Raw genomic sequence first — 461,373 nt, 5'->3', positions numbered from 1 at the left:
CCAGCGGGGGTTCGCCCGCAACGGCCGACTGCACGTCCGGCAGGCGAACCGCGACCACATCGTGCAGATCAGCACCAACGCACGCTTCCAGTACGAGGACTACTGGGCCCGCATGGACAACATCGACGTCGACTTCATGGAGGACCAGCAGACGGGCGACTCCGCTGCCCTCCAGGCCCTGGCGGGCGAAATCGCCCCCATCACCTACCAGCCGGGCGTCGGCACGGTCCACCGCGAGAACTTTGAGGCGGACCACGCCTATTCGGGCTACCCGGACCTGCTGACCGCCCGCTACGGCCGCTACTTCTTCGTCTTCAACACGACTCGCAAGATGTACGGGAACGAGCGGTCGTACGAGGTGGAGTTGCCCTCGGCCACGGGCCGTACCGGCTCGACCGGTTCGACCGACAGGGCGGTTCTGGACCTGGTGAGCGGAAAGGAACTCCCGGTGCGCGGCGGCAAGGTGAAGGTCCCGCCGAAGACCGGACTGGTACTCAAACTGCCAACAACCGTGGACGCCGAACTCCCGCCCGGACACGTCGACTTCGTGCACACCCTCCCCGGCGACGGAGCGGTCACGGTGACCTGGCAGACGACCGCGGGCGCCGCGCACTACGAGGTGCGACGGGCGACCCGACAGCAGGGCCCGTACAAGGTCCTCTCCTCGAAGGAGACAGGCCGCCACTTCACGGACACCTCCGCCCACCCCGGCGAGACGTACTTCTACACGGTCACCGCCGTCAACAGCCAGGGCCCAGGCTGGACTTCGCACACCATCCGAACCGAACTCCCGAAGCCCGCCTCGCCCGGCCTCAGAAACTCGGGCTGGCGCGACGACGCCCTGCGCAAGGCAAGACCGGGCAGCACGGCGGTACGCGGCTCGACGATACGAGTGCTCGGCGCGCGCGGCGACGGACTCGGCGAGGGCGACGACTACAAGGTGCCCTCCCGCGAAATAGAGGACCAACTCCACTACGTGAGCCGCCCGTTGGCAGGCAGCTTCTCCCTCACCGCCCACGCCACCGGGTCGCGCGGACCACTCACCGGACTGATGCTCCGCGACCGGATCGCTGCCGACACCCGCCACCTGTTCTTCGGCGCGGACAAGGACGGACAGCTCGTCTTCCACAACCGCACCCGCGACAGCCGCCACGACTGGCAGGACGACCTGCGCTCGCCCATCACCCGTCGGCTGGACGGGCAGACCCTGGCCGCGACGCCGTACCTGCGGATCGTCAGGGACGCGGGCAGTCACCGTGTGCACGGCCAGGTGTCCGCCGACGGCACCACCTGGCTGACTGTCGCGACACTCTTCACACCCTTCCCGTACGCGGTCCACGCGGGCTTCGCGGCCACGGGTGATGCGGAGTTCACGAAGGTGGCGGTGAACACCCTCGGCGCGAACGCGCTCCTGCTCTCCGTCGAGCGCGACGCCGACACCGCCACCGTCCGCTGGAACAAGCCCGACGACGCCCTGACCTTCACACTCTCCCGCTCAACCACCGACGGGCAGTGGGAGGTTCTGAAGAAGGACACACGCGAGTACACGTTCGAGGACAAGAACCTGCGCCACGGCACCCGCTCCTACAAGGTGACGGCGGCCCTGGTCGGCGGCGGCACCCGCGACTCCGCGGTGGCCGTGGCGGTCGCCGAGACCTTCGCCCAGGTCCTCGCCCGGGCACGGCAGACGGACGCCGCCGAGTGGACGAGGAAGTCGTACGCGGCCTTCACGGCCGAACTCGACCGCATAGAGACGATGACCGGCGACCCGGAGTCCGCCCGAGTGGACGCCGTCTACGCGGCCCATGAACTCCTGCTCTCCGTCGACACGTTGCTGCGCAAGTTCCAGGTCACCCCGTCCATGGTGGTGGCCTCCACCACCCAGTGGCCCGGCACGGGAACCAAGGAGGCCGCCGGCTGGCGGGCGTTCGACGGCGACCCCACGACCTACACCGACACCACGGCCGCCGAGAGCTGGATCGACATCGACGCGGGCGCGTCGGGCCCGATCACCGTCGATCGCATCCGTCTGTACCCTCGCGGCGATCAGTTGACCCGCGCCAACGGCACGGTGTTCCGCGGCTCCGACGAGGCCGGGGCCGACTGGACGGACTTCCACACGGTCAGTGGGGTCGATACGGCCCGGTGGTACGAGTTCCGGCTCGCCGAGCAGGTGTCGTACGAGCGGATCCGTGTGTACGACGGGCACAACGGGCGTTGCAATGTGGGGGAGGTGGAGTTCTGGTACCAGCTGCCTGATGAGGGGTGAATCCTGCGGGTCGTCCGTGGCTGGTCGCGCAGTTCCCCGCGCCCCTTAGGGGGCGAGGGGCGTGGACCACTCCTGTACGAGGGACGTCAGTTGCCGGGGGCGTTCCTCGTGCAGGTAATGGCCGCAGTCCTCGAAGACCACCACCCGGGAGCCGGGTGGGGCGAGCGTGCCGCGCTCGAAGTTGGCGGCAGCCGGTGTGGCGTACACGCCCAGTACGGGACAGTCGCGGCGCGCCAGGTACGCGCGGGTTGCAGGCCGCAGGCCGAAGGCGTCCGGGGCCAGGTACATGCCGTCGCGGCACTGAGCCAGCACCTCCGGGTCCATGGCAGCCATCAACTTCCGCTGCCGGTCGCGCAGTTGGTCATGCACCCCCGGCCGGAAGGCACTGTCCACGAAGCGGGCGGCCCACTCCGCTCCCGCCCTCCGCAGCTCCTCCTGCTCCCGGGGAATGCGCAAGGCCTCCGACTCATCCGCTCCATACGCCGGGTCGACGACCACCAACGCGCGTACGAGATCCGGGTGTTCGACCGCGAGTGCCGTGACCGCCTGGGCGCCCATCGAGTGGCCGACGGCGATCACCGGGCCCGGGTCCAGCCGGCCCAGCAGGTCAGCCAGGTCGGCGGCGAAGTCGCGCGGGCTGTAGCCGGTCGGCGGCTTCGGGGATCGGCCGTGGCCCCGCAGGTCGGGGACGATCACGCGGTGTCGCCAGTACGGGAGGGTGGGCGCCCAGTCGTCGCCGTCGCCGCCCCATCCATGAACCAGGAGGAGGGCCGGGCCAGTGCCGGGGTGGTCCGTGTGGTGGAGGGCTACCGGTGGGGAGGTGCTGGTCACGGAGGTGACTCTAGACGCGGCCCGGCCACCGGGAGGGACCCGGCACCACGGTTCCGGGAGGAGGGGCATACCGTGAGGAGTCGAGCACAGCAGCCGGGAGTACCGGGAGCTAGGAGGACGGGATGGGCAGCCGTACCGCGCTGGTCGAGGACCTGATGGAGAGGTTCCCGCACGTACCGCGGGAAGCCGTCTTCAAGGAGGACCTGCTCCGTGGGGGCGTGGCCTTCGACGACTCCGCACTCAGCGACAACGAGGACGGGGACGTCAAACCGAAGTCGTACTTCATCTTCTCCTTCGACCACGGCACGCTGCCCGAGCTGGGCGCGGCCGCACTGCGCCGCCCGCCGGAGGAGATCATCCTCACCGGCGGCCCGTACGACCTGCGCCGGACCGTGGTGTCCGTGCGAGTGAACCCGTCGTCGCCGTACCGGGTGGCAGCCGGCGAGGACGGCGTGCTCGGCCTCTACCTCGACGGGAAGCGGATCTCGGACGTCGGGGTCCCGCCGATGCCGGAGTACTACCGGCACAAGCTCTCCAACGGGAAGTCCGTCATGGAGGTGGCCCCGACGATCCAGTGGGGCTACCTGATCTACCTGACCGTGTTCCGGGTGTGCCAGTACTTCGGCGCCAAGGAGGAGTGCCAGTACTGCGACATCAACCACAACTGGCGTCAGCACAAGGCGGCGGGGCGGCCCTACACCGGCGTCAAGGACGTGGACGAGGTCCTGGAAGCCCTGGAGATCATCGACCGCTACGACACGGCGAAGGCGTCCACCGCGTACACCCTCACCGGCGGCGCGATCACCTCCAAGCTCCAGGGCCGTGACGAGGCCGACTTCTACGGCATGTACGCCAAGGCCATCGAGGAGCACTTCCCGGGCAGGTGGATCGGCAAGGTCGTCGCCCAGGCACTCCCGCGTGACGACGTGCAGCGCTTCAAGGACTACGGCGTGCAGATCTACCACCCCAACTATGAGGTGTGGGACGAGTACCTCTTCAAGATGTACTGCCCGGGCAAGGAGCGCTACGTAGGCCGCGACGAGTGGCACAAGCGGATCCTCGACTCGGCGGAGATCTTCGGCGCGCGCAATGTGATCCCCAACTTCGTGGCGGGCGTGGAGATGGCGGAGCCCTTCGGCTTCACCACGGTCGACGAGGCCATCGCCTCCACCACCGAGGGCCTGCGCTTCTTCATGTCGAACGGCATCACGCCCCGCTTCACCACCTGGTGCCCGGAGCCGACGACCCCGCTGGGCAAGGCGAATCCGCAGGGCGCGCCGCTGGAGTACCACATCCGGCTCCTTGAGGCCTACCGCTCCACGATGGAGGACTTCGGGCTCTCCTCGCCGCCCGGATACGGCCCGCCCGGGCCGGGCAACGCGGTCTTCTCGGTGAGCTCGTTCATGGACAGCCTGCCGGCGAACGAGGTGACGGAAGAGGTGCCCGCAGTCTGAGGGCACGGGGCGGATGGGGACGTACGGCAGTTCCAGTGACAGTCGGTTGAGTCATTTGGGGCTGCCGGGACGTACAACTGGTGTACGACTGAAGCACGGCTGAGGCTGCGGGGCCTGGTGGGACGTGCGACCCGCGGTAACCGAATGTGCAAGTGCCGCTTGTCAGTTGTGCAGGAACCGTGAAAAACTCTGGTCCCGTCGCAGACGTCCTCCTCAACTCCCGTAATACCCAGGTGAGTTGACCCCGCTTGTGGATGCAGGTGAAGTCCCCACCCATGCCAGACCTGCCGACCCCTCAGGACGCCGCCGAGGCCACTCTGTTCTCGGAGTGCTGGGACGCGGTCCTTTCGTACGCCGATCTCTGTACTGGCGCTTCCACCCATGCCCGCCAACTGGCCTCCGAGGCGTTCTCGCTCGGCATACGCGAAGCGCGTGCCGCGGAGAACGAGTCAGGCGGCAGGAGCTTCGGGCGCCGGGCCCGCACACCCCGGCTGCCCCGAATACCGCTGCTCCTGACCGCCGTACGCCAGACGACCGCCATCTGGGAAGCGAGGGGACAGGGCGACCGCCTCGACCCCGAACTTCGCCTGTGGCTCAACTCCGAGAAGGCCGCCCGCTTTTCGGGACCGCCCCTGCACCGGCCGCTCGCCCTGCGCGGGCTGCGGGACATGCAGGAACCGGATGCCGCGCTGCTGTGGCTGGCGGAGGTCGAGGCGCTGCCGGCCACCTCCGTGGCCCGCCGGCTGGGCCTCGACCCGGAGGGCGCGGCCGAGGAACTGCACCAGGTGCGCGGGGTGTTCCGCGACCGCTGCCACCGCAACCACCTCGACACACCGCTCTCCGAGGAGTGCCGCAGCTACGCCCGGCTCCTCGACGCGGTCACCCGCTCACCCGCCGCCGAGGTACCGGACGACCTGTCGTGGCACCTCGCGCGCTGCGTCGAGTGTGCGGAGGCCGCCGCCTGTCTGCGGCTCGCCGGCGGAGGACTGCCCGCCGCGCTCGCGAGCGGGGTCATCGGCTGGGGCGGACTCGCCTACCTCGAACGACGCCGCAGGGCCGTCGAGTCGGGGCTCAGCCGAGGCGCGGCCGACGACGACCCGGATGCCCCGGACGCCGACGCGGCCGAAGGACGCCGCGCCCGGATAGGCCGGGTCGGACTGATCGCCGCCGCCGTCGGCGTCTCTCTCCTGGCACTGGCGGTCACGCTGGCGCCGTTCGGCGAGGACGAGGGTTCAGGCTCCCTGGAAGGGACGGCGGGCCGGGAGCCGGTGGGCCGGCAGGTCCCCTCGCTCGACCCCGCACCATCGAGCACGGGGAACGGCTCGACCTCTTCCTCCACGACCTCCCCGCAGGCGTCCGAGTCGAACACCGAGAAGACCGACGGGAACGCCGGTACGGGCTCCGCGTCGGAGAAGGAGCCCCAGGGCGACTCCACATCCTCGGCGGAGGAGGACGGAGCCGACCCGAACCCCAGCGAACCCGCCGTCTGCCACGCCCGCTACGAACTGGTCAACGAGTGGCCCGACGGCTTCCAGGCCACCGTCACCGTCAAGTCCGACTACGCCCTCAACAACTGGCGCGTCAGCTGGACCTTCCCCGACGGCCAGAAGGTGACCCAGATGTGGGACGGCAACTTCGACCAGGACGGCTCCAGGGTCACCGCGAGCGCCGCCGACTACAACAAGTCGGTAGCCGCGGGCGGATCGTTCGCCGTCGGCTTCCTCGGCTCCTGGAAGCCGGGCAACGGCAACGCGGAGCCGGACGAGTTCATGCTGAACGGCCGCAGCTGCACACACAGCTGAGCGCGGGCAATAAATCGATTGGCTCGGGCGGAGGAGCGGGCTAGGGTCGGACTGTTCTCGTGGTGGGTCTCCACCACGAACATCATGCTGGTGTGATCAAGGAGGTGTGACCGATGACTGTCGTCGAGCTGGGCGCTGCCCGCATCCGGAAGTTCATCGAATCCACCTCTGTGGTCACCGGCTGACAACCTCACTTCTCCGCGCCCGAGCGCGCGCGGCCGGGGCCACCCTTCGAAGGGTCACCCCTTGTCTTCCTCTTCTTCACTGGCTTCTTCCGCTCACCCGCTCGCCCCCTACGGCTGGGACGACGAGTGGGCTGCCGAATTCGCCCCCCACCTTGAACGGGGGCTAATCCCGGGCAGAGTCGTACGGGTCGATCGCGGCCGGTGCGACGTGATCACCCCCGACGGGCTGGTCCGGGTCGACACCGAATTCGTGACACCGCACGACCCACTGCGCGTCATCTGCACCGGCGACTGGGCCGTCGTCGACGCAGGCGGGGACCCCCGCTACGTACAGCAGTACCTCCCACGCCGCACCGCCTTCGTCCGGTCGACCTCCTCCAAGCGCTCGGAAGGCCAGATCCTCGCCGCCAACGTCGACTTCGCGATCATCGCGGTCTCCCTGGCAGTGGAACTGGACCTCGGCCGGATCGAACGTTTCCTGGCGCTGGCCTGGGAATCCGGCGCACAGCCCCTGGTCGTACTCACCAAGGCGGACCTGGTACCGGACGCGGTGGGCCTGGCCTACCTCGTCCAGGACGTCGAGACGACGGCACCGGGCGTACAGGTACTGGCCGTCAGCTCCACGGACGGAGACGGCCTAGACGTCCTGGGCGCCGTCGTTTCCGGCGGAACGTCCGTGCTCCTCGGGCAGTCGGGCGCCGGAAAGTCGACGCTCGCGAACGCGCTCCTCGGCGAGGACGTGATGACCGTCCAGGCGGCACGTGACGTGGATGGCAAGGGCCGCCACACGACCACGACCCGAAACCTGCTCGTCCTCCCCGGCGGGGGCGTACTGATCGACACACCGGGGCTGCGCGGGGTCGGACTCTTCGACGCCGAGACCGGCGTCGGCCAGGTGTTCTCCGAGATCGAGGAGCTCGCCGCCTCCTGCCGATTCCAGGACTGCGCGCACGAGGCCGAGCCCGGCTGCGCGGTGCTCGCTGCCGCGGACTCCGGGGTCTTGCCCGAGCGGCGGCTGGAGAGCTACCGGAAGCTGCTTCGCGAGAACCAGCGGATCGTGGCCAAGACGGATGCGCGGGTCCGAGCGGAGCTTCGGAAGGAGTGGAAGCGGCGGGGCGCGGAGGGGCGGGCTGCGATGGAGGTGAAGCGGGGGGTTCGGGGGCGCTGATTTTCGTCTGCGGGCGCGTGGGGGCTGGTCGCGCAGTTCCTCGCGCCCCTGAATGTGGGGGCTGAGGCCGGCGTGGTTCTGCGGGCCGTCCGTGGCTGGTCGCGCAGTTCCTCGCGCCCTTGGCCAATTTCCACCGGGCCGCAGACGCCGACGCAACCCGGGGCGGGGGCGTGCCGGTATGTCAACGTTCGCGACATACAGCTCCCGCTGGAAACGGTCACCAATGAAACTCAGGGCCGTATGCCCAGCAGTCGCGAACGTGACATACCGGTACGCCCCCGCCCCACCCACCGACGGCGAGCGTCACGTCCGATTTCCGCCAGTCGACCGCGTGGCGGTGGCGCAGACTGGAGGGGTGATTGACGAAGAGACCAGGTACGGAGCCGTGCGGAGCCGGGACGCCCGGTTCGACGGGGAGTTCTTCTTCGCGGTGGAGACGACGGGGATCTACTGCCGGCCGAGCTGCCCCGCGGTGACGCCGAAGCGCGAGAACGTCCGGTTCTACGCGACGGCCGCCGCCGCGCAGAGTTCCGGGTTCCGAGCATGCCGGCGGTGCCGCCCGGACGCCGTGCCGGGTTCCGCCGAGTGGAACGTACGCGCGGACGTCGTAGGACGCGCGATGCGGATGATCGGCGACGGCGTCGTGGACCGCGAGGGAGTCGCCGGGCTCGCCGCGCGGCTCGGCTACAGCGCCCGCCAGGTACAGCGCCAGCTCACCGCAGAGGTGGGCGCAGGCCCGGTGGCCCTGGCCCGGGCCCAGCGGGCCCACACCGCGAGGGTGCTGCTCCAGACAACAGAGCTGCCGATCACAGAGATCGCGTTCGCGGCCGGGTTCGCGAGCGTGAGGCAGTTCAACGACACGATCCGGACGGGGTACGCCTCGACCCCGACCGAGCTGCGCGCAGCCGCACCCCGCCGCGGCGCCGCCTCGCGTCGCGCGGCCACTCCGTCGGCGGGGATCCCGTTGCGCCTGGCGTACCGCGGCCCGTACCAGGCCGCTGAGGTCTTCGATCTGCTGGCCGCAGAGGCTGTCGCCGGTGTTGAAGAAGTGACCGGTGGCGCGGGATTCCGTACCTACCGCCGGACCCTGCGGCTGCCGTACGGCACAGGCATCGTGGCTGTCGGCGAACGCCCGTCCGGAGCCTCCGCCCACGCAGGCGGCTGGCTGGACGCCAGGCTGCACCTCACCGACCTGCGCGATCTGACCACCGCAGTGCAGCGCCTGCGGCGGCTCCTCGACCTGGATTCCGATCCGTACGCGGTGGACGAACGCCTGGGAGCCGACGAGCGACTCGCGCCGCTGGTGGCGGCCAGACCCGGACTGCGTTCACCAGGGGCCGCCGACCCGGAGGAGCTGGCTGTGCGCGCGCTGGTCGGCCGGGACGAGGCCGAGCGCCTCGTGCGGGAGTACGGGAAGAGCCTCGACGCGCCCTGCGGAACGCTCACACATGTCTTCCCCGAGCCGGCCGCACTCGCGGAGACGGGCGGCACGCTCGGCGCCCTCGCCACAGCGCTCGCCGACGGCAGCCTGAGGCTCGACCCGGGTGCCGACCGCGAGGAGGCGCAGGCCACGCTGCTCGCCCTGCCCGGCATGGATCCACGGACCGTGGCAGTCATCCGCACCCGGGCCCTGGGCGACCCCGACGCGGCACCACCGGACGAGGACGTCCCCGACGCCTGGCGCCCCTGGCGCTCCTACGCCCTGCACCATCTGAGGGCGGCCGGCCAGACCCCACCCACCGCGAGCGAGCTGGAAGAGCACCGATCATGACGAACATCCCATACGCCCAGCTCGACAGCCCCGTAGGCCAACTCCTGCTCACAGCAGACGAGTCCGGGTCCCTGACGTCCCTCTCGGTCCCAGGACAGAAGGGCGGACGCACAGTCCAGCCGGACTGGCACCCCGCGCCCGAGCTCTTCCGGGACGCCCGAGAACAGCTCGCGGCCTACTTCGCCGGTGAACTCAAGGAGTTCGAGCTGGAGTTGAAGGCGAGCGGTACCGCGTTCCGCGAGCAGGTCTGGGACGCCCTCGACTCCGTCCCCTACGGGGCGACCACCACGTACGGAGAGATCGCCGCACGGATCGGCGCGTCGCGCGCCGCAGTGCGGGCCGTAGGCGGAGCGATCGGTGCCAACCCGCTGCTGATCGTCCGCCCGTGCCATCGAGTGATCGGCGCAGACGGATCGCTCACGGGCTACGCGGGCGGCCTGGAACGAAAGCTGCAGCTGCTGAGGCTGGAAGGACAATAGAGGCCCGCCCAGCCCTCAGCCTCAGCCCTCCTCCAACCCCCAACTGTGGATCCGCCGAGGGTGAATCCGGATCAGCTCCTCACTGAAGTGCGGGCCCAACTCATGCGGCCCCGTGAGGAGTTCGGCCTCGCCCCGGATGTCCACGCCGCGCACCTTCCAGGGGCGGAGGCTGACGATGTCGTCGACGACGAGGGCGACCTTGGGGTTCTTCTGGAGGTTGCGCCACTTCTTGGTGGTGCCCATGGCGTATCCGCCGACGAGGATCGTGCCGTCGTCCTGCGGAAAGAAGCCCACAGGGTTGGCCTGCGGCTGCCCATGCTGATCGACGGTGGCCAGCCGGCCCAGCCGCTGGGACTTTAGGTACACCCGTTCGGCTTCACTGAATGCGGTCATAGCTGCAGCCAAACACGGATTTCACGCCCCGCGCATCGGATCCTGGCCCTAGGTCCGGAGACCCGCACCTGTGGCCGGGCTCCGTCGGCGGAAGGCAGTGACGCATGGTCAGACAGACGCTGGTTGCCGTGGCCGGAGCGCTGACGCTCACGCTGATGGGTACGGGGGTCGCCCACGGAGGCCGGGAGCCCCTCGCGCGGACGGCCCCCGCGCACTGGACGGGCACTTGGGAAGGCTCGGCCTCCGGTACCGCACCAGCCCTTCCCGGGGCCTCGATCCGCAACATCGTCCACACAAGCATCGGCGGCACGGCAGTCCGCGTACGGATCTCGAACCGCCTCGGCACTCTCCCGCTGACACTCGGCGGAGCCACCCTCGCCCGGCAGGCGCGCAACGCCCCCAAGAGCCCGGACGCCCTCCCCGGCACGATGCGCACACTCACGTTCGGCGGCCGGAAGAAGGTCACCGTGCCGGTGGGCAGGGACGCGGTGAGCGACGCCGTGACGCTCACTGTCCCGGCAGCCACGAACCTCCTAGTCACCCTCCACACGCCCGGAGAGCCGGGCCCGGCCACCTACCACCGAGACGCCCTGCAGACGAACTTCATCGCCCCGAAAGGCAATCGCGTCGCCAACACGAGAGGTACGGCGTTCACGGCAACGACACGCTCCTGGTACTACGTGACAGGAGTCGACGTACGGCGCCCGGAGCCCGCAGGGAGCGTGGTCGCGCTGGGCGACTCCCTCACCGACGGCTCCGGCTCGACACCGAGTGCCAACAGACGCTGGCCCGACCGCCTCGCCGAGCGCATCCGCGCTCTGCCCGCGCGCCGGCAACAGGGCGTCCTGAACGCGGGAGTAGCCGGAAACCGCCTGCTGCTCGAAGGCCGGGGCCCCAGCGCCCTGGCCCGGTTCGACGCCGACGTCCTCTCCCGTACCGGCGTGCGCACGCTGATCGTGATGGAGGGCATCAACGACATCAAGAGCGCGCCGAACCAGACCGACCCGGCCGCCCTCGGCGCCGCGTACCGAGAGATCGTGCGGCGCGCCCACGCCCGCGGCATCCGGGTCGTGGGGGCCACGCTCACCCCGTTCGGCGGCTACGGCGGATACACGGACAAGCGTGAGCGCGTACGGCAGGAGGTCAACCGGCTCATCCGTACCGGGGGACTGTTCGACGCGGTCGCGGACTTCGACGCCGTGGTCCGCGACCCGTCCAGGCCGTCCCGCATGCTGGCCGCCTACGACCCCGGCGACCACCTCCACTTCAACGACGCGGGCATGCGGGCGCTCGCCGACAGCATCGACCTGAAGGCATTGGCGGGATAGCTCAGGGAGCGGAGGCCGGCAGCCCCCACCGCGGGGCTTCCTCGTTCGGCTCGACGGGGACGACGCGGAGATCCGGCCGGTCGCCCTTGGCGGTGATGAGCGCCGACTCGCCCTTGCGCAGGGCGACTTGGATCGCCCCGCCACCCACATCAGTGAACCGCAGGGACCGTCCACGCCCGTCCCGCACCTCGATCGCGCCGGCGATCCCATGCCGTACGACGCAGGGGGCGCCCGCCTCGCTGACCAGCCGCACCCAGCGGGTCCTCCCGCCCCTCCGCACCGCGCTGAGCAGGAAGGCCCCCTGGGTGCGGAAGTCGTGCACCGTCAGGTCGGCCCAGGCGGCGGGCAGGGCGGGGAAGACGCGGATGACGTCGCCCCAGGACTGGCAGATCATGTCGTGGACCGACTGGGCGGCGGAGAGTGGGGTCTCGATGACCGGGCCCGACTCCTTGTACATGGTGTTGGGCTGGATGAAGCGGGTCATGAGCTGGCCCAGGTACGACAGCGCGTCCTCGCCCTTGCCGAGCAGAGCCGACATCGAGGCCGCGCCCGTGAACGTGTAGCCCTGGAGGGCGCCCTCGAAGCCGACCCAGTGGGCCAACGACTTCTCGATCAGGGTCTTTTCGTCCGGGGTGTCGCCCGTCAGCTCGTACAGCGGGTAGACGGCCAGGAGGTGGGAGTAGTGGCGGTGCGACTTCGCGAAGGGGATGTCCGCACCGATCATGAAACCGTTCGCGTCGGTCGGATAGGCGACCCGCTTGGCCAGGACCTCGCGCCAGCGGGGCGCCAACTTGTCGTCGATGCCGAGGAGTTCGGCGGAATCGAGGAGGGTGCGGCAGCCCCAGGTGAGCAGCATCAGGTCGTAGTTGCAGTCCCGGGAGTTGCCGCCGTACTCGGGTGAGAAGGTCGCCGGGAGGTGCAACCTGCCGTCCGCGCCCGGCTCCAGGAAGTGCAGGTAGTAGTTGACCGCCTTGCGCAGGAGCGGGAACAGGACGTCCCGGAGGATCGACTTGTCCATGGTGTGGCGGTAGCTGAGCCAGACATTGTGCAGGGCCCAGGTGAGGTTGCCGACCTCGGGAGTCGGCGGGTCCTGGCCGGGGATGCCTACGCCGTAGCCGAGTACGGGGTCCGTCGCGCCGCCGTTGACCAGCGAGGCGTCGGTGGTGCGCGGAATGCCCAGCGAGTCGGACCGGTAGGCGGGCGCCATCTCGGCCTTGAGGTGGTCGCGGAACTCGCTCAACGACCGGGTCACGGCGTCGAGTTCGAGGTGGTTGGAGCCGTGGATCAGCCAGTACTCCAACTGCACGTTCAGGTTCCACCAGGTCGCGGGCCAGGGTGTGGGCTCCAGCCAGGGGCCGCTCGTGGCCATGGCGGGAGCGTCACGACGGGCAGCGGACGCCGTCTTGTAGAGCTGGATCCAGTAGAAGCGCTGGATGCGCGCGTCCGGGAGGGAGAGGAAGCTCTTGCGGTAGAAGGCGTGCCACCAGGCGCGATGTGTCAAGGCCAGTGCTTCGTACGGCAGGAGGGCGGTAGCGCGGACAGTGGCCAGAGCCTGCCGCAGTGCCGTCGACTTGGGGTAGGAGTGCGCGACGTTGACGTACAGGGTCCGCCGGGAGCCCAGCGTCCGCTCCCGCCATGCGGTGACGTGCTGGCCGCCGGAGAGGAGCGGCTGGACGGCCGCGGACACGCCGTCGTGCTGCTCGATCCCGGCGGGCGGGTTGCCCGTGTATCCCGGCGGGACCGGTTTGAAGGCGGCACGGGGGCTGATCGCGTCCGCCGGGTGGAACACCCACCGGAAGTCGCGCTCGCCCTTGCTCGGTGTCACCTCGACGGCGAGGACGGAGCGGGTGGTGTGGATCAGGGCGCGGATCGTGAGGGTGCCGCGGTCCGTGGTGAGCGTGCCGGTCAACTCGGCGTCGCGCAGCCCGAGTCGCCAGTCGAGGCCGGTGATCGCGCCCACCGGCTCCAGAGTGAAGTGACCGATGGGCAACCGCGCGAGCCCGAAGAGGGAGCCGAACTGCGGGCGGTGGTCCTGCACTTCGGAGTGCTGGATGTTGAAGCGGACGGCCTCGGTCTCCCGGCCCGGTTCGGCGTAGATCCCGGAACCCAGGAAGCCGTTGCCCAGGTACGGGCCCTCGTACCAGGTCTTCGGCATCCGTTCCCAGACCAGGTCGGCGTCGTCGAGGACGGTTCGCCATGGGTCGGAGGAGGTGGAGGGGGCGTACGAGGCGTCGGGGGCGCTTCCATGGTCGGCCGCGCTCGCCTGTGCCGGGAGGCCGGTGGCGAGAAGTGTCCCGCCGAGGGCGGATCCGGTGGCGAGCACGGTTCGTCTGGACGGGCTGGGCATTGCGCCTCCTGGCGGCTCGTTCCACTGCATGCGTTCCGGTGCGTGCGCACCGGGGATTCATCGGAGCTATCCCAAGGCGCAACGTAGAGAAGGTGCAGGATGCCGTCAATATGAAAGGAGAGATCCGATGTGTGGAGCGTGCGGGTGGAGGAGTGTGCGGCACGGGATCACGATCCCCAGACCACAGCTCCCAGCCACGCCCCCGCGATCAGCAGGCAGGCGAACAGCTCCACCAGCACGCTGGTCCCGCCCGCCCGCATCACCGAGCGGACCGATGCCTTCGCCTCCCCGTGGCCGCCGAGCCGCAGCCGTTCGGCGAGATAGGCGCCGCCGAGATAGCCGGGTATCGCGCCCAGTACGGGCAGCAGGAAGAAGCCGAGCAGGGCCCCGACGCCCGCGTACGCCGCCATGCGCGGGGTGGCGCCGCTCGCGCGCAGCCGGCGCGGCGGCAGCTGCCAGCGGATCACCTGGGCCAGGAACAGGACGGCCGTGGCGCCCACGAGCACGGCCCACGAGAGCGCCTGCGGATCCTCGAACGCCCACCACAGGACCGCGGCCCACACCAGCCACGACCCCGGCGCGCCGGGTACCAGCACTCCGCTCAGGCCGAGCAGCAGCACAACCCCGACCAGCAGGAGTTCCCACGCTCCCATCTGTCCAGAGTGCGGGAGAGCGGGCGAAACCGCAGGTCAGTCCTGTCGCTCCCGGGCCACCCAGCCCTTCTCGTACGTGTGCCAGCCCAGCTGGAGCCTGGTCGTCACGCCCGTCAGCTCCATCAGCCGCTTCACCCGGCGCTGCACGGTACGCAGGCCGAGGTCGAGCTGCTTGGCGACGCTCGCGTCGGTCAGTCCGGCGAGGAGCAGGGAGAGGATCTCCAGGTCGGTGCCGTCCGGCCCGTCCCGCTCCTCCTCCGTGACCGCGTCGGGCGCGCCCAGACGCAGCGGCAGCGCGTCCCGCCACACCGCCTCGAACAGGCCCGACAGCGATTCCAGCAGCCCGCTCGCGTGGACGACGAGGGCCGCGGGCTCCAGGGTCCGCGAGGTCAGCGGCACCATGGCGAGGGCCCGATCGGCGATCACCAGCTTGGTCGGTACCGTTTCCACGACCCGTACCTGCTCGTCGCGGCCGAGTGCGGCGGACAGCTCGGCGATGCCGTTCGGCAGGTGCAGCACCGACCGCTCGACGACCACGCGGTAGCGGACACCGCGGTCGGCTGCCTGCTCCTCCGCGTCGTTGTCGGTGCCGGAGACGACGACCGGGTTCCCGGTGACCAGGGCGCACACCTCCTCGCTCGCGCCGAGCTGGAGCTGCAGGAACCGCTGGGCGACCGCGGCCGCGCCGGTCACCACCTCGACCAGGTCGTGCGCGGCGGGCTCGACGGCCCGTGCGCGGTACTCCTCGGCGAGCAGCGCGGCCGCCAGTTCCGCCTGGTCCAGCTCGTGGCGCCGCTGGGTGAGCAGCGCGCCGATCGCGACACCGGGTGGCGCCGCGACCCAACGGCCCGGCCGGGCCGAGGACTGGGCGGCGAGACCGTGCCGCTCCAGCCGGCGCAGCGCGCGCTCGGTGTCGTGCTCGCCGAGCGTGAGCCGCCTCGCCAGATCGGGCACGTCGGCGGCGCCCACGGACACCAGTGCCCGGTAGGCCGACTCGTGTGTCTCGTCCAGCCCTATCGCTGCCAGACCTGTCGCTCCCAGCATGCGGCGACGCCCCTCCCCGAAGACCCGGCCGTGGCGGAAAACGGCCACGGCGTAAAACCGCCTCGGCACATCATCGCCGTACCCTGCGTCTCTCTGCCAAGGTGGCGCCACCGCAGCATGACGCGCGGGCCGTGGCGAGGACCCGCCACGGACCCGAGAGGCCGAGGACGCGGTGGGTGGGCGGGGCGGCGAACGGGCCGTGACCGCCGGGCACAGCTGTCCCTCAGGGAGGCGCGTCACACTCAGGGCCGAACCGGGTGACTCCCAGGAGAACTTGGGAACCCGGCCGTTCAGACGGTGACCCGGGCGTACGGCGTGTGCCGGGGCCCGCGGTCACACCGGCGCCGCCGGGCGGTTCTCCCGTGGGGGGTGGGATCGCCCGGCGGTTTCGTATCGCCGTTCGACGCCCAACCCCGTGGCCGGTTTTTCCGGATGCACCGTTTTCATCAGGCCTCCGCGGTGGACAATTAGGGGCATGAGCCAGCAGGGGGAGAAGCCCACCGGTCAAGAGGACGACTGGTGGGGGCAGCTGTACGACGACTCCACGGGGGACACGGGGCCCGCGGCCGCGGCCGACTCCCTCGACGACCGCTTCGCCTCGGCGTCGGACACCGTGGGCGCCCCGGACGACGCGCCCCCGCCCACGCCGTTCACGGGCGCCGGAATCCCGCCACCCCGCACCCGAACACCGGCCGAACGCCGCCGCCGTCCAGGCAGCGGCTCGGAACCGCCCGAGCCGGTGAGCGACGCCCCCGCTGACCCGGGACCCACGCCCGACGGCCACGCGGTCACCGGCTTCGGCACGGGCTGGCCGGTGGCCGGCTGGGGCCCGAGCGAACGCCAACCGGAAGCTACGGGCGGTCCGGCTCCTGCGGGGCCTGCGTCTGGCGGGCCCGGGGTCGGCGGGCTTCCGCCCGGCGGCTCTGTGCCGGGAAGGCCCGCACCAGGCGGGCCCGTGCCCAATGGCTCCTCAGCCGCTGGACCTGCGGGCGATGGGCCGCCTGCCGCCGGGCCCACCGCCGGGCCCATGGCCGGAGGTGCGCCTCGCGGACCGTGGGCAGGTGCTCCGCGCGGGCCCGCGCCCGGTGGCGAACCGGAGACCGGCGGAGAGGCACCCCGGCCCGGTGGGCCGGAGAGTGACCCGCTGCGGCGCAGCGGGCTTCGGCGGCAGCGGGCGCCCTGGGAGGCCCCGCTCGCCGAACCTCCGAGCCCGAGCTCCTTCCCACTGGGCTCCCAGCCGCCTGTATTCGAGCCGCTGCCTCAGCTACCGCCTCCCGAGCCTGAGGGCCCCCAGTCGCCTGTATTCCAGCCGCAGTCCCCCCAGCCGCCGGGGCCCGACGCGGCAGCGCCCCGCAGGGGTACGTCCACGGAGGCGCCCGGGGCAGGGACGCCCGCGTCACGGACACCCTCGGACGCGTCGTCGCCGCCCTCCGACGCATCACCGCCGCCCACCGGCGCCTCCCCGTACGCCCCGCCCGCCACCCTCGTCGACGCTCCGTCGGGCACCCCCTCCGACCAGGCACCCGCGGAGACGCCCGTACAAGCCCCCGACCTCCCCACCCCCGTCGACTACGTGGGCTCCGGACCGCCCACCTACGACGCCGAACCGACCGCTCTGCCTCCCGCCGACGCGGACGACCTCGACGATCTCGTGGCGGACACCGTGCTGGACGGGGCGGCGTACGGGACGTCCACGCTGCGGGCCGTGTCCGTGCGCGGGGACTCGGCGCGCTACCGGGGCGAACCGCGCCGGGACTCCCTGCTCACCGCCCGGTTCGGCGTCGGGGACGGCGCCCTCGTGCTGGTCGCGATGGCGACCGGGGCCCGCGCCACCCCCGGCGCGCACCGGGCCGCCGCCGAGGCGTGCCAGTGGATCGGGCGGGCCGTCGGCCGCAGCCACGCACGCCTGGCCGAGGACATCCGGGCCGCCCGCCGAGGCGACCTCAAGTCGGGACTGCACCGGCTCACCGACCGCAGCCTCGGCAAACTGCGGGCCAGCGCCGCCGAGCAGGGCATCGAACCGGAGGAGTACACCGCGAGCCTGCGCTGCCTGCTCCTCCCCGCCGACCCCGAGTGCCGCACGCGCGTCTTCTTCGGCGTCGGGGCGGGCGGCCTCTTCCGGCTGCGCGACGGCGAGTGGCAGGACATCGAGCCGCACGTCGCCGACACAAGGGGCGAGGCCGTCGTCGGCTTCGGATCGCTCCCGCACGAGACTCCCGACGGCGACCGGCTCACCATGGACCTCGGCATCACCACGCCCCCGAGCCCGTACGAACCCGCCCCCGAACCGCCGCCCCGCGACCCGTTCCGTTTCCGTGCCTCCGTCGCCCGCCCGGGCGACACGCTCCTGCTGTGCACCAGCGGTCTCGCCGAACCCCTGCGCGGCGAACCCGCCCTGGTCGAGCACCTCACCTCCCGCTGGTCGGACGGTGATCCGCCCGGCCTCGCGGCGTTCCTCGCGGACACCCTGGTACGGGTCAAGGGATACGCCGACGACCGGACAGCCGCGGCCGTTTGGGAGGCGTAACCGCGCCCGCTGTGAATTCATGGGACATGAAAGGGCACCTGTGACAGCGAAAGACAGCTGAAGACAGCTAGCTGAAGACAGCTAAGGGGCGCGTGACTCATGGCCAAGCAGAACGTCGCCGAGCAGTTCGTCGACATCCTCGTCCGCGCTGGCGTGAAACGCCTGTACGGAGTCGTGGGTGACAGCCTCAACCCGGTGGTCGACGCCATTCGGCGCAACTCGGCCATCGACTGGATCCACGTCCGCCACGAGGAGACGGCCGCCTTCGCGGCGGGCGCGGAGGCCCAGATCACGGGCCGGCTCGCCGCCTGCGCCGGCTCCTGCGGCCCGGGCAACCTCCACCTCATCAACGGCCTCTACGACGCCCACCGCTCCATGGCCCCGGTCCTCGCCCTCGCCTCGCACATCCCCTCCAGCGAGATCGGCCTCGGGTACTTCCAGGAGACCCATCCCGACCAGCTGTTCCGCGAGTGCAGCCAATACAGCGAGATGATCTCCAACCCGAAGCAGATGCCCCGGCTGCTCCAGACCGCCATCCAGCACGCGGTCGGACAGAGCGGCGTGAGTGTCGTGACGCTGCCGGGCGACATCGCGGACCAGCCCGCCCCCGACAAGCCCGTGGAGACCGCCCTCGTCACCTCACGCCCCAGCGTCCGCCCCGGCGACACCGAGATCGACAAGCTCGCCGCGATGATCGACGAGGCCGACAAGGTCACCCTGTTCTGCGGCAGCGGTACCGCGGGCGCGCACGCCGAGGTCATGCAGTTCGCCGAGAAGATCAAGTCCCCGGTGGGGCACGCCCTGCGCGGGAAGGAATGGATCCAGTACGACAACCCGTACGACGTCGGAATGAGCGGACTCCTCGGGTACGGCGCCGCCTACGAGGCCACCCACGAGTGCGACCTGCTGATCCTGCTGGGCACCGACTTCCCGTACAACGCCTTCCTGCCCGACGACGTCAAGATCGCCCAGATCGACGTACGGCCCGAACGCCTGGGCCGACGCTCGAAGTTGGACCTCGCGGTGTGGGGCGACGTGAAGGAGACCCTGCGCTGTCTCACCCCGAAGGTGAGCCCCAAGAGCAACCGCCGCTTCCTCGACAAGATGCTGAAGAAGCACGCCGACGCGCTCGAAGGCGTGGTGAAGGCGTACACGCGCAAGGTCGAGAAGCACGTTCCGGTCCACCCCGAGTACGTGGCCTCCGTGCTCGACGAACTCGCCGACGAGGACGCCGTGTTCACGGTCGACACCGGCATGTGCAACGTATGGGCGGCCCGCTACATCACTCCCAACGGCCGCCGCCGCATCATCGGGTCCTTCTCGCACGGCTCGATGGCGAACGCGCTGCCGCAGGCCATCGGCGCGCAGTTCACCGACCGGGAGCGCCAGGTCGTCTCGATGTCCGGCGACGGCGGATTCTCCATGCTGATGGGCGACTTCCTCACCCTCGTCCAGTACGACCTGCCGGTGAAGGTCGTCCTCTTCAACAACTCCTCCCTGGGCATGGTCGAGTTGGAGATGCTCGTCGCCGGACTTCCGTCGTACGGGACCTCCAACAAGAACCCCGACTTCGCCGCCGTCGCCCGCGCCTGCGGCGCCTATGGCGTGCGCGTCGAGAAGCCCAAGCAGCTTGCGGGCGCGCTGAAGGACGCCTTCAGGCACAAGGGCCCGGCGCTCGTCGACATCGTCACCGACCCCAACGCCCTGTCGATCCCGCCGAAGATCAGCGCGGAGATGGTGACCGGGTTCGCGCTGTCGGCGTCGAAGATGGTGCTGGACGGGGGAGTCGGCCGGATGGTGCAGATGGCCCGCTCCAACTTGCGCAACGTGCCGCGGCCGTAGGCAGCCGCCTACGGCCGACGCTTCAGGACGCCGCCGCGGGACGCCGTGGCTCAGTCGGTGCGGGGGACCCACTGGCGGTCCGAACCGACCGAGCCGTACCAGTAGCGCGGGAGACCCTTGACGCCGCTGGTGCGGAACGGCTTGCCGTGATCGTCGATACGGATCGTGCCGGTGCGTCCCTGGGACGACCAGTCGAGTTCCAGGTACCAGCGGCAGTCGCAGGAATCCGTCCGTGCGTTGACGAGCAGCACCTCCGGGTCCTCGGCGGACACCCGGTAGGGCATACGCATCGCGGGGATCGCCCCGTCGACGTCACCGCCCGGAACCGCACGTGCGATGGGCCGGTCCTTGTCCAGGTCGACGGCGAAGGAGCGCGGGGTGACCGCGCCTCCGCAGCCCTCGTCCATGGAGTAGCCGGCACCCCGCAGTTGGGTCGAGCGCCCGACGACCCGTACCCGGAGGGCCTCCAGGACGACGGCGGTGGACGACTTTCCCTGCACCGAGATCTTCACGATCGTCTCGCGCCCGTGCACCGCGTTCTGGCTGGCCGCCCACCGTGCGGCGTCCTGCGTGACCGGAGGCGGTGGCACCTGTTCCGGCTTCCTGTCGACGACGTACTCGTGGCCGCAGTCGAACGTCCAGCCGTGCGAGTTCGCGGTCCAGGTCAGCGGGAGGCCGGTGGTGCCGGAGCCCTTCGGCCGGCCGGCGTTCGCCGACGGCTCGCCGTCCTTGCCGGGTGGCGTGGACGCCTTTCCCTTGCCTCCGGCCGATGGCGAGGACGACGACGGCCCGGAGGACTTGGGCGACGGGCTCGTGGACCGGCGGTCACGTGCGTCGCCCGTGGCCGTCGAGGTCGGGCCCTCGCTCGGGCCGACGTTCCGGGAGGCGTCGTCGGACCGACGGTCGTCCGACAGCGCGGACAGGCTGCCCAGCGTGACCAGCAGCACCGTCACCACGGCGGCGGTGACCGCGACCCGCCGCCGGTACCAGGCCCGGCGGGGGCGCGGACCCGAGCCGCCGGAGGAACTGGAAACGGTCGGCACGCTCGATACGGGGTCGGGCTCCGCCGCTCCCGAAGACCCTGACTCCGACTCGTCGCTGCCTTCGGGCCCGTGGCTTCCTTCGGGGCCGCCGACTCGCTCTGGCCCGTCGCTTCCCTCGGGCCCGGTGCCCGCCGCGTCGGTGACCGGAGCCGGAGCCGGAGTTGGAGCTGGATCCAGATCCGGAGTTGGCTCCGGCTCTGGACTCTCCTGCGCCCCCGGCGCCCCCGACCCCCGCGGTCGCTGTCGCGCCGCCACCGCCTGGATCCAGAGGCGGTGCAGTTCGAGCCGTTCGGCCGGTGTCGCCCCGCACAGTGCGGCGAACCGCTCCACGGGTGCGAAGTCGAGCGGCACCGCGTCACCGGCGCAGTAGCGGTGCAGCGTCGAGGTGTTCATGTTCACCCGGCGCGCGAGGGCGCCGTAACTGCGGTCCGTGCGCGCCTTCAAGCGCCTCAGCAGTGCCGCGAACTCCTCGACGTCGTCGTCCCGAGTCGACACCGTGCCCCCGTGCTTCTCGTCGTGGCCCCCTGGTCGAAGGGGCGGTTCCCGTCCCGGGAGGGCATCCCAGGCACTCCATGTACCTGCACGTCAGATGGCCTGGGATGGTTCCACCGTCGCGGATCCGGAGTTGTCTGTTGCGCAGGCCCCGAGCGACGGCTGATGCTCTTGGTGTCGCACCGACCGCCGCCGGACCGACCATCCGCCGGCAGCCCACGACCGGGACCGGTGTCGGCACCCGTGCATGCGGATCCTTCCCGCCTGTACCTCACTTCACCGACCCGCGCAGATCAATCGTGCACTCATCCACAGGGGGACCCATGTCCAAGCGCACCCGAGCGGCCTCGCTCACCACCTTCGTCGCCGCGAGCGTCGCTTTCGGTGCGGTGCTCGCCGGCCCGGCAGACGCGACCGGGAAGGACACGAGCGCCTCGAAGCACGCCTCCACGAACGCCGCGGCGAAGGTGAAGGCGGGTGCGTGGCCGAAGTTCCTGTCGGCCTCGCAGCTGCCGCCGCACCCCACGTCCGCCTGGACGGCGGGCAAGGTCACGGACGGCGTGCCGGACGAGGTCCGGTTCTGCATCGAGGAGACCCTGCCGGGCTACGACTCCCGGTACCGCGACTTCTGGACCGACCTCGAGACCAACGCCCAGCAGCTCACCATCGTCGTCGGCAGCAGTGCCAAGGCCAAGGCCCTGGCCACACGGCTGAACAAGGACCTCCGGGCGTGCGCGACGCGCATCGAGCAGTCCGACCCGGAGACCGAGGCCGCGCTGAAGGACTACGGCAAGCTGTCGGTCGAGGAGGGTGCCCACGCCTACGGCCTGCACACCGAGACGTCCTGGGGCGCCACCGACATCAACCTCTACTCGGTCGGCCGGGACGGGCGGGCCGTGACCCTCGTGCGCTGGGGACAGATGGGTGACTTCTCCGACGCGCCGGTGAAGGCGTTCAAGAAGACGACGACCACAGCGGTCAGCAAGCTCTACTGACCGCAGCCGGGGGAAAGTGCCGGAGCCGCCCTCCCACCACGGGGGTGTGAGAGGGCGGCTCCTCGCACGAGAGCACGTACGAGAACCATGACCCGGCGAGAACCGGCCGCCGCCGGTGCTCGTGGTTGATCTGCGCACTACAATCCTCGCGACCTCATCGGGGGAGAGCCGTCGTGGAAACGATCATTGTCCAATTACCGGGTCCGTCGTGGGCGGACGGCGAGCACGACCGACGCGAAGGCGGATCCGGACCCGGACTGCTGCACCTGGGGCCCGGCGACATGGCCGACTTCGGGCGCGGCGGGTCGGGGGCCGCTGACCTGTCGGTCGTCCTGGCCGACCCGGGCGTCTCACGGCGCGCCGGACGGCTGGAAGCCGCCGAGGACTACTGGCGGCTGTCCAACTTCAGCCGGACCGCCGGTTATGTGGTGGAGAACCTGGAGGGCGCTGGCGAGTACATCACGGTGGCCCCCGGCCGCCTCGGCGCGCCGGTCCCCTTCGAGTTCTCCCGTGTCGTGCTGCCCGCACTGAACCGAACCGTCGACTTCAAGGTGTTCGCTCCGCAGCACGCCTACCTCGACGAGCGTTCCGTGCCCGGCGCCGGTGACCAGACCGTCAACCCCTTCGCCCTCGACCAGACGTCGAAGTACTTCCTCGTCCTGGTGGCGCTGTGCGAGCCGCGGTTGCGCGAGCCCTCGGACACGACGCTCCCCGGCGCGGGGGAGATCGCGGAACGCCTGCGTCCGCTGGACTCCTGCCGCGATCTGTCCCGCTCGGCGGTCAACTACCACATCGACTACCTGTCCTTCGCGAAACTGCGCCTGGACCAGGGAGACATGGACGGGGAGCAGGGCGGCCGCACCGGTGCCAAGCGCGCCCGACTGGCGGCGTCGGCGCTCCGCTTCGGCCTCGTACGCGAGGAGCACCTCGCCCTGCTCCCGCGCCGTACGGCGAGCCGCCGCCCCGTACAGGAAGCTCCCGCGTGACACCGTCGTCCAGTGCGGAAGGCTCCCACCCGCCTCCGCCCCTCGAAGAAGGCCCCGCATTGACCCCCCGCACAGGCCCCTCAGCACACCTCCCTGTCGGCTTCCGCATCGACGGCTGGGAGCTCGGCGCGCCCATCGGATCCGGCGCCTGGGGCACCGTCCACGAGGCCCGTTCCGTCGCCGACGACACCCCGGTCGCGGTGAAGGTGCTGCGCACCGACGCCCTGGCTCCTGGACAGCGGGCCGCCCTCGGTGAACTCGTCCAGCGCGAAGTGCGGTTCAGCCGGGAGGCGGACCACCCGAACCTCGTACGGACCCATGCCGTGTGCACCGTCGAGGCGCCCGATCATCCCGATCTGGACGGTGCGATCGCCCTGGTCATGGACCGGGCCGAGCGCAGCCTCCAGGACGTGCTCGACGCCACCGAGGCCGGTCGGCCGGTCCCCGACGCGGATCGCGTCCTGCGTTCGGTGGCCGCCGGTCTCGCGCACATGCACGGCGCCGGATGGGTGCACGGCGATCTGAAACCGGCCAACATCCTGTTGAGCGCGGACGGCGACGTGTGGCTCGCCGACTTCGGGGTCGCCGCGGAACTGGAGGGCACCCACGCCCACATGCCGCCGCTCGGCACCCTCGACCATCTGCCGCCCGAGTGGTGGTCGCAGCGCACCGACTCGCGGGGCACGGTCGTCCGGACGACCGCCGACATCTGGGCCTTCGGCGTCCTCGCCCACCAGGTGCTCACGGGCGGGCTGCACCCGTTCCCGGGGGCCACGGCCAGGGCCCGCTCCCTCGCCGCCCAGGCCTACGCGCGCGGGACCGCACCACTGCGCCTGGACGCCGACATCGAGGAGAGCAGACGTCGGCTGATCGCCGACTGTCTGTCGCCGGACCACGCCACGCGTCTCCAGTACACCGCCGACGTCCTCAAGGCCCGTGTCGACGAACTCTCCGGCGCGCCCCGCCGTCGCCGGCGGCTGGTGCCGGTCGTCGCGGCCGTCCTGGCGGGCGCCGCCGCCGTGACCGGTGCGCTCATGCTGCGGGACGACGGCGGTGCCGACGACAAGGGTGGCCCCGGCACGTCCGCCACGGCCACCGGCAGTACGGTCGCGGTGGCCGCGGGGGAGATCCCGCCGGACTCGGACGTGCCCAAGGCACTGCGCCCGGTCATCGTGAAGGCCGCACACCGCTGTACCGACAAGGAGATCACCCCCATCGTGCTCGCCGCCATGCTCAAGGCGGAGAGCGGGTTCGACGCCAAGGCGGCCCGCCCGGCCTCCGAGGAGTTCGGCATCGCGATGTGGACGCCCTCGGTGTTCCGGGCCTGGGCCGTGGACGGGGACGGCGACGGCGACAAGGACCACATGTCGCCGCCCGACGCGATCTCGACGATGAGCCTGTACGTGTGCTGGCTCGACCAGCGTTTCAAGGAGGCCGGGCTGCCGGAGAAGGACCTCGTCAAGCTCGTCGTGGCCGGCTACCGCACGAGCGACCGCACGATCATCGAGGAGCGTGGTGTCCCGGAGCGCGTACGGCCGCACGTGGACAAGGTGATGCGCTATCTCGCCGACTACGAGCGGTGACCTTCTCGCCGCCTGCTGAGGGTGACTCTCCCGCCGGCTGTGAACGGTGAGCCGGGACCCGGCAGGCGACCGGGTCCCGGCTCACTGAATCCCTGACTCACGCCTCGGCTACGACCCCGCGCAGTCCGGCACGTCCGGCAGCCGGTTGCCGGGTGAGCTGATGTAGATGTTGGAGATGTAGCCGCCGTACTGGGGCAGATACGCCCACCAGTCGTTGGTGTAGGGCGGCACGCTGACCGTCTGGCCCTGCTTCTGGCAGCCCACCAACACCTCGACCCCGGAGGGCAGTTGGGTCATCGGAGGGTTGGCGGTGGACGGGTCCCGGCGGACGTTCACGTGCTCGCTCCAGGTTCCGTACCACTTCCCCGTCGGCCGCACCCCGCCGGGCACGTTCAGGGAGCGGGTCAGCCGGCCGATGTCGGTGTAGGCCTTGCCGTACGACGTGCCGTCCGGATGGAGCGTCAGGACCGCCACGATCGTGCGGTCGCCCGCGCCCACGGTGCCGGTGGTGTGCAGCGCCGGGCGGGTGAGGTTCACGTCCTCCGCGGCGCGACCCTCCGCGGCGGTGGCCTTCGGGGCGGTGGCTGTCTTCGCCGTCGCCGCGCCGGAAGAGGAGCACGTACCTTCCGGGAACGAGGAGCCCGCCCAGCCCTGCTTCACGGCCCAGGGGCGGTCGAACGCCCCGGCGATGCCGAAGTGCTGGTCGAAGTCGTCCGAGGCACAGCGCGTGGACTGGCGCAGGTTGCCCATGACGAAGTCGCGCACGGGGGCCGGTGCCGTGTCCAGGATGTAGCGGTAGATCTTCACGGTGTCGCGGGCCGACAGGGCGGTGTAGCCCCAGTAGCCCTCGTAGCCGGCGGGCGGCGGGGCGGTGTCGGTCAGGCCGAGCTCGCGGACCATCCGGTTGATGATCGCCGAACCGCCGTAGTTGGACCAGTAGTAGTTGGCCGCGTTGTCGTCGCTGCTGCGCAGCATGGGCTCCAGCCGGGCCCGGTCGGCGGCCGGGATGACGTAGGACGGCCCGCGGTTCCACAGGAAGTCCAGGGTCAGCAGCAGTTTGACGACGGAGGCGGACCGGAAGGGCGTACCGGCGTTGACCTGTTCGGTGAAGGTTCCCGTCTGCCGGTCGAAGACGGCGACCCCGGCGGTGACGCCGTCGGGGATCTGGGCGGCGGCGGGTGCCTGGACGGCGGCGGTGGCCGGTGTGGCCGCGCCGGAGGCCAGGATCAGAAGTGCGGCGGCGGACGCGAGAAGTGTTCTCCACACGTGTCCGGCCGTTCCGCGTAGGCGCGCGGTGCGGTGCATGGTGGTTGTCTCCCCCTGGAGGAACGGCGCGGCCCCGACGACTGCGGGGACCGCACCGGCCGGGTTTCGAGCGGCGGACGGTGAAGGCCGGGTCAGTCCAGGTGCGGCCTGAGGACGATCGAGTTGATCGGCGTGAGGTCGGCGTACACGCCCGTTCCCTCGGCGAGCATGTCGGCCGTGCAGTCCGTCCCGCTGCTGTAGCACAGCATCGCGAGCGCACCGTCGTACTGGTTGTTGAGGACCCAGTGATTGCCGAACTGGTTCTGGAGGTTGTGCGTGCCGTACGTCCAGTAGATGTGGCTCGGGCTGACGGCGGGGTTCTGGTTCTGCGGGTAGACGCACACAGCGCCGTACGGGCAGCCGGCCCACTCGTCGGCCGCCTGGGCCTCCGTCGTGCCGACCGCCGTCAGGGCCGCGGTCGCGAGCGCGAGCGCGGCGGCGCCGCGAAGAAGTCTGCGCATGGTCTTCTTACTCCTCCGTGGAGTCGGTGAACTCTCGAACCCTAGGAAGAGAAGCGGGCGACCGGTCCTGACGAATGTCAGGTTGACTGCGACCGGATCGGCAGCGCGGTATCGGTAGTTGGTCCGAGCGTGGGTGGTCGCGCGGCACCCGGGGCCGTAGGCGCGACAGGGTTCGGTACGGCCGGGCCGGCCGTCGGCCCGACGGGCAGATGTACTGGCCTGTCTCATCGTGAGTGAGGACGCGGGATCAGGCGTGATCGCGCGGGTCAGCCCGTGAAGGGGCACCCGAAACGGCGTATGGCAGCCCCTTCACCTTGCGGCCCTCCACTCCCGGGGCGTCCAGGCCTCCACCCGTCATCGTCCGTCGGATGGAGGCGGCTCGGGCAGGTGGTCCGTCGCGCGACTTTTCCGGACGGCAGCAGGGCATCTCCGGACGTATCAGGGGTGGTTGACGATTCGACATGAGTGTCGTGATCCGGGCCGGGGCATGCATTCCGTGAACGTGTTCGAGCAGGAGGGGAATCGACAGCGGCGTGCGGGCGGGGGTCATGAAGAGGCAGGCACGAGGAGGCGGTCCCGTTGTATCCGGGGCCTTCTCGGCGAAGACGGTACAGACGACCACGACGGCGGGGGACACAGCGGACGGAACGACCGACCAGCACGGCGTTCCGCAACTCAGGCTCAGGCTCGGGCGCTGCGACCTCCGGGCGGTGCCTCAGGTCCGCAGGGCGCTGCGGGACCTGCTCGCCCACTGGGGGCGGCCCGGCCGATCCGAGATAGCGGAGTTACTGACCAGCGAACTCGTCACCAACGCCCTCGTCCACACCACCCATGACGCGCTGCTGACAGCCACCGTCGGCCCGCGCGGACTCCGGGTGGAGGTGAGGGACTTCGTGGGACGCAGGCCGAGACTGCGGGTACCGAACGCCGACGACGGTACGCACGGCAGAGGCCTGATCCTGGTGCAGTCCCTCGCGGACGCGTGGGGCGTCCGGATCCATGGCGTGGGGAAGGTGGTGTGGTTCGAGCTGGACGGGGGAGTGGCGTGAAACCGGATGGGCCGACGACCTGACACCGTACGGGGCAGGGACATGAAACCGGACCGGGCGCGGACATGAAACTGGACGGGGGCGCGGCATGAACTGCCGTGCCCCCGTCCAGAGTTGAGGCCTCGGGAGGCCCCGGTCCGGATCAGCCGAACTGCTGCTCCAGGTCCTTCAGCTTGCGCTCAAGGGAGTCGAGACGAGGGAGCGCCATTGTGTCGTCCTCCGCGGTGAGATCGACCGTCGAGGACTCAGTTCCTCGGCGGACGGGCTGCAACGAGGGCCGGGCGGCGCGTGCGGGTAGTTCCGGCGTTGCTATGGCAGGCTCCGCAGCGACCTGGGTGGCCGCCGGGGCCGGCTGGAGTTCCGCCTGACGGCCGCCGCCTCGTCCGATCATTCCGCGGTGGCCACGGGTGATCGCCTTGATGCGGGCACGGTCCAGCTTCTCCTGGTCGCGACGACGCAGGCGGTTCTGCTCCTTCTCCCGCTTGTCCTCACGGACTTCCTCGACCGCCTCGTCCAGGCTGCGCACGTTCTCCAGCAGCATCAGCGACCAGGCGCCGTAGGTCTCACGAGGGGCACGCAGCCACCGTACGATCCGGATCTGCGGCAGCGGCCGGGGCACCAGGCCCTGCTCGCGCAGGGCGGCGCGGCGGGTCTGCTTCAGCGCGCGGTCGAACAGGACCGCGGCCGACAGGGACATGCCGGCGAAGAAGTGCGGGGCGCCCGCGTGGCCGAGACCCCGGGGGGCGTGCACCCAGTTGAACCAGGCAGCGGCGGCCGCGAACGTCCACACGAGTATCCGGGAGCCGAGCGCCGCGTCACCGTGGCTGGCCTCGCGCACCGCGAGTACGGAGCAGAACATGGCCGCACCGTCCAGGCCGAACGGCACCAGGTACTGCCAGCCGCCGGACAGGTTCAGATTCTGCTCGCCGAAGCCGACCAGGCCATGGAAGGAGAGTGCGGCGGCGACCGCTGCACAGCAGAAGAGCAGTACATAGGAGGCGGTGCCGTAGACGGCCTCCTTGCGCCTGCGGCGCTCTTCCGTGCGCTCCCACGAATCGTCGGCGTGGGTCTTCTCCCCGGCGCGCTTGCCACGCGCGAGCACCGCAACCGCCGCCAGCAGGCCCAGGAGCAGCACGGCGCCGGGAAGCAGCCAGTTCAGCGATATGTCGGTCAGTCTCATCTGGGGTCCCTTGCATTGGGATAGGGCGTAACGCCCGCCATAGTGGCCCAATCCCGTGCGTCCTCAGAGGGTTTCGGGGCAAGAGGCCGCCAAGGGAGTGCAAGGGTATGCGCGAGGACGGCATTCTCCTCGAACTGCCGCTTGAGGAGCGGGAGTTGAGTTCGAGTTAGATTACCCTTACGGGTGGTTCCACGGAAAGTTCTTGCGGCAAGTGAGGACTTTGTGAATCGACTGTAACCAAAGGGTTCGGCCGGGCCGCCGTCAAGGTGCCCGGATCCATGGCGAGTTGATCTTACGTGACGTGGAGTCAGCCTGTTGCCACGGGATCAGCCCGCCGCGGCGGCCTCCGCCGTCAGCTTCGCGACACGGACCGCGTCGGAGTTGCGCGGGCAGTTGGCGCAGGTGTCCTCGGCGTCGAGGGTGTAGTGGAAGCAGCAGCTCGCCCGGTCACGGGTGGACAGGCACTCGCCGTTCGAGCCGGTCACCTCGCGGAAGCCGGCCGTGCCGACGTACGGCCGGGTCGTGCCGGGGAACAGCCGCTCCAGCTCCTCCCTCGCGCGCCCCTGCTCGCCCAGGAGCCCGGCGACGTACCAGAGGCTCTCGACGACCTCGTCCGTCGCCATGCCCCACAGGGCACGGCCCCGGCGTCGCGTCCGGGGGCCGAATCCGTCGAGGACCGGTTCCAGGTGCTCGGCCACGGCGGCCCGGACCGCCGCGCGCAGGGCCTCCTCGTCGGGGACGACGCGGGCGCCGGGCAGTGCGGCCGCCGGGTCGTCCGGCAGACAGGCGAACTCACCGACGCGTACGGCGATGCTGCCGGGCATGCGCTGGAACGTGACGTGCTGCACGGGAAAGCGGGGCACCCGGCGCAGCAGGAACCACGGCACCGTGATCAGCAGACAGGCCGGCCAGGCGTAACGGTGCAGGCCGAAGCCGGCGATCACGTCCGGACGGCCTCGCCGTCCGTGGTCCGTGAGTACCTGGTCGTCGTCCCACGCGAGGAACGCGTCCAGGTCGGCCCCGCCCTCCGCGAGTCCGGCGACGGAGATCCACCGGTCGCCCGTCGGGGCCGGTTCGTGCGGTGCGAGTTCCGTGACGCCCAGGGCCGGGAGCACCTCGGTCATCCGCGTGTACGCCGCTGTGAGGGCCGAGCCGACCAGGCGTACTTCTGCGCCGGGCGAGGTCTCGGCCGGGGCGGGAGCGGACATGCGGGGGCCCCGTTCCGTGATCGGTTGCAGGTAAGGCTTACCTTACCCGATACGATCGAGGTTTACCCTGTTCTGTCGGGGTCGCTCCGAACCCCGACCGAAATACTCACCACCACTGCCCGTCCTGGAGGAGGCTCCCGTGGAGAAGGCCGGTTCGCGCGAGGCGTACGGCTCCGCAGGAGACCCGTCGGAGACCGCCCCCGGCGCGGGAACGCCACGGGTTCCCCAGCAGCAGTCCCGGGCGGCGGGCGAAGGCCGGGAGCGCGCGGCCGGCCGGTCGTTCCGCGAGGACGCCCCCCGGGACGCCGCCGCACCCGGCACCCCGGCCTCAGCTCCCGCCGGCGCTCCCGCTCCCCCCGAGGACACGGCTCGCGGGGAGCACACGCACAGCGAGACGCCGATTCCGCAGCCCAGGGTGACGCGCGAGGGGCTCCCGGCCTCGGCGGACGCGCCCGGAACCGGTGCACGCCGGCCTTCGACGGCCGCTTCCGGCCGCCCGGCCACACCGGAGACTCTCGGAGACCCGTGGCACCACGGGACCTCCGGACCCCCCGCCGCGCCTGGTGGCTTCGGGGGACCTGGAAGCCACGGCACACCCGGAGGACTCGGAGCCCCGAGCGCACCGGCGGCGCCCGGCGGCCCCGGCGCACGTGCTGGATCCGGCCTACGCGATGGATCCGGCGCACGTGATGGATCCGCCGTACGCGATGGATCCGGCGCACGCAGTGGATCCGGCTCGCGAGGCGTCCCCGCCGCCCGTACGTCTTCCGCTTCCCGTTCCCCCTCCCCGTCCGCGTCCCCCCGTCCCGCGATTCAGCGAGCCTCCGTCCGCGGCCAGATCCTCGACGCTCTGCGGGCCGCCCTCGTGGCCGGCGAACTCGCCCCCGGAGAGGTCTACTCGGCCCCCGCGCTCGGCGAAAGCTTCGGTGTCTCGGCGACGCCCGTGCGCGAGGCCATGCAGCAGCTCGCCACCGAGGGCGCCGTGGAGGTCGTACCGAACCGGGGCTTCCGCGTCGTCGAGCGCGGCGCCCGCGAGCTGGCCGAACTCGCCGAGATCCGCGGGCTGATAGAGGCGCCCGTGATGCTGCGCCTGGCCCGCACCCTGCCGGCCGACGACTGGGAGGACCTGCGCCCGCTCGCGGAGGAGACGGCCCGGGCGGCGGCCGTCGGCTGCCGGGCGACGTACGCCGAGGCCGACCGCGCCTTCCACCGGGCGATCCTCGACCTCGCGGGCAACGAGCAGCTCGTACGTATCGCGGACGAACTTCACCGGCGGGCGCAGTGGCCCCTCGGCGGCAGCCCCACCGCTCGCGCCCGCCTCGAGCTGATGGCGGACGCGGCGCAGCACCTTGCCCTTCTGGACGCCCTGTCCGCGCAGGACCTGTCGGCGGTCGAGGCGCTGCTGCGGGAGCACTTCGTGAGCATGTGAGACGCCGTCGGTCGCGCCCCTCAAGGGGCGCGGGGCTGTGACATTTGCGGCTCCGCCGCGGGGCGCGACCAGCCCCCACGCACCCGCACATGCCACACCGGCCGGCGGCAGCCACACGGCTCAGGCCGTCGCCGCCGGCGGAGTCAACTGGTCCGCCAGCCACGTCGGTACGCCACCCAGGAGGCGGAACAGACGCCCCGCCTCCGCGCGCAGCCGCGAGGCTTCGGGCTCGGTCTCCGCGTCGGCCAGGGAGGCCAACGCCGGGGCCGTGCCCACCAGATAGCCCAACTCCTCCCGGATGCGCAGGGATTCACCGAAGCCGTGCCGGGCCTCCGCCAACTCGCCCTCGCGCAGGGCGAGTCCGGCGAGGTGGCGCCAGGTGAAGGAGAGCAGCAGGGGGTCGTCCTGGGCGGTGGCGCCGGCATGGGCGCGGCGATAGGCGGCGCGCGCGGACTGCGGGGAGTGGGCGAGGTTCTCGGCGAGCAGCCCGCGCCGGAAGTCCAGCAGGGCCCGGCCCGGAGCGCCGGGCGCGATCAGTGCGGCGGCCCGGCCGAGTGCGGCCCGTGCCTCGTCGGCCCGGTCGCGGACGGCGAGCAGCGTGGACGCGTACGCGAGCTGCCCGCGCTCGCACGCTGCGGCGCCCCGTTCGTCGTCGGACTGGGCCAGCGCCTCGGCCGTACGCAGCGCGTCCTCCGCCTCCGCCCAGCCCTGCTCGGTGTAGAGGCACCGTTCGACGAGGAGCGAGGCCCGTTGGAGCGCGGCCGATGCCGTGCGTGGTTCGAGGAGCGCCGCCGCGTCGGCCCAGCAGGCGCGCGAGCGCAGCCGCCACACCGCGGTCTGGAGTGGATCGTCCCCGGCAGTCGTCCCGTAACCAGACATGGCGGTATGCGCCACGTTGCCCTCCCCGAGCACGCCATTGAGCTGTTGAGTGGTGGCGGCATCTCAGCACGAATGCACTCGCCCGGCCAAGGGGGTGGGTGAAGGATTTCACAAAGTCGTGGGACAAGGGGTGCGGCGGCGAAGGCACTTGGTGCCACTCGCCGCGCACCCTTGTGACCTCAGCTCATGCGCAACGCCAGGAAGAAGTCGAGCTTGTCCTCCAGGCGGGAAAGATCGCGACTCGTCAACTGCTCGATGCGTCCCACCCGGTAGCGCAGCGTGTTGACGTGCAGGTGCAGACGGGCGGCGCACCGGGTCCAGGAGCCGTCGCAGTCGAGGAACGCCTCAAGGGTCGGGATCAGCTCGGCACGGTGGCGCCGGTCGTAGTCGCGGAGGGGATCGAGGAGCCGCGCCGTGAAGGCGCGACGCACGTCGTCCGGCACGAAGGGCAGGAGCAGGACGTGCGACGCCAGCTCCTGGTGCCCGGCCGCGCACACCCGGCCGGCCCGCGCCGCGGCGACCCGGCGCGCGTGCCGGGCCTCCTCCAGGGCGCCGCGCAGCCCCTCCGCCGAGTGCACGGAGGCGCTGACGCCGAGCGTGAGCCGCCCGTCGTCGTCGAGGCCCGCCGACAGCGGGTCCCGTACGGCCGCCAGGAGGGTGTCCGCGTGCAGCCCGGCCTCCGAGCCGTCGTGCTCCGAGGAAACCGCCGGAAGCGGTACGAGCGCGATGGCCTCCTCACCCGTATGGGCGACCGCGATCCGGTCGGACGGTTCGGGACCGGCCGACAGCGGGTCGACGAGGATCTCCTCCAGGAGCGCCTGCGCCACCGCACCGCCCTCGATCTCCCCGCCGTCCCACTCGACCCGGGCGACCACGACCTGCCAGTGCGGGGCCGCGCCGAGCCCCGGCAGCAGCACGGGCGCCGCGACCCGCAGCCGCGCCGCGATCTCGCCGGGCGCGGCACCGGTCTGCACCAGTTCGAGGACCTCCTGCGCGAGCCGCCGCCGTACCGTGCGTGCCGCGTCCCGCCGGTCCCGCTCCACGGAGATCAGCTGGGTCACGCCCTCCAGCAGGTCGAGCCGCTCCGCCGGCCAGTCCCCGGCATCGGCCTCGACCGCGAGCAGCCAGTCGGACAGGACCGTCTCGCGGACGTCCCGCGAGCCCGGTGCGCCCGACGCACCCGCCGTGCCCGTGCCACGCGCGCTGCTGCGGATCGGGAAGAGCGAGTACGTCGTGCCGCCCACCGCCACCCGGTACGGCCCGCGCCGCCCGGTGCGGACCGCCGCCAGGTGCTCGCCTGCCAGTGCCGCGCACACCGCGGAGGGCAGCCCCGGTTCGGCGCCGGGGGAGCCCGCGATGAGGCGTCCGGCGGGGGAGAGCACCCAGGCCCGCAGGTCCAGGTCGGAGCCGAGCAGGTCCAGGACCACGTCCGGGCCGCCGCCCGCGGGACCCGAGGTCATCATCCGGCGGTGCCGGTCCACGACGGCCGCCAGATCCCCGGCGCGCTCGCCCGACACCTGCCGTACGACGTGCTCGGTGATCGTCGCGAAGGCCACCGACTCGTTGACGGCGAACAGCGGCAGCCGGTGCCGCGCACAGGCCGCCACCAGGTCCTCCGGGATGGGGCCGAGCTCGGCCTCACCGGCGGCCAGGGCGGTGACCCCGGCGCTCGCGAGGATCCGTACGAAGGGCTCCGAATCGGTGGCGTCGCGGCGCCAGGCGAGCCCCGTGAGCACCAGCTCGCCGCCCGAGAGATAGCGGCTGGGGTCCCGCAGGTCCGTGGTCATCACGCCACGGACCGTGCGGTCCAGCTCGTCCTCGCCGCCGAGCAGCCGCAGGCCCAGCGCGTCCGTGTCCAGCAGTGCGCGCAGCCGCATTCTCGTCGCCGCCGTTCTGTCTCGAAAACTACGATGGATCTGGATGGTTCCGGAGGGGCCCGAGTATGGGTGCCCCGTGCACGGGTTCCCGGGCTCCGCAGAGTGGGCCCGAGGGGTCCGGTGGACGATGTTTCCGGCCCTCATGGCCCGTGTCCTGGGCTTTCGCGACATGTGGTCGCTGATTCCCGAACCTGTGCGTGGTGTTTCCGGAGGAAAACGAGGAGGTTGCTGATGCCCTCCGTTCATACGAATCTACAAGATGCGCGCCCTGGCCAGCGAACTCCTTCATGGTTTCGGTGACTGACCCAGGTGCGGGACGGCGCTGTGTACTGATTTCAATCAACGTGAACAACGTATGAACGAGCCGGACCCGCCGCACACGAACTGGCTTGATCAGAACCATCCACGAGACGAAGAAGAGAGCCGGTCATGGACTTCCTTCGCCCCGCCAGCTGGGAGGAGGCGCTCGCCGCGAAGGCCGAGCACCCCACCGCTGTGCCGATTGCGGGTGGCACCGATGTGATGGTCGAGATCAACTTCGACCACCGCCGGCCCGAGTACCTGCTGGACCTGAACCGCATCGGCGAACTGGGTGAGTGGGAGGTCGGCGAGGAGTCCGTCCGCCTCGGCGCCTCGGTCCCGTACACGGCGATCATGGAGCAGCTGCGCGGCGAGCTGCCCGGCCTGGCCCTCGCCTCCCACACGGTGGCCTCCCCGCAGATCCGCAACCGCGGCGGCGTCGGCGGCAACCTCGGCACCGCCTCCCCGGCCGGCGACGCCCACCCCGCCCTCCTCGCGGCGGGCGCGGAGGTCGAGGCCCAGTCCGTACGAGGCACGCGGCTGATCCCGATCGACGAGTTCTACACCGGTGTGAAGCGCAACGCGCTCGCCGCCGACGAGCTCATCCGGGCCGTCCACATCAAGAAGGCCGACGGCCCGCAGCAGTACTCGAAGGTCGGCACCCGCAACGCCATGGTGATCGCGGTCTGCGCCTTCGGTCTGGCCCTGCACCCCGACACCCGCACGGTCCGCACCGGCATCGGCTCGGCCGCGCCCACGCCCGTACGGGCCAAGGCCGCCGAGGAGTTCCTGAACGCGGCGCTCGAAGAGGGCGGCTTCTGGGACAACGGCAGGATCATCACCCCGTCGGTCGCCAAGCAGTTCGCCGAGCTGTGCTCGGCCGCCTGCAACCCGATCGACGACGTCCGGGGCACGGCGAGCTACCGCCGCCACGCGGTCGGCATCATGGCCCGCCGCACGCTGACCTGGACCTGGGAGTCGTACCGCGGCACCGCCGCCCGTTCGGAGGGAGTCGCGTAATGCGCGTCAATTTCACGGTCAACGGCCGTCCGCAGGAAGCCGACGACGTCTGGGAGGGCGAGAGCCTGCTCTACGTCCTGCGCGAGCGCATGGGTCTTCCCGGCTCCAAGAACGCCTGCGAGCAGGGCGAGTGCGGCTCCTGCACGGTCCGCCTGGACGGCGTACCGGTGTGTTCGTGTCTGGTCGCGGCCGGCCAGGTCGAGGGCCGCGAGGTCGTCACGGTCGAGGGCCTCGCCGACTTCGCCAAACAGCGCGCGGAGCACGGGGGTTGTGCCTCCGGAGCTTCCGGAGCCTGCGGTACGCCCCTGGACGCGGCCAAGCGGTGGGAGGCCAGGCCCTCCGACTCGCAGGCCGGCGAGGGCACCGAACTCTCCCCGATCCAGCAGGCGTTCATCGACGCCGGCGCCGTCCAGTGCGGCTTCTGCACGCCCGGCCTGCTGGTCGCCGCCGACGAGATGCTGGAGCGCAACCCGACCCCGAGCGACGCGGACATCCGCGAGGCGCTGTCGGGCAACCTCTGCCGCTGCACCGGCTACGAGAAGATCATGGACGCGGTCCGCCTGGCGGCCGCCCGACAGGGAGAGGTGGTCTGACGATGGCCGGCAAAAGCGCTCCCCTCGGCACTCCCACCAAGGTCACCCAGGGTTCCCGGACCAAGGGCGGCATCGGTGAGTCCACGCTCCGCCCGGACGGCATCCTCAAGGTCACCGGAGAGTTCGCGTACTCCTCGGACATGTGGCACGAGGACATGCTCTGGGGCCAGATCCTGCGCTCCACGGTCGCGCACGCCGAGATCGTCTCCATCGACACGGTCGAGGCGCTGAAGACCCCCGGCGTCTACGCCGTCATGACGTACGACGACCTGCCGACCGACGTGAAGAACTACGGCCTGGAGATCCAGGACACCCCGGTGCTCGCGCACGGCAAGGTCCGTCACCACGGCGAGCCGGTCGCGATCGTCGCCGCCGACCACCCGGAGACCGCGCGCCGCGCCGCCGCCAAGATCAAGGTCGAGTACCGCGAACTCCCGGTCATCACCGACGAGTCGTCCGCGACCGCGCCGGACGCGATCCTCGTCCACGAGAACCGCGACGACCACCACATCGGCCACGTCCCGCACCCGAACATCGTGCACCGTCAGCCGATCATTCGCGGCGACGTGGCATCCGCCCGGGAACGCGCCGACTTCATCGTCGAGGGCGAGTACACCTTCGGCATGCAGGACCAGGCCTTCCTCGGCCCGGAGTCGGGTCTCGCCGTGCCCTCCGAGGACGGCGGCGTCGACCTCTACATCGCCACCCAGTGGCTGCACTCGGACCTCAAGCAGATCGCACCCGTCCTGGGCCTCCCCGAGGACAAGGTCCGCATGACGCTCTCCGGCGTCGGCGGCGCGTTCGGCGGCCGCGAGGACCTGTCGATGCAGATCCACGCCTGCCTGCTCGCGCTGCGTACGGGCAAGCCGGTCAAGATCGTCTACAACCGCTTCGAGTCCTTCTTCGGCCACGTCCACCGCCACCCCGCGAAGCTCCACTACGAGCACGGGGCGACCAAGGACGGCAAGCTCACGCACATGAAGTGCCGCATCGTCCTGGACGGCGGCGCCTACGCCTCCGCGTCCCCGGCGGTCGTCGGCAACGCGGCGTCCCTCGCGGTCGGCCCGTACGTACTCGAAGACGTCGACATCGAATCGATCGCCCTCTACTCCAACAACCCGCCCTGCGGCGCCATGCGCGGCTTCGGCGCGGTCCAGGCATGCTTCGCCTACGAGGCACAGATGGACAAGCTCGCCGACAAGGTGGGCATGGACCGGGTCGAGTTCCGGCAGCTCAACGCGATGTCGCAGGGCACGATCATGCCGACCGGCCAGAGCGTCGACTCGCCCGCCCCGGTCGCCGAACTCCTGCGCCGCGTCAAGGCGATGCCCATGCCGCCCGAGCAGCAGTGGCTCGCGGCCGGCGAGGCGGCGGACGTCCGCCAACTGCCCGGCGGCCTCTCCAACACCACCCACGGCGAAGGCGTCGTACGAGGCGTCGGCTACGCGGTCGGCATCAAGAACGTCGGCTTCTCCGAGGGCTTCGACGACTATTCAACGGCCAAGGTCCGCATGGAAGTCGTCGGCGGCGAACCGGTGGCCACCGTCCACACCGCGATGGCGGAGGTCGGCCAGGGCGGCGTCACCGTCCACGCGCAGATCGCCCGCACCGAACTGGGCGTCGCCCAGGTGACGATCCACCCGGCGGACACCCAGGTGGGCTCGGCCGGTTCGACCTCCGCGTCCCGCCAGACGTACGTCACCGGCGGCGCCGTCAAGAACTCCTGCGAACTCGTCCGCGAGAAGGTCCTGGAGATCGGCCGCCGCAAGTTCGGTACGTACCACCCCGCCTGGGCCACCGCCGAACTGCTCCTGGAGGGCGGCAAGGTCGTCACCGACGGCGGCGAGGTGCTGGCCGACCTGGTGGACGTACTCGAAGGCGAGGCCGTCGAGGTCGAGGAGGAGTGGCGGCACCGGCCGACCGAGCCCTTCGACCTCCGCGACGGGCCAGGGCTTCGGCCACGTCCAGTACTCCTTCGCCGCCCACCGCGCGGTCGTCGAGGTGGACACCGAACTGGGCCTGGTGAAGGTCATCGAACTGGCCTGCGCCCAGGACGTCGGCAAGGCGCTCAACCCGCTGTCCGTCATCGGCCAGATCCAGGGCGGTACGACCCAGGGCCTGGGCATCGCGGTCATGGAGGAGATCATCGTCGACCCCAAGACGGCGAAGGTCAGGAACCCCTCCTTCACCGACTACCTCATCCCCACGATCCTCGACACGCCGACCATCCCCGTCGACGTGCTCGAACTCGCCGACGACCACGCGCCGTACGGGCTCCGTGGCATCGGCGAGGCACCGACTCTGTCGTCGACTCCGGCCGTGCTAGCGGCAATCCGGAACGCGACGGGCTTGGAGCTCAACAGGACGCCGGTCCGACCGGAACACCTCACCGGCACGGCATAGGCGCCCCGCCGTCGTTGTGGGCAGCCGTTCCGCAGGCCGGAACGGCTGGGCACAGCAACGGCACCCCCGGCACCGGGCGAACCGTACGTCCAACGGCACCCCCGGTACCGGTCCACGTGCAGCACCACGATTCGTTCGTCTCGGGCCGTCCCCCGGGTCGTGCGGCCGAAGCACCTTCCCAAATCCCGCACACGCCGAAGGCGACAGCGGGTGCCCCTGTGAACCTTGGGAGTAGGCCCACATGACCCAGCAGTCGCTGGAGCCGAGGACCACCGCCGACGATGCGGGTGAAGGAACCCGTATCCCGGCCGGCAGGTCCTGGCTCGACCGGTACTTTCACATATCCAAGCGAGGAAGCTCGGTCGCGCGTGAGGTGCGCGGCGGCGTCACCACCTTCATGGCGATGGCGTACATCCTGCTGCTCAACCCCCTGATCCTGTCCGGCAAGGACGCGGCGGGGGACACGCTCGGCCAGAAGGCCCTGATCACCGCGACCGCGTTCGCGGCGGCCTTCACCACGCTCCTGATGGGCTTCTTCGGCAAGGTGCCGCTCGCCCTGGCCGCCGGACTCTCCGTCTCCGGCGTCCTCTCCTCGCAGGTCGCGCCCCAGATGACCTGGCCGCAGGCCATGGGCATGTGTGTGATGTACGGCGTCGTGATCATGCTCCTGGTGGTCACCGGGCTGCGCGAGATGATCATGAACGCGATCCCGCTGGCGCTGAAGCACGCGATCACCATGGGCATCGGCCTGTTCGTCGCCCTGATCGGCCTGGTGAAGGCGGGCTTCGTCCACCAGGGCAAGGCGACCCCGCTCTCCCTCGGTGCGACCGGTGAACTCGCCGGCTGGCCGGTCCTGCTCTTCGCCGTCACCCTGCTCGCCATCTTCATGCTCCAGGCACGCGGCATCCCCGGCGCGATCCTGATCGGCATCGTCGGCGGCACCGTACTGGCCGTCGTCCTCAACGCACTTGACGTCATCGACGCCAAGCAGTGGGCCGGCGGCGCGCCCGAGCTGCACGGCAGCGCGGTGTCCATGCCCGACTTCTCGATCTTCGGAGACGTGGAGTTCGGCGGCTGGGGCCAGGTCGGCGCGATGACGGTCGGCATGATCGTGTTCACCCTGGTCCTCGCAGGGTTCTTCGACGCGATGGCCACCATCATCGGCGTCGGCACCGAGGCCAAGCTGGCCGACGACAAGGGCCGGATGCCCGGCCTGTCCAAGGCGCTGTTCATCGACGGCGCGGGCGGCGCGATCGGCGGAGTCTCGGGCGCCTCGGGCCAGACGGTGTTCGTCGAGTCCGCCACAGGCGTAGGCGAAGGCGCCCGCACGGGCTTCTCCTCGGTCATCACGGGCCTGTTCTTCGCGGCCTGCCTCTTCTTCACCCCGCTGACGGCGATCGTCCCCGGCGAGGTCGCGGCCGCGGCCCTGGTTGTCATCGGCGCCATGATGATGATGAACGCCCGGCACGTCGACTGGGCCGACCGCGCCACCGCGATCCCCGTCTTCCTGACGGTCGTCATCATGCCGTTCACGTACTCCATCACCGCGGGCGTCGCGGCCGGAGTCATCAGCTACGTCGCCATCAAGGTCGCCCAGAGCAGGGCCCGGGAGATCGGGGCCTTCATGTGGGGCCTGACGGCTGTCTTCGTCGTCTACTTCGCCCTGAACCCGATCGAGAGCTGGATGGGCGTCCACTAGGCGCTCCGCTGGATCCGCGATGCCTCGTCCGCGGGTCCGTCGTGGCTGGTCGCGCAGTTCCCCGCGCCCCCTTCGGGGCGCGGGGCCGACCCGACCGACGAGCCACCCCAACCACCGTTAGGAGAACGAGAGATGCTGGACATCGCCGACGAGTTGCACCGGTGGGTCGAGCAGGGGCGCGACTTCGCCGTGGCCACCGTGGTGGCCGTCGGCGGAAGCGCACCTCGCCAGCCGGGCGCCGCACTGGCCGTCGATTCCGACGGCACGGCGATCGGCTCGGTCTCCGGCGGCTGTGTGGAGGGCGCGGTGTACGAGCTGTGCCAACAGGCGTTGGCTGACGGGCAACCGGTCCTCGAACGCTTCGGCTACAGCGACGAGGACGCTTTCGCGGTGGGCCTGACGTGCGGCGGGATCATCGACATCCTGGTGACGCCGGTACGCGCCGGGGACTCCGACCGGGAGATCTTCGCCTCGGCCCTGGCCACCGCCACGCGCGGGGAGGCGGCGGCAGTGGCGCGTATCGCAGCCGGACCTCCGGAACTCCTGGGCCGCGCCCTGCTGATCCGCCCGGACGGCTCGTACGAGGGCGGATTCGGCGCCCACCCGGAACTGGACCGGACGGCCGTGGACGAGGCGCGCTCCTTCCTGGACGCGGGCCGCACGGGCACCCTGGAGATCGGAGAGCAGGGCTCTCGCTGCGGAGCACCGCTCACACTCCTCATCGAATCGTCGGTTCCGCCACCCAGGATGATCGTCTTCGGCGCGATCGACTTCGCCTCCGCCCTGGTCCGCATCGGCAAGTTCCTGAACTACCGCGTCACGGTGTGCGATGCCCGCCCGGTCTTCGCGACAGCGGCCCGCTTCCCGGAGGCGGACGAGATCGTGGTCGACTGGCCGCACCGCTACCTGGAGCGCACCCAGGTCGACGCCCGCACGGTCCTGTGCGTCCTGACCCACGACGCCAAGTTCGACGTACCCCTCCTCCAACTCGCGCTCCGCCTCCCCGTGGCGTACGTCGGCGCGATGGGCTCCCGCCGCACCCACCTGGACCGCAACGAACGCCTCCGCGAAGTCGGCATCACGGAACTGGAGTTGGCCCGGCTCAGGTCTCCCATCGGGCTGGACCTGGGTGCCCGTACACCCGAGGAGACGGCCCTCTCCATCGCCTCGGAGATCGTCGCGAACAGGCGAGGCGGCACCGGAGTCCCACTGACCGGCGCCCACACGCCCATTCACCACGACAGGTCATCAACACCGAAGCCCACCGCACGAATAGGTTCGGTGGCCTGACACACGCGCACGCGCCGCGGTCGAGGCGCAAAACGTGTCCGATGTTCGATCAGACGTGGGCGAGAAGCCGCTCCAACGGCCGGGGCGTCCGCTCCAGATCCAGACTCTCGACCATCCCGCGCGCGTACTGGGCCTTGCGACCACTGTGCGTCCCCAGGAACCTCCGCAGTTGCTGCTCCATGGTCCGCTGCCGCTGGGCGGGCTGGTTCCGGAACGTACGGAACGGCCGTGACTCCCCCTGATCCACCACGACCTGCTGCACGACTTCGACGCCCAGGGACCGGATCAACTCGTCCTCCAGATCCGCGTCGCACACGTAGAAACCAAGGGCTTCCAGCCCCTCGGGCGGGATGTCGGAACCGAGCCCGGCCCGCTCCAGCGCCCTCCGGAAGAAGCGCTCCTCCCCGACATCGCACAACCCGGCGAGCCGCACACCAAGACCCGCCGGCCCACACAGATCCACGAACCTGCCGACACTCGTCGCACCCCCGAGCGGCACGACCGACACACCTTCACTGTCCAGATCCCGACCACGCCGCGAGGCCAACGCCTCGATCGCGACCTGATCACTGCCCCCTTCGACGAGCACGACCGTACGCAGCCCGACCCCGACCGCCAGCTCCCGCGCGGTCTCACCGGCCGCCGACGCCCCCGCCCCACCGGCCGCCCACTCGACCACGGCCCGACGGAATCTCTCCATGTCGCTCATGGGTCCCAGTCTCGCAAGTCCGCTCGGCCGCACTCCACAGACTTTTGGCAGGGTGGGCCCCATGACTCTCACGGACGAGCCGGTGGAACGCGTGGACGAGCGCGACCGGGTACTCGGCATCGTCGACCGGGGCGAAGCCGTCCGTCGCGGCTGGCTGCACCGAGTGGCCACGGTCGTATGCCGCGACAACGAGGGACGCATACTCGTGCACCGCAGGCCGGAGCACGTCACACGCTTCCCCGGCCGGTACAACTGGCTGCTGGGCGGAGGCGTCGAAGTGGGGGAGTCCTACGAGGCGGCGGCGACCCGGGAGCTCAAGGAGGAACTCGGAATCAGGGCCACGGTCCGCTTCGCCTTCAAGTACCTCTGCCGGGGAGAGATCAGCCCGTACTGGATGGCAGTGCACGAGGCCGTCATCGATGAGGCCGTCGTCGACGGGGACGTCACGCCGGACCCGTCGGAGATCGCGTGGCACGACTGGCTGCCCGAGGTCGAGCTGCGACAGAGACTGTGGCAGTGGCCCTTCGTCTCGGACAGCCGGGAGGCGTTCATGAAATACGACGCGCTGCCCGGCACCCTCCCACCGGGACTTCCGTAACGGCTCCGCCTGCCGGGCCGGTTGGATCGGTGACCTGAGGGCTTACGAAGTCGCCGGCGACAGGAAGAACGAGAACTCGCGAGTCGTGTCGAGCAGTTCCTCCAAGGCATTCACGAGGGCGCCGCGCGCCTCGTCCGGCGACGACGTCCTCCTTATGCTCCGTACGAGGGGGCCCACTCCGCGCCCGTGTGGTGGACCCGGAGGTAATGCCGGCGTGGTGGCGGGGGGAGGCGAATTGGCTGTTGGGCCCCGGGTGACTGGCGTGACCCCCCTCCACGAGCCTTCAGGGACGCAGCAACAATTGGTCCACGGCCCGCCCGAACATCCACCGAGCCATCCGCTTCAAAGCGGGATCGAGAGCCCGCGGGGCCAACCGCACCACCAACTCCTCCCGCCACACCACCCGCGTGCCCGTAGCCGCAGACGGATGCACCTCGATCTCGGCCCACCCCGTGACGAACGTACCCCGCTTGACGAGCCGACACATCCCCGAGCCCCCATCCTGAGGCGGCTGCCAGAGGACCACCTCCATGGGGTCATCAAACGCAAGGGCCCCGACCCCGGTCCGAGCCACGAACACGGATCCCACCCCACCCCCCGCCCCCGCGGCAACAGTGATCCGGGTCAACGGCACCACATCCCCATGCCGCTCCCACAGCGTGAGCCGCCGCCACGCCTCACCAGCATCGAGGCCACTGTCCCGCCGCACACAAAACTGAACCACGCCAGGATCGTAGGCACTCAATGGCGCAGCAGACGCCGACGCGCGCGGGGCGGGGCCGTGCCGGTGTGTCAACGTTCGCGACGTACAGCTCCCGCTGGCAACGTCCACCAATGAATCTCAGGGCAGTATGCCCAGCAGTCGCGAACGTGACATACCGGCACGGCCCCGCCCCACCCACCGGACCAGAAGCGCCCTACCCACACCCCACCCCATCCGGCACCATGACCCCGTGGACCGTGAACTGCACGGCAGACTCGACGAGTTGCAACGCAACCCGTACCCCCACTACGAGCGCGCAAGGCGGGCCAAAGGCCTGACGTTCATCCCGGAACTGGACGCCTGGCTGGCAGCCAGGGACGAGGACGTCAGGGAGATCCTCCGCCGCCCGGACGACTTCTCCTCGGCTAACGCGCTGCGCCCGGACGTGATGCCGGCCCCCGCCGCCCTCGCGGTCCTGGGCGGCGGCTTCGGCGGCCGCCCCGTGGTCGTCACAGCCGACGGCTCCCACCACCAACGCCTACGCGCCCCGATCGTACGAGGCCTGTCACCCGCCAAGGTCGCCGCCGTACTCCCGTACGCCGCGGAACGAGCATCGGCCCTGATCGACGCCTTCGCCGAGAAGGGCCACGCAGACCTGATGGCGGCGTACGCCCAACGCCTCCCGGGCGAAGTGATCGGCAGGATCGTAGGCCTGGACCCCAAGGACGTCCCCCAGGCCGTACACGGCGGCTACCGAGCAGAGGAACTGCTCTTCCGCCCCATGTCGGAGGCCGAACAAGTAGAAGCAGCCCAGGACGTCGTGGCAATGCAGCAGGCACTCGACGCTTTCGCCCGCGTCCGCAGCAAGAACCCCCAGAACGACCTCTGCACAGAACTGATCACCTCCCTCACACCCCAACCCCCACCCGCAACCGACCTGACACTCGACCAACGCCACGAACTGGTGGCCCATCTGCAGAACTTCCTCCTGGCAGGCCACCTCACCACCACAGCCCTGATCGGCACGACGGTTCTGCACCTCCTCCGCCACCCGCCCCAGTGGAACCTCCTCTGCGCAGAGCCGAACCGAATCCCCGCGGCCATAGAAGAGGCGGCCCGCTACGACACGGCACTACAGGGCTTCCGCCGAACCACCACCCGCGCGATCACCCTCGCAGGCACAGAACTCCCCACCGGCTCAACGGTGTTCGTGGCATTCGGTGCGGCGAACCGCGACGGATCCCGCCACCCCCGCCCGGACGAGTTCGACATCACCCGCACCCCGGGCCGCCACGTGGCATTCGGCCTAGGGGTGCACACGTGCCCAGGATCCCAATTGGCGAGAGAGCAACTCCGCCTGACCCTGGAGCAGTTGACGACCCGCTTCCCCACCCTCCGCCTGGCAGACGACCACCCGGTCACCATGCGCCCGACCCTGATCCACCGCTCACCCCAGACCCTGCACGTCACTTGGTGAGGTAGGCCGAACCGACTGGTGAGGCAGGCCGAACCGACGCCCTCAAACGTCCAACAGATCCCGCACCCGAACAGGCAGCCCGGTCACGAACGACTCATTGGCGGCCAGCCCGGTAACCAACGACCTCGCCCCGTCAACCGCGTCGGCAGCCCGCCCCAGGGCATCCCCGCCGGACCGATCCCCGAACAGATCGGCCAGCATCCGCACATCCCCACCCCCATGTCCACCCTCAGCCGAAGCCTCACCCTCCCCGCTCCCGACCTTCACCACACGCGCAGGCTCCCAGAACCGCCGCACCAACAACTCCGTACGCCCGACCTCATCCCCCACAGTCGCCCCGTGCATAACAGGACTCGCACCATCGCCCCGCACCGAGGACCGAGTCCACGTCGACTCCTCCACCAGCAACTCCAACCGCCCCTCGCTCCCGTTGAAGGCGACGCGATACCCCTCCCAGGGCGAATAGGCAGTCAGGTGATAGGTCAGCGAGGCCCCAGACGCATACCGCACAAGCACAGCCATGTCGTCCTCGATGCTCACGCCGGGCCCGAACACGTTCTGGTCGCGGTGATACCCGTCCTCCGCCTCCGCGTCCAGATAGAGCGCACTCAGCACCTCGGAGTCCGCAAGCCGCACCGCGAAGGGGTCGTCCTGCGCCGAAGGGGCGCCATGGGCCCGGGCGTAGGGCCGCGCGAGCCCCCGCCGCCGCCCGGCCTCCTCGCCGTAGAAGAACAGCCCACCCTGCGCGAACACGGTCTCCGGCTCCGTACCCAACCACCAGTTGACGAGATCGAAGTGATGCGTGGCCTTGTGCACCATCAGCCCACCGGAGTTGGCCTTGTCCCGGTGCCACCGCCGGAAGTAGTCCGCACCGTGCCGCAGATCGAGCAGCCACTCGAAGTGCACAGACCCGACCTCACCGATCTCCCCGCCCGCGATGACTTCCCGTACGGCCGAATGCACAGGGTTGTAGCGGTAGTTGAAGGCGACCCGCACCTCACCCCCGGTCCGCCGCCGGGCATCGAGAATGCGGCGGGCCTTGTCGGCGTCCGTGGTCATCGGCTTCTCCGTGACGACATCGCACCCCGCCTCCAGCGCCCGCACGATGTAGTCGTCGTGGGTGCGGTCGACACTGCACACCACGACAAGGTCCACCCGCTCCCGCCGAAGCATCACGTCGAAGTCCTCGGCGGCGTAGGCCGCCACGGTCCCCCGCCCAGGATGACCGTCCGCGATCCACCCGTTGTGGACGGCCATACGACGGGCGTTGACGTCACAGAAGCCCACCAACTCGATCCGGTCCGAGTACGGCCCGGTGATCGCCTCGGTAAACATCCGAGCACGAGCACCCAACCCCACCACGGCACAACGACGCCTCTCCGCAACGGACGAGCCAGAAGCAACGGGTGAACCAGAAGCAACGGGCGAGCCAGCAGCAACGGACGAGCCAGCAGCGCCGGGCGTGACAGAAGCGATGCACGGATCTTGTTCTGACATCAGGACCTTCCCTAGGGTCGTATCACCGGGGTGGAAGCGCTTTCTAGCGAAAGAGGTGACCCACTCATGCCCGGAAACAGGACAAGGAAGTCCTGGCCGCCCCGCAGGACAGCCAAGTCCCGGCCGTCCCGCACGACGGCGGCGGCCCTCGCGCTCTGCGCAGCGGCAGCGGCACTCGCCGCCTGCTCGGACACGGGCGAGTCGACCAGCGCAGGCGGCACGGTCTCGCCGCGCTACACCTGGTGGGGCAACCCGGACAGGGCGGCCCGAACCCAGGAGGCCGTAGACCATCGGCGTGTACGCGGCCGTCGTGGGCCTTCGCGCCTGCGGGCGCCCCGAGTCGCTCACAGACTGGCGGGCGGCGGTGGGCGGGGCCGCCCGGGACTCCGTACGGGACGTGGGCGGCAGGGGTCCCGTCCTGCTCGCCGTCGCGGCGGCCGCGTTGTGCGCCTGGATGCTGCTGCCGCTGGCGTTCCTGGCGCCGGGACCGCTGGCGTTGGCGCTCACCGGGGTCGACGTACGGATGCCGCACCGGCCAGGAGCGGTGACGGCACTGCCCGAGTGACGTACGCCACAGGCCCTCGCCGGAACTCATAGGGGTGCGCGCCCGACTTCTGGACCGTCACGGCCCGGACCGGCCGACGCCGTGCGATCTGGAGAACCGGAATGGGCGAGTCCCGACAATCCTCCCCGGACGCGGACGCGGACGCGGGCACGAGTGCGGGTGCCGGCATGAACGCGGCCCCAGTCGCGGCGCTGCGGAAGCCGGTGCCGCCGCCCGCGCTGTGCGGCTTCCTGCTCCTGCTCGCGCTCATGTTCGTGGCGTCGTACGTGGCCGGTGCCGCCGTCGGTCCCGTGGCACCCGGCATGCACGAGACCGGAACGAGCCGTGACGGAGACGGCGGCGGTGACGGAGGCGGCGACAGCGGCGGGGGCGGCATGGACATGGACATGGGAGACACGCACGGGAGCGGCGGCCGATGAGTGCCGAACCGGTGGCCGTCGTCGTGACGACCGACCTGACCGTCGGCGGGATGACCTGCGCGGCCTGCGTGAACCGTGTCGAGAAGAAGCTGGCCAAGCTGGACGGCGTCACCGCGACCGTCAACCTGGCCACCGGGCGGGCCCGGGTGAGCCATCCGGCCCATGTCCCTCCCGAGGAACTCGTCGCCATGGTCGAGAAGGCGGGATACACGGCCGCCCTCCCGGCCCCTCCCGAGCAGCCGGAAGGTGGGGGCGAGAGCGAGGACGAGCCCGAAGACGCCCGGCAGGAGCGCGAACGGCTGACGGTCACGGCGCTGCTCGCCGTGCCGGTGCTCGCCCTGTCGATGGTGCCCGCCTGGCAGTTCCGCAACTGGCAGTGGCTGTGCTTCGTACTGGCCGCCCCGGTCGCGGTCTGGAGTTCTTGGCCCTTCCACGTACGGGCGTTGCGCGGGCTGCGGCACTCGACGGCGACCATGGACACGCTGGTCTCCCTGGGCGTGGTGGCGTCCTTCTCCTGGTCGGCGTACGCGCTCTTCCTCGGGGGCGCGGGCGATCCCGGGATGCGGATGCCGTTCAGTCTGCTGCCCTCGGCGTCGGAGGGCGCCGCGCACATCTATCTCGAAGCGGCCGTGGGAGTACCGCTGTTCGTGCTGGCCGGGCGCTTCCTGGAGGCGCGGGCCCGGCACGGGACAGGGGCGGCACTGCGGTCGCTCGCCCAACTCGCCGCCAAGGAGGTCTCGGTACGCCAGGGCGGCTCCGAACGGCTGCTGCCCGTCGAGCAGTTGAGGACTGGGCACGTCTTCGTCGTACGTCCCGGAGAGCGGGTCGCCACCGATGGGGAGGTGACGGAGGGCAGTTCCGCCGTGGACCTGTCCCTGGTCACGGGTGAGAGCGAGCCGGTCGAGGTCGGCCCGGGCTCGGCGGTGGTGGGCGGGGCCGTCAACGCGGGCGGGCTGCTGCTCGTACGGGCCACGGCGGTCGGCGCCGACACCCAACTCGCCCGTATCACCAAGCTAGTGACGGATGCTCAGGCGGGAAAGGCGCGCGCCCAGCGGCTGGCCGACGCGGTGGCCGGGGTGTTCGTGCCCGTGGTGCTGGCGCTCGCCGTGACCGTGCTCGGGTTCTGGCTCGGTGCGGGAGCCGATCCGCAGGCGGCGGTCACCGCTTGCGTGGCGGTACTGGTCGTGGCCTGTCCCTGCGCGCTGGGTCTGGCGACACCGACCGCGCTCATGGCCGCCACCGGGCGTGGCGCCCAACTGGGCGTCCTGGTCCGCGGACCGCAGGCCCTGGAGTCGCTCCAGCACATCGACACGGTCGTACTCGACAAGACCGGCACCCTCACCTCCGGCCACATGAGCGTCGCCCGGGTCACCGCAGTGCCCGGCGGACTCGGGCGGGAGGCGGTGCTGCGGCTGGCCGGTGCGGTGGAACAGGGCTCCGAACATCCGCTGGGGCGCGCGATCGTCTCGTACGCGCAACGGACCCTGCCCGAGCGGCCGTTGCCGGACGTGGGGGAGTTCAGCGCCGAGGCGGGCCGCGGTGTCCGGGGCCGGGTCGAGGGGAGGCTGGTCGAAGTCCGCGCGCCGGACGACGAGTTGCCCCCGGCGCTCGCGGACGCGCTGCCGGTGGCGGAGGCCGCCGCGTACACGCCGGTCGTTGTCCTGGTGGACGGTGTGCCCGAGGCGCTGATCGAGATCGGTGACGTCGTGCGGCCCGGGAGCTACCGGGCGGTCGACCGGCTGCGGAGGCTGGGGGTGCGGCCGGTGCTCGCCACCGGGGACCGGGAGGCCCCGGCCCGGGCCGTCGCGTCCGCGCTCGGCATCGAGGAGGTGCACGCCCGATGCACACCCGAGGGAAAGGCCGCCCTCGTAAGGGAGTTGAGGGAGGACGGCCGCCGGGTCGCGGTCGTCGGCGACGGGGTGAACGACGCCGCCGCGCTGGCCGGCGCCGACCTGGGGATCGCCATGGGCGGCGGGACGGACGCGGCCGTCGGAGCTGCCGACGTGACGCTCGTACGCGGCGACATCGAGGCCCTGGGAGACGCCGTACGGCTCGCCCGGCGCACCCTCGGCACCATCAGGGTCAACCTCCTGTGGGCCTTCGGCTACAACGCGGTGACCGTGCCGCTCGCCATGGTGGGACTGCTCAATCCGATGGTGGCCGCGGCGGCCATGTCGGTGAGTTCGCTGCTCGTGGTCGGCAACAGTCTGCGGCTGCGCGCGTGGCAGCCGACGCGAACCCGGAGCCGCACACGATGACGCGGACGACCGCCCAGCAGACGACGACGCGGACGACCGACCCGCATCCGTGGCGTCCGACCCGGCGCCGCCTCACCGACACCCTGCTCACCGCGCTCGCGCCCGTCGCCGCGTGCAGCGTCGCGCTCGGTGCCCTGACCACCTGGGTCGCCGCCGGCCGAGCGGGTGACCCGGCGCGGATCGAGGTCACCGCCGGACGCGTCTTCCTCCCGTACGGCGACACCCGGGACACCGCCGCGTTCTTCCGGGTCACCAACTCCGGGGACGAGGAGGACCGGCTCGTGCGCGTCGAGTCGCCCGGCGTCGGTGGTGAGCTCACGCTCGGGCGTCACCGCACCACGGGCGCCGGCGCCGCGTACCGGGCCCCGGTGGACTCGGCCGCCGTCCCCGCCCACGGCAGTCTCACCATGTCCCCGCACGGCCTCGATGTGATCCTGCGGGCGGGCCCGCGGTGGGAACTCGGCGATCCGGTCCCGTTCACGCTGCACTTCCGGCGCAGCGGGCCGGTCACGGTGGAGGCGGTCGTGGTCAGCCCGGGCGACGTACGTGCCTCCCCGTGACGACCGGCCGACGGATGCGAGGACGAGGCCTGTCATGACCACGGGGTGGGGGATACGCACGGTACGTGCCGCGGTGTTCGCGGCCGTCTGCGTGGTGCTCGCCGCCCTCGGGCACGTGATGATGTCCGGCTCCCCGGTGCCCTGGTGGACGATGGCCGCCGGGGGAGTGGTGACGGGCGGCACGGGCTGGTGCCTGGCCGCCCGTGAACGCGGACTGCCACTGATCGTGACCGTGGTGGTCGTCGCCCAGGGGCTGCTCCACACGGGGTTTTCGCTCGCCCAGTCGGTGGCTCCGCCGGTGGGCTGGGGGCCCGGCGCCGGGGGCTCGATGCCGATGGGCTCCGCCGGGCGCGACATGACTTCCTCGCCCATGGGCTCTGCACCCATGGATTCTGCCCACATGGGCTCCGTACCCATGGGGTCCACACACACGGCTTCCACGGACGCCATGGACATGGGGCACATGGGTTCAGGGCTCATGGCTCACCCGGCGCACGGCATGGACGACATGGACGGCATGTCCTCGCTCGGCATGCCGGCCGCCCACCTGCTGGCCGCGCTGCTGTGCGGTCTGTGGCTCGCGTACGGCGAGCGCGCGGCCTTCCGCATCCTGCGGGCGGTGGCCGGCCGACTCGCCGCCCCGCTGCGGCTGCTGCTCGCCCTGCCCGCACCGCCGCACCGGCCGCGCGTCCGCGTACCCCGCCGCGCCCCGGACCGTTCGCCGCGACGGCTGCTCCTCGTCCACGCGATCACCTCACGAGGTCCGCCCGTCGGGACCGCTGTCGCCTGAGACAGCAGGATCCCCGAGGCGCCTCCCCGCGCACCTCGGGCACCGGCCCTACCTCCCGTACGGCCGGCCGTACCCCACGCGCCGGACCGATGCGCCAACCGTCCACGTGCCCACGCGGAACCAACGCGCCCACGCGCCCATGGCCCACGTACGCACGTACTCACGTACTCACGCGCGCCGTCGGTCCGGATCCCGGATGACCCGAGAAGGACCACTGGTGATCACTCCAGCCCTGCCCGCTTCGCACGACAGATCGCACGACAGAAGCGACGAGTCGATAACCGCCTGGGCGATGGCCGCCCGTGGCGGCGACCCGGACGCCGTCGAGCGTTTCGTCCGCGCCCTGCACCGCGATGTCGTGCGCTACGTCGCCCATCTCTCCGCCGACCCGCAGGCCGCCGACGACCTGGCCCAGGACACGTTCCTGCGCGCGCTCGGCAGCCTGCACCGGTTCGAGGGGCGTTGCTCGGCCCGTACGTGGCTGCTGTCCATCGCGCGCCGCGCGGTGATCGACAGCTTCCGGTACGCCGCTGCCCGGCCGCGGCTGTCCGACGTACAGGACTGGCGGCTGGCGGTCGAACACGCTCAGCCGCACGGCCTGCCCGGCTTCGACGACGGGGTCGCGCTCCTCGATCTGCTGGCCGCGCTGCCCGACGAGCGGCGTGAGGCGTTCGTGCTCACCCAGCTGATGGGGCTGCCGTACGCCGAGGCGGCCGAGCTCAGCGACTGCCCCGTCGGAACCGTCCGCTCCCGCGTGGCCCGTGCCCGCGCCACCCTCGTCGACCTGCTCGCCGAGGCCGACGCACCGGCCGCACGCGGGCACGGCGGGCACGCGGATCCCGCGTTCGAGCCGCGTGACCGGGCCGCCTGACCGGCCCGGTCCCCAGCCTTTCGAACAGCTTTCAAATACCCCCGGGGGTACATGCTAGTGTCCCTCATATACCCCCGGGGGTAATTTTCGTTCGGAAGGAGTGCCCGACATGTTCTTCATCGACACCATCGAGGTGGCGGGGCTCGGCAACCGCAGCTATCTGGCGGGCGGCAGGCGGGAGGCCCTGGTGGTCGACCCGCCGCGAGACGTCGACCAGGTGATCGCGGCGGCGGCCCGACGGGGCGTGCGGATAGCGCATGTGGTCGAGACACATGTGCACAACGACTACGTCACCGGCGGTCCGGAGCTGGCCCGGCTCACGGGCGCGGCCTACCTCGTTCCGGCCGGAGCCCGCGTCTCCTTCGAGCGGACACCCGTGCACGACGGGGACACCATGGTCGTCGACGCCGGCGCGGGTCTGGTTCTGCGCGCGCTCGCGACCCCCGGCCACACCCCGCACCACACCTCGTACGTCCTGGAGGCGGACGGGGCGGCGGTCGCGGTCTTCACGGGTGGGTCGCTGCTCATCGGCACGGTCGGGCGCCCCGACCTCGTCGAACCGCGCCTGACCGAGGGCCTCGCCCGCGCCCAGCACGCCTCCGCCCGTCGGCTCGCGGACGAACTCCCCGACGAGACAACGGTGTTGCCCACCCACGGCTTCGGTAGCTTCTGTTCCGCCGGCCCGGCCGAGGGCGGTGCCACCACCATCGGCAAGGAGAAGTCGGCCAACGAGGCACTCACCCGGGACGTGGACACCTTCGTCGCCGATCTGCTGGCAGGGCTGGACGAAGTCCCCGCCTACTACGCGCACATGGGGCCGGCAAACGCGGCGGGGCCCGCGCCCGTCGACCTCACTCCACCGGCCGTGGCCGACGCCGACGAGATCGCGGCCCGGCTGGCCGCAGGGGAGTGGGTGGTCGATCTGCGCAACCGGGTCGCGTTCGCCGAAGGGCATGTCGCGGGCTCGTTCAACTTCGAGGCCGAGGGCCAACTGGCCACCTATCTGGCCTGGTTGATCCCCTGGGGCAAACCGGTGACACTGCTCGCCGAATCGTCCGGGCAACTGGCCGCCGCCCAGCGCGAGTTGGTCCGGGTCGGCGTCGATCGCCCGGCCGCCGCGGCCACCGGTGAACCCTCGGCATGGGTACGCGAGGGCGAGCCCCTGGCCGCCTTCCGTCGGGCCACGTTCGCCGACCTCGCCGCTCGGCACCCCGGTGACGGCCTCGTCGTACTGGACGTCCGGCGGTCGTCCGAACGCGCCGACGGCTTCATCGAGGGCTCGGTCCACATCCCGGTCCACGCCCTGCACGGGCGCCTCGGCGAGATTCCCGCGGGCGAGGTGTGGGTGCACTGCGCGGGCGGCATGCGCGCCGCGATCGCCGCCTCCCTGCTGGACGCGGCGGGCCGTGAAGTCGTCGCCGTGGACGACGCGTTCGCCGCGGCGGAGAAGGCCGGCCTCACGGTCCGGACCGCCTGAACACGCGCCGGTACGAGGGCCAGTCCTTGTGTGGGTCAGCTCCTGCGCGAGCTCGGCCTTCGCGCGGCATCCGTCCTCTGTCACCGGAAAGAGTCACCAGAAAGAAGCGAGACCGTGCCGATGCATCCCCTCCCATTGCCCCGTGCTCCCGGCCGCGCCGACAGCGTTGAGAACGGCACGTCGGCGTGAGCCCTCTCATACTCGCCCTGCCGGCCGGTGCCGTCATCGGTCTGGCGCTCGGAGCGCTCGGGGGCGGCGGCAGTGTCCTGGCCGTCCCCGCCCTGATCTATCTGCTCGGTTTCACCCCGGTCGCGGCCAGCACCGCGAGCCTCGTCATCGTGACCGCGACCTCGGCCACGGCACTGTCCGGCCACGCACGCGACGGCCAGGTCCGCTGGCGTACGGGAGCGCTGTTCGCGGCGGCGGGCATCGGCCCGGCGCTGCTGGGCGGCGCGGTCGCGGGGAGGCTGCCCGCCGCCGCGCTGACCGGCGCCTTCGCCGTGGTCGCGGCGGTGGCGGCGGTACATATGCTGCGCTCCCGGAAGAGTCCGGACGACGCCCGGCCGGTCCGGTCCGGGCGGGCCGCGGCGGCCGGTGGCGGGCTCGGCGCGGTCACCGGCGTACTCGGAGTCGGCGGCGGCTTCCTCGCCGTACCGGCGCTCGTGGGCGTGCTCGGTCTGCGGATGAGGGAGGCGGTGGGCACCAGCCTGCTCGTCATCACCGTCAACTCGCTCGCCGCGCTCGTGATGCGCGCCGGTACGGCCGACGGCCTGGACTGGGCCGTCATCGCCCCCTTCGCCGGGGCCGCGATCCTCGGCGCGTGGGACGGCAAACGCCTCGCCGCGAAGGTGTCCGGCCCCACGCTCCAACGGGTCTTCGCCCTGGTGCTGCTCGCGGTGGCCGCCCTCATGCTCATCGACACGGCGGTGTGACCGGCTCCAGCCACAGCCACAGCCACAGCCACAGCCACAGCAACCAGCCGCAGCCACAGCCGCTCGATCACTCCAGTACCCCCGTACCTCCAGTACCCCTCGTACCTCCAGCACCTCCGAACGCAACAGGAGCACCTCAGTCATGACCGTTTCCCCCACCCCCGTCGTCCTCGGCGTCGGCGAGGCCCGCAGTCGGCTGCACGACCTCACCGTCATCGACGTACGGACACCGGGCGAGTACGCCTCGGGTCATGTGCCCGGCGCCCTGAACATCCCGCTGGACCAGGTGCGGCGGGCGCTGCCGGACCTACGGCACGCCACCGAGCGCGGTGACGTCCTGATGGTGTGTGCCTCCGGCAACCGGTCCCAGGCCGCCTGTGAACTGCTGGCCGGAGAGGGCATTGCTTCGGCGACCCTCGCCGGCGGCACGACCGCCTGGGCCTCCGAGGGCAACGACCTGGACCGGCCTGCGGCCTCCGCCACCCGTGCCGCCTGGGCCATGGAACGCCAGGTGCGTTTCACCGCAGGCACGCTCGTACTCGTCGGACTGGCCCTGGGACTGCTCGTTCACCCTGCCTTTCAGATCCTCTCGGCCGGGGTGGCGGGCGGTCTGGTCCTCTCCGCGCTCACCAACACCTGCACCATGGCGGTCCTGCTCGGCAAGCTGCCGCACAACCGCCCTCGCACGGCCGACCTGGAGGCCGCGCTGGCCGCTCTGCGCAGTCGCTGAGCAGGGGCGAGGGCGGTCAGCCCTGTGCCGCGTCGTCGGGGAGGAAGGTGACCGACGTGCCCGAGAAATGGGCGGTGAGGCCGTCGTCCGTGGTGGTGACCGAGCGAAGACGCAGGCCGTCGGGGATGTTCCGCAGCTGGATCGGCTGCTCGAAGATCTTGTCGAGCAGTACCTGACCGGCGCTGGGCAGTACGCCGCTCGTCACCCGGAAGTCCTCGAAGGCGATGCGGTTGCCCGAGACCGCCGACACTTTCACCGTCACGGCGATCCCGTCGCCGAACGGCATCGCGATCCTCGCGCTGATCCGGCCGGGCCGGTCGCCCTGGGACACCTCCAGGCCGAGGGCGTCGGACACGTCGGTGTACGACAGCCGGGCGGTCGCTTCGGCGCTGCGCGCCCGTGCCTCGCTGCCGTCGTCCGACTTCCGCAAGTCGTCGAGCTTCAGGTCGAGTTCGGTCACCGGCAGCGGGCGGGTGGTCTCGTCGGCGGGTATGTCGTGGGCGCTGATGTCCACATGCCGCAGGGTGCCGGCGGCCACCTGTGTCAGCACGGGGATGCCGCGCACATGGACCTCGGGCCGCGTCGCGGTACCCATGCCCTCCTGGAACGCCTCGGCCGTACCCGACTCCACCCGCGCCGCCACGACACGGTCGACCGCGACGGGGACGAGGATCAGCGCGCACAGGGCTGCCAGGGCGATGACGAGCGGTTGCCGGTGCGTCCGCGCGGCGTCCGGCTCGTACGCGAAGTCGTCCTGGTACGCGAAGTCGTCGCGGTATTCGGGATGGGGGCGGTACATGAACTCTCCTGTCATGTGTACGGGGTTGCTGGGTGCCCGAGTTGCTCGGCACCCGGGCTACTGGGCATCGCGCCCGGGCTGCTGAGCACTGCCCCCGGGCTGGTTGGCATCGCAGAGGCGGCGAATCGTCGAAGCCGCGACATCGCGGTCGGCGCCCGCGGCGATCAAGGTCGTGGTGGCGGCGCCCGTGCCGTCGTCGGCCCAGACCCCGGAGTTGACGCTGTCGAGGAGGACCAGGATGTGCGCTTCCAGGGCTCTGCTGAGGGGGCCGGGCGGGACGCCGGTGCGGAAGACGCCCTGCCGTTGGCCGTGGGCCAGGATCCCGGCGACCTTGTCGCGGACGGGAGTCAGTAGTCCGCTGAACCCGTTGGCCCCCAGATCCTGGCGGGCCAGCCCGATGAGCGTGCGATAGCGGTCACCGACCGGCCAGAGGGTGAGGACGACACGCGCCAGGGCAGTCGCGGCGTCCGGAGCCTGACCAGTAACCGGCCCCGGTGCGTCGATGACGGCGATCGCGACGCGAATCGCTTCCCCGGCGTCCGCCGCGAGGCCTCCGACCAGTGCGGCCCGCCCCGCGAAGTGCGCGTACACGGTCCGACGCGCCACACCCGCCGCCTCGGCGATGTCACCGAGGCTGCTGTCGGCGTTGCGCCCCAGTTCCCGCAGGGCCGCTTCCAAGATGCGCGTGCGGGTGGCGCGGGTCGTACGGCTGAGGGGTTCGTGCGTCGCTGGCGGGCTGGTCACATCGGTACCTCGGCAGGCAGGCAGGCAGGCAGGTAGGCGGGCGGACGGGCTAGCGGGCAGACGGGCGGGCTGGGGCAGGGAGGGCTACCGCGATATTTGCACACCAATGGGCAATAAACTAGTCTGCACATCAGTGGGCAATTAAGTCGCCCCGCTCGTCCCGCTCACCCCCTGGGAGCTTTCGATGCCGCTCTTCGCCAACACACCCGTCGAGAAGATGACAGGGCCGTACTCACGGCGCTGGCTCGCCCTGCTGGTGCTGTGTCTGAGTCTGCTGATCGTGGTCATGGCGAACACGTCACTGATCGTGGCGGCGCCGGACATGACCCAGGACCTGGGCCTGAGCAGCAGTGACCTGCAGTGGGTCATCGACGGCTACACCGTTCCGTACGCCGCGCTGATGCTCGTCCTGGGCTCGATCGGCGACAAGTACAGCCGTCGCGGGGCGCTCGTCGCGGGTCTGGTGATCTTCGCGGGCGGTTCGGTGATGGGCAGCCTGGTCGACGGGACGGGCCTGGTGATCACGGCTCGCGCGATCATGGGCGTCGGCGCGGCGGTGGTCATGCCGGCCACGCTGTCCCTGCTGGTCGCGATCTTCCCGAAGCGTGAGCGGGCCAAGGCGATCACGGCCTGGACCGCCACCTCCGGCCTCGCCATCGCGGTCGGTCCGCTGGTGGCCGGCTGGCTCCTGGAGGACCACGCCTGGGGCTCGACCTTCCTGATCAACGTCCCCATCGCCGTCGTCGCCGTGATCGGCGCGCTGGTCCTGGTGCCGCCGTCGAAGGCGGCGAACGCCGGCCGGATCGACTACGTGGGCGGACTGCTGTCGATCGTCTCCGTCGGCTCGCTGGTCTACGCGATCATCGAGGGCCCACACTTCGGCTGGGGCACCGGCCCGGTCGCCGCCGCGGTGGTCGCGGGCGTGGGCCTGCCGGCCTTCGTCCTCTGGGAGCTGCGCCACCCGCACCCGATGCTGGACGTGCGCAGGTTCGCCCAGCGTCCCTTCAGCGGCTCCATGCTGGCGGTGCTGTTCTTCTTCTTCGGCACCTTCGGGGCGATCTACTACTCCACCCAGTTCCTGCAGTTCGTCCTCGGCTACGGAGCGCTGGAGACCGGCGTCCGTCTGCTGCCGCTGGCCGGCGCGGTGTTCGTCGGCGCCGCGGCCACCGGTCGCCTGACGCCGAAGCTGGGCATGAAGGCCATGGTGGTGGCCGGAATGGCGATCGGTACCGTGGGCGTCCTCCTGCTCACCCGGATCGACACAGGCTCCACGTACGCCGACTTCCTGGCGCCGATGATGATGCTCGGGTTCGCGATCGGTCTGAGCGTGTCCCCGGCCACCGACACCATCATGGGCTCGTTCCCGGAGAGCGAGCTGGGCGTCGGCGGCGGCGCCAACGACACCGCGCTGGAACTCGGCGGCTCCCTCGGCATCGCCGTACTGGGCTCGCTGCTGGCCACCGCCTACAAGGACCGGCTGACCGACCTGGTCGGCGGGCAGCTGCCGGCCTCCGCGCTGGAGACGGCCAAGGACTCGGTCGGCGGCGGTCTGGCGGTCGCAGAGCAGATCGCGAAGACGCCCTCCGCCGGACCCGAGCAGGCGCAGGCCCTGATCGACGCGGTCCACGAGGCCTTCGCCCACGGTGTCGCGCACACCAGCCTGATCGGCGGGATCATCATGGCCGCCGGAACCATGATCGTCATCGCGGTCCTGCCCGGCCGTAAGGCCGCCAAGCACGACCAGGAGGAGCCGGAGGAGCCGAAGGAGAGCCCGAAGGAGCACGTGGACGTCTCCTGAGGACCCACACACGGGTCGGTTCATGAAGAACGGAGCCGACCGCAAAAGGAGGCCGGACCTGGGGTCCGGCCTCCTTCCCCCATGACGGGTCGTGCCCGAGCGGCGCACGGCCCGGGCGGTGCCGGGAGGGGACGCCCGGCACCGCCCTTCTCATGAACGGGCGCGATCGATGCCGGTCCGCGCGCGGTGCGCGGCTCCCAACCGGGCGTAGTGGTCGATGAGTTCGGGTGCGTCCACGGTGGCGCGGTCACGGGCTGCCGCCGCGGTCAGGCCGGGGATACGGACGGCCGCGCCCAGGAGGCCGCGGCGGAGGGCGGCGGCACCGTCCTGGCCGCCGGTCATGGCCCAGCCCATCGCGACCGTGAGCCGGATCGCATGACGGGCGTGCGGCTTGCGTTCGCTCTCGTAGGTCTCCAACAGCCGCTCGTCCGCGTCCTGTTGGAGGACACGGGCCAGCTTCCACGTCAGGTTGTGGGCGTCCCGCATCCCGGCGCACAGCCCCTGCCCGATGAACGGCGGGGTGAGATGGGCGGCGTCGCCGAGCAGGAAGACCCGCCCCCGGCGCCAGCGGTCGGCGATACGGGCCCGGAAGGTGTACTGCGCCTGCCGCACCACCTCGAAGTCGGCGCCGTACGGGAGATCCGCCCAGGGAGCGATCAGTTCGCGCAGCCGCTCGTGATCCGGTTCCGGCTCGTCCCGCAGGCGGAACTCCCAGCGGTAGCGGTCCTCGCCGATGCGCATGAAGGTTGCCGGCCGGTCGGGATCACAGATCTGCTCGACGCCCTCCCAGGAGCGGACCGGGGCGCTCGTGCGCACGTCGACGACCGTCCAGCGCTCCTCGAAGCGCAGGTCCTGCCATCCGGCGCCGACGGCGTCGCGGGTGAGGCTGCCCGCGCCGTCGCAGCCGAGGACGGCGTCCGCCCACAGGTGTTCCTCGACGCCGTCCCGGCGGAAGGTCACGCGGACCGGGCCGTTGCTATCCTGGCCCACGCCGACGCCCGCGCCCACGACCTCCACCCCGGTCCGCAGATCGCACTCCGGGCGGTGGGCCAACGCGTCGCGCAGCAGCCGCTCCAGCTCCGGCTGGTCGAACATGCTGGTCTGCGGGAAGCCGTGCGCCCCCTGCGTGGCACGCGGGAACTCGGCCATCACCCGGTGCCGGGCGTCCAGCAGCCGGAGCCCCCGCGCGGGGCGGGCGATCGCGGCGAACTCCTCGCCGACCCCGGCGGCCTGGAGGATCCTGCGCACCTCGTCGTCGGCGGCGACGGCACGCGGCAGCGGGTAGACGTCGTGGTGGCGTTCGAGGACGACGGTCCGTACGCCGCGCCGGGCGAGCAGGAGGGCGGCGGTCACGCCCACCGGCCCGGCTCCGACGATCACCACGGGTACGAATGCCGACCTGGGCGCGGTGTCCCGTGCTCCGGCGGTCTGGTCGACGGTCATGTGCGGCTCACTTCTGCTCTCGGTTCGCGTCGGTCATTGCGCGTGGGTCAGGGCGCGTGGGTCATTGCGCATCGGTCACGGGGGTGCGCTGCTCGCCGAGGTCGATCCGCCCGTCCGGCGTGGTGATCGTCGCGGTGATCAGGTCGCCGTCGCGCAGGTAGCGCGGATTGCGGGCCTGGCTCTTGAAGAACGCCTTCCACTTCATGGCGGGCGGCAGCAGCGCCCCGATCTTCTCGACGGCCTTGGGCGGTGCCTTGAGGGCGGTGCCTTGAGGGCGGTGCCGCCGGGGGTGCCGGTGAGCAGCAGGTCGCCGGGGTCCAGGGTCTGGAAGCGCGCGAGCAGGGTCAGCGCCTGCGCCGGGCGGACGATCATGTCGGCCAGGGTGCGGTCCTGGCGCAGGTCCCCGTTGACGGACAACTTCAGCCGCACATCGAGGAGATGGGCGAACTCCTCCGGCTCCAGCAGACAGAGATAGGGCCCGGTCGGCGTGAAGGTCGGGTACGACTTGCTCTCGTAGAACTGCGTCTTGGTCAGCTGTACGTCACGGGCGCTGACGTCGTTGGTGACCACGAGCCCGGCGACGTACGAGGGCAGGTCCTGCTCGGTGACGACGGTGCCCACCGGCAGGGGTGCTCCCATCACCAGGCCGAGCTCGATCTCGTAGTCCAGGAACCTCACGTGCGACGGGCGGACGATCGCCTCGCCCGGGCCGCTGACCGAGCCGGACGCCTTGCGGAAGAAGGCGGGCGGGATGTCGCCGGTGAAGCCCGAATCACGGGCGTGGCTGCGGTAGTTCACCATCTGGGCGACCACCCGGCAGGGTGTGGTGACGGGGGAGAGTGCCACCAGGTCGGCGACAGCCGTGCCGGTGTCGCCGGAGGCGGCGGCCTCCCGGACGGCGGCGCGGTCGGCGAGCAGGTCGGCGGTGGTGACGGCCTTGGTCTCGATGCGGACGGCGCGCGTGTCGCGCACCGCCCACCAGCCGTCGGCGGTACGCAGGACGTTGGTGCTCATGTCGTTGCCTTCATCAGGGGGCGGGGGCTGGGAGTTGGGGGATTCAGGAGTTCACGGCTTTCAGCAGGCCCAGCAGGCGTGCCGGGTCCAGTTCGTTGTCGCCGAGGAGGGCCTGGACGACGTGGCGGACCCGGGCGGGGGAGGGGCTCGCGCCGAGGAAGTCGCGGGTGGCGGGCGGGCCCCACTGGGCGAGGCCACTCGTCGACATGGGGGCCCAGCCGGGTTCGAGGTCGCAGGAGAACAGGTCGCCGTCGGCGAAGTGCTCCAGCATGAAGCGGTCGGGGTCGCGCCAGTAGTCGAAGAGCTGGCTGCCCTGGATGTGCCGCCCGATGCCCCAACTGCGCTTGTAGCCTCGCTCGTTGAGGTACTCCCCGCCCGCGGCCATCGAGTCCAGGTCGGTGACCTGGTACGCGGAGTGCACATAGCCGTTGCCGGGACCCAGGTGCATGGCCAGGGTGTGGTGGTCGACGGCCGCACCGCCCCGGTCGCAGCGGATGAACGCCATCGTCGGGCCACGGTCGCGCTGCCCGTCCAGGAAGAGGAAGTCGCTGACGATCATGCCGAGCGTGTCGAGGTACCAGTCCAGCGCGTGGCCGAACACCCTTGTCTCCAGGACCACATGCCCCAGGCGCTGGATACGGGACGGCTCGCGGGGCGGGCGCTGCATGGCGTTCGTACGACGGTGATCGGTGCCGAAGTTCAGCAGCAGCGGCCGCTGTTCGGGCAGCGCCGGCAGGTCCTCGCCGCAGTGCACCACGCGCACCGGGAAGCCCGAGGGGTCGAGGAGGTCCACGCCCTTGCCGCCGCAGGGGGCGCCCGCTCGGTCGAGGTCCCGTACGTCGGAGCCGGTGGCGCGGGCCAGCCGGTCCAGATCGGCCCGCTCGGCCGCACGGAACGCCGGTCCGACGAAGCGGGACGTACGCCCCGCGCGGATCACCACGCAGGGCGAGCCGGCGAGGGTACCGCGCAGCCACAGTTCGTGCTCGGTGCGGGCGGCGACACCGAAACCGAAGTCGCGGGCGAAGACCTCGGCGCGGTCCAGATCGGGCTTCTCGAACTCCAGCCAGGCCAGGTCGGCCACCTTGATCACGGGGTTTCGGGAGCGTCCGGGGTGCTCGCCCCGCAGGGCGCCCTGCTCGCTGTGGAGGTCCTGGTGGGCTGTCCTGGTCATCGTCTTCTCCAAGCAACATCGCCGCAATGATGAAATCATCAAGTTTGACAATGCCCCCCGTCGAGAGGTCCGGCGTGTTAATTGATGAATCCATCAGAACTGTGATCAGCGTCTGATGTGTGCCTATGGCGTGACTAGACTCTCCGCATGCCTACGAAAGCTCCGCCCGGCAACCGGTTCGAACGGCGTCGCGCCGAGACGCGTCAGGCGCTCGTGCGCGCGGCCCGGCAGATCCTCGCCGAGAACGGTGACACCGGCGTGAGCATCCAGGCGATCGCGGGGCGCGCGGACGTGGGATTCGGTTCCTTCTACAACCACTTCGCGTCGAAGGCGGAGCTGTTCGACGCGGCGGTCGTGGACGCGCTGGAGGAGTTCGGCCAGGCCTTCGACGATCGCCTGAGCGGGATCGACGACCCGGCGGAGCTGGTGGCGGCGGGCTTCAGGCTCAGCGCCAGGATGGCCGACTCGCATCCGGAGCTGATGCAGATCCTGCGCCGCCGGGGCCTTGAGCACCTCCACTCCGACCGCGGCCTCGCTCCCCGCGCCCTGCGCGACCTGGAGACCGGCGTCGCCTCCGGCAGGTTCTCCCCGGTCGATCCGACCGTCGCGCTGTCCGCACTGGGCGGAACCCTGCTGTCCCTGGCGGAGCTGAGATTCACCCGCCCCGACATGGACGGCGACGAGGCCGCCGTGAACCTGGCCGAGATGGTCCTGCGCATGCTGGGCGTCCCGGCCGACGACGCCCACGACGTCGCCCGGCGGCCGCTCCCCGACCTCGCGTGACGGACGGGTCCTGGCAGGCCCAGGAGCCGTGGCCCTCCACCGTGGGAGAATCGGAGAGCCCTTACACCCCCTGCACCCGCTAGGACGTGCCGTGCCCAAGCCCGTGGTCCGTGAGCCGTTGCGAAGCAATTCGCGTTCCAACCGGGCCCGCATCCTCGCCACCGCCCGGCAGGAGCTCGGACGGAACCCCGACGTCACGCTGGAGGAGATCGCCCGGGCGGCCGGTGTGGTCCGCCGTACGCTCTTCGGGCACTTCCCGGGGCGCGCGGCCCTCCTGGACGCTCTCGCGGAGGAGGCCTCCGAGGCCCTGCGCGGAGTCGTGGCCCGTAAGCCGGACGCCGTGGAGGCGCCCGAGCGTGCGTTCGCGCGGTTCGTCCTGTCGATCTGGTCGGTGGGAGACCGCTACCGGCTGCTCCTGGCGCTCGCCCGCCAGGATCTGGGTATGGAGCGGGTGTCCGAGGTGCTGGCCCCGGCCCGCGACGCGGCGACGGCCGTCCTCGAACGAGGGCAGCGCGCGGGTGTGTTCCACGACCACCTGCCGGCCGTGGTCCTCAGTTCCGCCTTGGAAGCCCTGACCATCTCCCTGCTCGAAAGCGTGAACACGGGGGCGTGGGAGGACGACGGGACACAGACCGCCGTCGCCACGCTGGTCGCGGCGGGCGTACCGGAGAAGGAGGCGTCCGCGGTGGTCGAGGGTGTGGCGTCGGAGGTACGCGCCGAGGCCGCCGACGCGTAGAGGCGTATGTGGCGTAAGGGGCGTATGGGGTGTGAGGCAACCGGTTCGTCGTGTCGTGGCGTCTTGATCATCGGAAGGAACGTCCCGCCCGCACGAACAGGAAGTACGGCCTTGGACACCACAGGATCCCGCTCAGGTCCCAGCTCCAGTTCCAGCACCGGTTCCAGCTCCAGTTTCGGTCCCGGCTCTCGCGCCGCCCGCTTCAGCTCGCGCCCGAGTCGCCGCACGGCCCTGGCCCTGGGTGCCGGAGCAGCGCTGGCGGTCGCCGTCCCGACCGCGGCGAACGCCTCGGCCCCCGGCGGAGAGCGTCTCGCCGGACAGCTGGGTGACCTGGAGCGGGAGTACTCCGCACGCCTCGGGATCTTCGCCCACGACACGGCCACGGGCCGGACCGTGGCCTACCGCGCCGACGAACGCTTCCCGATGTGCTCGGTGTTCAAGACGCTCACGGCCGCGGCCGTCCTGAGGGACCTCGACCGCGACGGCGAGTTCCTGGCCCGGCGCATCCGGTACACCAAGGAGTACGTCACGGCCTCGGGCTACGCCCCGATCACGGGCACGGACGAGAACGTCGCGAACGGCCTGACGGTCGAGGAGCTGTGCTCCGCCGCCGTCTCCCAGAGCGACAACGGCGCCGCGAACCTCCTCCTGCGCGAGCTGGGCGGACCGACCGCGATCACCCGGTTCGCCCGCTCGACCGGGGACAGGATCACCCGGCTCGACCGGTGGGAGCCCGAGCTGAACTCCGCGGAACCGTGGCGGAAGAGCGACACCACCAGCCCGCGCGCCATCGGGCAGACCAGCGCGCGGCTCGTGATCGGCAGGGCGCTCCCGGCCGAGGACCGCGAACGGCTGACCGGGTGGCTGATCGCCAACACCACCAACACCGAGCGTTTCCGGGCCGGCCTGCCCAGCGACTGGACCCTCGCGGACAAGACCGGGGGCGGTTCGCAGTACGGGGTCGCCAATGACGTGGGCGTCGTATGGCCTCCCGGCCGTCCGCCCCTGGTGCTGTCCGTCCTGTCGACCAAGTACGCCGCCGACGGACCCCAGGAAAACCCGCTGGTCGCCAGGGCGGCCGCGCTGGTGGCGGCAGAACTCACCTGACGGGGCAGGGCCTCCGAGGTGACGGCCGGGGACACGGATGTCCCCGGCCGGTCGTTCGGATCGGATGAGTCGGATCAGTCAGTGGTGGGCAGTTCGGCGCGTACCGCGTGCGCTGCCGCGACCAGGTTGTCCAGGGATGCCCGGGTCTCGGGCCAGCCGCGGGTCTTCAGGCCGCAGTCGGGGTTGACCCAGAGACGTTCGGCGGGGATGGCCTCAAGTCCCTTGCGGAGCAGGGCGGCTGCCTCGTCCGCGCTCGGGACGCGCGGGGAGTGGATGTCGTAGACGCCGGGTCCGGCCTCGCGCGGATATCCGTGGGCGGCCAGTTCGCGGGCGACCTGCATGTGGGAGCGGGCGGCCTCCAGGCTGATGACGTCCGCGTCGAGGTCGTCGATCGCCTGGACGATGTCGCCGAACTCGGCGTAGCACATGTGGGTGTGGATCTGGGTGTCCGGCCGGACCCCGGCGGTGGTGAGCCGGAACGCCTCGGTGGCCCACGCCAGATAGCCGGGGCGGTCGGCGGCGCGCAGCGGCAGCGTCTCGCGCAGCGCGGGTTCGTCGACCTGGATGACCGAAGTCCCGGCCACCTCAAGGTCGTTGACCTCGTCGCGCAGGGCGAGGGCGACCTGTCGGGCGGTGTCGCCGAGCGGCTGGTCGTCGCGGACGAAGGACCAGGCGAGCATGGTGACCGGCCCCGTGAGCATGCCCTTGACGGGGCGCCGGGTCAGGGACTGGGCGTACGTCGTCCAGCGCACCGTCATCGGTTCGGGGCGGGAGAGGTCGCCGGCCAGGATCGGCGGACGGACGTAACGGGTGCCGTAGGACTGCACCCAGCCGTGCTGCGTCGCGAGGTACCCCGTCAGCTGCTCGGCGAAGTACTGGACCATGTCGTTGCGTTCGGCCTCGCCGTGGACGAGGACGTCCAGGCCGGTCTTCTCCTGGAAGGAGATCGTCTCCTGGATCTCGGCCCTGATGCGCTCCTCGTAGCCGGCCGTGTCGATACGCCCGGCCCGCAGGTCGGCGCGAGCGACGCGCAGTTCGGCGGTCTGCGGGAAGGAGCCGATGGTGGTGGTCGGCAGGAGGGGCAGACCGAGGTGGGCACGCTGTGCGCTGGCGCGTTCGCCGTACGGCTGGGAGCGGCGGGCGTCGGCGTCCGTGACCGCACCGACCCGCGTCCGCACGGCCGGGTCACGGGTGATGGGCGAGTTCGCGCGGGAGGCCAGGGCGGCCCGGTTGGCGGCGAGTTCGCCGGTGATCGCGCCTGTGCCCTGGGCGAGACCCTTGGCGAGGGTGACGATCTCGGCCGTCTTCTGCCGGGCGAAGGCGAGCCAGCGCAGGATCTGCGGCTCGATGTCCCGTTCGGCGGTGGCATCGAGCGGCACGTGGAGCAGCGAGCAGGACGCGGCCGCGTCGACCCGGTCGGCCAGCCCGAGCAGGGTGCCGAGCGTGGCGAGGGACTTGGTGAGGTCGTTGACCCAGATGTTGCGGCCGTTGACCACGCCCGCGACCAGGCGCTTGCCGGGCAGTCCGCCCACGGCGGCGAGCGCGTCCAGGTTGGCGGCGGCCGCCTCGGTGAAGTCGAGAGCGAGACCCTCGACCGGGGCCTTGGCCAGCACCGGCAACGCGTCGCCGAGCCGGTCGAAGTAGGAGGCGACCAGCAGCTTCGGACGGTCGGTGAGCGCGCCGAGGTCACGGTAGGAGCGCGTGGCCGCGTTGAGTTCGGCGGGCGTACGGTCCTGGACCAGCGCCGGTTCGTCGAGCTGCACCCACTCCGCGCCCGCCGCCCGCAGATCGGAGAGAACCTCGGCGTACACCGGCAGCAGCCGGTCCAGCAGCGTCAGCGGGTCGAAGTCGGCTGCCACACCGGGCGCGGGCTTGGCGAGCAGCAGATAGGTGACGGGTCCGACGAGGACCGGCCGGGCGGCAAGGCCCAGGTCGAGGGCTTCGCGGAGCTCGGCGACCTGCTTGGCGGAGTCGGCCGTGAAGACGGTGTCCGGGCCCAACTCCGGGACCAGGTAGTGGTAGTTGGTGTCGAACCACTTCGTCATCTCCAGCGGCGCCACGTCCTGGGTGCCGCGGGCCATCGCGAAGTAGCCGTCGAGCGCGTCGGCCTCGACCGCGGCGCGGTGGCGCCCGGGGATCGCGCCGACCATGACGCTGGTGTCGAGGACATGGTCGTAGTACGAGAAGTCGCCGGTCGGCACTTCGTGGATGCCGGCCTCGGCAAGCTGCCGCCAGTTGGTGCGGCGCAGTTCGGCGGCGGTGGCCCGGAGGGCGTCGGCGTCGACGCGACCCTTCCAGTACCCCTCGATCGCCTTCTTCAGTTCCCGGCCACTGCCCTGACGGGGGTAGCCGTACACGGTGGCCCGTGCCGCCGCGGCTGCGGACTTCGATGTCACGGAACTCTCCTTCGCGAGATGTCTCCCTGAGATCCCGGGACGGACGTGAGCGCGAAGGGGTGACGCACCCGGCAGAGACACCTCGCGCGGCAAGGCGCGGTCGTCCGCCGGATATGTACGCCGACCCGCCCACGAGGTCACCGGGATGTCCGTACGCGATCGGTCACGTACGGGCAGATGGCAGGTCTTCGGACTCGCGAGCACGCCCTCCGTACGGAGGACACCTACTGGCCGTCGCTTCCCAGGTCCCGCTTCTCGGGGCCCAGTGCGTATGACGGCGGTCGTTCCCGCTCACCGCTGCGGGGCAGTCCCGGATTCCCACCGGGTTCCCTCTTGCGACGCATCCCGCCTGGCGGACGGGGCGAACCAGCTGCACAGGTCAGCCTATGCCCTGCCGTCAACTGCCTGGCTGCCGGACGGCGTCGTACACCTGGAACCCGCGGCCCGTCTTACGGCCCAACAGCCCTGCCTCGACCATCCGTTGGAGCAGCGGGGCGGAGCGTACAGGGGTTCCCTGAACTCGTCGTAGAGGGATTCCGCGATCGAGGCGACGGGTCGAGGCCGATCAGGCCCGCCGGCTTCAGCGGTCCCATGGGGTGGGCCCAGCCGAGTTCCATGCCCGCGTCGATGTCGATGGCGGTGGCGGTGGCGAAACCGGACTCGGCCATGCGGACCGCGGCCGGCACATAGGGGATGAGCAGGGCGTTGACGACGAAGCCCGCCCGGTCCCGCGCGTGGACCACGGTCTTGCCGAGGACCCGCGTGGCGAAGTCCTCGACGGCTTCGACCGTCCCGGGGGCGGTGTGGAGCGAGGCCACGATCTCCACCAGCGGCAGGACGGGAACGGGGTTGAAGAAGTGCAGTCCGACGACCCTGTCTGCGCGCCCCGTCGCCATGCCCAGCCGCATGATCGGGAGCGACGAGGTGTTGGTCGCGAGTATCGCCCCGGGATCCTCGACGATCTTGTCCAGCGCCGCGAATATCTCGGTCTTGGCGTCCGCGTTCTCCACGACGGCCTCGACCTCGACAGCGCCTCCGCGGCCACCCCCATCGGCATGGGCTGCCGTGTCTGCGAGCGCCTCGACTGCCCCCAGCGCGCCGCACCGCCCCTGGGGCGGCCGCTGCGGATCGACCAGAACAGCAGCACGTTCGTCCCGTACCCGGTGGCGCACCGGCCGGAGTGAACACGCGTTGCGCACGCTCACTCCGACGTGTTGCCGCTCAGTCCGGCCTGGTCCGGCGGCTCAGTCCGTCTCGCCGCCGAACGCCCGCAGAATGCGCTCGGCGGCGAGTGTGGCCGTCAACTCGCCGTCCCTGACCCGCTGTTCGAGACCGGGCCCGAGGGCGCGTACGGCGGGGTCGGCGTTCAGGCGGCCGAGGAGTTCGTCGCGCACCATCGTCCAGGTCCAGTCGACCTGCTGGTCACGGCGCTTGGTGGCCAGGCGGCCGGTCGAGTCGAGGAGCGCGCGGTGCTGTTCGAGGCGCTCCCAGACCGTGTCCAGGCCGGTCGACTCACGGGCGCTGCAACTCAGCACCGGTGGTGTCCAGGCGGCGTCGGCGGGATGCATCAGCCGCAGTGCGCCCGCCAACTCCCTTGCCGCGCTCCGGGCTTCGCGCTCGTGGGGTCCGTCCGCCTTGTTGACGGCGATCACGTCGGCCAGCTCCAGGACGCCCTTCTTGATGCCCTGCAACTGGTCCCCGGTCCGGGCGAGGGTGAGGAGCAGGAAGGAGTCGACCATGTTCGCGACGGCGGTCTCGGACTGGCCGACACCGACCGTCTCCACGAGTACGACGTCGTAGCCGGCCGCCTCCATCACCACGATCGACTCCCGGGTCGCCTTCGCGACTCCGCCGAGCGTGCCCGCGGTCGGGGACGGCCGGATGAAGGCCGCCGGATCGACGGCCAGGCGTTCCATCCGGGTCTTGTCGCCCAGGATGGACCCGCCCGTCCGGCTCGACGACGGGTCGACGGCGAGCACCGCGACCCGGTACCCGAGCGAGGTGAGCAGCGTGCCGAACGCGTCGATGAACGTCGACTTGCCCACGCCCGGCACACCGCTGATGCCGATCCGCCGCGCGTTCCCGCTGTGCGGCAGCAGCTCGGTCAGCAACTCCTGTGCCATCGCGCGGTGTTGTGGCCTCGTCGACTCGACGAGCGTGATGGCGCGCGCCACCAGCGCCCGCTTCCCGTCGAGCACGCCCTTCACATAGGTGTCGAGGTCGATCGCCATGGGGCTCAGAGGCCGTGGCCGAGGTCGGTGGTCAGGCGCTCGACCAGGTCGTACGCCGCGTCCGGAATCACCGTCCCGGGCGGGAAGACGGCAGCGGCGCCCATCTCGATCAGCGTGGGCACGTCCTGCGGCGGAATCACCCCGCCGACCACGATCATGATGTCCTCGCGCCCCTCCTCCGCGAGCGACTCCCTGAGCGCCGGTACGAGGGTCAGGTGCCCCGCGGCCAGCGAGGAGACACCGACGATGTGCACGTCCGCCTCGACGGCCTGGCGGGCCACCTCGCCGGGGGTCTGGAACAGCGGGCCGACGTCCACGTCGAAGCCGAGGTCGGCGAAGGCGGTCGCGATCACCTTCTGGCCGCGGTCGTGCCCGTCCTGGCCCATCTTGGCGACCAGGATGCGCGGACGGCGCCCCTCGGCCTCCTCGAAGGACTCCACCAGCGTGCGCGTGCGCTCGACGGACGGGGACGCGCCGGCTTCGTTGCGGTACACACCGGAGATCGTATGGATCTGACTCGCGTGCCGCCCGTACACCTTCTCCAGGGCGTCGGAGATCTCCCCGACGGTGGCCTTCGCGCGGGCCGCGTTCACGGCGAGTTCCAGCAGGTTGCCCTCACCGCCCGCAGCCCGGGTCAGGGCGTCCAGCGAGTCCTGGCAGGCCCGCTCGTCACGCTCCGCACGCAGCCGCCGCAGCTTCTCGATCTGCTGGGTGCGTACGGAGGAGTTGTCGACCTTGAGGACGTCGATCTGCTCGTCGGTCTCCACGCGGTACTTGTTCACGCCGATCACCGGCTGGCGCCCGGAGTCGATGCGCGCCTGGGTGCGGGCCGCGGCCTCCTCGATGCGCAGCTTGGGGATGCCCGCGTCGATGGCCTTGGCCATACCGCCCGCCGCCTCGACCTCCTCGATGTGCTGCCAGGCCCGGCGCGCGAGGTCGTACGTCAGCTTCTCGATGTACGCGCTGCCGCCCCACGGGTCGATCACCCGGGTGGTGCCGGACTCCTGCTGGATCAGCAGCTGCGTGTTGCGGGCGATGCGCGCCGAGAAGTCGGTGGGCAGGGCGAGCGCCTCGTCGAGGGCGTTGGTGTGCAGAGACTGGGTGTGGCCCTGGGTGGCCGCCATCGCCTCCACGCACGTACGTGTCACGTTGTTGAAGACGTCCTGCGCGGTCAGCGACCAACCGGAGGTCTGTGAATGGGTGCGCAGGGAAAGGGACTTGGCGTTCTGCGGGTCGAACTGCCTGACCAGCTTGGCCCAGAGCAGCCGCGCCGCCCGCATCTTCGCGATCTCCATGAAGAAGTTCATGCCGATCGCCCAGAAGAAGGACAGCCGGGGAGCGAACGCGTCCACGTCCATCCCCGCGTCCCGGCCCGCCCGGATGTACTCCACCCCGTCCGCGAGCGTGTACGCCAGCTCCAGGTCGGCCGTCGCGCCCGCCTCCTGGATGTGATAGCCGGAGATGGAGATCGAGTTGTAGCGCGGCATCCGCTGCGAGGTGAAGGAGAAGATGTCGGAGATGATCCGCATCGACGGCTTCGGCGGATAGATGTAGGTGTTGCGGACCATGAACTCCTTGAGGATGTCGTTCTGGATGGTCCCGGCCAGCTTCTCGGGCGGTACGCCCTGTTCCTCCGCCGCGACGATGTAGAGCGCGAGGACCGGCAGCACAGCACCGTTCATCGTCATCGACACGGTCATCTTGTCCAGCGGGATGCCGTCGAAGAGCTGCCGCATGTCGTAGATCGAGTCGATCGCCACGCCCGCCATGCCGACGTCACCGGTCACGCGCGGGTGGTCGCTGTCGTAACCCCGGTGCGTGGGCAGGTCGAAGGCGACGGACAGACCCTTCTGACCGGCCGCGAGGTTGCGCCGGTAGAAGGCGTTGGACTCCTCGGCCGTGGAGAAGCCCGCGTACTGGCGGATCGTCCAGGGCTGGTTGACGTACATCGTCGGGTACGGGCCGCGCAGATACGGGGCGATGCCCGGGTACGTACCCAGGAAGTCCAGGCCCTCCAGGTCCTGCCCGGTGTAGAGCGGCTTGACCGCGATGCCCTCCGGGGTCTCCCACAGGAGGTCGTCGCCGCCGGCCGCCTTCTTGACGGCGTCGCGCCACTCGTCGGGGCCGCCGTCCGCGGCCGGGACCCCCAGCTCGATCCCGGAGAAGTCGGGGATCGGTCCCGTCGGTTTCATCAGGACACTCCCATGCGGTCGAGGGTGGCGGAGAGTACGGCTACGGCGTCACAGCCCGCGAAGACGTAGGCGTCGACACCGGGGTACTGCCCAGGACGCCCGGCGAGGAACACCTGTGCGGCGCCCGCCGACTTGAGGGATGCGGTGACCTCGGCGGCCTGCTCCTCGTACAGCGCGTCACTGGAGCACAGACAGGCCTCGGTGGCCCCGCTGTCCTCGAACGTGCCGTCGGTGACGGGTTCGATGCCGCCCGCCTGGAACAGGTTGGAGGCGAAGGTGAGGCGGGCGGTGTGGGCGGCGGCCGGGCCGAGGGCGGCCAGGAAGATCCGCGGCCGGGTGCCGGTCGCCGCGAGGTGGGCGTCGGAGCGGGCGCGCAGGTTCTCGTACGCCTCGTCGCGGCGCACCCGGGGGAGTCCGCCGGACGGCGGCTCGGGTGCGGGCTCGCGTGCCACCGTCCGCTCGGCGAGGTGCGGGAACTCGCTGACCCCGGTGACGGGTTCACGCCGCTTGGCGAGCTTCGCGCTGCGGGCTGCCCAGGTGGCGGCCAGCTCCTCGCCGACCCGACCCGACCGCAGGGCGGCCGCCTGGCCGCCCTCCTGCTCGATCCGCTGGAAGAACTCCCAGCCCGCGTGGGCGAGTTCGTCGGTGAGGCGTTCCACGTACCAGGAGCCGCCCGCCGGGTCGATCACCCGGGCGAGATGCGACTCCTCGACCAGGATCGTCGAGGTGTTGCGGGCGATCCGGCGTGCGAACGCGTCCGGCAGACCGAGGGCGTGGTCGAAGGGCAGCACGGTGACGGACTCGGCGCCGCCCACTCCGGCGGCCAGCGTGGCGACCGTCGCGCGCAGCATGTTCACCCACGGGTCCCGGCGGCTCATCATCACCGGCGAGGTCACGGCGTGCTGCACCTGCCCGCCCGGCGCCCCGCAGACCTCGGCGACCCGAGCCCAGAGCCTGCGCGCCGCGCGCAGCTTGGCGATGGTCAGGAACTGGTCCGCGGTGGCCGCGTACCTGAACTCGAGCTGGGCGGCGGCCTGTTCGACGCTCAGCCCCGCCCCGGTCAGCTCCCGCAGATAGGCGACACCGGTCGCCAGTGAGGAGCCCAGCTCCTGCGCGGCGGACCCGCCGGCCTCGTGGTACGGCAATGCGTCGACCGTCAGCGCCCGCAGCCCCGGGTACTCCTCGGCGCACAGCCGCGCGAGAGCGGTGACGGGCGCGAAGTCGAACCCGTCGTCCCCCGTACGGGCCTCATGGCCCAGGGGATCGGCGCCGAGGTTGCCACGGGCGGCGTCGCGTGCGACACCCCGCTCCTCGTACAGCCGCAGCAACTCCCGTGCGGCGGGCTCGACTTCACGCCCCGCTTCCAGGACTACAGGCGCCAGGTCGAGGTAGACGCCGTCGAGGACCGGGCCGAGCGACGACACGGGGAAGCCGCCCGCGCCGACGGCCAGCCACAGCGAGGCGACCCCGTTCTCCAGGTCGGCGAGGACCGCGCCGTTGTCGGCGGCCGTGTGCCGCTGCCGTACGTCCCAGCCGCCGAGGGTGTTGCCCTCGGCGCGGCCGCCCCTTGTGAAGGGGGCGAAACCGGGCAGGCCGGGATCGGGCGCGGAGTCGTGTGCGCTGTAGAGGGGCCGGGCGCGCAGCCCGTCCTCGAGCGTGGTGGACAGGGCGTCCTCAGCTGCGTCGTCCGAGACTTCCTTGCCCGACTTGCGCAGTACGCCCGCCACGAGGCGTTGCCACTGCTCATGGGTCGCGTCAGGGAACTCGGCGGCCAGCGAGAGCCCGTCGTCAGGCAGGACCGTCATGCTCGGATGCTAGGTCAGATCCACAGGTGAGCAGCAGAGGGACCCGCTGTGACCTTGACCTCCTAGGGGTCCCCTTGATCCTTGGGCAGGGTTCGTACTACGGACCGTACGCGGGCTCGTCATCAGCCCTTTCGGGCGGGGCTCGCGCAGATCTCGTCCGCCGCCCGCAGTCCCTGCCTCGGTCCGTGGCCCTCGGACCCTGTGGCGGGAGGCTCATCCTTTGCTCCTCCTTGCTCTGTCACTTCCTTCTGGCCGTGGCGGCGCCCGAGGTGCGGGGCGACTTCCTGGCCCGGGAGGTCTTCGGGCGGCTCGTGGCGGAGGACGGTCCGGGGAGGGCGGCGACGTGCCGGGCCGAGAACTCGCGGTTCACGGCGGTCTGGCTGCGGATTCGCTCGGGCAGGTCCGGAAGGAGTGCGTAGATGAGTCCTGACCGCAGGAGGAGCTCGTCGCTGGGGCCGTTGGCCCGAGCCCCCCTCGCGCTGGTCATGGCAGCCGGCATGGTCGGCCCCGCCGCCGGGGCCGGGCGGACCGTGACTGACCGCACGGCCGCGACACTCGGCCACACCGAAGACTGGTGCAAGAGCCAACCGGGCAAGCAGAACGGCTATCCGGGCGAGCGCGACGGCGGAAGGAACGAATGCAAGAAGGGCCCGACCGGACCCACCGGTCCGCCAGGGGCCGACGGCATGGACGGCGAGACGGGTCCGACCGGTCCGCCGGGGGCCGACGGCGAGGATGGTGAGACGGGTCCGACGGGAGCCACCGGGCCGTGCTCCGACATCGACGCGGAACAGGACTCGGGCAACTACGAACTCCGGGCCGTCCTGACCGGCGGGATCTATTACGCGGGCATCCGTGACCTCCGGGCCAATCCCCCCACTCCCTTCCTGTGGACCGACCTCAGCGGCAGGACCAACTACCCGAACACCAGGCAGACAGGCTTCGCCTGCGGCGTGTCCGTCAACGAGCAGCAGACCAGTGAGCGCCTCAAGTCCAACCTCATCACCACAACCGGGCGGGTCCATGAGATCCGCTGCGACCAGGCGCTGGGACCCATGCCGCCAAACGCCGGCCTGACCTGCGACGCTGCCGGGGCCGAGGTGAACCGGCGGCCGGCCCCCGGCGTGACCAACGGCGGGACGATTGTTCCCTGACCGCCGCGCCTGACCGCTCTCACCGGGCGAGTCCGCCGACCGGTGACGCGGTGAAATGAGAGTGTCCGCCGGGTCGATGACAGGCCTGCCGGACACCCTCTGCGGTACTCCGCAACGTGCTGCCGCCGACTCCCGGAAGGCGAGGGCGGGCTGATACGCGCGGGTCGTCAGAGCCAGTCCCGCCGCTTGAAGATGAAGTACAGGCTCACGCACACCACGGCCATCAGGCCGATCGCGAAGGGGTAGCCGAACGTCCAGCCCAGTTCCGGCATGTCGTCGAAGTTCATGCCGTAGATCGTCCCGACCAGCGTGGGGGCGAAGAGGATGGCGGCCCAGGAGGAGATCTTCTTGAAGTTGTCTACCGGGTGGCGTTGACCTGCGATGATGTCGCTGAAACTGTCGCTGAGCTGGGCTGATCCAGCTTTCAGGATCTTTCAGATTGCTGCGCGGCTACGCAGTCGATTCTCCCCACGCTCTCCCCAGCGCCGCCCGCACTCCCCAGATTCTCCCCAGGAGACCTCCCCGCCAGGGGCCGATTGGGGCATGGCGGGCAGGCTCCTTCGACGACCTTCTACGGTCACGAAGAGCGGTCAGGGCAACAGATGCATGGCTAGGACCGAGCCGTCCTGGTGTATCGACACGGGGCCGTTCCATTCCTCATCCCAGGTGTCCGCAGGCCACTTGGTGCGCAGAGCGTGGACATCGTTGCGGTACTGCTGCAGACGGCCGCGGCTCAGGTGGGTGAAGAGGTCGGCGTGGACTCCGGAGAATGCCTCCACGCGTGTTCCGTTGAGTCGGAAGACATGGTCGGTGCCAACGAACGGGATGCCGAGCAGTGTGCACGCGGCGTCCTGGACGCTGTCGGTGGCTGCATGGGCCATGCCGGCGGAGAAGCGTCGGCTTCCCTGGCGCGTGGTGAGGTACGGAGCGGTGGAGTTTCCGTCGCCGGCGAAGGCGGTGAGCCCTGCGGCGGAGGTGCGCGCGAGGACTTGCTGGAACCATCCGGAGAGTTCAGGGGTGACGTGAACACCGGGTTCGACGGGGGTCCCCTTGCCGCCGTCGGCTGGTGGCTGGATGCCTGGGGGCCATGCCTCGTCGCGGAGCCGTTCGTCCAGGTTCCCGAGAGGGAAGGTGTCCGTGCCGGACAGCCATCCGTCTGTGCCGTCGGCATTTAGTGCGTGCACAGTGAGCGACTCATCGAGGGGCAGTTGTGTGCTGAAGATCAGGCCGGGTGTCTCGTTGTGGATGCCGATGTGGACACCGTCTATGTAGACCGAAGCGTCCGCGAGCTGGCCGTGGGAGTCGCTCGCCTTGCCGTGGTTGCCGCGGGAGACGACAGGGAAGATGCGCGACGGTTCTCCTGGTTGCCAGACTTCGGCGAAGTACTGCGGGCGGTACCGGTAGCCCACCGTGGTGCCCTTGTCTCTGCTATTCAGGCCCCAACCAGCGCGGAGGACTGTGTCCGCGGGGACGATCGATACGGCGTGGTCCGGGTAACGCCGACGGAGAATCCGCTCGGCGAGGGCCAGCGCGAATCCGACTCCGAGTTCTCCCGACTGGAGAGCCTTGTAGTAGTCGGCCGTGTCCCGTCCCTCGGCCGAGAGCCCCATGTAGGAAGTGGGGCTGCCGTTGAGTGCCAAGCTGTACTTCAGACTGCCCCAGTGCTCGGCCAGGCCGCGGGCGGCTCCTCGGCGTGCCAAGGAGATGGCTCGTGCAAGGGTGTGCAGAACGTCCCACGGCGTCATGCGGACCGAGCCGCCGAGATCTGCGGCAGGTAACGGACGCAGGCCCGGCTTGCGCCGGAGTACTTCGAGGTTTTTCTCTTTGCGCATCTCGTCGTCTTCGGCTGCTGCTGCACCAACCTCCCCGGCGAGTGCCGAGGTGGAGTGGACAGCGACATTCGCATATCGTGCGAGATCTTCCAGCGCCTCTTCAGCCGACTTCGACATCTGTTCCCCCTGTTCCCTGGTGGATCGCAGCGAGCCCATAGGACAACGCCGCAAAGTACGAGGCGAACGATGGGCGCACGCAAGTGCGCATAGGGCGCGCTCCTGGTGTCTGAGGGGCCACGAAGTTTCCGGACAGGTACCCAATAGGGTTGTCCTGAACAAGGAAACGAGGAAGAAGTGGCGCCACCCAGTAAGTACTCGCCGGAGTTCCGCGAGGAAGCCGTCCAGATCGCGTTGAGGTCGAGCAAGACGATCTCTGAAGTCGCCCGGGAGCTTGAGCTGAACTCGGAGACGCTACGCGGCTGGGTGAAGAAGCACCAGAAGCAGCAGGAACCGGCCCCCGATGCGGAACTGACGGTGAACGAGCGGGCGCGCCTGAAGGAACTCGAACGACGCAACCGCGAGCTGGAGATGGAAGTTACCTTCCTGAAAAAAGCCGCAGCGTACTTCGCGAAGGATCCCCGGTAGCAAGCAAGTACGAGTTCATCGACGAGATGCGGCTCGACACCGAGGAGTACGCCTACAGCGTCGAGTTCATGTGCGGCCGACTCGGCGTGTCCAGGTCCGGCTACTACGACTGGCGATCCCGCCCGGAATCCGCAACGGCCCAGCGGCGCGAAGAATTGAAACTGCTCATCAAGAAAGCCTTCGACATATCCGACAGCACCTACGGGCACCGGCGCATCCAGGCTCAACTGGATCGCTGGGGCGTCGCCGCGGGCATGGAGCTGGTCCGCTGCCTCATGCGTGAACTGGGCCTGGTGCCCTGCCAGCCAAGGCCGAAGAGGTTCGGCCTCACCCAGGCCGCAGCCGGCCAGGTACCGGATCTGGTGGGCCGTGACTTCACCGCAGATGCGCCTGGCGAAAAGCTCGTCGGTGACATCACCTACATCACGACCGGGGAAGGCTGGCTGTACCTCGCGACGGTCATCGACTGCTGCACGAAGGAAGTTATCGGTTACGCGATGGACGACCACTACCAAACCTCGCTGATATCCAGGGCGATCCGCAACGCGGCACGGAACAGAAGCCTCTCGGCGGGAGCGATATTTCACTCGGACCGCGGAAGCAACTACATGTCAGCCGAGTTCGGGAAGACGCTCAACCGGTTCGGACTGCGCAGGTCTTCCGGCCGTACCGGGATCTGTTTCGACAATGCCATGGCCGAATCGTTCTTCGGCGTGTTGAAGAACGAGCGCGTATCTCGGGTCACTTACCTGACCCGAGAGGCTGCCCGGCAGGACATCACTCGGTACATTGAATTCTGGTACAATCGCAAACGCCTCCACTCGGCGGTGGGTTACCGCCCTCCACGTGAAGTCCACGCCGAGTACGAAAAGTTGCGAATCGCCGCGTGAAATAGACAGTCAGACGCCTGTCCGGAAAGCACGTGGCCCCTCAGTCAGATGGCTCGTAAAAGTTCTGCTGGGGCCGAGCAGGAAAAGGGACTGACCATTCGCGAGCCGGCAGCGCGGGGCGGGCCTGTACGCCGGAGCGGGCTCGGGAAATGCTGGGGATGCCGGACAACCGCCCCGTGCCGAGGCTCGTCTGACGAGCCGTGCGCGGGGCGGGCCGGTTCACATGGGTCAGGCTGCCTTGGGCTGGGAGTCGGCGAGGTCATTCAGGACGGCGTTGACCACGGGCCAGCACATGTTCAGTGTGTCGCGGTCCGGTACGTGAGCCTCGCGGATTTCGGCGCGTGGGTGGACGAAGTTGCGGTACTTGCGCAGCTCGTGGCAGAAGCGCTCGACATCGGCGCCGATCCACCCTGCCTCGTGGCAGGTCTTGATCAGGGCGTCCAGGTATACGCGATCCGGAGACGTCCTACCGAGCAGTGACGCGTCGCGCTCCTGGACCACATGGACCAGGACACCTTCGAGGAGGCTGCCGAGCATGATGATGGCGGCCACGTGGGCGCCGTTGGCGTAGCAGGTGCGTGCCTCGTCCAAGCGGTGCTGGAGGAGGCCGGCCATCTGCTGGTCGTTGATGAGGTCGGTCATGGCGGCTCTGAGTTCGACCGGGCCCTGGTTGCCCGGGTGGGCGAGAGAGGGGTCGCAGGCGACGAGGCGGGGGCGGCCACCTGGGTTCTCCAGGCGTACGCCCTCGTGGATGAGGAAGGCGTTGACCGCGGAGACAACCGCGGGGAGCTGTTCTGGTTCGTCGAGGTACTCGCGCGGGTCGGCGAGTCGGAGGAGGACCTTCTCCAACTCGGTGGGGTCGTCTCGGCGTTCCGTGAGGCGGGCGAGGGTCCAGTCCTTGCGGTAGCCGTCGTACTCCGGAACCTGTTGCCAGCCGGCTCGTTCCAGGAACTGGGCGATTTCATAGCTCTTGCGGTAGTAGAGGTGGTCGTCGCCGCAGATGACGCGGGCCAGCTCCTCCAGGGTGTTGGTGTCCAGGATGCTGAGTGGGGACTGCGGGGTCATGCGGCGCCTTCCGTGCTCTTGATGTCGGATTCGTCCTCTTCGGTCATGGCCAGGGCCGCAACTGGATCGGTCGCGTCCGGGCCGTCAGGGGTCTCCGCCGGGTCCTCTGCCAGCTCCTCGTCGGAGGAGAGGTCGAGAGGGGTCCACTGCACTCCGGGGGCCGCGGAAGCGGCATCAGACCGGTCGTCGGCGCCGCCGAACGCGGCTGGACGGATGCCGAGCCGGTTCAGTTCCTCCCATAGGCCGGTCAGGGCATCGTCGGGGTCGAACCGGAACTCGCTTTCGGGGATGCGCCAGAACGTCCAGCCGACCCTCTGGAGTTCGCGATCACGCTGCTGGTCGTGCCGGACCTGCTCAGGCGTCGAGTGGTACCGCTCGCCGTCGCACTCCACGGCCAGGCGCCCTCGCGCCCCTACGACTACGAGGTCGATGCGCTTGCTCCCTGCCGGGTATTGCGGGATCACGTGATACCCGCGAGCTTTCAGCCGCAGGTAGACGTGCTGCTCGAAGAGCGATTCGAATGGCTTCTGCGGGACGTCGCTCGACACCTCGCCGATGTCGTCGGCGTTGGCCAGCGCGGAGGGTGGGTTCTCCATGTAGGCGAGGAGGTTGAGGCGGAGGTCTCCAGACTTCAGGCGGTCGGGCGGAACCGAGTAGAAGAGCCGCATCTGGTCCTGGGCCCGAGACGCAGCGACGTTGTATGCCTGTCGTTCGCTGCGTGCGCCACCTGCCATGCGCGGCGGGTCAGTCGCGACCATCGACAGCAGAATGACGTGCCGCTCGTCACCCTGGAACGAAGCGGGATTGCCCACCCGCATCTGGTGACGCTCGCGCACCGGCGCCGGAATCCGCTCGTTTATCAGCTGCTCCAGCAGCTTGACCTGGCCGACCGGCCCTTGAAGGGTGATGACGCCCATGGTCTTGTCCCGGTAGGCGGGGTCCTCCACCAGCTGGGCCAGACACTCAACGATGGCCTCGGCTTCATGCAGGTTGCGGAGTCGGCTCTCGCGGCCCTGGGTGACGGCTCCCTCGACGAAGTGCGTCACGAGCGGGTCGAGGCGATCACCGCCGTACTGGCGCAGCGGCTGCAGCTTGTTGTTGTAGAAGGTCTGGGAGGACCAACCGATGATCTCGGGCATGCACCGGAAATGTTCCTCCAGACGGATCACCTTCGGGAAGAACGTGGACAGCAGCTGGTAGAGGTTGGTGGCGGGGCCGTAGAGAGTACGCAGACTCGGAGGCATGTCCGGCAGGTGGGAGATGAGCCGATCATGGATTGCCTGGTGGCGGCCCATGCTGCTGAGCGAGGGTGCGCACTGCTTGTCGTCCCCCACCACGATCACGCGAGGAGCGAGCCACATCAGGAACAGCGCGTCCATGCCGGCCTGACTCGCTTCGTCCACGATGACTACGTCGAACGCGTCACGCTTGGGCAACACCATCTCGGCAACCTGGGAGATGGGCATGACCCACGCGGGTACCGCACCTTGTGCCGTCCGCATGGCGTCGTGCGCCGCGGCACGGTAGCGGCCCGCGCTCCGGCCTTTGCCTTTGCCGTACGACGCCATGTGGGTGCGATACGCCTGGAGCGCGGATCGCTGCTCCTGTGTCATGCGCTCCAGGCAGTGCAGCCGACCCCAGATGGCGGCGAGTTCACCGGTCAGATCCTCCAGGTTCCTTTCGCACTGGGCCAGTTCGCCTTCGAGGTGACGCTCCTGGCCCGATGTGCGCTCGCGGCGTACGAATGCAGAGGCCACTGCCCAGGCCCATGCGTCGGCCAACGCGTCCAGGCGGGTCTCCCAAGCTGGATCGTCGGGCTCCTGCGTCAGCTGGTCGGCGAGCGAGGGGTGTGCCCTGCGAACACTGTCCAGAAGTACGGAGCACCGACGCCGGCGGTGCTCCCGCCGATGGGCCTCCCGCAGCGCCTCAACCTCCTTGGCATACCGGTCGATGTCCTGCTCGCGGACAGCCTGGGCTGCGGCGAGCGCCTCGGCGGCGGGGTGAGGGCCTTCCACCGGCATGCGGAGGTGCTCCTCCCATGTGACCAGCTGGGCCATGGCTTCATCGGCCGTCCGCCGACCGGAGAGGGCGGCCAGGGCCGTGGTGAAGACCTGCCAGGCAGGACGGGAGGTGAGGGCGATGTGCAGGCCGTGGCGTACGAGCAGGTCGTCGATGCCCTCGCGGGCGGTGCCGAATGCATCGACGTGCTTCAGGCGTGCGTATGCCTCGGTCAGGGAGGCCAGACGGAGCTCAACTGGACCTTCGGATATGGGGACTCCGGCCTGGGACCACCGCTCTGCGAGTGTGGCAACGGAGGAGTGAGCGTGCAGGTGGGCGAGGACGGAGTCGAGATCCTCCAGTGTTTCGGGAGAGCGACCGTTTACGGTGCACGTGTCGAGGAGCTCTTGAGCGGCCTTCTGCGCCTTCGCGGCACGGAAGCTGCCCCGAGGCCGTAGTTTGCCACCCGAGGCGACATGGTCACGCAGTGCAGAGCCGGTCGTGAGCATCGCATCAGCCCGCTCGGCGGAGAGCTGATCGGGCACGATGACGCGCTTCATCCCTTGCTTGTCCAACTGGTCAGAAACAGCGGTGAGTTGATCGGCAAGTCCGGACACGCGAGCCCACCGCGGGAGGTTCTCGCGGGAGAGCCGGTCCGAGAGAGCCTTGGTGGTCCACTTGTCGGCATCCCACTGACTGGCCGACGATGACAGGCCGAGGTGGTGCAGGGCCGTACGGCAGTCACCCGCGAGCAAGGTCAGTTCATCGGTGATGGAAGCGTCGAGCTGGGCGAGTTGGTCGCGAACGTCAGCTGCCTCGGGGGAGAGGCCGTCATCGGTGACGCGGCTGGCTGTGAGCGCCTGGGCCAGATCCTCGAGGGTGGGAAGGGTGTCCGGATCCGGCAGCGTGCCGCCCGCGCGTGGCTCAGCCGCGCCGTCGCGTACCAAAGTCAGCAGTTCTGCGGCCTGCGCGGGGGAGAGCGGGGGAACGGAGGAGGCTGGCCCTTGGTCCGGAACCAGGCCGATCCAGGAGTGACGTTCAGCGTTGTCGCGGACGCGCTGAACAATTGCAGCGAGGGTGCCGGCGTACCCCGGGGCGATTTCACGGTGCCGGTAGACCTCCGCCTCCCGTAGTGAGATGACCTGCTCGGTGAGCGTGCCGATCCTTCCCCGCACCTCTTCCCGGCGTGCGGACAGCCGGCGGATCTCGTCCCGAAGCTGCTCAGGGTCGCTGGCGGCGACCTGGTCGGTCAAGGCATTGATCGTGCGTTCCAGCTCGTCCGCCCCGTCCTGCCGCGCGGAGCTGAGAAGGAGGACACACAAGTCCCTTACAGCAGGGGGAAGTTTGTCCCGCAGGACTGTCAGGGCCTGATCGCGCGCGCTGGTCACCAAGACCCTCTGGCCCTGGGCTAGCAGCGCGGAGACCAGGTTGGCGATCGTATGTGTCTTGCCGGTACCGGGCGGGCCTTGGACCACCACGCCTGTGTCGTGCTCCAGCCGTCGCAGCACACTTCGCTGTCGTTCGTTGGTCTTTCCCGGGAAGAGCGGGTCGTCCCCGAAGAGGGGTGGGATCTCGCGGCCGCCCCAATTCGCGCGTTCCTCGGGGCCCAGTGTCAGCACCAGCTGGGCGAGCCCCAGGGGCGCATGCGCTTCGGAGGCCACGCTGTCCGCGATCCGGTCGTAGAAGCTCAGCAGGGCATTGCGATCCCGCGGACGCACTATCAGCGCCGGAGCGTAGGTGAGCCGCGCACCTGCCTCCGGCTCGCGGGGCGGCTGCCACTCGGCGCTGAACGTCACCGGACGCTGCAGCACCCGCTCCTGCCACTGAGCCAGTTGCTCCAGGGCCTCCGTTCCCAGCAGGTGCATCGACTGGGCGGCAATCTCCTCTGCAAGCGCGGCCGAGCGCTCGGGAGCCCAGCCGTCATCGGTGTCGAGGAAAGCCTGGTCCTCCAGCCGCACCGCTCCCTCAGCCATGAGGCGGACCGTGACTCTGGCGGTCTTACGGTCCACCGAGGTCTCCACCCGGTGGGTGAGCAGATGACGATGAACCGCGTCACCACGCGGGTCGCTCCAGGTCAACAGGCCGGTGGCCAGAACGAGTTCGAGTTGGTCATCCTGCTGGGTGAGCTTCTGGTGCCAGTGGTAGACCTGCTCGTACAGCTCCCGAAGGGCGCGCTCCGCGCGCTCCCGCTCCGACCACCGGCGCCAGCGGTCGAGCCACGGACCGTAGCTCCTCAGTACTTCGGCCGCATCCTCGCGGCGGACGGCGTCATCCTCCGCTTCCTCCCACCATTGACGGCCATCCTCGGCGCGAACCAGCTCCCGCCCCGGTCCCTCGACGGCGAGCGGCGGATCACCGCCGTCCGCATCCTGGCACCGTTCCGCGGATACCCATCCGTCGAGCACATCCGGCAGGGGCGGAGGTGCCGTTTGCGGCACGTGATCGAGCGTGAGCAGCAGACCGTCGACTCGGTCCGACGGGCGCCGTATGGAGGCGGGCAGGTTAGCCAGCCACAGGCGCTCCTGCGAGCGCCGGTCGTCGCGCAGACGGTTGTGGCTACTCTGTACGACTTCTTTGAGGAATCCGATCAGACCGGTGGTCTGTCCAATGACGTCAGGGTCATTCGCGGCACGTCGCGATACGTTCACCTTGCTCCCCTCGGCTGGTGGCGAACGTTTCAGGATGGGGTCGCCAGACCGGCAGGACAACGTGCGCCAGGAGAATGGCGCGATATGCGCGACGCATAGGCCGGATCGATATCGTGCCAGGGGGATTGCACTGGCAAGTTATGTGAACACACGGCCGGGCAGGGTCTAGACCGGTATCCGCGGTGGTAGTGGCGCTGGAGAACCGGCATCAGTCACTGGCTAGTTTGCGCCCTTAACGACATCCGTGCATCTGCCGAGAATGCCACTCAGGACGGGGTGGGGAGGGCTTGGGTGGCGGCACGGATTCGACGCCGATCGGTCGCACGGAAGCGCTGCAAGCAGCGACTCAAGGTGGGCTTTATCGGCGGAGTGGGCTGCCTCGTCCTGCTCGTCGTGTTCTGGCAGGTGATCTGGCCGTACCTCGTCGGTGGCCTCGTCCTCGCCGGGGGCGCCGCCGGCGGATGGTGGTTGTGGCGTACGAACCGGTTGCTCAAGGGACGTGATCACCAGTGGCAGCAGGAGGAGGCCCTCAAGGCCGGCCGTCGATCCCTCACCGAGGTGGACACGATGTCGGGAGGCGAGTTCGAGGACTTCGTCGTGGAACTGTGCCGACGCGATGGATGCACCGAAGTTCGCCGAGTGGGCGGCTCGCACGACGATGGCGCGGATGTGTTGGGGTGTTTGCCGGACGGCCGGAGCATGGTGATTCAGTGCAAGCGTTACTCACCGAAGAGCAGGATCCCAAGCCATGAGGTCCGCGACCTTCTGGGTGCGAGGGTCCACTTCAAGGTCGATGTCGCGATCTTCGTCACGACCACGTACTTCACCGGACCGTCTGAGCGGACCGCAGTACAGAACGGCGTTATCGCGGTCCACCGCGACCACCTCGGTTTATGGAACAACGGCGTCTCGCTCCTGTCGCTCAGCGAGTTGAACGGGGCGGGGCAGGGCGATCGTAGGCACCGCGCTCGCTGGAAGAAGACGTACGGGTAGGCCACATTTCATGGCATCGTCGAGTGGTGGGGCACTCTGAGCTGAACCGCACCACCGCCGCTGGTCGCTATCCGATCTCCGAAGCCTGAGGCGGCGTCACCAGCCGTGTCGTACTGGGGTCGACATCCGGGGCATAGACGAGGGTTGGGACCTCATGGTCCGGCAGCCCGTTCATCTCGACCGCCGCCCGACCGAGCAGGTGCGCACCCTGCACGGACTGCCCTTCGGCGATGGCGGCGTAGAACCGCGCGGCGTAGGTGATGGCGTCGACGTCGCCGATGGACTTGGCCATGCCGATGGCGAACGGGACGATCTCGACGAGGCTTTCGGTCTGCGCGGCGGAATAGCAGGAGTTGAGCACGACCAGCAGCGGCTTCTCATCCACGGCCGCGATGGCCCGGGCGAAAGCGCCGGCACTGACGACAGCGCTCTCGTGGAAGTCGTCGACGTCCTGTTCGAGCTCCAGCAGGTCCTCCCCGCTGTGTCCGGAGAAGTGCACGATGTGGGGGCGGAAGCGAGGAAGAGCATCCAGGAGAGTGTCCGCTGTCGCAGCTGAGTGGACGTCCAGGGTGACCAAGTCCCGGTGTGTCGCGCGCTGGACGATCGTACGGATCCGCTCCTGCTCCCGTCCGATGCGCAGGCTCCCGTCGGAAGCGGCCCCCAGCAGGAGCACCCGCAGCTTTTCCGGCTTCGGAGCCTGCAGTTCTCTCAACACCGTGCGCACCTGCCGTTCCGTCGTCGACAGACGGCTCTCGATCTTCCGCTGCTCGGCCGCAGCGCGTAGCTGCGTCTGCTGCTGCTCGCGCTGGCGGGCCTTCTCGGCGGCAGTTCTCTCGGCCGTCTCCGCCTTGACCAGTTTCGTCGACAGCTCCGAGATCTCCTTGCTGAGCTTGCCGACCTTGGTGCTCCAGGTGCCCGCGTCACGAGCCGCCTTGTTGGCCTCGTCTTCGTACCGCTGCGCGGCGCGCAGCTTGCTCGTCCTGGTGTTTGCCGTGCTCGCCTTCTCTGCGGCCAACCGCTCCTTGGTGGCCTTTCCGCGTCGATCGGCCTCCTTCGTGCGGAACTCGCCGACCTTCTTCTCGGCGGCGGCGCGATCCTTGTTCTTCCGGTCCAGCTGACTTCTGTAGGAACTTGCGCTCATGGGCTTCCCTCCCTGCGGTACCTGTCTCACCAGGCTACGAAGCCCCTCTGACATCGCCCGGCACGCGGACACCGGAGTGAGCTGCCCCGACATTCGTAGAGTCCGCGGCGAGGCCGCATCGCCCTCACGACGGAGATAGCGCTGAGTGCCCCTTCGTGGTGTGGTGCGCCCTCTTGTCGCTGTCGTTGCGGAGACTTCCGTACGAACTGCCGCAGTGCGCGCCGGGTGAGCCGGCACCTCCGCAAGCCGGTGAAGGAGATCTCCGCCGCGGTGAAGCAACTGACCTCCGCCATCACGAGGATGGGGGACTGGGCGGCCAAGGCCCGTGCGCTGGCGCACAATGCCACCGCATGACATTGCCTCGCAGGAACCCGGACCTCCTCAGAGGCCCGGGTCCTGTGTCGTTACGTGTGCTGCTTGCAGACTCGCGGCCTGACAGATGCGGTCTCGCCTGGCTGTGTTCAGTCGATGTCGGGGTCACCGAGCTCTTCGAGGAGGCGGCTCGCGAGGTCGTCGGCCCACTCCACGGCCCAGGCGCGCAGAGCGGTGATGGCAGCCTCGTCGAGGCCGTAGGCGGTGAAGGCTTCGTCGTCAGTCCACTCGGCGCCGGTCAGGTTCGCCTGGAGGTCCTCACGCTCGAAGCGACCGCGGGCGTGACGTCGGCCGAACTCCTCCAACTCGGCATTCGTCCAGCGGCGGGACGCGGCGAACACGTCGATCAGATCGCGGGGCGCTCCGCGGTCGGCGAGGGCACGAACCTTGGTCCCGATCACGTCCTCCTCGGCGAGGACAGGCCCGTACGGGCTCTGGGTGACGGGCCGCCAGAAGATCTCTTTGAGGATGTCGACCTCGCACTCCTGCCCGGTGGCGGGGTCCGTCACGGTGAAGCGAGCGGACAGCGGGGCAGTCTCCAGCGCCTGTACCTTCCAGCCCCGGGTCGCCAGGCCGTTGCAGAGCGCGGCTGCGATGTCGGCCATGGGTGCCGGGTTTTCGGTGGCGACATCGAGATCCTGGCTGGGGCGGTTCACGAGGCGGTGCGCCCTCACCGCATACCCGCCAGTGAGGACCAATGGGTACGGCGAGCCGAGGGCGATCACGTCTGCCAGGAGCCGCGTGTGCAGCTCCGGCATGTCCGTCACGCGGCTGCCCGGGTGCGGGAGGTGAGCTCGGGGAAGGTGTCCTCCCACACGGTGCGCACGGTGCGACCGACGAGGGTGCGTAGCACGGGCCACAGCTCGAGGAGCAGGTCCTGGTTGAGGTAGCGGGGGAGGTCGTCGTGCAGACCCTCGTGCAGGACCGTGCGGTACAGGCCCATGCGCTGGCGAGGTGCGCCCAGGTCGTACGAGGTCATCCCGGACCATGCCAGGTGCAGCGGCAGCTCCACGACACCGTGGGTCGGTCCGTGCAGCTTGTCCAGTGACTCCGGTAGGCGACGCCGGAACTTTTCCCGGTAGAGCGCGAGGTCCTCGGCATCTGCGCCTGAGAGGTTCCTCGGCCCGGGGCCGGTGTGCTGCGAGTGGGAGGCCATGGCTCCATTATGGCGGCCGCACAGGGGCGGGGGCTCGTGGCTCCATCCATTCAGCCAATGTCACTGTCTGTTGTCCATTGCGGATGCACCAAAGGCACCGGCGAGATGCTTGGCGGGGAACGGGACGGCGAGGAAGTTGCAGGTACGGGGCCGGTGTCGTCGGCTGATTCTCCCCGGATTCTCCCCAGCGGCTTCAGGAGGGCAAAAGTGCTGGTCAGAGGCATAACAGAGGCAGGTAGACGAGATCACCCGCATCACTTCTCCCCAGAGACTCCCCAGGGCTGATTTCGACCCGCCCCGTGACCGGTGCGAGAGCAAAGGCCGTACAAGAACTGAGCTTGGCAAGAGTCAATCAGAGCCAGTCCCGCCGCTTGAAAATCACGTACAAACTGACGCAAACCACACCCATCAGGCCGACCGCGAAGGGGTATCCGAAGGTCCACCCCAACTCAGGCATGTGGTCGAAGTTCATGCCGTAGATCGTCCCGACCAGGGTGGGGGCGAAGAGGATGGCGGCCCAGGAGGAGATCTTCTTGATCTCCTCGTTCTGTTCGAAGCCCGCCTCGGCCAGGGCCCGCATCTCCGCGTTCTGCTGCTGGGTGACCAGGGTCGCGTTCACCGTGAGGATGTCCGTGAGGGCCTGGCGGAAGCCGTCCACGCGTTCGCTGGTGTGGGTGACGTGGTCGGCGACGTCGCGGAGGTAGCGCTGGAGTTCCTCGTCGGTGCCGTACTTGGCGAAGCCGGCCATCAGGCCGTGCAGCATGCCGACCAGGGGGCGGGTGGCGCGCTGGAACTCGACCATCTCGCGGGAGAGTTCGTAGATACGGCGCGAGACCCAGGGGTCGCCGCCGAAGACCTCGGTCTCGATCTCGTCGATGTCGTTCTGGACACCGGAGACGACCGGGGCGTAACCGTCCACGACGGCGTCGAGGATCGCGTACAGGACGGCCTCGGGGCCGAGTTTCAGCAGTTCAGGCGTCTCCTCCATGCGACGGCGCACGGCCGAGAGGTCGGGGGCGGCGCCGTGCCGGACCGTGATCAGGAAGTCGGGGCCGATGAACACGTGCAGTTCGCCGAAGTCGACCTCCTCCGACGCGTCGAGATACCGGGCGGCGCGCAGCACGACGAAGAGCGTCTCGCCGTAACGCTCCAGCTTCGGCCGCTGATGGGCCTCCATCGCGTCCTCGACCGCGAGCGGGTGGAGGTCGAACTCGGCGGCCAGGGAGAGGATTTCCTCCTCCGTCGGACGGGCCAGGCCGATCCACGCCATGCCGTCGGGCTGCTCGCGCAGCTCACGGAACGTGTCCGCGAGGGTGGCGGGGTTCGCGACACGCGTCCCGTCGCGGTAGAGCGCCGCCTGTACGACGCTGCCGACCTCCGCGGGAGCCGGCTCGGCCGGGGCCCGACGCGGCGCCGGGGGATCCGCGGGCGGTGGCGTCGCCTCAGGTACGGCGCGCCGCCACACCGGCTTCCGGCCGCCTCCCGAAGGCGGCACGGGGCGGCGGGCTCGGCGGTCTGACATCGCGGCAGCCTCCCTGTTGATGCCGATGGGTCGCATCCGTCGAACGGGTCGAACGTCCGTCTTGGCGATCACCGAGCAGGATATACGGGTCAAATGGCGTGAGCGGGTGTGCGGGGTAGAGGATCGGCAAGGGTTGAGGACCGAACTTGTCCGCAAGTCCCACTACCGTGCGGAGCATGACGAAGACGACCTCGACCGCCCCCGTGCTGAGCGCCCGTGAGCTGAACCGCGCGACCCTCGACCGGCAGCTGCTCCTGCGCCGGGCCACCATGGCCGCGACGGACGCCGTCGAACACCTCGTCGGCCTCCAGGCGCAGAACGTGAAGCCCCCGTACTACGCCCTCGCCGCCCGTCTGGAGGGGTTCGCGCCCGAGGAACTCTCGGCAGCCATGGAGAAGCGCGAGGTCGTGCGCATCGTGACCATGCGCTCCACCATCCACACCCACACCGCCGACGACTGCCTCACCTTGCGGCCGCTCGTGCAGGCCGCACGCGAGCGGGAGCTGTACGGCTTCCGTCACGGGCTCGCCGGCGTGGACCTCGACCGGCTCACCGCGATCAGCCGGGAACTCGTCGAGGCCGAGCCGCGCACCCTCAAGCAGCTGCGCGAGGCACTGCTCGTCGAATGGCCGGACGCCGACCCGCCGGCCCTCGCCATCGCGGCCCGGTGCCGGCTGCCCCTCGTCCAGGTCACCCCGCGCGGCCTGTGGGGCCGCAGCGGACAGGTCGCGCTCACCACCGCCGAGCACTGGCTCGGCCGGCCCGCGGAACCCGCGCCCGCCCCCGACGCCACCGTCCTGCGCTACCTCGCCGCCTTCGGCCCCGCCTCCGTCAAGGACATGCAGACCTGGGCCGGTCTCACCAGGCTGCGCGAGGTCTTCGAACGGCTGCGGCCCCAACTGGTCACCTTCCGCGACGAGCACGGCGTCGAGCTCTTCGACCTGCCGGACGCGCCCCGCCCGGACGCGGACACCCCGGCCCCGCCGCGGCTGCTGCCCGAGTTCGACAACCTGCTCCTCTCGCACGCCGACCGTTCCCGGGTGGTGTCCGCCGACTACAAGGGCCGTCACTGGCAGGGCAACCAGGCCTACTGCACGCTTCTCGTCGACGGATTCCTGGAAGGTATCTGGCGGCTGGAGGAGTCCCCCGACGAGGCCGTGATCACCATCGAGCCCTTCGGCACGCTCAGCAAGAGACAGCGGGAGGAAGTGGTCGAGGAAGCGACGCGGATGCTGTCGGTGCTGAGCACGGCGTCCTCGTACGACATCCGGTTCGGGACCGTCGTACGGGGCTGACCGCGGAGACGGGACGCGGCCAGTGCGAAGACGGGATCGGACGCGACCGATCCGGGGACGCGTGCGGGGAGGGAGCGCCCGGTGATCAGTCCGTGCGGCCCGTTGTCGCGACCGTCAGTCCGAGGCCGACCATCGTGAGGCCGCCCGCGCCGCCGATCATCGACAGCCGGCGGTCCGAGCGGGCGAACCAGTTGCGGGCCGTGGCCGCGGTCAGACCCCACAAGGTGTCCGTGACCAGGCCGATAGTTATCGGGATCAGGCCCAACACCAGCATCTGCAGGGGCACTTGACCGGCCGAGTGGTCGACGAACTGGGGCAGCACCGCCGCGAAGAAGACGATGCCCTTCGGGTTGGTGACGCCGACGAGTACGCCGTCCAGGACCGTCCGCAGATCGCCGCGGGCGGGCGCGTCGGCCCGCTCTGTGATGTCCGAGGCCCTCATCTCCTTGCGGTGCCGGAACGCCTGGACGCCGAGGAAGACCAGATAGGCGGCCCCCGCCAGCTTCACCGCCATGTAGACGGTCACGGATCGCTCCACTATCGAGCCGACGCCCACGGCGACCGCCACGACCAGCAGATACGAACCGAAGACGTTCCCCAGCGCCGTCGCCACCGCCGTGCGCCGGCCGTGGGCGAGAGCCCTGCCGATCACGAACAGCACGCTCGGCCCCGGGATCATGACCACCAGCAGCGACATCGCCGCGAAGGCCAGGAACCGATCCGTCGACACCATGCCCGTCCCCTCTCACCCGCCACTCATCACCCGCACCGGAATCCATTGAAACAGGCGCCACCGACAACGCGCCCCCGACCGGACCCGGCACATGGATAGGGGGCGTTGCGGGCCGCTCGTGGAGGCCCGCAACGCCCCCTGGCTCAACCTGAGGCGTGCTCAGGAAGTCATCGGGACGGCACTACGTGAGTGCTAGGAGTTGACCTGCGTCGTCACCAGGTTGGAGAAGGTGGTCAGGCGGGTGTAGACGCCGGGGTACTCGGCGTCCGCGCAGCCGTAGCCCCACGAGGTGATGCCCGCGAGCTTGCCGCCGATGATCAGCGGGCCGCCGCTGTCGCCCTGGCAGGTGTCCACGCCGCCGGAGGTGTAGCCGGCGCAGACCATGTCGGAGGAGATGTACGACGAGCCGTACGCCGAGGAGCAGGTGGCGTTCGAGACGGTCGGGACCGTCGCGGTGCGCAGCTGGTTGGAGGAGGAGCCGCCCGAGCTGGTGGTGCCCCAGCCGAGGATGCGGGCGGTGGTGCCGGCCGTGTACACGCTGGTCTCGGAGGAGGAGACGTAGCTGATGGGGGTGTACGGCATGGAGGTCGACAGGGTCAGGACGGCGACGTCGCCACCCTGCTCGGCGTCCACGTAGCTCGGGTTGATCCATATCTTGCTGACCCGGCTGACCGTGCCGTTGGTGCCGTTGCGGTAGGTGCGGCCGCCGACGACTCTGACGCTGCTCGTGGTCTCGTCGACCATGCAGTGGGCGGCGGTGACGACCTTGGTCGCCGACACCAGGGTGCCGCCGCAGAACTGGTTCTGCGAGGAGTCCGTGATCTGCATGACGTACGGGTACGCGGCCGCCGTGGTCGTCGAGCCGCCGACGATGGGCTGGGGAGCGGCGCTCGCGGTGGTCGCGCCGAGCAGGCAGGTCGTCGCGGCGGCGGCGACCGCGGCGGTGACGGCGGCGGCCTTCTTGGCAAGGGTGAGCCCGAACATGGTTCTCCTCAGGAGTGCCGGTGGGGGGTGCACTGTGGGGGTGGAGCGACAGCCTGCGGGGCGGGTCCCACGCTAGAAGGGGACCGGCTCTCTCCCCAATGAGGGAACTCCCTGCGGGAGTTGACGAGGGAAAACCCTCGGTCGTGCCCCTATCTGCCCCTACCTGCCCCTCCGGGCGGCGGGCCGGGGGCAGTTGGCGGGCTGCGGGTGTCCCGACGAAGCGCGACGATGACCGCCAGCCGCCAGCCGCCAGCCGCCAGCCGCCAGACCTCAGCCGCCCGCGGCCAGCGCGCTCGGCGCCCGCCGCCCGCGCGCTCGGCGTCCGGCGCCCTAGGCACGGCGCACGGCGAGCATCACCGGGCTTTCGCCCCCCGGCGGGCATCTCCCGGCTTCCGCCCACCGGCGGGTACCTGTCGGCTACAGCCGCCCGGCGATGGTCCGCGGCCCGAGCGAGTACCTGCGGGCGGGCGCCTGTCACCCAGCGTGCACCGCTCCCCAGCGACCCCCGCATCCGGCGCGCACGGGGTCCTAGGGACCGTCCGCGCCCGGCGGACACGGCGTCCCAGGAACTGCCCGCACCCGGCGGGCACTGCGCCCCAAAGGTCGTCCGCGCCCGGCGGGCACCGCGTCCCAGACGCCGTCCGCGCCCGGCGGGCACCGCGTCTCAGGAACCGCCCGCACCCGGCGAGCACCGCACCCCAGACGCCGTCCGCGCCCGGCGGGCACCGCGTCCCAGGAACTGCCCGCACCCGGCGAGCACCGCACCCCAGACGCCGTCCGCGCCCGGCGGGCACCGCGTCTCAGGAACTGCCCGCACCCGGCGGGCACCGCACCCCAAAGGTCGTCCGTGCCCGGCGGACACCGCGTCTCAGGAACCGCCCGCACCCGGCGGGCTTCGCGCCCCACCGACCGCCCGCACCCAGGCGCCCCCGCCCCCAGCAACCGCCCACACCCGGCCGCCACCCACGCCCGCCTCAAGCCATCCGCCTCAACCCCCGTCCAAGAACAGCGAGTTCACTCCCCCCGTCGCTGCCCCGCAGCCAACCGCACGATGTCGACTCGCGACCGGATACCCAACTTCCGGTACACCCGGGTGAGCGTCGCCTCGACCGTCTTCACGCTGATGAACAGGCGGGCGGCGATCTCGCGATTCGTGGCGCCCTCCAGGACGAGCCCCGCGACCTGGCGTTCCGTGGAGGCCAGTCGGTCGAGGTGCGGCAGGAGGGACTCGGGGGCCATCGCGGAGGGGTCGGCGGGAGCGGGGGCGGTCGCGGAGGCCGTCTCCAACTGCCGTAGCCAGGGCACCGCCTTGCAGCGTCGGAACAGCCGCGTCGCCTCGTCGTAGGACACCCGCCCCGACTGCTCCGCCCGCAGCCGGGCCAGCGCGAGGGCGGCGCGGGCCTCCTCCAGCCCGTATCCGAGCTGTGCCAGACGGTCCTGTGCCGAGGTCAACTGCTGTGCGGCCGCCTCGTATTGACCTGCGGCGGCCTTCACCAGGGCCTCGGCCCGGTCCAGTACGGCGAGGACGCTCGCCCGCCGGAGCCGTACCGCGTGTTCACGGGTGGCGGTGATGACGTCCTGCGCCTCCGCCGGTTCGCCGACCAGGACGAGCGCTTCCGCGAGGTCGCCGTGCCAGCGGCCCCGCGCCGGGTCGAAGATGCCGAGCCCCTGCTCCAACTCCCGTGCCCTGCGCAGGGACTGGACCGTCCCGGCGGCGTCACCGGCGACGAGCTGGGCATGCCCGAGCGCGCCCAGCGCACGGGAGAGGTAGATCAGGTCGCCGTCGTCCTCGGCGCGGCGCACCGCGTCGCCGGCCAGTACGAGTGCCCGGTGTACGTCTCCGCCCGCGGCCTCGGCGAGCGAGGTGAACATGTTGCCCGCGGCCTCGCCGATCCCGGTGTCCCGGGCCAGCCGCAGGCTTTCGTGGGCGAGGTCCAGGGCGCGGGCGCAGTGTCCGGAGCGCAGTTCGGTCTCGGCGAGTCCGCGCAGGAAGTGCACCTCGCTCTCGACCATGCCGCGCCGCCGCACCTCGCCGAGGAGCCGGGTGATCGTCGTACGGGCGTCGGTGAGCTGGTCGCTCATGATCTGCCAGCGGAACCGGGTGGCACCCGCGCCGTTGTGGTCGCACGCCACCCGAAGGTCCTGCGGCTCGGCGAGGGCCTTCTCCAGGGTCGCCGGGGCCGCTGGGTGACCCATCAGGGTCTCCATCTGGGCCTGGAAGGACAGAGCCATCAGTTCGGTGCTCCGGTCACCGGCGACGGCGGCGAGCCGGGCCGCGTGTGCGGCCTCCTCGCGGCCCTTGCCCATCTCGCCCTCCACGAGCAGCGCCCGCCACGCCAGTTGGTAGCGGACGAGGGCGAGCAGTTGCGGGTCCTCGCCCGCGTCCGCGAGGGCCTGCGGAAACACGGCCTCGACGTCGGCCATCGCCTGCCCCGCCGAGTCGATCACCACCATCCAGGCCCGTACCCGGACCGCCGCGTCGGTCGCCCGGTCCAGGATGTCGCGGGCCACCTCGCGGGCGAGGTCGATCTCGCCCGAGGTCAGCGCGTCCTCGGCGGACTTCAAGCGCCGTTCGTCCGCGCCGGGCCCGCCGTCCGGCGGGGTGTGGCGGGCGGCGAGCAGCCCGAGCTGGGCCGCGACCGAGGGCGCGCCACGGTCCCGGGCCAGCGCCGCCGCCTCGGAGAGCCGCGCGGCGACCCGCTCGTCGGTGCCGGTGGTGGCCAGCGCGAGATGGCGGGCCCGCTCGATCGGGTCGGAGGCCACCGTGGACAGCGCGGCGTGGGCGGCCCGCCGCTCCTGGGGTGTCGCCTGTGCGTACAGCGCGGCCGAGACGAGCGGGTGCGCGAAACGGACCGCGCCCTCCTGTCCGTCCGGGCCCTGGGCGTCGGGACCCGGGGCCGCCACCAGACCGAGCGAGGCCGCGAGCGCGATCTCCGCCTCCGCGTTCGTACGGCCCGCGGACCCCAGCAGGGTCTGCGTGGGGCGGGCTCCCGCGCTCGCGACCAGCAGGGTCTGCCGGGCCTCGGTGGACAGCAGTTCCAGGCGGCTGAGGACGAGGGCACGCAGTGAGGTCGGCACCGGCAGCGGCTCGCCGGGGCGGGGCGGCGTCGGGCTCTCGGCCAGGGCGCGCGCGAGCTCCAGCGCGAACAGCGGGTTGCCGCCGCTGGTGTGGTGGATGTCCCGCAGCGTCGAGCGGCGCAGACCGGTGTAACCGCGGGTCACCAGCAGCTCGGACACCTGCGGCCGGGACAGCGGGGGCAGCCGCAGGGCCAGCGCCTCCGGCGGATACGCGCGTAGATACGGGTCGTGTTCTTGCTCCTTCGGTTCCGTGCCGGTACGCACCGCGCCGAGCATCCGCACCGGCATCCCACCGAGGCGGCGGGCCGCGAAACCGAGCAGCTCGGCGCTGGGCGCGTCCAGCCACTGCAGGTCGTCGGCGACGAGGAGGACGGGACCCTTGGCCGCCAGCGCGCGCAGCACCGACAGCACCGCGAGCCGCAGCGCGAGACCGTCCTGGTGCAGGGACGATTCGGCGCGGCCGGTGAGCGCCGCTTCGAGCGCGGCCTGCTGCGGGGCGGGCAGCGCGTCCGCGACCTCGTCGGCGACCAGACCGAGCAGATCGACCAGAGCGAGGAACGGGAGATGGGATTCGGACTCTGTCGCCGAACAGCGCAACACAGTTCGGGCTGATTCGGCATATTCCGCTGCCATTGCCCGCAGGACGGTCGACTTTCCTATTCCGGGCGGACCGTGCAAGAGAAGGCTGCCGCCTCGGGAGAGCTGCTCGCGTGCTCGTCTGAGTACCTCGTCCCGCCCGACGACCTGCTCGGAACGGGGTCTGACAGGCTCCTCGAAATCCCGTCGCACGCGCACCGCTCCCCTCAGTCGTGTTCGGCTCAATATTAAGCAAAGAGCCCTTGAATTTCGGAGGGTTGCGCCGTGAGGGAAATAACAGAGATCCGGTATACGGGATTTCAGCGTGCCCGTGCATGTATAGAGCGCCGGGGGAAGGTATGGACCTTCGGGGCGGCAGGCAAGGGCGGATCTCAGGGCAGCAGCCCCGCCCGCCGCGCCGCCACCGCCGCCTCCAGCCGGGTGTGCGCGCCCAGCTTGCGCATCGCCGAGCGCAGATAGGCCTTCACCGTCTCTGGACGCAGCCCGAGCCGGTCCCCGGCGGCCGCGTTGGTCGTACCGATCGACACACACGCAAGAACGTCCAGCTCACGAGGGGTGAGCCGGACCCGTCGGGCCGCCGGCACCGGGCCGGGCGAGGCGGTGAGGGTGGCGCAGACCGCCAGCAGCTCCGCCCGCAGCGCCGGGTCCACGACGCGCGGGGCCAGCGCGCGCAGCGCCCCGTGCGCCTCCCGGACCCGCTCCCACGCGGCGCCCTCGGTGCCGTCCGGCGTCACCTCCGGCTCGCGCGCCGCCGCCAGCAGGCCCTGCGTCTCGTCCCGTACGACGAGGGACTGCTCCACGTCGCGCGCCGCCTCCACCGCCGCGGACAGCGTCCGGTCGCCGAGGGGCTGGGCCGTACGCAGGGCGCCGTACAGGACACCGCGTACCCGGCGGCGTACGACGACCGGCACCGCGAGGATGGCCCGCAGGCCCTCCGCGGCGACCGCGGCGTCGTACTCGTGGCTGATCTGCCGCGAGGACGAGTAGTCCATGACGGCGCACGGCCGGGCGAGGGCGACCGCCTTGCCGCCGAGGCCGTTGCCCGACGACACCGCGAGCGCGCTGAGCGCCGCCGTCGCCGTACCGTTGAGCTCACTGATCCGCACCTGGTGGCGGCCCGGCTCGACCAGGCCGCCGAAGGCCACGGGCAGCCCCGTCGTCCGGCGCAGCCGCATCAGCGCACCGCGCAGCTCCACCGCTTCGGCAGCGCCAGTTGCCACGTGCTCGTCCCTTCACCGCAGCGCACCCCCGTTCGGGGGTGGTGAGACCCGCATCACGGATTACACGATGTGAGTGAGCCGCCCGGCAATGGTCCGGGGCCGAGGAGGACTGATGACTACGCCGCCGACGACGCCGACGGAGCACTTCCGCAGCGCGCGTGACTTCCTGCTGGAGCACCGCGAGGACTACGCCACGGCCTACGAGGGCTTCGTCTGGCCCCGCCCCGAGCACTTCAACTGGGCCCTCGACTGGTTCGACCACATCGCCCACGGCAACGCCAGGACCGCGCTGCACATCGTCGAGGAGAACGGCCGCGAGACCAAGCTGTCCTTCGGCGAGCTGTCCGTACGCTCCGACGAGGTCGCGGGCCGGCTGCGCGAGCTGGGCGTACGCGCCGGGGACCGCATCCTCGTCATGCTCGGCAACCAGGCCGAGCTGTGGGTGACGGCGCTCGCCGCGATGAAACTGCGCGCCGTGGTCATCCCGGCCACCCCGCTGCTCGGCCCCGCCGACCTGCGCGACCGCGTCGAACGGGGCCGGGTCCGGCACGTGATCGTGCGCGCCGAGGACACGAGCAAGTTCGACGAGGTGCCCGGCGGCTACACCCGCGTCGTGGTCGGCGGCGAGCACCCGGGCTGGCAGTCGTACGAGGACGTGTACGACCGTGCCTCGGACATCTTCAGGCCCGACGGCCCGACCCGGGCGGACGACCCGCTGATGCTCTACTTCACCTCGGGCACCACGGCCCGCCCCAAGCTCGTCGAGCACACCCACACGTCATACCCGATCGGCCATCTGGCGACCATGTACTGGATCGGCCTCAAGCCCGGTGACGTGCACCTGAACATCTCCTCACCCGGCTGGGCCAAGCACGCCTGGTCGAACCTCTTCGCCCCCTGGAACGCCGAGGCGACCGTCTTCCTCCACAACTACACGCGCTTCGACGCGACCCGCCTGATGGCCGAGATGGACCGCGCGGGAGTGACCACGTTCTGCGCCCCGCCCACCGTCTGGCGCATGCTCATCCAGGCCGACCTGACCCAGTTGCGTACGCCCCCGCGCGAGGCCGTCGCCGCGGGTGAGCCGCTGAATCCCGAGGTCATCGAGCAGGTGCGGCGCGCCTGGGGCGTCACGATCCGCGACGGCTTCGGGCAGACCGAGACGGCCGTGCAGGTGTCCAACAGCCCCGGCCAGCCGCTCAAGACGGGCTCCATGGGGCGGCCGAGCCCCGGCTTCAAGGTCGAACTCCTCGACCCGGTCACGGGCGCGCCCGGCGCCACGGAGGGCGAGATCGCCCTCGACCTGTCCGCCCGGCCCGTGGGTCTGATGACCGGCTACCACGGCGACCCCTACCGCACGGCCGAGGCGATGGCCGACGGCTACTACCGCACCGGCGACATCGGCTCGCGCGACGCCGAGGGCTACATCACGTACGTGGGCCGGAGCGACGACGTATTCAAGGCCAGCGACTACAAGATCAGCCCATTCGAGCTGGAGAGCGCGCTCCTGGAGCACGAGGCCGTCGCCGAGGCGGCCGTCGTGCCCGCCCCGGACGAACTGCGGCTCGCGGTCCCGAAGGCGTACGTCGTACTGGCGGAGGGCTGGGAACCGGGACCCGACACCGCGAAGGTCCTCTTCGAGCACTCGCGCACGGCCCTCGCCCCGTACAAGCGCATCCGCCGCCTGGAGTTCGGCGACCTGCCCAAGACGGTGTCCGGCAAGATCCGCCGGATCGAGCTGCGCGAGGCGACAGCCGCGGGGTCGGACGCCGAGTACCGCGAGGAGGACTTCCGGTGAGTGAGGTGAGTGACGTGGGCGAGATCGGTGACGTGAGTGAGACGGGCGAACTGTCGTACGCGCACGGGACGAGCGGGACACCACTGATCGGCGACACCATCGGCGCCAACCTGGACCGGGCCGTCGCGGCCTGGCCGGACCGCGAGGCGCTCGTCGACGTACTGTCCGGGCGGCGTTGGACGTACGCCCAATTCGCCGCGGACGTCGACGGGTTGGCCCGCGCGCTGCTCGCCGGCGGGGTCGCCAAGGGTGACCGGGTGGGCATCTGGGCGGTCAACTGCCCGGAGTGGGTGCTCGTTCAGTACGCCACCGCCCGCATCGGCGCGGTCATGGTGAACATCAACCCGGCCTACCGCACCCACGAGGTCGAGTACGTCCTCAAGCAGGCGGGCATCTCGGTCCTGTTCGCCTCGCTCAGCCACAAGACGAGCGACTACCGCGCCATGGTCGAGCAAGTGCGGGGAAAATGCCCGCAGTTGAGGGAGACCGTCTACATCGGCGACCCGAGCTGGGACGCGTTGATCGCCCGGGGCACGCCCGGCCAGGACGAGGAGTTCCGGACACGCCGGAGCGAGCTGTCCTGCGACGACCCGATCAACATCCAGTACACCTCGGGCACGACGGGATTCCCCAAGGGCGCGACCCTCTCCCACCACAACATTCTCAACAACGGTTATTTCGTGGGGGAGTTGATCGCCTACACCGAGCAGGACCGGATCTGCGTCCCGGTGCCCTTCTACCACTGCTTCGGCATGGTCATGGGCAACCTCGCCGCGACCTCGCACGGCGCGTGCATCGTCATCCCGGCCCCGTCCTTCGACCCGACGGCGACCCTGAGCGCGGTCCAGGACGAGCGCTGTACGTCCCTCTACGGCGTACCGACCATGTTCATCGCGGAGTTGGGCCTGGCGGACTTCGCCATGTACGACCTGTCCTCCCTGCGGACCGGCATCATGGCGGGCTCGCCCTGCCCGGTCGAAGTGATGAAACGGGTGGTCTCCGAGATGCACATGGCGGAGGTCTCCATCTGCTACGGCATGACCGAGACCTCGCCCGTGTCCCTCCAGACCCGCCGCGACGACGACCTGGAGCACCGCACCGGCACGGTCGGACGCGTCCTGCCGCACATCGAGGTCAAGGTCGTTGACCCGGCCACCGGCACGACCCTGCCGCGCGGCTCGGCGGGCGAGCTGTGCACCCGCGGCTACAGCGTGATGCTCGGCTACTGGGACGAGCCCGAGAAGACCGCAGAGGCCGTCGACGCCGGGCGGTGGATGCACACCGGGGACCTGGCCGTGATGCTCGACGACGGGTACGTGCAGATCGTCGGCCGGATCAAGGACATGATCATCCGGGGTGGCGAGAACATCTACCCGCGCGAGATCGAGGAGTTCCTGTACGCGCACCCGAAGATCGCCGACGTGCAGGTGGTGGGTGTTCCGCACGAACGGTACGGGGAGGAGGTGCTCGCCTGTGTCATTCCGCGGGATGCCGGTGATCCGCCGACGCTGGAGGAGGTGCGGGCGTTCTGCGAGGGGCGGTTGGCGCACTACAAGGTGCCCAGTCGGTTGCGGGTCATGGAGGCGTTCCCGATGACAGTGTCCGGGAAGGTGCGGAAGGTCGAGCTGCGGGAAGGGGGTGCTGGGGGTGCTTGATGGCTGCGGGCCGGTGGGGGCTTGTCGCGCCCACGCGGCGGAGCCGCAAATGTCACAGCCCCGCGCCCCTTTGGGGCGCTCAGGCCATAGCCCTGTACATGCACACCCGGGGCCAGCGGTCCAGGCCGTGGGCGGACTCTGTGGCTCGGATCTTGCGTAGGCCCGGGGTGAGTTCGGGGTCGGTCAGGGGGCGGAAGCCGATGCGCTCGTAGTAGGGCGCGTTCCAGGGGACCTCCGTGAAGGTGGTCAGCGTGAGACCGGTCAGGCCCTGGCCGCGTGCGCGGTCGGCGGCGTACGCGATCAGGGTCCGGCCCACGCCCCGGTGCGCGGCGTCCGGGTGGACGGAGACCTGCTCGATGTGGAAGGCGTCGTCCACGGGCTCGCCGATCAGGTACGCGACGGGGCGGCCGGCGTCGCCCTCGGCCTCGTCGCCCTCGGATTCCTCATCTTCGGCTTCGGCGATCCACGCGTGGCCCGCCTTCCGGAAGCGCTCCAGCAGTTCCAGCGCGGGCGGCTCGTCGTCGGCGATCTCCGTCATGCCCAGGGTGCGGAAGGGTTCGCCCGCGGCCCGCTCGATGTCCTGAAGCAGCGGGAGGTCGGCGGGAGTCGCCGGTCTGATGCGCATGACGTCAAGTATGTGGTCGTTTCCGGGAGTTGGACCACTCAGTCTCCCGTGGCTATCAGGTCGTCGGCGAGGCTGTTCACCGGCTGTGGGGTGCCGGTGAGATCCAGTACGAACAGGGGGATGCCGAGGGAGTCGGCGCAGACGCGGGCGTCCTCCTCGTAGCCGGCCAGCGAGAAGTAGACGCAGCCCGCCGACTCCGTCATCGCCGTCAGCCACAGGCACTCCACGTCCCGCAGGGAGGCCGGTCGTACGGTCGGGTCGACCTGGGCCAGAATCCCGCGGGCCGCCAGGCCTATCCCGGAGGGCGGCCGCTGGTCGGCCCGCCGGATGTCCCGGTACCCGAGCCAGCGCAGATACAGCGCGGCGGCGGTCACCGCGTCCCGGGCCGTGCGGATGACCACCGGCTGGAACGCGGGGCGGGGGGCCGGGGCGGTACGGGGGAGGGGGATGGCGGCGGCGGGGAGACGGCTGGCCCGGGGCTTCCGGGGCGGGGGGCCGGAGTGGTCTCGTGAGCTCCCGCACGGGCCCTCGTGCGAGCCTTCGTATGAGCTCGCGTGCGAGCCCTCATGGGGGCCGCCCTCGGGGCTCTCGCCGGTCTCCGCGCCCAAGGAGTGCGCTGCGTCGGGGCCCGAGGCTCCCGCGTCGTCGCCGGCTCCCGGCTCCGTCACCGGTATCCGTAACAGCACCCCGCAGGGGCACCCCAGCTCCGGCCGGGGCCAGTGGTCCGCCCGCCCGCAGGCCCCGCAGCGGATCGTCACCCAGCCCTCGTCCCAGGTGTGGTGCGTGACGGGCTCCGGGAGCGCGCTCCGGTCGAGGACGGGCGTGACAGGCGCGCCGCACACGCACGGGTACGACGGCGCCGCGTAGACATGCTCGCGCTGACAGGCCGGACACCTCACCGGCACGTTCTCGGACATGACCCTCTCCAGAACACCGTGACACCACAACGCCGCATCGGGGCAGCGCCTCCATCGTCCTCCGGAACCCCTTCCTCCGGCAGCGAAACGATCCGACGTCCCGTGATTCCCCCGCCCGCCGGCCGCCCTCCGACCCTTGACGCCTTCTGGCCGTCCACATACATTGCTTCCAGATAGTAGAAGTTAGTTTCCGTAATACGGAATTTGAAGCTCTCCGCGGGGCGCGACGGGAGCCCGAATCCGACGGCCGAAGCAGGAGTACGCAATGGCACGTATGACCGCTGCCCGCGCGGCAGTTGAGATCCTCAAGCGTGAGGGCGTCACCAGCGCGTTCGGTGTCCCGGGCGCGGCGATCAACCCCTTCTACGCGGCGCTCGAGGCCTCCGGCGGAATCAGTCACACCCTCGCCCGCCATGTCGAGGGCGCCTCCCACATGGCGGAGGGCTACACCCGCACCGCACCCGGCAACATCGGTGTCTGCATCGGTACGTCGGGGCCCGCGGGCACCGACATGATCACCGGTCTGTACTCCGCGACCGGCGACTCCATCCCGATCCTGTGCATCACGGGCCAGGCCCCGACCGCCGTGATCCACAAGGAGGACTTCCAGGCCGTCGACATCGCCTCGATCGCCAAGCCGGTCGCCAAGATGGCGGTCACCGTGCTGGAGGCCGCGCAGGTCCCGGGTGTCTTCCAGCAGGCCTTCCACCTGATGCGCTCGGCCCGCCCGGGCCCGGTCCTCATCGACCTCCCGATCGACGTCCAGCTGACGGAGATCGAGTTCGACCCCGAGACGTACGAGCCGCTGCCGGTCTACAAGCCGGCGGCGACCCGTGCTCAGGTCGAGAAGGCGATCACGCTCCTGAACGAGTCGGAGCGCCCGCTGATCGTCGCCGGCGGCGGCATCATCAACGCCGACGCCTCCGAACTCCTCGTGGAGTTCGCCGAGTTGACCGGTACGCCAGTCGTCCCCACCCTCATGGGCTGGGGCATCCTGCCCGACGACCACGAGCTGAACGCCGGCATGGTCGGCCTGCAGACCTCGCACCGCTACGGCAACGCGACCTTCCTGGAGTCCGACTTCGTCCTCGGCATCGGCAACCGCTGGGCCAACCGCCACACCGGCAAGCTGGACGTCTACACCGCGGGCCGGAAGTTCGTGCACGTCGACATCGAGCCCACCCAGATCGGCAAGATCTTCGCCCCGGACTACGGGATCGCCTCCGACGCGAAGGCCGCCCTCGATCTGTTCGTCGAGGTGGCGCGGGAGTTGAAGGCCGCGGGCAGGCTGCCGGACCGCTCCGCGTGGGCCCAGGCCGCGCAGGACAAGAAGGCGACCCTCCAGCGTCGTACGCACTTCGACGACATCCCCATCAAGCCGCAGCGCGTCTACGAGGAGATGAACAAGGCCTTCGGCCCCGAGACCCGGTACGTCACCACGATCGGCCTCTCGCAGATCGCCGGCGCCCAGATGCTGCACGTCTACCGGCCGCGGCACTGGATCAACTGCGGTCAGGCGGGCCCCCTCGGCTGGACCGTCCCGGCCGCGCTGGGTGTCGCCAAGGCCGACCCGGAGGCGCAGGTGGTCGCGCTCTCCGGCGACTACGACTTCCAGTTCATGATCGAGGAGCTGGCGGTCGGGGCCCAGCACCGGATCCCGTACGTCCATGTGCTGGTGAACAACTCCTACCTGGGCCTGATCCGTCAGGCGCAGCGGGCGTTCGACATCGACTTCCAGGTCAACCTGGAGTTCGAGAACCTCAACTCGCCCGAGCTGGGCGTCTACGGCGTCGACCACGTCAAGGTCGTCGAGGGCCTCGGCTGCAAGGCGATCCGCGTCACCGACCCGAGCGAGCTGGGCGCCGCCCTCGAACAGGCGAAGAAGCTTGCCGTCGAGTTCCGGGTCCCTGTTGTCGTCGAGGCGATCCTGGAGCGTGTCACCAACATCTCGATGTCCACGACCAACGACATCAGCAACGTCGTGGAGTTCGAGGAGATCGCGACCGAGCCGGGCCACGCGCCCACGTCCATCAAGACCTTGAAGGTCTAGCCCCTGAGAGAGAGCCAGCTCAAGGGGAAAGGAAAACCGAGGCCCCCGTCCTGATGATCCAGGACGGGGGCCTCTCGGCGTGTTCAGTTCGAGCGGCCCCCGCCGCCACCCGAACGGAATCCGCCGCCCCCGTGCTTCCCCCCGTCTCCGGACGCCCCCGACGTCCGAAGTACCGTGCCGGACCGGCCGTACCGGGTGACGCCCCGGAGCGGCTTCAACGCGCACTTCTCTCGCCCACGCGTTGTCATCAAGCTGCTCATACGTCTCACCTCCGTCTCCGGCCAAGCCCGCTGTTCTCCGTGTGGGGCCCGCCGCCCCCGTGCCGGCGGGCCCCACGTGCTGAGAATGTGCCCTGAAGCACAGTGAGTTGAAGCCCCCGGAGGCATATTCAGAGCTTGATTTGAGGGTTCCGTAGCCGATGTACGCACACAGACGTACGTACGGGCGTCACTCGGCCCCGTGGTGCTCCGACAGGCCCGGCCAGTCGTCGGGGCCGCCGCCCTGCCAGTCGATGATGTCGCTCTCCTCCACCTCGATCTCGTCCAGGTCCGCGAGGCGCAGGATCTCGACGACGTCGTCGAGGTGGTAGGCGATGCCGAGGGTCTCGCTGCCCGCGGTGACCCGGCGCGAGCCGTCCAGCGCCGGAGGGTGCACGACGATGCTGGGAAGGTCCATGCATCCAGGCTCCTGCGCGGCCGGGGAATCCGCACCCCGAAGGGGCCGGGCATTTGCGCGGACGGCGAAGAGCGCCGGGTACGGGACCGTCCGTACCCGGCGCTCTTCGCCGTGTCTATCAAGTTGTCGATCAAAGTGTCGTCCGGGACCGCGGCGGCCGTGACGGGCCGGGGCCGTCCTTCCCTCTGGTCGGGAAGGGGGCTCCGGGACCTTCACCACCGCACTGGCTCACGTACCGCCGCGGTCCTCGGCCGGCCCGCTCCGCCCGTCGACAACCCCTCATCCGGGTCCACGGGCTTCGCGGGCGACGCGCCTGGGGTCCGACCTCCCGTCAGACCCGGGGCGCAGCTTGGGAGTTGAGAGGGTCAGTCCTCGCGCAGGGCGTGGACCGCCTCCTCCACGCGCCTGCCGTACTCGGGGTCGGCGGCGTGGAAGTGGGCGAGGTTCTTCTCGATCACGTCGTCGCGGGAGACCTGGGAGAGGCCGCCGGCGATGTTGGCGACCAGCCGGGACTTCTCCTCCTCCGACATCAGGCGGTACAGCTCGCCCGCCTGGAAGAAGTGGTCGTCCTTGGTGTGGAGCGAGGTCTCGTACGTGCCGGTGTGGCCGTTCACCGTGAGCGGCGCCGACAGGGGGCGGCCGGTCTCCGCCGGGCCGCCGTACGAGTTCGGCTCGTAGTTCTTCGCCGCGCGGCCCTGGGAGTTGGCGGCCATCAGACCGTCCCGGCCGTAGTTGCTCGCCGCCGTCGCCCTGGGGGCGTTGACCGCCAGCAGGGTGTGGTTGACGCCCAGCCGGTAGCGGTGCGCGTCCGCGTAGGCGAACAGGCGGCCCTGGAGCATCCTGTCCGGCGAAGGACCGATGCCGGGAACGAAGTTGTTCGGGGAGAACGCGGCCTGCTCGACCTCCGCGAACACGTTGTCCGGGTTGCGGTCGAGGACCAGCCGGCCCACCCGCTGGAGCGGATGGTCCTCGTGCGGCCAGACCTTCGTCAGGTCGAACGGGTTGAAGCGGTAACCGTCCGCCTCGGCCGCCGGCATGACCTGGACGTACAGCGTCCACGACGGGCGCACTCCGCGCTCGATGGCCTGGAGCAGGTCCGTCTGGTGCGAGTTGGGGTCCTTGCCCGCGATCTCGGCGGCCTGCTCGGAGGACAGACTGCGGATGCCCTGGTTCGTCTTGAAGTGGTACTTGACGAAGAAGGCCTCGCCCTCGGCGTTCGTCCACTGGTAGGTGTGCGAGCCGTAGCCGTTCATGTGGCGGTACGAGGCCGGGATGCCGCGGTCGCCCATCAGCCAGGTGATCTGGTGCGTGGCCTCGGGGGCGTGCGCCCAGAAGTCCCAGACGTTGTCCGGTTCCTGCCTGCCCGTGAACGGGTCGCGCTTCTGGGAGTGGATGAAGTCCGGGAACTTGATCGGGTCCTTGATGAAGAACACCGGGGTGTTGTTCCCGACGAGGTCGTAATTCCCCTGCTCCGTATAGAACTTGACCGCGAAGCCACGCGGGTCGCGCACCGCGTCCGCGCCGCCCAGGTTGTCCGCCACCGTCGAGAAGCGCAGGAAGACCTCGGTGCGCCTGCCGACCGTGCTCAGGAAGTCCGCGTGCGTGAAGCCGGTGACGTCGTCGGTCACCTCGAAGTGGCCGTACGCGCCCGAGCCGCGGGCATGCACCACGCGCTCCGGAATGCGCTCGCGGTTGAACCGGGCGAGCTTCTCAAGGAGGTGCTGGTCCTGGAGGAGGAGCGGGCCGCCGGCGCCGGCGGAGGCGGAGTTCTGGTTGTCGGCGACCGGGGCGCCGGACTCTGTCGTGAGCACGCGCTTCGACATCGTGACCTTCCGTACGAGGGGCAGCGGAATTCTTCGGAAGTTGTTTTCCGCTTTGCGGAGCCTAGGTTTGGGGCGATCCGGACGTCAACAGTTTGTTGAAGTTAGCCGGTAGGGGGATGGGTGATGGGTTCCGGGCGGCGCCACCGCTTGGGCGCGACAGGACAGGTGTCAGCGGTGGTGCCGCCCGGAGGTCTTTGTGGGGCCGGAGGACCGTCAGATCTGTGCGCCGGAGAGGCGCTCGACCGCGCGCAGCAGCGCGGAGTGGTCCAGTCCGCCGTCGCCCTGGGTCCGCAGCGAGGCGACGAGCTGGGCGACCACGGCACCGACGGGCAGCGCGGCACCGACGTTGCGGGCGGCGTCCGTGACGATGCCCATGTCCTTGTGGTGCAGGTCGATACGGAAGCCCGGCTTGAAGTCGCGGTTCAGGAAGTTGTCCTTCTTGCGCGTCAGGACGGTCGAGCCCGCGAGGCCGCCGTTCAGGACGTCGAGGGCCGCCTTCAGGTCGACGCCCGACTTCTCCAGGAAGACCACGGCCTCGGCGCACGCCTGGATGTTCACGGCGACGATCAGCTGGTTCGCGGCCTTCACGGTCTGACCGGAGCCGTGCGGACCGCACAGCACGATCGTCCTGCCCAGCGCCTCGAAGACCGGCTCGGCCTGGTCGAAGTCGGTCTGCTCGCCGCCGACCATGATGGACAGCACGGCCTCGACGGCCCCGGCCTCACCACCGGACACCGGCGCGTCCAGGACCCGTACGCCCTTGTCCTTCGCGGCCTTCGCCAGGTCCACGGAGGTCTGCGGGGTGATGGAGGACATGTCGATCAGGAGCGCGCCGGACCGCGCGTTCTCCAGGATGCCGTCGGGCCCGTACGCGATGGCCTCGACCTGCGGGGAGGCGGGCACCATCGTGATCACCACGTCGGCGTCCCGAACGGCCTCGGCGATCGAGCCGGCCGCGGTGCCGCCGGCGGCGGTCAGCCGGTCCAGCTTGTCCTGCTCCAGGGTGAACCCGGTGACGTCGTAACCGGCCTTGATCAGGTTCTCGGACATGGGGGAGCCCATGATGCCGAGACCGACCCAGGCGACCTTGGGGAGTGTGCTGCTCATGAGGGTGCCTCTCTGGAAACTTTCGTACGTCGATGAGTTGGCGCTCAGCGCGCCGCGCGGGCCTCGGCGGGCAGCCACTCGAAGGCCTCGGCACTGGGGCGGTCGCCCGGCTTGTACTCCAGGCCGACCCAGCCCTCGTAACCCTGCTTGCGGAGCCGGCCGAGCAGCTCCTCCAGGGGGAGTGAGCCGGTGCCGGGGGCGCCGCGGCCCGGGTTGTCGGCGATCTGGACGTGGCCGGTCTTCGCCGCGTACCTGTCGATCACCGACGGCAGGTTCTCGCCGTTCATGGACAGGTGGTAGAGGTCCATCAGGAACTTGGCGTTGCCGAGCCCGGTCGCCTCGTTGACCTTGTCGACGACCGCGATCCCGGCCGGGGCGGTCACCAGCGGATAGAGCGGCGACTCCGGCTTGTTGAGGGTCTCGATCAGCAGGGCCGCGCCGATACGGTCGGCCGCGCGGGCCGCCAGTACCAGGTTCTCCAGGGCGAGTTCGTCCTGCACGGCCGGGTCCACGCCCTCGACGCGGTTGCCGTACAGCGCGTTGAGCGCCCCGCAGCCCAGTGACTGCGCGAAGTCCGCGGCCACATCGACGTTCGCGCGGAACCGCTCGGACTCCTCGCCGGGGATCGACAGCGCGCCCCGGTCCGGGCCCGGCAGCTGCCCGGCGTAGAAGTTCAGCCCCGTGAGCTGTACGCCCGCGTCCTCGATCGCCTTCTTCAGGGCGTCGAGCTCGGCGCGCTCGGGGGTGGGGGAGTCGACCCAGGGCCACCACAGCTCGACCGCGGTGAAGTCCGCCGCGGCGGCGGCCGCGGGGCGCTCCAGAAGCGGGAGCTCCGTGAAGAGGATCGACAGGTTGACGTTGAAGCGCTGCTCAGCGGCTGCATCCATCGAGAAACCGGGCATGTGGGTCGGCGCTCCCTTCCGTGTCGGGTAGTTCCGTATTGCGGAAGTTAGTTTCTGCTTGATGGAAAGGCTGCCCGCGTCGGGGAACCTTGTCAAGAGGGGTTGCCCGGAAAAGCCGCCGGGGTGCGGGAGGCTCCGGGTGGATTCGCCCGAGTGGCACCGCCGCCGTTCGATCGGGTGTTCCTCACGGGTGGCGTGCGTGTCGGCTAGGGTCGCTTGCGCGCCCGACAGCCCCCGCGTCACGTGGGCCGGGGGAACGAGCAGGTCGGAGCCGATGCCATGGGGGCACAGTGCGATTGAGAGTGGAGTTCACGACCGAGCCCTTCGACCTCGACGAGGCACCGCGGCACGCGCTGGTCGCCCGCGAGGTCATCGAGGCGGCCGAACTGGACGCCGTGGACGTCGGCCCGTTCGGCAACACCGCGGAGGGCGGCGCGGACTCGGTGCTCACCGCGGTCGACGCGCTGCTGCGCCAGGCCCTCGAGGCCGGCGCCACCCGCGTCTCGCTCCAGGTCAACGTGATCGGAGAGGGGGGCGAGTGACCGGTATCGGGGACGACCCCTTCGTCACGGCCGTGAAGCCACTGGTCGACGCCATGGGCGGCGAGATGCTCCCGCCCGGCCAGGCCGGACCCGACGACGTCGTGCTCTCCTGGGAGGGTGCCGACGTCGTCGCCGTACGGCTGCCGCAGCTCGCCGACTCGCTGGACCACATCCTGGCCGCCCTGGAGCGCAAGCGCGGCAAGCCCCTGGCCGAGCTGGACCGCAAGGCCAAGCAGGAGGTCGTACGGATACTCGAGGCGCGCGGCGCCTTCTCCGTGCGGCACGGCGTGGAGACCGTCGCGGGCGCGCTCGGCGTCAGCCGGTTCACCGTCTACAACTACCTGAACCGCGAGAAGGACGCCTGAGCAGAGGATGGGTATGGGTGCCTGGTCGCCGCCGGCGAGCGCCTGACCCGGTGCCTGGCCCGTCGTCGACCGGCGCCCGATCCGCCGACGATGGACGCCTGGCCCGTCGTCGACCGGCGCTCGACCCGCTGCCGACCGGCGCCCGACCCGTCATCCGCCGACGATAGGTCGCAGTCAGGCCTCTGGCCAGGCGTGACGCGGCTCCGGGTGGGCGGCTCGCGGGCGCCCGTGAGCCGCCGCCGTCCGGCATGCGGGCGGCAGTTTCCGCTTCCCGGTATTTGTTACCCGGATTTTTCAACAAAGTGTTGACGTGATGTTTCCGAGGGCGTTAGCTAATCCGCAGCCCGTCCAGCACAAGGCCACGGAGGCTTCCCGTGACTTCGAGTACGACATCCGGCGGCCTCGCCCGTTTCAACGCACTGGAGGAGCACGCCGCCTACGCCGCCCTCCACGAGGTCTGCGCCTCGGCGGCCTGGGCGAACCGGCTGCTCGCCCGCCGCCCCTACACCACCACCGACGAACTCTTCGCGGAGAGCGACGCCGCCACGGCCGGCCTGATCGACGCGGACCTCGACGAGGCGATGGCGGGTCACCCGCCGATCGGACGCCCGAAGCCCGGAGACCCGACCTCCTCGCGTGAACAGCGCGGCATGGCCGGCGCCTCCGATGAGCTGAAGGCGGAGATGCTCGAACTGAACCTGGCCTACCAGGAGAAGTTCGGCCATGTCTTCCTGATCTGCGCGACCGGCCGCACCGGCGAGCAGATGCGCGACGCGGTCAGGGAGCGGATCGGCAACGCACCTGCGCGGGAGCGCGAGATCGTGCGCGTCGAACTGGGAAAGATCAACCGCATCCGGCTCGCCCGACTCGTCGAAGAGGACGCACCCGCATGAGCACCGAGACCACCGCTTCCGTGTCCACGCACATCCTGGACACCAGCGTCGGCCGCCCCGCCGAGGGTGTCGCCGTCAGCCTCGCGGCCCGCAGCGGCCGGTCCGCCCATTACGGGCAAGGGGGTGACTGGCAGGCACTCGGCGGTTCCGCGACCGACGCGGACGGCCGGTGCAAGGACCTGCCGGCGCTGCCGGAGGGCACCACACACGTACGGCTCGACTTCGCGGTCGAGGCGTATTTCGAGAAGAAGCAAGCCGATGCGCAGCAGGACGCCCCCGCGAACCGGGACAGCGGCAGCGTAGGAGCGTTCTTCCCGGAGGTGGCGATCACGTTCGCCGTCGTGCCGGGCGAACACTTCCACGTACCGCTGCTGCTCAACCCGTTCGGCTACTCCGTTTACCGAGGGAGCTAGCTATGCCGACCATCCTGGGACAGAACCAGTACGGCAAGGCCGAGAACCGAGTCGTCAAGATCACGCGGGACGGCGCCACCCACCACATCAAGGACCTGAACGTCTCCGTCGCGCTGAGCGGCGACATGGACGAGGTCCACCTCTCCGGCTCGAACGCCAACGTGCTGCCGACGGACACCACCAAGAACACGGTGTACGCCTTCGCCAAGGAGCACGGCATCGAGTCCGCCGAGCAGTTCGGCATCCACCTGGCCCGGCACTTCGTGACGAGCCAGGAGCCGATCAAAACGGCCCGGATCCGTATCGAGGAGTACGCCTGGGAGCGGATCGCGACCTCGGACGCCAACTCCCAGTTCATCGGCGCCGACGAGGTCAAGCACTCCTTCGTCCGCCAGGGCCAGGAGACCCGCGTCACGCAGATCACGTACGACGGTGAGTCCTGGGAGGTCGTCTCCGGCCTCAAGGACCTGGTCGTGATGAACTCGACCAACTCCGAGTTCTGGGGCTACGTCAAGGACAAGTACACGACACTCCCCGAGGCGTACGACCGCATCCTCGCCACCCAGGTCTCCGCGCGCTGGCGCTTCAACTGGACCGACGACGAGCAGAAGGCGCCCAACTGGGAGAAGTCCTACGAGCAGGTGAAGAAGCACATGCTCCAGGCCTTCGCCGAGACGTACTCGCTGTCGCTCCAGCAGACCCTGTACCAGATGGGTTCGCGGATCATCGAGAACCGCGGCGAGATCGACGAGGTCCGTTTCTCCCTGCCGAACAAGCACCACTTCCTCGTCGACCTGGAGCCCTTCGGCCTCAAGAACGACAACGAGGTGTACTTCGCCGCCGACCGGCCGTACGGCCTGATCGAGGCCACGATCCTGCGGGACGGCTGCGGGCCGAAGATCCCGGTGGACCTCACCAACCTCTGAGCAACTCCCTTTGCGGCACCCGTGGTCCGCACCTCGCGGGCCACGGTACTCAAATCCCAGGGTCCTGCCGTGCCCATTCCACACAGCGAACAGGACGAACCATGGCAGCAGCTCAGCGCATCGTCATCGAGAACTGTGCGATCGCGACCGTGGACGCCGACGACACCGAGTACGCGTCCGGTCACCTGGTCCTGGCGGGCAACCGCATCGAGTCGCTCGGCACGGGCAGCGCCCCCGAGGGCCTGGAGAACGTCGTACGCCGTATCGACGCGACCGGCCACCTCGTGACCCCGGGCCTGGTCAACACCCACCACCACTTCTACCAGTGGATCACCCGCGGCCTCGCCACGGACCACAACCTCTTCAACTGGCTCGTCGCCCTGTACCCGACCTGGGCGCGCATCGACGAGCGCATGACGTACGCGGCCGCCCAGGGCTCGCTCGGCATGATGGCCCGCGGCGGAGTCACCACCGCCATGGACCACCACTACGTCTTCCCGCGGGGCTCCGGCGACCTGTCCGGCTCGATCATCCGGGCCGCGCGCGAGATGGGCGTCCGCTTCACCCTCGCCCGCGGTTCGATGGACCGCAGCGAGAAGGACGGCGGCCTGCCCCCGGACTTCGCGGTCGAGACCCTCGAAGGGGCTCTCGCCGCCACCGAGGCGACGGTCGACGAACACCACGACGCGTCCTTCGGCGCGATGACACAGGTGGCCGTGGCCCCCTGTTCGCCCTTCTCCGTGTCGACCGAACTCCTCAAGCAGGGCGCCGAGTTGGCGCGCCGCAAGGGCGTCCGGCTGCACACCCACGGCTCGGAGACGGTCGAGGAGGAGCAGTTCTGCAAGGAGCTGTTCGGGATGGGCCCGACCGACTACTTCGAGTCGACCGGCTGGCTCGGCGAGGACGTGTGGATGGCGCACTGCGTCCACATGAACGACTCCGACATCGCCGCCTTCGCCCGTACGAGGACCGGGGTGGCCCACTGCCCCTCGTCCAACGCCCGTCTGGCGGCCGGGATCGCACGCGTCCCCGACATGCTGGCGGCCGGCGTCCCGGTCGGACTCGGTGTCGACGGCACCGCGTCGAACGAGTCGGGTGAACTCCACACCGAACTGCGCAACGCCCTGCTCATCAACCGCCTCGGCGCCCATCGCGAGGCCGCGCTGAACGCACGGCAGGCGCTGCGGCTCGGCACGTACGGCGGAGCCCAAGTCCTGGGCAGGGCAGGGGAGATCGGCTCCCTCGAGGCCGGCAAGCTCGCCGACCTCGTGCTGTGGAACCTGGACACGCTGGCCCACGCGTCGATCGCCGACCCGGTCACCGCCCTCGTCTTCGGCGCCGCGGCGCCGGTCACCGCCTCCTTCGTCAACGGCGAGCAGATCGTCGAGAACGGCCGACTGCTGCACGTCGACGAGGACGCCATCGCCCGCTCCACGCGGGACGAGGCCCAGCGCCTCGCGCGGATCGCCGCGCAGGCCTGACATCCGACACCTCAAGATCTCCGGCTGAGGGGGACGGCCCTCGGCCGGTGGCCGTGGACCCGAGCGGGGCCCACGGCGACCGTCTCCGGGGCACGCGCATGGACGTGCGCGCGCCCCGGAACGGTCTACCCGCCACGCCTCCGTGACGGGCATCGTCCCGGTCCCGCACGACCGCGCCTCACCTCCCTGAAACCCACGTCAACGCCGACGTGCAACCGACCGGAGGAGCCGCCGTGGCCGCCCAGCCCACGTCCAGCAGTACGGACGCAGACCCGACCCGCCCGCACAAACACCCAGTTGACGAGAGACTCCCCGCCCTGAAGATGGCGACCAGCGGGCTGCAGCACGTGGCCGCCATGTACGCGGGAGTCGTCGCCCCGCCCCTGATCGTCGGCGCGGCCGTGGGCCTGACCCCGACCGAACTGACCTTCCTCACCGGCGCCTGCCTGTTCACCGCGGGCCTCGCCACCTTCCTCCAGACCCTCGGGATCTGGAAGATCGGCGCCCGGCTGCCCTTCGTCAACGGCGTGACCTTCGCCGGGGTCGCCCCGATGATCGCCGTCGTCAACTCCACCGACGACAAGAGCGACGCGTTGCCGGTCATCTTCGGCGCGGTCATCGTCGCCGGCGTACTCGGCTTCTTCGCCGCCCCGTTCTTCAGCAAGGCGGTCCGCTTCTTCCCGCCCGTCGTCACCGGCACGGTCATCACGCTCATCGGCATATCCCTGATGCCGGTCGCCTTCGGCTGGGCGCAGGGCCCCAACCCCGCGGCGGACGACTACGGTTCGACCACCAACCTGGGCCTGGCGGGCGCGACCCTCGTCGTCGTCCTGCTCCTGCGCCGCTTCACCCGCGGCTTCGTCAAACAGATCGCCGTGCTGCTCGGCCTGGTCGTCGGCACGCTCGTCGCCATCCCCTTCGGCGCCACCGACTTCGGTCCGGTGGCCGACGCGGCCGTCGTCGGCTTCCCGACGCCGTTCCACTTCGGAGCCCCGCAGTTCCAGCTCGCCGCGATCCTCTCGATGTGCGTGGTGATGGTGGTCTCGATGACCGAATCGACCGCGGACATGCTGGCGTTGGGCGAGATCGTCGAGCGCCCCGCCGACGAGAGGACCATCGCGGCGGGCCTGCGCGCCGACACCCTCGGCTCCGCCCTCAGCCCGCTGTTCAACGGTTTCATGTGCAGCGCCTTCGCCCAGAACATCGGCCTGGTCGCCATGACGAGGATCCGCAGCCGGTACGTCGTCGCCACGGGCGGCGGTTTCCTCGTCCTGATGGGTCTGTGCCCGATGGCCGCCTCGCTCATCGCCGTCGTACCGCGTCCCGTGCTCGGCGGCGCGGGCGTGGTGCTGTTCGGCTCGGTCGCCGCGAGCGGCATCCAGACCCTCGTCAAGGCGGGTCTGGAGAAGGACAACAACGTCCTGATCGTGGCGGTCTCGCTGGCCGTCGGCATCATCCCAATCACGGCGCCGGAGTTTTACCACGCGTTCCCGGAGACCGCAGAGATCATCCTGGACTCGGGGATCTCGACGGGGTGCGTGGCGGCGGTCGCCCTGAACCTCGTCTTCAACCACCTCGGCGGGGGACGCGCGGCCGACGACGAGGTGACGGCACCGATGGATCCGCAGCCGGCCTCGGTCCACTGACCCATCCGGACGGGACCTCCCCCTGCGGGACCTCCGTACGGACGGGCAGGGCGCGGCACGTCACGCGTGCCGCGCCCTTGGGTGTTCAGTCAGGTGCCGAGTCAGGTGTTCAGCCGATGTGGTAGCTGTCCCCGTAGACCTGCCAGTCCAGGGGCGGATCGAGGTTCAGGTTCCGGTTCCTGAGGAAGACGCGCTGGGCGGTGTCCACCCGGCTGGTGTCCTCGTGGGCCTCCTCCTGCTTCATCGCCCACACCCGGGCGTCGAGGAAGGCGTTGAGGTACGTCACCTCGTCGCCGCCCTGCGCCGGGGGCCTCGCCCGGTCGAGCGCCCGCCTGCGGATGCTGCTGAAACTCGTGCTGTCGCCGCCGTCGCCGTGCATCACGATGGCGTCGTAGTACGCGAACTGGCCGAGCGTGCCGATGCCGTCGGCCTTGCCCCGACCGACCGCGGGGTTGAAGTAGACGCGGTCACGCTCGTCGTTCTGGGCCTGCCGGAACGCCCCGTCCTGGGCTGCCCGGCGCCAGGCGTCCGGGTATCCGGGGTCGAGGCCCTCGTGGGAGTCGGTGCCGTCGACGCGACGCAGGGCCGGCAGATATCCGGCCAGTACGTTGCCCGGCCTGCGCTGCGCGTACAGCTCGACGAGGTCGAGCATGTCGCCCGTACCGGAGCAGAAGCCGATGATCCCGGCCGTGTAGCCGCGGCCGTCGCCGATGTCCTCGATGTACTGGTACTGCGCCTTCCAGTCCAGCGAGGAGTTCTCCGCGCTGGAGACCAGTTGCATGGCGATCTCCTTCTTCGCCGGGTCGTCGAGGCCGGTCGGCGCGGCGCTCGCGGACTTGGTGGCGATGACGGGACCTGCCACCAGGGATGCTCCGATCAGCGCGAGGATCGTTCGACGCGAGGAGCGTATGTGGGGGGTGTGCACGGGACCTCCAGTGGGGGTGGGAGTCGTTCGTCCGTACTGTTAGGGAAGTTTCCTACCAGAGATTCGGGGACGTATACCCGTCAAGGAGGTGTGTGTTGCGGAGGAATCGAGGCCGTACTGCGGGGCCGGGCGGCGGCGCGGGACCGGCTAGCGGGTCGTGACCAGCACTTCTTGTACGCGGACGGCGGCTTCGTACGTGTCACCGGTGGGCCGGGTTGCGAGGTGCCCCGGCCGGCGTGTCCAGCGCTCCTCCAGGGCGAACCAGTCGACGCCCTCCGGTGCACGGTCCTCGGCCAGCGCGGCCCGCAGCTCGGCGAAGTATGTCGACCAGCGCAGCCGGTAGAGCCCGCCTACCAGACCCACCCACTCACGGTTGGCGTAGTCGCGCAGTCCGGCGTCCGCACCCTGCCGGGTGCCCCACACCGTCAGCAGCGACAGATTGTCGTACGCCAGTCGGTCCCGCTCCGCCGCGTCCGCGCCCCAGGCCCGCGCGTCGGCGACCCAACGCCCCAGCAGATGAAGGGAGTCGGTGGCCAGCAGGGTCTCCAGTACGTCCATCAGGGCGAGCCAGTCCCCGGTCATCCGGTCGAAGCAGGGCGCGTCCTCGGCCTCGTACGCCTTCCTGATGCGGGGGAGGAGGACGCGGCTGCGGTTGGAGACGGCCTGGCGGGCCACGTCGAGGAGGTCGCGGCGGTACGCGGAGGAGTTCCGGAGGTTCGCGCGCACCCGGAGCAGTTCGCCGAGCGCGGGCTCGAACTCCTCGGCGCTGTACCGGAGTTGCTTGGGCGACCACTTGGCGGCCGACTTCGCCGCGAGGGAGGGGCGGGCGCCGAACAGTCCGTCGGCGCCCTCGCTCCACGAGTCGGCGCGTGTCGTGCCGTACGCGGTGCGGCGCAGGATGTCCCAGGCGGCCTCGGCGTGCGGATCGCGGGCGCCGTAGCGGGAGAGGGCCCAGTCCCTGAACCAGACGTCGAGGTCCAACTCGCCATCCTCCCAGGCGAGTTCGGAGAAGAGGTCGAAGGCGGCGGGGTTGTTGTCGGCCGCCTCGGGCAGCAGGGCGACTCCGCGCAGGGTGCTGCCCTGCTTGGTGCGCCACTTGTTGAACAGCGCTGCCCAGTCGGGGGTGTTGGCGCCCAGGGTCGTGTGGCCGCCGAAGTTCCAGATCGAGCCGAAGGCGTACGGGGTGTCGCCCCAGTCGGCCTCGCGGTCCTTCACCTTCGGGAAGCGGTCGGAGAGGCCGTCGATGACGAGCATGTGGGGCTTGTCGACAGCGTCGACGATGGCCCGCGGCGGGTTGCGCTGCCAGCCGAGGATGACCCAGATCGCGTCCGGGTGCGCGGTGAGCAGCGCCTTCTCGACGCCCTTCGCCGCGTCGGCCACCGGAACGTCACCCGGGTCGCCGCCCTCGTGCAGCAAGTCCATCTTGTAGAGCGTCGAAGGGCCGCCGAACAGCTCGTCCTGGGCCCGGTAGAAAGCCGCCGCGACGCGCGCGAAGTGTTCGGTGCGAGGGTCCAGCCAGTCGGGACGCCGGAGCCCCATCCAAGTGCCCTGCGGGACGGCGCGCGCCCCTTTGTTCCGTTCGGCGAAGCCCGGCGGGACCGTGCCGAAGTAGCCAGGGAACACGGGCGTCATGCCCAACTCCCGTACCCGGTCGGTGATTCGGCGCCCGAGCGCGGCGCGGGCGTCCAGGAGCTGCCGCGACACGGGATCCGGGAAGGCGGCGAGATTCTGCATCAGCCACCACGGCTGATGGGCGGGCCCCGCGATCCACTGCCGCAGCTCCTCGTCCGTGTACCCGAACCCGCGGAACACCCGGTGGTACAGCGCGTCCGCACCCGCGTACACCAGCACCTCGTTGTAGCCGTGGAGCGCCAGTACATCGAGCTCGCGCTCCCAGTACGTCCAGTCGTTGTACGCGCCCGTGTAGCCGTCGTTCGTGTCGTTGAGGGCGAATCGGTGCGGGACGTTGGCCGTCCGGGTGACCGGGTCGGCGAGGCCGGGCAGGTCCGTCGGGAGATCGAGCTGCTCGCCCGCCCAGCTGATGTTGGCGTGGGCGATGTGCTTCAAGTACCAGCGGAGGCCCGTTAGTTGGGTGCCTGCGGTGTCGCCGGTGATGGTGATGCGGCCGGTGCTGCCGGAGACGCTGAACGTGTCTGTCCCGGTGCCGGTGCTGGTTCCGGTGGCCGTCGTCTCGAATCTCAGCTGCCGCCAGTGGTGGGGGAGGAGCCGCCGGGCCGCCCTCGTTGCCGCCGCTGCTGCCGCCTCCGTCACGGGTGCCTCCTTGGCCGGGGTGCCGTCCGAGTGCGCGGGTGCGTGAGAACAAGCGACGGTACCGGCTGCGCCGGCGACGGCGGTGAGGAACGCGCGGCGGGGCAGCGGCATGGGGGTCTCCGGGTTCGCAAGGCGGGGTGGGGCGCCGTGGGAGGGATACCCCCGGTGGGGGACCTGGGCACGGCGGCTGGGCCACATGGGGGAGAACCCGCGGTGAATGGGCCGATGGGTTTCTTCGCCCCCGCCGCCCCTACCCATTCCCGTCACTTACTGGGGCTCTGCCCCAGACCCCGTGGGGTGCGATTTCGGGTGCGGGTGCGCTGTGGCTGGTCGCGCAGTTCCCCGCGCCCCTTTTGGGGGCGCGGGGAACTGCGCAGTCTTTTGGGGGTTCGGGGGCGGAGCCCCTGAGTAAGGGACGGGAATGGGTAGGGGCGGCGGGGGCGAAGAAACCCCCGGGTCACACCCGGCTCAGGGACTGGCAAGGCTGGGCCAGCGGGAGGTGGCCGGTGAAGAAGGAGCGGGGCGGAACGCCCATCAACGTGCGGAAGTCGGCCGTCATATGGGACTGGTCGTAGTAGCCGGTGGAGACGGCAAGCTCGGCCCACCCCGTCGAACCCGCATGCGCCAGCACATGCCGAACCCGCCCGATCCGCGCAAAGTGCTTGGGCGAAACCCCCACCCCCTCGGCAAACAGATTCCGCAACTGCCGCTCACTCACGGCCAACCGACGAGCCAACTCCCGTACCTGCGAGGGAACATGCCCCGAATCCGTCGACAGCGCCTCGACGGCAGCCCGCAGAACCTCCCGCCGAGCCCGCCCCGCCCCGTCGTCGCCCGCAAGTCTCTCCGGCAGCACCTCCATCAACCGCCCCACCGCATCCTCGCCCTCCAACCACCGCAACTCATCCGCGAGTTGACGCGCGGACGGACCGGGAAGATCCCCGAGCCGCACCACCCGCCCCACGAGCTCGACCGCCGCCACACCGAGCAACGGCCGCGCCGTACCCGGCCCGAGCCGCACCTGCGCACACGACGCGAGCCGTTTGCTCGTGTGATAGGTGGCCCGGGCGCTCGGCCCGACGACGAGCGTGTCCCGGTGACCGTTCTCGTCGACCCGCACGACCACCTTCGTAGCGGCGTCCGGGACACGGGTGAACGGCTCGCGCGACGCACTGTTGCCGTTGCCGTCGTCGTCGACAGCTACCCCGATCTCGATGCCGTCGATCCACGGCCGCAACGCGTCGGGGGCGGGAAGCGTGCGTTCGGCAACGTCGTTGGTCACCCGTCCACCGTAGACGCGCCGGACAGCCACACGGACTGCCGAACCGTGCCGGAATTTCCTAGAGCTTCCGGTCGGCCGCTCGACACGCTGATGCCCATGATCCTCATCACCGGTGCCACGGGCACCATCGGCAGCGAAGTCGTACGACAGCTCGCACAGCGCGGGGAGAAGGTCCGCGCCCTGACCCGCGACCCGTCCAAGGCCCGGGCCCGCGTGCCCGACGGGGCAGGGGCCGGGGCGGAGGTGGAGGTCGAGGTGGTGCGAGGGGACTACCTCGACCCCGCGTCCGTGGACGCTGCCATGGCCGGCGCCTCGGCCGTGTTCCTCGTCGGCGTCCTGGGCCCCGACGACGGGGACCGCGACCGTGCCCTGGTCGAGCAGGCCCGCGCGGCGGGCGTGCGCCGCGTCGTGAAGCTGTCGGCGATCGGCACCGGTGACCCCGCCGTCGGCAGGGTCGGCTCCTGGCACCTCCCGGGCGAACAGGCCGTACGGGAAAGCGAGTTGGAGTGGACGATCCTGCGCCCCTCGGCCTTCGCGTCGAACACCCTGAGCTGGGCCGAGGCCATCCGGGCGGGCGAACCCGTACCGAACATGTCCGGCGACGGGCTGCAGGGCGTCATCGACCCGCGTGACGTCGCCGAGGTCGCCGTGGAGTCACTGCTCTCCGCACGGCACGTGGGCCGCACCTACACGCTCACCGGCCCCGAGACGCTCGGCGTCCCCGACCAGGCCGTCATCCTCGCCGACGTACTCGGCCGCCCGGTCGCCACCGAGGACCTCACTCCGGACGAGTCCCGCGCCCGGCTGGCCGAGTGGGGCATGGGCGCGGAGTACGCGGAGGGTGTGCTGGCCGGCAGCGCGTACGTACGCGGTGGTCGCAACGCCGTCGTCACGGAGGAGGTGCGGCAGGTGCTGGGCCGGCCGCCGCGCACGTACCGGGAGTGGGCGGTGGACCACAGGGCGGCGTTCGGCGAGAGCTGACGTGCGGGAGCGCGGCTGCGGGGAACCTTCCCCACAGCCGCGCTCCGGGCGTGAGCCTCTCTCTCGCTACCTCAGCTGCACACGTTCCTGGGCCTCGGCCTTCACCGGTTCCGTGGACGGCTCGCGCCCCGGCCGCAGCACCGCCGCCGCGAGCGCCAGCCCCGCCAGCGCGATCCCCGTACCGACCGCGAACGCCAGCCGATACCCGTCCGCGGTCGCCGTGGCGAGCGTCGCACCGCCGTCCACGAGGCCGTCCGTGCGGCTGGCCGCGAGGGTCGTGAGGGCGGCGAGGCCCAGGGAACCGCCCACCACCTGAGTGGTGCTGAAGAGCCCGGACGCCAGGCCCGCGTCCTCCTCCAGGGCGCCGGACATCGCGAGCCCGGTCACCGCGGGCATCGCCGCCGCGAACCCGGTGGACAGGAGCAGCAGCGCGGGCAGCACGTCGACGACGTACGAACCGTCGGCCGGAACACGGGCCAGGAGCGCCATCCCGGCCGAGATGAGTACGAGTCCTGCGAGCAGCACGCGGTACGGGCCGAAGCGGCCGATCGTCCGCGCGGACAGGCCCAGCATCAGCACCCCGATCAGGACGGGCGCGGGCAGGAACGCCGTACCGGTCATCAACTCGCTGAAGCCCAGGACGCGTTGGATGTACAGCGCCCCGATGTACTGGAAGCCGTACATCGCCGCGACCATCAGGATCTGCACCCCGTTCGCGCCGGTGAGCAGGCGTGAGCGGAACAGCCGCAGCCTCAGCAGCGGACGGGCGGCCCGCGCCTGCCGCAGGGTGAAGGCGACGAAGAGGGCGACAGAGACGGCCCCCAGCGTGAGCGTCGTGCCCAGCCCGCGTTCGCCGGCGCCGACGATCGCGTACACCGTGAGCATCAGCGCGCCGGTGACCAGCGCGGCCCCCGGATAGTCGGCGCCCTTGCCGAGCCCGGCGCCACGGTCGGGGGCGAGGATGCGGAGGGCGGCGATCCAGGCGACGATTCCGATCGGCAGGTTGATCAGGAAGATCCAGTGCCAGTTGAGCGCCTGGGTCAGCGCCCCGCCGAGGAACGTGCCGAGTGCGCCGCCCGCCGCGCCGACCGCGCTGAACACGGCGATCGCCTTGGCCTGTTCGCGCGGCTCGGGGAAGAGCGCGACCAGCATGCCGAGCACCACGGCCGAGGTCATCGCCCCGCCGACGCCCTGCAGCGCCCGCGCCGCGATCAGCATGCCCTGGCTGGTGGCGACCCCGCACAGCACGGACGCCACGGTGAACACGACGAGCCCCGCCACGAACATCCGCTTCCGTCCGACCAGATCACCGAGCCGCCCCACGAGCAGCAGCAGCCCGCCGAAGGGGATGAGGTAGGCGTTCACGACCCAGGCGAGTCCCGGCGCCGAGAAGCCGAGGTCGCTCTGGATCGCGGGCATCGCGACGGTCACGATGTTGCCGTCCAGGATCGTCATCAGCGTGCCCGCGCAGAGCACGACGAGGGACGCCCAACGGGAGTACGTTCGCTGTGCCGGACTCTGCTCCGGGTTCGGTGTGGGTCGCTCTGTGGGTGACCCGTTCCGGGACGACATGGCCTTGGCCCTCCGTATCGCTGCAGGTTGTTCCATAGGTGCACGACTTGTAACGGGGGATATCGTGGGTGACTATGGAGACCGGCGTAAGGAGGCACTTCAATGTCCCAGGGGAACACCGGTGTTACCTCGCAGGTCGTGCACGCGGAGGGCTGCCCGGTCCGGGAAGTTCTTGACAGGGTCGCCGGCAAATGGAGCGTGATGATCATCGTGGCCGCCGCTCACGGCCCGATCCGTTTCACCGAGCTGGAGCGCAGCGTCGAGGGCATCAGCCGCCGCATGCTCACGCTGACCCTGCGCAATCTTGAGCGCGACGGACTTGTCACGCGCACCGTCCACCCGACGGTCCCGCCGAAGGTGGAGTACGAACTCACGCCGGTGGCCCGTGAGTTGCACGCCAGCCTGCTCGGACTGACCGACTGGGCGGAGCGGCATCGGGTGACGATCGCCGAGTCGCGTGCGGCGTACGACGCCCTGCATCGGCCCGAGCTGCTCGATGCGTGAGCGCTTCGCTGTGAGCCGGGTGCGTTGTGTGGTGTGTCGTCCGCGGGTGTGTCGTGGCTGGTCGCGCAGTTCCCCGCGCCCCTAAGGGGGCGCGCCTCCTGGGCGCCCGCCCCCCGGTTGCTTCAGAGGCCGAACCGTCCGGGATCCGACGCCAGTGCGCGGAAGTAGTCCCTGGGGTCTGCGACCAGTTTCCGTTCCTTGAGGTCCATCAGGCCGCCGACCGCCGTGAGTTCGGCGGCGACGGTGCCGTCGGACTTGCGGATCGTCTGCTCGATCCGGAACGTCTTGCCCTCACCCCAGATGAAGTCGCAGGTCACCTCGACCTCGTCGCCTGCCCTCAGCTCTCTCCGGTAGCGGACGGTCATCTCCAGCGACACCGGGCCCACGCCCTTGGCGGCCAGGCCGGCCTGGCTGATCCCCGCGGCCTGCAGTAACGACCAGCGGGCGTGCTCCGCGTAGTTCACGTACACGGCCTGGTTCACATGCCCCTGGACGTCGGTCTCGTACCCGCGCACGGTCACCGGGACGGAAAACGGTTCGGCCATGGCTACTCCTTGGATGGCTTCAACGGCTTCAACAGCTGCAACGGTTTCTGTGGCAAACAGAATGGGCGCAAGCGTACTGAGCGGTTGCTCAAGGCCGTCAACCAATGAATTGCGCAGGGCATTCGGGGGCCGTCACGTCCGCCGCGGCGAGGCAAGCAGATACCGCGCGCCCGTACGCGGTTCCGTGTGCTCGCCCACCTGCCAGCCTGCCTGCTCCAGCGTCGCCGCGCACTCCCGCAGGGCTTCGGCGTCCGGCCCGCGTACGGCGACGGCCTCCGGCTGGGGCGTCGCCCGCACCCGGTACCCCTCGGTGTCCGCGCCCGCCGGCCGGTGCCCCGCCGCCTCCAGTGCGAGCGCGGCAGCCTGCACCAGATGCGTACGCTCCCAGGCGCACGGCCGGTCCACGACCCCGTGCGGATTGGTCATGCGGCGCAGCTCCAGGAGCCCCTGCCAGGCGCTGTGCACCTCACGTATGCGCGACGGACCGGTGTCGACGCCCTCCTCGCCGCCGACCCGGGCGGCGAACACCCCGGAGGACCCTTGGGCGGGCTCCCGGGCGGGCTCGGCGGCTTCCGGAGCGCTTGCCTCCGGGGTGACGGTCTCCTCGCGGACCCGATGCCCGGCGGGTGTGAGGAAGTGATCGTGCGGAGGACGCGGATGCCGGAACGCGAGCTCTCGCTTCACCAGCGCCGCGAGCTGGCTCTCCGTACCTCTGAGCCGTCCGGTCACGGGGTCGGCCGCGTCGATGACGCGCCGCTGTGCGGCGGTCGGCGGTCGTGTCATGGCGCGCCCCTTCCCGGTCCGTCGACGAGGGGGCCCACGCGAGGATCCAGGTGATCAGCGGGCCCATTCGAAGACTACGACCCGGCTCTGACATCGCCCCGCCGCAGGCCCGCGAGGAGCCCCGTCCGCCCGGACCCCTTCCGCCGCCTTCCTACTGCCGGTAGCCGCTCAGGAACCGGCCGATCCGGCTGATCGCCGCGTCCAGGTCGTCGGCGTGCGGGAGGGTGAGGATGCGGAAGTGGTCGGGGGTCGGCCAGTTGAAGCCGGTGCCCTGGACGACCTGGATCTTCTCCCGGAGCAGCAGGTCCAGGACGAACTTCTCGTCGTCGTGGATCTTGTGGACCTTGGGATCCAGGCGCGGGAACGCGTACAGCGAGCCCTTCGGCTTCACGCAGGACACGCCGGGGATCTCATTGAGCTTCTCCCAGGCCACGGTGCGCTGTTCGTGCAGCCGCCCGCCCGGAGCGGTCAGCTCGTGGATGGACTGCCGGCCGCCGAGCGCGGCCTGGATAGCGTACTGCGCGGGCGCGTTGGCGCACAGCCGCATGGAGGCCAGCATGGTGAGGCCCTCGATGTAGTTCTTCGCGTGCTGCTTCGGACCGGTGATCACCAGCCAGCCCGAGCGGAAGCCGGCCACCCGGTACGTCTTCGACAGGCCGCAGAACGTCAGCACCACCAGGTCGGGGGCGAGTGCGGCGACGGAGTGGTGCACGGCGTCGTCGTACAGGATCTGGTCGTAGATCTCGTCGGCGAAGACCATCAGGCCGTGTCGGCGGGCGAGGTCGAGGATGCCCTCGATGATCTCCTTCGGGTAGACCGCGCCGGTGGGGTTGTTCGGGTTGATGATGACGACGGCCTTGGTGCGGTCGGTGATCTTCGCCGCCATGTCGTCCAGGTCCGGGTACCAGTCGGCCTGTTCGTCGCAGAGGTAGTGGACCGCCTTGCCGCCCGCGAGGGTCGTGACGGCCGTCCAGAGGGGGAAGTCCGGGGCGGGGATGAGGATTTCGTCGCCGTCCTCGACCAGCGCCTGTACGGCCATCGAGATCAGCTCGGAGATGCCGTTGCCGAGGAAGACGTCGTCGACGCCGACCTCCAGGCCCAGGGTCTGGTAGCGCCCCGCCACGGCCCGGCGGGCCGAGAGGATGCCGCGCGAGTCCGTGTACCCGTGCGCCTGGGGCAGCATCCGGATCATGTCCTGGAGGATCTCCTCCGGCGCCTCGAAGCCGAAGAGCGCGGGGTTGCCGGTGTTCAGGCGCAGCACGCTGTGGCCTGCCTTCTCCAGCGCGTCGGCGTGCTCGATCACCGGGCCCCGGATCTCGTAACAGACCTCGCTGAGCTTGTTCGACTGCCGGAACTCCATGCGCGCTCGCCCCTCCGGTTTCGTGTGTTGCTTGGTTTTACCAAGTTCGAGCTTGGAAAGTCCAACAAGTTGTCTAGACTGCGTCGCATGTCACCTCGCCGAAGCTACGACCAGTACTGTTCCGCTGCCCGGGCCCTCGATGCCCTCGGTGACCGCTGGACCCTCCTGATCGTCCGCGAGCTGCTGGCCGGTCCGCGCCGCTACACCGACCTGCACGCGGATCTGCCCGGCGTGAGCACGGACGTCCTCGCCTCCCGGCTCAAGGACATGGAGCGGGACGGCCTGGCGACCCGGCGCCGGCTGCCGCCGCCGGGAGCGGCGAACGTGTACGAACTCACCGCCCGTGGGCGCGAGTTGCTGCCCGTCCTCCAGGCCCTCGGCGAGTGGGGCGCACCCCTGCTGGCGGAACGGCGCCCCACGGACGCGGTACGCGCCCACTGGTTCGCGCTGCCGCTGCTGCGCTCCCTGGAGGGACTTGGCGACGGCCTCGTCCAAGTCCGGTTGGACGAAGGGGAGTTCTATGTCCGACTCGGCGCGCCGGACGGCCCGGTCTACGGAGAGGGCCCGGCCCCCGAGGACCCCGACGCCGGCCTCTCCCTCGACGCCGAGGCATGCACGGCACTCGCGAGAGGCGACCTGGCCCTCCTCGACGCGGTCCGGGACGGCCGCATCACGGTGACAGGCGAAAGCCCCCTGGCCAAGACACTCCGGGAGGCGTGACCGCGTACCCCGGGACACCAAGAGGCCCGCCGCGCCATGGAGTTGGCGCGACGGGCCTGTCTTGTGATGCGCTTACCCGGGATCGGGTCAGAGCCTGCTCAGCTTCAGCGCCCCGTCAGGGGCGCGGGGCTGTGACATCATGCGGCTCCGCCGCGTGGGCGCGACCAGCCACAGCCGACCCGCAGACACACACTGGCCACCCGGCGGAACCATCACGCACTCGGCGGAACCCGTGAAGGCCGCCCCACCCCGCGGGTCAACGAGTACCCGCCAACCCCCGCGAGCGCCGCCAGCACACCCCCCACCCCGGTCCACACCCAACGGTCGGACCACCAGCCGGAGGCCCACCCGTCATCGGGCTCGATGCTGGACAGCACCGCGACCGAACCCTCCGAGTCCTCGTCGCTGTCGCCGCCCTTGGCCGCCACGGCGACCCCGGGAACGAGCGGCTCGGCCAGCGAGCCATCCACCGCGGCGGCCCCGCCGGCGTCCTTCGAGTCGACCTGGACCTCGGCGCTCACGGGAAGCCCGAGGTCGGCCGCCTTGAGACCGACGGTGGTCAGCCGGACGTAGTACGTGCCAGGCAACGGGTCGTCGGCCCACGGCTCGGACCAGGCCCGGACCGTACGCAGCGTGCAGGACAGCTCCACGGAGGCCGCGTCCTGGGCGGCCGTCCGCGTCTGCGCCCCGTACTGGCACGCCTGGCGGCGCCGCAGCCCGTCGTACACGTCGACCTGCCAGGTCGCCGAGGCATGCGCGTCGGGCAGCTTCACCGTCGCCTTCACGGTGGGCCGCTGCCCTGCGTCGGCAGGGAACGACCAGTACAGGTAGTCGCCCATGGAGGCGCTCGCGGTCGCCTGCTGCCCCTGGTCGACCTCGGTCGCCGTACGGAACGACGTACCGGCCGAGGTGGGCCCGGCGCCGTCGTCCGACGGGCTCGCGGAGGGGGAGGAGTCGGCGACCGCGGGGGACGCGGCGGCCCCCAGCACCAGCAGCCCCGCACCCACCGCACGGACGACACGGCCTGCCCGCCCGGTACCGCCCGCGCGGACGTCACTCAGAACACGGAGACTGCTCAATACACGAGTGGTACGCATCAGTTGGTCCTCCAGACCGCGACCCGCCAGCGTGAGACCCAGCCCCACAGCACACCCGCGAGGAAGCCGGTGAGCACCAGGGCGCCGAGCAGCCACCAGCCTCGGCCGAGGCCGAACAAGGCCACGTCGCTGGACGTGTCGGGACCGTCGACGACGTCCACGGTCAGTTCGAGCGGCAGTCCGGGCGTGGTCTTGACGCCGGAGGCCGCCGAGAAGGAGTTGGCGACCTGCAGGCACACGGCCTCGGCCGCGGGCTTGCTGTCGGAATCGTCGTCGTCCTCGCTCTCCGCCTTCGGGTAGCGCAGGCCGGCGGACATGACGTCGGTCCGGCCCGAGCCGGTCGACTCACCGCGCACGATCTCGCGCCCGCTCGCGGTCACAGCCCGCAGCGACACCCCGTAGTCGCGGTTGACCTGACGGTCGGCCGCCACGCTCACCGACGCGCGCAGTTCGAAGCCCGCCGGGACGTCCACGCGGTACCAGCGGTGCTGCCCGAACTCCTCGCGGTCGGTGTACAGTCCGGACTTGAGCGTGGGCGCCTGCGCGCACGCGTCCGCGCCGTCCACGGCGACCGGTGTGACCACCGGGTCGGCGGCCCGGTCCACCAACTGGTTGACCTTGTCGGTGAGTTCGTCGGTGTGCTCGATCGAGGTGTACGTTCCGCCGGTCGCCTCCGCGATACAGCTCAGCTGCTGCCGCAGTTTGGTGTTCGGCACCAGACCGAGCGTGTCGATGGTGAGGCCGATCCCCTTGGCGGCGATCTCCCGCGCCACCTCGCACGGGTCCAGGGGGGCGCAGGTGTCCTCGCCGTCGCTGATGAGGACGATGCGGCGGGAGCCCTCGCCGCCCTCCAGATCGTCGGCCGCCTTGAGGAGCGCCGGGCCGATCGGGGTCCAGCCGGTGGGCACGAGGGTCGCGACGGCGGTCTTCGCCTCCGTGCGGTCCAACGGCCCCACGGGGTAGAGCTGTTCGGTGTCCTTGCAGCCCGTCCTGCGGTCGTCGCCGGGGTAGTTGGCGCCGAGTGTCCGTATGCCGAGCTGGACCTCCTCGGGGGTCGCGTCGAGGACCTCGTTGAAGGCCTGCTTCGCCGCGGCCATCCGCGTCTGTCCGTCGATGTCCCGCGCGCGCATCGAACCGCTGACGTCGAGGACGAGGTCGACCTTGGGCGCCGCGTCACCCGTGGGTTCGCCGGCGACGGCTCCGGCCGGGAGGGCGATCCCGGCCGTCAGGGCGGCGAGCAGGGCGCAGGCGCCCACCGCCAGCCGTTGTCTTGTGATCATCGCCGGATCCTATTGATCAATGGCGTCGCGCAACAAAACGAGGGCGGGGCGAGGGCCGTGGCGGGGCGAGTCAGGGGCCGATGAGCGGGTTCGGCAACCGCGCCCAGATGTCCCCAGGCCGCTCCGGCGACAGCCTCATCGTCGTCAACGCCTTGGCGGGCAGCGGCTCTTCGAGCAGTGCCGCGAGATCCGGGGTGCGCGGCAGATCCCGTACGGCCGCGGACAGCGCTTCACTCAGCGCGGTCGCCGAACCCGCCGTCGCCGCCAGCGCGCCCGCGACTAGTGAACCGAACAGCTTGCTGCGCAGGACCGACTCGTCGTCCGTGACGATACGGCCCGACAGGTCCGGGGCCGGAATGCCGTGGCGGGCCAGCCGTGCCGGGCTGATCCGGATGTCGGCCAGGTCGCGGTAGACGAGCCGCAGCGGAGCGCCCGCGGGCGAGAGCACCACCAGCAGGTTCTGGCCGTGCGCCTCCAAAGCCACGCCCAGGTCGAGCAGACGCAGCCCGACGGCGAGCGCTATCCGGCTGAACTCGGCCAGCCAGGCCGGGGACTGGGGCAGCACGGTCGAGGCGAGAGCGGCGACGGGGACGACCCGCTCGCCCGCCCCCGCGTACACGTCCGGGGACTCGCGCAACACCGCTGCCAGATCAGGGGTGTTGGCGGTGACCGCACCGAGGGTCCGGGTGATGTGGAGCATCCCGTCCAGACGCCCGGCCATCGCCTCCATGAACGCCGACACGGCCGCCGCCGATTCGATCGAGTACACCGAGATGTCCCGCACGGAGGAGGTCAGCCGGGCGCTGAGCGCGGTCTTGACGTGCGGTCCGTCCGGGAGGGCCAGGGTCCGCAGGGACATCAGGGGATGCGCGGCCAGACTCTCCCCGGCGACGCCTTCCCCGACGGCCCTCTCGTCCTTCAGCACATGCCGCGCCTGCCACGGGTGTACGGGGATCAGCACGCGCCCCGCCTCCCGGTACGGCCACTTCCCGCCCACCAGGCAGGCAGCCTCCGGCACGGCCACCAGCCCCAGCTCGACCTCCGCCCGGTGCTCCGGCGCGTACGCCAACTGCTCGGCCACCGAAAAGCCGGGCCGGGAACGGCAGTTGGGGTGGAACGGATGCCCGTCCACGACCCGCTGCTCCCACCCCCAGGACGTGAAAGGCGAGCTCATCGCGGGCTGGTTGGCGCGGGAGAGGGCCAACGAGGCGACGCTGTGGCCGAGTTCGACGGCGAAGGCATGACCGTGCGGCAGTCCGAGTGCCGTCATGAGCGCGGCCGGGTGGCGGTACGCCGTCCCGTCCAGCTCGACCTCCCTGACGGTGGCGGCCGTCGCGTACGCGTCCGGGGCCGGGCCGTGCAGACGACGCCCGTCGGCCAGCCGGAGCACCAGCCCGTCGTGCCCCGACGGCTCCCGGCGCGTGATCCACGGCAGCGGCTCATGGACGAGCCCGCGCCACAGCCGGGTCAGTACGGCCGCGCGGGCACCTGGGAGTTCGACCGCGTAGGGGGACAGCAGAGCGGGGCGTACCGTGCGCAGCTCGGCGGCGAGAACGGCCTCGGTCCCGGCCGGGGTGCGGGGAGGGTGCACAGAGGGCTCCTAGGGTGTGGGGACGGCGTCGCGGCCGGGTACAACGCCGGACATACTGAGCGCCAGGGCACCGTACGCAACGAACGGATCGCGTGGACCTCATGCACCCCATGCCACCCATGCACCCCGGGGACGGCATCGGCGAAGCAGCCGATGCGTACGCGGTGGCGCCGCTGCTCAATTGTCTGATTCGGGAGCTCGGCGAGCCCGCACCGGGGCCCGGGGAGTCCGGCGACCGGCGCGTGTACCGGCTGCCGGCCGGGGGACGGCTCCTGCGGGTGCGCGCCGGACGCCGTCCCACCGAGCCCGAGGTGTACGCCGCCGGTGCCTGGCAGCGCCTGAGCCACGCCGAACTGGTCAAACTCACCTCCGAGGTCCTTCGCGGGCACACCGGCCTGTCCAATCCCGAACTGCCCATCGAGATGACCGACAGCCGGGACGCGGTGGCGGCGATCCTGACCGCCCGGGAGGGGACGACCCCGCCCGACGACCTGTACCGGCGTTCCGAACAGTCCCTGATCACCGGACATCCCTACCATCCCGCCCCCAAGGCCCGCGGCGGCGGCCCGGTCACCGGCTGGATTCCGTACGCCCCCGAGGCGTACACCCGCTTCCCGCTGGTGCTCCTGGGGCTGAGGGAGGACGTGTGCGTGGAGGAAGGTGACACGGGCGCGCTCGACGAGCTGGGCGAGGCCCCGCCCGGCTATCGCCTCCTGCCCGTCCACCCCTGGCAGCTCGACCTCGTCGGCGCCCGCCCGGAGATCCGTGAGGCCTTCGCGGACGGCCGTCTCGTACGGCTGGGCCCCTCCGCGTGGACGGCCTGGCCGACGGCGGCCATCCGCACGCTGTACGTCCCCGGCACCGATCTCTTCCTGAAGTTCAGCCTCGACGTCCGCATCACGAACGACATCCGCCGCCTCTGGCGCCACGACCTCCTCCGGCTGCGCCGCACGGACGCGGCGGTGACCTCGGCCTTCGCGGCCACGGACACTCCCGCGGCCTGGCTGAGTGACCGCGGCTACCGCACCGCCGACTTCGCATTCGAGGAGCTCGCCGTCCTCGTACGCGACGGGCTGCGCACGCATGTGACCCCCGGCGCGACGCCGGTCCTGGCGGCCGCGCTGACGGAGACCTTCGAAGGCAACCCCCTCGACTGCCTCGCCGACCCGGCCGCCTGGTGGTCGGCGTATCTGCGTCAAGTCGTCCCGCCCGCCCTGGAGTTGTTCGCCCGGCACGGGGTCGTACTCGAAGCGCATCTGCAGAACACGGTGGTCGCCGTGGACAGTGACGGGATGCCGGTGCAGGCGCTGTTCCGCGACGCGGAGGGCGTGAAACTGCTGCCCGAGGTGACGCGCGCGGCCGGGTGGGAGCGGCTGGTGTACTGCCTGGTCGTCAACAACCTCCTGGAGATCGCGGAGGCGCTGGGGGAGCGGTACCCGGGCACGGAGCTCTGGGACGCCGTGCGACGCGAGCTGACGCGGTGCGGCGCGGAGCTGCCCGAAGCGGCCGAACTGCTCCGGGCCCCGACCCTGCCCGGCAAGACGAACCTGCTGCTGCGCTGGACCGGCGCCGACGGCGCCGACGCACGCTATCTGCCCGTCCCGAACCCCTTGCGCCCGCCGGACGCGGCGGGCGGTGGCGGGAATATGGATGCCTGAGTCAGGCTTTTTGGTCTTCCGCCTTGAGGTGCGTGGCGAAGAAGCCGTCGATGCGCCGCCACGCGTCGACGGCGGACTCCGGGTGCGGCCTGATTCCGACGACACGCATCAGCGGACGCAGTGCGCGTGACCCCACCTCGGCGTCGTTGAGGAACGAATGCCCGGCCTCCGGGTACTCCTTGACGTCGTGGACGATGCCGAGCCGGTCGAGTGACGCCTCCAGCCTGCGGGCCGCGCCCGGCAGCGTACGGTCGCGGGCTCCGTAACTCGCGACGACGGGGCAGGAACCGGCGAGCGCCCTGTCGGGCTCCTTCGGCAGACGGCCGTAGTTGACGGAGGCGGCGTCGAACTCGCCGTCGTTCACGGCGAGGAGGGCGAAGGAACCGCCCATGCAGAAGCCGATGATGCCGATCCGCCCGGTGCAGTCGGGATCCCGGGCGAGGCGGGTGCGGGCCGCCTCGATGTCGCGGAAGGCACGGCCGTGGCCGGACAGGGCGGCCCGGAAGGTCGGCACCAGGCAGCGGACGGCCCCTCCGTCGGTGAACAGGTCCGGCATGACGACGAGGTACCCGGCTCTCGCCAGCCGCTCCGCCTGACGGTGCATCACATCATTGACGCCCAGCGCCTCATGGACCACGACCACACCGGGCCAGGGGCCCGCCCCGACGGGCCGGGTGAGATGGCCGGTGAGCCGACGGGAGCCACCGCGGGCGACGCTGAGCTCGGTGAGATCGACGGCGGTGGTGGTCGTGTCGGACATGCGGTCCTCCGGGGGAGCGGCGACGGGGACGGCCGAGGCGAAGGCGCCGGCGGGACGGCCGAGGTGAAGAAGGCTAAGGCGCGATGAAGGGCTGTACGCGCTTCCGGTAGTCCTTCGGCCGAACCTCGTTGTAGTGCTTGTCCTTGTCCTCGCCCTCCGAGGTGAAGATGTACATCGGGCACTCGTCGGACGTGGCCTCACCCGTGTACTTGTACAACTCCTTGCCCGTGCGCGCCTCGACGACCTTCAGGCGGTACGAGGTGTTGTGCGTACTGACGGTGAACGGTTTGCCGTCGTCGCTCTCCATGTCGCACTTCTTGCCGGTCGGGCTCGCCTTGGTGCGCTCGACGCAGACGACCAGCTCGGCGTCGGCCGGCTTGTCCGAGTAGCCGAGGATCCAGCCCTTGGGGAAGTCTCCGGCGGGCGGCTCGGACTGCGACCAGCTGTCGCCGGGGTTGTTCATGAGGACCGCCGGGTGCACGGTCTTCTTCGTACGGTCGTAGGCGGGCATCCCCGAGTAGCCGAGGCCGTCCGTGCACACCCGCTCCAGGTCCAGCGCGGTCGCCGGTACGTCCGGTGCGTCCGCTCGGTCCGCCGCCGAACTCGTCGACCCCGCCCCGCCGTTGTCGCCTCCCGCGCTGCCGCCCGTGCCTCCGGCCGTGCTCCCGGCCGTGCTTCCGGTGAGCGACGAGCACCCGCACAGGGCCACGCTCAGAAGCCCGGCGGTGATCCATACGCGGGCACGCGGCGTTGACGGCGTTGACGGCGTTGAAGACATGTGGCGACCCCCATCGAAGAATGAACAGCAGGCAGGGCATGTCCCCCGGGCCATGCCCTGCTCCCCCCTGCCCTGCTGGAGGAGAGCCTGCCGCCCGCCCGCCGCCGCGGACATCGGGGAAGTGCCCCCATGTAGTTGTGCGGCCCCTGTGACTCGTGGGTACTACGCTGTGCGGACTCGAAGGAGCTTTCGACGGGGGCCGGTGGGGGGCATCCCGGAAGAGGGCGCAGGGGGGCCTGAGTGTCGTCGTTGTCGTCGTCGGTAGTGGTCGGCAGAGAACCGGAGCGGGATCTTCTGACCGCGGCCGTCCGATCGGCGGGCGAGGGACGGGGCTCCTCGGTGTTCGTGCTGGGCGAGCCGGGCATCGGCAAGTCGCGGCTCGTCGAGGAGGCCGCGGGCGCCGCCGTACGCACCGGGTTGCGGGTGCTGCGCGGGCGGGCCGCGTCCGCCGGGCGAGCGGTGCCGCTGCGCCCGCTGGCGGAAGCCGTGTTCTCCGGACTGCGTGGCGAAGGGGCGCCCGCCGACGGGGACCTGGGCCCGTACGAGCCGCTGCTGTCGCGACTGTGCGGGCTGGCGCCGCCGGACGGTGCGCCGCTGGTGGGCTACGCCGAGGCGGTGCTGAGGCTCCTGGGGACCCTCGGACGCACCGGCGGCTGTGTCCTGGTGCTGGAGGACCTGCACGACGCGGACGCCGACACGCTCACCATCGTCGACTACCTCACGGACAACCTTCCCGGCCAGCGGGCCGTCCTGCTGGCCACCCTGCGCGGTGGGCCCGGACCGGCCCTCGACCTCGCCGAGGCCGCCGTGTCCCGCCGTACGGCCCGCACCCTGCGCCTCGCCCGGCTCGGCCCCGCCCACACCGCCGAGCTCGCCGCCCGCTGTCTGGGCCACGACGACGCGGGCCACGTACCGGCAGTGGTACTGGACCGTCTGCATGCCGTCTCCGAAGGTGTTCCCTTCGTCGTGGAGGAACTGCTGACCGCCATGGTCGACAGCGGCGACCTCGTGCAGCGGCGGGGCGACGGCTGGACGGTGCCCGGCTCGCTGAACGCCCACGTGCCCGCGACGGTCGCCGCTGCCGTCCTTCAGCGCGTGGACCACCTGGAACCGCCCGGTGTCGCGCTCCTGGAAGCGGCGGCCGTCCTGGGCAGGCGCTTCCCCGTGGACATCGCCGCCCGCGTCGCCGGGCTCGACCGGGCGACGGCTCTGCGCCAGCTTCGCCATGCGGCACGCGCCCAGCTGGTCACCGACGGCGCCACCGCGGAGGAGCCCGGCTGGCACACGTTCCGCCACGCCCTGACCGCCGACGCCATCACCCACCGGCTGCTGCCCGTGGAGCGGGCGGCGCTCTGTCTCGCCGCGGCCGACGCGATCGAGTCCGCCGACGCCATCGAGGGCGCTGACGCCACCGAGTCCGCCGATGCGACAGGGCCGGAGCCGCGGGACGCGGGCCGCCCCGCCCGGCGGGCCGGGGAGCCGCACGGTCTGATCGGCGGTGACTCGGGTGACGACCTGTACCGCCTGGCCGCGGAGCTGTGTGTCGCCGGCGGTCAGCGGGCCCGGGCGGCCGTGCTGCTCGCCCGGGCCGGCCGGCAGGCGGTCCTGCGGGGCGCTCTGCTGACCGCGGTGGAACTCCTCGACAGGGGACTGGAGTTGACCTCCGGCGTCCCGGCCGCCCCGCCCGAGGCAGTGGCAGGACTGCTGGAGGAGCTACTGGGGACACTCGTCCTCACGGGCGACGTCCAGCGCGTGCCGGAGCTCGGCGACCGGCTGGACGACGTCCTGACCGTGTGGGGCGCGCCGCCCGCCCGCCGCGCCGCGGGTTTCCTGGCCCGGGCCAGAGCCGCCGCCACCGCGCAGCAGTGGGAGGAGGGCCTGACCGCCGTGCGGCGGGCACGGGAACTGCTCGGAGCCGAGCCCGACCCCGCGTCCCGCGCCGCCCTGGACGCGGTCGCCGCGCACCTGGTGCTCAACTCGCAGCGCCCGGACCGGCTGGAGAGCGCCAGGGCCCTGGCCGAAGGGGCCGTGGCGACCGCCGAGGCGGTCGGACTGCCGGAGGTGAGCTGCAAGGCGCTGAACATGCTCGGCTACTGCCTGCGGCCCCAGGACCTGGCCGAGGCGGAAGGGGTGTTCGAACGCCTGGTGGCCACGGCCGAGACCCATGCGCTGCCGGTCTGGCGGATACGCGGCCTGCTGGAACTCGGCGTGCTCGACCGGATCCGGACCACCGGAACCGATCGGCTGCTGGCCGTGCGGAAGGCGGCCGAGGAGACCGGTGCGGTGCTCATGACGGCCTGGGCCGACATGCATCTGACCCAGGCCCATGTGCTGCGCGACGAGCACGACAGCGCCCTGGAGTCGGCCCGGCGGCTCCGGACGACGGCCCACCGGCTGCGGTTGCGCGAGGTGCAGCTGATCGGCGTCGGAATGGACGCCATCATCGCCGCCTCACTCGGGGACCGGCAGAAACTCCAGGCCGCGCTGCACGTCGTGGAGAGCGCACTGGCCGGACGGAGCGCCGGGGCGCTCTGGGGCTACGCCGACACCTCCGTGTGGGGCTGGGCCCAGGGCATCTGCTCCCTGCTGCGGGAGGAACCCGACCGTGCGATGACCGAGTTCACCGAGGCGGACCGGGCCATGCGGGCGCTGCCCAGCACGCGCGGGGTCACCGGTTTCCTGGGCCCCTACCTGCTCCTGCGGACCGTACGGGGCGCGGCAGGCTGGGCGGAGCTGGACGGGGCCGTCGCGGACCGGCTCACCCAGGTCCACTGGGACCGGCCGTTCGCGGGATGGTCCCGGGCCGTGCTGCTGGGCCGTGAGGGCCGTGCCGCCGAGGCCGCCAAGGCAGCCGAGGAAGCACTGGCCGGTACCGACGCCATCCCCCTGGCCCGCCACCTGTGTCTGCGCCTGGGCGCTTCCGCGGCGTTCGCCGACGGCTGGGGACAGCCTGTCGAGTGGCTGCGCGCCGCCGAGCAGTTCTTCCACGACCGGGGCACGACACGGGTGTCGGCCGCCTGCCGCGCCATGCTGCGGGAAGCGGGCTCTCCCGTGGCCCGCCGCCGTGAGGGCCATGACACGATTCCGCAGGAGCTGCGGCGGGCGGGGGTGACCGCGCGGGAGTACGAGGTGCTGCGCCTGCTCGGCCGGGGGCTCGGCAACCAGGAGATCGCCGAGCAGCTCTTCCTCTCGCCACGCACCGTCGAGAAGCACCTCGCGAGTCTCCGGAATCGTACGGATCAGAGCGGCCGGGCCGCCCTGATCACCCTGGCACGCCGGTACGCGGCCGGGCAGTGACTGCGACCGTTCCGACCAGCGGTCGGCACCGCGGCCGGGGAGTGGCTCCGGAGCGCCTGGCGCGAGCGGTGGGGCCGGGCTCGCGGCAGGCGCTCCGGAGTGACGAGGCGACAGCGGCTACGGATTCAGTGACTGTGCATTCAGCGACTGTGGATTCAGCACTGACCACCCGCAGTCAACGGCTGCGGGTGGTCAGGCCTCGCAGGCGCTCTTCGTGTCGCTCGTGTCGGCGGTGCAGGTGTCGGTGTTGGTGCCCCCGTTGAGGGAGTCGTTGCCGAACACGCCGTCGACGGCGTCGAGGGTGTCGTTGCCGGCGCCGCCGTTGTGGGTGTCGCTGCCGGCACCGCCGACCAGGGTGTCGTTGCCCGCGCCGCCCAGCAGGAGGTCGTTGCCCCCGAAGCCGGACAGGATGTCGCCCGCCGTGCCCCCGGTGAGCGTGTCGCCGAACTGGCTGCCGTAGACGAACTCGACGTCGGTGAGGACGTTGTCGCCCTCTCCGCCGATGCCGTCGTCGGCGGCGTTGTCGATGTCGACGAACACGCCGGCGGTGCTGTCCAGGTAGCTGACGAGGTCGCTCGTGCCGCCCCCGCCGCTGAGCCGGTCGGCACCGGGGCCGCCGATGAGGAGGTCGAAGGTGACGCCGCCGTTCAGGGTGTCGGTGCCCGCGCCGCCGTTGAGGATGTTGCTGCCGGGGCTGGGGCCGCCGTTGATGACGTCGTTGCCCGACTCGCCCTTCAGCTCACTGCGGACGTTGGCGGTCTTGGTGATGGTGTCGTTACCGTCCCCGGCGCTGACCACGACCGTGTCGCTGCTGACGGTGACAGGGCAGGCCACCGTGCCGTTGGTCAGGAGGGTGCAGTTGAGACCGGCGGTCAGGGTGTCGGAGGTGTCCTGGATGATGACGAAGTTCCCGGACAGGCTGACCGTGATGTTGTTCGCGCGGCCCTGTGCCGCGTTCACGACGATGTTGGTCCCGCTCTTGAACACACCGGTGGCCGCGCTCGCCGGCCCTCCGGTCAAGGTCACCGCGGAACCGGCCATCGCCGCGACCACCATGACCCGGAGTAACGCTTTTCTCCCCATGGAATCCCTCTCGGTTGTGTGAATCGACCTGCTCACAGTGCCCGCAGGACCCGGGAGGCACATGGGGGAACGCCCCCCAATTACTGGCCCTCGATTACTATGCTCACTTCATGCCGGGCACTTTCCGCTGTTTGACAGCTCCAAGGTCGTCCATGGATTGCAAGGTCAATGAAGCAGGTGGCCCGAGAAAATGCTGAGGAAAGTTAGCGCGACTCGCTACATCGAACCCCTCCGGGCAGACGGCTCCGTCCCCGGGATCGTCGAAGCGGACGACCTGGGCACCTACGTCGTGAAGTTGTCTACCTGGCGGCGCTGACCTGCAGTGATGTGGCGTTTTCCGCCTCTGACCTGCTCGGATGAGTCTTTCAGGGTCATTCGGGATCGTGCCGCGTTACGCAGTCGAGTCTCCCCACGCGCTCCCCAGGGCCGCGGATACTCCCCAGATTCTCCCCGGGGATGGCCGCTGCCCGGACACGGTGACCTGCGAGGCTGGTTCAGCCAAGGCGCTGCCGTAGCTACTCTGTGTGGCTCCTGAGGGCGGCACCTGAGGATCACGCCGCGGATGGCCGACGTACCGACGGCACCCCGACTCTCCGTCGTCCTCGCACCGACGGACACCGTCGAGCGGTCGCCGTACACGCTCACCCTGCGCGCGGACATACATCTCTCGCCCGTTGCCATGGAGTTGACGGACCGTCACAACCGGGCCCTGCGCCAGGCCACCGACGTAAGCGACCCCGGTGGCCATACGCCCGTGCTGCCGGGCGGGTCACGTGGTCCTCGTGTGAGCGGGTGCGGATGGGGGTCCCAGTGCGGGCGCGAGCAGTTCGAACGCCTTGGTCAGGGCGGTGAGCGCGTCCTCGATGTGCCACAGGGCGCGGTTGCGCGGTCCGACGGGGTTGGACACGGCGCGGATCTCCAGGACCGGGCAGTCGGCCACGGCGCACGCCGCGGCGACGCCGAACCCCTCCATGGCCTCGGCGAGGGCACGTGGGTGCCGGCTGCGCAGTTCGGCGGCCCTCCGGGCGCTGCCGGTCACTGTGGAGACGGTGAGCACCGAACCCGCCGACGCCCCTGTCGCGGCCGCGACCCGTCGTACGAGATCCGGGGCCGGGCGGTGCGTGACCGAGGCGAAACCGAGGTCGCTGACCGGCACAAAGCCATCGGCCGTCTCGGCGCCCAGATCCGCCGCGACGATCTCGTCCGCGACGACGAGTGAGCCGATCGGTGCGGCGGGCTGGAAACCGCCGCCGATGCCCGCGCACAGGACGAGGTCGTACGCCGCCCCGGTGAGCGCGGCGGTGGTCAGGGCGGTCGCGGTCGAGGCGGCCGCCGCCGCGGGGCCGACCCCGGCGGCCAGCAGGTCGAGAGTGGTGTCGGCAGCCGCCACCCGGTGCAGATTTACGCTGCGGAGCGGGATCTCGTGCCGCAGGCCGTCGAAGGCACTTGCGATCGCGTCCCGTTCCGCAGGCACAGCGGTGACGACGAGGACGTGCGGGCCGGTGGAGACCGGGCGTCCTTCTTCCCGGCCTCGCGCGACCGGGGATCCGATGTTCTCCTGGTCCGGGCGTACCGGGTTCGCACCGTGGGGCACGATGTTCAGCCTTCCTGCCGACGTGGTGCGTTCACTGGGGTGGGTTGCCGTGCTTGCGACTGGGCAGCTCGGCCCGCTTGGTGGCGAGCATCGCGAGCGACCGGATGAGTACCTGACGCGTCTCGGCGGGGTCGATCACATCGTCGACCAGACCGCGTTCCGCGGCGTAGTACGGGTGCATCAGTTCAGCCGTGTACTCCTTGACGAGGCGGGTGCGCAGAGCCTCGGGGTCCTCGGCGGCGGCCAGTTCACGCCGGAAGACGATGTCGGCGGCCCCTTCGGGTCCCATCACGGCGATCTCGTTGGTGGGCCAGGCGAAGGAGAGATCGGCGCCGATGGAGCGGGAGTCCATCACGATGTAGGCACCGCCGTAGGCCTTGCGCAGGATCAGCTGGATCCGCGGCACGGTCGCATTGCAGTAGGCGTACAGGAGTTTCGCGCCGTGCCGGATGATGCCGTCGTGTTCCTGTGCCGTGCCGGGCAGAAAGCCGGGCACGTCGACCAGCGTCACCAGCGGGATGTTGAAGGAATCGCAGAACTGGACGAAACGAGCGGCCTTGTCGCTTGCCTCGATGTCGAGCACACCCGCCAGAACCCGGGGCTGGTTCGCGACGATTCCGGTGACTTGTCCGCCCAATCGGACCAGGCCGCAGATCACGTTCCTCGCCCAGGAGGGGCTTGTCTCGAACAACTCCCCGTCATCCGCCAGCTCTGCGATGACGGCATGCATGTCATAGGCGTGCGCGGGATTCGCGGGAACCAATTCGAAGAGGGCTTCGTTCCTGCGGTCGGGCGAGTCGTCGCAGTGTACGGCGGGGGGCATTTCCCGGTTGTTCGCGGGCAGCATGGACAAGAGGTAGCGGACTTCTTCGAGGCACGTTTCCTCGTCGTCATAGGCGAATGCGGCGACCCCGGAATCGGTGGAATGGACGTTTGCGCCGCCCAGTTCCTCCGCGGACATCACTTCGCCGGTGACCGCGTGGACCACGTCCGGTCCGGTGATGAACATTTGTGAGATGCCGCGCACCATGAAGACGAAATCCGTGAGCGCCGGGGAGTAAGCGGCGCCGCCCGCGCAGGGGCCGAGCATCACACTGATCTGCGGAATGACACCGGAGCAGCGGACATTGCGCTGGAAGATACCGCCGTATCCGGCGAGTGCGGACACGCCCTCCTGGATGCGAGCCCCCGCGCCGTCGCAGAGTCCCACCACCGGCGCTCCGGTCGCCAGCGCGAGGTCCAGTACCTTGTGGATCTTCGCGGCGTGGGCCTCGCCCAGCGCCCCGCCGAAGATGCGGAAGTCGTGGGCGTAGGCGAACACCTTGCGGCCGTGCACCTGACCCCAGCCGGTGACGACGCCGTCGGTGTGGGGCCTGCGGTTCTCCAGTCCGAAGCCCATGGCGCGGTGTCTGCGCAGTTCCTCGATCTCAGTGAAGGTCCCCTCGTCGAAGAGGAGCCGGAGACGGTCACGGGCGGTCAGCTTGCCCTTCGCCCGCTGGGCTTCGGTGGCCTTGGCGCTGGGCCCGCGCCGGATCTGCTCCCGCAACGCGGCCAGCTCCGCTGCTCGCGCACCCGCCTGCTGGACTGGTCTCATGCCGGAAGTGTGGGCACCGAATTTCCGGCAGGGCTCGTACCCCGGCACGAAGACTAGTGAAGGTTCCAGTCGGCGTGCAGAACGGGAGTCCCGGGATACGGCCCGGGCTACGTTGTGACCGCAGCGGCCTTTTCAACCGGACCCGCTGGACCTTCGAGGCCACCGAATCCCGGGATCCCCCGTCCGGGATTCGGTGCCGGGGGGTGTCTCCGCCAGCCGAGTCGGCGGAGACACCCGATTTGTCTCAGCGACGCGAAAACATTCCGCAAGAAATTCCAGGACTCGTTTACGGGCACGGTCACCGGACCCGGGGGAGACAGCCATGCGAAACGGTCAGCCGCGCGTCGCCGACCGCATCATTTCCGCACTGGCGGCATGGGGCATCGACCACCTCTTCGGAGTCGGCGGCGCGAATATCGAGGACATCTACGACGCCGCGCAATCAACGGGCGGAGGGGTCAGGGCGGTCGTCGCCAAACACGAGTTCTCGGCCGTGACCATGGCCGAGGGATACCACCGGACCTCCGGAATACCGGGGGTGGTCATGGCCACCTCGGGCGCCGACGCGATGAACCTGGTCCCGGGGTCTTGCAGAGGCCCACGCCGCCCGCATCCCGCTGCTTGCCCTGATCAGTCAGCCGCCCCGGGCCTGGAGGGCCGCGGTGCCTTCCAGGACTCCAGCGGTCGCGTCGGCGCCTTCGACGCGGTCGAGCTCTTCCGCCCCATCTCGAGTTTCTGCGCCCGGGCTGACGATCCGCAGGACATCGACAAGCTGCTCACCTGAGCGGTGGCCGCCATGCAGGCAGGGTGCCAGGGCCCTGCCCCGTCCTGCTGCTGCCCAAGGACGTCCAGCAGGCACCCGTGGACGCGCTGTCCGACCTCGCCGAGCTGCTGCCCGAGACCGGGACGGCACCGGCCGCGGCCAACAGGCGCGCCGCGGCCGACCTGCTCGCCGACACCGTCGCGCGCGGAGCGGACATCCTGCTCATCGCGGGGGACGGCGTCGGACGTCGCGACGCCCGCGCCGAACTCGCTCGACTGGCCCGCAGGCTGAGGGCCGCAGTTGTGGTGACACCCGAGGTTAAGGACGCCTTCGACAACCGCGACCCGCGCCTCGCCGGAGTGGCCGGCGCGATCGGACACCCCACGGTGCTGCGCTGCCTGGAGAAGGCGGAGATCTGCGTGCTCGTGGGCACCCGGCTGCCGGTGATGGCCCGGACCGGGCTGGAAGAAGAGCTCCGGGACACCCCGTTGATCGGCTACGACCCCGAGCCGCCCTTCGGGAGTCCGGCGTACGACGGCCCGCCCGTCCTGCACGTCGACGGCGACCTGCGGGCCGAACTGCACGCGGCGGTCGACCTGTTGGCCGCACTGACGGACCGCCCGGCACCGGCCGGGGTGCCGCCGGAAGGCTGGAGTACCTGACGGCGCCGCGGTCGGGCACCTCCGGTGTGCTGCTCGCCGACGCGGTTCGGGTGATCCAATCCGCGCTTCCCGACGATGCCACCGTCGTGTCCGAGGCGGGCAACGCGAGCGCGGCAGCCATTCGCCATCCGGCGATACCCTGCCGTGGACACTTCATCCTCGCTCTCGGCACGGGCGGGATGGGACACAGCTTCGGCGCCGGGATCGGGGCCGCGTTCGCCACCGGCCGACGCAGCTACGTGCTCTCCGGCGACGGGGGCTTCTACGCCCACGGCATGGAGGTGCACACAGCCGTCGAGCACGACCTGCCGGTCACCTTCGTCATCTTCAACAACAACGCCCACGCGATGTGCGTCCTGCCTGAGCAACTGCTGTACGCGGCCGACTACACGTACAACACTTTCCGGCCCGGCCGACATCGCGGCCGGTGCCGGGGCCATGTTCCCCACACTCAACGCCCTCGGCGAGCACGCCCGGCGAACTCCGCGAGGCGCTCGCCGAGACGGACTCCGGTGCCGGACCGGCAGTGATCTGCGTGGAGTGCGACCCGTACGAAACACCGCCCTTCGTGCCGTTCCTGCTCGCGGCCGCCCCACCGCTGGTCGTGACCGCACACCAGGTGGACCGCATCGTCGACGTGCTCCACGCGAGCGTGGCCGCAGCGCCCGCCCACTGACGGTCTTCGAGCGCCTCGCGGACTGCGAGGCGCTCGAAGACCGTTGCCGAAAGCGTGACTCAGCGGGCGTGCGGGCCGATGGCGCCTACCACGGCCGTCGAGCGGTAGGCGTCTCCCCGCCGAAGGGACAGCAGCGCGAAGCAGCCGGCGAGCCGGATCAGTTCCAGGTGGTCCCAGTCACCGCCGACCGCTACCTGGACGGACTTGCCACGGAATCTCGGCAGGGAGAACTCGATCAGGTCGGAGCCCCGGACCAGGGACACGAGGTAGCCGTCGAGGAAACCGCGGGCCAGGTGCCGGCGCACCGGCCGCGAGCTGCCGGGAACGTACGACTCGTGGGGGTGCCTCCATGTCTTTCGTCAAGGCGCCCAGGTGTCACAGGAACCATTGAAGGCAACCCCCCCAGGTCGTCTGTTCGACAGGGGGACACAGCCATGCCGGGCCCGGAGGCCAGCGGCCCTCTTGCAGGACCGCGGAAAACATGACGGGGGGCCGAGCCGCAGGACCTGGGTGTCGCCGCCGAGCGTGACACCGGACCGCCGGGGGGGCGTCGGCCTGGATCGGCAGCGCCTCGCCGCCCACGGTGATCGTGCCGGTGCGCATGCCCCGGCCGAACTCCAGCGACGCGGTGGGCGTGCCGGACCCGTCGAGGACAAAGGTCCCGCCCCGCTTGCGCAGGCTCAATGCGGTCGCCATGCCCTCAACTCCTGCGTGCGGTACGGGCGAACCCAACCCGGGAATGAGCACCAGCGCGACCACGAGGTGCATGCACGCCAAGGGGGCCTTGGTCGAGGTGCCCTCGGCACCGGCCGGGCCGAGGAGGGACAGGAGGAACACGACCGAGGCGATCGCTGCCCACGCGGTGTGCGCGGCCGCGGTCGCCTGGTCGAGCAGCGCCGGCAGACCCCAGGCGGCCAGGCCCACCACGAGCGTCGCGACGACGACCGCGGGCAGTCCCACCTCCTGGACCTTGTCGCCGTTCGTCTTCGCTCTGAGAGAGATATCGAGGAGGGAGTGCGCTACGAGCCGGACGGCCACGGCCGCGCCCGTCGCGATCAAGAGGGATACGAACCGCCCGCCGGCCGTGCGCCGTGTGGGGGTGGCGGTCTGCGTACTCGAATGGCGTCAACATCCTTACGCCGATGGTGCCCCGTGCCGAACGTTCCCGGTGGCTCACGGTAGGGGCAGCAGGTGACGGCGTGGGCAGGGCCAGGACCCCGTGGGCGGAGCTGTAGGGAATCTCTTAGGGGTGCCTCCCTCAGCATGGAGCTGCCTGCCCCGGGCTGTTGTGCTGGTGGCCGAGCAGACCGTTCCCCCGGCGGGGACACGAATCAGAGGAGATGGCACGGGTGGACGCAGGATTGAAACGCGAGGTCGAGCAGAAGGTCGCGGCCGGCGAACGGCTCAGCCGTGAGGACGGCATCGCCCTTTACGAGTGCGACGACCTGGCCTGGCTCGGAGGGCTGGCGCACGAGGTGCGGACGCGCAAGAACGGCGACGTCGTCCACTTCAACATCAACCGCCACCTCAACATGACCAACGTGTGCACGGCCTCCTGCGCGTACTGCTCCTTCCAGCGCAAGCCCGGCGAGAAGGCCGCGTACACGATGCGCATCGAGGACGCCGTGAAGCTGGCCAAGGAGATGGAGTCCGACCAGCTCACCGAGTTGCACGTGGTCAATGGGCTGCACCCGACGCTGCCGTGGCGCTACTACCCGCGCTCCATCCGAGCGCTGAAGGAGGCGCTGCCGCCGACCGTGGCCATCAAGGCCTTCACCGCCACCGAGATCCACTGGTTCGAGCAGATATCGGGGCTGAGCGCGAGTGAGATCCTCGACGAACTCGTCGACGCGGGCCTGGAATCGCTCACCGGCGGCGGCGCGGAGATCTTCGACTGGGAGATCCGCAAGCAGATCGTCGACCACAAGACCCACTGGGAAGACTGGTCGCGCATCCACCGCCTGGCCCACTCCAAGGGCATCAAGACGCCGTGCACGATGCTGTACGGGCACATCGAGGAGCCGCGGCACCGCGTCGACCACGTGATCAGGCTGCGCGAGCTGCAGGACGAGACCGGCGGCTTCCAGGTCTTCATCCCGCTGCGCTACCAGCACGACTTCCACGACTCGATGGACGGCGTGGTGCGCAACCGGCTGATGGCCAGGACGAAGATGGCGACGCCGGCCGAGGCGCTCAAGACGTTCGCCGTCTCGCGGCTGCTCTTCGACAACGTGCCGCACGTGAAGGTCTTCTGGGTGATGCACGGCCTGGACACCGCGGCGCTCGCGCTCAACCACGGCGCCGACGACATCGACGGCTCGGTGGTCGAGTACAAGATCACGCATGACGCGGACGGCTACGGCACCCCGGACAAGATGGACCGCGAGGGCCTGCTCGACCTGATCCGCGACGCCGGCTTCCAGCCCGTGGAGCGCAACACGCGCTACGAGGTGATCCGGGAGTACGCGGGCCCGGACCCGGCCCGCCGGGAGTCACCTCAGCCCATGCGGGTCTGAGCCTCATGCCCACAATCACGACAAGGATCGGTAGGTGTGCGCGATGACCGCGCAGAACGAGACTCTAGAGGTCTGGATCGACCAGGATCTGTGCACGGGGGACGGCATCTGCTGCCAGTACGCGCCCGACATTTTCGAACTGGACGTCGACGGCCTCGCCTACGTCAAGGGCGCGGACGGCGAGCTGATGCAGGACGAGGGCGCCACGGTCGTCGTGCCGACAATCGCCCTGCGCGACGTCACCGACTCCGCGAAGGAGTGCCCGGGCGAGTGCATCCACGTGCGCCGGTCACACGACGGCATCGAGGTCTTCGGACCGGACGCGGCCGACGACTGATGACGGCGATCACCGGGCCGCGGAGCGCCCACGACGGCCGCCGGACGGCGGTCAGCCGGCCGCGCGTCGGCCACATCGACTTCCTCAACTGCCTTCCGCTCTTCTGGGGCCTGGCTCGCACGGGCAGTCTGCTCGACCTCGACCTGTGCCGGGACACCCCGGAGCGGCTGAGCGACGCACTGGTCTCCGGCGAGCTGGACATCGGCCCGATCAGCGTCATGGAGTACCTGCGCCACGCCGACGACCTGGTGGTCCTGCCCGACATCGCGGTGGGCGCGGACGGGCCCGTGATGTCCTGCCTGCTCGTGAGCAAGGTGCCGCTCGCGGAGCTCGACGGCGTCCCGCTCGCCTGCACCACCACCAGCCGCACCTCCGTACGCCTCGCCGAACTGCTGCTCACCGACGAGATCGGTGTGCGGCCGCAGTACTTCACGTGTCCGCCGGACCTGCCCACCATGCTGGCGGACGCACCGGCGGCCGTGGTGATCGGCGACGCCGCACTGCGCGCCTCGCTGCTGGAAGCCGACACGCTCGGGTTCGAGGTGTACGACCTGGCCGAGATGTGGCGGAAGTGGACCGGACTGCCCTTCGTCTTCGCCGTGTTCGCGGCCCGCCGCACCTTCCTTGCCGAGCATGCCGACCTCGTCCGCGAAGTGCACTCCGCATTCCTCGCCTCGCGTGAGCTCTTCCTCGACGAGATCGACGAGGTGTGCCACAAGGCCGCCCGCTGGGCGGAGTTCGACGCCGCCACGTTGAAGCGCTATTACCTGTCCGCGCTCGACTTCAGTCTGGGCGAACGGCAGCTCGCCGGTCTCCGCGAGTTCGCCCGCCGGGTTGGCGGCGTCGATGCCGGCTTCCCGCCGGACGTACGGATTCGCCTGTTGGACACCGAGCAAGCGGGCTAGCGCCGCGAGCCTCCAACGACCAAAGAGAGAAAGGTGGCCCGACGTGGCCAACCCGACGAGTCATCTCACCGCTGCTCTGGACCGCGCCGCCACCGGAGGCCGTCTCACGCCCGAAGAGGCACTGGAGCTCTACCGCGACGCGCCGCTGCACGCGCTCGGCCAGGCCGCGGACGCCGCACGCCGCCGCCGCTACGCCGACACACACGCCCTGGCGACGTACATCATCGAGCGGAACATCAACTACACCAACGTGTGTGTGACCGCCTGCAAGTTCTGCGCCTTCTACGCCGCACCCAAGGACACGGAGAAGGGCTGGACGCGCGATCTCGACGACATCCTGCGCCGCTGCGCGGAGACCGTGGAACTCGGTGGAACGCAGATCATGTTCCAGGGCGGACACCACCCCGACTACGGCGTCCAGTACTACGAGGACATGTTCCGCGCGATCAAGGAGCGATTCCCGGAGCTCGTGATCCACTCGCTCGGTGCCTCCGAGGTGGAGCACATGGCGAAGGTCTCCGGAGTCTCGGTCGACGAGGCGATAGGCCGGATCCGGGACGCCGGTCTCGACTCGTTCGCCGGCGCCGGTGCCGAACTGCTGCCCGCCCGGGCCCGCAACGCCATCGCCCCGCTCAAGGAGTCGGGCGAGCGCTGGCTGGAGATCATGGAGATCGCGCACGGGCTGGGCCTGGAGTCCACCACCACGATGCTGATGGGCACCGGCGAGACCAACGTCGAGCGCATCGAGCACCTGCGGATGATCCGTGACGTCCAGGACCGCACCGGCGGCTTCCGGGCCTTCATCCCCTACACGTACCAGCCGGAGAACAACAAGCTGAAGGGGCAGACGCAGGCGACGCCGCTGGAGTACCTCCGCATGATCGCCATCGCGCGCCTCTTCCTCGACAACGTGGCGCACATCCAGGGCTCGTGGCTGACCACCGGCAAGGCGATGGGCCAGCTGACGCTCCACTACGGCGCCGACGACCTCGGCTCGGTGATGCTGGAGGAGAACGTCGTCTCCTCGGCCGGGGCAAAGCACCGCTCGAACCTGCCCGAACTGATCGAACTGATCCGGGGCGCCGATCGTGTGCCGGCCCAGCGCAGCACTACGTACGACATCCTCCGGGTGCACGACGACCCGGCGAACGACCCCGTCGAGGAGCGGGTCGTCTCGCACCTGTCCTCGACCGCGGACCCCGGCGACGGCGCGCGCCGCCGCTCGCTCCCGGTCCTGCCGGTCAGCTGAGGGGACACGGTCGACGTGAAGGTCTTTGTCACAGGCGGGGCGGGCTTCATCGGCTCCCACTACGTGCGCGCGTTGCTCGCCGGCGAGTATGCCGGATCCGCGGCATCAGAGTGGGCAGAGGCCGAGGTCACCGTGTTCGACCTGCTCACCTATGCGGGCAACACGGCGAACCTGCCGCTCGGGCACGAGCGGCTCACGTTCGTGCAGGGCGACATCCGCGACGCCGACGCGCTCGCGAGGGTGCTGCCCGGCCATGACGTGGTGGTGCACTTCGCGGCCGAGTCGCACGTGGACCGATCGCTGGTGGGCGCGGTGCCGTTCGCCTCGACGAACGTGCTCGGCACCCAGCAGCTCCTGGACAGCTGTGTGCGGCACGACGTGGGGGTGGTGCTGTGCGTGTCCACCGACGAGGTGTACGGCTCGATCGAGTCCGGTTCGTGGGACGAGGGGTGGCCACTGCTGCCGAACTCCCCGTATTCGGCGTCCAAGGCGGGCAGCGACGTGGTCGCCCGGGCCGCCTGGCGCACCCACGGCCTGGACGTGCGAATCACCCGCTGCTCCAACAACTACGGCCCGTACCAGAACACCGAGAAACTCATCCCGCTGTTCATCACCAACCTGCTGCGCGGCAGGCCCGTGCCGCTCTACGGCGACGGCCGCAACGTCCGCGAGTGGCTGCACGTCGCCGACCACTGCGCGGCGCTCCAACTCGTGCTCACGTCGGGAGCGCCGGGCGAGATCTACAACATCGGCAGCGGGGTCGAGGTGACCAACGCCTCGATCGCGCGGCGGCTCGTCGAGTTGTGCGACGCCGACCCGGCGCTGATCCACCAGGTCGCCGACCGCAAGGGGCACGACCTGCGGTACTCCCTGGACTTCGGCAAGATCACGAAGCTCGGCTTCAGCCCGGCGATCGAGTTCACCGACGGACTGCGGAGCACAGTGGAGTGGTACCGCGACCATCCCCGGTGGTGGTCGGCGGACAACCGCTGACGGAGGCGAAAAATCGCCGTGGTGGCCGCCGGATCCCGGGATCCGGCGGCCACCACGGCACGTTGCGTGCCGGGGCGAGGTCAGTCGTCGGTGTCCCAGGTGACCGGCAGTTCGTGCACGCCGTAGTGGAGCATGTCCGAGCGCAGAGGGACCTCCTCGGGGGCGGTGACCAGGCGCAGGTCCGGGAAGCGGTCGAACAGCGCCGGCAGCGCGATGCGCAGCACGCTGCGCGCCAGGTGCTGGCCGATGCACTGGTGCTCGCCGTGTCCGAAGGCCACATGGCCCTGGGTGGAGGCGGTGATGTCCAGGCGGTCCGGGGCGCCGAAGTGCGCGGGGTCCCGGTTCGCGGCCGGCAGCGCCACCACGACGGTGTCGCCCGCCTTGATCTGGGCGCCGTTCAGCTCGACGTCCGCCAGGGCGGCGCGGCTCGCCCCGAGGTGCGAGATGGTGAGGTAGCGCAGCAGCTCCTCGACCGCGTTGTCGGCCAGTTCGGGGCGGGCGCGCAGGGCGGCGAGCTGCTCGGGGTGGGCGAGGAGCGCGAACGCGCCCAGGGCGATCATGTTCGCGGTCGTGTCGAAGCCGCCGCCGAGCAGCGCCCAGGCGATGTTCACGACCTCCTCGTCGGTGAGTTCGCCGCCCCGGGCGAGGTCGCTCAGCAGGTCCGTGCCGGGCTTCTCGTGCTTCGCCGAGACCAGGTCCCGCAGCGCCTCGGCGATCTCCGTGCAGGCGGTGATCAACTCCTCGACGCCGTAGGACATCCGGGACAGCACCGCCAAGTGCCGGGCGAGGGGTTCGTGTACGGAGCCGGGCACGCCGAGCATCTCGCACATCACCTGGACCGGGAGCGGCTCGGCGAAAGCGGTGACGAGGTCCACCGGACGCTCGGAGCGGGCCATCGCGTCGAGGTGTTCCGCGGTCAGCCGGGTGATCATCGGGGTCAGTTCGGCGATCGCGCGCATGGTGAACCGGCGGGTCAGGAACCGCCGGTACCTGGAGTGGTCGGGCTGGTCCATCTTGATGAAGGCGCCGGGCGCGGCGGGTGGCGGAGCGTACTCGGCCATCGGGAAGGGCGGCGGGATGGGCAGGCTGATCAGCTCGTTGCGATGGCTGAACCGGCGGTCGCTCAGCACCGCCCGCGCATCCGCGAGCCGGGTGACCAACCAGCCCGTGTCCCCGCCCGGCCCGACGGTCAGCTCCAGCGGCGAGACCGGGCACCTCTCGCGCAGTGCCGTGTACTCGGGCGGCGGATCGAAGGGAGAGTCGCGTGCCACCGGCAGCGTGACCGGCGCGGCCGGGCCTTCCTGTGCCTCTGCACGGGGCTGCGCATCGGGCTGGGTATCGGGCTGGGTCATGACACCTCCAAGGACGCGGCGCGTAGCCGTCGTTCGATCGCGTCGGCTGCTCGTGCCGCCCCGCCGGCCGAGCGGACGTGCCGTCGCAAGACCGCGACGCGCTCGCGCATCGCGGTGTCGTCCGCGACGTTCAGCACGGCCCCGCGCAGGGCCTCGACGGACGCCTCCTCCCGCTGCACCACCCGGGCCAGGCCCAGTTCGGTCAGCCGAGCCGCGTTGACGTGCTGTTCGGGGTGGTGCGGGACGACGACCATGGGCACACCGGCCCGCAGCCCTTCCAGGATGCTGCCCATGCCCGACTGGCACAGGAAGACCGAGGTGTGCGGGAGGACCGCGCTCAGCGCGACCCAAGGGTGTGCCTCCACATGGGGCGGCAGGGGGCCCAGCTCGGCGGGGGAGACCCGCTTGCCGAGCGCGAGCACGATGTGCCACGGCAGATCGGCGAAGGCCGCCACGCACTGGCGGAAGAAGTCCGGCCGGTTGTTCACGGTGGTGCCCAGCGAGACCAGCAGCACCGGCCTGCCGTCGGACGGAGGCCGCCACGCCTCGTCCTCGCCCGCCGCGGCCGTCGGCCCCACGAAGACATGCCGCTCGTCGAACGTGTCACCGGCGAACTGGAACGCCTTCGGCACGAACGCGACCGTGAACTCCTCGTGCCCGTAGAACAGTTCGTCCTGTTGTTCCTCGGCCAGGCCGCTGCCGGTCACGATCTCGGTGAGTCGTTTCGCGAACTCCACGATCGCGGGATGCGCCGGATCGATCTGCCCGGCGAACTCCTGGTGCCGCTCGGAAAGGTTGAAGTGCTCGTTGGAGATGAACGTCGGCGACAGCTGGACGCTCGGGCGCCCCCAGCGCGCGGCCAGCAGACGCCCGGTCAGCCACAGCGTGGTGTCGTACACGACCGCGTCCGGCGGCCCGTCCGCGAAGCAGGACTCGATCGCCGGGAGCACGGCGGTACTCGCGTCGAGCAGCTTCAGCGGGGCTCGCGCGCACTCGTCGGCGTCGATGAGGTCCGGCGGAGGGTCGGAAGAGAGCGGCGGGTCGTAAGGGCGTGCGTCGGCGCCCGTCGCGTGGACCCGCTCCATGAACTCCTCGGTGGTGAAGCAGGTCACCCGGTGGCCGCGCGCGACGAGTTCGGCGACCACCGGGAGCACCGGCACCATGTGTCCGTAGGCGGGGTACGGCAGGAAGGCGAAGTGCCCGAGCCGCCCCGGCAGTTGTCGGTGGGACGCGTCGGTCATGATGCGGCCGACCGGGTCTCGATCGTGTCGGCGGCGAGCGCGGGCCCGCGCCGTGCCGCGATGCTCGCCGACAACTCCCTCACCCGGCCCCGGGTCGCCTCGTCCTCGTCGAGGCCGAGCACCGCGGCCCGCAGCCTTTCGGCGGTCAGCTCGGTGGGCGCGATGGCGCGGCCCAGGCCCAACTCGGCCACCCGTGCGGCGACCAGGTCCTGTTCGCCGGTGCGGGGCACCACGACCGGCGGGACGCCGAATGAGAGCGACTCCATGGTGCTGCCCATGCCGGCGTGCGAGACGAAGGCCGAGGCGTGCTCCAGGACCGACAACTGCGGCACCCAGGGGTGGGCCTCGACGTTCGCCGGGAGCGGGCCGAGGTCGTCGGGGGTGACCAGGCCACCGAGCGACATCACGACGTGCCGGGGCAGGTCGGCCAGCGCGACGAGCGCGTCGCGGTAGAAGGCCGCCTGGTTCTCGTACCCGAAGCTGCCGAGGGCGACGAGCACCACCGGGCGTCCGTCGTCGGGACGCCGCCACTCGCCCTGCAGGGCCCGCTCGCCGATGCACGGTCCGACGAAGACGTGCCGCTCGTCGAACGTCTCGACGCCCGGCTGGAACTCGGGCGCCACGAAGGCGATGGTCCGTTCCTCGGCGGCGTCGGTGAACTCCTCGTTCGACAGATCGCCGAGTCCGTGCGCGTCCAGCGTGTCGCGCAGCAGGTCCCTGTACTTGGCCAGGGCCGGGTGGTCGGGGTCGGGCGGAGTCATGACCGCGGCAAGTGAGGCGTACGGGTTGCAGGTCTCGCTGACCACGAACGTCGTCGCCGTGAGCACCGAGGGAAGCTGCCACTTGCGCGCCAGCAGGCGCCCTGACGCATAGCCGAACGCGTCGTACACCATCACGTCCGGCCGGTCGTCGCCCAGCCGCTTCTCCACCTCGGCCAGCGGCCCGAACGCCTCGGAGAGGTGGACCACCGCTGCCTCGGCCATGTCGTTCCCGGTGACCTTCGCCGGGATGGCCACCGTGTTCCAGGACTTCGGCACGACGGACTCGTACGCGATCACCTCGGCGCCGGTCGCGGCGACCACGTCCTCGAACTGCGAGGCGACCACGTACGTCACCCGGTGGCCGCGGCGGACCAGTTCGGCGACGACTGGCAGGGTCGGGTTCACATGACCGTGGGCCGCGTAGTTGAAAAATGCGATGTGCCGGCGGGTCATCGGAGTCCCATCTCCATCTGCTTCTTGGCGATGTCCATCACGTACTCGCCGTATCCGGACTTGGGCAGCCGTGCGCCGCGCCGGTGGCAGGCCTCGGCATCGATGAAGCCGCGGCGCAGGGCGATCTCCTCGATGCAGGCGATGCGCACGCCCTGCCGCCGCTCCAGCACCTGGACGTACTGGCCGGCGTCGATGAGCGAGTCGTGGGTGCCGGTGTCCAGCCAGGCGAATCCGCGGCCGAGGTCGATCACCTTGGCCTTGCCCTCGCGCTGGTAGGGCCGGATGACGTCAGTGATCTCCAGCTCCCCGCGCGCCGACGGGGTGAGGTTCTTGGCGATGTCGAGCGCGCGGTTGTCGAAGAGGTACAGGCCCGTGATGGCGCGGTTGGTGCGCGGCCGGGCCGGCTTCTCCTCGATGCCGATCAGCCGGCCCTGCTCGTCGACCTCGCCGACGCCGTAGCGCTCCGGGTCGGAGACGCGGTAGCCGAACAGGACGCAGCCGTCCAGGCTGCTGCGGCTCTCGCGCAGGAAGTCGGACATGCCGGGGCCGTAGAAGATGTTGTCGCCGAGGATCAGCGCGATGGAGTCGTCGCCGACGAAGTCCGCGCCGATGATGAACGCCTCGGGCAGGCCACCCGGTTCCGGCTGGACGGCATAGGTGAGCCGCAGTCCCAGTTCGGAGCCGTCGCCGAGCAGGCGCTGGAACAGCGGCTGGTCCTCGGCCGTGGAGATGATGAGGATGTCCCGGATGTCCGCGAGCATGAGCACGGACAGCGGGTAGTAGATCATGGGCTTGTTGTAGACGGGGAGTAGCTGTTTGGAGACGGCGAGGGTCACGGGATGCAGGCGCGATCCGGCGCCCCCGGCGAGGATGATGCCCTTCATGGGTGAGTCACTTCCGTAGGTGGCGCGTTGAGGGTGCGTGGACGTGCGGGACGACGCATCAGGGACTCGACGACATCGGCGCCGCGCAAGGCGCCACCCGCCTCGTGCACCTGTCGGCGCATCTCGGCCACGGCGGCCGCGATACGGGGGCTGGAGGCGACCTCGTCGACGGTCGCGCGCAGCGTTTCCGCGTCTGCAGCTTCCCGGAACAGAACCCGCCCCAGATCGAGATCCGCCGCCTGCCGGGCGATGACCCGCTGGTCGATGTGGTACGGCACGAGCACCATGGGGACCTCGTAGGAGAGGGACTCCATGACGCTGCCCATTCCGGCGTGCGTGACGAACGCGGAGGCGTGCCGCAGGACTTCGGGGTGGCGCAGCCACGGGTGGGCCTCGACGTTGCCGGGCAGTGGACCGAGCTCGTCGGCGGTGACGCGGTGGCCGAGGGTCACCACGACGTGCCACGGCGAGTCGGCGAGCGCCCGGACGCAGAAGCGCAGGAAGTCCGCCTGGTCGGGGGTGTACGAGCTGCCGAGGGACAACAGCAGCACCCGGCGGCCCTCCGGCGGCCGCCAGCCGTCCGGGACCGGGGTGTCGTCCAGGCACGGGCCGATGAACGCGAACCGGTCGTCGAAGGTCTCCGGGGCGATCTGGAACGCCTTCGGCAGGAAGACGATGTTGTCGCCGTGCTCCGCGCCGAATCCGTCCAGCGGGCCTCCGTCGAGGCCGTGCCCCGCGAGCAGTCCCGTCCTGCGCGCGACGAACGCGGCGATCGCCGGGTCCTGCGGGTCGATCGGCTCCGGCGGCGGCCCCGAGGCCTCCCGTCCCTGCCGCTCGCCCATCGAGAACCCCGGGCTGGAGGCGATGGTCGGGCACAGCTGCACCACCGGGACGTCCCAGGCGCGGGCCAGCAGCCGGGCCGTTTCGGAGGCCGCCAGGTCGTGGGCGACGAGGTCCGGGCGGTCGCCGTCGAAGTGGGCCATCGCCGTCGCCAGCGGGGCGATCGCCTCCTCGAAGAAGTCGAGGATGTTCTCCAGCGCCGATCCGGAGGGGCCGGTGGCCCACGGGAAGCCGGACGGGTAGACGGCGGGTTGCGCTCCGGCGCCCCGGACCAGCTCGGCGAAGCGCTCCGTGACGAAGCAGCTGACCCGGTGTCCGCGCCGCACCAGCTCGGCCAGCATCGGCACGGCGGGCGCGATGTGCGCGTACGCGGGGAAGGTGAAGACACCGATGTGGCCGCCGTGTTCGCCGTATCGCTCGTAGCGGTGTCGGTGCGGTGATCCGTCCTGGGCCGGTCGTCCATTCACGGCGCGAGTATGTACACGCGGGTGAGGCCGCATCGAGCGCGCGCCGCCAAGACTAGGGCTCCCACTGGACCGCAAAAGACTAGGGCTCCCACTGGAGCGTGTTGACCAAGCTGGTCGCCGATGGATTTCAGGACATCAGGCCCGCTTCGACAGGGAGACACGGTTACAGATGAAGGCAAGTGCGAGTCCGCCGGAGCGTCGCCGCGGCCGGCGCATGAAAGTCACGATCGTCGGGGTCGTGGTGGCGATCACGGCCACCCTCTCCGGAGCGACGACATCGGTCGGCAGCCCGTCGGGAGAGGCGGGTGCCGTACCGCTCACCAAGGTGCTTCCCCAGCCTGCCGAGGTCCGCACCACGGCCGGGGTCGCCTTCGACCTGGAGTCGGACGACGCGGTCCACGCGACCGGCGGCTCCGGTGACGCGAAGGCGGCCGCCGACTTCCTGGCAGGCCTGCTGCGCAAGCCCACCGGATATGCCCTGCCGGTGCGGAGCCTGGCCGCCGGAGCGGAACCGGACGGCATCGTAATGGCGCTCGGCGGGAACAACTCGGTGACGCAGGCCGAGGGTTACCAGCTGGACGTCACCTCCCGGTCGGTCACCGTCCGGGCCGACGATCGCGCGGGGCTCTTCAACGGCATCGAGACACTGCGCCAACTGCTGCCGGTGAAGGTCGAACGCCAGCAGCGGATGCCCGGTCCCTGGCGGATCCAGGGAGGTCGGATCACCGACGCGCCGCGCTACGGCTATCGGGGCGCGATGCTCGATGTGGGTCGGCACTTCCTGCCGAAGACCGACGTGGAGAAGTACATCGACACCATCGCCCGCTACAAGATCAACTACCTGCATCTGCACCTCGTCGACGACCAGGGCTGGCGCATCGAGATCAAGGAGTGGCCGGAGCTCGCCAAGATCGGTGGCAGCACCGGCACCGGCGGGCTGCTGGGCGGCTTCTACACGCAGGAGGACTACCGGAACATCGTCCAGTACGCCTGGGCGCGCGGTGTCACGGTGATCCCGGAGATCGAGGGCCCGGATCACATGCACTCGGCGCTCGCCTCCTACGCCAAGCTGACCTGCGACGGCAAGGCGCTGGAGCCCTACACAGGCTGGGGGAAGAGCCCGGACGGCGGGCTCTGCCTCGACAACCCGACCACGTACGAGTTCCTGGACGAGGTGATAGGCGAGATCGCGGCCCTCACCCCCGGCCCGTACATCCACGTCGGCGGTGACGAGGCCGCCGGCAGGTCGCAGGCCGAGATGGACGGCTACTTCGAGAAGGTCGCCAAGCTGGTCGAGAAGCACGGCAAGAAGGTCTTCGGCTGGCAGGAGGCGGCCGGTTCGCTGCCCGCGAAGTCGGTGACCGAGTTCTGGGTCCCCGGGAACAACGAGGACCGGATCATCGCCTCCGCCAAGGCCGGCGGCAAGGTCGTCATGGCGCCGGCGATGCACACCTACCTCGACCAGAAGTACACGGACTCCTACCCCGAGTACCCGCTGGGCCAGACGTGGGCCGGTCCCACCTCGGTGCAGTCCTCCTACGACTGGAAGCCGGAGGAGCAAATCGCCGGCCTGCCCGCGACCTCGATCGCCGGCGTCGAGGCGCCCCTGTGGACGGAGACCGTGTTCGGCATCAACCAGGCGGAGAACCTCGCCTTCCCGCGGCTGCTGTCGATCGCCGAGATCGGCTGGGCGAAGGCGTCCTCGCACGACTGGAACACCTTCAAGCCGAGGCTGGCGGCACAGGGGCCGCGGCTGCGTGAGTCGCGCGTCAACTATTACCTGTCGCCCGAGGTGCCCTGGCCACTGGGCAGTTGAGCAACGCGACCTGACGCCCTCGCGGCGTCGGAGTCAGCGCACGGGCCCGGCGGCAGCGCGCCGGGCCCGTGCGTGGTGCGGTGTGCGGCCCCTCAGGCGCACCGCAGCCGGATGCCGTGTTCGAAGACGGCCGAGACCGCCTGCGGCACCTCTGCGGGGGAGCCGACGAAGACCGTCGGGAGCGGGTACGGCAGGACGTTCACGACGGGTGACGGACCCACCATGAGGGCGAGTTCCGCGCCGTGGTGCCAGAGCCCCACGTTCAGATGCACCAGGCTGATCGGCTTCAGGACGTTGTCCACGAACATCTCGCGCACCCCCTCGGCAATGGTCAGTGCCCGCCGCTCGACGATCGAGCACAGGGAGAGCCAGGGGTCCGCGAAGGTGATCGGGGCGACCTGGGTCCGGGTCAGTTCTCCGGACCGTTGCCTGAGCGCGGTGTGCACGGCGACGTCCGCGCCTTCGGTGCCGTGACTCGCTGGGGGTGTGGTCCGCCTCCGCCGGCAGCCGCATGAGATCCCGTCGCCCGATCGCGCCGGCGACGCAACTGGAGACCATCCCGCCGAGGCTGAGCCCGCTGACCGCATCGGGGCGCAGGCCATGCTCCACCAGAACGTCCTGGATGCCGAGCCGGGCGGCGGCCAGGCCTACGGAGTCCGCCGGGATCCGCTTCGTCCTGTTCTCGTACGAACCGTTCTGGTGGAGCAGTGGCTCGATGTCCAGCCCCGACCACTCGGCGGCCCGGGCGAAGGATTCGCGCACCGCCGGATCCGTCTCGTAGAACTCGACGACCCCGCCGGGTTCGTACTGGAAGGGGTTCGTTCCGAAAATGAATGCGAGAGCCACGCTGCCATCTCGACAGGGGAGAGGGCCTGCGATCCGCAGGGGTCAGCCGCGAACGGCGTGCACCATGTAGTAGCGGTCCTCTTCCGCGGTGAGCGGGGCCCGCTGGGGATCGACCTTGAATCCGTTGCCGCGCAGTATTTCGCAGACCCGCTCCAACTGGCCGTCGAGGTCGGCGACTTCGACGACCGCCTGGCGGATGCGCGGCCACTGGGACGCGTCGATGCCGAGCAGTACATCGGCCTCGGCGCCCTCCACGTCCACCTTGAGGAGATCGATGTCCCGGTCCTCGGGAAGGAAGGCCGCGAGCCGCTCGACGTCGACGGTCACCTGCTCGGCGGTGTAGAACTCCTCGGCCAGGTCCTGGTGCTGCGCGGCCATCTGGGCCTTCGGCCCTTCCTTGATCTCCGGATAGCGGGTCGAGTTCGCGGGGAGCAGCGGGAAGAAGGAGAACTCGACGCCCGACTCCGGGGAGCTGCCCAGGGCGGTCTCGTGCAGCGTCACCTTGCTGAGACCGTGCAGTTCGATGTTCTTTTGGAAGAGCTCGATGTTGTTCGGCATCGGCTCGAACGAGTCGACTTCCGCGTCCGGGTATTTGCTCTTGATGTACAGCACGAACATTCCGATATTGCCGCCGATGTCGAACACCGTAGGCGCGTCCCCGAGGTCCAGGCCGTCGTAGCAGCCCTGGCGGAAGATCTCGTCGTACATGTACTCCGCTTCGATCGCGCTCTGCGTGTACACCTGCAGGCTGTCGCCCAGTTCAACAAGCTCCGTCACGATCGCCCCTTTGCTTATCCGAAAGGTGAATGACTGAAGGAGGCTACCGGCGCGGAGTGTGGCACTCGGCTGCCGATTCGCCGTATCTGTTGGAACAACTAACCTGGCGGGACAGGTGTGTTGATGGAGTCCAGGACCGCGGTCCGTACGGCATCCACGACCAGATCGATCGCGTGGTCGGGCAACTGGGGACCGATGGGCAGACTCAGCACCTCGTCGGCCAGGCGCTCCGTCCTCGGCAGGCCGGTGGCCGGCTCGAGGCCCTGCCCCGCGTAGGCGGGCATACGGTGGATGGCCACCGGATAGTGGATCAGTGTCCCCACGCCCGCCTCCGCCAGCCGTTGGCGCAGGGGCTCCCGGCGAGGGGTGCGCAGCACGTACTGGTGCCAGACGTGCTCCGCCCAGGGCGCCACCTCCGGGGTGACGAGTCCGGGCAGGTCCGCGAACGCCTCCGCGTAGCGGCGGGCGACGATGCGGCGCCGCTCGTTCCAGGCGTCCAGGTGCGGCAGCTTCGTGGCGAGCACCGCGGCCTGGATCTCGTCCAGCCGGGAGTTGGCCCCTTGCTCCTGGTGCACATACTTCTCGCGGGAGCCGTAGTTGCGCAGCAGCCGGAGCCGGTCGGCGAGCTCCGGGTCGTCGGTGACGACGGCGCCGCCGTCGCCCAGGGCGCCCAGGTTCTTGCCGGGGTAGAAGCTGAAGGCCACGGCGCGGCCGCTGCCCACCCGGCGGCCGCGGTGGCGGGCACCGTGCGCCTGGGCCGCGTCCTCGAGCACGACGAGGCCGTGCCGGTCGGCGAAGCGTTCCACGGCATCCAGGTCGACGGGGTGCCCGTACAGGTGCACCGGCACCACCGCGCGCGTGCGCGGGGTGACAGCCGCCTCCAGCAGATCCGTATCGATCAGGAACGACCCCTCGCCCGGCTCCACGGGCACCGGGCGCGCACCTGTGGACGAGACGGCGAGCCAGGTGCCGACGAAGGTGTGCGCGGGCACGATCACCTCGTCCCCCGGGCCGACCCCGAGGGCTCTGAGCGTCAGTTCCAGAGCGGCCAGGCCGCTTCCCGTCGCGACACAGTAGGCGTTCTCGCAGTACGCCGCGAAGGCCGCCTCGAAGGCTTCCAGCTCGCGTCCCAGGATGTAGCGGCCAGAGCGTGACACCCGCAGCACGGCCGCGTCTATCTCCTCCTGGGTGCCGGTGGCCGCATGCAGTTCTTGCAGGTCGAAGAAGGGAACCTTGTTCATGCGTGCCTCCGGCTGTCTCGCAGGAAGTCCTCGTACTCGCGGTAGTAGTCCGCCTCGTCGTAATGGTGCGACGCCAGTACGAGGCAGACCCCGCCCGGAGTGAAGTCTCTGAGGTCCCGCCACACCATCGGGCCGACGTACAGAGCGGTCCCAGGAGTGTCCAGGCGGTACTCGGCCCGCTGGTGGCCGTCGTCGACGTGGATGGTGAAGCCGCCGTGGGCGGCGATGAAGAGCTGCTCCAGCTCGCGGTGCGCGTGCCCGCCCCGGGAGGTGCCGTCCGTCAGGTCGTGAAGGAAGTAGACACGCCGGATCGGGAAGCCGGCCGTCCACTGCGACTCGGCGACCGAGATGCAGCCGCGTTCGTCCTTGTGCTGTTCGAGATCGATGAGCCGGCTGGGCTTGACCCTGCCGACGGGCGTCTCGGTGGTGCTCGCTGCCATGGCAGCCACTCCTCGCTCCTGTCCGTCGTGCCCCGGGCACGGGCCGTGCCGGGTCGAACTCGCTACTCTCCGGTGGTGCCGGCGGGTTCGGCACGCCGAAGCGCGGCCACCTCGGACCCGTGGGCGACCGCGGCCCGTACGACATGGCTGATCACTTCGACGTCGGCGGCACTGACCCCGGGGCCCGTGGGCAGGGCGAGCAACTGCCCGCACAGCGCCTCTGCGTGCGGAAGCGGTACGGCCGACTCGTCGGCGTACGGCTTGAGTTGGTGCATGGCCTGGGGGAAGTAGGGCTGGGCCAGGATGTTCTCCGCGCGCAGCACGTCGAGCAGCAGATCGCGGTTCAGGCCTGCGGTCCGCTCCTCCACGGTGATCATCATGTAGTGGTGGTTGTTGCGGTGCCGCGCGTCGTACTCGAGCGCCCGCACCCCGGGGATCTGGGCGAGCGCGGCCAGGTACGCCTCGTAGTTGGCCCGGTTGTGGGCGATGTTGTCCCCGAGTGCGTCCAGTGAGGTGAGGCCCATCGCGGCCGCGGCCTCGTTCAACTTGCCGTTGGTGCCGAGCTGTTCGACCCTGCCGTCCCGGCCGAAGCCGAAGTTCCGTGCGGTCCGCATGCGTTCGGCCAGTGCGTCGTCGTCGGTGACGATCGCGCCGCCCTCGAAGGTGTTGACGACCTTCGTCGCGTGAAAGCTGAACACCTCCGCGTCGCCGAGGCCGCCGATGGGCGTGTCGCCGTGGGTGCAGCCGAGGGCCGGGGCCGCGTCGAAGAACAGCCGCAGCTTGTTGCTCTCGGCGATCTTCTCCAGTCGGCGCACGTCACAGGCCTGCCCCCACAGATGGACGCCGATGATCGCCCGGGTCCGCGGTGTGATGAGTGCCTCCGCACGGTCCGGGTCGATCAGGCCGGTCACCGGGTCGACGTCACAGATGACGGGTCGCAGGCCGCGCCACCGTACGGCGTGTGCCGTGGCGGGGAAGGTGAGTGCCGGGACGATCACCTCGTCACCGGGGACACCACCGGTGGCCACGTCGCCGACCAGCATCTGGAGTGCCACGGTCGCGTTGCACAGGGAGACGCAGTGGCGCACGCCCGCGAGGTCGGCCACGCGCCCCTCGAACTCGTACGTCAAAGGGCCCATGTTGGACAGCCACTCGTTGTCCAGGACCCGGTTCATCCGCTCCAGGAACCGCCTGCGGTCGCCCTGGTTCGGTCTGCCGACCCGGCGGTTCTGCAGGAACGCCGGTGGCCCGCCGAACAGCGCCAGGTCGTGAGTGCCGTGCTTCATCCGAACTCTCCCTCAGCAAGCTGTGCGGGTCACGTCAGACCCGTCGCCGGTACGCCTGGATGGCCAGCGGGGCGAAGACGGCCGTCATCACCACGGTCCAGCCGAGCGTCCACCACACCGAGTCGCCGACCGGACCTCCCGTCAACAACGCGCGCAGTGCGGTCGCCTCCTGCGAGATCGGGTTGATGTCGGCCCAGAACTGAAGCCAGCCGGGCATGGTGTCGGTCTTGACGAACACGTTGCTGCAGAAAGTGAGCGGGATCGACAGCATTCCGGTGAACAGGTGCACCGTGGTGACGGACTTGGCGGCCAGGCCGATCATCATCGACAGCCAGGCCAGTCCCGCGCTGAACAGCGCGACCAGCAGCAGTCCGGCCAGCGCGGCCCAGACTCCGGTGCGCACCTCGAAGCCCTGCGCCGCGCCCACGGCAAGCAGCATGAGCAGTCCGGCCCAGACGCGTACGAGGGTGCCGATCAGATGGCCCATCAGGGGGGCGATCCGGGCGATGGGCAGGCTGCGCAGCCGGTCGAACAGGCCGACGCTGATGTCCTGGTGCAGTCCGGTGCCGGTAGCGAGTACGGAGGTGACCGACGACTGCACGATCAGCCCCGGCAGGGCGTACTGCAGGTAGGTCGCGGTGTCCCCGGCGATCGCGCCGCCGAAGACGTACACCAGAAGCGCGATCACCATCAGGGGCTGCACGACGGCGAAGCCGATGATCTCGCCCGGGTTCGCCTTGAGGTGCCGCAGATTGCGGCCCGCCAGGGTCAGGCAGTGCCGGGTCGCCGACACCAGACCCAGCCGGTGCTTCAGCGGGGGGTGGTCGAGCGCGGTCATGAACTGCTCCGTTCCGTCTGCGCCGCAAGTACGGCCTCGTCGGTGGCCTGGTCCGTCAAGGGGCCGCGGTCCTTCTTGCCCCGGCTCCCGGTCAGTGACAGGAACACCTCGTCGAGGCTGGGCCGGCGCAGCGCCAGCTCGGTGACCTCGATGCCCGACTCGTCGAGGCGCCGCAGCACCGCGCTCGGCAGGGACGTGTCACTGACCTGGATGCGCAGCCGGTTGCCGTCCGCGACGGGCCGGATCCCGCTGAGCTCCTCGACGATCCGCTGGGTGGCTTCGAGATCGCTGTCCGCGGCGGGCTGGATCTCCAGTGTCTGCCGGTCGGTCTTCGCTTTCAGCTCCTCGGGGGTGCCGGTCGCGATGGCCACGCCCCCGTCGATCACTACGATGTCGTCGGCGAGCCGGTCGGCCTCGTCCAGGTACTGCGTGGTCAGCAGGACCGTCGAGCCGCCTTTGACCAGGCCGCGCACGATGTCCCACAGCTCGTAGCGGCTCTCCGGGTCGAGGCCGGTGGTCGGCTCGTCGAGGTACAGCACCGAGGGCTCACCCACCAGGCTGACCGCGAGGTCGAGCCGACGGCGCATGCCGCCCGAGTACGTCTGCGACTTGCGGTCGGCGGCGTGGCCGAGCCCGAACCGATCCAGCAGCTCCGAGGTCCGGCGCCTGGCCGCAGTCCGCTTGAAGCCCAGTAGCCGGGCCACCAGGGAGATGTTCTGTGCGCCGGTGAGTTGCTCGTCGATGGCCGCGTACTGGCCGGTGAGACCGATGATCCGGCGAACCTCGTAGGGGTTGCGGGCGACGTCGTACCCGCAGACCCGGGCGATGCCGCCGTCCGGCGGCATCAGCGAGGCCAGGATGCGCACCGCTGTCGTCTTCCCCGCCCCGTTCGGGCCGAGGACGCCGAGCACGGTGCCCTGGCGCGCCGTGAGGTCCAGGCCGCTGAGTGCGTTGACCTTGCCGAACCGTTTGACGAGGCCTTCGGTCTCGATGGCGTACGTCATCGGGCGCCCGCGCTCTCCGGCGCAGCGGACAGTGCCGTGTCCTTCATGGGTTCTCCAGACGTCGGGAAGGGTTCGTTCAGCCGGCCGTCGATCAGCTGCGCGGCCCGGGCCGGTCCTCCGGCAGCCAGCATGTCCATGCGCATCCGGGCGAGTTGGCGGCGGATGCGGGGGTCGTTCGCGACGCTCTCCACCGCTGCCCGCAACCGCTCTGCGGTGACCTCCTCGCTCGGCAGCTCCACACCCGGGCCGAGTTCGGTGATACGTCTGCTGTTGACCCGGTCCTCGGGCGTGCAGGTGACGACCACCAGCGGTTTGCTGAAGTAGAGGGCTTCCAGGTTGTGCGGACCGACCGTCAGCACCAGATGCCAGTCCCCGTCCGCGAAGGCCGCACCGCAGGTCTCGAAGAAGTCCGGTCGGGACCACGAGCCCGGGCCGGACCGGCCGGCCGGCCGGCTGTGCCCGGTGAAGGTGTACCGCTGGTCGAGCGTCTCGCCGAGCGGCTGGAACTCCCGCGGCAGCAGCACGAGGTTGCGCTCGTCGAAGTCGGCCATGAACGACCAGACGGTGTCAGGGTCCTCGCCGGTCAGATACTCCGTCACCAGGTCGATGCACTTCCGGCGGTCCTCGTCGGCCCCGGCGAAGACCTCCAGGGCCCGCGAGTACTCCTCGGTGGTGGCGACGTACGGGAACAGCTGCGCGGTGGGCCGTCCCCAGAGCTTGGCCGCGGTGTGCGCCGTGAAGAAGCTCTCCAGGTCGTAGAGGATCAGATCCGGTACGTCCCCGTCGAGCGCCTCCAGCGTCCGCGGCAGGATGACCTCCATCGACTCCTGCAGGAACGCGAGGCCGAGGGCGCCGATGTACTCGCCGCTCACGTTTTCGGTGCCGAGCCGGCCGCGCCGTGAGGTGTAGCCGCCGATGTCGGCCCCGGCGGCCCACACGGGTGGCGCCAGACGTTCGTCCAGTACGTAGGTGACCCGGTGGCCCAGCGTCATCAGCAGCCGGCTGATCTCCAGCGTCGGGTTCGCCTGTCCGTACCCCGGAAACACGAAGATCGCGATGTGTTTCGGCGTCATGGCTACTCCTTCGCTCGTCCGCGGACCGGTCATCGCAGCGTCGGCTCGCCGAGCCGTTCGTCGATGACCCGCAGGACGTCGGCGGCGTGGTCGAGCAGATAGAAGTGCCCGCCGGGGTAGGTGTGGAGCTCGAACTCGCCGTCGGTGTGGGAGCGCCAGGCCTCCACTTCCTCGTGGTTCGCCTTGGGGTCGCTGTCGCCGATCAGGGCGGTGATGGGGGAGCGCAGCGGGGCTCCGGGCGTGTACTGATACGTCTCTGCGGCGCGGTAGTCGTTGCGGATGGCGGGCAGCACCATGCGCAGCAGCTCCTCGTCGCCGAAGATCTGCTGGTCGGTGCCGCTGAGCGCACGCAGTTCGCTGACCATGCCGTCGTCGTCGCGCTGGTGCACCCGTTCGTTGCGGTGGCGGGAGGGGGCGCGCCGGCCGGAGGCGAACACCCGCAGGGGGAAGAGCTGTTGGCGCTCCAGACGGGTGGCGACCTCGAAGGCGAGGGTGGCACCCATGCTGTGGCCGAAGAGCGCGAAGGGGCGGTCGACGACGGCCGTGACGGCTTCGGTCACCCGGTCGGCGAGCACGCCCAGGTCGTCGATCATCGGTTCGTGGCGCCGGTCCTGGCGGCCGGGGTACTGGACGGCGAGCGTCTCGACGCGCGGGATCAGCGCCTGGGCCACGGGGCGGTAGAACGGGGCCGAGCCGCCCGCGTGCGGCAGGCAGATCAACTGGATTGCCGCATCGGCGCTGGGAAAGTAGCGCCGAATCCACACATCGGTGTTGTTCATGCCAGCCTCTCTCGTCTCGAGCACGGCCAGCATCTGGGGAAGGCGGGAGTACATGTCCCGTGGGCCGCTGGTGTCTAGGGAAGTTCGCAGACCGGCCTCGCGGCAGCTCCTCAGCGGGGATCTGAGTGAACACCTAGACCGGTCCGGCCCCGACTAGGTCAGCTCCCGCGGTCGTGTTCACCTGGTACGCGACGCGATGGGCCGGACCCGGTCACCCGACCGGAACAGGAGCGCCCCACTGACAAACGAACCGGGGGAGACACTATGCCGCTGACCACCGGACTTGGCGTGCTGGGTCATGCGGACCCGACCCTGCACGAGCGGCTCGCACAGTCGGCGCGCGCGACCGGCGGTGTGGCCACCAGCCCCGAGCGGTTCGAGAAGTGGTTCGCCGAGCGCCGTGCCGCGCAGGTCCATGAGGTCAACCGGATCCCGTTCGCGCAGCTGCGGAACTGGTCGTTCGCCGAGGACAGCGGGCACCTGGTGCACGACAGCGGCCGGTTCTTCTCGGTGGCGGGCCTGAAGGTGGAGGTTGACGAGGGCCCCGTGCTGCAGTGGGCCCAGCCCATCATCCTGCAGCGGGAGATAGGCCTGCTCGGCATCGCCGTACGCGAGATCGACGGCGTACTGCACCTGCTGATGCAGGCCAAGGCGGAGCCGGGCAACCCGAACGGTGTGCAGCTGTCGCCCACCGTGCAGGCCACCAAGAGCAACTACACCGGGGTGCACCGAGGCCGGAACGTACCCTACGTGGAGCACTTCGCCGAGGTCGAGCCGCGCAGGGTGATCGCCGACGTGCTCCAGTCCGAGCACGGTGCCTGGTTCTACCGCAAGCGCAACCGCAACATGGTCATCGAGGTCGGACCGGACGTCGAGGCGGGCGACGACTTCTGCTGGCTGACGCTGGGTCAGGTACAGGAACAGCTGCGCATCGACCATCGGGTGAACATGGACGCCCGTACGGTGCTGTCCTGTCTGCCCGGAGCCGGCAACGGGGAAGGCGGCCTGCACACCGAGACCGAGATCCTCAGCTGGATCACCTCCAACCAGGCCGTTCACGATGTGGACACAGCCGTCGTCGGCCTGCGGGACCTGCCCGGCTGGCAGCAGTCGGACTGGTCGATCTCGCACGAGAGCGGACTCTTCTTCAGTGTCACCGCCGTGGACGTCGTCGCCAACAGCCGCGAAGTGGGCGGCTGGACTCAGCCGCTGCTCGAACCGCACGGTGTCGGCACGGCCGCTCTGCTGGTCAAGCGGCTCGGCGGAGTGCTGCACGTGCTGCTGCGCGCCCGTATCGAGCCCGGCTACATCGACGCCATCGAGCTCGCACCGACCGTGCAGGGCACCCCGGAGAACCATGCACAGCTGGGGGGCACCGTCCACGAGCAGTTGCTCGACATCGAGCGCCGCCTCCGGACCGACCGCGTGCTGTTCGACGCCGAGATGTCGGAGGAGGGCGGTCGCTTCTACCACTCCCGCAGCCGATACATGATCATCGAGGTGGGCGAGGACCACCCCGACGAGGAGCCGCCCGGATTCCGCTGGATGACGCTGCCCCAGATCACCTGGCTGCTCCAGCACCGGCACTACCTGAATGTGCAGGCCCGCAGTCTCATCGCTTGTCTGCACGCCTGTGCGGACTGACCCATCCGGCACCTGACATCGCACCGTCAAACATCCGGCAGACAGAAGGGGCACCCCATGAGCGGAAAGATCGAGCGAACCGAGGATGAGCGCGAGGTGCTCGTGGAGCTGGTCGGTGGTCCGGCAGACCTCCCGCAGGCCCAGCGGACGATGCACGTCGCCGCAGCCGAGGCACAGCAGAAGATCAAGATCAAGTACTACGGCGGATATCAGCACTTCGAGCCCTCCGACGATTCGGGCGGGAACGGCGGCCAGTCGTCGAAGACCTTCCGCTGGACCGGTTTCACCAAGATCGCGGAATAGGCGGGCGCAGCGCGCCCTGCTGGGCCTGGACCGTGACGAGGCGGCCCTGGGACTCGCCTACTCGGCCTCCAGCGACGAAATCTTCCGGTTCCTCGACGGGCTGGACACGTGAGCGGCGAATGAGGAGCAGGACGTGCATCAGGCCAGGCGGTCCGGACGAGGGGGAAACCGATGAGTCCCATGAATGAGGAGCGGCTGCGCGAGTATCTGAAGCGCGCCACCGCCGATCTGCAACGGACCCGCCAAAAGCTCACGGAGTACGAGGAGAAGAGTTCCGAACCGGTCGCGATCGTCGGCATGAGCTGCAGGCTGCCCGGTGGGGTCGACTCGCCCGAGCAGCTGTGGCAGCTGGTGGCCGAAGGCACCGACGCGGTCTCGGAGTTCCCGGCCGACCGTGGCTGGGACCTTCAGTCGTTGTACGACCCGGACCCCGACCAGCCCGGTACCTGCTATTCCACGCAGGGCGGCTTCCTCCACGACGCCGCCGAGTTCGACGCCGAACTGTTCGGGCTGAGCCCGCGCGAGGCACTGGCCACCGACCCGCAGCAGCGGCTGCTCCTCGAGGCCTCCTGGGAGGCGCTGGAGCGCGGCGGGATCAGCCCGACCTCGCTGCGCGGCAGCCGCACGGGTGTGTACGTCGGCGTGATGTACAACGACTACGGCGCCCGGGTGCGGCAGGCACCGCGAGGTCTGGAGGGCTACATCGGCAACGGCAGTTCGCCGAGCATCGCCTCCGGCCGCATTGCCTACACCTTCGGCCTGGAAGGGCCCGCGGTGACGCTGGACACGGCGTGCTCCTCATCGCTGGTGGCCCTGCATCTGGCCTGCCAGGCGCTGAGGGCGGGGGAGTGCACGCTGGCGCTGGCGGGCGGGGTGACTGTCATGTCCACACCGGTCGCCTTCGTGCAGTTCAGCAGGCACCGGGGCCTGGCACTCGACGGGCGCTGCAAGTCCTTCGCCGACGGGGCCGACGGCACCGGCTGGTCCGAGGGCGTCGGCCTGCTCGCCCTGGAGCGGCTGTCGGTGGCCCGGCAGAACGGCCACCCGGTGCTGGCCGTGATCCGTGGCAGCGCCATCAACCAGGACGGCGCCAGCAGCGGCCTCACCGCGCCCAACGGGCCCTCCCAGCAGCGCGTCATCCGGCAGGCGCTGACGAGCGCCGGCCTCACCACGGCCGACGTGGATGCCGTCGAGGCGCACGGCACCGGGACCCGGCTGGGGGACCCGATCGAGGCGCAGGCGCTGATCGCGACGTACGGCCAGGACCGCCCGGCGGAGCGGCCGTTGTGGCTCGGATCGCTCAAGTCGAACCTCGGGCACACCCAGGCCGCCGCCGGCGTGGCCGGTGTGATCAAGATGGTGCAGGCGATACGGCACGGCAGCCTGCCGAAGACCCTGCACGTGACGGAGCCCTCACGGCATGTCGACTGGTCCGCCGGCCGCGTGCGCCTGCTGACCGAGGCCCGGCCGTGGCCCGAGCCGGACCGCCCCCGCCGGGCCGGCATCTCGTCGTTCGGGGTCAGCGGCACCAACGCCCACCTGATCGTCGAACAGGCCCCTGCGGAGCCGGAGTCCGTCGCCGCGCCGGACGGCGCGGTCCTCCCCGTCGTCCCCTGGGTGGTCTCCGCGAAGACCCCTGAAGGCCTCGCCGCCCAGGCACGCCGGCTGCTCTCCGGTGTCGCCGGGCACGCCCCCCAGGACATCGGCTACACGTTGGCCACCACGCGCGCACCTTTGGAGCGGCGGGCGGTGGCGATGGGAGCAGGCCCGGAGGAGCTGCTGACCGCGCTCACCGCGATCGCGGACGGGACCGCCGGACCCGGCGTCGTGGCCGGGCAGCCCCTCGGCGGACCGGTCGCCTTCATGTTCAGCGGCCAGGGCTCCCAACGAGCCGGAACGGGCCGCGAGGTGTACGCCGCCCACCCCGTGTTCGCGCGGGCGCTGGACGAGATCTGCGCGCACTTCGACACCGGGTCGGGCACCCCGCTGAAGACGGTCATGTTCGAGGACACCGGCCTGCTGGACCGCACCGAGTACACCCAGCCCGCCCTGTTCGCGCTCGAAGTGGCACTGTTCCGGCTGCTCGAGTCCTGGGGCGTACAGCCCGACCACCTCATCGGCCACTCCATCGGCGAACTCGCCGCCGCCCATGCCGCGGGCGCCCTGTCCCTGCCGGACGCCTGCCGGCTGGTCGCAGCCCGCGCCCGGCTGATGCAGGCCCTGCCGGCCGGTGGCGCCATGGTCGCCGTGCGCGCCACGGAGGCCGAGGTCACCGGGCTGCTCGGCGGGCGGGTCTCGATCGCCGCGATCAACGCGGCCGGTTCCGTGGTGCTCTCCGGCGACGAGGACGAAGTGCTGCGCGTCACCGCCGAGTTCACCGACCGCGATACCCGCCGCCTCAACGTCAGCCACGCCTTCCACTCCCACCACATGGACGGGATGCTGAAGGAATTCCGCGCGGTGGCAGAGAGCGTGGAGTACCGCAGGCCGGCCATCCCCGTCATGTCCAACCTGACGGGGCGGCCGGTGGAAGAGTTCACCGCCGACCACTGGGTGCGGCATGTGCGCGAGACGGTCCGCTTCGCCGACGGCATCGACCGGCTGCGCACGCTTGGCACGACGCGGTTCGTCGAACTGGGTCCCGGCGGCACGCTGTGCGGGGCCGTCGCCGCCGACCTGCCCGGCCCGAGCCTCGTAGAGCCGCTGCTGCGCAGGGACCGGCCGGAGCCCGAAACCCTCACCGAGACGCTTGCCCACCTCTGGGCCGGCGGTGTCGCCGTCGACTGGTCCGCCTTCTACGAGGGCAGCGGAGCCCGGCGTGCCGAACTGCCCACCTTCGCCTTCCAGCACCGCCGCTTCTGGCTGGACGCGCCCGTCTCCCGCCCCGACCCGGCGGCCGCCCACCCCGTCCTCGGGGTTCGGATGGAACGCGCCGACGCGGACGGGTTCGTCTTCGGTGGCGAACTCTCCGTCTTCACGCACCCCTGGCTGGCCGACCACCGCGTCGCCGACCGGATCCTGGTGCCGGGCACGGCCTTCCTGGAACTCGCGCTGCGGGCCGGCACCCAGATCGGCTGCCCCCGGGTCGACGAACTCGTACTGGCCGAACCACTGGTCCTCGACCCCGACGACCGGATCACCCTGCAAGTGGTGATCGGCACCGCGGACTCCGCCGGCCATCGTCCCGTCACCGGCTATGCGCGACCGAAGTCGGACACCCCGGACCCGTGGAACCAGCCGTGGACCCGCCACTTCACCGGCACCCTGACGGCGGCACCGGACCCTGTCGAGCCCGCACCCGCCGGCTGGCCGCCGGCCGGCGCGACCCCCGTGGACATCGGGCACCTCTACGAGGAATTCGCCGTGGCCGGCCTGCAGTACGGGCCGCTGCTGCGCGGACTGCGGGCGGCCTGGCGGCTCGGTGACGAGATCCACGCCGAGGTCGAACTGTCCGAGTCCCAGCACATCGAGGCCGAACGCTTCGAACTGCACCCGGCCCTCCTCGACGCCGCCCTGCACGCGTCCGCCCTCGGGACCGATGCCTCGGCTGCGGGCGCGATCCCCTTCACCTGGACCGGCGTCAGCGTGCACACCCCGGGTGCTACCGGACTGCGCGTCACCCTCGGCCGGTCCGGTCAGCGCTCGCTGATGCTGACCGCGACAGACACCGCCGGGACGCCGGTCGTGTCCGTCGACTCGCTGCTGGTACGTCCCCTGCCGGGCGACCGGCTGCGCGCGCTGCCCCGCCACCGCGACACGTTGTTCCGCGTCGAGTGGCTGGAGGTCCCCACCGGGCCCGGCCCCGAGGGCGGACTGCCGGACGTGGTGGATCTGCCGGGCGGTCCCGCGCTTCCGGACGACCCGCGCGAGGCGGTGCGCGAGGCCCTGCACCGCACCCTCGCGCGGCTGCGGGACCTGCTCGCCGAGCCGGAGGCCGGGGACCTCACTCCGCTCGTGCTGCGCACCCGCGGCGCCGCACGGCTGCCCGACGAGAGCGGAGACGTCGACCCGGTCGCCGCCGCCGTGCAGGCCCTGGTGCGCTCGGCGCAGTCGGAGAACCCGGACCGGTTCGTCCTTGTGGACGTCACCGACGACGATCCGGAAATCCCCGTGGCGGCTCTCCCGTACGACGAGCCGTCGCTCCTGTGGCGCGACGGCCACTGGTACGCACCCCGCCTTGCCCGGCCCGAGGCCCGCACCGAGGAGGCGGCCCCCTCCTTCGACCCCGACGGTACGGTCCTGGTCACGGGAGCCACCGGCCGACTCGGCCGCGCACTCTGCCGGCATCTTGTCGAGGAGCACGGTGTCCGGCATCTGCTGCTGACCAGCAGATCCGGACCCGGCGCCACGGGCGCCTCCGAACTGACCGAGCTGGAAGCCGAGGTGAGGCTCGCCGCGTGCGACGTGGCGGACCGGGACGCGCTGGCGGCGCTGCTCGCCACTGTGCCCTCCGATCATCCGCTGACCGCGGTCGTCCACCTGGCCGGCGTCCTCGACGACGGCATCATGCAGTCGCTGACGCCCGAGCGCATCGACGCCGTACTGGGCCCGAAGGTCTACGGCGCGCTCAACCTGCACGAGCTGACCCAGGATCTCGACCTCTCGGCGTTCATCCTGTTCGCCTCGGCCGCCGGCACCTTCGGCGGCCCCGGCCAGGGCAACTACTCCGCCGCCAACGCCTACCTCGACGCCCTCGCCGAACAGCGCCAGCGGGAAGGACTGCCGGGCCTGTCGCTGGCATGGGGCCTGTGGGAAGGCCAGGACGGCATGGTCGGCGGCCTCAGCGACGTCGACCTGCAGCGCGTCGCCAGCATCGGTGTCCTCAGCCTGAGCGGCCCCGAAGGACTCGCTCTGTTCGACACGGCCCTCCGCCGCCCCGAGGCCAACCTGGTGCCGGCCGCCTTCGACTTCCCCGTGCTGCGCGGGCAGGACGACAAACAGGCGATGCACGCCCTGCTGCGCGGTCTGGTCCGCCACGAGCGGCCCGCGACCGGCCCGGCCGCCGCCCGGCCGGCCCGGATGATCGACCTGGTCCGGGCCCGGGTGGCCGCCGTACTGCGGCACCCCTCGGTGAGCTCGGTCGACCCCGGCAGGGCCTTCTCCGAGCTCGGCTTCGACTCGCTGATGGCGGTCGAACTGCGCAACACGCTCAGCGAGCAGACCGGCCTCAGGCTGCCCGCCTCGGTCATCTTCGACCAGCCCACCCCGGCCGCGCTGGCCGCGCACCTGGAGTCGATGACGGCCGCCCCCACGGCAGCGCCCGGCCGCCGGACCACGCCCGTGCCGACGGCCACCGGCCCCGCCGACGACGAGCCGATCGCGATCGTGTCCATGGCCTGCCGGCTGCCCGGCGGTGTCGAAACCCCGGAACAGCTGTGGGAGTTGGTGCTGCGCGGCGCGGACGCCGTCGTGCCGATGCCGGAGGACCGCGGTTGGGACTTGGAGGCACTTTTCGACCCGGACGAGAGCCGGCCCGGCACCAGCTACGCCTCCGAGGGCGGCTTCCTCGCCGACGCCGACCGGTTCGACCCCACTCCCTTCGGGATCTCGCCCCGCGAAGCCCTCGCCATGGACCCTCAGCAGCGCTTGCTGCTCGAATCCTCCTGGGAGCTCTTCGAGCGGGCCGGTCTGCCCGCCCGCTCGCTGCGCGGCAGCAGCACCGGCGTGTTCATCGGCCTGATGTACACCGACTACTCGGCCCTGCTGCAGGGCCGTGACCACGATCTGGAGGGCCACCTCGGCACCGGCACCGCGGGCAGTGTCGCCTCCGGGCGGCTCTCCTACACCTACGGACTGGAGGGCCCGGCCGTCACCGTCGACACCGCCTGCTCCTCCTCCCTCGTCTCCGTGCACATGGCGGTCTCCGCGCTCCGCTCCGGCGAGTGCTCGCTCGCCCTGGCCGGCGGCACCACCGTGATGTCGACGCCGACGGTGTTCGTGGAGTTCAGCCGCCAGCGCGGCCTCGCCTCCGACGGCCGCTGCAAGCCGTTCGCCCAGGGCGCCGACGGCACCGGCTGGGGTGAGGGCGTCGGCCTGCTGCTCCTTGAGCGGCTGTCCGACGCACGCCGCAACGGGCATACCGTGCTCGGCGTCGTACGCGGCTCGGCCGTCAACCAGGACGGCGCCTCCAACGGGCTCACCGCCCCCAACGGCCCCTCGCAGCAGCGCGTGATCCGCCAGGCCCTCGCCAACGCCCGCCTGGACGCCGCCGATATCGACACCGTCGAGGCACACGGCACCGGCACCCCGCTCGGCGACCCCATCGAGGCGCAGGCACTGCTCGCCACCTACGGTCAGGAACGGCCTGACGGTTCCCCGCTGCTGGTCGGCGCGCTCAAGTCGAACCTCGGGCACACTCAAGCCGCCGCCGGTGTCGCCGGAATCATCAAGACCGTCCTGGCCATGCGCCACGGCGTCATGCCGAAGATCGTGCACCTGGACGAGCCCTCGTCCCGGGTCGACTGGGACTCCGGTGCCGTACGGCTGCTCGACCGCAACCAGGACTGGCCGGACACCGGACGGCCGCGCCGGGCCGGGGTGTCCTCGTTCGGCATCAGCGGCACCAACGCCCATGTGATCCTCGAACAGGCCCCCGACGCGGTGGCCGAGCCGGCCGGGGACCGTAAGCCGCCCGCGGCCGTCGCCTGGCCGCTGTCCGCTCCGAGCGAAGCGGGCCTGCGCGCCCAGGCGGACAGTCTGCTGCCTGCCGTACGGGACCTCGTACCCGTGGATGTGGGGCTGACTTTGGCCACGGTCCGGTCCGCCTTCGAGCACCGCGCGGTGGTCGTCGGGGCCGACCGGGGCGAACTGATCGAGGGCCTGCACGCCCTGGCCGCCGGCGAACCCAGCCCGAACGTGGTCGAGGGAGTCGCCCGCCCGGGCAGCCGGCCGGTGTTCGTCTTCCCCGGCCAGGGCTCCCAGTGGGCCGGCATGGCGGCCGAACTGATCGACGCCTCACCACAGTTCGCACGCAGCATCGCCCGCTGCGAGGCCGCACTCGCCGAGTTCGTCGACTGGCGGCTCACCGACGTACTGCGCGGTGCACCCGGTGCACCCGGCCTCGAGGGCGACGACGTGGTGCAGCCCGCGACCTTCGCCGTCACCGTGTCGCTGGCCGAGCTGTGGCGCTCCTGCGGCATCGAACCGGCCGCGGTCGTGGGCCACTCCCAGGGCGAGATCGCCGCCGCCTGCTTCGCCGGTGCGCTCACTCTGCGCGACGCCGCCCGAGTGGTCTGCCTGCGCGGCCGGGAGGTCACCGCGCTCGCCGGGCTCGGCGGCCTGCTCTCGGTGGCCGCCCCGCAGGCCCGGATCGAGGAAATGCTGGGCTCCTACGAGGGCAGGCTGTACGTCGGCGCGGTCAACAGCCCCCGTGCCGTGGTCGTCTCCGGTGACGCGGACGCGCTGGAGGAGTTCGCCGCCGAGTGCGCGGGCCAGGACATCCGCACCCGGACCGTGCCGATCAACTACGCCTCCCACTCCCCGCACGCGGACGCCGTCGAGGCCCGGCTCGCGGAGGTCCTCGCGCCGATCACACCGTCGGCGCCCGAGGTGCCGTTCTTCTCCACCGTGACCGCCGACTGGGCCGACGGCCCGGTGCTCGACGGCCGGTACTGGTTCCGGAACCTGCGCCAGCCGGTGCGTTTCGCCGATTCGGTACGGGCGCTCGCCGAGGACGGCTTCGGGCCGCTGATCGAGGTCAGCGCCCACCCCGTCCTGACCGGCGCGGTCGAGGAGACCCTCGCCGACCGCGACGACGTGGTCGCCCTCGGCTCGTTGCGCCGCTTCGACGGCGGCCTTGCCCGCTTTCTGCATTCGGTCGGCCAGGCCCATGCGGCGGGCGCTCCCGTCGACTGGACCCAGGTCTTCGCCGGCACCAGCGCCCACCGTGTCGAGCTGCCCCCGTACGCCTTCCAGCGCCGCCGCTTCTGGCCGGAGTTCGAGGAAATCGTGGCACAGGCCGCCGACCCGGCCGAGGCCGGGTTCTGGCGTGCCGTGCGCCACCAGGACCTCGATGCGCTCGCCGAGCACACCGGTCTGGAACGCGGCGAGCTGGAACCCGTACTGCCCGCCCTGTCCCGCTGGCACTCCGGGCGCCGACTCCGCTCCACGCTGGACACCTGGCGCTACCGCACCCAGTGGGAGCCGGTACCGGCGACGGACCCGGAGGCGCTGTCCGGGAGCTGGCTGGTGCTGCGCCCGGCCGGGCCGTACGACCGCCTCGTGGATGCCACGGTCCGTGCGCTGGACCAGGCGGGCGCCGATGTGATCGACGTAACCGTGGACTCCGCAGGGGGCGGCGCCTCCCTGCTGGCCCGGCGGATCACGGACGCGCTCGGCGACCGGCGCCCCGCGGGCGTGCTCTGCCTCAGCGGCCTCGACGAGACACCCCACCCCGACCACCCCGCCGTCACCATCGGGCTCACGGCCGTGCTGGACACGGTCCGGGCCCTGACCGAACTCATGCTGGACGCCCCGCTGTGGCTGGCCACCACGGGCGCGGTGGGCACCGGCCCCGACAACCCGCCGCGCCACCCGCTGCAGGCACTGGTGTGGGGCACGGGTGTGGTGCTCGGCCTCGATCTGCCCCGCCGCTGGGGCGGACTGATCGACCTTCCGGAGGAACTGGACGCCGACAGCGCCCACCGGCTGGGCGCCGTACTCGCCGGCACCACCGGCGAGGAACAGCTGGTGATCGGGGAGTCCGGGGTGCTGGCCCGCCGGCTGGTCCGCGCTCCCGCCGAGGGCCCGGCGACACCGTGGCAGCCGCAGGACACCGTACTGATCACCGGCGGCACCGGCGCGCTCGGCGGCCGGCTGGCCCGCTGGGCCGCACGCTCCGGCGCGGACCGTATCGTCCTGGTCAGCCGGCGCGGCGAGGCCGCCGAGGGCACGCCCGAACTCCTCAACGAACTCGTGGAACTGGGCGCCGATGTCGTCATCGCGGCCTGCGACCTGGCCGACCGGGCCGCGCTGGGCGACCTGATCGCCAAGATCGGCTCCGACGGCCCGCCGATCCGGGCAGTGCTGCACGCCGCCGGCACCAGCGGACGCGAGCTGTCCACCGAGGAACTCACGGCCGCCGAACTGGCCGCCGTAATGGACCCCAAGGTGACCGGCACCCGCTACCTCGCCGCCCTCACCGAGGACCTCGACCTCGACGCCTTCGTGCTGTTCTCCTCCGGCGCCGGCACCTGGGGCAACTCCGGCCGGATCGGCTACGCGGCGGCCAATGCCCACCTCGACGCCTTCGCCGCCGAACGCCGCGCCGCGGGACGGCCTTTCCTGTCGATCGCCTGGGGCGCCTGGGACGGCGGCGGCATGGTCGATGCCGACACCGCCGCCCATCTGCGCCGCCTCGGCAACCGGCAGATGGACCCCGAGCTGGCCATCGCCGCGCTCGCCGATGCCGTCGGCCGCCAGGACCACAACCTGGTCGTCGCCGACATCGGCTGGGATGCCTTCGCCCCCACGTACACCGCCGCCCGCCCGAGGCCGCTCATCCTCGGCGTGCCCGAGGCACGGCAGGCGCTCGCCGAGGCGGAGGAGGTCGCCGTCGAGAGCGACAGCACGACCGAGCTCGTACGCGAACTGTCCCTGCTCGACGACACCGAGCGGCAACGCCTGCTGCTCGAGCGGGTCAGGCGCGAGGCAGCGGTGGCCCTCGGGCACGACTCGGCCGCCGAACTGCAGTCCGACCGGTCCTTCCGGGACCTGGGCTTCGACTCGCTGACCGTGGTGGCCCTGCGCAACCGGCTGTCCGCGATCACCGGCCTGAAACTCCCGACCACACTGGTCTTCGACCATCCCACCTTCCCGGCCCTCGCCCGTTATCTGACGACCCGGCTGTACGGAGCCGAAGGCCAAGCGGCCGCGCAGAGCCCGGAGGAGGCGGCCACCTGGTCGGCCCTGCGCACCATCCCGCTGAGCAGGCTGCGCGAGACCGGTCTGCTCGACGCGCTGCTGGAGCTGGCCGCGGCTCCGCCGCAGGCCGACGCGGCGGAGCCGGACACCGAGGCCGGCGCCGTGGACCGGATCGACGACATGAACGTGGCCGACCTCGTTGAGTTGGCGCTCGGTACCGACAACCTCGCACGGGAAAGCTGACATGACCGCACCTTCGGACAAGATCGTCGACGCGCTGCGCGCCGCACTGCGTGACAACGAGCGGCTCAAGCAGCGCAACCAGCGCCTGGAGCAGGTCGCGCGCGAGCCAATCGCCATCGTGGGCATGGGCTGCCGGCTGCCCGGCGGAGTCAACAGCCCCGAGCGGCTGTGGCGGTTGGTGGCCGCGGGCGAGGACGCGATCTCGCGGTTCCCCGACCGGCCCGGCTGGGAGTTCGACTCACTCGTCGACCCGGACCCCGACCGGCGCGGCACCACCTACGTCAGCCAGGGCGGCTTCCTGCACGACGCCGACCAGTTCGACGCGGGCTTCTTCGGGATCAGCCCGCGTGAGGCCCTCGCCATGGATCCGCAGCAGCGGCTCCTCCTCGAGGTCGCCTGGGAGACTCTCGAGAACGCCCGGATCTCCCCGGCCGCGCTGCGCGGCACCACCACCGGGGTCTTCACCGGAGCCACCGGCCAGGACTACGGGCCCTTCGTCCACCAGAGCGGCGTCGACACCGAGGGCTACCTCGCCACGGGCACCGCCACCAGTGTCGCCTCCGGCCGCATTGCCTACGTCCTGGGCCTCGAAGGCCCGGCGGTGACTGTGGACACCGCCTGCTCCACCTCGCTGGTCGCCCTGCATCTGGCCGTGCAGTCCCTGCGGTCCGGCGAGTGCTCCCTGGCCCTGGCGGGCGGCGCCCAGCTGATGACCACCCCCTCCACTTTCCGCGAGTTCAGCCGCCAGCGCGGGCTCGCCCCCGACGGCCGGTGCAAGCCGTTCTCCGACGACGCCGACGGTACGGCGTGGAGCGAGGGCGTCGGCCTGCTCCTGGTCGAGCGCCTTTCGGACGCCCGGCGCAACGGCCATCGGGTGCTGGCCGTTGTCCGAGGCACCGCCGCCAACCAGGACGGCGCGTCCAATGGGCTGACCGCCCCGAGCGGCCTCGCGCAACAGCGCGTCATCCGGCAGGCGTTGGCGAATGCCGGGATGACCTCCGCCGAAGTGGATGTCGTGGAGGCGCATGGCACGGGTACGACGCTCGGGGACCCGATCGAGGCGCAGGCGCTGTTGGCGACGTATGGCCAGGAGCGGCCTGAGGGCCGTCCGTTGTGGCTGGGCTCCATCAAGTCGAACATCGGGCATGCGCAGGGGGCGGCCGGTGTGGCGGGTGTGATGAAGATGGTGCTGGCGATGCGGCATGGGCTGATGCCGAAGTCGCTGCATGTGGGCATGCCTTCTTCGCATGTGGACTGGGATGCGGGTGCGGTGGAGTTGCTGTCCGAGGCGCGTCCGTGGCCGGGTGAGGAGGGTCGTCCGCGGCGTGCGGGTGTGTCGGCGTTCGGGATGAGCGGGACGAACGCACATGTGATCTTGGAGGAGGCGCCTCCCCTCGAGGTTCCGGAGCCGGTCGCGGTCGAGTCGTCGTCGGTGGTGCCGTGGATTTTGTCGGGCCGTAGTGCCGAGGTCCTGCGGGGTCAGGCCGGCGCGTTGGGCTCTGTGGTGGATGGGGCTGATGCGGGGGGTGTGGGGTGGTCGTTGGCGACGGCCCGGGCTCGGTTCGAGCATCGGGCGGTGGTGACGGGGGCGTACGGCACGGGGCTTGCGGCGCTGGCCGCCGGTGAGCCTTCGGCACAGGTCGTGTCGGGGGTTGCGGGTCCGGTGGGGCGTACGGCGTTCGTCTTCCCTGGTCAGGGTGCGCAGTGGGCGGCCATGGGAGCTCAGCTCCTGGATGCGTCACCGGTGTTCGCGGGGGTCGTGGCCGAGTGTGAGGTGGTGATGGCGTCTCTGGTGGACTGGTCGGTTACTGATGTGCTGCGTGGTGGTGTGGACGCGCCGTCGTTGGAGCGGGTGGATGTGGTGCAGCCCGCGTCGTTCGTGGTGATGGTGGCGTTGGCGGCGTTGTGGCGGTCGTACGGGGTTGAGCCGGCGGCGGTGGTGGGGCATTCGCAGGGGGAGATCGCCGCGGCGTATGTGGCCGGAGTGCTGTCGCTGGAGGACGCGCTGCATGTGGTTGTGGCCCGTGCCGCGGCGATCGCGGCGGTGGCCAGTGGTGAAGGCACCATGGCCTCGGTCGGGATCCCCGCCGAGCAGGCCGAGGAACTCTTCGGGGACCGTGTCGCGATCGCAGCCGTCAACGGGCCTTCGCAGGTGGTGATCTCCGGTGAGGTCGCCGCCGTCGGGGAAGTGGTCGCCGAATGCGGGGGGCTGGGAATCCGGGCACGGCGCATCGCTGTCGACTACGCCTCGCACTCCCCGGCGATGGACGTCCTCAGGGCGGACCTGGCCGAGGAGCTGGGCGGGATCACTCCACGCGCGGGAGACATTCCGCTGCTGTCCACGGTCACCGCCGACTTCGCCGACCCGCTGACCATGGACGGCGACTACTGGTTCACGAACCTGCGCTCCCGTGTTCGTTTCGCGGAGGCTGTCGGGAAACTGGTCGAGGACGGCTTCGGCGTGTTTGTGGAGGTGTCCTCGCATCCGGTGCTGACCGGCTCCGTCGAGGAGATGGTGGACGAGGGCATTGTCGCCGGGTCTCTGCGCCGTGATGACGGCGGCCTGGACCGGTTTCTCGCCGGCGCGGCCGAGTTGTGGGTGCGCGGCGTCGACGTCGACTGGACGGCTGCCTTCCCGGCGACGCGTCCCGCCCTGGTCGACCTGCCCACCTATGCCTTCCAACGCCAGGGCTACTGGCCGAAGTTGCCGGTCGAGGCGGTGGTGGCCGCTGATGAGGGCACTGTGGCCGAGCGTGAGTTCTGGGCGGCGGTGGAGCGCGCGGACGTGGACGTCCTGGCCGGCACGTTGGGCACGGACGTCGCCGTACTCGATCCGCTGCTGCCCGTCCTGGCCGAATGGCGCCAGAAGCAGCGCGAGCAGGACACCACCGACTCCTGGCGCTACGAAGTGAAATGGCGCCCCTGGAGTAACGGCGGCACGCGGCCCGCGCTGACGGGAACATGGCTGGTCGTCCTGCCGGAGGACGAGGCGGAGGGCGAGTGTGCCGCCGGGGTCGTCGACGCCTTGCGCACACATGGGGCGGACGTACACACCCTGGTGCTGTCGGACGACCTGGCCGGGCGGCCCCTGATCGCCGAGCGGCTGCGGGACCTCGTACCGCAGCCGGATGGAGTGCTGTCCCTGCTGGCCCTCGATGAGCGACCGCACCCCGAGCGGCCCGCCGTTCCGGCAGGGCTGGCGGCCACCGTGGAGCTGGTGCAGGCGCTCGGTGACGCGGACCTCGACGCGCCGGTGTGGCTCGCCACGCGGGGCGCGGTCGGCATCGGTCCCTCGGACCCGCCGGGCAGTGTGCCGCAGGCCGCGGCCTGGGGTCTCGGCCGGGTCGTCGGCCTGGAGCACCCCGACCGCTGGGGCGGGCTGCTCGACCTGCCCGAACTCCTCGACGCACGCGGCGCGGAGCGGCTCGTCGCCGCGCTGGCCGACGGCGGCGAGGACCAGATCGCGCTGCGTGCGTCCGGCTCCTTCGTACGACGGCTCGTGCACGCCAGGCCCGGGGACGCGCGGATCCGCCCCTGGCGTCCGCACGGCACCGCACTGCTCACCGGCGGCACCGGCGGCATCGGCGCGGAACTCGCCCGCTGGCTCGCTGCGGAGGGCATCGACCACCTCGTCCTGACCGGCCGGCGCGGCGCGGATGCGCCCGGAGTGCCGGAGCTGCGGGACGAGCTGACGGCACAGGGCGTGGGCGTCACCGTCGCCGCCTGCGACGTCGCGGACCGCGCCGCCCTCGCCGCGGTGCTCGACCTGGTGCCCGAGGAGCACCCGCTGACGGCGGTCGTGCACGCGGCAGGCGTCGGCGAGTTCGCGCCGCTGGCCGAGCACGGTCTCGCGGACCTCGCGGACGTCCTGACGGCAAAGACGCTCGGCGCCGCCCACCTCGACGAACTGCTCGGCGACCGGCTGCTGGACGCCTTCGTGCTGTTCTCCTCCAGCGCCGGAGTCTGGGGCAGCGGCGGCCAGTCGGCCTACGCGGCGGCCAACGCCCACCTCGACGCCCTGGCACACCACCGGCGGTCCCGCGGCCGGGTCGCCACCTCGGTGGCCTGGGGCGCCTGGGGCGGCGCAGGCATGGCGGCCGACGAAGGCATGGCGCGCCATCTGGGCGCCCGGGGCATCCGCCCGATGCCGCCCGCCTCCGCTCTCGCCGCGCTGCGGGCTGCCGTCGAGCGCGACGAGGCGGTCGCGGTGGTCGCCGACATGGACTGGGAGCGGTTCGCCCCAGCCTTCACGGCGGCCAGGCCCCGCCCGCTGCTCGACGAACTGCCCGAGGTCGGCAAGGCCCTGGAGGACGGACAGCAGGACACCGGCCACGACGGAGCCGACGACGCACTGCGCCGCCGCCTGGCGGGCCTGACACCGGCGGAGCAGCAGCGCGAACTCCTTGACCTCGTCCGCGCCCACGCCGCCGCGGTGCTCGGCCACGCCGACAGCGCCGCCGTCGAGCAGGGGCGCGCCTTCCGTGAGCTCGGCTTCGACTCGCTCACCGCCCTCGAATTGCGCAACCGGCTCAACGCCGCGACCGGACTGCGGCTGCCCGCCACCCTGGTCTTCGACCACGCCCAGCCCCGGCTGCTCGCCGCGTTCCTCCACACGGAGCTCGGCGGCGGGAGCGCCGCACAGGACACCGTGGCGCAGGGCGACGGCCCGGCGGCCGACGAGCCGATCGCCATTGTCGGCATGAGCTGCCGCTACCCCGGCGACGTCCGCTCGCCGGAGGACTTTTGGACGCTGCTCGCCGACGGCATCGACGCACTGTCGCCGCTGCCGTCCGACCGCGGCTGGCCGTCCGTCGTCGGCGGGGTCCGTGAGGGCGGATTCGTCCACGACGCGATCGACTTCGACGCGGGCTTCTTCGGCATGAGCCCGCGCGAGGCGCTGGCCACCGATCCGCAGCAGCGGCTGCTGCTGGAAACGGCCTGGGAGGCCTTTGAGCACGCCGGAATCGATCCGTCGTCGGTACGCGGCAGCCGTACGGGCGTCTTCATCGGCTGCAACAGCATGGGGTATGGAAGCGGGCTGCCGTCCGTCCCCGAAGAGGTCCAGGGACACCTCCTCGTCGGCAATGCCACCAGCGTCGTCTCCGGCCGGATCGCCTACACCCTCGGCCTGGAGGGCCCGGCGGTCACCCTCGACACGGCCTGCTCCTCCTCGCTGGTCGCGCTGCACTGGGCCGCCCAGTCGCTGCGCAACGGCGAGTCCACGATGGCCCTCGCCGGCGGCGTGGCCGTGCTGGTCACGCCGGACAGCTTCACCGAGTTCAGCCGACAGGGCGGCCTGGCTGCCGACGGCCGCTGCAAGGCCTTCTCCGACGAGGCCGACGGCACCGGCTGGGGCGAGGGCGCGGGCGTTCTCGTACTGGAACGGCTGTCGGACGCGCGGCGCAACGGCCACCAGGTGCTGGCCGTGGTGCGCGGCACCGCCACCAACCAGGACGGGGCCTCCAACGGCCTCAGCGCGCCCAGCGGCCCTGCCCAGCAGCGGGTCATCCGGCAGGCGTTGGCCAACGCCGGTGTCTCCGCCTCCGACGTCGATGTCGTGGAGGCGCACGGCACGGGCACCACGCTGGGCGACCCGATCGAGGCCCATGCGCTGCTCGCCACGTACGGGCAGGATCGGCCGGCGGACCGGCCCTTGTGGCTCGGCTCGGTCAAGTCGAACATCGGCCACACCCAGGCCGCGGCCGGAGTGGCCGGCATCATCAAGATGGTCCTGGCGCTGCGGCACGAGTCGCTGCCGAAGACGCTGTACGCACAGACGCCGTCCACGCATGTCGACTGGTCGGCGGGCGCGGTGGAGCTGCTCTCCGAGGCACGCCAGTGGCCGCGCGAGGACCGGCCGCGCCGGGCGGGCGTCTCCGCCTTCGGCATCAGCGGCACCAACGCACACGTCATCCTCGAGGAAGCGCCCGCCGGGCCGGAGCCTGCCCGGGGCGACCTCGCGCTGCCGGTCGTGCCGTGGCTGGTGTCGGCCCGGTCATGCGAGGGCGTGGCAGCGCAGGCCGGGCAGTTGCTGTCTGGGGTCGGTGGTCTGGATGCGGTGGATGTTGGTGTGTCGTTGGCGACGACCCGGGCGGCGCTGGAGTATCGGGCGTTCGTCCTCGGCGAGGACGCGGATGAGCTGCGTACGCGGCTTGGCGCGTTGGCGGCCGGTGAGCCGGTGCCGGGTCTGGTGACGGCTGCGGCCGGTGACGGTCTGACGGGGTTTGTGTTCTCGGGTCAGGGTGGTCAGCGGGTTGGTATGGGGCGTGAGTTGGCGGAGGCGTTCCCGGTCTTCGCGCGGGCTCTGGATGAGGTGTGCGCGTACTTCGACGGTCTGCTGGACCGGCCGCTGCGTGAGGTGATGTTCACCGACGCGGAGGCCCTGGGTGAGACCGGGTGGGCGCAGCCCGCGTTGTTCGCGGTCGAGGTGGCGTTGTTCCGGCTGCTGGAGTCGTGGGGTGTCACGCCGGACTATCTGGTCGGTCATTCCGTGGGTGAGCTGGCTGCCGCGCATGTGGCCGGGGTGCTGTCCCTGGAAGATGCCTGCCGGCTCGTCTCCGCACGGGCCGGTTTGATGCAGACGCTGCCTTCGGGTGGTGTGATGTGGGCGGTCCGGGCAACTGTGGATGAGGTCACCCCACTTCTCGGCGAAGACGTCTCCGTGGCGGCGGTGAACGCCCCCGGCCAGGTGGTGCTCTCCGGCGCTCGCGAGGCCGTCGAGGCCGTGGCCGCACTCCTGCCGGATCGTAAGGGGCGTTGGCTGCAGGTCAGCCACGCCTTCCACTCGCCTCTGATGGACCCGATGCTGGATCAATTCGCCGAGGCCGCCGCCGAGGTGACGTACGACAGTTCGCGCATCCCGATTGTGTCGACGCTGACCGGTGAGCCGGTCAGCGAGTTCACCCCGGCCTACTGGACCGACCAGGTCCGCGGCACCGTCCGTTTCGCCGACGCCATCACCCGCCTGAAGGATCTCGGCGTCACCCGCCTCGTCGAACTCGGTCCGGATGCAAGCCTGCTCGGGGCCATCGAGGAGACGTACGAGGACGCGGCGGCGATGGTTTCGCTCCTGCGCCGGGACAAGCCGGAGCCCGTCACCGCTGTCGCCGCCCTGGCGCACCTGTGGGCGGCTGGCGCCGAGGCCGACTGGACGGCGTTCTTCGCCCCGGCCGGCGCGCAGACCACCGACCTCCCCACGTACGCCTTCCAGCGTCGGCGCTACTGGCTCGGCACAGGGCCGTCCGCAGCCCGGGACGGCTGGAGCTATCAGGTCGCCTGGCGCCGGATCGCCGACCGGCGCGGCCGACTCACCGGGCGCTGGCTGGTGGTGGCCCCCGAGGCCGTCGCCCCGCTCGTCGCCCCGGTCGCCGAAGGGCTGCGCGCCCATGGCGCGCAGCCCGTGCCCGTCACCCTCGCCCCGGACGCCGACCCCGCGGAGCTGCTCGGTGGGTACACCGACGTGGCGGGGGTCATCTGCCTGCCGACGCGGGCGGCCGGACCCGGACCGGCCCCGGCCGGCTGGCTCGCGGATGTGGTGCGAGGGCTCGGCGAGGCCTCGGTAGCGGCGCCACTGTGGTGTGTCACCAGCGGTGCTGTCGCCACTGGTGACGTCGATGCGGCACCGGACCCGGAGCTGGCGGCCGTCTGGGGCCTGGGGCGAGTAGCCGCACTGGAACACCCGGACCGCTGGGGCGGACAGGTCGATCTCCCGGCACAGCCGACCGCGCGGGACCTCGAGCGGCTCGTCGGACTGCTGGCCGCGGACACCGGGGAGAACGAGATCGCGATCCGCTCCGCTGGTATGTCCGTCCGGCGCATCGAGCGCGCCGCGCGGCCGACCGGCAGCACGGGCGAACTGCCGCTGGGCGGTACCGTCCTGGTCACCGGCGGTACCGGAGCGCTGGGCGCCCATGTCGCCCGATGGCTGACCGGGCACGGCGCCCAGCACCTCGTACTGATCGGACGTCGCGGGCCGGACGCGCCCGGTGCGGCCGAACTGCGCGAGGAGCTGACCGCCGCCGGAGCCCGTGTCACCATCGCGGCCTGCGACGCCTCCGACCGGAACGCTCTCGCCGCGCTCATCGGCGAACTCGACACCGACGGCGTACACATCGACGCGGTCGTGCACGCCGCCGGAGTTGTCGACGACGGGCTGCTGCACACCATGACCCGGCAGCAACTTGCGGACGTCTGGGCGGCGAAGGCGACGGCCGCCGCGCATCTGAACGATCTCCTCGGAGAACGGGAGCTGTCCGCGTTCGTGCTGTTCTCCTCGCTGTCCGGCACCCTGGGCGCCGTCGGCCAGGCGGGCTACGCGGCGGCCAACGCCTACCTGGACACGCTCGCCGAGACTCGGCAGCGCATGGGGCGGCCGGCGCTTTCGGTTGCGTGGGGTCCCTGGGCCGGTGACGGCATGGCTGCCGGTGAGGGCCTCGCGGAGCGGCTGCGGCACACGGGACTGATCCCGATGGACGCCGAGGCCGCGCTTTCCGCACTGGAGCGCACGCTGACCGGCGATGTGCCCTGTTCGGTGATCGCCGAGGTCGACTGGACCCGGATGACCACCGGGCGACCCAGCGGCCTGCTCGCGGAACTGGTCGCGCCGGCGGACACCGCCGCCGACGTACCGGGCGCGATACCGACGCTGCGGCGCGAGGTGCTCGCACTGCCCGAGCAGGCGCGGCACGCCGCGCTGCTTGACGCGGTGCGCGCCCAGGCCGCCGATGTGCTCGGGCACACGTCCGCCGCAGTGGTCGAACCGCAGGCCGCGTTCTCGGCGCTCGGCTTCGACTCGCTGCTCGCCCTCGACCTGCGCGGCAGGCTCAGCGCGCTCACCGGGCTGGTGCTGCCGGCCACGCTCGTCTTTGACCACCCGAATGCCGAGGCGCTCGCCCGCCATCTGCTCGACGCGCTCGCCGGTGTCCGTCCCGACGACGCGCCGACCGAGGTGCCCGCCGGGGTACGGGACGACGACGAGCCGATCGCCGTGGTCAGCATGAGCTGCCGCTTCCCGGGCGGGCTGCAGACGCCCGAGGACCTGTGGCGGCTGCTCACCGACGGAGCGGACGCGATGACCGCGTACCCCGAGGACCGCGGCTGGGACACCGCCTCGCTGTACCACCCCGACCCCGACCACGAGGGCACCTCCTACGCCCGCGAAGGCGGCTTCCTGCACGGGGTGGGGAACTTCGATGCCGAACTCTTCGGCATCAACCCCCGCGAAGCGCTCGCCATGGACCCGCAGCAGCGGCTGCTGCTCGAGTGCTCGTGGGAGGCGCTGGAACGGGCCGGAATCGACCCGAAGTCGGTACGCGGCAGCCGCATTGGCGTGTTCGCCGGCACCAACGGCCAGGACTACCCCGCGGCCCTGCACAACTCCGATGCGAACGTGGCGGGCTACGTGGCCACCGGCAGCTCCGCCAGCGTGTTCTCCGGCCGCGTTTCCTACACCTTCGGGCTCGAAGGCCCCGCCCTGACCGTGGACACCGCCTGCTCCGCCTCCCTGGTGGCACTGCACCTGGCCTGCCAGGCGCTGCGCGCCGGTGAATGCGGCGCTGCGCTGGTGGGCGGCGCCTCGGTGATGAGCACCCCGGGTGTGTTCGTGGAGTTCAGCCGGCAGCGCGCGCTGTCGCCGGACGGCCGCTGCAAGGCGTTCTCCGACGACGCAGACGGCACCGGCTGGGGCGAGGGCGCCGCCGTCGTCATGGTGGAACGCCTCTCGGACGCCCGCCGCAACGGCCATCCCGTGCTCGCCGTGATCCGCGGCACCGCCGTCAACCAGGACGGCGCCTCCAACGGCCTCACCGCCCCGAGCGGCCCCGCTCAGCAGCGCGTCGTCCGCCAGGCACTCGCCGCCGCCGGACTCACTCCGCAGGACGTCGACGTCGTCGAGGCGCACGGCACGGGGACCTCGCTCGGCGACCCGATCGAGGCGCAGGCGCTGCTCGCCACGTACGGCCAGGACCGGCCGGCGGACCGGCCGCTGTGGCTCGGCTCGGTCAAGTCGAACATCGGCCACACCCAGGCGGCGGCCGGTCTCGCGGGCGTCCTGAAGATGGTCCTCGCACTGCGCCACGCCACCCTGCCGAAGACACTGCACGTCTCCGCCCCCAGCTCGCACGTCGACTGGGGCGACGGCGGCGTACGGCTGCTCACCGAGGAACGTGCCTGGCCCGATCACGGACGGCCGCGGCGCGCGGGTGTGTCGGCGTTCGGCGTCAGCGGAACGAACGCGCACGCGATCCTGGAACAGGCACCGGATGCTCCGGACCAGGCAGCTGAGACTGCTGTGGAAGAGCCGGACTCCCCCGTGGTCCCGCAGCCCGCGACGCCCCTCTCGTACGCGCTGCCCTGGATGCTCTCCGCCAAGACCCCCGAGGGCCTCGTGGGCCAGGCCGCTCGACTGCTGACCGCGGTGAGCGGGCCCGCCGCCCCGGTCGACGTGGCCTGGTCCCTGGTCACCTCGCGGGCGGCACTCGACCATCGCGCGGCCGTCATCGGCGCGACGCCCGAGGAGCTGACCGCGGGCCTGGCCGCCCTCGCCGACGGCCGCGAGGCCGCCAACGTGATCACCTCGGCGGCCGGGTCACCCGGCCGGACCGTATTCGTGTTCCCCGGCCAGGGTGCGCAATGGGCCGGCATGGCGACCGAACTGATGGACACCTCTGCTGTGTTCGCCGCCAGGATCGCCGAGTGCGAGGAGGCACTCGCCGAGTTCGTGGAGTGGTCGCTGAGCGAGGTGCTGCGCGGCGCCCCGGGCGCCCCGGCGTACGACCGCGTGGACGTCGTACAGCCCGCGCTGTTCGCGGTGATGGTCGCGCTCGCGGAGCTGTGGCAGTCCTGCGGGGTACGCCCGCACGCCGTGATCGGCCACTCGCAGGGCGAGATCGCCGCCGCCTGTGTGGCGGGCGCCCTCTCCCTGCGGGACGCCGCGCGGATCGTCGCCCTGCGCAGCCAGGCCCTGACCGAGCTCGCCGGCAGCGGCGGCATGGTGTCCGTCATGCTCGACGCGGAAGCGGCCGCCGATCTGGTCGCCGCCCAGGACGGCCTCTCGCTCGCGGCCGTCAACGGGCCCGCCTCCGTGGTCGTCTCCGGAGACACCGAAGCGCTGGACGCGCTGCTCGCCGACTGCGCGGAGCGGGGTGTCCGGGCCCGCCGCATCCCCGTGGACTACGCCTCGCACAGCGCTCACGTCGACCGCATCCACGAGGATCTCCTGAACGCACTGCGCCCGACCCGGCCGCAGCGCCCCGTCATCCCGATGCTGTCCACGCTCACCGGCGAATGGATCGCCGCCGACGAACTGGACGCGGACTACTGGTTCCGCAATCTGCGGCAGCCGGTCCTGCTCGACCCGGCGGTGCGCACCCTGACCGGGCAGGGCCACCGCACCTTCGTGGAGATGAGCCCCCACCCGGTCCTGACCGTTCCGGTGCGCGAGACCCTCGACGATCTCGCGGTGACGGCCGGGCGTACCTTCGTCGGCGGCTCCCTGCGCCGTGACGACGGCGGCCCTCGCCGCTTCATGACCTCGCTCGCCGAGGCCGGCGTCAGCGGCGTGGACATCGAGTGGACGGACGTGTTCGCCGGCGCCGGACCCACCCGGGTCGACCTGCCGACCTACGCGTTCCAGCGCCGGATGTACTGGCCGCACCCCGCTGCCGCGGCCGGCACCGCGGCAGCGGCGGACCCGGTCGACCGCTCCTTCTGGGCGGCCGTGGAGGAGGAGAACACGGCCGGGCTCGCCGACCGGCTCGGCGTGGGCGCCTCCACCCTCGCCGAGGTGTTGCCGGCGCTGTCCGCCTGGCGGCGCACCCGGCACGAGGCGGCCGCGCTGGACTCCTGGCGCTACCGCGTCGAATGGCGCCCGCTCGCCGCGGCGGGGCAGCCCGGCCGGCTGTCGGGGACCTGGCTGGTGCTCACGCCTGAGAACACCGGGACCACCGAGGCCACCGAGGCCTTCGATTGGCCGGCCGCGGTCAGCAGCGCGCTGCACGGCCCCGGCGTGGACGTGCTGCCGGTGGCGGTCGACACCGCCACGGCCACCCGTGAATCGCTCGCCGAACTGCTGCGTGCCCACCGGCCGGAGTCCGGTACGGTCCGCGGTGTCCTTTCCCTGCTGGGCGTCGACGAGCGGGCGCACCCCGCGCACGACGCGCTGTCGGGCGGCGTCGCGGCCACCCTGCAGCTGGCACAGGCGATGGTCGACGCGGGGTTCGACGCACCGCTCTGGCTGGCGACCCGCGCGGCCGAACTGGCCTGCCCCGCCGACCGGATCGAGAGCCCCGCCCAGCGCCAGATCTGGGGACTCGGCAGGGTCGTCGGGCTCGAACACCCCGACCGCTGGGGCGGCCTGGTCGACCTGCCGGCACGGCTCGACGAGCCGGCCGCCGAGTGGCTGCGACAGGTGCTGGCAGACAGCGGCGACGAGGACCAGCTCGCGGTCCGCCGGGGCGGCGTCTTCGTACGACGCCTGGTGCCCGCCCCGCTCGGCGACACACCCCCGAGCCGAGACTGGCAGCCCCGGGACACCGCACTGGTCACCGGCGGGAGCGGCGGACTCGGTGCCCGCGCCGCCCGCTGGCTGGCCGAGGCCGGCGCCGAACACCTGGTCCTCATCAGCCGCCGGGGCGCCGAAGCGCCGGGAGCCGAAGAGCTTCGCGACGAACTGACCGCGCTCGGCGCCCGGGTGACCCTCGCGGCCTGCGACGTGTCCGATCGCGCCGCCCTCGCCGCGCTCCTGGACGACATACACGCGAGCGGCGACCGCATCCGCACGGTCGTCCACGCCGCGGGCGTCGTGCAGGCCACCCCCCTGACCGAGATGAGCCTCGGCGAATGCGCCGCGGTCCTCGCCGCCAAGGCCCAGGGAGCGGCCCACCTCGACGATCTGCTCGGTGAACTCGAACTCGACGCGTTCGTACTCTTCTCGTCCAACGCCGGTGTCTGGGGCAGCGGCGGCCAGGCCGCCTACGCGGCCGCGAACGCCTCCCTCGACGCACTGGCCCAGTCCCGCCGGGCCCGCGGCCGCACCGCCACCTCGGTCGCCTGGGGTGCCTGGGCCGGTGGCGGTATGGCCGCCGGCCCGGCGGCCGAGGAACAACTGCGCCGGCGCGGCATCCTCACGATGTCACCGGAGCGGGCCCTCGCCGCACTGCAACAGGCCCTGGAGTTCGACGAGACGCTGCTTGCCGTCGCCGACGTCGACTGGTCCCGCTTCGCGACCGCCTTCGCCGCCGCCCGCCCCCGCCCGCTCCTCGACGAACTTCCCGCAGTGCGGGCCGCGTTGGCGCGGACCGCACCCGAGGAGGCCACCCGGACCGGTTCGGATCCGGGCGGCCGCCTGCGCACCATGCCGGCCGCCGAACGCGACGCGGCCCTGCTCGACCTGGTGCGCTCCGCCGTCGCAGCCGTCCTGGGCCACGAGGGCAGCGAGTCCATCGAGGTGAGCCGGGCCTTCAAGGACCTCGGCTTCGACTCCCTGACTTCGGTGGAACTCCGCAACCGGCTGACCGCGGCGACCGGCCTGACCCTGCCCGCCACCCTGGTCTTCGACCATCCGACCCCACTCGACCTCACTCGCCTGCTACGCGCCGGATTCGCCGGTGACCAGCACGAGCAACTGCCGCCGGACCAGGCAGTACTCCAGGAACTGGACAAGCTCGAAGCCGGAATTTCAGCTCTTTCCCCAGACCACGATCTCGATTCCGTTCAGGCGCGGCTGCGCAGCCTACTGTCGAGCTTGGGGGACAGGCAGTCTGCGAATGACGCCGTGCCCGTGACCCGCAAGCTGGAGACAGCGACCGACGACGAGCTGTTCGAATTCATCCACAGGGAGTTCGGTAAGTCTTCCTGAGCGGAAGCCGAAGCCAACGACTCCCTTGGCGACGCCAACAGGAGACGGTCCGTAAGTGAACGAGGACAAGCTTCGCGACTACCTCAAGTGGACGACGGCCGATCTTCACGAGACCCGTCAGCGGCTCCGTGAGGTGGAGGACGCGGCCCGCGAACCCATCGCCATCGTGGCCATGAACTGCCGCTTCCCGGGCGGCGTGCGCTCCTCGGACGATCTGTGGCGGCTTGTCGAGGACGGCATCGACGCCATGGGTCCGATCCCGCCGGACCGCGGCTGGGACCTCACCCTGCCCGGCGTCGGACCTGCCACCCGAGGCGGATTCCTGCCCGACGTCGCCGACTTCGACGCGGCCCTGTTCGGGATCTCGCCGCGCGAGGCCCTCGCGATGGATCCGCAGCAGCGACTGCTCCTGGAAACCTCCTGGGAAGCGCTGGAGCGCGCGGGCATAGCCCCGATGTCGAAGAAGGGCGAGAAGGTCGGCGTCTTCGTGGGCGGTTCCCCCTCCGGCTACGACACCCTCATCACCGCCGCCGACGGCGTCGACGGCTATGTGATGACGGGCAGTTCGGGCAGCGTCCTCTCCGGCCGCCTGTCCTATGCTCTCGGCCTCGAGGGCCCCGCCGTCACGGTCGACACCGCCTGCTCCTCCTCGCTCGTTGCCCTGCACCTGGCCTGCCAGGCCCTGCGCTCGCGCGAGTGCTCACTCGCCCTGTCCGGCGGCGTCACCGTGATGACCACTCCGGCCGCGTTCGTCGAGTTCGAGCGGCAGGGTGGGCTGGCCGGGGACGGGCGGTGCAAGGCGTTTTCGGACGATGCGGACGGTACGGGCTGGGGCGAGGGTGTCGGTGTTCTCGTGCTGGAGCGGTTGTCGGACGCGCGGCGCAAGGGTCATCGTGTGCTGGCGGTCGTCCGCGGTAGTGCGGTGAACCAGGATGGTGCCTCCAATGGTCTGACCGCGCCGAACGGTCCCTCCCAACAGCGGGTGATCCGGGCGGCGTTGGCGAACGCCCGCCTGTCGGCGTCCGAGGTGGATGTCGTGGAGGCGCATGGCACGGGCACGACGCTGGGCGATCCGATCGAGGCGCAGGCGCTGCTGGCCACGTACGGGCAGGACCGGCCGGCGGAGCGGCCGCTGTGGCTGGGCTCGGTGAAGTCGAACATCGGGCACACCCAGGCGGCGGCCGGTGTCGCCGGTGTGATCAAGATGGTCCTGGCGCTGCGGCACGGACTCATGCCCAAGTCACTGTACGCGCAGACGCCGTCTTCGCACGTGGACTGGTCGGCGGGAGCGGTGGAGCTGCTGTCCGAGGCGCGCGAGTGGGCGCCCGGCGACCGGCCGAGGCGCGCCGGTGTCTCCGCCTTCGGGGTCAGCGGTACGAACGCACACGTCATCCTCGAAGAGGAACCCGCCGCCGAGGAAACCGCGGACACGGCGCCGGAGCTCGTGCTGCCGGTGGTGCCGTGGGTGGTGTCGGCGAAGTCGGCCGAGGGGTTGGTGGCGCAGGCCGGGCGACTGCTGTCTGGGGTCGATGGTCTGGCTGCGGTGGATGTCGGTTTGTCGTTGGCGACGACTCGGGCCGCGCTGGAGCATCGGGCGGTTGTCCTGGGCAGTGACACGGATGAGCTGCGTACGCAACTGGCTGCGCTGGCGGCCGGCGAGTCGGCACCCGTGGTTGCCCGTACTGGTCTGACGGGGTTTGTGTTCTCGGGTCAGGGTGGTCAGCGGGTTGGTATGGGCAGGGAGTTGGCGGAGGCGTTCCCGGTCTTCGCGGCGGCTCTGGATGAGGTGTGCGGACACTTCGATGGTCTGCTGGACCGGCCGCTGCGTGAGGTGATGTTCGCTGATGCGGAGGCGTTGAAGGGGACGGGGTGGGCGCAGCCTGCCCTGTTCGCGGTCGAGGTGGCGTTGTTCCGGCTGCTGGAGTCGTGGGGCGTCACGCCCGACTACCTCATCGGTCATTCGGTCGGTGAGTTGGCTGCCGCGCACGTGGCCGGCGTGATGTCGTTGGCCGATGCCTGCCAACTGGTCTCCGCGCGGGCGGGGTTGATGCAGGCGCTGCCTGCCGGTGGTGTGATGTGGGCGGTCCGGGCAACGGTGGATGAGGTCGCCCCCTTGCTGGTCGAGGGTGTCTCGGTGGCTGCGGTGAACGCCCCCGGACAGGTGGTCCTCTCCGGTACTCGCGAGGTCGTCGAGACGGTGGCCGCGGCCCTGCCCGACCGTCAGGGCCGGTGGCTGGAGGTCAGTCACGCCTTCCACTCGGCCCTGATGGACCCGATGCTCGAAGAGTTCGGGCGGGCGGCCGAAGGCATCGAGATGCGAAGGGCCGAGCTGCCCATCGTGTCGACGCTGACGGGTGAGCTGATCGAGGAGTTCACCCCGGCGTACTGGGCGGATCAGGTGCGTGGCACGGTCCGTTTCGCCGATGCCATCACCCGCCTGAAGGATCTCGGCGTGAGCCGTTTCGTGGAGCTCGGTCCCGACGCGAGCCTGGTCGGCGCGATCGGTGAGGCGACCGATGATGAGGCGTTCGCGGTGTCGTTGCTGCGCCGGGACCGGCCCGAGCCGGCCACGGCGATCACCGTTCTGGGCCGTCTGTGGGCGGAGGGTGGCCGGGTCGACTGGTCGGCGTTCTTCGCTCCGACCGGCGCGGCCGTCGTCGGCCTGCCGGCCTTCGCCTTCCAGCGTCAGAGGTACTGGCCAAGTGTCCGGCGGCTGCCCACCGTCGTGTCCGCCGACGCCAGGTTCTGGGACGCGGTCGAGCAGAGTGATCCGGATGTGTTTGCCACGGAGTTCGGCGTCGATCTGGAGGCACCGCTACGGGAGACCTTGCCGGCGCTTTCGGCCTGGCAACGGCGACGTCACGAGCGCTCGGCGGCCGGCAAACTGAGGTACGAGGTCTCCTGGACACCCCTGGGGCCCGTCAATGGCGTTGATGTGTCGGGTGGTTGGCTGATCGTCGAGCCGGCTGCCGGCGACGACCCATGGGCAGCGGCGCTGGCTGAGGAGTTGTCGTCACGGGGCGTGCGGCCGGTGCGGCTGCGGCTGGGGGCGACGGATCTGGACCGGGCCGTGCTGGCCGGGCGGTTGGCGGAGGTTGCGGACGGCGGTCGGATCGTTTCCTTCCTGGGGCAGGACGATGCGGGTCATCGTGGTGTTGTGGCGACGGCGGTGTTGGTGCAGGCGGTGGCTGATGCGGGTCTGGACTGCCGGGTGTGGTCGGTGACGTCGGGTGCGGTGTCTGCGCAGCCTGGTGATGAGGTGTTGCATCCGGTGCGGGCGGGTGTGTGGGGTCTGGGCCGGGTGGTGGCCTTGGAGGAGCCGGGGCGGTGGGGCGGTCTGGTGGATGTGCCGGACCGGCCCGAGGGCGGCGCGGTTGTCCGGCTGGTGGAGGTGTTGGCCGGTGGTGGTGGGGATGAGGATCAGCTGGCGGTGCGGGGTGGTGGAGTGCTGGCTCGTCGGCTGATGTCTGCGGGACCGGTGTCGGAGGCCGGGGCGTGGACTCCGTCGGGGACGGTGTTGGTCACTGGTGGTCTGGGTGCGTTGGGTGCTCGGGTGGCGCGTTGGGCGGTGGAGCGGGGTGCCGGGCATGTGGTGCTGGTGGGCCGCCGTGGCATGGAATCCGAGGGAGCCCCTCAACTGTGCGATGAGCTGGGTGTGTTGGGTGCCGAGGTTGATGTGGTGGCTTGTGATGTGGGCGTGCGGGAGGACGTGGAGGCGCTCTTTGACCGTTTCGAGGTCTCGGCGGTGGTGCATGCGGCGGGTGTGCTGGATGACGGGGTGGTCGATGGTCTGACGGTTGACCGGATCGCTGGTGTGTGGGCGCCGAAGGCGGGTGCGGCGTGGAATCTGCACCGGGCGGTGGGTGAGCGGGAGTTGGATGCGTTCGTTGTGTTCTCTTCGGCGGCTGGTGTGTGGGGTGGTGCTGGTCAGGGTTCGTATGCGGCGGCGAATGCTGTGTTGGATGCGTTGGTGGAGCATCGGCGGGCCCAGGGCTTGGTGGGTACGTCGATCGCGTGGGGTCCGTGGGCCGAGGGCGGTATGGCGGCCGATGAGACGGTGCTGGCTCGTGTCGGACGCGGTGGTCTGACCCCGCTGGATCCCGAAGTCGCCCTCGGTGTCCTGGACTCCGCAGCAGGCTGTCTGACGGTCGCGGACGTGGACTGGGGACGCCTTGTTCCCGGAATGACCGCGTTGCGGGCGAGCCGTCTGTGGGACGAAGTCGCGCCGGGCGCCGTCAGCCGACCGGTGTCGGCCGGCGGCGGACTGAAGGAACGGCTCGCCGGACTGTCGCCGGCGGTTCGCCGGTCGACACTCAAGGAGACCGTACGGGGCCTGGCCGCGGCGGTACTCGGCTTCGAGGACCCAACAGCGATCGGAATGTCCACGGCGTTCCGTGAACTCGGCGTCGACTCGTTGATGGCGGTGGAACTGCGCAACGCCCTGGCCACCACCGCTGGGCTCAGACTCCCCTCGACCGTCGTGTTCGACTATCCGTCCGTAGCGGCGCTGACCGACCAGCTGCTGGCCCGCCTGTTCGGTGGAACCGAGGAGACCTCGGCACGGGCTCTGGTGCCGGTTGCCACGGCCACGGGTGACGATCCGGTGGTCGTGGTGGGCATGGGCTGCCGTCTCCCGGGCGGGGCGGATTCGCCCGAGGGCCTGTGGTCCCTACTGGCGGACGGCGTGGATGCCATGGGCGCCTTCCCCGTGGACCGGGGCTGGGATGTGATCGGAAACCTGGCCGGGGTCGGCGACTACGCGCGGGTGGGCGGGTTCGTCGAGGGCGCGGCTGATTTCGATGCCGGTCTGTTCGGGATCTCGCCGCGCGAGGCCCTCGCCATGGATCCGCAGCAGCGACTGCTCCTGGAAACCTCCTGGGAGTCCTTGGAGCGCGCGGGCATCGCCCCGATGTCCTTGCGTGGCCTCCCGGTCGGAGTCTTCGCGGGTACGAACGGGCAGGACTATCCGGCGCTGCTGGCGCTGGCCGGGGAATCGGGGGACGGCTACGCCGGTACGGGGAGTTCGGGCAGCGTCCTGTCGGGCCGGGTGTCGTACGCGTTGGGCCTGGAGGGTCCCGCGGTCACGGTCGACACGGCCTGTTCCTCCTCTCTCGTGGCCGTGCACCTGGCCGCGCAGTCGCTGCGGTCGGGTGAGTGCGATCTCGCTCTTGCGGGTGGGGTGACGGTGATGTCGACGCCGGGCGCGTTCGTCGAGTTCGAGCGGCAGGGTGGGCTGGCCGGGGACGGGCGGTGCAAGGCGTTCTCGGATGATGCGGACGGTACGGGCTGGGGCGAGGGCGTCGGTGTTCTCGTGCTGGAGCGGTTGTCGGACGCGCGGCGCAAGGGTCATCGTGTGCTGGCGGTCGTCCGCGGTAGTGCGGTGAACCAGGATGGTGCCTCCAATGGTCTGACCGCGCCGAACGGTCCCTCGCAGCAGCGGGTGATCCGGGCGGCGTTGGCCAATGCCGGGCTGTCCGCGCAGGACGTGGACGCTGTCGAGGCGCATGGCACGGGAACCATGCTGGGCGATCCGATCGAGGCGCAGGCGCTGCTGGCCACGTACGGGCAGGACCGGCCGGCGGAGCGGCCGCTGTGGCTGGGCTCGGTGAAGTCGAACATCGGGCACACCCAGGCGGCGGCCGGTGTCGCCGGCATCCTGAAGATGATCCTCGCCATGTGGCACGGAGAACTGCCCCGGTCGCTGCATGTGGGTATGCCGTCTTCGCATGTGGACTGGTCGGCCGGTGCGGTGGAGCTGTTGTCCGAGGCACGTGAGTGGCCGCGCACGGAACGGCTTCGCCGTGCCGGGGTGTCGTCCTTCGGGGTCAGCGGCACGAACGCGCACGTGATCATCGAGGAGGCACCCGCCGAGCCGGAGCGCCCCCGGGGTGAGCTGCGGCTGCCGGTGGTGCCGTGGGTGGTGTCGGCGAAGTCGGCCGAGGGGTTGGAGGCGCAGGCCGGGCGACTGCTGTCTGGGGTCGATGGTCTGGCTGCGGTGGATGTCGGTTTGTCGTTGGCGACGACTCGGGCCGCGCTGGAGCATCGGGCGGTTGTCCTGGGCAGTGACACGGATGAGCTGCGTACGCAACTGGCTGCGCTGGCGGCCGGCGAGTCGGCACCCGTGGTTGCCCGTACTGGTCTGACGGGGTTTGTGTTCTCGGGTCAGGGTGGTCAGCGGGTTGGTATGGGCAGGGAGTTGGCGGCAGCGTTCCCGGTCTTCGCGGCGGCTCTGGGTGAGGTGTGCGGACACTTCGATGGTCTGCTGGACCGGCCGCTGCGTGAGGTGATGTTCACCGACGCGGAGGCGTTGAAGGGGACGGGGTGGGCGCAGCCTGCCCTGTTCGCGGTCGAGGTGGCGTTGTTCCGGCTGGTGGAGTCGTGGGGTGTCAGGCCGGACTATCTGGTCGGTCATTCGGTTGGTGAGCTGGCTGCCGCGCATGTGGCCGGGGTGCTGTCGTTGGCCGACGCCTGTCAACTGGTTGCCGTGCGGGCGGGGTTGATGCAGGCGCTGCCTGCCGGTGGTGTGATGTGGGCGGTGCGGGCGACGGTGGATGAGGTCGCCCCCTTGCTGGTCGAGGGTGTGTCGGTGGCGGCGGTGAATGCTCCCGGTCAGGTGGTGCTTTCCGGGGCCCGCGAGGCCGTCGAAACAGTCGCGGCGGCCCTGCCCGGCCGTCAGGGGCGCTGGCTGGAGGTCAGTCACGCCTTCCACTCGGCCCTGATGGACCCGATGCTGGCCGCGTTTACCCAGGCCGCATCCCAGTTGACGTACGGCAGTCCCCAGATACCGATCATCTCCACCCTCACCGGGGAACCGGTCACCGAGTTCACCCCGGTGTACTGGGCGGATCAGGTGTGTGGCACGGTCCGTTTCGCCGATGCCATCACCCGCCTGAAGGATCTCGGCGTGAGCCGTTTCGTGGAGCTTGGTCCCGACGCGAGCCTGATCGGCGCAATCGGCGAAACCCACGAACAGGCCCTCGCCGTCCCGGCCCTCACCCGCAAACGCCCCGAACCGGTCACCGCCATCACCGCCCTGGCCCGCCTCTGGGCCGACGGCACCGACGTCGACTGGACCGCCTTCTACGCCCCCACCCCCGCCCGAATCACCGACCTCCCCACCTACGCCTTCCACCACCAGCGCCACTGGCCGCAGCCCCGACCGGCCGAGAAGGCCACCGCGGACGCCGCCTTCTGGGAGATCATCGAGGGCGGTGACCTGGAAGCTTTCACGAACTCGCTCGGTGTCGCGCCCGATGCCGATCCGCGTGATGTGCTGGCCGCCCTCGGCACGTGGCAGCACCGCCGGCAGCAGCTCGCCGACGCCGACCGGCTCTGCTACCGGATCGGCTGGACGCCGACCGGACCCACCAACAACCCGGAACCGTCGGGCAGTTGGCTGATCGTCGAGTCCGTGGACATCGACACCCCCTGGGCAGCAGCCCTCGCCGAAGAGCTGGCAGCGCGCGGGGCACGGGCGACGCGACTGCGGCTGGAGTCGGCCGACCTCGACCGGGCGGCCCTGGCCGCTCGCCTCGCCGAGTTCGCCGACTGCACGCGGGTGGTGTCGTTCCTCGGCCAGGACGAGCGCGAACACACCGGCCGGCCCGGCCTCACGCTCGGCCTGACGGCCACTGCCACGCTTGTGCAGGCACTCGCCGACGCCGAGGTGAACTCCCCGTTCTGGGCCGTCACCTCAGGTGCGGTGTCCACCGGCCCTGGTGACGAGCTGACGCATCCGGCGCGGGCGGGCGTCTGGGGCCTCGGCCGGGTGGCCGCCCTGGAGGACCCGGAGCGCTGGGGCGGCCTCGCCGATGTGCCGGACCGGCCCGAGGGTGGTGCCGTCGCCCGGCTGGTGGAGGTACTGGCCTCCGACGTCACGGGCGAGGACCAACTGGCCGTGCGCGGCGGGGTGGTCCTCGGACGCCGGCTGCTGCCTGCGCCCCTGGAGAACGCGGGCGCCGGATGGACTCCCTCCGGCACCGTCCTGATCACCGGCGGCACCGGCGCCCTGGGCGCGTGGATCGCCCGCTGGGCGGTGGACCGTGGAGCGGAGCACATCGCCCTCGTGAGCCGCCGCGGTGACGAGGCCCCCGGCGCCCCCGAACTGCGCGCGGAACTGGAAGCGCTGGGCGCGGCCGTCACCTTCGCCGGCTGCGACCTCGCAGACCGTACGGCCCTCGCGGAGGCCGTCGCCCGGATCGAGGCCGAAGGGCCCGCGATCCGGTCCGTCTTCCACACCGCGGGCCTGACCCAGGCCGTGGCGCTGAGCGACTCGACCGTCGAGGACCTCGCCGTGATGCTGGGTGCGAAGGCGGCCGGGGCGGCGAACCTCGACGCGCTGCTCGGCGACCGCGACCTCGACGCGTTCGTGCTCTACTCCTCCATCGCCGCCACCTGGGGCAGCGGCGGCCAGAGCGGATACGCGGCCGCCAATGCCTGCCTCGACGCCCTCGCGACCCGGCGCCACGCGCAGGGCAAGGCCGCCACCTCGCTGGCCTGGGGCCCGTGGGACGGCGGTGGCATGGCCGCCGCCGAGGGAGCCAGGGACGACCTGCGCAGGCGCGGCCTGCCGGCCCTGTCGCCCAAGGACGCACTGGCCGCGCTGGACCTCGCGCTGTCCGGCGACGAGCCCTGCATATCGGTCGTGGACGTCGACTGGGACCGCTTCCTGCCGACCTTCACGGTGCGGCGGGCCGCCGCGCTGTTCGCCGAGTTCGACACCGCGCCGGCCGAAGCGGCCGACGACCGGAACCACACCGCGGCCGCCCTGCGGGAGCAGCTGCGCGACCTGGACGAGCGGGATGGGCGCCGCCGGATCCTCGAACTCGTCCGCGGCGAGTCCGCGGCAGCCCTGGGCCACCCGGGCAGCGAGGCGATCGAACCGGAGCGTGCCTTCCGCGACCTGGGGTTCGACTCGCTCACCGCCGTCGAGTTCCGCGACCGGCTGCGCGTGGTGACCGGACTGTCCCTGCCCGCCACCCTGGTCTTCGACCACCCGACCGCGGCGACGCTCACCGACTTCCTTGTAGACCAACTGATGGGTACGGAGCAGCGGCCCGAGGCCGTTGAAGCCGCGCACGCGGTCCTCGACGAGCCGGTCGCCATCGTGGCGATGGGCTGCCGCTTCCCCGGCGGCGCCACCGACCCGGAGAGCCTGTGGCAGCTGCTCTCCGGAGCGGCCGACGCCATCACCCCGTTCCCCACCGACCGCGGCTGGGAACTGGACGCCCTCGACGCCGCCGGCTCCTCGTTCACCCGCGAAGGCGGCTTCCTCGCCGACGCCGCGGGCTTCGACGCCGCCTTCTTCGGCATCTCGCCGCGGGAGGCGCTGGCCATGGACCCGCAGCAGCGGCTGCTGCTCGAAGTCGCCTGGGAGTCCCTGGAACGCGCGGGCATTCCCCCGCTGTCACTGAAGGGCGACAAGGTCGGAGTCTTCGTCGGAGCCGGCAGCTCCGGCTACCTCAACAAGGTGAACGAGGTTCCCGACGGCGTCGGCGGACACTTGATCACCGGGAACTCGGGCAGCGTCCTGTCCGGCCGGATCTCGTACGCTCTGGGCCTCGAAGGCCCGGCGGTCACCGTCGACACGGCCTGCTCGTCCTCGCTCGTGGCCCTCCACCTCGCAGTGCAGGCGCTGCGCTCGGGGGAGTGCTCGCTCGCCCTGGCGGGCGGTGTCACGGTCATCGCCGGCCCGGACGCCTTCATCGACTTCGCCCACCAGGGCGGCCTCGCCACCGACGGCCGCTGCAAGGCCTTCTCCGACGAAGCCGACGGCACCGGCTGGAGCGAGGGCGTCGGCCTGCTCCTGGTGGAGCGGTTGTCGGACGCGCAGCGCAACGGGCATCGCGTGCTCGCCGTGGTACGCGGCAGTGCGGTGAACCAGGACGGTGCGTCGAACGGTCTGACGGCGCCGAACGGTCCCTCTCAGCAGCGGGTGATCCGGCAGGCGCTGGCGAACTCGCGGCTGACGCCTGCGGACGTGGACGTGGTGGAGGCGCACGGTACGGGAACCTCGCTCGGGGACCCGATCGAGGCGCAGGCGCTGCTGGCCACGTACGGTCAGGACCGGCCCGAGGGCCGGCCGCTGTGGCTCGGCTCCGTCAAATCCAACCTCGGACACACGCAGGCTGCCGCCGGTGTCGCCGGCGTCATGAAGATGGTGCTCGCGCTGCGGCACTGCGAGCTGCCCAGGACGCTGTACGCGGACACCCCGTCCACGCACGTGGACTGGTCGGCCGGTGCGGTCGAACTGCTCTCCGAGACACGGGAGTGGCCGCGTGGCGAGCGGGCGAGGCGCGCGGGTGTCTCCGCCTTCGGCGTCAGCGGCACCAACGCCCACGTCATCCTCGAAGAGGCGCCGGAGACCGCCGGGATCACTGCCCCCGCTCCTCGGGCCGTGCTGCCTGTCGTGCCGTGGGCCGTATCGGCGCGCTCGGCGGAGGGCCTGGCCGCGCAGGCCGATCGGCTGGCCTCCGGGGTGGTGGGACTGGATGCGGCGGATGTGGGTCTCTCGCTCGCCACCACCCGGTCGTCCCTGGAGCACAGGGCGGTCGTCCTCGGCGGTACCGCGGACGAGTTGCGCACGCGGCTGGAGTCTCTGGCGGTCGGTGAGCCGGTGTCGGGGATGGTGTCGGGAGTGGCGCGCGCCGGTCTGACCGGGTTTGTGTTCTCCGGTCAGGGTGGTCAACGGGTTGGTATGGGACGTGAGTTGGCGGAGGCGTTCCCGGTCTTCGCGCAGGCCCTGGACGAGGTGTGCGCGTACTTCGACGGCCTGCGTGAGGTGATGTTCACCGACGCGGAGGCCCTGGACAACACGGGGTGGGCGCAGCCTGCCCTGTTCGCGGTCGAGGTGGCGTTGTTCCGATTGGTGCAGTCGTGGGGTGTCAGGCCGGACTACCTGGTCGGTCATTCCGTGGGCGAGCTGGCCGCCGCACATGTGGCCGGGGTGCTGTCGTTGGCCGATGCCTGCCAACTCGTCTCCGCGCGGGCCGGGTTGATGCAGGCGCTGCCCGCCGGTGGAGCGATGTGGGCGGTACGGGCTTCGCTGGACGAGGTCACTCCTCTGCTGGTCGAGGGTGTCTCCGTGGCGGTGGTCAACGCCCCCGGTCAGGTGGTCCTCTCCGGCACCCGCGAGGCCGTCGAGGCCGTGGCCGCCGGGCTGTCGGACCGGGAGGGCCGCCGGCTGGACGTCAGCCACGCCTTCCACTCTGCCCTGATGGACCCGATGCTGGCCGACTTCACCGCGGCTGCGGCCGAGTTGACGTACGACAGCCCGCGTATCCCGATCGTGTCGACGCTCACCGCCGAGCGGGTCGCGGAGTTCACCCCGGCCTACTGGGTGGACCAGGTCCGCGGCACCGTCCGCTTCGCGGACGCCATCACCCGGCTCAAGGGACTCGGTGTCACCCGCTTCCTCGAACTTGGCCCCGACGCGGCTCTGATCGGCGCGATCGGCGAGACGTACGAAGGCGCCCTCGCCGTCCCCGCCCTGCACCGCGAACGCCCCGAACCCGTCACCGCCGTCACGGCCCTGGCCCTGCTCTGGACGGACGGCGCCGAATTCGACTGGCCGGCTCTCTTCGCTCCCACCGGCGCGCAGACCACCGACCTCCCCACCTACGCCTTCCAGCACCAGCGCTACTGGCTGGACGGCGCCTCGGGCCCCTCGCACGTCGGTGCCATCGGAGCGGATCCGCTCAAGCACCCGCTGCTGAGCGCGGCCGTGGAACTCTCCGACGGCGGCGGACACGTCTTCACCGGCCGGATCTCCGCCCGTACGCATCCGTGGCTCGCCGAGCACCAGGTGGCGGGTGAGGCGGTGTTTCCCGGCACCGGATATGTGGAGCTCGCCGTCCGGGCCGGTGACCAGCTGTCCTGCGGCCTGGTCGAGGAACTCGTCCTGGAAGCGCCCCTGGTCCTGCCGGAGCGGCAGCCGGTCCAGGTGCAGATCCTCGTCGACCCCGCGGACCACGCCGGCAGCCGTTCCTTCCGCATCAGCTCCCGTACCGACGGACGGCCGTGGACCCGCCATGCGAGCGGCGTCCTCGGGACCGCGCACGAACAGCGGCACACCGGACTCACCGCCTGGCCGCCTGCCGGCGCCACCCCGGTCGACATCGACGGCCACTACCCCGCCCGCGCCGAGAGCGGCTTCTCCTACGGAGAGATCTACCAGGGGCTGACCGCGGTGTGGCGGCGGGACGGCGCACTGTTCGCCGAGGTCGCGCTGGGCGACGAATTCCGTGCCGAGGCCGACCGGTTCGGCCTCCACCCGGCCGTGCTCGACGCCGCGCTCCAGATCCTGTCGTACGACGAGCAGGAGGCCGGTGGCCAACGGCTGCCGTTCGTCTGGAGCGGGGTGACCCTGCACGCGGCCGGCGCCTCCATGCTGCGCGTCGCGGTCGTGCCGGGCACGGCGGAGGGCTCGTACACCGTCACTGTCGCGGACACCTCGGGCGACCTTGTCCTGACCGCCGACGCGCTGACGCTGCGGCCCTACGACGGCGCCCCGTTCTCCGCACCCGCCGAAGCGGCTGAGAAGCCGGAAGCCAACGCGGCTGCGAGTGCGGGAGCGGACGCCCTCGCCGGGGAGCCGGCCGACGCCGAGACCCCCGCGCCCCGCCTCCCCGCACGCCGCAAGGCCGCCGCGGCCGTGTCCGGCGGCGGGCAGGCACTCCGGGACCGGCTGGCCGCCCTCCCTCAGGACAAACAGCGCGGCGCCCTGCTGGAGATCGTGCGCCGCCGGGCCGCGATCGTGCTCGACCAGCCCGCCACCCAGGCGATGAACGAAAACCTCGCCTTCCGCGACCTCGGCTTCACCTCCCTCACCGCCGTCCAACTGCGCGAGGCACTTGGCGAGGAGACCGGCCTGCGGCTGCCCGCGACACTCGTCTTCGACCACCCCACACCGCGCGCCCTGGTCGATCACCTCCTTGACGAACTGCTCGGCGGGCCGGAGCCCGCCGCGGCGCCGGCGGCCCGGGCCAGGACGGCCGCCGGATCCGACGAGCCCATCGCCATCATCGGCATGAGCTGCCGCTACCCCGGTGGCGTGAGCACCGCCCAGGAGCTCTGGCAGCTCGTCGCCGACGGCACCGACGCGATCTCCGGCTTCCCGACCGACCGCGGCTGGGACCTGGAGGCGCTGTACGACCCGGACCCGGACAACCCCGGCACCTGCTACGTCCACGAGGGCGGGTTCCTGCACGACGCGAGCCAGTTCGACGCCACGTTCTTCGGGATCAGCCCGCGTGAGGCCATCGCGATGGATCCGCAGCAGCGGCTGCTCCTCGAGATCTCCTGGGAGGCGATGGAGCACGCGGGCCTCGACGTCCACGCGATGCGCGGCAGCAGCACCGGAGTCTTCGCCGGTGTGACCTACCAGGACTACGGCGGCCTGCTCGCCGCGGCCAAGGAGAGCTTCGAGGGCTTCCTCGGCACCGGCAACTCACCCAGCGTCCTGTCCGGCCGGGTCGCATACTCCTTCGGTCTCGAAGGTCCCGCCCTCACCATCGACACCGCCTGCTCCTCGTCCCTGGTCGCGCTGCACTCCGCCTGCCAGGCGCTGCGGGAGGGCGATTGCACCATGGCGCTCGCCGGCGGTGTGACCGTCATGTCCACACCGATCTCACTGATCGAGTTCAGCCGGCAGCGTGCGCTCGCCGAGGACGGCCGCTCCAAGCCGTTCTCGGAGGACGCCGACGGGGCGGCCTGGGCCGAAGGCGTCGGCATGCTCCTCCTGGAGCGGCTGTCGGACGCCCGGCGTAACGGGCACCGGGTGCTGGCGGTGGTGCGCGGCAGTGCGGTGAACCAGGACGGTGCGTCGAACGGTCTGACGGCGCCGAACGGTCCCTCTCAGCAGCGGGTGATCCGGCAGGCGCTGGCCAACGCACGGCTGACCCCCGCGGACGTGGACGTGGTCGAGGCCCACGGCACGGGCACCTCGCTCGGGGACCCGATCGAGGCCCAGGCGCTGCTCGCCACCTACGGCCAGGAGCGGCCGGAGGACCGGCCGCTGTGGCTGGGCTCCATCAAGTCGAACATCGGGCACTCCCAAGCGGCGGCCGGGGTGGCCGGACTGATCAAGATGGTGCAGGCGATGCGGCACGGAGTGATGCCGAAGTCGCTGCATGTGGGCATGCCTTCTTCGCATGTGGACTGGGATGCGGGTGCGGTGGAGCTGTTGTCCGAGGCGCGTCAGTGGCCGGGTGAGGAGGGTCGTCCGCGGCGTGCGGGTGTGTCGGCGTTCGGTATGAGCGGGACGAACGCACATGTGATCTTGGAGGAGGCCCCGGAGGACGCCCCCGAGGCGGCTGCCGAGGCGTCGTCCCCCGAGCCGCCGTCGGTGGTGCCGTGGATCCTGTCCGGCCGAAGCGGCGCCGCTCTGCGGGGTCAGGCCTCGGTACTGGGACAGTTGACCGGCGAGGCCGGTCCGGTGGGTGTGGGGTGGTCGTTGGCGACGACCCGTGCGCGGTTTGAGCATCGGGCGGTGGTGACGGGGTCGTACGCGGCGGGGCTGGCGGCGCTGGCGGTGGGTGAGCCCTCGGCGCAGGTTGTGTCCGGAGTGAGCGGGCCGGTCGGCCGTACGGCGTTCGTCTTCCCCGGTCAGGGGGCGCAGTGGACGGCCATGGGTGCCCAGCTCCTGGATGAATCTGCGGTGTTCGCGGGGGTGGTGGCTGAGTGCGAGGCCGCAATGGCGGGTCTGGTGGACTGGTCGGTCACTGGTGTGCTGCGTGGCGTGGACGGTGCGCCGTCGTTGGAGCGGGTGGATGTGGTGCAGCCTGCGTCGTTCGTGGTGATGGTGGCGTTGGCGGCGTTGTGGCGGTCGTACGGGGTTGAGCCGGCGGCGGTGGTGGGGCATTCGCAGGGTGAGATCGCCGCGGCGTATGTGGCCGGAGTGCTGTCGCTGGAGGACGCGCTGCATGTGGTTGTGGCCCGTGCCGCGGCGATCGCGGCGGTGGCCAGTGGTGAAGGCACCATGGCCTCGGTCGGGATCCCCGCCGAGCAGGCCGAGGAACTCTTCGGGGACCGTGTCGCGATCGCAGCCGTCAACGGGCCTTCGCAGGTGGTGATCTCCGGTGAGGTCGCCGCGGTCGGGGAAGTGGTCGCCGAGTGCGGGGGGCTGGGGATCCGGGCACGGCGCATCGCTGTCGACTACGCCTCGCACTCCCCGGCGATGGACGTCCTCAGGGCGGACCTGGCCGAGGAGCTGGGCGGGATCACTCCACGCGCGGGAGACATTCCGCTGCTGTCCACGGTCACCGCCGGCTTCGCCGACCCGCTGACCATGGACGGCGATTACTGGTTCACGAATCTGCGCTCCCGTGTTCGTTTCGCGGAGGCTGTCGGGAAACTGGTCGAGGACGGCTTCGGCGTGTTTGTGGAGGTGTCCTCGCACCCGGTGCTGACCGGCTCCGTCGAGGAGATGGTGGACGAGGGCATTGTCGCCGGGTCTCTGCGCCGTGATGACGGCGGCCTGGACCGGTTTCTCGCCGGCGCGGCCGAGTTGTGGGTGCGCGGCGTTGACGTTGACTGGGCGAAGGCCTTCCCGGCCACGCGTCCCGCCCTCGTCGACCTGCCCACCTATGCCTTCCAGCGCCAGGTCTACTGGCCGGAGTTGCCTGTCGAGGCCGTGGTCGTGTCCGACGAGGGGAGCGTGGCCGAGCGTGAGTTCTGGGCGGCGGTGGAGCGTGCCGACGTGGATGCTCTGGCCGGCACGTTGGGCACGGACGTCGCTGTACTTGATCCGCTGCTGCCTGCCCTGGCCGAATGGCGTCACAAGCAGCGCGAACAGGACACCACCGACTCCTGGCGCTACCGGGTGGGCTGGACGCCGCTGACCGCCGCGGACGCGCTGCCGGTGACCGGGAACTGGCTGGTGGTGACGCCCGACGGCGAGGCCGCCCAGCCCTGGGCGGACGCGATCTCCGCGGAGCTGAGCGCGCGGGGCGGCACCCCCCGGCCACTGCGGCTGGGCGAGAGCGAGCTGGACCGGCCGACACTCGCCGGTCTGCTCGCCGGGCTCGACGACCTCGACGAGATCGCAGGGGTCGTGTCGTTGCTGGCCTGGGACGAGCGTGAGGTCGAAAGACTGCCCGGTCTGACGGTGGGGCTCGGGCTCACCTCCGTACTGCTGCAGGCACTCGGTGACACGGACCTCGACGCGCCGGTGTGGTCGCTGACGTCCGGGGCGGTCTCGGTCGCCCGCTGGGACGCGGTGACCAGGCCCGGCCAGGCGGCGGTGTGGGGCCTCGGGCGGGTGGCCGCCCTGGAGCACCCGGACCGCTGGGGCGGACTGGTCGACGTACCGGCCGAGGCCGATGAGCGGGCCGCGCGGCGCGTGCTCAACGCGATCGCCGAGGCCGGCGAGGACCAGGTCGCACTGCGTGCCTCGGGCCTGTTCGGGCGGCGGCTAGTCCGCGCACCGCGCGACACCGGAGCGGACCGGACCTGGACGCCCTCCGGCACGGTACTGATCACCGGCGGCACTGGCGCCCTGGGCGCCCGGGTGGCCCGCTGGGCGGTTGGGAACGGCGCCGAACACGTGGTGCTCGCCGGCCGCCGCGGCGCCGATGCGCCCGGCGCGCCGGAACTGGGCCGGGAGCTGGAGACACTCGGCGCCCGGGTCACCCTCGCGGCCTGCGACATGGCCGACCGCGAGCAGGTCGCCGCACTGCTGACCGGGCTGACCGGGCCGGCCGGCGAGGGCGGAACCCCGCTGACGGCCGTCGTGCACGCGGCGGGCATCCTCGACGACGGCATCCTCGACGCGCTCAGCCCCGAACGCATCGCCGCCGTCATGGCCCCCAAGGCGCACGCCGCGCTGATCCTGGACGAGCTCACCCGTGAACTCGGCACGGAACTCGACGCGTTCGTCCTGTTCGCGTCCACCGCCGGTATCTGGGGCGGTCCCGGACAGGCCAACTACGCGGCCGCCAACGCGGTCCTCGACGCCCTCGCCGAACACCGGCGGGCCGAGGGCCTCGCCGCCACCTCCATCGCCTGGGGCCCCTGGTCCGACACCGGCATGGCGGACAGCGCCGCCATCGAGGCGCGGCAGCGCAAGGGCGGCATCCGCTCCCTGGCCCCCGAGTCCGCAGTCGCCGTACTCCGGCAGGCAGTCGGCGACGGGGAGGCCACGCTCACCGTGGCAGGCATCGACTGGGACACGTACGCGCCCGCCTTCACGGCGAGCCGGCGCAGCCTGCTCCTCGACGGAATCCCGGAGGCCCGCCGGGCCCTGGAAGCCGCGGGCGGCGACGGCGCCACCGACAGCTCCGACTCGCTCGCCGCCCGGCTGGCCCAGCTCACCGAGGCGGAGCGGGACCGGGAACTCCTCGACCTGGTGCGGGGGCATGTCGCCGCGGTGCTCGGCTTCTCCGCACCGTCCGACGTGGAGCCCACGCAGGTGTTCTCCGACATCGGCTTCGACTCGCTCACGGCGGTCGAACTGCGCAACCGGCTGGGACTGGTCACCGGGCTGCGGCTGCCCGCGACGCTGATCTTCGACCACCCGACCCCGACCGCGCTCGTGCGCCATCTGCGGCAGGAACTGGTGGGCGCCACAGACCCGGAACCGGCCACCCCGCAGTCCCCGGTCCGGCCGGGCGGCCCGGGCGAGGACCCGATCGCCATCGTCGGCATGAGCTGCCGGCTGCCCGGCGGAGTCTCCTCGCCGCAGGACTACTGGCGGCTGCTGTCCGAGGGCATCGACGCCATCTCCGACTTCCCGGCCGACCGCGGCTGGGACGTCGAGAGGGTCTACGACCCGGACCCGGACAAGGCCGGCACGACATACACCCGGCACGGCGGATTCGTCGACGGCATCGGCGAGTTCGACGCCACGCTCTTCGGCATCAACCCGCGCGAGGCCCTGTCGATGGACCCGCAGCAGCGGCTGCTCCTGGAGACCGTCTGGGAGGCCACCGAGCTGGCGGGCATAGATCCGCTGTCCCTGGCCGGCAGCCGGACCGGGATGTTCGCCGGCAGCAACGGCTCCGACTACGGAGGCCTGCTGATGGCCGCCCCCCAAGGCGCGGACGGCTACTTCATGACCGGCAACGCCGGTAGCGTCCTGTCCGGCCGGGTCGCCTACACCCTGGGCCTGGAGGGTCCCGCGGTCACTGTCGACACGGCCTGCTCCTCCTCGCTCGTCGCCCTGCACCTGGCGGCCCAGGCACTGCGCAACGACGAGTGCGAGCTCGCGCTGGCCGGCGGTGTCACGCTCATCTCCACACCCGCGCCGTTCGTGAGCTTCAGCCGTCAGCACGGCCTCGCCGTCGACGGCCGCTGCAAGGCCTTCGCCGACGACGCCGACGGCACCGGCTGGGCCGAGGGGGTGGGCGTCCTCGTCCTCGAACGCCTCTCGGACGCCCGCCGCAACGGCCACCAGGTGCTGGCCGTGGTGCGCGGCACCGCCACCAACCAGGACGGTGCGTCCAACGGCCTCACGGCACCCAACGGACCGTCCCAGCAGAGGGTGATCCGCCAGGCGCTGGCGACCGCAGGGCTCTCCGCCGCCGAGGTCGACGCGGTCGAGGCGCACGGCACGGGCACCACGCTCGGCGACCCGATCGAGGCGCAGGCGCTGCTCGCCACGTACGGCCAGGACCGGCCGGCGGACCGGCCGCTGTGGCTCGGCTCGGTCAAGTCGAACATCGGCCACACCCAGGCCGCGGCCGGTGTGGCCGGGCTGATCAAGATGGTGCTGGCGATGCGGCACGAGCTGCTGCCCAGCACCCTGCACGTGGGCGAGCCGTCGACGCACGTCGACTGGTCGGCGGGCGCCGTGGAACTGCTGTCCGAGGCCCGCCCCTGGCCGCGGGGCGACCGCCCGAGGCGAGCCGGTGTGTCGTCCTTCGGGATCAGCGGCACGAACGCGCACGTAATCATCGAGGAGGCACCGGACACGGCCGAGACCCCTGCTGCCGTTCCCCGCACCGAACTGCCGGTGGTCCCTTGGACGGTGTCCGCGAAGACCGGCCCGGCGCTGGCCGCGCAGGCCGGGCAGCTCGACTCCGGGATGGACGGTCTGGACGCGGCGGACGTGGGTCTGTCGCTGGCCACCACCCGGGCGGCGCTGGAACACCGGGCGGTCGTCCTCGGCGGCGGCACGGATGAGCTGCGTACGAAACTGCGGGCACTGGCGGCCGCTGAGCCGACGCCGGACACGGTGTTCGGGACGGCCCACGCGGGCCCGACCGGGTTCGTGTTCTCCGGTCAGGGAGGCCAACGCCTCGGAATGGGCCGCGAGTTGGCCGAATCCTTCCCGGTCTTCGCTTCGGCCCTGGACGAGGTGTGCGCACACTTCGACCAGCTCCTCGACCGGCCGCTGCGCGAGGTGATGTTCACCGACGCGCAGGCCCTGGGCGACACCGGGTGGGCGCAGCCGGCGTTGTTCGCGGTTGAGGTGGCGCTGTTCCGGCTGCTGGAGTCGTGGGGTGTCACACCGGACTACCTGGTGGGCCACTCGGTCGGTGAGCTGGCCGCCGCGCATGTCGCCGGGGTCATGTCGCTCGCCGATGCGAGCCAACTTGTGGCGGCCCGGGCCGGGTTGATGCAGGCGCTGCCTTCGGGCGGTGCGATGTGGGCGGTACGGGGCAACCTGGACGAGGTCACCCCGCTCCTGGTCGAGGGCGTCTCCGTGGCGGCGGTGAACGCCCCCGGCCAGGTGGTGCTCTCCGGCACCCGCGAGGCGGTCGAGTTGGTGGCCGCGGCCCTGCCCGGCCACCGAGGGCGGTGGCTGGAGGTCAGCCACGCCTTTCACTCCGTTCTCATGGACCCGATGCTGGCCGCGTTCACCGAGGCCGCAGCCGAGCTGACATACGAACGCCCGCGGATCCCCGTCATCTCCACCCTGACCGGCGAACCGGTCACCGAGTTCACCCCGGCCTACTGGACCGACCAGGTGCGCGGCACCGTCCGCTTCGCCGACGCCATCACCCACCTCAGGACACTCGGCGTCACCCGCTTCGTGGAGCTCGGACCCGACGCCACCCTCGTGGGCGCGCTCGCCGAGACCCACGAGGAGGCGCTCGCCGTACCCCTGCTGCAGCGCAAGCGCCCGGAAGCCGACAGCGCCGTCGCGGCGCTCGCGCGCCTGTGGGCATCCGGCGCCCCCGTCGACTGGGCGGCGCTCTACGCCCACACCGGCGCCCGGGTCACCGAACTGCCCACCTACGCCTTCCAGCGGAAGTCCTACTGGCCGCAGGCGCCGGTCCTGCGGACGGGCGATGTGTCCGCGGCCGGGCTGGCCGACGCGGGGCACCCGCTGCTCGGGGCCGCGGTGGCGCTGGCCGGGGACGAAGGGCAGCTGTTCACCGCGCGGATCGGCGTACGGGACCTGCCGTGGCTGGCCGACCACGAGGTGAAGGGCACGATTCTCTTCCCGGGCACCGCCTTCCTGGAACTGGCGATCCGGGCGGCCGACGAGGTCGGCTGCGACCGGGTGGAGGAGCTGACGCTTGCCGCCCCGCTGGTGCTGCCCATCGAGGGCGCGGTGCAACTGCAGCTCCTGGTCGGCGCGCCGGACGAGTCCGGCCTGCGCCCGCTGCGGCTGCACGCACGGCCCGAAGACGCCGAACCGGACACCCCCTGGACCCTGCACGCCACCGGATTCGTCGGCAACTCCGCCGGAAACGGCGGCCCGGCGGATTCCTACGACCTTGCGGCCTGGCCGCCGTCCGGTGCCGAGAGCATCGATGTCTCCGACTTCTACGAGATGTACAGGCAGGGCGGCTTCGCCTACGGCCCGTCCTTCCAGGGGCTGCGCCGGGCGTGGCGGCTCGGTGACGAGGTGTTCGCCGAGGTGGCCCTGTCCGAGCCGCACGCGGCCGAGGCCGCGAGCTACGGGCTGCATCCGCCGCTGCTCGACGCGGCACTGCAGGCACTGACCTTCGTCGCGCTCGACGGCAGCGGCCGGAGCAGACTGCCGTTCTCCTGGTCCGGGGTCTCGCTGTTCGCCTCAGGTGCGTCGAGTCTTCGCGTAAGACTGTCGCAGGCCGGGCCCGATGCGCTGACCCTGTCCATCGCGGACGGGACCGGCCGGCCGGTCGCCCAGGTCGACTCCTTGGCGATGCGCCAGATATCGGCTGCGCAACTGAACCCGTCGCGGACGGCGGCGTATCCGCGCGACCTGTTCCGGCTCGACTGGGTGCCGGCGCCGCTGACCGGCGAAGCCCCGGTGGCAGGCCGGGACTGGGCGGTGCTCGGCACCGACACGCTGGGGCTCGCGGAAGCGCTGGCTGCACGCACGGTCACCGGCCTGGACGCACTGGGCGACGACGGACCGGTGCCGGAGGTGTTCCTCGTGCCGTGCCTGAGCGGGCAGGCCCACGCCACCGGCGCGGACGCCGGCGCGGATACCGCCGAGGCCGACCGCATCGCGGCGGACACCCGGGACCTGACCGTCCGCGTCCTCTCACTGATCCAACGCTGGCTCGCGGACAGCCGGTTCGCCTCGTCGCGCCTCGCAGTCGTCACCCGGGGTGCCATAGAGGCCGGCGCTCCCGGGGGACCGGCCGATCCGGCGGCCGCCGCCGTGTGGGGCTTCGTACGCTCCGCGCAGTCGGAGGACCCCGGCCGGTTCCTGCTCGTCGACCTCGACGACACCGAGAGCTCCGCCAAGGCACTGCCGGAACTCTTTGCCGCTCTCCTCGACTCCGACGAACCGCAGGTTCTCGTCCGCGAAGGCGAGATACGCGCGGCACGGCTCGTACGGCTCGCCACGGACGGCGCGCTGCTGCCCCCGGCGGACACCGGGGCCTGGCGGCTGGACACCACGGGCCGCGGCAGCCTGGCGAACCTCGCCCTGACCGCTGACCCCGAACTGCTGGAACCGCTCGCCCCCGGCCAGGTCCGGGTGGCCGTGCGCGCCGCGGGCCTCAACTTCAGGGACGTGCTGAACGCACTCGACATGTATCCCGGAGACCCCGGCCCGATGGGGGTCGAGGGGGCGGGCGTCATCACCGAAGTGGCCCCGGATGTCACCGGGTTCGCGCCGGGCGACCGGGTGCTGGGCATGTTCGGCAAGGCCTTCGGGCCGGTCGCGGTCGCCGACCGGCGGATGATCGCCCCGATCCCGGACGGCTGGTCCTTCGAACAGGCCGCCTCTGTCCCGGTCGTCTTCCTCACCGCGTACTACGCACTGGTCGACCTGGCCGAGCTCCGGCCGGGCGAGTCGGTGCTCGTGCACGCCGCCGCCGGCGGCGTCGGCATGGCCGCCGTACAGCTCGCCCGGCACCTGGGAGCCGAGGTCTTCGGCACCGCCGGCCGGGGCAAGCACGACAGCCTGCGCGCCCTCGGCCTCGACGACGACCATCTCGCCTCCTCCCGCGACCTGCACTTCGAGGAACACTTCCGCTCGGTGGCCGGGAGCGGCGGGATCGACGTCGTACTGAACTCGCTGGCCCGGGAGTACGTGGACGCCTCGCTGCGGCTGCTCAGCACCGGCGGCCGTTTCGTGGAGATGGGCAAGACCGACATCCGCAGCCCGGAAAGCGTCGCGGAGCAGCACCCGGGCGTGACCTACGGGGCCTTCGACCTCATCGAGGCCGGACCCGAGCGGATCGGTGAGATGCTCACCGAGGTGCTCCGGCTCATCGGGGCGGGAGCACTGCGTCCGCTGCCGCTGACGGTCTGGGACGTACGCCGCGCACCGGAGGCGTACCGGCAGGTCAGCCAGGCCCGGCACATCGGCAAGGTAGTGCTCACCGTGCCGTCCCGCCCCGACCCGGACGGCACCGTGCTTGTCACCGGCGGCACCGGCGGCCTCGGCCGCTACGTCGCCCGGCACCTCGTCGAGAAGTACGGCGCCCGCCATCTGCTGCTCACCAGCCGCAGCGGACCGGCCGCCGAAGGGGCCGCCGAGCTCCGGGCGGAGCTCGAGAAGCTGGGAGCCTCCGTACGGATCGAGGCCTGCGACGCGGCCGACCAGGCCGCCCTGGCCCGCACCCTCGGCACCATCGCGGCCGAGCACCCGCTCACCGCGGTCGTCCATGTGGCCGGGGTGGTCGACGACGGGGTCATCCCGTCCCTCACCCCCGAGCGCCTGGACACCACACTGCGGCCGAAGGCGGATGCGGCGCTCAATCTGTACGAGCTGACGAAGGGCGCCGATCTCACGGCATTCGTCCTCTTCTCGGGCGCGGCCGGCACCTTCGGCGGCGCCGGACAGGCCAACTACGCGGCCGCGAACGCCTTCCTCGACGAGTTCGCCCGCTGGGCCCGCCGCCGAGGCGTCCCCGCGGTGTCCCTCGCCTGGGGCCCGTGGGTTGCCGACCGCGGAATGACCGGACACCTCACCGAGACCGACTTCGCACGCATGGAACAGGCCGGACTGCGGCCGCTCACCGCGGAAGAGGGCCTCGCCCTCTTCGACTTCGCACTCTCCGTCGACGAGGCCGCCCTGCTCCCGATGCGTCTGAACACCTCACCGGCGGCATTCGCCGCCGGACCCGTACCGCCGCTGCTGCGCCTGCTCGCGGGCAGCGCACCACGGCGCACGGCAGTGGCCGCCGTGGAACCGGCCGCCACACTGACGGACCGGCTGCGCACGCTGTCCGCCGCGGACCGCGCCGACCATCTGCTCGACCTGGTCTGCGGCCAGGCGGCCGCCGTCCTCGGGCACGGTTCTGCACAGGAGATCGAGCCCGAACAGGCCTTCAACGACCTGGGCTTCGACTCCCTCACCGCCATCGAACTGCGCAACCGGCTGGGCACCATGACCGGCACCCGGCTGCCCGCGACGCTGGTCTTCGACTATCCGTCCCCGGCCGCGCTCGCGGACCACCTGCTGGCCGAAGTCGCCCCGGACACCGCGCCGGACGACATCGGCACGGACCCGGCACCGCCCGCCGACACGGCTCTCGACGAGATCGAGCGGCTGGAACGGGCGCTGGACCGGCTGGCGGCCGCCGACGCGGCACCGGACGACACGGTGAACCGGCGCCTGCAGGCGCTGGCCGTGAAGTGGGCGGCCGCGACCGTCGGTCCCACGGGCGGCGACGGACCCGACGCACTGGAGTCGGCCACGGCCGACGAACTGTTCAAGCTGATCGACGGGGAATTTGGTGGGGCGTCTTGAGCGAGAACCGGATTGTGAGCGCTGACGGCGGCGAGCAGCAAAAGCTGCTCGACTACCTCAAGAAGGTCACCGGCGACCTCCGCCAGGCACACCGGCGGCTGCGCGACATCGAGGCCGCGAACACCGAGCCGATCGCCATCATCGGCATGAGCTGCCGGCTCCCCGGCGGCGTCCGCTCACCACAGGACCTGTGGCAGCTCCTCGACCGGGCCGGCGACGGCATGTCCGCATTCCCCGTAGACCGGGGCTGGGACCTGGACCGTCTCTTCGGCCCCGACTCGACCCTGCCCGGCACCAGCCACACCCGCGAAGGCGGCTTCACCTACGACGCCACCGAATTCGACCCCGCCTTCTTCGGCCTGAGCCCACGCGAAGCCCTCGCGATGGACCCGCAGCAACGCCTGCTGCTCCAGGCATCCTGGGAGGCTTTCGAACACGCCGGCATCGACCCCACCACCCTGAAGAACACCGACACCGGCGTCTTCGTCGGCGCCGCCTCCACCGGCTATGGCTCCCACCTCACCGAACTCCCGCAGGGTGTCGAGGGCTATCTGCTCACCGGCAACTCCATGGCCGTCGCCTCCGGCCGAATCGCCTACACCCTGGGCCTCAAGGGCCCAGCGGTCACGGTCGACACGGCCTGCTCCTCCTCACTGGTGGCCCTGCACATGGCCGTCCAGTCGCTGCGCTCCGGTGAGTGCTCCCGCGCCCTCGTCGGCGGCGTCACCGTCATGTCGACGCCCGGCATGTTCCTCGAATTCAGCCGCCAGCAGGGCCTGTCGGCGGACGGCCGCTGCAAGGCCTTCTCCGACGACGCCGACGGCACCGGCTGGTCCGAGGGCGTCGGCCTGCTGGTTCTCGGCCGCCTCTCCGACGCCCTCCGCGACGGCCACCGGGTCCTCGCGGTCGTCCGCGGCACCGCCGTCAACCAGGACGGCGCCTCCAACGGCCTCACCGTGCCGAACGGTCCCTCTCAGCAGCGGGTGATCCGGCAGGCCCTCGCCAATGCCGGCCTCTCCGCCTCCGAGGTGGACGCGGTCGAGGGACACGGCACGGGCACCTCCCTCGGCGACCCGATCGAGGCACAGGCAATCCTCGCCACGTACGGGCAGGGCCGCGCGGACGGCGACCCGCTGTGGCTCGGCTCGGTGAAGTCGAACATCGGTCACACACAGGCCGCGGCCGGTGTCGCCGGCGTAATGAAGATGGTCCTGGCGCTGGGGCACGAGTCGCTGCCGAAGACGCTGTACGCGCAGACGCCTTCCTCGCATGTCGACTGGTCGGCGGGAGCGGTGGAGCTGCTCTCCGAAGCGCGGCGGTGGGCGCCCGGCGACCGGCCGCGCCGCGCCGGCGTCTCGTCCTTCGGCATCAGCGGTACGAATGCCCACGTCATCCTGGAAGAGGCCCCCGCCGAACCGGAACACTCCGAAGGTGACCTCCGGCTGCCGCTCGTACCCTGGCCGCTCTCCGCCCGGCAGCCGGAAGCACTGCCCAAGCTCGCGGGCCGGCTGCGCTCGTCACTGACCGCACACCCGCACACCCGACCCCAGGACATCGGCCACACCCTGGCCACCGGCCGCGCCGCGTTCGAGCACCGGGCGGTGGTCCTGGCCGGCGACGTGGATTCGGCACGCGTCGACCTCGAAGCACTGGCCGCAGGCGGTGCCACCGAGCGAGTGGTCCAGGGCACGGCCGGACGAGGCGGAGGCAGCCGCTCCAGGGGACGACTGGCGTTTGTGTTCTCGGGTCAGGGTGGTCAGCGGGTTGGTATGGGGCGGGAGTTGGCGGCAGCCTTCCCGGTTTTCGCGGCGGCTCTGGATGAGGTGTGCGGCCATTTCGATGGTCTGTGTGAGGTGATGTTCGTTGATGCGGAGGCGTTGAAGGGGACGGGGTGGGCGCAGCCTGCGTTGTTCGCGGTTGAGGTGGCGTTGTTCCGGTTGGTGGAGTCGTGGGGTGTTCGGCCGGACTATCTGGTGGGGCATTCGGTTGGTGAGTTGGCTGCCGCGCATGTGGCCGGGGTGCTGTCGTTGGCCGATGCCTGTCAACTTGTGGCGGCTCGGGCGGGGTTGATGCAGGCGCTGCCTTCGGGTGGGGCGATGTGGGCGGTGCGGGCGACGGTGGAGGAGGTCGCCCCCTTGCTGGTCGAGGGTGTGTCGGTGGCGGCGGTGAACGCCCCGGGTCAGGTGGTCCTCTCCGGGACCCGCAGCGCCGTCGAGTCGGTGGCCGCGGCCCTGTCCGGCCGTCAGGGCCGCTGGCTGGAGGTCAGTCACGCCTTCCATTCGGCCCTGATGGACCCGATGCTGGCTCCGTTTACCCAGGCCGCGTCCCAGGTGACGTACGACAGTCCGCGCATCCCGATCGTCTCCACGCTGACCGGTGAGCCGGTCACCGAGTTCACCGCGGCCTACTGGACCGACCAGGTCCGCGGCACGGTCCGCTTCGCCGACGCCGTCACCCGCCTCAAGTCACTCGGCGTGAGCCGTTTCGTGGAGCTCGGCCCCGACGCAAGCCTCATCGGCGCGATCGACGAGACCTGCGACGGCGAGACCCTCGCCGTGCCGTCGCAGCGCCGGGACCGGCCCGAGCCGGACACCGCGATACGCGTCCTGGCGCACCTGTGGGCCGACGGTCATCCGGTCGACTGGCAGGCCTTCTACGGCCCGACAGACGCGCGGTTCACCGACCTGCCGACCTATCCCTTCGCCCGGGACCGCTACTGGATGCAGAACCCGGACGGAGCGGCGGTCCAGCGGCGGGAGCGTGATGCCGGTGACGGCCTGCGGTACCAGGTCGCCTGGCGGCCGGTCACCGTCGAAGAAGTCAGTGATGTGTCGGGCGGCTGGCTGGTGGTCGAGCCCGAGCACGGGGATGACGCGTGGGCAGCTGCGCTGGTCGAAGAGCTGTCGGCACGAGGGGCGGGGGTGAGCCGCCTGCGGCTGGGGTCCGCGGATCTGGACCGGGAGACGTTGGCTGGGCGGCTGACGGAGGTGATGGACGGCGGTCGGCTGGTGTCCTTCCTGGGGCAGGACGATGCGGGTCATCGTGGTGTTGCGGCGACGGCGGTGTTGGTGCAGGCGGTGGCTGATGCGGGTCTGGACTGCCGTGTGTGGTCGGTGACGTCGGGTGCGGTGTCTGCGCAGCCTGGTGATGAGGTGTTGCATCCGGTGCGGGCGGGTGTGTGGGGTCTGGGCCGGGTGGTGGCCTTGGAGGAGCCGGGGCGGTGGGGCGGTCTGGTGGATGTGCCGGACCGGCCTGAGCGCGGTTCGGTTGCCCGGCTGGTGGAGGTGCTGGCCGGTGGCGGTGGGGATGAGGATCAGCTCGCCGTTCGGGACGGTGCGGTGCTGGGGCGGCGGCTTGTGCCCGCGTCTGCGCAATCCGGGACGTGGTCTCCTTCCGGGACCGTTCTGGTCACTGGTGGTCTGGGTGCGTTGGGTGCGCGGGTGGCGCGCTGGGTGGTGGACAGGGGCGCCGACCATGTGGTGCTGGTGGGGCGCCGGGGTGTCGAGGCCGAGGGTGGGGTCCAACTCCGGGATGAGCTGGGTGTGTTGGGTGCCGAGGTTGATGTGGTGGCTTGTGATGTGGGCGTGCGGGAGGACGTGGAGGCGCTCTTTGACCGTTTCGAGGTCTCGGCGGTGGTGCATGCGGCGGGTGTGCTGGATGACGGGGTGGTCGATGGTCTGACGGTTGACCGGATCGCTGGTGTGTGGGCGCCGAAGGCGGGTGCGGCGTGGAATCTGCACCGGGCGGTGGGTGAGCGGGAGTTGGATGCGTTCGTTGTGTTCTCTTCGGCGGCTGGTGTGTGGGGTGGTGCTGGTCAGGGTTCGTATGCGGCGGCGAATGCTGTGTTGGATGCGTTGGTGGAGCATCGGCGGGCCCAGGGCTTGGTGGGTACGTCGATCGCGTGGGGTCCGTGGGCCGAGGGCGGTATGGCGGCCGATGAGACGGTGCTGGCTCGTGTCGGACGCGGTGGTCTGACCCCGCTGGATCCCGAAGTCGCCCTCGGCATCCTGGACTCCGCAGCAGGCTGTCTGACGGTCGCGGACGTGGACTGGGGACGCCTTGTTCCCGGAATGACCGCGTTGCGGGCGAGCCGTCTGTGGGACGAAGTCGCGCCTCGGAGTGTCACCGCTGGTGAACCGGCCGTGAGGGTCGGGGGGCTGAAGGGCCGGCTGGCCGGGGTGTCGGGTGTGGCCCGGCGTTCGCTGGTGTCGGATGTTGTACGGGGGCAGGTCGCGGCGGTGCTGGGCTTCGCCGACCCGGCTGCCGTGGAGGTGTCCAAGGCCTTTCGGGACCTGGGCTTCGACTCGCTGACCGCCGTCGAACTCCGCAACGCCCTCACCGCCGAGACCGGCCTCAAACTCCCCTCGACGGTGGTGTACGACTACCCCTCGGTCGAGGCGCTGGCCGACTTCGTGGTGAGCGAGCTGTTCGGAGCGGACGAGACGGCTCGGACATCGGGCCCGGTGCCGGTGGTCTCGGCCACGGGTGACGATCCGGTGGTCGTGGTGGGCATGGGCTGCCGCTTCCCGGGCGGGGCGGACTCGCCGGAGGAGCTGTGGCGGCTGCTCGCGAACGGCACCGACGCGATGGGCGCCTTCCCCCCGGACCGGGGCTGGGAACTGCTCGGCGACGCAGGCGACGGCTTCGCACGCGTTGGCGGCTTCGTGGCCGGTGCGGCTGATTTCGACGCGGGCCTGTTCGGGATTTCGCCGCGCGAGGCGCTCGCGATGGATCCGCAGCAGCGACTGCTCCTCGAGGTGGTTTGGGAGTCGCTGGAGCGTGCGGGCGTGGCCCCGCTGTCGCTGCGCGGCCTTCCGGTCGGAGTCTTCGCGGGTACGAACGGGCAGGACTATCCGGCGCTGCTGGCGCTGGCCGGGGAATCGGGGGACGGCTACGCCGGTACAGGCAGTTCGGGCAGCGTCCTGTCGGGCCGGGTGTCGTATGTGTTGGGCCTGGAGGGTCCCGCGGTCACGGTCGACACGGCCTGTTCCTCCTCTCTCGTGGCCGTGCACCTGGCCGCGCAGTCGCTGCGGTCGGGTGAGTGCGATCTCGCTCTGGCGGGTGGGGTGACGGTGATGTCGACGCCGGGCGCGTTCGTCGAGTTCGAGCGGCAGGGTGGGCTGGCCGGGGACGGGCGGTGCAAGGCGTTCTCGGATGATGCGGACGGTACGGGCTGGGGCGAGGGCGTTGGTGTTCTCGTGCTGGAGCGGTTGTCGGACGCGCGGCGTCATGGGCATCAGGTACTGGCGGTCGTACGTGGTTCCGCCGTCAATCAGGACGGCGCGTCGAACGGGCTGACCGCGCCGAACGGACCTTCCCAGCAGCGTGTGATCCGGCAGGCACTGGCGAATGCCGGCCTCTCCGCGTCCGAGGTGGACGCCGTCGAGGGACACGGCACGGGCACCTCCCTCGGCGACCCGATCGAGGCGCAGGCGCTGCTGGCCACGTACGGGCAGGGCCGCGCGGACGGAGACCCGCTGTGGCTGGGTTCCATCAAGTCCAACATCGGGCACACGCAGGCCGCCGCCGGAGTGGCCGGCATTTTGAAGATGATCCTGGCGATGCGACACGGCGAGCTGCCCAGAACGCTGTACGCGCAGACGCCGTCCTCGCATGTGGACTGGTCGGCCGGTGCGGTGGAGCTGCTGTCCGAGGCGCGCGAGTGGGCGCCCGGCGACCGGCCGAGGCGCGCCGGTGTCTCCGCCTTCGGGGTCAGCGGTACGAACGCACACGTCATCATCGAAGAGGAACCCGCCGCCGAGGAAACCGCGGACACGGCGCCGGAGCTCGTGCTGCCGGTGGTGCCGTGGGTGGTGTCGGCGAAGTCGGCCGAGGGGTTGGAGGCGCAGGCGGGGCGGTTGCTGTCTGCTGTTGATGGTCTGGATGCGGTGGATGTCGGTTTGTCGTTGGCCACGGCTCGGGCCGCGTTGGAGTATCGGGCGGTTGTTCTCGATGGCGATGTTGGTTCGTTGACGCCGGTGGTTGCCCGTACTGGTCTGACGGGGTTTGTGTTCTCGGGTCAGGGTGGTCAGCGGGTTGGTATGGGCAGGGAGTTGGCGGCAGCCTTCCCGGTCTTCGCGGCGGCTCTGGATGAGGTGTGCGGACACTTCGATGGTCTGCTGGACCGGCCGCTGCGTGAGGTGATGTTCACCGACGCGGCGGCCCTGGGTGAGACGGGGTGGGCGCAGCCTGCCCTGTTCGCGGTCGAGGTGGCGTTGTTCCGGCTGGTGGAGTCGTGGGGTGTCAGGCCGGATTATCTGGTCGGTCATTCGGTTGGTGAGTTGGCTGCCGCGCATGTGGCCGGGGTGCTGTCGTTGCCTGATGCCTGTCAACTTGTGGCGGCTCGGGCGGGGTTGATGCGGGCGCTGCCTTCGGGTGGTGTGATGTGGGCGGTGCGGGCGACGGTGGAGGAGATTTCTCCGTTGCTGGTCGAGGGTGTGTCGGTGGCGGCGGTGAATGCTCCCGGTCAGGTGGTGCTTTCCGGGGCCCGCGAGGTCGTCGAAACAGTCGCGGCGGCCCTGCCCGGCCGTCAGGGGCGCTGGCTGGAGGTCAGTCACGCCTTCCACTCGGCCCTGATGGATCCCATGCTCGAAGAGTTCGGGCGGGCGGCCGAAGGCATCGAGATGCGAAGGGCCGAGCTGCCCATCGTGTCGACGCTGACGGGTGAGCTGATCGAGGAGTTCACCCCGGCGTACTGGGCGGATCAGGTGCGTGGCACGGTCCGTTTCGCCGATGCCATCACCCGCCTGAAGGATCTCGGCGTGAGCCGTTTCGTGGAGCTTGGTCCCGACGCGAGCCTGGTCGGCGCGATCGGTGAGGCGACCGATGATGAGGCGTTCGCGGTGTCGATGTCGCGCCGGGACCGGCCCGAGCCGGCCACGGCGATCACCGCTCTGGGCCGTCTGTGGGCGGAGGGTGGCCGGGTCGACTGGTCGGCGTTCTTCGCTCCGACCGGCGCGGCCGTCGTCGGCCTGCCGGCCTTCGCCTTCCAGCGTCAGAGGTACTGGCCAAGTGTCCGGCGGCTGCCCACCGTCGTGTCCGCCGACGCCAGGTTCTGGGACGCGGTCGAGCAGAGTGATCCGGATGTGTTTGCCACGGAGTTCGGCGTCGATCTGGAGGCACCGCTACGGGAGACCTTGCCGGCGCTTTCGGCCTGGCAACGGCGACGTCACGAGCGCTCGGCGGCCGGCAAACTGAGGTACGAGGTCTCCTGGACACCCCTGGGGCCCGTCAACGCCGTTGATGTGTCGGGTGGTTGGCTGATCGTCGAGCCCGCGGGTGTTGATGACCCGTGGGCGGGTGTGCTGGCTGAGGAGTTGTCGTCACGGGGCGTGCGGCCGGTGCGGCTGCGGCTGGGGGCGACGGATCTGGACCGGGCCGTGCTGGCCGGGCGGTTGGCGGAGGTTGCGGACTGCGGTCGGATCGTTTCCTTCCTGGGGCAGGACGATGCGGGTCATCGTGGTGTTGCGGCGACGGCGGTGTTGGTGCAGGCGGTGGCTGATGCGGGTCTGGACTGCCGGGTGTGGTCGGTGACGTCGGGTGCGGTGTCTGCGCAGCCTGGTGATGAGGTGTTGCATCCGGTGCGGGCGGGTGTGTGGGGTCTGGGCCGGGTGGTGGCCTTGGAGGAGCCGGGGCGGTGGGGCGGTCTGGTGGATGTGCCGGACCGGCCTGAGCGTGGCGCGGTTGCCCGGCTGGTGGAGGTGTTGGCCGGTGGTGGTGGGGATGAGGATCAGCTGGCGGTGCGGGGTGGTGGAGTGCTGGCTCGTCGGCTGATGTCTGCGGGACCGGTGTCGGAGGCCGGGGCGTGGACTCCGTCGGGGACGGTGTTGGTCACTGGTGGTCTGGGTGCGTTGGGTGCTCGGGTGGCGCGTTGGGCGGTGGAGCGGGGTGCCGGGCATGTGGTGCTGGTGGGCCGCCGTGGCATGGAATCCGAGGGAGCCCCTCAACTGTGCGATGAGCTGGGTGTGTTGGGTGCCGAGGTTGATGTGGTGGCTTGTGATGTGGGCGTGCGGGAGGACGTGGAGGCGCTCTTTGACCGTTTCGAGGTCTCGGCGGTGGTGCATGCGGCGGGTGTGCTGGATGACGGGGTGGTCGATGGTCTGACGGTTGACCGGATCGCTGGTGTGTGGGCGCCGAAGGCGGGTGCGGCGTGGAATCTGCACCGGGCGGTGGGTGAGCGGGAGTTGGATGCGTTCGTTGTGTTCTCTTCGGCGGCTGGTGTGTGGGGTGGTGCTGGTCAGGGTTCGTATGCGGCGGCGAATGCTGTGTTGGATGCGTTGGTGGAGCATCGGCGGGCCCAGGGCTTGGTGGGTACGTCGATCGCGTGGGGTCCGTGGGCCGAGGGCGGTATGGCGGCCGATGAGACGGTGCTGGCTCGTGTCGGACGCGGTGGTCTGACCCCGCTGGATCCCGAAGTCGCCCTCGGCATCCTGGACTCCGCAGCAGGCTGTCTGACGGTCGCGGACGTGGACTGGGGACGCCTTGTTCCCGGAATGACCGCGTTGCGGGCGAGCCGTCTGTGGGACGAAGTCGCGCCTCGGAGTGTCACCGCTGGTGAACCGGCCGTGAGGGTCGGGGGGCTGAAGGGCCGGCTGGCCGGGGTGTCGGGTGTGGCCCGGCGTTCGCTGGTGTCGGATGTTGTACGGGGGCAGGTCGCGGCGGTGCTGGGCTTCGCCGACCCGGCTGCCGTGGAGGTGTCCAAGGCCTTTCGGGACCTGGGCTTCGACTCGCTGACCGCCGTCGAACTCCGCAACGCCCTCACCGCCGAGACCGGCCTCAAACTCCCCTCGACACTCGTTTTCGACCATCCGACCACACTCGCCCTCACCGACTTCCTGCTGGGCGAACTGGCCGACGGGGCGGCGGACGAGATTCGGGACGCCGGTACGGAACTCGACCGGCTCGAAGCCGCCCTGCTGGCCCTGCCCGCACGGGAGATCGCGCGGATGAGGGTCTCCTCACGGCTGCAACAACTGATGAAACGCCTGGAGGGCGCAGCTACCGACGAGAGTGCTGCAGACATCTCGGCAAAGATCGAAGCCGCAACATCCGACGACATTTTCGACCTTATTGACCACGAGATCGGGACGCGGTGAGCTTGATGAGTAACGAGGACAAGCTTCTCGGGTACTTGAAGAAGGTCACGCTCGAACTTCACGAGACCAAGCAGCGGCTCGGTGACATGGAGTCGGCCAGGACCGAACCGGTGGTCGTGGTGGGCATGGGCTGCCGCTTCCCGGGCGGGGTCGATTCGCCCGAGGCGCTCTGGCGGCTGGTGGCGGACGGCGTGGATGCGATGGGCGAGTTCCCTGCGGACCGGGGCTGGCATGTCGAAAGGGGCGTCGGCGGCTTCGTGGCCGGGGCGGCTGATTTCGACGCGGGCCTGTTCGGGATTTCGCCGCGCGAGGCGCTCGCGATGGATCCGCAGCAGCGACTGCTCCTCGAGGTGGTTTGGGAGTCGCTGGAGCGTGCGGGCGTGGCCCCGCTGTCGCTGCACGGGCTCCCGGTCGGAGTCTTCGCCGGTACGAACGGGCAGGACTACCCGGCGGCGTTGGCGCTGGCGGGGGAGTCCGCGGACGGCTACGCCGGTACGGGGAGTTCGGGCAGCGTCCTGTCGGGCCGGGTGTCGTACGCGTTGGGCCTGGAGGGTCCCGCGGTCACGGTCGACACGGCCTGTTCCTCCTCTCTCGTGGCCGTGCACCTGGCCGCGCAGTCGCTGCGGTCGGGTGAGTGCGATCTCGCTCTTGCGGGTGGGGTGACGGTGATGTCGACGCCGGGCGCGTTCGTCGAGTTCGAGCGGCAGGGTGGGCTGGCCGGGGACGGGCGGTGCAAGGCGTTCTCGGATGATGCGGACGGTACGGGCTGGGGCGAGGGCGTTGGTGTTCTCGTGCTGGAGCGGTTGTCGGACGCGCGGCGTCATGGGCATCAGGTACTGGCGGTCGTACGTGGTTCCGCCGTCAATCAGGACGGCGCGTCGAACGGGCTGACCGCGCCGAACGGACCTTCCCAGCAGCGTGTGATCCGGCAGGCACTGGCGAACGCCGGCCTCTCCGCGTCCGAGGTGGACGCCGTCGAGGGACACGGCACGGGCACCTCCCTCGGCGACCCGATCGAGGCGCAGGCCCTGCTGGCCACGTACGGGCAGGGCCGCGCGGACGGAGACCCGCTGTGGCTGGGTTCCATCAAGTCCAACATCGGGCACACGCAGGCCGCCGCCGGAGTGGCCGGCATTTTGAAGATGATCCTGGCGATGCGACACGGCGAGCTGCCCAGAACGCTGTACGCGCAGACGCCGTCCTCGCATGTGGACTGGTCGGCCGGTGCGGTGGAACTGCTGTCCGAGGCACGCGAGTGGCCGCGCACGGAACGGCTTCGCCGCGCCGGAGTGTCGTCCTTCGGGATCAGCGGTACGAACGCGCACGTGATCATCGAGGAAGCGCCTGCTGCAACGGGCGTGCCGGTCGCCGCCTCGGATGTCGTACTGCCGTTGGTGCCCTGGACGGTGTCCGCGAAGTCGGCTGCGGGTGTGGCGGCACAGGCCGGGCGGTTGCTGTCCGTGGTCGACGGACTGGATCCGGTGGACGCGGGGTTGTCGCTGGCGACGACCCGGGCCGCCCTGGAGCATCGGGCGGTCGTTCTCGGCAGCGGCACGGATGAGCTGCGTACGCAACTGGCAGCGCTGGCGGCCGGCGAGTCGCTGCCGGGGGTGGCCCGTAGTGGTCTGACCGCCTTTGTGTTCTCGGGACAGGGTGGTCAGCGGGTTGGTATGGGCCGGGAGTTGGCGGAGGCGTTCCCGGTCTTCGCGCAGGCTCTGGATGAGGTGTGTGCGCGGTTCGAGGGGCTGCGGGAGGTGATGTACGGCGACGAACAGGCTCTCAAGGCGACAGGTTGGGCGCAGCCTGCGTTGTTCGCGGTCGAGGTGGCGTTGTTCCGGCTGCTGGAGTCGTGGGGCGTCACGCCCGACTACCTCATCGGTCATTCGGTCGGTGAGTTGGCTGCCGCGCACGTGGCCGGCGTGATGTCGTTGGCCGATGCCTGCCAACTGGTCTCCGCGCGGGCGGGGTTGATGCAGGCGCTGCCTGCCGGTGGTGTGATGTGGGCGGTCCGGGCGACGGTGGATGAGGTCGCCCCCTTGCTGGTCGCGGGTGTCTCGGTGGCTGCGGTGAACGCCCCCGGACAGGTGGTCCTCTCCGGTACTCGCGAGGCCGTCGAGACGGTGGCCGCGGCCCTCCCCGACCGTCAGGGCCGGTGGCTGGACGTCAGTCACGCCTTCCACTCGGCCCTGATGGACCCGATGCTGGACCAATTCGCTGAGCGTGCGGGTGAAGTGACGTACGGGAGTCCGGGTATCCCGGTCATCTCGACGCTGACCGGTGAGCCGGTCGCGGAGTTCACCCCGGCGTACTGGGCGGATCAGGTGCGTGGCACGGTCCGTTTCGCCGACGCGATCACCCGTCTGAAGGCTCTCGGTGTCACCCGCTTCGTCGAACTCGGCCCCGACGCCGGCCTGGTCGGCGCGATCGAGGAGACGTACGACGGCGAGGCGCTGGCCGTCCCCGTGCTGAATCGCAGGCAATCCGAACCGGTCACCGCCGTCACGACCCTGGCCCGCCTCTGGGCGGACGGTGCCGAAGCCGACTGGACCGCCTTCTACGCCCCGACCGGTGCGCGGATCACCGACCTCCCCACGTACGCCTTCCAGCACCAGCACTACTGGCCGACGGCCCGCCTCACCGCCGGTCCGCTGCCGCTCGGTTCCACTCGCGCCGGACACCCCCTGCTCCAGGCCGTGATCAGCTTGGCGGACTCGGGAGATGTGCTCCTCCTGGGCGGGCTGTCGGTGCGGTCGCAGCCCTGGCTGGCGGACCATCAGGTGGCCGGCCGGATCATGTTCCCCGGCACGGGCTTCCTCGAACTCGCGCTGTGCGCAGGTGAACGCGTCGGCTGCGAACGGGTCGAGGAGCTGATCCTGACGACCCCCCTGGTGATCCCCGCGACCGGCGTGGTGCATCTGCAGCTACTGCTCGGCGCGCCGGACGACACCGGCTGCCGTTCCGTACAAATGTCGTCCCGGCGCGACGACGAGCGGGCCGAGCAGTGGACGCGGCACGCCACCGGCCTCCTCGCCCCGCCCCAGGCCGACGTCACGTCGTACGACCTCACCCAATGGCCCCCGGACGGCGCACAAGAACTCGATACGGCTGGACTCTACGAGGCTCTGGGCGGACTCGGTCTCCAGTACGGTCCGGTCTTCCGCGGGCTGCGCCGGGCATGGCGGCGGGCCGACGAACTCTTCGTCGAGGCCTTGCTCACCGACCCCTCCCAGTCGACGGACAGCGACACCTTCCCTCTGCATCCCGCGGTCCTGGACTCGGTGCTGCACGCGATGGCGCTCGGAGTCGCTGGGTCCGGCGAGGGCGACGGCGGGTCCGGACGGCTGCCGTTCTCCTGGAACGGGGTGGAGCTACACGCAGTGGGAGCAAGTGCCCTGCGCGCACGACTGCAGCCCACGGGACCGGAGAGCATCACCGTCCAGGTCGCCGATGTCGCAGGGCGGCCCGTCGCGGACGTGGCCTCGCTGACGCTCCGGCCGATGGCGATGGACGCCATCGCCGCCGGACCGGTGGAAGCGGCCCCGCAGGACTCCCTGTTCCGGTTGGCCTGGACACAGATCCCGGTATCGGACGGCGAAGCGCCCAACCGGGCATTCCTCGCCGACGGCGGCGAGACCGGGGAAGGGGCGCGGTACCCCACCCTGGCAGCGCTCCGCGCCGCCGTCGACGCCGGGCACCCCGTACCCGACGTGGTGGTGACCAGGACTGGACTGTCCGGGCTGCCCGGCCCCGACCTGGCCGACCTCACCCATGACTCGGTGCTGCACGCCCTCGCCCTGATCCAGGAGTGGCTCCGTGACGAGCGCTTCGAGACGAGCAGGCTGGTCTTCACCACCGACGGTGCAGTGGCGGCCCGTCCCGCGGACGAGATGCGGGACCTGGCGGGCGCGGCCGTCTGGGGGCTCGTACGATCGGCCCAGTCCGAGCATCCCGGACGGTTCCAGCTTGTCGACGGACAGGGCTCGTTGGCCGCTGCGGTCAGCTCGTCCGAGCCGCAGCTCGCCGTACGGGACGGCGAGCTGTTCGCCTGCCGGCTGAGCGCCGCGCCTCCGGCGGCCGAGCCGCCGCCCACCTGGAATCCCGACGGCACCGTCCTCGTCACCGGCGCCACCGGCGAACTCGGCGCTGTGATCACCCGCCACCTCGTCACCGCGCACGGCATACGCCACCTGATGCTGCTCAGCCGCCGGGGCCCTTCGGCGCCCGGCGCCGCCGAACTGGTCGCCGAGCTGACCGGACTCGGCGCCGAAGTCACCCTGCTCGCGTGTGACGCGGCGGACCGCGACGCCCTCACGGCCGTCCTCGGCGCCATCCCCGCCGAGCACCCGCTGACCGGCGTCGTCCACACTGCCGGTGTGCTCGCCGACGCGACGGTGACGTCCCTCACCCCGGAGCAGGTGGCGCACGTACTGCGCCCCAAGGTCGACGCAGCCCTCCAACTGCACGAACTGACGCGCGACGCCCCCCTGTCGGCGTTCGTCCTGTTCTCCTCGGTCTCGGCCGCACTCGGCGCCCCGGGCCAGGGCAACTACGCCGCCGCCAACGCCTTCCTCGACGCGCTCGCCGAGCAGCGCCGGGCCCAAGGGCTCCCCGGGCTCTCCCTGGGCTGGGGTCTGTGGGACGGTTCGGGCGACATGACCGGCGGGCTCGGCGAGACCGACCGGCGGCGCATGGCCCGCGGCGGTGTGGTGCCGCTGTCCGCGGCTGACGGTGTCGCCCTGTTCGACCTCGCACCTTCCGCGGGGCATGCGGCGGTGCTGCCCGTCCGGCTCGACCTCGCCCAGCTGCGGGAGTCCGGCGACCATCTGCCGCCGGTGTTCCGCGGTTTCGTCCGGGCCCCCCGGCGGCGCGCGGCCAGTGCCGACACGGCCACGGCGGCCTCGTTGGCCGACCGGCTCACCCCCCTCCCGGACGAGGACCGGCTGAGTGCCCTGCGCGCACTCGTCCAGACCCAGGCGGCCACCGTGCTCGGCCACACGGCGGCCGACAACGTGGCCGTCGACCAGCCGTTCCGCGACCTCGGCTTCGACTCGCTCACCGCCGTCGAACTGCGCAACCACCTCAACGCCGTGACCGGCCTGAGGCTCTCCGCGACCCTGGTCTTCGACCACCCGACCGCCGACGCCGTCGCCCGCCATCTGCTGGAGCGGCTGTTCGGCGCGGCGCGACCCCGGCCGACCGCGGCCAGGCCCGTACGGCGGAGCAAGGACGCCGACGACCCGATCGTGATCGTCGGCATGGCCTGCCGCTATCCCGGCGGCGTCCGTACCCCCGACGACCTGTGGGACCTGGTGATCTCCGGCGCCGACGGGGTCACCCCGTTCCCCTCCGACCGCGGCTGGGACCTGGAACGGCTCTACGACGCCGACCCGGACACCGGCGGGGCCAGCTATGTGCGTGAGGGCGGATTCCTGCACGACGCCGCCGAGTTCGACGCGGCCTTCTTCGGCATCTCGCCGCGTGAGGCACTGGTCATGGACCCGCAGCAGCGGCTGCTCCTGGAAACGTCCTGGGAAGCGGTCGAGTCCGCCGGCCTCGACCCCGCCACCCTGCGTGGACAGCGCACCGGAGTCTTCGCCGGCGTCATGTACCACGACTACCTGGCCCGGCTGCACACCGTCCCCAAGGGCGCCGAGGGCTTCCTCGGCACCGGCTCGGCGGGCAGCGTGGCCACCGGCAGGGTCGCCTACCTGCTGGGTCTCGAAGGACCCGCGGTGACCGTCGACACCGCGTGCTCCTCCTCGCTCGTGGCGCTGCACCTGGCGGCGCAGGCACTGCGCGAGGGCGAGTGCGACACGGCGCTGGCCGGCGGCGTCACCGTGATGGCGACACCGGGCACGTTCGTCGACTTCAGCCGCCAGCGCGGGCTCGCCCCCGACGGACGGTGCAAGTCCTTCGCGTCCGCCGCCGACGGCACCGGCTGGGCGGAGGGCGTCGGCATGCTGCTCCTCGAGCGGCTCTCCGACGCCCGGCGCCAAGGACACCGGGTGCTCGCCGTGGTGCGTGGCTCAGCCGTCAACCAGGACGGTGCGTCCAACGGCCTCACCGCGCCCAACGGACCCGCTCAGCAGCGCGTCATCCGGCAGGCGCTGGACCGTGCCGGGCTGCGGCCCGCCGAGGTGGACGCCGTCGAGGGACACGGCACTGGAACCGTCCTCGGCGACCCCATCGAGGCCCAGGCGCTGCTCGCCACCTACGGCCAGGACCGGCCCGGTGACCGGCCGCTGCGGCTCGGCTCGATCAAGTCGAACATCGGCCACGCCCAGGCCGCCGCCGGCGTGGGCGGCATCATCAAGATGGTGCAGGCCATGCGGCACGGCGTACTGCCGCCGACCTTGCATGTCGACCGGCCCAGCGAGCAGGTCGACTGGTCGGCCGGGCAGGTCGAACTGCTCACCGAGGCCGTGCCCTGGCAGGAGTACGGGCGGCCCCGCAGAGCGGGCGTCTCGTCCTTCGGTATCAGCGGCACGAACGCGCACGTCATTCTGGAGTCCCCCGCAGCGGAAGCAGCCGCAGCGCCGGTGTCCGCCACCGGACCCGACCCGGCGCCGCCCGTGCTGCCGCTGCTCGTGTCCGGCCGTACCGAGGACGCCGTACGGGCACAGGCCGTGGCTCTACGGGACCACCTGACCCGGCATCCCGGAGTCGAACCCCTCGACGTCGGCTTCTCACTCGCCACCACACGCACCGTCTTCGACCACCGTGCGCTCGCGGTCGCCGCCGACCGGGAGGGACTGCTGGATGGGCTGGACGCGATCGCGGCCGGCACCACCGCGCCGGGCGTCGCCCACGGCCGAGCAGCAGGGCGCCGCATCGCGATGCTGTTCACCGGCCAGGGCAGCCAACGCCTGGGCATGGGACGGGAGTTGTACGCGGCTGCGCCGGTGTTTGCCGAGGCCCTGGATGCCGTGTGCGAGCACCTCGACGCCGAACTCGGCACCTCACTGCGCGAGGTGATGTTCGCCGACGAGCAGGCGCTCGCGGGGACCGGGTTCGCCCAGCCCGCTCTGTTCGCCCTCGAAGTGGCGCTGTACCGGCTGCTCGCATCCTGCGGGGCCGAACCCGACGAGCTGGTGGGTCACTCGGTCGGCGAACTGGCCGCCGCTCACGTCGCGGGCGTACTGACCCTGGAAGACGCCTGCCGGCTGGTCGCGGCCCGCGGACGGCTGATGCATGCCCTCCCGGCGGGCGGCGCGATGCTGGCGCTGCGGGCGACCGAGGCGGAAGTGACCCCTCTGCTGGGCGAAGGGGTGGACCTCGCCGCGGTCAACGGGCCCACGTCCGTGGTGCTTTCGGGAGAGGAAGCGGCCGTCCTCGCGGTGGCCGGGCGGTTCGGTGACCGCCAGAGCAAGCGGCTGCCGGTGAGCCACGCCTTCCACTCGGCCCGGATGGAACCGATGCTGGAGGAGTTCCGCCGGGTCGCCGAGTCGGTCACGTACCACCCGGCGCGGATCCCGGTCGTGCCGACCGGCGGTGCGCACGCTGCCGATGCGGGCAGCTTCGGGGAGCCGGACTACTGGGTGCGCCAGGTGCGCGAGACCGTACGGTTCCACGACGCGATCACGCGGCTGCGTACGGCCGGAGTGAGTACCTTCGTCGAGCTCGGCCCGGACCCGGTCCTCACGGCCGCGGTCGAGGAATGCCTGGCGGACGACGACGCCCGGACGGCAGCAGTGGGCCCGGCCACGACACCAGTGCGCCCGGACACGGCACCGATCGTCCGCGCGGTCCTGCGCCGCGGCCGGCCCGAGACCGAAACCCTCGCCGCGGTCCTCGGCCCGCTGCTCGCCCACGGAACCGGCATCGACCGGTCGGCGCTCTACGCCGGCACCGGTGCGCGCCGAGTGGACCTGCCGACCTACGCCTTCCAGCGGCAGCGGTACTGGGCCGAGAACGCCGCGGTCCCCGCCGACCTGGCGGCGGCCGGACTGACCGGGGCCGAACACCCGCTGCTCGGCGCCTGCGTTCCGCTGTCCGGCGGCGGGTCCGTATGCACCGGAAGGCTCTCCACCACCGCCCATCCGTGGCTCGCCGACCACCTCGTCGCCGGGGTGCCGGTCCTGCCGGGTACCGCACTCCTCGACCTGGCCGTGCACGCCGCCGATCACGCCGGCTGCGGCCTCGTGGACGAACTGGTGCTGTCCGTCCCGCTCCCCCTCGACGCGGGCGAGCGGCAGATCCAGGTCGCGACCGAGCCCGCCGACGCATCGGGAAACCGCACCCTGCGGATCTCCTCCCGCCCCGCCGACGTGCCCCCCGAGGCACTCTGGGCCCTGCACGCGACCGGAACCCTGGCCCCGGCCGTGGCCGACGCCGAACCGTTCGACACCTCCGCATGGCCGCCGCACGGCGCAGTGGAGGTGGCGCTCGACGGGCTCTACGACGACCAGGGTGACGGCGCAGAGGGCCAGGCCGTGGACGGAGTGGCGTACGGCCCGGCCTTCCAGGGCCTCAGCGCGGCCTGGCAGCACGGCGGAGAGCTCTACGCCGAGGTGGTTCTGCCCGAACCGCTCCGCGCGGACACCGGGGGGTACGGGCTGCACCCCGCTCTCCTCGACGCGGCCCTGCACTCCCTGGCCTACCTGCTGCCCGGCGCCGCCGGCCGCCTCGTCCCGTTCTCCTTCGGCGGCGTCGCCCTGCACGCCCAGGGCGCTGCCGTACTGCGCGTACGGCTGACCGCGACCGGACCCGAGCAGGTGGCGCTCAGCGCCGTGGACCCCGCCGGGCGTGCGGTCGCCTCGATCGCCTCGCTCATGTTGCGGCCCCTCGCCGCGAGCCCCAGGCGCCAAGCGCGCCACACGGACGCGCTGTTCCGCGTGGAGTGGCAGCCGGTGTCGGCGCGGCAGCCGGAGCCGGGGACCGTGCAGGTCTCGGCGATCCGCCGCTGCGCACTGATCGGCGCGGACGCCCTCGGTCTCAACGCCCCCCTGACCGAGGCGGGCGTCTGGACCGAGTCCTTCGCCGACCTCGAGGCACTGTCGGCCGCGGCCTCGGCCGGTATGACCCTGCCCGAGCTCGTCCTGGTCTCCTTCGCCTCCGACTCCGCGGCCGAACCGGCCCGCGGCGTACGGGACATCACCGGCGAGGCCCTGCGCACCGTGCAGTCCTGGACCGCCGACGAGCGGTTCGCCGGAGCGCGGCTCGCCTTCGTCACACGCGGCGCGCTCGGCGACGGCACCGAACGCCCGGGCGATCTGGTCTGTGCGCCCCTGTGGGGCCTGGTGCGGACCGCCCAGTCGGAGAACCCCGGCCGCTTCCTTCTCGTAGATCTCGACGAGACGCGGGCCTCCGTCCTCGCCCTGCCCGCCGCCTTCGACACCGGCGAACCTCAACTCACTCTGAGAGACGGGAAGTTGTATGCGGGCAGGCTCGCCCGCGTCGCCGTGCCCGACGTTCCCGGCCCCGCCTGGGACCCGGACGGCACTGTGCTCGTCACCGGCGCCACCGGCGCCCTCGGCGGTCTGGTCGCCCGCCACCTCGTCGCCGAGCACGGCCTGCGCAGGCTGCTCCTGATCAGCCGCAGCGGATCCGGCGCCCCCGGTGCAGAGGCGCTGCGAGCCGAACTCACCGAGCTGGGCGCCGAAGTCACCCTCACCGCCTGCGACGCGGCCGACCGCACCGCCTTGGCCGGGGTGCTGGCCTCGGTGGACCCGGCGCATCCGCTCACCGCCGTGGTCCATCTCGCCGGCGTCCTCGACGACGGAGTGCTCACCTCGCTCACCCCGGACCGCTTCGAGGCGGTGCTGCGCGCCAAGGTGGACGCCGCGCTGAACCTGCACGAACTGACCCGGGACGAAAAGCTCGCCGAGTTCGTCCTGTTCTCCTCCTCGGCCGCCACGTTCGGCACTCCGGGGCAGGCCAACTACGCCGCCGCCAACGCTTTCCTCGATGCCCTGGCCGAGCAGCGGCGGGCCGACGGCCTGCCCGCCAGGGCGCTCGCCTGGGGAGCCTGGGAGCACGGCATGGCCGGCCGGCTCGACGGGGTGGACCGCGGCCGTATGGCACGCGGCGGCGTACTCGCCCTCGGCGACCAGGAAGGGCTCGCCCTCCTCGATGCCACGCTGCGCGTCGACGCCGCCTCACTCGTGCCCGTCCGCCTCGACACCGCGGCACTCGGCCCCGAACCCGCCCCGCTGCTGCGCGGCCTCGCTCACCCCGCCGCCCGGCGCGTCGCCGCAGGCCAGGACGCCGACCGCAGGACCACCGCCCGGCGGCTGCGCGGACTGACCGGAACGGCCCGCCGGGAGGCCGTGCTCGACCTGGTGCGCGGCGCCACCGCCGCCGTACTCGGACATCCCTCGGCCGAGGCGATCCAGCCCGAGCAGCCGTTCCTCGAACTCGGCCTGGACTCTCTGACCTCGGTGGAACTGCGCAACGCGCTGGCCGCCGAGACCGAGCTGCGGCTGCCGGCCACCGTCGCCTTCGACCATGCCTCGCCGCTCGACCTGGCCGGTCATCTCCACACCCTGCTGGGCACCGCACAGGCCGGTACGGACGCTCCCGAGAACGCCGGAACCGGCAGTGCGCCCGACACCGACGAGACCATCGGCCGGCTGTTCCGCCGGGCCTGCGAGGAACGTCGGCTGCGCGAGGGCTTCGAGCTGCTGCAGAGCGTCGCCCGGCTGCGTCCGACGTTCACCGACGTCACCGAAGTGCGTGAGTCGCCCGCCTCGGTCCGGCTGGCCAAGGGCACGGAGCCGGTCCGGCTGGTCTGCTTCAGCTCGCAGGTGGCGCTCGCCGGCGTGCACCAGTACGCGCGATTCGCCTCGGCGTTCCGCGACGTACGGGACGTGATCGCGCTCGCAGTGCCCGGATTCGCGGCCGGTGAACCGCTGCCGGCCACCGAGGACGCCCTGGTCGCCCTGCTGGCGCGGATGGTGCGCGAGCAGGTCGGGGACGCGCCCTTCGCGCTGCTGGGCTCCTCCTCCGGCGGTGTCCTCGCCTACGCGACGGCCGACCGCCTGGAGCAGGAGGGCCGGTCCCCGGCGGGAGTCGTGCTCCTCGACACCTATGTGCCCGGCGACGACTCGCTCGGTCAGTTCGAGGATCAGCTGCTCGGCGGCATGTTCGAACGCGAGGCCGGCTTCGCGCGCATGGACGCCTCCCGGCTGTCCGCGATGAGCTGGTACTTCAACCTGCTGGGCGGCTGGCGGCCGGGGAAACTCACGGCTCCCGTGCTCCTCGTACGGGCCGGTGAACCGATGCCCGGCGGCGAGGAGTTGGCCCCCGAGCAGTGGCAGACGGGCTGGAGCGAGGCGGACCGCGTCGTGGACGTGCCCGGCAACCACTTCACCATGATGGAGGACCTGGCCGGCACCACGGCCGACGCGGTCGACGTCTGGCTCCGCGAACGCCCGGTGTGAGCGGCGAAGCGGCCGTGACCCCGCCCGAGGGATGGAGCAGGGTCACGGCCCTCCGGTGAGCGTGCCGAGGACGGTGCCGGTGTCCACGCCCTCGGAAACGAACGTGATCAGGGGGTGCCGGTCGGTGAAGAGGAACCTCGCCGACCGTACGTCGCTGTCGCGATGGTCGCTGCCCGTGCTGCTGGGGATGCGACTGCTGGTGCGGGCCGGGCGAAGACTCCTCGGCGCCGCCGACCTCGCCTGGCGCCGCACCGTCCCGGCCCTGCCCCGCTGTTCCCTGCCGCGCCTCGTGGCAGCGGCCGCCAAAGGAGAGCTTCCCCCCTGGAGGCCGCACGCAGCGACCCGCCCCACCCGGTCGTGCACGACGCGCTCGCCTGAAACGGCGACCACGGTGAGCCGAAGGCGCCAGGTGTCCGCCGTGCGGACGTACGCCGGCTTCGGCACCAACGCCCAGGTGCCGCAGAACGGCACCGAGGCGGACCCCGCCCACGCCCCGGTGGAGCGGGACGACACCCGCCCGGCTCGACACCCCTGCCGCTGGTCTCGCTCGGCACCTCTGTCAACCGCCGAGGACCTCGATGCCGAACACCCTGCGCACAGCCGTGGAAGTCATCGCCGGTGTCCCGAAGTGCCGTGCAGGGAAAACGGGTTGAGCCTCCATGTGCGTATGGCCCCGGGCCCCATCGCGGTCGCCGACCGCCTGGAGGCGATCATGGCCGGCCGGGCGTCAGCCGTGAACTGATGCGGCGGGCGCGGAGCCCACCGGGTCCAGTGCTCCGAGCTCGAACGGCGGGACGGTCCCCGCCTGATAGGCCCGGTCCAGCAGGGTACGGACCGCCGCAAGGCCGTCCGAGGTGATCGCCTTCTTCAAGGTCCACCAGGCTCTGGGCACGCACCCGGGCGGCTTCACCACCGACCTGATGGCCGGCCGATGTCGATCAGGGCACGCGCGGGCTGAGGATGCCTGCCATGGCGATCGTGCGGTAGGCGTCGCCGCGGCGACGGGACAGGAGGGCGAACGAGCCCGCGAGCGCGATCAGTTCGAGCTGGTCCCAGTGGCCGTCGACCGAGATCTGCACGGACCGGCCGTCGGACCTCGTCAGCGAGTACTCGATCAGGTCGGAGCCACGGACGAGAGTCGCGTGGTACCGGCCGCGGCGCGGCCGGGACGTACGCCACTCGACCGGCGACCCGCCTCCCGGCACGAACGCCCCCCGGCCGTCCAGGCACAGGAGCGCGTCCTCGCCGACCGTGACACGGGTCCGCAGTCGTCCGGTGGCCGCGATCGGCAGAGCACGGCCATTCACGGTGACCGTGCCCTTGCGCATGCCGCGGTCGAACTTCAGCCCGCCAGAGGGGGATTTGATGCCCTCCACGACGAAGATGCCACCCTGCTTGCGCAGGCTCAACGAGGACTTCGCCATGCGTCAGTCCTTCCGTGCGGTACGGGCGAAGCCGGGAATCAGCACGAGGGCCACAACGAGGTGCATGCACAGCAGCGCGACCTTGGCCGAGCCACCCTGGCCGCTGCCGGCCGGGCCGAGCAGCGACAGCACGAACACGGCCGACGCGATCAGGGTCCACCAGGTGCGCGCGGACGACGACTTGCGGTCGAGCAGCGCCACCACACCCCAAGCGGCGAAGCCCACCAGGAGTGTCACGCCGATCACCAAGGGCAGACCGATCTCCTGGATGTCTCCGCCGGAGGCTTTCGCCTTGAGGTCGATGTCGAGAGCGGAGTGCGCTGTGAGCCATACGATGACGGCCGCCACGGTGGCGGCCAGGGGGTAGACGACCCGTCCTCCGGCGAACTGCCGGATGGGGGAGGCGGTCGCTGTGTTCGACATACGTCGTCATCCTTACGCCGATGCGCGTCTTCCGGTCCGGAGACGGACCTTTACGACGGCTAGCGGTACGGGGAACTGGTCGCGGTAGGCCGGGGCCTTGACCGGGTCTGTAGTGATTCTCCAGGCGCTGGGTTCTCGTACCCGAAGCTGCCGTGGGCGACGAGCGCTGAGCCGTCGCCGAGCAGACGATAGCCCTCATGCGCGAGGCCGACTCGCAGCCGGGGCTCTGAGCCGTGAGGACTAGGGGTTCCACCAGCCTCTGTCGACCAACGCTTGAGCCCTGTCGGGAATCGGGACGTCAAGCCGACTTCGACAGGAAACGCGGTTGCATGAGAGCGAGGGCGAGTCCATCGGGCCCTCGGCGCAGCCGCGGCGGTCTCCGCCGGCAGCCCGGCGGAGACCGAGGTCCAGGCCGTCGTAGCAGCCCTGGCGGAAGATCTCGTCGTACATGTACTCCGCTTCGATCGCGCTCTGCGTGTACACCCGCCGATCGCCACCCAGTTCAACGAGCTCCGTCACGGCTGCTCCACCGTTCATTCTGGATTGCGGTGGGTTGGGCCGCTGGGGCCGGCTCGCCGAGCCAGCCGTCGAGGAGCCGGGCGGCTCGGGCCGGGCCACCCGCCGCCAGCATTTCCGTGCGCATCCGGGCGACCTGCCGCTGGATGCGGTCGGAGTGCGCGACGGTCTCGACCGCTTCGCGCAGTCGCTCGGGAGTCACCTCGTGGCCGGACATCGCGACGCCCAGGCCGAGTTCCTCGGTGAGCCGGCCGTTGACTCGGTCCTCGGGGGTGTAGGTGATGACCACCAGCGGTCTGCCGAACGAGATCGCCTCGAGCATCGTGCTGATGCCGGCATGGCACACCACGGCCGACGCGTGCGGCAGCACGGTGTTGAACGCCAGCCATTCGTGCATTTCGACGCCTGCCGCGCCCTGGGCGGCGGCCCGGCAGGCCGGCAGGTTTCCCGGCCCGACCGACATGACCAGGTGCCAGTCGCTCCCGTCGAACGCCTCGACACAGTTCCTGAAGAAGTCGGGCCGGTCGTTCACCTCGGTACCCAGCGTGATCAGGGCCATCGGGCCGCCCCCCGAAGGGTGCTGCCAGGATCCGGTCCCGGACCGGTCGGCCGGGAGGCTGTGCCCGGTGAAGGTGTAGCGGTCGTCGAACGTCTCGCCCATCGGTTGGAACGACTTCGGCAGCAGCACCACGTTGCGGGAGTCGAAGTTGGCCAGGAACGTCGCCGCAGTCTCAGAATCGGTGCCCTCGGCGGCGAGGTGTTCCGTGATCAGGTCCAGGCACTTCTGCAGGCTCTCGCTCACCCCGTCGAAGACCTCGAGCGACAGCGCGTAGTGCTCGTTGGCAGCCACGTACGGGAACAGCTGCACGGTGGGGCGGCCCCACCGCCTGGCCGCCGTACGCGCGGTGAAGAAGCTCTCGAGGTCGTACAGGACCAGGTCGGGGACGTCGTCCTCGAATGCCTCCAGGGTCCGCGGCAGGATCACGTCCATCGACTCGCGCAGGAACGTCAGGCCAAGGGCACCGATGTCCTCACCGGTCACGGTTCCCTCGCCGAGCCGGCTGCGGTGTGACGTGTAGCGGACCATCTCGGCGCCGATGGCGGTCACCGGGTCGGCGAACTTCTCGTCCAGTACGTAGGTGACCCGGTGGCCCAGCGCGATGAGGCAGCGGCTGATCTCGATCGTCGGGTTCACATGCCCGTAGCCCGGGAACATGAAGACCGCGACGTGTCGTGTTGTCATGACTCCTCCGTCATCACAGGGCCGGTTCTGCGAGCTGTTCGTCGAGCGTCGCCTTGGGGTCGCTGTCGCCGGTCAGCGCGGTGACCGGGTAGCGACGCCAGGGGCCGGGCGTGTGCCGCTACGTCTCCGCGGCGCGGTGGTCGCCCCGGATGACCGGCAGCATCATCCGCATCAGCTCCTCGTCGTCGCGCAGGTGCACCCGCTCGTCCCGGTCCGCCGACGGGGCCCGCCGGGCCGAGCCGAACAGGCGCAGGGGGCAGATCTCTCGGGCTTCGAGACGTCGGGGTGACTTGTCCTCCAGGTTGCGCAGATCGTCGATCAGCGGCTCGTGCCGCCTGTCCTGACGGCCCGGGTACCGCACGGCCAGGACCTCGACCCGGGGGCGCAGCGCCTGCGCCCCCGGCCGGTAGAAGGAGGCCGAGCCGCCCGCGTGCGGCAGGCGGACCAACCGGACCCGCGCCTCCACCCTCGGGAAGTACCGCCGAGTCCACACATCGGTGTCGATCACGCTGGCCCTGGCCTCCGTCCGGTCGCGTACGAGGCCGACATCCGGGAGTGCCGGGGCACCGTTGCCGTCCACCGCTGGAGTCCAAGGAAAATCGCTTCCCGTCCGCCCGGCGGGTCGTTCCGGCGGGATCTGAGTGAACTCCTAGAAACCCCCGGACCGGCCGGGACGAGCCCGTTCGGCCGTGTTCATCTGGGCGCGGCATGAGACGTGCCGACCGTCCCCACCAGGAAGCGCTCGCCACCACGCGAACGCGCCGCACCGACTCACGATCTGGGAGTGATTACATGCCGCTGATCACTGGACCCGAGGTGGTGCGCGCGGACGGTCCGGACGTGCGCGCGCGGCTCGCGGAGTCGGCGCGCGTTCCCGCGGTCGCGGTGCGGCAGAGGACTGAGGTCGAGCACTACTGCGGCTATCAGTACCCCGAGCCGTTCGACGCCCCGCGCGAGGGTGTCGGCGGGCAGCCGACGACCTTCCGCTGGACCGGGTTCACCAAGATCGCGGAATAGCAGGGAGCAGCACTCCACATGGACACCTCGCGACCCATGAAATTCTCCCGTGCCGGCGATCAGCCGGTGGCGATCGTCGGTGTCTCGTGCCGACTGCCCGGCGCGGCCGACCCGGACGCGTTCTGGCGGCTGTTGACCGACGGGCGGAGCACGGTCGGCGGCGTTCCGGCCGGACGGGAGCCGGCCGGGGGGAGCTGGGGGGCGCGTTTATCGAGGGAGTCGACCGGTTCGACGCCGACTTCTTCGGGATCACCCCCCGCGAGGCCGGCGTGCTCGACCCACAGCAGCGGCTGGTACTCGAACTCGCCTGGGAGGCGTTCGAGGACGCCCGGATCGTCGCCGGCGAGCTGTCCGGCAGCGCGACAGGAGTGTTCGTCGGCGCGATGCGCGACGACTATGCCCTGTTGGCCAAAGACGCCGGGCGCACCGCGCTCAACCACCATGCGATGGCTGGTCTCAGCCGCGGTGTCATCGCCAACCGGGTTTCGCACGTCCTCGGGCTGCGCGGGCCCAGCCTCGTCATCGACACCGGCCAGGCGTCCTCGCTGGTCGCCGTGCACACCGCCGTGGAGAGCCTGCGGCGCGGCGAGAGCACCCTCGCCCTCGCGGGTGGTGTGAACCTCAGTCTCTCAGCCGAGAGCGGTGTCCTCGCCGAGGAGTTCGGGGGCCTGTCCCCGGACGGCCGGTGCTACACGTTCGACCACCGGGCCAACGGCTTCGTACGGGGCGAGGGCGGGGTCGCCCTCGTCCTGCGGCTGCTCCCGGACGCGATCGCCGCGGGCGACCGCGTCTATGGCGTGATCCGCGGTGGCGCCGTCAACAACGACGGCGTCGCTGAGCAGTTGACCACCCCCAGTCGTGATGCCCAGGCCGAGGTGCTGCGACAGGCGTATGCGACGGCCGGGGTAGCGCCGGAATCCGTGCAGTACGTCGAACTGCACGGCACCGGCACCCCGGTGGGCGACCCGGTCGAGGCGGCGGCCCTCGGCGCGGTGCTCGGCAGCGCCCGCGACACCACGCGCCCGCTGCTGGTCGGTTCGGTCAAGACGAACCTGGGCCACCTGGAGGCCGCGGCCGGAGCGGCCGGCCTGCTCAAGACTGTGCTGGCCCTGTCGCACGGCCGCATCCCCGCAAGCCTCAACTTCGAGGAGCCCAACCCCGACATTCCGCTGGCCGAACTGAACCTGCGGGTCGTCGGTGACCTCACCGTGTGGCCCGCCGCCGACCACCCCCGGACCGCCGGAGTCAGCTCCTTCGGAATGGGCGGCACCAACTGCCACCTGGTCCTCTCGCAGGCCCCGGCGCCCGCGTCCGCCTCCCCGGCCACGCTCCCGGCCACGCCTCCGGTGGTGCCCTGGGTGCTGTCCGGCCGCGGCGCCGCCGCGCTGCGCGGGCAGGCCGCGGCGCTGCGCTCAGCGGTGGGCGGAGCCGACGCGCGCGAGGTGGGCTGGTCGCTGGTGACGACCCGGACCCGGTTCGAGCAGCGTGCCGTGGTGGTCGGCGGCGACACTGGCGAACTGGACGTCGGCCTCGAGGCGCTGGCACGCGGCGAGTGGCTGCCGGGGACCGTCTCGGGGGTGGCCGGTGACGGGCTGACGGGGTTTGTGTTCTCGGGTCAGGGTGGTCAGCGGGTTGGTATGGGGCGGGAGTTGGCGGCAGCCTTCCCGGTTTTCGCGGCGGCTCTGGATGAGGTGTGCGGACACTTCGATGGTCTGCTGGACCGGCCGCTGCGTGAGGTGTTGTTCACCGACGCGGGGGCGCTGGGGGAGACCGGGTGGGCGCAGCCTGCGTTGTTCGCGGTTGAGGTGGCGTTGTTCCGGCTGGTGGAGTCGTGGGGTGTCACGCCGGATTATCTGGTCGGTCATTCGGTTGGTGAGTTGGCTGCCGCGCATGTGGCCGGGGTGCTGTCGTTGGCCGATGCCTGTCAACTTGTGGCGGCTCGGGCGGGGTTGATGCAGGCGCTGCCTTCGGGTGGGGCGATGTGGGCGGTGCGGGCGACGGTGGATGAGGTCGCCCCCTTGCTGGTCGAGGGTGTGTCGGTGGCGGCGGTGAACGCCCCGGGTCAGGTGGTCCTCTCCGGGACCCGCGAGGCCGTCGAAACAGTCGCGGCGGCCCTGCCCGACCGTCAGGGGCGCTGGCTGGAGGTCAGCCATGCCTTCCACTCGGTGCTGATGGACCCGATGCTGGACCAATTCGCTGCTGCGGCAGGCGGGTTGACGTACGCCACCCCCCGTATTCCGATCGTCTCCACGTTGACGGGGGCGCCGGTCACCGAGTTCACCGCGTCGTACTGGGTGGACCAGGTCCGCGGGACGGTCCGCTTCGCCGACGCGATCACTCACCTCACGTCTCTCGGCGTCAGCCGCTTCCTCGAGCTGGGCCCGGACGCCGGTCTCGTAGCGGCGATCGGTGAGACCCACGAGGGCGCCCTGGCCGTAGCGGCGCTGAGCCGTAAGCAGTCCGAACCCGTCACCGCCGTCACGGCTTTGGCCCGTCTGTGGACGGACGGCGTCGACGTCGACTGGACGGCGCTCTTCCCGGGGCCCGCCCCAGCCACCGTGGACCTGCCCACCTACGCCTTCCAGCGGCGGCGCCACTGGTTCGACACGGTGGCCGCGCCTGCCGTCGGCGAGGAGGCTGTGACCAGCGCTGCGGCCGCGCGCCTTGCCGCGGCCGGCTTGCCGGACGAGCGGCGGCGCGTCCTGCTCGACCTGATCCGGGCGCGCGCGGCCGCGGTGCTCGGATACGAGGGCGCCGAGGCGGTTTCGGCCCGGGCATCGTTCAAGGACATCGGGTTCGACTCGCAGTCCCTGGTCCGGCTGCGCGGGCAGATCGGCGCCGACCTGGACGTCGACCTGCCGATCACGCTGCTGTTCGACCACCCCACTCCGGCGCTGCTCGCCGAGCACCTGTTGCGCGTGGCGCACGGCGGGCCCGCGGAGCCCGCCGCACCCGAACCGGCCCGCACGGCCACCGACGAACCGCTCGCCATCGTCGGCATGGCGTGCCGCCTGCCCGGCGACGTCGACGGCCCGGACGCGCTGTGGCAGCTGCTCATGGCCGGTGGCGACGCCGTCGGCCCGCTCCCCTCCGACCGGGGCTGGGACGTCGACGCGCTGTACGACCCCGACCCGGACCGGCCCGGCACCAGCTACGTGCGGGCCGGCGGATTCCTGGGCACGGCCGCCGAGTTCGACCACGAGTTCTTCGGCATCTCCGCCCGTGAGGCGCTGGCCATGGACCCGCAGCAGCGGCTGCTGATGCAGACCGCCTGGGCGGCGTTCGAGCACGCCGGGCTGCTGCCGGACGACCTCAAGGGCAGCGACACCGGTGTGTTCGTGGGCGTGATGCCACCGGACTACGGCAGGTCGGACAGCGTGCCGGACGAGCTGGAGGGATACCAGGTCACCGGCGGCGCGCCGAGCGTCGCCTCCGGGCGGCTCGCCTACCATTTCGGCTTCACCGGGCCGGCCCTCAGCATCGACACGGCCTGTTCCGGCTCCCTGGTCGCGCTGAACATCGCCGCCCAGTCCCTGGCCTCGGGCGAGTGTGAACTCGCCCTGGTCGCCGGGGTGTCGGTGACCTCCACGCCCACGCCGCTGATCAGCTTCAGCCGGCTGCGCGCGCTGTCCACCGACGGCCGCTGCCACGCGTTCGCCGAGGACGCGGACGGCTTCGGCATGGCCGAGGGTGTCGGCGTCCTCCTGGTGGAGCGGCTCTCCGCGGCGCGCCGCCACGGGCACCGGGTGCTGGCGCTGGTACGCGGCAGTGCGGTCAACCAGGACGGCGCGTCGAACGGGCTGACCGCGCCCAACGGCCTGTCCCAGCAGCGGGTGATCCGCCAGGCGCTGGGCCGGGCCGGCCTCGGCCCCGCCGACGTGGACGCCGTAGAGGCGCACGGCACCGGCACCCGGCTCGGCGATCCGATCGAGGCGCAGGCGCTCATGGCGACGTACGGCGAAAGCCGGCCGGCCGAGCGGCCGCTGTGGCTCGGCTCGGTCAAGTCCAACGTGGGGCACACCCAGGCGGCGGCCGGCGTCGTCGGCGTGATCAAGATGGTGCAGGCGCTGCGGCACGGCACCCTGCCGAGCACCCTGCACGTGGCCGAACCGACCTCGCGGGTGGACTGGGAATCGGGCGGTGTCCGCCTGCTCGCCGAGTCCCGGCCCTGGCCGGACACGGACCGGCCGCGCCGGGCCGGTGTCTCCGCGTTCGGCATCAGCGGCACGAACGCGCACGTGATCCTGGAGCAGGCCCCGGTGCCGCTGCCGGAGCCCGTGGCGGAACCGGCCGCGGGCGGTCCGTCCGCCGTGCCGTGGCTGCTGTCGGCCCGCGACCCGCAGGTCCTGCGCGACCAGGCCGCGGCGTTGGGCCCATGGGCCGACAGCGGTGCCGACCCGGCGTCGGTGGGACGGGAACTGGCGACGGCACGGACCTGGTTCGAGCACCGGGCCGTGGTCGTCGGCGGGCACGACGAGGGGCTGCGGGCGCTGGCGGCCGGTGAGCCGTGCGCGCACGTGGTATCGGGTGTCGCGGGGCCGCTGGGGCGGACCGTGTTCGTCTTCCCGGGGCAGGGTGCGCAGTGGGTCGGCATGGGCGCCGGTCTGCTGGAGAGCTCCGAGGTGTTCGCGCGGGCCGTCGCTCAGTGCGAGGAGGCGCTGTCGGCGTACGTCGACTGGTCGCTGACCGATGTGCTGCGGGGTGCCGAGGGGGCCGCGTCGCTCGAGCGGGTGGACGTGGTGCAGCCCGCGTCGTTCGCCGTGATGGTCGCGCTGGCCGCTGTATGGCGCTCGTACGGGATCGAACCGGCCGCCGTGGTCGGGCACTCGCAGGGCGAGATCGCCGCCGCCTGCGTCGCCGGAGCACTGTCGCTGCAGGACGCGGCGCGGGTGGTGTGTCTGCGCAGCAAGGTGCTGACCGCGCTGGCCGGACGTGGTGCCATGGCCATCGTCGCGGTGCCCGAGGAACAGGCCGACGACCTCGTGTCCCGCTTCGCGGGGCGGCTGTCCGTCGCCGCCGTGAACGGGCCGGGCATGGTGGTGCTCTCCGGAGACCCCGCGGCCCTCGAGGAGGTGAGTCGCGACTGCCGGGAGCGCGGTGTGCGCGTGCGGACGATCCCCGTCGACTACGCCTCGCACTCCGCGCACGTCGAGGAGATCCTCGACGAACTGGGCGAGCTGCTCGCCCCCGTCCGGCCCCGCACGCCGCAGGTGCCGTTCTTCTCCACCGTCACCGCCGACTGGATCGACTCCCCGGCGCTCGACGCCGCCTACTGGGGCACGAACCTGCGCCGCCCCGTGCGTTTCGCCGAAGCGGTGCGCGCGCTCGCCCGGCAGGGCCACGGACTCTTCGTCGAGTGCAGCCCGCACCCGGTGCTGCTCGCCGCGACCGAAGAGACCCTGGCCGAGTACGGCGACGCCTGCGCCGTGGGCTCGCTGCGCCGGGACGACGGCGGGCCCGACCGCCTGCTCCTCTCGCTCGCCGAGGCGTGGGTGCGCGGCGCGCCCGTCGACTTCGGCCCGGCGTTCCCCGACGGGTCCGCCCGGCCCAGGGTCGACCTGCCCACCTACCCGTTCCGGCGCCGCCGCCACTGGCTCGAGGCGCCCGCCCAGGCCGCCGCGCGCCAGGAGGCCGCCGTCATCGACAGCTGGCGGTACCGCGTCGACTGGACCCCCGTGCCGGGCACCGGAGATCCGTCGCTCACCGGCGACTGGCTCGTGCTCACCCCGAAGAGCCCGCTGCGGGACGACCTCGTCAAGAGGGTGCTGACGGGCCTCGCCCGTCACGGCGCCGTCCCCCACGCCGTCGGCGTGGACGAGCTGGCGCGCGAGGGCGCCGCGCTGCCGGACCGGATCGACGGCATCCTGTCGCTGGCCGCCCTCGACGAGCGGCCGTGCGACGACGAGCCCGTGGTCACCGCCGGCCTGGCGGACACCGTCGCCGCGGTGCGGGCCCTGGCCGGGATCGCTCCCGACGCCCCGCTGTGGCTGGCCACTTCGGGTGCGGTCGGCACCGCCCCCGACGACCCGGTCCGCTCCCCTTTCCAGGCGCTGGTGTGGGGGCTGGGCGTGGTGCTCGGGCTCGAGGAGGCCGGCCGCGCCTGCGGCCTCGTGGATCTGCCGGACGAACCGGGCGAGGACTGCCTCGCGCGCCTTGCGACAGTCCTGTCCGGGGCCACCGGAGAGCATGAGGTGGCCGTACGCGACAACGCCGTGTTCGCCCGCAGACTTGTCAAGGACCCCGCGTCGGAGGCCGCGCCGTGGCGGCCGCGCGACACCGTGCTGATCACGGGCGGCACCGGCGTCCTGGGCGCCCATGTGGCGCGCTGGGCCGCCCGGCACGGAGCGGCCCACCTGATCCTGACCAGCCGCCTCGGCCCGGACGCACCCGGCACGGCAGAGCTGAGAGCCGAACTGACCGCGCTCGGCGCGCGGGTGACGGTTGCGGCCTGCGACGTCGCCGACGCGGACCGGCTCGCCGCCCTCCTCGCGACGATTGAGGACGACCGTCCGCTGACCGCCGTCGTGCACGCCGCCGGGGTCACCCACCCGGAGACACCGGTCGGCGGCCTGTCCACCGCCGAACTCGCCCGGGTGCTGCGGGCAAAGGTCGAGGGCGCCCGCAATCTGGAGGCACTCACCGCGCACCTGGACCTGGACGCCTTCGTCCTGTTCTCCTCCGGAGCAGGCATCTGGGGCGATGTGGGCAAGGCCGGATATGCCGCCGCCAACGCCTACTTGGACGCGTTCGCCGCCGAGCGGCGCGCCCGCGGCGCGGTGGCCACGTCCGTCGCCTGGGGAGCCTGGGACGGCGGCATAGCGGAGGGAGACGCCGCCGATCTGTTCACGCAGCGCGGCGTCTGCCTCATGCCGCCCGAGCGGGCGGTCCGCGCGCTCGCCCGCGCGGTGGGCCAGGGCGACACCACCGTCGCTGTCGCCGCCTTCGACCTGGCCCGCTTCCTGCCGCTGTACACGATGACGCGGGACCGCCGCCTGGTCGCCGAACTCAGTACGGCACAGCAGGCCGCGCAGCCGGTGCCGGGCCCGTACGCGAACGGCGTCGAGCCCACGCCGGAGCCGTCCACGTCCCTCGCGGACCGGCTCGCAGGTCTGCCCGCCGGGGAGCGGGAGAGCGCCCTGACGGACCTGGTCCGCGGCGAATCCGCCGTAGTGCTCAAGGCCGACGGGCCGGAGGGGGTGCGGCTGCGCTCGACCTTCAAGGAACTCGGCTTCGACTCCCTCACGGCGCTCGAGTTCCGCAACCGGCTGGCCGTCGCGACCGGACTGAAGCTGCCCGCGTCCCTCATTTACGACCACCCCACTCCGGCCGCCCTCGTTCGGCATTTGAGCGATGAGCTGTTCGGAGGGGCCGACGACGTACTGGCCGAACTGGACCGCATGGAAGCCCGGTTGTCCGCTCTGCCGGACGAGGAGCGCGACCGGCTCGGCCTGACCGACCGACTGCGTGCCCTGCTGCGCCGGGTGGAACCGGCCGAGCACACCACCGTCGGCGCACAAGGCGACGACGACCTGACGACGGCTTCAAACGACGAGATCTTCGACCTGATCGACCGGGAGTTGGGTATCAGATGAGCGGTGACGCGACCGAACAGCGGCTGCGGGAGTACCTGAACCGACTCACCGCCGAGCTGCGGACCACCCGTAAGAGGGTCCGGGAGCTGGAGGACAAGCGGACCGAGCCCATCGCGATCGTCGCGATGAGCTGCCGCTTCCCCGGCGGCGCCGACACCCCGGAGCAGTACTGGGAGTTGATCGAGGCCGCCGCCGACGTCGTCGGCGAGATGCCCGACGGCCGCGGCTGGGACCTGGACGGCCTGTACCACCCCGACCCCGACCACCCCGGCACCAGCTACACCCGGCGCGGGGCGTTCCTGGCCCGTGCCGCCGAGTTCGACGCCGGGTTCTTCGGGATCTCGCCGCGTGAGGCGCTCGCCATGGACCCGCAGCAGCGGCTGCTCCTGGAGACGTCGTGGGAGGCGATCGAGCGGGCCGGGATAAACCCTGAGAGCCTGACCGGCGAACGCGCGGGCGTGTTCGTCGGTGCGAGCAACGCGGGCTACGGCGCCGATGTACGGGCGACGCCCGAGGGCGTCGAGGGCCATCTGCTGACCGGCGGCCACGACTCCCTGATGTCCGGGCGGATCGCCTACACCCTGGGCCTGGAGGGGCCCGCCGTCACCATCGACACGGGGTGCTCTTCGGGCCTGGTGGCCCTGCACCTGGCCATCCAGGCGCTGCGCGACGAGGACTGCTCCCTCGCGCTGGCGGGCGCCGCCGCCGTGATGGGCCATCCGCTCAACTTCACCGAGTTCAGCAGGCAGTCCGGGCTCGCCGTGGACGGCCGGGTCAAGGCGTTCTCCGACGACGCCGACGGGACCGGCTGGGGCGAGGGCGTTGGCGTTCTGCTCCTGGAGCGTCTGTCGGACGCCCGGCGTAACGGGCACCACGTACTGGCCGTTGTCCGCGGCTCCGCCGTGAATCAGGACGGTGCGTCCAACGGTCTCACCGCGCCCAGTGGTCGGGCCCAGCAGCGGGTGATCCGGCAGGCGTTGGCGAGCTCGGGTGTATCGGCGGCCGAGGTGGATGTCGTGGAGGCGCATGGCACGGGTACGACGCTCGGGGACCCGATCGAGGCGCAGGCGCTGTTGGCGACGTATGGCCAGAACCGGCCTGAGGGCCGTCCGCTGTGGCTGGGCTCGGTGAAGTCGAACATCGGGCACACCCAGGCCGCCGCCGGTGTGGCGGGTGTGATGAAGATGGTGCTGGCGATGCGGCATGGGCTGATGCCGAAGTCGCTGCATGTGGGCATGCCTTCTTCGCATGTGGACTGGGATGCGGGTGCGGTGGAGCTGTTGTCCGAGGCGCGCCCGTGGTCGCGTGAGGAGGGTCGTCCACGCCGTGCGGGTGTGTCGGCGTTCGGGATCAGTGGGACGAACGCGCACGTGATCCTGGAAGAGGCTCCCGAGGAGGCTCCCGAGGAGGCTCCCGAGGAGGCTCCCGAGGAGGGGCCTGAGGCGGCTCCCGGAGAGGCCTCCGGAGCGGCGGCGGTCGAGTCGTCGTCGGTGGTGCCGTGGGTGTTGTCGGGGCGGAGTGCCGAGGTCCTGCGGGGTCAGGCCGGCGCGTTGGGCTCTGTGGTGGATACGGCTGATGTGGTGGGTGTGGGGTGGTCGTTGGCGACGGCGCGTGCGCGGTTCGAGCATCGGGCGGTGGTCACGGGGTCGTATGCGGCCGGGCTGGCGGCTTTGGCGGGGGGTGAGCCCGCGGGGCAGGTCGTGTCGGGGGTTGCGGGTCCGGTGGGGCGGACGGTCTTCGTATTTCCGGGGCAGGGTGCGCAGTGGGCGGCCATGGGTGCCCAGCTCCTCGATGAATCACCGGTGTTCGCGGGTGTGGTCGCGGAGTGTGAGGCGGTGATGGCGGGGCTGGTGGACTGGTCGGTTACTGATGTGCTGCGGGGTAGTGCGGACGCGCCGTCGTTGGAGCGGGTGGATGTGGTGCAGCCCGCATCATTTGTGGTGATGGTGGCGTTGGCGGCGTTGTGGCGTTCGTACGGGGTTGAGCCGGCGGCGGTGGTGGGGCATTCGCAGGGGGAGATCGCCGCGGCCTGTGTGGCGGGGGTGCTGTCTCTGGAGGATGCGCTGCGGGTGGTGTGCCTGCGCAGTAAGGCGATCGCGGAGTCGGCCAGTGGGGCGGGCACGATGGCCTCGGTCGGTGCCGGTGCCGCTCAGGTCGAGGAGGTTCTCGCTCCGTGGGGTGGGCGGGTGTCGGTCGCGGCGGTGAACGGGCCTTCGCAGGTGGTTGTCTCCGGTGAGGTGGCCGGGGTCGAGGAAGTGGTCGCGAGATGCCAGGAGTTGGGGCTGCGGGCGCGGCGAATCGCCGTGGACTACGCCTCGCATTCGGCGTCGATGGATGTCCTGCAGGTCGGCCTGGCCGATGCTCTGGCGGGCGTTGTTCCGCGGGCGGGTGATATTCCGCTGTTGTCGACGGTGACGGGTGAGTTCGTCGACGGCTCGGTGATGGACGGCGGCTATTGGTTTACGAATCTGCGTTCGCGGGTGCGGTTCGCGGAGGCGGTGGAGAGGCTCGCCGCCGACGGTTACGGCGTGTTTGTGGAGGTGTCCTCGCATCCGGTGCTGACGGCCGCGGTCGAGGAGGTGGCCGGTGAGTGCGTTGTCACTGGTTCTGTGCGTCGTGCTGATGGTGGTCTGGAGCGGTTCCTGGGCAGTGCTGCGCAGTTGTGGGTGCGTGGTGTCGAGGTCGACTGGACGAAGGCCTTCCCGGCGACGCGTCCCGCCCTGGTCGACCTGCCCACCTATGCCTTCCAACGCACCCACTACTGGCTGCAGGAGCAGGAGCAGGAGCAGACGGGCTCCGGCCCGAACGCGCAGGACCCGGTCGACGCCGACTTCTGGGCGGCCGTTCGCGGGGGCGACATCGGTGCGCTCGCCGACGAGCTGGGCCTCGCGGAGGACGCGCCGTTGAGCGTTGTGCTGCCCGCGCTCGACGGCTGGCGCGAGCGTCGGGCCGCCCATTCGGTGCTGGACACGTGGCGTTACAACATCGCATGGCTACCGCGCACGCCTCGCACGGATGTGCGGTTGTCCGGCAGTTGGGTCGTGGTGAGCTCGGCGTCCCAGCAGGACGGTGACACCGTCGCGCTGGTCGCCGACGGTCTCCGCGAGCGTGGCGCCGACGTCACACACGTGGTGCTCGACGCCGGGCACGACCGACGTCAGATCGGGGAGACGCTGGCCGCGCACGCAGGTGCGGCCGGTGTGCTGTCGCTGCTCGCGCTGAACGAGCAGGCGCACCCCGAACGTCCCGGGCTGACCGCAGGGCTCGCGCTGAACCTCCTGCTGATGCAGGCCGTGGTGGAGCGGGAGGAGCCGGTTCCGCTGTGGCTGTGCACCAGGGACGCGGTCTCGGCGGGCCGTGCGGACCGCGTGAGCCACCCGGAGCAGAGCAGCACGTGGGGCCTGGGCCTGGTCTTCGGCCTGGAACATCCGCAGTCGTGGGGCGGCGTGATCGATCTGCCGGAGGAGCTGACGGCCCGCGACATCGGCCTGCTGGCCGACGCCCTGAGCGCCGACGACCACGAGGACCAGGTTGCGATCCGTTCCGGTGAGGTGCTCCTGCGCCGACTGCGGCGCGATCCGCGGCGGGATACTTCCGGAGCGTCCTTCCGGACGAGTGGCGCGGCCCTGATCACCGGCGGCACTGGCGGCCTTGCCGCGCACACGGCGCGCTGGCTCGCGACGTGCGGCGTTGAGCATCTCGTCCTTGTCTCCCGGAGCGGCCCTGACGCACCCGGCGCCGGTGAACTCGCCGACGAATTGCGGGCGTTGGGCCCCCGGGTGACGGTCGCCGCAGCCGACGTCTGTGACTACGAGGCGCTGGCGAGGCTCGTCCGGGAAGTGGAAGCCGACGGGGCGTCGCCGATCAGGACCGTGGTGCACTGCGCGGGGGTGAGCCGGTTCGCCTCGCTCCAACAGGTGGAACTCGCGGAGTTCGAGGATGGCGCGGCGGCCAAGCTGGTCGGCACGGCCAACCTCGACCGGCTCTTCGACCGCGACGACCTGGACGCGTTCCTGCTCTATTCGTCGGTGGCCGGGCTGTGGGGCGCGGGCGACCACGGCTCGTACTCGGCGGGTAACGCCTATCTCGACTCGGTCACCCGGAACCGGCGCGCCCGTGGCCGCACCGGGACGACGATCTACTGGGGTCTGTGGTCCGCCGACGACGGCATGGGCGAGGCCGCGGCCGAGTCGAACTCCCTGAACTGGTACGGCATGCGATTCATGGACCCGCGGACCGCGATGGCCGGACTGCGGCAGGCGATGGCCGACGACGAGGAGTTCATCGTCATCGGCGACGTCGACTGGGCGGACTTCAGCCGCGTCTTCACCGCCGCGCGCCGACGCCCGCTGCTCGACGAGATCCCCGAGGTCAAGGCCGCCCTGGCGGATGTCGAAGCGTCGGCGGCCGAGGAGAATCCGCTGCTGGAGCGGCTGCGTCCGCTGGCCGCCGACGAGCAAGAGTTCTTCCTGCGCGATCTGGTGCGCACGCACGTCTCGCATGTGCTCGGGCACGCCTCTTCGGATGCTCTGGAGAGCGCACGGTCGTTCCGTGACCTCGGCTTCGACTCGCTGCTCGCGGTCGACCTGCGCAACTCGCTGCGCACCGCCACCGGTCTGAAGCTTCCCACCACCCTCGTCTTCGACCACCCCGACATCGACCGTCTCGTACGGCATCTGCACACGGCTCTGCTCGGCGAAGAGGAACAGACGGATGCCGGGGTCTCGCCCGCCGCGACCGTCGTCCCCATGACCGACGACGACGCGATCGCGATCATCGGTATGGGGTGCCGTCTCCCAGGCGGGATCAGCGGTCCGGATGACCTGTGGAGGCTGCTCGCGGACGGCGGCGACGCCGTCACCGCCTTCCCCGGAGACCGGGGGTGGGACCTCGCGGCGCTCTACAGCCCGGATCCGGACGAAGCGGGACGCACGTATGCCCGTACCGGCGGATTCGTCCGGGACGCGGGCCACTTCGACGCCGGGTTCTTCGGGATCTCGCCGCGCGAAGCCATCGCGATGGATCCGCAGCAGCGGCTGCTCCTGGAGACGTCGTGGGAGGCGATCGAGCACGGCCGGATCGACCCGCACAGCCTGCGCGGCAGCGACTGCGGGGTTTTCCTCGGCGTCGGAGCCGACGGGTACGGCGCGAATCTGCGGCAGGTTCCGGACGGGGTGGAAGGACACCTGATCACCGGGACGGTCACCAACATCGCCTCCGGACGCATCTCGTACACGCTGGGCCTCGAGGGTCCCGCGGTCAGCGTGGACACCGGATGCTCCTCCGCCCTGGTGGCCCTGCACCTGGCCGCGCAGTCGCTCCGGTCGGGCGAGTGCTCGCTCGCGCTCACCGGAGGCGCCACGATCGCCGCGGAGCCCACGGGTTTCGTCGGCTTCAGCCGGCAGCGTGCCCTTGCGGAGGACGGCCGGAGCAAGGCGTTCTCCGACGACGCGGACGGCATGGGCCTCGCGGAGGGCGTTGGCGTTCTGCTCCTGGAGCGTCTGTCGGACGCCCGGCGTAACGGGCACCACGTACTGGCCGTTGTCCGCGGCTCCGCCGTGAATCAGGACGGTGCGTCCAACGGCCTCACCGCGCCCAGTGGTCCGGCCCAGCAACGGGTGATCCGGCAGGCGTTGGCGAATGCCGGGATGACCTCTGCCGAGGTGGATGTCGTGGAGGCGCATGGCACGGGCACGATGCTCGGGGACCCGATCGAGGCGCAGGCGCTGTTGGCGACGTATGGCCAGAACCGGCCTGAGGGCCTTCCGTTGTGGCTGGGCTCGGTGAAGTCGAACATCGGGCACACCCAGCTCGCCGCCGGTGTGGCGGGTGTGATGAAGATGGTGCTGGCGATGCGGCATGGGCTGATGCCGAAGTCGCTGCATGTGGGCATGCCTTCTTCGCATGTGGACTGGGATGCGGGTGCGGTGGAGCTGTTGTCCGAGGCGCGCCCGTGGTCGCGTGAGGGGGATCGTCCACGCCGGGCGGGTGTGTCGGCGTTCGGGATCAGTGGGACGAACGCGCACGTGATCCTGGAAGAGGCTCCCGAGGAGGCTCCCGAGGAGGGGCCTGAGGCGGCTCCCGGAGAGGCCTCCGGAGCGGCGGCGGTCGAGTCGTCGTCGGTGGTGCCGTGGATCCTGTCCGGGCGTAGTGGTGCTGCTTTGCGGGGTCAGGCCTCTGTGCTGGGGCGGTTGACCGACGAGGCTGATGTGGTGGGTGTGGGGTGGTCGTTGGCGACGGCGCGTGCGCGGTTTGAGCATCGGGCGGTGGTGACGGGGTCGTACGGGGCGGGGTTGGCGGCTTTGGCGGTGGGTGAGCCGTCGGGGCAGGTGGTGTCGGGGGTTGCGGGTCCGGTCGGGCGGACGGTGTTCGTGTTTCCGGGTCAGGGTGCGCAGTGGGCGGCCATGGGTGCCCAGCTCCTGGATGCGTCACCGGTGTTCGCGGGTGTGGTCGCGGAGTGTGAGGCGGTGATGGCGTCTCTGGTGGACTGGTCGGTCACCGATGTGCTGCGTGGCGGTGCGGACGCACCGTCGTTGGAGCGGGTGGATGTGGTGCAGCCCGCATCATTTGTGGTGATGGTGGCGCTGGCCGCGCTGTGGCGGTCGTACGGGGTTGAGCCGGCCGCTGTGGTGGGGCATTCGCAGGGCGAGATCGCTGCCGCGTATGTGGCGGGTGTGCTGTCGTTGGAGGATGCCGTCCGTGTCGTGTGCCTGCGTAGCAGGGCGATTGCGGCGGTGGCCGGGCGGGGCGGGATGGCCTCGGTCGCGGCGGCTGTCGAGCGGGTGGAGGAGGTGCTGACAACCTGGGCGGACCGGGTGTCGGTCGCGGCCGTCAACGGGCCTTCGCAGGTGGTGATCTCGGGTGAGGCCGCGGCGCTGGACGAGGTGGTGGCCGAGTGCGGCCGGCTGGAGATCCGGGCGCGGCGGATCGCGGTGGACTATGCCTCGCACTCCCCGGCCATGGAGGTGCTTCGGCTTGAGCTGGCCACCGAGTTGGCGGGCGTTGTTCCGCGGGCGGGTGATATTCCGCTGTTGTCGACGGTGACGGGTGAGTTCGTCGACGGCTCGGTGATGGACGGCGGCTATTGGTTTACGAATCTGCGTTCGCGGGTGCGGTTCGCGGAGGCGGTGGAGAGGCTCGCCGCCGACGGTTACGGCGTGTTTGTGGAGGTGTCCTCGCATCCGGTGCTGACGGCCGCGGTCGAGGAGGTGGCCGGTGAGTGCGTTGTCACTGGTTCTGTGCGTCGTGCTGATGGTGGTCTGGAGCGGTTCCTGGGCAGTGCTGCGCAGTTGTGGGTGCGTGGTGTCGAGGTCGACTGGACGAAGGCCTTCCCGGCGACGCGTCCCGCCCTGGTCGACCTGCCCACCTATGCCTTCCAACGCACCCACTACTGGCTGCAGGAGCAGGAGCAGACGGGCTCCGGCCCGAACGCGCAGGACCCGGTCGACGCCGACTTCTGGGCGGCCGTCGAGAGCGATGACCCTGAGGCGGTCGCGGGCACGCTCGGGGTCGAGGACCCCGCCGGGCTGGAGTCGATGCTCCCCGTGCTCGCCGACTGGCGACGCCGGCGGCGCCAGGACTCCGCACTGGACTCGTGGCGCTACGACATCCAGTGGCAGCCCCTCACCCACGGCGTGACGCCGCGGATCGACGGCTCCCGCTGGCTGCTGCTGGCCCCGGCCGGCGGGCACGCGTGGCAGGAGCGGGCCCGGCAGGCCCTCGCGGCGTCCGGCGCCGACGTGAGCGTGCTCGAGATCGTGGAGGGCGACCGGGCCGAACTGACCGCGCGGCTGCGCGACGTCGGAGCGGAGGCCACCGGCGTCCTGTCCCTGCTCGCGCTCGGCGACCGGGCGGACCGCGACGGGACCGCCCCGGAACAGCAGGACCTGGACCGGGCGGTGCTGGTCGTCCAGGCGCTCGGTGACGCCGGGATCACGGCGCCGCTGTGGATCGCCACCCAGGGCGCGGTCGGCATCGGACGCTCCGACCGGCCGCCCGTGCCGGAGCAGGCCCTGCTGTGGGGGCTGGGCAGGATCGCCGCCCTGGAGTACCCGCAGCGGTTCGGCGGTCTGGTCGACCTGCCGGCCGACGCGGACAAGCGGGCGGGCGAGTGGCTGGTGCGCGGGCTCGGCGCTCCCGACGGCGAGGACCAGGTGGCGGTACGGGCGGGCGGGCTCTACGCACGCCGGCTGGCTCGCAAGCCGCTGGCCGCCACCCCGGTACGGAACTGGCGCCCCTCCGGCACCGTTCTGGTCACCGGCGGCACGGGCGGCATCGGCGCGGAGGTCGCCGCCTGGCTCGCGGCGAACGGCGCCCGGCACCTGCTGCTTACCAGCAGGCGCGGCGAACAGGCCCCGGGTGCCACGGAGTTGACGCAGCGTCTGACCGGGCTCGGTGCCCGCGTCACCATCGCGGCGTGCGACGTGGCGGACCGTACGGCGCTGCAGAAACTGCTCGACGGCATCGACCCCGAGCACCCGCTGACCGCGGTCGTGCACGCGGCGGCCGTCCTCGACGACTGCCTCCTCGACGCGCTCGGCCCGGAGCGGGCCAGGACGGTGCTGCGCCCCAAGGTGGTCGCCGCACACCATCTGCACGAGCTGACCAAGGACCTCGGCCTCGACGCGTTCATCCTGTTCTCCTCGCTGGCCGGCACGCTCGGCCTGCCCGGACAAGGCAGTTACGCGGCGGCCAACGCCTACCTGGACGCGCTGGCGTCGGCCCGCCGCGCCGCGGGACTCCCGGCCACGTCACTGGCCTGGGGCGCCTGGGCCCGGGTCGGGCTCGCCACTGGTGAGGTGGGCGCGTCGCTGCGCCGCGACGGAGTGGCCGCGATGGCCCCGGAGACGGCGATCTCCGGGCTGCAGCAGGCACTTGACCACGATCTCGGCTACCTCGCCGTCGCCGATGTCGACTGGCGGGTGTTCGGTCCGTCATGCACGGCGGGCCGCGCCGGGCGGGTGCTCGAACAGTTCCCGGAGGCCCGGGAGACGGCGCCGGCGCGGTCCGACGAGCCGCAGGACGACGGCGGCTTCGCGGCCGGACTCGCGGGGCGTTCCCCGGCCGAGCGGCAGCAGGCGCTCCTCGAACTGGTCCGCAGCCATGCGGCGGCGGTCCTCGGCCTGCCGGGGCCGGACGGGTTCGACGCCGACCGGGCCCTGCGCGACCTGGGCTTCGACTCGCTGACGGCCGTCGAACTGCGCAACCGGCTCAACACGGTCACCGGCCTGCGGCTGCCGGTCACCGTGGTCTTCGACCACAACACCGCGCACCAGCTGTCCCGGCACCTGTTCTCCGAACTGTTCGGCACGGACGGCGAGAAGACCGTGTCGCCGCAGCTGCCCACGCGCGAGTCGGCTGCGGCCGCCGCTCGGGGCGGCGCGGTGGACGACGACCCGGTGGCGATCGTCGCGATGAGCTGCCGCTTCCCAGGCGGCGTGAGCACGCCGGAGGAGTTCTGGGAGCTGCTGGCCGAGGGCCGCGACGCGGTCGCCGGCTTCCCCACCGACCGCGGCTGGGACCTGGAGGGCAGCTACCACCCGGACCCCGACCACCCGGGCACGCACTACACACGTGGCGGCGGATTCCTGGACGAAGTCGGCGCGTTCGACCCGATGTTCTTCGGCATCTCGCCGCGCGCGACACCGGCCATCGACCCGCAGCACCGGCTGCTCCTGGAGACCTCCTGGGAGGCGTTCGAGCGGGCAGGGATCGACCCGGCGACGCTGAAGGGCAGCCCGGTCGGGGTATTCGTCGGGGCGAACCAGACCGACTACGGACCGCGGGCCGCCGCCTCGGTGGGCGAGTTCGAGGGCCAGCTCGCCACCGGCAGCGCGGCCAGCGTGGCCTCGGGCCGGGTCGCATACACCTTCGGGCTCGAGGGCCCCGCCGTCACCGTGGACACGGCCTGCTCGTCCTCGCTGGTCGCCCTGCACCTGGCCGCCCAGTCGGTGCGCTCGGGCGAGTGCACGATGGCGCTCGCGGGCGGCGTGACCCTGCTCTCGACGCTGTACACGTTCATCGAGTTCAGCCGGCAGGGCGCGCTCTCCACGGACGGCCGGTGCAAGGCGTTCTCCGCAGAGGCCGACGGGGCGGGCTGGGCCGAGGGCGCCGGCATGATCCTCGTGGAGCGTCTGTCGGACGCCCGGCGTAACGGGCACCGCGTGCTCGCCGTCGTCCGCGGCAGCGCGATGAATCAGGACGGGGCCTCCAACGGAATGACCGCACCCAGCGGACGCGCCCAACAGCGGGTGATCCGCCAGGCGTTGGCCAACGCGGGGCTCGACGCCGCCGACGTGGACCTGGCGGAGGCGCACGGCACCGGTACCGCGCTCGGCGACCCCATCGAGGCGGAGGCGCTGCTCGCCACCTACGGTCAGGACCGGCCCGCCGACCGGCCGTTGTGGCTGGGCTCGGTGAAGTCGAACATCGGCCACACCCAGGCCGCCTCCGGTATCGCCGGTGTCATCAAGACCGTACTGGCGATGCGGCACGGCGCCATGCCGCGCACCCTGCACATCGACCGGCCCACCGAGCACGTCGACTGGTCGGCCGGAACCGTGCGGCTCCTCGCCGACGAGCGTGCCTGGCCGGACGACCACGGGCCGCGCCGCGCCGCGGTGTCCTCGTTCGGCATCAGCGGCACGAACGTTCACCTGATCGTCGAAGAGGGCCCGGCGGCCGCACCGGCGCTCCCGTCCGGCGCCCCGGCGACGACGGACGGAGCCGCACCGGAACTGCTGCCGTGGACACTGTCCGCCCGTACGCCCGCCGCACTGACCGAACAGGTCCGCAATCTGCTCGGGGCCCTCGACGCGGAGCCCGGCCACGACGCGGCGGCGATCGGCCGCGGCCTCGCGGCGCGCTCCCGCTTCGAACACCGTCTGGTGTGCTGGGGCACCGACCGCGACGCGCTGCGCGACCGGCTCACCGACTGGCTGGACGGACGCACCGGCGCACCGTCGGCCGCGGGCACCGCGAGCGGCGGCAGGACCGCGTTCCTGTTCTCGGGGCAGGGCGCCCAACGTCCCGGCATGGGACGTGAGTTGTACGAGACGTTCCCGGTCTACGCCGGTGCCTTCGACGAGGTCTGTGCCCATGCGGACCTGTACCTGCCCAGGCCGCTGCGTGAGATCGTGTTCGCCGCGCAGGGCAGCCCGGAGGCGGATCTGCTGGATCGTACGGAGTACACCCAGCCGGCGCTGTTCGCCGTCGAGGTCGCGCTGTTCCGGCTCTTCACCTCCTGGGGCCTCACGCCCGACCACCTGATCGGGCACTCCATCGGGGAACTGACCGCCGCTCACCTCGCCGGTGTCTTCACCCTGCCCGACGCGTGCCGCCTGGTCGTGGCCCGCGGCCGGCTGATGGGGCAGGTGCCGGCCGGTGGCGCGATGGCCGCCCTCGCCGTCGCCGAGGCCGAGGTGCGGCCGCTGCTCGCGGACCGTACGGACCGGATCGCCGTGGCGGCGGTCAACGGGCCGCGGGCCACCGTGGTCTCCGGCGATACGAGCGAAGTCGAACGCGTGGTCGAACATTTCGCGGGTCTCGGCCAGAAGACTCGGTATTTGCGGGTCAGCCATGCGTTTCACTCACCTCACATGGACGCGATGCTGGAGGACTTCGCCGCGGTCGTCCGGGACACTCCGATGTCACCGCCGACGATTCCCGTGGTCTCCGACGTCACCGGTGAGACCGCCACGCCCGAGCAGCTGTGCACGGCCGAGTACTGGGTGACGCAGCTGCGCGAAGCCGTCCGGTTCGCCGACGGCATCCGCACCCTCGAGGCGGCGGGCGTGACCCGGTTCCTGGAACTCGGGCCGGACGCCGTGCTCGCCGCGATGGCCGCGGACAGCCGCACGGACGACAACCCCGGCGTGGTGGCGGCGGCCCTGCGGCGCGGCCGCGAGGAGACCGGGACCGCCGTCGGCGCGCTCACCGAGCTCCATGTGCACGGCGGCACCTGCGACTGGTCGGCCTTCCTGCCGGACGGCGACGAGTTCGTCGACCTGCCCACCTACCCCTTCCAGCGGCAGACCTACTGGCTCGACGCCCCGGCCCCCGAAGGGGACGTACACGCGGCAGGCATCGACGCCCCGGGGCATCCGCTGCTCGGCGGAGCCGTCCAACTCGCCGGTGGCGACGGCATGCTGCTGACCGCGCTGCTCTCGTCGAGCCGGCAGCCCTGGCTGGCCGACCATGTCATCGACGGCACGGTGGTGCTGCCCGGCACCGCGTACCTCGAACTCGCCGTCCAGGCGGGCGACCAGGTCGGCTGCGGCCGGGTCGGCGAACTCACCCTGCACGCACCGCTCGCGCTGCCCGAGCACGCGGCGGCACAGCTGCAGATACGAGTCGGTGCCGCCGACGCCGCAGGGGCCCGCTCCCTGGACGTGTACGCGCGGCCGGACGGCGCCGGTGACGAAGCCGAGTGGCACAAGCACGCCACCGGCACGCTGCTGCCCGACGCGCTGCCCGCCGAGCCGCCCCCCGCCGTGTGGCCCCCCGCGGACGCCGAACCGATCGACCTCGACGGCCTCTACTCTCGCCTCGCGGCGAACGGCAGCGACTACGGCCCGGTGTTCCAGGGCCTCACCGCCGCCTGGCGGCGCGGTCGCGAAGTCTTCGCCGAGGTGGCGCTGCCCGACACCACGGACACGGCCGGCTTCGGACTGCATCCGGCGCTCCTCGACGCCGCGCTGCAGGCGGTGTCGGTGGGCACGATCGGCGACGCGGGCGTGATGCCGTTCTCCTGGCAGAACGTCGTGCTGCACACCGCGGGCGCCCGGCAGCTGCGGGTTCGGCTCGCCGACCTCGCCGAGCACACGGTGTCCGTACAGGTCTGGGACCCGGCCGGTACCCCGGTCGCGTACGCCGAGTCGCTGGCGTTTCGCCCGAGGACCGCCGCCGAGCCGCGCGGCCCGCGCGTCGAGTCGCTACTGCGCACCGAGTGGACGCCGGTCCCGGCCGGGACGGCACCCCGGAACGCCACCTGGGCGACGATCGGCGCCGAGGCCATGCCCGGGACACTGGCCGCGCTCTCCGGCGCCGTCACCCTCCACGACCACCCGACGCTGCACGCCCTGGCCGAGTCCGGGGCGGCCGTCCCCGAGCGCGTCCTCGCCGTCGCCCCGTCCTTCGCGGGCGAACCGGCCGAGGCCGCGAGGACCGCCGCCCACTGGGCCCTCGAACTGGTTCAGGGCTGGCTCGCCGACGCGCGGTTCGCCACGTCCAGGCTGGTCCTGGTGACCCGGGACGCGGTGGCCGCCGACACCGACGCGGGACCGGCCGACCTGCCCGCCGCCACCGTCCACGGACTGGTCCGGGCGGCGGTCACCGAGAACCCGGGACGGTTCGCGCTCCTCGACGTCGACAGCGAGAGCGACGCCGACAGCGGCCCCGGCACCGGCGCGCACGACCCGGCCACGGGCGGCGCGCTGGCCGCCGCGCTCGCCGGAGACGAACCCCAACTGGTGCTGCGCGACGGGACGGTGCGCCTCGCCCGGCTCGCCCGCGTGCCCAACGGCACCGCGCCCACCGGATGGGACCCGACCGGCACCACACTGATCACCGGCGGTACCGGCACGCTCGGCCGGCTGCTCGCCCGGCACCTGGTCACCGAGCACGGAGTACGGCACCTGCTGCTGATCAGCCGCAGCGGACCGGCCGCCGCCGGAGCGGACGAACTGCGTGCCGAACTCGCCGCGCAGGGCGCCGAGGTGACGATCGAAGCCTGCGACGCGGCGGACCGCACCGCCCTGCAGAAGCTGCTCGACAGCCTCCCCGCCGAGCACCCGCTCACGGGGGTCGTGCACGCCGCGGGCGTCGTCGACGACGGAGTGGTCACCGCGCTCACCCCGCAACGGGTCGACGGTGTGCTGGTCCCCAAGGTCGACGCCGCGCTGAACCTGCACGAACTGACCGCGTCCGCCGGGCTCTCCGACTTCGTCCTGTTCTCCTCGCTGGCCTCGACACTCGGTGGGGCGGGCCAGGCCAGTTACGCCGCCGGGAACGCCTTCCTCGACGCGCTCGCCGGTCACCGCAGGGCCCAGGGACTCTCCGGACTCTCGCTGTGCTGGGGGCCGTGGGCCGAGCTGAGCACCATGACCGGCAAGCTCGGCGACGCCGACTTCGCGCGGTTCTCCCGCAGCGGCCTCGTACCGATGTCCACCGCCGAGGCGCTCGCCCTGTTCGACGCGGCCCGCGGGCGCGCCGAAGCGGTCCTTGTACCGGTCCGGACGACCCTCGGCGCCTTCGAGGACGGGCAGCCGGAGCAGGTGCCCGCACTGCTGCGCGGCCTGGTGCGCGGCCGGGTCCGCCCGACCGCCGCGGTCGCCGGGACCCAGGGGGCCAGGGCGACCGGGAAGGCCGGGGAGACGGAAGCCGTGCCGGCCGACCGGTTCGGTGCGCTGGCGGGCCCCGCGCGCAAGCGGGCCCTGCTGGATCTGGTGCGCCGGGAGGCGGCGGTGGTGCTGGCCTATCCGGGCCCCGAGCTCGTCGACGTGGAGGCGGGCTTCCTCGATATGGGTTTCGACTCGCTCAGCGCCGTCGAACTCCGCAACCGGCTCAGCAAGGAGACCGGCCTCGGACTGCCGGCGACCGTGCTCTTCGACTACCCGGCTCCGGTCGCGCTCGCCGCGCACCTGTACGAGATCTTCCCGTCCGACGGCGAACGCACCCTGGCCCCGCTCCTGCGTCAGCTGGGCCAACTGTCCGAGAGCCTCCCCGACCTGGCCGACGACGAGGTGCTGCGCGGCCGGCTCGAGACCCGACTGCGGGAGGCACTGAGCCAGTTGACCGGATCGCCCGGCATCCCCGCCCAGGTACCCGGGCCACCCGCGGAGGACCCCGCCATCGCCGACTTCGACGTGGCGAGCGACGACGAGATCTTCCGATTCCTCGACGAGCTGGACACATGACCGGCGAACGGAGCGTACGTCGCCCCCGGGCCGGACTCCTGGCCCGCGACGCGGGCCAGGAGTCCGGCCCGGGGGCCCTTGGGAGCGTTACACCCGGGGCGGCACGAGCGCGGTGAACATCTCGTCGAGCCGTGACGTGGCCGTGCCCTCGAACTGCCAAGGGGTTGCCCGCCGTTGCCGGGCCAGCAGCTCCAGCACGGGCACCACCTCAGCCGGCGAGGGCAGAGCCGTGGCCTCCTCGCGCAGCCGGCTGGCGTTCTGCTGGAAGGAGGTGTCCGCCAGGATGCGCGAGGCCCGCTCGTACACCGCCTCGGGCGTGGCCCGGTCCGTGCCGAGGAGCAGCCCCGCCCCCTGCTGCTCGATACCGGCTCCCCGGTAGAGCTGATCGGCCAGGGGCGTGGTGACGGTGAGCTGCGGGACGCCGTACACGAGGGCGTTGGCGTAACTCCCGAAGCCGCCGTGGTGGATCAGCAGGGAACAACTCGGCAGCAGGGCGTGCAGCGGCACGGAGGACACGGCGCGCACATTGTCCGGCAGCGGGCCCAGCTCCTCGAGCTGCGCCGGCAGCAGCGCGGCCACCACCTCGGCGTCCAACTCCGCCAGCTGCCCGAGGATGTCGCCCTTCGAGACGTAGTCACCGCCGTGCCGCTCGGTGTTGGAGGCGCCCAGGGACATACAGATCCGGGTCCGCTCGGGCGGTGTGCGCAGCCAGTCGGGCACGATCGCCGGGCCGTTGTACGGCACGAACCGGAGGGGAGTGCGCGGCGCGCCGGTGACGATCCCCAGGCTCTCCGGCAGCGGGTCCAACGTGAGCTGCCCGGTGGTCAGTTCCTCGCTGTAGGCGCCCCCGAACTCTTCGGCACGGTCGCTCAGCCATTCAGCGAGCGGATCCTTCCGCTCGGCGGCGGGCACGGTCAGGGCCAGCTCCCGCAGGATCTCGCGTTTCTTCACCCACACGTCCGCGAAGCACAGCGACCGCACATGCGCGGCGCCGACGACGCCCGCGACGATGGGACCGGCGTACGTCAGCGAGTCCCACACCACGAGGTCGGGCCGCCAGGCGCGGGCGAACTCCACCATGTCGGGAATCATCGTCTCGTTGAACATGGCGCAGGCGTACGCGACCACTTGGGCGCGGTAGGCCTCGGCCTCGTAGGTCAGCTTCGCCGGGTCCAGCTCGTTCCAGCTGATCAGCTCCGCCGCCTCCTGCGCGTCGCGATTGGCGTGCATCGACGCGTTGATGCCGTGGTTGGTGCCGGTCGGCACGGCCGTCATCCCGGTGGCGGCGACGACGTCGGCCAGCTCCTTGCAGCTGGCGACCCTGACCTCGTGTCCGGCCGCGCGTATCGCCCAGGCCAGAGGCGTCATGCAGAACAGGTGGGACTTCTCGGGGATGGTCGTCAACAGCACACGCATGGTGGACTCCTGAGGGAGACAGTGATCCGGAGCTCGTCCCATGGTGGTCCCGTGCCGCGACCGGCGCGGGACGCCGCACGGGCATCGGGGGAAACCCTCAGAGTTTTCCTGCAGTGCTTGGCCAGACCCGCGCGCGGCCGACCTAACGCGCTGAGTCGGGAGTGCGCTGCGGAGAAACCGGCACCCAGGCGGCGAAGGCTTCGACGCCGTCCACGACCGCCTCGAAGCGCGCCGAGTGGAACAGGTCGAACGCGTGCTGTCCGCCGGGCAGTTCGGCGTAGACCACGGTGCTCTCCGAGACACGGCGCAGCCGGTCGACGAAGTACCGGGCGCCCTCGACGGGCGCCAGCGCGTCCTTGGTGCCGTGGGCGATGAGGAACGGTGGCGCACCAGGGTTGAGGTACTCATGCGGTTGGTACGGGGACGGCGTCACCTCGGGCTCCTCGCCGAAGAAGTGGCCGTAGTAGCCGTAGAGGCAGATCGCCGCGGTGACCGCGGTGTCGGCCGACTCGAATCCGGGCTGGAACACCGGGTCGTTCGGCGTGAGCGCGCACAGAGCCGCCAGGTTGGAGCCGGCGGAGCTGCCCGCTACGAACAGCCTCGACGGATCGGCGCCGTACTCGGGCGCGTGCTCGCGGACCCAGGCGATGGCCTTCTTGGCGTCGATCTGGTGGCCGGGGAAAGTGGTCTCTGGCTGCAGCCGGTAGTTGGCGCTGATGCACACCCACCCCTGGTCGGCGAGCCGGTAGAGCAGGGGCCGTGCCTCGCGGTTCTTCGCTCCGCCGGTGTACCCGCCGCCGTGGAAGTAGATCAGGACCGGCGCGTTCTGCGGTGTGTCGCGGCGTCGGTAGACATCGAGCAGATTCCGGCGGCCGGCGTCCCCGTAGCGGATGTTGGGGGTCCGCTGCACGCCGCGCTGCCGCATCAGGATCGGCAGCAGCAGGATACGGACCCAGGGCCGGCGGCGGCGCAGCGGTGTGTGCACATGATCCCGCCAGCCGGTCCCAAGCCCCTGTTCGAGGGCGCGCTCGACCACCTGGTCCGTCCGCAGGCCCCGCCAGGCGCACACGGCCATCCCGGGAATGGCGGCGAGGGCCACCGCAGCCGTCACCTTGCTGGCCGACGACTCCAGATCGCCTTGGGCAAAGGCCAGTGCGGTGGAGGCCACCACGGCGAACATGCCCAGGAACGGCAGCTCGTTGAGGATCATGCCGAACCAGAAGCTCATGGTCGCCAGCGGTTGGGGCCGGCGCGGCGCGACAACGCTGAAGAAAGTGCACCAGACCAAGAGCGCGGTTGTTACCACGTATCCCATCGGCATGACCATGATCCTACCCACGTCAAATCTGGGAACACGCCTGGTACTTCCTCGCCTAGCGTTGCCTTGTCATGGAGGTGGCATACGTGGCTCTGGCATCCATATTTGGTACGAATCAGTTCCGCTATGAACCGGGCGGGGTCATCGAGTTCTACGACCAGTACGCGGCGGTGCGCGAATCGTTCGCGCAGGCTTCGGCGTGGACCGGACTCGATGTCGAGGCCCTTGTGCGACAGAACGGGGACTACGACGACGAGGTCCGGCGGCTCGCGGTGCCCGTCGGGCTGGCCGCGGCCCAGCTCGGCATCCAGGACCTGCTCGCGGAGAAGGGGCTGCGTCCGCACATGGCCGGCGGCATGAGCCTGGGCGGCATGGTCGCCTCGTGCATCGCCGGGGCGTGCGAACGCCGGGAGCTCATGGGGCTGTTGATGCGCGGTGAGCTCCGGCCGCTCCAGCCGCAGACGGAGGGGGAGCCGGAGCGGGAAGAGGCCCTTGCCTCCGCCTACCTGGGTCCGGACGACAACCCGGCGGACCTCTGCGCCGACCGTGACGGCGTCTATCTGAGCTGTGACTTCGGCTGGGACAAGGACCGCAGAGTGCGGATCGCCATGCTCAGCGGCTACCGGGTCGCGCTGGAGAAGCTCAGCGCCGAGACCGGCGGCCTGGTCAGCGTCACCGAGGGCACCGATGTGGCGGAGCACAGCCCGCTGCGCGCGGGAGCCCAGGAGGTGACCCGCGGGCATATCACGGCGATGCCGTTCACCGACCCCACGCTGACCCTCTGCTCGTCCTTGGAACAGAAGACCCTCACCCGCGCCGACGAGGTGCGCGAGATGTTCACCAACAACGTCGTCGCGCCCATCAGCCTGGTGCATCTGACCCAGGAAATGGAGCGCCATGGAGCCAGGCTGGGGCTGATCGTGGGCCCCTCACCCAGCTTGGACGCGATGCACTACCCGTTCCCCGTTGTCATCGTCGACAGCCCGGGCGCGCTCTCGCGGGCGGTCGCGGCGGTCTTCGAGCACGGGATCTCACTGCGCCGGTAGGGAGAAGGCGAGCGTCAGCGCGGCCGGGCATGGTGGGTGGCGGGGACGGCGCGGTGGGGAGTCATCCCGCCACCGTCCCCAGCCACTCCCGCACCGCCCGTGCCGTGGTCTCCACGTGGGTCTCCATCAAGGTGAAGTGGTTCCCCGCCACGTCCAGCGTGGTGTGCGCCGTCCGCCACGCCGTCTGCCCGCCCTCTCCCGCGAGCGCGGGGGAGAGCGGCTCCGAGGCCCGCACCAGCAGCACGGGCACCCCCAGCGGCTCCGCGTTCCATTCCGCGAACAGGTCGCCGTACCAGCTCATCGCCGTCAGCCGGGTGAAGTCGAGCCGTGCGAACGCGCTCTGCCGCTCGTGCAGCCCTTCGACGAGCACGTCGCGGAACGCGGTCGCGGCGAGCGAGGAGTTCAGGATGGCGGGCGCGTAGCTGTCCAGCAGGACCACCGCGGCCGGGGGAGTGCCGACTGCCTCCAGCAGACCGGCCACCGCGTGCGCGATCACCCCGCCGGAGGAGGACCCGACCAGCACGAACGGGCCCCCGTCCGCGCACTCCAGAGCGCGCTCCGCGTGCGCTTCGACCAGCGCCTGTACGGTCGGCGGCAGCGGCGCGGACTTGTCGAATCCGGGGTTGGGCAGGGCCCACACGGGGCGCTGCCCGCGGAACGACGAGGCGAAGCGGGCGTATTCGTGCGCACCGCCCAGCGCCACATGGGAGCTCACGCACACCAGCGCGGGCCCGGAGCCGCCCGAGCCGAGCCGAACCGGCTCGACCGGAGCGATGCCCCGGGGCCGGAGCCGGGCGGCGCTGTGGAGGAAGGCGAAGGCCTCATCGGTACGGCCGTCCGCGCATGCCTCCTGGAACAGCGCACCGAAGACATCCGGGCCCTCGTCCGCCCCGTCCGTGGCGGCGGCCCCGTCGCTGTGGTCACTGGCGTCGGCGAGTCGCTCGGCCAGGTGACCGGCGAGCGCGACGGCCGTGGGGTGCTCGAAGACCAGCGTGGTGGGCAGCCGCAGCGCGGTGGCCTCGCCCAGCCGGTTGCGCAGTTCCACGGCGGTCAGGGAGTCGAATCCGGCCTCGGCCAGAGGCTGGGAGAGGGCGACCGAATCGGGGTCGGTGAAGCCCAGCACGGCGGCGACCTCCTGGCGCACCAACTCGACGAGCACCTCGTGCTGTTCGGCCGGCGAGCGGCCTGCCAGGCGCCGGCGCAGTGACGTCCGGTCCGCGCCGGCCGTGGCGGCGCGCCGCGCCGGACCGCGCGCCAGACCCCGCAGGAGAACCGACGAGGTGTCGCGCAGGCGGCTGCGGTCGAAGCGGGCGGCCACGAGTACGGCGTCGTCGTGCGTTCCGGCCAGGCCGAGCGCCGCGTCGAACAACGCCGCGCCCTGCTCCGGGGTGAGCGGACGCACGGCGCCCTCGGTGAGCCGGCGGCGGTCGGTCGTGGCCAGGCCGGCCGCGAGCCCCGGGCCGTCGTCCGGCTGCTCCCACAGGCCCCAGGCCACCGAAACTCCCGGCAGACCCTGCCCGCGGCGCTGCTGCATCAGCGCATCCAGGAAGGCGTTGGCCGCCGCGTAGTTGGCCTGCCCGGATCCGCCGAGGACCCCGGCCAGGGAGGAGAAGGTGACGAACGCGGCGGGCTCGTCGCCCCGGGCAAGAACCAGCTCGGCCAGGTGCGCCGCCGCGTCGACCTTGGGCCGCAGCGTCGCGGCCAGCCGTTGCGGCGTGAGCGACGTGATCACGCCGTCGTCCAGTACGCCGGCGGCATGGATCACCGCCGTCAAGGGCCGGTCCAGACTCTTCAGCAGCGTGGCGAGGGACGGGCGGTCGGCCACATCGCAGGCGGCGGCCGTCACCTCGGCGTCCCAGACGGCCAGCTCCTCCGGCAGTTCGCCCGCGTCGCCGGTGCGGCTCGCCAGCAGCACATGCCGGGCGCCGTGTTCCACGACCAGATGCCGGGCGATGACCTGGCCGATCATCCCCGTGCCGCCGGTGATCAGCACCACGCCCTCGGGGTCGAGCCGGGGCGGCGGTGGGATGGGGGCCCCGGCCCCCGCCCGGGTCAGACGGGGTGTGAGCACGGTGCCCGCCCGCAGCGCGAACTGTTCCTCGCCGGGCCCGGCCGCTTCCATGGCCGCCGCCAGCATCCGCCAGTCCTCCTGCGAGGAGGCGTTGTCGAAGTCCGCCAGCACGATCCGGCCCGGGTGCTCCGACTGGGCCGAGCGGGCCAGCCCCCACACGGCCGCGTGCACCGGGTCGGTCACCTTCCCGACGCCCGCGCCGACCACCGCGCCCCGGGTGGCGAGCACCAGTCGTGACGAGGACAGGCTCTCCTCGGCCAGCCACTCCTGGATCAGTCGCAGAGCCTCGCCGGTGGCGCGGCGCACCGCCTCGGCCAGGGGGATCCGCGGCGCCTGCGTGCACGGCGCCAGCACGTAGTCGGGTACGGCGTCGCCCGCGGCCACCGCCGCGGCCAGAGCCGCCACGTCCGGGTAGGTCCCGGCGGAGACTCCATGCCCCACCACGGCCCAGCGATGGCCGCCCGTGTTCCGGTCCAGGGCGGGCAGAGGGCTCCATTCGACCCGCAGCAGGGCGTCGCGCGCGATGCCGGACTGCGCGATCCGCGGTTGCGCCGGGCGGGTCTTGAGCGCTCCGACCGTCACCACGGGCGCCCCGGACTCGTCGGTCGCCGAGAGGGCCACCTCGCCGTCGGCGCCACGGCGCAGCCGCACCCGCAGGAGGGAGGCACCGGTCGAGTGCAGCCGCACCCCGCTCCAGGCGAACGGCAGCCGCAACTGCCCGGCGCTCGCCTCGATGACGTCGGGGTGCAGACAGGCGTCCAGCAGGGCCGGATGGATCCCGAACCCCTTGTCCCGGCCGGCGTCGGTCGGCAGCGCGACCTCGGCGAACACCTCGGCCTTCCGCCGCCACATGGCGCGCAGCCCCTGGAACGCGGGACCGTAGCCGAGGCCACCGTCGGCCAACTGCTCGTAGATTCCGTCCAGTTCGACGGGTTCGGCGTCGGCGGGCGGCCAGGCTGGCGCGTCCTCGGGGCCGGACGGGTCCGTGGCGGGAGTCATGGCGCCTGCCGTGGCCGTGGTGAGGAATCCCGTGGCGTGCCGGGTCCACATCGGGTCGTCGTCGGCCCCGCCCTCGCAGGCGTGGACACCGAAGGGCCGGCGCCCTGTCCCGTCCGGTTCTCCCACGCGGACCTGGACCCGCACCTCGCCGGTGTCGGACTCCGGCAGCACCAGCGGTGTCTCGATGACGAGGTCGTCGAGGACGTCCATGCCGACCTCGTCGCCCGAGCGCAGCGCCACCTCCACGAAACCGGTGCCGGGGAAGAGGACGGATCCGCCCACGACGTGGTCGGCGAGCCAGGGCTGGGACCGGGGCGAGAGCACGCCGGTCAGGAGCACGCCGTCGCCGTCCGCGAGACGCACGACCGCGCCGAGCAGCGGGTGGGCGGCCGAGCGCTGGCCCCAGGAGGCCGGGTCGCCGGATGAGGGACCGACATGCAGCCAGTGCCGTTGCCGCTGGAAGGGGTATGTCGGCAGGTCCACGGTCCGGGGACGGAGGCCGTCGAAGGCGGCTGTCCACTCCACGGTCACACCCCGGACCCAAGCTTCGCCGACGCTCGTCAGGAAGCGGTCCCACCCGCCGTCGTCACGCCGCAGCGAGCCGGTCACCACCGCCGCGTCCTGCGCCACATCGGTGAGGGCGGCCGTCAGCACCGGGTGCGAGGAGACCTCGACGAACGCGGTATGTCCTTGTTCGGTCAACGTGCTCACGGCGTCGGCGAACCGCACCGGCTGCCGCAGATTCCTCAGCCAGTAACCGGCGTCCATCGTCAGCGGGTCGGTCGGCTCCCCGGTCACCGTGGACACCAGCGGCACCCGGCCCGGCCGGGGCGCGATCCCGGCCAGGTCAGCCGTCAGCCGCTCGGCGAGTACGTCCATCGCCGCGGAGTGCGAGGCGTAGTCGACCGCGATCCGCCGCGCTCGCACACCCCGCTGATCACACTCCGCCAACAGCCCTTCCACAGCGGCTACTTCACCAGAGACCACCACCTGGGACGGGCCGTTGACCGCGGCCACCGACACGCCCTCCGTGAGCAGCTCCTCCACCCGCTCGACCTGCAACGTCACCAACGCCATGGCCCCGGGTCCGGCCAGCTCCGCTATCGCCCTGCTGCGCAGGCACACCACCCGCGCCGCATCCTCCAGCGACAGCACTCCGGCCACGCAGGCGGCGACGATCTCGCCCTGTGAATGGCCCACCACCGCGGCCGGCTCCACCCCAAAGGAGCGCCACAGCGCGGTCAGCGACACCATCACGGCGAACGACGCGGGCTGGACGACATCGACCCGCTCCAGCGGCGGCGCACCGGGGGCACCGCGCAGAACATCCGTCAGCGACCAGTCCACGAACTCCGACAACGCCGTCTCGCACTCGGCCAGCCGCGCCGCGAACACCGGAGAGGCGTCGGCCAGCGCCACGCCCATTCCCGCCCACTGCGCGCCCTGCCCGGGAAAGACGAATACCGGCCTACCGCTCCTGACGGTTTCCGCCGCCACTCCGGCGACCACATGATCCGCCCGTTCACCCCCGGCCAGCGCCTTCAGACCAGCGGTGAAGTCCCCGATCACCACGGCACGATGCTCGAACCGTGCCCGGCCGGTCACCAGCGACCATCCCACGTTCACCGCGTCGACCTCACCGGCATCGGCCAGCGGCGAGAGCGCCGCCGCCTGGTCCCGCAGCGCCGTGGCGCTCCGTCCCGACACCACCCACGGCACCACGGCCGCTGACCCGGTGGGCTCGGGCCCCTGGCCGGCCGGATTCTCCACAGGCTCCTCGGGCGGCGCCTGTTCCAGGATCAGGTGCGCGTTGGTGCCGCTCGCGCCGAACGCCGAAACGCCGGCCCGCCGGGGCCGTCGGCCCGTCGTGGGCCACGGCCGGGCGTCCGTCAGCAGCTCGACGTTGCCTGCCGACCAGTCCACCAGCGGCGACGCATCGTCCACGTGCAGCGTTCTCGGCAGCACCTCATGGCGCATCGACATCACCATTTTGATGACGCCCGCGACACCGGCCGCGGCCTGGGCGTGCCCGATGTTCGACTTGACCGTGCCCAGCCACAAGGGCTGGTCCTCCGTGCGCTCCTGCCCATACGTGGCGATGATCGCCTGCGCCTCGATCGGGTCGCCGAGCGTGGTGCCCGTACCGTGCGCCTCCACCACGTCCACATCCGCTGCCGAGAGGCGGGCATCTGCCAGGGCCTGCCGGATCACCCGCTGCTGCGCGGGGCCGCTCGGCGCGGTCAGACCGTTGGAGGCGCCGTCCTGGTTCACGGCGGAGCCCTTCACCACGGCCCACACCCGGTGGCCGTTGCGCCGCGCGTCCGACAGCCGTTCCAGCACCAGCAGTCCCGCGCCTTCGCCGAACGTGGTCCCGTCGGCCTTGTCCGAGAACGGGCTGCACCGCCCACTGAGGGACAGCGCCTGCTGGCGGCCGAACTCGATGAACGGCGAGGGGGTGGACATCACCGTCACCCCGCCGGCCAAGGCCATCGAGCACTCCCCCTCCCGCAGCGACCGTGCCGCGAGATGCAGCGCCACCAGCGACGACGAGCAGGCCGTGTCCACCGTCAACGCGGGACCCTCAAGGCCGAGGGCGTACGCGAGACGACCGGAGGCGACGCTGCCCGCGCTGCCATTGCCGAGGTAGCCCTCCAGGCCCTCGGGTGCCGGGCGGCCCAGCAGCCGCGCGCCGTATTCGCCGGCCATGGCTCCGATGAAGACGCCGGTGCGGCTGCCCTTCAAGGAGGGCGGAGCGATGCCCGCGCGCTCACACGCTTCCCAGGCGCACTCCAGCAGCAGCCGCTGCTGCGGATCCATGGCCAAAGCCTCGCGTGGGCTAATGCCGAAGAACGCGGCGTCGAAGCGGTCGGCACCGTCGAGGAAACCCCCGGTGCGGGCGTAGCCGGTGCCCGCCTGCCCCGTGTCCTCGTCGAAGAGCCGCGTCAGGTCCCAGCCCCGGTCGTCGGGGAAGGCACCCACGGCGTCCGATTCCTCGTCCAGCAGCTGCCACAGCCCCTCCGGCGAGGTGACTCCGCCGGGGAAGCGGCAGGCGATTCCCACGATGGCGATCGCGCTGTCCGCCGTGCCCGCGTCGTCCGTGCCCGTGCCCGCGGCGCCCGCGTCATGCGTGGCCGTTGTGGCCGTCCCGCCCGAGAGCTCGGCCCCGAGATGCGCCGCGACGGCCACCGGCGTCGAGTAGTCGTAGACGAGCGTCGCCGGGAGCCGCAGACCGGTGGCTTTGACGAACCGGTCACGCAGCCGCACGGCCATCCCTGAGTCGAACCCCAGGTCCCGGAAGGCGACATCCGCCGCGACCGCCGCCGACTGCCCGAGCACGGCGCCGACTTCACCCCGGACCAGATCGAGCAGCACCTCATCGCGTCCGTCCGCCGGCGCCTCGCTGAGCCGTTGCGCCCACTGCTCGGCATCGCCTTCCTCCGGGTCACCGCTCTCCACCGCACGCGACAGCACCAGCCGCGCCGGTGCGTTCGCCAATGCCGGCCGCATGACTTTGCCGAGTGCGGTGCGCGGGAGTCGGTCCACCTCCCATACCTCGTGGGGCACCTTGTAGTACGACAGCTGCGCACGGCAGGCGTCGATGAGCTGTCCGGCGTCGAAGCCCCCGGGGCCGGGAACCACGAACGCGGCCGGGATCTCGCCCAGCAGCGGGTGAGGCTTGCCCGCCACGGCGACCTCTGCGACGCCGGGCAGCGGGGCGATGACCGCCTCGACCTCGCCGGGGTGGATGTTCTCCCCGCCGCGGATGATCAGCTCCTTGACCCGTCCGGTGATGGTCAGGAAGCCGTCGTCGTCGATGCGGGCCAGGTCGCCGGTGCGGTACCAGCCGTCGCGCAGCACCTCGGCGCTGGCCGCGGGATGGCCGTGGTAACCGAGCATCACGGCCGGGCTCTTGACCCAGGCCTCTCCCTCGGCGCCGGAGGGCGCCTCCTCACCGGTGGACGAGTCGAGCAGACGGAGGGTGAGGCCGGGGACGGGCAGTCCGCAGGAGCCGGGGACACGCGGCCCGGTGGGGGCGTTGGCTGCTATGGGGCCGCCCGTCTCGGTGCTGCCGTAGCTGTCCAGGAGCCGTACACCGAAGGTGTCTTCGAACTCCTCGTGCAGCCCGGCCGGGCAGGCGGCGCCGGCGACCATGCAGACCCTCAGGTCGGGGGTGCCCAGGCCGGTGTCCCCGGCTGTTCGGAGCAACTGCTGGTAGACCGTGGGAACGGCGCAGAAGAAGGTCGTCCGGTCCTCACTCAGCGCGGCGACCACCTCGTCAGCGGCCAGGCCGTCCACGATATGCGCGGTGGCGCCGACGGCGACGACACCGAGCACGCACAGGTTGTGCGCCACGGTGTGGGACAGCGGCAGCGGCCACAGCACCCGGTCCGCCTCGTCGAGGCCGAGCACGGGCGAGTAGCAGGCGGCCACGCCCCACAGGGACATACGGTGGGTGGACAGCACGCCCTTGGGCTTGCCGGTGGTGCCGGAGGTGTACAGCATCCACGCGACGTCATCCAGACCTGCGTCGTCCCGGGCGGGCACCGGCGGCTCGCTGCCGACCAGAGCGTCGAACAGCTCGACGCCCTGGGGCGCCGCCCCGTCCCCGGTCACCACTACCCGGAGCCGCGGGTGCCCGGCGCTCAGCCGCAGCACCTGCTCCAGGTGCGTGGGGTCGGTGATCAGCACCACCGCGCCGCTGTCGACGAGCAAGTGCTCCAGCTCGTCGTCGGTGGCGTGCGGGTTGAGCGGCGCGCCCACGGCGCCGGCCCGCGCGATGGCGAGGTAACTCTCCACCATCTCCAGGCAGTTGCCGAGCAGCAGCGCGGCTGTCTCACCGCGGCCCAGGCGCAGATGGGCAAGATGACCGGCGAGACGACGGGTGCGCCGGTCGAGTTCGGCGTAGCTGACGGCTCGCCGCGCGTCACGGAACGCGATCTTGCTGCCGAGACGTTCGGCATGGGCCGGCAGCAGTTCGTGAAGGGGCCTGATGAGTTCGGTGCGCAGCATCTGCTGCCCCCGCCTCTCTGGTCGCTGTTCCATGGGTCGGGCGGGGTTCAGTACAGACCCTCGGGCGTCTCCGAGCTGATCTGGAGCGGCTGCACATTGGCCACGCCGTCGCACGGCCACTGCTCGGAGGTCCGGAAGCGGATCGCCTGGTCCCTTTCGAGGATGTTGGGCAGGAACAGGTCCTCGTGCAGCACGGTCAGCCGCACCCGGCCCACCTCGTCGTAGTCCACGACACGGCTGGGGTCGGCCTTGTCGACCACGGACATGGTGATGTGGGGATAGTTCGGTACGTACGGGAGAGTGGCGCCCCCGTCGGGCGAGGCGATGCCATTGGCGCAGCCGAGGGTGTTGCCGTAGGTGGTGCCGATGATGCCGCCGGGCATGGCCTCGGAGAACCTGCGGTAGGCGTCGGAGGTGAACTGGGTACCGCCGAGATAGACCCCCGAAAGGTCGGCCATCAGATCGGGGCGCCGGTTGATGAGGGCGTGCACCGTGGCAGGAGTACTGCGCAGGTAGTCGACGGAGCAGGTGTCGAGGATGTCGGTGATCTGCTCGACGACGTGATCGACGTACTCCTCCATCTCGACCAGCCGTCCACCGCGGATGAGTTGCTTGATCCACCGTGTGTCGAGGTCGATGGAGTACACGGTGGACCCGCACATGTCGGCGAGGTAGTCGGTCTCTTCGCCGACGATGTGCGGCCCGGAGGGACAGGCGTCGATCCAGGTGGCGCCAGGGCGGAACCCGGACGTCCGCCAGCCGTGGAGACGCCAGGCGGCCCAGTGCGCAGACATGTCCCGGGTGTAGAAGACGCGGGAAGGCCTGCCGGTGGTGCCACCGGATTCCCAGACGCGGCCGCCGAGGGGACGCGGGACGGCGGTCGGGACGAGATCGGCCGGGTCGAGGTCCCGGAGGGCGGTGAGATCGAAGTGGCCGAACGCGGCCAGGTCCTCGTAGCCGGTGAGACCCAGCGGGTCGAAGTCGAGCTCGGTGCGGCGCTTGAGCCAGTAAGGGGATCCGTGTTCGGGGTCGAAATGCCGCCGCAGCACGCGACGCGTCCACGCGTCGAGGTCCTGGGCCAGCCAACCATCGGTCAGCGACCTCGACACTTCCGTGCTCATCGTCACCGTCATGACGGCAGTATCAACGGGGACCGAATAGGGAATTCCCTAGTGCGCCGCGCTGCCGGACGAGGCCCCGGGACGGCGTGCCTAGTGTGGGTGCGCAACGACGTTCCAGCGGGAACGCGGGTCCGAGTCCTGCATCATCCCCTCGCGTGAACCACTCGCCGTGTGCACCTGTGCTTGCCCCTGGAACGCCCCTTTCGAGGAGATCCGTGATGGCCATGGAGACAGAGACCGCCGATGTCGTCATCGTCGGCGGCGGCCCCGTCGGGCTGTTGCTGGCATGTGAGCTGGGCATGACCGGGCTGCGGCCGGTCGTCCTCGAGCGGCTGCCCGACCACAGCTCGGAGATCAAGGCCAACGGCCTGGTCGGCCAGGTGGTCCGGTTCCTCGACCACCGTGGCCTGTACGAGCGGTTCGGCAGCGTCGCCGACGTGCCCCAGCCGGTCCCGGGCTACCTCTTCGGCGCCATCCCGCTGAACCTGGGCGTGCTGGAAACCAACCCGATGACTGTCCTGCCAGTGACGCAGCAGCGCATCGAGCAGGTGCTGACGGAACGCGCCCGCGAGCTCGGCGTGGAAATCCGCCGCGGGCACGAGTTGACAGACTTTCAGCAAACCGAAGACCGGGTGACCGCCCAGGTCCAGTACGCCGACGGCACCTACGAGTTGCGCGCCCGCCACCTCGTCGGCTGCGACGGCGGGAAAAGCACCGTCCGCAAGCTGGCCGGTATCGCCTTCGCGGGAGAGACCGGCTGCGACCTGGTCTCCCGGGCCGCGTACGCCACACTGCCCGCGTCGATGCTGGACCCGGACACCGGCGAGCTCGACGTCCCCGGGTACGGCCGGATCAGCCCGGTGTTCACCTTCACCCGCACCTCGCACGGCATCTTCGCCTTCGCGGCCCTGCCGGACGGCAACCACCGCCTGCTGACCCTCGAATGGGGCGCCCCGCCGGAGGGCGAGGAGGCGCCCTTGGCGCTCGACGACATGCGCGACAGCGTGCGTCGCGTCCTCGGCACCGACGTGCCCCTCTCCCCGCCGTCCGGGCCCGGCCCGCACATGCTGCGCCGCCTCGTCGGCCGCAGCACCCGGCTGGCGGAGCGCTACCGCAGCGGCCGGGTGTTTCTCGCGGGGGACTCTGCGCACGTCCACTCCGCCGTCGGTGGGCCGGGACTCAATCTGGGCCTCCAGGACGCCGCCAACCTCGGCTGGAAACTGGCCGCACAGATCCACGGCTGGGCGCCGCCCGGCCTGCTGGACAGTTACCACGCCGAGCGATACGCGGCCGGGCGGCGCGTCTTCATGCACACCCAGGCCCAGACAGCGCTCATGGTCCCCGGACCGGAGGTGACCGCCCTGCGCGAACTCTTCGGCGAGCTTCTGCACTCCACAGACAACATCCGGCGCATCGCCGACTTGCTGGCCGGCGACGACGTCCGCTACGAGACGACAGCGGCACACCCTCTCGCCGGGCGGTTCGCCCCGGACCTCGCCCTGGAAACCGGCGGCGGCCCGACACGGCTCGCCGAGCTCATGCGTGCCGCCCGGCCGATCCTGCTCGACCTCGCCGGGGAACCGTGCCTGGCGGAAGCGGCGACGGACTGGAAGGACCGGGTCGACGTGGTTGCCGCCAGTTGCCCGCAGCCGCCCGCGGCCGCGCTGCTGGTCCGACCCGACGGCTACGTCGCGTGGGCGGCCGCCCACGACGAGCCGTCCGGCCAGGTCCGGGACGGTCTCCGTCGCGCGCTGGCCGACTGGTTCGGCGGCAGCGACTCCAGCGCGACTCCCACCGGCCGTACGCGTCCGAACCAATGAGCCGTGATCGCCGGCCTTCCAGATCCGGGGCCCGAGGCCCTCGACCTGGAAGGCCGGCGATCACGACAGCAAGTACCTCCAGCAAGCCCCACGACGCGGGCGACCCTCGGCACGCCTTCGACCTGCCGGACCATGGACTCGTTCGCATAAGGGGACAGTGACGTGCGCGCACGCGGCATCAACTACGACACCGGGTTCCTCCCCGGAGCGCAGCTCACCCGGAAGGTCTTCAGCCCGGAAGCGGTCCGGCGCGAAATGGCGGTGATCGCCGGCGAACTGCACTGCGACGTCGTACGTATCTCAGGGCGCGAACCCGAACGCCTGAGCGTGGCAGCCCGATACGCCGCGGAGGCCGGCCTCGAGGTCTGGTTCGCACCCTTCCCCGTCGACCTCCCGGCTGAGCAGCTACTGCCCTTCTTTGCGGACTGCGCTCGGCGTGCCGAAGCCGTACGGCGGACCGGCGCCGAGGTGGTGTTCGTGACGGGGTGCGAGATCAGCGTCTTCTGCGGCGGCTTCGTCCCCGGCGACACCTTCGGTCGCCGCATCTACACCATGGCGTACGACACGGCATGGTGGTCCGACCTCGGCCGGATATCGGAGCGTGTCAACAGCCTCCTCGCCGAAGCCGCCGCCACCGTGCGCGCACACTTCGGAGGGCAGGTCACCTATGCGTCCGGCCCTTGGGAGTCGGTCGACTGGGCCACCTTCGACCTCGTCAGCATCGACGCCTACCGTGCCGCCCACAACACCGATACCTTCCGTACCCATCTGCGCGAGTCCTTCCACCACGGCAAGCCAGTCGCCGTCACCGAATACGGCACCTGCGCCTACCGCGGTGCAAGTGACCTCGGGGGCATGGCCTGGGATCCGCCACCGGGGGCACTGCCCGACGAGGATGAGCAGGTCCGCTATCTCACCGAGCTGCTGACGGTCTTCGAGGAAGAGGGAGTGGACACCGCCCTGTGGTTCTCCTTCGCCAACTACGACAAGCCCGGGGAGCGTGACATCGCCTCCTACGGTGTGGTCCGCATGCTCGACGAAACCCGCTGGGAACCCAAGAAGGTCTTCCATACGATGGCGGACAGGTACGACCGCAGCTGACACTCCGGACACCACGGGTTGGGCCCGAGGCCGGAGCAGTCAAGCCGCGGCCGCTCATTCTGGTTCTTGTCCCTGACCCGTGCGGGAGCCGGACCTGCCACGCACCCCACTGAACTACGGTCGGGCCGTGAATGAAGACGCAGTGGACGCGGATGTTCTTGTAGTCGGCTACGGCCCTGTGGGACAGGTGCTGTCGATCATGCTCGCCCAGCGCGGCTGGCGTGTGACCGTGGTCGAGAAGTACGTCGAGCCCTACAACCTGCCCCGGGCGGTCTCCTTCGACCGTCACGTCGGCCGCATCCTTGGCACGATAGGCGTCGCCGACGCGCTCGCCCCGGTCTGTGAGCCGACCAAGGATTACGTCGTGATCAACGGCGACGGGCAGACGCTGATGCACTTCGAACTGAACCAGGACGACCGGTACCGCTGGCCGGAGGCGATCTCTTTCTACCAGCCGGGCTTGGAGTCCGCGCTGGTCGAGCGCGGCGCGCAGCTGTCCAACCTGCGCTTGCTGCGCGGCTACGAGGCCGTCGGCCTGACCGAGAAGGACGACTCGGCGCGGCTCACCGTCCGTGCGGCGGCCGGCGAGCAGGTCCTCTCCGCCCGCTGGCTGGTCGGTTGCGACGGAGCCAACAGCTTTGTACGCAACCATCTGGGCGTCTCGGTTTCAGCCTCCGACTATGCCGCCGACTGGATGGCGTGCGATGTCATGCCGCACGACCCCGAGGAATTCCCTTCGCAGAATGTGCAGGTCGCCGACCCGGTCCAGCCCCGCGTCGATCTCTCGGCCGGACCGCGCCACAGTCGCTGGGAATTCATGCGGCTGCCCGATCAGTCCTTCGAGGACTTCGACACCGTGGAAAACGCCTGGCGTCTACTGACCCACTTCGGGGTCAACCCCGACAACGCGACGCTGCAGCGGTACGTCGCCTACACCTGCCTGGGACGCAACGCCGACCGCTGGCGTTCGAGCGACTCCGGCCGGGTCTTCCTCGCAGGCGATGCCGCCCATGTGATGCCCCCGCACGCCGGCCAGGGCATGTGCACCGGTATCCGGGACGTGGCGAACCTGGCCTGGAAGCTGCACCTGGTCCTCGCCGGCTCGGCCGGCGAGGAACTGCTCGGCACCTACGAGGCCGAGCGCCGGCCCGACGCCCAGCGAACCGTCGACATGTCGGTGAACCTGGGCCAGCTCATCGGCACAGTCGACCCGACCGTCGCCGGCTACCGGGACAGCGTCCTGCTGGCCGAACGCGGATCGGACGACCCTCCTTCGCGCGACCCGGAGGCGTTTGCACGCCCGGGGGAGGAGGCGTTGAAGGCCGGGCTGTTCCAGCACGCCGCTGACAGCCTGTTCTCCGGACGGGACAGCCGGATCGTTCCCCAGGCACGCACCAGTCGTGCGGACGCCGGTGAGCTGTGCGGTGGCGACCTCGTCCTGCTCAGTCTGGAAGACCCGCGGACCCTGGTGGAGCCGGCCCTGGCCGAGCGGCTGGGCAGGCTGGGCGGCTCGATCGTCCACCTGACTCCCGATGTCGATATCGACGGCACCTACACCACCTGGCTGAAAGAGGCTGTGCGGGCACCGGCCGCGCTGGTCCGCCCCGACTTCCACGTCTATGGCGCCGCCCGCACCCGCACCGAGATGACCAAGCTGCTGAATGGCCTGCTGGAGGACATATCGGCCCTCCCCTGAGGGCTGTCGGCGCTCGACCTCGCCTTTCGCTCTTACGACTGGCGCAAGCGCGAGGTCCGGTCAGACGAAAGAAGCCGTGACCTTGCCCGGGGGAAGTAGCAGGGTCACGGCTCTTCGGCCGCGGGGGACGGCCGGTCATGAGGCCGGATCAACCGGCGGGTCTCCCGAAGGAGACCGGTTCACTCCGCGCGCGGATCCCAACGGAACCGCCGCACCGCCACCACCGCACCGACCACGCCCCACAGGAGCAGGACCCCGAGGTCCCGCCAGGGGAGGCCGGTGTGGTCCGTGGTGAACGCGCGGAGCAGGGCGTCGTTGAACGGCTTCACCGGCAGTGCGCCGGCAACGCCGTTCAGCAGACCGGAGTGGATCGGCATGTACGTGCCCGAGATGAACACCAGCGGGAACAGGACGAACTGCACGACCGACGGCGCGGCCTCCGCGTTGCGGATCAGCGACGCCACCGCGACCCCGAGGGCGCAGAAGGCGGCGGCGCCGAGCACCAGCGTCAGGGCCAGCGCGAGCAGCTGCGAGGAGGCGGGCAGCGAGACGCCGTAGAGCCGGCCGACCACGGTGATCAGCAGGACGTCGACGACGCTCACGACGACGCAGTGCGCCAGGAGACCCACGAAGTACGCGGACGCGGGCAGCGGTGTCGCCCGCACGCGTTTCAGCATCCCGTTCTGGCGCCGCGCCGCGAGCACGATCGCCAACTGGCTGTAGCAGGAGCCCAGGACGGACACCGCGGCGATCGTCGAAACGTAGTACTGCAGCGCGGACCGGCCGTAGTAGAACTCGCTCTTGCCGATGCCGCCGAACAGCCCGCCGAAGATCGCGATGACGACGACCGGGAAGACGAACGTGAAGAACGCGCTCTGCGGATTGCGCCAGAACGTCAGCTGCTCGTAGCGGATCTGATGCCACAGCAGGGCGAGTCCGCGGCGCTGGACCTGCCGGCCCGCAGCGCGGGGAACGGCGATGCTCACGATGCGCTCCTTTCCAGCATGAGTTCGGGCGCACTCTGGTCCTGGGCGGTCAGGCGCAGATAGACGTCCTCCAGGCTCGGCCGGTCGACCGTCAGCCCGGCGAGTACGGTGCCGCGCCTGAGCGCCCAGTCGGTGAGCTGGTGCAGGGTGCCGGTCGGCTCCGCGGACTCCACGGTGACCAGGCCGTCCTCGTCCGGCTCGGCGGCCACCGGCAAGTCGGTGACCGTGCTGCCGGGCGGCAGCGCGAAGCGGATCCGAGCCCGCGCGGTGTTACGCCCCCCGAGGGTCGTGGGGGTGCCCTCGGCGACGATCTGTCCGGCGGAGATCACGGCCACCCGGTCGGCCAGCTCCTGAGCCTCCTCCATGTAGTGCGTGGTGAGCAGGATGGTGGTGCCCGCGTCGCGCAGGGTCCGCACCAACTGCCAGGCGCCGCGGCGCGCGTTCGGATCGAATCCGGTGGTCGGCTCGTCAAGGAACAGCAGGCTCGGGTTCCCGATCATCCCCAGCGCCAGGTCCAGGCGCCGCTTCTGGCCGCCGGAGAGCGTGCGGACCTTCTTCTTCTCCTGCCCCGCGAGGTCGACCAGGTCGATCACCTCGTCGACGTCGCGCGGCGCCGGGTAGTAGCCCGCGTTGCGGGCGATGGTCTCGCGGACGGTGAGGTAGGGCTCGACCGCGATGTCCTGCAGCACGAGCCCGATCCGCTCGCGCAGGGTACGTGCCGTGGACCTGTCGCCCGGGTCGAGGCCGAGGACGTCGACGTGCCCGCCGTCCCGGGTGCGGAACCCTTCGAGGATCTCCATGGTGGTGGTCTTGCCGGCGCCGTTGCGACCGAGCAGCGCGAAGATCTCCCCGTGCTCGACGGTGAAGCTCACCCCGCCCACGGCCCGCACCGCGCCGTAGGTCTTGTGCAGGTCTTCGACGACGACCGCGCTAGACATGGCGGTCACCCGCCGTCCGGTGCGCGTACGGCGACGTCAGGCGTGGACGCACGTGACCTCCAACGTCAGGTCGAGATGGCGCCCGGCCATCCCGCGGGCCGCGGTCACACCGAACTCGGTACGGTCGACGCGGGTGGTGGCCCGGACGGTGAACCCGTTGGCGGTCACCTGCGCGTGCACGATGGACAGGCTCGCGGACCGGGAGACCCCGCACGCGGTGAGCGTGCCGGAGACGGACGTGGTGTCCACCCGCTCGGAGACGAACGTGATCAGCGGGTTCCGGTCGGTGTCCAGGAACTTCGCCGACCGTACGTCGCCGTCCCGCTGGTCGTTGCCGGTGCTGAAGCTCGCTGCGTCGATCTCCACGCGCAGACGCGACTCCGACAGCGGCTCGGCCACGTCGACCGTGCCGCCCCGGATCGCGAACGTTCCGTGCACGGGCCTGAGGCCGAAGAGGTGTCTGCCCTTGAACGAGATGGACGAGCTCTTTGTGTCGATCGTGTAGCGACCGAGCCGGGGAGTCGTCGTGGTGGGGTTGCCTGTTGCATCCATGCCCTCATTCCACGGCAGCCGGCCCGTCGCGCGGCAGGGCGAGCGGTCGGTTCCCGGAGCGACGAACGGCTGGTCGTCGCGGGCCGCATGCGACTTTCGTAGGGTCCGCACGAGGCGGAGGTACCGGATGATCACAACGCGGGCGGGGTGGTAGCGCGGATGGCCTACGGTAAGCGTCATGACTGACGGACCGTGGCACCGCCGGCACTGGGTGGCCGTGGACGTGGCGATCGCGGCCGGCTTCGCGCTGCTCGACACCGGCACCACGCTGATCGGCGCCAGCTGGTGGCCGGACCGTCCGGACACCCTCGCCTGGGTCATGCTGGGTGTGCAGGCGCTCGCCTGCGCCTCGCTGGCCTTCCGCCGCGTCGCCCCGCTCACCGTCGTCGGCGTGTTCGGCGCGTTCACGGTCGCCCTGACGCTGCTGATCTCACCGGCCGGCGTGCTGACGCCCGCCCATGACACCAACGTGTGGGCCCCGTACGCGACCCTGGTGGCCGCCTACGGCCCGTTCTTCTACCAACAGAACCGCCGCACGGCGTTCCTCGTGCTCGCCGCCTTCACCCTCGTCATCATGCGGCCCTGGGAGCCGTCGGTCACCGTCATGACGATCGGGCTGCTGCGCACCGCGGTCGGGCCGCTGCTGGCACTGTACTTCGACGCCCGCCGGCGCATCGTCTTCGCCCTCGTCGAACGGGTCGAGCGAGCCGAGCGGGAGCGCCACCTGCTCGCCGAACAGGCCCGCGCCGAAGAACGCGCGCGGCTCGCCGGGGAGATGCACGACATCGTCACGCACCGGGTGAGCCTGATGGTGCTGCAGGCCGGAGCCCTGCGGGTGACGACGCAGGACGACGGGACCCGGCAGGCGGCGGAGGAACTGCGCGCCGCGGGCTGCCAAGTCCTTGAGGAACTGCGGGACCTGGTCGGTATCCTGCGCACCACGCCCGAGGGTGACCAGACGCCCTCGGTGGGGGGCTTCGCCGACCTGGTCGCCGAGTCGATGGCGGTGGGCACACCGACCGAGCTGATCGAGGACGGCGACCCGGCCCTCGCCTCACCGGTGGTCGGGCGCACCGCCTACCGCGTCCTGCGCGAGGCGCTGACCAACGTCCGCAAGCACGCGCCCGGCGCCCGGGTGACCGTGCGGGTGGAGTACGACGAGGCTCAGGTGCGGATCACGGTCCACAACAGTGCCCCGACCGGCAGAGCGAGCAGCGCCCTCGCGGGCACTGGTTCCGGCATGGGTATCGCGCATCTGCGCCGGCGCATCGAGCTCGTGCACGGCACCCTGCGTGCCGGACCCTGTTCCGACGGCGGGTTCAGTGTCGAGGCGACGCTGCCCGCGTACGTCCCGACCGCGGAATCGGCGGTGTGAGCGTGGCCCGAGTAGTGGTGGTGGACGACGAGCCCATGGTGTGCGTGTTCCTGCGCACCATTCTCGACTCGGCCCAGGACCTGGAGGTCGTCGACGTGGCCCACGACGGCGCGGACGGCATCGAGGCCGTCCGGCGCAACCGCCCGGATGTCGTGCTGATGGACCTGCGCATGCCGGGCATGGACGGGCTGACCGCGATCGAACGCATCAACGAGCTTGCACAGCCGCCGAACATCGTGGTGCTGACGACCTTCGACGCCGACCAGTACGTGCTGCGTGCCCTGCGGGCCGGCGCGACCGGCTTCCTGGTCAAGTCGACCCCGCCGGAGGAGCTGATCGGACTCGTACGGACGGCTGCCCAGGGGCACACCGTCCTCTCGCCGTCAGCCGCCCGTCGGCTCATCGCCGCGTCGACGGACAGTCTTTCGGCCCGCGACCGCGCACGCGAGCTGGTCGCCTCGCTGACCGAGCGGGAGGTCCAGGTCCTGGCCGGCCTCGGCGTGGGCCTGTCGAACGCGCAGATCGCGGCCCGGCTGTTCCTCTCCGAGGCCACGATCAAGGGCTATGTGTCGCGGATGCTGGACAAACTGGGCTGCGTCAACCGTACCCAGGCCGGCCTCCTCGCCCACGACGCGGGCATCATCGGCTCGTAGGGCCCGGCATCGCCACTCCCGGCCTGCCCCGCGGTGGAGCTGGTCGGCCACCGGCGTGGTGACGGCGAGCTGCGGGACTCCGTACACCAGCGCGCTCGCGTACCCGCGCGTGCAGCAGTGCCGCGACCACCTCTGCGTCGAACTCCGCCGGCGCCTCGAGGATCGCGCCCTTGGCGACATGGTCACCAGTCCACCGGGCGACGGCGCCGAGGATCGGGGGAAACACCCAGAGTTCTGGCCCAGGGCCCGTCCGCGGGTGCGCGCGTCTCCGGCTCGCGTGAATAGTGGCGGCACAGGTGACCGCCCGGACGGGCTTTCGCCCCGCTCGGCCAGATGACCCAGGAGCTTCGCCCATGGACCCAGTTGGTTCCGCAGTCCGGCCGGCCGCCGTGGTGCTCGGCGCCGGCGGCTTCGTCGGCCGCGCCGTGTGCGCCGCGCTGCGCACCGCCGGCTGGCCCGTGGTCGCCGTGGTGCGCCGAACACAGAGCCGCGACCTGCCGGCCGGATGCCGGGCCGTACCCCTCGACGTTGTCCGCACCGACCCCGGCTCCCTCGCCGCCGAACTCGCCGCCCTGCGGCCCGGCACGGTGGTGAACGCGGCGGGCGCCCTGTGGAACGTCACCGACGATGAACTCGCCGACGGCAACGTGACCCTCGTCGAGCGGCTGGTCGGCGCCGTGTCCGCGCTGCCGGAACCCGTCCGTCTGGTGCACATCGGTTCGGCGTACGAGTACGGCGCCCATCCCGGGCAGCCGCGACTGGCCGAGACGCTGCCGGGCCGCCCGGCCAGCCGGTACGCGCAGACCAAACTCGCCGGCACGCGGATCGTTACCGCGGCCGTCGCCTCGGGACGAGTCGACGCCGTCGTGCTGCGGATCGCCGTCGCGGTCGGGCCGTTCGCCTCCCGGCACAGCTTGCTCGGCGGCATCGCCCACCAACTCGCCGAGCGGCCCAGCGAGTTGCGGCTGCCGCTGATCAGCGGTGTGCGGGACGTCGTCGACGTCAGGGACGTGGCCAGGGCCGTGCTGAGCGCAGTGCGTGCCTACCGGGTCCCGCCCGTGGTCAACATCGGCTCGGGTGTCGGCGTCCGCCTCACCGACGCGGTGGACGCGCTGATCCGGATCGCCGGATCGAACGCGGCCGCCGCCACGGTCGTACGCAGCCCCGCACCCGCCGTGCGCCGCGACGCCGGGATCGGTGAACAGCCCCTGGACATCGGCCTGGCACGCCGGGAACTCGGCTGGGTTCCGGCCCGCACTCTCCCGGACGCGCTCCAAGCCCTGTGGGACAGCGTCGGGCACGGCACCACGGCATCACCCTCGACTTTCGCAGTGGACGGAGAGAGCATTCATGGCTGATACGGACGTGCAGTCCATCATCGAGCAGACGCGGAAACTCCACCGGGACCGGGAGGCCTCCGGGCAGGACTTCGTGCCCGGCATCACGCCGATCCTGCCCTCAGGCGCGGTCCTCGACGAGGACGACCGCGCCGCGCTGGTGGAGCAGGCTCTGCGGTTGCGCATCGCCTCCGGCGCCGCCGCGCTGCGCTTCGAGCGGCTGTTCGCGAAGACGATCGGTGTCCGCAAGGCGCATCTGACCAACTCGGGATCGTCCGCCAACCTGCTGGCGCTCTCTTCACTCACCGTGCCGGAACTGGAGGACCGCCGGCTGCGCCCCGGCGACGAGGTCATCACCGTGGCGGCGGGCTTCCCGACCACCGTCAACCCGATCATCCAGTGCGGACTGGTGCCGGTCTTCGTCGACGTGGACCTCTGTACGTACAACACGACGATCGAGCGGATCGAGGCGGCGATCGGTCCGCGCACCAAGGCCATCATGATGGCCCACACCCTCGGCAACCCGTTCCAGGCCGCCGAGGTCGCCGAGTTGGCGAAGGACCGCGACCTGTTCCTCGTCGAGGACAACTGCGATGCGGTCCTGTCCACCTACCAGGGGCGCAACACCGGCACGTTCGGCGACTACTCGACGGTGAGCTTCTATCCGGCCCACCACCTCACCATGGGCGAGGGCGGCTGCGTACTGTCCAACACCCTGGAGCTGGCGCGGATCACCGAGTCGATGCGGGACTGGGGACGCGACTGCTGGTGCGAGCCCGGCGAGGACAACAAGTGCCTCAAGCGCTTCAACTACCAGATGGGTGATCTGCCGCACGGCTACGACCACAAGTACATTTTTTCGCACGTCGGTTACAACCTGAAGGCGACGGACATCCAGGCGGCGCTCGGCCTGAGCCAGCTCGCCAAGCTCTCCGACTTCGTCGACGCCCGCAAGCGCAACTGGCGGCGGCTGCGGGAGGGGCTTGACGGGGTCCCCGGCCTGTTGCTGCCCGAGGCCACGCCTGGCAGTGACCCGAGCTGGTTCGGCTTCGTCATCACGCTGACCGAGGACGCCCCCTTCAGCCGCCCCGAACTGGTGGACTTCCTCACCGAGCGCCGCATCGGCACCCGGCTGCTGTTCGCCGGCAACCTCCTCAGGCACCCCGCGTACCGCGGCGTGGACCACCGGGTCAGCGGCGAGCTGGCCAACAGCGACATCATCACGGAGCGGACGTTCTGGCTCGGCGTGTATCCGGGCATCACCAGCGAGATGACCGACTACATGATCGCGTCCGTCCGGGAGTTCGTCGAGAAGCACAGCTGAGCCGCCGGCGGCGGGCCCGGGTCAGCCCCGGGTCAGCCGCACCAGCCGCTCCACCAGCCGTACCGGGGTGGGCCGCCGCAGGTTGTCCTCGCGCAACCGCCAGGCGGCCCGCAGGTGGCCGGGCCGGTCCAGCAGCTCCTCGACCGCCGACCGGATCGCCTCCCGCGTGGCGAGGTGCCCGGGCAGCTGCCGTCCGGCGCCCGCCTCGCTCATCCGCTCGGCGACCCGGGCCTGCTCGGAGGCGAAGGTGACGGCCAGCTGGGGCACCCCCGCGGCGAGCGCGGTCATGGTGCTGCCCGCCCCGCCGTGGTGCAGGACGAGATCACTGTGCGCGAGCAGCGCGCTCAGCGGGCAGTTCTCCAGCACCCGCACCGACGGGGGCACCTCCCCGAGCGCGGCCACGTCGTCCGGGGTCCCGGTGAGCACCACCTCGGCGTCCAGACCGGCCAGTGCCGCGACGATGCGGGGCAGCAGGTACGAGTCGGCGCCCGACATCGAGGTGAGCGCCGTCGACCAGGTCACCGCGATCCGCGCGCCGCGTGCCGGCTCGTCGAGCCAGTCCGGCGCGATGCCGCCCCCGTTGTACGGGACGAACCGCACCGGAAGCCGGGAAGCCTTCACCGGCGGCTCCAGCGCGCCGGGGCAGGGGTCGATGACGTACTCGATCGAGTCGGCCCCGAACGGACCGTGACCGTACCGCTCGAAGGACCCGCTCACCTCCTCGGCCAGGATGTCCGGGCCGTCGGCCTCGTGCGTGCCGACCGGGCCCCACAGGGCGAGCACGGCCGGCACCCCGAGGTCGCGGGCGGCGAGCGGCCCTTCCGTGCTCACCGGGTCGTGCACGACGAGGTCCGGCCGCCAGCGGCGGGCGAACCACACCGCCCGGTCGTGCCCCTGCGCGGCGCGGCGCGCGTACTCCGGCTCGGTCGTGCGCCGGTAGTCCGCGAAGTCGAAGTCGCCGAGCGCGGACATCACCGCGCCGGTGACCGGGTGCAGCGGCAGCCACGGATACGGCCAGTTCCCGCTCAGCGCCTCCCGCACGTACGACATCCGGTTGTGCACGGCGACGTCCATGCCGTCCAGAACCGGCACCGGCTGCAGGCCCGCCCGGGTCACCGAGTCCGTCTGCGAGGGCGCGCACAACACCCGCACCTCGTGTCCGCTCGCCCGCAGCGCCCAGCCCAGCGGCACCATCGAGGCGTAGTGCGTCGGCCAGGAGGACACGGAGAACAGCACGCGCATGGAACACCCCTGTCGATGGTGTGTCGTCGACGGCGCGGCCGCTCTGCGGGCCGGGCACGGGTAACGCCGCGATCCTGCCCCATCGCGGTGACGACCAGAGAGGTCGTGACGCTCTCCGGGCGCAGTCTGGGGAAAATCGCAGACTCCGGGTGCCCTTCGGCCGTGGCCGGAATCGATGTGAGACATATGGGATCCGCTGAGGCCGGTCTGCAGTGGCCGGCCCCTGGACTTCAGTGGTGGGGGACCCCATGCAGCCGATGCCGCACATCGCACGCACGTCACGCAGCTCTCCGACGACCCGCACCCCGACAACGGAACACGGGGGCCGCCGTGGCTGACGCCGAACCGATCGGCATCGGCGTCCTGGGTGCGGCCGACATCGCCTGGCGCCGCACCGTGCCGGCCCTGCGCCGCTGTCCGCTGGTGCGCCTGGTGGCCGTGGCCAGCCGTACTTCCGACAAGGCGCGGGCGTTCGCGGACCGGTTCGGCTGCGAGGCCGTGACCGGCTACGAGCGGCTCCTGGAGCGTGCGGACGTTCGGGCCGTCTACATCCCGGTGCCGAACGCCCTGCACGAGAAGTGGGCAGACGCGGCCCTGCGGGCCGGCAAGCACGTCCTGGTGGAGAAGTCGCTCACGGTGAGCGCCGCCGCGGCCACTGACCTGGCCCGAACGGCGCGTGAGCGGGGACTGGCGTTCATGGAGAACTTCGCCTTCCTCCAGCACACCCAGCACGAGCGGGTCCGCGAATTGGTCGCCGACGGCGTCATCGGGACGCCCAGGGTGTTCAGCGGCTCCTTCGGCATCCCGCGGGCCGATCCAGGGCTCATCCGCTACAGCCGTGAACTGGCGGGCGGAGCCTTGCGCGAGACCGGCTGCTACCCCGTCCGCGCCGCCCAGCTCTTCCTCGGCGCTGACATCGAAGTCCTCGGCGCCCGGCTGCGGTTCGAGGAGGACGGCGGCGTGGACACGGCGGGCTCGGTGCTGCTCGCCGACGGCGCGGGCGTCACCGCCCAGTGCGACTTCGGCCTGGACCACGCCTACCGCAACACCTACGCGATCTGGGGGAGCGAGGGCCGTATCGAGGTGGACTGGGCCTTCACCCCGCCACCCAGGACACGGCCCGTGCTGCGGCTGCACCGGGCGGACCGCCGCGAGGAGCGGGTGCTGCCGGCCGCCGACCAGTTCCTCGGCGCGGTGACCGCCTTCGCCGAGGCCTGCGCCGATCCGATGGCCCACGAGTCGTACTCCGTCGCCGCGGTCCGCCAGGCCTCGCTGCTGGAATCGATCATGACGCTGGCCGGCGGTCCCGAGGGCACCGCCCGGAGCCGGGCCGCAGGGCCCGGATCGAGGAGTGCCCATGTCCCTGCGTAGACCCCCGGTCACCCTCACGGACGCCGGCCCCGTCGGCGAGCGACCCGGACAGCACGTGCTGTGGCTGGGCTTTCCCGCGTACGGGCACATCAAGGCGACCCTCGGAATGGTCGAGGAACTGCTGCGGCGCGGCCACCGGGTCACCTATGTGGTGGCCGACCGACTCGCCGGCCATGTCGCGGGCACCGGCGCACGTGTGGTGCCGTACGCCTCGGTGTTCCCGGAGTCGATCGCCGCAACCGAGACCGCGACGACGATGCTGCTGGCCTTCCTCAGGGAGAGCTTCGCGCCTCTCGAGGCCGCCCTGGGGGCCGCGGCCGCCGACCCGCCCCAGCTGGTCGTGCACGACGCGCTTGCCTCCGACACGGCGGCCGCAGTGAGCAGGAGACACCACGTGCCGACCGTGCGCACGTACGCCGGGTTCGGCACCAACGAGCACGTGCCGCAGAACGGCACCGAGGCGGACCCCGCGCACGCGCCGGCCGACCCGGACGACCCCCGGCTGCGCGACCTGGCCGGGCAGCTGACCGCCCGCGTCGAGGCGGCCGGGGTGGCCGACCAGTTCGCCGGCGGGCTGGCGAGCGGCGACGACGCGGCGGTCAACATCTCGTTCGTCGTCCGGGAGTTCCAGATGAGGGGGGAGACCTTCGGCGACGACTACCTCTTCGCGGGACCGTGCCTGCGCGCGGCGGACTTCACGGGACCGTGGTCGCCACCGCCGGGCGCACCACCGGTGCTCCTGGTTTCGCTCGGCACTTCGGTCAACCGCCGCCCGGACTTCTTCCGCTCCTGCGCCGAGTCCTTCGCCGGAACCCCGTGGCACGTCGTGATGACGCTCGGCAACGGGGTCGATCCGTCGGACCTCGGGACGCTTCCGCCCAATGTCGAGGCCCACGCCTGGCTGCCGCACCTGGCGGTGCTCGAACACGCCACCGCGTTCGTCTGCCAGGGCGGCACCGGAAGCCTGATGGAAGCGTTCCACCAGGGCGTACCGGTAGTCGTCGTGCCGCAGCAGCCGGACCAGGGCGCCATCGCCCAGCAGGTCGTCGACCTCGGCGTGGGTCGGTCGGTCAGCCCCGGCGACCTCGATGCCCACACCCTGCGCTCCGCCGTCGAGGCGATCGCCGCCGACGCCGAAATCCGGTGCCGGGTGGAGGAGTTGAGCAGGAGTGTCCGTACCGCCCCGGGGGCCGCCGCGGTTGCCGACCGGCTGGAGGCGATCATGGCCGGGGCCGGGGCCGATGCGGAACAGCGGCCCCGAGTGCGGCCCCGGTGATCTCCCGGGGCCGCACCCGGCCTCACCCGGCGGCGCCCACCGGGTCCAGGGCCTCGGGCGGGATCGACGGGACGGCCCCGGCCCGCGCGGCCCGGTCCAGCAATGCGCGGACCGCCACGTAGCCGTGCGGGCCCAGGTCTTCGGTGTACTCGTTGACGTACAACTCGATGTGCCGCTTCTGCACCTCGGGGGCCATCTCCTGTGCATGCGCCCGCACATGGTCCCGTGACGCTTCGGGGTCGGCCCACGCGTGCCGGACGGAACCCCGGATCGCCTCGGTGATCCCCGAGAGCCGCGCGGCACCCAGGTCGCGCCGGGCGACGATGGCGCCGAGCGGGATGGGCAGCCCGGTCTGAGCCTCCCAGGCCTCTCCGAGGTCGACGAGGCGATGCAGGCCGTACTCGTGGAAGGTGAACCGGGCCTCGTGGATCACCAGGCCCGCGTCCACCTCGCCGTCCCGGACCGCAGGCATGATCCGGTGGAACGGCATCGTGACGGTGCGCACCTCACCGCCCCCCAGCGCCTCCCGTGCCCAAAGCCGGAACAGCAGGTACGCCGTGGAGCGCTCGGTCGGAATCGCGACCACGCGGCCCTCCAGGGCGGCAGGCTCGCACGGGGTGCGGGTGAGCAGCAGGGGGCCGCAGCCGTGGCCGAGCGCGCCGCCGCAGGGCAGCAGCGCATAGCGGTCCAGGACGTACGGCAGCGCCGCGTACGAGATCTTCAGTACGTCCAACTTGCCCTGCGCGGCGAGGGAGTTGGTGACGTCGATGTCGGCGATCGTGACCGCGGGCGCGGGCCTCCCGGGCAGCAGCCCCGTCGACCACGCGTGGAAGACGAAGGTGTCATTGGGGCACGACGAGTGGGCGAGGGTCGGAGGGCTTGCCATGACGCTCCTGGAGTCGGTTGGTCAGCAGGTCAGGTCCCAGAGCCCGAGGTATTTGTTGGGTGAGTTCTCGGGGATGCGCTCCAGCGGCTGCCCGAGACCGAAGGGCGGCAGCGCAAGGTCGAGCTTCGCGTGTCTGAGGCTTGGTCCGTCCATCCGCTCGAAGTTGGAGAACTCGCCCCGCTCCAGGGTGGGATCGCTGGTGTAGCTGGTGGTGAGGAGCAGCCGGGCCGAGCGGCGGAACCGCTCCAGCGCGGGAAGGATCATGTCGTTCGGCAGATGGATGAATACATCACGGCAGATCAGCAGATCGGCCGGGCGCAGCTCGTCGGCCGTGATGTCGACGACCTCCAGCCGATAGCCGCGCCGCCGCAACTCGGGCCAGGTGGCGCGCTCGTGGACGTCGTAGCCGATGTAGTCGACCCCGCCGAGATCCAGCGTGCTCATCCACGCCAGATCGCCGCAGCCGGCGTCGTTCAGCGTCGTCACACGGTGCGCTTCGAGTATCGTCGAGAGCCCCTTGCGGACGAGCTGGGTGTGCGGCTCGCTGGAGCCCCAGCCGCAGATCGTGTCGGGGGCCTGGTCGGGCCATCCCCGTGAGAAGACGGCCAGGCCGGAGTTGCGCTGGGGGCGGGGCTCCCACGTGTCGGCGCGACCTACTGGGTTGCTCACGGCGTCTCGCTCTCCGTCGGGACCGGGTTGTCGGCCCCACGGCAGCACGGGGCCCGCGAGCGGATCCACAACAACAGGCAGAGACCAGGTGTTCTCCCGAACTGCGCGGCGGACCGCAGGAACGGCCTGGTGAATTCCCCAGTGTTCGGCCGACGGGAGGAGCCGCCCGGTGCCGCCGCTGGCATGCTGCCGTTCATGTCGGCGTATCACGTGGCGTTCATGCCATTTCCCGCGTTCGGTCACATCAACACGACGCTGCCCGTCGTCGCGGAGCTCGTGCGCCGCGGCCACCGGGTCACCTTCGCGACCAACGCACGTTTCGCTCCCCTGGCCGCCGGGGCCGGCGCCGAGGTGCTGGAGTACGAGTCGTGGCTCGCCTCACGCAAGCTGCCGGAGCGGGTGGACGCCGAGTACATGGTGCACGAGCCGGTCCGCTCGATCGACGAGGCCATCGCCACCGTTCCGGTCTACGAGGCCGGGTTCGGTGACGACATACCGGACGTCCTGCTGTACGACGTCAGCACCTTCGCCGCCGGCCGGGTGCTGGCCCGCAAGTGGGAGCGGCCCGCGATCGAGTTGTTCGCGACCTTCGCCTCCAACGAGCACTACTCGCTCACCCAGCAGATCGGCGCACTGTACGCGGACGAGATCGACCGGGAGCATCCCGCCCTCGTCGACTTCTTCGTCAAGCAGGGTCAACTGCTGCGCGATCACGGCCTGGAGGACGTGACGCTGGAGGAGTTCAACGCGCCCGCCGACGACGCCAACCTGGTGTTCCTGCCCCGGCGGTTCCAGCCCGCCGAGGAGACCTTCGACGACCGGTTCGCCTTCGTCGGAGCGTGCATCGGCAACCGGGCCGAGGAGGCCCCCTGGCATCCGCCGGGCGACGGACGTCCGCTGCTGCTGGTGTCGATGGGCAGCTTCAGCTTCGACCACCAGCGGCAGTTCGTGCGCGCGTGCGTCGAGGCATTCGCGGACACCGAATGGCATGTGGTCGTCTCCGCGGGGGCCTGGGCGGACGGCGACGGCTTGCCCATCGTGCCGGACAATGTCCAGCTGCACCGCTGGGTCCCCCAACTGGCCGTGCTGGAGCGGGCGGACGCGTTCGTGTCGCACGCGGGCATGAACAGCGTGATGGAGGCCATGTACTTCGGTACGCCGGTGGTCGCCGTGCCGCACATGCCCGAGCAACGACTCGTCGCGGCCCGGCTCCAGGAGCTCGGCCTCGGCGTGCATCTGCCGCCGGCCGAGGCCACCGGCGAGCGGCTGCGCGAGGCGGTGGACCGCGTCGCCGCCGACGGTCACACGCGCGCGCAGGTCCGTTCGCTGAGCGAGACCCTGCGCTCCACCGACGGTCCGGCGATCGCCGCGGACTACGTCGAGGCGGTGGCCGCGCGTCGGGCGGTCGCGTCCCGCACCGAGTAGGGCAGCGTCGGCACCCCGGCCCCTGGCCGTGGCGCCGCCCTTCGGTTGGTTCTACGCGCGTCACGGAAGACGTGGGCGCCCGGCGATCGTCAGGTAAAAGGCCGTGGACAGGGTCCTCTCCCGAGTGATAATCGACGATGCGTGCGAGACGGCTGCAGGTTGGCCGAATCGCACCGGCAGTCGGTCGGGTGGACGGACGGACGGGGGAGCAGTACATGAATGAGTGGGGATCGGTCAGAGTCGCTGTTGTTGCGCGGGGTGAGGTGGCTCGCGGCGGGCTCGCCCGCATGCTGGCGGACGTCGCGCACGTGGAGCAGTACGCCGTCTTCGAGCCCGAGGACTTCACGGCGGCGGCACCGGAGGACGCCATCCAGTTGCTCATCCTTTCGTGCGACGTGCTGGTGCTGTGGTGTGCGAACGGCTCCGGGCTCGGGGAGAACGCGTGGTCGGCAGAACTGGCGGCGGTCGCCCGGAAGAACGGGATCCGGGTCGCGCTGATGCTGCCCGGCGCCGAGGTGAAGCGGGCGGCGTCCGGCGGGGGCGTGCCCTGCGACGCCGTCCTGGACCAGAACGCGCTGACCACCGAGGGCCTGGGTGATGCGCTGCGCAGGCTCTCCCGCGGTGAGCGACTCGTGCCGGAGTCGCTCGCGCGGGTGCCGTCGCTCTCTCGCGGCCAGGACACCGCACCGCCTGCCGGATCGCCGATCGGAGTGCTCACCGAGCGCGAGAGACAGGTGCTGGAGCTGCTCGTCGACGGGCTGAGCAACAAGCAGATCGGACGAGCCCTGTCGCTGTCCGAGCACGCCGCCAAGCGCATCGTGGCGATCGTGCTGTCCAAGCTGAACTGCCCGAACCGCACCCAGGCCGTCGCGGTCGCCCTGCGCGAAGGCCTGATCGGGACGGACGAGGCCGACTTCCCCGCGCTCCATACGTAGGGCGCCTGTTCTGCGCGCTGGTCCGGTGGCGGGGTGCGGATGCCGCGCGTCGGTGCCCGAACACTGGCCGGCCGTCGCGCACCCGGGCGCCCGACACCCGCATCGGCCCGGTGTTCGGGCGGCGGGCCAGGCGGTACGGGTGTGATTCCCGGGACTTCAGGGGTCCCCGGGGCCGGCGTGACCGAGTATCGCAGCAAGGTCGGTGCGGCCGCTGATGCCCAGCGCCCGGTAGCTGTTGGTCAGATGGAGTTCGACCATGCGCAGGCTGACCGAGAGCGCCTCGGAGATCGCCTTGTTCGACCGGCCCTCGGCGGCCAGCAGCGCGACCCGCAGCTGAGCCGCGCTCAGCCGCGCCCGGCTCGTCCGGGGCAGTGCGGCGAAATGGGCGGCGACCTCCTCGGCACGCGGGACGGGCCGGCCGTCGGCGCGGCTCGCCGCCAAGGCGTCGTCCAGCAGGCGTCGGCCGTCCGCGGACCGACCGCCGTCGAGCAGGGCCGCGGCCAGCTCCGCCACCGCCTGCACGTACCGTGCGCGTGCCGCCGAAGGGGCGAGCACCCGTACCGCGGTACGCAGATGCCTGAGCGACCTCGGACCCGTCAGGGTGAGACCGGTCCAGAGGTGCACCGAGCCGACCGTGCTCGGCGCGCTCCAGGCCCGGGCCGCCGCCAGGTCGTCGGCCAGCAGGCGGGCGGCGGCGTCCGGGTCCACGGACGCCTGAGCCATGGCCAGATGCGAACGCCAGGGCACGACACCGGGATTGGTACAGCCGACCGCCAGCAGGATCCGGCCGCATTCCCGCAGGTGCGCCCTCGCATCGGCCATCCGCCCGGTACACAGGCCGAGGACGCCGCGCGCGAACAGCAGCTGAGTCCGGCCAAGACCGTACTCGTGCCGGTCCGGCACGAACCTCGCCAGCGTGGACTCGGCGTGGTCCGGCCGCCCCGACTCCAGGGCGAGGAGCGCCTCCAACGCGGTCAGTCTCGGCAGGGTCCGGGGATGCCAGTGGCGCCGGGGCACCTCCGTCATGGCCTCGGCCAACCGGTCCCGGGCTTCGCCCAGGTCGCCGGTGCGCAGCGCCAGTTCGGCCCGGTTCAGCAGGGCCTGCCCGACTGCCGGCCGCACCCCGTGTCGCCGGGCCTCGGCCTCGATCCGCTCGAGCCCGCCCCGCGCGAGGTCCACGTCCTCGGTGACGGCGAGCACACGCGTCGCCGCCAGCCCGGGAGCGAACAGCCCGGTCCCGGACCGCCCGAGCGCGACAGCGGCGAGCCGCCGCGCCTCACGGATCCCGTGCCCGGCAACACAGTGCCGCCATGCAACAGCCGCGGCCTCGGCCGGATCGAGCTCCGGCACCGCCGGCCCCGACTCACCACGGCAGGCGCGGGCCGGTGAGCCGGGGTCGGCGGTGCGGGGAGTGCCGGTCTGCGGTGTGTCCGTCTCCTCCGCACCCCCCGCCGATGTCCCGCCGGCTGTGACCGGCGCGCCCGCTTCGACGGCACCGCCCGGCATCGAGGCGACGGGACCCGTCTCCAGCGCCAACTCCCGCAGGGCGAGAAGCGTTCTCCTCTCCGCCGGAGCCGTCGTTTCCCTCCCCGCGGCCGAGGCGAGCGCCGCCGCGGTGTGGTCCCCGCCGCGCAGGGTCAACAGGTCGGCGGCGGGGAGGCGGTCGGTGGACCGGTCCGGAGCGGTGACCTCGGCCAGGACGCGGCGGAACCCGCGGTCGGCGGCCTCGGGTGCCACGGACAGCTGCGCCACGGCCAGTTCCAGCAGGACCTTCGCCCGCAACGCGCCGGATGCCCCGCGGTCCACCGCCCGTTCGAGGAACGCGACCGCGTCGGCGTTGTCGCCGGACCGCCGGGCGAGCGCGCCGACCGTATACAGGGCGGCGGGCACCCACGGGTCGGTCAGCCGTGTGTGCGCCACGAGTCGGCCGAGGACCTGCTCCGGGACTCCGTCGCGGCGGCCCAGCCGCACGGCGTGCTCGTACAACTCGCCGCGCGGGCCCTCGTCCATGAGGCCGAGCACCCGATCGGCCACGAGCGAGTGGAAGGGCCGGGGACGGACAACGGAGTCGAGCAGTCCGGTACGGGCCAGCTCCGCACGGGCCCGCTCGCGGTACGGCGGGAGGATCCCGGCCAGCTCGCAGACCTGGTCGAACGAGAAGCCCCCGTACGCCACCGTGCTCGCCCTGACCAACGCGACCACATGCTCGGGTACATGGGTCAGAACCACCCGCATGTGGTGCCTCCCCACCTGCTCGGCCAGGGCCACGAGGTCGTCGGTGCCGGGCGCCGGGGCAGGCCACCGCCGCAACGCCGCGCACAGGACCGCAGGGTTGCCGCCTGTCGCGGCGACGGCGGCCGGAACGAGCGCGCCGCCGGCGTCCTCGCCGTACGCCTCGGTGAGCAGTGCCCGCACGGCGTCCGTACTCAGTGGGCGCAGCGCCAGCTCGTACCGGGGCGTGTCGCCCGCGGCCAGGACCGCCGGGTCGCAGCCGGCGACCACCCACAGCAGGGGCCGGTCATCAGAGTGCCGCGCGAGGACCCACTCCCCTTCCAGCGAGGGCGGGTCGACCCACTGTGCGTCGTCGACGACGACCGCCAGCGGCGCCCCGGGCATGTCGCGCGCCGCATCCGCGATCGCGTGCGAGGCGATGCCCCGGCGGCGGTGCGGGTCGGCGGGCCACTGCGGAGCGACGACGTGCAGCCCGGCCCGCCGGGCCAAGGCGGACGCCTCGGCGAGCACAGCGCTGCGTCCGGTACCCGGCCGCCCGTGCACGACGACGGTGGCCGACCCGCCGCCCGCGACCTCGCGCACAGCCTCCCGCAGCGTCTCCATCTCGCCCGACCGCTCCAGGAGCCTCGCTCGCGTGTCCGCCGGACCGGCCGCGGGGGGCCGCTGGCTCAACGGTCTTCGCCGAGCACGCGCGCAGATGTGCCCGGACTCTGGGACGTGAGCCACTCCGCGAGGTCGGCGCGACCGGTGACGCCGAGTTTTCGGTACACGTTCGTCAGGTGGTACTCGACGGTGCGCACGGTCAGATAGAGCGCATCGGCGATGGCGCGGTTCCTCGCACCTGCCGCCGCCATCTCCGCCACGGGACGCTCGGCGGCGCTGAGCGCGACCCGCGCGGGCCGACCGCCCGCCGCCGTGAGCGCGGCCCGGGCCGGCTCGGCCACGGTGGTCAGACCGTACCGAACGGCCGTAGCCCGTGCCGCGTGCAGATGGCCGCGCGCAGCCTTCTTGTCCCCCCGCTGCAACAGCGCCTGCCCGAGGCGCAGTTCGGCGAGCGCGCGGGAGTACCGGTCGGAGCTGCTGTCCAGCAGGCGGACACTCTCGGCGAGCAGTTCCACACGGTCGGAGGCCGCGGCCACCATGCCCCTGGCCAGCACACTCAACCCGGTGCTGCGGGCCGTGGGCCACTGCTCGGCCAGGTGCCGGCCGAGTTCGGCCCGCTCCGCGGCGGCGCTCGTCCGGCCAAGCGCCATGAGCAGCTCCGTGCTGTGCACCCACCATGTGGTGAACACCGGGTTGGCCACGTCCGCTGCGGCGAGGCTCGCCCCGCACCGCTCCATCAGGTCCAGGGCCTGCCCGAGCCTGCCCCGTCCGCGCTCGACGAGGGCCTTGGCCATGAGGTGATGGTGGTACGCCCAGACGGAGTCGTCGACGCGGCGGCCATCGAGTCGACGCAGAGTGTCCTCGGCCCTGTCGAGGTCGGCGCCGGCCACCAGTGCCAGGGCCAGGGTGACCGGCGCCAGGTGGCTGTGCTCCTCCCAGCCATGCCCTCGGGCGATCCGGGAGGCGGCCAGCGCCGCCTCGGCCGCGTCGTGCGCCCGGCCGGACTCGAGCAGGAGCAGCGCCCGGGCCGACCGGGCGTGGCAGTCGGCCCACACCTCTTTGCGTCGCTCGCTGTCCGCGATGGCCATGTCCAGATGACCGAGCGCGGCAGTGGTGTCGTCGGCCAGCCCGAGGACCTGGGCCGCGGCGACCCTCGCCCAGGCGGTGCGCGGCCGGTCCACCCGGAGGACCTGCTGGGCGATGGTGGTCGCGCCGCGCAGATCGGTGCCGGTCAGCGCGGTGCGCAGGGCGCGGGCGGCGAGTGCGAGGTGTTCCGTCGTGCCGCCGACCGGCGTCGGCCGGGTCCGCGGAGGCGGTGTCGGGTCCAGGCGCCCGGCCCACACCTCGCGCAGCAGATTGTCGAGCGTCCGAGGCGTGTCGGGTGTGCGGTGCGTCATGAGCGCGGCGAGCCGGAGCGGAACCGCGGCGCGCGCCCGGGCATGCGGGTCGTCCGTGCGGGCCAGCGCTCCTTCGAGGTGCTCGCGGGCGGCCGTCGGATCGATATCGAGCAGCACCACGGCGAGGTCGGTCCGGACGGCGACGTCGGCCGGGTCGTCCCGGTGGAGCCGTTCGAGATAGCGCACGGCGGACGCGGGGTGATCGCGTCGAGCGGTGCCGGCCGCTTCCTTGAGGATGGCGGTCATCCAGGGCCGGTTCAGGGCGGACTGCCCGAGGATCAGGTCGGCCACCTGCCCGGCGGGCCGCCCGGCGTCGTTGAGGATCTCGGCGGCCTGTGCACGCATGCGCTCGCCCTCGGCGGCGGGCAGCGTGCCGATCAGTGCGTCGAGGTGGGGCGGGACACCGTGCGCCGGTATCCGCTGCGGGAGCAGCCCGAGTTCCCGAGCGGCGTTCAGTGTCCGTGCAACCACTCCCGCGGGGAGCCCGGCGAGGGCACCGACGAGATCGGCGTCGGCGCTGCGCAGCAACACCGACGCCCTGGAGACCCGGAGCAGGTGCGACTCGTGGCGCACGAGGTCGTCGAGGCCGGCTCCGGCCGGCCCGCCGTTGTCGCCCGGCCACAGGTCGGCGACGTCGGCGACCGTGCAGTAGTCTCGCGCGACCAGTTCGTGCCAGGCGCCCGCCGCGGCGGGCAGCGCGCTGGGCGACAGGCTCAGCAGCACGGTCAGCGGTTCCCCTGACGTGTCGCGCATCAGATGGTCGATGCAGCGCAGCGTTCCGTCGTCGCACCACTGCGCGTCGGTCAGGGTGAGGACCAGTGGCGCCTGAGCCAGCAGACCGTTGACACGGGCGACGGCCGCGTGTCGTACCTGGTTCGGGGGGAGCGGTTCCGCGCCGTGATCGTCGAGCAGCCGCCTCAGTACGGCGTGTTCGGTACCGGCCTCGTCGGGTCGGCAGGCGACGCGCCGCACGCTCGTTTCCCTGCCGCACACGTCGCTGACGCGATGCGCGAGCTCGGCCACGGGCGTGCGGTCGGCGGAGCCGAGCGTCACGATGCAGCGAGCGGAGGAGCGGCTCGATCGCAGGGCCGCGGGAGGGGCCGTTGGACATATGTGCTCTGATCGGTTCGAGCTCACAATGAACACGATATGGCAATTCTGTGTGTCATGTTGAAGGTGTAAACGATCCATGAAGGCGGCCTTGTGAGCCGAACTGCCCTCGACATGGTCGGAATCGCTTCGTCCCATCCGTGAACGGAGTCCTCTGTGTCGCTCCACGACCGGGCACGCCCTCTCGCCTCGATCCGTACGGCGATGGCACACGTGCGCGACGGTGCCGCCACGCTCGTGGCGGTCACGGGTGCGCCGGGCATGGGCCGTTCGGTGTTCCTCGACGCGGTCGGGGAAGTGGCGGCGCGGGACGGCTTCCTCGTACGGCGGGTCGGCGGCAGCCGCCTGGACCAGGGGCTGAGCCTCGGTGTCGTCGGCCGGCTCCTCCCGCAAGGCGATCTCGACGCCGGTGCGCGGCGGGCGGCTGTCGTCGACGCGGTCGTCGCGGCAGAGCGGGCCGCCGCCCCCGTGGCATTCCTGGTGGACGATCTGCAATGGGCCGACGAGACGTCATTGGACTGGCTGGCCCGTTTGCTCGCCGACCCGGAACCCGCTCCGCTGCTCCTGGTGGTCACGGTGTGCGAGGGCGAGTCGGCCACCGAACTGCCCGGAGTACAGGACCTGTTGCTGGCCGCGGACCAGGTGGTCCGGATGGGGCCACTGAGTGTGGACGGCGTACGCGCCCTGCTCAGGGACCGTGGCGTCGTCCTGGCCGACGCACCGGGCCGGGCCTGGACGCGGGCGACGGGCGGGAGCCCCACGCTGGTCAACTCCCTGCTCGACCGCCTGGAGGCGGCGCGGCCACCCGCTCCCGCGCGACTGCTCGCCGTCGCCCGCGCCCGGCCGGCGCCCTGGCACCTGCGGGGACGCGTGGCCGCGGCGCTGAGCAGCCATGTGGAGTCGGTCCGGCGGCTCGCGTACTGCGCCGCGATCCTCGGCGGAGTGGCCGACGCGCGCACCGTCGCGCGCGTCGCGGACCTCGATCCGGCCGAAGCGGCCGCCGCGGAAAGGGCGCTGCACCGGCTCGGCTGGGTGGCGGACCTCTGCGAGCCGCCCGTGCTGTGGGACTGCGTACGGGAGATCGCCGAGGAGGGCCTTGCCCTCGATGACCGCACCACATTGCACCGTCGCGCCGCCGAGTTGCTCTATGCCTCGGGCTCCCCGGTCGAGCGGGTCACCCCCCACCTCCTCGAGGTCGGCCCCGGCGAGTGGCCCGAGGCCGCCCGGGTGTTGCGCGAGGCCGCCGACGACGCGCGGCGCCGCGGGGACCTCGGCCTCGCGATCCGCTGCCTGCGGCGGGCCCTGCGGGAATGCCCGCCCGACAGCCCGCAGCGCGGCGACTTCCTGGCCGCCCTCGCCGACGCGGAGCAGGACACCGACACCTCGGCCATGCTGCGGCACCTCACCCAGGCGATCCCGCTGCTGGCCTCGGCCCGTGAACGCGCCGCGGTCGTGGCGAGCGCGCCGCTGACACTTTTCGTCTTCGCCCCGGCGGCGTCCGAGATGATCGAGTCCGCCCGGGCGACGCTGGCCACGGTGCCGGCGTCCGACCTCGAAGCGGTGGACCTGGGCCTGCGGTTGGAGGCCCGCGCGCGGCTGCTCGAGTCCGGAGGCCCGGATGCCTCGGCCGCGGCGGTCAAACGCCTGCGCGAACTGGACCCCGGCCCCGGGGCCGGTACCGCCGCCCAGCGCGAACTCGTGGCGGTCCTCGCCTTCGTCGGGACCCTCGGTGTACGGCTGCGGGCCGCCGAAGTCGCCGAACTGGTGCGCTGGATGCTGGACCACGAGCCGGCCTCAGCTGCCTCCGGGTACGCCGCGCCCTCACTGATGATTGCCTGCGGCATCGCGGCCGGCGCGGACGACTCCGTACGCAGTTGGCTGGACATGGCCCTCGAAGCGGCGCGGCAGCGGGGTGACGAGCGGCAGCGGACCCGGGTGCTGGGCTGGCGGGCGCTGGCCGGCCTGCACGCCGGCCGGCTCGCGGACGCCTGGTCGGATGCGCGGGACGCCTGCGCGGCGGACCCCGGCGCGCTGGACGACAACGACTGGTTGGCCGTACTGGGGCTGATGTCCGTGGCGGCCGAGACACGCGATCCCTTGCTGGCCGACCGACTGCGGGCCCTGCCGGCCGAGCCACGGGACACCGGATTGCCGATGCGCAGCCTCGCTCTTCAAGTGCTGCGAGCCTCGTCGGCCACGGCAACCGAACCGCCCGTCCCGGTCGCGGGCCTGCTGGCGACCGTTCGCCGCACCGAGGAGGCGGGCTGGCACAATCAGACGCTTTTCCCGATGGGGCTGTGGTGCCTGCCCTCTCTGCTCCGCCTCGGCGAGACCGGGAACGCGCTCGAAATCCTCGCCCGCGCGGGCGATCGGGCCCGCGCGTTCGGATCGCCCACCACACTGGGCCGCGTTCTGCGCATCTGGGGCACGCTCGTGCGGGAACGGTATGCGCTGTCGCTGCTCGCCGAGTCCGTTGCCGTGCTCCGGGAGAGTCCCAACACGCTGGAGTTGGGCAGGGCTTTGACAGCGTACGGAAACCGGCTGCGCGCCGCCGGGCGTCCCGGCTCCGCGGAAGTCCTCGCCGAAGCCGACCGGATCGCCGATGCGACAGGAGCGTCACTGCTGCGTCGCTGGACCGGGTCGCCTCACGGTGAGCTGCTCGGGGTCGTGCTGCCGGGCGGCGGACGGCTCAGCGACGCCGAGCGCCGGGTGGCCGCGCTGGTGGCTCTTGGACACACCAACCAGGACGCGGCGGCGGAGCTCGGCGTCACACGGCGTGCGGTGGAGAAGACCCTGACCGGGCTGTACCGGCGGCTTGGCGTGGAGGGCCGGGCCGGCCTGGTTCCGTTCGTACGTCGTATGGCGGGGGAAGCAGCCTTCCGGTCGGGAACGCTGTCCGACAGACTGTGACGCCCCGTCAGAAAGTGCGGATGGGCGATCATTGGCGCTGAGCATAAGTGGAACACCGCTCGTTTTTTATCTGGCATTTACCAGACTTCCTTACCCGACCGGCGCCCGATCGGGCTCGGGCGGGGAACAGACTTCGGTGCCCGATCGGTGCACCGATCGGGCTACTCCTCGGTAATCTCCCCCGCCCAACTGCGGAAACTGGTGATCTGGCCAGTCGAATTCGGCTCCGGTCCGGCGATCACCTGCCGGGCGGCGGCGTCCGGACGGCTCGTTCCGCACCACTCGATGTGGGCACCCGCACGATCTCCGAACCAGTGCGGAGAGACCACAGTGTTGTGCTGAGCCACTGGCGCACATTGCGCGCCGAGCTTTGGCCTCATTAGGCTGCCGAGCGCCCGCCGAAAAATACAACGGGGAAAGGTGTGGCGCACATGATCCTTGCGGAGAGCGGTACGGGGAGCGAAATTCGGCAGAATGTGGGGGGAATATCCCTCATTCCAAGAAATTCACCCAGTTCTGTCGATGAATTGCACGACCTGGAATCTCCCTTGGTCAATGCGGAGATCCGGAGTGACGAATACGGCGATGTTGTCCTTTCGCTGTTCGAACGCTCGGGTATCGGCCTGGCGATTCTCGATCCGACCCTGCGGGTGCGGTCCGTGAACAGCGCCTTCAGCGCGCAGTGCGGCCGGCGCCACGACGAGATCTGCGAGCGCGGCTTCGCGGAGTTCCTGCACCCGAGCGTGCGGCAGTACGTGCTGCGACAGTTCGGCCGGCTCGTCCAGGGGCACCACGCGCGCCTCGTCGGCCGGTCCATCACCATGTGGTTCCACGACACCGCGGTCTCCGGCAAGCTCGCCGCGTTCCCGGTGGAGGACACGGTCGGCAAGGTCAAGATGATCCTGGTTCAGTTCACGCCGGAGGAGGCGGCCGACGATCATCAGGCGCTCGTCGGTTCCCAGTGGAGGCTGACGCCCCTCACCGCGAAGGTGCTGGAGGGTGTGGCGGCGGGGGACCCGACCGTGCGGCTCGCGGCCAAGTTGTTCCTCAGCCGCCAGGGCGTCGAGTACCACGTGAGCCTTCTCCTGCGGCAGTTCAAGGTGCCCAACCGCACGGCGCTCGCCGCGAAGGCGTACTCGATGGGCATGTTCAGCATCGGCTGCTGGCCACCCAGCATCCTCCCCGAGTACGTCCGTCCCGGGCGTCAGGGAACCGATCGCGCGCGGGGCGAAGCCGGTATGCAAGCCCGACGGCCATAGACGCCGCTCCATACCGCCAGTTATCGTGGGCCACTGCGTGGTAGCTACTAGCTAACCGGGTAGCCACTGCGTGGTGAGCCATGACCGTGACGCCGAAGGCATCGCATGGACGAGTGCCCAGGCGGGGCCACCGACTCGGCGTCAGGCTCTGAACACTCGCGGGGGAAACGTGAAATTACTGGTAGTTGAGGACAACGAACGCGTGTCCGCGGCCCTGCAGGCCGCATTGATCCAACAGGGTGTGGAAGCGGTGTGCGCGACCACCGGCAAGGCCGCGGTCGACCTTCTGGAGCGGATCCGTCCGGATGCCGTACTGCTCGATCTCGGCCTGCCCGACTGTGACGGCTTCACCCTGTGCAGCACGATTCGGGCGGCCAGCCCGGTGCCGATTCTGGTGACCAGCGCCCGCGCGGACCACGGCTCGTGCGTGCGGGGGCTCGACCTCGGCGCGGACGACTACCTCGTCAAGCCCTACAACCTGGCCGAAGTACTGGCCCGGGTGCGGGCGGTGATACGCCGTCGCCGGTTCGCCGAGCCACCCCTCGCCGAGGCACCGCCCGGGGATCTCGTCCTGGCCGGGCCGGTGCGCATCGACCTGCGGGAACACGCCGTGCTGGTCAACGGCTCCCCGACCGAGCTGTCGGAAGACGAGTTCGGCATCCTGGTGGCCCTGGCCCGCCGACCGGACGAGACCCTGGGCGCAGACCAGCTCGTCGACGAGATCCTGCGGGCCCGCCGGACGACCGTGCAGGCCACGCTGCCGCGCTCGATCGCCGCACTGCGCGAGCGGATCGGCGTGCCCTATATGCTCGAAGCAGTCGAAGGAGTGGGCTACCGACTGTCTGTCACCGGGCGCGCGTAGCCGATGAGGTTCCGTCCGGGGTGTGCGGCAGTCGTCGCCGTGTGCTGTGTCCTTGTGTCCCTGACCGTGTCCTCAGCCGTCTCCCGCCCCCTGTGCGGCGTCGAGCATCTCCCGATGTACGTCGCGTCCATGGCCGCCGCGTTCCTCCCGTACCTGCTCACCGGTGCCGGCGCCGCGGGGCACCTCGCACTCGTTCTCGACGGGCCCGAGCACCACTTGGGAGTGCTCGCTGCCGAGAACCTCTTCCTGTCCGTCGGCGGGACGCTGGTCGAGGTCGGCCGCGCGGTGGGGCTGATCGGGCTCGCCGACCTGCTCGTCGTGACCACTGTCTTCCTGGTGGCGTCCCGCATCAGACGGTCCCAGCGCCGGCTCTGCGAGGTGGAGCGGGCGGCCCGGCAGCTCGGCGAGGGCGACCTGACCAGCAGGGTGCCGCCGCTCGACCAGGGGCCGCTCGAGGTACGCCGGGTGGTCAGCGCCTTCAACGACATGGCCGACGCGGTCCACGCATCCATGGAGAAACAAGCGGCTTTCGTCGTGGACGCCTCGCACCAACTGCGCAACCCGCTGACCGTGCTGAGTCTGCGTATGGAGATGCTCTCCCTGAGCCTGGAAGGCAAGGGGCGGGAGGAGGTGGAGCTGATCCGCGAGGAGATGAACCGGTTGGACATCATGCTCGGCCAGCTCTTGGACCTCGCCTCCGCCCGGGGCGCGTTCACGGTGAGGCCGGGTCCCGTCGACGCGGTGGACCTGGTGGCCGACCGGGTCACGGCATGGCGGCCGCAGGCCGAACACCGGTCGGTCTCGCTGGACGTGGCGGCCGGGCTCCCAGCCGTCATCCTGGCCGACGCGGCATTGGCCGGCTCGATCCTGGACACCGTGCTGGACAACGCCATCAAGTTCAGTCCGGAGGGCGGGCGGATCACCGTACGCTTGCGGGACCACGGAACCATGACGAGTATCGAGGTCAGTGACGAGGGCCCCGGGCTCGCCCCGGCCGACTTCCTGCACATCGGCAACCGCTTCTGGCGTGGCTCCACGACCCGGGACGCGCCCGGTACGGGACTGGGCCTGAGCATCGCCCGTGAGATGGCGGCGGTCATGGGTGGACAACTGACGTTCGCGGCCGTCGAACCGCACGGACTGTGTGTGGCACTCCACGTGCCACGGACCGATACCAGGCGCGCCGCGCGGTCTTCGTTGCAGAAGTCCGGCTGACCGCCACCATTCCGAAAACCAATTCTGCCCCCGGGCGCTCGCCTGAATTGTCGACCATGCGCCGAGAGTCCATTCCGTCAAGCCGCTGGCGCATCCGCGAGCCTAGCCACCTCGCACATCGGGCGACAAGTAGGGGATCACCCTGTAGGCCCGGTAGAGGCACCACCGTCAATTCCCTTGCCGAGTCCTGCGGTTGAGCGGGTAAAAGCGATGTCCGCGGTCGCCGCCGTACTGCCTTTTGGGAATCCTGGGAAATGTTATAGAAGCCGCCAGGATCGCGCCGTCCCATACGGCCATTGAATTACGGTCGGGCACCGAGGAAGTGGAACGGAAGCCGACAGGCGAGACCTCCGGCAGGTCCCGTGACGCTGAGGGGTGGACATGACCGACTTCGAGGCCGTCGCGCGGCTGCGCTCGTACCCGCCCCTGGTGTTCGCGGGGGAGTGCGATCTGCTCAGCGTGCGCCTGGCGCGGGTCGCCCGCGGCGAGGCGGTCCTCCTGCAGGGCGAAGTCCATGGGCGTGACCGCGCCGGGGTGACCGCCGATGTGATCCGGGCCCGACTCCGGACCCTGCTGCAGATGGCCCTGGTCCTGACGTACGCCGCCTCCGTACCGGTGGTCAAGATCGGCAGGATCCCCTTCCGGGACCCGGAGCCGTCCGGCATGGTCCGCATGTACGAGGTCTCCGCGGCCACATTGAACCTCGTGCGGGCCCTCACCACCGGCTACGCCGACCTGCGCCAAGTGCACGAGTGGAACCGGGACTTCGTAGCCGGCTCGCCCGCTCGGGGACGCCACGTGGCGCTCGTCGACGAGATCGACCGGGCGCTGGCCTTCATGCGTGCCTGCGGCTTGGACCCCGCGGGGCTCTCCACGGTCGAGTTCTTCGCTTCCCATGCCTGCGTGCCGCTCGCGTACGAGTCTGCGCTCACCCGCGTCGACTCGCGGACCGGACAGCTGTACAACACCTCGCGTCACTTCGTGCGGACCGGCGAACACATCTGGAACAGCCCGGGGGCCCACGGCGATTACCTCGACTACCTTGCAGCGATCCGCAATCCCCTCGGCGTCGAGATCGGCCCCGGGACGGGACCCGATGACGCGCTGGGTCTGCTCGACCGGCTGAATCCGGCCAGGGAACCCGGTCGGCTGACCTTCCTCGTACGCATGGGCCCCGCCACGCTGCGAGACAAACTTCCCGCGCTCGTCGAGAAGGTCACGGCCGAAGACCACCAGGTGGGCTGGATCTGCGACCCCGCACCCGTCGGTCCTCGACACCGTCGCTTCGACGACATCCTCGACGAGGTCACCGCCTGCTTCGAGGTTCACCGAGCCCTGGGCATCCACCCCGCCGGTCTCACCGTCGATCTGACCGGAGACGGTTCCATGGCACTGGACCTGGCCTTTCTTGTCGCGGAGCTGTACCGGGGGAGCGCCATGGGGCTTCATCCCGCTCCACGCTGAAGCTCGGCGACAGGTCCACGGTGAAGCTGGCCGAGACCGTAGGCAACCACCGCCAGGTGACATCTCTTCTGACACAGGCGTTACCCACTCTCGCGCTAGTGTGCGGATGTGAGCCTTTCTGTCGTCATAGGTTTGGGACCCGCGGGGGCGGCCACCGCACGGCTGCTGGCCGAGCAGGGGCATTCAGTACGGGTCATCACCAAGTCGGGCCGCAACTCGGAACCCGGCATCGAGCACGTCGCGTTGGACGCGACGGACAGCAAGCGGCTGATCGAGGCCACGCGGGGAGCGTCCTCGATCTACAGCTGTGCCGCACCGCCTTATCCACGGTGGGCGAGCGAATTGCCACCGCTGGCCTCGTCGCTCTGCGCGGCGGCCGAGGCGACCGGAGCCGTCCTGGTCATGCTGGGCAACCTCTACGGCTACGGCCCGGTGGACGGCCCCATGACCGAGGACCTGCCGCTTGCGGCCACCGGCACCAAGGGCCGGGTGCGCGCCGCTGTTTGGGAGCAGGCGCGGACACTTCATGAGGAGGGCCGGATCAAGGCGGTCGAGGTGCGGGCCTCGGACTTCTTCGGGCCCGGTGTGACCGACGGCGGGCACCTGGCCGGGCGGGTCATGCCACCACTGCTGCGCGGCAAGCCGGTCTCCACACTCGGGGATCCGGACACCCCGCACAGCTGGAGCTACCTCCCCGATGTGGCCAGGGCCCTGGTCGAGGTCGCGGGCGAGGAACGGGCCTGGGGGCGGGCCTGGCACGTACCGACAGAGCCCGCGCTGTCCGTTCGGGAGATGGTCGACCGCCTCTCCGCCGAGGCGGGAGTCGGGGCGGTCGCCGTGCGCGGACTGCCGCCGACCGTGCTGGGCCTCGCGTCACTCTTCTCCCCGTTGATCCGCGAATTGAAGGAAGTCCGCTATCAGTTCGACCGCCCGTTCGTAGTCGATTCGAGCGCTTACGAAGCCGAGTTCACCGTACGAGCCACGCCTGTCGACGAGCAGGTCAAGGCGACGGCCGACTGGTGGCGTGAGCGACTGGCGAACACCAGATGACCTCTGTGAGAACGAAGGAGTTCTAGTGGGTTCAACGGGGGCGCGGCGCGATGACGTCGCGATTGTGGGGATGGCCTGCCGGTTTCCGGGGGCGCGCAATATCAACCAGTACTGGCGGCTGCTGACTGCTCCGCAGCCGCAGTTCACCGAGGTCCCGGACTCACGGTGGCGTACCGCCACCTTCCTCAGCGACAACTTCCGTGACGCGTCCGCGGCCTACACGAACACCATGGCGCTGCTGCCGGACGTGGCCGAGTTCGACACGGCGCACTACGGCATCCCGCCGCGGCGGGCGAGAGCGATGGACCCTCAAGGCCGGCTGCTGATCGATCTCGCCCGTGAGGCGATCCAGGATGCGGGGTGGGAAGCCGACGGCTTCGACCGCGAGGAGACCTCGGTGATCACCGCGCTCACCGAGGGCGGCTACCGCGAGATCAGCACCATGCAGATCCGGATGCGTCAGCTGGCCGGCGGCGAGTTCGGGGCGCGGGCGACCGATCCCCGGTCGTTCGACATGGTCCGCGCGGTCGACAAGCTGCAAGGTACGTCCGTGGCCGGACTTCTGCTGAACATGGGGCCGAACACGATCAGCTCGGTCTTCGATCTGCATGGTGAGAGCTATGCGTTGGACTCGGCGTGTTCCGGTGGACTCATGGCCGTGGCCAACGCCGTGTTCGCACTGCGTGCGGGCCGAACTCGCATCGCGCTCGCTGGCGGCGCCCAACTGTTGCTCACCCCCGACCTGTTGGTGGGGTTGTGCCGGATCGGTGCCCTCTCGCGCAGCGGCAGGTGCCTGCCGTTCGGCGCGGAGGCCGACGGCTTCGTCCTGGGAGAGGGAGCCGGGGTCCTGGTGCTGCGGCCCCTCGCCGATGCGCTGGCGGCCGGCGACCGGGTCTATGCGGTGATCAGGGGCGTGGGAACGGCCAATGACGGGACGGTGCCGGGCGGCATGCATCCCCAGGCGGCCGGTCAGGTCCGGGCGTTGCGCCGGGCCTACCGCGATGCGGACCTGAGCCCCGACTCGGTGGCCTACCTGGAGGCGCACGGCACCGCGACCACGGTCGGCGATCCGATCGAGGTCGGTGCCCTGCGCGAACTGCGTGGTGAGCGGGGCGCACCCGCCTTCCTCGGCTCGGCGAAGGCGGTGCTCGGGCACTCGCTCGGCGCGGCGGGGATGGCCGGACTGATCAAGACGGCCCTGGCCGTGCACCGGGGAATGATCCCCCCGCAGCCCAAGTTCGACCTGGCCGCCGGGCCCGCGCTCGACGCCGCGAGGCTGATCGTCCCGACATCGCCGACCCACTGGCCGGAATCCGGGCAGCCGCGCCGGGCGGGGGTGAGCGCTTTCGGCTTCGGCGGCACCGGTGTCCATCTGGTGGTCGAGGAGTGCACCACGGCACCGTCCCGACCCGCACCGGACGGTGGACCGCACCTGCTGGTGCTCAGCGCCCGAGACCGGGCCGGTCTGGCCCGCTACGCCCAGGAACTGGCACACACCATCACCGACGACCAGCTGCCGCTGGCGGGGGTGGCGGACACTCTGGCTCGCCGGACTCCCCTCGCGGAACGCCTCGCCGTGGTGGCGGAGGACGCCGCTGACGCCGCCACCAAGCTCACCGTGGCAGCTGAGGCCGTGGCGGCGGGCCGTACCGGCCATCTCGCCCCGGGACAGGTGGTCGGCACGGTGCCGCCCGGTGAGCTGCCGGAGGCCGCCGCCGTGCCGACACCAGGCTCGCTGTCCGCCGAGGCACGCACAGCCGCGTTGACGCACCTGGCGGAGCGTGCCGTCACAGGCTCGGGTCTGCGTCCGCTGACGGAGCGAATACCCCCGTACACCCTGCCGCCGAGCCCGCTTGCTCCGCGCCGCCACTGGGTGGTGGACGAGTCGGCTCGTGAGGATGGGGGCACTTCCCATGCCCTCGAGGCGGTGGGGGATGATCTCCTCCGGCCGGTCGCGTCGCCGGAGGCGGCACCCACGGCGCCCGCGGTGGCGCGAGCCCATGGCGCTTACGCCGCATCCATCGTCCTCGAAGAGGTGTCGCGGGCCGGCGTCATCCCCGTCTCCGACCTGAACGAGCGGATGGCGCTGGTGACCGATCTCGGCTTCGACTCCCTGATGCTGCAGGAGCTGGAGGTCAGCATCGGCAAGCGCGTTCCCGGGGGCTTCCGCACCGAGGAGATGTTCTCGCCCGGCCTCACCGTGGAGCGGCTGACCGAGCTGGTCGATCCGCACCTCACCCAGCCGACGGCCCCCGGCGAGCTCCTGCCCCAGCCGACGCGGGCGGACTGGGGCGCCGATACCGCCAGCGTCGACGACTTCCCGGAGGTCCGGCAGCTCGAGGAGCGCGTGGACGCGGTCGTCGGCAGCGGTGCGGACTTCCCGTACTTCCGGGTCCACGAGGGCAACATCCGCGACAGGACCGTGATCGGCGGCCGGACGTACATGTCCTTCGGCAGCTACAACTACCTGGGGTTCTCCGGCCATCCGGCGGTCAACGAGGCCGTGCACCAGGCGGTGGAGCGTTACGGGACCTCGGTGTCCGCGAGCCGGGTGCTCTCCGGCGAACGGGACCTGACCGTACGGCTGGAGCGGGCGCTCGCCGACTTCCTCGGTGTCGGGGACTGCCTGGCGCTGGTGAGCGGCCATGCCACCAATGTCACCGCGATAGGTCACCTCGTCGGCGCGGGAGACCTCGTGCTGCACGATGCGCTCGCCCACGACAGCATTCTCCAGGGCTGCGCACTGTCCGGGGCGGCACGACGCCCGTTCCCCCACAACGACATCGAACGGCTGGAACACCTGCTGCGGCTCAACCGGTCCCGGTTCAGACGGGTACTGATCGCCGTCGAGGGCGCCTACAGCATGGACGGCGACCTGGTTGACCTGCCCGCCGTGATCGAGGCGAAGAAGCGTTACGGCGCCTTGCTGATGGTCGATGAGGCGCACAGCATCGGCACGGTGGGCGAACGTGGCCGTGGCGTCGGCGAGTTCTTCGGCGTCGACCGGTCCGACGTGGACCTCTGGATGGGCACCCTCTCCAAGGCCTTCGCCAGCTGCGGCGGATACCTCGGCGGCTCGGCACGGATGGTGCGGTGGCTGCGGCACACGCTGCCGGGCTTCGTCTACAGCGTCGGTCTGACTCCGGCCAACGCTGCCGCGGCCTTGGCCGCCACCGAGCTGATCATCGCGGAACCGCACCGGGTACGCACGCTGCGGCGGAACGCGGAACGCTTCCTCGCCCTGGCCGTGTCGGCCGGTCTGGCGACGGGCTCCAGTGCCAACACCCCGATCGTGCCGTGTGTCCTCGGCGACTCGGCGAGGACCTTGCGCGTTGCGGACCGGCTGTTCCACCGGGGTGTCATCGCCGATCCGATCTTCCACCCCGCGGTGGAGGAGGGGCTCTCGAGGCTGCGGTTCTTCGTCACCAGCGAACACCGTGAGGACGACATCCGACAGGCCGTGTCGATCCTGGCCGAGGAGGTGGCGTCGGCCGGGTGATTGGCGACCCACGTCAGATCAGGGTGCGTTCGATCCGGCTGAGCATGGCGTTCTCCTCGGACTCCGTGTCTTCCCCCGGCTCCGCGGCGGGGGGCACGCCATGCCCTTCCTCGGCGCTGCCCACCCGTTGGGAGAGGAGATAGGCGATGACCTCCGCCTCCTGTTCCTGAACGTCGTCATAGGTGGCGCGCAGGAGCATGTCACGCACGAGGTCGGGGTCGAGGTTGGGGAAGAGGAGGAGGGCACTCGCCTCGTCCAGCCAACCCGCCCCGCGATGGCAGCAGATGATGTGGCCCAGCTCGTGCAAGATGATGTGCTCCTGATGCGCGCTGGTCGTGTTGGCGTCGTAGAAGATGAGGTCCTCGTCGCGTGCGGCGACCCACATACCGCACGGGTGTGACGCGGGCATCTGCAGCGGGACCAGCGTGATGGGGCGGTCGCGGATCTCGCCGAGGTAGCGGCACAGTTCGGCCACATCGGCCACTTCCGGCAGATCGAGTTCGGCGATCCGCTGTGCGCCGCCCTTCCGGAGCTTCCTGAGCTGACTGCGCCGGTCGTGATCGGCCGACCGTGCCTTCCAGGCACCCTTCACTCGCCTGCTCCCCTCACTCCTGGGCCGAGGCGTCGGTGACGGGCGGCAGCCCCTGCATCTGCCGGTACTGGTCCATGATGGCCGTGATGGCCTGGAGGTTCTCTTTCTTCATTCCGGCCGCCCGCATCGCCACGGAGCGCACCCCTGCCTGGCGCAGGGCCTCGATGGCGGCGACCTCGCTGAGGACCGACTCGGCGACCTCGTCGTCGAAGAAGTAGGCGACCGACACTCCGAAGAAGCGGGCCAGGGCCGCCAGGAGGTCCGGTGAGGGATTGGAGCGTTTACCCGTCCGCAACTGCGAGAGATACACACCCCCGACCCTGAGTTCGGGGTTGACCCTCTTCAGCTCGTCCGCCACCTCGGCGTTGGTCCAGTGCTTGCCCTTGGGGCGCACCGTCTTGAAGAGGTTATCCAGACGCACAGCCAGCACAGGCCGGTCGTCAGTCTCGGACATCTCGAAATCTCCCTCCATCACCTCCTCGGACTCGCCCTCAGCTAACCGCAAGTTTTGCAGATTAGCCGCTAGTTGACAATCGGCCGAGACCGCGACACCTTGGATCTCGCCGATAGCTGGCAGCTAACTTGGGTTACGGGGGTAGCCAAGTTGATTGCTGGTCATGTCGGCCTTGCCCGACCGGGGCGCATGTGCCCGGTCGGACAAGGAAAAAGGAAAACAACGGGGGAACAGGGGCAGCCCGCCCGGCCTGACGGGGGAGAGACCGGGCGGGACCTCTCATGTCGTGCTGGCGAGCCTACGGTAGGCGGATGCGACCTGGGTGAGCCATTCGACCTCCGCAGTGAAGTTGTCTGTGTCGCGGTCGTCGAAGTCGCCGGCGTCCTTGTTGTCATCGGGGACGGAGCCCGTGCGCTTGGCGAGCAAAGCCTGTCTGATCTGCGCCGCTTCGGCGAGCGCCTGCCGGGATTCCTCACTCGCCCCAGCGTCCGCTCCGCCGATGCCGTTGGAGGCGCGGTCGATGTAGGGGCGCAGGTCCCGCCATCCGTCCCGTATTTCGACGACCCGCCGGTGGAGCCGGTAGTTGAGGTCGGACACCGAACCCCCGGGCGGCTCCAGGACGATGTCGGGCGAGGACTCGTACAGATCCCGCCAGAGCGGGTAGAGGGCTCGGTACGACCGGTAGCTGCGCGCCCACGCGGCCACCTTGGTGGCCGAGGCCGACCAGGAGGAGATCGTCAGGCTGAGCGAGAGGGTGATGATGCCCGCCGCGCTGAAGACAGAAGCGGCGACCTGCCAGACGCCGATGTCGATCCCGCTCGCAGCGGTGAGGATGTTGACCGTCCTGGCGAGGCAATAGAGGAAGAGCATCACCGCGGCGACGGAGAGCAGCTGCAGAGCCTGCCGCAGCGAGACCTTGCCTGTCATGCGGGCGTAGGGGCCGCACTGGCGGAAGATGGTGACGCATGGAACCGCTTGGGAGACGATGAAGACCAAGAGGTAGGTGAGGATCAGCGGCTGGCCGCTGCCGGTGTTGAAGTCCGAAGCCGGCCGGTCGGAGCCGTCGGCGATGAAGAAGAGTGCGATCAGCAGCGCATTGACGGCGATGCCGCCGATCAGCCAGTAGCGGGCCTTCCGGGTCGTCTCCTCGGCGGTGGCCGCCCAGCGCAGCAGGATGATCTGCGCGCTGACGCAGAAGGCGACCGCCGAGACGTGCATCACCAGGATGGCGAGGTTGCCGACTCCCAGGAAGCTGTCGCTTCCCATGGCGACGGCACCCATCGTGAACGTGAGGGACTGGAGCAGCAGAGTGACCACCAGCGTGCGGTAGGCACTGTCCCGCCAGTTGCTTCTCACTTGACACAGCCGGTACACGAGTGCGGCATACGACGAGAGCGCCGCGATGACGAAGCAAAGGGTCTTGGTGGTGTTCACGATCTGATTCCCCCGTGGGCGCCGCGTACGCGGCGAGCGGTCTAGTCGGTGGTCTCGTCCAGGGGAACCTCGAGGCCGATGCCTTCGGCCGCCACGGCGATGGCGAAGTCGAAGAACGCGCTCTCGTCCCGGACGCTGTCGTGGGTACGGCTGAAGACCTGGAACACCAGGAGCCCGATCAGATTGCTCCACAGGACGATGCCGCGCTCGATGATGTCCGAGAACGGAGCCTCGGGGGTGCCGCCGAAGAGCTGCACGGCCTCCGGCAGGAGCAGCGGCGGCCCGGGCACCGCCCGGCGGGGCGGGGTGAGTTCACCGGCCTCCAGTGCCGAACGCACGATGCCGGCCAGCACCGCGGGGGTGCGCGAAGCGGTCGGAACCGTGTCCTGCGGGGCGTGGTACTCGGGAACGGGTGAGCCGTAGATCAGCGTGAACTCGGCGGGGTTGTCGAAGGACCACTGCCGCAGTGCGCGAGTCACCGTGAGGAGCCGCGCGCCGGCCGACGCGTGGGCGTCCCTTGCGGCCTGATCGGCCCGCTCCATTGCGGCACCGGACTCGTTGTAGGCGTCGATGACCAGCGCGGTCAGCAGGTCGTCCCGATGTGGGAACACGGCTTCGATATCGGTGACGGCAAGACCGCTGTCACGGGCAACGGCATCCAGGGACAGCCCTCCGGCGCCCAGTTTGACCAGCAGTTGGCGCGCGGTAACCTTGATGACCGCCGCTGGTTTGGAGTTCTCAGCGGTGGCGCTCGTTCCGGAAACATCCATGGCCGAACCGTACCGGTCGACCGCAACGGTCATTAAGCGCGGTCGCCAGAGCTGCCCGGCCATGCGCTGTGATTCGGCCACATCCCGGCTTGTCTCTTCGACCGTACCCGCCCCTACGAGCGCCATACGCGCCGCATTCCTTACCGTGAAGGACACGGCCGCCCATATCGGTCTCTCGCCGCAGACCCTCTACGTCTGGCGTCACCGGCGGCAGGGCCCGCCGAGCTTCCGCATGGGCCCCCGCGGCCGCGTCATGTACCGGCGGGAAGCCCTCGACGCCTGGATTCGTGAGCAGGAGCAGGCCGACTCCCGCTCCAACCTGGCCCTGAACCCGCTGCGCGCAGTTCCTCAGCAGCGCAGGCACCTCGGCGCCTGACGTTCCGTACGCGTTGAGCGCCGCGCGGCGAAATCGTGGACCCGCGCGACGGATCCATCACTCCGGCTGACTACATCGCGATGCACTTGGCGCCGGGCAGAGGCGGTGTTCCGAAGACCCAGGACAACCAGGAGCGGAGCGCGCACCCTCACATCATTCCGCACCTGAGCCAACGCCCCCTCAGGAACATCACGGCGTCGGATCTGCGTGCGTACACAGCCAAGTTGGAGTCAACCGTCTCCTCGGTGTCGACTACCGGCGTGGCATCCTGTCCGAGCTCTCCTCCGTTCTTGCTCGGTCTGGGACGCGGGCTCCGTCAGGGCGAGGCTGTACTTCACCCTGCCGAAGGGAAGAAGACCCATGTCGTCGACATGCCCTCCTCGGTGGACGAGGAGCTCAGGCGTTCTCTGCTGCTCACCACACGATTCGGCGACGCCATTGCGGTGAACACGTGGAACACCTGCACGTGGAAGCCCGCGTTGGCCAAGGCCGGCATCATCCCGCCGCGTGCCAAGGGAGCAAAGGACTGGCAGGGGGAGGCGGCGCCGAAGGATGGCTTCCACGTGCTGCGGCACACCTGTGCCTCGATCATGCTGGAGCCGGGAGAGTCCGTAGTGACCGTGGCACGGTGGCTCGGGCACTCCTCGCCGACGATCACCCTCGGTTACTATGCTCACTAATGCCAGAGGCCGGAAGCGAGGGGCGCACGGCCATCGACGGACTGCTGGCGAAGCAGGGAGATCTGCACGCCGGCCGAAACTCCCCAGATTCTCCCCAGGGGTGAGCGGGAAGGTTTTCCCGGATTGCACCGTGTTGGAGCTCGCCGTGGAATGTAAGGCAATTGGACTGTGGGGCCTTTGGAGATGATGAGAGAGGTTGCTGCGACCCGCTATATAACACCCTTGCGCTCCGGCGGCTCCGTGCCCGGAGTCGTCGAGGCCGACGACCTGGGCACCTACGTCGTGAAGTTCACGGGCTCGGCGCAGGGGCGCAAGGCGCTGGTCGCCGAGGTGATCGTCGGCGAGCTGGCGCGCGCCCTCGGACTGCGGTTCCCCGAGCTGGTGCTGGTGGACTTCGACCCGGCGGTCGGCGCGCACGAGCCCCACCAGGAGGTCCAGGACCTGCTCCGGGCCAGCGCGGGCCTGAATCTCGGCATGGACTACCTGTCCGGCGCCAAGGACTTCACTCCGGAGGTCGCGAAGACGTTCCCGGTCGACCCGCTGGAGGCGGGCAGGATCATCTGGCTGGACGCCCTCACGGTCAACGTGGACCGTACGACGCACAGTTCGAACCTGATGATCTGGCCCACGCTCGGCTTCGCGCCCCCTCGGCTGTGGCTGATCGACCACGGCGCGGCCCTGGTCTTCCACCACCGCTGGGACGCCTCCGAGCCGGAGAAGGCGTACGACTTCCGGCGGCACGCGCTCGGCGGCCACACCCCCGACACCCGCGCGGCGGACGCCGAGCTCGCGCCCAAGGTGACAGAGGAACTGCTGCGCGCGATCACGGCGGAGGTGCCCGACGCGTGGCTCGCCGACGAGCCCGGTTTCGCGACCCCGGACGAGGCCCGTGAGGCGTACGTCGGCTATCTCCTCGCCCGCGCCAGGGCCTCCGCGGCCTGGCTCCCCACGGACTTCCCCACCCGCGAGCAGCTCGCCGCCGAGGACGCGGACCGCGCGGCGAAGACCCGGCGGGGCCGGCCGGACTGGCTCAAGCAGGTCCCCGACCTGCACGGCAAGCCGGCGGTGGAACACGACGGGTCGGTACACCTCGGATGACCGCCGAGAATGGTCACGTGACTACTGAGAACGTGAACACTGAGAACGTGAACACTGAGAACGTGACCACTGGGAACACGCACCGCGTTCAGATCGAGTACTGCACCCAGTGCCGCTGGCTGCCCCGCGCCGCCTGGCTCGCGCAGGAACTCCTCACCACCTTCGAGCAGGAGCTGACGGAGCTCGCGCTCAAGCCCGGCACCGGCGGCGTCTTCGTCGTGCGGGTCGACGACGAGGTGGTCTGGGACCGCCGCGAGCAGGGCTTCCCGGAGCCGACGGCCGTGAAGCGCCTCGTACGCGACCGAGTGGCCCCGGAGAAGTCCCTGGGCCACTCGGAGAAGTGAGGCGTCTGAAGGTGTTCCGGTTCAGCCGGCCAGCTGCTCGTAGGCCGGCAGGGTCAGGAAGTCCGCGTAGTCCTCGTCGAGTGCAACCGTGAGCAGCAGGTCGTGGGCCTGCTGCCAGCGGCCGGCCGCGAAGGCCTCCTCGCCGATCTCGGCGCGGATGTCGGCCAGCTCCTGGTCCGCGATCTCGCGGGCCAGTTCCGGCGTGGCCTTCACCATGCTCCCGTCGTGCTCGAACTCGACGCCCGCGTTGATCCACTGCCAGATCTGCGAGCGGGAGATCTCGGCCGTCGCCGCGTCCTCCATCAGGTTGAAGATCGCGACCGCGCCGAGACCGCGCAGCCAGGCCTCGATGTAACGGATGCCGACCTGGACGGCGTTGACGAGTCCGTCGTACGTGGGCCTCGCGTCGAGCGAGTCGACGGCGATGAGGTCGGCGGCCTTCACGTCGACGTCCTCGCGCAGCCGGTCCTTCTGGTTCGGCCTGTCGCCGAGCACGGCGTCGAAGGACGCCATCGCGATCGGGACGAGGTCCGGGTGGGCCACCCACGATCCGTCGAAGCCGTCGCCCGCCTCACGGTCCTTGTCGGCCTTGACCTTCTCGAAGGCGACCTTGTTGACCTCTTCGTCGCGCCGCGAGGGGATGAACGCCGCCATGCCGCCGATCGCGTGCGCGCCGCGCTTGTGACAGGTGCGGACGAGGAGTTCGGTGTACGCGCGCATGAACGGGGCCGTCATCGTCACCGCGTTGCGGTCCGGCAGGACGAACTTCTGCCCGCCGTCACGGAAGTTCTTGACGATGGAGAAGAGGTAGTCCCAGCGGCCCGCGTTCAACCCCGAGGCGTGGTCGCGGAGTTCGTAGAGGATCTCCTCCATCTCGTACGCGGCCGTGATCGTCTCGATCAGGACGGTCGCGCGGACGGTTCCCTGCGGGATACCGACGTAGTCCTGCGCGAAGACGAACACGTCGTTCCAGAGGCGGGCCTCCAGGTGCGACTCCGTCTTCGGGAGATAGAAGTACGGGCCCTTGCCGAGGTCGAGAAGGCGCTGGGCGTTGTGGAAGAAGTACAGGCCGAAGTCCACGAGCGCGCCCGGGACCGGAGTGCCCTCGGCGTCGACGAGATGACGCTCGTGCAGATGCCAGCCGCGCGGGCGCATGACGACGGTCGCCAGCTCCTCGGGGGCCTTCAGGGCGTACGACTTGCCGGTGCGCTCGTCGGTGAAGTCGATGCTGCGGGTGTACGCGGCGGCCATGTTCACCTGGCCGGTGACCACGTTCTCCCAGGTGGGCGCGGAGGCGTCCTCGAAGTCCGCGAGCCACACCCTGGCACCCGAGTTGAGGGCGTTGATGGTCATCTTGCGGTCGGTCGGGCCGGTGATCTCGACGCGGCGGTCGTTCAGGGCCTCGGGCGACGGGGCCACCTTCCAGGAGTCGTCCGCGCGGATCGCGGCGGTCTCCGGGAGGAAGTCGAGGGTGGAGGTGCGGGCGATCTCGGCGCGGCGCTCGGCACGGCGGGCGAGGAGCTCGTCACGCCGGGGCGTGAACCGCCGGTGCAGCTCGGCCACGAAGGCGAGGGCCGCGTCGGTGAGGACCTCTTCCTGCCGGGGCAGGGGCTCGGCGTCGACGATGGCCAGCGGGGACGGCGCTGGTGCGGACATGAACTGTCACTTCCTTCAGCGAGCTGACGTGAGTACGCCGCGGCACCGGGTGCCGGCGGAACCTGAAGCGGCCGACGGGACCCGGAGGAGAGCCGGACGCTTCTGAACAGTGGATAGTAGTTTCCTCATGGTGGAAGTTCAATAATTTGTTGACGTCGAGATTCTCCGCTTCGAGGGAATGTGGCGCTCGGTGCCACCCCGTTCACTCAAGGTGGACCAGGTCGCTCTCCGTGTCGATGTCGAAGGGCTGCGCCACGTCCCCGCACTCGACGAGCACGATCTCGTCCTCGTGTGCCTTCAGATAGGCGCGCGCCCCCCGGTCCCCGGTCGCGGTCGCGGCGATCCCCGCCCAGTGGCGGGCGCCGAACAGCACCGGGTGACCTCTTTTCCCGTCGTACGCGGCCGCCGCGAGCGTCTCGTCGGACTCGTACGCGGCGTGTACGCGGGCCACGGCTTCCGGCCCGATCCCTGGCTGGTCCACCAGCGAGACCAGTACGGCCCTGACGCCCGTACCGGCCAGCGAGTCCAGGCCGGCCCGCAGCGAGGAGCCCATGCCCTGCGCCCATTCGGGGTTGTCCACGAGCACGCAGCCGGGCAGCACGGCCCGCTCGCGCACGGTGTCCGCGCCGGCGCCGAGCACCACATGGATCCGGGTACAGCCGCCCGCCCGCAGTGTTCTGGCCGCGTGTTCGACGAGAGGGTGTCCTTGGTGGGTCAGCAGCGCCTTGGGGCGCCCGCCGAGACGCCGGCCCCCGCCGGCGGCCAGCAGCAGCCCGGCGACCTGCTCGTTGTTCTCCGTCATTACCCCTGCATACCGGACCGGGGGCGGGCGTGCCCCGAAACCCCCGCGGGCCTCGCGGTGTCCGGGGACTGAATTTCGGTCCTCGTGGTGGCGCCCACCGCATCGGGTGGCGTTTACTGTCCCGCGTCCCTGGGCGCCTGACCAACGCCGCGGGGCGGTTTTGGGCGGGCGGCGCGGAGCGGGCACGACGAATCGCGCACAAAGACGTGCGAGGGGGAGAGCTGTGTTGCGGAGCTTGGGACAGAGGTCAGTGACCGGCAGCGACGAGGATCCGAGAGTGGCGGAGTTGCGGACCGCGGTGTCCAGGCTGCGCCGCGAACTCGCCGCGCATCCGGCCGAGTTCCCGGACCGCGGCATCGCGGAGGACGAGCTCGCGGCGCTCGCCGCGATGGCCGTCACCGGGATGCCGGAGGTGCCGCGTCTGCGCCGCTCACTGCTCCTGATCGCCGGCTCCATCGGCTCGGTCAGCGCACTGGCCGCCGGACTCGCGGGCGTACGCAGCGCGGTGGAACTCTTCGGCGAGCCACCCCGGCGCTGAGACCGCTCAGGCGGCCGGTCCCGAACCGGCGCTCAAGGTCGCCGGTCCCGAGCCGGCGCTCAGGTCGTCGATCCCGAGCTGGCCAGGGCCTCCGACAGCTCCACCGCGACCTGCTGGAGCACCGGCACGATTCGCTCCGTCGCCGTCTCGGTGACGCGGCCGGCCGGACCGGAGATCGAAATCGCCGCGGCGGTGGGGGAGTTGGGCACGGAGACGGCGAGGCAGCGGACCCCGATCTCCTGCTCGTTGTCGTCCACCGCGTACCCGGCGCTCCGTACCTCTTCGAGCGCGCTGAGGAACTCGTCCGGGGTCGTGATCGTCTTCTCCGTCGCCGCGGGCATGCCCGTACGGGACAGGAGGGCGCGCACCTCGTCCGCCGGGACGTGCGCGAGCAGGGCCTTGCCGACGCCCGTGGAGTGCGGCAGCACCCGGCGGCCCACCTCGGTGAACATCCGCATCGAGTGCTTGGACGGCACCTGCGCCACGTACACGATCTCGTCGCCGTCCAGCAGTGCCATGTTCGCCGTCTCGCCGGTCTCCTCGACCAGGCGCGCCAGATAGGGGCGGGCCCAGGTGCCGAGCAGCCGGGACGCGGACTCGCCGAGCCGGATCAGACGCGGGCCGAGCGCATAGCGCCGGTTGGCCTGCTGGCGCACATATCCGCAGGCCACGAGCGTGCGCATGAGACGGTGGATGGTGGGCAGCGGCAGCCCGCTGCTCGCGGACAACTCGCTCAGCCCGACCTCACCGCCCGCGTCCGCCATCCGCTCCAGCAGATCGAAGGCGCGCTCAAGAGACTGGACGCCACCGGAGGCGGCGGCTGGCTTGGCGTCGGTGGTGCTGGCGCTGGACGTCGGCACGGGCGCGGTCCTTTCAGACGGGCAGGGAGGCAGCCTACCCGGCAGTTGGTTGACTGCACGGCTCGGTGTGGTTACGTTCTGCTTGGTGGAAGTGTAATTCCGCTTTGTGGAAACGTCCAGGGAATTCACCGGTGACGGTCGGTCGAGAAGGTGACTCTTGACGGCGTGGAGCGAGGAGTGAAGACTCCTTCAACAGAACGTTGAATTCCGTTACGTGGAAGTAAACGGCGGAAGGCGGCGCGCGGCACAGAGACATGTGCGGCGTGGAGAGACGTGCGGCATGGAGAGGGGTCCGGGTGTCCGACGACGGATGGGGCGAATTGATCCTGCGCTCGACGCGCGTGATCACCCCCGAAGGGACGCGGGCCGCCTCGGTCGCCGTCTCCGGGGGAAAGATCACGGCCGTGCTCGCGCACGACGCCGAGATGCCGGCCGGAGCCCGGCTGGAGGACTTCGGTGATGACGTCCTGCTGCCGGGCCTCGTCGACACCCACGTGCACGTCAACGACCCGGGCCGCACGGAGTGGGAGGGCTTCTGGACCGCCACGCGCGCCGCGGCGGCCGGCGGTATCACGACCCTGGTCGACATGCCCCTCAACTCCCTGCCTCCGACCACGACGGTCGACCACCTGCGCACCAAGAAGGACGTCGCCCGCTCCAAGGCGCACATCGACGTCGGCTTCTGGGGCGGCGCCCTGCCCGACAACGTCAAGGATCTGCGGCCCCTGCACGACGCGGGCGTCTTCGGCTTCAAGGCGTTCCTGTCGCCCTCCGGTGTCGACGAGTTCCCCGAGCTTGACCAGGAGCAACTCGCCCTGTCCCTCGCGGAGATCGCCGGATTCGACGGGCTGCTGATCGTGCACGCCGAGGACCCGCACCACCTCGCGGCGGCCCCGCAGAAGAGCGGCCAGAAGTACGCCGACTTCCTCGCCTCACGGCCGCGGGACGCCGAGGACACCGCCATCGCGAGCCTCATCGCCCAGGCCAAGCGTCTCAACGCGCGCGTCCACGTGCTGCACCTGTCGTCCAGCGACGCGTTGCCGCTGATCGCCGCCGCCAAGGCCGAGGGCGTACGCATCACGGTCGAGACCTGCCCCCACTATCTGACCCTGACGGCCGAGGAAGTCCCGGACGGGGCAAGCGAGTTCAAGTGCTGCCCGCCGATCCGCGAGGCCGCCAACCAGGACCTGCTGTGGCAGGCGCTGGCCGACGGCACGATCGACTGCGTGGTCACCGACCACTCCCCGTCGACGGCGGACCTCAAGACCGACGACTTCGCGACCGCGTGGGGCGGCATCTCCGGCCTCCAGCTCAGCCTGTCCGCCGTCTGGACCGAGGCCCGCAGGCGCGGCTACGGCCTGGAGGACGTGGTCCGCTGGATGTCCTCGCGCACGGCCCGCCTGGTCGGACTCGACGACCGCAAGGGCGCCATAGCGGTCGGCCACGACGCCGACTTCGCCGTCCTCGCACCCGACGAGACCTTCACCGTCGACCCCGCCGCGCTCCAGCACCGCAACCGGGTCACCGCGTACGCGGGCCGAACGCTGCACGGAGTCGTGAGGTCCACCTGGCTGCGCGGCGAACGCATCGTGGCGGACGGGGAGTTCGCTGACCCGATAGGCCAACTGCTGTCCAGGCAACCGTAGTTCGCCCTCGACATCACCCACTGCGAGCCCCTTGTACGTCCATTGAAAGAGGAAGAAGAGCCGGTACCCGTACCAGCGATTCGCGCACGAACCCGCACCCGCAGCGGCCGACTCCCGAAAGGCAGACCTGATCACTGTGACGGCGCAGCACCGATCCCCCCTGGCCCGTTTCACCGGCGACGCGAACCCCTACGGAGGCGGCGACCCGTACGCGGACCACCGCAGCGCCGACTTCCCCTTCACCCAGTACGCCAACCTCGCCGACCGGCAGCTCGGCGCCGGGGTCATCGCCGCCAACGACGAGTTCTTCGCCCAGCGCGAGAACCTGCTCCTGCCCGAGCGGGCCGAGTTCGACCCCGAGCACTTCGGACACAAGGGCAAGATCATGGACGGCTGGGAGACCCGGCGCAGGCGCGGTGCCTCCGCCGAGCACCCGTGGCCCACGGCCGACGACCACGACTGGGCGCTCGTACGCCTCGGTGCGCCCGGTGTCGTACGGGGCATCGTCATCGACACCGCCCACTTCCGCGGCAACTATCCGCAGGCGGTGTCCGTCGAGGGTGCCTCGGTCCCCGGCTCCCCGTCCCCCGAGGAACTCCTCGCGGACGACGTGAAGTGGACGACGCTCGTACCCCGCACGGCGGTCGGCGGCCACGCGGCCAACGGCTTCGCCGTCGACGTGGAGCAGCGCATCACCCATCTCCGCGTCAACCAGCACCCGGACGGTGGGATCGCGCGCCTTCGCGTGTACGGCGAGGTCGTCCCCGACCCGCGGTGGCTGTCGGTCCTCGGCACCTTCGACGTCGTCGCCCTGGAGAACGGCGGGCAGGTCGAGGACGCGTCCAACCTCTTCTACTCACCCGCCACCAACACCATCCAGCCAGGGCGGTCCCGCAAGATGGACGACGGGTGGGAGACGCGACGGCGGCGGGATCAGGGGCACGACTGGATTCGCTACCAGCTCGTAGCGCGGTCCGAGATCCGCGCCATCGAGATCGATACGGCGTATCTGAAGGGCAACTCGGCCGGGTGGGCGGCTGTTTCGGTGCGGGACGGTGTGGACGGGGAGTGGGGCGAGGTCCTGCCCCGCACCCGCCTCCAGCCCGACACGAACCACCGGTTCGTCCTCGGCGCCCCGTCCGTCGGCACGCACGCGCGCGTCGACATCTTCCCCGACGGAGGCATCTCGCGGCTGCGGTTGTTCGGTTCCCTGACGGAGGAGGGCGAGGCCCGCCTGACGGCCCGCCACCAGGAGCTCGGCGGCTGATCCGGGGAGTTCTCCGCCCCCGCCGCCCCTACCCATTCCCGTCCCCTGGGGCTCCGCCCCAGACCCCGTGGGGTTGTGATTTCGGGTGCGGGCCGGCTGTGGCTGGTCGCGCAGTTCCCCGCGCCCCTAGAGACCTAGGGGCGCGGGGAACTGCGCAATCTTTTAGCGGGGGTTCGGGGGCGGAGCCCCTGAGGAAGTGACGATGGGGGTCCCCCCGCTCGAGCGAAGCCGAGAGTGGGGGAGGGTAGGGGCGGCGGGGGCGAGAAAAACCCGCCCCGCCGGAGTCAGGCCGCGTGACCCCCGTCCACCGAGAACTCCGCCCCGGTGACGTACCCCGCCTCCACCCCCGCCAGATAAGCCACCGCCGAGGCAACCTCCTCGACCGTCCCGAACCGCCCCACCGCAGTCATCGCGGCCTGACCCCCCGCATAAGGCCCACCCGCCGGATTCATATCCGTATCGATCGGCCCAGGATGCACGATGTTCGCCGTGATCCCCCGCTCACCCAACTCCCTCGCCAACGCCTTGGTCAGCCCGACCAGGGCGGACTTCCCGGTGGCGTACAGCGTGCCACCGGGCCCAGGCACACGCTGCGTCATACACGTACCGATGGTGATGATCCGCCCGCCACGCTCCATACGCGCGGCCGCGGCCTGAGAGGCGAGGAAGACACCGCGCACGTTCACGGCGAGAACCCGGTCGACGTCCGCGAGGGTGAGGCTGTCGAGGGGCCCGAGCAGCCCGACGCCCGCATTGTTGACGAGGACGTCGAGACGCCCGAGCCCCTCCGCCGCGCGCTCCACGGCACCGGCGGCCTCCTCCGCGTCGGCGGCATCCGCGCGGAGGGCGAGGGCCCGCCGCCCCAGCGCCCGGATCCGGTCAACGACGTCGCAGGCGGCCTCCTTGTCGCGTACGTAGGTCAGGGCGACATCCGCGCCCTCCCGGGCGAGCCGAACGGCGGTCGCCGCACCGATCCCGCGGCTGCCGCCGGTCACGAGGGCCACTGTTCCGTTGATGGTGGCTTGTGAGGTCATGGGTCCATCCCAGCGGCCGGGCAGGCGAAGTGCTGGCGGCGAACGGACACCGAGGTCGCGAGAACGCGAACCACCGAGGTCACCCGTGTGGAGGGTGTCCGGAACTCTCCCCTCCGCTTCAAGCGTTCTCCCGTCGTGACTCTTCAGCAAGAAATCGTCGGCAACGCCATGCAGATGGCGGTCGTCAGCCTGCAGCCCGGCCGGACGGTGTACTGCGAGGCGGGAAAGTTCCTGTTCAAGACGGCGAACGTGACCATGGAGACACGGCTCTCCGGGCCTTCGGGCGCCGGCGGTCAGCCTCAGGACGGCGCGGGCGGCACGAGCGGAGGCATGGGCGGAATGCTGCGGCAGGCCATGGGCACGGCCATGCAGGTCGGCCAGCGCGCGCTCGCGGGCGAGTCGCTGGCGTTCCAGTACTTCACGTCGACCGGCGGCGAGGGCACCGTCGGGTTCGCGGGTGTGCTGCCGGGTGAGATGCGGGCCCTGGAGCTGGACGGCACGCGCGCGTGGTTCGCGGAGAAGGACGCCTTCGTCGCGGCCGAGTCCACCGTCGAATTCGGCATCGCCTTCCAGGGCGGCAGGACCGGCCGCAGCGGCGGCGAGGGCTTCGTCCTGGAGAAGTTCACCGGCCGGGGCACCGTGATCATCGCGGGCGCGGGCAACTTCATCGACCTGAACCCCGCCGACTTCGGCGGCCGTGTCGACGTGGACACGGGCTGTGTCGTGGCCTTCGAGGAGGGCATCCAGTACGGGGTCCAGCGCGTCGGCGGGCTCAACCGGCAGGGCGTGATGAACGCCGTCTTCGGAGGCGAGGGCCTCTCCCTCGCCACCCTGGAGGGCAACGGCCGAGTGATCCTGCAGTCCCTCACCATCGAGAGCCTGGCCAACGCCCTCAGAAAGGCCCAGGGCGGCGACAAGCAGGGCCCGACGGGCGGCCTCTTCTCGACGAACGCGGGCTAGGGCCAATGCCGTTGCGTTATGGGTCTGTGGGTTGGGGTCGTTTGATGAGGATGGCTTGGGTGCCGGTGCGGGTGGGCTGGGGCCAGTGGCGGTGTTCAGCCCGTTTGAGCCAGTAGTTGGACATCTTTCGTTTGACGACGCGGGGCTGGCTGCGCAGGCGTCTGGCGGGGAGGAGTCTTTCCAGCAGGTCTTCCTGGAGTAATCGCAAGGCCTGGACCAGGAGGTCAGGGGGAAAAGCTGCCGGGCGTGACGGTCACACTGCGGCGGGCGGAGCGCAGGGTCTCGGTGAAGGAGATGCGGTCGGGGTCGAGTTGGCGGGTAGCCGCGGTTCTGAGCATCAGTTCCCGCAGTGCATGGTGGACCAGGAGATGGGCCCAGATCTGTTGCAGGACACCGTCGGGTGTCTTGCTGCTGAGGACCACCTTCGCGCCGCGCTGGTGGGTTTTGATCTCGGCGAAGACGGATTCGATCTCCCAGCGTTCGCGGTAGAGGGCGGCCAGTTGCCGGGCCGGATAGCGGCGGGCGTCCAGGAGAGTGGTGATCAGGCGGTAGTCCTGGGCCGTGTCTTTGAGCTGGTAGGCCAGGACACGCACGGTGACCGGGTTGCGGTGGGAGGCGTCGGTGCCGGCATGGATGCGTGAGATCCAGGACCCGTCGCGCAGTGGCCTGTCGATGGGCAGGACACGGTTGGCGGGCACCCGCCACAGCAGGTCGGCGCCGGTGGCGGTGAAGGCCTGCCACAGCGGGACGCCGAGGAACTCGCGGTCGGCCAGCACGAGTTGGCCTGGCCCGCAGGAGCGGGGCAGGCGGCCCACCAGGGTCACTTCCCCGGTGCGGCAGCCGGCGAGTTCGGCGTCCAGCACTGCATGGCTGCCCACCTCCACCAAGGCGGCCATCCGCACCTGCACAAAGGCGCTCCGGCCGGTCCCACGACCGTTGCCGGGACGGCCGAAGGCCGCTTGATTGGCCTCACTGTCGGCGACATCCCAGCAGGTCCCGTCCACCGCCAGAACCCGCAGGCCCCGCCAGAACGCCCCCGGAGTCGCCTCGGTGGCCATCGGCTTCGCGGTCGTGGCGAACAGCACCCGCAGCGGCTCGGATCCCAGCCGCTGCCGGGCCCGAAACAGTGACGACTTCGCCGGAACATGCCAGTCACCCAGCAGTCCCAGACCGCGAAGCCCCGCGACCAGGTGCCGCATCACTTCTAGATACGGGGCGGGAGAGAACAGCGCCAGCCCCAGCACGAAGTACACCACCAGCCGGGCGGGCAGCAGCCGCTTACGCCGCTCGGACCGGCCACACGCTGCCACCACCCGATCCACCAACCCCGGCGGATACACCCAGGTCAACAGCCCCAGACCCGATAAGTCAGACACACTCGCGGCCACCCGCACCACCCCCGGGACCCACTCCCAACCAGCCTACGCCCAAGGCAAAAGCAACGGCATTGCCCCTAGGGCCTGTCTGACAATTCCCTCCCCCAGCCTCCGGCCGGGAGGTGCCCCCAGCCTCCGGCCGGGAGGTGCCCCCAGCCTCCGGCCGGGAGGTGCCCCCAGCCTCCGGCCGGGAGGTGCCCCCAGCCTCCGGCCGGGAGGTGCCCCCAGCCTCACGACGCCATGCACGCACTCTCGCCGCACCGGGCGCAGAGCCAAGTACGTCCAGTACGAGGCTCTACGCCCGGCACGCCGAGAGCACGCACCTGACGCCGCGAGGCCGCCCTCCGGGCGACGACGGGAATTGTCAGACAGGCCCTAGCCCCGAAGGCGCGCGCATCGGATCCGCAGACGTACGCGCGGGGCAGATCCATCGGCGGGCGGCCGATGAGTTGCGGGTGTCCAGACGGTCTGAGCTGATGACAGGACACCCCGCTTCGGAAGAAGGCACGTCATGGGCAAGCTGAGTCTCACCGCTTTCGTCACTCTCGACGGCGTCCACCAGGCCCCGGGCGGCCGGGAAGAGGACCGCCGTGACGGGTTCGAGCACGGCGGATGGAGTTTCCCGTACGGCGACGAGGACTTCGGGCAGTTCATCACCGAGGTCTTCGGCCGCGCGGGCGCCTTCCTGCTCGGCCGCCACACGTACGAGATCTTCGCCGGGTTCTGGCCGAAGGTGACCGACCCGGCCGACCCGGTCGCGGGGAAGCTCAACTCCCTGCCGAAGTACGTCGCCTCGTCGAGCATCACTCAGCCCGAATGGGCTGGCACGACGGTGATCAGCGGCGATCTCGCCAAGGAGGTCACCGCGCTCAAGGAGAACACCGAGGGGGAGCTCCAGGTCCACGGCAGTGCCGCCCTCGCCCAGTCCCTCCTCGCGCTCGACCTCGTCGACACCGTGCACCTGCTGTCCTTCCCGGTCGTACTCGGCACGGGCCGCCGTCTCTTCGCCGAGGGCGCCGTGCCGACCGCGTTCAGGCACGCCGGCGCGCGGCTCACGAGCAAGGGCGTCGCCATCCACACGTACGACCTGGCAGGACGCCCGGAGTACGGCACGTACGAACTGCCGGAGGGGAGCGCGTAGCGGCCGGGGCGGTCCCGTGCGGGGGTCTCGTGGCGGAGGTTAACTCCCGGAAAACTCATCCGACTTGCGGGACGAAATGACCGTCCTTGACATTGACATGCCATGGTCTACGCGCGTCATGCTAGAGCGCATGAGATTCCCCCCACGCACCACTCGCATCGGCGCTCTGGTCGCCCTCACATCCGCCCTGCTCATCGGCGGCGCCGCCACCGTTCCCGCGAACGCGGCGGTGACCGCCGTCGGCAGCATCTGCTACGGATCACTGCCGTCCCAGGCGCACGACACGCTCGACCTCATCGAGCAGGGCGGTCCCTACCCCTACTCCCAGGACGGCAGCGTCTTCCAGAACAGGGAAGGCATCCTGCCCTCGCAGAGCACCGGCTACTACCACGAGTACACGGTGATCACGCCCGGTTCGTCCACGCGCGGTGCGCGTCGCATCGTCACCGGCAACAGGAGCCAGGAGGACTACTACACCTCCGACCACTACGCCTCGTTCAAGCTGGTCAACTACAGCTGCTGACCGGGACGAGGTGTTCGCCGGAAGCCCGGTCCTCGTTTGTCAGGTCTTCCGGCTCTCGGCCGCCGCGAACAGCGCGAACGCCAGTACGAGCAGTGCGACGCTCCCGTAGATCTCGCGGCCGTCGAGGAGGTCGAGCCGTTGTACGAGGCCCCAGCCGCGCAGCCGGCCGGTGAACTCGTACACCAGGCCCGCCACGCCCTGGACGAGGGCGATCACACCGAGAAACTCCAGCGCCTGCTTCATACAAGGATCCTCGCCCCGCGGACCCCCCACTCTCATCGGCCGCGGGGCGAGGCATGTCCGACGGAAGTCCCGGACCGGTCCGGTGAGGCCGCGCCCAAAGTCTGACGTGCCGCGACTTTGGTCGTTGATCAGGCGCCGGGGCGGTGCGAGCGGACGGCGGTGCGTAGATTTGTCGATTGTGAGTGACACCGGGCATCTGCCGAAACCGCCGCCTCTCCCCGGACGCCGGTGGTTTCTGCCGTCGGCCATCACCGCGGAGCTCGACCCGGACAGCGTCGGCCGGACGGGACGCCCTAAGCGCACCGCGCGTGACTGGATCGTCGACTTCACCTGTTTCCTGGTGGCCGTCGCCGTCGGCCTTCTCGGTGCGGACGCGCTGCCCAAGGAGCCGAACACGCCGTACCCGCTCGAGGTCGTCGACCAGTGGCTCGGGGCTCTCGCCTGCGCGGCCGTCTGGCTCCGGCGACGCTGGCCGCTCGGCCTCGCCGTGGCGATGGTCCCGGTCTCCTTCCTCTCGAACACCGCGGGCGGCGCGGGCGTGGTGGCCCTGTTCACGCTCGCGGTGCACCGGCCCTTCAAGTACGTCGCCTGGACGAGCGGCGTCTCCCTGGCCGCGACGCCTCTCTTCTACTGGCTGCGGCCCGATTCAGACCTGTCCTACATCTTGTCCCTCGCCTTCGCCGGGCTCCTGACCGGCGCCCTGGTCGGCTGGGGGATGTTCGTACGGTCCAAACGTCAGCTCATGCTGAGCCTGCGGGACCGGGCGCTGCGGGCCGAGACCGAGTCGGCGCTGCGGGCCGAGCAGGCCCAGCGGCTGGCCCGGGAAGCGATCGCGCGCGAGATGCACGACGTCCTGGCCCATCGGCTGACCCTGCTCAGCGTGCACGCCGGGGCGCTGGAGTTCCGCCCGGACGCGCCCCGGGCCGAGGTGGAGCGGGCCGCGGGGGTCATCCGGGAGAGCGCGCACGAGGCACTGCAGGATCTGCGGGAGATCATCGGCGTACTGCGGGCCTCCGGTGACGGCGCCGAGGAGTCCGGGCGGCCGCAGCCGACCCTCGAAGCTCTGGAGGGGCTGGTCTCCGAGAGCCGTGAGGCCGGCATGAAGGTCACGCTGGACAACCGCGTCACGGACGCCGGCACGGTCCCCGCCTCCGTCGGCCGCACCGCCTACCGCATCGCCCAGGAGGGCCTGACCAATGCCCGCAAGCACGCCCCGGGCGCGGAGGTCACGGTCACGGTGGCCGGGGTTCCGGGCGACGGTCTCACCATCTCCGTACGCAATCCGCCGCCGCCCGGCGACGTGCCCCATGTCCCCGGTTCCGGCCAGGGGCTCATCGGTCTCACCGAACGAGCCACGCTCGCGGGCGGGCGCTTCGAGCACGGGCCCGGGGAGGACGGCGGCTTCCAGGTGAGCGCGTGGCTGCCCTGGGGGTGAGCGCGCCCTCGATCCGCGCCGGAGCGTGAGCCGCGCGCGGCCATGACGACCGAGTGAGGGGGCACTTCCGCGGATGAGCTGGGGAAAAGCAGGAGGTCAGGCGAAGAAGGGTCACTACGGTAAGCCCATGACTCCGATCCGTCTGCTCCTCGTCGACGACGACCCACTGGTCAGGGCCGGCCTCTCCTTCATGATGGGCGGCGCCGACGACCTCGAGATCGTGGGCGAGGCCGCCGACGGCAGCGAGGTCGAGGCGCTGGTCGACCGTACGCGCCCCGACGTGGTGCTCATGGACATCCGGATGCCCACGGTGGACGGACTCGCGGCCACCGAACGGCTCCGGATCCGCAAGGACGCCCCGCAGATCATCGTCCTGACCACCTTCCACGCCGACGACCAGGTGCTGCGGGCGCTGCGCGCGGGCGCGGCCGGTTTCGTCCTCAAGGACACCCCGCCCGCGGAGATCCTCGACGCGGTACGCCGGGTCGCGGCCGGCGATCCCGTGCTCTCGCCCACCGTGACCCGGCAGTTGATGGCCCACGCCGCGGGCACCTCCGCCGACACCAGGCGCACGAGCGCCCGTACGCGCGTCGCCACGCTCAACGACCGTGAGCGCGAGGTCGCCGTCGCCGTCGGCCAGGGCCGTTCGAACGCCGAGATCGCGACCGAACTGTTCATGAGCATCGCCACCGTCAAGACGCACGTCTCCCGCATCCTCGCCAAGCTCGACCTCAACAACCGTGTGCAGATCGCTCTGTTGACGTACGACGCCGGACTCCTGGAGGAGGACGGGCACTAGCCGAGGGCCGTGGCCGTTGGAGTGGACGGAGGGGGAAGCGCATGGTGGACGTGATCGATCTCGGGAAGTACGGGCCGGCTTTCACGGAGGACCCGCATCCGGTGTACGCGGAACTGCGCGCGCTCGGACCGGTCCACCGGGTGCGGTTGCCGGCACCCGACGCGCACCACGAGACCTGGTTGATCGTCGGGTACGAGGAGGCGCGGGCCGCGCTCGCCGACCCTCGTCTCGCCAAGGACGGCCGGAAGATCGGCGTGACGTTCCTCGACGAGCAGCTGATCGGGAAGTACCTGCTGGTCGCCGACCCGCCGCAGCACACACGGCTGCGGTCCCTCATCGCCCGTGAGTTCACCGGGCGCCGGGTGGAGAAGCTCAGGCCACGTGTCCAGGAGATCACGGACACCCTGCTCGACGAGATGCTGCCGCGCGGCCGCGCCGACTTCGTGGCGTGCTTCGCCTATCCGCTGCCCCTCACCGTCATCTGCGAACTGCTCGGGGTGCCGGAGATCGACCGGGCGGCGTTCCGCGCGATCTCGTCGGAGGCCGTCGCGCCGACCAGCGGGGAGAGTGAGTACGAGGCGTTCGTCCAACTCGCCGCGTATCTCAACGACCTGATCGAGTACAAGCAGAGCGCCGGGCCCGCCGACGACCTGCTCAGCAGCCTCATCCGCACGACCGCCGAGGACGGCGACCGGCTCTCGCCGCAGGAACTGCGCGGCATGGCGTTCGTGCTGCTCATCGCCGGTCACGAGACGACGGTCAACCTCCTCGCCGGGGGCGTCCACGCGCTGCTCACCCATCCCGACCAACTCGCCGCGCTGCGGGGCGACATGACACTGCTCGACGGTGCTGTGGAGGAGATGCTCCGGTACGAGGGGCCGGTGGAGAACGCGACATTCCGGTACGCGGCGGAGCCTCTGGACATCGGCGGTACGGCCGTCGGGGCGGGGGAGGCGGTGATGGTCGGGCTCACCGCGGCCGATCGCGACGGGGTCCGTTATCCGGCCCCCGACCGCTTCGACATCCGGCGCGACGCCCGTGGCCACGTCGCCTTCGGCCACGGCATCCACTACTGCCTGGGCGCCCCGCTGGCCCGCCTCGAAGCGCGGGTGGCGCTCCGCACCTTGCTGGATCGCTGCCCCGACCTGGCGCTGGACGGCCCGGCCGGGGGTTGGCTGCCGGGGATGCTGATGCGGGGGGTACGAAGCCTGCCGCTCCGCTGGGGATGATTCTCGCCCCCGCCGCCCCTACCCGTCCCGTCCCTGGGGGCTCCGCCCCCAGGCCCCCGTTTCGCGCTGACGCGCTCGTCCTCAAACGCCGGACGGGCTGAAATTCAGCCCGTCCGGCGTTTGAGGAGCGGGGGTTCGGGGGCTGACCCCCGAAAGGGACGGGAATGGGTAGGGGCGGCGGGGGCGAGAAATCCCCTCAGTCCCGCGGCCCCGCGATCTCCCCAAGACGCACGACGCGGCGCTCGCGCCGAGACAACTCGCAGGCCTCAGCAATCCGCAGCGCCTGCAACGCCTCACGCCCGTCACAGGGATTGGCCCGCTCCCCCCGCACGACCTCGACGAACGCATGCAGCTCAGCCTCGTACGCGGGCCCGAACCGCTCAAGAAACCCGGTCCACGGCTTCGTCGCGGCAGGCGGCCCGGCCGGCTCCGTGGAGGCGATCGGCGTACGGTCGTCGAGCCCGACCCCGATCTGGTCCAGCTCCCCGGCCAGCTCCATGCGTACGTCGTACCCGGCGCCGTTGAGCCGGGTCGCCGTAGCGGAGGCGAGCGTGCCGTCGTCCAGGGTGAGGACGGCCGCGGCCGTGTCGATGTCGCCCGCGTCGCGGAACATGGAGGGCCCGGCGTCCGAGCCCATCGCGCACACCTCGGTGACCTCGCGGCCCGTCACCCAGCGGAGCATGTCGAAGTCGTGCACCAGCGTGTCCCGGTACAGCCCGCCGGACAGCGGCAGGTAGGCGACCGGCGGCGGAGACTGGTCGGAGGTCATGGCGCGCACGGTGTGCAGCCGCCCGAGCGAGCCGGAGCGCACCGCTTCCCGCGCGGCCGTGTACCCGGAGTCGAAACGCCGCTGGAACCCCATCTGCAGGATCGTTCCCGCAGTCTCGACCTCCGCGATGGCCGTTAACGTGTCCTGCAGGTCGAGGGCGATGGGCTTCTCGCAGAACACCGGAAGCCCGGCCCGTGCTGCCCGACCGATCAGTTCGCCGTGGGCTGAGGTGGCGGCCGTGATCACCACGGCGTCCACGCCCCAGGTGAAGATCTCGTCCACGCCGGGCGCCGCCGTGGCGCCCAAGCGGTCCGCGAGCCGACGGGCGCGTGCGGTGTCCGCGTCCGTGACGATGAGAGAGCCGCCGACCTCGCGGTGCCGGCTGAGGGCGGTCGCGTGAAATGTACCAATTCGACCCGTCCCGATGAGTCCGATGCGCATGGGACCAAACTGAGGGCGGACCCTACACCCTGTCAACGCTTTGTCCGGACAATCGAACCTCACAACTTCCCGTCATCATCCCCCGGAGCTACGCTCGGCCCCGTGCCCAAACCAGACGTGGACCCGACCGTGCCGCTCCAGCTCAGCGTCGACCGGAACAGCCCGGTGCCGCTGTACTTCCAGCTCGCCCAGCAGCTCGAAGCCGCGATCGAGCACGGCGCCCTGACTCCGGGCAGCCTGCTGGGCAACGAGATCGAGCTCGCCGGACGCCTCGGCCTGTCCCGGCCCACGGTCCGCCAGGCCATCCAGTCACTGGTCGACAAGGGCCTTCTTGTACGCCGTCGAGGCGTCGGCACCCAGGTCGTGCACAGCCAGGTCAAGCGACCACTGGAGCTGAGCAGCCTCTACGACGACCTGGAGGCGGCCGGTCAGCGCCCGGCGACCCATGTCCTCGTCAACACCGTCGTCCCGGCGTCGGCCGAGGTCGCCGCCGCCCTCTCGGTGGCCGAGGGCAGTGACGTACACAGGGTGGAGCGGCTGCGTCTGGCCCACGGCGAGCCGATGGCGTACCTCTGCAACTTCATGCCGCCCGGTCTTCTCGACCTGGACAGCTCGCAGCTGGAGGCCACCGGTCTGTACCGGCTGATGCGCGCCGCGGGCATCACCCTGCACAGCGCCCGCCAGTCCGTCGGTGCACGCGCCGCCACGACCGTGGAGGCCGAGCGCCTCGGCGAGCCCGAGGGGGCCCCGCTGCTCACCATGCAGCGCACCACCTTCGACGACACGGGCCGGGCCGTCGAGTTCGGCACCCACACCTACCGCGCCTCGCGCTACTCCTTCGAGTTCCAGCTGCTCGTACGCCCCTGACCTCGTACGACTCGGCGTACGACTCGGCGTGCGCCACGGGCGCGCCCGGGTCGCCGTGATGTGCTCGCGCGGTACCCGCCGTCCGAATGGGTGATCGCCGTGTTCGATACTTGGTACCTCCATGTATCGGATTCAAGAAGGGCACGGCTTCGTGGCACGGTTTCGGACCTGGGTCGGCATCGCGGTGGCAGGGGCGCTCGGCGCGTCCCTGGCCGGGTGCAGCAGTACCGGCGGCAAACGCGCCGAGGACGCTCGCAAGGCGGCGTCCGCCCAGGGCGGGGCCGCGGTGGACACGCCCCGCTGGACCTTCGCGATGATCACCCACTCGGGTGATGGCGACACGTTCTGGGACATCGTCCAGAACGGCGCCGAGCAGGCCGCGGTCAAGGACAACATCAAGTTCCTGTACTCGCACGACGACGAGGCCCAGCAGCAGGCGCAGCTCGTCGACGCCGCCGTGGACAAGGGCGTCGACGGCATCATCGTCACGCTCGCCAAGCCCGACGCCATGAAGGCCGCCCTCGCGCGCGCCACGAAGGCCGGCATACCCGTGATCACCGTGAACTCCGGCTCCGCGGAGTCCAAGGCGTTCGGTGCCCTCACCCACATCGGCCAGGACGAGACGATCGCTGGCGAGGCCGTCGGCGAGGAGCTGAACCGCCGTGGCCGGAAGAAGACCCTCTGCGTCCTCCACGAACAGGGCAACGTCGGCCACGAGCAGCGTTGCGCAGGCGTCAGGAAGACCTTCGACGGCACCGTACGGAACCTGTACGTCGAGGGCACCGACATGTCCGCCGTGCAGGCCTCCATCGGCGCCAAGCTCCAGGCCGACCGGTCCGTGGACGCGGTCGTCACCCTCGGCGCCCCCTATGCCGGCACCGCCGTGAAGGCCAGACAGGACGCGGGCAGCGAGGCCGAGACAGTCACCTTCGACCTCAACGCCAAGGTGGCGGCCTCGCTCAAGGACGGCACCCTCGGCTTCGCCGTCGACCAGCAGCCGTACCTCCAGGGGTACGAGGCCGTGGACCTGCTCTGGCTGCACAAGTACAACGCCGACACCCTCGGCGGCGGCAGGCCCGTCCTCACCGGACCGCAGATCATCACCAAGGACCAGGCCGCCGCACTGGAGCAGTACGCGGAGCGGGGGACCCGATGACCGCGACGGCCCTCATGGTGGACGAACGGCTCCTGCGGACCTCGCCGCTGCGCAGGCTGCTGGGCCGCCCCGAACTCGGCTCGGTGGTCGGCGCGCTCGCCGTCTTCCTGTTCTTCGCGCTGGTCGCCGACAGCTTCGTACGGGCGGCCGGGCTGAGCACTGTCCTGTACGCGGCCTCCACGATCGGCATCATGGCGGTGCCCGTGGCGCTGCTGATGATCGGCGGCGAGTTCGACCTGTCCGCGGGCGTCATGGTGACGTCGTCCGCGCTGATCTCCTCGATGTTCAGCTTTCAGATGACCGCGAACGTCTGGGTCGGCGTCGGCGTCTCGCTGCTGGTCACCCTCGCCATCGGCTTCTTCAACGGCTTCATGCTGACCCGCACCGGGCTGCCCAGTTTCATCATCACGCTCGGCACCTTCCTGATGCTGACCGGAATGAACCTCGGCTTCACCAAGCTCATCAGCGGCACGGTCTCCACGAAGACGATCGCCGACATGGAGGGCTTCGCGTCCGCCAGGGCCGTCTTCGCCTCCGTCCTCACGGTCGGCGGCGTCGACTTCAAGATCACCATCCTGTGGTGGCTCGGTCTGGTGGCCCTCGCCTCCTGGATCCTGCTGCGCACCCGCGTCGGCAACTGGATCTTCGCGGTCGGTGGCGGAAAAGACGCGGCCCGCGCGGTCGGCGTCCCGGTCGACAGGACCAGAATCGGCCTCTACATGGGGGTCTCCCTCGCCGCCTGGATCGCCGGACAGCACCTGCTCTTCTCCTTCGACGTGGTCCAGTCCGGAGAGGGCGTCGGCAAGGAGCTGACGTACATCATCGCGGCCGTCATCGGCGGCTGTCTGATCACCGGCGGCTACGGCTCCGCCATCGGCTCGGCGGTCGGCGCGCTGATCTTCGGCATGACCGACAAGGGCATCGTGTTCGCCGAGTGGAACCCCGACTGGTTCAAGTTCTTCCTCGGAGCGATGCTGCTCCTCGCGACCCTGCTGAACGCCTGGGTCCGCAAGCGCGCGGAGGCCACGAAATGACGCGGATCAGCGAGATGGACGAGACCGCCGGGACGACGCGTGCCACCGCGCGCACGGCCCTCGTCGAGCTCGACGACGTCAGTAAGTACTACGGCAACGTCCGCGCCCTGGAGGGTGTCTCGCTGGAGGTCCACGCGGGTGAGATCACCTGTGTCCTCGGTGACAACGGAGCCGGCAAGTCGACCCTGATCAAGATCATCGCGGGACTGCACCGGCACGACGCCGGCACCTTCCGGATCGAGGGCGAGGAGGCCCGTCCGGCGTCCCCGCGCGAGGCCCTCGACCGCGGGATCGCCACGGTCTACCAGGACCTCGCCGTCGTGCCCCTGATGCCGGTCTGGCGCAACTTCTTCCTCGGCTCCGAGCCGCGGAAGGGCAGGGGCCCCTTCAAACGGCTGGACGTCGACCTCATGCGCAGGACGACCCACGCGGAACTCCTGCGCATGGGCATCGACCTGCGCGACGTCGACCAGCCCATCGGCACCCTCTCGGGCGGCGAGCGCCAGTGCGTGGCCATCGCCCGTGCCGTCCACTTCGGCGCCAAGGTCCTCGTCCTCGACGAGCCCACCGCCGCCCTCGGGGTGAAGCAGTCCGGCATGGTCCTCAAATATGTGGCCGCCGCACGCGACGCGGGCCTGGGCGTTGTCTTGATCACACACAACCCCCATCACGCCTACCTCGTGGGCAACCGTTTCGTCCTCCTCAAGCGCGGCACGATGACCGGCAGCCACACACGCGACGAGATCACTCTGGACGAACTGACCCGCCAAATGGCGGGAGGCTCGGAACTGGACGACCTGCGCCACGAGCTGGCGGGCGGGGCCTTGTAAGGGGCGCGGGGCCGTATCGATGTGCGGCTCCGCCGCGTGGGCGCGACCAGCCACGGCGGTCCCGCAGACAGCGGACGACGGGCAGCCTTCCAGGGCGGCTCCAAGCGCGCGAGGGACGCCGCCGTGCGGCCAAACCCCCACGTGCGGCAGAATCGGCGCGATGAGCACCTACCGCGACCTCGCACTCCCCAGGGCGCTCGGCTCCGCCAGAGCCGCGGGCGCCCCCATCGGCTCCCGCCGGGCCACCGTCCTGCGCACCGTGGGCACACGCGAGCGCCGTTCACACCTGACGGCGCCGCGCGTCCCGACCGTCGGCATCGACATCGGCGGTACGAAGGTGATGGCGGGAGTCGTCGACGCGGACGGCAACATCCTGGAGAAGGTCCGCACCGAGACCCCCGACAAGTCCAAGAGCCCCAGGGTCGTCGAGGACACCATCGTCGAGCTGGTCCTGGACCTCTCCGACCGGCACGACGTGCACGCGGTCGGTATCGGCGCGGCCGGCTGGGTCGACGCGGACCGCAACCGCGTCCTGTTCGCGCCCCACCTGTCGTGGCGCAACGAGCCCCTCCGGGACCGCATCTCGGGCCGCCTCGCCGTGCCCGTCCTGGTGGACAACGACGCCAACACCGCCGCCTGGGCCGAGTGGCGCTTCGGTGCCGGCCGCGGCGAGGACCACCTCGTCATGATCACGCTGGGCACCGGAATCGGCGGCGCGATCCTGGAGGACGGCCAGGTCAAGCGCGGCAAGTTCGGCGTCGCCGGCGAGTTCGGCCATATGCAGGTCGTGCCCGGCGGCCACCGCTGCCCCTGCGGCAACCGCGGCTGCTGGGAGCAGTACAGCTCCGGCAACGCGCTGGTCCGCGAGGCCCGCGAGCTCGCCGCCGCCGACTCCCCGGTGGCGTACGGGATCATCGAGCACGTCAAGGGCGACATCTCCGAGATCACCGGCCCGATGATCACCGAGCTGGCCCGCGAGGGCGACGCCATGTGCATCGAGCTCCTCCAGGACATCGGCCAGTGGCTCGGCGTCGGCATCGCCAACCTCGCGGCGGCCCTCGATCCCTCCTGCTTCGTCATCGGCGGCGGCGTCAGCGCGGCCGACGACCTGCTGATCGGCCCGGCCCGCGACGCCTTCCGACGCCACCTGACCGGCCGCGGCTACCGCCCCGAGGCCCGGATCGCCCGCGCCCAGCTCGGCCCCGAGGCCGGCATGGTCGGCGCCGCGGACCTCGCCCGGCTCGTCGCGCGCCGCTTCCGGCGCGCCAACCGGCGCCGGGTGGAGCGCTACGAGCGGTACGAGCGCTACGCCGAGTCGCGCCGCTCCGCACAGGACTCGCTGTGACGGCCTCGCTGCCGCGCCAGGCCTCGCCCCCGGACGAGCCACCGCGGCCGCCCGAGGACCGCGGCCACATGATCCGCCGCCGCTCCCTGACCCTGCTGATCATCGTGCTGCTCATCGGTGTCCCGGCCGGCTACCTGGTGATCTCCGCCAACCAGAGCCGCGACAGCGGCAAGGACAAGGAGGAGAAGTACTCGGCGACCGGCCTCACGCCGGGCTGGCCCTCACGCGTCCAGCGCCGCCTCTACCGGATCCCCATCCCGGGGTCCTCGGCCGAGGTCGCGTACTACGAGACGAACAACTGGAAGACCAGCCGTCTCTACGTCCAGTTCCTCACCAGCGACGAGGGTCTCGACAAGTTCCTCAAGACCATCGGCACCAGCCGTGCCGCCCTGAAGAAGAACGACGTCGCCATCGGCGCCCGCGACCGGCGGGTCGTCGGCTGGGAGTTCACCGGCCCCGGCCCCTGGTCGGGTCTGACCCACGCGCAGAAGAACCCGACGCCCACCCAGGACATCGTCGTGGACTGGACGAAGCCCGGCCATCCCATGGTCTACGTGGTCTCCAGAACGACACCCTGACCCGCCCCGCTCCGCCGCCGAGCCGCACTGTCAGACCCGGCCCGTAGAGTCGAAGACGAGTGATCCGACCAGGGCGGGCCGGACCGGGGCGAGGGAGGTGGCCGGGAGCATGAGCGTGGTTCAGACGCGTGCCGCTGTCGGCACCGAGCCCGAGGTGTCCGTGCGGCTGGCCGCCGTCTTCCTGCCCGCCGCTCTGCCACGCGACGGCCGGATCGCCTTCTGGGACCCGGACGGGGACGCACCACTCCTTGGCCCGGACACCGAGCTCACGGTCGTACGGAGGCACGGCTCGGGCGTACGACGGGGATCGGTGCCCGCGCTTACACTGCCGGTCGTCGAAGCGCTGCCACTTCTGGTGCGGGCCCGGCGGGACCCCGCCGCACACCCCGCCACGGCCTGCTGGGGCGCCGCCGCGCTGCACGCCCTGCGCCTCGTCGCCCGCGGGCTGCTGCTGCCCGGCCTGACGCCCGACGGATTCGACGCGTGGCGCGCCGGCCCCCTGGACCCGGACGACATCGCCCACCTGCGGGCGGTGGCCGCGTCCCTTCCGTACGAGGGACACGCCGTACCCCTGCCGGGCCGGGGCCCGCTCCAGTTGCCCGACCGGGAAGCGCTGATGCGCGCCTTCGTGGACGCGGTCGCCGACGCACTGCCCCGCACCGCGGCCGCACCGTATGCCACCGGGAAGCCCTTCGCGGCCGCCGGGCCCCAGCGGCTGCCGGGCGCCCAGGACTGGGCGGCGGAGGTCGCCGCGGGCATGGACGCGGGGGTGCGGATCTCGCTGCGCCTGGACCTGTCCGCGTACGAGCTCTTCGACGACAGCGAGGGCGCGCGGCGCGCGGGCGCGGCCGTCGTCCAGGTGCACAGCCTCGCCGACCCCACTCTCGTCGTCGACGCCGCGGCCCTGTGGGCGGGCGCCGCCGACACGGCGTTCGGGCCGCGTGCCCGTGTCGACGCGGCTCTGGCGGTGCGCCGCGCGGCCCGCGTCTGGCCACCCCTGGACCGGCTGTCCGGGCAGGACGTGCCGGACGTACTGGCGCTGTCCGAGGACGAGTTGTCGGACCTGCTCGGCGTCGCCGCGACCCGCCTCGGCGCGGCCGGGGTCGCCGTGCACTGGCCCCGTGACCTCGCCCAGGACCTGAGCGCGGCGGCGGTCGTCCGCTCCGCGCCGGGCTCGGCCACGGACGGCACGGGCTTCTTCGAGAGCGAGGAACTGCTCCAGTTCCGCTGGCAGTTGGCGCTCGGCGGCGACCTGCTCTCCGAGGCCGAGATGGACGCGCTCGCCGAGGCGCACCGCCCCGTCGTGCGGCTGCGGGACCAGTGGGTGCTCGTCGACCCGGCCCTCGTCCGCAAGGCGCGCAAGCGCGAACTGGGTCTCCTGGATCCCGTCGACGCCCTCTCCGTGGCGCTCACCGGCAGCGCGGAGGTCGACGGCGAGACGGTCGAGGCGGTGCCGGTCGGCGCGCTGGCCGCCCTGCGCGACCGGCTGACGGCCGGCCTGCGACCCGCCGAACCGCCCCCAGCCCTGAAGGCCACCCTCCGGGACTACCAACTCCGCGGACTGGCCTGGCTCGACCTCATGACCTCGCTCGGCCTCGGCGGCTGCCTCGCCGACGACATGGGCCTCGGCAAGACCGTCACCCTCATCGCGCTGCACCTGAAGCGTGCGCGCACCGAACCGACCCTCGTCGTCTGCCCCGCCTCGCTGCTCGGCAACTGGCAGCGGGAGATCGAGCGGTTCGCCCCGGGCGTGCCCGTGCGCCGCTACCACGGTCCCGGCCGCTCCCTGGAGTCCCTGGAGAACATGGACGGCGGGTTCGTCCTCACCACCTACGGGACGATGCGGTCGACGGCGCCGCAGCTCGCCTGCCAGAAGTGGGGCATGGTCGTCGCGGACGAGGCCCAGCACGTCAAGAACCCGTACTCGGCGACGGCCAAGGCCCTGCGGACGATACCCGCACCGGCCAGGGTCGCCCTGAGCGGCACCCCCGTGGAGAACAACCTCTCTGAACTGTGGGCGCTGCTCGACTGGACGACCCCGGGGCTGCTCGGCCCGCTGAAGTCCTTCCGAGCCCGGCACGCGCGCGCGGTGGAGAACGGCGAGGACGAGGAGGCCGTGACCCGCCTCGCCCGGCTGATCCGCCCCTTCCTCCTCCGCCGCAAGAAGTCCGACCCCGGAATCGTCCCAGAACTGCCTCCCAAGACGGAGACGGACCACCCCGTCCCCCTCACCCGCGAACAGGCTTCCCTGTACGAGGCCGTGGTCCGCGAGTCGATGCTGGCGATCGAGAGTGTCGACGGCATCGCCCGGCGCGGCCTGGTCCTCAAGCTCCTCACCGCGCTCAAACAGATCTGCGACCACCCCGCGCTGTACCTGAAGGAGGACACCGGCGAGCACCCCGGCGGTGGCGGAGGGGCCGCCCGCCAGGCCGCCCGGTCCGGCAAACTCGCCCTTCTGGACGAGCTGTTGGACACGCTGCTCGCCGAGGACGGCTCTGCGCTCGTCTTCACGCAGTACGTGGGCATGGCCAAGCTGATCACCCACCACCTCGAGGCGCGCGCGGTCCCCGTCGAGCTCCTTCACGGGGGTACGCCGGTGGCCGAGCGCGAGCACATGGTGGACCGATTCCAGAGCGGGGCGACGCCGATCCTGGTCCTCTCCCTCCGAGCGGCCGGCACGGGCCTCAACCTCACGCGCGCCGGCCATGTCGTCCACTTCGACCGCTGGTGGAACCCCGCCGTGGAGGAGCAGGCCACCGACCGCGCCTACCGCATCGGCCAGACCCAGCCCGTCCAGGTCCACCGCCTCATCACCGAGGGCACCGTCGAGGACCGCATCGCCGAGATGCTCGCCTCCAAGCGGGCCCTGGCCGACGCGATCCTCGGCTCCGGCGAGGCATCCCTGACGGAACTGACCGACCGCGAGCTGTCCGACCTGGTCTCGCTGAGGAGGTCGACGTGACGTCTTCGACGGATCGGCCGGATGGGCTGGATGGGCGGGATCAGCCGGATCAGCCGGAACAGAGGGATCGGCCGGACCAGCGGGAAGAGCTGGATCAGCCGGAGCAGGAGGGCTCGCCTGGCACCGAGGCGTCTCCGGCCGGTGAGACGTCCTCGGCCGGTGAAGCGCCGGTTGGTGAGGCCCGGCCCGCCGACGCCGCTCGGCGTGCCCTGCGGGCGGCGCGGCGGGGAGATGGCGGATGGCCGGCGGCCGGCGCGGGGGAAGGGCACCCCACGAAGGCGGACGCGCGCCCGGCGGAGCCCGGAAGGGCAACGGGAGCCGCCGAGGGGTCCGCGTCGCCGGGGCCCCGGCCAGGTGACAAGGCACGCGAGGCGCTGCGGCGCGCGGCTGCGGCAGGTCGCGCGGGTGGCGCTGTTGCCCCGCGGGTGGAGGAGTCGCAGAGGGCGCAGGACAGGCAGGGTGTGCCGGGTGCGCAGGGGAGGCAGGACAGGCAGGGTGTGCCGGGTGCGCAGGGGAGGCAGGACAGGCAGGGTGTGCCAGGCGCGCAGGGGACGCAGGGCAAGCAGGATGCGCCAGGCTCGCAGGGGATGTCAGGCGTGCAGGCGACGCCAGGCGTGCAGGGGGAGTCGGACACTCAGTGGCCCTGGCCCTCGAATACGCAAGGGACGCCGGACGCGCATGGGGCATCGGACGCGCATGGGGCGCCGGACGCCGGTGGCGGCGAGGGTTCCGAGTCGGACGTCGAGCCGTCGGCGCCCAGGCGATCCGACGCGGCTTCCGGACCCCCGCGTCCCGGTGACGTGGCCCGCGAGGCGTTGCGTGCCGCGAGGATTCAGGCGGAGCGGGAGCGAACTGCCGCCCGGGACAAGGGAGCCGAGGGCCGGAGGCGGCGCGGAGGGGCCGAGTCCAGCACTCCCACGCCCCGTCCGACCATGGCGAACCGCCGCGCCGCGGCACAGGTCCGGGAGCTGGCCGACCGGTTGGGCGACGCCTTCGACCTGACGGCCCGGCTGGAGAGGGAGCAGTCCGAGGACCGACCGGCGCGACCCCACGCCGCACCGGGCAGCACCCCTCCAGCGGAGGGTCCCGCCCCCGAAGACCGGCCCGCCGGACGGCCGTCCCCAGACGTCACAGGGCCCATGGACACGGATGCCGCCACCGCGGCGCCCGACACCGCCCAAGCCTCGGTCGCCGACCAGCACCCGTCCACCGGACCCGAGTTGGCGCCGCAGCCGCAGCCGCAGCCGCAGCCGCAGCCGCAGCCGCAGCCGCAGCCGCAGCCGGGGCTGGAGCCGAGGCCGGAGCCCAAGCGCGGACCCGCGCCAGCACCCGCACCCTCCTCCGACGCGGCAGCAGCACCCGGCGGCGGTTCGATCGCCGACACCGTGCGAGCCGCCATGGCCAGGGCAGCCCGCGACCCTCACACCGAGCCCGAACCGAAGCCCAGCACCACCCCCACACCCGCATCCCACCCCGGCGTCACCGCGACGCCCACCCCCGCCCCCCACTCCGATGCCGCCCCCGACTCCGCAGCCCCTCACCCCACCCACTCCCAACTCCCCATCGCAGCGCCCCCGCGCTCCATGGCCGCCCCGGGCCGCGACGGCGAGCTGCGGCGGACCTTCCCCGCGCTCCCCGCACCGCCCGCGCGGCCGCAGGGCACGGACGGGTTCGCCGAGACATGGTGGGGCAACGCGTGGGTGGCCGCGTTGGAGGAGATGGCGTTGGACGCGGCGCGGCTCGGACGGGGGAAGGCGTACGCGCGGGCGGGGCACGTGGACGCCATCACCGTCACGCCCGGGCTCGTACTCGCGTACGTACACGGCAGCCGACCGCGGCCGTATCGCGTGCAGATCCGGATGCGCACGCTCTCGGACGACGACTGGGAGCGGTTCCTCGACGCCGCGGCCGAACGGCCGGGGCACATCGCGGCGTTGCTCGACAAGGATCTGCCCCAGTCGCTCGCCGACAGCGGAGTGGGCCTGCTCCCGGGCCCGGGCGACCTCGTGCCGCAGTGCAGTTGCCCCGACTCCGGCCACCCCTGCAAACACGCGGCCGCGCTCTGCTACCAGACGGCACGGCTGCTGGACGAAGACCCCTTCGTCCTCCTCCTGTCGCGCGGCCGGGGCGAACGCGAGCTGCTGGACGCGCTGTCCCGCCGCAGCGCCACCCTGGCGGCACGCTCGGCCCGCGCCGAGCGCGAACCCGCACTTCCCGGCGTACGGGCCACCGACGCCCTCGCGCCCCGCGCACTGCCGCCGCTCCCGGCCCCGCTGCCGCCGCCCGCGCACCCCGAGCAGCCCCCGGCCTATCCGGCGTCGCCGGGCGGCCCGGACCCGTTCGCACTGGACCAGTTGGCCACCGACGCCGCCGCCCGCGCGCACGCGTTGCTCACGACGGGCCGCGACCCCGTGGCGGAGCTGACCCTCTGGCAGGACGCCGTCCGCCTGGCGGCCACCCGCCCCGGCTCCGGCCTCACCGCAACGACCCGCGCCCTGTACGCGTCCCTGGCCACTGCCGCCGGCCGCACCCCGGCCGACCTGGCGCGGGCGGTCGCCGCCTGGCGGCAGGGCGGACTGGAAGGGCTCGCAGTCCTCGAAGAGCCCTGGGACCCGCCGGCCGGCCGTTTCGACCGGGCCCGCCCACTTCTCCTGGCCGCCGACTTCCCCGCATTCCGCCCCTGGCACAACCACCTCACCCACCCCCGCGGCCACATACAGCTCCGGCTGGGCCACGACGGCCTCTGGTACGCCTACGAGTCGGAACCGGGCCACGACGACTGGTGGCCCAGGGGCACCCCCGACCTCGACCCGGTCGGCGCCCTCACGGGCCTCGGCTCCCCGACCGACCTGTGAGCGCGAAACCGTTCGCGCGCCCCCAACTTTTTTCCGGGATCCCGGAGGGCCGTAACGCTCCGCTGACCTGCCCTCCGGCCCGCCGCGAGACATGTGGTGGCTCCGTGCAGGCCACGTGGACGAATCGGGCTCGTTTCCGCGACCACAGGTGCGGAAGTTAGCGTGGAGCGGTGAGTGAGATGAAGTCCCCAGCCCTCCAGTACCGCTTCGACGGCCCGGAAGACGCCCCCGTGCTCATCCTCGGTCCCTCGCTCGGTACGACCTGGCACATGTGGGACCGGCAGGTCCCGGAGCTGGCCAAGCAATGGCGGGTCTTCCGCTTCGACCTGCCGGGCCACGGCGGCGCGCCCGCCTACCCGGCCGGTTCCGTCACCGAGCTCGCCGAGCGGCTGCTCGTCACGCTCGACGGGCTCGGCGTCCAGCGGTTCGGGTACGCGGGCTGCGCGCTCGGCGGTGCCATCGGAGCCGAGCTGGCGCTGCGCCGCCCGGAGCGCCTCGCCTCGCTCACGCTGATCGCGGCCTCACCGCGCTTCGGCACGGCCGACGAGTTCCGGCAGCGCGGCGTGATCGTACGGTCGAACGGCCTGGACCCGATCGCGCGGACGTCCCCGGAGCGCTGGTTCACGCAGGGCTTCGCCGCGGCGCAGCCCGCGATCACCGAGTGGGCCGTGCAGATGGTGCGCACCACGGACCCGGGCTGCTACATCGCCGCGTGCGAGGCGCTCGCCTCGTTCGACATCCATGCCGAGCTGGGCCGTATCGGGGTGCCGACGCTCGTCCTGGTCGGCTCCGACGACCAGGTCACCGGGCCCGCCGAAGCCCGCACCCTGGTCGCCGGCATACCGGACGCCCGCCTCGCCGTCGTACCCGGCGCCTCGCACCTGGTCCCCGTGGAACAGCCCGCCGCGGTCACGGACCTTCTCGTACGGCACTTCTCCACGGCCTGGCAGCAGCCCGCCTACGACTCGTCCACCGGACAGATGGCGGTCGTGGTGCCGCAGGCGAGCCCGGTCGTGGCCGCGCCGCAGCAGATGTCGCCCGTCGCCGAGATCGCCCCGGCCGCGCAGCCCGAGGCGGTCCTGGGCAGACCCGACCCGTACGACGCGGGCATCAAGGTCCGCCGGGAGGTGCTCGGGGACGCGCACGTGGACCGCGCGCTGGCGCAGGCCGACGAGTTCTCCGGGGACTTCCAGGAGTTCATCACCCGCTATGCGTGGGGCGAGATCTGGGACCGGCCCGGCCTCGACCGGCGCTCGCGAAGCTGCGTCACGCTCACCGCCCTGGTCGCGGGCGGCCACCTCGACGAACTGGCCTTCCACACCCGGGCCGCCCTCCGCAACGGCCTCACTCCGGTCGAGATCAAGGAGGTGCTCCTCCAGGCGGCCGTCTACTGCGGCGTACCGGCCGCGAACAGCGCCTTCAAGGTGGCCCAGCAGGTCATCCGCGAGGAGACCACACCCCAGGAGTGAGCACGGGGAGCGGGCGCCGTGGACGGGCGCCAGGAGCGAGCGCCCGGGATGAGAAGCAGGTGTGAGAATTCGGGAGCACGCCCCCTGGAGTGAGCCTGCGCCCCTGCCCGGAGGCAGGATGGGAAGCATGAAGCTCACCAAGAAGTCGCACGCCTGCGTCCGCCTGGAGAAGGACGGCCGCACGCTCGTCATCGATCCCGGCGTCTTCAGCGAGGAGGACGCCGCGGTCGGCGTGGACGCGATCCTCGTCACGCACGAGCACCCCGACCACTTCAGCGAGGGTCACCTGCGCGCAGGCCTTGAGGCCAACCCGGCCGCGGAGATCTGGACCCTGAAGTCCGTCGCCGACCAGCTCTCGGCCGCGTTCCCGGGCCGGGTCCACACCGTCGGCCACGGCGACACGTTCACCGCCGCGGGCTTCGACGTGCGGGTCCACGGCGAACTGCACGCCGTGATCCACCCGGACATCCCGCGCATCACGAACGTCGGTTACCTCGTCGACGGCGGCCGCGTCTTCCACCCCGGAGACGCCCTCACCGTCCCCGACCACCCGGTCGAGACGCTGATGCTCCCCGTCATGGCCCCCTGGAGCAAGATCTCCGAGGTCATCGACTACGTCCGCGAGGTCAAACCGCAGCGCGCGTACGACATCCACGACGCCCTGCTCACCGACCTGGCGCGCCCCATCTACGACCGACAGATCGGCGCCCTGGGCGGCTCCGAGCACCTGCGGCTGGCACCGGGGGAGACCGCCGACCTCTGAGTGTCAGAGGGGCCCGGTAGGTTGTGTGGCATGCGTATCGCCACCTGGAACGTGAACTCGATCACCGCCCGTCTCCCGAGGCTGCTGGCCTGGCTGGAGAGCAGCGGCACGGACGTGCTGTGCCTCCAGGAGGCCAAGGTCGCCGCCGAGAAGTTCCCGGTCACCGAGCTGCGCGAGCTGGGCTACGAGGCGGCGGTCCACGCGACCGGCCGGTGGAACGGCGTGGCGGTGATCTCCCGAGTAGGCCTCGAAGACGTCGTCAAGGGCCTGCCCGGCGACCCCGGCTACGACGGCGCCGAGGAGCCCCGAGCGGTCTCCGCGACCTGCGGCCCGGTCCGCGTCTGGTCGGTCTACGTGCCGAACGGCCGCGAGGTGGACCACGCCCACTACGCGTACAAGCTCCAGTGGTTCGAGGCACTGAAGGCGGCGGTCGCGGGCGACGCGACCGGCAGCCGCCCGTTCGCGGTGCTGGGCGACTACAACGTGGCACCGACGGACGACGACGTCTACGACGTGGCCGCCTTCGAGGGCCTCACCCACGTCACCCCGGCCGAGCGCGCCGCCCTCACCTCCCTGCGCGAGGCCGGCCTCTCGGACGTCGTCCCGCGCCCCCTCAAGTACGACCACCCGTACACGTACTGGGACTACCGCCAGCTCGCCTTCCCCAAGAACCGCGGCATGCGCATCGACCTCGTCTACGGCAACGAGCCCTTCGCCAAGGCCGTGACCGACTCCTACGTGGACCGAGAGGAACGCAAGGGCAAGGGCGCCTCGGACCACGCCCCTGTCGTAGTCGACCTGGACGTCTAGCCCCTTAAGGGGCGCGGGGAACTGCGCGACCAGCCACAACGGACCCGCAGTCGAAGCGAGACCCCACCAAGAGGAGCCCGCACCTACAACAACCTCAGGTCCACCGACTCGGCCAGCGCAGCGAGTCCCGCTTCCCCCGGGTGCAGATGATCCCCGCTGTCGTAAGCGGGGAGAATCCGCGCGGGCCGCTCCGGGTCCCGCAACACCTCATCGAAGTCGAGCACCCCGTCGAACCCGGACCCGGCCCCGGACCGGATCCACTGGTTCACGGCAACACGCTGGGCGTCAACGGCAGCCGTACACCGCGCCTCCCCCTCGCACGGCGCGATCGTCGCGACAAGCACCCGCAGCCCCCGCCCACGCGCCCGATCGGCGATCTCCCGCAGCCCGGCCACGACCTGCTCCGCACTCGCTCCCCAGCGCACGTCGTTGACCCCCTGGAAGACGACGACGGTACGCGCCGACGTCTGGGCGAGGACGTCCCGGTCGAGCCGATGGAGCGCGCTCACGCCACCCGTGTCGGTGGAGACCCCGTCGCCGGTGTAGCGGTCGCTCACCACACGGTTCGCCGAGATCCCATGGTTGAGGACCCCATAGCGCGGGACCACACTCTGGTTCCGCAGCCGCGCGGCGAGCACATCGGGCCAGCGCCGGTTCGCGTCCCGCGTGGACTTCTCGCCGTCCGTGATCGAGTCGCCGAGCAGCACGACGGATCCGGGCCCGCCGCCCACGTCGACCCCGGTCAGCAGCGGCCAGTTGGTGATCGTCGAGGTGTACGCGTCCGGGGCGCCGTCCGCGGCATGGTCGCCCGGCGTGCTGACGTACGACGTCTGGACGGCCAGGCTGTGCACGGGGGCCGCCGTCACGGTCCCGGGCAGGTGGAAGCTCACGAGCAGATTGGCGTCCGTCGGCACGTCGAAGGCCAGCGGATCGCTGAACGCCTGTGCTCCCGCCGGGATCTCGGTGCCCGCCGCGCCACCGAACGACAACGGCACGGGCGCGCTCCGCGGACTCGCACCGGACGCCTGCACCGCCACCGTCGCGCTGCCGATCCGTACGGGCGCGGCGGCGAAGGTGTTGTCGAGCCGGATCCGCACCCGCGGCCCGCCCGCCGAGGTGTGCACCACGAGCCGCAGCGTCCGGTCCGTCCACGGCCCGACCGCCGTGTAGCCGGACGTCGACGCGGCCCAACTCCCGGTCCAGCCACGGGAGTCGGCGTGCACCGACAGTGCGAACACATGGAGGTCGGGGTTGCGGGGCAGCTCCACCGAGGCCACCTGACGCCCCTGGACGAGCGGCACGGTCACGACGTACAGCCGTGCCTTCTCGGTGAGTTGGCCGCCCGGTGTGTTGATGTGCGGCAGCGCCACGGCCTTGGTGGCGAGCGGGCCGCCGCGCCAGTCGGACGCGGTCAGCCGGTACGCGGAGCGCGAGCCGTTCGTGTACCGCACGACCCCCGTGCCGCTCTCCTCACTGCCGCCCGTGCCCGCCACGAGGAAGGCGAGCGCGTCACCGCGGCCGCCGACCCGTACGGACTGGCCGCCGGTGCGTACGTTGTCGGGCCCGCCCGCGGCCCGGCGGGGCCAGGCCAGCCGGGCGCCCTGGACCGTCAGTGAGCGCCCGGGCGTCCAGCCCGCGGCGGTCAGGTCCTGCGCCGACAGGGAGCCGCCCGAGCCGTCGAAGTCCGCCTCGCCGGGCCGCGCGTCGTCGCTGACGGCGGTGTTGTCGAAGAGCCGCTCCAGCGGCAGCGGCCTCTCCTTGGCGGGCACCGAGGGCAACGCGGACACCTCGGACACCGTAGGCGACTCAGCTGTGGCGGCCGTCGCCGGGACCGTCACCGCCGCCGAGAGCAGAGCGAGAACGACGGCCGTACCCCAGACACGTCGGCGCACACCGACTCCTCCCACTTACGACTCACGGACCAACGGCTCACGAACCGTTCGGGCACGGTTCACGGACGAGGTGACAGGTGCACCGTGAAGCTAAAGAGGCGGCAGGGACTCGTCAATGATCCGGGCACGAACTCGGCGCGAACTCCCTGGGAACAGGTGTTCCGCGTGCCCTGTGGTGCGCCGGGCGAAAGGGATGACAGGCTGGGTGTATGAACATCCCTTTCCTGGGCAACTGGCGCAAGAAGCGGGGCCCTGCCGGAGGAGTTGCGGTCTTCTCCGACAGTGAGAGCGACCGCGAGGGGGTGGCCGAACTGCTCTCCGAGTGCGAACTGCTGCGCTCGCAGGCACATCAGGCGGGGGTCGAACTCGACGACTCCGCGGCCTCGTTGGAGGCGCTGGACCAGTTGGTGCCGCGCTGGCGCGACGACGAGGAGAGTCTGCCCTGGCTGGGCAACGACGCCGGCCTCTATCTCGGCACGGTCATCGTGCGCACGGTCCCCGGCGCCGTCTGGGAGATCTGGCCGGGCGGCCAGCCAGTCGTACGACTGGCCTCCGGCCGTGAGTTCGACGTGGTCGCCGTCGGCCACGAGTGGGCGGCCAGCGGCGCCCCCGAACTCTCACAGCTGTACGCCGAGGTCGCGGAAGCGTAAGGTTCAGGCCCGGGCTGCCGCCTTAAATACGGCTAATGTCCGAAAAGTGCGTGTCGGGTATTAACTCCACTCTTGTGTGGATAGCTTGCGGGAATCGCGACACAGCTGAGAGTGGGTAGGGCTGAGGATGGCCGTCGATCCGTTGATCGAGCTGCGTGACGTCAATAAGTACTTCGGGGAGCTGCATGTCCTCCAGGACATCAACCTCACCGTCGGCAAGGGGGAGGTGGTCGTGGTCATCGGCCCTTCGGGGTCGGGGAAGTCGACTCTGTGCAGGGCCATCAACAGGCTGGAGACGATCCGTTCCGGGGAGATCAAGCTCGACGGGAAGCTGCTGCCCGAAGAGGGCAAGGACCTCGCCATGCTCCGCGCCGAGGTCGGGATGGTCTTCCAGGCGTTCAACCTCTTCGCGCACAAGACGGTCCTGCAGAACGTCTCGCTCGGTCAGATCAAGGTCCGCGGCCGCAAGAAGGCCGACGCCGACAAGCGCTCGCTCGAACTCCTCGACCGCGTGGGCCTCGTCTCGCAGGCGCCGAAGTACCCTGCCCAGCTCTCCGGCGGCCAGCAGCAGCGCGTGGCCATCGCCCGCGCCCTCGCCATGGACCCCAAGGCGCTCCTCTTCGACGAGCCGACCTCGGCGCTCGACCCGGAGATGATCAACGAGGTCCTGGAGGTCATGCAGCAGCTCGCGCGCGAGGGCATGACCATGGTGGTCGTCACCCACGAGATGGGCTTCGCCCGCTCGGCCGCGAACCGTGTCGTCTTCATGTCCGACGGCCGCATCGTCGAGGACCGCACCCCCGAGGAGTTCTTCACCAACCCGCGCAGCGACCGCGCCAAGGACTTCCTCTCAAAGATCCTCAAGCACTGAGCGGGGGAGCGAGATCATGATCACATTCCCGCCGCCGCTCTCCTTCCCGTCCCAACTCCACGTCCACGGAACGGAGTTGATTCCGGTGCCCGGATCCGGTGCGAAGTCCCTCCGGGCCGACGGGCCGACCGCGCCGAACCTCGACTACGATATGCCGTTCACTGCCGTGGTGATGGGGACAGAGGCCGTGGACACCACCCCGGCCGAACCAGGGACGCTGCTGCCGGGCACGCGGTAGCGAGGGGCAATGGCCCGCCCGGCAGCAGCCGGAGATCACTGCTCGCGCAGCGGTACCGACACGTACGACTGGTCGGCCGCGGGCGAGGAGAAGGTCAGCTGCGCGCCGGTCGGGTTGTGCTCGATGTAGAGCGGGTCGACCGTGTCGACCACCAGGGCGAGTCGATGCCCTGCCGGGACGTCGTAGGCCGTGGAGAACAACTCCAGGTCGACGCCGAACGGCTTGCCGGGCGTCTGTCCGTGGAAGGTGTACGGCGCGTTGCTGACCAGCTTGCCGAGGCCGAGCGGGCCCACGTCGTAGAGGTACGCGACGAGGGTGCCGCTCTCCTTGGTACTCGTGAGGGTTGTGTGCAATTTCGTGGTGCCGCGCACCTGTTGGGCGCTCGCGTACTTCTCCGACTGCCAGACCGCGGCGTACCGGCGGGGCAGCAGCGGGACCGACGCCACCGGCGGCAGTCGGCCGAGCTGGTCGAGGATGCTGGAGAGGAAGATGATCCCGCCGTCCGCGCCGGAGTTGACGTTCGCGCGGATCGTGGTGGAGCCCGCGAGGGCGATCTTCTTGCGCGTCGCGCCGACCGACTTCCAGTCCGGGTAGCCCTCGTAGCCGCCGGTGGAACGGGACTTGAGCTGGACCGGCTGCTCACGGTCGATGCCGTTGTCCACGCCCTTGAGGTAGTGGTCGAACCAGCGGCTCGTGTCCGTCCACACGTCGTTCGGGAGCCCGAACAGGCCGGTCACCTCGGCGGTGGCGTGGTCGCCCGGCCGGTACTCCAGCCGCTTCGGGCCGGTCAACTGCTCGTAGAACTCGGCGTATTGGTTGGGCGGGAAGATCGTGTCGCCCCAGCCGTTGGCGAGCAGGACCGCCGCGCCGTTCTTGTTGAGCTGGTCGACGTAGGTCGAGGGGGAACGTTTCTTCCCCCAGGCGATCAGCTCCTGCTCCTTGGAGAGGTTGGAGGCGAAGAAGTCCTTGAAGATCTGCTGGAGTTCGGTGCTGGGGCGGCCGGTGATCTGGCCCGCGCCGTTGAGCAGGGCGGCGGCCTGGGAGTGCTGAGTGCGGCCCGAGTAGATCGAGTCGATGAGGTCGGCCCAGCCGCTGAGGGACGCGACGGCCTTGACGCGCTTGTCGTGCGCGGCGGCGAGCAGGCTGATGCCGGCGCCGTACGAGACGCCCGCCATGCCGATGTTCCGGGCGTCGGACGGGGTGTTGGCGAGGGCCCAGTCGATGACCTTGGACGCGTCGGCTATGTCGGGTGGACCTGCTACTTCTATCTCTCCGCCCGACTGCCAGAAGCCGCGGACGTTGTAACTGACCACGACATAGCCGGAGTCGGCGAGTTTCTGGGCCTGGGCGAGATACTCGACCTGGGGCAGGCCCCAGCTCGTGGGCAGCACGATGAGCGGGTAGGCGCGGGAGGCGTCGGCGTTCGCGGGCATGACGACATTGGCCTTGAGGACGGTCCCGCCGTCCCCGGTGATGTCCACGAACCGGACAGCGGCGGGCGCCGCCTGCGCGGCGGGGGCGAGCCCGAGAGCCGTGCCGGCGATCAGGGTCGCCGAAACGGCACCTACGGCGGTGGTACGCAGGGCCTTGCGCGGGTTTCCCACAGGTCACTCCTCACACGTGTAAGTGCCAAAGTGACCCGACGGTAACCTCGTTGCCTTACCGCAAGTAACCCGTCGGTAAGTTACGCACGAGTAACGATTGTTGAAATGTGCTGGAACCTAGGAGGCGCGGTGAGTGCTCCGTGCGGGAACCGCAGGCAGTGGGGTCTGTGAGGCGCGAGTGACGTCCGCGACGAGCTCGACGACATCCGGCCCGTACGCCTGGGAGTTCACGACCTTCAGGAGGATCACGAAGGAGTTGTTGCCGTGCTTGCGGGCCAGCCGTTCGTGGTTGCGCGCGACATAGCGGGTCGCGGCCTGGTTGGTGATCGCGCGCTGGCCGCAGAAGAGGAAGACGGGCCGTGCCGTGTTGCCCGCCGTGAGCCGGGCGAGGATCACGTACTCGCCCTTGCCGGGCTCCAGCCGGTAGCGCTCGCTGCCTATCTGGAACGCGCCGCGGTCCGGGCCCGGTTCGGGGTCGACGTTGACGCGGATGCCCGGCAGCAGCGAGTGCAGATGCGCGGCCATGCGCCGGTTCGACGACGGCCCGCCCACGCAGAACTCCGTGCGCTCCCCGAAGCCCTGCTGTGCCGCGTCGTGCGCGATGACCTGGGCATGGGCGCCACAGTCCTTGATCAGGGCGGAGAGTTCGAGCAGCGCGAAGACGTCATGGCGCATCACCGAGAGTTCCGGGCCGCCGGCCTCGCGGTTGACCACCAGGAGCGACTCGGAATTGTCGGGCAGGCCGAAGAATGCCTGCTTGCGGCGCAGCTTGCGCTTCCACAGGTACGTACGGGTGAGCCAGCCCAGCGCGGCGCTGAGGCCGGCGGCGACCACGCCGAGGACGATGTTGCGCACGTCGTCATTCATGGGCGCGCATGCTAGCGGGCACCTGCACCGGTGTTCGAGAGGGACCTGACGCGGCCATGCCCAGGAGTTACGCTGCGCAGACGGTCGTTTACTGGAGGTACGGATGGGGCGCTCGGGCGCGCGGAGTCTGGCTGTGGTGGCGGTTTCGGCCGCGATGATGTCGGTGGGGGCGGCACCCCCCTCCTCAGGATCTTCCGGGGGCTCAGGTCCGGCCGAGAAGGTGCCGGTCGCCGTCGGGTACGGCGGGGCCGTCGCGAGCGTGGACGCGGATGCCTCGGCCGCCGGGATCGAGATCCTCCGCAAGGGCGGCAACGCGGTGGACGCGGCCGTCGCCACGGCGGCCGCGCTCGGCGTCACCGAGCCGTACTCGTCGGGCATCGGCGGGGGCGGCTACTTCGTCTACTACGACGCCAAGTCCCGTACGGTGCGGACGATCGACGGCCGTGAGACGGCACCCCTGACGGCCGACTCGGGGCTCTTCCTGGAGAACGGCCGGCCGATCCCGTTCGCCGACGCCGTGACCAGCGGTCTGGGCGTGGGCACGCCCGGGACGCCCGCCACCTGGCAGAGGGCGCTGGACAGCTGGGGCAGCAAGGGGCTCGGATCGCTGCTGAAGCCCGCGGAGCGGCTCGCGCGCGACGGGTTCACCGTCGACGCCACGTTCCGCTCACAGACCGCGTCCAACGAGGCACGGTTCCGGAACTTCCCCGACACGGCCGAGCTGTTCCTGCCGGGCGGTGCGCTGCCGGTGGTCGGCTCGACGTTCAAGAACCCCGATCTGGCCCGTACGTACGAGGAGCTGGGCCGCAAGGGTGTGGGCGCGCTCTATCGCGGCAAGCTGGCCAAGGACATCGTCGCCACGGTGAACAAGCCGCCGGTGGACCCGGCTTCGGGCTACAACGCGCGCCCCGGCGAGCTGTCCCTGAAGGACCTGGCGAAGTACGAGGCGAAGCGGCAGGCGCCCACGAAGACCTCGTACCGCGGACTGGGTGTCTACTCGATCGCGCCCTCGTCCTCCGGTGGCACCACGGTCGGCGAGGCACTCAACATCCTTGAGAACACCGACCTTTCGAAGGCCACGGACGTCCAGTACCTGCACCGCTACATCGAGGCGAGCCGGATCGCCTTCGCGGACCGGGGGCGCTGGGTGGGCGACCCCGCCTTCGAGGACGTACCGACGAAGGAACTCCTCTCGCAGAAGTACGCCGACTCGCGCGAGTGCCTCATCAAGGACGACGCGGTGCTGACCAGCCCGCTGGCGCCCGGTGATCCGCGCGACCCCGCGGCGTGCGCGGCCGGTGGCACGGCAGCGCCGACGACGTACGAGGGCGAGAACACGACCCATCTGACGGCGGCCGACAAGTGGGGCAACGTCGTCGCGTACACCCTCACCATCGAGCAGACCGGCGGCAGCGGGATCACCGTCCCCGACCGGGGCTTCATCCTCAACAACGAGCTGACGGACTTCTCCTTCGCGCCGGCGAGCCCGGCCGTGCACGACCCGAACCTGCCGGGGCCGGGCAAGCGCCCGCGCTCGTCGATCTCGCCGACGATCGTCCTCGACGCCCACGCCAAGCCGGTGGTGGCGCTGGGCTCGCCCGGCGGCGCGACCATCGTCACGACGGTCCTGCAGACGCTGACCGGTTTCGTCGACCGGGGCCTCCCGCTCGTCGACGCGATCGCCGCCCCGCGTGCCAGCCAGCGCAACCAGACGACCACCGAGCTCGAACCTGGCCTGTGGAACAGCCCGTTGAGGACTCAGCTGGAGTCTCTCGGCCACGGCTTCCGCCAGAACCCGGAGATCGGCGCGGCGACCGGCGTCCAACGCCTGCCGAACGGCAAGTGGCTGGCGGCGGCCGAGACCGTACGCCGGGGCGGCGGGTCGGCGATGGTGGTGCGGCCGGCGCCGTAGGCCGCGGGCCGTCGGAGCCGTGAGGCGCCGGCCGAGGAGCGGCGGGCGGTCAGCGGGCCGTCAGGATGCGCGGCCCCGCGTCCGTGATGGCCACCGTGTGCTCCGCGTGGGCCGCTCGGGTCCCGTCGTTCGTGCGGAGGGTCCAGCCATCGGCGGCGGCGTGGTACTCGTCGGTGCCGCCGGCGATGAGCATGGGCTCGATGGCGAGGGCCATGCCGTGCCGGAGGGGCAGGCCGCGGTCGGGCCGCCCCTCGTTCGGCACGGGCGGGTCCTCGTGCATACGGCGGCCTATTCCGTGGCCGCCGAAGCCGTCCGGGATGCCGTACCCCGCCGCGCGGCACACCGTGCCGATCGCGTGCGCGATGTCGCCGATGCGGTTGCCGACGACGGCCGCCTCGATGCCCGCCGCGAGGGCCCGCTCTGCGGTCTCGACGAGGTGCAGGTCGGCGGGGCGCGGTGTGCCGACCACGAAGCTGATCGCCGAGTCGCCCACCCAGCCGCCGAGCTCGGCGCCGAAGTCGATCGAGACCAGGTCGCCGTCGCGCAGCCGGTAGCCGGTCGGGATGCCGTGCACGATCGCGTCGTTCACGGAGGCGCAGATGACGGCCGGGAAGGGCACGGGAGCGAAGGAGGGCCGGTAGCCGAGGAAGGGGGAGCCCGCGCCCGCGTCCCGCAGGACCTGGTGCGCGACCTCGTCCAGTTCCAGGAGCGAGACGCCCACGCCGGCGGCCTCCCGCACCGCCGTGAGGGCCCGGGCCACGATCTGGCCCGCTTCGTACATCGCGTCGATAGACGTGTCCGTCTTCAGTTCCACCATGCCAATTACTATACCGGTCGAGGCGTGGGTGCCGGCCTCGCCCTCCTATTCAAATAACGGTCGCCGGTATTAGGGTGGGCGCATGGTGCGAACCCCGCTGACCCCCGAAGAGCACGAACGCGGCGAGCGGCTCGGCAAGCTGCTGCGTGAGGCCCGCGGCGGCCGCAGCATGGTGGAGATCGCCGCGAGCGCGGGCATCTCCGCCGAGACCCTCCGCAAGATCGAGACCGGCCGCGCGCCGACCCCCGCCTTCTTCACGGTGGCCGCGCTGGCGCGGGTGCTTTGCCTCTCGATGGACGAGATCGCGGGCAGCTGTGCGCTCACCCCGGCGTGACGCGCGGATGACGCCGCGTCAAGTCCGGGGCGCCTCACGTCACGTTCCGGGTCAGTAACCGCACTCTGCGTCCGGGTCGAAAACTCGTTGTAGCCATTCCGTAACACGAACGGTGTTTTCTATCGAACCGGAGTACTCCAGTCTGGCGTGGGGTGAAGGCAATGGCGGTGGAACAACTCCCGGGCCAGGTGCGGGAGTTCGCGCAATATCTCAATGGACTGCTGTCCCGGCTCGACCAGGGCGGCGGCTGGTGCGGCGTGTTCTGGCAGCGCGACCCCGAGGGGATGCGGGCCTGTCTGGACGGTACGGAGGTACCGCCCTGGGACGTCGTGCAGGCGCTCCTCCAGGATGTCGCCGCGGAGTTCGGCGACCGTGCCGCCGCCCAGGAGTCCGACCGGGCGCGGGCGCTGCACGGCGCGTCCCTCGCCGCGTACGACGGGCGGCCCGGTGGCCGCGACGCCCTCGGTGACCGCCTCGACGTCATGCTCCGCGAACAGCGCTACGCCGCCGAACGGCTCTCCGAGCTCGGCCGCTCACTGCGTACGGCCACCGGCCCGGAAGAGGCCGAGTCCTACCGCATCGACCTGGCCTGGGCCCGCGACGACCACGACCGCGCGACGGCCCGCTGTGCCGAACTCCGCTCCCGCATGGACGAGTTGGACCGGCGCGCGGTAGGCGGCCGGGCGCAGGGAGCGCTGACCATCCCGCCCGGCGAGATCGGCACCGACGTCTTCTGGGACGAGGAGCCCCGGAGCGCCGGCGGGAGCGGCGGGCCGTCCACGGGGCGCGGGGGCCCGCAGCGCCCCGCACCGGACGAGGACGACTGGCCGGACCTCTGGCGCGACGCGTCCGCGGACCGGGCCGCCGGGGAGGCCGCCAGACAGGCGGCCGAGAGCGGCTGGCAGGCCGCGGCACCCGCCCCCGGGGCCTCGCCGCGCCCCACGGCCGCCCAGGAGGACGAGGCGGCCGCCCCCGAGCCTCCCGAGCCCGCCAAGGCCCGCGCCCCCAAGCAGCGCTCGAAGCGCCGTGCGCGCGGCAGCGCCCGGTTCGCCGGGATGATGGACGAGGACGCCATCGCGGCTGCCGTACCGGCCATGCCCGTGCCGTCCACCGCGGAGCCCACGCTGCGCGGGGCCCGCTTCGCCGGAGTCGCCGAGGAGCCCGCGCGGCCGAAGGCGCGGCGTGAGCCCCTGGACGACGAGGCGCGCCGGACCACCGTCCAGACCGTCGAGCGACTCGTCCGGCTGCGGCGCGAGGGCCACAGCGGTGAGGCGCACGCCCTGCTCGTCGAGGCCGCGTACTGGCCCGCCGCCCGTTTCCCGCTCCTCGCCGCCGAGCTCCACCGCGCGGGCCTGGGCGCCGACTGGGCCACCCTCCTCTGGGAGGCCGCCTCCCTGCCCGCCGACCGCCTGGTAGCCGCCGCCGACGCGCTCGCGGTGGCGGGACGCACCGCGGACGGCGACCAGATGCTCCGCCAGGGCGTCGTGCGCCCCGCCCCGGAAATAGGCGAGGCCGTACTGGGCCTGGTCGGCGAGGACCGCCACCGCGAGGTCCGGGCCCTCCTCGACGCGTACGTCCGCATCCGCACCCCCGAAGAGGCCGCCCGCAGCGTCGAGACCGACCCGCCCCGCCTCATCCCCCTCCTCCTCGAAGCGGCCCGCCACGTCTCACAACAACGCCACTGGGACCTGATCCACGCCCTGAGGGTGGCGGGCTACACGGCTTGACGGCCCCGGCCCACCTACAGGGGCGCGGGGAACTGCGCGACCAGCCCACGACTACCGGCACTCACCCACTCACCGTCACCCACCCCCACCCCCCTCGCTAACCCACAGGGGTAGGAAACAAGATCGACTCAGCCGGTTAACGACGATGGTCTTGCCCAGCGCAGCGCCTCCGCTTACTTTCGGGGCTCTACGCCCACCATCTACGGGCGTAGAAGCTCTCTGACGTCCCGTCGAAGGAGCAGCTCATGGCCAACGTCGTACGCGCCGCTCTGGTCCAGGCCACCTGGACCGGCGACACCGCATCCATGGTCGCCAAGCACGAGGAGCACGCCCGCGAGGCGGCCCGTCAGGGTGCGAAGATCATCGGATTCCAGGAAGTCTTCAACGCCCCCTACTTCTGCCAGGTCCAGGAGCCGGAGCACTACCGCTGGGCGGAACCGGTACCGGACGGCCCCACCGTCACCCGTATGCGGGAGCTCGCCCGCGAGACCGGCATGGTCGTGGTGGTCCCGGTCTTCGAGGTCGAACAGTCCGGCTTCTACTTCAACACGGCGGCGGTGATCGACGCCGACGGCACGTACCTCGGCAAGTACCGCAAGCACCACATCCCCCAGGTCAAGGGCTTCTGGGAGAAGTACTACTTCAAACCGGGCAACCTCGGCTGGCCCGTCTTCGACACCGTGGTCGGCAAGGTCGGCGTCTACATCTGCTACGACCGGCACTTCCCGGAGGGCTGGCGTCAGCTCGGTCTGAACGGCGCGCAGCTCGTCTACAATCCGTCGGCGACCTCCCGCGGTCTGTCCTCCCACCTCTGGCAGCTGGAGCAGCCCGCCGCGGCCGTCGCGAACGAGTACTACATCGCCGCGATCAACCGTGTCGGCGAGGAGGAGTACGGGGACAACGACTTCTACGGGACGTCGTACTTCGTCGACCCGCGAGGCCAGTTCGTCGGCGAGACCGCGAGCGACAAGAGCGAGGAACTCGTCGTCCGCGACCTCGACTTCGACCTGATCGAGGAGGTCCGCCGGCAGTGGGCCTTCTACCGGGACCGTCGCCCCGACGCGTACGAAGGGCTGGTGCAGCCGTGACGACAGACGCCTCCCAGGGCCAGGCCAACGGCTCGGCCAAGCACCTGTACCAGCGCCACCAGTCCGTCCTCCCCGACTGGCTGGCCGTCTACTACGCCGACCCGATCGAGCTCACCCACGGCGAGGGCCGCCACGTCTGGGACGCCGAGGGCAACAAGTACCTCGACTTCTTCGGCGGCATCCTCACCACGATGACCGCGCACGCCCTGCCCGAGGTGACGAAGGCCGTCAGCGAGCAGGCCGGCCGGATCATCCACTCCTCCACGCTGTATCTCAACCGGCCCATGGTGGACCTGGCCGAGCGGATCGCCAGGCTCTCGGGCATCCCGGACGCGCGCGTGTTCTTCACGACCTCCGGCACGGAGGCCAACGACACGGCCCTGCTGCTGGCCACCGCGTACCGCCGCAGCAACCAGATCCTGGCGATGCGCAACAGCTACCACGGCCGCTCGTTCACCTCGGTCGGCATCACCGGCAACAAGGGCTGGTCGCCGACCAGCCTCTCGCCCCTCCAGACGCTCTACGTGCACGGCGGCGTCCGCACCCGCGGCCCGTACGCCGATCTCGACGACGCCGGCTTCATCGCGGCCTGCGTCGCCGACCTGGAGGACCTGCTCGGCCACGTCCGCCCGCCCGCGGCCCTGATCGCCGAACCCATCCAGGGAGTCGGCGGTTTCACCGCACCGCCGGACGGCCTGTACGCGGCGTTCCGCGAGGTCCTCCAGGAGCGCGGCATCCTCTGGATCGCCGACGAGGTGCAGACCGGCTGGGGCAGGACCGGCGACAACTTCTGGGGCTGGCAGGCACACGGCCAGAACGGTCCGCCGGACATACTCACCTTCGCCAAGGGCATCGGCAACGGCATGTCCATCGGCGGCGTCGTCGCCCGCGCCGAGGTCATGAACTGCCTGGACTCCAACTCCATCTCGACGTTCGGCGGCACCCAGATCACCATGGCCGCGGGCCTCGCCAACCTCACCTACCTCCTGGAACACGACCTCCAGGGCAACGCCCGCCGCGTCGGCGGCCTGCTCATCGAGCGGCTGAGGGCCATCGCGGCCCAACTGCCGGGCGTACGGGAGGTCAGGGGCCGCGGTCTCATGATCGGCATCGAGCTGGTGAAGCCCGGCACCGACCAGGCGGACCCGGACGCGGCCGCCGCCGTGCTCGAAGCGGCCCGCGAGGACGGCCTGCTGATCGGCAAGGGCGGTGGCCACAACACCAGCGTCCTGCGCATCGCCCCACCGCTGTCGCTCACCGTCGCGGAGGCCGAGGAGGGCGCCGCGATCCTGGAGCGCGCTCTGCGGAGCACCCAGTTCTGAGGGGCGCTCGGTTCCGATGAGCAGTCGGTTCTGAAGAGGCGTCGGTTCCGAGGAGCGTTCAGCAACGCAAGATTGAAGGTTCGCCGCATGACCACCGCCTTGGAACCCGCCCTGTCGGTCCGCCAGGTCCTCGCCCTGGAGCGGGTGCTCGCCGGGGAGCCCGAGGTGGTGGCCGGCGCGGACCAGCTCGACCGGCCCGTGCGCTGGGTGCACGTCGCCGAGGCCGCCGATGTCGGCGTGATGCTCAGCGGCGGCGAGATGGTCCTCACCACCGGGGTGCTGCTGGCGGGCGACCCGGAGGCCCAGGCCGAGTACATCCGCTCACTGCACCGCGCGGAGGCCTCGGCCGTCGTCCTCGGACTCGGCCGGGCTTTCCCGACCCCGCCCGAGGTGATGCGCCGGGCGGCCGAGCGGTGCGGGCTGCCGATGATCGTCCTGCACCGCCCGTTCCCTTTCGCGGAGTTGACCGAAGAGGTCCAATCCCGGCTCGTACGGCGGAAGTTCGCGGCCGTCAGCCTGTCGGAGTCCGTCCGGACGGCGCTGACCGGGCTCATCACGGCGGGCGCCCCGCTGCAGCGGATGCTCGACGAGATCGCCTCGCACAGCGCGTGCCCCGTCGTCGTCACCAACCTCGCGCACCGCGTCCTCGCCACGGCGGGGGAGCGGTCCGCGGTCGACGACGTGCTGCGCGACTGGGAGCGCATCGCGCGGCAGGCCGGCGGCAGCGAGGGCGACGGCTGGGTCCGTGCCGAACTGGGCGGACGCGGCGAACGCTGGGGCCGCATCGTGCTGTGCGGCTACCGCGGCGACGCCGCCACCGGACGGCTGCTCGCCGACCGCGGGGCCGAGGCCCTGGTCCTGCACCGCATGCTCGGCGGCACCGTGCACTCCTGGGAGGAGCAGTCCGCCGAGAGCCTGCTCACCGACCTCGTCTCCGGAGTCGTACCGGCCCGCCAACTGCTGCCCCGGGCCCGGGCGGCCGGACTGCCGGTCAACCGCCGGACGTTCGTGCCCCTGGTCGTACGGGACACGGAGGCGGCCCAACTCGACCGCGTTCTGCGTCTGTTGGGGCTGCCAGGCCTCGTCGCCGAGCTGGCCGACGGGGTCATCGCCGTACTGCTGAGCCTGGCCAGGGACCAGGACGCGGAGGCCCTCGCCGCCCACTTCGCCACCCGGCTGCGTACGGAGGCGGGTGGTGGTGCGGCCGGTGACTGCAAGGCGGCCGTCGTCGCGGCGGCGGACGCGCGGACCGGGTGGGACGACGTGCCCGCCGGGCTGCGCGAGGCCCGGCACGTGGCCGACGCCGTCGCCGAGAGCCCCGCGGGCCTCGACCTGCCGGTCGTGGTGCGGCTGCGGGACGTACATCTGCGTGGGCTGGTCCGGCTGCTGCGGGACGATCCGCACGTCCAGTCGTTCGCCGAGCGCGAGCTGGACGGGCTGCTGTGCGGGGCGGACGCGGAGTCGGAGCTGCTTCCGGTGCTGCGGACGTATCTCGCCACCGGCCGCAACAAGTCGCGCACCGCCCAGCTCCACCATGTCTCGCGACCCGCGCTGTACCGGCGGCTGGAAGCGATAGAGGCGCGGCTGCGGGTCGATCTCGACGACTTCGAGCAGGCGGCCTCCGTGCACATCGCCCTCCTCGCGCACGACGCGCAACAGGGCTGAGACCCTCGACGCGCAACAGCTCCGAAACACAGAAAGACCTGGGAAAACGGTGGTGAAACATGGGCCTTGGCAAGGGTGACACCGTGGAACGCCACACGCCCTCAGACGTGACACGTTGCAACTCAAAGAGCACTGCCGGACTTCCTAGGCTCGCCGCACACCGAGTGACCGGAGGTCCCGATGAGCAGAGTGATCCGCGCCGCCGTCTTCCAGACCGCATGGACGGGCGACAAGGAATCGATGATCCAGGTCCACGAGCAGGCGGCCCGCGACGCGGCCGCACAGGGTGCTCAGGTCCTGTGCTTCCAGGAGCTGTTCTACGGGCCTTATTTCTGCCAGGTCCAGGACAAGGCGTTCTACGAGTACGCCGAACAGATCCCCGAGGGCCCGATCGTCCAGCGCTTCCAGGCGCTCGCCAGGGAACTGGGCATCGTCCTCGTGCTGCCGATGTACGAGGAGGAGCAGCCCGGAGTCCTCTACAACACCGCGGCGGTGATCGACGCCGACGGTTCGTACCTCGGCAAGTACCGCAAGCACCACATCCCGCAGGTCGAGGGCTTCTGGGAGAAGTTCTACTTCCGCCCCGGCAACGCGGGTTGGCCGATCTTCGACACCGCGGTGGGCAAGATCGGCGTCTACATCTGCTACGACCGGCACTTCCCGGAGGGCTGGCGTGCGCTGGGTCTCGCCGGGGCCGAGATCGTCTTCAACCCGTCGGCCACCTCGCGCGGACTGTCCGCCTACCTCTGGCAGTTGGAGCAGCCGGCCGCGGCCGTCGCCAACGAGTACTTCGTGGGCGCCATCAACCGCGTCGGCGTGGAGGAGCTGGGCTCCAACGACTTCTACGGCACCTCGTACTTCGTGGACCCGGAGGCCCAGTTCGTCGGGGAGGTGGCGAGCGACAAGGAGACCGAACTCGTCGTCCGCGACCTGGACATGGCGAAGCTCCGCGCGGTTCGCGACCGCTGGCAGTTCTACCGCGACCGCCGCCCCGAGGCGTACGAGCCGCTGACGGCTCCCTGAGCGCCTCCCCGACGGGCTCTGACCGGGTCGTTGGCCGAGGCTCTGTCGGGGACACCGGCGGCCCGCGCCCCGTGCCCCGTAGGGGCGCGGGGAACTGCGCGACGAGCCACGACGCACCCGCACGTTCCGACCGCATTCCACCGGGGTGCCAACGACAGGAGAGGGAACATGAGCAGCCGTACCGTCATCCGCGGTGGCCTAGTCATCACCGCGTCAGACGAACTCCACGCGGACGTCCTCGTAGAGGACGGCCGCATCGCCGCTCTCGCCGCAAGCGGCACCCCCGCCGCCGAGGCCTGGACGGCCGAGCGGACCATCGACGCCACCGGGAAGTACGTGATCCCGGGCGGCGTGGACGCCCACACCCACATGGAGCTGCCGTTCGGCGGCACCTTCGCGTCCGACTCCTTCGAGACCGGCACCCGCGCCGCGGCCTGGGGCGGCACGACCACGATCGTCGACTTCGCGGTGCAGAGCGTCGGCCACTCGCTGCGCGAGGGCCTCGACGCCTGGAACGCCAAGGCCGACGGCAAGTGCGCCATCGACTACGCCTTCCACATGATCGTCTCCGACGTGAACCAGGACACGCTCAAGGAGATGGACCTGCTGGTCGAGGAGGGCGTCACCTCCTTCAAGCAGTTCATGGCCTATCCCGGCGTCTTCTACAGCGACGACGGCCAGATCCTGCGCGCCATGCAGCGCTCCGCCGAGAACGGCGGCCTGATCATGATGCACGCGGAGAACGGCATCGCGATCGACGTGCTGGTGGAGCAGGCGCTGGCGAGGGGCGAGACCGATCCCCGGTACCACGGCGAGGTCCGCAAGGCCCTCCTCGAAGCCGAGGCCACCCACCGTGCCATCAAGCTCGCCCAGGTGGCCGGGGCCCCGCTGTACGTGGTTCACGTCTCTGCGCAGCAGGCGGTCGCCGAGCTGACACGGGCGCGTGACGAGGGCCTGAACGTCTTCGGCGAGACCTGCCCGCAGTACCTGTTCCTGTCGACCGACAACCTCGCGGAGCCCGACTTCGAGGGCGCCAAGTACGTGTGCTCGACGCCGCTGAGGCCCAAGGAGCACCAGGCCGCCCTGTGGCGGGGCCTGCGGACCAACGACCTCCAGGTCGTCTCCACCGACCACTGCCCCTTCTGCTTCGTCGGCCAGAAGGAGCTGGGCCGCGGCGACTTCTCGAAGATCCCCAACGGTCTGCCGGGCGTCGAGAACCGCATGGACCTGCTCCACCAGGCCGTCGTCGACGGACACATCTCGCGCCGCCGCTGGATCGAGATCGCCTGCGCCACCCCGGCCCGGATGTTCGGCCTGTACCCGAAGAAGGGCACGATCGCGCCGGGCGCCGACGCGGACGTCGTCATCTACGACCCGCACGCCGAGCAGATCATGTCCGCCGAGACGCACCACATGAACGTCGACTACTCGGCGTACGAGGGCAAGCGCACCACCGGCCGTGTCGAGACGGTCCTCTCGCGGGGCGAACTCGTCATCACCGAGCGGGAGTTCACCGGGCGCGCCGGGCACGGCGTCTACACCCCCCGCTCCACCTGTCAGTACCTTCTCTGAGCGACTAGGAGTGGCGCCATGGACTTCGGACTCGTCCTGCAGACAGACCCACCTGCCTCCCGCGTCATCAGCCTGATGAAACGGGCCGAGCGCAACGGCTTCACGTACGGCTGGACGTTCGACTCCGCCGTGCTCTGGCAGGAGCCGTTCGTGATCTACAGCCAGATCCTCTCCAACACCACGAAGCTGAAGGTCGGCCCGATGGTGACGAACCCGGGCACCCGCACCTGGGAGGTCACCGCCTCGACCTTCGCCACGCTCAACGACATGTTCGGCAACCGCACGGTCTGCGGTATCGGGCGCGGCGACTCGGCGATGCGGGTGGCCGGCCGCAAGCCCAACACGCTCGCCCGGATCAGCGAGGCCATGAAGGTCATCCGGGCGCTGGGCCGCGGCGACGAGGCGGACCTCGGCGGCACGGTCATCAAGTTCCCGTGGATCAAGCCGGGTGCCGAACTCCCCGTCTGGATGGCCGCGTACGGCCCCAAGGCGCTGAAGATGACCGGTGAGGAGGCCGACGGCTTCATCCTCCAGCTCGCCGACCTCTACCTGACCGAGTACATGGTCAAGGCCGTGAAGACCGCGGCGGCCGAGGCCGGACGCGACCCCGACGACGTCAAGATCTGTGTCGCCGCGCCCGCCTATGTCACCGAGGACGACTCGCCCGAGGCGCTCGCCCACGCGCGTGAGCAGTGCCGCTGGTTCGGCGGGATGGTCGGCAACCACGTCGCCGACCTCGTCTCCAAGTACGGCGAGCACTCCGCCGCCGTACCCGATGAACTCACCGACTACATCAAGTCCCGTGAGGGCTACGACTACTCGCACCACGGACGCAGCGGCAACCCCGACACCCAGTTCGTGCCCGACGAGATCGTCGACCGGTTCTGTCTGATCGGCCCGGCCGAGAAGCACATCGAGAAGCTGAACGCGCTGCGCGAGCTGGGCGTCGACCAGTTCGCCCTGTACGACATGCATGACGCTCAAGAGGCGGTCATCGAGGCGTATGGATCAACGGTCATTCCCGCCGTCAACAGTTGAGGGCGGCCTCGGCCGTTGATGACCTGCAGCAGTGGTTGATGGTCGACCCATCCGTCAACCATTGACGGCATCGATCCACCCTGCTCCACCCACCCAAGTCGTCCCCTTCCCACCTCCCCGGGAAGGGGGCCGCACCACCGCTCCACCGCACCACCACCCCCACGGCGCCACCCGCACGGCCTTTCCCGTCCCGCCTCATCGATTGGCCTGCCCATGACCGACACCGTCCCCACGGGGCCGCCGATATCCCAGTCCGCCGACACCGACGGCCGGATCGAACTCAGTCCCGGGGCCTTCCCCGCCGACAGTCCCTTCGCCAACGAGGACCTGCGTCCCGTCCCCGTGTCCGAGCGCAAGTGGACGACGTACAACTTCGCGGCGCTGTGGATATCCATGGCCCACTGCATCCCCAGCTGGACCCTGGCCTCCGGCCTGGTCGCCCTCGGCATGGACTGGAAGCAGGCCGTCTTCACCATCGCCCTGGCCAACATCATCGTGCTGCTGCCGATGCTGGCCACCGGTCACGCGGGACCCAAGTACGGCATCCCGTTCCCCGTGCTCGCCCGCGCCTCGTTCGGGCTTCGCGGTGCCAACATCCCGGCGCTGATCCGCGCCGCCGTGGCCTGCGGCTGGTTCGGCATCCAGACCTGGATCGGCGGCAGCGGCATCTTCGCCCTGGGCTCCAAGCTCACCGGCGGTGAGTGGGAGAACGCGGGGAAGATCGCGGGCAACCCGTGGCCGCTGTGGCTCTGCTTCCTCCTGTTCTGGGCCCTGCAGATCGCGATCATCTACCGAGGTATGGACTTCCTGCGGCACTTCGAGAACTGGGCCGCACCCGTCGTGATCGTCGGCGCGTTCGCGCTGCTCATCTGGATCGCGGTCAAGGCCGACGGCTTCGGCGCGCTGCTCGACCAGCCCTCGAAGCTGGGCTGGGGCGCGGACTTCTGGCCGGTCTTCTTCCCGTCCCTGATGGGCATGATCGGCTTCTGGGCGACCCTGTCCCTCAACATCCCCGACTTCACCCGCTTCGGCGCCAGCCAGAAGGCGCAGACCTGGGGGCAGTCCCTCGGTCTGCCCACGACGATGACGCTCTTCGCGATCCTCGCCGTGCTGGTCACCTCAGGCTCCGAGGCCGTCTACGGAGAGGCGATCTGGGACCCGGTGGCCCTCGCGGCCAAGACGGACAACGCCTTCGGTCTGCTCTTCGCGCTCTTCATCGTGTTGATCGCCACGATCTCCGTCAACATCGCGGCGAACGTGGTCTCCCCGGCGTACGACCTGTCCAACCTGGCCCCGAAGTTCATCAACTTCCGTACGGGCGCGTTGATCACGGGTGTCATCGGCATCCTGATCTTCCCGTGGAAGCTGATTTCCACGCCCGAGTTCTACATCTTCACCTGGCTCGGAGTGGTCGGCGGTCTGCTCGGCACGGTCGCGGGCATCCTGATCGCCGACTACTGGATCATCCGCCGTACGGTCCTGCACCTCGCCGACCTCTACACGCCCGGCGGGCGCTACTGGTACTCGAACGGCTGGAACTGGCGGGCGGTGCTGGCCTTCGCGGTCGGCGGCGTCCTGGCGGTCGGCGGCTCGTACTCGAACGTCGACGCCAAGGGCGCGAAGCTCGGCCCGTTCCCGACGGACGGACTCATCCCGTTCCTCAAGCCGCTCGCGGACTACGGCTGGGCGATCGGCCTCGCCTCGTCGCTCGTCCTGTACGTCGCGCTGATGGCGCCGTTCGCACGAGTGGAGAGCGCGGAGCGGGAGGGGCGCACGGTGAAGGCCGACCAGGTCGTCTGACGACGGCGGGCCGCGTTGGGAGCCGCTGTTACTGAGCGGCCTCCAGCGCGGCCATCGCCTCCTTGGCGGCCTTGATGGCGCCCTTGTTGATCTCGTCCGTACTCGGCGCCTTCTTCGACTCGAAGTCGCTGCCGTTGTACGTGATGACCACCATGGCGTTGGACGCCTGGACGAACACCTGGCCCTCGCGCGTCTGCTGCTTGTCCTCGGTGGTGAGGTTCACCACCGAGTAGGCCGCGTCCCCGAGACCGGGAACGACCCCTCCGCCGCTCTTCTCCGTCGTGCGCTGCTTGTAGGCGGCCTGGGCAGCCTGGTCCGATTTCTTGATTTCGTACGAAATGTCGAGCCAGCGGTAGTCGAAACCCTTGAGCGCGTTCCACGAACAGGTGCGGCGCAGCGACTCGTCGGTCGACGGGATCTCCTTGCCGGCCGTCTTGGCGGCCGGCACCAGCGAGGTCACCGTCTTCTTCGACACGCCGGTGCAGGGCGCGGGCGAGGTGCGGTACGTGCGGCTCGCCGCGGCGGTCGACGGCGCGGACGGTGATGCCCCGCCGTCGGGGGCGGCCTTCTTCTCCGCGGCCGGGGTCGCGGCGAACGGCCCGGACGACAACGACCAGCCCGCCAGGGCGAGCACGACGACCGGCAGCAGACGCGCGGTCAGAGCGAGAGGAAGAGAACGCACGGCGCACATTTCGTGGGGGACGGTGCGGAGAGTCCGCACAGCGGACAGGACGCCAGTGTCACATGCCTGCCTGTGGGGCGGTAGTACAAACTCGCTCCGTACCCGCGCGGTGACAGGGACTCACCCTTGACGGTCCATGACCCCGTGCGATACCGGGGCATCGAGGGGCAGAGCCCGCTCGATGCGGTCCACGGCGGCGAACGCCCCATACGCGACGAGCCGGACCAGGCAGCGGTCCGTGTACGGAGGCCGCTTCCAGGCCGCCACGTCCTCGTCGGTGATCCGGTACGGAGCCAGCGCGGCCAGTATCGCCAGCCGCGCCCCGGGCCTGTTCCTCCGGTCCGGCAGGGCGTCCCACACCAACGGCTGATGCGTACCGTCCCACGCCGCGACGACACTTCGTACGAGGTCCTGGTCGGCCTCGGTCAGCAGGCCGGCGCCCTCCATGGCGGCCGTCCGCAGCGCCGCGTAGGCCGGGGCGACCGTCGTGCCGGCCGCCCAGGACGGGCCGGGGCCCGGGTCACCGTCGAGGAGGGCGAGGCTCGTGCCCGGGGTGAGACGCCGGCGCAGGGTCTTCGCCAGGGAACGGCCGGCGAGGCTGCGGACCGGCCTGAACCGCTGGGTGTTGCCCGGCAGCAGGTTCTCCGTCAGCAGGGCCGAGACGATCCGGTTGATGAAGTGGAAGGACAGGGCGGTCCCCACGTACGCGGCCGTGTGCCGGGCGAAGAAGGGCAGCGGGGTGAGTTCCGGGTGGCCCGGGACACGGGTCGCCTCGCCCCAGGCGACCATGCGCGCCTGCACCTCCTTGTCCGGGGTCCCGCCGCGGGCCAGCCGCTCCGCGAGGGCGTGGTTGCCGGTGGCGTGCAGCAGGACGGTGTGCGCGTCCACGCAGAACGGACACCTGTTGGCGCGGGACACCCCGAGCGCGGCCAGCTCCTTGCCGGTGCGGCTGCCGTCGCCCGCGAGCAGCGACTCGCGCATCAGGGCCCAGGTGGCGGCGAGGAGTTCGGGCGCGGAAGAGAGGACGACGAAGGTGACGGCGCCGTCGATGCCGAAGTCCTCCGAGAGCTGCCGGTAGACCTCGGCGGTCCGGCCGGTGGCGGACCTGGGCGGCGGAGGCTGGGTGTAGCGAAAGGGCGTGGTCACGAACGGGTAGCTGAAGGGTTTGGTCATACCGAGAACCCTCGCTCCCGGAGGTGCCTCCGGGCGTCGTACGGCCGAAGGCAGTTGGCGGTGATCCGACGCGACCGCGCCGGGCGCCGGACTACTGCGCCGGGAGTAGTCGCGGGCCCGTCCACAGGGCTGACGACCTTGTCCGTACGGCGGTCTACCGTACGGACATGAACGCGGACCAGGCCACCCTCAAACGGCTCGCCGACGTGGTACTCGCCGTCGTGATCGGCGCGATCGTCGTGTCCGTGGCGGCCTTCGACAAGGACACCGCGCCGGTCGACTACGCGCTGATCGTGACCGGTTCGCTCGCGCTGGCCGCGTACCGGAAGGCTCCTCGCCCGGTGCTCGCCGTCACCACGGCCGCGCTGGCCGGGTATGTGCTGCACACCGAACCAGGGCTGGTGGCCTCCCTCCCGGTGATGGCCGCGGTCCACACGGCGGCACAGGCCGGGCACCGGGGCGCGGCCGCGGCCGCGGGCGGGGTGTTCCTCGGGGCGTGGCTCGCGACGGGCGTCACTTCCCAGGACACCGTCGAGCAGACCGCGTTGCTCGCGGGCTGGTTCCTGTGCGCCGTCGTGACCGGTCTCGCGGGCCGCAACTGGCAGGCGTATCTGCGCCAGACGGAACAGCGCGCGCTGGAGGCCGAACGCACCCGCGAGGAGGCGGCACTGCGCCGCGCGGGCGAGGAACGCCTGCGCATCGCCCGCGAGTTGCACGACTCCCTCACCCACAGCATCTCGATCGTCAAGCTCCAGGCCGGAGTCGCCGTCCACCTCGCGCGCAAGCGGGGCGAGGAGATACCCCCGGCCCTGCTCGCCATCCAGGAGGCGAGCAGCGAGGCCATGCGCGAACTGCGCGCCACCCTTGAGGTGCTGCGCACCGACGAGCCGACCGGCACCCCGGCCCTGCTCGTGGAGCGTGCCCGGGCCGCCGGACTCGCCGTCGACCTGACCGTGACCGGCCACGAGCGCCCGCTGACGGCGACCGTGGACCGCGCCACCTACCGCATCGTCCAGGAGGCACTGACGAACGCCGCCCGGCACGCCGGGCCCGCCAAGGTGGCCGTCCAACTGGAGTACGAAGAAAGCGAGTTGACGATACGCGTCGACGACGACGGCACCGCCGAGCCGTCTCGGCCGTGCGCCGAGGGCATCGGGCTCACCGGCATGCGCGAACGCGTCACGGCCCTGGGCGGCACCCTGCACGCCGCCCCGCGCGCGGAGGGCGGCTTCTCGGTACGGGCCCGAGTGCCGCTGGAACTGCCGTGAGCGCCCTGATCAGGGTCGCGCTGGTCGACGACCAGGCCCTGATGCGCGCCGGATTCCGGGCCCTCCTGGACGCCGAGGAGGGCATCGAGGTGGTCGGCGAGGCCGCCGACGGGGAACAGGGCCTGGCGCTGGTGCGCGCGCACGTCCCGGACATCGCCCTCGTCGACGTCCAGATGCCGGTGATGACGGGCATCGAGGCGACCCGCCGCATCGCCGCCGACCCGGAACTGTCCGGCGTACGCGTGGTGATGCTGACCAACTACGGCCTGGACGAGTACGTCTTCGAGGCACTGCGGGCCGGTGCCAGCGGGTTCCTGCTCAAGGACACCGACCCCGCCGACCTGCTCCAGGCCATCGAGGTCGTCGCGCGCGGCGAGGCGCTGCTGTCGCCGTCCGTCACCCGCACGCTGATCGGCGAGTTCGTGGCCCGGCCCCCGGACCGGGCCAGCGCCCCCGGCCTTGAGTGCCTCACCCGCCGCGAACGCGAGGTCACCGCGCTCGCCGCCCGCGGCCTCACCAACGAGGAGATCGCCGCCCACATGGTCATCAGCCCCTTCACGGTCAAGACCCATGTCAGCCGCGCGATGACCAAGCTCGCCGCACGGGACCGCGCCCAACTGGTCGTGTTCGCCTACGAGTCGGGGCTGGTCGCGGCACGCGGGTCCGCGGAGTGAGGGGTTCCGTCGAGGTCTCGTGTGATGATCGGCGCGTGATCGCCATACGCCCGAGACCGGTCCGCAGCGTCGCCCTCTCCTGTCTGCTGGTGCTGGGAGTGAGCGGCTGCGGGCTCTCCGCGGAGCTGGACCGGGAGAGCAACCCCGAACGCAGGCCCACGCCGACGCCGACCGTGGAGGTGCCGACCAGGGCGGCGAACCCGCCTCCGTCCGGGATCCCCACGCGCTCTCCGTCCGAACCTGCTCCGTCCGTACCCGTCCAGGACGGGCAGGGCTGCCCGCCGTCCGGCCTGCGCTTCCGGGCCGACGAGGGCGACGCGGCCATGGGGCTGCGCGCCATGGGCCTCGACGTCATCAACTGCGGTGACCGCCCGTACAAGTTGAACGGCTACCCGGCCGTCACCGTCCTCGACGCCTCGGGCGACCCCTTCCCGGGCGTACGGACCGTCGAGGGCACGGACAAGGTGTCCATGGCGCCGGAGGACCCCGGACCCCGAGCACTGACCCTCGCCCCAGGCGAGAGCGCACACGCGGCCCTGTACTGGCGGATGCACAACCAGGACGGTGTCTACCTCCGCGTCGCCCCGGAGAAGGGGGACGACACCGTGACCGTGCGGCCTCCGTATCCGCTCGACATCGGCCCCGAGAACATCCTGGGGACGACGGCCTGGCAGCCGTCGGCGTAGTCCTCTGAGCAGCCCTCGCAGCAGCCCTCGGAGCAGGGGGCGCGGCGGGCTGCGTACGATCGCCGGACGCCTGCCGGACGCCCGTCCACGGTCCGGATGCCCGCGCCGCAGTGAGGAGTTCCCCCGTGTTCACGACCCGACCCACGCTCCAGGGCACTTTCGGGATGGTGTCCTCCACGCACTGGCTGGCCTCGCAGTCGGCGATGGCCGTGCTGGAGGACGGCGGCAACGCGTACGACGCCGCCGTCGCCGCCGGATTCGTGCTCCACGTCGTCGAGCCGCACCTCAACGGGCCCGCCGGCGAGGTGCCGATCATCCTGGCCCCGGCGGGCGGCGAGGTACGGGTGCTGTGCGGACAGGGTGTGGCACCGGCCGGGGCCACGATCGCCCACTACAGGGGACTGGGTTTGGATCTCGTACCCGGTACCGGGCCCCTCGCGGCCGCGGTTCCCGGGGCCTTCGACGCGTGGATGCTGCTGTTGCGCGACCACGGCACGAAGTCCCTGGCGGACGTCCTGAAGTACGCCATCGGGTACGCGGAGGACGGGCACGCGCCCGTGGAGCGCGTCGGCGAGACCGTCGAGACGGTACGGGAGCTCTTCGAGACCGAGTGGACGTCCTCGGCCGATGTGTACCTGCCGGACGGGCGGCCCCCGCGGCCGGGCGAGCTGTTCCGGAATCCGGCGCTGGCCGCGACCTGGAAGCGGCTCATCGCGGAGGCCACGGAGGAGGCGGGGACCCGCAGGGAGGCCGATGCCGGTCAGGAGCCCGGAGTCGGTCACGAGTACGGAGTCCGTCAGGAGCCCGGGGCGCGGGACGGTGGCGAGCGGGTCGCCGAGATCGAGGCGGCGCGGCGGATCTGGCGCGAGGGCTTCATCGCCGAGGCCCTGGTACGGCAGGCGGCCCGGCCCACGATGGACACCAGCGGTGAACGGCACTCCGGCACGCTTTCGGCGGCCGACCTGGCCGGCTGGTCCGCTTCCCATGAGGCGCCGGCCACGTACGACTGGCGGGGCTGGACGCTGTGCAAGGCCGGCCCCTGGAGCCAGGGCCCGGTGCTCCTCCAGCAGCTGGCCCTGCTGCCGCCGGAGCTGCCGCGGTACGGCTCCGCCGAGTACGTGCACCTGCTGATCGAGGGCTGCAAGCTCGCGATGGCCGACCGGGAGGCCTGGTACGGGGACGCGGCCGAGGTCCCCCTGGAAGAGTTGCTGTCGGCGGAGTACAACACCGGGCGGCGGGCGCTGGTCGGGGAGAAGGCTTCCTACGAGCTGCGGCCGGGCAGCCCCGGCGGACGGGCCCCACGGCTCAGCGGGCACGCGCGCGTGGTGGCCGCGGGGGAGGACGGCTTCGACGCGCTCGGGGTGCCGGGGGCTGGGGAGCCTACGGTGGCGCGGGCAGGGGGTGCGGCGGGCGCCGGGGAGCCGACGGTGGCCGGGGGCGCGGGTGCGACGGCTGTGGACGCGGGCCAGGCTGGTGCGGGCCAGGGAGAGGCGGCCGTCGCCGAGCGGCAGACGCCTCCCCTGCCCGGGGAGCCCGACGTCTCCGCCGACGGGGCGACCCGGGGCGACACCTGCCACCTCGACATCGTCGACCGCTGGGGCAACATGGTCGCGGCCACGCCCAGCGGCGGCTGGCTGCAGTCCAACCCGGTCGTGCCCGAGCTGGGCTTCCCGCTCGGCACCCGGCTCCAGATGGCCTGGCTGGACGAGGGGCTGCCCAACTCCCTCGCGCCGGGTCGCCGTCCGCGTACGACGCTCACGCCCTCGCTCGCGCTGCGGGACGGGGTGCCGGTCATGGCCTTCGGCACGCCGGGCGGCGATCAGCAGGACCAGTGGCAGCTGCACTTCTTCCTGGCCGTCGCCCTGCGCGCGGAGGTACGCGGCGGCCTGGACCTCCAGGGCGCCATCGACGCCCCGAACTGGCACAACGACAGCTTCCCCGGCTCCTTCTACCCGCGCGGAATGCGCCCCGGCAGCGTCACCGTCGAGTCCCGCACCGACCCGGACGTGGTGGAGGAGCTGCGCCGCCGCGGCCACGACGTCCAGGTCGGCGACGCCTGGTCCGAGGGCCGGCTGTGTGCGGTGGCGCGGGACCCGCGGACCGGAGTGCTGTCGGCGGCGGCGAACCCGCGGGGGATGCAGGGGTACGCGGTCGGACGCTGAGGCCGGTCCCGGTCCCGGCAGGGGTACCGGTCCCGGCACGGGTCACGCGGCGCTGATCTCGTAACACTCGTTGTTCATGGTGATTCCACCCGGGATACACCGGGCGGGTGGGGATTGTCAGTGGCGCGTGCTCTCATGGAGGCATGATCCAGGACATCGAAACCATCGACGAGTTTCTCGCACACCGCACAGCCGACGTGGAAGAGGCCGTCCGTACGGCGGCCGCCACGGAGATCATGCCGCGCTTCCGGCAGCTCGCCGCGCACGAGATAGACGAGAAGACCGGCCCGCACGATCTGGTCACGGACGCCGATCGCAAGGCCGAGGAGTTCCTCACCGAGGCGCTGGTCAAGCTGCTGCCCGGCTCGGTCGTCGTCGGCGAGGAGGCGGTCCACGCCAACCCCGCGACGTACGAGGCGATCAAGGGCGAGGCGCCGGTCTGGATCGTCGACCCGGTGGACGGCACCCGCCAGTTCGTCCACGGCGACCCCGGCTTCTGCACGCTGGTCGCGCTCGCCCACGGCGGAGTCCTGCAGGCGTCCTGGACGTACGCACCGGCCCGCGACCAACTCGCGGTCGCCGTCCGCGGCAAGGGTGCCCTCCTCGACGGCGAACCCCTCCGCGCCGGTTCGCCCGCCCCGGGCCGTGACCTCGAAGTGGCCACGTCCCACCCGGACTACACGACGGACGACCAGAAGCGCGCGCTTCTCGGCCTCTGGACGGATGGCGTCAGCCCGCGCGCGTGCGGCTCGGCCGGACTGGAGTACCTCGCCGTCGCCCGGGGCGAGTTGGATGCCGTTGCGTTCTCCTGGGAGGCCGCCTGGGACCACGCGGCGGGCATCCTGCTCGTCGAGGAGGCGGGCGGCGCGCACCTGACGCTCTCGGGGGAGCCCTTCCGTATAACCGGGGGCAACACGCTTCCGTTCACGGCGGCTCGGGACGCGGCCACGGCCCGCCGGGTCCTCGGACTGCTGTCGGGCGGGGCCTGACCTGTGACGGCCCGGGGCTGAGGCGGGGCTGTCGGAGGTCCGGCATATCCTGATCCCCAGTGGCCGTCGGCTGACAAAGGAGTCCGAAGGTGCCGTCGATGCTCGATGCCGTCGTGGTGGGTGCGGGGCCGAACGGACTGACGGCTGCCGTGGAGCTGGCCCGGCGCGGCTATTCCGTGGCCGTCTTCGAAGCGCGCGACACGGTCGGGGGAGGCGCCCGCACCGAGGAGCTGACCCTGCCCGGCTTCCGGCACGACCCGTGCTCCGCCGCACATCCCCTGGGCATCAACTCGCCCGCGTTCCGCGCCATGCCGCTGGCGAGGTACGGCCTGGAGTGGCTGCAGCCCGAACTGCCCATGGCGCACCCCTTCCTGGACGGCACGGCGGCTGTGCTGTCGCGCTCCGTGGCGGAGACGGCAGCCTCGTTCGGACCGCGTGACGCGGGCGCGTACCGCAGGCTCGTCGAGCCGTTCACGCACACCTGGGACACCCTGGCGCGGGACTTCATGTCCCTGCCGCTCACATCGCTGCCGCGCGACCCGGTCACCCTCGCCCGGTTCGGCCTTGCCGGACTGCCGCCCTCGACATGGATGATGCGCCGGTTCCGTGACGACCGGGCCAGGGCCCTGTTCGCCGGACTGGTCGCGCACGTCATGGCCCCGCTGGGCGGCATCGCCACCGGCGCGGTCGGCCTCGTCTTCGCGCTGGCCGCACACGCCCGGGGCTGGCCCGTCGCCCGCGGCGGTTCCCAGTCGATCTCCGACGCGCTGACGGCGTACCTGAAGGATCTCGGCGGCGCAGTGCACACCGACTACGAGGTCAAGCGTCTCGACGACCTGCCGCCCGCGCGCGCGTACATCTTCGACACCTCGCCCACCGCGCTGGCCCGCATCGCGGGCTTCGGGCGGTACTACGAGCGGTTCCGGTACGGGGCGGGCGTCTTCAAGGTCGACTACGCCCTCGACGGACCGGTGCCGTGGACCGCGAAGGAAGCCCGGGCCGCCGGCACGGTACAGGTCGGCGCGAGCAGCAAGGAGATCGGCACCGCCCTGCGCGCCGCCTCCCGGGAGGGCCGTGCCCCGGACGCGCCGTTCCTGATCACCGTGCAGCCGAGCGTCGTCGACCCGTCCAGGGCACCGGCCGGAAAGCACGTGTTCTGGGCGTACGGGCATGTGCCGAACGGCTGGACCGGGGACCTCACGGACACGATGGAGCGCCAGCTGGAGCGGTTCGCACCCGGCTTCCGGGACCGCGTCCTCGCCCGCGCCACGGCGGGCCCGCCCGAACTCGCCGCGCGCAACGCCAACTACGTGGGCGGCGACATCGCCTGCGGCGCGGCCTCCGGCCTCCAGCTGATGCTGCGCCCCAAGCTGTCCCTGTTCCCGTACAGCACCCCGCACCCGGCGGTGTTCATCTGCTCCTCGGCCACCCCGCCGGGCGCGGGCGTGCACGGCATGTCGGGGCACAACGCGGCCAAGGCCGTGTGGAGGAGACTGCGCCAGTCATGACCGCCATCGAGTTCGTCCAGGGCGACATCACCCGGCAGAGCGTGGACGCGATCGTCAACGCCGCGAACTCCTCCCTGCTGGGCGGCGGAGGCGTGGACGGCGCCATCCACCGGCGCGGCGGCCCCGAGATCCTGGCGGAGTGCCGCAAGCTCCGCGCCGGCCACTACGGAAAGGGCCTGCGTACGGGCCAGGCCGTCGCCACCACGGCGGGCAGGCTGGACGCGCGCTGGGTGATCCACACGGTCGGCCCCGTCTTCAGCCGGAGCGAGGACCGCTCTGAGCTGCTGGTCTCCTGCTACCGGGAGTCGCTGCGGGTCGCCGACGAACTGGGCGCGCGGACCGTCGCGTTCCCGGCCGTCTCCGCCGGTGTCTACGGATGGCCGATGGACGACGCCGCCCGCATCGCGGTCGGGACGGTACGGGACACCGAGACGGCGGTCACCGAGGCCAGGTTCGTCCTCTTCGACGAGCAGGCGTACGAGGCGTTCACCGCGCAGCTTCGCTGACCTGCCCTCAGGATCACACAAAGTCCGACAGGGTCATTGCTCCGATTGTGTTCGGGTCCTAGGGTTTTCTGTGGCTCAGTAGGTGTCTTTGTCCTCAGCGGTCGCATTCTGTCCTGACATCAACTTCCGTCTGTCAGTCGCTTCGACCAGCTCGACAGAGCTGACGCTCCCTCAGTTCGCGCACCCCACATGTCGTACCGAGGAAGGCCACAGTCATGCCGCACCCGCACCCGCACCCGCACGCCCAGATGCCCCCCGTCAGCCGCCGTCGACTGCTTGAGGGAGGGGCCGCCGTCCTCGGTGTGCTCGCCCTGCCCGCGTCGTCCGCCCCGACGCACGCGGCCGAAAGGCCCGGGGCCGCAGCCGGCTCACCGGAGTGGAACGGCGCCATCGACGTTTTCCGGGTGGGGACGGAGCCGCCCCACACCACACTCACTCCGTACGCGGACGTCGGACAGGCGCTGGCCGGCGACCGTACGCGCTCGCCGTACCGGATGAGTCTCGACGGGAAGTGGAAGTTCGCCTACGCCGACCGGCCCGACGACCGGGACACCGACTTCCACCGCACGGACGTCGACGACAGCTCCTGGGACACCATCCCGGTCCCCTCCGCCTGGCAGGTGCACGGCTACGACTTCCCGATCTACATCAACATCACGTATCCCTACTGGGGCCCCAACGGCCTTGGCGAGGAGCCGCAGCCGCCGGCCGCCCCGACCCGCTACAACCCCGTGGGCCAGTACCGGCGCACGTTCACCGTCCCCGAGGGATGGGACGGGCGGCGGACGTTCCTGCACTTCGAGGGCGTGAAGTCCGCCCACTACGTGTGGATCAACGGCGAGTTGGTGGGCTACAGCGAGGACTCCTACGTCCCCGCCGAGTACGACATCACCCCGCACCTCAAGCCCGGCACCAACCAGATCGCGGTGGAGGTGTACCGCTACTCCGACGGCGACTGGCTGGAGGACCAGGACATGATCCGGCTGAGCGGTATCTTCCGCTCGGTCCACCTGTACTCCACACCGGCCGTGCATCTGCGTGACTTCAAGCTGGACACCCCGCTGAGCGACGGCTACGAGGCCGCCGAACTGTCCGTCACCGCGAGCGTGCGCGCCTACGGAGACGCCAAGGGCAAGGCCAGCGGTGGCGGCAGCGGGCGCTACTCCGTCGAGGCGCAGCTCTACGACGCGCGCGGGCACGCCGTCTGGTCCCGTCCGCTGCAGCAGGCCGTCGACCTCGGCTCGGCCCCGGCCGACGAGGACGTGACCGTACAGGCGGCCAGGGCCGTGCCCGCGCCGAAGCTGTGGTCGGCCGAGGATCCGTACCTCTACACGGCCGTGCTGCGGCTGCGCGACCCGGCGGGCAAGGTCGTCGAGACGCTCTCGCACCGGGTCGGCCTGCGCGAGTTCGCGCTCAAGGGCGGGCTGATGCGCATCAACGGCAGACCCGTCTCCTTCCGGGGCACCAACCGGCACGAGATGCACCCCGACCGCGGCACCGCGCTCACCAGGGCGGACATCGTCAGGGACATGGAGATCGTAAAGCGGCTGAACATCAACACGGTCCGCACCTCGCACTATCCCAACAACACGCTCTGGTACGAACTCGCCGACGAGTACGGCCTGTACCTCGTGGACGAGACCAACCTCGAAACCCACGGCATCCGCGACGAGTACCCGGGCAACCACGCCGACTGGAGCAGGGCCTGCGTGGCCCGCGCCCAGAACATGGTCCACCGCGACAAGAACCACGCCTCCGTCGTCATCTGGTCGCTCGGCAACGAGGCGGGCGGCGGCAGCACGTTCGTCGCCATGCACGACTGGATCCGCTCCTACGACTCGACCCGCGTGATCCAGTACGAGGGCGACGACCGCCCGGGGATCAGTGACATCCGCTCGGAGATGTACGACAGCCCCGCGCGTGTCGAGCAGCGGGCGAAGGACACCGCCGACACCCGCCCGTACGTCATGATCGAGTACTCCCACTCGATGGGGAACTCGACGGGCAACTTCCAGAAGTACTGGGACGTCATCCGCCGCCACGACGTCCTCCAGGGCGGCTGGATCTGGGACTTCGTCGACCAGTCACTGAGCTGGCCGACCACGAGGCGGGTGCTGTTCACCGAGGCCGGGCCCGGAAGGGTGCGCGGCGAGATCCAGGCGGGCAGCGCGACCTTCGACCGCGAGAAGGGCCTGTCCGGCAGTACCGTCTTCGCCCGCGACACCGGCCTCGACATCACCGGCTCGCTGACGCTGGAGGCCTGGGTCACCCCGTCCGTGACCGGCTACCACCAGCCGCTCATCGCCAAAGGCGACACCCAGTACGCCCTGAAGCAGTCGGACCGGACCCTGGAGTTCTTCATCCACGGGGGCGGCCAGTGGATCACCGCGAGCTGGGGGCTGCCGGACGACTGGACCGGCAAGGAGCACCATGTCGCGGGCGTCTTCGACGCGGAGGCGGGCACGCTGACCCTGTACGTCGACGGCGCGGCGAAGGCCGCCCGGACCACCACGCGGCGGCCCGACAACAACACCGCACCGCTGTCGCTCGCCACCGATGTCGACAACCCGACGCGGGAGTTCAGCGGCACGATCCGGCGGGCGCGCGTGTACGCCCGCGCCCTGTCCGTGACCGAACTCGCGTCGGACGGGCGCGGACCCGGCGACGACGGGGTGCGGTTCTGGTTCGACGCGGCCACCGTCAAGGTCACCGAGAAGCGGCCGAAGGAGCGCACGTTCTTCGCGTACGGCGGCGACTGGGGCGACCACCCCAACGACGGGGCCTTCGTCGCCGACGGCATCGTCACCGCCGACCGCGGACACACCGGCAAGGCCGCGGAGGTCAAGCAGGTCTACCAGGCGATCAACGCCGCACCGGCGTCCGGCGAATCCCTCGCCGCAGGAGCCGCGGTCACCCTCACCAACGAGTACCTGTTCACCAACCTCCGTGAATTCGACGGGAGTTGGACCCTTGTCGCCGACGGCGAGGTCGTACGGCGCGGGAAACTGAGCCGCGCCCAGCTGGACGTTCCGCCGATCAGCAGCAAGGACGTCACCGTGCCCTTCAGACTGCCGGCCGACCCGGCGCCCGGCGCCGAGTACTTCCTGCACCTGTCCTTCACCACCAAGGAACGCACGAAGTGGGCGAAGGCCGGCTTCGAGGTGGCCAAGAAGCAGCTCCCGGTCGACGCCTACAGCCCGCCGGTGCGGCCCGTCCCGCTGGAGCGCGTGCCCGCCCTGCGCCACCAGGACGGCGAACGGTCCATCACGGTCCAGGGCAAGGGCTTCTCCGTCACCGTCGACAAGCGCACGGGCGTCATCACCTCGTACGAGGCCCGCGGCACCCGGCTGATCACGTCCGGGCCCGTGCCGAACTTCTGGCGGGCACCGATCGACAACGACAGGGGCAACGGCCAGCACGTCCGCAACCAGACCTGGCGCGACGCGGGGACCCTGCGGAAGGTGACGGACGTGAGCGTGCGCGCCCTGCGCGACCGGGCCGTCGAGATCAAGGTCGCGGGGACACTGCCCACCACCACCGAATCGACGTACACCACCACGTACACGGTCTTCGGCAACGGCGAGATCAAGGTCGACAACACCCTGCACCCGGGGGCGGCGAACCTGCCGTACATCCCGGAGGTCGGCACCCTGCTGTTCCTGCCGGGGCGGCTCGAGCGACTGCACTACTACGGCAGAGGCCCCGAGGAGAACCACTGGGACCGCAACACCGGCACCGACGTGGGCCTGTACTCCGGGACCGTCTCCGAGCAATGGACGCCCTACATCCGCCCGCAGGAGAACGGCAACAAGACCGACGTCCGCTGGGCCGCGCTGACCGACCGCGGCGGCGCCGGGCTGCTCGTCTCCGGCGAACCGTTCCTTGAGGTCAACGCCTCGCACTTCACCCCGGAGGACCTGTCGGTGGGAACGCGCCACGACTACCAGCTGACCCCGCGGGACGAGGTCGTACTCCGCCTGAACCACCGGCAGATGGGGGTGGGCGGCGACAACAGCTGGGGCGCGCACACGCACGACGAGTTCAAGCTCTTCGCCGACCGGGACTACTCCTACACCTATCGGCTGCGTCCTCTGACCGACGTCGACATGGCGATGGCGGCCTCGCGGCGGCCCACGGCGGGGAAGTTCTCCGGGTAGTAGGGCGGCAGTTCTCTCCGGGGAGTACGGCAGGGACCTCTCCGAGGAGCGGCGACACGCCCACCGTCCGGTCTCCGATGCTTTCGATCTTGTGTTCGGTGAGACGTAGGCTCACCTCAGCAGGGGAGAACGGCTCGGGGACCGTACGGGGTGGGGCATGGTGCACGACGACGAACTGATCCGGCCGGTGCCGGAGTTGCTGAAGGGGCATGCCACAAGGGCGGGCGACGGGGTCGCTTTCTCAGACTCCGCGCGTGGTGTGACGTACGCGGAACTGGAGCGGCGCACAGGGAAGTTGGCCGGTCACCTGGCGGGGGCGGGGCTCCGCCGGGGTGACCGGGTCGCGGTTCTGCTGGGCAACTGCGTCGAGCTGGTGGAGAGTTGCCTCGCCGTGACGCGGGCGAGCGGGATCGGTGTCCTGCTGAACCCCCGCTCCTCCGACGCGGAGCTCGCGCACCTGCTGGCGGACAGCGGCGCGTCTGTGATCGTCACGGATCCGGTGCACCTCGGCCAACTGGCAAGGCTGGGCGCGGAGTTCGGCCGCCTTCGAGTGCTGATCACCGGGGCGGGTCCGGTGCCCGCGGACGCCCCCGACGGGACCGTACTCCTCGACACGGCGATTGCGGACGAGGGCGCCGAACCGGCGCGCGACGATCTCGGACTCGACGAGCCGGCCTGGCTGCTCTACACCTCCGGAACGACCCACCGGCCCAAGGGAGTTGTTTCCACCCAGCGCACGGCGCTCTGGTCGGCGCAGGCCTGCTACGCGCCGATCTTCGGGCTCTCGCCCGGGGAGCGGCTGCTGTGGCCGCTCCCGCTGTTCCACAGCTTCGGGCACTCGCTCGCCGTACTGGGCGTCGTCGCCACCGGAGCGAGCGCGCACATCACCGGGGAACTCCTGCCGCCCGGTGGGCTGTTGCGCGTACTCGACGAGGCGCACGAGCGGCCCGAAGGACCGTTCACGCTGATGGCCGGTGTCCCCGCGACCTACCACCGGCTGGTGTCCGCGGCCGGGGAGAGCGCCGGACCCGCGCGCACCGGGCTGCGGCACTGCGTCGTCGCGGGCGCGCCGAGTCCGCCGTCGCTCGCCCGGGCTGTGGAGGAGATGCTCGGGGCACCCCTGCTGGACGCGTACGGCAGCACCGAGACGTGCGGGATGATCGCCGTGAACCGGCCCGACGGGCCAAGGATCGACGGCTCGTGCGGGCCTCCGGCGCCCGGCATGGATGTACGGCTCGTAGATCCCCGCTCCGGGCGCGATGTCGAGGACGGCGACGAGGGCGAGGTGTGGGTGCGCGGCCCCGGCCTCATGACCGGCTACCACAACCAGCCCGAGGCGACCGCCGCCGCGCTCAAGGACGACTGGTACCGCACCGGGGACCTGGCCCGCCGGGTCGAGCACGGCCATCTCGCCCTCACCGGCCGGGTCAGCGAACTGATCATCACGGGTGGCGAGAACATCCACCCCACCGAGATCGAACAGGCTCTGCTCAGCTGCCCGGGAGTGGCCGACGCCGTCGTCGTGGGCGGCCCGCACGACGTTCTCGGCGAGGTCCCGGTCGCCTTCGTCGTGCCCGGTCCCGGTGGGCTCGATCCGCAGCGCGTGCTGAGGACGTGCCGGACCCTGCTGTCCGACCACAAGGTGCCTGCGGAGATCCACGAGATCGCCGCCGTGCCGCGTACGGCGTCCGGCAAGATCGCCCGCCGCGCGGTCGTGCCGGGGCTGGCGCGGCCCGCACCCGATCTCCGTTTCGCACCTGCAGCACCTGCAGCACCTGCAGCACCTGCAGCACCTGGAGCACCCGGACCGGAAGTGCCTGAAGTACCGGACAAGCCGGGCCTGTTGAGCGCGGCGGCGCTGCGCGAGCGGCTGGCCCCCCTCTCCCCGGAGGAACGCGAGCGCGTGCTGCGCGAGACCGTGCTCTCCGTGACGGCGGAGGTCCGCGGCGAGCAGCCGTACGAACGGCGGGACGCGGAGCGCCCCTTCGTCGAACTGGGGCTCACTTCCCTGGGCGCCGTCACGCTGATCGAGCGGCTGGGCGCGGCGACCGGGCTGCGGCTGCCGACCACGCTCGTCTACGACTCCCCGACCCCCGCCGAGGTGGCGCGCCACCTGCGGACCGCCCTCTTCGCCCCGGGGACAGCTGGTGCCGAGAGCCCCGCAGCCGGCCCGGGCGAGGACGACGACCCGGTGGTCGTCGTCGCCATGGGCTGCCGCTACCCCGGTGACGTCGAGTCGCCGGAGGACCTGTGGCGGCTGGTCTCCGAAGGCAGGGACGCCGTCTCGGAGTTCCCCGCCGACCGCGGCTGGGACCTGGCCGCCCTGTACGACCCCGATCCGGACCGCCTCGGGACGTCGTACGCGCGCAGCGGCGGATTCCTGCACCGGGCCGCCGAGTTCGACGCGGGTCTGTTCGGGATCTCGCCGCGCGAGGCGCTGGCCATGGACCCGCAGCAGCGACTGCTCCTCGAGACCTCGTGGGAGGTCTGGGAACGCGCCGGGATCGACCCGGCGTCCCTGCGCGACAGTGACACGGGCGTGTTCGTCGGTGTGATGTACGCCGACTACGCCGACCGATTCGGCACCGAGCCCCACGAGTTGGAGGCGCATCTCGGTCTGGGGTCGGCCGGCAGTGTCGCCTCCGGGCGGATCGCCTACACGTACGGGCTGCGCGGCCCGGCGATCACCCTCGACACCGCGTGCTCGGCCTCGTTGGTGTCGCTGCACTGGGCGGCGCGTGCGTTGCGCTCCGGCGAGTGCTCGATGGCCCTGGCGGGCGGTGTCACGGTGATGGCGACACCGAGGTCGTTCACCATGTTCAGCAGGCAGCGCGGGCTGTCGCCCGACGGCCGCTGCAAGTCGTTCTCGTCGTCGGCGGACGGTACCGGCTGGGGCGAGGGCGTCGGGCTCGTCCTGCTGGAGCGGCTGTCCGACGCGCGGCGCAACGGACATCCGGTGCTGGCCGTGCTGCGGGGTTCCGCCGTCAACTCCGACGGGGCCTCCAACGGGCTCACCGCGCCCAACGGCCAGGCTCAGCGGCAGCTCATCGCCCGCGCACTTGCCGACGCCGGGCTCCAGGGGAGTGATGTCGACGCGGTGGAGGGGCACGGCACCGGCACGAAGCTCGGCGATCCGATCGAGGCGGGCGCGCTGCTGGCCACGTACGGACAGGACCGTGCCCCGGAGCAGTCGCCGCTCTGGCTGGGCTCGGTCAAGTCCAACCTCGGGCACACCCAGGCGGCCGCCGGGGTCGCCGGAGTCATCAAGATGGTGCAGGCCATGCGGCACGGGGAGCTGCCCGCGACCCTGCACGCCGAGACGCCGTCCCCGCACGTCGACTGGGCCTCGGGCCGGGTGGAACTGCTGACCGCGGCCCGGCCCTGGCCGTCGTCGCCCGACCGGCCGCGCCGGGCGGGTGTGTCGGCGTTCGGGATCGGCGGGACCAACGCCCACGTGATCCTCGAAGAGGCGCCCGGGGTCGAAAGGGCCGGGCGTGTTGAGACGGCCGGGCGTGCTGAGAAGGCCGACATGGCTGATGCGGCGACGACGGCGCTGCCCCGGGTGCCCTGGCTGTTGTCAGGAGCCGATGAGCCCGCCCTGCGCGGCCAAGCACGGCGGCTGGCTGCCGAGTTGGCCGCCAGGCCCGCCGCGCTGACCCCCGCCGACTCGGCCGACATCGCCCTCTCGCTCGCCGTGTCGAGATCGGCGCTCACGTATCGCGCCGCCGTACCCCCGGGGGAGCGGGAGTTGGCGGGACTCCGAGCCCTTGCGGAGGGCGAGCTCGCCCCCGGAACCGTCCAGGGTGTCGCCGACCCCGGCATCCGTACGGCGTTCCTGTTCACCGGGCAGGGCGCCCAACGCGTCGGCATGGGGCGGGAGTTGTCCGAGACCTTCCCCGCGTTCGCGACCGCCTTCGACGAGGTGTGCGAGGCACTCGACGGACGGCTCGAACGCCCGCTGCGCACGGTGGTGTTCGCGGAGGACGGTTCACCGGAAGCCTCGCGCCTCGACCGTACGGACTTCACCCAGGCAGCTCTGTTCGCCTTCGAGGTGGCGCTGTTCCGGCTGCTGGAATCCTGGGGCGTACGGCCCGACTTCCTGGTCGGGCATTCGGTCGGGGAACTGGCCGCGGCGCATGTCGCCGGCGTGCTGGACCTGTCCGACGCCGCCGCCCTCGTCGCGGCCCGCGGCCGCCTGATGCAGGCGCTGCCGGAGGGCGGGGCGATGGTCGCGCTGAACGCGGCCGAAGACGAGGTCCTCCCCGTACTGACCGGCCTCGGGCTCACGGACCGGGTCGCGATCGCCTCCGTGAACGGGCCGCGCTCTGTGGTGATCTCTGGCGTACGCGACGCCGTGCTCACCGTCGCCGACACCTTCGCGGGGCGTGGGCACAGGACCGTACGGCTGCGGGTGAGTCATGCCTTCCACTCGCCGCTGGTGGAGCCGATGCTCGACGAATTCCGGCGCGTGGCCGGGGAGTTGACGTACCGGCAGCCGCGGATTCCGGTGGTGTCCACCGTGTCTGGGCGCCCGGTCGACGTCGAGGCCGGAGAGCTCTGCTCGGCGGAGTACTGGGTACGTCATGCCCGTCTGCCGGTGCGGTTCGGGGACGCCGTGCGGTGGCTGGGCGAGCACGAGGACGTCGGGGCCTTTCTGGAGGTCGGTCCCGGACCCGTGCTGAGCGTGGCGGCCGAGGACGTGCTGTCGCGTCCCGGTATCGGCGGCAGTGCCGAATTCGCCGCGGCAGTTGGGCGGTTGACGGGTGAGTCCGGCATGCGGGAATCCGAGTCGCTGCTGTCGGCCGTGGCCCGGCTGCATGTGCGCGGTGCGGGGGTCGATTGGGCCGCGGTGTTCGTCGGTTCGGGGGCGCGGCGGGTCGATCTGCCGACGTACTCCTTCCAGCGGCGGCGCTATTGGCTGGAGGCTCCCCGTGCGGGTGCAGGTGCAGGTGCCGGTGTTGAGGCCCGGGCCGACGCGCACGGGCATCCGCTGCTCGGACCGGCGTTCACGGTGCCGGACACGGACCGGACGGTACTGTCCGGGCGGCTCTCGACGGTCGCACAGCCCTGGCTCGGAGACCATGTCGTCGCGGGGAGGGTACTCGTCCCCGCGACCGCCTTCGTGGAGATGGCCGTCCGCGCCGGTGACGAGGTCGACTGCGCCCGCCTGGACGAACTCGTGGTCGTGGCGCCGCTCGTGCTGTCCGGTGGTGCGGGGGTACAGGTCCAGGTGGTGGTCGGTCCGGGGGACGACTCCGGGCGGCGTTCCGTCGACATCTACTCGCGGCCGGACGAGCCGGGTGAGCCGGACGGGGCGGATGAGGGCTGGACTCGGCACGTCACAGGGTCGCTGAGCGGGGCGCCTTCGGCGACGACGGACCCGTCGGAGAGCGACCTGAAGGTGTGGCCTCCCGAAGGCGCAGTGGAAGTACAACTCGCCGACGCGTACGAGGCGTTGGCGGACGGTGACCTCGGCTACGGGCCCGCGTTCCAGGGCGTCCGCGCGGTGTGGCGGCGAGGAGCGGAACTCTTCGCGGAGGTCCGGCTCCCCGAGGAACAGACCCCGGACGCCGCACGCTTCGGCATACATCCGGCTCTCCTGGACGCGGCGGTGCACAGCATGCTGCTGGCCGGGTTCGACTCGGAGGCTGGGCTAGGCTCCGAGCGCGACTCAGGTTCCGTACGGCTGCCGTTCGCCTGGAGTGGTGTGCAGTTGTACGCCGATGGGGCGTCCGAGGTACGGGTGCGGCTGACGCCGACGGGGCCGGGGGCCGTCACGGTGACGCTCGCCGACACGGCGGGGCGGCCGGTTGCCGGAGTCGAGTCACTGGTCACCCGAGAACTGCCCGGCGGCCAACTGGATTCGGCGGACGACGTGGTGCGGCGGGCGTTGCTGCGCCCCGACTGGACACCGGTCGTCGCGGTTGCCGCGGTCGCCAACTCGCCTGCCGATTCCGGTGGACGGGCTTGGACAGTGCTGGGGCCGGACGAGTTGGGCCTCGGCGCGTACCCTCCGCCGACGGGTGACACGGACACTCCGCCGGCCGGGAAGCCCTCCGCGCCCGACGTCGTGGTGCTCACGGCCCTCACCCCCGCCGCGACCCCCGATCCCGTCTCCGCAACCCACCAACTGACCGGCAGGATCCTGGAAGCACTGCGGACCTGGCAGGCCAACCCGCAGACGGCGGGTTCACAGCTGCTCGTCGTGACCCGGGACGCCACCGCACCGGTCCCGGACCTGGCCGGAGCCGCCGTATGGGGCCTGGTGCGCACAGCCCAGTCGGAGATGCCGGGCCGTGTAGTCCTGGTCGACGTGGACGGACGGCCGGAGTCCTTGCGGATGCTGTCCGAGGCAGTGGCCACAGGGGAACCCCAACTGTCCATCCGTGCCGGACAGTTGACGGCACCGCGGCTGGTCGCGGCCTCCGCCGGACCGCTTCGAGCGGCCTCCGCCGCCGGGCCGCCCGAAACCGGAGCCTTCGGACCACACGGCACCGTGCTGATCACCGGCGGCACGGGCGCGCTCGGCGCGGAACTGGCCCGGCATCTGGTCACCGATCACGGCGTACGGCACCTGCTCCTGACTGGGCGACGCGGCCCGCAGGCACCGGGCGCGACTGAACTGCGCGCGGAATTGGAGGAGTTGGGCGCGGAGGTGCGGGTGGACGCGTGCGACGCGGCCGACCTTTCCGCAGTGGCCGAGGTGATCGGGCTCTGCGAGCCTCCGTTGAGTGCCGTGGTCCACGCGGCGGGGGTGCTCGACGACGGCGTACTGGACTCGCTGACGCCGGAGCGGATGGCGGCTGTGCTGCGGCCCAAGGCGGACGCGGCATGGCACCTTCATGAGCTGACCCGTGATCTGGACCTGTCGGCGTTCGTGATGTTCTCCTCGGCGTCGGGGCTGCTCGGCCGGCCCGGCCAGGGCAACTACGCGGCGGCGAACTCCTTCCTGGACGCCCTCGCCCACCACCGCGTCTCGCTGGGCCTGCCCGCGGTCTCCCTCGCGTGGGGGCTGTGGGAGCACGATGGCGGTATGGCGGCCGGGCTCCGCGAGGCGACGGGCCGGGAACTGGTCCGGGCGCTCTCCCGGGAGCAGGGCATGGCGCTGTTCGACGCGGCACTGAGCACCGACGAGCCGGTGCTCGCGCCCGTTCTGCTGCACCGGGCCGCTCTCCGGTCCGCCGACGGGCTCGTACCACCGTTGTTGCGGGGGCTGGTACGCACGGGCACGGGACGACCGTCAGCCGCCCCCGGCACCGGGACTGGGACCGGGACCGGGGCACAGGTCGCGGTGGGGCCGGGAGCATGGCGCGAGCGGTTGGCGGGGCTGCCCGACGGGGAACGGGAGGGCGCGCTGGCGGAGCTGGTGCGTGACACGGTCGCCGTGGTCCTCGGATACCCCGACGGCGACGCGCTCCCCGCCGGCAAGCCCCTCGCCGACCTCGGCTTCGACTCCCTGATGGCGGTCCAGCTCCGCAACGCGCTCACCACGGCCACGGGGCTCTGGCTGCCCGCCACGGTGGTGTTCGACCACCCCACGACGGACGCGCTCGCCCGGCATCTGCTCGGCTTGATCAACGGCGAAACGCCCGAGGCGCAGGCGCAGATGCAGGCGCAGGCGCAGGCGCAGGAACGGAGGCAGGATCCGGATCCGGGGCAGAAGCCGTGGCCGGACCAGAGCCCGAATCACGGCCCGAATCGCGGCCCGTTTCACGGTCCGGATCACAGCCTGGATCCGAAGGCGCAGCCCGGCCCCACCCCCACGCGGACCGACCCCGTGACCCGCCCGCCCCAGACCCTGGCCGCCCTCTACCGCACACTCTGCGCGAAGGGCGAGGTGACCGCGGGTATGCACATGCTGTTCTCCGCGTCCCGTGCGCTGCCGACGTTCGAGGCGTCCGAGAGCCGGGAGCATGCCCTGCCACCGGTCCGCCGGGCCGAGGGCCCCGCCCGTCCCGTGCTCGTCTTCCTCGCCGGGCACCATCCGCCCTTCGCCGTACCGGGAGGGGAGTTCGCCGACTTCCACCGCTGCTTCGACGGCGAACGGGACGTACTGGAACTCCCGCACCCGGGCCTCGGCGCGGGCGCCGCCGTGCCCGCCGACCGGGAGGCGCTGGCGCGCACCCACGCCGAGACGGTGCTGCGGCACGTCGGCGACCGGCCCTTCGTGCTCGTCGGCGCGTCCACGGGCGGTGCCACCGCCCACGCCGTGACCCGGGAGCTCGAACGGCTCGGGACGCCTCCCGCGGGCCAGGTCCTGCTCGACACGTACCTCATCGACGAAGAGAACAGCCGCAAGGACTGGCTGCTCGCCCTGCCCGCCGCCGTCGCACCCCGCCTGTACGAGGACACCGGCGTCGCCGCCATGGGGGCGTACACGCGGATCTTCATGGACTGGGACCCGGAACCGGTCGAGACGCCGACCCTGCTGGTACGGGCCACGCGGCCCACGCCGGAGATGGCGGCGGGACCGGACGCGGACGGCTGGCGGACCTCGTGGCCGCTGCCGCACGAGAGTGCGGACGTCCCGGGCGACCATCTGACCCTCCTCCGGGAAGATGCCCGTACGACGGCGTCCGCGGTCCGCACCTGGATCGGCACCCTCGGCGAGGCTGAGGGAGGCCTCCTCGAGTAGAGGGGGAGGCGCCCTCAGGTAGATGTCGGATTCTCGCCAGCCAGTGCCATGACCATGGCCGATGCTGGGAGGTATGCAGAACGGGATGCACACCGACACCGAGCGCTGCGTACGCGCCGTCCAGTCGAAGGACGCCCGCTTCGACGGGTGGTTCTTCACGGCGGTGCTGACCACGCGGATCTACTGCCGACCGAGTTGCCCCGTCGTGCCGCCGAAGCCGGAGAACATGACGTTCTACCCGAGCGCCGCCGCCTGCCAGCAGGCCGGGTTCCGGGCCTGCAAGCGGTGCCGCCCCGATACGAGCCCCGGCTCGCCCGAGTGGAACCAGCGCGCGGACCTCGTGGCCCGCGCGATGAGGCTGATCGGTGACGGGATCGTGGACCGCGAGGGCGTGCCGGGCCTGGCGACACGGCTCGGCTACAGCACCCGGCAGATCGAACGGCAGCTCCTCGCCGAGCTGGGCGCCGGACCGCTTGCCCTCGCCCGCGCCCAGCGCGCCCAGACGGCACGGCTGCTCATCGAGACGACCCCGCTCCCGATGGCCGACATCGCCTTCGCGGCGGGCTTCTCCTCCATCCGCACCTTCAACGACACGGTCCGCGAGGTCTTCGCCCTCTCACCGAGCGAGCTGCGCACCAGGGTCCCGAAGAACCGGGCGAGCGATGCCAACTCATCAGGCACACCAGGGGTGTTGAGCCTGCGCCTGCCCTTCAGGTCCCCGCTCAACCCCGACAACCTCTTCGGCCACCTCGCCGCCACCGCCGTACCCGGCGTGGAGGAGTGGCGCGACGGCGCGTACCGGCGCACCTTGCGGCTGCCCTACGGTCACGGCGTCGTCGCGCTCACTCCGACGGCCGACCACATCGGCTGCCGGCTCACCCTCACCGACATGCGCGACCTGACCGTCGCCATCAGCCGCTGCCGCCGCATGCTCGACCTCGACGCCGACCCGGTCGCGGTCGACGACCAACTGCGTACGGACCCACTGCTGGCCCCGCTCGTCGACAAGGCGCCGGGCCGCCGGGTGCCGCGTACGGTCGACGAGGCCGAGTTCGCCGTACGGGCCGTGCTGGGCCAGCAGGTCTCCACAGCCGCGGCGCGTACGCACGCGGCCCGGTTGGTCGCGGCGCACGGAGAGGCGGTCGACGACCCCGAAGGCGGGCTCACGCACCTCTTCCCGTCCGCGGAGTCGCTGGCGGCCCTCGACCCCGAGGCGCTCGCCATGCCGGCCACCCGCCGGGCCACCCTCACCACTCTCGTCCGCCAACTGGCCGACGGAACACTCCACTTGGGCGTGGAGAGCGACTGGGCGGAGAGCCGGGCCCGGCTGCTGGCGCTGCCCGGTTTCGGGCCGTGGACCGTCGAGGTCATCGCCATGCGCGCCCTCGGCGACCCCGACGCCTTTCTGCCCACCGACCTCGGAGTCCGGCGCGCCGCCCAGGAGTTGAGCCTGCCGTCCACTCCCACCGCGCTCACGGCACGCGCCGCGGACTGGCGGCCCTGGCGCGCGTACGCCGTCCAGTACCTGTGGGCGACCGACAGCCACCCGATCAACTTCCTTCCCGCATGACTCCGGCCCGAGGACCTTCAGTGAAACAGCACACAGTGATCGACAGCCCCTACGGCCCGCTCACCCTCGTCGCCGCCGACGGCGTCCTGTCCGGCCTCTACATGACCGACCAGCGCCACCGCCCACCGGAGGAGACCTTCGGCGAACCGGACGACACCCCCTTCACCGAGACGATCGACGAGCTACGGGCCTATTTCGCGGGCGAGTTGAAGGAATTCACGATCCGACTCCACCTGGACGGAACCCCGTTCCAACGCTCCGTCTGGGAACAGCTTCGGAAGATCCCGTACGGCGAGACCCGTTCGTACGGTGAACTCGCCGACGCCCTCGGCAATCCGAACGCATCCCGCGCGGTCGGCCTCGCCAACGGCAAGAACCCCCTGGGGATCATCGTGCCCTGCCATCGGGTCGTCGGCGCCAATGGCAGCCTGACCGGTTACGGCGGCGGTCTGGAACGCAAGCGGCAACTGCTGGACTTCGAACGGGGAGAGGCGGACACCGCACTGTTCTGAGCGGGGTGACTGCCCCCATTCCCCGTTCTCCCGTCCGCTGCCGATCAGCCGGCCAGGCCCCGCAGCAGCGCGGGCAGGGCCGTGCCGATCGGCTCTCGGACGACCTCGTCGGCGCAGTCGTCGTAAGGGGTCGGCTCGGCGTTGACGATGACGAGCCGTGCGTCGTGGTCGGCGGCGATTCCGGCGAGGCCGGCGGCGGGCTGGACCTGGAGGCTGGTGCCGACGGCGATGAAGATCTGGCATGCCTTGGTGATGGCGACGGCCTCGCCGAGGACGACGGGGTCGAGCCGCTCACCGAAGAACACTGTCGCCGACTTGAGGATCCCGCCGCACTCCAGGCAGGGCGGGTCCTCCTCCCCGGCCTCGACCCGGGCGAGGGCGTCCTCCATCGGCCCGCGCGCATGACACTTCGTGCACACGAAACTCCGTGCGCTGCCGTGCAGTTCGAGCACTTTGCGAGTCGGCATCCCGGCGAGCTGGTGCAGCCCGTCCACGTTCTGTGTGATCACCCTGACCGGCACCCCGGCCCGCTCCAGTTCGGCCACGGCCAGGTGTGCGGCGTTCGGCTCCGCCTGCAGTGTGCGGTTCTTCCGCCGCATCTGCCAGGACCGGCGCCGGATCTCCGGATCACCCATGTAGTACTCGTACGTCACGAGCTTCTGCGCCTCGGGATCCCGCTGCCACAGCCCGTTGGGGCCGCGGTAGTCGGGGATCCCGGAGTCGGTGGAAACACCTGCGCCACTGAGCAGAGCGACGAGCGGCTTGTTCATGCGCCGAGGGTAGGTCGCGTGTGCACGCGGGGCGAGCGGATATCGGGCGCCCGCACAGCACGCGTCGCGCCGGTCACCGGGTCATGCGGGCGGCGGAGGTGAGGAATCCAAGGACTCAGGCCACGGGACGGCCGTTCTCCAGTTCCACCGTCCCCGCGCCCGTCGCGAGCACGTCCAGGGAGGCGAGTACCCGGCCGCCCAGGGAACCCGAGATGTACTCGGGGAACGCCTCGCGGGCCACGAGGCGCCAGGACAGCAGTTCCTCCTCCTGGAGCCGGATCGCCTTGAACTGGTCCTCCGACAGGACGCCCCCGTCGTACAGGTACGCCACGATCGGCGGCCGCGTGGTGGCGGGCACCCAGTCCACGGCGAGCAGCCTGCCGATCTCCAGGTCCAGGCCGATCTCCTCCAGCGTCTCCCGGCGGGCGCCCTGCCGCGGGGTCTCGCCGTCGTCGGACTCGACGGTTCCGCCGGGCAGGGCCCACCCGTCGCGGTAGTTGGGCTCGACGAGCAGCACACGGCCCTCGGCGTCACGGAAGAGCGCGGCGGCACCGACGAGGACCCGGGGGAGTCCCGCGATGTACGTGGCGTAGTCAGGAGTCGTCATTGGGGCAGCGTAACGAGGCAGGACCGGCGCCCGGGCAAGATCACCCGGGAGTAATCCTTACGAGGCCGCCGCCCCGGCGGTCAGCGCGTCACGGCCCCGGCGGGCAGCTCGGCACTCACCGCCAACCGCACTGTCCGCTCCGCCAGTTCACTGATCCGTACGCCGTCGAAGCCGAACACCGCGCTGTGCACGGTGTCCTCCAGCGGGACCGTCCACTGCGGGGGAATCGCGGCGGCTCCGCCCAGCACGCCCGCGACGGAACCCGCGGTCGCGCCGTTCGAGTCGGTGTCCAGGCCGCCGCGGACCGTGAGCGCGATGGAGCGGGTGAAGTCGCCCTCGCCGTACAGGAGTCCGGCTGTCAGGACGGCGGCGTTCGGGACCGTGTGGATCCAGCCGAGGCCCGCCGTCTCCTCCGCCGCCGTGTCGAGCGTGTCCTCCCAGCTCAGCCCGGTCTCGTGGAGCGTCATCACCCGGCGCACGGTACGCGCCAGGCGGCTGCTCGCCGGGATCACCGTGAGCGCGGTGTCCAGGGCGTCCCGCACGGTCGGCGCGGTGAACGCGGCGGCCACCAGCGCGGCCGCCCACATCGCCCCGTACACACCGTTCCCGGTGTGGGACAGGACCGCGTCCCGGCGGGCAAGGGAGGCCGCGCGGCGGGGCAGGCCCGGGCTGGTCCAGCCGTGGATGTCGGCGCGGATGAGGGCCCCGATCCACTCCTGGTACGGGTTGTCGTAGGTCGCCGTCAGCGGCGGCTTCAGCCCGTTCGCGAGGTTCCGGTACGCCGCGCGCTCCGCCGTGAACGTCTGCAGATACGGCAGCCGCAGCAGCCACAGGTCGCCCACCTGCTCCGTACTGAAGCCGAAGCCGTGCGTCTCCAGGAGGTGCAGACCGAGGATCGCGTAGTCCACGTCGTCGTCCCGGCAGCTGCCGTGGATCCGGCCGCGTACGCACCTGCGCCACTCCGGCCGCAGCACGAACTCCTCGCTCGGGCCGGCCGGCTCCGGCAGGTAGTCGGTGAGCGGCAGGGCGTCGGCCTGCCGCAGATAGCGGTCGATGCGGTCCCGCGTCCAGTAGTCACCCCGCTCCACCGGTTTGCCGAGCATGTTGCCCGCGATCCGGCCGAGCCAGCCGCCGAGGACGCGGTCCGCGAGATCGTCAACGCCCACAGGGGTCATACACCCGGTGTACCGAATTCCCGCCGGTCCTGCCCGCTGTACGTAAATCCGGCACCGCACCACATGAGAGGCTCGTCGGGTTTTAGTCGTATTGCGGTTGGGGGCCCGTGATCCGGGGCCCCGAGAACTGGGAGATCCATGAAGTCGATGAGCCGTACGACCGTCCTGGCGGCAGGTGCCGCCGCGGTCGTCGCCGTCCTGTCCGTCACCGGCGCGGCGCCCGCGCAGGCGGCGCCCGCCGAGCCTCTGGTGAACACCGGGGACATCGGTGTGCGGACCGGGGATGTCGACGCCATGGAGGACATCCTGGAACACATCAGTGTGCCGTTCGGGGGCAGCGGGACGCTGACGCATCAGCTGTACGACTCACGCGGCGCCGACGCCGGCTGACCCGCGGCCGCTGTCCGGGACGTGAGAACCGCCCTGGGCAGCGGCCCCCTCCTCCGGTTAGGGTCGCAGCGGCGCGACTGCCTTGACGTGTGCAAGGCCCGAAGAGCAAGGGGAATGCAAGGTGGCGGACGCTGCAGTGAATCGGAGCCGGGGCCGGAACCAGCGGGTGCTCATCGCCGCGGACAAGTTCAAGGGCTCGCTCACGGCCGTGCAGGTGGCCGAGCGCGTGACGGCCGGACTCCGCAGGGTCGCGCCGCGGGTCGAGGTCGAGGCGCTGCCGGTCGCCGACGGCGGCGACGGCACGGTCGACGCGGCGGTCGCCGCCGGGTTCGAGCGGCGTGAGCTACGGGTCGCCGGGCCGCTCGGTCACGAGATCACCGCCGCGTTCGCGCTGCGCGACGACACCGCCGTCGTGGAGATGGCCGAGGCCAGTGGCCTGCAGCGACTGCCCGCCGGGTCCTTCGCGCCGCTCACGTCGTCCACGTACGGGTCAGGGGAGCTGCTCCGGGCCGCGCTGGACGCCGGGGCGCGGACGATCGTGTTCGGCGTCGGCGGCAGCGCCACCACGGACGGCGGGGCCGGGATGCTGGCCGCGCTCGGGGCGCGCTTCCTCGACGAGGACGGCGAGCCGGTGCCGCCCGGAGGAGGCTCCCTGGGACAGCTCGCCACCGCGGACCTGTCCGGCCTGGACCCCCGCCTCTCCTCCGTCGACGTCGTCCTCGCCAGTGACGTGGACAACCCGCTGACCGGCCCCAAGGGAGCGCCGACGGTGTACGGGCCCCAGAAGGGGGCCTCGCCCGACGATGTGGCGGTACTGGACGCGGGGCTCGCGCACTTCGCCGCGGTGCTGGAGAAGGCGATCGGGTCGAAGGCGGCGGAGTATGCCGTTGCGCCCGGGGCCGGGGCGGCGGGCGGTATCGGGTACGGGGCCCTCGTGGGCCTCGGTGCGAGCTTCCGCCCAGGCATTGAGGTCATGCTCGACGTGCTCGGCTTCGCCCCCGCGCTGGAGCGGGCCACGCTGGTGATCACCGGTGAGGGGTCCCTCGACGAGCAGACCCTCCACGGCAAGGCTCCCGCCGGGGTCGCGGCCGCCGCCCGGGCCGCCGACAAGGAGGTCATCGCGGTCTGCGGCCGCCTCGCCCTCCCGCCGGAGGCCCTCGGCAGGGCCGGCATCCGTCGCGCCTATCCCCTCACGGACATCGAGCCCGACGTCTCCCGCTGCATCGCCGAAGCGGGGCCGATCCTGGAGGACGTGGGCGAACGAATCGCCCAGGACTTCCTGATCTGACGCGCCGACACTGCCCGCTGCCTTTCCTCGCCCCCGCCGCCCCTACCCATTCCCGTCCCCTGGGGCTCCGCCCCAGACCCCGTGGGGTGCGATTTCGGGTGCGGGCCCGGCTGTGGCTGATCGCGCAGTTCCCCGCGCCCCTGAAAACCTAGGGGCGCGGGGAACTGCGCAATCTTTTGGGGGTTCGGGGGCGGAGCCCCTGAGTAGTGACGGGAATTGGTAGGGGCGGCGGGGGCGAGAAAACCCTCAGCTCAACCGATACGCATCCAACGCCAACGTCATCTCGATCAAATCCCGAGGCCGGGCCAACGACCGGGACGTCAGCTGTTCCAACCGCCGCAAGCGGTTGAAGACCGTGTTCCGGTGGCAGTACAGACGCCCGGCCGCCCGCCCCGCAGACCCCTCACACGCGAGCCACACATCCAGCGTCTCCAACAACACCGCCCGATCCGCCGGTTCGAGTTCGAGCAGTGACCCGAAGACGTCGGACACAAGCCGCCCCGCCAGCTCGGGCTGGCTCACGACGAGCGCGGTCGGCATCCGCTGATCCAGCCGCACAACCGCCGTCGCATCGGGCGGACACGTACGAAGCGCCAGCTCGGCCAGCCGCCGAGCCCGCCCGAGCTCGGCAAGCCCGGCGACGACGGGACTGATCCCGCCGGGCCCCGAACAACGGCCGTCCAACGCGTGCGCGACCCCGTCGAGCCCCTGCCCGTCCGCAAGGGCCACCACCCCGACCTCACAGTCGGCCCGCATCCGCCAGATGAACCGGAACCCGTCCCCCTCCACGGGCCGCCGGTACGACTCCCGCCGCTCGGACCGCAGCACGACCACGGCATACGGCCCCCGCTCGGGAAGATCGAGCCCGGCAGCGGCGCGAGCCGCGAGCCCGGGCGCCTCCTGCCCTTCGAGGAGCGCGTCGAGCAGGGCCTGAAGCCGCTCGTCGGTACGCCGCCGAAGCTCCATCTCGGTCGCCCGGTACGCCTCGGTGGCCACGGCGGCCTGCGCGTCCACGGCGGACCACACCATGGTCGCCGAACGCATCAGCACCACGAGCCGCTCCGGCTCCTGCAAGGCCGCCGCACCCTCCTCCATCAACGCGTCCCACACCAGATACCCCGCGGCGCGATACGCGTGCACGAGCAGCTCAAGCGGCAACCCCTGCTGGGCCCGCCGCCGCCCGGCCTCCTCCGCGTACTCCAGGTCGCGGCGGGGCGAGTCCCGGGGCGCGGAGATCGTCTGGATCCCGATCCGCATCGCCTCCTCGGCCTCCCGCCACTGCTGGTCGTACGGCAGGAACTCCCCGTAGACGGAGGAGTGTTCGGCAAGCTGCCGCATGTGCTCGTCGACGAGCTCCGGCAGCCGTTCCAGCAGCGCTGTACAGGACTCGGTGAGCAGCTTCCAGTCATGACCGGTACGCCTTCTGCGGGCTCCCATGGCCGGAGGATGCCACCGGTGGGCCGCCCCGCACAGGCCCCTGACACGCGGTGTTGTGCGCGCGCACAACGCACGGCCGCGCCCGCTGGTCACCCGCAGCGATTCGCCCGCACCCCGTGGACGGACGCCCCCGCCGGTGCTGTGGTGAGCGCCACACGGGGCGAGAACAGGGGGAGTTCGATGGGTGGTTCGGATGGTTCGGGCGGTTCCGGGCTGGTCGTTCACGACCTGTCGGTCGGATACGGGCCCGTACGCGCACTGCGCCAGGTGTCCCTGGAGGTGCCCGAGGGGGCCGTGGTCACCGTCCTCGGCGGCAACGGCGCGGGCAAGTCGACCCTGCTCCGGGCGGCCTGCCGGACGCTGTCCTTCCACGGCGGCGCGGTCACCGGCGGCACGGTGAGCCTGAACGGCCGCCGCCTCGACGGGCTGTCGCCCGACCGCGTCGTCGCCGCCGGAGTCTCCCAAATACCGGAAGGGCGGCGGGTGTTCGCCCGGATGACCGTCGCCGACAACCTCCGCGCCGGGGCACTGGGAGCCACCGGGGGCCGGGCCGGCCGGGCCGCCGCCCTGCGCCGCGTCCACGAACTGTTCCCCGTCCTCGCCGACCGCGCACAGCAGCGCGCCGGCCTGCTGTCGGGCGGGGAACAGCAGATGCTCGCGGTCGGCCGCGGCCTGATGGCCACCCCGCGCATCCTGCTCCTCGACGAGCCGTCCCTCGGACTCGCCCCGCTGATGGCCGAGCGGATCGCCGACACCGTGCGGGAGATCAACGCCCAGGGCACCTCGATCCTGCTCGTCGAACAGAACGCCGCCCTGGCCCTGCGGCTCGCCTCCCGCGCGTACGTCCTCGAAGTCGGCGAAGTCACCCTGTCGGGGCCGGCGGACGAGCTGGCCGCCTCCGACGAGGTGCGCCGCCGCTATCTGGGCGTCGTCGACGAGGACGCGGCGGCCGACGCCGAGCGGGCCCGCACCACGCATCCGGTCCTGACCCGCTGGAAGGGGTGAACACCGACATGCCGAGCGACGCCATGCCCAGCGACGGCACACCGGGCGACGGCACACCGGGCGACGACGAGCCGGACCCCGCCCGGCCGCACAGCCGACGGGACCCGACAACCAGACCCGACCACACCCGGACGGACACCACCCGGTCGGACTCCCCACCGCCGGAGCCCAGTTCGCCGACCACCGACGTCCCGCCGCTCCACGTAAGGGAGTTGACCGTCCGGTTCGCGGGCCTCACCGCCCTGGACGCCATCGACTTCACCGTGCGCCCCGGCACCGTGCACGCCCTCATCGGCCCCAACGGCGCCGGAAAGTCCACCTGTTTCAACGTCCTGTCCGGGGTCTACCGCGCCACCGCCGGCAGCGTCCTCTTCGGCGAGCACGAACTGACCGGCATGCCTCCGCACCGCATCGCCGATCTGGGCGTCGCCCGCATCTTCCAGAACCTCGCGCTGCCCCCGCTCGCCACGGTCGAGGACAGCCTGCTCCTCGGACGCCACCGGCTCACCCGAACCGGCTTCCTGTCAGCGGGACTTCGCCTCCCCGCGGCGGCCCGCGAGGAGCGCCGGCACCGTGAACGCGTACGCGAGATCGCCGAGTTCGTCGGCATCGCGCCCTACCTCGGCCGCCCGGCGGGCTCCCTTCCGTACGGGCAGCAGAAGCTCGCCGAACTAGCCCGCGCCCTCTGCATGGAGCCGCGCCTGCTGCTCCTGGACGAGCCGGTCGCGGGCATGACCGCCGACGAGCGCCGCCGAACCTCCGCCGTGATAGCGGGAGTCCGCGACAGCCTCGGCATCTCGATCGTCCTGGTGGAACACGACATGGGGGTGGTGATGCGGCTCGCCGACGCGGTGACCGTACTCGACTTCGGGCGCCTGATCGCGGACGGCGCCCCCGCCGACGTACAGAACGACCCGGCGGTCGTACGCGCCTACCTGGGAGAGCGCCGCTCGGGAGAGGAGAACGCCTCGTGAGCACCTTCGCCGAACTCCTCCTCAACGGGGTGTCGATGGGGTCGGTCTACGCCCTCATCGCCCTCGGCTTCGTTGTCATCTTCCGGGCCACCGAGGTCGTCAACTTCGCCCATGCGTCACTGCTGTTGGCGGGCGGGTACGTCACCGCGACCCTCCACGACGACATCGGCTTCTGGCCCGCGCTGCTGGTCGGGATCGCGGGGGCCGCGGTGGTCGGCGCGGCCGTGGAGTTCCTGGTGATGCGCCGATACCGGGGGTCCGACCACAGCGTCCTGGCCATCGTCACGATCGGCGTGGACATCCTGCTCACCACCGAACTGACCCGCCGCATCGGCACGGACGTGCTGCCCCTCGGCGACCCGTGGGGCGATGCCGTGCTCACCCTCGGCCCCATCTCCCTCGCCCACACACGCATCGCCGCCTTCGTGGCCGCTGCGCTGCTGATCACCGTGTTCCTGCTCGCGTTCCGCTACACCTCCTGGGGCGTCGCGATGCGGGCCGCCGCCGAGAGCCCGGAGACGGCCGCGCTGATGGGCGTACGGCTCGGCAGGGTGTCGCTCGGGGCCTGGGCCGTGGCCGGCGGCCTTGCGGCCGTGGCCGCGCTGTTCCTGACCGTCTTCCCGACCCCCGGCCTGGAGAGAGCCACCTCGCTCGCCGCCCTCAAGGCCTTCCCCGCCGCGATCCTCGGCGGCCTCGACTCCACGACCGGAGCCCTCGTCGGCGGGCTGCTCGTCGGCGTCACCGAGTCCCTGGCCACCGGCTACCAGAGCGAACTGACCTTCCTGGGCCGGGGGTTGGGCGACCTCGCCCCCTACCTCGTGATGACGGTGATCCTGCTCATCCGGCCCGCCGGGCTGTTCGGCACGAAGGAGCTCGCCCGTGTCTGAGGCCCTCGTGAGACCGCTGCGATCCGCCGCCCGCACCCGTACGTACGTCTGGGCCGCCGGAGCCGTCCTCCTGCTCGCCCTGCCCTTCTACCTGGACCGGTTCTGGCTCCAGGCCGGGCTGTTCGCGATGGCCGCCGCGATCGGGGCGATCGGCATCAACCTCCTCACCGGCTCCACGGGCCAGCTCTCCATGGGCCACGCCTTCTTCCTCGCGGTCGGCGCGTACGGCTACTGCGTGTTCGCCGCGGACGGCGGTGACGGGCTGACCGGCCTCGGCCTGCCGACCTGGCTCGCGGCGGTCCTCGCGGTCCTCGTCGCAGGTCTGGCGGGCGGCCTCTTCAGCCCCATCGCGGGACGGCTGCGCGGCGCCTACCTGGGCATCGCCACACTCGCGCTGATCTTCATCGGCCAGCACGTGCTGTTCAACGCCCGCGACCTCACCGGCGGCTTCAACGGCCGCGACGTACCGCCCCTGAGCCTCTTCGGACTCACCTTCGACGACCGTGAACTCGTCGTCGCCGCCGTGCCGTTCGGCTCGGCGGAGAAGCTCTGGTACGCGGGACTCGTCCTCCTCCTCGGCTGTGCGCTCTTCGCCCGCGGAGTGCTGCGCGGCCGCCCCGGACGCGCCATGAACGCGATCCGGGACCACCGCATAGCCGCCGGGGTCATCGGCGTGCCCGTCGCCCGCTACCGGGCCGCCGTCTTCGTCCTGTCCTCGATGTACGCGGGCCTCGCGGGCGTCCTGCTCGCCCTGGTCTTCCAGCGGACGGTGCCGGACTACTTCGGCATCACGCTGTCGCTCGAATACCTCGCCATGATCGTCATCGGCGGGCTCGGTTCGGTCTCCGGGGCGGTGGTCGGGGCCGCGTTCGTCTCCCTGCTGCCGCAGCTGCTGACCCGCTACAGCGATGCGCTGCCCCTGGTCTCCGCCCCCGGTACGGGCGGGATCGCACCGGGCGAGGCATCCCGGTACCTCTACGGCGCCGCCGTCGTCGCGGTGGTGCTCTTCCTGCCCGGCGGCCTGGTCAGGGTGGCCGCCGGGCGTCGCGTCAGGACCGGTCCACGGTCCATCCCAGGGGAGGAACGATGAGGACGACTTACGCGGCCCAGGTGACCGCAGGAGCGCTCGCCGCGCTGCTCGTGCTGGCCGGGTGCAGCTCCAAGGCCAAGGACGACGACAAGGACAAGGGGACCGCCGCGGGAGAGGTGAAGACCGGCGACGGGATCTCCGGCAAGACCATCACGCTCGGCGTCCTCACCGACATGACCGGCGTGTACGCGACCCTCGGCAAGAGCGTCACCCAGGCCCAGCAGCTGTACGTGAAGCAGCTGAACGCCGATGGCGGTGTCTGCGGCTACAAGGTCGAGCTCACCGTCCGTGACCACGGCTACGACCCGCAGAAGGCCCTCGCCGGGTACACCGAGCTGGAGCCGAAGGTGCTCGGCTTCACGCAGTTCATCGGCTCCCCGTTCGTCGCCTCGGTCAAGCAGCGCATCGACAGCCAGGACAAGGGCCTGGTCCTGCCACAGGCCTGGTCGGCGACGCTGCTCGGCAGCCCGTACATCCGGGTCATCGGATCCACGTACGACATCGAGACGATCAACGCCGTCGACTTCCTGATGAAGGAGAAGGGCATCAAGAAGGGCGACAAGATCGGGCACGTCTACTTCGAGGGCGACTACGGCGAGAGCGCGCTGGTCGGCTCGAAGCACATTGCGAAGGAGGCCGGCCTGACCGTCGTCGAACAGAAGATCAAGCCGACCGACAACGACATGACCGCGCAGGTCGCCGCTCTGAAGAAGGCCGGCGTCAAGGCGGTCGTGATCAGCGCGGGCCCGCGTCAGGCGGCCTCGCTCGTCGGTGTCGCCGCGGCAGGCGGCTTCGGCGTCCCGATCATCGGCAACAACTCGGCCTTCGCCCCGCAGCTCCTGGCGACCCAGGCGGGCCCGGCCCTGATGAAGAACTACTACGTGGCCTCGCCCTCGCTGCCCATCGGCGCGGACACCCCTCAGGCCCAGAAGCTGGTCGCCGACTACAAGAAGGCGTACCCGAAGGACTCCCTCGACAACGGAGTCGTCGCCGGCTGGACCGCGGTCTACGCCTTCGGCGAGGCCCTGAAGAAGGCCTGCGCGTCCAAGGACCTGACCCGCGAGGGCGTCGACAAGGCCCTCCTCACCATCAACTCCCTCGACACGGGCTTCGGCATTCCCCAGGACTTCACCGACCCGAACGCTCCCTCCTCCAAGCAGAGCGTCATCCTCCAGCCCGACAAGACCGTAACGGGCGGCATGAAGGTGGTCAGGGACCCCGAGGCCTCGGACACAGCGACGGCGTACACACCGGCCACCTGAGGCCCGGCTGTTTGGGGGCGCGGGGAACGGCGCAATCTTTTGTCCTTTCAGGGGCGCGGGGAACTGCGCGACAAGCCCCCACACACCCGCACCCACCCGACCACCCAAGGTCACCCCACACGAAGGGCCCCGAACCAATAGGTTCGGGGCCCTTCGACGTCGTACACAAACGACAACCGCTACGGCAGCTGCGCAGCCCGCGCCTCACGCCGGTTGTCCCTGAAGTTGTTCACCCTCCGAGCCGTGGCGAAGAGGGGAATCACCGCTCCGGTCACCAGCTGCAGCGCACACCCGGTCTGGAGCAGAAGCTGCCCACCAGGCGCGTCGAACGCCCAGGCCGCCAGCAACGCCATGCTCGTGACGATCCACGAGAGCATCGCCACGGCGAGCCGCCCCCGCGGCTTCGGGTACTCGACCCGGCTCACCATCAGCCACGCGATGCCGATGATCGCCATGAGCGTGGCGACGAACGGCAGCTCGAGCAGCACGATGGATACGACGGTCAGCGCGCCGAACGGCGAGGGCATGCCCTGGAACGTGCCGTCCTTGACCGTGACGCAGGAGAATCTGGCGAGTCGGAGCACGACCGCCAGCAGGACCACGATGGCCCCCACCGCCGCCACCCGCTGGTGCGCGTCGTCGGCGACCATGCCGTAGACCAGCACGAAGTACGCCGGCGCCAGACCGAAGCTGATCAGGTCGGATAGGTTGTCCAGCTCCGCACCCATGGGGGAGGAGCGCAGCTTGCGGGCGACCAGTCCGTCGAACAGGTCGAAGACCGCGGCGCACAGCATCAGGATCACGGCGGTCGCGGCACTGTGCCGCGCCATGCCCGTCTCCTGGCTGCCCGTGAGGTGCGGGATGAGAATGCCGGTGGTGGTGAAGTACACCGCCATGAAGCCGCACGTGGCGTTACCGAGTGTGAGGGTGTCCGCTATTGAGAGGCGGAGAGAGAGGGGCATCTCCTCCTCGTCGTCCAGCTCATCGGCCTCCGGCACCCAGCCGGCCTGTGTCTCGGGATCAATCACGGTCAATGCGAGTCACCCCCGCCACGGTCTTCTGGCCGACCTCCACGTCGACCTCGACACCCTCGGGGAGGTAGATGTCGACGCGCGACCCGAAGCGGATCAGCCCGATCCGCTCGCCCTGCTCGACCTTCGTGCCCTGAGGGATGTAGGGAACGATACGCCGCGCGACCGCACCGGCGATCTGGATCATCTCGATGTCGCCGAGCTCGGTGTCGAAGTGCCAGACAACGCGCTCGTTGTTCTCGCTCTCCTTGTTGAACGCCGGAACGAAACCGCCGGGGATGTGCTCGACCGACGTCACCGTGCCGGAGAGAGGCGCGCGGTTGACGTGGACGTTCAGCGGGCTCATGAAGATCGCGACGCGGGTGCGACCGTCCTTCCACGGCATGATGCTCTGCACCACACCGTCGGCCGGGGAGATGACCCGGCCCGGGGCGATCTCACGCTCGGGGTCGCGGAAGAACCACAGCATGCCCGCCGCCAGCGCGGTGGCGGGTACGGCGACGGCCTTGGCGGCGCCGGACTTGCGCGCGCGTACCAGGCTGAGTGCTGCGGTGGCGACGGTCGGGAGGAGCCACGGCGATGCTCCGCGCGCAATACGTACGCCTGCCAGGCTGTCGCGTGGTGCAGAGGTTTGGCTGTGGGGCATGGATGACCTTCGTAGCGGATGATGCCGCGCTGTAACGGGGGACGGCGGCTTTCCCGGGATCGTACCGGTCGCGGGCCACAACTGGGCAAGCCAGGAAGCCGAGTCGGCGGCTGAAGAGTGCTGACGGGGTGTGATCTTCTTCTCGATGAAAACACCCCGAATCGGTATTTCTAGCCCTGGAACCGATACTCTTCGAGCAGCCTGCGTCCGATGATCATTTTCTGGATCTCGGCGGTACCTTCACCGATGAGCAGCATCGGGGCCTCACGGTAGAGGCGCTCGATCTCGTACTCCTTGGAGAAGCCGTAACCGCCGTGGATCCGGAAGGCGTCTTCGACGACCTCTTTGCAGTACTCGGAGGCGAGGTACTTCGCCATCCCTGCCTCGAGGTCGTTTCGCTCCCCGGAGTCCTTTTTGCGTGCCGCATTCACCATCATCGCATGGGCGGCCTCGACCTTGGTAGCCATCTCGGCCAGCTTGAACTGGATCGCCTGGTGCTGGGCGATCGGTTTACCGAAAGTGTGACGCTGCTGGGCATACGAGACGCCCAGTTCGAACGCACGCTGAGCTACACCGCAACCACGCGCCGCCACGTTGACGCGGCCGACCTCGACGCCGTCCATCATTTGGTAAAACCCTCGGCCGGTGGCCCCGCCGAGCACCCGATTGGCCGGAATGCGCAGGCCATCCATGATCAACTCGGTGGTGTCGACACCCTTGTACCCCATCTTGTCGATCTTCCCGGGGATGGTCAGGCCGGGGCGGACCTCACCGAAGCCGGGCTCCTTCTCCACCAGGAAGGTCGTCATCGACTTGTGGGGCGCCGTGCCCTCGGGGTGGCCTTCGTCACTCTTCACCAGAACGGCCACGAGCGTCGACGTTCCGCCGTTCGTCAGCCACATCTTCTGACCGTTCAGGACGTATTCGTCGCCGTCCTTGACCGCCTTCGACGTGATCGCCGAAACGTCCGAGCCAAGTGCCGGTTCCGACATGGAGAACGCGCCGCGCACCTCGCCCGCCGCCATGCGCGGAAGGAAGTACTCCCTCTGCTCCTGCGTACCGTGCTGCTTGAGCATGTATGCCACGATGAAGTGCGTGTTGATGATGCCGGACACCGACATCCAGCCGCGCGCGATCTCCTCCACGCACAGCGCGTAGGTGAGGAGCGACTCGCCCAGACCCCCGTACTCCTCGGGGATCATGAGGCCGAAGAGGCCCAACTCCTTGAGCCCGTCGACGATCTGCTGCGGGTACTCGTCGCGGTGCTCCAGCTCGGTCGCGACCGGGATGATCTCCTTGTCCACGAAGTCCCGGACGGTGGACAGGATCTCCTGCTGGATGTCGGTCAGACCGGCGGTCTGGGCGAGTCGCGCCATGGCTACTTCTCCTTCAGCTGGGGGCGTCCGGGCTGCTCGCCGCCGCGCTCCTTGATGTACGTCTCGGTGGGGACCATCACCTTGCGGCGGAACACGCAGACCAGCGTGCCGTCCTGCTTGTAGCCCTTGGTCTCGACATAGACGATCCCGCGGTCGTTCTTGGACTTCGACGGGGTCTTGTCGAGGACCGTGGTCTCGCCGTAGATCGTGTCGCCGTGGAAGGTCGGCGCGACGTGCTTCAGCGACTCGATCTCCAGGTTGGCGATCGCCTTGCCCGACACGTCCGGCACCGACATGCCCAGCAGCAGCGAGTAGATGTAGTTCCCCACGACGACGTTCTTGCCGAAGTCCGTCGTGTTCTCGGCGTAGTTGGCGTCCATGTGGAGCGGGTGGTGGTTCATCGTCAGGAGGCAGAAGAGGTGGTCGTCGTACTCCGTGACGGTCTTCCCGGGCCAGTGCCGATAGACGTCGCCGACTGTGAACTCTTCATAGGTGCGGCCGAACTGCATGGTCTCGCCCTCCGGGCTGGTATGCCCCCTAGGCCCCTTCGGGGCCTGGGGGATGAGGGTTTTTCGTGTTTCCGAACTGCATGGCCCGAGTCAGTCGGAGGGCGCTTCGAACTTGGACGTGCGCTGCATGCCGGCGGCCCGGCCCTTGCCGGAGATGACGAGGGCCATCTTGCGGCTGGCCTCGTCGATCATCTCGTCGCCGAGCATCGCGGAGCCCTTCTTGCCGCCCGCCTCGGACGTGTAGAAGTCGTACGCGTCCAGGATCAGCTCGGCGTGGTCGAAGTCCTCCTGGGAGGGCGAGAAGATCTCGTTGGACGCCTCGACCTGGCCCGGGTGCAGCACCCACTTGCCGTCGAAGCCGAGGGCGGCGGCGCGTCCGGCGACCTCGCGGTAGCCGTCGATGTTGCGGATCTGCAGGTAGGGGCCGTCGATCGCCTGGAGATTGTTGGCGCGGGCGGCCATCAGGATCTTCATCAGGATGTAGTGGTAGGCGTCCGCCGGGTAACCGGGCGGCTGCTCGCCCACGACCAGCGACTTCATGTTGATCGACGCCATGAAGTCGGCCGGGCCGAAGATGATCGTCTCGACGCGCTGGGAGGCCGTCGCGATCTCGTTGACGTTGTTCAGACCCTGGGCGTTCTCGATCTGCGCCTCGATGCCGATCTTGCCGACCTCGAAGCCCATCGTCTTCTCGATCTGCGTCAGCAGGAGGTCGAGGGCCACGATCTGCTGGGCGTCCTGGACCTTCGGCAGCATGATGCAGTCGAGGTTGGGGCCCGCGCCCTCGACCACCGTCACGACATCACGGTACGTCCACTCGGTCGTCCAGTCGTTGACCCGCACGACCCGCGTCTTGCCCGTCCAGTCACCCTCGTTGAGGAACTTGACGATGGTGTGCCGCGCCTCGGGCTTGGCCAGCGGCGCGCACGCGTCCTCCAGGTCCAGGAAGACCTGGTCGGCCGGGAGGCCCTGCGCCTTCTCCAGGAAGCGGGGGTTGCTCCCCGGCACCGCGAGGCAGGAGCGACGCGGACGCAGACGGTTGACGGGGCTGGTCATGCGGGGACCTCCAGTGGGTCGAGCTTGTTCGCTTTCCGGATCTCGTCGACGATCCGGCCGATGATTCCGGTGATGTCGAAATCCTTCGGAGTGAAGACCGCGGCCACTCCCGCGGCCCGCAGGTCTTCGGCGTCGCCATTCGGGATGATGCCACCCGCGATCACCGGGATGTCTGTGGCACCGGCCACACGAAGGCGTTCCAGCACGTCAGGCACCAGTTGGGCGTGCGAGCCGGAGAGGATCGACAGGCCCACCGCGTGCACGTCCTCGGCGACGGCCGCGGTCACGATCTCCTCGGGCGTGAGCCGGATGCCCTGGTAGACCACCTCGAAGCCGGCGTCACGGGCCCGTACGGCGATCTGCTCGGCGCCGTTGGAGTGCCCGTCCAGGCCCGGCTTGCCGACCAGGAAACGGAGCTTGCCGACGCCCATCTCCTTCGCTGTCAGCTCCACCTTGCGGCGGACCTCCGACATGGCCGAGCCCTCCTCGGCGGTCACCGCGACGGGCGCGGAGGAGACACCGGTGGGGGCGCGGAACTCGCCGAACACCTCGCGCAGGGCACCGGCCCACTCGCCGGTCGTGACTCCGGCACGGGCGCACTCCAGGGTGGCCTCCATGAGGTTGCCGGTGCCCTTCGCGGCCTCCTTCAGCCGCTCCAGCGCCTTGCAGGGGCGCGGGTGATTGAAGGGGGGCTGGTAGCGGGTGTCGCGCCAGTCCTTGAGGGCGGCGGTCACCCCGGCCTCGACCGCCGGGTCGACCGTCATGATCGCGGCGTCCAGATCGGCCGTGAGCGGGTTCGGCTCGGTCGACTCGAAGATGTTGACGCCGACGATCTTCTCGTCGCCGGACTCGATACGGGCCCGGCGCTCGGCGTGCGACGAGACGAGCTGCGACTTCAGATAGCCCGACTCGACGGCCGCCATCGCGCCGCCCATCTCCTGGATCCGGTCGATCTCGGCGAACGAGTCCTCGACCAGCTGGGCGACCTTGGCCTCGATGACGTGCGAGCCCTCGAAGATGTCCGCGTACTCCAGCAGGTCGCTCTCGTACGCGAGCACCTGCTGCATGCGCAGGGACCACTGCTGGTCCCAGGGCCGGGGCAGGCCCAACGCCTCGTTCCAGGCCGGGAGTTGGACGGCACGCGCGCGTGCGTCCTTCGAGAGGGTCACCGCCAGCATCTCCAGCACGATCCGCTGGATGTTGTTCTCCGGCTGGGCCTCGGTCAGACCGAGCGAGTTGACCTGGACCCCGTACCGGAAGCGGCGGTGCTTGGGGTTCTCGATCCCGTACCGCTCGCGCGTGATCCTGTCCCAGATGCGGCCGAACGCCCGCATCTTGCACATCTCCTCGACGAAGCGGACGCCCGCGTTCACGAAGAAGGAGATACGGGCGACCACGTCACCCTTCTGCTCCTCCGCGATCTGCCCGGACGCGAACACCGCGTCCAGGACGGCGATCGCGGTGGACATCGCGTACGCGATTTCCTGGACCGGGGTGGCTCCCGCCTCCTGCAGGTGGTAGCTGCAGATGTTGATCGGGTTCCACTTGGGGATGTTGTTGACCGTGTAGCAGATCATGTCCGTCGTCAGACGGAGCGAGGGCACCGGCGGGAAGACGTGCGTGCCCCGCGACAGGTACTCCTTCACGATGTCGTTCTGGGTCGTCCCCTGGAGCCTGGTGATGTCGACACCCTGCTCCTCGGCGACGACCTGGTAGAGCGCCAGCAGCCACATGGCGGTGGCGTTGATGGTCATCGAGGTGTTCATCTGGTCCAGGGGGATGTCCTGGAACAGCCGGCGCATGTCACCGAGGTGCGAGACGGGCACGCCCACCCGGCCGACCTCGCCGCGGGCGAGGATGTGGTCGGGGTCGTAGCCGGTCTGGGTCGGCAGGTCGAACGCGACCGACAGACCCGTCTGGCCCTTGGCGAGGTTGCGCCGGTACAGCTCGTTGGACGCCTCGGCCGTGGAGTGACCGGCGTAGGTGCGCATGAGCCACGGCCGGTCCCTTTCGTTCTTCGCCTGCGGCGTCTGGCGCTCAGTCATGGGGTGGCCCTCAGATGTTCCGGAAGCGGTTGATGGCGTCGACGTGCTGGGCGCGCTTCTCCTCGTCGCGCACGCCGAGGCCCTCGGTGGGCGCCAGCGCCAGGACTCCGACCTTGCCCTGATGGAGGTTGCGGTGCACGTCGTACGCGGCCTGCCCGGTCTCCTCCAGCGAGTACACCCTCGACAGCGTCGGGTGGATCTTGCCCTTCGCGATGAGCCGGTTGGCCTCCCAGGCCTCGCGGTAGTTGGCGAAGTGTGAGCCGATGATCCGCTTCAGGGACATCCACAGGTAGCGGTTGTCGTACTCGTGGTTGTAGCCCGAGGTCGAGGCACAGGTGACGATCGTGCCGCCCTTGCGGGTGACGTAGACCGAGGCGCCGAAGGTCTCGCGCCCCGGGTGCTCGAAGACGATGTCGACGTCCTCGCCCCCGGTGAGCTCACGGATGCGCTTGCCGAAGCGCTTCCACTCCTTGGGGTCCTGGTTGTGCTCGTCCTTCCAGAACCTGTAGTCCTCGGCGTTGCGGTCGATGATCGCCTCGGCGCCCATCGCACGGCAGATGTCCGCCTTCTGCGGGCTGCTCACCACACAGATGGGGTTGGCGCCGCCGGCCAGCGCGAACTGGGTGGCGTACGAGCCGAGTCCGCCGCTGGCGCCCCAGATGAGGACGTTGTCGCCCTGCTTCATGCCGGCGCCGTTGCGGGAGACCAGCTGCCGGTAGGCGGTGGAGTTCACCAGACCGGGGGCGGCGGCCTCCTCCCACGACAGGTGGTCGGGCTTGGGCATCAGCTGGTTGGACTTCACGAGGGCGATCTCGGCGAGGCCGCCGAAGTTCGTCTCGAAGCCCCAGATGCGCTGCTCGGGGTCGAGCATCGTGTCGTTGTGCCCGTCGCTGGACTCCAGCTCGACGGACAGGCAGTGCGCGACGACCTCGTCACCGGGCCGCCAGGCGTTCACGCCCGGGCCGGTGCGCAGCACGACGCCCGCCAGGTCGGAGCCGATGATGTGGTACGGCAGGTCGTGGCGCTTGGTGAGGTCGCTGAGCTTGCCGTAGCGCTCCAGGAACCCGAAGGTCGCCATGGGCTCGAAGATCGAGGTCCACACGGAGTTGTAGTTGACCGAGGAGGCCATCACGGCCACCAGGGCCTCGCCGGGGCCGAGTTCCGGCACCGGCACGTCGTCCAGGTGGATCGACTTGCGGGGGTCCTTGTCGCGGGTGGCGAGTCCGGTGAACATCTCCGTCTCGTCCTTGTGCACGGTGATCGCGCGGTACGACTCGGGGAGCGGCAGTGCGGCGAAGTCGGCGGACGTGGCGGTGCGCGACTGAATCGCGTCCAGGATTTCCTTCACGGTGGTGCCTCCGGCGATGAGCGTCTGAGGGGAACGCTGAGGGTTACGTCGGGGTGATTGCTGCTGGTGAGAGGCAGTGCCGTCGGTTCGGCGAGGGTGGTGCTCGGCAGCGCGTTGTGGCGCGGAAGGTTGCCTGTGACGCAGGCGTCCGGGCGCGCAGACCATTGGTTTGCGGGGACAGCCGGCGTACGAAGGATCTCTGCACGCCGGCCGCCCGGACAACTTCAACGTATGGCACGCCGTGTCACGCCGCAAGGCACGGAGTGCCAGAAGTTGCGCTCAGGTGAAATCTTTACGTAACACGTGAGCGATGATCGATCAGACTGGGTCCGGAAACGCCTGAATCTGGGCAAAAAGATGCCGGACGCGCTCACATTGGAGCTCGTCCGGCGATCAGGTGTTCGGCGAGGACAGCGGCTGAGCCGCGGTTCCACCGAGTGCTGCTACGGCTGCCGCGGTTTCGCGGGTGCTGCTACGGCCGTTCCTTGAGCGCCTGCTCGATCGTGCGCATCACCTGGTCCAGCGGAGCGTCCACGCGGGCCACGGTCACCAGCACCTCGCCCTCCACGGAGGCGGCGGGCACCGAGCGCGGCGGGGTGTCCCGCCCGGCCCCGATGCCCGTACCGAAGGTCTTCCGGACGATCGCGAAGGCGTGGTCGAGCTGGCTCTCGACGTCTCCCTGGCCGCCCGCCCGCAGCCAGCGCCGCAGCACGTGGTTGTGGGCCGTGACCACGGCGGACGCGGCGACCTCCGCGAGCAGCGGGTCGTCGTTGGCGTCGTCGTCGTGGGCGTGCTCGTCGAAGTGGCCCAGCAGATAGCGGGTGAAGAGCCGCTCGTAGCGCGCCACGGACGCGATCTCCGCCTCCCGCAGGGTTGGTACCTCGCGGGTGAGCTTGTAGCGTGACACCGAGATCTCCGGCCTCGCCGCGTACATCTTCATGACTTCCTTGATGCCGCGGCACACCGTGTCGAGCGGATGCTCGTGCGCCGGCGCCGCGTTGAGCACCGCCTCGGCCCGGATCAACGTGTCGTCGTGGTCCGGGAAGATCGCCTCTTCCTTGGAGCGGAAGTGCCGGAAGAAGGTGCGCCGGGCGACCCCGGCCGCGGCCGCGATCTCGTCGACGGTCGTCGCCTCGTACCCCTTCGTCGCGAACAGCTCCATCGCGGCGGCCGCGAGTTCGCGGCGCATCTTGAGCCGCTGCGCGGCCGCACGACTGCCCGCGGCGCTCTCCGGAGCGTCGGGCGTGGCTGGGGTACGGGAGGACTTGGCGGGCTGGGACATGCCCCGAACGTACTGCATGTACGCGGCGGAGCGCTCATGACCGGGTCTTTCCCCGACCGGGACCGGGACCGGGGCGGCGGCCGGATCGAGCAGTCCGCCCCAGTCGGCGTGTTCGGCGAACAAGTCGCCGGGCCGGCCATCGGCCGAGAGCCCGGCCGCGTGCGCGGACCCGTCCATGGACCCGACGACCGCCCGCTGCCGTGTCCCGTTTGTGGACCCGACGGCCGCCTGGTGCTCTGTCCCGTTCACGGGCCCGCCGCCGGACCTCTGCTCTGCCCCCGGCCCGGTGCCGGATCCGAGGGCGGCTCCGGCACCGGATCCGGCCGCGGGCCCGCCTCCGGGCCGGTCCCATGGCCCGGAGGCGAGCTCGCCGGGCCTGTCCCCTGGCCCGGCGTCGCGCGGCGGCTCAGCGCCGTGCATATTCGCGGAAGCCGCGGCCCGTCTTGCGGCCGAGGCAGCCCGCGGCCACCAGGTGCTCCAGGAGGGGCGCGGGGGCGAGGCCCGGGTCACGGAACTCGCGGTGCAGGACCTTCTCGATGGCCAGCGAGACGTCCAGGCCGACCACGTCGAGGAGCTCGAAGGGGCCCATCGGATAGCCGCCGCCGAGCTTCATCGCGGCGTCGATGTCGTCGAGCGTCGCGTAGTGCTCCTGGACCATCTTGATCGCGTTGTTCAGGTACGGGAACAGCAGCGCGTTCACGATGAAACCGGCCCGGTCGCCGCAGTCCACCGGGTGCTTGCGGACCTTCGCGCAGACCTCCCGGACCGTGGCGTGCACGTCGTCGGCCGTCAGGACCGTGCGCACGACCTCGACGAGCTTCATCGCCGGGGCCGGGTTGAAGAAGTGCATGCCGATCACGTCCTGCGGCCGCGAGGTGGCGCGGGCACAGGCCACGACGGGCAGTGACGAGGTCGTGGTGGCCAGGATCGCGCCCGGCTTGCAGACCTTGTCGAACACCGCGAACAGCTGCTGTTTGATCTCCAGGTCCTCGGCGACCGCCTCCAGCGCCAGATCGACGTCCGCGAAGGCGTCGTACGAGCCCGCCGCGGTGATCCGTCCCAGCGTCTCGGCGGCGGCCTCGGCGGTCATCCGGCCCTTGTCGACGGAGCGTGAGAGCGACTTGCCGATACGGGCCTTGGCGGCCTGCGCCTTCTCCTCGCTGCGGGCGGCGAGCACGACCTCGTACCCGGCCTTCGCGAAGACCTCCGCGATACCGGACGCCATGGTGCCGGAGCCCGCGACGCCGACCGAACGCACGGTACGGCCGGGCAGCGGCGAAGCGCCCTCCAGGGGAGTCAGCGCGTCCCGCACGACGGTCGCGCTGCCCGGGGCGTCGTACGTGTAGAAGCCGCGCCCCGACTTGCGCCCGGTCAGGCCCGCCTCGCTGAGCTGCTTGAGGATGGGCGAGGGCGCGTGCAGCCGGTCGCGCGACTCGGCGTACATGGCCTCCAGGACCGTACGCGCGGTGTCGACGCCGATCAGGTCCAGCAGCGCCAGCGGGCCCATGGGCAGGCCGCAGCCCAGCCTCATCGCGGCGTCGATGTCCTCGCGGCTCGCGTACTTCGCCTCGTACATCGCGGCGGCCTGGTTGAGGTAGCCGAAGAGCAGCCCGTCGGCGACGAAGCCGGGGCGGTCGCCGACCGCGACGGGCTCCTTGCCGAGTTCGAGGGCGAGGTCCGTGACGGCGGCGACGGCGGCCGGCGCGGTCAGCACGGACGAGACGACCTCGACCAGCTTCATCGCCGGGGCCGGGTTGAAGAAGTGCAGGCCAAGCACCCGCTCGGGGCGGGCCGAGTCGGCGGCAAGCCGCGTGACGGACAGGGCGTTGGTGCCGGTCGCCAGGATCGTCTCCGGACGCACGATGCCGTCCAGCTCCCGGAAGATCTGGTGCTTGATGTCGTACGACTCCGGAGCCACCTCGATCACCAGGTCGGCGTCGGCCGCGGCCCGCAGGTCCGTCGACGTGACGAAGCGGGCGAGAGCGTCGTCGCGCTCCTGCTCGGTGATGCGCCCGCGCTGCACGGCGCGGGCGGTCGAGGACTCCAGGGCGGCGGTGGCCTGCGCGGCGGCGGCCTCGCTGATGTCGATGCCCACGACCTCGCGGCCGGCCTTGGCCAGGATCTCGGCGATGCCGGTCCCCATCGTGCCGAGGCCGACGACGGCGACGGTCTTGAGCGGGGACGCGGAGAGCGACAGGGAAGGGTCGGACAGGGGAGTGGCCATCGCGGGACTCCAGGAATGAGTGACGACTGAGGGACGCACCCGGGTACGCCGACGGGCGCACACGGTGCGGAGGTTGCGGGTGATGCCGGGCTACGAAAGCGCACACGCCCGGCGCCGTGAGTGGGTGAGACTGCGAGCCCACGAAACGGTGAGGAAGACCCGACCGGCCCTGTCCCGGAGCCGTGTCGTACTGAGGTACGTGAAGTACCGAACCGACCAGCACCCGCGGCGGCTGCGTCACCAGGCCACCACGAGCAAGTCAGCGAGTGGGTAACTCGCTCGATTGAGCTTAACTCGTGGGTAACGAGCGCGCCAGTCCCCGGTGAATGTGACGTACGTCGCCGATAGGCTTCGGCGATATGGACGAAGAGTTGCGATCGCTCACCCAGCGCTTACGGCACGAGGCGGGCGCGGCCGCGTCGTACTCGTACGAGCGGCTGGCCTCGACCGGCGACCTCGACGAACTGGCCGACGTGCTAGTCGCACCCGAACAGCGGCTCTGGGCACGGGAGTTGGCCGCGTTCCGGCTCGGGCTCGCCGGAGACCGGCGGGCCTTCGAGGCACTCGTCCTGCTGCTCAACCACCGCGACCCGCAGCGCTGCGCGTCCGCCGCGCATGCCCTGGCCCGGCTCGGCGACCCGCGCACCGCCCGCGCGGCGGCCGCCCTCGCCACCAACGAGCTGCGCGTCGCCTACGCGCTCCATCCGGTACGGCTCCTGGTCGAGCTGCGCGCTCCCGAGTCCGTACCCGCGCTGATCACGACCCTGGCCCGCAGGTTCCGCCCGCACGACCCGTACCGCCGTGTCGCCATCGCGTGCGTGGACGGGCTCGGCGCTCTGGGCGACGAACGGGCCCGCCCCGTCCTGAACGAGGCCCTCGCCCATCCACCGCTCGCCCAGGCGGCGGCGGGTGCGCTGAAGAGGCTGCCGGCGCAGCGCTCGCCACGCGGATAGGCGTGGATTGGGCGGGATGGGCACGGGGAGCACAAGGTCGGCGGCGGGTGCCGAGCGCGCTTGGTGAAGGCGGGGTCGCCGGGGGTTCGCCCGGCGGGAGACGGGCGACCGGCAGGCGGACGAACGTCGCGGGATCCGACCTGCCGTCATCTCCGCGCATCTGGCCCGGGTCCTGCTCCCCGACGGCCCCGGTCCACGGGGCCGCACTTTTCGCACGATAGACAGCGGGCGGGGGCCCGGGCATCCCCCAGGCGGGGCGAACGGCCCCCTCAGATGGGCTGATTCACCGTTCTACGGTCGGAACGTGTCATGCGGTCGGGCGCGGCAGGATGCCCAGGCGCGTCGCCGTGACCACGGCCTCCAGCTGGCTGTGGGCGCCCAGTTTCACCAGGACGCTCTTCACATGCCCGCGCACCGTGTGCCGGCTGAGCACGAGACGGTCCGCGATCACCTTGAGTCCGTGTCCCTGGGCGAGCAGGGACAGCACCTCGTGCTCCCGGCGGGTCAGCCCGCTCCGCTCCCACCGCTGCTCGGGCAGCCGCGCCGCCAGGGTCGACTCCTCCACCAGGAGCTTGCCGTTGGCCGTGGTCCGGATCGCGGTGAGGATGTCCCCGAAGGCGCTGTGCTTGGCGAGGAAGGCCGAGGCGCCCGCCGTCACCGCCCGCGCCAGTTGGTCGGGGGTCGCGTCCGCGGTGAGGACGACCACCCGGGTCGAGGGATGCGCGGCCTTCAGCAGCCGGGTGCCCTCGATGCCGTCCCTGCCCGGCAGATGGATGTCCATGAGCACCACGGCGGGTGGCCGACGGGCCGCCTCCCGCAACGCCTCGTCGACCGTGCCCACCGCGTCACCGCAGTCCAGGTCGGGCTGCGCCGCGATGGCGATGGCCAGGGCGTCGGCCAGCGCGCGCTGGTCTTCGACCACGAGCACGCGGATCATCCCGGATCCTCCCCCTCCGGATGGCCGGCTCTCCCTGGGCCGGTTGTGGCGATGCGCTTTCGAGCGTAGTGCCGTGCGGCGCCGTCAGGCCCCGGCCGTACTCGGAAATGTGTTCCCCGTGTCTGGCCCAACGGCGTTGTGGCAGTCCAGAGTTGAGGCCGAAAGCGTGGTTCTTCGCCCCCGCCGCCCCTACCCGTCCCGTCCCTGGGGGCTGCGCCCCCAGACCCCCGCTTGTCGGCCTGAACGGCCTCGTCCTCAAACGCCGGACGGGCTGAGTATGTCGGCCCGGGCTGCGAGATCTTCAGCCCCTCCGGCGTTTGAGGAGCGGGGGTTCGGGGGCTGGCCCCCGAAAAGGGACGGGAATCGGTAGGGGCGGCGGGGGCGACATCAATGACTGACGACGGGCCGCGGGATCTCTACGAAGCCATGATGCTGGCCGCCCCGGACGGCATCGTCGCGGTCGACGCGGACGGCTGCGTACGAGCCTGCAACCCGGCCGCGGCGGCCCTGCTGGAGCGCCCCGAGGACGAACTGATCGGCTCGGTGTTCGGCTTCCCGCTGGTCCACGGCGAGGCCACCGAGGTCACACTGGTCCTGCCGAACGGCCGCAGCAAGGTCGTCGAGATGCGGGTCACCCTGGCCCGACACGACGACCGCCGGCTGTACGTGGCCGCGCTGCGCGACGGAACCCGCCGACGGCAGGCAGACCACGTCCTCCAGTCCGCCCTCGAACACCAGAGCGTGGTCGTCGCCGTGGCCGCACACCAACTGCACAACCCGCTCGCCGCCCTGGGCGCCCTGGTGCACGTGCTGAAGGAGCCGCCACCCGACCTGACGGACGAGGGGCGGGCGCAACTGGTCGAGCGGATCGCCGAGCGCACGGCCCGACTGCAGTCGCTCGTCCGCAAGCTGCTCACCGCAGCCCGCATCGACGGGGCGTGGCAGCAGGGGGTGCCGGAAGCGGTGCCGGTGCTGGGCTTCCTCCTGGAACGGCTCGCCGAGTCCGCGGCCCGCGGCCGTGACCTGCGGCTGGCCGTCCCGGCGCATCTGGTGGCCCGCGTCGACCGGGTGGGCTTCGCCGAGATCTTCACCAACTACCTGGAGAACGCCCTCGTCTACGGCCGGGAGCCGGTCGAGATCACAGCGCGTGCCACCGGCGGACACATCGAACTGTCCGTCGCGGACCACGGTCCGGGCGTGCCCGAGTCCTTCGTCCCGCACCTCTTCGAGCGCTACCGCCGCGACCCCGCGACGGCGGCGGTCACCGAGGGCACCGGTCTCGGCCTGTGGATCGCCCGCAGCCTGGCCCGTGCGAACGGCGGCGACGCCTGGTACGAGCCCGGCCGGCCGAGCGGCGCCGTGTTCTGCGTGAGCCTCCCTCAGGAGCCGCCCAGCACACGGGCGTAACGCACCTCCGGCACCTCGACACCGTCCACCTCGAAGGGCTCCTCAGCGCCGTCCGGTGCGAAACCGGCCCTCTCGTAGAAGCGGCGCGCGCCCGTGTTCTCCCGGAGCACCCACAGCAGCATCCGGCCGTGCCCCGCGGCCGTGCAGCGGGCGACGGACTCCCGCAGCAGGGCGCGGCCGACACCGTGCCCGAGCCGGTCGAGGTCCACGTAGATCGCGTACAACTCGGCTTCCGCGGTGCGGACTTCGCCCTCCCGGTACGGGCCGTGGCACGCCCAGCCGACGACGTCGCCGTCCCACTCCGCGACCAGGCTCACCACGCTCTCACCGGCCTGCTCGAAGCGGGCCCGCAGACGCCCGACGTCCTCCGCCGGGTCGAGCCCGTCGAGGTACGCCTGCGGCATCATCCCCTTGTACGCCGTCTGCCAGCCGCGCACGCGGATCTCGGCCACGCGGGGACAGTCGGCCAGGACCATCTCCCGGACGTGGAGAGTGGCGGAAGGGGAGCGGAGGCGTTCGTCCATGGCGGCACCCTAGGCGGCCGTGGGGGAGGGGTCCCGTGAATTACGGCGGGCCCGCGGATCGCCCGGGCGGCACCCGCGACTACCTCGGGCGACACCCTCGGCTCACTCGGGCAGCAGCGCGAACGCCTCGATCTCCAGCAGGAAGTCCGGGCTCACCAGGGCGGCGACCTGCACGGCCGAGGCGGCCGGGAGGCGGTCGGGGGATATGTGCTCGTCCCGGGCCGCGCGGACGGCCGGCATGTACGCCATGTCCGTGACGAAGAAGGTCAGTTTGACCACGTTGTCGAAGGTCGCCCCGGCCGCGGCCAGACAGCGCCGCAGGTTCTCGAAGACCTGACGGGCCTGCGCCGCCGGGTCACCCTCCCCGACGAGCTTGCCGTCCTCGTCGAGCGCGAGCTGGCCCGAGACCGCCACGAAGCGGCCCGTGCCCATGACGACGTGGGTGTACGCGGCGGCGGGGGCGACCCCGTCGGGGGCGGAGATGCGCGTCAGTTCGGCCATGGATCAATCCTGCACCACGGCACTGACAACGCCCCCGACGGGCGCCGCCGCTCACCTGCCGGGGCTCAGCCCCGGAATCCGAGCAGCCCGTGCAGCGTCGTGCCGCGCGAGGCCGAGGCCTTCTTGCTCAGCGGCTTGGGGTCGGGCAGCGTCTTGCACACCGCGTCGACCTCGCCGCCACCGCGCGGCACCCTGCCGTCGGCCAGATACGTGGCCAGGTGCTTGTCCAGGCAGGTGTTCCCGCTCAGCGTGATGCCGTGGTTGCCGCCGCCCTGCTCGACCACCAGGCTGGAGCCGCCCAGCAGATGATGGACCACGACTCCGCCCTCGTACGGGGTGGCCGCGTCGTCCGTCGCCTGGAACAGCAGCACCGGCGGCACCGAGTCGTTGGAGACGTCCTCGGGCTCCAGGGAGTCCGTCGGCCAGAACGCGCACGGCGCGTTGTACCAGGCGTTGCTCCAGGTCATGAAGGGCGCCTTCTCGTACACCTCCCAGTTGTCCTCGCGCCACGTCTCCCAGTCGCGCGGCCAGGACGCGTCACGGCACTGCACCGAGGTGTAGATGCTGTAGCTGTTGTCGCCCGCGGCGTCGACGGCACCGAAGTTCTGGTACGCCTCGACCAGCGGATCGTCGTTCTTGTCGTTGACGAAGGCCGCGAACGCCTCGCCGAGATACGGCCAGTAGCCGTTGTAGTAGCCGCCGGGGGCGAACGTGTCCTCCAGTTCGGAGGCGCCCACCGTCTTGTCCGCGGGCTTCTTCGCCAGCGCCGCCCTCATCGCGTACCACTTGGCCTCGATCTTCTCCGGATCGGTGCCGAGCTTGTACTTCGCGTTGTTCTTGGCGACCCAGGCCATGAAGGCCCGGTGACGGTCGTTGAAGGCGTGGTCCTGCGCGAGGTTGTCCTCGTACCAGACACCGGTGGGGTCGACGATGGAGTCGAGCACCATGCGCCGTACGCGGTCCGGGTGGAGCTTCGCGTAGACGGCGCCCAGGTAGGTGCCGTACGAGTATCCGAAGTAGTTGATCTTCTTGGCGCCGAGCGCGTGCCGGATCGCGTCCATGTCATGGACCGCGCTCACGGTGTCGAGGTACGGCAGCAGCTTCCCGTACTTCGCGCCGCACGCCTTCGCGAAGGCCTTGACCCGGTCGAGGTTGGCCTTCTCCAGGGCGGGGGTGCTCGGCACCGAGTCGGGGCGTACGGGCTTGAAGTGCCCCGGCCTGCAGTTCGGGGCGGGCTTGCTGGCGCCGACGCCGCGCGGGTCGAAGCCGATGACGTCGTACTGCGAGGCCACCGCCTTCGGCAGCGTGGCCGCGACGAACCCGGCGAGCGTGAGACCGCTGCCGCCGGGGCCGCCCGGGTTCACCAGGAGCGGCCCCTGGGACTTCTTCGCGGTGTGCGGGACCCGTGACAGCGCGAGCGTGATGCGCTCGCCGTCCGGGTTCGTGTGGTCGAGCGGCACCTTCAGGGACGCGCACTGGAGCGTCGGATAGGCGGTGGTGCCGCACTTCTTCCAGGTGAGCTTCGCCGGGTCGGCGGAGAGCGTGGTGCGCGGTGCGGTCGCGGAGTCCGCGCTCGCGCCGGCCGGGATCGCGGTGATCATTCCGGCCACCACGGCAGCGGCACCGCACAGAGCAGCTGCGCGTCGGTTCACGATGAATCGCCTCGCATGGATGTTCCGGGCAGGGATTCTGGCCTGATCCTCGGGCCGGGGGTCCGGGGGTTGTCCCCCGGGGAGATGCAGCATCGGACCTCCCAGGACGGAGGTTGTGGGCCGTGCACGCCACGGCCTTCGCCGTATCGTCCCGGAGTGGCCGCCCGGAAGAAGCGATTCTGACAAGAGTTTGACCCGATCGGCCCGCGCGATGCGCCCGGATGCAGCTGAGGCGCGCTGGTCGGAGCGGGTGCCGGTGCCGGTCAGAGAAGGGTGAGCTGGGTCGGCTCCGGGACGGCCGGTTCGGCGGGTGCCGGGATCCTGCGCGGCATCCCCGCGCGCGTGGGACCTATCCCGTACTCCTCGGCCAGTTCGTGGACCTGACGGGTGATCCGGCGCTGGTACCACTTCGGGGCGTAGGCACCCTCCGCGTACAGCCGCTCGTAGCGGCGCACCAGATACGGGTGGTGGTGTGCCAGCCAGCTCATGAACCACTCGCGCGCCCCCGGCCGCAGATGCAGCACGAGCGGCGTGACCGAGGTGGCGCCGGAGGCCGCGATCGCCCGTACCGTCGCGCGCAGCTGGGACGGGTCATCGCCCAGGAAGGGGATCACCGGGGCCATCAGGACCCCGCAGTCGATGCCGTGTTCGCTCAGGGCGCGGACGGCGTCGAGGCGGCGCTCGGGGGCGGGCGTGCCCGGCTCCACGGTCCGCCACAGCTCGTGGTCGGTGAAGCCCACCGAGACGGAGATCCCGACCTCGGTCACCGCGGCCGCCTGCTTCAGGAGGTCGAGGTCACGCAGGATCAGCGTGCCCTTGGTGAGGATCGAGAAGGGGTTCGCGTGGTCGCGCAGGGCCGCGATGATGCCGGGCATCAGCTGGTAGCGGCCCTCGGCGCGCTGGTAGCAGTCCACGTTCGTGCCCATCGCTATGTGATCGCCCAGCCAGCGCCGCGAGCCGAGATGCCGTCGCAGCAGCTCCGGGGCGTTCACCTTCACCACGATCTGGCTGTCGAAGCCGAGGCCCGTGTCGAGGTCCAGATAGCTGTGGGTCTTGCGGGCGAAACAGTAGACACACGCGTGCGTGCACCCCCGGTACGGGTTGACCGTCCACTCGAAGGGCATGCGCGAGGCGCCCGGCACCCGGTTCACGATCGACTTGGCCCGGATCTCGTGGAACGTGATTCCACGGAACTCCGGAGTGTCGAACGTACGTGTGGTCACCGCGTCCGCGCCGAACAGCGCGGCGTCCCTCGGCAGGTTGCCGCCGGACTCCACTGTGAGGTTCTCCCAGCGCATGACGCCTCCTCGGTAGCACTGGACACAGAATAGAACACATGTTCCCTTGATCGTGCGAACTCATATTCGACGGGCGTGGCGTCCGAGGCTCCGGGCCCTGAGGGGACCCCGATTTGGGCGGCTCGACCGCCTGATGGTTGGCTGAGCGCTGACCCCCGAGATCCCGAGTGCTGGAGGAACGCAATGGCGCAGGTCGAGGCCACCACTGAGCGAGTCGTAGCGGCTCAGCCCGACGACGTGTTCGATGCGCTGGCCGACTACACCGGCACGCGTCCGAAGCTCCTGAGCGAGCACTTCAGCGAATACGAGGTGCGCGAGGGCGGCGACGGCGAGGGCAGCCTCGTCCACTGGAAGCTCCAGGCCACGAGTAAGCGCGTCCGCGACTGCCTGCTCGAGGTGAGCGAGCCCACCGACGGCGAGCTCGTCGAGAAGGACCGCAACTCCTCGATGGTGACCACCTGGCGGGTCACCCCGGCCGGCGAGGGCAAGTCCCGCGTCGTCGTGACCTCGGTGTGGAACGGCGCCGGCGGCATCGGCGGCTTCTTCGAGAAGACCTTCGCGCCCAAGGGCCTCGGGCGGATCTACGACGAGGTGCTCGCGAAGCTCGCCACCGAGGTGGAGAAGTAGCCCTCGGCGCAGTCCCGGTGAGCGCGCGGAGGCGCTCGACCGGGCGATTCTCACGCTCACCGTTTCGAGTGGTTTTCGGTATGGCTCCGTCGTACGCCGTAGGGCTCCCACCGGCGGATACGCCCCTTGAGCTCCACTGAAGGGCGACTCGTCGCGCTTGCTCCCAGTTGTCGCGTAATGCGAGAAATGGGCCGCGCAGGCGCGACGAGGGGAGCAGCACGTGGGCGGGACGACTCTGGCGGCGAGCGAACGCGGCGTTTCGGCCCCGGCCCCTGACACACTCCAAGGGCCGCCGGAACCACCGGGGTTCGAGGAGCTCGGCCCGGCCCGCGTGCGGATGGTGTTCTTCGCGCTGATGCTGGCGCTGCTGCTCGCCGCGCTGGAGCAGATGATCGTCGCCACCGCTCTCCCGAAGATCGTCGGAGAGCTGCACGGCCTGGACAGGATGTCCTGGGCGATCACCGCGTATCTGCTCACCGCCACCGTCGGACTGCCCGTCTACGGCAAGTTCGGCGACCTCTACGGCCGCAAGGGCGTCTTCCAGTTCGCGATCGTCGTCTTCGTGATCGGCTCCGCGCTGGCCGGATGGTCGCGCACCATGGACCAGTTGATCGCCTTCCGCGCGCTCCAGGGCGTCGGCGCCGGCGGACTCATGATCGGTGTGCAGGCGATCATCGCGGACATCGTGCCGCCCCGGGAACGCGGCCGCTTCATGGGCCTGATCGGCGCCGCCTTCGGTCTCGCGTCGGTCGCGGGACCGCTGCTCGGCGGCTACTTCACCGACCACCTCTCCTGGCGCTGGTGCTTCTACATCAACGTGCCTTTCGGCCTGGTCACGCTCGTCGTCGTCGCGGTCGTGCTCAAACTGCCCAAGCCGACCGCCCGGCGCCGCCTCGACGTCCTCGGTGCCCTGCTGCTCGCCACTGCCTCGACCTGCCTGGTCCTGCTGACCAGTTGGGGCGGTACGGAGTACGCGTGGGACTCGCGCGTCATTCTCGGGCTCGGAGCGGGAGCCGTCGCCTCGACGGCCCTGTTCCTCGTCGTCGAGCACTTCGCGGTCGAACCCCTCATCCCCCTGCGGCTGTTCCGCGACGGGGTCTTCAACGTCACCGCTCTGGTGGGCGTGATCGTCGGGGTCGCCCTCTTCGGAGCGGCCAGCTATCTGCCCACGTACCTGCAGATGGTCGACGGCGCCACCGCCACCGAGTCCGGCCTGCTGATGCTCCCGATGATGGCCGGCATCGTCGGCGCGTCGGTCGTCTCGGGCCAGCTCATCAGCCGCAGCGGCCACTACAAGATCTACCCGATCCTCGGCGGCTTCCTCTCCGTCCTCGGCATGTGGCTCCTGTCGCGGCTGGAGACCGACACGCCCCGGCTGTACTACAGCATCTGGATGGCCGTACTCGGCGCCGGGATCGGCCTGGTCATGCCCGTACTGATCCTCGCCGTACAGAACTCCGTGGAGCCCCGCGACCTCGGCACCGCGACCAGCGCCAACAACTACTTCCGGCAGATCGGCGGCAGCGTCGGCGCCGCGATCTTCGGCACGCTCTTCGCCGACCGGCTCGCCGACTCCCTCGCCGAACGGCTGCCCGCCGGGGCCGGCCTGCCCGACCCCGAGTCCATCACCCCGCAGCTCGTCCACGCACTGCCCGCTGAGCTTCGCGACGGCTACATCGCGGCCTACGCCGACGCCATGCCGCGGATCTTCCTCTACCTCGTGCCGGTGCTCGTCCTGGGCCTGCTCGTCGCCTTCTTCCTCAAGGAGAAACCGCTGGTGTCCCACCACACCTCTGCCGCCCCCGAGACCACCGCGTCCTACAACTCCTCGGTCCCGCAGGCGCGTTCGTACGCCGCCGGAGTGCCCGTCTGTGGGACCGTCCAGCACCCCGACGGCACCGTCGTGCCCCGCGCCGCGCTCACCCTCATCGACGTCGCGGGACAGCAGATCGGCCGGGGCGCGAGCGGGGACGACGGACGGTATGCGTTGTCGACGCCCGGGTCGGGGTCGTACGTCCTCATCGCCGCGGCGGGCGGGCATCAGCCGCAGGCCGTCAGCGTCACCGTCGGGGAGCGGCCGGTCGAGCTGGACGTCGTGCTCGGTGGGGCCGGGCGGCTGGCCGGGAGCGTGGTGACGGCGGACGGGACGCCTGTGCGGGACGCGACCGTCACGCTCACCAATGTGCACGGTGAGGTCGTCGCCACGACGCGCAGTGGGCGTGAAGGGGGTTACGTCATCTCGGAGTTGGTGGCCGGGGAGTACACGCTGGCCGCGAGTGCGCCGGCCTTTCGACCCGCTGCCCTGCCCGTGAGTGTGCAGGCCGCCCGGGAGACCCGCCAGGATGTCGAGCTTGCGGGCGGGGCGGTGCTTCGGGGGACCGTGCGGGCCAGTGGGGGGCGGCCTGTCGAAGACGCGAGGGTGACGCTGCTGGACGCAGCGGGGAATGTGGTGGACACGTTGACGACCGGGGGTGACGGAACGTTCCGGTTCGTTGATCTTTCTTCCGGGGAATACACGGTGATCGCCGCCGGGTACCCGCCGGTGGCTACCGTTCTGCAGGTGGCGGGGGGTGGGCGGACTGAGCGGGATCTTCAGTTGGGGCATGAAGACTGAGGGGTGAGGGGGCGTTGTCGGGTGCGGGGTTGTGGGGGCTTGTCGCGCAGTTCCCCGCGCCCCTAAGGGGGCGCTGGTGTGCGCCGGAGTCAATTCGCTCAATGCCACACATGGCAACCAGGCGCGGACGTACCGTGGTTGTGGCGGTACAGATCTTGCGGACCGTGGGGAGAGAGGGCCTGGGCCATGGACCGTGGCACCGAGAGGGGCACAGCTCACGGCCGTGCGGGCGGGAACGGGGTCGCGGCGGGCCGGATTCCGCTGGCCGTGGTGGTCGTCGACCGTGAAGGCCTGGTCTCGCACTGGAGCCGGGGCGCCCGGCGGCTGTTCGGCGCCGCCAAGGACGAGGCAGTCGGACGGCCCGCCGTCGATCTGCTGCCCGTGTCCGGTGCCCTGCCCGATGATGACGAGGTCGCTCCCTACGGGGCGTATTCACCGTACGACGGCCTCGGGCCCGACCTGGAGTCGTCCCTCGACGGGCGGCTGTCCTATCCGGCCGCGGGGCGCGCGCGGTTGTCGGCGCCCGACAGTGACCGGATCGACGTGCTGTGGTGGGCGTATCCGCTGGTGGGGCCGGGGCCCGAGCGGCTGCTGGTGCTCGCCGCCGACGCCGGCGGGCTGCGCCACGAGGACACCGGCGCGGGCCTGGTCATGGAACGCATCGCACCCGGGTTCGCACTGCACACCGACTTCCCCGGTGCCGAGGAACTGGCCCGCAGGCTGCCCGAGATCCTGCCCAGCATGAGCGTCGGCGAGAGCGCCCGCATCGTCGCCCAGGTCCTCGAACTGGGTTATCCCGTCCTGGAGTTCAGCCAGAACGACCGAGTGCCCGTCACTCCCGACTGGGGCGTGCCCCGGCGTGCCGAGCGCAAGGCGCGTCAGGAGCGGGCGGCCGCTGCCGTCGCGGCCGGCGCACCCCTGCCGCAGGACCAATCCGACGAGGGCGAGGACCTCGAGTACGCCGCCGTCCGCGAGCGCCTGGAGTTCCTGAACGAGGTCAGCGGGCGGATCGGCACCTCGCTCGACCTGTCCCGCACCATCGTCGAGGTCAGCCGGGCCGTGGTCCCCCGCTTCACCGACGTGGCCGGGACCTATCTCCGCGAACAGGTCGTCGCAGGTGAGGGCTTCCCCGAGGGCGTGCCCGACACGACCACCATGTGGCACCGGGTCGCCCTGGAGCACACGGACGAGCCGGGCCGCTGGGACGATGTCGTGCCTGTCGGCGAGGCCATGCCGTTCCCGGCACACACCCCGTTCTTCCAGTGCATGACCACCGGTGACCCCGTCCTCGTGCCCCGCATCAGCGAGCAGATGGGGCACATGATCGCCGCGCAGTTCGAGAAGCGCGACATCCGGCCCCTCATCACGGGCCGCTCCATGCTGGTGGTGCCCCTCAAGGCCCGCAACGTGGTCCTCGGCTTCATGATCCTGCTGCGGCACCCCGAGCGCGTCGAGTTCAACGACATGGACCGCGTCACCGGCGCCGAACTCGCCGCCCGCGCCGGGCTCGTCCTCGACAACGCCCGGATGTACACGTATCAGGAGAGCGTCGCCGAGACCCTCCAGGACAGCATGCTGCCGCACATCGCGCCGCGCATGGCGGGCTGCGACATCGCGACCCGCTATCTGCCGGGCACGCTGCTGGGGCGGGTCGGCGGAGACTGGTTCGACTCGGTCAAGCTGCCCGGGTCACGGACCGCGCTCGTCGTCGGCGACGTCATGGGGCACGGGCTCAACTCGGCCGCGATGATGGGCCAGTTGCGCACCGCCGTACAGACCATGGCCGCCCTCGATCTGCCGCCCGCCCAACTCCTGCGCAATCTCGACGACTTGGCGCAGCGCCTCGGCGAGCACTACCTCGCGACCTGCCTTTACGCGGTGTACGACCCCATCAGGAGCGAGTTGCAGATAGCCAACGCGGGCCATATCCCACCGGTGTTGGTCCGCGCCGAGGACGGCCGCAGTGATCTGCTCGACCTGCCCACGGGCGCGCCCATCGGCGTCGGCGGAGTGCCCTTCGAGGCGGTGGGCGTCCGGGTGGCGCCCGGCGACCGGCTCGTGATGTGCACCGACGGACTGGTCGAGGTCCGCGGTGAAGACATCGGTGTCGGACTCGCCACGCTCTGCGAGTCCGCCGCGCACCCGGCCGCCTCCATGGACGACGCCTGCGACACCATCATCCGCGCCCTCAACACCCGCGGCGGCCGCAAGGACGACGTGGCGCTCCTGATGGCCCGGCTCAACGGCATCGAGCCCGAGGACGTCGCCCAGTGGCGGATCGGCCACGACCGGGCGGAGGTCGGCAGGGCGCGTGCCGTGGTCCGCGAGCAGCTTCACGTGTGGGGGCTGAACTCCCTTGTCGATCCCACAGAGTTGATGGTCAGCGAGCTCGTCACCAACGCCGTACGGCACTCCCACAGCCGCCCCATCGAGCTGCGGCTCGTCCGGGGCGAGACACTGCTGTGCGAGGTGGACGACGACGACCACACCCTGCCGACGCTGCTCAGCACGCGCCGGCTCGACGAGTTCGGGCGCGGCATGCGTGTGGTCAGCACGCTGGCGCGGGAGTGGGGGACCAGCCGGACGAGCTCCGGCAAGACGGTGTGGTTCGAGTTGACCTTGCCGCGCCGCTAGCTCCGTCGGTCCTGCCCCGCCGCTGGTTCCTGGGGAGTGAGGGGCACGAGGGGCGCACATCGGCGTGCGGCAGTCGAACGAGCGGTGAAGGTGTGCGCCGCCTGCTTGTCGCTTCACGCCGGGCGCGATAAACCGGACTGCCCGTCACTTTTCGGCGGTCCGTGGTCGCGTCCTGGGGAGCTTTCATGAGTGTGACGACTCGGTACAGAGAGGCCTGGGAGGGCTTCTGGCGGGAGGCTCCCGGCGAGCCGGGGGCCGTCTTCTGGGATGCCGAGCCCGCGGTCACGGCGGGGATCCACCTCGCTCTGTTCGAACCGCATCTGGCGGCGCCCGGCCTGCCTCTCGTGGACCTCGGCTGCGGCAACGGGACCCAGGCCCGGTTCCTCGCCGACCGCTATCCGCGGGTCATCGGTGCCGACCTCTCGGCTGCCGCCCTCGATCACGCCCGGCTCGCGGACCCGGCCGGGCAGGCCTCCTACCGGCTTTTCGACGCGGCCGAGAAGGTCGAAGCGGAGACACTGCACGCGGAGCTCGGTGACGCGAACGTGTATATGCGGGGTGTCCTGCATCAGTGCGAGCCGGATGACCGGCAGCCGGTGGTGGATGGGCTCGCCATGCTTGTGGGTGACCGGGGGCGTGCGTTTCTTGTCGAGCTCGCGGAGGCGGCGGGGCCGATTCTGCGGGGTCTTGCCCAGGGCCCGGGCGGGCCGCCGGCCAAGCTTGCGCCCGTGTTTCGGCATGGGATCGCGCCGGGGGAGGTCGCTGATGCCGCTGTGCCGGAGTATCTGCGGGCTGCTGGGCTCGCCGTGCTGGCGAGTGGAGAGTTGCCGCTTGTGACGACTGAGTTTTTGGCGGACGGTACGCGGATTGAGTTGCCGTCTAGGTGGGTTGTGGTGGGGCGGGTCTGAGATTTCGCGTGATCCTCAGTTGGCGATGGGGATTTGACGTTGAGTGTTGGGTGCGGGTGTGTGGGGGCTGGTCGCGCAGTTCCCCGCGCCCCTGAAGGGGCGGAGGGTGCCGCACGCCATTGAGTGCGGGTTGGTGCACCCTTGGCCCGGCTAGAGGTATGTGACATAGTACTGGCGTGACCAAGTCGCTGACCTGCGATGTTGTGGTCGTCGGGGCCGGGATGGTCGGGGCGGCCAGTGCCTTGTACGCCGTTCGGGCGGGGCTGAGTGTCGTACTGGTGGACCGGGGGCCGGTGGCCGGGGGTACGACCGGGGCGGGGGAGGGGAATCTGCTCGTCTCGGACAAGGAACCGGGGCCCGAGCTCGAACTCGCCCTGCTCTCCGGGCGGTTGTGGGCCGATCTTGCCGCTGAGGCCGGAGTGGCCGGGGCCGTCGAGTACGAGGCCAAGGGCGGGGTCGTCGTGGCGTCCGCACCTGAGGGGCTCGCGGCGTTGGAGCGGTTTGCCGTCGGGCAGCGCCCCGCCGGTGTCGAGGCCGTGTCCGTTGCCGCCGGTGAACTCCATGATCTGGAGCCCTGCTTGGCGAAGGGGCTCGCGGGCGGTGTCCTCTATCCGCAGGACGCCCAGGTGATGCCGACACTGGCCGCAGCCCATCTCGTACGGCTCGCCCGCGCGGCCGGTGCCGAGTTGCGGACCGGGTGGACGGTCACGGAGGTGCTGCGCACGGCGGCCGGGGCGGTGCGTGGAGTCCGTACATCTCATGGTGATGTGCACGCGCCCGCCGTCGTCAACGCCGCCGGGACCTGGGGCGGAGAACTGGCCGCGCTGGCCGGGGTGTCCCTGCCCGTGCTGCCCCGGCGTGGATTCGTCCTGGTCACCGAGCCGCTGCCCCGCCGGGTGCGGCACAAGGTGTACGCCGCCGACTACGTGGCCGACGTGGCCAGTGACTCGGCCGCGCTGCAGACCTCCCCGGTGGTCGAGGGCACGGCGGCGGGACCGGTACTGATCGGTGCCAGCCGGGAACGGGTCGGCTTCGACCGCTCCTTCTCCCTGCCCGTCGCCCGGGCGCTCGCGGCGGGGGCGACCCGGCTGTTCCCCTTCCTGTCGGAGGTCAGGGCCATGCGCAGCTACCTCGGGTTCCGTCCGTACCTGCCCGACCATCTGCCCGCGATCGGGCCGGACGCGCGCGTGCCCGGGCTCTTCCACGCGTGCGGGCACGAGGGCGCGGGCATCGGACTCGCCACCGGGACGGGCCACTTGATCGCCCAGGTGCTGGCGGAGAAGGCCCCCGATCTGGACCTCGCGCCGTTCCGCCCCGACCGCTTTCCCGATCCGGTGACCGAGGAGGCTCCATGACGCCCCGCACTCCGCTCGACCTGGTCGACGCCCGGCCCGGGCCCGCCTTCACCGTCACCTTCGACGGCCGGGAGATCACCGTCCTGCCCGGTCAGACGATCGCCGCCGCGCTCTGGTCTGCGGGCGTCACGTCCTGGCGTACGACCCGGGGGAGCGGCGAGCCGCGCGGTGTCTTCTGTGGCATCGGGGTGTGCTTCGACTGTCTGGTGAGTGTCAACGGGCGGGTGAACCAACGGGCTTGTCTGGTCCGGGCCGAGGCCGGGGACGTGATCCGCACGCAGGAAGGGACCGGTCACCATGACTGAACGACGCCGCCTCGCGGTGATCGGCGCCGGCCCCGCCGGACTCACGGCCGCCCTCGCCGCCGCGGCTCGCGGTGTGCTGGTGACCCTGGTCGACTCCGCCCCGCAGGCGGGCGGGCAGTTCTACCGCCAGACCGCTCCGGAGCTCGGGGCCCGTCGTCCGCAGGCCCTGCATCACCAGTGGCGTACCTGGGAACGGCTTCGGGACGGACTCGCGGCGCACATCGGCGCAGGACGTGTCACTCATCTGACGGGTCATCATGTGTGGTTCGTGGAGCGGCAGTCCGGCACCTCCACCGCCGATGACACCGCCCGAGGCTCCTTCGCCGTCCACGCTCTGCTCGGGCCCGAGCAGGAAGAGCCCGTCACCGTTCACGCGGACGCCGTGCTGCTCGCCACCGGTGGGTACGAGAAGGTGCTCCCGTTTCCCGGCTGGACCCTCCCCGGAGTGGTGACCGCGGGTGGGGCGCAGGCCATGCTCAAGGGCGGGCTCGTGCTGCCGGGGCGTACCGCCGTGGTGGCCGGGGCCGGGCCGTTGCTGCTGCCCGTGGCCGTCGGGCTCGCCTCGGCCGGGGCGAAGGTCGCGGCCCTCGTGGAGTCCGCCGACCCCCGGAACCTCGCTCGGCAGGCCCGGGTGCTCGCCGCCCATCCCGCGAAACTCGCCGAAGGCGCCCGGTACGCGGCCGAGTTGGCACGTCACCGAGTCAGGGCCCAGGTTCGCAGCACGGTCGTCGCCGCACACGGCACCGGGCGGCTCGAAGCCGTCACCGTCGCCTCCCTCGATGGTGACGGGCGGGTCCGGCCGGGAACCGGGCGGCGCGTCCCCTGCGACACCCTCGCCGTCGGCCACGGCATGCTCCCGCACACCGACCTCGCCGAAGCGCTCGGCTGCCGTCTCGACGGGGTCGCCGTCGCCGTGGACGACGAACAGCGCACCGACGTGCCCGGCGTCTGGGCCGCCGGCGAGGCCACGGGGATCGGCGGCGCGGCGCTCGCGTCGGCCGAGGGCCGGATCGCCGGACTGTCCATCGCGGCGCGGCTCGACTCCCGTACGCCCGGAAGGAGTTCGTACGCCTCGGCCGCCAAGGCGCGTGCCGGGCTGCGGGAGTTCTTCGCCGCCGTAGACACGGTCTGTGCTCCGCCCGCCCATTGGACCGAGCAGGTCACCGACGACACCGTCGTGTGCCGGTGCGAGGAGGTGCCCGCCTCCGCGATCCGGGAGGCTGTCGACGAGCTCGGGGCCGGGGACGTACGCACCGTGAAACTGCTGACCAGGGCCGGGATGGGCTGGTGCCAGGGACGGATGTGCGGGCCCGCCGTGGCGGGGCTCGCGCGCTGTCCGGAGACACCCTCCCGACGGCCGTTCGCCCGGCCGGTGCCCCTCGGGGTGCTGGCTCGCGAGCCCGGCGAACCCTCATGACACGTCACCCTCCACCGAAAACCGTCTACCGAAACCGGATGGGACCCCTCATGACCGACGGCAACGTCAACGACAACCGTCCCTGGCACGGCGTCCTCGTCGCCACCGCCCTCCCGCTCAACGACGACCTCTCCGTCAACCTCGACAAGTACACGGACCACTGCACGTGGCTCGTCGAGAACGGCTGCGACGGGGTCGTACCGAACGGCTCGCTCGGCGAGTACCAGGTGCTCACCCCGCAGGAGCGGGCCAAGGTCGTGGAGACCGCCGTGGTCGCGATCGGTGGGCGGCGCGTGATGCCGGGCGTGGCTGCGTACGGATCCGCCGAGGCCCGCCGCTGGGCCGAGCAGGCACGCGACGCGGGCTGCGCCTCCGTGATGCTGCTGCCTCCGAACGCGTACCGCGCCGACGAGCGCTCGGTCCTCGCCCACTACGCGGAGGTGGCCAAGGCGGGCGTGCCGATCGTCGCGTACAACAACCCCATCGACACCAAGGTCGACCTCGTGCCCGAGCTGCTCGCGAAGCTGCACGGCGAGGGGTACATCCACGGGGTCAAGGAGTTCTCCGGTGACGTACGCCGCGCCTACCGCATCGCCGAACTCGCCCCGGAACTCGACCTGTTGATCGGCGCCGACGACGTGCTGCTGGAACTGGCGGTCGCGGGGGCCAAGGGCTGGGTGGCCGGCTACCCGAACGCGCTGCCCTCCGCGTCCGTCGCGCTGTACCGCGCCGCCGTCGCGGGAGATCTGGACACCGCGGGCAAGCTCTACCGCCAGCTGCACCCCTTGCTGCGCTGGGACTCGAAGACCGAGTTCGTGCAGGCCATCAAGTTGTCGATGGACATCGTGGGGCGGCACGGCGGTCCGGTACGTGCGCCGCGCGTGCCGCTCCTTCCCGAGCAGGAGCAGGCCGTGCGCGAGGCCACCGAACGGGCCGTCGCGGCCGGGCTCGCCTGAGCCGCAGTCCCGCAATCCCGGACGCCCGCCCGCAGGCACGCGGCCACGATCTCGATCTCTGCCTCGCAGGAGACCTCACCCCTCAGGGAGCCCCATGCGCAGCAAACTCGTCCTGCACGCCGTCGACTCGCACACCGAGGGCATGCCGACCCGTGTGATCACCGGAGGCATCGGCACGGTCCCGGGCGCGACCATGAACGAGCGGCGGCTGTACTTCCGTGAACACCGTGACGACATCAAGCAGTTGCTGATGAACGAGCCGCGCGGCCACTCGGCGATGAGCGGTGCGATCCTCCAGCCGCCGACCCGTCCCGACTGCGACTACGGCGTCATCTACATCGAGGTGTCGGGCTATCTCCCGATGTGCGGGCACGGGACCATCGGGGTCGCGACCGTCCTCGTGGAGACCGGCATGGTCGAGGTCGTCGAGCCGGTGACCACCATCCGCCTCGACACCCCGGCGGGGCTCGTCGTCGCCGAGGTGGCGGTGGAGGACGGCGCGGCCAAGGCGGTCACGCTCAGGAACGTGCCATCCTTCTCCGTCGCCCTGGACCGCAAGATCCAGCTCGCCGACGGGCGGACGGTGACCTACGACCTGGCGTACGGTGGAAACTTCTACGCGATCCTGCCGCTCGACCAGTTCGGGCTGCCCTTCGACCGGGCCCGCAAGGACGACATCCTCGCGGCCGGGCTCTCGCTGATGGACGCCATCAACGCCGAGGGGGAGCCCGTCCACCCCGAGGATCCGTCCATCCGGGGCTGTCACCATGTGCAGCTCACCGCCCCGGGCTCGACGGCCCGGCACTCGCGGCACGCGATGGCCATCCACCCCGGCTGGTTCGACCGCTCACCCTGCGGCACGGGCACCTCCGCGCGCATGGCGCAGCTGCACGCACGCGGCGAACTCCCCCTGAACACCGAGTTCTTGAACGAGTCCTTCATCGGTACCCACTTCACCGGCCGGCTCCTCGACACCACCGAGGTCGCCGGGATCCCGGCCGTCCTGCCAAGCTTCACCGGGCGTGCCTGGGTGACCGGCACGGCCCAGTATCTGCTCGACCCCACCGACCCGTTCCCGGCGGGCTTCGTCCTCTGAAGCCCCCGACCACGACAAGGAAATCCCCGATGCCCGCCCAGCGCGCCAGCGCCCCCGCCCTGCCCTCGCTGGGCGGCAAGAAGCCCAGCTACCGCGAGCGTGTCGCGGACGCGCTGCGGGCCGCCCTCATCGCCGGGGAACTGCGTCCGGGCGAGGTGTACTCCGCACCGGCCCTCGCCGCCCGCTTCGGTGTCTCGGCCACACCCGTCCGCGAGGCCATGCTCGACCTCGCCAAGGAGGGCCTGGTCGACACCGTGCCGAACAAGGGTTTCCGGGTCACCGCCGTCTCCGAGAAGCAGCTCGACGAGTACACGCACATCCGCTCGCTCATCGAGATCCCCACGACCGTGTCGCTCGCCGCCACCGCCGACCCCGTCGCCCTGGAGGCACTGCGCCCGGCCGCCCAGGAGAGTGTCACCGCGGCCGCGACCGGTGACCTCATCGCGCACGTCGAGGCGGACATGCGCTTCCACCTCGGCCTCCTCGCCCTCGCGGGCAACGACCACCTGGTCGAGGTGGTCCGCGACCTCCGCAAGCGCTCCCGCCTCTACGGCCTGCACGCGCTGGTGAAGGCGGGCCGCCTGGAGGCCTCCGCCGCGGAGCACCTGGACATCCTCGACGCGCTCATCGCCCGCGACGAGGGGGCGGTACGGGCCGTCATGACCCGCCACCTCGGACACGTACGGGGGTTGTGGGCGGCCGAGTGACCTCGGCGGCGACACGCTGCCGGACAACCCGCCTCATCCGCACCCCCATGCTCTCCTGAGTGCGCCCCGGCAGCCGCGAGAAGGACGCACGTTGAGCAAGCGCATCCGCAGGTCTCCGCTCCTCCGCAGATCCGCGTTCCTCCCCAGATCCCCGCGCCTGCGCGGATCCCTGGTCGCCGCAGTCGCTGCCGTCGCCGTGGCCGCGCCGGCCGTCCACGCCCAGGGCGCCTCCGCCGCGGTCGCCTCCCCCGAGACCGAGGCCGCCGCGGAGGCCCCCGACCACGATCTGCTCAGCAAGCGGGGCGAGCGGACCCAGCGCGCCCGGGCCCTGGCCCTCGCCAAGGTCGCCGCCGGACGGGCGACCCCTGAGACGCGCGGCTCCTCGCAGCGCATCGAGTACCGCGAGGGCTCGTACGCGGAGACGGCCCGCACCGCGGACCGGATCTTCGTGCTGCCGGTGGAGTTCAGCGACTACACGCACAACCGGACCCCCGAACCCGACCGCGCCACCGACAACGCCACGGTGTGGACCCGGGACTACAGCCGGGCCTACTACCAGCGGCAGATCTTCGGCACGGCGGACCTGGCCGCGGGCGACACCCTCAGGTCGTACTTCCGGCGCCAGTCCAGCGGCGTCTACTCGATCACCGGCACCGTTCACGACTGGACCCGCGTCGACCACCCCCTCGCGCACTACGGCACCGACGCCTGCCGGAAGAACGGCGTCGCCGTCTCGACGTACTACTGCAACGAGCAGCTCGTCACCGACGGCCTGAACAAGTGGTACGAGGACCAGCGCGCGACGGGCCGTACCGCCGCCTCGCTGGCCAAGTACCTTGCCACGTACGACACCTGGGACCGCAACGACCACGACCGGGACGGGATCTTCAACGAACCCGACGGTTATCTCGACCGCGTGATGCTGACGTTCGCGGGGGAGTCGCAGGCCAACGGCGGTGGCGTCAACGGCACCGATGCCATCGGCTCCCACCGCGGCTCCGTCAGCTATCTCCAGTCCGGTGCGGGCAAGTTGGGCCCCGCCAACGGAAACCGCGACGGCGGCAGCCAGGTCGGCGACTCGGGCATCTGGGTCAACGACTACACGATGACCAACGAGAACAGGGGACTTGGCACACTGGCCCACGAGTACGGCCACGACCTGGGTCTGCCCGATCTGTACGACACCTCCGGCGGCGAGAACTCGACCGGCTTCTGGTCGGTCATGTCGCACGGCTCACTGCTCTCGAACGAGGCCGAACTGTCTGCCCATCCTGCCGACTTGGGCGCGTGGGCCAAACTGCGGCTCGGCTGGCTCGACCATGCGACGGCGAACGTCGGCACCCCCTCGACCGTCGTCCTGAACCCGCTGTCGGTCGACTCCTCCACACAGGGCAAGGAAGCCCTTCTGGTGACGCTCCCCGCTGACGCTGACGGTAACGCGCGCTACTACGTCGTCGAGAACCGGCAGTACGTCGGAGAGGACAGGTACCTCAAGTCCGGTCCTTTCCAGCTCGGTTGGCGCTCCACGCTGCCCAGGCTCAAGGAACGGCTGCACTACGAGAGCGGCACGCTGATCTGGTACTGGAACACCAAGTACCGGGACAACAGGACCAAGGCGAACGGCGGCCACGGTCAGATCCTGCCCGTCGACGCACACGCCGAGCCCGCCCTGGACACCTCCGGGGCCGTGATCCGGGGCCGCCTCCAGACGTACGACGCTCCCTTCGGCCGCCGGCCGACCGCGCCGCTCACCTTCCACCAGAACGGCGTGGAGACGACGATCCCGTCCCGGCCGGGCGTCCCGGTCCTTGCGGGACCCGACGGCACCACGATCACCGTGGACGAGGAGTACGCCGACGGCCGAGTGAAGGTTTCGGTCGGTTCGTCCGGCTGACCGCCCTCCCCTGTGGGGCTCCTCCGGACTGCGATACAACTGGAGCATGGCAAAGATCCTCATCAGCGCCGACATGGAGGGCGCCACCGGGGTGACCTGGCCGGCCGACGTACTGCCGGGCACACCGCAGTGGGAGCGGTGCCGGTCGATGTTCACCTCGGACGTGAACGCGGCCGTCCTCGGCTTCCTCGACGGCGGTGCCGACGAGGTCCTCATCAACGAGGCCCACTGGACCATGCGCAACCTGCTCCTGGAGCAGCTCGACGAACGGGCGCAGATGCTCACCGGGCGGCACAAGTCGCTGTCCATGGTGGAGGGCGTGCAGCACGGCGACGTCGACGGCATCGCGTTCGTCGGCTACCACGCGGGAGCGGGCATGGAGGGCGTCCTCGCCCACACCTACCTCGCCAACTCGATCACCGGCGTCTGGATCAACGACGTACGCGCCAGCGAGGGCCTGCTCAACGCGCATGTCGTCGCCGAGTACGGCGTCCCCGTCGTCCTCGTCACCGGCGACGACGTGGCCTGCGAGGACGCGCTGGGCTACGCCCCCGAGGCACTGAAGGTCGCCGTCAAGGACCATGTCTCGCGGTACGCGGCCGTGTGCCGCACACCGGCGCGTACGGCAGCGGACATCCGCGCCGCCGCCAAGGAGGCCACGCGGCTCGCGGTGCGGCACGAGCCCGTGGAGGGCGGCCCGTTCACCGTGGCCCTGGAGTTCGACGCCGAGCACCTTGCGATGGCGGCCACCGTCGTCCCGGGTGTCGAGCGCGCCGGGGAGCGGAAGGCCGCGTACACCAGCCCGACCATGTACGAGGGGATTCGTACCTTCAAGGCGGTCACCACGATCGTCTCGGCCGCCGTGGAGGAGACCTATGGCTGACAACAAGAGCGCGACCGACGAGCACGCGGCCAGGGACGGGGCGGTCGACGGGCAGGCCCTCGACGAGGTCGTCCGGTTCACCTCCGATCTCATCCGGATCGACACGACGAACCGCGGCGGCGGGGACTGCCAGGAGCGGCCGGCAGCCGAGTACGCGGCCGCGCTGCTCTCCGAGGCGGGCCTGGAGCCGACACTCCTGGAGCGCACGAAGGGGCGGGCGAACGTCGTCGCGCGCCTGGAGGGCACCGACCCGTCCGCCGACGCGCTGCTCGTCCACGGTCACCTGGACGTCGTACCGGCGCAGGCGGAGGACTGGAGCGTGCACCCGTTCTCCGGGGAGGTCCGCGACGGGGTCGTCTGGGGCCGGGGCGCGGTCGACATGAAGAACATGGACGCGATGATCCTCGCGGTCGTACGGCAGTGGGCCCGCTCCGGCGTGCGCCCCCGGCGCGACCTCGTGATCGCCTTCACCGCGGACGAGGAGGCGAGCGCCGAGGACGGCTCGGGCTTCCTCGCCGACGAGCATCCGGGGCTCTTCGAGGGGTGCACCGAGGGCATCAGCGAGTCCGGCGCCTTCACCTTCCACGACGGCTCCGGCCGGGAGCTGTACCCCGTCGCGGCGGGCGAGCGCGGCACCGGCTGGCTGAAGCTCACCGCACGTGGCCGGGCCGGTCACGGCTCCAAGGTGAACCGGGAGAACTCCGTGACCCGGCTGGCCGCCGCGATCGCGCGGATCGGCGCCCACGAGTGGCCCGTACGGCTCACCCCGACGGTCCGCGCCGCGCTCACCGAGATGGCCGCGGTGTACGGAATCGCGCCCGACCTCGACGATGTGGATGTTCTGCTGCACAAGCTCGGCCCTGCCGCCTCGCTCGTCGAGGCCACCGTGCGCAACAGCGCCAACCCGACCATGCTGAACGCCGGTTACAAGGTCAACGTCATTCCCGGGGAGGCCGTCGCCTACGTGGACGGACGCTATCTGCCCGGCACCGAGGACGAGTTCCGCGCGACCCTTGACCGGCTCACCGGTCCGGACGTGGAGTGGGAGTTCCACCACCGTGAGGTGGCCCTGCAGGCACCGGTGGACTCGACGACGTACGCCAACATGCGTGCCGCCGTGGAGGAGTTCGCGCCCGAGGGGCATGTCGTGCCGTACTGCATGTCGGGCGGCACGGACGCCAAGCAGTTCTCGCGCCTCGGCATCACCGGATACGGATTCGCGCCGCTGAAGCTCCCGCCGGGCTTCGACTACCAGGCCCTCTTCCACGGGGTCGACGAACGCGTGCCCGTGGAGGCGCTGCACTTCGGCGTCCGGGTACTCGACCGCTTTCTGCGCACGGCCTAGGGAAAAATGGGGGACATCGTGCAGACCCTGGCCTACGGTTCCTGGCCCTCGCCCATCGACGCGTCGCTCGCCGCCGCGCACGACGGACACCCCGACTTCGTCGGCTTCGTCGGCGACGAGGTCTGGTGGACCGAGCCCCGGCCCACCGAGGGCGGTCGCCGTGCTCTCGTGCGCCGCCGCGCCGACGGCACCGAGGAATCGGTACTGCCCGCCCCCTGGAACGTGCGCAGCCGTGTCATGGAGTACGGCGGACACCCCTGGGCCGGGGCGGTCGGCGACGACGGCCCGCTGGTGGTGTTCGTCAACTTCGCCGACCAGCGGCTGTACGCGTACGAGCCCGCCCGCCCCGACAAGGAGCCGCGCCCCCTGACTCCCGTGTCGCTGGTGGGCGGCGGACTGCGCTGGGTGGACCCGCAGATGCATCCCGAACTCGGCGAGGTCTGGTGCGTACTGGAGGAGTTCACCGGCGACGGGCCGACCGACGTGCGCCGGGTCGTCGCCGCGGTGCCGCTGGACGGGTCGGCCGCGCAGGACCAGGACGCGGTGCGTGAACTCACCGACGGGCAGCACCGGTTCGTCACCGGGCCGCGCATCTCGCCCGACGGACGGCGCGCGGTCTGGCTGGCCTGGGACCACCCGCGGATGCCGTGGGACGGGACCGAACTGATGGTGGCCGACGTCGGCCCAGACGGGACGCTGCGGGGGACCCGGAAGGCCGCCGGCGGCCCGGACGAGGCGATCGCCCAGGCCGACTGGTCCGCCGACGGCACCCTGCTGTACGCGAGCGACCGCTCCGGCTGGTGGAACCTCTACCGCGACGGTGAGGCGATCTGCACGCGCGAGGAGGAGTTCGCCGGGCCGCTGTGGACGGTCGGGCGCCGCTGGTTCGCGCCCCTGGAGAGCGGACTGATCGCCGTCGTGCACGGCCGGGGCGCCGCCGCGCTCGGCATCCTCGACCCGGAGACCGGCGAGGTCGTCGACGCGGCCGGACCCTGGACCGAGTACGCGGCCACGCTCGCCGCCGACGGCAGCAGGGTCGCCGCCGTCGCGGCCAGCCCGCGCAGCGCCTACGAGGTCGTCGAACTGGACGCCCGTACCGGCAGGGCGCGAGTCATCGGCGCCCCTCACGACGACCCGGTGGACCCCGCGTACTACCCGGAACCGCAGATCCGCACGTTCAGCGGGCCCGCCGGGCGGGAGATCCACGCGCACATCTACCCGCCGCACCACCCCGGCCATGTCGCCCCCGGCGACGAACTCCCGCCGTACGTCGTGTGGGCGCACGGCGGCCCCACCGGCCGCGCCCCGCTCGTCCTCGACCTGCAGATCGCGTACTTCACCTCGCGGGGCATCGGGGTCGCCGAGGTCAACTACGGCGGATCCACCGGGTACGGCCGCGAGTACCGCAACCGGCTGCGCGAGCAGTGGGGTGTCGTGGACGTCGAGGACTGCGCGGCCGTCGCGCTCGCCCTCGCCGAGGAGGGGACCGCCGACCGCGACCGGCTCGCCGTCCGCGGCGGCAGCGCGGGCGGCTGGACCACGGCCGCGTCCCTGGTGAGCACCGACGTGTATGCCTGCGGGACGATCATCTACCCCATCCTCGACCTGGCGGGCTGGGGCGCGGGCGAGACCCACGACTTCGAGTCCCAGTACCTGGAGACCCTGGTCGGACCGCTCGCGGAGGTCCCCGGCCGGTACGCCGAGCGCTCGCCCACCGAGCACGCCGACCGCGTCACCGTGCCCTTCCTGCTCCTCCAGGGCCTCGACGACGTCATCTGCCCGCCCGCGCAGTGCGAGCGGTTCCTGGCCAGGCTGGAGGAGCGGGCACGACCGCTGCCGCACGCCTACATCGCCTTCGAGGGCGAGGGCCACGGCTTTCGGCGGGCCGACACGATGGTGCGGGCCCTGGAGGCCGAACTCTCCCTGTACGCCCAGGTGTTCGGCCTGAATCCGCCAGGCGTCCCCACTCTGGAGCTCGCCAAGTGAAGGGACTCGTGCGTCCTCGGCGGCTGGTTCGCGGAGCCCGTGTCGCCGTCGTCGCGCCGAGCGGTCCCGTGCCCGAGGAGCGGCTGCAGGCGGGCCTCGACATCCTGCGCGGCTGGGACCTGGATCCGGTCGTGGCACCCCATGTCCTGGACCGGCACGGCACGTTCGACTACCTGGCGGGCACCGACGCCGACCGGGCCGCCGACCTCCAGTCCGCCTGGTGCGACCCGACCGTGGACGCCGTGCTGTGCGCCCGCGGCGGCTACGGCGTACAGCGCATGGCCGAGCTGCTCGACTGGGACGCGCTGCGGGCCGCGGGCCCCAAGGTGTTCCTCGGCTTCAGCGACATCACGGCCCTGCACGAGGCCTTCGCGACGCGGCTGGGGCTCGTGACACTGCACGGACCGATGGCCGCGGGCATCGACTTCATCAAGAACGCCCGCGCCCAGGAGCAGCTGCGGGCGACGCTCTTCGAACCGGAGTCGGTGCGGACCCTCACCTCGTCCGGGAGCGCGCTGGTGCCCGGTCGGGCCAGAGGCGTCCTGCTCGGCGGCTGCCTGAGCCTCCTCGCCGCCGACCTCGGCACCCCCCACGCCCGGTCCTCGGCGCGCGGCGGCCTCCTCTGCCTGGAGGACGTGAACGAGGAGACCTACCGCCTGGACCGCTACCTGACCCAACTCCTGCGCGCAGGCTGGCTCGACGGCGTCACCGGGGTCCTGCTCGGCTCCTGGGAGCGGTGCGACCCGTACGACCGGATCCGGGCCCTCGTCCTCGACCGGCTCGGCGGGCTCGGGGTGCCGATCGCCGAGGAGTTCGGCTTCGGGCACTGCGAGGGGGCGCTGACGGTCCCCTTCGGGGTGCCGGCGGAGCTGGACGCCGAGGCCGGGACGCTGACACTGGACGTGCCCGCGCTGGCCTGACGCCGGTGACGGCGGTGGGGGGGCATGACGGTCGACTCACCCCTGTGGCCCCCTGCCTCACCCGGAGGAACCTCTCACCGCGCGTGACCCCCGCTCCCCGGCCCATCCTGGGCGCATGAGCCCGAAGACCTCGGAGAGCAGCGGTGGCGGCGGCAGGGCAGGCGGCGGGAACCTGATGACGCCCGGGCGGGTGTCCGTCATCGCGCTGGCCGTGCTCGCGCTGATCTTCATCTTCGAGAACACCCGCGCCACCAAGATCCGCCTGCTGATCCCCGAGGTCACCATGCCCCTGTGGATGGCACTCCTCGGCACGGCGGTGATCGGCGCGCTGTGCGGGGCGTATTTCATGAAGCGCCGAAGCTGACCGGCCGGGGTGCCCCGTCAAGGGGCGCGGGGGAACTGCGCGGCCAGCCCCCACCGGCCCGCGGTTGATGCCGTGCTTCCGGCGGAGCGCTACCGTGACGGTATGCATGGCACGACCCCATACCTCGCCGAAGGCACCACCGTGGGCATACGTCACTACACCCACGAGGACGGCGCCGAGTTCATCGCCCGGGCGCGTGAGAGCAAGGCGCTGCACCAGCCCTGGCTGTTCCCGCCGGTCAATGCCGCCTCCTACGCCTCCTACGCGGGACGGCTGATCGAGGACCCGACGAAGGCCGGGTTCCTCGTCTGTGAGAGGGACGGCGGAGGGATCGCCGGGTTCATCAACATCAACAACATCGTGGAGGGCGCCTTCCAGTGCGGGGCGCTCGGCTACGGGGCCTTCGCGCACGCGGCCGGACGCGGACTGATGGGGGAGGGGCTCGACCTGGTGGTGCGGTACGCGTTCGGCGGGCTCGGACTGCACCGGCTGGAGATCAACGTCCAGCCGGACAACGCCGCCTCGATCGCGCTGGCCCGTCGCTGCGGCTTCCGTCTTGAGGGCTTCTCGCCGGAGTTCCTCTTCATCGACGGGGCCTGGCGGGACCACGAACGATGGGCCATCACCGCCGATATGATTCGAACATGAGTCCCATCCGGAACCTTGTCGTCCTGGACGCCCCGTCGAACCTGGGCCTTCGCCCACCGGCTCCGGGTACCGTCCCCGGCTGCTACAAGCTCGCCGGCGCCCTGCGCGAGCAGCGGATCGTACGGCGGCTGCACGCCCTGGAGGGCGGCGTGGTCGTACCGCCGCGCTACGACCGGGGCGACTGGCAGGAGGGCGACGGCGTCTTCAACGCCGCCGCGATCGCCACCTACACACGCACGCTCGCCGACCGCGTCGAAGGGCACGTACGGGCCGGGGAGCTGCCCGTCGTCCTCGGCGGCGACTGCTCCATCCAGCTCGGCGCCTCGCTCGCGCTGCGGCGGATCGGCCGGTACGGGCTCGTGGCGGTGGACGCCTCCCACGACTTCCGGCACCCGGGCAACTCCGAGAGGGTCGGCGCGGCGGGCGGCGAGGAGGTGGCCCTGGCGACCGGGCGCGGGCAGGACGACCTGACGGACCTGGAGGGGCTGAAGCCCTATCTGCGGGACGAGGACGTGCGGTTCTTCGGAATCCGGGACGAGTTCGAGGAGGACCGGGCCGAACTCGCCGCGCTGAAGATCCCCACGGTGACCGTCGGCGACGTGCGCGAGTGGGGCGCCGACGCCCTGGCCCGGGCCACCGCCGAGGCCTTCGACGTACCGGAGCTGGACGGCTTCTGGGTGCACCTCGACGCCGACGTGCTCGACCCGTCCGTGATGCCGGCCGTCGACAGCCCCGACCCCGGCGGACTGCTGCCCGACGAACTGACCGCGCTCCTGCGGCCGTTGGTGAACTCCCCGCACTGCGTCGGCTTCAACGTCACCATCTACGACCCCGACCTGGACCCGGACGGGACCGCCGGCGCCCTGCTCGCCGACATCGTCGTGGCGGCCTTTGCGCAATCCTGACCGGGAGTGCCCCTGGTCGGCTCGCCGTCCACGCTGTTCCATGGTCGACGTGACGACCATCCGACGTGACGTACTGACGCTGCCGGCCGCGGAGTTGGGCCCCAGCAACCCACTCCCTCCGTTGCGTCCGCTCGACGAGACGCACCACGTGGACGAGCGGGAACGCGAGGGCCTGCCACGCGACATGGCTCGCCAGATCGGCTACGAGCCACTGCGCAGCCTCCTGCCCGAACGCGTCCGCGACGGGTACGGGAGAACGCGGGCACCCCGCGAGGTCGAGGCGATCGTCATCGAGAACGACCGGCTGCGCGCGACCGTGCTGCCGGGCTACGGCGGCCGTGTCGTGTCCCTCTTCCACAAGCCGTCCGACCGCGAACTCCTCTACCGCAACCCGGTGTTGCAGCCCGCCGACTTCGCGCTCAACGGCGCCTGGTTCTCCGGCGGCATCGAATGGAACATCGGCGCCACCGGACACTCGACCCTCGCCTGTGCACCCCTGCACGCGGCCCGCGTCGCCGCGCCCGACGGCGGCGAGATGCTGCGCCTGTGGGAGTGGGAACGGTTGCGCGACCTGCCGTTCCAGGTCGACCTGTGGCTGCCCGAGGGCTCCGACTTCCTGTACGTCGGCGTACGCGTCCGCAATCCGCACGAGAAGGCCGCGCCGCTGTACTGGTGGTCCAACACCGCCGTCCCCGAGGAGCGCCGGGTGCTCGCGCCCGCCGAGGAGGCGTGGCACTTCGGCTACGAGCGCCGGCTGCGGCGGGTGCCGGTACCGGTGTGCGAGGGCGCCGACCGGACGTATCCGCCGCGTGGCGAGCATCCGGCCGACTACTTCTACGAGGTGCCCGACGGGCAGCGGCGCTGGATCGCCGCCCTGGACGAGACGGGGCAGGGGCTCGTGCAGACGTCCACCGACGGACTCCGCGGCCGCAAGCTCTTCGTGTGGGGATCGGGCACCGGCGGCCGGCGGTGGCAGGAGTGGCTCACCGAGCCCGGCACCGGCGGCTACTGCGAGATCCAGGCCGGGCTCGCCCGCACACAGTTGGAACACCTCCGCCTCGACGCGGAGAGCGAGGTGGCGTGGCTGGAGGCGTACGGGCCGCTGACGGCCGACGCGGAGACCGTGCACGGCACCGACTGGGCCGCGGCCCGCTCCGGAGTCGAGGAACGGCTCCAACAGGTCCTGCCACGTGGGGAATTCGAGGCAGCGTACGAGAACTGGCGGGCGTCCGCCGACACCGAACCCGGTGAGGTGCTGGCCGTCGGATCCGGCTGGGGCGCGCTCGAAGTCCTGCGCGGCGACCTCAAGTTGCCCGGCACCCCCTTCGAGGAGGACACGCTTGGGGACGCGCAGGCGCCCTGGGTGGAGCTGCTCCGGTCCGGCGCCTTCCCGGAGCCGCGCCGGGTGGGACCGCCCGGGGAGACGCTCGTCGCCCGGCACTGGCGGGACATGCTGGAGACGGCACCCGCGAAGCCGTTCACCGAGTACCACCTGGGCGTCGCCCAATGGCATGCCGACGACCGCGCACAGGCCGTACGCAGCTGGGAGCGGGCCCTGGAACTCGCCCCGTCCCTCTGGCCGTTGCTGCGCTGCCTCGCCGTCGCCGACCAGGAGGCGGGCAACCGGGAACGGGCCGCCGACCGGTACATGGACGCCTTCGACGACCTGTGCCGGGAGCGGCGCGACAACAAAGAGGCCTGGACGGCTGCCACGGCCGCGCTCGGCCGGGAGGCGATCACCGCACTGCTCGCTGCGCGGCGGACGACGGACGCGCGCTCGGTGTGGGAGCGACTGCGCCCGGCGACCCGCGAACGCGGCCGGTTCCGGCTGATCGAGGCGGAGTTGCTGCTCGCCGAGGGTGACAAGGACGCGGCACGCGCGGTCTTCGACGCGGGGTTCGAGGTGGCCGACCTGCGGGAAGGGGCCGAGGCGATCGGGGTGCTCTGGTCCCGCATCACCGACGAACCGCTGCCCGCGCGCTACGACTTCAGGATGCGGCCGCCCGGCTCCGACGGCGCCGGGTGACCTACTCGGCCGCGCGGCGGTCCACGTACTCGTACACGTAGCCGTCCGGGTGCATCGCGATCAGGTTGCGGCCGACCGGTGTCGCCACCGGGCCCGCCACGACGTGGGCACCCGAGTCGGTGAGGACCCGGTGGGCTTCGTCGACGTCCGTCACCGCGATGGTCGCCGAGACCTTGCGGAGCACCTCCAACTCCGACTCCGGTCCGCTCATCAACAAGAAGCAGCCGACGGCCGCGACGGAGACCCCGCCGCGCTCGAAGCGGAGCGCCGGTCCGCCCGCCAGCTTCTCGTAGAAGGGGACCGCAGTCTCCAGGTCGTCGACGCAGATGCGCAGCGTGGCTCCCAGAATGTCCATGGGGACGAGCCTAGTTGGGGCCGGCCGGGAACGAGATCGTTTCGTACGGATCCCGGGACGCGGGCCGGGGTCCTGCCGGGCGAACGGAGCCGGAGGCGCCCGGCGTTACGGGCGAAGGGGCGCGGGTACCCGGCCGCCATGGACCGCATCGAACACATGGAACATCTGGACAAACACCTGGTCGACGAACTGGCCCAGGTGGCCCGCGACGCCGTACGCGAGGAACTGCGGGAGCAGACCCTCAAGCAGCGCCGTACGGCCTCGCTGTACGCGGCGTCCGGCGCCGTCGCCCTGTACGCGGGCGCGGCCCTCGCACTGACCGTGGGCCTCGTCCTCGCGCTCGGGCTGCCCGACTGGGTGGCCGCGCTGATCACCGCCGTCCTGCTCGGAGCCGGGGCCTACGCGCTGCGCAACGCGGCGAGGCCGACGGCACCCCGGCCCGCGCCGACACAGGCCGACGAGGAACGGACCGCCGCGGGACAGGCGGCCGCGGGACGGGCCGCCGAGGAGCAGAGTGCGAGGGTCGCCGGCAGCACGGCTCCCGGAACGCCGCCCGGCGGGCTCGCCGGGCCCTCCGCCCCGCCGGTTCCGCCCGTCGCCCCCGGCGGCGTCAGCGCGGCGCCCGGACCCTCCGGTGCGGGCACGCCCCCGATGCCCGGCGCGACGGATCCCGAGGGGCCGCATCACCCGGCCCGGTGAACCCACGGAGGCGTACCGAACCGGTGCGCCTCCGTCGCGCGGGATGCGGTGTCGGGCCGAGCCCCGGACAATCGGGGAGGAGACACCGTCCGCGGATCCGCACGGCCGGAACCGCGCCCGAACGGTCCCGCCGGTTTTCCGGTGTCCCCGGCGCCAGGCGCGCAACGCAGGCGGGCGGGGACCTCGACGTTTGGGCGTCCCGGCCAGGGGGACGCGGAAAGCCCCGAACGATCGACTCCGCCGGAGGCGCCCCATGAGCCGACCTCGTGTCGTGATCGTCGGAGCAGGATTCGCCGGGTACCAGACGGCGCGAACCCTGTCCCGGCTGACCCGGAACAAGGCCGACATCGTTCTGCTGAACCCCACGGACTACTTTCTCTACCTTCCCCTGCTGCCCCAGGTCGCCGCCGGTGTCCTGGAGCCGCGCCGCGTCACCGTCTCGCTGACGGGCACCCTGCCGGGCGTACGGCTGGTGCTGGGCGAGGCCGACGGCATCGACCTCGAAGCGCGGACCGTGCACTACACCGACCCCGAGGGCGACGGCGGCACCCTGTCGTACGACCGGCTCGTGCTGGCCGTCGGCAGCGTCAACCAACTGCTGCCCGTGCCCGGTGTCGCCGAGCACGCGCACGGCTTCCGGGGACTGCCCGAGGCGCTGTACCTGCGTGACCACGTGACCCGGCAGATCGAACTCGCTGCCGCCGCCGACGACTCCAAGAACTGTTCCTCGCGCTGCACCTTCGTGGTGGTCGGCGCGGGATACACCGGCACCGAAGTCGCCGCGCAGGGACAGCTGTTCACCGACCAGCTGGTGCGCAAGCAGGCGCTCAGGGAGGGGATGCGGCCGCGGTGGCTGCTGCTCGACATCGCCCCGCGTGTGCTGCCCGAACTCGACGAACGGCTGTCGACCACCGCCGATCGAGTGCTGCGGCAGCGCGGTGTCGACGTACGCACCGGGACGTCCGTCGAGGAGGCCACGTCGACCGGAGTGCGGCTGAGCGACGGGGAGTTCGTCGACACCCGGACCCTCGTGTGGTGCGTGGGCGTGCGGCCCGATCCACTGGTGGCCGGAGTCGGGCGGCCCATGGAGCGCGGCCGGCTGCTCGTCGACCCGTACCTCCAAGTCCCGGGCCACCCCGAGGTGTTCGCCTGCGGTGACGCGGCCGCCGTGCCCGACCTGGAGAAGCCCGGCGAGTACACGGCGATGACCGCGCAGCACGCCTGGCGGCACGGCAAGGTCGCGGGCCACAACGTGGCCGCCTCGCTCGGCGTCGGCTCCCGGCGTGTCTACCGGCACCGCGACCTGGGCTTCGTCGTCGACCTCGGCGGGGTCAAGGCCGCCGCCAACCCGCTCGGCATCCCGCTGTCCGGGCCGCTCGCCGGAGTCGTCGCCCGCGGCTACCACCTCGCCGCGATGCCCGGCAACCGTGTCCGGGTCGCCGCCGACTGGCTCCTGGACGCCGTACTCCCGCGCCAGGGCGTCCAGTTGGGCCTGGTCCGCTCCTGGTCGGTACCGCTGGAGTCCGCTTCACCGGAGCTGGCGCGGGTGGCGGGCGGCCCGGAGAAGCGGGTGGCCGCCGCGGGCGTGGGCGGGAGCCCCGCAGACTCCGGGTCCGGCGGCCCCGGTGGGTCCGGAGCGGCCCGGGTGTCCAAGGCCGAGGCGTCCGCGGTGCGTGACCCGGGCAACCGCCCGGCTCCGGATCCCGACGCCCTCGCTGCCCGGGACCCCGACGCCCCCAGGGCTCCGGATCCCGGCCGTCCCGCGGGACCGGCTGGGAGCCGCCCGGCGGGCGGTGATTCCGCCCGCCCGGCAGGCGCGGGCCCCGACAGCCCGACCTCTCGCGGCCCCGCCGAATCCGCGGGCCCCGATCCCGACAAGCCCGCCGCCCCCAGCCCCGTACGCCCTGACGAAGGAGAGTCATGAACACCCGTCAACTCACCGAACTGGGGCAGCAGTTGCGCGTGGACAGTGTCCGGGCAGCCGCCGCGGCGGGATCCGGGCATCCCACCTCCTCGATGTCCGCCGCCGACCTCCTGGCGGTCCTGTTCGCCCACCATCTGCGCTACGACTTCGACCGCCCCGCCCACCCCGGCAACGACCGCTTCATCCTGTCCAAGGGACACGCCTCACCACTGCTGTACGCCGCGTACAAGGCGGCCGGGGCCATCAACGACACCGAGCTGATGACGTTCCGCAGGCTCGGCAGCCGCCTCGAAGGGCACCCGACACCGCGCCGGCTGCCGTGGGTCGAGACGGCCACCGGATCGCTCGGGCAGGGCCTGCCCGTCGGCGTGGGCATCGCGCTGTCCGGCAAGCGGCTCGACCGGGTCGGCTACCGGGTGTGGGTGCTGTGCGGCGACAGCGAGATGGCCGAGGGCTCCGTGTGGGAGGCGGCCGAGCACGCCGGATACGAGCACCTCGACAACCTCGTCGCGATCGTGGACGTCAACCGGCTCGGCCAGCGCGGCCCGACCCGGCACGGCCACGACCTCGACGCGTACGCCCGCCGCTTCCGGGCCTTCGGCTGGCACACCGTCGAGGTCGACGGCCACGACGTGGACGCGATCGACCGCGCATACGGCGAGGCGGTCTCCACCGCCGGACAGCCGACCGCGATCATCGCCCGCACCCTCAAGGGCAAGGGCGTCGCGTCCGTCCAGGACCGCGAGGGCCTGCACGGCAAGCCACTGCCCGACGCCGACGAGGCGATCGAGGAACTCGGCGGGGTGCGCGATCTGCGCATCGAGGTCCGGCAGCCGCCCGCCGCCCGGATGCTCCACGCCGTACGCGCCGGGCACCTGGAACTGCCGCGCTACGAGACCGGCGACGAGGTCGCCACCCGCAACGCCTACGGGCAGGCGCTCGCCGCGCTCGGCACCGCGCGCGGAGACGTCGTCGCCCTCGACGGCGAGGTGAGCGACTCGACGCGCGCCGAGTTCTTCGCGAAGGAGCACCCCGACCGGTTCTTCGAGTGCTACATCGCCGAACAGCAGCTGGTCGCTGCCGCCGTGGGGCTCGCCGCGCGCGGCTGGGTGCCGTACGTGTCGACCTTCGCGGCCTTCCTCACGCGTGCCCACGACTTCGTCCGGATGGCGTCCATCAGCGGGGCCGGGATCAACCTCGTCGGCTCCCACGCGGGGGTCGCGATCGGGCAGGACGGGCCCTCGCAGATGGGTCTTGAGGACCTGGCGATGTTCCGGGCGGTGCACGGCTCGACCGTGCTCTACCCGTGCGACGCCAACCAGACTGCCAAGCTCGTCGCCGAGATGGCGGGCCGCGAGGGCGTCCGCTATCTGCGCACCTCGCGCGGCGAGATGCCGGTCCTGTACGGGCCGAACGAGGAGTTCCCGGTCGGCGGCAGCAAGGTGCTGCGGGTCTCCCCGCAGGACAGGCTCACCGTCGTCGCCGCCGGAGCGACCGTGCACGAGGCGCTGAAGGCCGCGGACGCGCTGGCCGCCGACGGCATCTCCGTGCAGGTCATCGACCTGTACTCGGTGAAGCCCGTCGACCGTCGCGCCCTGCGCGAGGCCGCCGAGCACACCGGCTGCCTGCTGACCGTGGAGGACCACCACGAGGAGGGCGGCCTCGGCGACGCGGTCCTCGACGCCTTCCTCGACGGACGCCCCACGCCCCGGCTGGTCCGGCTCGCCGTGCGCACCATGCCCGGCTCGGCCTCGCCCGAGGAACAGCTGCACGCCGCCGGCATCGACGCCGAGTCGATCGCGGCCTCGGCGAAGCTGCTGGTGGAGAACGCGGTCGTGCGATGACCCGTGCCGCCCGGTTCATGCGATGACGCGTCCCGCCCGGTCCGTACGGGACACGGGCGTCCGGAAGGAGTGATCATGGCCGGCACACGGGCCGTACGGGCCGGGCGGCGGACCGTCGAGGTCCACCGGCCCGACAAGGTGCTGTTCCCCGGCGACGGGTCGGCGAAGGAGTACACGAAGGCCGACCTGGTCGCGTACTACCAGGAGGTCGCCCCGTACATGCTGCCGCACCTGCGAGGACGGCCGCTGATGCTGGAACGGTACCCGGACGGGCTCGGTGGGCCCCGGTTCATGCAGAAGAACGTCCAGGACCACGACCCGGACTGGATCAGGCGAATCGAGGTGCCCAAGGAGGGCGGCACCGTCGTCCACCCCGTGTGCGACGACACCGCGACCCTCGTCTACCTCGCCGACCAGGCCTGTCTGACCCTGCACCGATGGCTGTCCCGGGTCTCGCAGGACGGCCGGGTCGACCATCCCGATCGGCTGGTCTTCGACCTCGACCCCTCGGGCGACGACTTCGAGCCGGTGCGCGAGGCCGCCCGGCTGCTCGGCGAGCTGCTCGACGAAATCCGGCTGCCGTCCGCCCTGATGACCACCGGCTCGCGTGGACTGCACGTCGTCGTACCGCTCGACGGGCGGCACGACTTCGACGAGGTACGAGAGTTCGCCAGGGCAGTCGCCGACACCCTCACCGAGGCGCACCCCGAGCGGCTCACCACGGCCGCCCGCAAGAAGGACCGCGGCGACCGCCTCTACCTGGACATCCAGCGCAACGCCTACGCCCAGACCTCGGTCGCCCCCTTCACCGTCCGGGCCAAGCCAGGCGCGCCGGTCGCCACACCTCTCACCTGGGAGCAGCTCGACGACTCCGGACTCGGCCCCCGCCGCTGGACCATCGCGGACGCCGTCGAGCAGGCCCGCTCCAACCCCTGGGCGGGGCTGCTCCGCAGAGGGCGCGCGCTCGGTCCTGCCCGGCGCCGGCTGAACGCGCTGCGCGGCTGAGGCGCGTACCGGCCGGGGACGAACAACCGGTCGTGGAACGCATCCTTGGAGGTTTGGCCAACGTCCGCCTGGCCACTCGGATTCCGAGGTGGCCATGTCGAACACATCCAACACATCAGGTTCACAGAGTTCATCGAACTCACCCAAGAGCAAGCAGAAAGACGCGGCGGACGAGGACGTGCCGAGCCCCATGGAGGTGCTGCGCAACGCGCGCACCCAGCTCGCGGAGCTGACCGGCATGGTGGCCGAGTCCGTGTCGTCCTTCGAACGCACAGAGGACGGCTGGACGTTGCAGATCGAGGTCCTGGAACTGGTCAGGGTCCCCGACACGATGAGCCTGCTCGCGAGCTACGAGGCGACCTGCGACCTCCAGGGCGAGCTCACCGGCTATCGGCGTGTCCGCCGCTACGAACGCGGGAGGTCCGACTCCAACAGGCCCGGCGGGCGGTAGGCCACGGCCCCTTCCCCGGTCCTTCGGAGGAGGAGGTCCGTCTCCGGTCCTTCGGGCGAGGAGACCGTCTCCAGTCCTCCGGGCGGGAACCTCTCCCGCTTCGCTCACACACCCGACAACAGACAAGGAGGCACGGTCGGCATGACCGTTGTCCCGGCACAACAGAGTGGCGGCGGAGGCGGCACCAGCGGCCTCTACGACGTCCTGGAACTCGTCCTGGACCGAGGGATCGTCATCGACGCATTCATCCGAGTCTCACTCGTCGGCATCGAGATCCTGAAGATCGACGTACGTGTCGTCATCGCCAGCGTCGACACCTATCTGCGCTTCGCGGAGGCGTGCAACCGGCTCGACCTGGAGGCCGGGCCCAAGCGCAGCCCCGGACTCCCCGACCTGGTCGGTGAGATCACCGAGTCCGGCGCGCGCGGCAAGTCGAAGGGGGCGCTGTCCGGCGCCGCCGAGACCATCTCCGGTGCCTTCAAGGAGGCCCGCGAGGAAGGCCAGACCGAGTCCAGGCCGCGCGCCCGCAAGTCCACCGCGGCACGCCGGAAGGAGGAGCAGGAGTGAGTACGTACGTCTACGGCATCACGTCCGGCTCGCATCCTTCGCTCCCGGACGGCATGGAAGGCGTCGGCGAGCCCGCACGGCAGGTGCGCATCATCAAGGAGGGCGACCTCGCCGCGGTCGTCAGCGACGCACCCGAAGGGCTGCGGCCCAAGCGCAGGGACCTGCTCGCCCACCAGAACGTGCTGGCAGAGACCGGCGCGGCCGCCGCGGTGCTGCCCATGCGGTTCGGCAGCGTCTCACCGGACGACGCGGCCGTGGCCGGGGTGCTCGCCGAGCGCGCCGACCACTTCAAGGAGCGCCTGGAGGCGCTGTCGGGCAAGGTCGAGTACAACGTCAAGGCCACGCACGACGAAGAGGCCGTACTGCACCGGGTGATGTCCGAGAACCCGGAGGTCCGGGCGCTCACCGAGGCCAACCGTAACGCGGGCGGCGGCAGTTACGACGACAAGCTGCGGCTCGGCGAGGTGGTGGTCGCCGCCGTGCAGCACCGCGAGGCGGAGGACGCCGCCGAGCTCCAGCGCGCCCTGGAACCGGTCGCCGCCGCAGTGAGCGTCGGACCGGAGTCCACCGGGTGGCTGGCCAACCTGTCGTTCCTCGTGGAGCGCGCGTCGGCCGAGGACTTCATCGCAGCGGTCGAAGAGGTCCGCAAGGCGCAGCCGCATCTCGAAGTGCGGCTCCATGGGCCGCTGCCGCCCTACAGCTTCGTCGAACCCGGGCCGTCCGAGCCCGCCGAGACGCAGCGCTGAGACCTGAGACAGAGGAGTCGAGGACATGGGGCTGATCGGAGAGGTCCTGATGCTGCCGTTCGCCCCCGTGCGCGGCAGCCTCTGGGCCATGCAACAGGTAGTGGCGGAGGCGGAGCGCCAGTACTACGACCCGGCGGCGGTCCGCGCCGAACTGGCTCGCCTCGAGCAGCGGCTCGAGGCGGGCGAGATCGACGACGCGGAGTTCGACCGCCTGGAAGACGAGCTCCTGGACAGGCTGGAGGTCGCCATGACCAGGGGCACCGGAACAGGCAACAACGGGACGACACGATGAATCGACTGGGACTGGGCCTCGCGGTAGGGGCCGGATACGTCCTCGGGCGTACCAAGAAGATGAAACTGGCGTTCGCGGTCGGCACGATGGTGGCCGGCAAACGGATGCACCTGAGCCCGCGGGCGCTCGCGGACCTGGTGTCCGGGCAGCTGCAGAACAACCCGCAGTTCAAGGAGATCGGGGACCAGCTGCGCGAGGACCTGCGAGGCGTGGGCAAGGCCGCGTCCGGAGCGCTCGTCGAGCGGCAGATCGAGGGTCTCGCCGACCGGCTGCACGGACGCACCGCACAGGTACGGGACCAGCTCTCGGGCGTGGTTCCGGATGTGCCCGGCGCCGGCGGCAGGTCCCGCGACGACCGGGAGGACGAGCCCGAAGACGAGTACGAGGACTACGACGAACGCGACCCGGACGCCTCGGACTCCGAGGACGACGACGTCGTGGAGCGGGAGTCCGCCGAAGACGTCGAGAGCGCCGAGGAGGAGGAACGGCCACGGCCGCGCAAGAGGGCCCCGGCCAAGAAGTCCGCGAAGAAGGCGCCCGCCAAGAAGGCTGCCGAGAAGCGGAGCCCCCGCAAGGAGGCCCCGGCCAAGAAGACGGCAGCCAGGGCCGCGAAGAAGGCTCCCGCGAAGAAGACGGCCGCGGCGAAGACCGCCGGGCGCAGCGCCTCGCGGGGCCGGCTGTCCAGGGGAGGCGGAGACAATGACTGACACCCTCGGATCCGCGACCAAGCACGCGAAGGACAACCCGCTCACGTCCGTCGCCCAGAGCGCGGCGGCCGACCGGCTCAAGGTGGAGGTCCAGGCGTATCTGGGCGTCCAGGCCCAGCGGCTGCTGGTCGGCGTCGGTCACAAGCTCGGCGAGACGACCAGCAAGCTCACGGACATCGCCGAGGGCAACAGTCCGGGCTTCGCCAAGCTCGCCCTCGACGGTGGCCGCAAGCTGGCCGAGGGCAAGGGGCCGCTGAGGTCCGCCGTGGAACTCGGCGCGGGCCGGGCCAAGGACAGCGTCGTCGGCGCGTTCAAGAACCTGACCGGCGGCAAGGGCAAGCGCAAGGGCGGCGCGGGCAAGAAGCCCACGGTCATCCTCGAGTACGTCGACGTCGGCGTGCCGCTGCGTACGGCCTACGACCAGTGGACCCAGTTCCAGGACTTCAGCACCTTCGCGAAGGGCGTCAAGAGCGCGAACCGCGGCGACGACACCACCTCGGACTGGCAGATGAAGATCTTCTGGTCCAACCGGAGCTGGAAGGCGAAGACCACCGACCAGGTGCCCGACGACCGCATCTCCTGGACGTCCGAGGGTGCCAAGGGCACGACGAAGGGTGTCGTCTCCTTCCACTCCCTCGCCGAGAACCTCACCCGGGTCCTGGTGATCGTCGAGTACTACCCCAAGGGCCTGTTCGAGAAGACCGGCAACATCTGGCGCGCCCAGGGCCGCAGGGTGCGTCTCGACCTCAAGAACTTCGCCCGCTTCATCACGCTCAAGGGCGAAGCGAGCGACAGCTGGCGCGGTGAAATCCGCGACGGCGAAGTGGTCGTCACCCACGAGGACGCGCTCGCGGAGGAAGAGGCCGAGGACACCGAGGCGTCCGACGAAGTCCCCGAGGAAGAGGAGATTCCCGAGGACGAGGAGGCCCCGGAGGGCGAGTACGAGGAGGAGGACGAGGCGCCGTACGACGACGAGAACGACGTGTACGCCGAGGACGAGGACGTGCCCGAGGAGGAAGCGGACGAAGCTGAGGCCGAGGCCGCCGAGCCCCGGAGCCGCCGATGAGCACGGCCCAGCGCTTCCCCGACCCATACGGCCAGCACGGCAGCAGCGCCAACCTCGCCGACATCCTCGAACGGGTACTCGACAAGGGCATCGTGATCGCGGGCGACATCCGCATCAACCTCCTCGACATCGAGCTGCTCACCATCAAACTGAGGCTCATCGTCGCGTCCGTCGACAAGGCGAAGGAGATGGGCATCGACTGGTGGGAGTCCGACCCGGAGCTGTCCTCACGCGCGCGCCGCAGCGAACTCTCGCGGGAGAACGCCGAGCTGCGCGCGCACGTCGCCGAACTGGAACACGGTCGTGAGGTCGCCCCCGCGCGCGAGCGCGAACCCGCGGAGGAGGAAGCCCAGGGATGAGTGGTCTGCGCTACGTCTACGCCGTCTGCCGCCCCTTCGGCACGCCGCTGTCGGCCCAGCTGACGGGCGTCGCGGGTGTTCCGCCCAAGCAGTTGACCCACCACGGCCTGGTCGCCGTGGTGGGTCATGTGCCGGAGGAGGACTTCGCCGAGGGGCCGCTGCGGGCCCATCTGGAGGACCTGGACTGGCTCAGTGCCACAGCGCGGGCGCACCAGAACGTGATCGACGCGCTCACCGTCGTCACCTCGCCGCTGCCGCTCCGGCTCGCCACGGTGTTCCGGGACGACAGCGGCGTCCGCATGATGATGGAACAGCGCGAGGAGACCTTCCTGCGGACGCTCGACCGGCTCGACGGGCGCGTCGAATGGGGAGTGAAGGTCTACGCGGAATCCCCGGAATCCCCGGAAGTTTCCGAGGGCCGGGAATCCGCTGAGAATCCGGATTCCCGGCCGGCGCCCTCTCCCGTCAAACCCGTTTCGGGGCGCGACTATCTACGGCAGCGGCGCGGTCAGCGCAGGGCACACGAGGAGAAATGGGAACAGGCCGAGGAATTCTCGCGCCGCCTGCACGAAACCCTTTCCGGGTACGCGGAGGACACCCGGATCCACGCGCCGCAGAACGCGGCGCTCTCCCGCGCGTCCGGCCGGAACGTACTCAACGCCGCCTATCTGGTGCCGCGTTCGGAATCCGAGGCGTTCGTGGAACTGGTGGACCGCACGAAGGACGACTCTCCCGGCCTGCGGGTCGAACTCACCGGGCCGTGGGCGGCCTACTCGTTCAGCGGGGAGGACTCGTGACCGTCGTGGAACGCCGGGAGATCGCTCTCGTCGACCTGCTCGACCGGCTGCTCGCGGGCGGGGTCGTCATCACCGGCGACCTCACGCTGCGGATCGCGGACGTCGATCTCGTACGCATCGACCTGAACGCGCTCATCAGCTCGGTCAACGAACAAGTCCCCTCGCCTTGGAGGGAGTTGGAGTGAGCGACATGCGCGACATCAGTGACGTGAGTGGCATCAGTGACGTGGGCGCCATGAGTGGCGACGGTAAAACGGCCGGGAAATCCCCGCGGAACCGGCTGGATCTCGATCCGGACACCGTGGAGCGGGACCTGGTCAAACTGGTCCTGACCGTGGTCGAACTGCTGCGGCAGTTGATGGAGAGGCAGGCACTGCGCCGGTTCGACACAGGGGATCTCTCTGAGGACCAGGAGGAGCGGATCGGTCTCACGCTGATGCTCCTGGACGACCGCATGGCCGAACTGCGCGACCGCTACGGGTTGCGGCCCGAGGACCTGAATCTGGACCTCGGGCCGCTCGGACCGCTACTTCCCAGGGAGTAGAACCACCGGTGGATACGGAAATCCCGGTGGAACTACCAGCGATACCAGCGGCCCCTGGAACCGCTCGCGCTCGTGCCGCGCACCAGGAATCCCAGTAGCCACACCACGATCACTATCAGTGCGATCCACCAGAGAATTTTCACCGCGAATCCGGCGCCGAAAAGGATGAGCGCCAGAAGCAGTACCAGCAGGATGGGAACCATAGTTTATTACCTCCTACTGGCCGGGTTTCCCGGATCAAGGAATTCAGGCCGGTTTCCGGCAGAGAATTTCCCCGTGCAGGACGGAGAACCAGGCATCCTCCTGCCGGCCCCACTCCCGCCATGCCTCCGAGACCGCGTTCAGCTGCTCCGGCGTCGCGTGACCGCCCTCCGTGGCGCGGTCCGCGTACGCGGAGGCGACCGTACGGTCCGCCCACAGGCCGCTCCACCAGGCGCGCTCCTCGGCGGTGGCGTAGCACCAGGTGCTCGACGAGCTGGTGACGTCGGTGAAGCCGGCCGTCAGCGCCCAGGATTTCAGGCGCCGCCCGGCGTCCGGCTCGCCGCCGTTCGCGCGGGCCACACGCCGGTAGAGGTCCAGCCAGTCGTCCATGCCCTGCGACAGCGGGTACCAGGTCATCACCGCGTAGTCCGAGTCGCGGACGGCCACGAAGCCGCCCGGTTTCGTGACCCGGTACATCTCGCGCAGCGCCTGCACCGGGTCGCCCACGTGCTGCAGCACCTGGTGCGCGTGGACGACGCAGAAGGTGTCGTCCGGATACTCCAGCGCGTGGACGTCCGCGACCTCGAACTCGACGTTGTCCAGGCCCCGTTCGGCCGCTGTGGCCCGGGCCTGGTCCAGGATGCCCGGCGCGTGGTCGACGGCGGTGACGTGCCCGTCCGGGACCAGTTCCGCCAGGTCGGCGGTGATGGTCCCGGGCCCGCAGCCGATGTCCAGGATCTTCATGTGCGGTTTCAGCGAGGGGAGGAGGTAGGCCGCCGAGTTCACGGCGGTGCGCCAGGTGTGCGAGCGCAGCACGGACTCGTGGTGGCCGTGCGTGTAGACGGCGGTCTCCTTCGACATGGCGTCCCCATTCCCTCGTAACCCTTGTACCGGGCCGGGCCTGCGGAGCTGCTCCGCGAGCGATACGAGTCACCGTACGCCGCCATGTCGAATGATGAGACCTGCGTCTTGCAATGCGGACATGGGGTGGGCTGGGTGTGGACTGGGTGGCGCGTGGTCAGCGTCGCTGCTGGAGCGGGCGGTACACGGTCAGTGCCTCGGGGAGCTTCCGGAGCGTCACCTCGCCCTCCACGGTGGTGACTTCACCGTCGTAGGCCAGCAGGGTGCCGGGCTCGACGCCCTCCACGCGGAGCGCGCCGACGCGGACCGCCGCGTGCGCGGGGGAGCGGGTGAGCGGCCCGGCGACGGCCGCGGCGAGGAGGCGTACGGCGGGGAAGCGGCCCCCGTGCACGACCCGTACGTCCAGGCGGCCGTCCGCGAGGTCGTAGCGGCGGGCGGGCAGCGGTCCCATCCGGTGGTACGTGCCGTTTCCGGCGAAGAGGAGCCACAACGGGTGCTCCTTGCCGCCGAGTTCGGCCTTGAGAGGGTGCCGGTCGGCGCGCAGCACGCGCAGGGTCGCGACCACTCCGGCCGGCCAGCCGCCGATCCGCTTCGACCAGCGGTCCCGCTCGCGCACCAGCTCCGGATAGACGCCGAGGCTGCACGTGTTGAGGAAGTAGCCCTCCGTGCCGTCGGCGGAGAACAGTCCCACGTCGACCCGTACGGCATCGCCTTCCCGCAGGGCCTGGCTCAGATCGCGTACGTCCTCCACGCCCAGGTCCTGCGCGAAGTGGTTGAGCGTGCCGCCGGGCAGCACGGCGAGCGGGAGGCGGTGGCGCAGGGCCACTGTGGCGGCAGCGTTCACGGTGCCGTCGCCGCCACAGACGCCCAGCACCTCGGCGCGGGCCGCCGCCTTCTCCAACTCGGCCCGCAGATCGGCCGGTTCGCACTCCACGAGCTCGGCGCGCGGCAGGGCGTCACCGAGGGCGCGGACGCGGTCCGAGCTGCCCGCCGCCTTGTTGACCACCATCACCAGGCCCTCCCCGTCCGGCAGCGCCGGCGCGTCCGCGCGCGGACGGCCGGGCGGCGGAAGCTGGTCACGAGTCGGCACCAGGCCGCGTACGGCGAAGGCGGCGCCCGCGCCGAACGCCGCCCCGACGAGCACGTCGCTCGGGAAGTGGGCGCCCGTGTAGATACGGGAGAGGGCCACCGCGGCGGCCACCGGGG

308 protein-coding genes, 10 pseudogenes and 1 riboswitch (2 of these 319 running past the window's edge) are annotated in these 461,373 nt (G+C 71.1%); of the genes and pseudogenes, 187 read left to right on the top strand and 131 right to left on the bottom strand.

Annotation, left to right across the window (positions count from 1 at the left end; translation table 11 throughout):
* On the top strand, nucleotides 1-2,269 hold the 3' portion of the coding sequence (locus QF035_RS13880; RefSeq protein ID WP_307520564.1) for a Tat pathway signal protein. Its footprint begins 2,231 nt before the window's first position; the window shows 2,269 of its 4,500 coding nt (coding positions 2,232-4,500); its start codon lies off the left edge, out of view; the stop codon is at nucleotides 2,267-2,269.
* Nucleotides 2,270-2,314: 45 nt separating this feature from the next.
* Here the strand turns inward: QF035_RS13880 and QF035_RS13875 are convergent, their stop codons facing one another.
* Nucleotides 2,315-3,100, bottom strand: coding sequence for an alpha/beta fold hydrolase (locus tag QF035_RS13875; protein ID WP_307520563.1), 786 nt, complete (start codon nucleotides 3,098-3,100; stop codon nucleotides 2,315-2,317).
* 122 nt (nucleotides 3,101-3,222) lie between these two features.
* Between QF035_RS13875 and QF035_RS13870 the strand changes: the two genes are divergently transcribed.
* The 5 genes from QF035_RS13870 to QF035_RS13850 all read left to right on the top strand — a co-directional run bounded on the left by QF035_RS13870 (nucleotide 3,223) and on the right by QF035_RS13850 (nucleotide 9,959).
* Nucleotides 3,223-4,554 carry a radical SAM protein gene (locus QF035_RS13870; RefSeq protein ID WP_307520562.1) on the top strand — a complete coding sequence of 444 codons (1,332 nt, stop codon included), beginning with the start codon at nucleotides 3,223-3,225 and terminating at the stop codon, nucleotides 4,552-4,554.
* Between the two features lie 275 nt (nucleotides 4,555-4,829).
* Complete coding sequence (locus QF035_RS13865; RefSeq protein ID WP_307520561.1) at nucleotides 4,830-6,356, top strand: cellulose-binding domain-containing protein; 1,527 nt, start codon at nucleotides 4,830-4,832, stop codon at nucleotides 6,354-6,356.
* A gap of 246 nt (nucleotides 6,357-6,602) precedes the next feature.
* Nucleotides 6,603-7,709 (top strand): ribosome small subunit-dependent GTPase A, encoded by a 1,107-nt coding sequence (gene rsgA, locus QF035_RS13860; protein ID WP_307520560.1) that lies wholly within the window; start codon nucleotides 6,603-6,605, stop codon nucleotides 7,707-7,709.
* A 358-nt stretch (nucleotides 7,710-8,067) separates the two neighbouring features.
* Complete coding sequence (locus QF035_RS13855; RefSeq protein ID WP_307531100.1) at nucleotides 8,068-9,480, top strand: DNA-3-methyladenine glycosylase 2 family protein; 1,413 nt, start codon at nucleotides 8,068-8,070, stop codon at nucleotides 9,478-9,480.
* Nucleotides 9,477-9,959, top strand: coding sequence for a methylated-DNA--[protein]-cysteine S-methyltransferase (locus QF035_RS13850; RefSeq protein WP_307520559.1), 483 nt, complete (start codon nucleotides 9,477-9,479; stop codon nucleotides 9,957-9,959). The genes QF035_RS13855 and QF035_RS13850 overlap by 4 nt, the downstream gene beginning before the upstream one ends.
* 21 nt (nucleotides 9,960-9,980) lie before the next feature.
* Here QF035_RS13850 and QF035_RS13845 read toward each other — a convergent pair whose 3' ends face one another.
* Complete coding sequence (locus QF035_RS13845) at nucleotides 9,981-10,352, bottom strand: PPOX class F420-dependent oxidoreductase (protein WP_266753744.1); 372 nt, start codon at nucleotides 10,350-10,352, stop codon at nucleotides 9,981-9,983.
* 104 nt (nucleotides 10,353-10,456) lie between these two features.
* Here QF035_RS13845 and QF035_RS13840 point away from each other — a divergent pair, with 104 nt between their 5' ends.
* Complete coding sequence (locus QF035_RS13840) at nucleotides 10,457-11,680, top strand: SGNH/GDSL hydrolase family protein (protein WP_307520556.1); 1,224 nt, start codon at nucleotides 10,457-10,459, stop codon at nucleotides 11,678-11,680.
* Between the two features lies 1 nt (nucleotide 11,681).
* On the opposite strand, the gene QF035_RS13835 is transcribed toward QF035_RS13840, so the two are convergent.
* The 3 genes from QF035_RS13835 to QF035_RS13825 all read right to left on the bottom strand — a co-directional run bounded on the left by QF035_RS13835 (nucleotide 11,682) and on the right by QF035_RS13825 (nucleotide 15,724).
* Nucleotides 11,682-14,027 (bottom strand): glycosyl hydrolase family 95 catalytic domain-containing protein, encoded by a 2,346-nt coding sequence (locus tag QF035_RS13835; RefSeq protein ID WP_307520555.1) that lies wholly within the window; start codon nucleotides 14,025-14,027, stop codon nucleotides 11,682-11,684.
* Between the two features lie 167 nt (nucleotides 14,028-14,194).
* On the bottom strand, nucleotides 14,195-14,680 hold the full coding sequence (locus tag QF035_RS13830) for a DUF456 domain-containing protein (RefSeq protein WP_307520552.1): 486 nt from the start codon (nucleotides 14,678-14,680) through the stop codon (nucleotides 14,195-14,197).
* A 36-nt stretch (nucleotides 14,681-14,716) separates the two neighbouring features.
* Nucleotides 14,717-15,724, bottom strand: coding sequence for a helix-turn-helix transcriptional regulator (locus tag QF035_RS13825; protein ID WP_307520551.1), 1,008 nt, complete (start codon nucleotides 15,722-15,724; stop codon nucleotides 14,717-14,719).
* Between the two features lie 475 nt (nucleotides 15,725-16,199).
* Between QF035_RS13825 and QF035_RS13820 the strand changes: the two genes are divergently transcribed.
* Both QF035_RS13820 and QF035_RS13815 read left to right on the top strand, forming a co-directional pair.
* Nucleotides 16,200-18,251, top strand: coding sequence for a protein phosphatase 2C domain-containing protein (locus QF035_RS13820; RefSeq protein ID WP_307520550.1), 2,052 nt, complete (start codon nucleotides 16,200-16,202; stop codon nucleotides 18,249-18,251).
* 99 nt (nucleotides 18,252-18,350) lie between these two features.
* Complete coding sequence (locus QF035_RS13815; protein WP_307520548.1) at nucleotides 18,351-20,093, top strand: pyruvate dehydrogenase; 1,743 nt, start codon at nucleotides 18,351-18,353, stop codon at nucleotides 20,091-20,093.
* A 50-nt stretch (nucleotides 20,094-20,143) separates the two neighbouring features.
* Here QF035_RS13815 and QF035_RS13810 read toward each other — a convergent pair whose 3' ends face one another.
* Entirely contained in the window at nucleotides 20,144-21,631 is a 1,488-nt protein-coding gene (locus tag QF035_RS13810) for a helix-turn-helix domain-containing protein (protein WP_307520547.1), read from the bottom strand.
* A 320-nt stretch (nucleotides 21,632-21,951) separates the two neighbouring features.
* On the opposite strand from QF035_RS13810, the gene QF035_RS13805 reads away from it, so the two are divergent.
* The 3 genes from QF035_RS13805 to QF035_RS13795 all read left to right on the top strand — a co-directional run bounded on the left by QF035_RS13805 (nucleotide 21,952) and on the right by QF035_RS13795 (nucleotide 25,192).
* Nucleotides 21,952-22,623 (top strand): hypothetical protein, encoded by a 672-nt coding sequence (locus QF035_RS13805; protein WP_307520545.1) that lies wholly within the window; start codon nucleotides 21,952-21,954, stop codon nucleotides 22,621-22,623.
* A 173-nt stretch (nucleotides 22,624-22,796) separates the two neighbouring features.
* On the top strand, nucleotides 22,797-23,609 hold the full coding sequence (locus QF035_RS13800; protein WP_307520544.1) for a serine/threonine protein kinase: 813 nt from the start codon (nucleotides 22,797-22,799) through the stop codon (nucleotides 23,607-23,609).
* Between the two features lie 59 nt (nucleotides 23,610-23,668).
* On the top strand, nucleotides 23,669-25,192 hold the full coding sequence (locus QF035_RS13795) for a serine/threonine-protein kinase (protein WP_307520542.1): 1,524 nt from the start codon (nucleotides 23,669-23,671) through the stop codon (nucleotides 25,190-25,192).
* Between the two features lie 108 nt (nucleotides 25,193-25,300).
* Here QF035_RS13795 and QF035_RS13790 read toward each other — a convergent pair whose 3' ends face one another.
* Together QF035_RS13790 and QF035_RS13785 are read right to left on the bottom strand one after the other, a co-directional pair.
* Nucleotides 25,301-26,497: a hypothetical protein gene (locus QF035_RS13790; protein WP_307520540.1), complete on the bottom strand. Its 1,197-nt coding sequence runs from the start codon at nucleotides 26,495-26,497 to the stop codon at nucleotides 25,301-25,303.
* Between the two features lie 92 nt (nucleotides 26,498-26,589).
* Nucleotides 26,590-26,958: a hypothetical protein gene (locus tag QF035_RS13785; RefSeq protein WP_307520539.1), complete on the bottom strand. Its 369-nt coding sequence runs from the start codon at nucleotides 26,956-26,958 to the stop codon at nucleotides 26,590-26,592.
* A gap of 548 nt (nucleotides 26,959-27,506) precedes the next feature.
* Between QF035_RS13785 and QF035_RS13780 the strand changes: the two genes are divergently transcribed.
* Nucleotides 27,507-28,007: an ATP-binding protein gene (locus QF035_RS13780; protein WP_307520538.1), complete on the top strand. Its 501-nt coding sequence runs from the start codon at nucleotides 27,507-27,509 to the stop codon at nucleotides 28,005-28,007.
* Between the two features lie 142 nt (nucleotides 28,008-28,149).
* Here QF035_RS13780 and QF035_RS13775 read toward each other — a convergent pair whose 3' ends face one another.
* Together QF035_RS13775 and QF035_RS13770 are read right to left on the bottom strand one after the other, a co-directional pair.
* Entirely contained in the window at nucleotides 28,150-29,187 is a 1,038-nt protein-coding gene (locus QF035_RS13775) for a DUF2637 domain-containing protein (RefSeq protein WP_055615044.1), read from the bottom strand.
* A gap of 326 nt (nucleotides 29,188-29,513) precedes the next feature.
* A complete protein-coding gene (locus QF035_RS13770) occupies nucleotides 29,514-30,395 on the bottom strand; it encodes a (2Fe-2S)-binding protein (protein WP_307520536.1) in 882 nt (293 codons plus the stop codon).
* 415 nt (nucleotides 30,396-30,810) lie between these two features.
* On the opposite strand from QF035_RS13770, the gene QF035_RS55760 reads away from it, so the two are divergent.
* Nucleotides 30,811-31,824, top strand: a complete 1,014-nt coding sequence (locus QF035_RS55760) for a GntR family transcriptional regulator (RefSeq protein WP_373466949.1) — start codon at nucleotides 30,811-30,813, stop codon at nucleotides 31,822-31,824.
* A gap of 120 nt (nucleotides 31,825-31,944) precedes the next feature.
* Here the strand turns inward: QF035_RS55760 and QF035_RS13760 are convergent, their stop codons facing one another.
* Together QF035_RS13760 and QF035_RS13755 are read right to left on the bottom strand one after the other, a co-directional pair.
* Nucleotides 31,945-32,718, bottom strand: coding sequence for a hypothetical protein (locus tag QF035_RS13760; protein WP_307520535.1), 774 nt, complete (start codon nucleotides 32,716-32,718; stop codon nucleotides 31,945-31,947).
* 164 nt (nucleotides 32,719-32,882) lie between these two features.
* Nucleotides 32,883-34,580: a PucR family transcriptional regulator gene (locus tag QF035_RS13755; protein ID WP_307520534.1), complete on the bottom strand. Its 1,698-nt coding sequence runs from the start codon at nucleotides 34,578-34,580 to the stop codon at nucleotides 32,883-32,885.
* Nucleotides 34,581-35,009: 429 nt separating this feature from the next.
* Between QF035_RS13755 and QF035_RS13750 the strand changes: the two genes are divergently transcribed.
* The 5 genes and pseudogenes from QF035_RS13750 to QF035_RS13730 all read left to right on the top strand — a co-directional run bounded on the left by QF035_RS13750 (nucleotide 35,010) and on the right by QF035_RS13730 (nucleotide 41,885).
* Nucleotides 35,010-35,900: an FAD binding domain-containing protein gene (locus QF035_RS13750; protein ID WP_307520533.1), complete on the top strand. Its 891-nt coding sequence runs from the start codon at nucleotides 35,010-35,012 to the stop codon at nucleotides 35,898-35,900.
* A complete protein-coding gene (locus QF035_RS13745) occupies nucleotides 35,900-36,493 on the top strand; it encodes a (2Fe-2S)-binding protein (RefSeq protein ID WP_307520532.1) in 594 nt (197 codons plus the stop codon). The genes QF035_RS13750 and QF035_RS13745 overlap by 1 nt, the downstream gene beginning before the upstream one ends.
* A 2-nt stretch (nucleotides 36,494-36,495) precedes the next feature.
* A pseudogene (locus tag QF035_RS13740) lies at nucleotides 36,496-38,896 on the top strand (xanthine dehydrogenase family protein molybdopterin-binding subunit).
* Between the two features lie 241 nt (nucleotides 38,897-39,137).
* Complete coding sequence (locus tag QF035_RS13735; protein ID WP_307520530.1) at nucleotides 39,138-40,595, top strand: NCS2 family permease; 1,458 nt, start codon at nucleotides 39,138-39,140, stop codon at nucleotides 40,593-40,595.
* 132 nt (nucleotides 40,596-40,727) lie between these two features.
* A complete protein-coding gene (locus QF035_RS13730) occupies nucleotides 40,728-41,885 on the top strand; it encodes an XdhC family protein (protein WP_307520529.1) in 1,158 nt (385 codons plus the stop codon).
* A 49-nt stretch (nucleotides 41,886-41,934) separates the two neighbouring features.
* Here the strand turns inward: QF035_RS13730 and QF035_RS13725 are convergent, their stop codons facing one another.
* Nucleotides 41,935-42,594 carry an ATP-dependent endonuclease gene (locus tag QF035_RS13725; protein WP_307520528.1) on the bottom strand — a complete coding sequence of 220 codons (660 nt, stop codon included), beginning with the start codon at nucleotides 42,592-42,594 and terminating at the stop codon, nucleotides 41,935-41,937.
* Between the two features lie 61 nt (nucleotides 42,595-42,655).
* Between QF035_RS13725 and QF035_RS13720 the strand changes: the two genes are divergently transcribed.
* Nucleotides 42,656-43,192, top strand: a complete 537-nt coding sequence (locus QF035_RS13720; protein ID WP_307520525.1) for an NUDIX hydrolase — start codon at nucleotides 42,656-42,658, stop codon at nucleotides 43,190-43,192.
* Nucleotides 43,193-44,145: 953 nt separating this feature from the next.
* Entirely contained in the window at nucleotides 44,146-45,372 is a 1,227-nt protein-coding gene (locus QF035_RS13715; RefSeq protein ID WP_307520524.1) for a cytochrome P450, read from the top strand.
* Between the two features lie 42 nt (nucleotides 45,373-45,414).
* Here QF035_RS13715 and QF035_RS13710 read toward each other — a convergent pair whose 3' ends face one another.
* Nucleotides 45,415-46,869 (bottom strand): Gfo/Idh/MocA family protein, encoded by a 1,455-nt coding sequence (locus QF035_RS13710; protein ID WP_373466644.1) that lies wholly within the window; start codon nucleotides 46,867-46,869, stop codon nucleotides 45,415-45,417.
* A 295-nt stretch (nucleotides 46,870-47,164) separates the two neighbouring features.
* On the opposite strand from QF035_RS13710, the gene QF035_RS13705 reads away from it, so the two are divergent.
* The 9 genes from QF035_RS13705 to QF035_RS13665 all read left to right on the top strand — a co-directional run bounded on the left by QF035_RS13705 (nucleotide 47,165) and on the right by QF035_RS13665 (nucleotide 55,471).
* Nucleotides 47,165-47,434: a hypothetical protein gene (locus QF035_RS13705; protein ID WP_373466643.1), complete on the top strand. Its 270-nt coding sequence runs from the start codon at nucleotides 47,165-47,167 to the stop codon at nucleotides 47,432-47,434.
* Between the two features lie 101 nt (nucleotides 47,435-47,535).
* Nucleotides 47,536-47,853 carry a hypothetical protein gene (locus QF035_RS13700; RefSeq protein ID WP_373466642.1) on the top strand — a complete coding sequence of 106 codons (318 nt, stop codon included), beginning with the start codon at nucleotides 47,536-47,538 and terminating at the stop codon, nucleotides 47,851-47,853.
* Entirely contained in the window at nucleotides 47,850-50,111 is a 2,262-nt protein-coding gene (locus QF035_RS13695) for a heavy metal translocating P-type ATPase (protein ID WP_307520522.1), read from the top strand. Before QF035_RS13700 ends, QF035_RS13695 begins: the two co-directional genes overlap by 4 nt.
* A complete protein-coding gene (locus QF035_RS13690) occupies nucleotides 50,108-50,671 on the top strand; it encodes a copper chaperone PCu(A)C (RefSeq protein ID WP_307520521.1) in 564 nt (187 codons plus the stop codon). Before QF035_RS13695 ends, QF035_RS13690 begins: the two co-directional genes overlap by 4 nt.
* A gap of 34 nt (nucleotides 50,672-50,705) precedes the next feature.
* Nucleotides 50,706-51,461 (top strand): hypothetical protein, encoded by a 756-nt coding sequence (locus QF035_RS13685; RefSeq protein ID WP_307520519.1) that lies wholly within the window; start codon nucleotides 50,706-50,708, stop codon nucleotides 51,459-51,461.
* A gap of 217 nt (nucleotides 51,462-51,678) precedes the next feature.
* On the top strand, nucleotides 51,679-52,332 hold the full coding sequence (locus QF035_RS13680; protein ID WP_307520518.1) for a sigma-70 family RNA polymerase sigma factor: 654 nt from the start codon (nucleotides 51,679-51,681) through the stop codon (nucleotides 52,330-52,332).
* 109 nt (nucleotides 52,333-52,441) lie between these two features.
* Entirely contained in the window at nucleotides 52,442-53,809 is a 1,368-nt protein-coding gene (locus QF035_RS13675; RefSeq protein ID WP_307520517.1) for an MBL fold metallo-hydrolase, read from the top strand.
* Nucleotides 53,810-53,994: 185 nt separating this feature from the next.
* Nucleotides 53,995-54,741: a sulfite exporter TauE/SafE family protein gene (locus tag QF035_RS13670; protein ID WP_307520516.1), complete on the top strand. Its 747-nt coding sequence runs from the start codon at nucleotides 53,995-53,997 to the stop codon at nucleotides 54,739-54,741.
* A 142-nt stretch (nucleotides 54,742-54,883) separates the two neighbouring features.
* Nucleotides 54,884-55,471, top strand: coding sequence for a rhodanese-like domain-containing protein (locus QF035_RS13665; RefSeq protein ID WP_307520514.1), 588 nt, complete (start codon nucleotides 54,884-54,886; stop codon nucleotides 55,469-55,471).
* A gap of 16 nt (nucleotides 55,472-55,487) precedes the next feature.
* Here the strand turns inward: QF035_RS13665 and QF035_RS13660 are convergent, their stop codons facing one another.
* A complete protein-coding gene (locus tag QF035_RS13660) occupies nucleotides 55,488-56,270 on the bottom strand; it encodes an LmeA family phospholipid-binding protein (RefSeq protein ID WP_307520512.1) in 783 nt (260 codons plus the stop codon).
* 57 nt (nucleotides 56,271-56,327) lie between these two features.
* The gene (locus QF035_RS13655; RefSeq protein ID WP_307520510.1) at nucleotides 56,328-57,014 is read right to left on the bottom strand and encodes a TetR/AcrR family transcriptional regulator; all 687 of its coding nucleotides are present in this window, start codon (nucleotides 57,012-57,014) and stop codon (nucleotides 56,328-56,330) included.
* Nucleotides 57,015-57,198: 184 nt separating this feature from the next.
* Between QF035_RS13655 and QF035_RS13650 the strand changes: the two genes are divergently transcribed.
* Nucleotides 57,199-58,812 (top strand): MFS transporter, encoded by a 1,614-nt coding sequence (locus tag QF035_RS13650; protein ID WP_307520508.1) that lies wholly within the window; start codon nucleotides 57,199-57,201, stop codon nucleotides 58,810-58,812.
* A gap of 246 nt (nucleotides 58,813-59,058) precedes the next feature.
* On the opposite strand, the pseudogene QF035_RS13645 reads toward QF035_RS13650, so the two are convergent.
* The 3 genes and pseudogenes from QF035_RS13645 to QF035_RS13635 all read right to left on the bottom strand — a co-directional run.
* A pseudogene (locus QF035_RS13645) lies at nucleotides 59,059-60,255 on the bottom strand (bifunctional 3-(3-hydroxy-phenyl)propionate/3-hydroxycinnamic acid hydroxylase); the annotation flags it as partial.
* Between the two features lie 61 nt (nucleotides 60,256-60,316).
* A pseudogene (locus tag QF035_RS13640) lies at nucleotides 60,317-61,269 on the bottom strand (fumarylacetoacetate hydrolase family protein).
* 43 nt (nucleotides 61,270-61,312) lie between these two features.
* Nucleotides 61,313-62,440 (bottom strand): VOC family protein, encoded by a 1,128-nt coding sequence (locus QF035_RS13635; RefSeq protein WP_307520507.1) that lies wholly within the window; start codon nucleotides 62,438-62,440, stop codon nucleotides 61,313-61,315.
* A gap of 147 nt (nucleotides 62,441-62,587) precedes the next feature.
* Between QF035_RS13635 and QF035_RS13630 the strand changes: the two genes are divergently transcribed.
* The 3 genes from QF035_RS13630 to bla all read left to right on the top strand — a co-directional run bounded on the left by QF035_RS13630 (nucleotide 62,588) and on the right by bla (nucleotide 65,066).
* Entirely contained in the window at nucleotides 62,588-63,223 is a 636-nt protein-coding gene (locus QF035_RS13630; RefSeq protein ID WP_307520506.1) for a TetR/AcrR family transcriptional regulator, read from the top strand.
* 91 nt (nucleotides 63,224-63,314) lie between these two features.
* Nucleotides 63,315-63,959 (top strand): TetR/AcrR family transcriptional regulator, encoded by a 645-nt coding sequence (locus QF035_RS13625; protein WP_307520504.1) that lies wholly within the window; start codon nucleotides 63,315-63,317, stop codon nucleotides 63,957-63,959.
* A gap of 231 nt (nucleotides 63,960-64,190) precedes the next feature.
* Entirely contained in the window at nucleotides 64,191-65,066 is an 876-nt protein-coding gene (bla, locus tag QF035_RS13620) for a class A beta-lactamase (protein ID WP_307531096.1), read from the top strand.
* A gap of 74 nt (nucleotides 65,067-65,140) precedes the next feature.
* Here bla and metE read toward each other — a convergent pair whose 3' ends face one another.
* Nucleotides 65,141-67,462, bottom strand: coding sequence for a 5-methyltetrahydropteroyltriglutamate--homocysteine S-methyltransferase (gene metE / locus QF035_RS13615; RefSeq protein WP_307520503.1), 2,322 nt, complete (start codon nucleotides 67,460-67,462; stop codon nucleotides 65,141-65,143).
* A 162-nt stretch (nucleotides 67,463-67,624) separates the two neighbouring features.
* A riboswitch (cobalamin riboswitch) is annotated at nucleotides 67,625-67,848 on the bottom strand.
* Nucleotides 67,849-67,859: 11 nt separating this feature from the next.
* Nucleotides 67,860-68,484: pseudogene (locus QF035_RS13610) on the bottom strand (3-hydroxybutyryl-CoA dehydrogenase); the annotation flags it as partial.
* On the opposite strand from QF035_RS13610, the pseudogene QF035_RS13605 reads away from it, so the two are divergent.
* Nucleotides 68,470-68,646: pseudogene (locus QF035_RS13605) on the top strand (short-chain fatty acyl-CoA regulator family protein); the annotation flags it as partial. The pseudogenes QF035_RS13610 and QF035_RS13605 sit on opposite strands and share 15 nt — an antisense overlap.
* Before the next feature lie 60 nt (nucleotides 68,647-68,706).
* On the opposite strand, the gene meaB reads toward QF035_RS13605, so the two are convergent.
* The 4 genes from meaB to QF035_RS13585 form a co-directional block, all read right to left on the bottom strand.
* A complete protein-coding gene (meaB, locus tag QF035_RS13600; RefSeq protein ID WP_307520502.1) occupies nucleotides 68,707-69,693 on the bottom strand; it encodes a methylmalonyl Co-A mutase-associated GTPase MeaB in 987 nt (328 codons plus the stop codon).
* Nucleotides 69,694-69,698: 5 nt separating this feature from the next.
* A complete protein-coding gene (scpA, locus tag QF035_RS13595) occupies nucleotides 69,699-71,885 on the bottom strand; it encodes a methylmalonyl-CoA mutase (RefSeq protein ID WP_307520501.1) in 2,187 nt (728 codons plus the stop codon).
* Nucleotides 71,885-73,690, bottom strand: coding sequence for a methylmalonyl-CoA mutase subunit beta (locus tag QF035_RS13590; RefSeq protein WP_307520500.1), 1,806 nt, complete (start codon nucleotides 73,688-73,690; stop codon nucleotides 71,885-71,887). The genes scpA and QF035_RS13590 overlap by 1 nt, the downstream gene beginning before the upstream one ends.
* Nucleotides 73,691-73,928: 238 nt before the next feature.
* The gene (locus QF035_RS13585) at nucleotides 73,929-74,177 is read right to left on the bottom strand and encodes a hypothetical protein (RefSeq protein WP_307520498.1); all 249 of its coding nucleotides are present in this window, start codon (nucleotides 74,175-74,177) and stop codon (nucleotides 73,929-73,931) included.
* On the opposite strand from QF035_RS13585, the gene QF035_RS13580 reads away from it, so the two are divergent.
* Entirely contained in the window at nucleotides 74,176-74,844 is a 669-nt protein-coding gene (locus tag QF035_RS13580; protein ID WP_307520496.1) for a hypothetical protein, read from the top strand. The genes QF035_RS13585 and QF035_RS13580 overlap by 2 nt on opposite strands.
* Before the next feature lie 167 nt (nucleotides 74,845-75,011).
* Here the strand turns inward: QF035_RS13580 and QF035_RS13575 are convergent, their stop codons facing one another.
* Nucleotides 75,012-75,272 carry a CorA family divalent cation transporter gene (locus tag QF035_RS13575; RefSeq protein ID WP_307531094.1) on the bottom strand — a complete coding sequence of 87 codons (261 nt, stop codon included), beginning with the start codon at nucleotides 75,270-75,272 and terminating at the stop codon, nucleotides 75,012-75,014.
* Between the two features lie 162 nt (nucleotides 75,273-75,434).
* The gene (locus QF035_RS13570; protein ID WP_307520495.1) at nucleotides 75,435-76,676 is read right to left on the bottom strand and encodes a hypothetical protein; all 1,242 of its coding nucleotides are present in this window, start codon (nucleotides 76,674-76,676) and stop codon (nucleotides 75,435-75,437) included.
* A gap of 294 nt (nucleotides 76,677-76,970) precedes the next feature.
* On the opposite strand from QF035_RS13570, the gene QF035_RS13565 reads away from it, so the two are divergent.
* A protein-coding gene (locus tag QF035_RS13565; RefSeq protein ID WP_307517772.1) for an IS3 family transposase occupies nucleotides 76,971-78,151 on the top strand; the annotation gives its coding sequence in 2 pieces (ribosomal slippage) (nucleotides 76,971-77,235 and nucleotides 77,235-78,151; 1,182 coding nt in all).
* Nucleotides 78,152-78,379: 228 nt separating this feature from the next.
* Here QF035_RS13565 and QF035_RS13560 read toward each other — a convergent pair.
* Both QF035_RS13560 and QF035_RS13555 read right to left on the bottom strand, forming a co-directional pair.
* Nucleotides 78,380-79,216: a hypothetical protein gene (locus QF035_RS13560; protein ID WP_307520493.1), complete on the bottom strand. Its 837-nt coding sequence runs from the start codon at nucleotides 79,214-79,216 to the stop codon at nucleotides 78,380-78,382.
* Nucleotides 79,213-83,862: an AAA domain-containing protein gene (locus QF035_RS13555; protein WP_307520492.1), complete on the bottom strand. Its 4,650-nt coding sequence runs from the start codon at nucleotides 83,860-83,862 to the stop codon at nucleotides 79,213-79,215. Before QF035_RS13555 ends, QF035_RS13560 begins: the two co-directional genes overlap by 4 nt.
* A 291-nt stretch (nucleotides 83,863-84,153) precedes the next feature.
* Here QF035_RS13555 and QF035_RS13550 point away from each other — a divergent pair, with 291 nt between their 5' ends.
* A complete protein-coding gene (locus tag QF035_RS13550) occupies nucleotides 84,154-84,855 on the top strand; it encodes a restriction endonuclease (protein WP_307520490.1) in 702 nt (233 codons plus the stop codon).
* Between the two features lie 67 nt (nucleotides 84,856-84,922).
* Here QF035_RS13550 and QF035_RS13545 read toward each other — a convergent pair whose 3' ends face one another.
* Entirely contained in the window at nucleotides 84,923-85,996 is a 1,074-nt protein-coding gene (locus QF035_RS13545; protein ID WP_307520489.1) for a hypothetical protein, read from the bottom strand.
* Nucleotides 85,997-86,221: 225 nt separating this feature from the next.
* On the opposite strand from QF035_RS13545, the gene QF035_RS13540 reads away from it, so the two are divergent.
* Nucleotides 86,222-86,350: a hypothetical protein gene (locus QF035_RS13540; RefSeq protein WP_307520488.1), complete on the top strand. Its 129-nt coding sequence runs from the start codon at nucleotides 86,222-86,224 to the stop codon at nucleotides 86,348-86,350.
* A gap of 107 nt (nucleotides 86,351-86,457) precedes the next feature.
* Here the strand turns inward: QF035_RS13540 and QF035_RS13535 are convergent, their stop codons facing one another.
* The 3 genes from QF035_RS13535 to QF035_RS13525 all read right to left on the bottom strand — a co-directional run bounded on the left by QF035_RS13535 (nucleotide 86,458) and on the right by QF035_RS13525 (nucleotide 89,046).
* A complete protein-coding gene (locus tag QF035_RS13535) occupies nucleotides 86,458-87,126 on the bottom strand; it encodes a nucleotidyl transferase AbiEii/AbiGii toxin family protein (protein WP_307520487.1) in 669 nt (222 codons plus the stop codon).
* A gap of 5 nt (nucleotides 87,127-87,131) precedes the next feature.
* On the bottom strand, nucleotides 87,132-87,524 hold the full coding sequence (locus tag QF035_RS13530) for a hypothetical protein (RefSeq protein WP_307520483.1): 393 nt from the start codon (nucleotides 87,522-87,524) through the stop codon (nucleotides 87,132-87,134).
* 352 nt (nucleotides 87,525-87,876) lie between these two features.
* Nucleotides 87,877-89,046 carry a magnesium and cobalt transport protein CorA gene (locus tag QF035_RS13525; RefSeq protein WP_307520482.1) on the bottom strand — a complete coding sequence of 390 codons (1,170 nt, stop codon included), beginning with the start codon at nucleotides 89,044-89,046 and terminating at the stop codon, nucleotides 87,877-87,879.
* 176 nt (nucleotides 89,047-89,222) lie between these two features.
* Between QF035_RS13525 and QF035_RS13520 the strand changes: the two genes are divergently transcribed.
* The gene (locus QF035_RS13520) at nucleotides 89,223-90,341 is read left to right on the top strand and encodes a winged helix DNA-binding domain-containing protein (RefSeq protein ID WP_307520481.1); all 1,119 of its coding nucleotides are present in this window, start codon (nucleotides 89,223-89,225) and stop codon (nucleotides 90,339-90,341) included.
* An 85-nt stretch (nucleotides 90,342-90,426) separates the two neighbouring features.
* On the opposite strand, the gene QF035_RS13515 is transcribed toward QF035_RS13520, so the two are convergent.
* The 4 genes from QF035_RS13515 to QF035_RS13500 all read right to left on the bottom strand — a co-directional run bounded on the left by QF035_RS13515 (nucleotide 90,427) and on the right by QF035_RS13500 (nucleotide 96,908).
* Nucleotides 90,427-91,074: a LysE family translocator gene (locus QF035_RS13515; RefSeq protein WP_307520480.1), complete on the bottom strand. Its 648-nt coding sequence runs from the start codon at nucleotides 91,072-91,074 to the stop codon at nucleotides 90,427-90,429.
* A gap of 192 nt (nucleotides 91,075-91,266) precedes the next feature.
* A complete protein-coding gene (locus QF035_RS13510; RefSeq protein ID WP_307520479.1) occupies nucleotides 91,267-92,058 on the bottom strand; it encodes a S1 family peptidase in 792 nt (263 codons plus the stop codon).
* A gap of 1,014 nt (nucleotides 92,059-93,072) precedes the next feature.
* A complete protein-coding gene (locus tag QF035_RS13505) occupies nucleotides 93,073-95,925 on the bottom strand; it encodes a helix-turn-helix transcriptional regulator (protein WP_307520477.1) in 2,853 nt (950 codons plus the stop codon).
* A 179-nt stretch (nucleotides 95,926-96,104) separates the two neighbouring features.
* Nucleotides 96,105-96,908 (bottom strand): response regulator transcription factor, encoded by an 804-nt coding sequence (locus QF035_RS13500; RefSeq protein WP_373466948.1) that lies wholly within the window; start codon nucleotides 96,906-96,908, stop codon nucleotides 96,105-96,107.
* Between the two features lie 157 nt (nucleotides 96,909-97,065).
* Here QF035_RS13500 and QF035_RS13495 point away from each other — a divergent pair, with 157 nt between their 5' ends.
* A complete protein-coding gene (locus QF035_RS13495; protein WP_307520475.1) occupies nucleotides 97,066-98,751 on the top strand; it encodes an AMP-binding protein in 1,686 nt (561 codons plus the stop codon).
* Nucleotides 98,748-100,406 (top strand): AMP-binding protein, encoded by a 1,659-nt coding sequence (locus QF035_RS13490; protein WP_307520474.1) that lies wholly within the window; start codon nucleotides 98,748-98,750, stop codon nucleotides 100,404-100,406. Before QF035_RS13495 ends, QF035_RS13490 begins: the two co-directional genes overlap by 4 nt.
* Nucleotides 100,407-100,485: 79 nt before the next feature.
* Here the strand turns inward: QF035_RS13490 and QF035_RS13485 are convergent, their stop codons facing one another.
* The gene (locus QF035_RS13485) at nucleotides 100,486-101,031 is read right to left on the bottom strand and encodes a GNAT family N-acetyltransferase (protein WP_307520473.1); all 546 of its coding nucleotides are present in this window, start codon (nucleotides 101,029-101,031) and stop codon (nucleotides 100,486-100,488) included.
* Nucleotides 101,032-101,069: 38 nt separating this feature from the next.
* A complete protein-coding gene (locus QF035_RS13480; protein ID WP_307520471.1) occupies nucleotides 101,070-101,948 on the bottom strand; it encodes a hypothetical protein in 879 nt (292 codons plus the stop codon).
* A gap of 265 nt (nucleotides 101,949-102,213) precedes the next feature.
* Here QF035_RS13480 and gcl point away from each other — a divergent pair, with 265 nt between their 5' ends.
* Nucleotides 102,214-103,998 carry a glyoxylate carboligase gene (gene gcl / locus QF035_RS13475; protein WP_307520469.1) on the top strand — a complete coding sequence of 595 codons (1,785 nt, stop codon included), beginning with the start codon at nucleotides 102,214-102,216 and terminating at the stop codon, nucleotides 103,996-103,998.
* A gap of 447 nt (nucleotides 103,999-104,445) precedes the next feature.
* Here the strand turns inward: gcl and QF035_RS13470 are convergent, their stop codons facing one another.
* The 4 genes from QF035_RS13470 to QF035_RS13455 all read right to left on the bottom strand — a co-directional run bounded on the left by QF035_RS13470 (nucleotide 104,446) and on the right by QF035_RS13455 (nucleotide 108,505).
* Entirely contained in the window at nucleotides 104,446-104,673 is a 228-nt protein-coding gene (locus QF035_RS13470) for a hypothetical protein (RefSeq protein WP_307520468.1), read from the bottom strand.
* A 365-nt stretch (nucleotides 104,674-105,038) separates the two neighbouring features.
* A complete protein-coding gene (locus tag QF035_RS13465; RefSeq protein WP_307520466.1) occupies nucleotides 105,039-106,496 on the bottom strand; it encodes a catalase in 1,458 nt (485 codons plus the stop codon).
* Between the two features lie 213 nt (nucleotides 106,497-106,709).
* Complete coding sequence (locus QF035_RS13460) at nucleotides 106,710-107,603, bottom strand: 2-hydroxy-3-oxopropionate reductase (RefSeq protein WP_307520464.1); 894 nt, start codon at nucleotides 107,601-107,603, stop codon at nucleotides 106,710-106,712.
* A gap of 44 nt (nucleotides 107,604-107,647) precedes the next feature.
* The gene (locus QF035_RS13455) at nucleotides 107,648-108,505 is read right to left on the bottom strand and encodes a TIM barrel protein (RefSeq protein WP_307520462.1); all 858 of its coding nucleotides are present in this window, start codon (nucleotides 108,503-108,505) and stop codon (nucleotides 107,648-107,650) included.
* Nucleotides 108,506-108,795: 290 nt separating this feature from the next.
* Between QF035_RS13455 and QF035_RS13450 the strand changes: the two genes are divergently transcribed.
* From QF035_RS13450 to QF035_RS13420, 7 genes are all read left to right on the top strand, one after another.
* Entirely contained in the window at nucleotides 108,796-109,047 is a 252-nt protein-coding gene (locus QF035_RS13450; RefSeq protein ID WP_143641959.1) for a hypothetical protein, read from the top strand.
* Nucleotides 109,044-109,412: a helix-turn-helix domain-containing protein gene (locus tag QF035_RS13445; protein WP_143641961.1), complete on the top strand. Its 369-nt coding sequence runs from the start codon at nucleotides 109,044-109,046 to the stop codon at nucleotides 109,410-109,412. The genes QF035_RS13450 and QF035_RS13445 overlap by 4 nt, the downstream gene beginning before the upstream one ends.
* A gap of 374 nt (nucleotides 109,413-109,786) precedes the next feature.
* On the top strand, nucleotides 109,787-110,305 hold the full coding sequence (gene uraD, locus QF035_RS13440) for a 2-oxo-4-hydroxy-4-carboxy-5-ureidoimidazoline decarboxylase (protein WP_307520461.1): 519 nt from the start codon (nucleotides 109,787-109,789) through the stop codon (nucleotides 110,303-110,305).
* Complete coding sequence (gene uraH / locus QF035_RS13435; protein ID WP_307520460.1) at nucleotides 110,302-110,718, top strand: hydroxyisourate hydrolase; 417 nt, start codon at nucleotides 110,302-110,304, stop codon at nucleotides 110,716-110,718. Before uraD ends, uraH begins: the two co-directional genes overlap by 4 nt.
* Before the next feature lie 2 nt (nucleotides 110,719-110,720).
* Nucleotides 110,721-111,644, top strand: coding sequence for a factor-independent urate hydroxylase (gene pucL / locus QF035_RS13430; protein WP_307520459.1), 924 nt, complete (start codon nucleotides 110,721-110,723; stop codon nucleotides 111,642-111,644).
* Nucleotides 111,645-111,745: 101 nt separating this feature from the next.
* Nucleotides 111,746-113,125 (top strand): 8-oxoguanine deaminase, encoded by a 1,380-nt coding sequence (locus tag QF035_RS13425; RefSeq protein ID WP_307520458.1) that lies wholly within the window; start codon nucleotides 111,746-111,748, stop codon nucleotides 113,123-113,125.
* A gap of 323 nt (nucleotides 113,126-113,448) precedes the next feature.
* Nucleotides 113,449-114,771: a nucleobase:cation symporter-2 family protein gene (locus tag QF035_RS13420; protein ID WP_373466947.1), complete on the top strand. Its 1,323-nt coding sequence runs from the start codon at nucleotides 113,449-113,451 to the stop codon at nucleotides 114,769-114,771.
* 109 nt (nucleotides 114,772-114,880) lie between these two features.
* On the opposite strand, the gene QF035_RS13415 is transcribed toward QF035_RS13420, so the two are convergent.
* The 3 genes from QF035_RS13415 to QF035_RS13405 all read right to left on the bottom strand — a co-directional run bounded on the left by QF035_RS13415 (nucleotide 114,881) and on the right by QF035_RS13405 (nucleotide 119,249).
* Nucleotides 114,881-115,696 carry a chitosanase gene (locus QF035_RS13415; RefSeq protein WP_307520456.1) on the bottom strand — a complete coding sequence of 272 codons (816 nt, stop codon included), beginning with the start codon at nucleotides 115,694-115,696 and terminating at the stop codon, nucleotides 114,881-114,883.
* Between the two features lie 147 nt (nucleotides 115,697-115,843).
* The gene (locus tag QF035_RS13410; protein WP_307520455.1) at nucleotides 115,844-118,078 is read right to left on the bottom strand and encodes an alpha-N-acetylglucosaminidase; all 2,235 of its coding nucleotides are present in this window, start codon (nucleotides 118,076-118,078) and stop codon (nucleotides 115,844-115,846) included.
* 346 nt (nucleotides 118,079-118,424) lie between these two features.
* On the bottom strand, nucleotides 118,425-119,249 hold the full coding sequence (locus tag QF035_RS13405; protein WP_307520454.1) for a helix-turn-helix domain-containing protein: 825 nt from the start codon (nucleotides 119,247-119,249) through the stop codon (nucleotides 118,425-118,427).
* 96 nt (nucleotides 119,250-119,345) lie between these two features.
* On the opposite strand from QF035_RS13405, the gene QF035_RS13400 reads away from it, so the two are divergent.
* Nucleotides 119,346-120,230 carry an SDR family oxidoreductase gene (locus QF035_RS13400; protein WP_373466641.1) on the top strand — a complete coding sequence of 295 codons (885 nt, stop codon included), beginning with the start codon at nucleotides 119,346-119,348 and terminating at the stop codon, nucleotides 120,228-120,230.
* Between the two features lie 66 nt (nucleotides 120,231-120,296).
* Here QF035_RS13400 and QF035_RS13395 read toward each other — a convergent pair whose 3' ends face one another.
* A complete protein-coding gene (locus QF035_RS13395; protein ID WP_307520453.1) occupies nucleotides 120,297-121,802 on the bottom strand; it encodes an MFS transporter in 1,506 nt (501 codons plus the stop codon).
* A gap of 102 nt (nucleotides 121,803-121,904) precedes the next feature.
* Here QF035_RS13395 and QF035_RS13390 point away from each other — a divergent pair, with 102 nt between their 5' ends.
* Nucleotides 121,905-122,306, top strand: coding sequence for a winged helix-turn-helix transcriptional regulator (locus QF035_RS13390; protein ID WP_307520451.1), 402 nt, complete (start codon nucleotides 121,905-121,907; stop codon nucleotides 122,304-122,306).
* A gap of 122 nt (nucleotides 122,307-122,428) precedes the next feature.
* On the opposite strand, the gene QF035_RS13385 is transcribed toward QF035_RS13390, so the two are convergent.
* The 3 genes from QF035_RS13385 to QF035_RS13375 form a co-directional block, all read right to left on the bottom strand.
* Nucleotides 122,429-122,851 (bottom strand): acyl-CoA thioesterase, encoded by a 423-nt coding sequence (locus QF035_RS13385; protein WP_307520450.1) that lies wholly within the window; start codon nucleotides 122,849-122,851, stop codon nucleotides 122,429-122,431.
* A gap of 132 nt (nucleotides 122,852-122,983) precedes the next feature.
* Nucleotides 122,984-123,634 carry a hypothetical protein gene (locus tag QF035_RS13380; RefSeq protein WP_307520449.1) on the bottom strand — a complete coding sequence of 217 codons (651 nt, stop codon included), beginning with the start codon at nucleotides 123,632-123,634 and terminating at the stop codon, nucleotides 122,984-122,986.
* 151 nt (nucleotides 123,635-123,785) lie between these two features.
* On the bottom strand, nucleotides 123,786-124,994 hold the full coding sequence (locus QF035_RS13375) for a pyridoxal phosphate-dependent aminotransferase (protein WP_307520447.1): 1,209 nt from the start codon (nucleotides 124,992-124,994) through the stop codon (nucleotides 123,786-123,788).
* 87 nt (nucleotides 124,995-125,081) lie between these two features.
* Between QF035_RS13375 and QF035_RS13370 the strand changes: the two genes are divergently transcribed.
* Nucleotides 125,082-125,714, top strand: a complete 633-nt coding sequence (locus QF035_RS13370; protein ID WP_307520445.1) for a winged helix-turn-helix transcriptional regulator — start codon at nucleotides 125,082-125,084, stop codon at nucleotides 125,712-125,714.
* 212 nt (nucleotides 125,715-125,926) lie between these two features.
* Here QF035_RS13370 and QF035_RS13365 read toward each other — a convergent pair whose 3' ends face one another.
* The 3 genes from QF035_RS13365 to QF035_RS13355 all read right to left on the bottom strand — a co-directional run bounded on the left by QF035_RS13365 (nucleotide 125,927) and on the right by QF035_RS13355 (nucleotide 129,682).
* Nucleotides 125,927-126,811, bottom strand: a complete 885-nt coding sequence (locus tag QF035_RS13365; RefSeq protein ID WP_373466640.1) for a hypothetical protein — start codon at nucleotides 126,809-126,811, stop codon at nucleotides 125,927-125,929.
* A complete protein-coding gene (locus tag QF035_RS13360; RefSeq protein WP_307520443.1) occupies nucleotides 126,811-128,091 on the bottom strand; it encodes a VWA domain-containing protein in 1,281 nt (426 codons plus the stop codon). Before QF035_RS13360 ends, QF035_RS13365 begins: the two co-directional genes overlap by 1 nt.
* Before the next feature lie 70 nt (nucleotides 128,092-128,161).
* Nucleotides 128,162-129,682, bottom strand: coding sequence for an IucA/IucC family protein (locus tag QF035_RS13355; RefSeq protein ID WP_307520442.1), 1,521 nt, complete (start codon nucleotides 129,680-129,682; stop codon nucleotides 128,162-128,164).
* Nucleotides 129,683-129,792: 110 nt separating this feature from the next.
* Here QF035_RS13355 and QF035_RS13350 point away from each other — a divergent pair, with 110 nt between their 5' ends.
* Nucleotides 129,793-131,340, top strand: a complete 1,548-nt coding sequence (locus QF035_RS13350; RefSeq protein WP_307520441.1) for an IucA/IucC family protein — start codon at nucleotides 129,793-129,795, stop codon at nucleotides 131,338-131,340.
* A 1-nt stretch (nucleotide 131,341) separates the two neighbouring features.
* Here QF035_RS13350 and QF035_RS13345 read toward each other — a convergent pair whose 3' ends face one another.
* Both QF035_RS13345 and QF035_RS13340 read right to left on the bottom strand, forming a co-directional pair.
* Nucleotides 131,342-132,100, bottom strand: coding sequence for a dienelactone hydrolase family protein (locus QF035_RS13345; protein WP_307520440.1), 759 nt, complete (start codon nucleotides 132,098-132,100; stop codon nucleotides 131,342-131,344).
* A 73-nt stretch (nucleotides 132,101-132,173) separates the two neighbouring features.
* Nucleotides 132,174-132,878: a hypothetical protein gene (locus QF035_RS13340; protein ID WP_307520439.1), complete on the bottom strand. Its 705-nt coding sequence runs from the start codon at nucleotides 132,876-132,878 to the stop codon at nucleotides 132,174-132,176.
* Nucleotides 132,879-133,118: 240 nt separating this feature from the next.
* Between QF035_RS13340 and QF035_RS13335 the strand changes: the two genes are divergently transcribed.
* Nucleotides 133,119-136,175 carry a helix-turn-helix transcriptional regulator gene (locus QF035_RS13335; RefSeq protein WP_307520438.1) on the top strand — a complete coding sequence of 1,019 codons (3,057 nt, stop codon included), beginning with the start codon at nucleotides 133,119-133,121 and terminating at the stop codon, nucleotides 136,173-136,175.
* 192 nt (nucleotides 136,176-136,367) lie between these two features.
* On the opposite strand, the gene QF035_RS13330 is transcribed toward QF035_RS13335, so the two are convergent.
* The gene (locus QF035_RS13330) at nucleotides 136,368-137,231 is read right to left on the bottom strand and encodes a calcium-binding protein (RefSeq protein WP_307520437.1); all 864 of its coding nucleotides are present in this window, start codon (nucleotides 137,229-137,231) and stop codon (nucleotides 136,368-136,370) included.
* Nucleotides 137,232-137,448: 217 nt separating this feature from the next.
* On the opposite strand from QF035_RS13330, the pseudogene QF035_RS56270 reads away from it, so the two are divergent.
* A pseudogene (locus tag QF035_RS56270) lies at nucleotides 137,449-137,559 on the top strand (HipA family kinase); the annotation flags it as partial.
* A 468-nt stretch (nucleotides 137,560-138,027) separates the two neighbouring features.
* Here the strand turns inward: QF035_RS56270 and QF035_RS13325 are convergent.
* Nucleotides 138,028-138,810, bottom strand: coding sequence for a futalosine hydrolase (locus QF035_RS13325; protein ID WP_373466946.1), 783 nt, complete (start codon nucleotides 138,808-138,810; stop codon nucleotides 138,028-138,030).
* A gap of 73 nt (nucleotides 138,811-138,883) precedes the next feature.
* A complete protein-coding gene (locus tag QF035_RS13320; protein ID WP_307520436.1) occupies nucleotides 138,884-140,446 on the bottom strand; it encodes an acyl-CoA carboxylase subunit beta in 1,563 nt (520 codons plus the stop codon).
* Nucleotides 140,447-140,768: 322 nt separating this feature from the next.
* On the opposite strand from QF035_RS13320, the gene QF035_RS13315 reads away from it, so the two are divergent.
* From QF035_RS13315 to QF035_RS13300, 4 genes are read left to right on the top strand one after another with little or no spacing between them, the layout of a single operon-like run.
* Nucleotides 140,769-141,230, top strand: a complete 462-nt coding sequence (locus tag QF035_RS13315; protein WP_307520434.1) for a thiamine pyrophosphate-binding protein — start codon at nucleotides 140,769-140,771, stop codon at nucleotides 141,228-141,230.
* Between the two features lie 23 nt (nucleotides 141,231-141,253).
* Entirely contained in the window at nucleotides 141,254-141,871 is a 618-nt protein-coding gene (locus tag QF035_RS13310; RefSeq protein ID WP_307520433.1) for a hypothetical protein, read from the top strand.
* Between the two features lie 50 nt (nucleotides 141,872-141,921).
* A complete protein-coding gene (locus QF035_RS13305; RefSeq protein ID WP_307520432.1) occupies nucleotides 141,922-142,401 on the top strand; it encodes a thiamine pyrophosphate-dependent enzyme in 480 nt (159 codons plus the stop codon).
* The gene (locus QF035_RS13300; RefSeq protein WP_307520431.1) at nucleotides 142,398-142,547 is read left to right on the top strand and encodes a hypothetical protein; all 150 of its coding nucleotides are present in this window, start codon (nucleotides 142,398-142,400) and stop codon (nucleotides 142,545-142,547) included. The genes QF035_RS13305 and QF035_RS13300 overlap by 4 nt, the downstream gene beginning before the upstream one ends.
* 59 nt (nucleotides 142,548-142,606) lie before the next feature.
* On the opposite strand, the gene QF035_RS13295 is transcribed toward QF035_RS13300, so the two are convergent.
* Nucleotides 142,607-142,852, bottom strand: a complete 246-nt coding sequence (locus QF035_RS13295) for a hypothetical protein (protein WP_307520430.1) — start codon at nucleotides 142,850-142,852, stop codon at nucleotides 142,607-142,609.
* A 70-nt stretch (nucleotides 142,853-142,922) separates the two neighbouring features.
* A pseudogene (locus QF035_RS13290) lies at nucleotides 142,923-143,630 on the bottom strand (DUF6069 family protein); the annotation flags it as partial.
* A 266-nt stretch (nucleotides 143,631-143,896) separates the two neighbouring features.
* Here QF035_RS13290 and mqnE point away from each other — a divergent pair.
* Genes mqnE through rfbB form a run of 5 tightly spaced genes read left to right on the top strand, consistent with a single transcriptional unit; the run spans nucleotide 143,897 to nucleotide 148,547 of the window.
* Nucleotides 143,897-145,063 carry an aminofutalosine synthase MqnE gene (mqnE, locus tag QF035_RS13285; RefSeq protein WP_307520429.1) on the top strand — a complete coding sequence of 389 codons (1,167 nt, stop codon included), beginning with the start codon at nucleotides 143,897-143,899 and terminating at the stop codon, nucleotides 145,061-145,063.
* 43 nt (nucleotides 145,064-145,106) lie between these two features.
* A complete protein-coding gene (locus QF035_RS13280; RefSeq protein ID WP_307520427.1) occupies nucleotides 145,107-145,400 on the top strand; it encodes a ferredoxin in 294 nt (97 codons plus the stop codon).
* The gene (locus tag QF035_RS13275; protein WP_307520426.1) at nucleotides 145,400-146,305 is read left to right on the top strand and encodes a menaquinone biosynthetic enzyme MqnA/MqnD family protein; all 906 of its coding nucleotides are present in this window, start codon (nucleotides 145,400-145,402) and stop codon (nucleotides 146,303-146,305) included. Before QF035_RS13280 ends, QF035_RS13275 begins: the two co-directional genes overlap by 1 nt.
* Nucleotides 146,306-146,348: 43 nt before the next feature.
* Nucleotides 146,349-147,554, top strand: a complete 1,206-nt coding sequence (gene mqnC, locus QF035_RS13270; RefSeq protein WP_307520425.1) for a cyclic dehypoxanthinyl futalosine synthase — start codon at nucleotides 146,349-146,351, stop codon at nucleotides 147,552-147,554.
* A 15-nt stretch (nucleotides 147,555-147,569) separates the two neighbouring features.
* Entirely contained in the window at nucleotides 147,570-148,547 is a 978-nt protein-coding gene (gene rfbB / locus QF035_RS13265) for a dTDP-glucose 4,6-dehydratase (protein ID WP_307520424.1), read from the top strand.
* A gap of 80 nt (nucleotides 148,548-148,627) precedes the next feature.
* Here rfbB and QF035_RS13260 read toward each other — a convergent pair whose 3' ends face one another.
* Genes QF035_RS13260 through QF035_RS13240 form a run of 5 tightly spaced genes read right to left on the bottom strand, consistent with a single transcriptional unit; the run spans nucleotide 148,628 to nucleotide 154,545 of the window.
* Nucleotides 148,628-149,899, bottom strand: a complete 1,272-nt coding sequence (locus tag QF035_RS13260) for a cytochrome P450 (RefSeq protein WP_307520423.1) — start codon at nucleotides 149,897-149,899, stop codon at nucleotides 148,628-148,630.
* Nucleotides 149,896-151,140: a macrolide family glycosyltransferase gene (locus tag QF035_RS13255; RefSeq protein ID WP_307520422.1), complete on the bottom strand. Its 1,245-nt coding sequence runs from the start codon at nucleotides 151,138-151,140 to the stop codon at nucleotides 149,896-149,898. Before QF035_RS13255 ends, QF035_RS13260 begins: the two co-directional genes overlap by 4 nt.
* Nucleotides 151,137-152,354: a macrolide family glycosyltransferase gene (locus tag QF035_RS13250; RefSeq protein ID WP_307520421.1), complete on the bottom strand. Its 1,218-nt coding sequence runs from the start codon at nucleotides 152,352-152,354 to the stop codon at nucleotides 151,137-151,139. Before QF035_RS13250 ends, QF035_RS13255 begins: the two co-directional genes overlap by 4 nt.
* Entirely contained in the window at nucleotides 152,351-153,238 is an 888-nt protein-coding gene (gene rfbA, locus QF035_RS13245) for a glucose-1-phosphate thymidylyltransferase RfbA (protein WP_307520420.1), read from the bottom strand. Before rfbA ends, QF035_RS13250 begins: the two co-directional genes overlap by 4 nt.
* Nucleotides 153,235-154,545: a macrolide family glycosyltransferase gene (locus tag QF035_RS13240; RefSeq protein ID WP_307520419.1), complete on the bottom strand. Its 1,311-nt coding sequence runs from the start codon at nucleotides 154,543-154,545 to the stop codon at nucleotides 153,235-153,237. The genes rfbA and QF035_RS13240 overlap by 4 nt, the downstream gene beginning before the upstream one ends.
* A gap of 214 nt (nucleotides 154,546-154,759) precedes the next feature.
* On the opposite strand from QF035_RS13240, the gene QF035_RS13235 reads away from it, so the two are divergent.
* On the top strand, nucleotides 154,760-156,361 hold the full coding sequence (locus QF035_RS13235; protein ID WP_307520418.1) for a beta-N-acetylhexosaminidase: 1,602 nt from the start codon (nucleotides 154,760-154,762) through the stop codon (nucleotides 156,359-156,361).
* Between the two features lie 92 nt (nucleotides 156,362-156,453).
* Here QF035_RS13235 and QF035_RS13230 read toward each other — a convergent pair whose 3' ends face one another.
* On the bottom strand, nucleotides 156,454-156,807 hold the full coding sequence (locus tag QF035_RS13230; protein ID WP_307520417.1) for a hypothetical protein: 354 nt from the start codon (nucleotides 156,805-156,807) through the stop codon (nucleotides 156,454-156,456).
* 176 nt (nucleotides 156,808-156,983) lie between these two features.
* On the opposite strand from QF035_RS13230, the gene QF035_RS13225 reads away from it, so the two are divergent.
* Nucleotides 156,984-157,142, top strand: a complete 159-nt coding sequence (locus tag QF035_RS13225) for a hypothetical protein (RefSeq protein ID WP_307520416.1) — start codon at nucleotides 156,984-156,986, stop codon at nucleotides 157,140-157,142.
* A 107-nt stretch (nucleotides 157,143-157,249) separates the two neighbouring features.
* On the opposite strand, the gene QF035_RS13220 is transcribed toward QF035_RS13225, so the two are convergent.
* From QF035_RS13220 to QF035_RS13185, 8 genes are all read right to left on the bottom strand, one after another.
* Nucleotides 157,250-157,984 (bottom strand): FkbM family methyltransferase, encoded by a 735-nt coding sequence (locus tag QF035_RS13220; RefSeq protein ID WP_307520415.1) that lies wholly within the window; start codon nucleotides 157,982-157,984, stop codon nucleotides 157,250-157,252.
* 98 nt (nucleotides 157,985-158,082) lie between these two features.
* Entirely contained in the window at nucleotides 158,083-159,225 is a 1,143-nt protein-coding gene (locus QF035_RS13215; RefSeq protein WP_307520414.1) for a DegT/DnrJ/EryC1/StrS family aminotransferase, read from the bottom strand.
* The gene (locus QF035_RS13210; RefSeq protein WP_307520413.1) at nucleotides 159,222-159,665 is read right to left on the bottom strand and encodes a sugar 3,4-ketoisomerase; all 444 of its coding nucleotides are present in this window, start codon (nucleotides 159,663-159,665) and stop codon (nucleotides 159,222-159,224) included. Before QF035_RS13210 ends, QF035_RS13215 begins: the two co-directional genes overlap by 4 nt.
* A gap of 62 nt (nucleotides 159,666-159,727) precedes the next feature.
* The gene (locus tag QF035_RS13205) at nucleotides 159,728-160,951 is read right to left on the bottom strand and encodes an aminotransferase class I/II-fold pyridoxal phosphate-dependent enzyme (RefSeq protein ID WP_307520412.1); all 1,224 of its coding nucleotides are present in this window, start codon (nucleotides 160,949-160,951) and stop codon (nucleotides 159,728-159,730) included.
* Between the two features lie 34 nt (nucleotides 160,952-160,985).
* A complete protein-coding gene (locus tag QF035_RS13200) occupies nucleotides 160,986-161,789 on the bottom strand; it encodes an ABC transporter permease (RefSeq protein ID WP_307520411.1) in 804 nt (267 codons plus the stop codon).
* Nucleotides 161,786-162,793 carry an ATP-binding cassette domain-containing protein gene (locus QF035_RS13195; protein WP_307520410.1) on the bottom strand — a complete coding sequence of 336 codons (1,008 nt, stop codon included), beginning with the start codon at nucleotides 162,791-162,793 and terminating at the stop codon, nucleotides 161,786-161,788. The genes QF035_RS13200 and QF035_RS13195 overlap by 4 nt, the downstream gene beginning before the upstream one ends.
* A complete protein-coding gene (locus QF035_RS13190; protein ID WP_307520409.1) occupies nucleotides 162,790-163,866 on the bottom strand; it encodes a nucleotide disphospho-sugar-binding domain-containing protein in 1,077 nt (358 codons plus the stop codon). Before QF035_RS13190 ends, QF035_RS13195 begins: the two co-directional genes overlap by 4 nt.
* 29 nt (nucleotides 163,867-163,895) lie before the next feature.
* Nucleotides 163,896-164,645 carry a thioesterase II family protein gene (locus QF035_RS13185; protein ID WP_307520407.1) on the bottom strand — a complete coding sequence of 250 codons (750 nt, stop codon included), beginning with the start codon at nucleotides 164,643-164,645 and terminating at the stop codon, nucleotides 163,896-163,898.
* A 264-nt stretch (nucleotides 164,646-164,909) separates the two neighbouring features.
* Here QF035_RS13185 and QF035_RS13180 point away from each other — a divergent pair, with 264 nt between their 5' ends.
* The 7 genes and pseudogenes from QF035_RS13180 to QF035_RS13150 form a co-directional block, all read left to right on the top strand.
* Nucleotides 164,910-166,289 (top strand): NDP-hexose 2,3-dehydratase family protein, encoded by a 1,380-nt coding sequence (locus QF035_RS13180; RefSeq protein ID WP_307520405.1) that lies wholly within the window; start codon nucleotides 164,910-164,912, stop codon nucleotides 166,287-166,289.
* 57 nt (nucleotides 166,290-166,346) lie between these two features.
* Complete coding sequence (locus QF035_RS13175) at nucleotides 166,347-166,592, top strand: DUF5988 family protein (RefSeq protein ID WP_307520404.1); 246 nt, start codon at nucleotides 166,347-166,349, stop codon at nucleotides 166,590-166,592.
* A 180-nt stretch (nucleotides 166,593-166,772) separates the two neighbouring features.
* A complete protein-coding gene (locus QF035_RS13170) occupies nucleotides 166,773-176,696 on the top strand; it encodes a type I polyketide synthase (RefSeq protein WP_373466945.1) in 9,924 nt (3,307 codons plus the stop codon).
* Nucleotide 176,697: 1 nt separating this feature from the next.
* Nucleotides 176,698-190,551 carry a type I polyketide synthase gene (locus QF035_RS13165; protein ID WP_307520401.1) on the top strand — a complete coding sequence of 4,618 codons (13,854 nt, stop codon included), beginning with the start codon at nucleotides 176,698-176,700 and terminating at the stop codon, nucleotides 190,549-190,551.
* A gap of 55 nt (nucleotides 190,552-190,606) precedes the next feature.
* Entirely contained in the window at nucleotides 190,607-214,633 is a 24,027-nt protein-coding gene (locus QF035_RS13160; protein ID WP_307520399.1) for a type I polyketide synthase, read from the top strand.
* 14 nt (nucleotides 214,634-214,647) lie between these two features.
* Nucleotides 214,648-223,482 (top strand): annotated as a pseudogene (locus QF035_RS13155) (type I polyketide synthase); the annotation flags it as partial.
* Nucleotides 223,483-223,733: 251 nt separating this feature from the next.
* A pseudogene (locus tag QF035_RS13150) lies at nucleotides 223,734-235,040 on the top strand (SDR family NAD(P)-dependent oxidoreductase); the annotation flags it as partial.
* A 111-nt stretch (nucleotides 235,041-235,151) separates the two neighbouring features.
* Here QF035_RS13150 and QF035_RS13145 read toward each other — a convergent pair.
* From QF035_RS13145 to QF035_RS13120, 6 genes are all read right to left on the bottom strand, one after another.
* On the bottom strand, nucleotides 235,152-235,622 hold the full coding sequence (locus tag QF035_RS13145; protein WP_307520396.1) for a YceI family protein: 471 nt from the start codon (nucleotides 235,620-235,622) through the stop codon (nucleotides 235,152-235,154).
* A 214-nt stretch (nucleotides 235,623-235,836) separates the two neighbouring features.
* Nucleotides 235,837-235,980: a hypothetical protein gene (locus tag QF035_RS13140; RefSeq protein WP_307520395.1), complete on the bottom strand. Its 144-nt coding sequence runs from the start codon at nucleotides 235,978-235,980 to the stop codon at nucleotides 235,837-235,839.
* Between the two features lie 67 nt (nucleotides 235,981-236,047).
* Complete coding sequence (locus QF035_RS13135) at nucleotides 236,048-236,533, bottom strand: hypothetical protein (RefSeq protein ID WP_307520394.1); 486 nt, start codon at nucleotides 236,531-236,533, stop codon at nucleotides 236,048-236,050.
* 3 nt (nucleotides 236,534-236,536) lie between these two features.
* Complete coding sequence (locus QF035_RS13130) at nucleotides 236,537-236,956, bottom strand: DUF6069 family protein (RefSeq protein ID WP_307520393.1); 420 nt, start codon at nucleotides 236,954-236,956, stop codon at nucleotides 236,537-236,539.
* 502 nt (nucleotides 236,957-237,458) lie between these two features.
* The gene (locus tag QF035_RS13125; protein WP_307520392.1) at nucleotides 237,459-238,715 is read right to left on the bottom strand and encodes a macrolide family glycosyltransferase; all 1,257 of its coding nucleotides are present in this window, start codon (nucleotides 238,713-238,715) and stop codon (nucleotides 237,459-237,461) included.
* A 118-nt stretch (nucleotides 238,716-238,833) separates the two neighbouring features.
* Nucleotides 238,834-239,295 (bottom strand): thioesterase II family protein, encoded by a 462-nt coding sequence (locus QF035_RS13120; protein ID WP_307520390.1) that lies wholly within the window; start codon nucleotides 239,293-239,295, stop codon nucleotides 238,834-238,836.
* A gap of 212 nt (nucleotides 239,296-239,507) precedes the next feature.
* Between QF035_RS13120 and QF035_RS13115 the strand changes: the two genes are divergently transcribed.
* From QF035_RS13115 to QF035_RS13100, 4 genes and pseudogenes are all read left to right on the top strand, one after another.
* Complete coding sequence (locus tag QF035_RS13115; protein WP_307520389.1) at nucleotides 239,508-239,732, top strand: DUF5988 family protein; 225 nt, start codon at nucleotides 239,508-239,510, stop codon at nucleotides 239,730-239,732.
* Between the two features lie 18 nt (nucleotides 239,733-239,750).
* Nucleotides 239,751-241,093 (top strand): annotated as a pseudogene (locus QF035_RS56265) (beta-ketoacyl [acyl carrier protein] synthase domain-containing protein); the annotation flags it as partial.
* Nucleotides 241,094-241,369: 276 nt separating this feature from the next.
* Nucleotides 241,370-247,324 carry an SDR family NAD(P)-dependent oxidoreductase gene (locus QF035_RS55750; protein ID WP_444968449.1) on the top strand — a complete coding sequence of 1,985 codons (5,955 nt, stop codon included), beginning with the start codon at nucleotides 241,370-241,372 and terminating at the stop codon, nucleotides 247,322-247,324.
* Nucleotides 247,321-262,239 carry a type I polyketide synthase gene (locus QF035_RS13100; protein ID WP_307520386.1) on the top strand — a complete coding sequence of 4,973 codons (14,919 nt, stop codon included), beginning with the start codon at nucleotides 247,321-247,323 and terminating at the stop codon, nucleotides 262,237-262,239. Before QF035_RS55750 ends, QF035_RS13100 begins: the two co-directional genes overlap by 4 nt.
* Nucleotides 262,240-262,326: 87 nt before the next feature.
* Here QF035_RS13100 and QF035_RS13095 read toward each other — a convergent pair whose 3' ends face one another.
* Nucleotides 262,327-263,655, bottom strand: a complete 1,329-nt coding sequence (locus tag QF035_RS13095) for an activator-dependent family glycosyltransferase (protein WP_307520385.1) — start codon at nucleotides 263,653-263,655, stop codon at nucleotides 262,327-262,329.
* Between the two features lie 142 nt (nucleotides 263,656-263,797).
* A complete protein-coding gene (locus tag QF035_RS13090) occupies nucleotides 263,798-264,883 on the bottom strand; it encodes an alpha/beta hydrolase (RefSeq protein WP_307520383.1) in 1,086 nt (361 codons plus the stop codon).
* 176 nt (nucleotides 264,884-265,059) lie between these two features.
* Between QF035_RS13090 and QF035_RS13085 the strand changes: the two genes are divergently transcribed.
* Nucleotides 265,060-266,019, top strand: coding sequence for an ACP S-malonyltransferase (locus QF035_RS13085; RefSeq protein WP_307520381.1), 960 nt, complete (start codon nucleotides 265,060-265,062; stop codon nucleotides 266,017-266,019).
* A gap of 61 nt (nucleotides 266,020-266,080) precedes the next feature.
* Here QF035_RS13085 and QF035_RS13080 read toward each other — a convergent pair whose 3' ends face one another.
* Both QF035_RS13080 and QF035_RS13075 read right to left on the bottom strand, forming a co-directional pair.
* Nucleotides 266,081-274,132 carry a type I polyketide synthase gene (locus QF035_RS13080; RefSeq protein ID WP_307520380.1) on the bottom strand — a complete coding sequence of 2,684 codons (8,052 nt, stop codon included), beginning with the start codon at nucleotides 274,130-274,132 and terminating at the stop codon, nucleotides 266,081-266,083.
* Between the two features lie 14 nt (nucleotides 274,133-274,146).
* Nucleotides 274,147-275,232, bottom strand: coding sequence for an arylcarboxylate reductase (locus QF035_RS13075; protein WP_307520379.1), 1,086 nt, complete (start codon nucleotides 275,230-275,232; stop codon nucleotides 274,147-274,149).
* Nucleotides 275,233-275,438: 206 nt separating this feature from the next.
* Between QF035_RS13075 and QF035_RS13070 the strand changes: the two genes are divergently transcribed.
* The 3 genes from QF035_RS13070 to mhpA all read left to right on the top strand — a co-directional run bounded on the left by QF035_RS13070 (nucleotide 275,439) and on the right by mhpA (nucleotide 279,837).
* Nucleotides 275,439-277,040 carry an FAD-dependent monooxygenase gene (locus QF035_RS13070; protein WP_307520378.1) on the top strand — a complete coding sequence of 534 codons (1,602 nt, stop codon included), beginning with the start codon at nucleotides 275,439-275,441 and terminating at the stop codon, nucleotides 277,038-277,040.
* Nucleotides 277,041-277,202: 162 nt separating this feature from the next.
* Nucleotides 277,203-278,141 (top strand): hypothetical protein, encoded by a 939-nt coding sequence (locus tag QF035_RS13065; protein ID WP_307520376.1) that lies wholly within the window; start codon nucleotides 277,203-277,205, stop codon nucleotides 278,139-278,141.
* Between the two features lie 127 nt (nucleotides 278,142-278,268).
* Nucleotides 278,269-279,837, top strand: coding sequence for a bifunctional 3-(3-hydroxy-phenyl)propionate/3-hydroxycinnamic acid hydroxylase MhpA (gene mhpA / locus QF035_RS13060; RefSeq protein WP_307520375.1), 1,569 nt, complete (start codon nucleotides 278,269-278,271; stop codon nucleotides 279,835-279,837).
* 179 nt (nucleotides 279,838-280,016) lie between these two features.
* On the opposite strand, the gene QF035_RS13055 is transcribed toward mhpA, so the two are convergent.
* From QF035_RS13055 to QF035_RS13045, 3 genes are read right to left on the bottom strand one after another with little or no spacing between them, the layout of a single operon-like run.
* Nucleotides 280,017-280,823, bottom strand: a complete 807-nt coding sequence (locus QF035_RS13055) for an ABC transporter permease (RefSeq protein WP_307520374.1) — start codon at nucleotides 280,821-280,823, stop codon at nucleotides 280,017-280,019.
* Complete coding sequence (locus tag QF035_RS13050; protein WP_307531089.1) at nucleotides 280,820-281,761, bottom strand: ABC transporter ATP-binding protein; 942 nt, start codon at nucleotides 281,759-281,761, stop codon at nucleotides 280,820-280,822. Before QF035_RS13050 ends, QF035_RS13055 begins: the two co-directional genes overlap by 4 nt.
* A 36-nt stretch (nucleotides 281,762-281,797) precedes the next feature.
* Nucleotides 281,798-282,493, bottom strand: a complete 696-nt coding sequence (locus QF035_RS13045) for a YceI family protein (protein WP_307520373.1) — start codon at nucleotides 282,491-282,493, stop codon at nucleotides 281,798-281,800.
* On the opposite strand from QF035_RS13045, the gene QF035_RS13040 reads away from it, so the two are divergent.
* The 4 genes from QF035_RS13040 to rfbH all read left to right on the top strand — a co-directional run bounded on the left by QF035_RS13040 (nucleotide 282,492) and on the right by rfbH (nucleotide 287,002).
* Complete coding sequence (locus QF035_RS13040) at nucleotides 282,492-283,688, top strand: sensor histidine kinase (RefSeq protein WP_307520372.1); 1,197 nt, start codon at nucleotides 282,492-282,494, stop codon at nucleotides 283,686-283,688. The two genes, QF035_RS13045 and QF035_RS13040, sit on opposite strands and share 2 nt — an antisense overlap.
* Nucleotides 283,685-284,341, top strand: a complete 657-nt coding sequence (locus QF035_RS13035) for a response regulator (RefSeq protein WP_444968432.1) — start codon at nucleotides 283,685-283,687, stop codon at nucleotides 284,339-284,341. Before QF035_RS13040 ends, QF035_RS13035 begins: the two co-directional genes overlap by 4 nt.
* Nucleotides 284,342-284,694: 353 nt before the next feature.
* Nucleotides 284,695-285,699 carry an NAD-dependent epimerase/dehydratase family protein gene (locus tag QF035_RS13030; RefSeq protein WP_307520369.1) on the top strand — a complete coding sequence of 335 codons (1,005 nt, stop codon included), beginning with the start codon at nucleotides 284,695-284,697 and terminating at the stop codon, nucleotides 285,697-285,699.
* Nucleotides 285,692-287,002: a lipopolysaccharide biosynthesis protein RfbH gene (gene rfbH, locus QF035_RS13025; RefSeq protein WP_307520368.1), complete on the top strand. Its 1,311-nt coding sequence runs from the start codon at nucleotides 285,692-285,694 to the stop codon at nucleotides 287,000-287,002. Before QF035_RS13030 ends, rfbH begins: the two co-directional genes overlap by 8 nt.
* Before the next feature lie 21 nt (nucleotides 287,003-287,023).
* Here rfbH and QF035_RS13020 read toward each other — a convergent pair whose 3' ends face one another.
* Complete coding sequence (locus tag QF035_RS13020) at nucleotides 287,024-288,244, bottom strand: nucleotide disphospho-sugar-binding domain-containing protein (protein WP_307520367.1); 1,221 nt, start codon at nucleotides 288,242-288,244, stop codon at nucleotides 287,024-287,026.
* 330 nt (nucleotides 288,245-288,574) lie between these two features.
* Between QF035_RS13020 and QF035_RS13015 the strand changes: the two genes are divergently transcribed.
* Nucleotides 288,575-289,615 (top strand): Gfo/Idh/MocA family protein, encoded by a 1,041-nt coding sequence (locus QF035_RS13015; protein ID WP_307520366.1) that lies wholly within the window; start codon nucleotides 288,575-288,577, stop codon nucleotides 289,613-289,615.
* Nucleotides 289,602-290,891 (top strand): macrolide family glycosyltransferase, encoded by a 1,290-nt coding sequence (locus tag QF035_RS13010; protein WP_307520365.1) that lies wholly within the window; start codon nucleotides 289,602-289,604, stop codon nucleotides 290,889-290,891. Before QF035_RS13015 ends, QF035_RS13010 begins: the two co-directional genes overlap by 14 nt.
* Nucleotides 290,892-290,913: 22 nt before the next feature.
* On the opposite strand, the gene QF035_RS13005 is transcribed toward QF035_RS13010, so the two are convergent.
* Both QF035_RS13005 and QF035_RS13000 read right to left on the bottom strand, forming a co-directional pair.
* Nucleotides 290,914-291,777 (bottom strand): 1,4-dihydroxy-6-naphthoate synthase, encoded by an 864-nt coding sequence (locus QF035_RS13005; protein WP_307520364.1) that lies wholly within the window; start codon nucleotides 291,775-291,777, stop codon nucleotides 290,914-290,916.
* A gap of 21 nt (nucleotides 291,778-291,798) precedes the next feature.
* Nucleotides 291,799-292,446, bottom strand: coding sequence for a class I SAM-dependent methyltransferase (locus tag QF035_RS13000; protein WP_307520363.1), 648 nt, complete (start codon nucleotides 292,444-292,446; stop codon nucleotides 291,799-291,801).
* 129 nt (nucleotides 292,447-292,575) lie between these two features.
* Between QF035_RS13000 and QF035_RS12995 the strand changes: the two genes are divergently transcribed.
* Both QF035_RS12995 and QF035_RS12990 read left to right on the top strand, forming a co-directional pair.
* On the top strand, nucleotides 292,576-293,871 hold the full coding sequence (locus QF035_RS12995; protein WP_307520362.1) for a macrolide family glycosyltransferase: 1,296 nt from the start codon (nucleotides 292,576-292,578) through the stop codon (nucleotides 293,869-293,871).
* Nucleotides 293,872-294,086: 215 nt separating this feature from the next.
* Nucleotides 294,087-294,806 carry a helix-turn-helix transcriptional regulator gene (locus tag QF035_RS12990; protein WP_307520361.1) on the top strand — a complete coding sequence of 240 codons (720 nt, stop codon included), beginning with the start codon at nucleotides 294,087-294,089 and terminating at the stop codon, nucleotides 294,804-294,806.
* A gap of 156 nt (nucleotides 294,807-294,962) precedes the next feature.
* Here the strand turns inward: QF035_RS12990 and QF035_RS12985 are convergent, their stop codons facing one another.
* Together QF035_RS12985 and QF035_RS12980 are read right to left on the bottom strand one after the other, a co-directional pair.
* Nucleotides 294,963-297,641 (bottom strand): helix-turn-helix transcriptional regulator, encoded by a 2,679-nt coding sequence (locus tag QF035_RS12985; RefSeq protein WP_307520360.1) that lies wholly within the window; start codon nucleotides 297,639-297,641, stop codon nucleotides 294,963-294,965.
* Nucleotides 297,642-297,706: 65 nt separating this feature from the next.
* Entirely contained in the window at nucleotides 297,707-300,091 is a 2,385-nt protein-coding gene (locus QF035_RS12980; RefSeq protein ID WP_307520359.1) for a helix-turn-helix domain-containing protein, read from the bottom strand.
* Nucleotides 300,092-300,304: 213 nt separating this feature from the next.
* On the opposite strand from QF035_RS12980, the gene QF035_RS12975 reads away from it, so the two are divergent.
* The 7 genes from QF035_RS12975 to QF035_RS12945 all read left to right on the top strand — a co-directional run bounded on the left by QF035_RS12975 (nucleotide 300,305) and on the right by QF035_RS12945 (nucleotide 312,407).
* Nucleotides 300,305-303,058: an AAA family ATPase gene (locus QF035_RS12975; protein WP_307520357.1), complete on the top strand. Its 2,754-nt coding sequence runs from the start codon at nucleotides 300,305-300,307 to the stop codon at nucleotides 303,056-303,058.
* A 431-nt stretch (nucleotides 303,059-303,489) separates the two neighbouring features.
* The gene (locus QF035_RS12970; protein ID WP_307520356.1) at nucleotides 303,490-304,317 is read left to right on the top strand and encodes a helix-turn-helix transcriptional regulator; all 828 of its coding nucleotides are present in this window, start codon (nucleotides 303,490-303,492) and stop codon (nucleotides 304,315-304,317) included.
* Nucleotides 304,318-304,486: 169 nt separating this feature from the next.
* Complete coding sequence (locus QF035_RS12965) at nucleotides 304,487-305,179, top strand: response regulator transcription factor (RefSeq protein ID WP_307520355.1); 693 nt, start codon at nucleotides 304,487-304,489, stop codon at nucleotides 305,177-305,179.
* 54 nt (nucleotides 305,180-305,233) lie between these two features.
* Complete coding sequence (locus QF035_RS12960; protein WP_307520354.1) at nucleotides 305,234-306,394, top strand: sensor histidine kinase; 1,161 nt, start codon at nucleotides 305,234-305,236, stop codon at nucleotides 306,392-306,394.
* A 381-nt stretch (nucleotides 306,395-306,775) separates the two neighbouring features.
* Nucleotides 306,776-307,858, top strand: a complete 1,083-nt coding sequence (locus QF035_RS12955) for a 3-deoxy-7-phosphoheptulonate synthase (protein ID WP_307520353.1) — start codon at nucleotides 306,776-306,778, stop codon at nucleotides 307,856-307,858.
* A gap of 108 nt (nucleotides 307,859-307,966) precedes the next feature.
* Nucleotides 307,967-308,908 (top strand): NAD-dependent epimerase/dehydratase family protein, encoded by a 942-nt coding sequence (locus QF035_RS12950; protein ID WP_307520352.1) that lies wholly within the window; start codon nucleotides 307,967-307,969, stop codon nucleotides 308,906-308,908.
* A 70-nt stretch (nucleotides 308,909-308,978) separates the two neighbouring features.
* A complete protein-coding gene (locus QF035_RS12945) occupies nucleotides 308,979-312,407 on the top strand; it encodes an aminotransferase class I/II-fold pyridoxal phosphate-dependent enzyme (protein WP_373466943.1) in 3,429 nt (1,142 codons plus the stop codon).
* 13 nt (nucleotides 312,408-312,420) lie between these two features.
* Here the strand turns inward: QF035_RS12945 and QF035_RS12940 are convergent, their stop codons facing one another.
* From QF035_RS12940 to QF035_RS12925, 4 genes are all read right to left on the bottom strand, one after another.
* Complete coding sequence (locus QF035_RS12940) at nucleotides 312,421-312,999, bottom strand: toxin (protein ID WP_307520350.1); 579 nt, start codon at nucleotides 312,997-312,999, stop codon at nucleotides 312,421-312,423.
* Nucleotides 313,000-313,012: 13 nt separating this feature from the next.
* Entirely contained in the window at nucleotides 313,013-313,453 is a 441-nt protein-coding gene (locus QF035_RS12935) for a helix-turn-helix domain-containing protein (RefSeq protein ID WP_307520349.1), read from the bottom strand.
* A 279-nt stretch (nucleotides 313,454-313,732) separates the two neighbouring features.
* Complete coding sequence (locus tag QF035_RS12930; protein WP_307520348.1) at nucleotides 313,733-314,887, bottom strand: MAB_1171c family putative transporter; 1,155 nt, start codon at nucleotides 314,885-314,887, stop codon at nucleotides 313,733-313,735.
* Nucleotides 314,888-314,928: 41 nt separating this feature from the next.
* Nucleotides 314,929-315,657 (bottom strand): TetR-like C-terminal domain-containing protein, encoded by a 729-nt coding sequence (locus QF035_RS12925; RefSeq protein WP_307520347.1) that lies wholly within the window; start codon nucleotides 315,655-315,657, stop codon nucleotides 314,929-314,931.
* A gap of 145 nt (nucleotides 315,658-315,802) precedes the next feature.
* Between QF035_RS12925 and QF035_RS12920 the strand changes: the two genes are divergently transcribed.
* The 4 genes from QF035_RS12920 (at nucleotide 315,803) to QF035_RS12905 (ending at nucleotide 318,155) form a co-directional block, all read left to right on the top strand.
* Complete coding sequence (locus QF035_RS12920) at nucleotides 315,803-316,033, top strand: helix-turn-helix transcriptional regulator (RefSeq protein ID WP_307520345.1); 231 nt, start codon at nucleotides 315,803-315,805, stop codon at nucleotides 316,031-316,033.
* Nucleotides 316,034-316,323: 290 nt separating this feature from the next.
* Entirely contained in the window at nucleotides 316,324-316,713 is a 390-nt protein-coding gene (locus tag QF035_RS12915; RefSeq protein WP_307520343.1) for a tyrosine-type recombinase/integrase, read from the top strand.
* A 183-nt stretch (nucleotides 316,714-316,896) separates the two neighbouring features.
* A complete protein-coding gene (locus tag QF035_RS12910) occupies nucleotides 316,897-317,811 on the top strand; it encodes a HipA family kinase (RefSeq protein ID WP_307531087.1) in 915 nt (304 codons plus the stop codon).
* Nucleotides 317,812-317,873: 62 nt separating this feature from the next.
* Nucleotides 317,874-318,155: a SelT/SelW/SelH family protein gene (locus QF035_RS12905; protein ID WP_307520341.1), complete on the top strand. Its 282-nt coding sequence runs from the start codon at nucleotides 317,874-317,876 to the stop codon at nucleotides 318,153-318,155.
* Nucleotides 318,156-318,176: 21 nt separating this feature from the next.
* On the opposite strand, the gene aceB is transcribed toward QF035_RS12905, so the two are convergent.
* Nucleotides 318,177-319,811, bottom strand: coding sequence for a malate synthase A (aceB, locus tag QF035_RS12900; RefSeq protein ID WP_307520340.1), 1,635 nt, complete (start codon nucleotides 319,809-319,811; stop codon nucleotides 318,177-318,179).
* A gap of 202 nt (nucleotides 319,812-320,013) precedes the next feature.
* Entirely contained in the window at nucleotides 320,014-320,613 is a 600-nt protein-coding gene (locus QF035_RS12895; RefSeq protein WP_307520338.1) for a nucleotidyltransferase family protein, read from the bottom strand.
* Between the two features lie 223 nt (nucleotides 320,614-320,836).
* Here QF035_RS12895 and QF035_RS12890 point away from each other — a divergent pair, with 223 nt between their 5' ends.
* Complete coding sequence (locus tag QF035_RS12890; protein ID WP_055616113.1) at nucleotides 320,837-321,151, top strand: DUF5955 family protein; 315 nt, start codon at nucleotides 320,837-320,839, stop codon at nucleotides 321,149-321,151.
* A gap of 59 nt (nucleotides 321,152-321,210) precedes the next feature.
* Here the strand turns inward: QF035_RS12890 and QF035_RS12885 are convergent, their stop codons facing one another.
* Nucleotides 321,211-322,011 carry an IclR family transcriptional regulator gene (locus QF035_RS12885; protein ID WP_269653325.1) on the bottom strand — a complete coding sequence of 267 codons (801 nt, stop codon included), beginning with the start codon at nucleotides 322,009-322,011 and terminating at the stop codon, nucleotides 321,211-321,213.
* Between the two features lie 296 nt (nucleotides 322,012-322,307).
* Here QF035_RS12885 and allB point away from each other — a divergent pair, with 296 nt between their 5' ends.
* Both allB and alc read left to right on the top strand, forming a co-directional pair.
* Nucleotides 322,308-323,657, top strand: a complete 1,350-nt coding sequence (gene allB / locus QF035_RS12880; protein WP_307520337.1) for an allantoinase AllB — start codon at nucleotides 322,308-322,310, stop codon at nucleotides 323,655-323,657.
* 136 nt (nucleotides 323,658-323,793) lie between these two features.
* Nucleotides 323,794-324,924, top strand: coding sequence for an allantoicase (gene alc / locus QF035_RS12875; RefSeq protein ID WP_307520336.1), 1,131 nt, complete (start codon nucleotides 323,794-323,796; stop codon nucleotides 324,922-324,924).
* A 284-nt stretch (nucleotides 324,925-325,208) separates the two neighbouring features.
* Here alc and QF035_RS12870 read toward each other — a convergent pair whose 3' ends face one another.
* A complete protein-coding gene (locus QF035_RS12870) occupies nucleotides 325,209-325,958 on the bottom strand; it encodes an SDR family oxidoreductase (protein WP_307520334.1) in 750 nt (249 codons plus the stop codon).
* A 135-nt stretch (nucleotides 325,959-326,093) separates the two neighbouring features.
* On the opposite strand from QF035_RS12870, the gene QF035_RS12865 reads away from it, so the two are divergent.
* Nucleotides 326,094-326,918: an AIM24 family protein gene (locus QF035_RS12865; protein ID WP_307520332.1), complete on the top strand. Its 825-nt coding sequence runs from the start codon at nucleotides 326,094-326,096 to the stop codon at nucleotides 326,916-326,918.
* 224 nt (nucleotides 326,919-327,142) lie between these two features.
* On the opposite strand, the gene QF035_RS12860 is transcribed toward QF035_RS12865, so the two are convergent.
* Nucleotides 327,143-328,294: an IS4 family transposase gene (locus QF035_RS12860; RefSeq protein WP_307518108.1), complete on the bottom strand. Its 1,152-nt coding sequence runs from the start codon at nucleotides 328,292-328,294 to the stop codon at nucleotides 327,143-327,145.
* A 511-nt stretch (nucleotides 328,295-328,805) separates the two neighbouring features.
* Between QF035_RS12860 and QF035_RS12855 the strand changes: the two genes are divergently transcribed.
* Both QF035_RS12855 and QF035_RS12850 read left to right on the top strand, forming a co-directional pair.
* Nucleotides 328,806-329,435, top strand: a complete 630-nt coding sequence (locus tag QF035_RS12855) for a dihydrofolate reductase family protein (RefSeq protein WP_307520331.1) — start codon at nucleotides 328,806-328,808, stop codon at nucleotides 329,433-329,435.
* A gap of 130 nt (nucleotides 329,436-329,565) precedes the next feature.
* Nucleotides 329,566-329,958, top strand: coding sequence for a ribonuclease domain-containing protein (locus tag QF035_RS12850; protein ID WP_307520330.1), 393 nt, complete (start codon nucleotides 329,566-329,568; stop codon nucleotides 329,956-329,958).
* Between the two features lie 39 nt (nucleotides 329,959-329,997).
* Here the strand turns inward: QF035_RS12850 and QF035_RS12845 are convergent, their stop codons facing one another.
* Nucleotides 329,998-330,201: a hypothetical protein gene (locus tag QF035_RS12845; RefSeq protein WP_307520328.1), complete on the bottom strand. Its 204-nt coding sequence runs from the start codon at nucleotides 330,199-330,201 to the stop codon at nucleotides 329,998-330,000.
* 169 nt (nucleotides 330,202-330,370) lie between these two features.
* Here QF035_RS12845 and QF035_RS12840 point away from each other — a divergent pair, with 169 nt between their 5' ends.
* The 3 genes from QF035_RS12840 (at nucleotide 330,371) to QF035_RS12830 (ending at nucleotide 333,664) form a co-directional block, all read left to right on the top strand.
* The gene (locus QF035_RS12840) at nucleotides 330,371-331,636 is read left to right on the top strand and encodes a sensor histidine kinase (protein ID WP_373466639.1); all 1,266 of its coding nucleotides are present in this window, start codon (nucleotides 330,371-330,373) and stop codon (nucleotides 331,634-331,636) included.
* Between the two features lie 127 nt (nucleotides 331,637-331,763).
* Complete coding sequence (locus QF035_RS12835; RefSeq protein WP_307520326.1) at nucleotides 331,764-332,435, top strand: response regulator; 672 nt, start codon at nucleotides 331,764-331,766, stop codon at nucleotides 332,433-332,435.
* Nucleotides 332,436-332,476: 41 nt separating this feature from the next.
* Nucleotides 332,477-333,664, top strand: coding sequence for a cytochrome P450 family protein (locus QF035_RS12830; RefSeq protein ID WP_307520325.1), 1,188 nt, complete (start codon nucleotides 332,477-332,479; stop codon nucleotides 333,662-333,664).
* 196 nt (nucleotides 333,665-333,860) lie between these two features.
* On the opposite strand, the gene QF035_RS12825 is transcribed toward QF035_RS12830, so the two are convergent.
* Nucleotides 333,861-334,874 (bottom strand): Gfo/Idh/MocA family protein, encoded by a 1,014-nt coding sequence (locus QF035_RS12825; protein ID WP_307520323.1) that lies wholly within the window; start codon nucleotides 334,872-334,874, stop codon nucleotides 333,861-333,863.
* A 129-nt stretch (nucleotides 334,875-335,003) separates the two neighbouring features.
* Between QF035_RS12825 and QF035_RS12820 the strand changes: the two genes are divergently transcribed.
* The 11 genes from QF035_RS12820 to QF035_RS12770 all read left to right on the top strand — a co-directional run bounded on the left by QF035_RS12820 (nucleotide 335,004) and on the right by QF035_RS12770 (nucleotide 349,543).
* On the top strand, nucleotides 335,004-335,741 hold the full coding sequence (locus QF035_RS12820) for a GntR family transcriptional regulator (RefSeq protein WP_307531085.1): 738 nt from the start codon (nucleotides 335,004-335,006) through the stop codon (nucleotides 335,739-335,741).
* Nucleotides 335,742-335,892: 151 nt separating this feature from the next.
* Nucleotides 335,893-336,897: a sugar ABC transporter substrate-binding protein gene (locus tag QF035_RS12815; RefSeq protein WP_307520322.1), complete on the top strand. Its 1,005-nt coding sequence runs from the start codon at nucleotides 335,893-335,895 to the stop codon at nucleotides 336,895-336,897.
* Complete coding sequence (locus tag QF035_RS12810; RefSeq protein WP_307520321.1) at nucleotides 336,894-337,931, top strand: ABC transporter permease; 1,038 nt, start codon at nucleotides 336,894-336,896, stop codon at nucleotides 337,929-337,931. Before QF035_RS12815 ends, QF035_RS12810 begins: the two co-directional genes overlap by 4 nt.
* Nucleotides 337,928-338,761 carry an ATP-binding cassette domain-containing protein gene (locus QF035_RS12805; protein WP_307520319.1) on the top strand — a complete coding sequence of 278 codons (834 nt, stop codon included), beginning with the start codon at nucleotides 337,928-337,930 and terminating at the stop codon, nucleotides 338,759-338,761. Before QF035_RS12810 ends, QF035_RS12805 begins: the two co-directional genes overlap by 4 nt.
* 160 nt (nucleotides 338,762-338,921) lie before the next feature.
* Nucleotides 338,922-340,106 carry an ROK family glucokinase gene (locus tag QF035_RS12800; protein WP_143641028.1) on the top strand — a complete coding sequence of 395 codons (1,185 nt, stop codon included), beginning with the start codon at nucleotides 338,922-338,924 and terminating at the stop codon, nucleotides 340,104-340,106.
* A complete protein-coding gene (locus QF035_RS12795) occupies nucleotides 340,103-340,684 on the top strand; it encodes a sugar kinase (protein ID WP_307520318.1) in 582 nt (193 codons plus the stop codon). Before QF035_RS12800 ends, QF035_RS12795 begins: the two co-directional genes overlap by 4 nt.
* 109 nt (nucleotides 340,685-340,793) lie before the next feature.
* Complete coding sequence (locus QF035_RS12790; protein ID WP_307520317.1) at nucleotides 340,794-343,646, top strand: DEAD/DEAH box helicase; 2,853 nt, start codon at nucleotides 340,794-340,796, stop codon at nucleotides 343,644-343,646.
* Between the two features lie 932 nt (nucleotides 343,647-344,578).
* Nucleotides 344,579-346,501 (top strand): SWIM zinc finger family protein, encoded by a 1,923-nt coding sequence (locus QF035_RS12785; RefSeq protein WP_307520316.1) that lies wholly within the window; start codon nucleotides 344,579-344,581, stop codon nucleotides 346,499-346,501.
* Nucleotides 346,502-346,680: 179 nt separating this feature from the next.
* The gene (pcaDC, locus tag QF035_RS12780) at nucleotides 346,681-347,970 is read left to right on the top strand and encodes a bifunctional 3-oxoadipate enol-lactonase/4-carboxymuconolactone decarboxylase PcaDC (protein ID WP_307531083.1); all 1,290 of its coding nucleotides are present in this window, start codon (nucleotides 346,681-346,683) and stop codon (nucleotides 347,968-347,970) included.
* Nucleotides 347,971-348,097: 127 nt separating this feature from the next.
* Entirely contained in the window at nucleotides 348,098-348,733 is a 636-nt protein-coding gene (locus QF035_RS12775; protein ID WP_307520314.1) for an MBL fold metallo-hydrolase, read from the top strand.
* 30 nt (nucleotides 348,734-348,763) lie between these two features.
* Nucleotides 348,764-349,543, top strand: a complete 780-nt coding sequence (locus QF035_RS12770) for an exodeoxyribonuclease III (protein WP_189840854.1) — start codon at nucleotides 348,764-348,766, stop codon at nucleotides 349,541-349,543.
* 83 nt (nucleotides 349,544-349,626) lie between these two features.
* Here QF035_RS12770 and QF035_RS12765 read toward each other — a convergent pair whose 3' ends face one another.
* Entirely contained in the window at nucleotides 349,627-351,435 is a 1,809-nt protein-coding gene (locus QF035_RS12765; protein WP_307520312.1) for an SGNH/GDSL hydrolase family protein, read from the bottom strand.
* 209 nt (nucleotides 351,436-351,644) lie between these two features.
* Here QF035_RS12765 and QF035_RS12760 point away from each other — a divergent pair, with 209 nt between their 5' ends.
* From QF035_RS12760 to QF035_RS12750, 3 genes are all read left to right on the top strand, one after another.
* Nucleotides 351,645-352,085: a DUF6278 family protein gene (locus tag QF035_RS12760; protein WP_143641021.1), complete on the top strand. Its 441-nt coding sequence runs from the start codon at nucleotides 351,645-351,647 to the stop codon at nucleotides 352,083-352,085.
* Nucleotides 352,086-352,212: 127 nt separating this feature from the next.
* On the top strand, nucleotides 352,213-352,956 hold the full coding sequence (locus QF035_RS12755) for an amino acid ABC transporter ATP-binding protein (protein WP_307520311.1): 744 nt from the start codon (nucleotides 352,213-352,215) through the stop codon (nucleotides 352,954-352,956).
* Nucleotides 352,957-352,972: 16 nt separating this feature from the next.
* Nucleotides 352,973-353,194: a hypothetical protein gene (locus QF035_RS12750; protein WP_307520310.1), complete on the top strand. Its 222-nt coding sequence runs from the start codon at nucleotides 352,973-352,975 to the stop codon at nucleotides 353,192-353,194.
* 35 nt (nucleotides 353,195-353,229) lie between these two features.
* Here the strand turns inward: QF035_RS12750 and QF035_RS12745 are convergent, their stop codons facing one another.
* On the bottom strand, nucleotides 353,230-354,798 hold the full coding sequence (locus QF035_RS12745; RefSeq protein ID WP_307520309.1) for a CocE/NonD family hydrolase: 1,569 nt from the start codon (nucleotides 354,796-354,798) through the stop codon (nucleotides 353,230-353,232).
* A 117-nt stretch (nucleotides 354,799-354,915) separates the two neighbouring features.
* Nucleotides 354,916-355,665: a hypothetical protein gene (locus tag QF035_RS12740; protein WP_307520308.1), complete on the bottom strand. Its 750-nt coding sequence runs from the start codon at nucleotides 355,663-355,665 to the stop codon at nucleotides 354,916-354,918.
* A gap of 103 nt (nucleotides 355,666-355,768) precedes the next feature.
* Here QF035_RS12740 and ggt point away from each other — a divergent pair, with 103 nt between their 5' ends.
* Entirely contained in the window at nucleotides 355,769-357,577 is a 1,809-nt protein-coding gene (ggt, locus tag QF035_RS12735; RefSeq protein WP_307520307.1) for a gamma-glutamyltransferase, read from the top strand.
* A gap of 49 nt (nucleotides 357,578-357,626) precedes the next feature.
* On the opposite strand, the gene map is transcribed toward ggt, so the two are convergent.
* On the bottom strand, nucleotides 357,627-358,394 hold the full coding sequence (gene map / locus QF035_RS12730; protein ID WP_307520306.1) for a type I methionyl aminopeptidase: 768 nt from the start codon (nucleotides 358,392-358,394) through the stop codon (nucleotides 357,627-357,629).
* A gap of 82 nt (nucleotides 358,395-358,476) precedes the next feature.
* On the opposite strand from map, the gene QF035_RS12725 reads away from it, so the two are divergent.
* From QF035_RS12725 to QF035_RS12685, 9 genes are all read left to right on the top strand, one after another.
* Complete coding sequence (locus tag QF035_RS12725; RefSeq protein ID WP_307520305.1) at nucleotides 358,477-358,728, top strand: helix-turn-helix domain-containing protein; 252 nt, start codon at nucleotides 358,477-358,479, stop codon at nucleotides 358,726-358,728.
* A 161-nt stretch (nucleotides 358,729-358,889) separates the two neighbouring features.
* Nucleotides 358,890-360,455: a hypothetical protein gene (locus tag QF035_RS12720; protein WP_307520303.1), complete on the top strand. Its 1,566-nt coding sequence runs from the start codon at nucleotides 358,890-358,892 to the stop codon at nucleotides 360,453-360,455.
* 245 nt (nucleotides 360,456-360,700) lie between these two features.
* Nucleotides 360,701-361,543: a nitrilase-related carbon-nitrogen hydrolase gene (locus QF035_RS12715; protein ID WP_307520301.1), complete on the top strand. Its 843-nt coding sequence runs from the start codon at nucleotides 360,701-360,703 to the stop codon at nucleotides 361,541-361,543.
* Entirely contained in the window at nucleotides 361,540-362,865 is a 1,326-nt protein-coding gene (locus tag QF035_RS12710; RefSeq protein WP_307520300.1) for an aspartate aminotransferase family protein, read from the top strand. Before QF035_RS12715 ends, QF035_RS12710 begins: the two co-directional genes overlap by 4 nt.
* An 87-nt stretch (nucleotides 362,866-362,952) precedes the next feature.
* Nucleotides 362,953-364,530, top strand: a complete 1,578-nt coding sequence (locus QF035_RS12705; RefSeq protein ID WP_307520298.1) for a PucR family transcriptional regulator — start codon at nucleotides 362,953-362,955, stop codon at nucleotides 364,528-364,530.
* A gap of 180 nt (nucleotides 364,531-364,710) precedes the next feature.
* Nucleotides 364,711-365,553 carry a nitrilase-related carbon-nitrogen hydrolase gene (locus QF035_RS12700; RefSeq protein WP_055614864.1) on the top strand — a complete coding sequence of 281 codons (843 nt, stop codon included), beginning with the start codon at nucleotides 364,711-364,713 and terminating at the stop codon, nucleotides 365,551-365,553.
* A 168-nt stretch (nucleotides 365,554-365,721) separates the two neighbouring features.
* A complete protein-coding gene (hydA, locus tag QF035_RS12695; RefSeq protein ID WP_269653128.1) occupies nucleotides 365,722-367,125 on the top strand; it encodes a dihydropyrimidinase in 1,404 nt (467 codons plus the stop codon).
* Nucleotides 367,126-367,143: 18 nt separating this feature from the next.
* The gene (locus QF035_RS12690) at nucleotides 367,144-368,163 is read left to right on the top strand and encodes a TIGR03842 family LLM class F420-dependent oxidoreductase (RefSeq protein WP_307520297.1); all 1,020 of its coding nucleotides are present in this window, start codon (nucleotides 367,144-367,146) and stop codon (nucleotides 368,161-368,163) included.
* A gap of 213 nt (nucleotides 368,164-368,376) precedes the next feature.
* Nucleotides 368,377-369,963 (top strand): NCS1 family nucleobase:cation symporter-1, encoded by a 1,587-nt coding sequence (locus tag QF035_RS12685; RefSeq protein ID WP_307520296.1) that lies wholly within the window; start codon nucleotides 368,377-368,379, stop codon nucleotides 369,961-369,963.
* Between the two features lie 28 nt (nucleotides 369,964-369,991).
* Here the strand turns inward: QF035_RS12685 and QF035_RS12680 are convergent, their stop codons facing one another.
* Nucleotides 369,992-370,654, bottom strand: coding sequence for a hypothetical protein (locus QF035_RS12680; protein WP_307531081.1), 663 nt, complete (start codon nucleotides 370,652-370,654; stop codon nucleotides 369,992-369,994).
* A gap of 111 nt (nucleotides 370,655-370,765) precedes the next feature.
* Complete coding sequence (locus QF035_RS12675) at nucleotides 370,766-371,791, bottom strand: carboxymuconolactone decarboxylase family protein (RefSeq protein WP_307531079.1); 1,026 nt, start codon at nucleotides 371,789-371,791, stop codon at nucleotides 370,766-370,768.
* A gap of 194 nt (nucleotides 371,792-371,985) precedes the next feature.
* On the opposite strand from QF035_RS12675, the gene QF035_RS12670 reads away from it, so the two are divergent.
* From QF035_RS12670 to QF035_RS12620, 11 genes are all read left to right on the top strand, one after another.
* Entirely contained in the window at nucleotides 371,986-373,086 is a 1,101-nt protein-coding gene (locus QF035_RS12670) for a sensor histidine kinase (RefSeq protein ID WP_307520295.1), read from the top strand.
* A gap of 5 nt (nucleotides 373,087-373,091) precedes the next feature.
* A complete protein-coding gene (locus QF035_RS12665) occupies nucleotides 373,092-373,760 on the top strand; it encodes a response regulator (protein WP_307531077.1) in 669 nt (222 codons plus the stop codon).
* A 35-nt stretch (nucleotides 373,761-373,795) separates the two neighbouring features.
* Nucleotides 373,796-374,446, top strand: coding sequence for a DUF4232 domain-containing protein (locus QF035_RS12660; protein ID WP_307520294.1), 651 nt, complete (start codon nucleotides 373,796-373,798; stop codon nucleotides 374,444-374,446).
* A 125-nt stretch (nucleotides 374,447-374,571) separates the two neighbouring features.
* Nucleotides 374,572-376,608 carry a gamma-glutamyltransferase family protein gene (locus QF035_RS12655; protein ID WP_307520293.1) on the top strand — a complete coding sequence of 679 codons (2,037 nt, stop codon included), beginning with the start codon at nucleotides 374,572-374,574 and terminating at the stop codon, nucleotides 376,606-376,608.
* 143 nt (nucleotides 376,609-376,751) lie between these two features.
* Entirely contained in the window at nucleotides 376,752-377,597 is an 846-nt protein-coding gene (locus QF035_RS12650; RefSeq protein WP_307520292.1) for an inositol monophosphatase family protein, read from the top strand.
* Nucleotides 377,598-377,695: 98 nt separating this feature from the next.
* On the top strand, nucleotides 377,696-379,105 hold the full coding sequence (locus QF035_RS12645; protein WP_307531075.1) for a phytoene desaturase family protein: 1,410 nt from the start codon (nucleotides 377,696-377,698) through the stop codon (nucleotides 379,103-379,105).
* Nucleotides 379,102-379,611 carry an O-acetyl-ADP-ribose deacetylase gene (locus QF035_RS12640; protein ID WP_307520290.1) on the top strand — a complete coding sequence of 170 codons (510 nt, stop codon included), beginning with the start codon at nucleotides 379,102-379,104 and terminating at the stop codon, nucleotides 379,609-379,611. Before QF035_RS12645 ends, QF035_RS12640 begins: the two co-directional genes overlap by 4 nt.
* Nucleotides 379,612-379,826: 215 nt before the next feature.
* Nucleotides 379,827-383,768: a glycoside hydrolase family 2 TIM barrel-domain containing protein gene (locus tag QF035_RS12635; protein ID WP_307520289.1), complete on the top strand. Its 3,942-nt coding sequence runs from the start codon at nucleotides 379,827-379,829 to the stop codon at nucleotides 383,766-383,768.
* A 160-nt stretch (nucleotides 383,769-383,928) separates the two neighbouring features.
* A complete protein-coding gene (locus QF035_RS12630; RefSeq protein ID WP_307531073.1) occupies nucleotides 383,929-392,403 on the top strand; it encodes a type I polyketide synthase in 8,475 nt (2,824 codons plus the stop codon).
* Nucleotides 392,404-392,476: 73 nt separating this feature from the next.
* A complete protein-coding gene (locus QF035_RS12625; RefSeq protein ID WP_307520288.1) occupies nucleotides 392,477-393,973 on the top strand; it encodes an AlkA N-terminal domain-containing protein in 1,497 nt (498 codons plus the stop codon).
* 20 nt (nucleotides 393,974-393,993) lie between these two features.
* Nucleotides 393,994-394,485: a methylated-DNA--[protein]-cysteine S-methyltransferase gene (locus tag QF035_RS12620; protein WP_307520287.1), complete on the top strand. Its 492-nt coding sequence runs from the start codon at nucleotides 393,994-393,996 to the stop codon at nucleotides 394,483-394,485.
* 44 nt (nucleotides 394,486-394,529) lie between these two features.
* On the opposite strand, the gene QF035_RS12615 is transcribed toward QF035_RS12620, so the two are convergent.
* The 3 genes from QF035_RS12615 to QF035_RS12605 form a co-directional block, all read right to left on the bottom strand.
* Nucleotides 394,530-395,255, bottom strand: a complete 726-nt coding sequence (locus QF035_RS12615; protein ID WP_307520286.1) for an SIR2 family NAD-dependent protein deacylase — start codon at nucleotides 395,253-395,255, stop codon at nucleotides 394,530-394,532.
* Between the two features lie 115 nt (nucleotides 395,256-395,370).
* Nucleotides 395,371-395,862 carry an NUDIX domain-containing protein gene (locus QF035_RS12610; RefSeq protein WP_307520285.1) on the bottom strand — a complete coding sequence of 164 codons (492 nt, stop codon included), beginning with the start codon at nucleotides 395,860-395,862 and terminating at the stop codon, nucleotides 395,371-395,373.
* 80 nt (nucleotides 395,863-395,942) lie between these two features.
* On the bottom strand, nucleotides 395,943-397,037 hold the full coding sequence (locus QF035_RS12605; RefSeq protein WP_307520284.1) for an ADP-ribosylglycohydrolase family protein: 1,095 nt from the start codon (nucleotides 397,035-397,037) through the stop codon (nucleotides 395,943-395,945).
* Between the two features lie 138 nt (nucleotides 397,038-397,175).
* On the opposite strand from QF035_RS12605, the gene QF035_RS12600 reads away from it, so the two are divergent.
* Both QF035_RS12600 and QF035_RS12595 read left to right on the top strand, forming a co-directional pair.
* Nucleotides 397,176-397,427: a hypothetical protein gene (locus tag QF035_RS12600; protein ID WP_307520282.1), complete on the top strand. Its 252-nt coding sequence runs from the start codon at nucleotides 397,176-397,178 to the stop codon at nucleotides 397,425-397,427.
* Nucleotides 397,428-397,593: 166 nt separating this feature from the next.
* On the top strand, nucleotides 397,594-398,715 hold the full coding sequence (locus QF035_RS12595; RefSeq protein ID WP_307531071.1) for a glycerate kinase: 1,122 nt from the start codon (nucleotides 397,594-397,596) through the stop codon (nucleotides 398,713-398,715).
* Nucleotides 398,716-398,961: 246 nt separating this feature from the next.
* Here the strand turns inward: QF035_RS12595 and QF035_RS12590 are convergent, their stop codons facing one another.
* Nucleotides 398,962-400,152, bottom strand: coding sequence for a PucR family transcriptional regulator (locus QF035_RS12590; protein ID WP_307520281.1), 1,191 nt, complete (start codon nucleotides 400,150-400,152; stop codon nucleotides 398,962-398,964).
* A 180-nt stretch (nucleotides 400,153-400,332) separates the two neighbouring features.
* On the opposite strand from QF035_RS12590, the gene QF035_RS12585 reads away from it, so the two are divergent.
* From QF035_RS12585 to QF035_RS12565, 5 genes are read left to right on the top strand one after another with little or no spacing between them, the layout of a single operon-like run.
* On the top strand, nucleotides 400,333-401,157 hold the full coding sequence (locus tag QF035_RS12585) for an ABC transporter ATP-binding protein (protein ID WP_307520280.1): 825 nt from the start codon (nucleotides 400,333-400,335) through the stop codon (nucleotides 401,155-401,157).
* An 8-nt stretch (nucleotides 401,158-401,165) separates the two neighbouring features.
* Nucleotides 401,166-402,131 carry an ABC transporter ATP-binding protein gene (locus tag QF035_RS12580; RefSeq protein ID WP_307520279.1) on the top strand — a complete coding sequence of 322 codons (966 nt, stop codon included), beginning with the start codon at nucleotides 401,166-401,168 and terminating at the stop codon, nucleotides 402,129-402,131.
* Nucleotides 402,128-403,018 (top strand): branched-chain amino acid ABC transporter permease, encoded by an 891-nt coding sequence (locus tag QF035_RS12575; protein WP_307520277.1) that lies wholly within the window; start codon nucleotides 402,128-402,130, stop codon nucleotides 403,016-403,018. The genes QF035_RS12580 and QF035_RS12575 overlap by 4 nt, the downstream gene beginning before the upstream one ends.
* The gene (locus QF035_RS12570) at nucleotides 403,011-404,108 is read left to right on the top strand and encodes a branched-chain amino acid ABC transporter permease (RefSeq protein WP_307520276.1); all 1,098 of its coding nucleotides are present in this window, start codon (nucleotides 403,011-403,013) and stop codon (nucleotides 404,106-404,108) included. The genes QF035_RS12575 and QF035_RS12570 overlap by 8 nt, the downstream gene beginning before the upstream one ends.
* Nucleotides 404,105-405,370 (top strand): ABC transporter substrate-binding protein, encoded by a 1,266-nt coding sequence (locus QF035_RS12565; RefSeq protein ID WP_307520275.1) that lies wholly within the window; start codon nucleotides 404,105-404,107, stop codon nucleotides 405,368-405,370. Before QF035_RS12570 ends, QF035_RS12565 begins: the two co-directional genes overlap by 4 nt.
* Nucleotides 405,371-405,549: 179 nt before the next feature.
* Here QF035_RS12565 and pssA read toward each other — a convergent pair whose 3' ends face one another.
* From pssA to QF035_RS12520, 9 genes are all read right to left on the bottom strand, one after another.
* Complete coding sequence (pssA, locus tag QF035_RS12560; protein ID WP_307531069.1) at nucleotides 405,550-406,368, bottom strand: CDP-diacylglycerol--serine O-phosphatidyltransferase; 819 nt, start codon at nucleotides 406,366-406,368, stop codon at nucleotides 405,550-405,552.
* 22 nt (nucleotides 406,369-406,390) lie between these two features.
* On the bottom strand, nucleotides 406,391-407,047 hold the full coding sequence (locus QF035_RS12555; protein WP_307520274.1) for a phosphatidylserine decarboxylase: 657 nt from the start codon (nucleotides 407,045-407,047) through the stop codon (nucleotides 406,391-406,393).
* Nucleotides 407,048-407,217: 170 nt separating this feature from the next.
* Nucleotides 407,218-408,423, bottom strand: coding sequence for an acyl-CoA dehydrogenase family protein (locus tag QF035_RS12550; protein ID WP_055612051.1), 1,206 nt, complete (start codon nucleotides 408,421-408,423; stop codon nucleotides 407,218-407,220).
* A gap of 2 nt (nucleotides 408,424-408,425) precedes the next feature.
* Nucleotides 408,426-408,932: a MaoC family dehydratase gene (locus tag QF035_RS12545; RefSeq protein WP_307520273.1), complete on the bottom strand. Its 507-nt coding sequence runs from the start codon at nucleotides 408,930-408,932 to the stop codon at nucleotides 408,426-408,428.
* Between the two features lie 90 nt (nucleotides 408,933-409,022).
* On the bottom strand, nucleotides 409,023-409,988 hold the full coding sequence (locus tag QF035_RS12540; RefSeq protein ID WP_307520272.1) for an HpcH/HpaI aldolase/citrate lyase family protein: 966 nt from the start codon (nucleotides 409,986-409,988) through the stop codon (nucleotides 409,023-409,025).
* The gene (locus QF035_RS12535; protein WP_307520270.1) at nucleotides 409,985-412,033 is read right to left on the bottom strand and encodes a protein meaA; all 2,049 of its coding nucleotides are present in this window, start codon (nucleotides 412,031-412,033) and stop codon (nucleotides 409,985-409,987) included. Before QF035_RS12535 ends, QF035_RS12540 begins: the two co-directional genes overlap by 4 nt.
* A gap of 10 nt (nucleotides 412,034-412,043) precedes the next feature.
* Nucleotides 412,044-413,381, bottom strand: a complete 1,338-nt coding sequence (gene ccrA / locus QF035_RS12530) for a crotonyl-CoA carboxylase/reductase (protein WP_143640985.1) — start codon at nucleotides 413,379-413,381, stop codon at nucleotides 412,044-412,046.
* A 472-nt stretch (nucleotides 413,382-413,853) separates the two neighbouring features.
* Complete coding sequence (locus tag QF035_RS12525) at nucleotides 413,854-414,681, bottom strand: TetR family transcriptional regulator (RefSeq protein ID WP_307531067.1); 828 nt, start codon at nucleotides 414,679-414,681, stop codon at nucleotides 413,854-413,856.
* Between the two features lie 388 nt (nucleotides 414,682-415,069).
* Nucleotides 415,070-416,887: a 3-hydroxyacyl-CoA dehydrogenase family protein gene (locus tag QF035_RS12520; RefSeq protein WP_307520269.1), complete on the bottom strand. Its 1,818-nt coding sequence runs from the start codon at nucleotides 416,885-416,887 to the stop codon at nucleotides 415,070-415,072.
* 359 nt (nucleotides 416,888-417,246) lie between these two features.
* Between QF035_RS12520 and QF035_RS12515 the strand changes: the two genes are divergently transcribed.
* The gene (locus QF035_RS12515; protein ID WP_307520268.1) at nucleotides 417,247-417,840 is read left to right on the top strand and encodes an adenylosuccinate lyase; all 594 of its coding nucleotides are present in this window, start codon (nucleotides 417,247-417,249) and stop codon (nucleotides 417,838-417,840) included.
* A gap of 307 nt (nucleotides 417,841-418,147) precedes the next feature.
* Here QF035_RS12515 and QF035_RS12510 read toward each other — a convergent pair whose 3' ends face one another.
* A complete protein-coding gene (locus QF035_RS12510; protein ID WP_307520267.1) occupies nucleotides 418,148-418,777 on the bottom strand; it encodes a response regulator in 630 nt (209 codons plus the stop codon).
* A gap of 390 nt (nucleotides 418,778-419,167) precedes the next feature.
* Between QF035_RS12510 and QF035_RS12505 the strand changes: the two genes are divergently transcribed.
* Entirely contained in the window at nucleotides 419,168-420,184 is a 1,017-nt protein-coding gene (locus QF035_RS12505) for a sensor histidine kinase (protein WP_307520266.1), read from the top strand.
* On the opposite strand, the gene QF035_RS12500 is transcribed toward QF035_RS12505, so the two are convergent.
* The 4 genes from QF035_RS12500 to QF035_RS12485 all read right to left on the bottom strand — a co-directional run bounded on the left by QF035_RS12500 (nucleotide 420,157) and on the right by QF035_RS12485 (nucleotide 424,159).
* Nucleotides 420,157-420,708, bottom strand: coding sequence for a GNAT family N-acetyltransferase (locus QF035_RS12500; protein WP_307520265.1), 552 nt, complete (start codon nucleotides 420,706-420,708; stop codon nucleotides 420,157-420,159). The two genes, QF035_RS12505 and QF035_RS12500, sit on opposite strands and share 28 nt — an antisense overlap.
* 102 nt (nucleotides 420,709-420,810) lie before the next feature.
* Complete coding sequence (locus QF035_RS12495; protein ID WP_307520263.1) at nucleotides 420,811-421,209, bottom strand: RidA family protein; 399 nt, start codon at nucleotides 421,207-421,209, stop codon at nucleotides 420,811-420,813.
* Nucleotides 421,210-421,274: 65 nt separating this feature from the next.
* Nucleotides 421,275-422,861 carry an alpha/beta hydrolase gene (locus QF035_RS12490; RefSeq protein WP_307520262.1) on the bottom strand — a complete coding sequence of 529 codons (1,587 nt, stop codon included), beginning with the start codon at nucleotides 422,859-422,861 and terminating at the stop codon, nucleotides 421,275-421,277.
* Nucleotides 422,862-423,124: 263 nt separating this feature from the next.
* Nucleotides 423,125-424,159: an Rv2578c family radical SAM protein gene (locus tag QF035_RS12485; protein ID WP_307520260.1), complete on the bottom strand. Its 1,035-nt coding sequence runs from the start codon at nucleotides 424,157-424,159 to the stop codon at nucleotides 423,125-423,127.
* Between the two features lie 183 nt (nucleotides 424,160-424,342).
* On the opposite strand from QF035_RS12485, the gene QF035_RS12480 reads away from it, so the two are divergent.
* The 19 genes from QF035_RS12480 to QF035_RS12390 all read left to right on the top strand — a co-directional run bounded on the left by QF035_RS12480 (nucleotide 424,343) and on the right by QF035_RS12390 (nucleotide 447,749).
* The gene (locus QF035_RS12480) at nucleotides 424,343-424,786 is read left to right on the top strand and encodes an SRPBCC family protein (RefSeq protein ID WP_307520259.1); all 444 of its coding nucleotides are present in this window, start codon (nucleotides 424,343-424,345) and stop codon (nucleotides 424,784-424,786) included.
* A 220-nt stretch (nucleotides 424,787-425,006) separates the two neighbouring features.
* Nucleotides 425,007-427,400, top strand: a complete 2,394-nt coding sequence (locus tag QF035_RS12475; RefSeq protein WP_307520258.1) for an MFS transporter — start codon at nucleotides 425,007-425,009, stop codon at nucleotides 427,398-427,400.
* Nucleotides 427,401-427,586: 186 nt separating this feature from the next.
* A complete protein-coding gene (locus tag QF035_RS12470; protein ID WP_307520257.1) occupies nucleotides 427,587-430,034 on the top strand; it encodes an ATP-binding SpoIIE family protein phosphatase in 2,448 nt (815 codons plus the stop codon).
* A gap of 185 nt (nucleotides 430,035-430,219) precedes the next feature.
* The gene (locus QF035_RS12465) at nucleotides 430,220-430,942 is read left to right on the top strand and encodes a class I SAM-dependent methyltransferase (protein ID WP_307520256.1); all 723 of its coding nucleotides are present in this window, start codon (nucleotides 430,220-430,222) and stop codon (nucleotides 430,940-430,942) included.
* 176 nt (nucleotides 430,943-431,118) lie between these two features.
* A complete protein-coding gene (locus tag QF035_RS12460; RefSeq protein WP_307520255.1) occupies nucleotides 431,119-432,297 on the top strand; it encodes an NAD(P)/FAD-dependent oxidoreductase in 1,179 nt (392 codons plus the stop codon).
* Nucleotides 432,294-432,602, top strand: coding sequence for a (2Fe-2S)-binding protein (locus QF035_RS12455; RefSeq protein WP_307520254.1), 309 nt, complete (start codon nucleotides 432,294-432,296; stop codon nucleotides 432,600-432,602). The genes QF035_RS12460 and QF035_RS12455 overlap by 4 nt, the downstream gene beginning before the upstream one ends.
* The gene (locus QF035_RS12450; RefSeq protein WP_307520252.1) at nucleotides 432,595-434,019 is read left to right on the top strand and encodes an FAD/NAD(P)-dependent oxidoreductase; all 1,425 of its coding nucleotides are present in this window, start codon (nucleotides 432,595-432,597) and stop codon (nucleotides 434,017-434,019) included. Before QF035_RS12455 ends, QF035_RS12450 begins: the two co-directional genes overlap by 8 nt.
* A gap of 38 nt (nucleotides 434,020-434,057) precedes the next feature.
* Nucleotides 434,058-434,975, top strand: coding sequence for a dihydrodipicolinate synthase family protein (locus QF035_RS12445; RefSeq protein ID WP_307520251.1), 918 nt, complete (start codon nucleotides 434,058-434,060; stop codon nucleotides 434,973-434,975).
* A gap of 94 nt (nucleotides 434,976-435,069) precedes the next feature.
* On the top strand, nucleotides 435,070-436,071 hold the full coding sequence (locus tag QF035_RS12440; protein ID WP_055617473.1) for a proline racemase family protein: 1,002 nt from the start codon (nucleotides 435,070-435,072) through the stop codon (nucleotides 436,069-436,071).
* 29 nt (nucleotides 436,072-436,100) lie between these two features.
* Nucleotides 436,101-436,778 (top strand): GntR family transcriptional regulator, encoded by a 678-nt coding sequence (locus QF035_RS12435; RefSeq protein WP_307520249.1) that lies wholly within the window; start codon nucleotides 436,101-436,103, stop codon nucleotides 436,776-436,778.
* A gap of 91 nt (nucleotides 436,779-436,869) precedes the next feature.
* A complete protein-coding gene (locus tag QF035_RS12430; protein ID WP_307520248.1) occupies nucleotides 436,870-438,672 on the top strand; it encodes an immune inhibitor A domain-containing protein in 1,803 nt (600 codons plus the stop codon).
* A gap of 46 nt (nucleotides 438,673-438,718) precedes the next feature.
* Complete coding sequence (locus tag QF035_RS12425; protein WP_307520246.1) at nucleotides 438,719-439,555, top strand: M55 family metallopeptidase; 837 nt, start codon at nucleotides 438,719-438,721, stop codon at nucleotides 439,553-439,555.
* Nucleotides 439,548-440,900 (top strand): M20/M25/M40 family metallo-hydrolase, encoded by a 1,353-nt coding sequence (locus QF035_RS12420; protein WP_307520244.1) that lies wholly within the window; start codon nucleotides 439,548-439,550, stop codon nucleotides 440,898-440,900. The genes QF035_RS12425 and QF035_RS12420 overlap by 8 nt, the downstream gene beginning before the upstream one ends.
* A gap of 6 nt (nucleotides 440,901-440,906) precedes the next feature.
* Complete coding sequence (locus tag QF035_RS12415; protein WP_307520243.1) at nucleotides 440,907-442,886, top strand: prolyl oligopeptidase family serine peptidase; 1,980 nt, start codon at nucleotides 440,907-440,909, stop codon at nucleotides 442,884-442,886.
* Nucleotides 442,883-443,806, top strand: a complete 924-nt coding sequence (locus tag QF035_RS12410) for a S66 peptidase family protein (protein ID WP_307520241.1) — start codon at nucleotides 442,883-442,885, stop codon at nucleotides 443,804-443,806. Before QF035_RS12415 ends, QF035_RS12410 begins: the two co-directional genes overlap by 4 nt.
* A gap of 115 nt (nucleotides 443,807-443,921) precedes the next feature.
* Nucleotides 443,922-444,170 (top strand): LapA family protein, encoded by a 249-nt coding sequence (locus QF035_RS12405; protein WP_307520240.1) that lies wholly within the window; start codon nucleotides 443,922-443,924, stop codon nucleotides 444,168-444,170.
* 102 nt (nucleotides 444,171-444,272) lie between these two features.
* A complete protein-coding gene (locus QF035_RS12400) occupies nucleotides 444,273-444,818 on the top strand; it encodes a GNAT family N-acetyltransferase (protein WP_307520238.1) in 546 nt (181 codons plus the stop codon).
* Between the two features lie 5 nt (nucleotides 444,819-444,823).
* Nucleotides 444,824-445,723 carry an arginase family protein gene (locus QF035_RS12395; RefSeq protein ID WP_307531065.1) on the top strand — a complete coding sequence of 300 codons (900 nt, stop codon included), beginning with the start codon at nucleotides 444,824-444,826 and terminating at the stop codon, nucleotides 445,721-445,723.
* 40 nt (nucleotides 445,724-445,763) lie between these two features.
* Nucleotides 445,764-447,749: a DUF5107 domain-containing protein gene (locus QF035_RS12390; RefSeq protein ID WP_307520236.1), complete on the top strand. Its 1,986-nt coding sequence runs from the start codon at nucleotides 445,764-445,766 to the stop codon at nucleotides 447,747-447,749.
* A 1-nt stretch (nucleotide 447,750) separates the two neighbouring features.
* Here QF035_RS12390 and QF035_RS12385 read toward each other — a convergent pair whose 3' ends face one another.
* Nucleotides 447,751-448,104: a VOC family protein gene (locus tag QF035_RS12385; RefSeq protein ID WP_307520235.1), complete on the bottom strand. Its 354-nt coding sequence runs from the start codon at nucleotides 448,102-448,104 to the stop codon at nucleotides 447,751-447,753.
* A gap of 138 nt (nucleotides 448,105-448,242) precedes the next feature.
* On the opposite strand from QF035_RS12385, the gene QF035_RS12380 reads away from it, so the two are divergent.
* The 14 genes from QF035_RS12380 (at nucleotide 448,243) to QF035_RS12315 (ending at nucleotide 459,105) form a co-directional block, all read left to right on the top strand.
* Nucleotides 448,243-448,803 carry a phage holin family protein gene (locus QF035_RS12380; RefSeq protein WP_307520234.1) on the top strand — a complete coding sequence of 187 codons (561 nt, stop codon included), beginning with the start codon at nucleotides 448,243-448,245 and terminating at the stop codon, nucleotides 448,801-448,803.
* 253 nt (nucleotides 448,804-449,056) lie between these two features.
* Complete coding sequence (locus tag QF035_RS12375; RefSeq protein WP_307520232.1) at nucleotides 449,057-450,727, top strand: NAD(P)/FAD-dependent oxidoreductase; 1,671 nt, start codon at nucleotides 449,057-449,059, stop codon at nucleotides 450,725-450,727.
* Nucleotides 450,724-452,571 carry a transketolase gene (locus tag QF035_RS12370; protein ID WP_307520230.1) on the top strand — a complete coding sequence of 616 codons (1,848 nt, stop codon included), beginning with the start codon at nucleotides 450,724-450,726 and terminating at the stop codon, nucleotides 452,569-452,571. The genes QF035_RS12375 and QF035_RS12370 overlap by 4 nt, the downstream gene beginning before the upstream one ends.
* Before the next feature lie 75 nt (nucleotides 452,572-452,646).
* The gene (gene ligD, locus QF035_RS12365; RefSeq protein WP_307520228.1) at nucleotides 452,647-453,576 is read left to right on the top strand and encodes a non-homologous end-joining DNA ligase; all 930 of its coding nucleotides are present in this window, start codon (nucleotides 452,647-452,649) and stop codon (nucleotides 453,574-453,576) included.
* A gap of 94 nt (nucleotides 453,577-453,670) precedes the next feature.
* A complete protein-coding gene (locus QF035_RS12360) occupies nucleotides 453,671-454,027 on the top strand; it encodes a gas vesicle protein GvpO (protein WP_307520227.1) in 357 nt (118 codons plus the stop codon).
* A 141-nt stretch (nucleotides 454,028-454,168) separates the two neighbouring features.
* Complete coding sequence (locus QF035_RS12355; protein ID WP_307520226.1) at nucleotides 454,169-454,594, top strand: gas vesicle structural protein GvpA; 426 nt, start codon at nucleotides 454,169-454,171, stop codon at nucleotides 454,592-454,594.
* Nucleotides 454,591-455,340, top strand: a complete 750-nt coding sequence (locus tag QF035_RS12350) for a GvpL/GvpF family gas vesicle protein (RefSeq protein WP_307520225.1) — start codon at nucleotides 454,591-454,593, stop codon at nucleotides 455,338-455,340. The genes QF035_RS12355 and QF035_RS12350 overlap by 4 nt, the downstream gene beginning before the upstream one ends.
* Before the next feature lie 25 nt (nucleotides 455,341-455,365).
* Nucleotides 455,366-455,632: a gas vesicle protein GvpG gene (locus QF035_RS12345; RefSeq protein ID WP_307520223.1), complete on the top strand. Its 267-nt coding sequence runs from the start codon at nucleotides 455,366-455,368 to the stop codon at nucleotides 455,630-455,632.
* The gene (locus QF035_RS12340) at nucleotides 455,629-456,339 is read left to right on the top strand and encodes a DNA primase (RefSeq protein WP_307520221.1); all 711 of its coding nucleotides are present in this window, start codon (nucleotides 455,629-455,631) and stop codon (nucleotides 456,337-456,339) included. The genes QF035_RS12345 and QF035_RS12340 overlap by 4 nt, the downstream gene beginning before the upstream one ends.
* A complete protein-coding gene (locus tag QF035_RS12335) occupies nucleotides 456,332-457,405 on the top strand; it encodes an SRPBCC family protein (RefSeq protein ID WP_307520220.1) in 1,074 nt (357 codons plus the stop codon). Before QF035_RS12340 ends, QF035_RS12335 begins: the two co-directional genes overlap by 8 nt.
* Nucleotides 457,402-457,764, top strand: a complete 363-nt coding sequence (locus QF035_RS12330; protein ID WP_307520219.1) for a gas vesicle protein — start codon at nucleotides 457,402-457,404, stop codon at nucleotides 457,762-457,764. Before QF035_RS12335 ends, QF035_RS12330 begins: the two co-directional genes overlap by 4 nt.
* Entirely contained in the window at nucleotides 457,761-458,561 is an 801-nt protein-coding gene (locus QF035_RS12325; RefSeq protein WP_307520218.1) for a GvpL/GvpF family gas vesicle protein, read from the top strand. The genes QF035_RS12330 and QF035_RS12325 overlap by 4 nt, the downstream gene beginning before the upstream one ends.
* Complete coding sequence (locus tag QF035_RS12320; protein WP_143640948.1) at nucleotides 458,558-458,746, top strand: gas vesicle protein; 189 nt, start codon at nucleotides 458,558-458,560, stop codon at nucleotides 458,744-458,746. The genes QF035_RS12325 and QF035_RS12320 overlap by 4 nt, the downstream gene beginning before the upstream one ends.
* Nucleotides 458,747-458,796: 50 nt before the next feature.
* Nucleotides 458,797-459,105 carry a gas vesicle protein K gene (locus QF035_RS12315; RefSeq protein WP_307531063.1) on the top strand — a complete coding sequence of 103 codons (309 nt, stop codon included), beginning with the start codon at nucleotides 458,797-458,799 and terminating at the stop codon, nucleotides 459,103-459,105.
* Nucleotides 459,106-459,137: 32 nt separating this feature from the next.
* Here the strand turns inward: QF035_RS12315 and QF035_RS12310 are convergent, their stop codons facing one another.
* From QF035_RS12310 to QF035_RS12300, 3 genes are all read right to left on the bottom strand, one after another.
* Complete coding sequence (locus tag QF035_RS12310) at nucleotides 459,138-459,308, bottom strand: hydrophobic protein (protein WP_143640947.1); 171 nt, start codon at nucleotides 459,306-459,308, stop codon at nucleotides 459,138-459,140.
* A gap of 43 nt (nucleotides 459,309-459,351) precedes the next feature.
* The gene (locus tag QF035_RS12305; RefSeq protein ID WP_307520217.1) at nucleotides 459,352-460,167 is read right to left on the bottom strand and encodes a class I SAM-dependent methyltransferase; all 816 of its coding nucleotides are present in this window, start codon (nucleotides 460,165-460,167) and stop codon (nucleotides 459,352-459,354) included.
* Nucleotides 460,168-460,324: 157 nt separating this feature from the next.
* Nucleotides 460,325-461,373 carry the 3' portion of a bifunctional phosphatase PAP2/diacylglycerol kinase family protein gene (locus QF035_RS12300; RefSeq protein ID WP_307520215.1) on the bottom strand. Its footprint extends 445 nt past the window's final position, so 1,049 of the gene's 1,494 nt are visible here — the last part of the coding sequence; its start codon lies beyond the right edge, outside the window — the gene reads right to left on this strand; its stop codon occupies nucleotides 460,325-460,327.

The sequence above is a fragment of the Streptomyces umbrinus genome, from assembly GCF_030817415.1.
Lineage (GTDB): Bacteria > Actinomycetota > Actinomycetes > Streptomycetales > Streptomycetaceae > Streptomyces > Streptomyces umbrinus_A.
This window is presented reverse-complemented; position numbering and strand designations above follow the sequence as displayed.

Excerpts from the sequence above, each read along its gene's own strand:
- QF035_RS13700 (WP_373466642.1), top strand. The coding sequence starts at position 47,536 with ATGGGCGAGTCCCGACAATCCTCCCCGGACGCGGACGCGGACGCGGGC.
- QF035_RS13420 (WP_373466947.1), top strand. The coding sequence starts at position 113,449 with ATGGCGACCAGCGGGCTGCAGCACGTGGCCGCCATGTACGCGGGAGTC.
- QF035_RS12400 (WP_307520238.1), top strand. The coding sequence starts at position 444,273 with ATGCATGGCACGACCCCATACCTCGCCGAAGGCACCACCGTGGGCATA.
- QF035_RS13520 (WP_307520481.1), top strand. The coding sequence starts at position 89,223 with ATGACGAAGACGACCTCGACCGCCCCCGTGCTGAGCGCCCGTGAGCTG.
- gcl (WP_307520469.1), top strand. The coding sequence starts at position 102,214 with ATGGCACGTATGACCGCTGCCCGCGCGGCAGTTGAGATCCTCAAGCGT.
- QF035_RS12465 (WP_307520256.1), top strand. The coding sequence starts at position 430,220 with ATGAGTGTGACGACTCGGTACAGAGAGGCCTGGGAGGGCTTCTGGCGG.
- QF035_RS13825 (WP_307520551.1), bottom strand. The coding sequence starts at position 15,724 with ATGCTGGGAGCGACAGGTCTGGCAGCGATAGGGCTGGACGAGACACAC.
- QF035_RS12945 (WP_373466943.1), top strand. The coding sequence starts at position 308,979 with ATGGCCTGCCGGTTTCCGGGGGCGCGCAATATCAACCAGTACTGGCGG.
- QF035_RS13330 (WP_307520437.1), bottom strand. The coding sequence starts at position 137,231 with ATGGTGGTCGCGGCGATGGCCGGTTCCGCGGTGACCTTGACCGGAGGG.
- QF035_RS13720 (WP_307520525.1), top strand. The coding sequence starts at position 42,656 with ATGACTCTCACGGACGAGCCGGTGGAACGCGTGGACGAGCGCGACCGG.
- QF035_RS12335 (WP_307520220.1), top strand. The coding sequence starts at position 456,332 with ATGACTGACACCCTCGGATCCGCGACCAAGCACGCGAAGGACAACCCG.
- QF035_RS12910 (WP_307531087.1), top strand. The coding sequence starts at position 316,897 with ATGATGAGAGAGGTTGCTGCGACCCGCTATATAACACCCTTGCGCTCC.
- QF035_RS13090 (WP_307520383.1), bottom strand. The coding sequence starts at position 264,883 with ATGAGCTTCTGGTTCGGCATGATCCTCAACGAGCTGCCGTTCCTGGGC.
- QF035_RS12480 (WP_307520259.1), top strand. The coding sequence starts at position 424,343 with ATGGCGCAGGTCGAGGCCACCACTGAGCGAGTCGTAGCGGCTCAGCCC.
- QF035_RS13460 (WP_307520464.1), bottom strand. The coding sequence starts at position 107,603 with ATGAGCAGCACACTCCCCAAGGTCGCCTGGGTCGGTCTCGGCATCATG.
- QF035_RS12740 (WP_307520308.1), bottom strand. The coding sequence starts at position 355,665 with ATGAATGACGACGTGCGCAACATCGTCCTCGGCGTGGTCGCCGCCGGC.
- QF035_RS13345 (WP_307520440.1), bottom strand. The coding sequence starts at position 132,100 with ATGTCCGACACGACCACCACCGCCGTCGATCTCACCGAGCTCAGCGTC.
- QF035_RS12690 (WP_307520297.1), top strand. The coding sequence starts at position 367,144 with ATGGACTTCGGACTCGTCCTGCAGACAGACCCACCTGCCTCCCGCGTC.
- QF035_RS13730 (WP_307520529.1), top strand. The coding sequence starts at position 40,728 with ATGCTGGACATCGCCGACGAGTTGCACCGGTGGGTCGAGCAGGGGCGC.
- QF035_RS13470 (WP_307520468.1), bottom strand. The coding sequence starts at position 104,673 with ATGGACCTTCCCAGCATCGTCGTGCACCCTCCGGCGCTGGACGGCTCG.
- QF035_RS12725 (WP_307520305.1), top strand. The coding sequence starts at position 358,477 with ATGGTGCGAACCCCGCTGACCCCCGAAGAGCACGAACGCGGCGAGCGG.
- QF035_RS13395 (WP_307520453.1), bottom strand. The coding sequence starts at position 121,802 with ATGTCGTCCCGGAACGGGTCACCCACAGAGCGACCCACACCGAACCCG.
- QF035_RS12680 (WP_307531081.1), bottom strand. The coding sequence starts at position 370,654 with ATGTGCGCCGTGCGTTCTCTTCCTCTCGCTCTGACCGCGCGTCTGCTG.
- QF035_RS13135 (WP_307520394.1), bottom strand. The coding sequence starts at position 236,533 with ATGGCGAAGTCCTCGTTGAGCCTGCGCAAGCAGGGTGGCATCTTCGTC.
- QF035_RS13320 (WP_307520436.1), bottom strand. The coding sequence starts at position 140,446 with ATGAGACCAGTCCAGCAGGCGGGTGCGCGAGCAGCGGAGCTGGCCGCG.
- QF035_RS13115 (WP_307520389.1), top strand. The coding sequence starts at position 239,508 with ATGCCGCTGATCACTGGACCCGAGGTGGTGCGCGCGGACGGTCCGGAC.
- aceB (WP_307520340.1), bottom strand. The coding sequence starts at position 319,811 with ATGTCCGCACCAGCGCCGTCCCCGCTGGCCATCGTCGACGCCGAGCCC.
- QF035_RS13215 (WP_307520414.1), bottom strand. The coding sequence starts at position 159,225 with ATGAACAAGGTTCCCTTCTTCGACCTGCAAGAACTGCATGCGGCCACC.
- QF035_RS13485 (WP_307520473.1), bottom strand. The coding sequence starts at position 101,031 with ATGCGCATCAGACCGGCGACTCCCGCCGACCTCCCGCTGCTTCAGGAC.
- QF035_RS13515 (WP_307520480.1), bottom strand. The coding sequence starts at position 91,074 with ATGGTGTCGACGGATCGGTTCCTGGCCTTCGCGGCGATGTCGCTGCTG.
- QF035_RS12760 (WP_143641021.1), top strand. The coding sequence starts at position 351,645 with ATGAACATCCCTTTCCTGGGCAACTGGCGCAAGAAGCGGGGCCCTGCC.
- QF035_RS13630 (WP_307520506.1), top strand. The coding sequence starts at position 62,588 with ATGCCTACGAAAGCTCCGCCCGGCAACCGGTTCGAACGGCGTCGCGCC.
- QF035_RS13480 (WP_307520471.1), bottom strand. The coding sequence starts at position 101,948 with ATGTCCGAGAACGTGCCGGTGAGGTGTCCGGCCTGTCAGCGCGAGCAT.
- QF035_RS12870 (WP_307520334.1), bottom strand. The coding sequence starts at position 325,958 with ATGACCTCACAAGCCACCATCAACGGAACAGTGGCCCTCGTGACCGGC.
- QF035_RS12405 (WP_307520240.1), top strand. The coding sequence starts at position 443,922 with ATGAGCCCGAAGACCTCGGAGAGCAGCGGTGGCGGCGGCAGGGCAGGC.
- QF035_RS12380 (WP_307520234.1), top strand. The coding sequence starts at position 448,243 with ATGGACCGCATCGAACACATGGAACATCTGGACAAACACCTGGTCGAC.
- QF035_RS12455 (WP_307520254.1), top strand. The coding sequence starts at position 432,294 with ATGACGCCCCGCACTCCGCTCGACCTGGTCGACGCCCGGCCCGGGCCC.
- QF035_RS12935 (WP_307520349.1), bottom strand. The coding sequence starts at position 313,453 with ATGTCCGAGACTGACGACCGGCCTGTGCTGGCTGTGCGTCTGGATAAC.
- QF035_RS12800 (WP_143641028.1), top strand. The coding sequence starts at position 338,922 with ATGAGCACCTACCGCGACCTCGCACTCCCCAGGGCGCTCGGCTCCGCC.
- hydA (WP_269653128.1), top strand. The coding sequence starts at position 365,722 with ATGAGCAGCCGTACCGTCATCCGCGGTGGCCTAGTCATCACCGCGTCA.
- QF035_RS13745 (WP_307520532.1), top strand. The coding sequence starts at position 35,900 with ATGCGCGTCAATTTCACGGTCAACGGCCGTCCGCAGGAAGCCGACGAC.
- QF035_RS13835 (WP_307520555.1), bottom strand. The coding sequence starts at position 14,027 with ATGCCCAGCCCGTCCAGACGAACCGTGCTCGCCACCGGATCCGCCCTC.
- QF035_RS13805 (WP_307520545.1), top strand. The coding sequence starts at position 21,952 with ATGTCCAAGCGCACCCGAGCGGCCTCGCTCACCACCTTCGTCGCCGCG.
- QF035_RS13775 (WP_055615044.1), bottom strand. The coding sequence starts at position 29,187 with ATGAGACTGACCGACATATCGCTGAACTGGCTGCTTCCCGGCGCCGTG.
- QF035_RS12925 (WP_307520347.1), bottom strand. The coding sequence starts at position 315,657 with ATGGATGTTTCCGGAACGAGCGCCACCGCTGAGAACTCCAAACCAGCG.
- QF035_RS12445 (WP_307520251.1), top strand. The coding sequence starts at position 434,058 with ATGGGACCCCTCATGACCGACGGCAACGTCAACGACAACCGTCCCTGG.
- QF035_RS13865 (WP_307520561.1), top strand. The coding sequence starts at position 4,830 with ATGCCAGACCTGCCGACCCCTCAGGACGCCGCCGAGGCCACTCTGTTC.
- QF035_RS13200 (WP_307520411.1), bottom strand. The coding sequence starts at position 161,789 with ATGACCGCGCTCGACCACCCCCCGCTGAAGCACCGGCTGGGTCTGGTG.
- QF035_RS13235 (WP_307520418.1), top strand. The coding sequence starts at position 154,760 with ATGAAAGTCACGATCGTCGGGGTCGTGGTGGCGATCACGGCCACCCTC.
- QF035_RS13665 (WP_307520514.1), top strand. The coding sequence starts at position 54,884 with ATGACCGTTTCCCCCACCCCCGTCGTCCTCGGCGTCGGCGAGGCCCGC.
- QF035_RS13410 (WP_307520455.1), bottom strand. The coding sequence starts at position 118,078 with ATGCCGCTGCCCCGCCGCGCGTTCCTCACCGCCGTCGCCGGCGCAGCC.
- QF035_RS13570 (WP_307520495.1), bottom strand. The coding sequence starts at position 76,676 with ATGCGCAAAGAGAAAAACCTCGAAGTACTCCGGCGCAAGCCGGGCCTG.
- QF035_RS12755 (WP_307520311.1), top strand. The coding sequence starts at position 352,213 with ATGGCCGTCGATCCGTTGATCGAGCTGCGTGACGTCAATAAGTACTTC.
- QF035_RS12310 (WP_143640947.1), bottom strand. The coding sequence starts at position 459,308 with ATGGTTCCCATCCTGCTGGTACTGCTTCTGGCGCTCATCCTTTTCGGC.
- QF035_RS13400 (WP_373466641.1), top strand. The coding sequence starts at position 119,346 with ATGATCCTCATCACCGGTGCCACGGGCACCATCGGCAGCGAAGTCGTA.
- QF035_RS13780 (WP_307520538.1), top strand. The coding sequence starts at position 27,507 with ATGAAGAGGCAGGCACGAGGAGGCGGTCCCGTTGTATCCGGGGCCTTC.
- QF035_RS12420 (WP_307520244.1), top strand. The coding sequence starts at position 439,548 with ATGGCTGACAACAAGAGCGCGACCGACGAGCACGCGGCCAGGGACGGG.
- QF035_RS12610 (WP_307520285.1), bottom strand. The coding sequence starts at position 395,862 with ATGACGACTCCTGACTACGCCACGTACATCGCGGGACTCCCCCGGGTC.
- QF035_RS13075 (WP_307520379.1), bottom strand. The coding sequence starts at position 275,232 with ATGACGGTGACGATGAGCACGGAAGTGTCGAGGTCGCTGACCGATGGT.
- QF035_RS13425 (WP_307520458.1), top strand. The coding sequence starts at position 111,746 with ATGGCAGCAGCTCAGCGCATCGTCATCGAGAACTGTGCGATCGCGACC.
- QF035_RS12990 (WP_307520361.1), top strand. The coding sequence starts at position 294,087 with ATGAATGAGTGGGGATCGGTCAGAGTCGCTGTTGTTGCGCGGGGTGAG.
- rfbH (WP_307520368.1), top strand. The coding sequence starts at position 285,692 with ATGGCTGATACGGACGTGCAGTCCATCATCGAGCAGACGCGGAAACTC.
- QF035_RS12535 (WP_307520270.1), bottom strand. The coding sequence starts at position 412,033 with ATGACTGAGCGCCAGACGCCGCAGGCGAAGAACGAAAGGGACCGGCCG.
- QF035_RS12555 (WP_307520274.1), bottom strand. The coding sequence starts at position 407,047 with ATGCCCCACAGCCAAACCTCTGCACCACGCGACAGCCTGGCAGGCGTA.
- QF035_RS13840 (WP_307520556.1), top strand. The coding sequence starts at position 10,457 with ATGGTCAGACAGACGCTGGTTGCCGTGGCCGGAGCGCTGACGCTCACG.
- rfbA (WP_307520420.1), bottom strand. The coding sequence starts at position 153,238 with ATGAAGGGCATCATCCTCGCCGGGGGCGCCGGATCGCGCCTGCATCCC.
- scpA (WP_307520501.1), bottom strand. The coding sequence starts at position 71,885 with ATGAAACCGACGGGACCGATCCCCGACTTCTCCGGGATCGAGCTGGGG.
- QF035_RS13385 (WP_307520450.1), bottom strand. The coding sequence starts at position 122,851 with ATGGCCGAACCGTTTTCCGTCCCGGTGACCGTGCGCGGGTACGAGACC.
- QF035_RS13755 (WP_307520534.1), bottom strand. The coding sequence starts at position 34,580 with ATGCGGCTGCGCGCACTGCTGGACACGGACGCGCTGGGCCTGCGGCTG.
- QF035_RS12770 (WP_189840854.1), top strand. The coding sequence starts at position 348,764 with ATGCGTATCGCCACCTGGAACGTGAACTCGATCACCGCCCGTCTCCCG.
- QF035_RS13250 (WP_307520421.1), bottom strand. The coding sequence starts at position 152,354 with ATGACCCGCCGGCACATCGCATTTTTCAACTACGCGGCCCACGGTCAT.
- QF035_RS13190 (WP_307520409.1), bottom strand. The coding sequence starts at position 163,866 with ATGACGCCGAAACACATCGCGATCTTCGTGTTTCCGGGGTACGGACAG.
- QF035_RS13380 (WP_307520449.1), bottom strand. The coding sequence starts at position 123,634 with ATGACACGACCGCCGACCGCCGCACAGCGGCGCGTCATCGACGCGGCC.
- QF035_RS13465 (WP_307520466.1), bottom strand. The coding sequence starts at position 106,496 with ATGTCGAAGCGCGTGCTCACGACAGAGTCCGGCGCCCCGGTCGCCGAC.
- QF035_RS13275 (WP_307520426.1), top strand. The coding sequence starts at position 145,400 with ATGACGGCGATCACCGGGCCGCGGAGCGCCCACGACGGCCGCCGGACG.
- QF035_RS13010 (WP_307520365.1), top strand. The coding sequence starts at position 289,602 with ATGTCCCTGCGTAGACCCCCGGTCACCCTCACGGACGCCGGCCCCGTC.
- QF035_RS13095 (WP_307520385.1), bottom strand. The coding sequence starts at position 263,655 with ATGCGTGTGCTGTTGACGACCATCCCCGAGAAGTCCCACCTGTTCTGC.
- QF035_RS13315 (WP_307520434.1), top strand. The coding sequence starts at position 140,769 with ATGCGAAACGGTCAGCCGCGCGTCGCCGACCGCATCATTTCCGCACTG.
- QF035_RS13225 (WP_307520416.1), top strand. The coding sequence starts at position 156,984 with ATGCCGAGCCGGGCGGCGGCCAGGCCTACGGAGTCCGCCGGGATCCGC.
- QF035_RS13785 (WP_307520539.1), bottom strand. The coding sequence starts at position 26,958 with ATGCGCAGACTTCTTCGCGGCGCCGCCGCGCTCGCGCTCGCGACCGCG.
- ligD (WP_307520228.1), top strand. The coding sequence starts at position 452,647 with ATGGCCGGCACACGGGCCGTACGGGCCGGGCGGCGGACCGTCGAGGTC.
- QF035_RS13080 (WP_307520380.1), bottom strand. The coding sequence starts at position 274,132 with ATGGAACAGCGACCAGAGAGGCGGGGGCAGCAGATGCTGCGCACCGAA.
- QF035_RS13710 (WP_373466644.1), bottom strand. The coding sequence starts at position 46,869 with ATGTCAGAACAAGATCCGTGCATCGCTTCTGTCACGCCCGGCGCTGCT.
- QF035_RS12360 (WP_307520227.1), top strand. The coding sequence starts at position 453,671 with ATGTCGAACACATCCAACACATCAGGTTCACAGAGTTCATCGAACTCA.
- QF035_RS12385 (WP_307520235.1), bottom strand. The coding sequence starts at position 448,104 with ATGGACATTCTGGGAGCCACGCTGCGCATCTGCGTCGACGACCTGGAG.
- QF035_RS13695 (WP_307520522.1), top strand. The coding sequence starts at position 47,850 with ATGAGTGCCGAACCGGTGGCCGTCGTCGTGACGACCGACCTGACCGTC.
- QF035_RS13685 (WP_307520519.1), top strand. The coding sequence starts at position 50,706 with ATGACCACGGGGTGGGGGATACGCACGGTACGTGCCGCGGTGTTCGCG.
- QF035_RS13495 (WP_307520475.1), top strand. The coding sequence starts at position 97,066 with ATGACTACGCCGCCGACGACGCCGACGGAGCACTTCCGCAGCGCGCGT.
- QF035_RS13635 (WP_307520507.1), bottom strand. The coding sequence starts at position 62,440 with ATGACCAGGACAGCCCACCAGGACCTCCACAGCGAGCAGGGCGCCCTG.
- QF035_RS13850 (WP_307520559.1), top strand. The coding sequence starts at position 9,477 with ATGACGAACATCCCATACGCCCAGCTCGACAGCCCCGTAGGCCAACTC.
- QF035_RS13535 (WP_307520487.1), bottom strand. The coding sequence starts at position 87,126 with ATGCCGGAGCTGCACACGCGGCTCCTGGCAGACGTGATCGCCCTCGGC.
- QF035_RS12720 (WP_307520303.1), top strand. The coding sequence starts at position 358,890 with ATGGCGGTGGAACAACTCCCGGGCCAGGTGCGGGAGTTCGCGCAATAT.
- QF035_RS13020 (WP_307520367.1), bottom strand. The coding sequence starts at position 288,244 with ATGCGCGTGCTGTTCTCCGTGTCCTCCTGGCCGACGCACTACGCCTCG.
- QF035_RS13170 (WP_373466945.1), top strand. The coding sequence starts at position 166,773 with ATGAATGAGGAGCGGCTGCGCGAGTATCTGAAGCGCGCCACCGCCGAT.
- QF035_RS13045 (WP_307520373.1), bottom strand. The coding sequence starts at position 282,493 with ATGACGCTTACCGTAGGCCATCCGCGCTACCACCCCGCCCGCGTTGTG.
- QF035_RS12345 (WP_307520223.1), top strand. The coding sequence starts at position 455,366 with ATGGGGCTGATCGGAGAGGTCCTGATGCTGCCGTTCGCCCCCGTGCGC.
- QF035_RS12700 (WP_055614864.1), top strand. The coding sequence starts at position 364,711 with ATGAGCAGAGTGATCCGCGCCGCCGTCTTCCAGACCGCATGGACGGGC.
- QF035_RS12515 (WP_307520268.1), top strand. The coding sequence starts at position 417,247 with ATGGACGAAGAGTTGCGATCGCTCACCCAGCGCTTACGGCACGAGGCG.
- QF035_RS12525 (WP_307531067.1), bottom strand. The coding sequence starts at position 414,681 with ATGCAGTACGTTCGGGGCATGTCCCAGCCCGCCAAGTCCTCCCGTACC.
- QF035_RS12705 (WP_307520298.1), top strand. The coding sequence starts at position 362,953 with ATGACCACCGCCTTGGAACCCGCCCTGTCGGTCCGCCAGGTCCTCGCC.
- QF035_RS13030 (WP_307520369.1), top strand. The coding sequence starts at position 284,695 with ATGGACCCAGTTGGTTCCGCAGTCCGGCCGGCCGCCGTGGTGCTCGGC.
- QF035_RS12600 (WP_307520282.1), top strand. The coding sequence starts at position 397,176 with ATGAAGTCGATGAGCCGTACGACCGTCCTGGCGGCAGGTGCCGCCGCG.
- QF035_RS13650 (WP_307520508.1), top strand. The coding sequence starts at position 57,199 with ATGCCGCTCTTCGCCAACACACCCGTCGAGAAGATGACAGGGCCGTAC.
- QF035_RS12670 (WP_307520295.1), top strand. The coding sequence starts at position 371,986 with ATGAACGCGGACCAGGCCACCCTCAAACGGCTCGCCGACGTGGTACTC.
- QF035_RS12505 (WP_307520266.1), top strand. The coding sequence starts at position 419,168 with ATGACTGACGACGGGCCGCGGGATCTCTACGAAGCCATGATGCTGGCC.
- QF035_RS13675 (WP_307520517.1), top strand. The coding sequence starts at position 52,442 with ATGTTCTTCATCGACACCATCGAGGTGGCGGGGCTCGGCAACCGCAGC.
- QF035_RS12305 (WP_307520217.1), bottom strand. The coding sequence starts at position 460,167 with ATGTCGAAGGAGACCGCCGTCTACACGCACGGCCACCACGAGTCCGTG.
- QF035_RS13690 (WP_307520521.1), top strand. The coding sequence starts at position 50,108 with ATGACGCGGACGACCGCCCAGCAGACGACGACGCGGACGACCGACCCG.
- map (WP_307520306.1), bottom strand. The coding sequence starts at position 358,394 with ATGGTGGAACTGAAGACGGACACGTCTATCGACGCGATGTACGAAGCG.
- QF035_RS13510 (WP_307520479.1), bottom strand. The coding sequence starts at position 92,058 with ATGTTCGGGCTCACCCTTGCCAAGAAGGCCGCCGCCGTCACCGCCGCG.
- QF035_RS13725 (WP_307520528.1), bottom strand. The coding sequence starts at position 42,594 with ATGAGCGACATGGAGAGATTCCGTCGGGCCGTGGTCGAGTGGGCGGCC.
- QF035_RS13255 (WP_307520422.1), bottom strand. The coding sequence starts at position 151,140 with ATGACCGACGCGTCCCACCGACAACTGCCGGGGCGGCTCGGGCACTTC.
- QF035_RS12775 (WP_307520314.1), top strand. The coding sequence starts at position 348,098 with ATGAAGCTCACCAAGAAGTCGCACGCCTGCGTCCGCCTGGAGAAGGAC.
- QF035_RS13175 (WP_307520404.1), top strand. The coding sequence starts at position 166,347 with ATGAGCGGAAAGATCGAGCGAACCGAGGATGAGCGCGAGGTGCTCGTG.
- pucL (WP_307520459.1), top strand. The coding sequence starts at position 110,721 with ATGCCGACCATCCTGGGACAGAACCAGTACGGCAAGGCCGAGAACCGA.
- QF035_RS12550 (WP_055612051.1), bottom strand. The coding sequence starts at position 408,423 with ATGGCGCGACTCGCCCAGACCGCCGGTCTGACCGACATCCAGCAGGAG.
- QF035_RS12640 (WP_307520290.1), top strand. The coding sequence starts at position 379,102 with ATGACCGCCATCGAGTTCGTCCAGGGCGACATCACCCGGCAGAGCGTG.
- QF035_RS13390 (WP_307520451.1), top strand. The coding sequence starts at position 121,905 with ATGTCCCAGGGGAACACCGGTGTTACCTCGCAGGTCGTGCACGCGGAG.
- QF035_RS13165 (WP_307520401.1), top strand. The coding sequence starts at position 176,698 with ATGACCGCACCTTCGGACAAGATCGTCGACGCGCTGCGCGCCGCACTG.
- QF035_RS12825 (WP_307520323.1), bottom strand. The coding sequence starts at position 334,874 with ATGCGCATCGGACTCATCGGGACGGGTCGAATTGGTACATTTCACGCG.
- QF035_RS12790 (WP_307520317.1), top strand. The coding sequence starts at position 340,794 with ATGAGCGTGGTTCAGACGCGTGCCGCTGTCGGCACCGAGCCCGAGGTG.
- pcaDC (WP_307531083.1), top strand. The coding sequence starts at position 346,681 with ATGAAGTCCCCAGCCCTCCAGTACCGCTTCGACGGCCCGGAAGACGCC.
- QF035_RS12325 (WP_307520218.1), top strand. The coding sequence starts at position 457,761 with ATGAGTGGTCTGCGCTACGTCTACGCCGTCTGCCGCCCCTTCGGCACG.
- QF035_RS13500 (WP_373466948.1), bottom strand. The coding sequence starts at position 96,908 with ATGCGGCTGCGCCGGACGACGGGGCTGCCCGTGGCCTTCGGCGGCCTG.
- QF035_RS12645 (WP_307531075.1), top strand. The coding sequence starts at position 377,696 with ATGCTCGATGCCGTCGTGGTGGGTGCGGGGCCGAACGGACTGACGGCT.
- QF035_RS12970 (WP_307520356.1), top strand. The coding sequence starts at position 303,490 with ATGATCCTTGCGGAGAGCGGTACGGGGAGCGAAATTCGGCAGAATGTG.
- QF035_RS12495 (WP_307520263.1), bottom strand. The coding sequence starts at position 421,209 with ATGGCCGAACTGACGCGCATCTCCGCCCCCGACGGGGTCGCCCCCGCC.
- QF035_RS13340 (WP_307520439.1), bottom strand. The coding sequence starts at position 132,878 with ATGTCTTCAACGCCGTCAACGCCGTCAACGCCGCGTGCCCGCGTATGG.
- QF035_RS12750 (WP_307520310.1), top strand. The coding sequence starts at position 352,973 with ATGATCACATTCCCGCCGCCGCTCTCCTTCCCGTCCCAACTCCACGTC.
- QF035_RS13040 (WP_307520372.1), top strand. The coding sequence starts at position 282,492 with ATGACTGACGGACCGTGGCACCGCCGGCACTGGGTGGCCGTGGACGTG.
- QF035_RS13845 (WP_266753744.1), bottom strand. The coding sequence starts at position 10,352 with ATGACCGCATTCAGTGAAGCCGAACGGGTGTACCTAAAGTCCCAGCGG.
- meaB (WP_307520502.1), bottom strand. The coding sequence starts at position 69,693 with ATGGCGATCGACCTCGACACCTATGTGAAGGGCGTGCTCGACGGGAAG.
- QF035_RS12355 (WP_307520226.1), top strand. The coding sequence starts at position 454,169 with ATGACCGTTGTCCCGGCACAACAGAGTGGCGGCGGAGGCGGCACCAGC.
- QF035_RS13005 (WP_307520364.1), bottom strand. The coding sequence starts at position 291,777 with ATGGCAAGCCCTCCGACCCTCGCCCACTCGTCGTGCCCCAATGACACC.
- QF035_RS12650 (WP_307520292.1), top strand. The coding sequence starts at position 376,752 with ATGATCCAGGACATCGAAACCATCGACGAGTTTCTCGCACACCGCACA.
- QF035_RS12450 (WP_307520252.1), top strand. The coding sequence starts at position 432,595 with ATGACTGAACGACGCCGCCTCGCGGTGATCGGCGCCGGCCCCGCCGGA.
- QF035_RS13870 (WP_307520562.1), top strand. The coding sequence starts at position 3,223 with ATGGGCAGCCGTACCGCGCTGGTCGAGGACCTGATGGAGAGGTTCCCG.
- QF035_RS13050 (WP_307531089.1), bottom strand. The coding sequence starts at position 281,761 with ATGTCTAGCGCGGTCGTCGTCGAAGACCTGCACAAGACCTACGGCGCG.
- QF035_RS13125 (WP_307520392.1), bottom strand. The coding sequence starts at position 238,715 with ATGACAACACGACACGTCGCGGTCTTCATGTTCCCGGGCTACGGGCAT.
- QF035_RS12895 (WP_307520338.1), bottom strand. The coding sequence starts at position 320,613 with ATGACGGAGAACAACGAGCAGGTCGCCGGGCTGCTGCTGGCCGCCGGC.
- QF035_RS13585 (WP_307520498.1), bottom strand. The coding sequence starts at position 74,177 with ATGACCAGCGCGAGGGGGGCTCGGGCCAACGGCCCCAGCGACGAGCTC.
- QF035_RS12805 (WP_307520319.1), top strand. The coding sequence starts at position 337,928 with ATGACGCGGATCAGCGAGATGGACGAGACCGCCGGGACGACGCGTGCC.
- QF035_RS13580 (WP_307520496.1), top strand. The coding sequence starts at position 74,176 with ATGGCAGCCGGCATGGTCGGCCCCGCCGCCGGGGCCGGGCGGACCGTG.
- QF035_RS13350 (WP_307520441.1), top strand. The coding sequence starts at position 129,793 with ATGCCACCCATGCACCCCGGGGACGGCATCGGCGAAGCAGCCGATGCG.
- QF035_RS12330 (WP_307520219.1), top strand. The coding sequence starts at position 457,402 with ATGAGCACGGCCCAGCGCTTCCCCGACCCATACGGCCAGCACGGCAGC.
- QF035_RS13280 (WP_307520427.1), top strand. The coding sequence starts at position 145,107 with ATGACCGCGCAGAACGAGACTCTAGAGGTCTGGATCGACCAGGATCTG.
- ggt (WP_307520307.1), top strand. The coding sequence starts at position 355,769 with ATGGGGCGCTCGGGCGCGCGGAGTCTGGCTGTGGTGGCGGTTTCGGCC.
- QF035_RS13130 (WP_307520393.1), bottom strand. The coding sequence starts at position 236,956 with ATGTCGAACACAGCGACCGCCTCCCCCATCCGGCAGTTCGCCGGAGGA.
- QF035_RS12605 (WP_307520284.1), bottom strand. The coding sequence starts at position 397,037 with ATGACCCCTGTGGGCGTTGACGATCTCGCGGACCGCGTCCTCGGCGGC.
- QF035_RS13770 (WP_307520536.1), bottom strand. The coding sequence starts at position 30,395 with ATGTCCGCTCCCGCCCCGGCCGAGACCTCGCCCGGCGCAGAAGTACGC.
- QF035_RS12500 (WP_307520265.1), bottom strand. The coding sequence starts at position 420,708 with ATGGACGAACGCCTCCGCTCCCCTTCCGCCACTCTCCACGTCCGGGAG.
- QF035_RS12340 (WP_307520221.1), top strand. The coding sequence starts at position 455,629 with ATGAATCGACTGGGACTGGGCCTCGCGGTAGGGGCCGGATACGTCCTC.
- QF035_RS13185 (WP_307520407.1), bottom strand. The coding sequence starts at position 164,645 with ATGAACAACACCGATGTGTGGATTCGGCGCTACTTTCCCAGCGCCGAT.
- QF035_RS12810 (WP_307520321.1), top strand. The coding sequence starts at position 336,894 with ATGACCGCGACGGCCCTCATGGTGGACGAACGGCTCCTGCGGACCTCG.
- QF035_RS13370 (WP_307520445.1), top strand. The coding sequence starts at position 125,082 with ATGTCACCTCGCCGAAGCTACGACCAGTACTGTTCCGCTGCCCGGGCC.
- QF035_RS12585 (WP_307520280.1), top strand. The coding sequence starts at position 400,333 with ATGGGTGGTTCGGATGGTTCGGGCGGTTCCGGGCTGGTCGTTCACGAC.
- QF035_RS12785 (WP_307520316.1), top strand. The coding sequence starts at position 344,579 with ATGGCGAACCGCCGCGCCGCGGCACAGGTCCGGGAGCTGGCCGACCGG.
- QF035_RS12370 (WP_307520230.1), top strand. The coding sequence starts at position 450,724 with ATGAACACCCGTCAACTCACCGAACTGGGGCAGCAGTTGCGCGTGGAC.
- QF035_RS12955 (WP_307520353.1), top strand. The coding sequence starts at position 306,776 with ATGACCGACTTCGAGGCCGTCGCGCGGCTGCGCTCGTACCCGCCCCTG.
- QF035_RS13100 (WP_307520386.1), top strand. The coding sequence starts at position 247,321 with ATGAGCGGTGACGCGACCGAACAGCGGCTGCGGGAGTACCTGAACCGA.
- QF035_RS13790 (WP_307520540.1), bottom strand. The coding sequence starts at position 26,497 with ATGCACCGCACCGCGCGCCTACGCGGAACGGCCGGACACGTGTGGAGA.
- QF035_RS13660 (WP_307520512.1), bottom strand. The coding sequence starts at position 56,270 with ATGTACCGCCCCCATCCCGAATACCGCGACGACTTCGCGTACCAGGAC.
- QF035_RS12845 (WP_307520328.1), bottom strand. The coding sequence starts at position 330,201 with ATGAAGCAGGCGCTGGAGTTTCTCGGTGTGATCGCCCTCGTCCAGGGC.
- QF035_RS12315 (WP_307531063.1), top strand. The coding sequence starts at position 458,797 with ATGAGTGGCGACGGTAAAACGGCCGGGAAATCCCCGCGGAACCGGCTG.
- QF035_RS13525 (WP_307520482.1), bottom strand. The coding sequence starts at position 89,046 with ATGTCAGACCGCCGAGCCCGCCGCCCCGTGCCGCCTTCGGGAGGCGGC.
- QF035_RS12565 (WP_307520275.1), top strand. The coding sequence starts at position 404,105 with ATGAGGACGACTTACGCGGCCCAGGTGACCGCAGGAGCGCTCGCCGCG.
- QF035_RS12850 (WP_307520330.1), top strand. The coding sequence starts at position 329,566 with ATGAGATTCCCCCCACGCACCACTCGCATCGGCGCTCTGGTCGCCCTC.
- QF035_RS13530 (WP_307520483.1), bottom strand. The coding sequence starts at position 87,524 with ATGGCCTCCCACTCGCAGCACACCGGCCCCGGGCCGAGGAACCTCTCA.
- QF035_RS13260 (WP_307520423.1), bottom strand. The coding sequence starts at position 149,899 with ATGACCCAGCCCGATACCCAGCCCGATGCGCAGCCCCGTGCAGAGGCA.
- QF035_RS13750 (WP_307520533.1), top strand. The coding sequence starts at position 35,010 with ATGGACTTCCTTCGCCCCGCCAGCTGGGAGGAGGCGCTCGCCGCGAAG.
- QF035_RS13195 (WP_307520410.1), bottom strand. The coding sequence starts at position 162,793 with ATGACGTACGCCATCGAGACCGAAGGCCTCGTCAAACGGTTCGGCAAG.
- QF035_RS12415 (WP_307520243.1), top strand. The coding sequence starts at position 440,907 with ATGGGGGACATCGTGCAGACCCTGGCCTACGGTTCCTGGCCCTCGCCC.
- QF035_RS12520 (WP_307520269.1), bottom strand. The coding sequence starts at position 416,887 with ATGGCCACTCCCCTGTCCGACCCTTCCCTGTCGCTCTCCGCGTCCCCG.
- QF035_RS12830 (WP_307520325.1), top strand. The coding sequence starts at position 332,477 with ATGGTGGACGTGATCGATCTCGGGAAGTACGGGCCGGCTTTCACGGAG.
- QF035_RS12580 (WP_307520279.1), top strand. The coding sequence starts at position 401,166 with ATGCCGAGCGACGCCATGCCCAGCGACGGCACACCGGGCGACGGCACA.
- QF035_RS12375 (WP_307520232.1), top strand. The coding sequence starts at position 449,057 with ATGAGCCGACCTCGTGTCGTGATCGTCGGAGCAGGATTCGCCGGGTAC.
- QF035_RS13180 (WP_307520405.1), top strand. The coding sequence starts at position 164,910 with ATGCCGCTGACCACCGGACTTGGCGTGCTGGGTCATGCGGACCCGACC.
- QF035_RS12635 (WP_307520289.1), top strand. The coding sequence starts at position 379,827 with ATGCCGCACCCGCACCCGCACCCGCACGCCCAGATGCCCCCCGTCAGC.
- QF035_RS13070 (WP_307520378.1), top strand. The coding sequence starts at position 275,439 with ATGGCCATGGAGACAGAGACCGCCGATGTCGTCATCGTCGGCGGCGGC.
- QF035_RS13815 (WP_307520548.1), top strand. The coding sequence starts at position 18,351 with ATGGCCAAGCAGAACGTCGCCGAGCAGTTCGTCGACATCCTCGTCCGC.
- QF035_RS13455 (WP_307520462.1), bottom strand. The coding sequence starts at position 108,505 with ATGCCCGGTTTCTCGATGGATGCAGCCGCTGAGCAGCGCTTCAACGTC.
- QF035_RS12615 (WP_307520286.1), bottom strand. The coding sequence starts at position 395,255 with ATGAACAAGCCGCTCGTCGCTCTGCTCAGTGGCGCAGGTGTTTCCACC.
- QF035_RS55750 (WP_444968449.1), top strand. The coding sequence starts at position 241,370 with ATGGGGCGGGAGTTGGCGGCAGCCTTCCCGGTTTTCGCGGCGGCTCTG.
- QF035_RS13545 (WP_307520489.1), bottom strand. The coding sequence starts at position 85,996 with ATGAGCGCAAGTTCCTACAGAAGTCAGCTGGACCGGAAGAACAAGGAT.
- QF035_RS13735 (WP_307520530.1), top strand. The coding sequence starts at position 39,138 with ATGACCCAGCAGTCGCTGGAGCCGAGGACCACCGCCGACGATGCGGGT.
- QF035_RS13820 (WP_307520550.1), top strand. The coding sequence starts at position 16,200 with ATGAGCCAGCAGGGGGAGAAGCCCACCGGTCAAGAGGACGACTGGTGG.
- uraH (WP_307520460.1), top strand. The coding sequence starts at position 110,302 with ATGAGCACCGAGACCACCGCTTCCGTGTCCACGCACATCCTGGACACC.
- QF035_RS13590 (WP_307520500.1), bottom strand. The coding sequence starts at position 73,690 with ATGACGGTCCTGCCTGACGACGGGCTCTCGCTGGCCGCCGAGTTCCCT.
- QF035_RS12470 (WP_307520257.1), top strand. The coding sequence starts at position 427,587 with ATGGACCGTGGCACCGAGAGGGGCACAGCTCACGGCCGTGCGGGCGGG.
- QF035_RS13375 (WP_307520447.1), bottom strand. The coding sequence starts at position 124,994 with ATGGAGTTCCGGCAGTCGAACAAGCTCAGCGAGGTCTGTTACGAGATC.
- QF035_RS12435 (WP_307520249.1), top strand. The coding sequence starts at position 436,101 with ATGCCCGCCCAGCGCGCCAGCGCCCCCGCCCTGCCCTCGCTGGGCGGC.
- QF035_RS12590 (WP_307520281.1), bottom strand. The coding sequence starts at position 400,152 with ATGGGAGCCCGCAGAAGGCGTACCGGTCATGACTGGAAGCTGCTCACC.
- QF035_RS12485 (WP_307520260.1), bottom strand. The coding sequence starts at position 424,159 with ATGCGCTGGGAGAACCTCACAGTGGAGTCCGGCGGCAACCTGCCGAGG.
- QF035_RS12625 (WP_307520288.1), top strand. The coding sequence starts at position 392,477 with ATGCAGAACGGGATGCACACCGACACCGAGCGCTGCGTACGCGCCGTC.
- QF035_RS13360 (WP_307520443.1), bottom strand. The coding sequence starts at position 128,091 with ATGATCACAAGACAACGGCTGGCGGTGGGCGCCTGCGCCCTGCTCGCC.
- QF035_RS12540 (WP_307520272.1), bottom strand. The coding sequence starts at position 409,988 with ATGACCAGCCCCGTCAACCGTCTGCGTCCGCGTCGCTCCTGCCTCGCG.
- QF035_RS12545 (WP_307520273.1), bottom strand. The coding sequence starts at position 408,932 with ATGCAGTTCGGCCGCACCTATGAAGAGTTCACAGTCGGCGACGTCTAT.
- QF035_RS12835 (WP_307520326.1), top strand. The coding sequence starts at position 331,764 with ATGACTCCGATCCGTCTGCTCCTCGTCGACGACGACCCACTGGTCAGG.
- QF035_RS12685 (WP_307520296.1), top strand. The coding sequence starts at position 368,377 with ATGACCGACACCGTCCCCACGGGGCCGCCGATATCCCAGTCCGCCGAC.
- QF035_RS13830 (WP_307520552.1), bottom strand. The coding sequence starts at position 14,680 with ATGGGAGCGTGGGAACTCCTGCTGGTCGGGGTTGTGCTGCTGCTCGGC.
- QF035_RS13560 (WP_307520493.1), bottom strand. The coding sequence starts at position 79,216 with ATGACCCCGCAGTCCCCACTCAGCATCCTGGACACCAACACCCTGGAG.
- QF035_RS12715 (WP_307520301.1), top strand. The coding sequence starts at position 360,701 with ATGGCCAACGTCGTACGCGCCGCTCTGGTCCAGGCCACCTGGACCGGC.
- QF035_RS12985 (WP_307520360.1), bottom strand. The coding sequence starts at position 297,641 with ATGGAGACGCTGCGGGAGGCTGTGCGCGAGGTCGCGGGCGGCGGGTCG.
- QF035_RS12855 (WP_307520331.1), top strand. The coding sequence starts at position 328,806 with ATGGGCAAGCTGAGTCTCACCGCTTTCGTCACTCTCGACGGCGTCCAC.
- QF035_RS13205 (WP_307520412.1), bottom strand. The coding sequence starts at position 160,951 with ATGAAGCACGGCACTCACGACCTGGCGCTGTTCGGCGGGCCACCGGCG.
- QF035_RS12425 (WP_307520246.1), top strand. The coding sequence starts at position 438,719 with ATGGCAAAGATCCTCATCAGCGCCGACATGGAGGGCGCCACCGGGGTG.
- QF035_RS12440 (WP_055617473.1), top strand. The coding sequence starts at position 435,070 with ATGCGCAGCAAACTCGTCCTGCACGCCGTCGACTCGCACACCGAGGGC.
- QF035_RS13365 (WP_373466640.1), bottom strand. The coding sequence starts at position 126,811 with ATGCGTACCACTCGTGTATTGAGCAGTCTCCGTGTTCTGAGTGACGTC.
- QF035_RS12390 (WP_307520236.1), top strand. The coding sequence starts at position 445,764 with ATGGTCGACGTGACGACCATCCGACGTGACGTACTGACGCTGCCGGCC.
- QF035_RS13210 (WP_307520413.1), bottom strand. The coding sequence starts at position 159,665 with ATGGCAGCGAGCACCACCGAGACGCCCGTCGGCAGGGTCAAGCCCAGC.
- QF035_RS12510 (WP_307520267.1), bottom strand. The coding sequence starts at position 418,777 with ATGATCCGCGTGCTCGTGGTCGAAGACCAGCGCGCGCTGGCCGACGCC.